The sequence below is a fragment of the Thalassospiraceae bacterium LMO-SO8 genome, from assembly GCA_031655335.1.
Classification (GTDB): Bacteria; Pseudomonadota; Alphaproteobacteria; order Rhodospirillales; family Casp-alpha2; genus UBA1479.
Window position 1 is genome coordinate 1082116 of record CP134226.1, and the last position, 461373, is coordinate 1543488.

Consider the following 461373-nt stretch of genomic DNA (forward strand, 5'->3'; position numbering starts at 1 on the left):
CCGTCGTAGCGGCTGATGCGGACGTCGGCGGCGGGTTCGGGCTGGTAGACCTGACCGATCTGGACTTCCCCGGTCAGGAACGGCGTCAGCTTGATGCGGTTGTAGGGATGCCAGCGTTCGGCGTTGAACAGCACCACCGGCTCCCCGGCGCGGGACAGTTCCTCGGCGACGCGGAGCCCCGCCGGGCCGGCGCCGATCACCAGGGTAGGGGGAATGTCTGCGGGAGAGACGGCGCCGGATGCGGCATCGGGCAACGCCGCCGCGCCGGCCGGGGATGTGTCGTCCACCGCCGTCGCCGGGGTCCTTGCCCTTGTGAATGCCCGCATCGTGTCGAACATGCCGTGCCCTCGCTCAGAAACAGAAAATCCGCTGCGGGATGCATCCACATCCCGTCTGAGCGGCGACGCTCTGCGTCCATCGACGGACGCGATCTGTTTTGGTTAAGAGAGCTCTTCGGCGAGCCTGACAACGGATGGGGCGGCGGTCATCGGCGCCCCATCACCGAAATGCTGCAATGCACAACACATGCCAAATGCTGGCGGCTTGAATATCAAGGACTTAAGGCAACAGGCCGCGCATCAATCCTTGTGCGTTGATTATATTTTGATCAGTAAATTTTCTTAGATTATTTTTTAGGCAATCCAGGCAGAGGCCGTCACCCGCATTCCGGATCGTAGACCGCATCGCCGAAAAACCGCCCCCGGGACGGCCCGGTGCCTTCCGGTTTCCAATCGCCATCGGGCACGGCGAGGCCGAGTGGGCGGACCGCGTCGCGGTAGATGTCCGGGCGGTAAACCTGTTCGGCGAGGGCGCAGATGTCCGTGTCCTGGTCGATCTGGCGCCAGCGGATCATCTGTTCCGTGAACCAGGCGGCGTGGGAGCGCCAGGGGAAGGTCGCGTCGTCGCGGAAGAAGGTGATGAAGTCGGGATCGTTGACCGCCCCGCCGGGTGCGCGACCCGGCAGGTCACCGGCCATGGCCTGGGCCAGGATCGGGGCGGCGATACCCAGGTAATGAGGGGCGGCCAGGGTTTCCGCCACGGCGCGGCGGTTTTCCGGGCGCTCGACCCATTGCGCGGCCTCGACCAGGGCCCGGATCAGGGCGTTCAGGGTGCGCGGATGGGCCGCCGCCCAGGTCGCCCGCACGCCCAGCACCTTTTCCGGCCCGTTGTGCCAGATGCGGGATTTGGTCGTGACGATCTCGCCGACCCCGGCCTCGACCGCGACGGCGTTCCAGGGAGCGCCGACGCAGAATCCGTCGATCAAGCCCTGGTCCAGATTGGCGACCATGAGGGGCGGCGGAATGACGACCAAGCGCAGGTCGAAATCCGGATTGATGCCGGCGGCGGCCAGCCAGCCGCGCAGCTCGTAATTATGGGCGGAAAACGGAAACACCACGCCGAAGGTCAGCGGCGGCCGCCCGGCGGCCCGGTCGGCGTCGATCACGGCCTTCAGGGCCCTGGCACCCGACAGCACGTCGCCGCCCAGTCCCGCCGCAATCAGGCGGTCATGCAGGTCGTTGGACACGGTGATGGCGTTGCCGTTGAGGCCGAGCGCCATGGGCGCGATCAGCGGCGTGCGCACATGGCCGATGCCGAGCGTCGAGGCGATGACCATGGGGCCCAGCATATGGGCGCAATCCAGATGGCCGATGGTCACCTTGTCGCGGATCGAGGCCCAGGACTGTTCGCGGGAAATTTCCAGGCGCAGGTTGTACTTCTCGGCGAAACCGAATTCGGCCGCGACGACCAGGGGGGCGCAATCGAGCAGCGGGATGATCCCGGCATGGACGGTCGAGACCTCCGGCGCGCCGCCCGCGTCCGTCCCTCCCCAAACCTTATCCTCCAGGCTATCCGGCACCTTGGTCTCCATCCCCGGCATTACGACGCGATCCGATCCGCCGTCACCAGGCTGTTGGCGATATCGACGATGCGTTTCTTCTCGTTCATGGCGGTCTTGCGAAGGGCCGCGTAGGCTTCTTCTTCGCTCATCCCGCGGGTCTGCATCAGGATTCCCTTGGCCCGCTCGATGGTCTTGCGTTCGCTGAGCGCCGTCTTGGCTTCCGACAACTCGACCTGCAGGCGCGAAAAGGCGTTGAAGCGCGAAATGGTCAGATCGACGATCTGGTTGACCCGCTCTTTCTTCAACCCATCGACGATATAGGCGCTGACGCCGGCGTCGATGGCCGCGTCGGTCATGGCGCGGTCGGTCTCGTCGACGAACACGGCGGTCGGGCGGCGCACCTCGCGGGAGACCTGGAACATCTGTTCCAGCGTGTCGCGCGACGGGTTTTCCAGGTCGATCAGGATCACGTCCGGATCGATGGCGAAGATCTTTTTCAGAAGGTTGTCGACGTTGTCGATATGGACGATGTCCGCATGACCGGATTCGGCAAGCCCGTCCATGAGGATCGCGGCACGAACCGGGTTCTCGTCAATAACGACAATGCTGAGCTTATTATCCGACATCGGGCCGTGACGTGCTCCCCCGCCAGGGAAGGTTGATCCATGACACAGCCCCGTCGTTGCGGATGTGTTGTTGCAGTGCAGCATAACTGCCGCCGAACCGACAATCAAGCGAGTCAATTCCAGACTTGGGCAGAAATCGGGCAAAATTTCTAGTTGCTTAAAATTTCATCGTTTATCCATTCGGAATCAACAGCAAGAATCGACAACTCATTGATTATTAGCGACTTTTCCACAATCCGGAATTGGCACGATCCTCGCAATGTCCGACAGGCGCCGGCACCCCCGGCGCCTTCAAGGACGAAAAGGACGCCGACATGGCCGCTCTCGCCCATGACACCCGGACCTCCCGGCAGAACGTTTCCGTATTCCTCGACCCCGCCCGCCGTGACCTGGCGATCCAAACGGGGACCATGATTCTGCTGGTCGCCGCCGTCGCCTTTACCCTGATGAGCGGCTTGGCGCGGCGCGATCTGGGCCCACCCGTGCCGGCCTCCCTCGACGGTGTCATTCTGCCGGAACCGCAAGCGGCGGCGGGCCTGGGCCTGCCCGGCGACGCACCCCTGGCGGGCCGCTGGACCCTGGTATGCCGAAGCGACGGCGGGTGCGCGCGGGCGCGGGCCGCCCTTGGCCCGCTTGGCGGGCCGTTCCAGGTTCTCCGCGCGGCGGCCCCGGGCGATGCCGCGGTGATGCCGTTGATCGACCCCCGGGGCCGGATCTATGCCCGCCTCGACGCAACCCTGCCCATCCTTGACCTGGGCGGGCTGGCGGCGGAAACCGCCCGGTTCTTCGACCGCGCGGTGATGGCCAAACTTTTCTAAGCCGCGTCCGTTTCTCCGACCGTCCAGGTCTTGCCCGCCGACAAAAGGCCGGTCAGGGCCACCCGGTCGATCACCCGCCTGGGCGCGTCGCCACGCTGGGCCGTGAAGTCGTCGGCCGGAACGTGGTAGAGCACCCCGAGCGCCAAAGGCAGGTCCGGGGCGTCCATGCGGGCCAGAATGGTCGCCAATGCCAGGTTGGTCTGGTCGTGGACGGTGACGTCATACACCGGCCCGCCATCCCCGACCGGCACCACGCGGGCCGTGCCCGACGGCCAGTCGACAGCGATGCCCTTGTCCCGGTCCTTGCCGAAGATCATGGGCTTGCCGTGTTCGAGCCGTAGGGTGCGGTCGGCGGTCAGGCCCTTGTCGCGCACGGCCTCGAAGGCGCCGTCGTTGAACACCACGCAGTTCTGCAAAATTTCGACGAAGGATGCCCCCCGGTGCGCCTGCGCCGCCTTCAGCACGCCCGGCAGATGGTCCTGTAAGGTGTCGGCCGAGCGCGCGATGAACCGCGCCCCGGCCCCCAAAGCCAAAAGCGCCGCGTTCACGGGGGCCTCGACCGAGCCCGAGGGCGATGACGGCGAGCGCATGCCCGTGGCCGAGGCCGGGGAGTACTGCCCCTTGGTCAGGCCGTAGACGGCGTTGTTCGGCATGATCAGGTTGAGGTCGACGTTGCGCCTGAGCGCATGCATCAGATGGTTGCCGCCGATCGACAGAAAATCCCCGTCGCCGCCGACGACCCAGACGTCGAGGTCCGGGTTGGCCATTTTCACGCCCGTGGCGACCGCCGGGGCGCGGCCGTGGATGGTGTGGAACCCGTAGCTGGCCAGGTAGTAGGGAAAGCGCGCGGCGCAGCCGATGCCGGAAATGAACACCACGTCGTCGGGGCGGCGGCCCGCTTCGGCCAGCACGCCGCGCACGGCCTTGAGAATCGCGTAGTCGCCGCAGCCCGGACACCAGCGCACTTCCTGGTCCGTGGTGAAGTCGCGGGCGGTCAGCTCAGGGGTCGCGCCCGTGTCAGGGGCGGCCAGGTCGGGGTTCATCACGTTCATGACAGGTCCTCTCTGAGGGCGGCGTCGATCTCGGCCACCGTGAAGGGCTGGCCGGTGACCTTGTTCAGGCCGCGGAAGGAAACATGGGGGAACAGGCCTTGCAGATGGCCGCGCAACTGCCCGGAGTTGAGTTCCGCCACCACGACTTGATCGTAGAGGGCGAAGATCTCGCCAAGCCCCCGGGGCAGTGGCGACAGATGGCGCAGGTGCAGGTGGCCGACCGCATGGCCCTCGGCGGCCAGATCCTCGACCGCGGTCTTGAGCGCGCCCTGGGTCGAGCCCCAGCCGACGGCGAGCACCCGGCCCGCGTCCGTGCCGGCGGTGACCGCTGCCGGAGGCAGGGCGCCGCGGATATGGTCCAGCTTGGCGGCGCGCAAATCGGTCATTTCCTGATGGTTGTCGGGATCGTAGGAAATATGGCCCGAGCCCGCCGAGCGCTCGATTCCGCCGAGGCGATGCGCCAGCCCGGTCATGCCCGGCACGGCCCAGGGCCGGGCCAGCGTTTCGGCATCGCGGCGGAAGGGATGAAAGCCGTCCGGGTCGATGTCGCGGTCGACGGCGATATCGGCCAGGGCGTCGACGTCGGGCAGGCGCCAGGGCTCCGCCGCGTTGGCCGTATAGGCGTCGGACAGCACGATCACCGGCGTCATGAAGGTGACGGCGGTGCGCGCCGCCTCGATCACCGTCTCGAACGAATCGCCGGGGCCGGCGGCGGCGAACACGGGCAGGGGCGCTTCGCCGTGACGGCCGTGCAGGGCCAGGTTCAAATCCGCCTGCTCGACCTTGGTCGGCATGCCGGTGGAGGGACCCGCGCGCTGCACGTCGATGACGATCAGCGGCAGTTCCGCCGCCGTGGCGAGGCCCAGGGCCTCCGCCTTCAGCGCCATGCCGGGACCCGAGGTTCCGGTGACGCCGAGGCCGCCCGCGAAGGAGGCGCCGATGGCGGCGGTGGCGGCGGCGATCTCGTCTTCCGCCTGAAAGGTCGCGACGCCTTCCCCGCCCAGCTTGGCGAGCCCGTGCAGGATCGCCGAGGCCGGGGTGATGGGGTAGGAGCAATAATGCAGGCGCAGCCCGGACAGGGCCGAGGCGGCGGCCAGGCCCAGCACCATGCCGTCGATGCCGGTCAGCGTGCGATAGGTGCCGGGGCGGGGGCTGGCGGGGGCGACGGCGCGCAGGCGGGGCGGCGGCGCCATGTCGGTGACGTCGCCGTAGGTATGGCCCGCGTCCATGGCCGCCGTGTTGGCGGCGGCGATTTCCGGCCGCTTGGCGAATTTCGATTTCAGCCAGGCCGCCGTGGGGGTGCGGTCCTGGGCGAACATCCAATAGACCAGGCCAAGGGCCCAGAAGTTGCGCGCCGTCTCGGCCTCTTTCTTGGTGACGCCTTCCGGCAGGGCGGCTTCGCGGGTCAGGCGGGAAATCTCGATGGCTTCCAGACGATAGCCGTCCAGGCTGCCGTCCTCCAGCGGGTTGGCGGCGTAGCCGGCCTTTTCCAGGCCGCGTTTGGCGAAGGCGTCGGCATCGGCGATCAACAGCCCGCCCGGGCGCAGCGCCGAAAGATTGGTCTTCAACGCCGCCGGATTGAGCGCGACCAGCACGTCGACCGTATCGCCGTGGGTCTTTACCCGGTCGCCGCCGATCTGAATCTGAAACGCCGACACCCCGAAGGTCGTGCCGGCGGGGGCACGTATTTCCGCCGGGAAGTCGGGAAAGGTCATGAAGCCGTGGCCGGTCAGGGCCGAGGACTTGGTGAATTCCGCGCCCAGCGTCTGGATGCCGTCGCCGGAATCCCCGGCAAAGCGGATCACGGCCGGGCCCTGGGCCGCGGCGTTGTCTGACAGGTCGGGCGGGGTGGGTTGGTCGAGCATGGCCGGAAATCCTTGTTCAACGCCGGGTCGTGTTCGGGTGTCGGCGACGGTGGCCGGACTATGCCCGCCGACATGGATTCCGGTCGGTCAATTAATTGCCGGGGATAAATAAAAGAGGTTCTGTCAACGAATTGCTTTTATGTCGGGGCGGCGCGGGCTTGGATCAGGCACCCCCCGGGCGGACCGATCCGCCCCTTGTTCAGGAGGCCGATCATGCAACCAACAGAAATTTCCGTCGCCGCCGACCGCGCCTCGCTGACGATCATCTGGCCCGACGGCGTTCGCCAGAACCTGAGTGCTTCGACCCTGCGCCAGATGAGCCGCTCCGCCCGTTCGGAAAGTGCCCGCCTGAAAGGGTGGGACGTGCCGGCCGACGGCGGCCTGACCATCGCGGCGGTCGAAGCGGTCGGCGTCTATGCCATCAACATCACGTTTTCCGACGGCTACGCCAAGGGCATCTATCCCTGGGAAATGTTGCGCGGGGCCATCGGCGCGCTGGCGTTTCAGGGCCTGAACACGGCCCAGGCCGAGGCGATTTCCGGCCTTGGCAATTAGTTGACAGACAGACGGCCCTGCTGCGGCGCAGCATGGTTGTTACAGACAAGTTTCCCGCCGACCGGCGTGCCTGAAGGCCCCGTCGGCACCAAGAACAAACGAAACCGAAAGGACGATCCCATGGACGAAATCACCGAAGGCACGTCGCAGGTCGATTGCGATATTCTGGTCATCGGCGGCGGCACGGCCGGCCCCATGGCCGCCTACCGCGCGAAGAAAAAGAACCCCAACGCCAAGGTCATCCTGCTGGAAAAGGCCAACGTGAAGCGGTCGGGCGCCATCTCCATGGGCATGGACGGCCTGAACAACGCCGTCATCCCCGGTCATTCCACCCCGGAACAGTACGTCAAGGAAATCACCGTCGCCAACGACGGCATCGTCGACCAGGCCGCCGTCTACAAGTACGCGCAGAACTGCTACGAGATCATTCAGGAACTGGATGGCTTCGGCATCCGTTTCCAGAAGGACGAGAACGGCGACTTCGACGTCAAGAAGGTCCACCACATCGGCACCTACGTGCTGCCCATGCCCAACGGCGACACGGTGAAGAAGGCGCTGTACCGCCAGTTGAAGCGCGCCCGCCTGCTGATTTCCAACCGCTACATGGCGACCCGCCTGCTGACCGGCAAGGACGGCCGCATCGCCGGCGCCATCGCCGTCAACACGCGCACCGCCGAGTTTCTGGTGGTCCGCGCCAAGGCCGTGATCCTGTGCATGGGGGCGGCCGGGCGCCTCGGCCTGCCGACCTCGGGCTATCTGTTCGGGACCTACGAGAACGCCGCCAACTCGGGCGACGGCTATGCCATGGCCTATCACGCGGGCGCTGGCCTCGCGAACCTGGAATGCTTCCAGATCAATCCGCTGATCAAGGATTACAACGGCCCCGCCTGCGCCTATGTGGCCGGACCGTTCGGCGGCTACACGGCCAACAACGAAGGCATGCGCTTCATCGAATGCGATTACTGGTCGGGCCAGATGATGCAGGAGTTCTACAACGAACTGCAATCGGGCAAGGGGCCTGTGTTCCTCAAGCTCAACCACCTGGCGGATGAGACCATCGGCGAGATCGAAACCATCCTGCACGAGGTCGAACGCCCGACCCGCGGCCGCTTCCAGGTCAACCGCAACAACGACTACCGCAACGGCATGATCGAGATGCACATCTCGGAAATCGGTTTCTGTTCCGGCCATTCGGCGTCGGGCGTCTATGTCGACGACAACGCCTGCACCACGGTGCCGGGCCTCTATGCCGCCGGCGACATGGCCAGCGTGCCGCACAACTACATGCTGGGTGCGTTCACCAACGGCGCCGTCGCGGGCGAGCACGCCATCGACTTCGTCAACGAGGTGGATTTCGCCGACATCGACGAAGACTTCATCGCCGCCGAAAAGAAACGCGTCCTGGCCCCGACCACGCGCGAAGACGGCATTCCGCCGAACCAGGTCGAATACAAGACCCGACGTCTGGTCAACGACTACCTGCAACCGCCCAAGGTCACGCGCAAGATGCAACTGGCGCAGGACCGCTTCGCCGAAACCCGCGAGGTCATGGAGAACGAGATGGTCGCGCGCAATGCCCATGAACTGATGCGCTCGCTCGAGGTCTCGTCGATCATGGACTGCGCCGACATGGCCGCCTTCGCATCGCTGTTCCGCACGGAAAGCCGCTGGGGCCTGTATCACAACCGCGCCGACTATCCGGAACGGGACAACGAGAACTGGTTCTGCCACTCGATCCTGTCCAAGGACGCGAACGGCCAGATGACGATCAAGAAAAAGGACGTCGATCCCTACATCATCCCCATCGATGACGAAGAGAAAGACGCCTACGACAAACAGCGGATCAAGGCGCAGGCCTGACCAACAGCCCGCCGCCCCCGATCCACAAGGAGACAAACCCATGCCCCTCGCTGAACAACCCTCATCCGTCCCCGTCGTCGTCGACGAAGGCAAATGCATCGCCGACAAGGGCTGCACCGTCTGCGTCGATGTCTGCCCGCTGGATGTGCTGCGCATCTCGGACGCCACCGGCAAGGCCTTCATGAAGTACGACGAGTGCTGGTACTGCATGCCTTGCGAGGCCGATTGCCCGACGGGCGCGGTCACCGTCAACATTCCCTTCCTGCTGCGCTGACCCAAGGAGCCCGACCCCATGTCCGCATTCGAGCCCTTTGAGCAATTCGACGAGGTCGAAGACATCATCGACCGCCTGGAAGACCCCGATCCGGGCACGCGCCGCGTCGCCGTCATGGATCTGGCCGACAGCGCCGACCCCGCCGCCGTCACCCATCTGAAAAAGGCCCTGGCCGACGATTCCCGCGAGGTGCGGTTGCAGATCGCCCTGGCGCTCGGCGAATTCGACGGCCCGGAAACGGCGGAAGCCCTGCTGATCGCGCTGACCGATTCCGACAGCGGCGTGGCCCAGGCCGCCGCCGACAGCATGGCGGAATTGAAGGATCCGGCCTCGGCCGACCCGATCCTGCCGTTCGTCGCCCATGACTCGGCCTTCGTGCGCGCCGGCGCCCTGCGGGCGTTGCGCGAACTGAAGCGCCCGGAAAGCCTGAAGCCGGCCCTGGATGCCCTGTCCGATCCGGAAGCCAGCGTGCGTTCCGAAGCGGTCAGCGTCGTCGGCTACCTGAAGACCGAAGATGCCCTGCCCGCCCTGATGGCGATGCTGAAGGACGCCGACGCCGGCGTGCGCCGCACGGCTGCGGGGGCCTTGGGCTTCTCCGTCACGGGCGCCGCCGCCGATACCCTGGCCCAGGCGCTGAGCGATACGGACTGGCAGGTCCGCGAGGTCGCCGCCGAAACGCTGTGCAAGGTGCAGTCGCCGGGCGCCATTCCGGCCCTGCGCAAGGCGCTCGCCGACGATTACTGGCAGGTCCGGCAGAAGGCCATCCGCTCCCTCGGCAAGCTGGGTGCGGCGGAGGCCATCGAGGACATCGCGCCGTCCCTCGACCACGACATCTCCAACCTGCGTAAGGAAGCCGCCGCGGCAATGGGCGAGATCGCCTCGCCCAAGGCGGTGCCCGCCCTCGAAGCGCATCTCGACGACCCCGACCCCGACGTCCGCAAGAACATCCGCTGGGCGCTCAGCCGCATCCGCGCCGAATAGGACACCGCCCACCCCCCTTCAACCGCAACCGGCCCGTTCCCGTTATGAACCACGTGACCCAGAACATCGTGACCCAGGAAACAGAGAGCCTTCCGAAATACGTGGTGGTTCGCGATTGGTTGGCGCGGCGGATCAACACCGGCGACTTTCAGCCGGGGGGACGGCTGCCGTCGGAACATTCCCTGGTCGCCAGGTTCGGCGTGTCGCGGGTCACCGTGCGCCACGCCCTCGACGCGCTGAAGAAATCCGGCATGGTCGAAAGCCATCAGGGCCAGGGCCATTTCGTGCGCGGCATCAAGGCCGAACTGGACATGCGCCGGTTGCGCGGACTGGGCGAGGCGCTCGGCCCGAACGGTTTGCAGGCGACGGCGCAATTGCTGGAGCGGGCCGAGATCAAGGCCAACAGCCAGGTCCGCCAGGCGCTGGCTCTGCCGCCGTCGAGCCTGGTCACCGTGGTCCGCCGCCTGCGCCTGGCCAACGCGGCCCCCATCTGTTTCGAGGAACGCTACCTTCTGCCCGAGGTCGGCCGCCTGCTTTCAGACCGTGACCTGGAATCGAGCGACGTCTGCACCCTTCTGGAAGAGTCGCGCGGCGTGGCGATGGCCTTCGGCGACGTCGTCATGGACATGGTCAAGGCCGCGCCTAAGCTGGCCCAGCATCTGGAGATCGAGCCGGGGGCGACGGTCGTGCGCACGGAACAGGTCAACGTCGACGTCAACGGCGTCGCCATCGATTTCTGCATTCGCCACGCCGTCGCCGAGGCCTTCCGATACCGCACCCGCATCGGCCGCTGGTAACCCGCGGCATCATGCGCCCCCCCATCCTTCCGCACCACCACATCCACCGACTTGCCGCCGCGATCTTCGCGGCGGCCTTTCTTTTCGGGCATCCGGCAACCGCCGACGGTGCCGGCCCCATGGCGCCGGCGCCGGCGCCCATCGCCGCCCCGGCGATCGACCTGCCGCGGCTGGACGGAACCCCGTTTTCCCTGGCCGGCCGCAAGGGCGGATTCACGCTCATCAACTTCTGGGCGTTGTGGTGCGCGCCCTGTCGCATCGAGATGCCGGCGTTGGCCCGGTTGAAAACACAAATGGCGGGACGGGGACTTGAAGTCGTCGCCGTGAACCTGGGCGACAAGCCGGACGCGGTCGCGCGGTTCCTGACGCAAGTGAATGTGGGCGGACTGACCATCGTGATGGACCGTCAATCCGCCGTCGGCCGCGCATGGCATGTCCAGGCGCTGCCCGCGACGTTCCTGGTCGGCCCCGACGGCGTCATCACCCATGCGGCGGTCGGCGCCCGTGATTGGGCCGCCGCCCCGGTCCTTCAATGGTTCGAAAAGCAGCTGACGGCGGCCCCCCGCTGAGAGCCTGAGAACGGCCGCATCTCGGCAACTTGTATCGTCCTGGCGGATATCTAAGTGATTAAAAAATAAACATGATTATGGCGGAGATTAAAAAATCATCATTTTCCATTCAAGGCGGCTCAAAATCGGCAAAAATATGATAATTTATCCTTATATATCAAATGGTTATTTTTATTTTGCAGGTGCGAAAACTGGCAAGGTAATTGCACTTATAGAGGCCGTAACGAGACAACTTTGATGCAGAGCAAAGGAGAATTCAACAATGCTCAGGCACGTAACGCAGGGATTGGCATTGGGGGCCTTGTTGGCGGTGACAGCGGCGGCACCGGCCCAGGCCAAAACCATCAAGGTGGCCATCGGTCACCAAAGCATGTGTACCGACACCTATACGGCGGGCATCGTCGTCAAGGAACTGAAGCTTCTTGAAAAGCACCTGCCGAAAACCGGCAAGTACAAGGATGTGGACTACGACATCAGCTGGGCCGACTATTCGTCCGGCGGCCCCATCACCAACCAGATGATGGCCAACAAGCTGAACATCGGCGTGATGGGCGACTACCCCCTGATCGTCAACGGCGCCAAATTTCAGGCCACGGACAGCCTGCGCACCTACTATGTCGCGGGCACCGGCTACAACCTGAAGGGATCGGGCAACGCCATCGTGGTGCCCGTGAAGTCGGACCTCTACAAGATCGGCGATCTTGAGGGCAAGGAAGTGTCCACGCCCGTGGGCTCCGCCGCCTGGGGCATGCTGTTGAAGGCCGCCCAGGACAACAAGATCAAGTTCCAGTTGAAGAACCAGAGCCCGGCCGTGGGTGCGGCGAACATCGCCGCGGGCAAGATCGACGCCCATTCGGACTTCTGCCCCTGGTCGGAAATCATGGAATTCCGCGGCACCGGCCGCAAGATCTATGACGGTTCGGAAGCCGGCGTGCCCTATCTGCACGGCGTCGTTGTGCGCAAGGATCTGGCCGACGACTATCCGGAAGTGGTGCAGGCCTTCATCAAGGCCGTCTACGACGCCGGCAAGTGGATCAAGGAAGACCCCATCCGCGCCACCGATCTGATGGAGAAATGGACGGGCGTCGAGAAGGAAGTGCTCTACATCTACTTCTCGAAGGGGGGGCACCTCTCCCTCGACCCGACCATCAAGCCCAAGTGGACGGAAGCCCTCAAGTTCGACCACACGGTCCTGGTCCGTGAGAAAGCGATCCCGCCGCTCGATTTCGGCGACTGGATCACCGAGAAGTATATCCGCGCCGCCTACAAGGACATGGGCGTGGATTACGACAAGGACAAGGCGATGATTGTCGACCCCGCGGTCGCCAATGCAGGCCTGCCCAACGAAATCTGGCACGCCCGCGACGGGATCAAGGAATACGCGACCCTGCCCGAATTCCTGGGCGCGATCGCCTCGTTCCGCGCCACGGGTGCGAAGATCAACTCCACCTACGTCTACGACAAGGAAACGGGGCTCAAGCTGTTCGGCAAGACCGCCTTCTGGGTCGTCACGCCGAAGGGCGAGTTCGCGACGTTCCTGCGCCGCGGCGAAGCTGAAAAGTACGCCAGCACCATCGACGGCAAGGTCATTACCTTCGAAGACGCCATCGGCATGAAATCCAGCTGATCACACGCCTGACCGGCGGGACGGAGGGCCCAAGCCTCCGTCCCGCCGCCTTTTCCCGGCCCTGGCCGGCCCCTTGGCAGAAGCCCGAAGACGGCCATGAGCATCCAAGACGACGACCGAAACCACGGAGATACCGGCGCGATGAACGCTCCCATTCCAGAACCGCAAGCTGACGCCCCGGCCGCAGACGCCGTTTCCGCCCGCGACGCCGAAACCCGTCAGCCCGTCACGCCCAAGGAAGCCGTCGGCGTCCTGGTCGCCGCCGTGCTGAAGCCCAAAGCCTTGGTGCCCTTCGCAAAGTCCTGGTCGATCCGCCTGATCGCGCTGGCCGTCGGCGTTCTGGTCTGGCACATCGCGACGGAGACGAAGTTCAATTACTTCATCAATTTCGAGAACGTGCCCTCGCCGATCAAGGTCTGGACCGCCTTCGTCGCGCATGTCCATTCCACCGAATTTTACATCCACATCGCGGTGTCGATGCAGCGCATCGTCATCGGCTACATGAGCGCCGTCGGGCTCGGCATTCTGCTGGGTCTCATGATCGGCCGCTCGCGCCTGGCCCGCGACGTGATCTCGCCCTATATCGAAATTCTGCGCCCGATCCCGGCGGTGGCTTGGATTCCGCTGGCCATCCTGATGTGGCCGACCGAGGAAAGCTCGATCATCTACATCACCTTTCTGGGTGCCCTGTTCCCGATCATCCTGAACACGGCCCACGGCGCGGAACTGACGCCGGACGTGCTGATCCGCGCGGCCAAATCGCTCGGCGCCAACCGCCGGGAAATCTTCTGGCACGTGGTCATTCCGGCGGCCCTGCCGTCGATCACCGCCGGCCTTGCCATCGGCATGGGCGTGTCCTGGTTCTCGCTGCTGGCCGGGGAAATCATCTCGGGCCAATACGGCATCGGCTACTTCACCTGGAACGCCTATTCGCTGATCAACTATCCGGACATCGTCGTCGGCATGCTGATGATCGGCGGTCTCGGCACGCTGTCGACCTACGCGGTGCGGCTGGCGACCCGGCCGCTGCTGAGCTGGCAGCGGCGGTCGCGATGACGGCCGCCGCCAGGGCATCGCGGATCAAGGACGCCGTCACGGCGCGCCCGCGCCTGTGGCTCGGCATCGCCTTGGGTTTTCCCGTCGCCTATTACGCCCTGATGTTCGCCGCCCTGGTGATCCGTTTCCAGGCCTGGCCCAACTACGCGGTGACCTACGACTGGTTCGGGAACGTCGCCGAGATCGTCCGCTCGACCCCCTCTGTGTCCGACATGAGCGCCATCATCGCCCAGGAATGGCTGTTCGAGGTCGGGCGCATGAACTACGACTTCGGCAACGGCATTTCCGAATGGAGCCTCAACATCAATCCGGCCAAGGTTCTGGTGGTCATGGTCCTGGCGGCCTTGATCGCCACCATCACGACGCTTCTGCTCGCGCGCCGCACGCAATGCTCGGGCGCCCGCTTGAACGGCGCCGGCGCCGTCGGCGGACTGGGCGCCGTCCTGGTCGGCATGACCAACGTGACGCTCGCCTGGGTCGTCTGCTGCGCCACGCCCAGCTGGGTCGTCGGCCTGGCGATCCTCGGCCTCGGCGTGTCGAGTTCGCTGTGGCTTGAACAATTCGGCTGGTGGATCGAATACGCGGGCTTCGCCTCGCTCGTCCTTTCCCTGCTCTGGCTTTCGGGTCCGCCGAAGCCGGCGCAGGCCGCCAAACCGTCCTCATACCCGCAATCAGCCATGGGAGCCCCCCAATGATCGCCAACATCATCAATCTCACCCGCGACAAGGACACGGAGGCCGATGCCCGCCGTGCCAGCGAGGGCAAGGGGCACGTCACCATCGAGGACGTGGCCGTGGTGTTCGGCTCCGGCTCCGACAGCCATACCGCCGTGGAAAGCACGACCCTGGACGTTCAGCCGGGCGAGTTCCTCTGCATCCTCGGCCCATCGGGCTGCGGCAAGTCGACGCTGTTGAATTCCGTCGCGGGCTTCGTGCAGCCGACGGCCGGCGCGGTCAAGGTCGACGGCAAGGCCGTGACCCAGCCCGGCCCCGACCGCGGCATGGTGTTCCAGCAGTATTCCCTGATGCCGTGGAAGACCGTGCGCGACAACGTCGCCTTCGGCCCGCTTCTGGCGGGCCACAGCCGGTCCGAGGCGCAATCCATCGCCTACACCTTCCTCAACATGGTCGGGCTGTCGCGCTTCGCGAAACATTACCCGTCGGAACTGTCCGGCGGCATGCAGCAGCGCGTGGGCATCGCCCGAGCGCTGGCCAACTATCCTTCGGTCCTGTTGATGGACGAACCGTTCGGCGCGCTCGACGCGCAGACGCGGCTGATGATGCAGGAAAACCTTCTGCGCATCTGGGAAGACTTCGGCACCACGGTCATGTTCGTCACCCACGACGTCGACGAGGCCGTGTTCCTGGCCGACCGGGTGGTCATCATGAGCGCCGCCCCCGGGCGCATCATCGACGACTTCAAGGTCGACATCGCCCGCCCGCGCACGCCCGAGGTCTACACCGACGAAACCTTCGTCGCGCTGAAGCGCCGCTGCATGGAACGCATCCGTAGCGAAAGCCTGCGCGCCTTCGATCAGCAGAACCATTAGGACCCTGGCCATGCGCCGTCGCTTCGCCCTTTCCGCTTTCCTGCTCCTGCTGGCCGCCGGCCTGGGCGGGGGGGCCGCCCGCGCCGAGATTCGCGTGGTCGAACCGGACAAGCCCGAAGCCCTGCCGGCCTTTGCACTGTCCGATCACAAGGGCCAGCCGTTCACGGCCGAGCGCTACAAGGGCCACTGGTCGCTGACCACCATCGGTTTCACGTCCTGCCCGGACGTTTGCCCCTTCGTGCTGTCGAACATCGCCGAGGTCGTCAATCAGATGACGCTCCGCGTGCGCCCGGACAAGCTGCCCCAGGTCGTGTTCGTCGGCGTCGATCCCCAGCGCGACGCGCCGGTGATGGCCGACTACGTGGCCCATTTCGATCCACGCTTCGTGGGCGTCACCGGCACGCACGAGGAACTGGCGAAGCTGGTCAAGGGCATCGACGGGTTCTACCGCATCGGCAAGCCCAAGAAGGATGGCGATTACGAGGTGCAGCACAGCGCGAGCGTCATCGTCACCGGGCCCGACGGGCGGGTTCATGCCAAGTTGTCGCCGCCGCTCGACCCCGCCGGGGTCGCCGAGTACCTGGCCCGCAAGCAGATCGCCTATGTTCGCGAGCAAAGGAATAATTGAATGAAATCAAATATCTACAAAACATGTCTTGGCTGCCTGACCGGGGCTGCCCTGACCCTTGCGGCCCAGACGGCACAGGCCTGCGAAGCCCATGCCTTTCTCAAGACCCAGACGGCGGAAGCCAAGACCACGTCCCCTCAGGGCCCGGTCATGGCCATGGACGCCTGGGTGCCCGTCGCCCCGCCGGGGGTCAAGGCCCATGCCGCCTATCTGGTGCTGATGAACCATGGCGCGGATCTCCGCGCGGTGACGGCGGTGCACAGTCCGCAGTATGCCTCGGCGGCCATGCACGCCAGCCAGGTAAAGGACGGCGTCAACGTCATGCAGCATCTGGCCCAGGTCGATCTGCCGGCGGGATCGTCCGTGGCGTTCAAGCCGCACGGCCTGCACATCATGCTGATGGGGGCCAAAAAGCCCCTCGCGCCGGGCGACACGGTCGACCTTGTCCTGACCCTGGACGACGGCACCACCGTCGCGGTCACGGCGGAGGTCCGCAAGCGGGGGACCGCCGTCCCCATGAATCACGACCATATGGGCCATGATCACAGAGGATCGTGACCGGAAGATCGGAACGTTCCCCATGATCCGCGTATCCTCCCTTGCCGGCGTCGCGGCCTTTGCCGTGATGCTCGCCGCCCATTCCGCACGCGCCGGGATGATCGACGAAAGCGGCCTGAAGCCGTGGGAGAACTGCGCCCTCTGCCATTCCCTCGACGGCGTGTCGCGCATGGCCAAGTTCCCCAAGCTGGCGGGGCAGGTTCCGGTCTATATCGAAAAGCAGATTCGGGATTTCCGCGCCGCCAAGCGGACCAACGACGGCGAACAGATGCAGGGCATGGCCGGCCTGATCGCGGAAAAGGACATCCCCGTGGTCGCCGGGTACTTCGCCGGCCTGCCACCGCCCCCGCCCGCGGACCCGCCGCCGGACGGTGAGCGTCTGGCCGGCCAGACGCTCTATCACAAGGGCGATGCCGCGCGCGGCCTGCCCGCCTGCGTGTCCTGCCACGGCAAGGACAAGGTCGCGGCGTCGGGCGCGCCCAGGCTTGAGGCGCAACATGCCGACTATGTGGTAAAACAGTTGACGGATTTCCGATCGGGCGACCGCGCGAACGATCCCGGCGGCGTCATGGCCGGGGTCGCGGCGAAACTGAGCGACGCGGATATCCGGGCCGTCGGCGGCTATCTCGCCGCCGAACCCAGAAACTAGGACACGGGCGTGATGACCAAAATCCCGCCCCGGCTGCGCGTGATCGAGACCAGGGATATGACCACGGACGAACCCCTTTCCGCCCTGTTCCTGTCGGAAAGCATGTCGGACCTGAACGAGGGATCGACCTTTCTCGACCGCCTGAGCATGGAGGAAGTCACCTTCATCCGTTCGCGCGGATCCACCATCAAGGCCGCGCGCGGCGAAGGCATCTTCCATCAGGGCGATCGGCACGAAGGCATCTATCTGATCGAAAGCGGGCGCGTGCGCACCTTCTGCACCGGCCCGTCGGGGCGCGAATTGACGCTGGCCTATTGGACCCCCGGCCACTTCATCGGCGGGCCCGAAGTGTTCGGCGGCGGCGTTCACCTGTGGTCCGGCGAGGCCATGGAGGATTCCCGCGTCATGGCGTTGTCCGGGGCCGTGGTGCGCGACCTGATCGAGCGCATGCCGATCTTCGCGCTGTGCCTGATCGACGCCCTGGTCGCCAAGGGGAAATGTTATTCCCAGCTGGTGCAGATGCTGGGCACGCGTTCCGTCGCGCAGCGCCTGGCGCAGTTGTTGAAGATCATGGGCCAGGTCCATGGCCGCGACGACGCCGAGGGGGTGTTGATCGACCGCCGGGTCACCCACGACCAATTGGCGGATATCGTCGGCTCGACCCGGCAATGGGTGACGACGACCCTCGACCGCTGGCAAAAGGATCAGGTGATCCTGATCCGCGGCCGCATGATCGTGATCCGCAGACCGGACACCTTGGAAGACCTCGCCGAGTCCTGAGCCGCGTTTTTAGGAAAGCGGGTCGGGCGGCGCGATGCCGAGGTCGCGGCCGGCGCCGGATATGGCGGCCCAGGCGTCAGGGGCGAGCGGAATGCCGTCCTTGCGCCGCGCGTCGCGCATGCGGGCCTCGGGCTCGCCGGGGACCAGCACCTCGCCGCCGCCCTGCACGGGCCGGGCACTTTTCACGTAATCGATATAGCGGCGCAGTTCGCGGGCGTAATCGTCTTCGGCCCCGAAGCGGTCGCGGCACATGTAAATCGACAGCATGCCGTTATAGATCTTGTCGTAACCCGGCCCGGTGGCGCCGGAGCCCGTGAGCGCCCCCGCCAGCAGTTCGCACATCAAGGCCAGACCCGACCCCTTGTGCCCGCCCATGGCGACCAAGGCACCCGCCCCGTTGCGGGAATTGGGCTGCACCGCCGGATCGATGGGGCCGTACAGCATGGCCGGATCGGCGCTGGGTTGGCCGTCGGGCCCGATCAAACTGCCTTCGGGCAACGCCTTTCCGCCCTTGGAGGCGACCAGAACCTTGCCCTCGGCGACCAGGGAGGTCGCGAAATCCAGGATCACCGGCGCACCCCCGGCCCCCGGCACACCGATCGCGACCGGCGCCGTGGACATGCGCCGTTCCGCCCCGCCGAAGGGGGCGACCAGAACGCTGCCCGCCACGTTGACGAAATGCACCGATACCTGGTTTGCCGCCGCCGCCGTCTCGGCGAAGGCGCCGATGCGCCCCAAATGCCCGGCATGGCGCAGGGCGACCACGGCGACGCCATGGTCCTTGGCCCGGTCGATGCCCCGGGCCACGGTCTGCGGCCCCACGGTCTGGCCGAACCCGAAGCCGCCGTCGAGGATCATCAGGGCGCCCGCGTCGCTGACCACGGTGACGTCGCGGTCGGCGACCAGGTTGCCGGTCTTGAGCCAGCCAAGATAGCGCGGCGTGCGGATCACGCCGTGGCTGTCATGGCCGGACAGGTTGGCCTCGACCAGATTTTCGGCGACGCGCCGGCCTTCGGCCCGGGAGCAGCCGGCGGCATGGAACACCTCGGCCAGGAAAGCCGTCAGGGCATCGGCATCGATGCGCAGCGCATCCGTTCCCATGCTCACAACACGTCCTTGTTGACGACGAAGGCCGGGTCCAGGTCGCCGTCCAGGGCGGCCAGGGCGTTGCGCACGGCGGTTTCCGCGACACGGCGGCCCGTCTCGACCGTCAGGGCCGAGTTGTGGGGCGTGAACAGCACGTTGTCGAGGGCCAGCAGGGGGCAATCGTTCTTGGGCGGCTCGTCCCTGGTCACGTCCAACCCGGCACCGCCGAGGTGGCCGGTGGTCAGGGCCGCGTGCAAAGCGTCCTCGTCGATCAGCGATCCCCGCGCCGTGTTGATGACATAGGCGCCCGGCTTCATGGCCGCGAATTCGGCCGCGCCCAGCAACGCTGAGCCGTCGTCGTTGGCCGGCAGGTGCAGGCTGACGAAATCGGCCTCGCCCAGGGCGTCGCGGAAATCGGCGACGTAATCGTAGCCCAGGCGTTCGGCCTCTTTCCGCGTCGCCTCGCGGCCGCAGGCAATCACCCGCATGCCGAAGGCGGCACAACGCTTGGCCGCCTCGCCGCCGATGCCGCCGAGACCGATGATCAGCACCGTCTTGTCGAGCATTTCGTGGCTCAGGCTCTTGAACCGCTCCGCATATTTTCCCGTGCGGGTGTTGCGGTCCATGACCGCAATGTTGCGGCTGAGCCCCAGCATCAGCAATACCGTATGCTCGGCCACGGAGGCCGCCAGGGCGTCGCCGACGATGGCGAGCGGAATGCCCCGCCCGCTGAGCGCCGCCACGTCGATATGGTCGTATCCGACCCCCAGGCGCGACACGACCTTGAGCTTCGCGGCCCCCGCGATGGCCGGGGCGGTCAGCGGCGTCAGCCGCATGATAACCGCGTCGGCGTCGCGGATGCCGGCGGCCAGGCTGTCCGGGGTCAGGCCGAGTTCAAGGCGCACGTCCAGGCCGTCGCGCAGGGACAGCAGTTCCATCCCCCGCGCATGCATGGGGCCTTCGACAAATATGGTCGCCATGATGTCCCGCCCTTAGGACGCGTCGTCGAAATCAAGCGGATCGCGGGTTACCCGTTCGCCAGGACGGTAGAAAACCATGACCGCCCCGACCGCGACCAGAGCAACCGCAAGGACCGCGAATTGGAACGGCACGAAATCCTTGACGTGTTCCTGGCGCAGCCCGAGGAAGGTCAGAACGGCGATGATGGCGGCCGCAAGCCCCCAATAGACGGGCCGGCCGATGAACAGATCGGACATCTTCATTGCGCGGTCTCCGGGTTGAAGCGGTAGCGCGTGACCGCGAACATGACGACGCCCAGGGCGCCGACCAAGGGCAGGATGAAGCTGGGCAGGCCGTCGATCAGCGGCTCCATCGGCGGCAGCAACGCCATCACCGACAGTACCCCGATCACCGCCCGCATGGCCGCGTTGAGCGGGCCCTTGAACCAGCCTTCGAGCATGACCGACAGCCCCCACAGGCTGATGAAGGCGGACACCGCCGACAGGCAGGTCAGCCAAAGAGGCCCGACGAACAGGAGAGACGGGTTATAGACAAAGGCGAAGGGCACCAGATACTTGGCGATGCCGATGCGCGCCGATTCCACCGCCGTCCCCATGGGGCTGGACCCGGCGATGGCCGCCGCCGCGAAGGACGCCAGCGCCACCGGCGGCGTGATGGTCGACACCACGCCGTAATAGAAGGCGAACATATGCGCCGCCATGGGCACGACTTTCAGATGGATCAGCGACGGCACGATCAGCGCCGCCACGGTGATGTAGACGGCGGTGGTCGTCATCCCCATGCCGAGGATGATGGCCGCGACGCCGGTGAGCGCCAGCAGAAGCAGCAGGTTGCCGTCGGCGATGTTGATGACCTCGTTGGTGAACTTGAGGCCCAGGCCCGACACGAAGATCGAACCGATGATGATCCCGGCGCAGGCGCAGGCCACGGTCACCGGCATCGCCGCGCGCACCCCGGATTCCAGCGCCGCCAGCAGGTCGACGGGGCTCATGCGGGTAAGCGGGTCGCGGAAGCTGAGAACCACCAGGGTCACGATGGCCCAGAACGCCGACAACATGGGCGAATAGCCCCAGGCCAGCAGGCCGACCAGCACGCCGAGGGTCAGCAGCTGATGCCAACCGTGCTTCAGCACGTTCATGGCTCGCGGCAGGGTGCGCTTGTCCAGGCGCTTGATGCCGTCCTTTTCGGCTTCGATATCGACCATGAAATAGATGGTCGCGAAATACAGCAGCGTCGGAATGATCGCGGCGATGATCACCGTCAGATAGCTGACGTGCATGAATTCGGCGATGATGAAGGCGGCGGCCCCCATGATCGGCGGCGTGATCTGCCCGCCCGACGAGGCACAGGCCTCGACCGCGGCGGCGAACTTGGGCCGGTAGCCCAGCTTGCGCATCAGGGGGATGGTGAACGATCCGGTCGTCACCACGTTGGCGACGGCGGATCCGGACACGGTGCCGAGAAAGGCGCTCGCCACCACCGATGCCTTGGCCGGACCGCCGCGGCGGTGGCCGGTCAGCGCGATGGCGAGGTCGATCAGCATGCGCCCCGCACCCGTGCGGATCAGGATCGCGCCGAAGATGATGAACAGCACGATATAGGTGGCGGCCACGGAAATCGGGATGCCGAACATGCCTTCGGAGCGGATGAACAGGATGTCGATGTATTTGGTGATCGACGTCGGCGGGCCGTAGAGGAAGCCGCCGAACTTATCCGCATAGAGCGAATGAACGACGAAGAACGACGTCACCAGAACCATGGGCAGGCCGACGGAACGGCGCGTCGTTTCCATGACCAGGAAGATCAGCAAAAAGCCCATCCACAGGTCGGAATCGATCAGCTCCCCTTCGCGCTGGGAAAACGCGTCCAGATCCCACAGCGTGTAGACCTGCACCGCGAGAACCGCGAACACCAGAAGCGCGTCGATCCCGAAAGCGCCCCATTGCACGGGCGTCGCCGGCATGTCGCGCCAGGATTTTCGGCCGAGCGGGAACAGCAGCACCGCCAGCACCATCATTCCGGTCAGATGCGTGGAGCGGAAGGCCCGCGATTGCGGCGTGCCGAACACGGCGACGTATAGATGGAACAAGGCCAGCGCGATGGCGACGGTCGCGACGGTCAGGGCGATCCAGGTCACCAGATCGTAGCCGCGGCGCATCAGCGCGTGCTCAAGAACGGAGAACTCCCGCACTTCGTCGTAGTGCAGGGGTTCGGGCGTAACGGTTTGATTATCTGTCATGGGGTGCCGGTGTCAGAACGGGCCTTTGGGGGCGGGATCACGCGGCGGGCCATAAGGATGGGCAAGCCCGCTGCGTTGATGGATGCCGGCGCGGCGGACAGTCGCCCGCCGCGCCGATGACATCCGCTACCCCCTAAGGGCCGCTACTTGACGCCTTTTTCGTCGTAGTACTTCTTGGCGCCGGGATGAACCGGAAGCGCCGCGCCGAGAAGCGCGTTTTCGAGCTTCACGGAATCCCACACCTTCTTGACCTGAACCAGGTCGCCATGATGTTCCCACAGCGCCTTGGTGATCTTGTAGATGGTCTCTTCCGGGACATCCTTGTTGGCCACCATGATCGTCACCGCACCCAGGATCGGGGTCGGCTTTTCGATGCTCTTGTAGTGGTCCTTGGTCATCGTGATTTTGATGTAGCCCGGGTTTTCCGCGAGGATACCGGCCAGAATCTTGTCGTCGACGCCAAGGAAGCGGATGCCCGGCGAGAATTCCAGATCCAGGAACGACGCCTGCGGCACGCTGGTCACCGCCGTGAAGGCGTCGATGTGGCCGTCCTTCATCAGCGAGACCGAATCGGAATAGCCGACGTGATGGACCGTGCCGCCGTTCTTCTTCACGTCGTCGACGGTGAAGCCGTATTTGCCGAAGATCAGCTGCGCCGCGGCATAGCCGGACCATTTCAGCTTGCCGGGGCTGAGGTTCTTATCCTTCAGGTCGGCATAGGACATGATCTTGGAATTGGCCGGAACTGCGGTCTGCACACCGGCGGGATAGAGGGTCGCGATGTGGCGGATGTTCGGGTTCGCCGACTTGAACACCGGGGCGTTGCCCTTGAAACCGTCGAACGCGGTGTGGCCGTAGGTCCAGCCCAGTTCCGCTTCCTTCTTGTTGACGTCGAGCACGTTGCTGACGCCGCCGCCAGGGCCGTTGGACACGGACAGGCCGCCGATCTTGCCGAAGATTTCCGCCATCTTGGCGCCCAGCGGATACCAGCTGCCGCCGGACGGGCCGGAAACGATGCGGACGAATTCATCGGCCTTGGCCGCGACCTGGCCCGCCAGCACCAGCGGCGCCGCGAGCAACATAACCTTCACAAACTTCTTCATTGGAGACCTCCCAAAAGGATAAAGATGTCTTCGGCCGATGTTTCCTGAGATACCGAGTTCTTTTTTATTCGGCGCACCGGCCAAAGAATGCACCGATCGGAATTGTTAGTGCCCCAGCACCCATTCGTCAAATCAAAGGACACCCTTTGATTTTCGCAGTGCAAAACAGGCCTGAAATACGCAGCAATTACACCCGCGCCACCATATCGGAGTGACAGATGATGACGACAGATATCCCGCCCCTGCCCACCATCGCCCTGATCGGCGCCGGCACCATCGGCACCGCCTGGGCCGTGGTGTTCGCGGCCGCCGGGATGCCGGTGCGTTTGTATGACGCCGAGGCTTCGCGCCTGCCCGCCGCCCAGGCCATGGCGCGGGCGCGGCTGAGCGATCTGGCCGCCCATGACCTGATCGACGGCGGCGTGGACGACATCATGACCCGCATCACCCCGTCGGCGGACCTGGAAACGGCCCTGGCGGGGGCGGATCACGTGCAGGAAAACGCGCCCGAGGATCTCGACCTGAAACGCGATCTTCTGGCCCGCGTGGCGGCAATCGCCCCCGCCGGTTGCACCATCGCCAGTTCGACCTCGTTCATCGAACCCTCGCGCCTGTTCGACCACGTCAAGGGTCGCGAACGCTGCCTGGTGCTGCATCCGGGCAATCCGCCGTTCCTGATCCGCGTGGTCGAGGTCGTGCCCGCCCCCTTCACGGCGCCGGAGACAGTCGCCCACTGCAACGCCCTGCTGACCCGCGCCGCCATGGCGCCGATCGCCGTGAACAAGGAGGTCGAGGGATTCGTCTTCAACCGCCTGCAGGGGGCCCTCTTGCGCGAGGCCTATTGCCTGGTTCGTGACGGGGTGACCACGGCCACGGACATCGACCGCATCGTGCGCGACGGCATGGGCATCCGGCTGGCGGTGACGGGGCCGTTCGAGAACGCCGACCTCAACGCCCAGGGCGGGATCGAAGGCCATGCCAAACGCATGGGCCCGTCCTATGCGCGCCTGGGCGCGGAGCGGGGCCAGAACGACCCCTGGACCGACGACATGGTCGCCACGGTCGCGGCGGAACGGCGCGCCGCCCTGCCGCTGGACCAGAAAGACGCCCGTGCCGCTTGGCGCGACCGGGCGGTCATGACCATCCTGCGGGCCCGCAAGGATTTCCTGGGTTAGGCGTCCCGGGGCGGCAGGTCCGGCCCGGCGACGGCGCCGGCGCGGGCCAAATCGTCAATTTCCCTGTCCGTCAGACCCAGGCCGGCCAGCACCCGGCGGGTGCTTTCGCCTTCGCCTTCGGGCTGTGTCAGGGGACGGCGCGTCCAGGCGTCCGAGGTAAACCCCAGGCCCGGCACCTTCACCGGCGCATCAAGCCCCGGCAAGGGCAGGTCGTCGAGGCAGCCCGACGCCGCCGTCTGCGGATGGCCCAGAATTTCGCCAAGCCCCCGCACCTTGCCCGCGGGCACGGCGGCCTCGGCCAGGACCGTTTCCCATTCCTGCGCCGGGCGCATGCGGAACACTCGGTCCAAAGCCTCCGCCACCCGTGCCCGGTCCGCCTCGTTCAGAGCGTCCGGCGCCGTGCTGCCGGCAAGTGGCGCCAGATCGTCCAGGCCAAGGGCGGCCACCATGCGCACGGCCTGGGCCGAGGTATTGGCGGTGACGACCAGATATCCCTCGGCCGTGTCGAAACGCCCGGCGAAGGGACTGCCGCTGAACGGCGTGTTGCCCATCAGCCCCCGTTCGCGGCCGTCGGTCTGCACGTCGATGGCGAACGACCCCATCATGGCAAGGACCGAGGACAGCATGGGCACGTAAAGATGCTGACCCTGCCCGGTCTGGCGCAGCTGGTGCAGGGCGCCGGACACGGCCAAGGCAGCCGTCAGTCCCGCGATGTAATCGGTGATCGGCAGGCCGACCCGCTGCGGCCCCGACTGTTCCGTGCCGGTCATGCTCATCAGGCCCGACATCCCCTGCACGATGTGGTCGTAGGCGGGCACGCCCGCGAGCGGCCCTTCGGGTCCGTAGCCGGTGAGCGAGCAATAGACGATGTCCGGCTTGACCGCCCGGACGTCGTCATAGCCCACGCCCAGGCGGTCCATGACACCGGGGCGGTAGTTTTCCATGACCACGTCGCAGGTCGCCGCCAGCCTGAGGAACAGGTCGCGCCCGCCGGGCGCCTTGAGGTCCATGAGGATGCAGGCCTTGCCCGCGTTCTGCGCCGTGAAGGAGCCGCCCATGCCCCGGGCGCGCAGATCGGCCGAACCGCCGTGGCGGCGCACGAAGTCGTCGCCGCCGATGCGCTCCACCCGGATCGCGTCCGCCCCCATGAGGCAGAGCTGATAGGTCGCGAAGGGCCCGGCCAGGACGTGGCTGGCGTCCAGCACGCGCACGCCGGACAGCGGCAGGGCGCCCTTGGTCACTGGCCCGCGATCCAGGCCGCCATCCCGGACGCCTTGGCCAGGGCGTCGGCCCCGCCCGGCTGCAACTGGCCGGTCACCAGATCGACGAGCGTGCCCGACCCGGCGGCTGGGCCGCCGGTGACCGTTGCCGCCCCGGCCTTGACCGCCCAGGCGCCGGTGCCCGCCGCCGCCAGGGCACCGGTCAGATGGCGCAGGACATGGAAGGCCGGGCGCGGATTGTACAGCCGGTCGACCACGCCTTGCCGCGCGAAATAGCCCCGGTCGACGTCGGAAAAGGTGTCGCAATAGACATGGGCGTCGGCGTTGGCATGGGCCGCCGCCAGGGCCTCGGCCGCGCGCGCCGCGACCCAGGGCTCGTCAGCCTGTGCCGCGCCCGGACTGCCGATCGACATGCGGATGTGCAGGGAGACCTTGAGCCCATGGGGCGACGCGGCCGCAACCGCCGCCGCCGCGGCCTCCGCCGGCGGGGTTTCCCCGGCGACGCGGAACACGATGCCCTTGACCCCCGGGATCGCCGCCGCGCGGGCGATCTGGTCGCCCTCGTCCGGGGTGAAGCCATGGTTGATCATGTGGAAGTACTTCTCGCCGCCCCGTTCCATCTCGTCCTTGGAACGCAGCTTGGACAGATACAGGTCAATGCCCGCGGCCTGTGCCACCGGCAGGGCGGCGGCGGCGACGTCGGGCAGGTCGGCGAGGTTCTGCGCGACCTCCCAGATGTCGATCAGGCCCTTGGCGCCCTTCACGGCGGCCGCCAGTTCCGCATTGGGGGCATCGAAGGAAAACAGCGTGAACAGGAAGCCCAGGTCCGCAAGCACGTCGAGCCGCGCGCGATGGCCGGGGTCCAACAGGTCGCGGGCCGGAATGCGCAGGCGGCGCACGCCCATTTCCATGAGCGCCATCAGGGCATAGTCGTTGCGCGTACGCTTGCGGTCGAATTCGTCGAGCCCGCCCGAGGGGGGAATTTCGATGACCTCCAGCCAGTTCTGGCGCATGTCGAAGCCGAACCGGGTGACCGGGCTTTGCAGCGGATGCACGGGCGTCACCGTATCGGGAACCGCCGCCACGGGCGCACCCGGTTCGACCGTGCGGCCGTAGGTGCGCACGATGTCGCACAGGTGGCCGTTCTCGTGCACGTGAACGATGAAATAGCCCAGCTTGTTCCAGTCGTTGCGCCCGGCCTCGAACTCGGGCGGGGGGGCGGCGCGATACATTTCCGAATAGTCCTGGCGCACGAAGGCCGTCGACGGCAGCAGCCAGCATTGCGTCGCGCCATGCCGGTGATACCAGAAGTTATGGACGTGGCCCGCGAACAGGGCCTCGACCCGATACTTTTCCATGAGGCCGAGCAGCCACGAGCGGCCCGGCTCGCCGATGTTGTCGTAATGCTCATCCTCGTCCGGATAGGTTAGATAGGGCGGGTAGTGGATGTTGAGGAACACGCGCTGTCCCGCCGCCTCGGCCGCCGCCAGTTCGCCCTCGACCCAGGCCTTCTGTTCGGCTTCTGCCGTCAGGCCCGAATTGATGATCTGCGCGTCCAGCAGGATGAAGCGGACCCCGCCGTGGTCAAAGGCCTGATGGTTGGGGCCGAAATGTTCTTCCCACAACGCCAGAAATTCGTCGCGCACCATGCCCGCCGGGCACCAGTCCACGGGTTTGTCGCCGACGTCGTGGTTGCCGGGCACGACGTAGAGCTTGTGGCGCAGGTCCTTGACCTGCTCCTTGAAGCATTGCGCCGCCTGCTCATAAAGGTGCGGAATATGCGGGACGGGGTGCAGCAGATCGCCCAGGTGGAGCACGAAATCGACCTCGCGCGCGTTCAGGTCGCGCACCACATGGCGCATGCGGGCATTGGCCAGCTTGTTGACCTCGAACGGCGAATTGCACTCCGTCTCGCCCTGGTTCAGGTGCGTGTCGGTAATGACCGCATAGGTAAAAAGCCGTCGGCCCAGCGTATCCGTGGTCATGCTCGTCTGATCTCCTGTCGTTCCCCCATATTCGGGTCTTCTTAACGATCATGGCAACGGGAATGCTTCCGTCCCAGGGCCAATTGCCGAGGACGAATTGTCCTCCGCCCCCGGAATCAGCGCCGCTTGGCGGCCTGGACCATGACCTCCAGGCGGTCGAGAAAGCGCGAGCGGTCGGCCTTGGCGAAGGGACGGGGGCCGCCGGTGACCTGCCCCGTTTCGCGCAGGGTCTGCATCAGTTCGCGGTTGGCCAACGCCATGCCGATGCCGTCGGGGGTGAATTCACCGCCCGTGGGCTTGATCGCCTGAGCCCCCTTTTCCAGGCAGCGCGCGGCCAAGGGGATGTCGTTGGTGACACAGATGTCGTGGGCGGCGATATGTTCGGCAATCCAATCGTCAGCGGCGTCGGCGCCCTGGGTGACGATGACGACCTCGACCATCGGGTCGCGCAGCGGGCGGATGCCGCCGTCGGACACCATGCGGGTCTTCAGGCCGTGGCGGGCCGCCACGCGCAGGACCTCGTCCTTCACCGGACAGGCGTCCGCGTCCACATAGATTTCCACCATGGCCCCGATCCTTGACGTTTCTTCGGCCATCCTAGGCCCTGAAACCGGAACTGCAATCCTGCCTTCGGTTTGCCATATCTAATCTGCTAATCTGGCGCCCATGATGGACGGGATACTATTTCGAATTGGGTTTTCGGCGGCGCTGGCGGCGGGGTTGACGCTCGCCGTGCCCCATGCCGTCCGCGCGGCGGACGACGACGAGCGCCCCGGCACCTTCGTGCTACAGGTGGAAAACGACCTGTTCGGCGGCGGCACGGACCAGTACTACACCCAGGGCGTGCAGGTGACCTTCGTGCCCAAGGACAAGTGGGAACCGGAATGGTTCAAGCACCTTATGGACATAATCCCGGGGGTCAACCTGGACGGCGATTCGACCTATGTGGTCGCCCTGGGCCAGCAGATGTTCACGCCCGCGGACACCACCCGCCCGGACCCGGACCCCACGGACCGGCCCTATGCGGGCTGGCTGTTCGGCTCTGTCGGCGCGATTGTGCAAAGGCCCGAATCCGATTTGTTGCAGAACGTGTCGCTCGACATTGGCATCGTCGGCCCGGCGTCCTTGGGCGGCTATGCCCAGCGGCGCTGGCACTCGCTGATCGGTGTCGGCCTGCCGCGCGGCTGGGGCAAGCAGCTGCATAACGAGCCGGGCATCCTGCTCAGCTATCAGGCGCGCCTGCGTCAGGAAATCCTGAGCCCGCGGCATTTCCTGGAACTGGACGTCACACCCACGGCCGGGGTGGCGCTCGGCAACGTGCTGACCCAGGGGTCGGTGGGCGCCGCGGTCCGCCTGGGCAAGAACCTGCATCTGACCTACGGCCCGCCGTTCATCCGCCCGTCCCTGCCCGCCGCCGCCATTGTGCGCGCCAAGGGGCAGTTCGGCTGGAACCTGTTCGCCGGCGTCGAAGGCCGCGCCGTGGCGCGCAACATCTTCCTCGACGGCAACACCTACGGCAACAGCCGCAGCGTGGACAAGAACAACCTGGTGCTGGATTTCCAGGGTGGCATCGAATTCACCCTGGGTTATGCCCGCCTATCGTTCACGCAGATTTATCGGACCCGCGAGTTCGAGGGCCAACGGGTGCCCAGCCAGTTCGGCTCCATCTCCCTGTCGGCGATTTTCTGACCGCCTGCGCGAAAATGAAAAACCTCGCCCGGCGCGTTCCCAAGTCCGGCGGTTTCTGACAGGATCGCTCCTTAACCGGGGGATCCCATGTTCCTGAGCGTCTTCGATATCTTCAAGGTCGGCATCGGCCCATCGTCGAGCCATACGGTCGGCCCCATGCTGGCCGCCGCGCGGTTCGTGCGCCGCATGGAACGGCAAGAGACCCTGATGACCGTCACGGCCGTGCGGGCGACGCTCTACGGCTCCCTCGCCTTCACCGGCAAGGGCCATGCCACGGACCGGGCGGTAATCCTGGGCCTGATGGGTGAGACACCCGATGCCGTCGACCCCGATGCCGTCGCGGACCTGATCGCCCGGGTCACGGAAACCAAGCGCCTGAAGCTGGGGGGCGGCCCGGAAATCGATTTCGATCCGGCGCGCGACATCGTGTTCGATTACGGCCCCGCCCTGCCGGGCCATGCCAACGGCATGATCATGGCCGCCTGGATGGGCGGCGGCGACAGCACGCAAGAGGGCGACCGCCCGCCCGACAAGGAGCGCGCCTATTATTCCATCGGCGGCGGCTTCATCGCCACGGACGACGAATTCGCCGCCGCGACCGAGACCGCCGACGTCGCCGGATCGGAGCCCGACAGCGTGCCCTATCCCTTCGCCACCGCCGCCGAGATGCTGGACATGGGCAAGGCGGCGGGCCTCAGCGTCGCCGCCATGAAACGCGCCAACGAACTGACCCGCATGAGCGCTTCGGACCTGGATGCGGGACTGGACCGTATCTGGGCCGCCATGAACGCCTGCATCGAACGCGGCGTCACCCAGGAAGGCGTGCTGCCGGGCGGGCTCAAGGTCAAGCGCCGGGCCAAGGCCATCTGGGACGGCCTGCAGGCGGACAAGAAACGCAATTTCCGCCTGGAACACACGGTCATGGACTGGATCAGCGTCTATGCCCTGGCCGTCAACGAGGAAAACGCCGGCGGCGGACGCGTCGTCACCGCGCCGACCAACGGGGCCGCCGGGATCGTGCCCGCGGTCGGGCGCTACTACCTGGATTTCTGCCCCGACGCCTCCATGGCGGGCATCCGCGATTATCTGCTGACCGCCGCCGGGATCGGCGGCATCATCAAGGCCAACGCCTCGATCTCGGGCGCCGAGGTCGGCTGTCAGGGCGAGGTCGGATCGGCCAGCGCCATGGCGGCGGCGGGTCTGGCCGCGATCCTGGGCGGCACCAACGCGCAGATCGAGAACGCCGCCGAGATCGCCATGGAACACCACCTGGGCATGACCTGCGACCCGGTGGGCGGGCTGGTCCAGGTGCCCTGCATCGAGCGCAACGCCATGGGGGCCGTGAAGGCGATCAACGCGGCCTCGCTAGCGCTCAAGGGCGACGGCACGCATTTCGTGCCGCTCGACGCCGCCATCGAGACCATGCGCCAGACCGGCGCCGACATGCATTCCAAGTACAAGGAAACGTCCGAGGGCGGCCTGGCGGTCAACCTGACGGCCTGCTGAGTTCGGGCGTTACGCCCCGCTCCAGCGCCGGGCACTGCGCCGCACCTGATCGACGAAACCGGCCGCGACGACAGAGAGACCCGTGCTCGGGCAGGTCAGGTTCAAGGGTGCCGTCAGGCCCGACCCAGGCGTCAGGGGCCGGAACCGGACCCCCTCCAGATGCAGCTTGTCAAGCGAGGCCGGCACCACGGAAATGCCGACCCCCGCCGCGACCAGGTTCAGGGTGGACACGATGCGGGGTGCTTCCTGCTCGACCCGGGGGCTGAACCCGGCGGCGTGGCAGGCGGCGATGATGGTGTCGTAGAGCCCGGGGCCGGACCGGCGGCGGTAGAGGATCATCGGCGCATCCTCCAGCGCGGTCAGGGGCAGCGCGTCGGCGTCCCGGGCCAGGGGATGGTCGGCGGGTATGGCGACGACCATGTCCTCGTCCAGCAGGCGGTGGACGGTCAGCCCGCGCACGAGGCTGACGGGCGAGCGGATGAAGGCGACGTCCATCTGCTCCGCATGGATGGCGGCGACCAGTTCGCCGGTGTTGGATTCCTCCAGTTCCAGAGAGACGCGGCCATGGTCCTCGCCGAACGCGCGGATGACGTCCAGCACGAAGGGATGGAACGAGGCGGAACTGGTGAAGCCGATGGCAAGCGATCCCTCCTCGCCGCGCCCGCGGCGCTTGACCCGCTGCACGGTCCGCTCGACCCGCTCCAGGATTTCCCGCGCGTCGGCGAGGAGGGCCCGCCCGGCCTCGGTCATTTCCACGCCGCGCGGCTTGCGGCGCAGAAGCTGAGTGTCCAGTTCCCGTTCCAGGGCCTGAATCTGCTGGCTGAGCGGCGGCTGTTGAATGCCGAGCCGTTCGGCGGCGCGGGTGACGTTGCCTTCCTCGGCGACGGCGACGAAATAGCGGAGGTGGCGGAGATCCATCTTATATTTAAATCATATGAATAATGCCTATTCCATATATTAGACATACATAACGGCCTTGGCTACCGTCCTTCCGACGCCGCCCCGCCCTCGCCGGCCCGGCGTATCCCTGATCCCCGACCCCGCCCCGCCGCGGGCCTGCGCCAAGGAGACCGCCGCCATGACCGCTGCCGATACCGCCCCCGCCATCGACCTGACCCCGGAGGCCGCCGAGCGCGTCTACCGGACCACCGAGCTTAATCTGGCCGCTGTCCGCCGCCGCCTGGACCGTCCCCTGACCCTGGCCGAGAAGATCGTGCTGGGCCATCTCGACGATCCCGAAACCCAGGCGTTGGAGCCGGGCACGTCGTTCCTCAACCTGCGCCCCGACCGGGTGGTGTTTCAGGACGTGCTGGGCCAAAGCGCCATGCTGCAGTTCATGCAGACCGGACGCGAGCGGGTGGCCGTCGCGGCGACGATCCATTGCGACCATCTGATCGAGGCCCGCAACGAGGCCGGCCGCGATCTGTCGGAATCTCTCAACGAGAACGAAGAGGTCTACGGCTTTCTCAAATCCGCCGCCGCGCGCTTCGGCCTGGGTTTCTGGGCGCCGGGTGCCGGGATCATCCACCAGGTCGTGCTGGAGAACTATGCCTTCCCCGGCGCCATGATCATCGGCACGGATTCCCACACACCCAACGGCGGCGGGCTGGGGGCCTGCGCGTCGGGCGTGGGCGGGGCCGACGCGACCGAGGTACTGGCCGGCCTGCCCTGGGAGCTTTTGTACCCGAAGCGCATCGCGGTCTATCTGACCGGAAGCCTCGGCGGCTGGACCGCACCCAAGGATGTGATCCTCGCCGTGGCCCGCGAACTGACCGTGTCCGGCGGCACCAACGCCATCATCGAATACATCGGCCCGGGGGCGCGCACGATCAGCGCCACCGGCAAGGCGACCATCACCAACATGGGGGCCGAGGTCGGAGCGACGACCTCCATCTTCCCGTTCGACGACCGCATGGCCCGATACCTGGAAGCGACCGGCCGTGGCGAGATCGCCCGCGTCGCCGAACGTTACCGCCACCTGCTGGAACCCGACCCAGCGGTCGAGGCCAATCCCCGGGCCCATTACGACCGGGTCATCGAAATCGACCTGTCGGCCCTGGAACCCCATGTCGCGGGCCCCCATTCCCCGGACCGCGCGCGGCCGCTCAGCGACCTGATCCGCGAACTGGACGCCGCCGACAACGCCATCGTCGAAGACGTCAGCGCGGTGCTGATCGGCAGTTGCACCAATTCGTCCTACGAAGACATGAGCCGCGCCGCCCGCGTCGCCGACCAGGCCAGCGCCCGTGGCATGACGGCTGCCATGCCGTTCTTCGTATCACCCGGGTCGGCCAAGGTACTGGCGACCATCACCCGGGAGGGACAGCTGAAATCCCTGGAGAAGATCGGCGCCGTGGTGCTGGCCAACGCCTGCGGTCCCTGCATCGGTCAATGGCGGCGCGCCCGCGAGGGAGCCGACGCGCCGAATTCCATCGTCACCTCGTTCAACCGCAACTTCCCCGCCCGCACCGACGGCCGGCCGACGACGATGAACTTCATCACCAGCCCGGAAATCGCGACCGCCTTCGCCCTCGCCGGCACGCTGCGCTTCAACCCGGCGACGGACAGCCTGACCGCACCCGACGGCACGTCCTTCAAGCTGGCGGCCCCCGGCGCCGTCGATGACGTGCCCGCCGGCGGCATGGCCCAGGGCAACGCCGCCTATCACGCGCCGCCCGCCGACGGCGGCGCTGTCGGCATCCGCATCGCGGCGAACAGCGAGCGCCTGCAGGCGCTGGAGCCCTGGTCCCCCTGGGACGGGCGCGACATCACCGATGCCCTGGTCCTGGCCAAGACAAAAGGCAAGACGACGACCGACGACATTTCCCCTGCCGGGCCCTGGCTGCGTCTGCGCGGCCATCTCGACAAGTTCTCCGACAACCTGTTGATGGGGGCCGTCAACGCCTATACGGGCGAACGCGGCCGGGGGCTGGAGCAGCTGTCGGTCGAGGCCGGCGTGCCGTTCTCCGCCGCCGCCCGCGCCTACCGGGCCGCAGACGTACCCTGGGTCATCGTCGGCGACGCCAACTACGGCGAGGGGTCGAGCCGCGAGCACGCGGCCCTGTCGCCACGGCTTCTCGGCGGCGTCGCGGTAATCGCCCGCAGCTTCGCCCGCATCCATGAAACCAACCTGAAGAAGCAGGGCCTGCTGGCGCTGACCTTCGCCGACCCGGGCGATTACGACCGCATCGCCGAGCGCGACCGCCTGAGCCTGCTCAACCTCGCGGCGCTGGCGCCGGGCAAGCCGGTGGAATGCCGCCTTCGCCACGCCGACGGGACGGCCGAGACCCTGTGGCTCAACCACACCTATACGGCCTCGCAGATCGAATGGTTCCGCGCGGGGTCGGCCCTAAACCTGATGCGCCCGAATGCGGACGGCGGCATACTGCGCGCCACGGCGGGCGCGGCCTAAGCCGCGCCCTCAAAAAAAGACCAGCAGGAGGACATCAGCATGCGTCTGGCGATCATCGACGACTATCAGTCGGTCTGGGACCGGTTCGTGGATTGGAACACATTGAAGGGTGTGACCGTCGTGCCCTTCCGCGACCACGTGTTCGCGGAGGACGAGCTGATCGCCCGCCTCAGCGATTTCGACGCGGTGCTGAGAATCAGGGAGCGCACGGAATTCCCCCGCCACGTGCTGGAATCTCTGCCGCGCCTCAAACTGCTGCTGGCCACCGGCATGCGCAACGCGCGGTCCATCGACCTGAAGGCGGCGGAGGAGCGCGGCGTCACGGTCTGCGCGACGACGATCCAGCACCACGATTCCACGGTCGAGGTCGTGTGGCTGCTGCTGCTGTCCCTGTTCCGGGGCTTCACCGGCGAGGTCGCGTCGCTCCGCGCCGGCGGCTGGCAGCACGGCCTGGGACTGGGGCTGGAGGGCAAGACGCTCGGCATCGTCGGGCTCGGCCACATGGGCCAGCCCGTGGCCCGGGTGGCGCAAGCCTTCGCCATGAACGTCATCGCCTGGAGCCCCAACCTGACGGCGGAGCGCGCCGCGCCCTTCGGCGTCGAGGCCGTCTCCAAGGAGGACCTGTTCCGCCGCGCCGACGCCGTGACCGTCCACATGCCGCTGTCGGACCGCACCATCGGCGTGGTCGGCGCCGAGGACATCGGCCGCATGAAGCCGACCGCCTTTCTGGTCAACACGTCGCGCCCGCAACTGATCGACGAGGACGCCCTGGTCGCGGCCCTTCAGGCGAACCGCATCGCCGGCGCCGGGATGGACGTGTTCACGGCCGAACCCCTGCCGGCCGGCCATATCTACCGCACCCTGCCCAACGTGCTGGCGACGCCGCATATCGGTTTCGTGACGCGGGAAAATTACGAGGTGTTCTTCCGCCAGAGCTTCGAAAACCTGGCCGCCTATCTGGACGGCGCGCCGATCCGCACGATCACGCCGGAAGTCCCCTACCTGCCCGACGCACCGCTGGTCGACACCGCGCCCGGCGACGTCACCTGACGTCCCGGGGCGTCAGAACCGGGCCAGGAAGCCGCCGTCGACGGCGATCACCTGGCCGGTCACATAGGCTGCTTCGTCAGACACCAGGAAGCGCACGGCACCGGCGATCTCGTGCGGCTGGCCCCAGCGGCCCAAAGACGTGCGCTGAGCCAGCCAGCCGGTGACCTCGGGGTCGTCGACCATGGCCTGATTGGCCACCGTGGCGAAATAGCCGGGGGCGACCGCGTTGACCGTGATGCCATGCCCCCCCAGTTCGGCCGCCGACGCCCGCACCAGGCCGGTCAGCCCGGCCTTGGACGCCGTATAGGCGGCATCGCCCGCGCGGGCGACATGGCCGGCGATGGAGGTGACATGGACGATCCGCCCGCGCCCCTTGGCCCGCATCTGGGGCGCCGCGGCGCGGGTCAGGGTGAAGCCCGCGACCAGGTTGACCTCCAGCAAATCACGCACGGCCTGGGCGTCCAGGTCGTCCAGGGGCCGCCGGTCGCGGCCCCCGGCGCAGTTGACCAGAATATCCAGGCCGCGTCCGCCGCCGTCGTCCAGATCGTCGATGGCGGCCAGCACGGCCCCTTCGTCGGTCACGTCGAAGGGCAGCGGCCGGGCCCGTCCGCCCAGCGCGGCAACCGCGTCGCAGGCGGCATCCAGGGCCGGCAGGTCGCGCCCCCCGAGATAGACCAGCGCCCCGCCCCCGCCCAATGACTTGGCGATTTCCAGGCCCAGGCCCCGGCTGGCGCCGGCGACCAAGGCGGTGCGGCCGGTAAGATCGAAGGGTTGGGCAGGGTCGGACATGGCGGAGCCTCAGCGTGAAATGGCGTCGGATTTCCGGGGAGCCTACCCCATGGATGACCAAATTGTGAGCCTGCTTACCCTTGCAAAGGTCGGATTTTACACTCAATCTATATGGCATAAGTTCGTTGGGCGGGGACGATCACCCTTTTCACAGGAGACGCCCCAACAAATGACCGGATTTTTTGAAACCCTAATCCGACCGGACAAGGAAGAGCTGGACAACATGGACCGGCGGGAAGTCGGCCGCGCGGCCAACATTCTGCAGGTCGGGGAATTCCAGCTGCTGCAGCTCGCCTACCGCGACTGGCACAACGAAGACCTACCTGAATACATGGTCGACCGCCTGTTCCACGACTACATGATCCACAACGACGTGCCCGCCTGGGCCCGCCATTATGCCCGCAAGATTCTCCGCCTGGACGAATCCGGCGAGATTTCGGACGATCACCGTTACCACCGCTACGACAACGACTACGGCCCCCAGGCACCCCCACATGGGATCAAGCGGTTCTTCGTGGCGGCCGGCATCGTGACGCTGATTTTCGGCAGCGGCATGGCGGGCGCGATCATGTCGACGGGGCCGGGGGCGACCCAGTTTCCGCCCTATGTCTCGGACAAGGACATCCGCGCGGCGACGCCCGACGAGTTGACCCAGCAGACCTCCATCCGCACCCCGATCCCCTGACCCGGTCGGCACACAGGCCTCTCCCCTTGCCCGCCGCCCATGTGGCGGCGGGGAGGCTTGTTCTGTGTGCTTGCCTAATCGGGCAGGCGCCTTTACCTTCCCGCCATGTTTTTGGATTTGGGATTGCCTGCGGAGCTGGAGCCGCTCGTCAACATCGTCTTCCTGTTCGTGACAGGGGCGATCACGCTGCACAGCATCCGCTACCGCGATGAAGAGGGAAAGCAGGACTTCGTGCGTCTGCTGTTCGGCTCCATCGCCGCCGTGTTCTTTTTCCTGGTTCTGTTCCAGGACGTCCTCGGCGTCGTCAAGTTCGGCTGATCCTGCCGCCAAGACTTTTCAGGAAATCGCTGAATAGGATACGCGCGGCAGCGCGCCTTACGGCTTGTGCATGCGCTGTAGCTCATCCTTCTGCGGCAGACGCAGCAGGCGCTTTTCCTCGGGCAACTGAAGTTGCTTGTAGAGATATTCCGCGCGGTCGCGGATCGAGGACGGCGTGTCGTCGTGGTACAGCAGCCGGTCGATGAAACCGGGGCCTTCGACGGCTTCGGCGTCGATCTTCAGGGAATCGATATAGTCCGACAGGGCCTGCTCGTACCGCCCCTGGGTATCATGCACGATGCCCCGGTTGCCGTAGGCCGCCGCCAGGGCGCCGCGCCCCGTGGGGTCGTCGGGATCCAAGTTGTCCTTGAGGAAATCGATGGCCTGGGTCAGAACCTTTTCCGCCGCGTCGTAGCGTTGCAGTTGAATCAGCGCCGCCGCCTTGCCCAACAGGGCGCCGCGGTGATTGGGCTGCACCGCCAGGGCCCGGTCGAAGTCAGCGACCGCGGCCTCGAACTCGCCGCTGGACAGCTTGATATCGCCCTCCCGCACCTCGAAATCGCCGGCCGGCGTTTCGACGAAGGTGCCCCAGAACGACCACACCCCAAACATGACGAAGGTCAGCATGGCCAGGTAGATGATGAAGCGTTTGAGGACGCGGGGATTGGACAAAGCTGACATGGGCGGGGTCACTTAAACCAGGTGTGGACGTAAAAATAGGAGAACACGAAACACATCAGAGCAGCGGATATGCCGGCCCGGCGCAACAGGCGGCCGCGTTCGGCATCGTCAACCGCGTCCTCGCCCGCCTTTTCGACGGCCCGGCGCACGGTCAAAACCCAAATGAACCGGCGCACGGGCAGGAACAGGGCGGCCATCAGGGCGATTGTCCACAGCCATCGGTATTCCGGGGTGAAGAGGCTTTGCATGTTGATTAGACGCTTGGAATGTTGCCGTTTTTTCACTTTCTGCGTGTTCGGATCATAACAAGGAACGACCGCGATCATCCAAGGTTTTTACGGCGACAAATTGGCGGCGGCGCAAAAGGGCGGGATTTTTTCGCGGCGGGCGGTGAACACGCGGAAAATGCGGGAGGCGGATGCCGGAAAGAAATCGGGGGAAGAGCCGAAGCCCTTCCCCCGATTGGGTTCCGATAGTGATATCGGCTTAGTCGTCGCCGCCCTGTGCGGGTGCGGCGTCGCCGATGTCATCCACCAAGGCTTCGATCTCGCGATCGGGCACCGTGGACATCTCCATCTTGTAGGCCAAGAACCACATCATGAAGACACCCAAGAGCCACCAGATGATCTGCCAGGCCCAGATGGACGGGATACCGAAGGTCCAGGCTTCGTAACCGGCATTCGGAGCACCGAAGATATCGTTACCGATAACGGCGCCCGGGCCGATGCCGAAGAACAGCCAGATCAGCGTGATACCCCAAGCAACGGGGACCAGGCTTTTCTTGGATTCCGGCAGGGAGGCATGCTCACGCAGGAAGTTGTGATACTTCATGCGGTGCTGCATGGCCCCTTCGTCCTGGGTCATGGCGGAGACGATCACGCAGATGGTCGCGTTGAAGAGAATCCCCCAACCGGCCGAGTGGATCGTCCAGGGCCAACGGCCCCAGCCCAGTTCGATACCGAACACGCCGGCGATGGAGGCGCCGAAGTTTTCGGTAAAGATGACCGCCAGACAGCCAGCCGCCAGACCCAGCGTCGCACCCTGACGGGTGATCCACGGGAACCAGCAGATGGCGGCCAAGGACGGCCACATCTGGAAGCCGAAGGCGACGGCCAGACCACCCAACAGCACCAGCGCGTCCGCCGAGAACGTGGCAACGACCAGAGCCGAGAGAACGATGATCAGAACGCCGATACGGCCGAACAGCTTCTGCGTGGCATGGTCCGCGCCCGGATTCAGGTAGCGCTTGTACAAGTCACGCGTCAGCATGCCGCCGGCGGTGGACATATACGCCGCGCCGGTGGACTGCATGGCGGCCAGGGCGCAGACGGCGAGAAGGCCGACCAGCCATGGGGCCGTATCGCCCACCAGGTTGATGTAATGCCCGACGATCCCGCCCTGCTTGTTGGCGGTCAGATCCGGAAGCACCTTGGAGATACCAATACCCGCATCGTTGAAGGCGGGCGTGGCGCCAAGGAAGTGGGCACCCATGCCCTGGGCCGCGGTGAAGAAGAACAGGATCGCACCGATGCCGAAGGCCGACGCCCACACCTGCTGCGGCGCGAACGGCCGCGGGTTGGTGTTGGAGAACGACCACATGGTGAACGCCGGGGCGGAGTGAATGCCCATGAGCGCGAACATGTAGGTCAGCACCATGATGCCTGTCCAAAGACCCCCCACCGGGGTTTCCTTGCCGAGACCGGCGGTGAACTGGATGACGCCCGGAATGGCGAGGTAGGCGTTATAATCGCCCCCGCCCCAGCCCTGGGTGGTCTTCCATTTGCCGATGTCCGTCTGGCCCATTTTGGCCAGTTCCTGGCCAAAGGCGGTCCAGCCGCCCAGTTCGCTATAGGCGATGATGCCGATGACGATGATGCCGAAGGCCAGCAGGATGCACTGCACGGTGTCCACGTAGGCCACGGCGCGAAGACCGCCCGACGCCACGTAGATGAACACGACCGCAGACAGCAGCCACATGCCGAATTCAACACCGACCAAGCCGTCGGTCAACGCGTTGAACAGAAGGCCCGACGCGCGGAGCTGCAGTCCGAGATACGGAATCGAGAACAGCAGAGCCACGATCACCACGAGGATACGGATCGCATCCCCCTGGAAATAGGTGGCCAGCATCTCGCCCGGCGTCACGAAACCGAAGCGTTTGCCAATCATCCACTGGCGTTTCAGGAACATCACGCCGGTAAACGGAATGGTGATCGCGTAGAACGACGCATATGCGTACTGGAAACCGTCACGGTAGATCAGGCCCGGGTGCCCCATAAAGGTCCAGCCCGAGAACGATGTTGCCGTGGCGGCCAGCACGAAGACCCACATCGCGAGCTGACGGCCCGAGATGAAGTAATCGCTGGCCGTTTTCGACATCCGCGCGCCCTTGATGCCCCAATAAATGCAATAGGCCCAATAAAGCGCAACGAATATGAACAGCCACACTACTTTAGCTGACAAGATTCATTTCTCCCCTTCTGTTCGGATCCTTGGCGCCGTGCGGTCGTTAACCCGTTGTCCAACGCCTAAGCGGAAACCGAAACAGACGACACCCGGGGACCACCCCCAAATGTCGAATGTGGTGAAACGACTGAAAATCAGGACATGCCGGAACCCGGTGGCCGCCCGAAATTCACAACAACAAAATGCCGCCGTTAGGCCTCGGTCAAGGCGAGGGAAGCTCGGATCGAGCCCACCCTCTCGACGCCAGACACACAAACTCTGGAGATTTGGTGTAGGATATTACGCCTCCCACGCCTTTCCGGCGCATGTGCATCCCTGCGGAATTTTATTGTTATCGTTTCCGTTTCCTCCGCCGGCCGACTGACTCTCCTCGTCCGGCCCGCGAAGTTAGAATCCTAATAACATTTTCTGCTAATTCGCACAACTGGTAGAGACAAAGCCCCGCCCGCAAAATAAAGGATGCCCTAGAAGGGGCGCTTTTGTTGCAGCGCACACTGTCAACCGGCAAGTAAAAGGTGCCCGACTAATTCTTTCACAATATTTTCTATTTCAAATTTATCTCTTGTGAAACATACACATATTTGTGCTTGCTGATCGCGCCGTTGTCACGGACACGGCGCGCAAGCCGTTTGTTTCCGCCGCCAGGCTCGGCTAGGGTTTTCTCCGTCATCCCGGCGCACGCCCCTGTCCGCGCGCCGAATCGGCGCCGCGTCACCCTTGACCGGGACACGGCCGGAACAAATGGGGAGAACGGCAGCCACACCATGGAGCCCCGAACCGCCATATTCCGCATGCTGGTGCGCGAGGCCATGGCCGCGATGCCGCCCAGCCTGCCCGCGGACGCCCCGTTGAACGACGTGGTGCGGCGGATGACCGATTCGCGGGCTTCGGGCGTCGTTCTCACGGGGCCGGACGGGCGGCCCGACGGCATCATCACCGAACACGACATCGCCCGGCGCGCCCTGTTCCAGGCCGGTGCCGACACGCCGGCGTCCCAGGTCATGACACGGCCGCTCCGCGTGATCGGGGAAACCGAATACCTATACCAGGCGATCGCCGTCATGCGCCGCACGGGCCTGCGCCACATGCCCGTGATCGACCCCGCCGGCCGCCTGACCGGCATGCTGAACCTGGACGACACCCTCGCCGTGGCGTCGCGCACCCTGATGGAGCAGATCGACAGCCTGACCCAGGCCGGCGACGTCGCCGGTCTGGCCCGGGTCAAGCGGGCGCAGGTCGCGCTCGCCGACCAGCTGTTCCGGGACAACCTGCCGGCGCCCGAGATCCAGGCCCTGCTCAGCAACATCAATCTCGATATCTACCGCCGCGTGGTCGACGGCGCGCTGGCCGCCATGGCCGCCGAAGGCCTGGGCCCGCCGCCGGTCGATTTCTCGGTCATCGTCATGGGCTCGGGCGGGCGCGGCGAGAGCTTCCTGTTCCCGGACCAGGACAACGGCTTCATCCTGGAGGACTACCCGGACGACCGGCATACGGAAATCGACGCCTGGTTCATCGATCTGGGCGAGCGCATGACACAGAACCTGGACGCCATCGGCCTGCCGCTGTGCAAGGGCTTCGTCATGGCGACCAATCCGCTGTGGCGCAAGACCCTCAGCCAGTGGAAGGCGCAGATCAGCCTGTGGAGCCGCAAGCGCGGCACGACCATGCTGCGGCTGTGCGACATCTTCTTCGACTTCAGGTCCGCCTGGGGCCGGGCGGATCTGGCCGACGACCTGCGCCGCCACGTCGTCGAAACGGCCCGGGGCAACCATATGTTCCTGCGCGAGATGTTCGAGGACGACCAGGATCACGGCCCGGCGATCGGCTGGTTCGGCCGCTTCATCACCATGAAGGAAAGCGACGCCGCGGGCTACAAGGGCTATCTGAACCTGAAGCATTCCGGAACCCTGCCGCTGGTCGAGGCCATGCGGCTTTTGTGCCTGCGCGAGGGCCTGGCGATCAACCCGACGCTGGAACGCATGCAGGCCCTGGAGGAACGCGGCGTCCTGGCCAGGGACGAGGCCGATTACCTTCAGGGCGCCTACCGGCATATCTCGCACTTGCTGCTGCGCCAGCAGATCGCCGATTTCCAGGCCGGCCGCCCGGTCACCAACTATGTCCATCCGCGCGGCCTGACCCGCCGCGAGGCGGACATGCTGAAGGATTCCTTCGAGGCCATCCGCCGCCTGCGCGACCGCATGCGGGGCGAATTCACCGGCGACGTGCTACAATAGGCGCCATGCTGACGCGCCGCCGCTTCCTGGAACGCACCGCCCTGGCGGGCCTCGCCGCCGTCCTGCCCGGGGGCGCCGCCGCGGCCGCCCCGATCATCAGGACCATCCCCCGGACCGGCGCGGCCGTTCCCGTCATCGGCATGGGCAGCTGGCTGACCTTCGACGTCGGTGACGACGCGTCCGCCCGCGCCGCCCGGACCCGGGTGCTGAAGACCTTCTTCGCCCTGGGCGGCGGCATGATCGATTCCTCGCCCATGTACGGCTCGTCCGAGGCCGTCATCGGCCATGGGCTGGCCGCCCTGGGCAAGCCCGAGGGCCTGTTCGCCGCGACCAAGGTGTGGACGCCGGGCCAGGACCACGGCATCCGCCAGATGGCGGCATCGGAACGGCTGTGGGGCATCGAACGCTTCGACCTGTTGCAGGTCCACAACCTGCTCGGCTGGGAAGGTCATCTGGAAACGCTCCTGGACTGGAAAGCGCAAGGCCGCGTCCGCCATATCGGGATCACCACGTCCCACGGACGGCGCCACGACGAACTGGCGCGCATCATGACGTCGCAGCCCATCGACTTCGTGCAGTTGACCTACAACATCGACGACCGCGAGGCCGAACAGCGCCTGCTGCCGCTCGCCGCCGAGAAAGGCATCGCCGTGATCGCCAACCGGCCGTTCCAACGGGGGGCCCTGATGGACCGCCTGCAGGGCCGCCCCCTGCCGCCCGTCGCCGCCGAGATCGGGGCCGCCAACTGGGCCCAGGTGCTGTTGAAATGGATCGTCGCCCACCCGGCCGTGACCTGCGCCATCCCGGCGACCACGCGCGTCGATCACATGCAGGAGAACATGGGCGCCGCCCGGGGGCCGCTGCCGGATGCGAAAATGCGGCGGGAAATCCTGACCTTCACCGGGCGCCTCTAATCCCGTCTGCGGCAGGGCAAGCTCAGATCAGGAATTGCAGTTTTTCCGCTTCCCTAAATCGACCAAGACTTGATTCCTCGCCTGAAGCGCCTGAATTTCCTGCCCTTCCGTATCGTTCAGGTTAATAAACAGCGGCGCGACGAGGATTAACCCTGCGTTGTTTCCGGCCTGCATTCCCTTCTCCGCCGACAAATCCATTGTCCGCGAGTTGTTCACTTTTATTTCGGCCGATATGTGGGCGCAGGTCAGCTTCTCATCCAATGACGTATGCGCTTCGACCGGTCGCGCGACGCGACCGCCACACCCTGCCAGCAACGACGCGGCCATAACCACGGCAAGCGCGCCGGCAAGACCTTCCGTGAGGCATGAGATTTTCATCGTGCGAACTGCCCGCCAATCGCGGCCAGATATATCCCGTTGTTCAGCACCGCCTTGGTAAGTGATTTGGAGTGGCTGACCAACGCCTTAAGAAATGTGCCGATGTTCACGCGCATCGCACCCTCGTTCGCCAATCTAAGGCGTTCGACGGCCAAGAAAGCGTCGCTGAAATTTGCCGTGTATGGCTCGGTAATCGTCTGATCGAACACGGTCGCTCCCGAGCTCACCTCAATCAAATGATAGCGAACCGACGCAGTCACCGTGAAACTGGCCCCGAAGATCGGTTGATCGACGCTCGTCATGGTCGCCGTCAGTTTGTAGCGGCCGGCGCCTTCGGAAAGCATTGCATGATTGGCCAGGGCGTTCTTGAGGGCTTCCTTGAACTCCGGATTGCCGACCTCCGATGTCCACATCGGATTGGTTTCCTCGCCACCGGAGACGGCGCCGATTTCCAACGCTTTAGCCAATGGGGAACTTTCGGAAATCAGTGTCGCTTCCGTACGTTCCGGAATCATTGCGTTCATGCGCGCAGGCGATGCGCAAGCGGCGAGCAGGCCAATCAGCGCCGCGCAGACGGCGACCTTTTTAATATACGTCACGGATTTTCCTCCCCTTTAACACCCCTGATTATCGGTCGATCTTATCGATAATATTTCTATCAGATAGTGTAAAAAATTCGCCGGTACACACAAGCAAGAAAATCCCTGCATGCGCTGGCGAATTCAGGGCGGGCGACACCTAATCCTGCCGGGCCGATTAGAACTGCTTCTGCATCTCCCGCACGTGTTCCATGCGGATCGAAGCGTCGACCGCCTGACGCAGGGTGGTGATGCCGCGGGCTTCCAGCATGTCCAACATTCTTAGGAACACCTTGGCGGTGACGATGCTGTCGCCCAATGCGGTGTGGCGCCCCTCGACCGCGACGCCCAGGCGTTCGGCGATGGCGTCCAGCGAATGGTTGCGGCTTTCCGCGTCGAGGAACACGGAGAGCAGCAGGGAATCCAGCACCATGTTGTCGAAGATCACGCCCGTGGCCGCTTCCTTCAGCTTGAGAAAGCGGACGTCGAAGGCGGCGTTATGGGCGACCAGCACCGCCTCGCCGACGAAGGCCTTGAAGGCGGGCAGCACGTCGCCGATCGGCGGCTCGCCCTTGACCATGTCGTCGGTGATGCCGTGAAAGCGGATGGACGCCTTGGGGATGTTCTTCCCCGGATGGACCAGGCGGGAAAAGGGCGTATCCTCGTCGATGCGCCCGCCCGTCACGCGCACGCCCGCGATGGAGATGATCTCGTCCCCTTCGGACGGCTTGAGGCCCGTGGTCTCCGTGTCGAACACCACGAAGGTCAGGTCCTTCAGCTTCTTGCCGCCCAGTTCCTCAAGATGCATGGGCGGGTTGAGCTGGTCGAAGTCGTAGAGTTCCGGCCGCGCGGGCAGGGCGCTCTTGTCGAATTCGCGGACGTGCAGCAGGTGATCCAGCTGTGCCCAGATGGCGGCGAACACCAGGGCAAGGACCGCCGCGCCCGACCCCCAGGTCCACAGGAAATCGGCGGTTCCGCCGCCGTCCCTGAGCCGCCAGGCAACGGCCGCCAGAACCGCCAGGGCGGCGACGGTCAACAGGCCCAGGGCCCAGCCCGCCAACCGCCGCATGCTCATGGCGCGGATGATCTCGAAACGGTCCACGGAACGAGGCCTCCCAACCTTGTTGCGGGAAAACTTTACCACGCCGGGGCCGGATAGGGATTGCGTTACGTCAAGCCGCCCCCCAAGTCTTGTTGTCAGGTCCCGCGCGATCCGCTAAACAGCGCGCCGGAACCATCCCCCTCGTTTCGTTGAAAGCCCCCGAAAATGGCCAGCTATCAGTATTCCTATGTCATGAAAGACGTCCGTAAGGTCTATCCCGGCGGGCGCGAGATTCTCAAGGGCCTGACCCTGTCGTTCCTCCCGACCGCCAAGATCGGCGTGCTCGGCGCCAACGGCGCCGGGAAATCGACCCTGCTGAAGATCATGGCCGGCAAGGACAAGGATTATTCGGGCGAGGCCTGGGCCGCCGAGGGGGCGCGCGTGGGCTATCTGGAGCAGGAACCGGAACTCGACCCCAAGCTGACGGTCGAGGAGAACGTCACCGCCGGCCTGGGCGAGGTCAAGGATCTGGTCGACCGCTTCAACGAACTGTCCGCCAAGTTCGCCGAGCCCATGGACGACGACGAGATGAACGCCCTGCTCGCCGAACAGGGCGAATTGCAGGAAAAGATCGACGCCGTGAACGGCTGGGAGCTTGACCGCACCATCGAGATCGCCATGGACGCGCTGCGCTGCCCGCCGGGTGACGCCGACGTGACCAAGCTGTCGGGCGGCGAGCGGCGCCGCGTGGCGCTGTGCCGTCTGCTGTTGCAGAAGCCGGAAATCCTGCTGCTGGATGAGCCCACCAACCACCTGGACGCCGAAAGCGTGGCCTGGCTGGAACGCTTCCTTGCCGATTACGACGGCACGGTGATGATCGTCACCCACGACCGCTACTTCCTCGACAACGTGACAGGCTGGATTCTCGAGATCGACCGCGGCCAGGGCATTCCCTACGAAGGCAACTATTCCAGCTGGCTGGAACAGAAGCAGAAGCGCCTGGCCCAGGAAGAGCGCGAGGAATCGGCCCGCCAGCGCACGCTCAAGCAGGAACTGGAGTGGATCCGCCAGTCGCCGCGCGCCCGCCAGGACAAGTCCAAGGCGCGTATCGCGCGCTATGACGACCTGGTCGCCAAGTCCGAGGAAAAGGTCATGGGCACGGCGTCGATCATCATTCCGCCGGCCCCGCGCCTGGGCGACCTGGTGATCCAGGCCGAACACCTGCGCAAGGGCTACGGCAACCGGCTGTTGATCGAGGACCTGACGTTCAAGATTCCGCCGGGCGCCATCGTCGGCATCATCGGCCCCAACGGGGCGGGCAAGACCACCCTGTTCCGCATGATCACCGATCAGGAAAAGCCCGACGGCGGCGACCTTCGCGTCGGCGACACGGTGATCCTCGGCTACGTCGACCAAAGCCGCGACGCGCTCGCCGCCGACAAGACCGTGTGGCAGGAAATTTCCGGCGGCAACGACGAAATCGTGCTCGGCAAGCGGGCCATGCAGTCCCGCGCCTATGTCGCGCAGTTCAACTTCAAGGGCGGCGACCAACAGAAGAAGGTCGGCCAGCTGTCGGGCGGGGAACGCAACCGCGTGCACCTGGCCAAGATGCTGCTGTCCGGGGCCAACGTGCTGCTGCTCGATGAGCCGACCAACGATCTGGACGTCGACACCCTGATGGCGCTCGAAGAAAGCCTCGGCGATTTCGCCGGCTGCGTGCTCATCACCTCGCACGACCGCTGGTTCCTCGACCGCCTGGCGACCCACATCATCGCCTTCGAAGGCAACAGCCAGGTGGTGTGGTTCGAAGGCAACTATCAGTCTTACGAGGACGACAAGAAACGCCGCCTCGGCGACGCCGCCCTGGAGCCCCACCGCATCAAGTACAAGCCGTTGACGCGCTGACCCAAGGTCACTCCGCCGGCGGGGCTGCCCGCGCCTTCTGCATGAGCACGACGGCCACGCCGCCCAGCATGGCGGCCGAGGCGACGATCAGGCGCAGCGTCAGGTCCTCGCCCAGCAGCACCACGCCGCCGAGGGCCGCGATGGCCGGCGCCGAAAGCTGCGTCGCCGAGGCCCGGGCCGCCGGTACATGGCGCAGCACCCAGTACCAGATGACGTAGCCGCAGCCCGACGCCAGCCCGCCGGACAACACGGCGAGGGCCAGGCCCGGGGCACCGGCGTCCAGGTCGGCCCAGAACAGGGCGCTGACGAGAAGCGTCAGCGGCACGCAGATGAGGAAATTGGCGGCGTTGGATTCCACGGGATGCCTGGCCCCCCGGATCAGCAGCGAGAACACGCCCCAGGCCGCCCCCGACAGGGTGTGGAACAGGGCGCCCAGGGGATCGGGCGCCTCCAGCCCCGGCAGCACCAGCCACACCAGCCCGCCCGCGGCCAGCGCCAGTCCGGCCCAGGCGAACGCGGTGAACCGTTCGCCTTCGTAGAACGCCCAGGCGAACATGGTGAGCTGAACCGAGCCGAACAGGATCAGTGCGCCCGTGCCCGTGGTCAGCAGCACATAGCCGAAGGAAAAGAACACGGCGTAGGCGAACAGCGCCCCCGCCGCGCGCCAGTCACCGAAGGCCAGTTGCGGCAGGCGGCCGCGCCGGACGAACACGATCGCGGCCAGGACCGCCGCCGCCGAGACCAGACGCACGGTGGTGAAGGTCGCCGGGTCGATCAGCCCCGGGCCCAGGGCGGCGCGGCAGATCAGCGAGTTCGACGCGAAGGCGGTGATCGCCAGCGCGGTCATCAACACGACACGGACCGGCGACGGCGAGGTTTCTAACTCAGGAATGGCGCACCCCCGGGGCATGGCCGCGGCAGGGATGCGCCGCGGCCTCCCGGGTATCAATCGCGCCAAACCGCGCCCGGCACAAGAGCGAAACCGATCAGGCCAGGCCGTCGACGTACATGCGGAACGCGTCCGTCTGGTCCTCGTCCAGCTCAAGACGCGCATGGGTTCGGTCGTCGGTCTTGGCGACGATCGCCGCCTTGACCGCCCCCACGCCCGGAAGCTCGATGGTGAACATCTCGCCCTCGGCGACCTGGAGCCCGCGGTCGATCACGATTCCACCGCCCTTCGACAGGCTGTGCAGCGTCGTTTCCCGGTCCACGCCGCCGGCGGTCGCCTTGACCTTGGTGCCCACCGAATGACGGCCCGCCCATTCCGGGTCCTGGCTGTCGCGGATGATCTCGAGCAGGCGGCCATTCATGTGGTCGATGCCCGACTTGACCTGGGCCGCCGCCTCCAGCTGCTGCGACGCCGCGTCGCCGGACTGGCCCGCGACCTCCGTCACCTGGATGATGTTGGACGACACCTCCTGGGTGCCGGCCGCGGCCTGTTCCACGTTGCGCGCGATCTCCTGCGTCGCCACGCCCTGCTGTTCGACCGCCGCCGCCACCGACGACGAAATCTCGTTGATGTCCGAGATCGTCTTGGTGATGCCGGCGATGGCGTCGACGCTGCTTTGCGTCGCCGACTGGATGTCGCCGATCTGCTTGCCGATTTCCTCGGTCGCCTTGGCGGTCTGGTTGGCCAGGTTCTTGACCTCGGACGCCACCACGGCGAAGCCCTTGCCGGCGTCGCCGGCGCGGGCCGCCTCGATGGTCGCGTTGAGCGCCAGCAGGTTGGTCTGCTCGGCGATGTCGGTGATCAGCGAGACGACCTCGCCGATCTTTTCCGCCGCCTGGGCCAGGCCCTGGATCTGGGTGTTGGTGCGGTCGGCTTCCTCGGTCGCCTGCCGCGCGATCTGCGACGACTGGCCGACCTGCGAGGAAATCTCGTTGATCGAGGCCGAGAGCTGCTCCGCCGCGCTGGCGACGGTCTGCACGTTGATCGTCGCCTCCTCGGCGGCACTGGCCACGGTCGAGGCCTGGGTATGGGCCGCCTGCGACAGGTCCGCCGCCGCCCGGGCCGAATTCTCGACCGTGCTGACCCGGTCCTTGACCAGTTCGACGGCCTTGGCGACCTCTTCCTCCAACGCCGAGTTGAGCGCCAGAACCTCGCCCCGCAGCCGCCGCCGGTTGCGCCGGTCCTCGGTCTCGCGTTCCGCCGTCATCCGCTTCACTTCCTGGGCGTTCTCCTTGAACACCTGGACGGCATCGGCCATTTCCCCGACCTCGGTCTTTTCGCCGAGGCCGGGAATTTCGGCGTCCAGGTTGCCGCCGGCCAGATCGTTCATGGCGCCGGTGATCGCCATGATGGGTGCGCGCACGCGGAAGTTCAGAAGCCAATAACTGCCGACGACCAGCAGGGTCAGCATCACCACCGTGATCCACACGCTGATCTGAACCAGACTGCGCACCGCCTCCAGGGTGTCCTCGACCGCCTGCGACTTGGCGTCGAGTTGATCCTTGATCTCGGCCTTCAGGCCTTCGAGGGCGCCGGTCAGGGCGCTGTCGTCGATGCTCAGATCCTGATCGATGTCTTTCGCCGAGGCTCCCTGTCCGGCCTGGGCCAACACCGCCTCGGCCGCCTTGCCGTAGCCGGCGATGACGCCGAGCAGGTCGTCCAACAGCTTGCCTTCGTTTTCCGACACGCCGAGAGCCTTGTAAGCCCCGGCATCGGCGGTGATCGCGGCGACGTCGGCCTTGACCTTGTCGGCGATGGCCGCATCGCGGCGGATCACCAGATTCTTGAAATTATGAATCAGGCCGCCGAACCCCAGATGGGCGCGGATAGAATTCAGAAGCTGCGACTTGGTCTTCTTCGCGCTCTTCTTCTTTTTGCCCTCGGCCGCCTGGACGAGAACCCTCAACGCCTCCAGCGCCGGGGCCGGGTCGATCTGAATCTTGGCGTCGATCTCCTCGGGTGCGACGGCGTCGAAGGTCAAGGTCTCGATCTCGCCCGCCTGGGCGCCGTAGACCGTGACGGTTTCCTCGAGCGTGCCGAGCGCCGCCGTCTCCGTGTCGTTCAGTCCCAGACCTTCGTAGGTCTTGATGATGCTCATCGACTTGTCGGAGAACTTCTTGATGTTCTCCAGGTACTCGTCGGTCTGGCGCAGCATGTAGTCCTTGAAGTTCTCGATCAGGCCGCCATATCCCATGGCCGCGCGGAGATCGCCGAGAAGGCGGACTTTTTCGTTTTGCGCTTCCTGGAATTCGCCCCAGGCATCGTCGATGGTTTCGACGTTATTGGTGATTCGGAGCACGTTGACGACCTGGATGATGCCCGTCACCACGATGGCGATGAGCAGCAGCCGGCTCGCCGTGCTGATCCGCAGATTGTTCATGTTTCCCCCTGTGCTGGGTATTCGACACGTTTGTTTTTGTTCGGTGATTTATGGTTGTTGGCCGGCCTGGCGTGGGTGGGATGCCCCATGAACCGACACCCGCGCGCCCCGTCCCTTGGGCCGCGCACGCATGCAACGGACCGCCGTCAGCAGGCGTCTGTCGATCGTCTGATGGTGATGGCTGTCCTCCCAGAACAGAACCCTCCCAAGACCGGATCGCGGCTTCGTTAGGCGATGCCCAAGGTTTGTCCCCCAGATCATCAACCGCGTCGAAACTATACCAAACTAAAGAGTCCGCCGCCTACCATGGAGTGTTCCGCAACGTGGAATCGGCATACTCAGGCACGCAGGCGCCATCTCTCCGATTCCGGCCGGTCAAAAAAGTGGTTCGGAGCTTATGTTTTTCAGTAGACATAAAGATATGTTTATATGTATATGGATGCCTATGAGAACGCTCGACGACACCATGGCCGGCATGCGCGCGGCGGCGGAGCCGACCCGCCTTCGCATCCTTGCGCTCTGCGCCGACGGCGACCTGACGGTTTCCGAGCTGGTCCGCATCCTGGGCCAGAGCCAGCCGCGCATCTCGCGCCACCTGAAGGTGCTGACCGCCGCCGGGCTGCTGGCCCGCGTGCCGGAAGGCAGTTGGGTGTTCCACCGCCTCGCCCAGGACGGTCCGCAAACGGACCTGGCCGCGCGCCTGGTCGATCTGGCGCCGCTCGACGACGAGGTGTTGGCCCGCGACCGCCAGCGCCTGGTGCAGATCAAGCGCGAGCGGGCCGAAGACGCCGCCCGCTACTTCCGCGAAAATGCCGGGCAATGGGACCGGCTGCGTTCGCTCCACGTCGACGACGCCGTGGTCGAAAAGGCGATCCTCGACCTTGCCCCCGAGACCATCGAACGTCACCTGGACCTGGGCACCGGCACCGGCCGCATTCTCGAACTTCTGGCCGGGCGCACGGAACATGCCCAAGGCGTGGACCTGTCGCGCGAAATGTTGGCCGTGGCCCGCGCCAATCTGGACAGTGCCGGACTGAGCCATTGTCAGGTCCGCCAGGCCGACATCACCCAACTGCCGTTCCCGGCCGAAACCTTCGATCTGGTGACCCTGCATCAGGTGCTGCACTATCTGGACGACCCTGTGCGCGCCATCGAAGCGGCAACCGCCATGCTGCGCCCCGGCGGGATGCTGTTGATCGTCGATTTCGCCCCCCACGACGAGGAAACCCTGCGCCGCGACCACCAGCACCGGCGCCTGGGCTTTTCCGACACCCAGACCGAATCCTGGCTGAAAAGCGCCGGCCTGACGCCGCGCGCCATCCGCCATCTTTCCGGCGATCCCCTGACCGTGACCCTGTGGTCCGCGGTCAAGGGCCCCGCCGCCGCCAACACCGATACCGCGCCGGTTCTGACAAAACCCGCCGTCGGCCACACCCTGGAGAATACCGTCTGATGCCCAAACCGCCCACCGATACCCTGCGCCAGGTCGCCGCCTTCGGCCGCGCCGCCGTCGCCGGCGGCTCCGTCGCGGCACCCCTGCCCGATGACGTCGAGGTGTCGTTCGAATTCTTTCCGCCGTCCAGCGAAGGCGCCGAGGCCAATCTGTGGAACAGCATCCAGCGACTGGCGCCGCTGAACCCCAAGTACGTTTCGGTGACCTACGGCGCCGGCGGGTCGACCCGCGAGCGCACCCACGCCACGGTCAAGCGCCTGCTCGGCGAAACCAACCTTCTGCCGGCAGCGCATCTGACCTGCGTCGACGCCACGACCCAGGAAATCGACACCGTCGCCCAGGACTACTGGGACATGGGCGTGCGCCATATCGTGGCGCTCCGCGGCGACCCGCAGGATTCATCCGGCCATTACACGCCCCACGCCGGCGGCTATTCCTTCGCCTGCGACCTGGTCGCGGGACTGCGCCAGATCGGCGATTTCAACATTTCCGTCGGCGCCTATCCGGAAGTCCACCCCGAGGCGCGCAGCGCCAAGGCCGACATGGACAACCTGAAGCGCAAGATCGACGCCGGCGCCGACCAGGCGATCACCCAGTATTTCTTCGACACCGACGTCTACCTGCGCTTCGTCGATCAGGCGCGGGCCGCCGGCATCTGGGTGCCGATCATCCCCGGCATCATGCCGATCCACAATTTCACCAAGGTCGCGAACTTCTCCAAGCGCTGCGGGGCGACCATCCCGCGCTGGCTGGGCGACCTGTTCGACGGGCTGGAGAACGACCCCGACACCCACAAGCTGGTCGCCGCCTCCCTGGTCGCCGAGCAGTGCCGCACCCTGCATGCCTTCGGCGACAAGCAGTTTCATTTCTACACCCTGAACCAGGCGGATCTGACCTACGCCATCTGCCACATGCTGGGCGTGCGCCCCAAGCATCCGGTGGGGAGCGACGCCGGTGACCGAACGAACAAGAAACAAGCAGGCTGATTCCATGAACGACATGTCCGACCGCTTCCCCAGGCATCTGGCCGGGGACCGCAGCGACGAGCTGCGCGATATCCTGAACGAACGCATCCTGGTGCTGGACGGCGCCTGGGGCACCATGATCCAGCGCCACAAGCTGGAGGAAGAAGACTTCCGCGGCGACCGCTTCAAGGACCACGGCCATGATCTGAAGGGCAACAACGACCTGCTGATCCTGTCGCGCCCCGACGTGGTGACGGAGATCCACGACCAGTTCCTCGCCGCCGGCGCCGACGTGACGGAAACCAACACCTTCAACGCGACCCGCATCGCCCAGGCCGATTACGGCACCGAGGCCCTGGTGTATGAGCTGAATTACGAAGGGGCGCGCCTGGCCCGCGCCGCCGCCGACGCCTGGACCGCCAAGACACCGTCGAAGCCCCGCTTCGTCGCCGGCGCGCTCGGGCCGACCAACCGCACGGCCTCGATCTCGCCCGACGTCAACGACCCGGGTTACCGCAACGTGACCTTCGACGCCCTGGTCGACACCTATACGGAGGCCGTGCGCGGCCTGACCGACGGCGGCGCCGACATCCTGCTGCTGGAAACCATTTTCGACACCCTGAACGCCAAGGCCGCGATCTACGCCATCCTGAAATTCTTCGACGACGCCGGGCGGCGCTGGCCGCTGATGATCTCGGGCACCATCACCGATGCCTCCGGCCGCACCCTGTCGGGCCAGACGGCCGAGGCGTTCTATACCTCCATCGCCCACGCCGACCCCATTTCCATCGGCTTCAACTGCGCGCTGGGCGTCGAGGAACTGCGCCCCCATGTGCAGGCCGTCGCGACCGCCGCCTCGACCTACGTCAGCGTCTATCCCAATGCGGGCCTGCCCAACGAATTCGGCGAATACGACGACACGCCCGAACACATGGCAGAACACCTGGCCGACTTCGCGCGCTCCGGCCTGATCAACGTGGTCGGCGGCTGCTGCGGCACCACGCCGGACCATATCGCTGCCATCGCCGAGGCCGTCCAGGGCATCACGCCCCGCAAGCCGCAGGCGCCCGACAACCAGCTGCGCCTGTCGGGCCTGGAACCCTTGGTGTTCGACAAGGTCACCGGCTTCGTCAACGTGGGCGAGCGCACCAACGTCGCCGGCTCGCCCAAGTTCGCCGGCCTGATCCGCGACGGCAACTATGCCGACGCGCTCGAGGTCGCCCGCCAGCAGGTCCTGAACGGGGCCCAAATCATCGACGTCAACATGGACGACGCCATGCTGGAAGGTGAGCAGGCGATGACCAAGTACCTCAACCTGATCGCGGCCGAGCCGGACATCGCGCGCGTGCCGATCATGGTCGATTCCTCCAAGTGGACGATTTTGCAGGCGGGTCTGCGCTGCATGCAGGGCAAGGGGGTGGTGAACTCCATCAGCCTGAAGGAAGGGCCCGAGCCGTTCATCGAACAGGCCAGGGAAATCATGCGCTTCGGCGCCGCCGTGGTGGTCATGGCCTTCGACGAGACGGGCCAGGCCGAGAATTACGACCGCATGGTCGAGATCTGCACCCGCAGCTACAAGATCCTCACGGAAGAGGTCGGCTTCCCGGCGTCGGACATCATCTTCGACGCCAATATCTTCCCCATCGCCACGGGGATCGAGGCCCACGACAACTTCTCCAAGGACTACATCGCCGCGGTGAAGACCATCAAGGAAACCCTGCCCTACGCGCATACGTCCGGCGGGCTGTCCAACATGTCGTTCTCGTTCCGCGGCAACAACGCCGTGCGCGAGGCCATGCATTCCGTGTTCCTGTATCACGCGATCAAGGCCGGCCTGGACATGGCCATCGTCAACGCGGGCCAGCTGACGGTCTATGCGGACATCCCCAAGGACCTGCGCGACCTGGTCGAGGACGTGGTGCTGAACCGGCGCAAGGAAGCGCAGGACGAGCTGGTCGAGATCGCCGATCAGGTGAAGGGCCAGGCCAAGACCAAGAAGGAAGACCTGTCGTGGCGCGAGAAGCCGGTGGCCGAGCGCATGACCCATGCGCTGGTCAACGGCATCGCCGACTATATCGACGAGGACACCGAGGAAGCCCGCCAGCTGTTCGACAAGCCGCTCGAGGTCATCGAGGGTCCCCTGATGGACGGCATGAACGTGGTCGGCGACCTGTTCGGATCGGGCCAGATGTTCCTGCCCCAGGTGGTGAAGTCGGCGCGCGTCATGAAAAAGGCCGTGGCCTATCTGACGCCCTATCTTGAAAAGGAAAAGGCCGCCGCCGGCGACACCCGGGCCAAGGGCAAGATCGTCATGGCCACGGTCAAGGGCGACGTCCACGACATCGGCAAGAACATCGTCGGCGTGGTGCTTCAGTGCAACAGCTACGACGTCGTCGATCTGGGCGTCATGGTGCCCTACCAGAAGATTCTGGACACGGCCAAGGAAGAGAACGCGGACATCATCGGCCTTTCCGGCCTGATCACGCCGTCGCTTGAGGAAATGACCACCGTCGCCCGCGAGATGAAGCGCCAGGGGCTGACCCTGCCGCTGCTGATCGGCGGCGCCACGACGTCCAAGGTCCATACCGCCGTGAAGGTCGCGCCCAACTACGACGGGCCGGTCATTCATGTGCTGGACGCGTCGCGCGCCGTGGGCGTTGCCTCGAACCTGCTGTCGGACAGCCTGAAGGACGGCTACGTCACCAAGATATCGGATGAATACGAGGTTCTGCGCGACAAGCACGCCAACCGCAAGAAGGCCGACAATCAGGCCGCGATCAAGGACGCCCGCGCCAACGGCTTCAAGGCCGATTGGGCGGCCCATGACCCGGCGAAACCGACCTTCACCGGCCTCAAGGTGTTCGAGGACTACGACCTCGCCGAACTGGTCACGCGCATCGACTGGACGCCGTTCTTCCGCACCTGGGAGCTGGTCGGAACCTATCCGTCGATCCTGGAAGACGACAAGGTCGGCGAGGCGGCGCGCAACCTGAAGAAGGACGCCGACGCCATGTTGCAGCAGATCGTCGGCGAAAAATGGCTGTCCGCCCGCGCGGTGATCGGCTTCTTCCCGGCGAATTCCGTCGGCGACGATGTGGAGGTCTATGACGACGGCGGAAAGACCGTGACGACCCTCAACTTCCTGCGCCAGCAGATGAAGAAGGACGCCAAGCGGCCGAATTTCTGCCTCGCCGATTTCGTGGCGCCCAAGGACAGCGGCAAGGCCGACTACGTGGGCGGCTTCGCCGTCACCGCCGGCATCGGCATCGAAAAGAAACTGGCCGAATTCAAGGCCAACCACGACGACTATTCAGACATCCTGCTGAAGGCCCTTGCCGACCGCCTGGCCGAAGCCTTTGCCGAGCGCATGCACGAGCGCGTGCGCAAGGAATTCTGGGCCTATGCGCCGGGCGAGGATTTGTCCAACGACGACCTGATCCATGAGAAATACCAGGGCATCCGCCCGGCCCCGGGCTATCCCGCCTGCCCCGACCATACGGAAAAGCGCAAGCTGTTCGACCTGTTGCAGGCGGAAAAGAACACCGGGATCGAGCTGACGGAAAGTTTCGCCATGACGCCGACGGCCGCCGTCTCGGGCTTCTACTTCGCCCATCCGGACAGCCAGTATTTCGGCATCGGGCGGATTTCCAAGGACCAGGTCGAGGACTACGCCAAGCGCAAGGGCATGGACCTGGAAACCATGGAACGCTGGCTGGCGCCGAACCTGGTCTACGACCGCTAATTCGGCGTCGCCGCCGCTTGGATTTCCGCTGCCCCTGGCGCATCATGGCGCCATGATTCGCATCTCCGTGAGCCCCCCGCCCCGCCCCCAAGGCGCGCCCCGGCCGTGACCGCGTCCGGCGGTCCCTTTCCGCAGCTTCGCGACGTGCCCGCCCTGGTGGTGGGCGTGCGCCATGCGGCCTGGCTGACGCCCGAGGGCGAGATCGAGACCCTGACACCGGCCGAGGCCGCGCGCCGGGTGCGCAAGGCGGGCCGCGTCATGGTCTGCCACGCCAAGACCACGGCGCGGCGGCTCAACCTTCAAGGCATTCCCGCCCTCGACCTGCTGGAACTATTCGCCTTCTGCCGCCCGGCCAGGTTCTGCCTGCCGACGCCGCGCGGCCTGGCCGAGGCCCTGAACCTGGCGCTTCCCGCCAGCCACGAGGCGGAGGCCGAAATTCTGGCCCTGGCCGCCCACCGCCTGCTGACCGAGCTTGGCCAGGAAGGGCGCGGCGACACCGCCGCCATCGCCTGGTCCATGGGCCGGGGCGGCTGGCCCTGGGCCGGGGCTGTGCTGGCGGCGCTCGGCGCCGGGGAAGAACCCCATTCGGCGTCGTCCCGCCGGGGACTGATGATCTGGCAGCGCCTGCCCGAATGGGAGGACGAGGCCCCGCCGCCGCCGCCCGGCAACCAGCCCGTGGCGGCGGCCGAAGCCCGCGCGCAACTGGCGCTTCTGCTGGGTCGGGGATCGGAGCAGCGCCCGCAGCAGGCCGATTACGCCGCCGGCGCCGTCGCCGCCTTCCTGCCCCGCGACCGCGCCGGAGAGCCGCGCTTCGTCCTCGCCGAGGCGGGCACGGGCGTGGGCAAGACACTCGGCTATATCGCGCCGGCCAGCGTGTGGGCGCGGAAGAACCAGGGCACGGTGTGGATATCGACCTTCACCCGCAACCTGCAACGCCAGCTCGACGCCGAACTGGACCGGCTCTACCCCGACGCGGTGGAAAAGGAACAGAAGGTCGTCGTGCGCAAGGGGCGGGAGAACTATTTCTGCATCCTGAATTACGAAGAGGCGCTGGGCCGATCCCTGCAAACGCCGGGCCCGGCCTCGGTCGCCCTTGGCCTGCTGGCGCGCTGGGCCCTCGCGACCCGCGACGGTGACATGGTGGGCGGCGATTTCCCGGCCTGGCTGGCCGATCTCATGGGTACCGGCCTGACCACGGATTTGACGGACACCCGGGGCGAATGCGTCTACGCCGCCTGCGCCCATTACGGCAAATGCTTCATCGAACGATCGCAGCGCCGGGCCAAGCACGCGGAAATCGTGGTCGCCAACCACGCGCTGGTGATGATTCAGGCGGCACTCGGCGGCATCGGGTCCGACGATGGCGGCGGCCTGCCGCTGCGCTATGTGTTCGACGAGGGCCATCACCTGTTCAACGCCGCCGACGGGGCTTTTTCGGCCCATCTGTCGGGCTTCGAGACGGCGGACCTGCGGCGCTGGCTGGTCGGCGCCGAGGAAGGCCAGCGGTCGCGGTCGCGCGGCCTCAAGGCCCGCATCGAGGACCTGATCTCCGACGACGACAAGGCCCAGGACGCGCTGGAGGCCCTGTTGGCCGCCGCCCGCTGCCTGCCCGGCCCCGGCTGGCGGCAGCGCATCGAGGCCGGGCCGCGCGGCCCGTCGGAGGATTTCCTGGCCCGTCTGCGCGCCCAGGTCCTGGCCCGGGCGGAGGACGCCGACGCCGGCTATTCCCTGGAGTGCGAGCCGCATCCGGCGGCCGACGGCCTGCTGGCCGCCGCCGGCGAACTGGAAGGGGCGCTGGCCAAGATGGGCAAGCCCATGGGCGAGCTGATCGAGCGCCTGGCCGGCAAGCTCGACGACGAGGCCGACAACCTGGACACTCAGACCCGTAACCGCGTCGAGGCCGTCGCCCGCTCGCTGGAGCGCCGGGGCCTGGCCCAGATCGCCGCCTGGCGCGACATGCTGAAGGCCCTGAAAAGCGAGACGCCGGAAACCTTCGTCGACTGGTTCGCGGTCGAACGCCAGTTCGGGCGTGAGGTCGACGTCGCCTTCCACCGCCATTACGTGGACCCGACCCTGCCGTTCGCCCGCGACGTGGCGTCGGAAGCCCACGGCGTGCTGGTGACCTCGGCCACCTTGCGCGACATCACCAACGACGACCGCGACCCGGACGGCGACGGCTGGCCCCAGGCATCGGCCCGCACGGGCGCCGTGCACATGACACGCCCGGCCCAGCATGTTTCCGTGCCCTCGCCCTTCGATTACGGCAAACAGACCCGCGTGCTGGTGGTCGGCGACGTGAACCGCAATTCGGCTGACCAGGTGTCGGCGGCGTATCGGGAGCTGTTCATCGCGTCGGGCGGCGGCGCGCTCGGCCTGTTCACGGCGATCAACCGGCTCAAGGCCGTGCACCAGCGCATCGCCGGGCCGCTCGAGGATCTGGACATCCCGCTCTACGCCCAGCATGTGGAGCCGCTGGATACCGGCACGCTGATCGACATCTTCCGCGCCGAACAGGACGCCTGCCTGCTGGGCACCGATGCGGTCAGGGATGGGGTCGACGTGCCGGGGCGGTCGCTGCGCCTGATCGTGTTCGACCGCGTGCCCTGGCCGCGCCCGGACATCCTGCACAAGGCCCGGCGCAACGCCTTCGGCGGGCGCGATTTCGACGAGGCCCTGACGCGGCTCAAGCTGAAGCAGGCGTTCGGGCGTCTGATCCGCCGGGCCGGCGACCGGGGCGTGTTCGTGATGCTGGACCGTGCCCTGCCGACACGCCTGGCCGCCGCCTTCCCTGCCGACGTGGAAATCCAACGGATCGGCCTGAGCGAGGCCGTGCAGCAGGTTAAGGCCTTCCTGTCGGAAGAACCGGCGCAGGATTAGGGCAGCAGTGCGTCCGCGACCTGCGGCAGGGCGAAGAACCCGCCGATGGTGATGACCGCGATGAGGGTCGAGAACAGGGTCGCCGTCGAGGTGCGGCGGATGTATATGTCCTGCTGCTGGGCCAGGACGAAGCAACTGGCCCCCGTCGGCAGGGCCGCCAGCATGACCAGCACGACCAGCCAGTCGGCGCGCACGTCGAGCACATAGGCGCCGAGCACCCAGACCGCCACCGGGTGAACCAGCAGCTTGATCACGACCATGGCCGAAACCTCGCCGATCCCTTCGGAAATGGGCTTGCCGACCAGAAACAGGCCGAGCGCGAACAGCGCCCCCGGCCCGGCCGCCGCCCCCAGCACCGTGGCGTAGGTATCGACCGGCACCGGCAGCTTGAGCCCGCCCAAGGACCAGGCCATGCCGACGGCGCAGCCGATGAACAGCGGGCTTTTGATCAGACCCCAAATGGAATCGACAAACACTTTCGCAAGGGCCTGGCCCGTGCCCTTGCTTTTGCCGGCGACGATCAGAACCTCGGTCACGGCGATGAACACCAGGGTCTGGAACACGGTGGCGATGGCCGCCGGCAGGGCCGCGTCGGGCCCGAAGGCGACGATGGCCAGCGGAATGCCCATGTAGCCCGTGTTGGCGAACACGGAGACCATGGCGAACAGGGAGGACTGCGACATGTCGTTCTTGAAGGCATGCCGCGACAGGAAATAGGCCCCCGCGAAGGTCACGCCGTTGCCGCCCAGATAAGCCAGGATGAAGGGCCAATCAAAAATGGTCGCGGCATCGACCCGGGCCATGGAATGGCCGAGCAGCACCGGCAGCGCCACGTAATAGACGAAACGGTTGAGCGCATCGGTCGAGGACGGCCCCATGACGCCCGCGCGGCCGGCCAGGTATCCCGACAGGATGATGGCGAACACGGGCAGGACGACGTTGAGGACAGGTTCCATGAAGGCTCCGAAAAGGATGCGGGGGCTTGACCGGCGAACGGCGGCCCTCCCATAACGGGTGCGGCTATACTTATAAAGGGGAGAGTTACGGATGACCAATCTTGCGGGAATGACGGTCGGCTTCATCGGCCTGGGCCTGATGGGCAAGCCCATGGCGCGGAACCTGATGCAGGCCGGGGCCAAACTGGTCGTCAACAACCGCTCACAAGGCGTCATCGAAGAGCTGGCCAAGGAAGGCATGACCCCCGCCGGGACGCCCCGCGACGCGGCGGAGGCATCGGATGCCGTCATCTGCATGCTGTCGGACACCCCGGCGCTGGAAAAGGTGCTGATGGGCGAAGACGGCGTGTTCGCCGCCGCCAACCTTCAGGGCAAGCTGGTCATCGACATGGGCACGTCGAAGCTTTTGGTCACCCGCATGCTGGCGGCCAAGGCCCAGGAGCTGGGCGCGGACTATGTCGACGCGCCCGTATCCGGCGGCACGCTGGGGGCCGAGGCCGGGAATTTGACCATCATGGCCGGAGGCACGGACACTGCCTTTGCCCGTGCCCTGCCGATCCTGCAAGTTCTGGGCGCCAAGATCACCCATGTCGGCCCGACGGGGGCCGGGCAGGTCGCCAAGGCCGCCAACCAGGTGATCGTCGGCCTGAACATCGGCGCCGTGGCGGAGGCCCTGTCCCTGGCCCAGGCGGCCGGGGTCGATCCCGGCAAGGTGCGGGAAGCGCTGGGCGGCGGCTTCGCCGACTCGCGCATTCTCGAGGTCCATGGCCTGCGCATGGTCGAGGGCAGGTTCACGCCCGGGGCGCGTTGTCCGATCCAGCGCAAGGACATGGACCAGGCGATGGAACTGGCCGACCATCTGGGCATCGAATTGCCGGCGACGGCGCTCAGCCGCGATCTGTACGACCGGGTGATCGCCGCCGGCGACGGCGACCTGGACCATGCGGGCCTGATCCGCGCCATCCGCCCCGACTGGCCGGTGAACGAAAAGTAAGGTGCGGCCTAAACCGCGGCGGCGGCGGCCGCCTCGGACCGGACCGCCACCGGCAGGGTGAAGGTCACCGTGGTGCCTTCGCCCACGACGCTGTCGATGCGGATTTCCCCACCCTGCATTTCGACCAGGGACTTCGATATGGACAGGCCGAGCCCCCAGCCTTTCTCCGTGGTGAAGGGATTCTGATTGCGTTTCGCGAAGGGCTCCAGCAGCCGATCGATCAATCGGGCGTCGATCCCAGGACCATTGTCGGCGACGGAAACCGCCACGAAACCATCCGTGACCGTGGCGAAAATCCGCACCTTTCCCGACGGCGGCGTGAACTTGACCGCGTTGACGAGCAGGTTGAGGAAAATCTGCTTCACCGCGCGGGCATCGGCCAACACGGGCGGCAGCCCCTCCGGCACGGCGAGATCGATGCCGATGTTCTTTTGATAGGCCCGGTCCCGCGCCGCATCGGCGCATTCGGCGGCGATATCGTGGATGGCGATCGCTTCCGGGTCGTTCAGGGCGGCCCCGGCCTCGATGGCCGAAATATCGAGAAGATCCTCGACCAGAGACAGAAGATAAGCCGCGCTGGTGTGGATGTCCTTGGCGTACTCCTTGTACTTTCCGGCGCCGGGCGGACCGAAGTACTGTTTGTAGAGAATTTCCGAGAAGCCGATGATCGCGTTCAAGGGCGTGCGCAGTTCATGGCTCATGGTCGCGAGGAACCGAGTTTTGGCCTGGTTCGCGTCCTCGGCCAGGTGCAGGGCGCTTCGCAGGTCCTCCTGAACGGTCTTTTCCTGGGTAATATCGACCATGATGGTGATCAGGGCACGGTCACTCCCCGCGCCCAGCAGGACAGGAATTTTATGGTTCCTGAGATGCTTCAACCCGGCGCTGGGGAAGGTCCGCGTGGCTTCATAAATGCTGATTTCCCCGCTCGCCATGACACTATTGTCTTTGTCGATAATGGCGCGGGCATCGCTTTCCGGGAAGACGTCCCACATCGTCTTGCTGATCAAGGCATCGGGACTTGACCCGACCCAAGCGGCATAGGCCGGATTGACCAGCAGAATCCGGCCGTCCTTGTCCTTGAGGGTCATGGCGTTGGGCGCGTTGTCGATGACGGCCTGCAGGCGCGCCTCGCTCGCGGCCAGCGCCTTGCGGGTGTCGATCCGGTCGTCGATATAGGCGAGGATCATGCCAAGGACCATCGTCGCCGGAGTAAAGGTGACGAGGAAGGGCAGGGCGACCGTCTTCATGACCTTCTCGGCGACGGGGGGCGGCAGTTGGGTGAAAATTGCGACGACGACCAAATGAACCAGCAATCCGAAGGCCAGCAGCGTGAGCCAGTTGAGCGGAACGCGGCCGGACTTGAACGCGGCGCGGAAGCCGATGCCCAGGCAGACGCAGGCGACGACGACGGCAACCCCAACGGGGGCGCCGCCACCGCCCAGGTAAATGCGGTACCCGCCGGCGATGAACGCCGCGATGACGCCGCCGACCGGCCCGCCGAACACACCGGACAGGCTGATGATGACCGATCGCGGATCGAAGATGACGCCCGGCGCGATGGCCACGGGGACTTCCATCCCGATCACGCAGATTGCACCGAACAGCACGCCGGAGAGAATCTTTCCGGTCAGTTCTCCGTTTGGCCATCGTTGCGCGATGAAGGCATAGAGCAGGCAAAGCGACAGCAGCAACGAGGCCGCTTTGGCGAATTCAGCGACCATGATCCGATCAACCTACCCTAAAGAAGCGGAATTATTAACTAGACCAAAGGTTCAGGCTCAATCGCGCCGCTTTTATCTACCGCACGTCGGCGCGACCCAGCAGACGGTTTCGGACGCGGGTAAAGGCTTCTTGTCTTGCCTACCCAAACATATGCCGAACGGGACAAAGCCTCCAGCGGGCGGGAAGGCCACTTTCCCGGCAATTGAACGATAGATCTTTTAATATTTAGCATATTTTTTAATCATTAATAAAAATGTGATTTATTTTTATGCATTCACGACAACAACGAGGCCCCCTCCGCGCATGGCTGAATGTCCCTAAGTGGTTGCTTCAAGATGATAATTCGTCGCAACGCCGGATTGGCACAGGACTTGCTGATTGCATCTGCGAAGGGTGGGCCAAAAGACCCGCCGACGCCTGACACAAACAACAACAACAGTGGCAATCAAGAAAACGACAATGCGTGTGATGCTGGTAACGGATATCCCCGACGCGCTGGAGGCCATCATGGCCCACGCCCAGGGATCAGGTGGCGCGGTGCACGAGATCGTCGCCCTGGCCGCCCCCAATGAAACCCTTGCCGACAAGGCCCGTGACGCGTCTCCCGACGTGATCGTGGTGCATGTCGCCAGGCCCGAGGAATACTCCTTCACCGACCTGCAAAGTCTGAACGAATCAGCGCCCCTGCCGGTCATGTTCCTGGCCGATGACGCGCGGCCGGAAATCATGGCCCAGGCATCCCATGCCGGGGTCAACGCCTACCTGCCTGTGGACGCGGGGCTGAAGGCCTTTCCGACCCTGGCGGAATGGACCCGGGCCCAGTTCCTGACCGTTCGCGAGCTGAAGAAGCGGTTGAAGGAAAAGGAAGACAAGCTTGCCGACCGCATCACCATCGAGCGGGCCAAGGGCATCGTCATGAAGCTCAAGGGGCTGGAAGAAGACACCGCCTATCACGAGATCCGGAAACTGGCCATGAAACGGTCCCAGCCCATGCGCGTCGTCGCGGAACAGATCATCGACACCGAAAGTCTGGTGCTGTGCAAGGGGTGACCGCACGGAATTTTCGTTTTTCTAAGTCCATCTCCTCCCAAGGACGGACTTAGGGAAGGCGGCGGGTCGGTATCGACAGCCACTCTCCTCGGGACCCGCCGCCTTCCTCCCCTCTCATCCGATAAAAATCGAACGCAGGCCGCAGCCTAGGTGATAAGGCCGGCTAGGCGGTGAGGCCGGCGACGTCCCCGGCATCGACCTGGGCCATGGGCTTGGCGATTTTCCACGTCAGGTTGGCCCGGCCGTCCGCCATGACGGCGATCACCGTCTCCACGTCGGGGCAGCCGTCTTCATGGCAGCGCAGTTCGGACACCATCAGGGTCGCCCCGTCGTCCAGGGCGAAGTGCGCCCGGACCAGGTCCTTGATGCGCTGGGCACTGCCGTCGGGCTTGGCCCGCGACAGGCCGAGAATATCATCCATGATCGTGCCTCCCTGTTTCCTGGCGGAAGGCGCCTGACCAACGCGGGGTCAGGACACCACGGGCTCTAAAATACGCATGACGGCGACCGCCCCGGACTCGTCCGTGGCGACCAGGGTCGCCCCGTCGGCGGTCCAGGCCAGGCCCGTGACCGCATGGCCGCTGGCGGGCCGGGCGATCATCGCCGTTTCCTGTTCGATGGCGCCGATCAGCACCGTGCCGTCGGAATAGCCGCCGGCGACCACGTGGTCCGCCGGATGGGCCGCGACCTGACGCACCACGCCGTCGTAGACATAGCCGAATTCCAGGGGCGGCTTGCCCGACGGCCCCTTGCCCGAACAATCCCAGGACGTCACCGTATCGGCCCCCGAGGCCGCCACGTACTGGCCGTCGGCGGTCCAGGTGACGGCGCGGATCTTGGACGGATAGCCCGACATGCGCATGCCCGTCCTGTCCTTCCAGCGCCAGCAGTGCATCTCCTTGTCCTGCATGGCCGTGACGATGAACTGACCGTTCGGCGACCAGGCGACGGCGGTGTGCGACCCATGCCAGTCGAGCCGCACGGGCTTTTGTTTCGCATCGGTCAGCGACCACACACTAACCCCGTCGTAATGGGCAGCCGCGATCCGCGTGCCGTCGGGCGAGAACGTAAGGCCCGCGACGGTCGAGGGATGGTCCGACGCCGAAAACACCACCGCCCCCTCCGCGTCCAGAACGGTCAGCGTCTTGGCCGCCGCGAAGGCGCGCAGTCCCTTGCCCGAATGCACGGCGATCTCACCGACCCAGGGTCCGCCCGTTTCCGCGAGCCTGGTGACCGCCGATCCGCCGAGACGCAGCAATTCGCCCCCGTCCGTGCCGATCAGCACCCCCGCCCCGCCGATATCGGCGGCGGCGGCGATCGGCGTTGCCGATACCTGCGCCACGACCGACGGCTGCGCCCCGTCGAGCACCAGGCCGAGGGCGCGGATCGTGCCGTCGCCATAGCCGATGACGGCGCGGGCTTCGGCCGGCTCGATGACCGTGAAGGTCGGATGGACGCCCACTGCCGGGCTTTCGCTGAGCTTGACCGAGGGCGAGATGATCCGCGCCCCCACGTCCGGATTGCCGGTGCCGGCAAGCCCCAAGGCGGCGGGATCGAACCCGGCGGCGGCCATCATGCCGCCACCGTGCAGCCGTCGAACGCGCTGCGCAGTTCGGCCTCGTCCAGATTGCGGCCGATGAACACCAGACGCGACGACCGCGCGTCGCCGCCCCAGGGCGCGCCCCAGGCACTGTCCATGACCATGTGAACGCCTTGGAAGACGTAACGATTTTCCTGGCCCGACAGGTTGAGGATGCCCTTGGTCCGCAGGACGTCGACGCCGCGTTCCGTGATGAAGCCGCGGATCCAGTTGGAGAACTTCTCGGGCTCGATGGGATTGTCGGTCTTCAGGCTGATGGAAATGATGTTCTCGTCGTGCTCGTGGTCGTCCTCTTCGTCCAGCAGACCCGGCTCGAATTCCAGCACACGGGAAAGGTCGAAGGCCCCGCGGTCGAGCACGTCGGCGATCGGCACCTGGCTTTTCACCGTTTCGATGACCTTGGCCATCCGGTTGAGGCTGCTGATCTTGGCCTTCACGGCGTTCAGCTTGTCGCCGTCGACCAGATCGGTCTTGTTCAGCAGAATGATGTCGGCGAAGGCGACCTGTTCGGCCAGTTCGTGTTCCTCGTCCACGGCATCCAGGAAATGGCAGGCGTCGACCACCGTGACGACGGCGTCGAGCGCGACCTTGGCCTGCACGTCCTCGTCCACGAAGAAGGTCTGCACCACCGGGGCCGGATCGGCCAGGCCCGTGGTTTCGATGATCATGCCGTCGAAATCGTCGGCGCGTTTCATCAGCGTCGAAATGATGCGGATCAGATCGCCGCGCACGGTGCAGCAGATGCAACCGTTGTTCATTTCGAAGATTTCCTCGTCGGCGTCGACGACCAGGTCGTTGTCGATGCCTTCCTCGCCGAATTCGTTGACGATGACGGCGTACTTCTTGCCGTGCTGTTCCGTGAGAATCCGGTTCAGCAGGGTGGTTTTCCCCGCCCCCAGATATCCGGTGATCAGCGTAACGGGCACCTTTGCCTGTTGCATGTGGTCAGCGCTCCCTTGTGCTTGGGCGATCCGCCCGCCCTTGGGCGAATCCCCATTTACGTTTCAGTCTTGGCCGGGGGCGGCGCGTTGTCCCGTCACGCCGCGCCCCGGTCTTGCAGGCTTGGACTTAGAGAAGGGCCTCGACGAGGAAGCCTTCGATATGCTCCAGCGTCAGGAACATGCCGATGCCGGCGACCACGGCACCCGCCAGGCGGGCTTCCATGGCCGTCGATTCCGTGGCCTTCCACACCTTCAGGGCGACCGTGCCGGCCGCGACGGCGATGCCGTACTGCAGAACGCCGAGGCCGATCAGATAGCCGACCAGGACCTGGGCGCCCACGCCCGCTTCCTGGGATGCCATCGCATCGCCGAAGGCGGAGCCGTGAAACAGGCCGAAGGCGGCGAACACGGCAATCGCCGCGACGATGCCGAGCGAGCGGCCCGACAACACCACCGCACCCAGCGCCAGCAGCGACAGGCCGATGACGATTTCCTTGGCCGGCAGGCCGACGCCCAGGCTCATCATCAGACAGCCCGCGAGCATGGCGGCGATGTAGGCGGCGGGGGCCGTGAAGCGGTGGCCGGTATAAAGCGCCGCGACCCCGACCAGCAGCACGAAGAACAGATGGTCGAAACCGAGCAGAGGATGGCCGATGCCGGACAGCACGCCGTGGGCGAACGTGGTCATCGGAGCACCACCGAGCGGATGGTGGGCGAGCGCCGGGTCGGCCGCGAGAACTGCCGCCGTGCCGAGCGCGAGTGCTGGAACCAGGTTCGTGAGTTTGGTGCGGATCATGGGTAGGTACCTCTCTGTACTGATGAATTTTCGTTGCGTGACGGACGGGCTCCGCCGTTGGAGGCCTATTCAGGTTTCCTAGTAGACTTTGTAGGGCAGGAACTTGCCGTTCAGGGTGATGACCACCCGGTCGCCTTTGGGATCGGCCTTGCGGTCGATGTCCATTTCGAAGTCGATGGCCGACATGATGCCGTCGCCGAATTCCTCCTCGATCAGGGCCTTGAACGTGGTGCCGTAGACCTGGATCAGCTCATACAGCCGGTAGATCAGGGGATCGGTCGGGACCGGATTGTCCAGCGAGCCGCGCGACGGCACCATCATCAGTACCGCGATCTCTTCTTCCGACAGGTTCAGGCCCATGGCGTTGGCGGCGGCTTCCGCCTGTTCCTTGGTCATGGACATCTGGCCCAGCAGGGCCGCCGTGGTCCATTCCTTCGACTGGCCGACCTTCGCGGCCACGTCAGCCCACTTGATGCCCTTGATGATCTTGTGGGTGACGATCTTCTCGGTCAGTTCGGCGCGATTCATTGGGAAAGTCTCCTTCGTTGATGACAATTTGTGTCGATGGTGGTTAAGCCTGCGCGCGCAGCACGCCCGTGCCGGTTTCACCGGCTTCGTCGGTGATGACGGTGGGGCGCACGACGGGCGGATGCCGGGGATCGTAATCGGGGGAGGCCAGTTCGTCCTTGAAGCCCACCGAGCGGTTGACCAGGAATTCGATCAGGTGGTTGCGGACGGGATAGTAGTTGGCCTGGGTGTGCATGTTGGCGCGGGTGCGGTCGCGCGGCAGCGAATTTTCGACGATCTCGCAGATCCGCGCGTCGGGCCCGTTGGTCATCAGGATGATCTTGTCGGCGAGCAGGATCGCCTCGTCGATGTCGTGGGTGATCATGAACACGGTCTGCTCGGTCTCGGCGCAGATGCTGAGAAGCTCGTCCTGCAGCGATCCCCGGGTCAGGGCGTCGAGCGCCGAGAACGGTTCGTCCAGCAACATGATCTGCGGCTCGATCGCCATGGCGCGGGCGATGCCGACGCGCTGCTTCATGCCGCCGGACAGTTGTGACGGCTTCTTGTTTTCCGACCCCGTGAGGTGCACCAGGTCGATGAACTTCTGGCAGTGCTTGTAAAGATCCTTCTTGGCCATGCGCGGCCATTTGGACGTCACCGCGAAGGCGATATTGCCCATCACGGTCATCCAGGGCATCAGGGCGTGGCTCTGGAACACCACGGCGCGGTCGAGCGAGGTGCCGGTCACTTCCTGGCCCGACACGATGACGCTGCCGGAACTGGCCGTGGCGAGGCCCGCCAGGATGTTCAGCAACGTCGTCTTGCCGCAGCCGGAATGCCCGATCAGGCAGACGAACTCGCCGGGTTCGACCGAGAACCAGATGTCTTCGAAGACGGTGGTCTCGCCCGATCCGTCCGGGGCCGGGAAGCGCTGCGCCAGGCCTTCGACGCGGATGCGGGGCTGGGAGGAATTGTTCATGCTGTCGGTCATCATCTTGGCTCCGTTATTTCTTTTATTCGGCGTAGGTGACGAGACGCGCCAGGTAGGACAGCATCAGGTCCAGCACCATGCCGATCAGGCCGATGAAGAAGATCGCGGCGATCACGTTGGTGATCGACAGGTTGTTCCATTCGTTCCACACGAAGTAGCCGATGCCCGTGCCGCCCACGAGCATCTCGGCCGCGACGATGACCAGCCAGGCGATGCCGACGGAAATCCGCATGCCGGTCATGATCGTCGGTGCCGCCGCCGGCAGGATCACGCGGAAGGCCGTGCGCAGGTGGCCGACCTCAAGCGTCTTGGCCACGTTCAGCCATTCCTTGCGTACGCTGGCGACGCCGAAGGCGGTGTTGGTCAGCATCGGCCAGACCGAACAGATGAAGATCACGAACACGGAGGAAATGATGGAATCCTTGATCGTGTAGAGGGCGAGCGGCATCCAGGCCAGCGGCGAGACCGGCTTCATGATCTGGATGAACGGATCGAGCGCCCGGTAGAACAGCGGCGACATGCCGATCACGAAGCCGAGCGGAATGGCCACCAGCACGGCGAAGCCGAAGCCGACCAGCACGCGCAGGATGGAATAGCCCAGCTGAATGCCGATGCCCTTGTCGTTGGGACCGACGTCGTAGAAGGGGTTCAGGACGTGCTCCCAAATCTGCTTGCCGACCTCGAGGGGCCCCGGCATCGCCGAGGCCCCCTTGGCCGTAGCCCCCATCAAGGCGGCGTAAGCGGGGTCCATGTCCGCCGCCGATCCCGTGCCGGCGGGCAGTAACAGTTGCCACAGCCCCGCGAAGGCGAAGAACAGCGCGATCGACAGGACAATGGCACGGGATTGCAGTGACATGGACATGGTGGATCCTCTTACGTTCTCTTGATGGCGAAGGACTGGACGTAGTCTTCCGCTTTCGCGGCGTCGAACGTCTTGCCCATGATGTTGTAGGTTTCGTAGGTCGTTTTCGGCGGCGTGCCGTACGGCCCGGTCAGTTTCATCTCGGCCATCAGCTTCTGGGCGTCGGTGGCGAGATAGACCTCTTCGGCGACCTGCTTGTAGTCGACGTCACCCTTGATGTAGCCCCAACGCTTCATCTGCGTCAGGATCCACACCCCCATGGAGTGCCAGGGGAACGGATCGAAATCGATCCGGTCCGGGACCTTCTTCACGTTGCCGAGGCCGTCCGCGTAGGTTCCGACGAGCACCTGTTCCAGAACCGTGACCGGCTGGTTCAGGTAGTTCTTCGGCGAAATCGCCTTGGAGATTTCCTTGCGGTTGGACTTGACCGACGCGAAGTCGGTGGCCTCCATGATGGACTTCCACAACGCCAGGAAGGTGTTGGGGTTGCCCTCGATGAAGGACTTGGAGGCGGCGAAGGCGCAGCAGGGGTGCTTGTCCCAGATGTCCTTCGTCAACTTGTGGATGAAGCCGACGCCGTCATAGACCGCGCGCTGGTTGAACGGATCCGGCGACAGGTAGCCGTCGACGTTTTCCGCCCGCAGGTTGGCGACCATTTCCGGCGGCGGCAGGACGCGTATCTGGATGTCCTTGTCGGGATCCAGCCCGTGTTCGGCCACGTAGTAGCGCAGCAGGAAGTTGTGCATGGAATACTCGAACGGCACGGCGAACTTGAAGCCCTTCCACATCTTCGGGTCGTTCTTGTCCTTGTGCTTGGTCGACAGCACGATGGCCTGGCCGTTGATGTTTTCCACCGCCGGCATGGTCCAGGGCACCTTGGTCGAACCGGCGCCCATGTTGATCGCGAGCGGCATGGGCGTGAGCATGTGCGCCGCGTCGTATTCGCCGGAAAGCGATTTGTCGCGAGACACGGCCCAGCCGGCCGTCTTGATCACGGAAACGTCGAGGCCGTACTTTTTGTAGAAGCCCATGGGATGCGCCATGATGATCGGCGTGGCGCAGGTGATGGGCACGAAACCGACGTTCAGCTTGGTCTTTTCAAGCTTGCCGCCGGCCTGGGCCATTTCCACCGCCATGGCCTTGGCTTCCTCGAGCGGGAACATGGACGCGATGGCGGCATAGGCCGTCCCCGCACCGACCGCCTTGAGGAACGCCCGGCGGTGCATGTCGCCGCCGAACAGTCCCTGCATGACGGCCGATTCCACGGCCCGGGACATGGAGGATTCCAGGTCCGAGGCGTCCGGTTCGGCGTCCAGGTTGGCCATCTCTTGCCGATGGTTCTGCACGGCCCGCATCATGTCGCCCTGGCCGTTCGCTTCGGCGGCCTGACGCATGGACACGCAGGCCGCTTCCTGGCAGGACGGATCGAAGCAGTTGGCCGCGTTGTGGCCAGCGGCCCCGGCGGCCGAGGTGGCCTCCGCCGCGTCTACGTCTTCCGAACATTGGAACCGGGACGCATCCTTACCCTGCGCCGCGGCCATGGCCATGTTGTGCTCGATGATGGATCGGTGTTGCCCGCAGGGACAGCCGTTCCACAAGAGCTTGTCGGGATCAAACGGGTTTGCAAAGGCTCCCATTGATTTACTCCATAAAAAAAACGCCCAAAGCCGGGACCACGCCTGTGATCCGGTCATTGGACGTCCTGGTCCTGTCGGGGGCCGTCATCGTCCCCCTGTATGAGCCCGACGACCTCATCGTCGCCCGTCTCGGTTCTCCAGCGGTCGGGCGTCATCGTCCAACCGCCAAACTGTTGTGCCGCCGTCGCGCCTAGATCGCGCCGGGCGGCGAATTCCTACAGCTGCATGACCTCGGCAGCCTCGACGACCATTTCCGCGACCGCCACCAGGCGCACGCCGCGCTGCATGGCGCGGGTGCGCAGCAGGGTATAGGCCGCGTCCTCGTCCAGGGCGCGCTCGCGCATGATGATGCCCTTGGCGCGTTCGATGACCTTGCGGTCGCGCAGCGCGTTGCGCGCCTCGTCAAGTTCCTCGCGCAGCCCCCGGGTGTTGGAGAAATTGGCCTTGGCCAGGTCGATGGCGGAACGGATGCGGTTGCCGTTGACGCCGACCACGACGCAGGCGTTGACTCCGGCGGCGACGGCCTGGTGGATGGCGTCGGTGGAGCCGTCCTCGGTGATCAGGACGGTCGGGCGGCGCTGTTCCGTCGGCAGGGCGCGCAGCGCGTCGAGCAAATCCTTATCCGGCTCGGTCGCATAGATCATGATGGCGTCGGCGGTGGTTTGGGCGGCGGCTTCGGCGAAGCGGCTCATGTCGGTCAGCACGCCGGTGACGCTGTAGCCCTGCTCGACCAGCAGGCGCTTGGTTGCTTCGGCGCGCGGGCGGTCCCGCTCGACCACGAGAACGCTGGTGCCGACTGGCGTCATCAGACGAATTTGCATGACCGTGGTCGCCCCGTGTTCCAATCCAGGCCGCCGAAGGGTCCGGCGGCGAAAGCTTTAAATCCCGGCATCCGGCCGGCATTTCAGCCCGTCATGGGGCAAATGGCCTCCGTAAGGTCGCCCGTCCTTGGGCGCAGAGGACGCCGGGCGGCATCGCGTTCCGGCATGATTCCTATTTCAAGGCCCGTGCCAACTCGCAAAAACCAGACAATCCATTGATTTAAAAGGGAATATCAGGCCTGGATTCGGTTAGGCCGCCGCAGTTTGTGCTTAATTTTTAAGCGCAATGAAAACGGCAGCGTAAATTTTAGCCATTTTTAGGGACCGGCGGCGGCGACATGCCAGGGACGGCGTCAGATACCCAATTCCTGGGCCGTCAGCAGGCTTTCCGCGACCTCGACCATGCGCTTGCCCTTGGCCCGGGCCATGGCGCGGATGGCGTCATAGGCGGCGGGTTCGGTCATGGCGCGCTTTTCCATGAGCACGGCCTTGGCGCGGTCGATGATCTTGCGTTCGGCCAGCTGGCTTTCCGCGTCGGTCGCCCGCTGTTCCAGCTCGCGGTAGGCCTCGAACCGCGAGATCGCGACGTCGACCACGGGTTGGATGCGGTCGCGGCGCAGGCCGTCGATGATATAGGCGCTGACCCCGGCCCGGATCGCCTGCTTGGTCATTTCCGGGTCGCTTTCATCGACGAACATGGCGATCGGGCGTTTGACCTCGCGCGACACGCGGAACATCTGCTCGACCGTGTCGCGGTTGGGGTTTTCCAGGTCGATCAGGATCACGTCCGGGTCGATGGCGGCGATGCGCGGCACCAGATCCGTCATCTCGCGCAGATGGTGGACCTGGTTGTAGCCCGCGTCCTCCAGCCCCGCCAACAGGACCTCGGCGCGCTCCGCGCTCTCATCAATGACCAGGATCTTCAGGACGGCGCCCGACATCTCTCATCTCCAAACACGCGACGTGTTGGCTGCGGCTTATAATCTGCTCGGATGCGCCCCCAGATGCGGACAGTCTTGTTTCCGTCCTTCATTACCCAAGACGGTAGAATTTGTTCACCCAGCTTTCAAGATGCATTCGCGGTGCCCCTGTGCATATTCTTCGCCGCCGGGCGGACGGCTGCCGACGATGCCCGCCCTAGCTTTCTCCCGCCATAAGCACGTCAGCCAGCAAATCCGGGCAGACCACGAAAGGCGAATGGCCGCAGTCCAGGTCCCAGGTGCGCCGCGCCGGCAGGGCGTCGAGCATGGAATCCTGAAGATCGGCGGTAATAGCGAAATCCTGGCGGCAGGAAATGTAATCGCGCGGCACCCGCCCGAAATTCTCCGGCGTCAGGGCAAGGGCTTGGCGGAAGATCGCCACGGGTTCGGGCCTCAGGCGGGAGAAGACCCAGTCGAGGTCGTCCTCCGGCGCGTCCTGATAGAAGGCGTCCCAGGTCGTCTGACGGTCGACGGCAAGACAGGGCGTGTTTTCGAACAGGACCTTGTCCGCCCGCGCCCGCGTGTCGCCGTCACGGCGCGCCCAGTCGACGATGCTTTCCCCCGGGCCCGGCATGTAGGCCGTGAGATAAACCAGACGAGCGATCAGGTCTGGCACACGCTCGGCAACCTCGGCGATCACCGCCCCGGCCATGGAATGGCCGACCAGGGTGACGGGATCGCCCTGTTGCCGCACGACCCCAGCGACATGGTCGGCATAGAGGGCCAGGGTGAGGTCCGCTGACGGCGTCCGGTCGCTCCCGTGGCCCGGCAGGTCGGGCGCGATGACATCCGCCCCCGGGGCCCGCAGAAGCGGCGTCAGCCGATCCCAGCACCAGGCGCCGTGATAGGCGCCGTGGACCAGGACGAAACGGACGGCCACGGCGGCCCGGCGCCCTAGAGGGCGACCAGGTCGAAGGCGACGCTGATGCGCGTACCTTCGCCGGCGAACGGAATGGTGCGGTGGAAATAGGCCGAGGGGAACAGATACATGACCCCTTCCTCGGGCGGGAACAGTTGCAGGCGCGGCGGATGACGCAGGGTGAACTGCTGCGGGGCCTGGAAGAATTCGATGAAGCCGTTGGTGTCGCCCGGGTCCGTGACCTGGGCCGGCAGCTGCGGATAATAGACGCCGGACAGGAAGCCTGACGGATGGATATGCGGCATCTGGTGGCCGCCGGCGTTCATTTCCACCGCCCAGACGGTCAGCGAATATTCGTCGGACCAACGGGTGAACAGGGGATGGGAACTGCGCCGGTGGCGACGGCGGTAGGCGCGCGCGGCCTCGGCGATCATGTCCTTGAAATGGGTCATCGGGCCCCAGGGATCGCACACCAGGCTGCCCGTGTGGCGGCCCGCGACGGTGGCATGGCTGGGCGGCGACGGGACCAGGGACGGATGGCTCAGGATATGGCGGACCATCGCCTTGTTGAAATCGGCCAGTGACGCGAAGCCGTCCGGCGCCAGGGGCCGGTGGCCCATGATCAAATTGGGCGGGAGGAACGCCTCGGCCTCCGCCGGCTGGCCCATGTCGGTCATTACGATGGCCCGGTAGGCGAGCATTTCCGGATCGCCCGGCACGGCCGCCAGACGGTCGTCACAGACCTTGAGCGCGCGCGCATGGTCGCCGGCCTGGACCAGGGCGTCGATCAGGTTGACCCGCGCGAGGCGGTGGCCAGGCTCGGCGGTCAGTACGGCCTCGTACCCGGCGCGGGCACCGGCGATGTCGCCGGCGTCGAGCTTCAGGGTAGCCACCATTTCATCCAGGTCCGCGGACCTTGCCCCCTTGGCCGCCGCCTGCGCGATGATGTCGGCGGCTTCGTCCTTGCGGCCGTCCTGGATCACCGCCGCCGCCAGCCCGGCCCACACCCCGGCGTCGTCCGGCACGCGCTGCGTCAGAGCGCGGAACGCGGCCTCGGCGCCCGCGTGGTCGCCGCTCTGCATCAACGCCTGGGCATGCTGAAGGGCGAACAGGGGGTTGTCCGGAAACCGCCGCATGCAGTCCGCCAGGAAGGGGATGACCGTTTCGTAATGTTCCGTGCCGAGCCTCGCCTGCGCCAGATTTTCCCAGGCCGGCTGCCAGTCGGGCATGGCCTCACAGGCCGCCGTCAGGTGCCGGATCGCCTCGGACCACTGGTGGCGGCGCAGCTGGAGAGAGCCCAGGTTGTAGTGCACGGGCGGCGAATCGGGCGCCAGATCGAGGGACCGGCGATAGGCCGGGATCGCCACCCGCGACACGCCGAGCCGGTCCGCCGCGTGACCCATCATCGCCCATTGCCCGGCATCGAGCGCCCTTTGCGCGTCGAGGCGGGAGAACAGTTCCAGGGCCAGATCGTCGGCCCCCGCCTGATAGGCCGCCGCCGCGCCCAGGCCCAGGGCGTCGCCATCGGCGCGACCGGTCACGGCGGCCTGATAGGCCGCCTGCGCCGCATCGGCGAGGCGTCCGGCACTGATCAGTTTCTTGATGTCGCCGGCGGCGGCGTCGATGGTCATCCGTTGATACCCGGCTTGCATGTTTCCCGTCTCCCGAAACCTAGCAAACTTCTGCATCCCGCCCTATAGCCGAGGTGGCTCCGCCCGCCCTTGATCCAGGTCACGCACAGGAAACCGCGCATAAGAAAAGGGCCGCCCCCGAAGGCGCGGCCCTTTCCCAAGCAAACGGTAGGCGACGGGATTAGAAGCCCATGCCGCCCATGTCGGGCATGCCGCCACCCGGAGGCATGCCGCCGGCGTCTTTCTTTTCCGGCTTCTCGGCGACCATGGCTTCCGTGGTGATCAGCAGACCGGCGATGGACGCCGCATCCTGCAGAGCCGTACGGACGACCTTGGTCGGGTCGATGATGCCGGCCTTCAGCATATCGACGTACTTGCCGGTCTGGGCGTTGAAGCCCTGGGTCTTGACCTTGCCTTCAAGCAGCTTGCCGGCGACCACGGCGCCGTCGAAACCGGCGTTTTCCGCGATCTGACGGATCGGGGCCTGCAGGGCACGCAGCACGATGTTGATGCCGACCTGCTGGTCGTTGTTTTCCGGGGTCAGCTTCTTCAGGGCGTTGGTCGCGTAAAGCAGGGCGGAACCGCCGCCCGGAACAACACCTTCCTCGACCGCGGCGCGGGTGGCGTGCAGGGCGTCGTCGACGCGGTCACGCTTTTCCTTAACCTCGACCTCGGTGGCGCCGCCCACGTTGATGACGGCCACGCCGCCGGCCAGCTTGGCCAGACGTTCCTGCAGCTTCTCGCGGTCGTAGTCCGAGGTGGTTTCCTCGATCTGCGCCCGGATCTGGTTGCAGCGCGCTTCGATGTCTTTCTTCTTGCCGGCGCCATCGACGACAGTGGTGTCGTCCTTGGTGATGATGACGCGCTTGGCCGTGCCCAGCATTTCCAGGCCGACGTTTTCAAGCTTGATGCCGATGTCTTCGGAAATCACCTGGCCGTTGGTCAGGATGGCGATGTCTTCCAGCATGGCCTTGCGGCGGTCGCCGAAGCCCGGCGCCTTCACGGCGGCGACCTTCAGACCACCGCGCAGCTTGTTGACGACCAGGGTCGCCAGCGCTTCGCCTTCGATGTCTTCGGCGATGATGATCAGCGGACGGGAGGCCTGAACGACGGCTTCCAGAACCGGCAGCAGCGGCTGCAGCGAGGACAGCTTCTTCTCGTGGATGAGAATGAAGGGATTGTCCATGTCGCAGGTCATCTTGTCGGCGTTGGTGATGAAGTACGGCGAGGTGTAACCCCGGTCGAACTGCATGCCTTCGACGACGGTCACGTCCGTGTCCAGGCCCTTGGCTTCCTCGACTTCGATGACGCCTTCGTTGCCGACCTTCTGCATCGCTTCGGCGATCATCTTGCCGATCGCTTCGTCGCCGTTGGCGGAAATGGTGCCGACCTGGGCGATCTCGTCGGAGGTCTTGACCTTCTTGGAGACGGACTTGACGTCGGCCACGACGGCTTCGACGGCCATGTCGACGCCGCGCTTCAGGTCCATCGGGTTCATGCCGGCGGCCACGGCCTTGACGCCTTCGCGGACGATGGCCTGGGCCAGCACGGTGGCGGTGGTGGTGCCGTCGCCGGCTTCGTCATTGGTCCGGGAAGCGACTTCCTTGACCATCTGCGCGCCCATGTTTTCGAACTTGTCGGTCAGCTCGATTTCCTTGGCGACGGTGACGCCGTCCTTGGTGATGCGCGGCGCGCCGAACGCCTTGTCGATAACGACGTTGCGGCCCTTGGGACCGAGGGTCACCTTGACCGCGTTGGCCAGGGTGTCGACACCCTTCAGCATGCGGTCGCGGGCGTCGCTTGAAAACTTAACTTCCTTAGCAGCCATCTTCTCTAATCCTCTTGGTTCGATCTTTTTCGGGTGCCTTGCGGGCGGTCGATCAGCCTTAGCCGATGATGCCCAGCAGGTCTGATTCCTTCATGATGATCAGCTCGTCGCCTTCGATCGTCACTTCGGTGCCCGACCACTTGCCGAACAGGACCTTGTCGCCCTTTTTCACGTCGAGCGGCGTGATCGAGCCGTCTTCGTTGCGGGTGCCGGACCCGACGGCGATGATCTTGCCTTCCATGGGCTTTTCCTTGGCCGTGTCGGGGATGATGATCCCGCCCTTGGTCTTCTCGTCCTGCTCGATGCGCTTGACCAGAACACGGTCATGCAGAGGCCTGAACTTCATTGTCGCTCTCCGTCAAATAATGGAAACATAAGGGTTTTTTTGTGGTTGTTAGCACTCAACCCCAGTGAGTGCCAGCGATGTAGTCCGCTGGGACGCATCTGTCAAGGGAGATCGGGCCGAATCCGTGGAAACCCTGGGCTATTTACCGCTTGCGGGGGGTAACGGGGGCTTCAGCCGGTGCGCGTGAAGATCACGTTGACGTCGGTATCCGCGCGCTGAACGCCGCGGCGCGCCTCGGCGAACCCGGCATCGGCCAAAAGGGCTGGAATTTCCGCGTCGTCCGGGGCGATCTCGATCAGCAGCGACTTGACCCGGCCGCTTTTCAGCAAGCCCATGGCGCCCTTGAGGATCTGCGGCTCGATGCTGTCGACGTCGATCTTGATGTGCTGCGGCGGGGCAAAGCCGTAGCGGTCGATCAGGCTGTCGGCGGACAGCGCGAAGGCGTCCACGGCGATCTCCGCCTTGGCGAAGCCCAGGCGCGACAGGCCGCTGTCGTAAAGCGACGAACCCGAGGTTCCGGCCTCGAACGACGGCATGTAGAACCGCCCGCGCCCGTCCTTGTCGCTGAGCCCCAGGCAATGGGCCTGGACGGCCTCGCCGACGCCGTTCTCGACCACGTTACGGGCCAGGCAGTGAAAGGAAAACGGATTGGGCTCGAACGCCACGGTCGAAATGCCCCGCTTGCCCGCATAGACCGCATAGGGCCCGACGCTGGCGCCGATGTCCCAGAACACCTCGCCGGCCTGAAAGCCGTCGATCCATTCGACCGTTTCCGGTTCGCGGGAGAAGGCGTGGCGGGCGAAATAAAGGGCATCCTTGCCGGGCGTATAAAGGGTGATCGGGCCCTGCGGCGTCGCGACCGGCACCCGGGGCGTCAACGCGTCGGCCAGGCGCGCCTGCGTCGCATAGCGCGGCCAGCGCGACATCGGCGCCGTCAGCCCCCGGACCAGGCCGGCCAGAAATGCGGAATAGGTTTTACTCATGCCGTGCCGTCGCCGGCGCCGTCCTTGCCGAGCACGCGAGCGTAAATGCTTTCCAACTGCCGGACCACGGCTTTCTGGCCATAGGTTTCCAGGCAGTCGCGGCGCAGCTTGGCGCGGTCGAAGGACGCCGCCCGCCCGTGCATGTCGCCGAGCGCCCGGGCCATCGCCCCGTCGTCGCCGGGCGGCACCAGGATACCGCTGTCCGGGGTCAGGATGCCCTCGGGCCCGCCGCAGATGGTGGCGACCACGGGGGCGCCCTGGGACAGGGCCTCGATGACCACGACGCCGAAGGTTTCCACGAAACTGGGCAGCACGACCGCATCGGCGGCGGCCATGGCGCGGCGCACCTCCCCGGCTGGCAGCAGGCCGATGACCTTGACCCGGTCCCCCAGCCCCAGGTCCGCGGCGAGCCGCATGAGCGGCGCGCCGTCGCCCGAACCGACGAAATGCAGTTCCACGTCCGGCCCGCCCGGCGGAAAAGCCCGGGCGAAGGCCCGGATCAGGCCTTCCTGGTTCTTTTCCGCGGAAATGCGCGCGGCGCACAGGAACACGAAAGGCCCGCCCGGCGCCTTCGCCTCGGGCGCCGTCGTCTCGAAGGCCGGCGTCAGGATGTTGGGGACGACGGTTGTCGGGTCGGCCTGGGCCGCGTACTGGTCGAGCAGAATGTCGCGCAGTTGCGGGCTGACCGCGACGCGCGCATCGGCGGCCCCCAACACCCCCGCGATCAGGCGCCTCTGCCACCAGCGGTGCTTGGCTTGTGCGAAGTCGGTGGAATGTTCCGTCAGCACGAAGGGGATGCCGCGGCGCGCGGCCAGGCGTTTGGCCAACACCCCGCCGTACAGCGCCGCATGGGCGTGCAGGATGTCGGGCCGTCCTTCCGCCGCCGCGTAGGCGTCGAACAGACGGGTTCCGGCGGCGGCGAACTTGCAGGCGTCGCGGAACGGCACGCGCGGCAGGCGGTGCAGGGTATCGACCCGCCATACGCGCACCGGCCCATCGTCCTCGGCGCGGATGCGGTCGATCGCCGGCAAGGGGCCGGCCCGATAGTCGCGCAGGCCCCACAGCTTGGGATAGATCAGCCCGACCTTGTGCCCGGCGGCGGCCAACGCCTGGGCCTGATCGCGAAAGAACGAGCCGCCGCCCGCGGACCGCAGGTGCGAATACCAGGAGGGAATCAGAAGGACATGCATGACAGTTCCCCGGCCACCGCTCTGACCGCCTTCAGGGGACGCCGGCCGCGGCTCATTCCGCCGTCGAGGACCCTGCGCCGCCCAGGTCCTCTTCCAGGTCCTCGTCCAGGACCTTGCCGTGGCGGTGGCGGCGGTACAGATAAACGCCGAGCACGCCGGACAGCGCGAACAATCCGGCGGCAAGGGCGATGTTGGCCGTCGGGTCGACCTTGATGCCCGTGCCGATGAGCGCGAAGATCAACGTTTGCGGCACGTAGCCGATGGCCGATCCGGCGAAATAGGGCAGGCCCGGCACGCTGGTCACGCCCGCCGCCAGGTTGGTCAACAGGTTCGAGCCGAACGGCAGAAAGCGGATCAGCAATGTCATGGAAAACGGGTTTTCCGCGAGAAAACCGTCGATGCGCTGGACCTTGCCCGGAAAGCGCCCGGCGATCAGGTCGCGGCCCAGGAAACGGGCGTAATAGAAGCTGACGATGCAGCCGGCCAAAGTCGCCAGCACCGTCAGCGCCGTGCCTTCGGCGATGCCGAACGCATAGCCGCCCAGAAAGGCGATCAACTGGCGCGGCAGGCCGACCGCCGTGCACAGGCCGCCGGCGGCGACGAACACCAGCACACCGGCCATGCCCTTGCCGCGCACGTAGGTGTCGATCCAGGTTTCATCGAGATGAGCGTCCAGGCCGGTCACCCGGATCAAAATCACGACCGCGATCAGCGACAACAGCAGGGTGCCGCCGCGCAAGGCGAGCTTCATGCTCATCGCGCCGCGCCGTCCGCTCCGCCCCGGGCCGGGGTTTCCTCGACGACCTGGGGTTTGGAGCCCCGGCGCTGCAACCACATGACGCCGAACAAATCGACGATGCCGACCCACAGGCGGTTCCACACCCCGTATTTGGAGGTCCCCCGTTCGCGCGGGCGGTGATTGACCGGCACGGACATCACGCGCCCGCCCAGACGGAGCATCAGGGCCGGCATGAAACGATGCATGTGGTCGAACCGGGGAAAATCGAGGAACGCCTGGCGGGGAAAGACCTTGAGGCCGCAGCCCGTATCGGGCGTGTCGTCCTGCAACAGGCCGGAACGGATGCCGTTGGCGATGCGCGACGACAAACGCCGGATATAGGTGTCGCGCCGTTTGGCGCGGAGCCCGGCGATCATCAGCCTCTCGCCGCCGCCTTCTTCATTGTACTTGGCGACCAGGGCCGGGATATCCGCGGGATCGTTCTGGCCGTCGCCGTCGAGGGTCGCGATCAGGGGCGCCCTGGCGTTGCGCACGCCGGTCCAGATGGCCGCGCTCTGGCCGCAGCAGGCGACATGGCGAAGCACGCGAAGCTCCGGCACCTTGCCCGCGAGGTCCTTGAGCATGTCCAGGGTCGCGTCGGTGCTGCCGTCGTCCACGTAGATGATTTCATAAGCGATGCCATCACCCAGGGCCGCCCGGATCTCGCCGATCAGCGGGGCCAGATTCTCGGTCTCGTTGTGCACGGGCACGACCACGGCCAGGGCCAGTGCAGCGGTGTCTGAAGAGATGCCGGTCATGAGGGAACTTCGCGCTTTTCCATCGTCGCGGCGCCACCCGCCCAAAGGGCGGCGCGGCACGCGCGACCGCTTATTGCACCCGTGCCGTCAAAGGTCAAATATCTTGCATTCCGCGGCAAGCCCCGCCATGGCTGACTTGCGGGGGCCGGACGGCGCCCGTGGCGACCACTTCAATCCCGAGGAGCCCCCCGATGACCCTTGGCCCGACCGGCGACGCGCCGGAAACCCTTCCCATCCTGCACCGCGAAACGGTCCAGCCCGATTGGGTCGACTATAACGGTCACATGAACCTGGCCTATTACGTGCTGGTGTTCGACCATGCGACCGACGCCCTGCAGGATGTCGTCGGGCTGGGCGCGACCTACCGCAAGGCGACCGGCGGGTCGGTCTTCGTGGTCGAGGCGCATTTGATCTACGACAACGAGGTCCACCTGGGCGAGGAAATGCGGGTGCGCCCGCGCGTGCTGGACGTCGACGAAAAACGTCTGCATCTGTTTCATGAGATGTTCGCCGGGGACGATGACCGGCTGGCCGCGACCAACGAGTTGATGATCCTGCACGTCGATCTGAAAAGCCGCCGCGCGGCGCCGTTTCCGCCCCCCGTCCTGGCGCATCTGGAACGCCTGAAGGCGGCCCATGGAATCCTGCCCAAACCCGCCCAGGCCGGCCGCCATATCGTTATGAAGAAAAAGGTATGAATCCTCTGCGCGGGTTATGTTAGAAAATAGCCTTAATAATTCCCCGGCGCCCAATGACCGGCACTTAAGTGATTCTTGGAAGGTGAGAACGGCGACCCAAAAACCTTAAAAGGAAGGCAGGCCCGTTTGTCCGACAAAACTGAACTTCGGAGCAGCCCCAGCGCCTATGCCAAATCGGCGCTCCAGATGATGGAGAAAAAGGGGATTCCGCCGAAACCAAACAACTTCGCTGTTTGGTATCGGTATTTCTCGGGCGCATACCCGGAATTGGCGCGGACCCTGGACGTGATCCTGGAAGCCGGACTGCCCTTCACCGAAGAGCGCAACGCGGAAATCTACGACCGCTTCCTGGGCGTGACCCTGGACGAGGATTTCCTGAACGACGCGACTCTGCGCGTCGAAACCGAACTCAAGAAACTGATGTCCTACCTGGAAGAGGCCGGCACCGACGCCCAGGCCTACGGCGACACCCTGTCCGTGGTGTCGGGCGAGCTGGCGCGGGACGACGGCCGCAAGGACATCCGAGGCATTCTCGAGCAGGTGATTGCCGCGACCCGCACCATGGAGGAACGCAACCAGGTCCTCGAAACACGGCTGAAGGAATCCGCGGGCGAAATCCGCAGCCTCAAGGAAGACGTCGAATCCCTGCGCCACGAGGCCATGACCGACGCGTTGACCGGCGTCGCCAACCGCAAGCTGTTCGACGAGGAAATCCGTATCGGCGCCGCCGAAGCCATGGACCGTGGGGAGCCCCTGACCCTGCTGATGATCGACATCGATCACTTCAAGAATTTCAACGACACCCACGGCCACCAGGTCGGCGATCAGGTGCTGCGGTTCGTTGCCCGCATCTTGAAAAGCTGCGTGCGCGGCGAGGATCTGACCGCGCGCTACGGCGGCGAGGAATTTTCCATCGTCCTGCCCAATACGACGCTGAAGAACGGCGCCAAGGTCGGCGAGCATGTCTGCACCCAGGTCTCGAAAAAAGCCGTCATCAACCGCGCCACGGGCAAGAGCCTGGGCACCATCACGGTATCCGTGGGGGCGGCGGAATTCCAGCCGGGGGAAAGCGTGGAAAGCCTGATCGAGCGCGCCGACGAAGCGTTGTATCTGGCCAAGCACAACGGCCGCAACCGGGTTGAAATGGGGCTCACCACATCCCCGGGCGGACGCGGCACGCGCCAGGCCCACCCCTGACCCACCCCGGGAATCCTCCGATGCCCCGGCCGAAAGACCGGGCGCGGCGTCGAAATATGCCTGCGGCTGTCGTAAAACCGTTTCTTGACAAATCCCCCCGGAGAGGGCCATCAGGCCCAGGTAGAGCCCGCGGCCCCGGTGTGGACAGCCTCCGCACGGGCCCAAGATGCGGGAACGAACAGCCAGGCGGGGCACCAGGCAGATGGTCCCTTTGACCGACCGCATTCTCGACCATTTTCCCGACCCGACGGTTTTGTTGGACGGTCGGCGGTCGGTTATCTACGCCAACGGCGCCGCGCGCGAACTTTTGGACATCACCCGCGTCGGCCAGGACTTGGCGATGTCGCTGCGCCACCCCCGGGTGCTGGGCGCCGTCGATCAGGTGCTCGGCCGGGACGAGACCCGCACGGTCGAAGTGATCCTGCCGGGGAATACCACCCGCAATTTCGAGATGTTCGTCTCCGGGGTGCCGCCGGCCCCGGACACGAAAGGGGTCGGCGCGGTACTGGTCCTGCGCGACCTGACGACCGCGCGGCGCGCCGAACAGATGCGCGCCGATTTCGTCGCCAATGCGTCGCACGAACTGCGCTCGCCGCTGGCGGCCCTGCTCGGCTTCATCGAGACCCTGGAAGGCCCCGCCGGCAGCGACGAGGACACCCGCGTGCGGTTTCTCGGCATCATGCTGCGCGAGGCCAAACGCATGGCCCTTTTGATCGACGACCTGCTGTCCCTGTCCAGGGTCGAAATCAACGAACATGTCCGGCCCACCGCCCCCGTCGACATCGCCGGCGTGCTGTTGAACGTGACCGAGGCGTTGAGCGTCCAGGCCAAGGCCGCCAACGTGCCGATCCGCGTCAATTACGGCAGCAACCTGCCGACGGTCCATGGCGAGGCCGACCAATTGTTCCAGGTGTTCCGCAACCTGATCGAGAACGCCATCCGCTACGGCGCCAAGGGCGAGGCCATCGACGTCCGGGTCGAAGCGGCCCAGCGGATTCCCGGATCGGGGCGTTCAGGTATCGCCATCAAGGTCACGGACCACGGCGAGGGCATTCCCGAGGACGCGATCCCGCGCCTGACGGAACGTTTCTACCGGGTCGACAAGGCGCGTTCCAAAAGCGTCGGCGGCACGGGCCTGGGGCTTGCCATCGTCAAACACATCGTCAACCGCCACCGCGGCCACTTGGCCGTGGAAAGCACCCTGGGCAAGGGATCGACCTTCACGGTCTATCTGCCGGCGGAAACGCCCCGCCAGGGCCTGCTGCCCGGCGACGGCGGGGCTGTAGCCATGCCGTCCTCGGATGTGTCATAAATCCGCAACATTCTGATTGCCACCGGCTGCGGTTTCCGCCTATGCCCCTAGCGGCCATGACGCCTGGCCTTTGCGTCCCCGCGCCGACCCATCCCGCCATCCGGCTCAAACGCCGAAAGTGACGATCCCCCGACATGTATAAAGAGACCCTAAGCAAAGACCTGAGCAAGCTGGCCGCCGTCGAATATGCGACCCAGGCGCTGTCGCGCCGGTTCTCGCGCATCGGCTGGGCACTGCTGTTCCTTGCCATCACATCGAACGTCGCCATGATCGCCACGGTCGGCATGGACCACCAGTTGTTCATCGTCGCCGCCGGGGTGATCGGCGGCTACATGGCGCTGAACATCGGCGCCAACGACGTCGCCAACAACGTCGGCCCCGCCGTCGGCTCGCGCGCCCTGCCCATGTTCGGGGCGCTGATCATCGCGGCCGTGTTCGAATCACTCGGCGCCATCCTGGCCGGGGGTGACGTGGTCAAAACCATTTCCAAGGGCATCGTCGACCCCAACCAGATCAGCGATCCCAACACCTTCATCTGGGCCATGATGTCGGCGATGCTCGCCGCGGCGCTGTGGGTCAACCTCGCGACCTGGCTGAGTGCTCCCGTATCGACCACCCATGCCGTCGTCGGCGGCGTCATGGGGGCGGGCATTTCCGCCGCCGGGTTCGGGGTCGTCGATTGGAGCGTGATGGGGGCGATCGCCGCAAGCTGGGTGATCTCGCCGCTGTTGGGGGGTGTCATCGCCGCCGCGTTCCTGGCCTTCATCAAGTTCAACGTGATCTACCGCAAGGACAAGATCGCCGGCGCCAAGCGCTGGGTGCCGGTGCTCGTCGCCCTGATGGCCGGGGTGTTTTCCGCCTATCTGTTGATGAAGGGTCTGAAGAACCTGTGGCGGCCGGGCCCCGAAACCATCGCCGCCGTCGGAATCGCCATCGGCGTTCTGACCTATGCCGTGGTCCGCCCCCTGGTGCACCGCAAGGCCGCGGGCATGGAAAACCGCAACAGGTCCGTGCGGTCGTTGTTCACGCTGCCGCTGATCTGCGCCGCCGCCTTGCTGTCCTTCGCGCACGGCGCCAACGACGTGGCCAACGCGGTGGGGCCGCTGGCCGCCATCGTCGACACGGCGGCCACGGGCGGCACCCACGGCAAGGTCGGCATCCCAAGCTGGGTGCTGTTCGTGGGTGCTGCCGGCATCACCATGGGGCTGCTGCTGTTCGGGCCCAAGCTGATCCGCACCGTGGGCGCCGAAATCACCAAGATGAACCCCATGCGCGCCTATTGCGTGGCCCTGGCCGCCGCGATCACGGTGATCGTCGCCTCGGCGCTCGGCCTGCCCGTGTCGTCGACCCATATCGCCGTCGGCGCCGTGTTCGGCGTCGGCTTCTTCCGCGAATGGGTGACCGGCCGCAAAAGCCACATCACCCACGGGCGCGTCGACAAGGATCCGGACCCAGGGGCCGCCGACGGCGGCGACACGGAGCGGACCCGCCGGCGCAAGCTGGTTCGGCGCCAGCATTTCATGACGATCGTGGCGGCCTGGATCATCACGGTACCGTCGGCGGCGCTTATGGGCGCGGCCCTGTTCCAGGTGTTCGCCTGGGCCTTTTCCTGATCGCCCAGGGCCGCCGCGAGAATCCCTCACCGCGCCCTTCCCATAGACGTATCTGACATGACATCCGCACGGTTGTCATTTTTCGGAAACGCGAAAATCGTTGATTTTCCGCCGTTTTTTATCGTCGGTTGTCATAAAACTGCAACATCTATGTCATAAATACGACGTGTGGCGGTCTTAGTTTGGGCGGCGATGAAATTCGGGGGCGAGCGCTTTCCGAAAAAACGAATAACCCAGTATCCCTTCAAGACACGTAGGAGCTACCCATGTTTCGCAAGTCACTTGCAGTCGTCGCCGTTGCCGGCATGGCCGTTGCGATGGCCAACGCCGCCGAAGCGCGCGATCAGATCCGGATCGTCGGCTCGTCGACGGTGTTCCCGTTCTCGACCGCCGTCGCCGAACAGTTCGGCAAAACCACCAAGTTCAAGACCCCGGTCGTCGAAAGCACCGGTTCCGGCGGCGGCCTGAAGCTGTTCTGCGCCGGCATCGGCGCCCAGCACCCGGACATGACCAACGCGTCGCGCCGGATCAAGAAATCCGAAGTCGAGCGTTGCGCCAAGAACGGCGTCACCGACGTCGTCGAAATCAAGGTCGGTTATGACGGCATCGTGATGGCCAACTCCAAGGCCGCCAAGCAGATGACGATCACCCGCGAGCAGATCTTCCTGGCCCTCGCCAAGGATGTGCCCGCCGGAGAAGGCAAGCTGATCCCGAACCCGCACAAGACCTGGAAGGACGTCGACGCGTCCCTGCCGGACATCAAGATCGAAGTCCTGGGCCCGCCCCCGACGTCCGGCACCCGCGACGCCTTCGCCGAACTGGCCATGGAAGGCGGCTGCAAGAAGATCGGCTGGATCAAGGACATGAAGAAGACCGACAAGAAGAAGTACAAGGCGGTCTGCCACTCGATCCGCGAAGACGGCGCCTATGTGGAAGCCGGCGAAAACGACGTGCTGATCGTGCGCAAGCTTGAAGCCAACCCGAACGCCTTCGGCGTGTTCGGCTACAGCTTCCTCGACCAGAACGCCGACAAGATCCAGGGCTCCCTGATCGACGGCAAGTCCCCGACCTTCGAAGCCATCTCCGACGGCTCCTATCCGGTGTCGCGCCCGCTGTACTTCTACGTCAAGAAGGCGCACGTCGGCTCGATCCCCGGCATGAAGGAATTCGTCGCCGAATTCACCGCGGACAAGGCCTTCGGCCCCGACGGCTATCTGGCCGACAAGGGTCTGATCCCGATGGGCGACAAGGAACGCAAGAAGTTCCGTGAAGACGGCGCTGCGCTCCGCAACAACATCGATCTCTAAGTCTCCCGGCTTAACCGCCCCCGGAAGGTTTCGGCCTTCCGGGGGTCGCCCGGCCCCGGGCAACCCCGCCGCCCCTTCATTCGTTTGTTCATAATATTCCCAGGCCCGTATTTCGGGTGCCGCAACCAAGGACCAGAAGCGTCATGAGCTTCCCCGTTTTGTTTGGCGTCCTCGCCCTTCTGACCATCTTCGGATACTACCTAGGCCGGTCCCGCGCCCTGTCGACCGCCGGTGGTCACGTCCGCAACCTGCATTCGCTGCCCAACTACTACGGCTATTACATCGGCCTGTGGTGCGCGGTACCCGGGTTCCTGCTGCTGGTCGGCTGGATGGCGCTTGAAAACACCATCATGGACAGCATGCTGATCGCCAATCTGCCGGACAGATTGCAATCCCTGCCCACGGCCGAACTGTCCCTGCTGCTGAACGACGTCAAGAACCTGGCCAACGGCGACATCGTCAGCCGTGAGGTCATCGACCTTGACCTGAAGGAAGCCGCCGCCTTCTACGCCCAGCTCCTGACCACGTCGAAGATGCTGCTGACGGCGATCCTCGTCGCCGTGACCTGTGGCGGCATTCTGGTGGCCCGTGGCCGCATCGCGCCCGACCTGCGCGCCCGCAACAGCGTCGAGCGCGCGGCCATGGTGATCATGATCATCTGCTCGACCATCGCCGTTCTGACCACGCTGGGCATCATCCTGTCGCTATTGTTCGAATCCCTGCGCTTCTTCCAGAAGGTTCATCCGCTGGACTTCGTGTTCGGCCTGGAATGGAGCCCGCAGACGGCGCTGCGCAAGGATCAGGTGGGGGCGACCGGCCTGTTCGGCGCGGTCCCGCTGCTGGCCGGCACGATGCTGATCTCTCTCATCGCCATGTGCGTCGCCGCCCCGGTCGGCCTGATGGCCGCCATCTACATGTCCGAATACGCGCCCACCAAGGTGCGCGGCACGGTCAAGCCGCTGCTGGAAATCCTGGCCGGCATCCCGACCGTCGTCTACGGCTTCTTCGCGGCCCTGACGGTGGCGCCTTTCTTCCGCGAATGGGGGCTCGATTTCGGCCTGACCATTTCCTCGGAAAGCGCCCTGGCGGCCGGCATCGTGATGGGGATCATGATCATTCCCTTCGTGTCGTCCCTGTCCGACGACGTGATGTCGGCGGTGCCGCAGTCGCTGCGCGAAGGCTCCTACGGCCTGGGCGCGACCAAGTCGGAAACCATCAAGCAGGTGATCCTGCCGGCAGCATTGCCGGGCATCGTCGGCTCCATTCTGCTCGGCGTGTCGCGCGCCATCGGCGAAACCATGATCGTCGTCATGGCCGCCGGCCTGGCCGCCAACCTGACGGCCAATCCCTTCGAAGCGGTGACCACGGTCACGGTGCAGATCGTCACCCTGCTGGTCGGCGATCAGGAGTTCGACAGCGCCAAGACCCTCGCCGCCTTCGCCCTCGGCCTGATCCTGTTCTGCGTCACCCTGGTGCTGAACATCATCGCCCTTACCATCGTCAACAAGTATCGAGAGCAATATGACTGACGCGGCACCGACCATGAACGGCCCGACAAACGGGGGCCTTGCGACCCGCAGTTCCAACGAGGCCGTCAGCAAGGGCCTGAAGCGCCGATACGCGGCGGAACGCCGGTTCAAGGCCTACGGCATCCTCGCGATCGCCTTCGCCATGGGCATGCTGGGCCTGCTGTTCACGACCATCGTGTCCAAGGCGATCCCCGCCTTCACGCAGACCATGATCAACCTGGAGATCACCCTGTATCCCCAGGACATCGATCCCCAGGGCACGCGGGATCGGCAGACGCTGTCGACGGCCAACTACCGCAACGTGATCCGCCAGGCCTTCTACGACCTGTTCCCCGACGTCACCAACCGCCGCGACCGGCGCGACCTGTTCGACATGATCAGCCCCGGCGCCGTGTACGAAATCCGCGACATGGTGATGGCCAACCCCAACCTGATCGGCGAGCGGGTGGTCGTGCAGATGCCCATGTCCGACGACATCGACCAGTTGAACAAGGGCCAGATCCGCAAGGACAGCCCCGAGGCCGAACGCCGCGTCAAGGACAAGCAGATCGCCTGGTTCGAACGCCTGGAAAACCGTGGCCTGATCGAGACCGTGTTCAACACGACCTTCTTCACCGCCGGCGACAGCCGCGAACCGGAACTGGCCGGCATCTTCGGCGCCGCCATGGGCTCGCTGTTCACCATGTTCGTGACCTTGCTGGTGTCCTTCCCGCTGGCCGTGGCCTCTGCCATCTACCTGGAGGAATTCGCCCCGGTCAACAAATGGACCCAGACCATCGAGGTCAACATCAACAACCTGGCCGCCGTGCCGTCCATCGTGTTCGGGCTGCTGGGACTGGCCGTGTTCATCAACTTCTTCGGCATGCCGCGCTCGGCCCCCGTGGTCGGCGGCCTGGTGCTGGCGCTGATGACCCTGCCGACCATCATCATCGCCGCCCGCTCTGCCCTGAAATCGGTGCCGCCGTCGATCCGCGAAGCCGCCTACGGCCTGGGCGCCTCGCCGCTGCAGGTCATCACCCATCACGTGCTGCCGCTGGCCATGCCCGGCATCCTGACCGGGACCATCATCGGCATGGCCCAGGCCCTGGGCGAGACGGCGCCGCTTCTGATGATCGGCATGGTCGCCTTCATCGTCGACGTGCCGCACGGCGCCCTCGACCCGGCCACCGTGCTGCCGGTGCAGATCTATCTGTGGGCGGATTCGCCGGAACGCGCCTTCGTGGAACGCACCTCGGCCGCGATCTGCGTGCTGCTGGCTTTCTTGGTAATCATGAACGTGGGCGCGGTTTTCCTGCGCAAGCGCTTCGAGAGGAAATGGTAAGGATGACCCCCGACATGAATCAGAGCATTCCCCAGAACACGGCCGGAGACAGCCCCGTGACGCAATCGCAAGCCGCCGCCGAGATCAAGATCAAGGCCCGCAACGTCAAGGTGTTCTATGGCGAGAAACAGGCCCTGTTCGACGTCAACCTGGACATCAAGGCGAACGAGGTGACGTCGCTGATCGGCCCCTCGGGCTGCGGCAAGTCGACCTTCCTGCGTTCCTTGAACCGCATGAACGACACCATCGACATCTGCCGGGTCGACGGCGAAATCGCCCTCGACGGGCAGGACATCTACGACAAGAACATCGACGTCGTGCACCTGCGCGCCCGGGTCGGCATGGTGTTCCAAAAACCCAACCCCTTTCCCAAGACGATCTTCGACAACGTCGCCTACGGCCCGCGCATTCACGGCCTGACCGATTCCAAGTCCGAACTGGACGGCATCGTCCAGACGGCGCTGGAAAAGGCCGGCCTGTGGAACGAGGTCAAGGACCGCCTCGACCAGCCCGGCACCGGCCTGTCCGGCGGCCAACAGCAGCGCCTGTGCATCGCCCGCGCCGTCGCCGTGTCGCCCGAGGTCATCCTGATGGACGAGCCGTGCTCGGCGCTCGACCCCATCGCCACGGCCAAGATCGAGGAACTGATCGACGAGTTGCGGGAAAACTTCACGATCGTGATCGTCACCCATTCCATGCAGCAGGCGGCCCGCGTGTCGCAGCGCACCGCCTTCTTTCACCTTGGTTATCTGGTCGAGGTCGACGACACGGAAAAGATGTTCACCAATCCGTCCGACGAGCGCACCCAGGGTTACATTACGGGCCGCTTCGGTTGAGGCATTGGGGCGATACACCGGGAGATCACGAGACATGACCACAGACCACATCGTCAAGTCCTTCGACGAGGACCTGAAAAAACTGGACAACATCATCGCCGAAATGGGCGGTCTGGCCGAAGTTCAGTTGGCCGACGCCGTCGAGGCACTGATCAAGCGCGACACCGAACTGGCCGACCGGGTAATCGCCGGCGACAAGCAGATCGACGCGCTTGAAGCCGAACTGGACGGACAGGCGACCACCACCCTGGCCCTGCGCCAGCCCATGGCCGACGACCTGCGCGTCACCATCACGGCGCTGCGCACGGCGAGCCTGATTGAGCGCATCGGCGATTACGCCAAGAACATCGCCAAGCGGTCCGTGGTGCTGGCCCAGTCGCCGCCCCTCGGCCCGACCAAAAGCATCGCCCGCATGGCGACCCTGGTTCAGGGCATGACCAAGGACGTGCTGGACGCCTATGTGGCGCGTGACGTGGACAAGGCGGAGGCCGTGCGCGCGCGCGACGCCGATGCCGACCTGCTGCACACCAGCCTGTTCCGCGAAATTCTGACCTACATGATGGAGGACCCGCGCACGATCACGTCCTGCACCCACCTTCTGTTCGTCTCGAAGAACCTGGAACGTATCGGCGACCATGCGACCAACATCGCCGAACTTGTGTATTATCTTGTGAAAGGCGTGCCGCCCACGGACGAGCGCGAAAAAAGCGATGCATCAAGCTTCACTGTCGTCGATCCCGACCGCGACTAAGCCTAAGGACACGGGCTTCATGAGCAAAAGCATTCTCATCGTCGAGGACGATCCTTCGTTGGCCGAACTCGTCCGCTACAACCTCACCAAGGAGGGGTTCAACGCGGTCGTCGTCGGCGATGGCGAGACGGCCGTCGTCGCGGTCGAGGAAGAGGACCCCTCGCTGGTGATCCTCGACTGGATGCTGCCCAATCTGTCCGGTATCGAGGTCTGCCGCCAATTGCGCCGCAAGCCCGAGAACAAGAACCTGCCGATCATCATGCTGACCGCCCGCGGCGAAGAAGCGGACCGCATCCGCGGCCTCGATTCCGGCGCCGACGATTACGTGGTGAAACCGTTTTCGCCAAGCGAGCTGATTGCCCGCGTGCGGGCGGTGCTGCGCCGGGCCAACCCGGAACGGGCGACCGAGGTTCTGACCTATGCCGACCTGAGCATGGACCTGGAGGAACACCGGGTTTACCGGGGGGACGAACTGGTGCGCCTGGGGCCGACGGAATTCCGTCTGCTCCGCGTATTCCTGGAAAAACCGGGCCGCGTCTATTCCCGGGAACAGCTTCTCGACCGGGTCTGGGGCCGTGACATCTACGTCGAATCCAGGACCGTCGACGTGCATATCCGAAGGCTGCGCAAGGCGCTCAATTCCGAAGGTCGCCCGGACCTCATCCGCACCGTGCGCTCGGCCGGCTACGCGCTCGATTCCTCGCCTGATTGAGGCCTTTAAGACCCGCACGTAACGTATTGTTGTAGAGACCTGATTAACCTTCTCGCCCTAACATGAGGGCGGGAAGGTTAATGGTTATTTCACGCTTCAAATACGCCCGGCTGCTGTTGGCGGCCCGACGGGTCATCCGCAACGACCATCTGATCCTGATGGTCCTGGCGCTTGTCGTCGGCTGCGCGTCGGGGGCCGCGGTCGTCGCGTTCCGTGAAACCATCGAGATATTCCAATCCCTGTTCTACGGCAGCGGCGACGAACGCCTGTCGCAGCACGTCACCGGGCTGGTGTGGTGGCATGTGCTGCTGGCTCCCGCGGTCGGCGGCCTGATCGTCGGCCTGTTCATCTACTTTTTTCTGCCCAACCGGAAGCCCCAGGGGGTCGCCGACGTGATCGAGGCGGAACAGTTGCACGGCGGCTGGATGTCGTCCCGGATCGGCCTGTATTCGGCCATCGCCAGCGCGCTGTCGATCGGCGCCGGGGCGTCGGTCGGGCGCGAGGGCCCGGCCGTGCACCTGGGGGCGTCGCTGGGCGCCTGGCTGGCGCGCCGCCTGCAATTGACCCGGTCGCTCAACCGCACGCTGCTGGGCTGCGGCGTCGCCGCCGCCGTCGCCGCGTCGTTCAACGCGCCCCTGGCGGGGGCGCTGTTCGCCAACGAGGTGGTGATCGGCCATTACGCGCTGAAGGCCTTCGCCCCGGTGGTCGTCGCCTCGGTCGCGGGCACCGCCATATCGCGGCACTGGTTCGGCAATTTCCCGGCCTTCGCCCTGGTCGATAATCCCTTGGCCTCGTTCTGGGAATTTCCCGCCTTCGTCGGCCTGGGCGTCGCCAGCGCCGCCTGCGCCATTCTGATGATGCATTCCATCGTCGTCGCCTCCGACCTGTCAAAGCGCACGCCCCTGCCGTCCTGGCTGAAGCCGGCGGTGGCGGGCCTTGCGGTCGGCGCCATGGCGTTGATGGTGCCGCAGGTTCTGGGCGTCGGCTACGGCGTGACCGAGGACGCCATGCTGAACGTCTACGGCTTCGGCACGTTGCTGATCATTCTGGCGGCCAAGATCATCGCCACGGCGATCAGTCACGGATACGGCTTTTCCGGCGGCGTGTTTTCCCCGGCCCTGGTCGTCGGCGCTGTTGCCGGCGGCGCCTACGGCATCGTCGCCACCGCGATCTTCCCCGACCTGTCGTCGGGCGTGCCCGCCTATACGGTGGTCGGCATGGGCGCCGTCGCCGCCGCCGTCCTGGGCGCGCCCATTTCGACCACCCTGATCATCTTCGAGATGACCTCCGACTATACCCTGACGCTGGCCGTCATGATCGCCGTCGTGGTGTCGTCGGAAATATCGCACCATTTCTACGACCGATCCTACTTCGTGCGCCAATTGCGCGAGCGCGGCATCGACCTGAAGGAAGGCATCGAATCCGAGGTCATGCAGACCATCACCGTCAATGCGGTGATGCGCCGGAACCTCAGCACCGTGTCCATGAGCACGGACCTGGAGACCCTGCGCCACCTGTTGCAGGATTCGACCGTAGGCGAGGTCTTCGTGGTGGACGGCGACGGCGTGCTGCACGGCACCATCACCTTGCCGGACCTCAGCGAGTTCGCCTTCGACCACGACCTGGACGGTCTGGTCAACGCCGGCGACGTGGCCCGCACCCATCCCCCCATGCTGACCCGACACGACGACATCGAAACGGCGGTCACCCTCATGGACAGCTGCGGCGAAACCGTGATCCCGGTGACGGAAAGCGACCGCGACCGCACCCTGATCGGCGCCGTCACCCATGACGACGTGATGACCGAATTCAACCGCGTGTTGATGGAACGCCGCCGCGAGGAACTGGGGCACGAATAACCCCGTTTACCGGCCAGCACCCCCCACCCCCGCGATAGCATCCCCCGTCCGGGGCGGTTATAAGACGGGTATGTCCGATTCCACCCAAACACCCCCGGCGCCGCCCGCCGCCCCCGCCCCCTATCTCGCCGGCCTGAACGAAACCCAGGCCCAGGCCGTGGCCGCCGTGGACGGCCCGGTGCTGGTCCTGGCCGGGGCGGGCACCGGCAAGACGCGGGTGCTGACCACGCGGCTGGCCCATATCCTGATGCAGCGCAAGGCCCGGCCCTGGGAAGTTCTGGCCGTGACCTTCACCAACAAGGCCGCCCGCGAGATGAAGGAGCGGGTCGGCAAGCTGGTCGGCGCCCCCGTCGAGGGCTGGTGGGTCGGCACCTTCCATGCCGTGGGGGCCCGTATCCTGCGCGCCAACGCGGAACTGGTGGGCCGTCAGCCCAATTTCACCATCCTCGACGCCGACGATCAGGTGCGCCTGGTCAAACAGCTCCTGGACGCCCTGGAAATCGACCAGAAACGCTGGCCGCCCCGCGTCGTCTCGGGCACCCTCCAGCGCTTCAAGGACCGCGGCCTGATGCCGGCGACCCTGCCCGAGGAAGAGGCGCAAAGCCTGTGCGACGGCAAGGGATTGGAAATCTATCAGGCCTATCAGGACCGGCTGGAGGCGCTGAACGCCTGCGATTTCGGCGATCTGCTGCTGCTGTGTCTGGAACTGTTCCGCAACGCGCCGGAGGTCCTGGCCAAATACCAGCGCCAGTTCCGCTACATCATGGTCGACGAATACCAGGACACCAACGTGGCGCAATACCTGTGGCTGCGCCTGCTGGCCCAGGCGCACAAGAACATCTGCTGCGTCGGCGACGACGATCAATCCATCTATTCCTGGCGCGGGGCCGAGGTCGGCAACATCCTGCGGTTTGAGAAGGATTTCCCCGGCGCGACCGTGGTGCGGCTGGAGCGCAACTACCGCTCGACCTCGCACATCCTGGCCGCCGCCTCGGGCCTGATCGCGCACAACGACGGACGCCTCGGCAAGACCCTGTGGACCGAGCAGAACGACGGCGACCCGGTGGTCGTGCGCGGCGTGTGGGACGGCGACGAGGAAGCCCGCGTGATCGGCGACGAGATCGAACGCCTGCACGGCAGCGGCCACAAGCTGAACGAGATCGCCGTGCTGGTGCGCGCCGGATTCCAGACCCGCGAGTTCGAGGAACGCCTGATCACCCTGGGCGTGCCCTACCGCGTGGTCGGCGGGCAAAGGTTCTACGAGCGTCAGGAAATCCGCGACGCCATCGCCTATCTGCGCGTCATCGCGCAGCCCGCCGACGACCTGGCGTTCGAACGCATCGTCAACCTGCCCAAGCGCGGCCTCGGCGACGCCACCATGCAGGCCGTGCACCTGCACGCCCGCGCGCGCGGGCTGTCCCTGGTCGCGGCGGCGCGGGAGATCTGCACGACCGACGAACTGAAACCCAAGGCCCGCCAGACCTTGAATGCGTTGATCGACGATTTCGACCGCTGGCGGGCGCTGGTTTCCGTGACCGATCACGTCGACGTGGTGAAAACCGTGCTGGACGAAAGCGGCTATACGGACATGTGGCGGGAATCGAAGGCGCCGGAAGCCCAGGGGCGGCTCGAAAACCTCAAGGAACTGGTCGTCGCCCTGGAGGATTTCGACAACCTGGCCGGATTCCTGGAACACGTCAGCCTGGTCATGGAGAACGAGGAAAACGCCAGCGACGACAAGGTCTCGCTGATGACCCTGCACGGCGCCAAGGGTCTGGAGTTCGAGACCGTGTTCCTGCCCGGCTGGGAGGAAGGCCTGTTCCCCCACCAGCGGGCCCTGGACGAAGGCGGCCTGCCGGCGCTGGAGGAAGAACGCCGGCTCGCCTATGTCGGGCTGACGCGGGCGCGCAAGCGCGCCGCCATATCCTTCGCCGCCAACCGGCGGGTCTATGGCCAGTGGCAGACGGCCCTGCCGTCGCGCTTCGTCGACGAACTGCCGAACGACAACATCAGCCGCCAGCAGGAACAGGGCCTGTATTCCGGGTCCGGCTACGGCGGCCTGGGGGGCGGCGGATATGACGGCGGCACGTCCTTTCCGGGCGCGCTACGGCGCAGCGGCCCCCGGGCGTCGCGTTTCGCCGGCGGCGGCAACGTGGGCGGCAATGGCGACTGGCGCGCGGCCGACCGTGGCGGCGCCGACGACAGCCTGACCGTGGGCACCCGCGTGTTCCATCAGAAATTCGGCTACGGCCGCATCAAGGCCAAGGACGGCGACAAATTGGAAATCGAGTTCGAAAAGGCCGGGCGCAAGAAGGTCATGGGCAGTTTCGTGGAAAGCGTGTCGTGACCATGTCGGCGCAACGCTTCCTATGGTCCATTTCATTCCACACGACGGCGGCCGAGGTGCCGTTCCTCGAGGCCTGCCTGGAGCCGCTGTGCGAAAGCGTCTCGTCCTTCGGGGACGAGGACGGCGGCCCCTGGCGGGTCGAGGGCATCGCCGTGGACGAGCCGGACCGCGTCCGCCTCAAGGCGGCCTTGAACGCCGCCTTTCCGGGCGGCGATGCCCCCGTGCCGGTCATCGACCTGATCCCGCCCCGGGACTGGCTGACGGAAAACATCTTCGAATTCCCGCCGCTCACCGTCGGCCGTTTCTTCATCCACGGATCTCACTACGACGGGCCGGTGCCGGGCGGGCAGATTCCCCTGCTGCTGGATGCCGGCACGGCCTTCGGCTCGGGCGAACACGGCTCGACCGCCGGCTGCCTCGCCTGTATCGGCGACCTGGCGCGCAAACACCGCCCGGGCCGCGTGCTCGACATGGGCTGCGGGTCCGGCATCCTGGGCATCGCCGCGGCCAAGCTGTGGAACGTGCCCGTGGTCGCCACGGACATCGACGCCGAGGCCGCGCGGGTCACCACCCTGAACGCGGACCGCAACGGCGTCGGCCATCTGGTCACCGCCGTCACCGCCCCCGGATACAACGCCCCCATCGTGCGCCAGGCGGCCCCTTACGGCCTGATCGTGGAAAACATCCTGGCCCGGCCGATCCGCCGGCTATCCCGCGACCTCGCCCGCCACCTTGCCCCCGGCGGGGTCTGCGTGCTGTCGGGCCTGGTGGTGCGCGACGCGCAACTGGTCATCACCGCCCACCACCGCCAGGGCCTGCGCCTCATCCGCCACATGACCATCAACGGCTGGCGGACCCTGGTGATGCGGAAACCCCTCTAGCCGCGCTTCAGCGACTTGAACGCCGCCAGCGCCCGGTCCCGCGCCCCCTTGTGGTCGACGACGGGCGCGGGATAGTCGCGGCCCAACGCCACCCCGGCATCGGCCAGGACATCCATGGGCGCCGTCCAGGGGGCATGGATGTATTTCTTGGGCAGGGCCGCGATTTCCGGGACCCAGCGGCGCACGTAATCGCCGGCGCCGTCGAACTTCTCCCCCTGCAGGATCGGATTGAAGATGCGGAAATAGGGGGCGGCGTCGGCGCCACAGCCCGCGACCCATTGCCAGTTGAACGGGTTGGACGCGGGATCGGCATCCAGCAGCGTGTCCCAGAACCAAGCCTCCCCCGCCTGCCAGGGCTGCAACAGGTGCTTGACCAGGAACGAGGCCGCGACCATGCGCACGCGGTTGTGCATGGTGCCCGTGGCCCAAAGCTCGCGCATGCCCGCGTCGACGATGGGATAGCCGGTTTGTCCGCGCCGCCAGGCGGCGAGCAAGGTATCGTCGGGCATCCAGGGGAAGGTCTCGAACTTGCCGTCCATGGGCCGTTCGGCCAAATCCGGGAAATGGTACAGGACATGATGGGCGAATTCCCGCCACACCAGTTCCTTCAGGAACGTCTCCCGGCCCTGGCCGAGCGGGGCCGCCTTTACGGCGGCGGCCCAAACCTGGCGCGGGCCGATGTCGCCCCAGGCCAGATGCGCGGACAGACCCGAGGTCGCCGCCACACCGGGAAAATCACGCTTTGCCGCATAGCCCGCGACGGTGCCATTGAGAAACCGGCCCAGGCGGTCCTCGGCCCCTTGGGCCCCCGGCGCCCAATGATCGAAGAAACCGGCCGCCCAATCGGGGGAGCGGGGCGTCAGGCCCCAGGCCGCCAGACCGTCGCTCGCCGGCCAGACTTGCGGTGCCGCTAAGGAGTCCGGTGCCGCCATCGGCGGCGGCGGGTCGCCGGCGGCGCGGCAGGCCTGCCAGAACCGAGTGTAGACCTTGTAGCCGCCGCCGGCCTTGGTCGTGATTTCCCAGGGTTCGGCCAAAAGCGCGCCGTTGAAGCTTTCGGCCCCGATGCCCCGGGCCCGCAGGGCCGCCTTGATCTCCGTGTCGCGGGCGGTCGATCCCTTGTCGTAACAGCGGTTCCACAGGACCCCATCGGCCCCCGTCTCCGTGATCAGGGTGTCCAGCACGGCACCCGCCGCCCCCCGGCGCAGGATCAGGCGCGATCCCAACGCCGCCAGATCATCGGTCAGGGCCGCCAGGGAATGATGCAGCCACCAGCGCGACGCCCCGCCCGGCGGGCGCAGGCCGGGCGTGTCTTCGTCCAGGATGAAGACCGGCACCACCGGCCGCCCCGTCGCCGCCGCGCGGGCCAGGGCCGGATTGTCGGCCAGGCGCAGGTCGCGGCGGAACCAAACGATGACGGGAGAGGGCGTGGACATGGCGGGCAAGCTCCGAATACGGGTCGGGATGCAAACTATACCCCAAGCGGGTGGCGGCGACCCGCCCCTATGGTATACCGTTTGCCAAACACAGGCCGCCTTGGGCGGCCGCATCGCATACACAGGAGACGACCATGACGACCGCCTTGCAGAACACCATCAACCCCCAGGACTTCTATGCGCCGAAAGGCATGCTGATCGGGGGGCGCTGGGTCGAGGCCGTCTCGGGTGCTGCCATCGCCGTGGAAAACCCGGCCAACCGGACCCAGGTCGCCGAGGTGCCGCGGGGCGGGGCCGAAGACGTGGACAAGGCCGTCGCCGCCGCCGCCCAGGCGTTCCCCGCCTGGGCCCGCACCAACCCGCGCGAACGCGGCCGGGCATTGCTGCGCATCGCCGACGCCATGGACGCCCGGGCCGAGGAAATGGCCCGCACCATCGCCCTGGAGACCGGCAACGCCCTGCGCACCCAGGCCCGGCCCGAGGCCAAGGTGTCGGCCGACATCTTCCGCTATTACGGCGGCCTGGGCAGCGAGTTGAAGGGCGAGACCATTCCCTTGGGCGAAAACGTGCTGAGCTACACCCGGCGCGAGCCGCTCGGCGTGGTCGGCGCGGTCATTCCGTGGAACGCGCCGGTCCTGCTGGGCGCCCTGAAGATCGCGGCCGGGCTGGTGTCCGGCAACACGGTGGTTCTGAAAGCCGCCGAGGACGCGCCCTTGGGCGTGCTGATGATGGCCGACATCTGTCAGGAATTCCTGCCCGAAGGCGTGCTCAACGTGCTGACCGGCTACGGCGCCGAATGCGGCGGGCCGCTCGCCAATCATCCGGCCATCGCCAAGCTGTCGTTCACCGGATCGACCGAGGTCGGCAAGATCATGATGCGCGCGGCGGCGGAGAGGATCGTGCCCGTGTCGCTGGAACTGGGCGGCAAGAGCCCGTCCATCGTGTTCCCCGACGCGGACGAGGACTGGGTGGTCGACGGCATCATCGCCGCCATGCGCTTCACCCGGCAGAGCCAATCCTGCACGGCGGGATCGCGCCTGTTTCTGCATGCGGACATCTTCGATTCGTTCCTCGACAAGCTGGCCAAGAAAACGTCGACCCTGAAGCTCGGCGATCCGCTGGACGAAGCCACCGACGTCGGCACGATCATCAACGAAAAGCAGTTCCGCCGGGTCTGCGGCTATGTCGAGGAAGGCCTCAAGCGCGATGACGCGCGCCTGGTCATGGGCGGCCTGCCGCCGGAAACGGGTCCGCTCAGCGAGGGCTACTTCGCCGTGCCGACCCTGTTCGCCGATGCCTCCAACGACTGGCGCCTGGCGCGCGAGGAAATCTTCGGCCCGGTCCTGGTGGCGATCCGCTGGACCGACACGGACGAAGTCATCCGCATGGCCAACGACAGCCACTACGGCCTCGCCGCCTATGTCTGGACCCACGACATCGGCCAGGGCCTGCGCACGGCCCATGCCATCGAAAGCGGCTGGGTCCAGGTCAACCAGGGCGGCGGCCAGGTGCCGGGTCATTCCTACGGCGGCTATAAGCAAAGCGGCCTGGGCCGGGAGTTTTCCCTGGAAGGCATGCTGGAAAGCTTCACCCAGCGCAAGAACGTGACCGTGAACCTGGACACCCCTTCGGGCCGCTGACCGGGCGGCGCCGGGTGGCCAAGGCCCGGGATCGTGTCTGATCCCGGGTCAGGTGTTCCGGGCTTTCTTCTTCGCCACGTCGCCCACCAGCAGGATCAACGGGATCGCCGCGGCCGAGGCGACGGCGAACATGCCGAAGCCGTTGAGATAGCTGATCAGGGCCGCCTGATGACCCATTTCGCGCGACAGGCGCGCCAGGCCCTCGACCGTCTCCATCTCCCACCCGCCCATCACCCAGGGCAGTTTCAGCACCGGGTTGAAGTCGGTGATGTGTTCGGTCAGGTATTCGTAATTGCGTTGGCTGGAGCGCACGATCTCGGTCACCGTCATCGAGATGAAGAAGCTGGAGCCGATGTTGCGCAGCAGGTGATAGACCGAGGTCGTTTCGTCCAGGTCCTTGGGGTCCACGGTCGAAAACGTCAGCACCGTCAACGGCACCCAGATGACCCCGCCGGCGAACCCCTGCAACACGCCGTTGAGCGCGAATTCGAAGGGCGTGGTGTTCAGGTTGGCCGTCATCAGCCACAGCCCGACCGCGACCTGGGCGAGGAAGCCCGCGATGATGGTGCGTCTGGGAAACCGCTGGCCGACGATGCCGGCCACGAAAAACCCCACCATGGCGCCGATCCCGCGCGAGCCGACGACGTAGCCGATCAGGGAGTCCGGCAGGTCCATGTGTTGGCGCATCAATCCGGGCAGAACGACCATCGGCGTGAAGTTCAGCATGCCGTAGATCGTCACCAACACGAGACCGATGGCGTAATTGCGGTTGAGCAACAGGCGCAGGTCGAGGAACGGCTTGGCGTGGGTCAGGCTGTGGGCGACGAACATGTAGAAGGCGACGACGGCGACGAAGACCTCGATGACGATTTCCGGGGACTGGAACCAGTCGAGCCGCTGGCCACGGGACAGCGCCAGCTGAAGACAGGCGATGGCGAGGGAGATCAGGATGAAGCCGGTCCATTCCAGCTTGATCTGCACCTGACGGCGCATGCGCGGCAGAGCGAAGAACACCGCGAACGACGCGCCGATCGCCACCGGCACCAGGATGTAGAAGGCATAGCGCCAGGTATAGGTCTCCGCCATCACGCCGCCGATCATCGGCCCGACGAAGGCCCCCATGACGACGCCGACACCGTACAGGCCGATGACCATGCCGTGCTGGTGTTTGGGAAAGATGTCGAGAACCACCGTCTGGCCCATGGGCGACAGAGGGGCACCACCGGCGCCCTGGACGATACGCCAGAAAATCAGCGCCTCAAGGGAATTGGCCGCGCCGCAGAAATAGGTGGCGACGCCGAACACGGCCAGGCTGACGACCAGCAGGTTGCGCCGCCCGAAACGCCCGGCCAGCCAGCCCGTCAGCGGCGTCGCCACCGCCGTGGCCAGGATATTGAAGGTCATGGCCCAGGAGATTTCGTCGGGCGTCGCCGACATGGTGCCCTGAAGCTGCGGCAGCACCGCCGCCACGATGAGGATCGAGGTCGAGTAGAGGGTGACGCTTAAAACGATGACCGCGAGAATCACCCAACGCCGCGCCGGAGTGAGTTCCGGCCGGGATTGCAGGGCGCCGACCGCGTTGTCGATGGGCACGGAATTGGTAATCCTGTTGACAGTAAGGGCTGCAATAGTAAGAATACTTACTAATTTCGCAAGGGAAATTCCTTACATGGCCAAAATCGACACGCAGGGCGCCCTGTCCGAAGGCCGCTACCTTGCCTTCCTGATCGTGGAGGCCGCGCGCCTGCAACGCACGGTGTTCGACCGCCGTGTGCGCAAGATGGGCTTCACCCGCACGCAATGGCTGGCGCTGCGCCGGGTCGGCGACCAGCCGGGCGTCAGCCAGTCGGAACTGGCCGAACTGCTGGAGGTCGAAAAGGCGTCGGCCGGACGCCTGATCGACAAGCTGGAGGAGTTCGGCTGGCTGGAGCGCCGCCCCGACGACACCGACCGGCGCATCAAGCGCATCTACATGACCGACCTGGGACGGCGCATCCACGGCGAGGTCAGCCCCATCGCCGAGGCCATGGTCGAGGAGGAACTGTCCGGCCTCAGCCGCCGGGAACGCGAAACCCTGACCGACCTTTTGTTGAACGTGAAGCAGCGGCTGCAGGAAATGGCCAGCGACAACGACACCATCCAATCGACGGAACTCGAGAAAATAAATGCCGAATGAGCAGACCCCCATCACCCTGAACGGGCATGAAGACCTGAAACGGGCGGCGAAGAAGGCGAAGCGCATGCGCCTGCTGCTGCTGGGCGTGGTGCCGCTGCTGGCCGTGATCCTCGCCGTCGGCTACTGGCTGCTGGGCGCGCGTTACGTGGCGACGGAAAACGCCTATGTGAAGACCGACATCGCCAAGCTGGCGGCCGAAATATCCGGCCGCGCCATCGAAGTCCGCGCCAAGGCCCATATGCAGGTCACGCAAGGCGACGTGCTGGTGCGCATCGACCCCGAACCCTTCAAGCTGGCCCAGGCCCGCGCCCAGGCCGAACTGGACGCCGCCCGCCGCGAGGTCGAAACCCTGGCCGCGACCCTGAAGGAGGCCCGGGTCGAGCTGCGCGACGCCACGGACCGCGCGGTCTATTTCCGCAAGCGGCTGGAACGCGAACGGCAACTGGTCAAACGCGGCGTCACGTCGCACGCCCGGTTCGACGAAATGGAAAACGACGCCAACGCCGCCGACGACCGCGTCGTCCTGGCGCGCCAGAAGATTCAGCGCATCCAGGCATCGCTGGGCAGCGACCCGGAGCAGCCGGTCGACGCCCATCCCCTGGTGCGGACCAAGCAGGCCGCCCTCGACCAGGCCAATCTCGACCTCGCGCGCACCACCGTCACGGCCCCCGCCAGCGGCGTCGTGGTGACCGTGCCCCTGGTCGCGGGCGAACAGATCACCGCGTCCGAACCCCTGTTCGCCATCGTCACGGACACGCCGCCCTGGGTCGACGCCAACTTCAAGGAGACCGAGTTGACCCATGTGCGCCCGGGGCAGAAGGCGACGGTGGTCCTGGATATCTACCCCGACGTGACCTGGCAGGCCGAGGTCGAAAGCATTTCCCCCGCGACGGGTGCCGAATTCGCGATCCTGCCGCCGCAGAACGCGTCGGGCAACTGGGTCAAGGTGGTGCAACGCCTGCCGGTGCGGCTCCGCCTGCTGCCCCATGCCGACGCGCCGCCGCTGCGCGCCGGGATGACCGCCACGGCCAAGATCGACACGGGCCGCGAACGCTCCGTCGCCGACCTTTTGGGCATCTTCCCGGCCTGGGCACGCGGCAAGAACTAGGCTTCCAGGCCGCCGTCCCACTGCGGGACGACCGCCTCGGCGGCGGCCGCGTCCGTGGCCCGGAACCCGTCGATATAGCGGCGCAGGCACTCCAGGAAGGTCCGCGCCTCGGCGCTCAACACCTGGCCCTTGTGGTGGATATAGCCGTAGGACAGCCAGTGCGGCGGGTCGAGCGGCCGCACGGCCATGCCCGACGGGTCCATCGCCTGCACCGAAAGCCGGTCCAGAAGGGCGATGCCGGCACCGTCGCGCGCCATCTGACAGGCCATCAGCGACGACGTGGTTTCCACCGCATAGGACGGCACGATGCCGTCGGCGCGGAAAAACTCGTCCGCCTGCTGGCGCCCGAACAGGCCCGGCAGCATGCCGATGATCGGCTGGCCCACGAGGTCGCCCGCGGTGATCGCCGCCTTGCCGGCGAGCGGATGATCCGCCGCCATCACCGCCTCCATGCGGGCCCGGCAGATCGGCCGGTTTTCGATGTGCAGCAGGGCGTGGGTGACGGGCAGCGACGCGATGCCCAGGTCATAGCGCGCGATGCCGGAACGGTTTTCCAGCTCGAACCGCGACAGCACGTCGACCACGCATTTCACGCCGGGGTTTTCCCGCCGCATCATGGCCAGCGCCGGCGCGACCAGGGCCGTGCCGACGCGCGGCCCGGTGACCAGGCGGAACGGCCGGTTGGCCCCGGCGCGCACGTTGGCGGCGATATGCGGCAGCTCGTCGATGCCGTCGAGGATGTGGCGGGTTTCCCGGTGGAAGGCCTCGCCCGCCTCCGACAGGGTCAGCCGCCGCCGCGAGCGGTCGAACAGGGTCAGCCGCGTTTCGTCCTCCAGCAAAGCGATCAGGCGGCTGACGGCGGGCTGGCTCAGGTTCATGGCTTCGGCGGCGGCGGCCAGGGAGCCCTGGGACACCACCAGGCGAAAGGCGCGGAGGGATTTGAAGTTCATGGCCGGGCGTCCGATCCGTTGACGTCGTGCAAACGCCCGGAACTATGGGCTGATCGACCAACTCATGCAATTTCCTGATGAATCGTTGCTTGATTTCGAATTTTCTTTACCGATGCAAGGGATCACAGTGGCGGCATAAGGGCCCAAGGCCCATGGGAACACACATCCAAGAAACACACATCCAAGACTGAGGAGACACCGATGCTTTCCTTCACCCGCGCCCTGCGCGTCCCCCTGCTCGCCGCCTTCGTTCTGGCCCTGGCCCTGCCGGCCACGGGCGGCCCCGCCCGGGCCGAGGCCCCGCAGCCGGCGGTCAAGGCGCTGAAGACCGCGAAACCCGAACGGGTGCTGTTCGTCGGCAACAGCTACCTCTATTACAACGACAGCCTGCACAACCACGTGCGGCGCATGGTCGCGGCCTCGGGCCTGTCGGACATGAAGACGCTGAAGTACAAATCCGCCACCATCAGCGGCGCCATGCTGTTCGACCACAACATCGACGGCTATCTGGAGCCGGGCAAGCTGCGGGTGAAGGATCCGTTCCAGCTCGTCGTCCTGCAGGGCTTCAGCGCCGCCGCGACGAAAAAGGGCCATGCGCCGAAATTCGCCGCGACCGTCGCCGACTTCGCCAAGAAGATTCAGGCGGCGGGCGGCGAGACGGCGCTCTACATGACCCATGCCTATACCAAGGCGCACAAGAAGTACGACCCCGAGATGATCCGGGCGATCGAGAAGCTGTATGTGGAGACGGGCAACACGGTCGGCGCGCTGGTCATCCCCGTCGGCCTGGCGTTCGAGGAAGCCTACAAGCGGCGCCCTGACCTCAAGCTGCACCAAAGCTACGACGGCTCCCACCCCAGCCTGGAGGGCACCTACCTCGCCGCCTGCGTGGTGTTCGCCAGCGTCTACGGCCAGTCGCCCGTGGGCAACGGCTACGATTACTTCGGCAAGGTCGACAAGGACACGGCGGCGTTCCTGCAACAGGTCGCCCAAGACACGGTGAAGAGGTTTTACGGGCGGCCCTGACCGGCCCGGCCCGGCCCACCCACCGCTCACCCCGCCAAAACCGAAAGCGCCCCTCAAGAGGGGCGCTTTTTTCGGGCCGCCGATTCGGCGACAGTGGAAATGGTGGGCGCGACTGGGATTGAACCAGCGACCCCTGCCGTGTGAAGGCAGTGCTCTCCCGCTGAGCTACGCGCCCTTGCTGCATCGCCGGTCATTCCCCGGTGGCAAGGCGCGATCATATAAGGGGCGGCCCCCAAGCCTGTCAAGCTGGGCCTGTCAAGCTGGGCCTGCCTCCGCCCGGATTGCGCCAGATCAAGGTCCTGGGCGCCCCGGCCGGCCAACATGGACGCGGATGGGTGGCTGTGGCAGTCTTTGCCGCGCCGCCGGCACCCCGATTTCCGTCCGCCGACCCAGGAGAGGCCGCTTGAAACCGAAGACCGCAGACGACATCGCTCGCCTGATGACGCGCGCCGGCCAGGCGTTCCGCGCCGGCAACCTGACGCGCGCGGGCAAGGATGCGGAAGACGTGCTGAAGGCCGTGCCCGACCACGGGGAAGCGCTCTATTGCCTGGGGTTGGTGCGCCACAACCAGGGCAAGACGATGCAGGCAATTACCCTGCTGCGCCGGGCTCTGGCCGCTCATCCGGGCTTTGCCCCCTGCGCCGTGACGTTGTCGAAGATGCTGCTGGAGACCGGCGACGGCGATGGCGCCCTGCGGGTGTTGAGCGACGCGCTGGCCCAAAACCCCGGCGATGCCAACCTGGCCTTCGAGCTGGGCCGCACGCGGATCATGCTGGGCGATCCCGCCGGCGGGGCGGAGGACCTGGGCCGGGCCGCCGAACTGGCGCCGGAGGCGCCGCCGGTCTACGGCTCGCTCGGCATTGCGTATCAGTTGATGGGCGACGGCGAGAGCGCCAGGGCGGCCTACGAGACGGCGATCGAGCTGGGCAGCCGCGACCCTGAGGATTATTTCAACCTGGGCACCGTCCATATGAACGCCCGCAAATACGGCGACGCCATCGCCCTGTTCACCCGCGCCGCCGAGATGAACCCGAATCACCAGCGCGCCTTCGCCAACATCGGCCTGCTGCACGGGCGCTCGGCAGATTACGCCAAGGCCATCGCCCCCCTGGAACGCGCGGTGGCGCTGAACCCGGACGACGGCCAATCGGTGGGTGAGCTGATCTATGCCTACGGCGCCGAGGGGCGGGCGACGGAGGCATCGGCTCTTGCCGAGCGGTTCCTCAAGGCCCATCCCGAGGCGATCGACCTGCACGGCCAGATGGCCTTCGTGTGGATGCGCGCGGGTGAGGCGGAGCGCGCCCTAGCCGCCGCCGACCGGGCGCTTGCCGCGGGCTCCTTCCCAACGCCGTCCCTGGCCATGAAGTCGGCGGCGCTGAACGACCTGGGCCGCGCGGACGAGGCCGCCAAGCTGCTCGACTTCAGCCTGATCACGACCCGGGTCCATACGGCGCCCGCCGGCTATCATTCCATGGCGTCCTTCAACAAGGACCTAGTGGCCTACCTTCTGAACCATCCCAGCCTGACCTATTCCCGGGTCAACCGCTCCGTCGAGCACGGCCGCGGCACGCTGGAACTGTTCGACGGCACGGAACACGGCCCGGCCCTGGAGTTGAAGAAGATGATCCTGGCCATGGCCGGAGATTTCATGGCCGCCCATCCGAAGGACCCGGACCATCCCTTCCTGGCCGCCACGCCCCGGGCCTTCGATGTCAACTGCTGGGGCACGGTGTATGACCGCGAAGGCCGCCAGCTGGTGCATTTCCACCCGCCGGCCTGGCTGTCGGGCGTGTACTATCCGGCCCTGCCGGCGTCCATGAAGGACGCGGCCAAGGGGCGCACCAACAACATCGAGGGCTGGATCGAATTCGGCCGCGCCTTTCACCTGATCGGTGACCGGCGCGAACCGGCGGTGCATCTGGTGCGGCCCGAGGAGGGGATGATGGTCCTGTTCCCGTCCTACTTCGGGCACCAGACCATCCCGGTCACGTCGAGCGACGAAAAGCGCATATCCATCGCCTTCGACCTCTGCCCCGCCGGAGGCTGAGGGCCGAGCTAACCGGCCAGCCGTTCCAACGCCGGCACCAGTTCATCGAAATGATCGATCAGCACGTCGGCGCCCAATTCCTCGACGGGACCATGGGCGTAGCCGAAGGTGACCGCCACCGTGGCCACGCCGGCGGCCTTGGCCACGTTCACGTCGTTATGGCTGTCGCCGACCATGACCGCGTCGCCGGGGGCCGCGCCCAACTGGTCCAGCACATGCATCAGATGCCGGGGGTCGGGCTTACGCACGCCGGGCACCGTGTCGCCGCCGGCGACCGCCGCGAAGAACGGCGCCAGATCGAGGGCGTTGAGGATCTCCGCCGTCGCCCCCGCCGGCTTGTTGGTGCAGACGGCAAGCGCGCAACCCGCGTCGCGCAGCGCCGTCAGCGCCGCGACGGCGCCTGGAAAGGGCTGTGTCAGGGTCGCCGCGTTGGCTTCGTAATGGGTGGTGAACTCGGCCGTCGGGCCGTCGAGCCCGCCATCCGGCAGGCCGCCCGTGGCCAACAGCCCACGTTCGACCAGCTTGGGCACGCCGTCGCCGACCATGCCGGCGACCTCGTCCCGGGTCACCTGGCGGCGGCCCATGCGGGCGAGCAGCCAGTTCAAGGCGGCCTGAATGTCGGGCACGCTGTCGACCAGGGTGCCGTCAAGATCGAAGACGACCGCCTTGGGCAGGGATTGGGCGGGTAAGTGCTCCTTAACCCCCGGCATTGCATAGTTCCATTGCAAAATTCCGTAACAAACTGTGACTTGGATGACACAAGATACTGTGGCACCTTGCGGCCCGACCCTCCAGATGTTTCACCGGATCCCTTCATCAGGCCCCATGGCCGCCGCCCGAACCGTTTAAAGGCCCCCGCGTTTTCATGCAAGCAGACGAAAAATTCACGACAACCGCCGTGGTCCTGGCCGCCGGGCTGGGTACGCGCATGAAATCGGATTTGGCGAAGGTGCTGCACCCTGTCGCGGGCCGGCCGATGATCGGCCATGTCCTGGCCACCCTGAACGCGGCGACGGTCGAGCAGGCCGTGGTCGTCGTCGGCGACGGCATGGACGGTCTCGCCGCGGCCGTGGCACCCCATCCGACGGCGGTGCAGGTGGATCGCCTCGGCACCGCCCATGCGGTGCTGGCGGCGCGCGACTTCATCAAAGCTCATCCCGCCGATGACCTTTTGGTCGTGTTCGGCGACACGCCGCTGATCACGCCCGAAACGCTCGGCGCCATGCTGGCGGCCCGCCGGTCCCCGGCGCGCCCCGGCGTGGTCGTGCTCGGCTTCGAGCCCACCGACCCCACCCCCTACGGCCGCCTGATCCGGGACGGCGACGGCGCCCTGGCATCCATCGTCGAAGCCAAGGACGCGACGCCGGACCAGCTTGCCGTCACGCTCTGCAATTCCGGGGTCATGGTCATCGACGGCGCCCGCGCGCTCGGCTGGCTCGAGCGGATCGGCAACGCCAACGCCAAGGGCGAATACTATCTGACCGACATCGTCGCCATCGCCCGCGCCGACGGGGCCGCGGCCGCCGTTGTCATCGGCGACGCGGACGAGGTCATGGGCGTCAATTCCCGCGCCGACCTGGCCGAAGCCGAGGCCGTCGCGCAACGTCGCCTGCGCGCCCGCGCCATGGCGGGCGGCGCCACCCTGATCGATCCGCAAACCGTCTATCTGTCGTGGGACACCGCGCTCGGCCGGGACGTCGTGATCGGGCCCAACGTATTTTTCGGACCGAATGTGTCCATCGCCGACAATGTGGAGATTCGGGCATTTTGCTATATCGAGGGAGCCAAGGTCGGAACGGGTGCGGTGATCGGGCCGTTCGCCCGCCTGCGCCCCGGGGCCGATCTGGGCACCGGCGTTCATATCGGAAATTTCGTCGAGATCAAGGCCGCGACCCTGGGTGCCGGCAGCAAGGCAAACCACCTATCCTATGTGGGGGACAGCACGGTCGGCGCGGGTGTGAACATCGGCGCCGGCACCATCACCTGCAATTACGACGGCCATGTGAAGTCCCAGACGGTGATCGGTGACGGCGCCTTCATCGGCTCCAACACGGCTCTGGTCGCCCCCGTGACCGTGGGTGCCGGGGCCATCGTCGGTGCCGGCAGCGCGATTTCCAAGAACGTCGCGGCGGGGGCGCTCGCCGTGACCCGGGCCGAGCAGAAGGAAGTGAAGGGCTGGGCCGACCGCTTCAACGCGAAGGGACGCAAGGCCAAACAAGACGCGAAGAAAGAGGGCTAGCGGGCGATGTGCGGCATCATCGGAATCCTCGGCCGGAACGAGGCCGCACCCATCCTGCTGGAAGGGCTGAAGCGCCTTGAATACAGGGGGTATGATTCCGCCGGGATCGCGACCCTGGTCAACGGCGCCATCGACCGCCGGCGGGCCGAAGGCAAGCTGAGCAACTTGGCCGCCCGCCTGGACGCGGAGCCCATCGCCGGCACGGTCGGCATCGGCCACACCCGCTGGGCGACCCATGGCGTGCCCAACGAAGCCAACGCTCATCCGCACGCGACGGACCGGGTCGCCATCGTCCATAACGGCATCATCGAGAATTACAAGGACCTCAGGGCCGAGCTGATCGCCAAGGGCTGTGACCTTGCATCCGACACGGATACGGAAGTCATCGTCCACCTGATCACCCAGGAGATCGTGGACGGCAAGTCCCCTGCCGACGCGACCGCCGCTGTCTTGCGGCGGCTCGACGGCGCCTTTGCCTTGGCCATCATTTTTTCCGGCCACCATGACCTGATGATCGGGGCGCGGCGGGGCAGCCCGCTGGCCGTCGGCTTCGGCGAGGGCGAGATGTTCCTGGGCTCCGACGCCCTGGCCCTCGCCCCCCTCACCGACCGCATCATGTATCTGGAAGACGGCGATTGGGTGGTGTTGAGCCTGTCAGGCGCCCAGGTGTTCGACGGCGACGACGCCCCGGTCGAGCGCCCCGTGCGCCTGACCGAACTGTCCGGCGCCGCCATCGGCAAGGGCGGTTACCGGCACTTCATGCTCAAGGAAATCTACGAGCAGCCCCAGGTCATCGGCGACACCCTGCAAAGCTTCATCAACCCGGCGTCACGCACGGTGACCATGCCCGGCCTGCCGTTCGATCCGGCGGCGCTTGAGCGCCTGACCCTGGTCGCCTGCGGCACCTCCTATTTCGCTTGCCTCACGGCCAAGTACTGGTTCGAACAGCTGGCCCGCATTCCGGTCGAGGTCGATATCGCGTCCGAATTCCGCTACCGTGAGCCGCCCATGGCGGACAACGGGGCCGCGATCTTCATTTCCCAGTCGGGCGAGACGGTCGATACCCTGGCCGCGCTGCGCTATGCACGCCAGGCGGGGCAATCGATCCTGTCCATCGTCAACCAGCCGGAAAGCGCCATCGCCCGGGAATCGGACATGGTCCTGCACACCAATGCCGGGCCCGAAATCGGCGTCGCCTCGACCAAGGCGTTCACCACGCAGCTGACCGTTTTGGCTTGCCTCGCCATCGCCGTCGCGCGCGGGCGCGGCGCCATCGATGCCGGGACCGAGGCACGCCTGACCACGGCCCTGACCGAGGTGCCCGGGCGGGCGGCGGAAATCCTCAACCACGACGAACAGCTACGGGATATCGCCCAAGGCATGGCCGAGGCGCGGGACGTGCTCTACCTGGGGCGCGGCACCAGCTACCCGATCGCCCTCGAAGGGGCGCTGAAGCTGAAGGAAATCTCCTATATCCATGCCGAGGGCTACGCCGCCGGCGAAATGAAGCACGGCCCCATCGCGCTGATCGACGATCAGGTGCCGGTCATCGTCATCGCGCCAACGGATGCCCTGTTCGAAAAGACGGCGTCCAACGTCCAGGAAGTCATGGCGCGGGGCGGGCGGGTGATCGTCATCTCCGACGAGGCGGGGGCAGCCGCCCTGGCCGACGGGGCGGAGGCCACGGTCGCCCTGCGCACCGTCGATCCCTTCGTGGCACCCATTCTCTATGCCATCCCGGTGCAGCTGCTGGCCTATCACGTCGCGGTCATCAAGGGCACGGATGTGGATCAGCCGCGCAACCTGGCGAAAAGCGTGACCGTGGAATAGCGCCGCCGCGACGGATCCGATCCCGCCGCCGCCGACATCCGCACACAGAAAAACGGCCGTCCCGAAGGACGGCCGTTTCCTTACTGAAAGCTCAACCGAGCGGCGGAGCGCCGAAACGCCCCGCCTTAAGCCCGATTAGAACTTAACCTGAGCACCGACCAGGAAGGTCACGATGCTGTCGAGGGCCGTCGTCGTACCGTCGACGTCCCACCACATCACGTTGCCGTAGATGTTCGTGCCGGCAGCTTTGATCTGCTGGTTGACGCCGAAGCCGAAGGCCTGACCGTCGATGCCGTCACCGGCGAGATCAGAGGTGCCTTCGAAGTGGACACCAACACCGGTGGCACCCAGCGAGTTCATGTTCGCCGTGTAGCCGACGGTGGCGGCATAGACCTTGTGGTCCTTGCCGGTGTCCTGATCGGCCGAGCCGTACAGACCGGTCAGGGAGATACCGCTGTCATGCTTCACGGAAGCGCCCAACTGCCATTGGCCACCCGCGCCGCCTTCACCCGAGAGGTTTTGATAGAAGGCACGACCGCGAACCTGGAGACCGCCCATCTTGCCGTCATACAGACCACCAACGCCCCAAGCACCTTCGGGCTGCAGTTCGACCTGACCACGGAAACCGCTCATGGAGGGGGTTTCGTACTGGATGGAGTCGAGACGGCCACCGTCAAGGGTGGTGAACACGCTGCGAATCTTGGTGGTGGACAGAGCAGCCGCCGTGTTGTCGTTGCGGAACAGCATGCCGCCGACGAGCAGGGAGGTGTCCATACCGGCGAAGGCGCCGGCAGCGTAGCCGAGGTCCAGGCCGTCGGACATGCCGTCGGAGATTTCCGACTGCTGACCCAGGGTCAGCTTACCGAACTGCTTGTGGGAGAAATAGACATTGGCCAGACGCTCGGAGAAGGAGCCGCCGCCAGCGGTTTCAGCCGTCTGGCTGATGGAACCCGGGTCGTTCGACTGCAATTCCACTTCCAGGCGGGCGCCGACGGAAACGGATTCGTTGACCTTGCCGGAAGCCTTCAGGCCGAAACGGGTGGAGCCGTTATCACCGTCCTGATGGCGGTAACCGGTTTCTTCACCGTCGTTGTAGAACATCATGTTGCGGTTGACCTGGCCGTAAACGGTAAGGTCGGTCGCATTGCCGTTCTTGATCGAACCGGCTTCGGCGGTGGTGGCAACCGGGGCGGCGAACGCGAAAAGCGCAGCGCCGGCGGCACCAACCATAAGGGTCTTTTTGAGGTTCATTCGTTTGCTCCTAAGATGAGATTCACTCTTACAAATCCACTTTGCCCTGGAACACTGTAGGACCACGCGTTGGCGATCCTGTTCAGGACGAGGGCAGTTTAGCGGCTCGTCCCTGTTTCAAAAGCAAAATCCGTCTCGACTGTAGATTTTTTGGAACAGTGTTGCGCGAATGCCACACATCGTTGAGGTTTGATGAAAATCAGGCGGTTGGGTGGAGGCGTTCCCGCATTCAGCCGCCACCGAATGGCTGCCGTTGCGTAAATGTCACGCCCCCTCACAAGCCCCCGAATCACCTCCCGAGACCACCGCATACAGTGTCTCGGCATCCTGCTGTACGGTTGAACACGGCGGCGAACATGGATTAGATGGGGGACGTCGGGCCGATACCGGATCCCGCATCCACCCACAAGCCGAAGGACGCCCCATGCCGCAATACGACTATGACCTGATCACCATCGGCGGGGGCTCCGGCGGGGTCCGCGCCTCGCGCTTCGCCGCCGCGACCTACGGCGTGAAGACCGCCGTGGTCGAAAACCTGCGCATCGGCGGCACCTGCGTCATGCGCGGCTGCGTGCCAAAGAAGCTTCTCGTCTACGCCGGCCATTTCGCCGAGGATTTCGAGGATGCGGCCGGTTACGGCTGGGATGTAGGCCCCCCCGCGTTCGACTGGCCACGGCTGATCGCCAACAAGAACAAGGAGTTGGACCGCCTGGAAGGCGTCTATCACCGCCTGTTGCGCGACGCCGGGGTGGATGAGTTGACCGGCACGGGCCGCGTCATCGACCCCCATACGGTCGAGATCGCCGGCCCCGACGGCACCCGGACCTGCACGGCCAAGTACATCCTGATCGCCACTGGCGGCTGGCCGTCCCTGCCGAATGTTCCCGGCATCGAACACGCCATCACCTCGAACGAGGCGCTCGACCTGGACCGCCTGCCCGGCAGCATCGCGATCGTCGGCGGCGGCTATATCGCCGTGGAATTCGCGGGCATCTTCAACGGCTTGGGCGCCGAGACCCATGTCATTATCCGGGCCGAGAACATCCTGCGCGGGTTCGATCCGGCGGTGCGCGACACCCTGCACGAGGAAATGGTCAAGAAAGGCGTCGCCATCCATCAGGAGACCATCGTCCAATCCATCGAGAAGACGGCATCGGGTTATTCCCTGCGTCTCAACGACGACGAGATCCTAGAGGTCGACGCCGTCATGTACGCCACCGGCCGCGCCCCCAACACCAAGGGCCTGGGTCTGGCCGAAGCCGGCGTCGCCCTGACCGCCAAGGGCGCGATCAAGGTCGACGACCATTTCAAGACCAGCGTCGACAGCATCTATGCGCTCGGCGACGTCATCGACCGGGTGCAGCTGACGCCGGTGGCCCTGGCCGAAGGCATGGCCGTGGCCCATACCCTGTTCGGCGGCAGGCCGACCACGGTCGACTACGCCAATATCCCGACCGCCGTGTTCTCGACCCCGCCCGTGGGCACCGTGGGCCTGACCGAGGACGAGGCCCGCAGGAACCACGACGTGGTCATCTTCCAGTCCCATTTCCGGCCCATGAAATACACCCTATCGGGCCGCGATGAGCGGACCATGATGAAGATGATCGTGGACAGGAAGACGGACCGTGTTCTGGGCTGTCACATGGTCGGCCTGGATGCGGCCGAGATGACCCAGGCGCTCGGCATCGCGCTCAAGGCCGGCGCGACCAAGGCGCATTTCGACGCCACCATCGGCATCCATCCGACGGCGGCCGAGGAATGGGTGACCATGCGCACGCCCCTGCGCGAGGCGGAAGCCGCCGAGTAGCCGGCCCCCCGCAACGAAAAACCGCCGCCGAAATGCCCGGCGGCGGTTTTCGTTATGTATGTCTTTCCGGCAAGCCCGCGTCAGATGATTTCGCGCGCCCTGAGGTCGGCGATCTCGTCGGCGCTGAGCCCCAGATCGCCCAGGATGGCGTCCGTGTGCTCGCCCTTTTCCGGCGGGCGGACGACCAGCTTGGAATCGGTGCGGCTCATGCGGATCGGCTGCGACATCATCTTGGTGCGGCCGAAGCAGACCGTGTCGCATTCCTCCGCGATGCCCAGGTGCTTGACCTGTTCGTCGGCGAACATGCCCGCCATGTCGTAGATCGGGCCCGTGGGCACGCCCGCCTCGTTCAAGGCGTCGACCCAATCGGCGCTGGTCCGATCCTTGGTCTTTTCGGCGATCAGGGCATTCAGGGCATGGCGGTTCTTGGACCGCTTCTCGGGCCCGTTGAAGCGCTCGTCCTCGCACCATTCCGGCGTGCCCAACACGTCGCACAGCCGCGCCCAAATGCGTTCCCCTGCGGCGGCGATGTTGATATGGCCGTCCTTGGTCGGGAACACGCCCGTGGGAATCGAGGTCGGATGGTCATTGCCGGCCTGGCCGGGCACCTCGCCCTCCATGAGATAGCGGGCACCCTGGAAATCGAGCATGAAGGCCATGGCCTGCAACAGCGACGAGGTCACCCACTGGCCCTTGCCGGATTTCTCGCGCTCGATGATCGCGATCAGCACGCCCATGGCGCAGAACAGCCCGCCGGTCAGGTCGGCGATGGGAATGCCGACGCGCATGGGGCCGCGGCCCGGCTCGCCGGTGATCGACATCAGCCCGCCCATGCCCTGGGCGATCTGATCGAAGCCGGGACGCTTGTCATAGGGGCCGTCCTGGCCGAAGCCGGAGATCGAGCCCAGGATGATGCGCGGATTGACGGCCTTGAGGGCCTCGTAGCCGATGCCGAGCTTGTCCTTCACGTCGGGGCGGAAGTTCTCGATCACCACGTCGGCGCCCTCGACCAGGCGGAGGAACAGCTTGCGCCCTTCCTCTTCCTTGAGGTTGAGGGTCAGGGACCGCTTGTTGCGCTGCAGGTTCTGGAAATCGGCCGTGTGGCGCTTGGCGCCCAGGGTACCGTCGGGTTCGATGCTTTCGGGCAATTCGACCTTGATGACGTCGGCGCCCCAGTCCGCGAGCTGACGGACGCAGGTGGGCCCCGATCGGACGCGGGTCAGGTCGAGAACCTTGATGTGGTCGAGCGCGGTCGACGCGGCGGTATGTACCATGTGTTTCCTCTCCAAAGGCGGCGTGGCCCGGTTCTTTATCGCCCAGGCCTTGTATACAATTTCGATCTGTCGTTATCGGAATTTCCGGGGCCCAGGTCAATCGCCGCGCGGCCCTGCCGCCGCGTCAGCCGCCCTTGTTGGCTTCCCCCTCGCCCTCGTCACCCGGGTCCGCGTCCAGCCCGCGGGGATCGATGGTGATGACTTCGGGCGAGGCGCGGGGCACATGCACGAAATCCTCCTTGTTCTCGGGCAAGACGCCGGCGCGGCGCTGCATCCGATAGAAGGCGAAGCCGGCGGTCAGGAAATGGATCGCCGCCGAATAGGCGAAGAAGGAATTGGGACCCGCTACCTCGACCACCGCCGATGCCAGCATCGGCCCGACGACGGCGCCGACGGAAAACACCAGGATCAGGGTCGAGGCGATTTCGACAAAGTCCTCGGGTTCGGCCTGGTCGTTGGCATGGGCAATGGCGATGGCATAAAGAGCGAAGGTAAAACCGCCGTAAACGAAGGCGAACGCGTACATGGCCGCGCGCGACAGATCGCCGAACGCCATCAAGGCGAGGGCGCTGATACCGCCGCCGACGCAGATCACGATGATCACCCAGCGCCGGTCGATCAGATCCGACCACCGCCCGAGCGGCCATTGGAAGACCGCGCCGCCGATGATCAGCAGGCTCATGAACAGGGACAGTTCCGCGACCGACGTCAGGGCGCTTTGCGCGAACAGGGGTACAATGGTCCATACCGCGCCGTTGACCAGCCCGACGGTCAGGCAGGCGATCACGCCGACGGGGGAAATAGCATAGACGCGAGGGATGCGGATGCGCACCTGCTGCAACGGCTGCGGCGCCGTGGTGCGCGTCAGCGCCACCGGCACCAGGGCGATGGAGACCAGCACGGAGGCGACCACGAACAGCTCGAACCCGGCGGGGTCGTACAGGTTCAGCAGAACCTGGCCGACGGTCACGGCCCCCAGGTTGACGATCTGATAGAAGGACAGGATGCGCCCGCGGTGTTCCTTGCCGGCACGCTCGTTGATCCAGCTTTCCATGACCATGTAGAGCCCGCACAGACAGGCCCCGGTGATGAAGCGCAACCCCCACCAGGAGACCGGATCGACCCAAACGACGTGCATGAGCTGCGCCGCCGAGGCGACCGTGCCGAACACGGTGAAGGAGCGAATGTGCCCGACCCGCGCGACGACGCGGGGAGCGAAGAAGCAGGACAGGATGTAGCCCATGTAGAAGGCAGCCCCCATGACGCCGATGGCGAAGGGGGAAAAGCCCTCGATGCCCGCGCGCACGGGCAGCAGGGTGCCCTGAAGCCCGTTGCCGGCCAGCAGGATGCCGAAACTGAGGAACAGGGCGGCGACGGGGATCAGAATGGCGACCATGTCGTTTCTTCCGTTTCCTTGTGCCTGAGGGAACCCGCGGGAGCCTCCAGCGACGATCAGGCCGCACCCGCATACGATCTTTCGAGGCGGCGATCAGCCGTTGAAGGGGCTGCCGACACCACCGGCCAATATAATGCCCAGGACGATCATCCCCGTGCCGACCCATTGCGTCGCGGAAAGATGTTCACCGAACAAGAACACACCGGCAAGCGGCACCAGGATGAAGCCCAGCGCAATGAACGGATAGGCCGTGGACAGGGGCATTGTGCGCAGCAACGTCACCCAGATGAACGTGGCGACGCCGTAGATTGCAAAAGCGCCGAGCAGCCATTTATTCGTGAACGACTGGAAAATGCTGTCCAGGCCGGCGCCCGAAAGAGCCGCCTTTTTGAAGCAGATCTGCCCGGCAACGATCATCAGCAGGAAACCGGCGAGCTTGAGATAGGCCATCATCATTGTTTCCTCATTCGGCGCAGGCGGTCCACGCCATGCGTGACCAAGTGAACGATGACTGTGGCGCCGCTGAGCGCGAACACGGCGATTAGAGGCTCGTTGTAGCGAACCACGTTGACGGACACAAACGCGTAAAGCCCCAACATGAAATAGGGCGGCAGGCAAAACACCAGGAACGGGCCCGCACGGCCGCGGCGGGCAAGGATCCAGACACAGGCCGGCAAAAGGATGAACCCGACCAGGCTGGCGTAGTTGCCGACCCATTGGCCGCGCAAGGCAAGCGATATCGTGACCGCCAGATGCTTGCCCAGATCGCGCCACACGTATTCCCTCAGCAGATAACCGAGCGGATTGTCCTGTGCCCCGGAAGCGGCCCGCACATCGAGAAAGAACTGGCCGCGCCCCATCATGTAGAAGGAGTCCGGATGGTACCAGGACAGCCGCCGGACCTGTTCTTCGGAAAACAGCGCCGTCGCCAGATTGTCCCCGAAATCAGGCAACCAGTAGATCAAGCTGATCGCCCATTCCCGCCATGTCATAAGATTATAGGGCAACCGTTCAATCAGCACTTTTGGGCCGTATCCGCCGCTGATGCCGGCAAGATCGAAGCCGACATAGTTCCTGATCCACCAGGGCGCCAGGATCGCGGCCGCCCCGGCGGCGAAGCACGCGGCGGCGGCGGCGGCGTCAGTCCACGCCCGGCCGCGCCCAAAGCGCCACCACAGAACGATCACCGGCACCATGAAGTAAAGAAGGTACACATAGGAGGCCCGCGTGAGCGCCGCGCCGGCGAGCGCCGCGCCGGCCAAGACGGCATCGCGCCGCGCGGGGGCCGGGTCGGACAGGAGCCGGGCCAGCATCCAGGCGAACAGCGCGACAAAGAAGAAGGTCGGGATTTCCGTCAGGATCAGCCCGGCGTAATGGGTAAAACACTTGGTCGCCAGCACGATCGCCAGCGTCAGCCAGGCGATGCTTGCATCCCCGGCAAGCCGGCGCGCGGCCAGGAAGACAAAAAACACCGTGAACGCGGCGAGGACGGCTTGAACAACGAACAACGCCGTCAATCCGCTGAGGTCGCAGACGGCGCCGTCCCGGGAGACGCATGTCAGAGCCCGCGCGAGGTCCGCGTCGAAAAATGCCAGCACGCCGGCAAACATTGGGTAGACCGGGCCGAAAAACGTTCCCAGGATTTCATTCACCCGCCCCCAGTCCGTCGCCATGGCCTCGGCCAGCGACGCCGCCATGCCGGCGTACTGCATGGCGTCGGCGACCGGGCGGGTATAGGGGGGAGCCAAGGTCTGAAACAGGGCGGCGGTCAGGCAGACGGCGAGTGCCAGGGCCGCCTGGGCGCGGTCCTGATGCAACAAGCGGGCATATGCCGAAACGGTTTGCACGTCGATCACCTTGGGTTGTCCGGGACGGCCGATCCGGCCCGCGCGACTTGTATTCACCCGGCAAGAACGATGCAACCGGCCGGCACGCAAGCGAATGTTGTCGAACACCGTTTCTTCGCTATCATTGCCGCCGCACGCCGCACAAGGGAGGATATCCACATCAAAGCAGCACCCACCCTGTTCGACCCCCCTGCCCGCCCGCGATATGCGCCGGGGGATCACACACCCCTGTTCGCCTGCCGCGATTCCGACGGCCGGACCTTCGAATTCTATTCCGCCGTCACCGGCGCGCCGACGATCCTGCTGTTCGCCGGCGGCCAGGGCCTTGCGGACATGACGGCGGGCGGGCTCGACCCGGCCGCCCTTGCCGCCGGCGGCGCCCAGGTCGTGACCCTGGTGCCCGGCGACACCACCGTGGCGGCGGCGCAAAAGGAAGCCTCCGGCTGGCCGCACCGGGTGATGGCCGACCCCGGGTCCGAGATCACCAATGGGTTCGCGGGGCTGTCCGGCGTCGCGGCGCCGGCGGTTTATGTGCTCGACCCCAATCAGCGCCTGATCGGCGTGCGCGGGCTCGGCGGCGGGGCCGGGGGCCTGGAGGGCTGGCTCGCCGAGATGCTGGCCCAGGCGCGGCACGGCCGCGACCAGGCCGTGGTCCAGCGCGCGGCCCCGGCGCTGCTTGTGCCCCGTGCGCTGGAACCCGAGGACTGCGCCTGGCTGATCGGCCTGTGGCACAACGGGGAGCGCGACGATGGCACGGTCGCCGTGGGATCGTCGGCCGGCGGCGGCGTGCAGGTGGTGCCGACGACCAAGCGGCGCGAGGACTATTACATGCATGACAAGGCGCTGGAGCAGAAACTGCTGAACCGGCTGATGCCGCGCCTGGTGCCTGAGATATCCAAGGCCTTCCATTTCGAGGGCTATACGGTCGAGACCTTCAAGATCGGCTGTTACAAGGCCGAGAAGGCGGGCTTCTTCACGGTCCACCGCGACGACACCAGCCCGGCGACCAAACACCGCAAGTTCGCCGTGACGCTCAACCTGAACACGGGCGACTACGAAGGCGGCGATTTGCGCTTTCCCGAATACGGGCCGGAACTGTACCGCCCGGAAAAAGGGGCTGCGGTCGTGTTCTCCTGCTCCCTGCTGCACGAGGTCCTGCCCGTGACCAAGGGCCACCGCTTCGTGCTGCTGACCTTCCTGAACGTGCCGGTGCAATAACCACGGCCCGATCACGCATCGGCGAGGCCCGCCCGGAAGCGGACCTTTTTCTGGGAAGTTGTCGATAGTTTTCGGGGGAAAACGGGGAAATGGCGCGCCCGGGAAGATTCGAACTCCCAACCTCCTGATCCGTAGTCAGACGCTCTATCCAGTTGAGCTACGGGCGCTTGTGACTGGGCCCCGAGGGGCCCCCGCCAGGAAGGAGCCGGACACTACTCCAGCACTTCTCCGTTTGCAAGCGCTAGGAGCCGTCCCCGATTAACGGTCGTCAAACGCCGAATCTTCGTATTAAAATAGGAACTTGTGGTGCTCCGGGCCATTGAGTACACTCGCCCGGAAACTGAGGGGTGGGGTATGTTTTCGTACATACCCGCTGGGGATTTAAAAACAACTCCGGTTTGTTATCGGAGAAGAACCAAGGGCTCGCGGACGAGATGGGTTTTCCGAAACTGAGAGTTCTTTTGGCGGGGGCCGTGATTTTCACGGGGGCATGTTCATTCGACGAGGACCTGTGGCCCTCGTTGAGCGCATCCGAGCCTTCCGCCAAAACAACGACAGAGACCGCGCAACCGGAAGCGGCGTCGCCGCAAACGGCCGGCGCGCAAGACGCCGGATCGCAGCAGACGGCCGTTTTGGCCGCCAATCAGCCTGCCCTGGGTTCGACCAAATTCGTGCCGACCGGCGTGACGCCGGGCGACGCGACCGGAACCTTCGTCGGCAAGAAGGTCCAGGAACTGCGCGACGAGTTGCAGAAGCTGCAAAGCTCGATCCTGCAACATAATGAACAGCTTCAGTCCGTGCGCTCGCGCATCGTCGAAAGCTCGCAGCAGTACCACGGCACCATCGCCGCCGTTAAATCCCGCCTGCAGGTCGGCACGACCCGCGGCAACCCGGTTCTGGTACAACAGTTCAACACGGCGCAGCAGGACCTGAATCGCCTCAGCCAGGACATCGGCGAAATGAACAAGCTGTCCACCGGCGTGGCCAGCGATTCCACCCTGGCCTCGTTCCTGACGGAAAGCGTGCGCGCCGCCTTCAAGGTGTCCGGCGCCGTCGACGAGGACCACCGCCAGCTTGCCATTCTCGAGGACGAGGTCGACCAGACCGTCGTCCTGATCGACCGCCTGCACCGCGAAGTGACCGAGGACGTGCGCCGCCAGTCGACCTGGATCGGCGCCGAACAGCGCAATCTGGTGCAGATCTCGGCCGGCATCCGCCAGGGCGAATCGCTCGGCTCGTCCCTGCTTGACGCCGCCGTCACCGGCCGCGGCCCGAGCGCCAATCAGGTTGCCGCCCCCGCCGATACATCGGGCCGCCGCCCCCTGGTGGTGATCCGCTTCGACCGGCCGAACGTGCCTTATCAGCAGGCCCTGTACACGGCCGTCAGCCGCGCCCTTGAAACCCACCCGGCCGCGGTGTTCGACCTGGTTGCGGTGGCGCCCTCGGCCGGTGGCGCCGCGCGCGTCGCGATCAACACGAACAAGGCCAAGCGCCACGCCGAAGACGTCAAGCGCTCGCTGGTGGAAATGGGCCTGCCGCCGACGCGGGTGGCGGTGTCCGCCAAGACCCTGGCGGCCGCCAAGACAAACGAAGTTCACTTGTACGTTCGCTAAACCACGACATTCACTGCAAATCCGGATAACCGGCGTCAGCGTGGGCGCCGGTTTTTCCGTTTCTGGGCCCCGTTTTTCGGGAACCTCCGCCCTTGGGAAATGCCGGCGGCCCCGTTAGTATTCCCGCCATGACAGCCCCCTCGCCGCCGGAACGCCCCCCTGAACGCATCGTCACCTGGGCCGAAGTCCATGCGGACTCGCGCGCCCTTGCTGGCCGTCTGCTGAGCACGCCGCCTCCCGGCCGCTGGGCGAGCCCGTGGAAAGGCATCGTCGCGATCACCCGGGGCGGCATGGTGCCGGCCGCCGTCCTGGCCCGTGAAATGGGCATCCGCCTGATCGATACCCTGGCCATCGCCAGTTATGACGTCAAAACCCAAGGCCGGGTGCGGCTGCTCAAGACGCCGGAGGCCGCCGCCGCCGACAAAGGGACGGGATGGCTGCTGGTCGACGATCTGGTGGATACGGGGGCGACGGCGCGGGCGGCGCGGGACCTGTTGCCGGACGCCCTGTTCGTTACGCTATACGCCAAGCCCGCCGCCCGCGACTTGCCGGACATTTTCATTCACGAGGTGGCGCAGGACACCTGGGTGCATTTTCCTTGGGACACGGAAGCCCACGACGGAGCGCTTGCCTATGCCCCGCCGCTGGCCGGGCGGGAAACGCCCTGACAGAACGCCCGCGCGGGGATCACGCCGCCGTCACGCCTTGGGCGCCATGCCCTCGACGTCTTCGGCCAGTCGCCGTTCCAGATCGACAAGGTCCGACGGCAACTCCGCGCCCGTGGCGCGCAATTGGTCGAGAAGCTCCAGAAGCCGCAGGTGAACCTCGTGCAGGTCCTCCGGCTGTTCTTCCATTTCGGTCATCGCCATGTTGATGGCGGCGAGAAGTTCGTTGCTATCCATGCCAGGACTTTAGCACCGTCCGGGACGAACCGCTATTGACCTGCATCAAGAGAATGCGGCGCCAGCGGTGAGGGCTTGCGAGGCTCAGGGACCCAGCCTAGGCTTCTCATCAAGAGGAGACATCAAAAAATGACCAACCCCGCCGAAACCTACAAGCTGTACGCCATCAAGTACGGCACCCACGATCCCCGCCCCCAGTCCCAGAACTTCATGCAGCCGCCGGACCCGCATGACGCGCCCTACCCCATCGACTATTTCGTCTGGGCCTGCGTTTCCGAAAACCGCACCGTGGTCGTCGACACGGGCTTCAACGAGAAATCCGGCTGCGGGCGCGGCCGCACCATGTTCCGCTGCCCGGTGGACAGCCTGAAACTGGTCGGCGTCGACCCGGCCGAGGTCACGGACGTGGTGGTCACCCACATGCATTACGACCACGGCGGCAACTTCGACAAGTTCCCCAAGGCGACCTTCCACATCCAGGACCGGGAGATGTCCTACATCACCGGACGCTACATGCGCTATCCGGTGCTGCGCAATTCCTTCGACCCGGACGACGTCTGCCAATTGGTGCGCGAGCTTTATCAGGACCGGGTCGAATTCCACGACGGCGACGAGGAACTGTTTCCCGGCCTGACCCTGCACCATGTCGGCGGCCATACCCAGGGCATGCAGTTCGTGCGGGCCTGGACCGAGCGCGGCTGGGTCGTGCTCGCGTCCGACGCCATGCACCTGTTCGCCAACTGGCGGCACAAAAACCCGTTCCCCACGGTTCTGCACATCGGCGACATGCTGGAAGGCCACAAGAAGGTCGCCCGTCTGGCGGACAGCCCGGACCACGTGGTTCCCGGTCACGACCCCCTGGTGATGGAGATGTATCCGGCGCCCTCCGCCGATCTTGAAGGCGTCGTGGTGCGGGTCGACGTCGCACCCTTGAAACCGACGCCGGCGTGAGGGCCCCGCCCATGACCGAGATCTACAAGCTGTACGCCATCAAGTACGGCACCCATGCGCGGACGGCGGCGCGCAACTTCATGAACCCGCCCGACCCCCATGACGCGCCCTATCCCATCGACTATTACGTCTGGGCCTGCGTGTCGGAAAACCGGGCCGTCGTCGTCGACACGGGCTTCACGAAGGACGCCGCCGAAAGCCGGGGCCGCACCTGGCACCGCTGCCCGGTGGACAGCCTGAAACTGATCGGCGTCGATGCGGCCGAGGTCACGGATGTGGTCATCACCCACATGCACTACGACCACGGCGGCAACCTGGACCGCTTTCCCAAGGCGACCTTCCATATCCAGGACCGGGAAATGGCTTTCGCCACCGGGCGCTACATGCGCTACCCGACGTTGCGCCATTCCTACGACATCGACGACGTCTGCGGCCTGGTCCGCGAACTGTACAAAGACCGGGTCGAGTTCCACGACGGCGACACGGACCTGTTTCCCGGCCTGACCCTGCATCACGTCGGCGGTCATACCCAGGGCATGATGTTCGTGCGGGCCTGGACGGGCCGCGGCTGGGTCGTGTTGGCGTCGGACGCCATGCATCTTTACGCCAACTGGCTGGACCGAAACCCCTATCCCACGGTGGTCCATATCGGCGACATGCTGGAAGGCCACCGCAAGGTCGCGCGCCTTGCGGAAAGCCCCGACCATGTCGTGCCCGGCCACGATCCGCGCGTCATGGACCGCTATCCGGCGCCGTCGGACGGCCTGAAGGGCATCGTCGCGCGCCTGGACCTGCCGCCCCATGGAACATAAGGATGAGGAAAAGACCCGCCGCCGCGCGACCCTGGCATCCTGCTGCGCGGCGCACAGCCTGCAGGACGGCCTGACCGACCTGCTGTATGTCCTGCTGCCCGTGCTGGCGCAGTCGTTCGGCCTGACCTATGCCCAGGTCGGCATCATCCGCGCCGCCAACCGCGCCGCCATGACGGCCTTCGAATTGCCGTCGGGCATGCTGTCGGAACGCATTGGCGAACGCATTCCCATCGCCTTCGGCCTGCTGGCCGCGGGGGCGGGCTACATCGCCCTGGCCTGGGCCGACGGTTTCACGGCCGTGGTCGTCGTTCTTCTGTTCGCCGGGATCGGCGGCGGTTTTCAGCACACATTGTGCTCGACCCTGGTCAGCACCGTGTTCGGCAACCGGGGCCGACGCGCGGCGCTGGGCACCTACAACTCCTTCGGCGACGTGGGCAAGCTGACCTTCGCCGGGCTGTTCACCCTGTCGATCGGCGCGGGCGTCGCCTGGCAGGACATGACGCTGGCCTTTGGCGCGGCCACCATGGCGGCCGGGCTGGTGATCTTCGCCGTGCTGGGCCGCGCCGGCGCGGGCATGGGCCCGAAACCCGCCGAAGGAAACGGCGGCCAGGGCCTGCTGGGCGGCTGGGGCATCCGCGACAAGGGAGCCTTCGCGGCGCTGTGCGCCATCGTGCTGCTCGATACGGTGGTGCAGGGCGGGTTCCTTACCTTCGTCGCCTTCCTGATGATCGAGAAGGAGGTGCCGACGGCGCTCGGCGCCTTCGCCGTGGTGCTGACCCTTGCCGGCGGCGCCTTCGGCAAGTTCGGCTGCGGGTTCCTGGCGGAAAAGCTGGGCGCCGTCCGCTCCCTGGTGCTGGTCGAGATTCTGACCGCCCTGGGCATCGTCGCCGTCCTGCTGCTGCCGACCCTGCCGGCCTATTTCCTGCTGCCGGTGCTGGGCATGGTGCTGCAAGGCAGTTCGTCCGTCACCTACGGCGCCGTGGGCGACCTGATCGAGCCCGAGCGCCAGGCGCGCGGGTTCGCGGTGATCTATTCCATCGCCACGGCCTCGATGATTTTGGGCCCCATGGCCTTCGGCGTCGTCGGCGATACCTACGGCCTGACCACGGCCATGCTGGCGATGGCGGCGACCATCCTGCTGCCCCTGCCGCTCTGCCTGATCATGCGCCGCGCCATCGCCGCCCATTACGCCTGATTCCCTGACCCGCCGGTGGACCTGGCGCCGGAGAAATAATAGCGTTGGCCGTATGATGTCCGGGCGACAACGACTAATCATCGTGTTTGAACGGTAGAGGCAGGGGTCATCACCATGAGGGTCATCGTCCTGGGTGCCGGCGTCATCGGCGTTACCACGGCCTATTACCTGGCCAAGCAAGGCGCCGAGGTTCTGGTCCTCGACCGCCAGCCCGGTCCCGGCATGGAAACCAGCTTCGCCAACGCGGGCGAACTGTCCTACGGCATGACCTCGCCCTGGGCGGCGCCGGGGGTGCCGCTGAAGGCCATCAAGTGGATCTTGATGAAATACCGGCCCCTGATCCTGCATCCGCTGATCAGCCCGACCATGTGGGGCTGGTGCACGCGCCTGGTAATGAACTGCAACGCGCGCGACTACCGGATCAACAAAAGCCGCATGGTGCGCGTCTCCAACTACAGCCGCGACGCACTGACCGATCTGATGGCCGACCTGCCGGACCTGCGGTTCGATCAGCGCGAAATGGGCACCTTGCAATTGTTCCGCACGGACAAGCAGGTCAAGGCCTCCGCCGCCGATCAGGAGGTCCTGGCCGAGTTCGGCTCGCCCTTCGAAGTTCTCGACCGCGACGGCTGCGTCGCCGCCGAACCGGGCCTGGCCCATGTCGCGGACAAATTCGTCGGCGGCCTGCGCATGACCGCCGACCGCACCGGCGATTGCCGCATGTTCACCATGGCGCTTGCCGAGGAAGCCGCCAAACTGGGCGTGACCTTCCGCTACGGGGTGACCATCCGGGGCCTTGCCCCGGACCGCATGCGGATCGCCGGCGTCGACACCACGGATGGCCGCGAGACCGCCGACCGCTACGTCTGCGCCCTCGGCCCCTACGCACCGATTGTCCTGAAATCCGTCGGCATCAAGGTGCCGATCTATCCGATCAAGGGCTATTCCATCACCCTGCCCGTCACCGATGCGGACGCCGCGCCCCGATCGACCATCATGGACGAAACCCACAAGGTCGCGATCACCCGCCTGGGCGACCGCATCCGGGTCGCCGGACAGGCGGAGATCATCGGTTACGACAAGCATCTGGGGTCGCATGCGACCGATACCGTGCGCCACGTCGTCACGGACCTGTTCCCCAAAGGCGGCGACGTGTCGCGGGCCGAGGGCTGGACAGGTCTGCGCCCCATGACGCCGGACGGCACGCCGGTCATCGGCCCGACGGTCTATGACAACCTGTTCATCAACTCGGGCCATGGCACCCTGGGCTGGACCATGTCCGCCGGTTCGGGGCGTCTGGCCGCCGACCTGGTGCTGGGCCGGCCGCCGGAAATTTCCATCGACGGCCTGACGGCGGCCCGGTACGGGCAATAACCGGCGGTTTCCGGAGACGACCTGTCCATTGGTCTATCTTTCGACCAGAGGGCAAAAACACTATAGTAATTGAATGATCGAGAGCTCCCTGGGCCGGCTTCCTGAAGAGGCCGCATTTCCCGTTGTCCGGCACGAAGGCGACATCGCCCTGTGCCGCTCTCCCGTTTGTCTGGAGCTGATCCGTTATTGGCAGGGCCTTGCCGCGCAAAAGGGCGGACGCCCCGAATGGGGTCAGGTCCGGCTGATCGATCTGTACAAGATCGCCACCTTCCTGGCCGTCAAGGACGTGATCGACGACGGCGCCGATTTCCGCAACCGCTTCTGGGGCACCGGCCTGACCGACGCCCTCGGCTTCGAAGGAACCGACAAGCGGGTCAGCGCCTATGAACCCGCCAGCATGCGCGACGCGGTCCATCGGCGTTATTCCCGCATCATCCGCACGGGCGAGCCGGAAATGGTCCGCGGCTACATCACCAGCATGCCGGAACACGACCATCTGCCCTTCGAGCTTGTCCACCTGCCCCTGTGGGGCGAGCGGCCGGGCGTGCGGCACATCATCTCGGCCTATCAGTTCGATTTCATCGCGGCGGGTGACGACGACTGACGCGGCCGCCAGCCTGCGTCACACCGCCACGTTGTCGATCAGCCGCGCCTTGCCCAGCCAGGCGGCGGCCAGCACGCGGGCGGGCCTTGAGGCGTCGGGCACTTCGTCCAGGGTCGCGGCATCGCGCACGGTGACGTAATCGACCTGCCAGAAACCGGCGCGTTCCAACTGCTCCTTGGCCCAGGCCTCTTGAACCCGCGGGTCCTCCCCGCGGCCGACCTGTTCGGCGACCTGGGCGAGGGTGCCGTGCAGCACCGGCGCGGTGGCGCGTTCGGCCGGGGTCAGATAGGCGTTGCGCGACGACAGCGCCAGGCCGTCGGCCTCGCGTACGGTCTGCACCCCCGTGGCGGTGACGGGAATGTCGAGATCGCGGATCAGCTTCTTGATGACCTGAAGCTGCTGATAGTCCTTCTCCCCGAAAAACGCCTCGTCGGGCAGGGCCTGCAACAGAAGCTTGGTCACCACCGTGGCGACGCCGGTGAAGAAGCCGGGGCGGTGTTCGCCTTCCAGCACGTCGCCCAGCCCGCCGACATGAACCTTGGTCGAATGGCCGCCGGGATAGACTTCCTCGACCCCGGGGGCGAACAGAAGGTCGGCGCCCTCGGCAGCGACCAGGGCCGCGTCGCGGGCTTCGTCGCGGGGATAGACGGAGAAATCCTCCTTGGGCCCGAACTGGGTCGGATTGACGAACAGGGTCACCACCGTCTTGTCGCATGACGCGACGGAATTCTTGACCAGCGACACATGGCCCGCGTGCAGCGCCCCCATGGTCGGCACCAGGCCGATACGCAGGCCGTCGGCGCGCCACGCCGTGACGCGGGCGCGCAGATCGTCGATTGTGCGGACGGTGTCGAGCGGTGATGCCGCGCCCATGGCCTACTTCTTTTCGACCCCGAAGCAGTGTTCCAGGCCCGGGAAGGCGCCCGTGCGGACGTCCTGGGCGTATTCCTTGACCGCCTGTTCGATGGCGTCGCCCAGCTTGGCGTATTTCCGCACGAACTTGGGCGTGAAGTCGGCGAACAGGCCCAGCATGTCCTCGGTCACCAAAATCTGCCCGTCGCAGGCGGGCGACGCGCCGATGCCGATGGTCGGGATCGACACTTTTTCCGTCAGCTCCCGCGCCACGGGCTCGACCGTGCCTTCGACGACCATGGCGAAGGCACCGGCGGCGTCGATCGCCAGGGCGTCGGCGATGACCTTCTTGGCGCCCTCGTCGTCGCGGCCCTGAATCTTGAACGCCCCCCGGTGTTCGGCCTTTTGCGGCAGCAGGCCGACATGGCCCAGTACCGGCACGCCAGAGGCGACGATGGCGGCCACGGTCTCGGCCATTTCCACGCCGCCTTCGAGCTTCACCGCCTGGGCCTCGGTCTCGTCGATCACGCGCTTGGCCGAGGCGACGGCCTGCGCCGTGGAATCCTCGTAGGTGCCCTGGGGCAGGTCGACGACGACCAGGGCCTGTTTCGCCCCCCGCGTCACGGCGCGGCCGTGGGCGCACATGATTTCGATGGTCACGCCGCGCGTGGTTTCCAGGCCGTAAACGACCATGGCGAGGGAATCCCCCACCAGCAGAAAATCGCAATGCGGGTCCAGAAACTTGGCCATGGGTTGGGTATAGGCGGTCAGCGACACGATGGGGGTCGCGCCCTTGGCCACTTTGCGGGACTTGATATCTTCGACGGTGATGCGCGCCATGCCTGCCTCGGCAAGGTTGTTTTGGAAGGAGCGCGGGACTTTACCAGACCGGGGCAGCCGGTCAAATAGCGGCGATGGACCGCCCGGCGCCCTTGGGTTACATGTAGGACGCCATGTCCCGTTTTCCCCGCTTTTCCGCGTTTTCCCTGATGTTCCTGTTGGCCGGCTGCGTTGCCGCGCCGCCGACGGCGCCCGACCCGGCCCGGCCGTGGATCGGCCAGGTCTACCGCAATCATGCCGTTTCGGTCAGCCATCCGCTGGCCGCCCGGGCGGCGCTGGACATGCTTAACGAGGGCGGCGGGGCCGTCGATGCGGCGATCGCCGCGCAGATGGTCATGACCCTGGTCGAACCGCAGTCGTCGGGCATCGGCGGCGGCGGATTCCTGGTCCGCTTCGACGGCAAGACGAACAGCATCGAAACCTACGACGGGCGGGAAACCGCCCCGGCCTCGGCCCGGGAAGACATGTTCCTCGACGCCCGCGGCGCCCCCATCCCCTACCGCGACGCGATCCTGGGCGGCCGCGCCGTGGGCGTGCCCGGCGTCGTCCGCATGCTGGAAATGGCCCACAAGGAGCACGGCCGTCTGCCCTGGGCGCGGCTGTTCCAGCCGGCGGTCCGCCTGGCGCGGGACGGTTTTCCCATCTCCGAGCGTCTGGCCCGCCAGATCGCGGGCGACCGGCATCTGCGCAAGGTGCCGGCGGCCAAGGCCTATTTCTTCGACGGCGACACGCCTAAGCCCGCCGGCGCGATCCTGAAAAACCCGGACCTGGCCGACACCCTGGAACGGATCGCGGCAAAGGGCGCCGACGCCTTCTATTCCGGCGATCTTGCCCGCGCCATCGCCGACGCCGTGACCAACGCCCCCGTTCATCCCGCCGCGATGACGGTGGCCGACATATCGGCCTACCAGGCCAAGAAACGTCCCGCCGTCTGCGCCCGATACCACGATTACAACGTCTGCGGCATGGGGCCGCCGTCGTCCGGCGGGCTGGCCGTGGCGCAAACCCTGGGTCTGCTCGGCCATTTCCCCCTCGCCGCCACGGGGCCGGACAGCGCCCGGGCCCTGCACCTGATCGCCGAGGCCGAACGCCTGGCCTTCGCCGACCGCGCCGGCTATGTCGGTGACAGCGATGTCGTGCCGGTACCGATCAAGGGCATGGTCGATCGGGACTATCTCGCCGAACGGGCCAAGCTGATCGACCCCGGGAAGGCCATGGACGGGCTGGTCGATCCGGGTCATCCGCCGGGGGCCCAGGCGGCCTATCGGGGCCCGGACGATCCGCTCAAAGGCCTGTCGACGGCGCATATGAGCATCGTCGACCGCTTCGGGAACGCGGTGTCCTTCACCACCACCGTGGAAAGCGCCTTCGGCGCGCGCCTGATGGTCCGGGGCTTCCTTCTCAATAACCAACTGACGGATTTTTCCTTCCGCCCGGAATGGCGGGGCAGGCCCGCGCCCAACCGGGTCGCCCCCGGCAAACGGCCGCGGTCCTCGATGTCGCCGACCATCGTGCTGAACCGGGACGGCCGCTTCGAAATGGCCGTGGGCTCGCCCGGCGGGTCGCGCATCATCGGCTATACGGCGCGGGCCGTGTTGGGCGTGCTGGCCTGGAATCTGGACATGCAGGGGGCCGTGGACCTGCCCCATGTCATGAACCGGGGCGGCGCGACGGAGGTCGAAGAAGAACTGATTCCGGCCGTCGCCGACCTGAAGGCCATGGGCCATCAGGTCGAGGTCGGGCGCATGATCAGCGGCTTGCAGGGCATTCTGCGCACCCGGGACGGCCTGACCGGCGGGGCCGACCGGCGGCGCGAGGGCGTGGTCCTGGGCGACGCGGGGGATCAGGGACAGGTGCCCTTCCCCGCCCCCCGGACCTATGCCTGCGCCGACGGATCGCGCCCCGGGCTTGCCTGGGCGGGCGATTTCCTGCGCTGGACGGAATCCGGCCAGGATCCGCGCATCCTGGCCCGCGTGATGTCTGGATCGGGGGCGCGCTATTCGGACGGCGGGGCGGAGGCCTGGGAACACCGGGGCGAAGTTCGCCTGACCCTGCCCGGCGGCGCGGCCCGCAGCTGCCGCAAGGCCGCCCCCTGATCTTTATTTCGTCGCGACGATGAACAGCCGGCGGAAATGGAACAGGGTCTTGCCGTCGGCGCGCTTGGGATAGGCGGCCCGCATGGCCTTCGAGTAGACGTCGAAGAATGCCGCGTTCTCGTCCGGGTCGGGGAGCGCGTCGAGCAGCGGTTTGAGGGCCGATCCCTTGGTCCATTCGGCGACGGGGTTGTCGCCCTCCATGACCTGGGCATAGACCGTTTCCCAGATGTCCAGGCTGCCCGCGTGGGGGGCGAGATAGTCGTAATAGACGTCCGGATCATGCACGGGAAACTCGCGCAGCACCGGCTCCAGCCTGTCCCGCCAGGGGCCGTCCTCGACGATCTGGCGCATGCCCATGTGCGAGGGGGCGGCGTGGTTGTGGGGCATCTGCACGGCCAGCACCCCGCCCGGCGCCAGCAGGCCCATCAGGCGCGGGAACAGGGCCGCGTGATTGTCGATCCATTGCAGGGCGGCGTTGGAAAAGATCAGGTCCGCCGGGGCGTCCGGCGTCCAGGTCGCGGCGTCGGCATGCTGCCAGTCGCCGTCCGGATGTTCGGCGCGCGCCTTGGCCAGCATTTCCTCGGATGAATCGACGCCGACATGACGCGCGTTCGGCCAGCGGCCCTTGAGGAACGGCGTGACGTTGCCGGGCCCGCAGCCCAGGTCGTGGACCACGGCGGGGGCGTCCAGCGCGATGCGGTTGAGAAGGTCCAGGGCCGGGCGCATGCGGTGGCCCGCGAATTTCAGGTACTGGCCGGGATTCCAGGTGGGTTGCTTGTTGGGTGCGGACATGTCGGCAAATCCTTGAATGCGAATAACCAGATTGCGATGTCAGCCCCCGGCGGCGACATTAGAGGGGCGCCGCGCACGGCGCAACGGCGATCACGCCGGTTTCAGGCGCAGGCGGAACACCGTACCCTCGGCACCCGTGCGGGCCAGTTGGATCTCGCCCCCGTGGGCATGGACGACCTCGCGGGCGATGACCAGGCCCAAGCCCGTGCCGCCCTCCCGCGCCGATCCGGCGAAGGGCTGGAACAGATGGGCGGTCGCCTGTGCCGGCATGCCGGGGCCGTCGTCGGTGACCTCGACGATCAGGTCGTCCCCTTCCTCGAAGGCGGCGATGTGCAGGCGCGACGCGCCGGCCTCGCGGGCGTTGCGCCCCAGGTTTTCGAACACACGGAGCATCTGCGCCGCGTCGGCCATGAGGCATATATAGTCCGGCACCTCGTTCCGCCATTGGAAGGGCGGCCCGCCGCCGTCGGGCTGTTCCTGGGTCAGGGTTTCGCCCGCCATGTGCACGATCTCGGTCAGGCGGTTTCGCTTGGCGTTCAGGGTCGGCATGGTCGCCGAGGCGTAATCCAGGGTCTGGCCGCACAGGTTCACGGCCCGGTCCATGGCGCGGAACATGCGCGGCACCAGGCGCTGCACGTCGGGGTCGTCGCTGACCGCCAGGCGGTCGCCGATCAGCATGGCCGTGGCCAGCGAATTGCGCAGGTCGTGGTTCACCTTGGTCACCGCCGCCCCCAGCATGGCCAGGCGGTCCTTCTGGCGCAGCGCCATGCGCAGCTCCTGCTGCATGACCGCCAGCTCGCGCTGAGCGATGCCGATTTCATCCGGGCGGTCCGACGGCTTGAAGACCCGGGTTTCGTCCTCGGGTGCGCGGCGGAAGCTTTCCATGCCCGCCGTGATGCGCCGCATGGGACGCACGAACATCAGCATCAGGCTGACGTAAAGCAGCCCCGCCGTGAACAGCGAGATCGCCAGCGACAGTTGAAAGATGCGCTGCGAGAAGGCCAGCATTTCGTCGCGCATGGGCGCTTCGTCGATATAAATTTCGACCTGCACGCCGGGCCGTTTGGGCGTTTCGCCGATGATGCGGAGAATGCGGTTCTCGGTCTGCGCCAGGGTCACGAAGGCGTCTTCGATCCAGCCGGGGAAACCGCTCATGCGCAGGTCGTAGACCGCGTCGACGCGGGGCGGCATCTCGCCGCCGGCGATCAGGATGCGCTGATCATGTTGGCGCAGGGCGATGGCGTAGGTGTCCGTGGTCTTCAAAAGCGTGCGGCCCAGTTTATCGTCGGCGGCCTGTTCCGGCATGTTTTCGATGGCGAGCGTCGCCAAATGCGCGCGCACGATGCGTTCCTCAAGGTAGTTTTTGCGGAAGCGCGCGACGGACGGCGTGTAGATGAACAGCTCGGCCAGCATGACGAACGCCACCGTCAGCACGAGAAGACGCGCGGACAGACTCTGGTGGGCACGGGGCAGATGCGGGGTCAGATCGGACATAAGTGAGGTTAAGCGGCCAATCAGCCCAGCTTCAAGAGGAACCGGACAATGGCCCGGGTGCGGTCGGTGAACAGCTTGGGCGTGAAGTAGCTGCCGGCGGCGCGTTTCGAGACCTCGCCCAGGGTCGGATAGGGGGCGATGACGGTCGCCAGGTCGCCCACCTTCATGCCCTTGGCGAGGGCCAGCCCCCAAAGCTGAATGTGTTCCCCCGCTTGGCGTCCGGCGATGCCGCAGCCGAGAATCTTACCCTTGGGCGTGACGATGGCCTTGACCAGGCCTTCGGTCTCGCGCTCCGCCTGGGCGCGGTCGTTGTCGTGAAAGGGCCAGCGCAGAACGTTGAATTCAACCCCCGCCTCCCGCGCCTTCTTTTCCGTGAGGCCGACCTGGGCCAATTCCGGCGCGGTATAGGTCACCCAGGGCACGGCCGAATGGTCGGCCTTGGCGGGGATGCGGAACAGGGCGTTCTTGATCACCACGCCCGCGTGGTAGCCCGCGACATGGGTGAACTGCAGCCCACCCGCGACGTCGCCGATGGCGAACACCTTCTTGTTGCTGCTGCGCAGGCGGCGGTCGACGGTGATGCCCTTGGGCGTGTAGTCGATCCCGGCCTTTTCCAGGTCCAGGCCCGCGACGTTGGCCCGCCGCCCGGCGGCGACCAGAAGGTGGCTGCCCGCGATGCGCCGGGTTTCTCCACCCTCTTCGATGCTCACGGCGATGCCCGCGGCGGTCTTTTCCACGCCCGCGATCTTAATGCCTTCGCGGATATCGATGCCCCCGGAAATAAGCGACCGGCGCACCACGTCGACCAGTTCCCCGTCATCGTTGGCCATGATGGAAAACATTTCCAGCAGCGTGACCGTGCAGCCCAATTGGGCGTGGGCCTGGGCCATTTCGACGCCGATGGGCCCGCCGCCGATGACGATCAGGTGGTCGGGCAGGGTGTCCCGGTCGAACACGCTTTCGTTGGTCAGGAACGGCACCCCGTCCAGGCCCGGAATGGGCGGCACGGCGGCCGACGACCCCGTGGCGACGACGAAGCGCTTGGCGCGGATTTCCGTTGCCCCCGCCTGCACGCGGTCCGGTCCGGTGAAGCGCCCGTGTTCGCGGATCACGGTCACGCCCAGGCCTTCGAAGCGTTCCTGGGAATCCATGGGCCGGATGGCGTCGATCACGCCTTCGACATGGCCGTAGACGGCCTTGCCGTCGATCCCGTCGAGGGTCGCCCGGACGCCGAAGCGTCCGGCGCCGCGCACGGCCTGGGCCGCATGGCCGGCGGCCAGCAGGGCCTTGGACGGCACGCAGCCGTAATTCAGGCAGTCGCCGCCCATTTCGCCCTTTTCGATCAGCACGACCCGCGCCCCCATCTGCGACGCCCCGGCGGCGACGGACAGGCCGCCCGACCCGCCGCCGATGACGCAGATGTCGGTGTCGATGCGGGCCGGCGGCGTGCCGTTCATGACCTGTCCTCGCGGCGTTCCTTGATCCGGCGCAGGAACACGGGGATCAGGGCCAGCACGGCGAGGCCCAAAAGCGGGCCCATGATGTGCGGTTCGAACACGATGGTCAGATCCGGCGTGCCGCCCCGGTCGAGCACGGCGCCGAGGCCGCTGCCGACGCTGGAAAACACCACCGTCGCCGGCGCGATGCCCAGGACCGTCGCGACCACGAAGGCCGTCGCGCCCACGTTGAGAAAGGCCGGCACCAGATTGACCAGCCAGAACGGGAACACCGGCACCAGGCGCAGGAACATCAGGTAGGAAAAGGCGTTCTTGCGGAAGCCGTCCTCCATGCGCCGCACGAAGGGCCCGGCCTTCTTATAAAGAAGGTCGCCGATGGCGTAGCGCGCGGCAAGGAACACGATCAACGAGCCCAGGGTCGCCGCGACGACGACGATCGCCGCCCCGGCCGCCGTGCCGAACACGAAACCGGCCAGCAGGGTCATCCAGATGGCGCCCGGGATCGACAGCGCGACCACCACCGTATAGGCGGCGCCGAACAACAGCGCCGTCAACGCCTGATGGGCCGCGTAATAGTCGAGCACGGCCGTGCGGTGGGTCTTGAGGGCGTCGAGCGACACATATGTGTGCAGATCGAACGCGAAGAACAACACGGTCGCCAGGACCAGGACCAGGACGGGGACCAGCCGTTTCACGGAAAAGCGCCCGGATTTAGGGCCGTCGGCCGAGGCGGCGGCGGGCTGTCCGTCGTGATCGAGCGCCTTGCGCATGTCCGTAACCTTGTTCTTGAATGGAGGCCGCGAACGGCGGCGGCATCCCGGTTTCTATCCCCTGGGCGCCAAAAGGCACAAGCGAATGCGCCTCACGCCAGGGTCAATTGACCGTGAACGCCAAGTGATGGCCCCGGATATCCGGGCTTTTTTCGGCAATACGGGCAATCTGCCCAGGCCCGTTGACTTCATGGAACCAAGGCCTTAAAAAGCGCACTCATTTTTCTAAGGAGACGTCGCGTGAAACGCACCTATCAGCCGAGCAGGCTTATTCGCAAGCGCCGCCACGGTTTCCGTAGCCGCATGGCGACCCCGGGCGGCCGGCGTGTGCTGGCGGCGCGGCGTGCCAAGGGCCGCAAGCGCCTGTCCGCTTAACAGCGCCTGTTCCCGCAAGCCGGTCGGAAGCGAGCCGCCATGTCACCCACGGTGCCGAGGCTGAAACGCCGCGCCGACTTTCTCAAGGTGGCGCGGAAAGGACATAAGTGGGCGGCACCCGGGTTGGTGCTGCAGGCCTTCGACCGCACCGCCTTCGGCAACGGAAACGCGGACGCCGCCGGCACGGAATTCCGGGCCGGGTTCACGGTGACCCGCAAGGTCGGCAACGCCGTCGTGCGCAATCGCGCGCGCCGGCGCCTGAAGGCCGCCGCCGAACAGGTCTTGCCCGATTGCGCCAAAGCGGGGCATGACTACGTCCTGATCGGGCGTCAGGGCACCCTGGACCGGGCCTTTCCGGCGCTGATCGGCGACCTGCGCACGGCCCTGGAACGGGTCGGCACGCGCAAGAACGGGGGCGGAAACGGCCGCAACGGCCGGGATCGCCGGGGGAAAGCGGAGATTTGAGATGATGGCGCCGACGATTGCCGCCCTTCCGGCCCGCCTCGCCCGCGCCCTGATCCGGGGCTATCAGCTTTTCCTGTCGCCCCTGGCGCCGGCTTCCTGCCGCTTCTATCCGACCTGTTCCGAATACGCGCGGGACGCCTTCGCGGCCCACGGCTTCGTCCGCGGGCTTGGCCTTTCCGTCCGGCGCATCCTGCGCTGCAATCCCTGGAACCGGGGCGGCGTCGATCCGGTGCCGCCCGCCTGTCCGGGCCACGGCGATGGGCCTCATGCCCACGCCGATCACCCCAATTCTCTTCCCCAACCGCACGGGTCCTGAAACAAATGATCGAAAACAAAAACCTGATCCTGGCCGTGGTCCTTTCGGTGGCCGTCCTGTTGGGCTTTGAGCTGTATTTCAAGAACACCGCCCCGCCGCCGCAGGTCGCCGAGACCGCCGCGACCGCGCAGCCGGGCCAAACCCCCGCGCCGGCCGCGGGCCAGGCCCCCGGCACGCCGGGCGACGGCCTTGCCGTGCCGCCCCAGGCCCCAGGCGCCCCCGCCAAGGCGCCCGGGATGGCGCCGCAGGCGAGCCGCGCCCAGGTTCTGGCCGCCACGCCCCGCGTCGCCATCGAGACGCCGCGCCTGAAAGGCTCGATCACGCTGAAGGGCGGGCGCATCGACGACCTGACCCTGGCCGACTTTTTCGAGACCCTGGACAAGAACAGCAAGCCGATCACGCTGTTGAACCCGCGCGGCGTCAGCAACGCCTATTTCGCGGAGTTCGGCTGGATCGCGGCCGCCGCCAAGGACGGCGGGAAGGCCGCCAAGGTGCCCGACGCGGACACGGTATGGACGGCGTCCTCCCGCACCCTGACCCCGGATGCGCCGGTTACCCTGACCTGGGACAACGGCCAGGGCCTGGTATTCTCGCGCACCTACGAAATCGACAAGAACTTCATGTTCAAGATCACCCAGGCCGTCGCCAACAAGGGCACGGGTGCTGTGGAACTGTTTCCCTACGGCCTGGTGTCGCGCCAGGGCACGCCGGAAACCTCGGGCTTCTATATCCTGCACGAGGGCCTGCTCGGCGTGAACGGCGGCGAGTTGACGGAAGTCGACTACGACGACCTTCAGGAAAAGAAGCTGGAAAGCAGCACCGGCACGGGCGGCTGGATCGGCATCACCGACAAATACTGGCTGACGGCCCTGGTCCCCAACAAGGACGCCGAGGTCACCAAGCGCTACGTCTACCGCAAGGCCGGCGTCGTCGATACCTATCAGGTCGACTTCCTGGGAACCGGCGTGACGATCGCGCCGGGCGCCACCAACAGCGCGGAAAACCGGCTGTTCGCCGGCGCCAAGCAGGTCAAGATCCTCGACGGCTACGAGGAAAGCCTGGGCATCGAACGCTTCGATCTGGCGATCGACTGGGGCTGGTTCTACTTCCTGACGCGGCCGATCTTCTACGGCCTGCTGTGGCTGGAAGTGCATGTCGGCAACCTCGGCCTCGCCATCCTGCTGCTGACCGTGGGTCTCAAGCTCGCCTTCTTCCCGCTTGCCAACAAGTCCTACGAGAGCATGAGCAAGATGAAGAAGCTGCAGCCGGAGATGGTCAAGCTGCGCGAACGTTACGGCGACGACAAGGTCAAGCTGAACGAGGAAATGATGGCGCTGTACAAGCGCGAGGGCACCAACCCCGCGTCGGGCTGCCTGCCGATCCTGTTGCAGATTCCCGTGTTCTTCGCGCTGTACAAGGTACTGTTCGTGACCATCGAAATGCGCCACGCGCCGTTCTACGGCTGGATTCAGGACCTTTCGGCGCCCGACCCCACGAACCTCTTCACCCTGTTCGGCGCCATCGCCTGGACCCCGCCCGACGTTCTGCACCTTGGCGTGTGGCCGCTGCTGATGGGCATTTCCATGTTCCTGCAACAGAAGCTGAACCCGCAGCCGACGGACCCGACCCAGGCCAAGATCATGATGTTCCTGCCCGTCGTGTTCACCTTCCTGCTGGCCAAGTTCCCGGCCGGTCTGGTGATCTACTGGACCTGGAACAACCTGCTGTCCATCGCCCAGCAATGGGTCATCATGCGCAAGATGGGCGTCAAGGCCTGATCGCCGTCACCAGCACAAGGAGCACCGATCCATGACAGAGCCGGGAGACATCACGCCCGGCATGGATTCCGGGGCCGAGGCCGACGCGACCCTGTTGGAGAACGGGCGGCTTCTGTTCGCCAAGGAAGCGACGTTTCTTCTGGGCGCCGCCAGCCTGGCCCAGGTGCCGGACAGCCCGCTGCCGGAAATCGCCTTCGCCGGGCGCTCCAACGTCGGCAAATCGTCGCTGATCAACGCCCTGACCGGACGCAAGGACTTGGCCCGCACGTCGAACACGCCGGGCCGCACGCAACAGATCAACTTCTTCGATCTCGGCAAGCGCCTGATGCTGGCCGACCTGCCCGGCTACGGCTATGCCAAGGCGCCCAAGGGCGAGGTCAAGAACTGGACCAAGCTGGTCAATTCCTATCTCAAGGGCCGCCAGGAACTGCGCCGCACCTGCGTGCTGATCGACGCGCGGCACGGGCTGAAGGCGACCGACCGCGAGGTCATGGCCATGCTCGACGCCGCCGCCCAGGTCTATCAGATCGTCCTGACCAAGTGCGACAAGGTGAAGGCCGACGATCTCGACCAACTGGTCGAGCGCATCGGCAAGGAAACCGCCAAGCACACGGCCGCCCATCCGGTGATCATGCGGACCAGTTCCTTCAAAAGCCGGGGCATCGAAGAACTGCGCGCCGAGCTGGCGGCGCTGGCATTGCCGGCCGAAGCGGTCTAAACCGTTACGGACGCTTCAAATACTTCGGATAATGCATTAGGTTCCAGCCCCATGACCGACAAGAAACGCTCCATCGCCGAAAAGTGGCTGACCCAGGCCAACGTGCTGTCCGAGGCGCTGCCCTACATGCGCCGCTATTCGGGACAGACCGTGGTCATCAAGTACGGCGGCCACGCCATGGGCGACGAGGAGATGGCCGACCTGTTCGCGCGCGACGTGGTGCTGCTGCGCCAGTGCGGCAGCAACCCGGTCGTGGTCCACGGCGGCGGGCCGCAGATCGGCGCCATGCTGCAGCGCCTGGCCATCGAGAGCAAATTCGTGGACGGCCTGCGGGTGACCGACGAGGACACGGTGAAGGTCGTCGAAATGGTCCTGGCCGGGTCCATCAACAAGGAAATCGTCCAGCGCATCAACGCCGCCGGCGGCATGGCCGTGGGCCTGTGCGGCAAGGACGGCAACCTGATTCAGGCCGACAAGCTGCGCCGCACCAAGAAGGACCCGGAATCCAACATCGAGCGGATCTTGGATCTGGGTCTGGTCGGCGAGCCCCGGGAAATCAACCCCCACGTGCTGGAAGCCTTCGAGGAATCGGACATCACCCCGGTGATCGCGCCGATCGGCGTGGGCCCCAAGGGCGAGACCCTGAACATCAACGCCGACACGGCGGCGGGCGCCATCGCGGGCGCCACCCACGCCAAACGCCTGATCATGCTGACCGACGTGTCGGGCGTGCTCGACGGCAACGGCAACCTGATCCCCGAACTGAAGGTGTCCGACGCGCGCAAGGCAATCGCCGACGGCACCATTTCCGGCGGCATGATCCCCAAGGTCGAAACCTGCATCGAGGCCGTGGAAAGCGGCGTCGGCGGCGCCGTCATCTCCGACGGCCGGGTCGCGCACGCGGTGCTGGTCGAACTGTTCACGGAACACGGCGCCGGCACGATCATCCTGCCGGACTAGGTGCTCCGCCGCGCGTCACGCCATGTCGCGCAGGAATTCCAGCTGCCAGGACATTTCCGCTTCCGACAGGCCGTAGGCGGCCTTTGACGACGGGCGGATGATCTCGACCGGGGCGACGTTGCCGAGGCCCTGTTGCAGATCGACCGCCAGCTTGGGCGAACAGCCCGCCTCCCACACCAGGGCGACGATGCCCTTGGCCGAATTGGTGGCGAAGGCCTTGACCACCGCCGCCATCTTGGTGTCGGACAGCACGGCCAGCGCCGCCATGGCCATGTTGCGGTCCTTGCGCCCGATGGCGTCGTAGATCACGCCTTCGGTCAGCTGGCCCTTCTTGTTCATGTCGCGCGCCAGTTCCAGCGCCTCGTCGCGGGTCAGGCGGTCCGGTTCCGGCTCCAGCGCGCCGTTGCCGCTTGCGCCGCCCCCGGCACCGCCGTCACCGGCCAATGCCTCCGGCGGCGGCCCGTCCCCGGCGGCCAGCCGCGCCATGACCACGGCGCGCACCTGTTCGGCCAGTTCCGGCGACAGGTCCTTGCGCGCCATCAGGGTATCCAGCAGGCTGTCGGCGACGTATTCGGCCAGCCGCTTGGCCGCCTTGTCGGACAGGCCGGGCCGCGCGACGAGCGGTTCGTGCAGTTCGGGATGGCCTTCCGCGCGGTCGGCGATCTTGTCCAGGGTGCCTTCGGAAATATGCGCGCCCGGATTCTTCAAAAGCTCCGCCGTCGCTTCGATATCGCCGGTCTCGACGATGGCGTCGGACACCGCCTCGGAAACCTCCCGGCGCCGGGCCACGGCCTTGAGCCGGGCCGTGTTGGCGCCCTCGGCGATGATCGTGGCCAGGTCCTTGTCGGTCAGCACGGGCGAGAATTCGATCACCGGGTTGGCGACCATGGCGTCGGTGTCGCGGGCCAACTGGCGGATCACCGCCGGCGGGGCCGAGGTCATTTCCTTCAGCGTCTCGGCCAGCAGGTGGCGCACGCGCAGCGCCTGATCGCGCGACATGTCCTCCAGCGTGTCCGTCGCCCATTTACGGACCTTGGTCTTCTGCTTGTCGGTCAGCTCCGGCATCATCTGGGAAATCTTCTGGCCCAGGGTGGCGCGGACCTCGGGGTCGGCGTCCTTGGCCAACAGGCTGTCGGCCTGCATGGGCGTGGCCGTGTTGGCGGCCAGCGCCTTGCGCACGTCCGGATCGCCGTCCTTGGCCATGTAATAAAGAATTTCGGGCTTGGTGGTCATGGAGGCGGCCAGACGCCGGCGCTCTTCCAGCTTGCCGTTCTTGGCCAGGTCCGCTTCCTTGCCGTATTGGGTGGTCACTTAGGCTGTCTCCTCCTCGGGCCCGCGTCGGGCGGCCGGGGGAATATTACCCGACCAACGCCGATAGCCAAGCGGCCAACGTCACACCCCCTGCCGTGAAAAGACCATTGCGCGCCGGGGCCGCCGATATCCTATAAAGGGCCATGACCGAAGACCAAACCCCGACCGTCCCGCCGGCGGCGTCAAAACCACGCCTCGACAGCATGGCTGATGCCGACTGCTGGGTGTTCGACCTGGACAACACGCTCTATCCCGCGTCCTGCCGCCTGTTCGATCAGGTCGACTGGAACATCACGCGCTATGTCGCCGGGTTGTTCGACCTGCCGCTGGAACAGGCGCGGGCCTTGCAGAAATCCTATTTCCGCGAACACGGCACCACCATGCGCGGCCTGATGACCCTGCACGGCGTCGACCCCGTGGCCTTCATGGACGCCGTGCACGACATCGACCTCGATCCGGTCGCCCCGTCGCCGCGCCTGGACGCGGCGCTGGAGAAGCTTCCGGGGCGCAAGATCATCTTCACCAACGGCGACGTGCCCCATGCGGAGCGGGTCATGGACAAACTGGGCGTGCGCCATCATTTCGAGGCCGTGTTCGACATCGTCGCCTCCGACTTCGATCCCAAGCCCGCCCCTCATGTCTACGTCAAGATGACGGAAGTCCACGGCATCGACCCGGCCCGCGCGGTGATGGTCGAGGACATGGCCCGCAACCTGGCCCCCGCCTTCGCCCTGGGCATGACCACCGTCTGGGTGCGGCCAGTTGGCACCTCCGGCGTGACCTGGGCCAACGACGGCGCCGACGGCGGCCATATCCACCATGTGGTGGACGATCTGGTCGACTGGCTGGAAGGCGTCGCCGCGGAGGCATAACGCCCCGCCCGCCTTGACTTGATCTGTCCCCTGTTTCATCTTCCGGGGCCCTTTCCACCAAGATCACTCAGCAAACCGGGATTTCGCCATGACCACAGACCTGCAAGCCGCCATCGAGGCCGCCTGGGACGGCCGCGACGCCGTCACCCCCCAGACCCAGGGCGCCACCCGCGACGCCATCGAGGCGGCGCTGGACCTTCTGGACAAGGGTCAGGCCCGCGTCGCCGAGAAAACCGGCGGCGAATGGACCGTGCATCAGTGGCTGAAGAAAGCCGTGCTGCTGTCGTTCCGCCTCAACGACATGGCGCCGATTTCCGGCGGCCCCGGCGGGTCGACCTGGTGGGACAAGGTGCCGTCCAAGTTCGAGGGCATGTCGGCCGACGATTTCAAGGCCGCCGGCTTCCGCGCCGTGCCGAACTGCATCGTGCGGCGCTCCGCCTATATCGCGCCGGGCGTGGTGCTGATGCCGAGCTTCGTCAACCTGGGCGCCTATGTCGACGAAGGCACCATGGTCGATACCTGGGCCACGGTCGGCTCCTGCGCCCAGATCGGCAAGCATTGCCATATCTCCGGCGGTGCCGGGATCGGCGGCGTGCTGGAGCCCCTGCAGGCCGGCCCCGTGATCATCGAGGACAACTGCTTCGTCGGCGCCCGTTCGGAAGTGGTCGAGGGCGTTGTCGTCGGCGAAGGCTCGGTCATTTCCATGGGCGTGTTCATCGGCCAGTCGACCAAGATCGTCGAGCGCGAGACGGGCAAGGTGCACTACGGCCGCGTGCCGCCCTATTCCGTGGTCGTGCCGGGGTCGCTGCCGGGCAAGGAAGGCCAGCCGTCGCTGTACTGCGCGGTGATCCTGAAGACCGTGGACGAGAAGACCCGCTCCAAGACCTCCATCAACGAGCTGCTGCGCGACTGACACCGCCATGTCCTCGACCGACGTCATCGAACTGTCCGAAGCCCTGATCCGCTGCCCCTCCGTCACGCCGGCGGAGGGCGGGGCGCTCGACCTGCTGCAAACGCGGCTGGAAGCCCTGGGCTTCACCTGCCATCGCCTGCCCTTCACCCAGGACGGCACGCCGGACGTGGACAACCTGTATGCGCGCATCGGCACGGACGCGCCCAACTTCTGCTTCGCCGGGCACACGGACGTGGTGCCGCCGGGCGACGCGGCCGGCTGGGCGTCCGATCCGTTCAAACCGGAAATCCGCGATGGGCGGCTCTACGGGCGGGGGGCGTCGGACATGAAGTGTGCGATCGCCGCCATGGTCGCGGGCACGGACGCGTTCCTGAAATCGAACGGATATCCCCAGGGATCGATCTCGTTCCTCATCACCGGCGACGAGGAAGGCCCTTCCGTCAACGGCACCAAAAAGGTTTTGGGCTGGCTGGCCGAGCGCGGCGAGAAGATCGACGCCTGCCTGGTCGGCGAGCCGACCAACGTGAAAACCCTGGGCGACATGGTGAAGATCGGCCGGCGCGGCTCCCTCAACTGCACGATCACGGTGACCGGGACGCAGGGCCATGTCGCCTATCCGCACCTGGCCGACAATCCCGTGCCCAAGCTGTTGAAGATGCTGTCGGCGCTGAACGACGAGCCGCTCGATCACGGCAATGATCATTTCCCGGCGACCAACCTGGAGATCACCACCGTCGACGTCGGCAACGCGACGACCAACCTGATCCCGGCCCAGGCGTCGGCGCGCATCAACATCCGCTTCAACGACATGCATTCGGGCGCCAGCCTGACGAAACTGATCGAGGACCGCTGCGCCGCCGTCATGGCGGGGGAAACCAAGGGGTCCTACGACCTCGACATCTCCGTGTCCGGGGAATCGTTCCTGACCCCGCCGGGACAGCTGAGCGGCGTGGTCGCGGGGGCGGTCCAGGCCGTGACCGGCCAGGACCCGGAGCTGAGCACCACGGGCGGCACGTCCGACGCCCGGTTCATCAAGGACCACTGCCCGGTCGTCGAGTTCGGCCTGATCAACGAGACGGCGCACAAGATGAACGAGAACGCCCTGGTCACGGAAGTCCGCGATCTGGCCCGCATCTATCAAGAGGTTCTGAAGCGGTTTTTCGCCCAATAGGGCGGACTGGCCGTCAGCCGAGCCCGAAGAACGCCGCGACCGCCCCCAGGCCCAGCAGCGCCAGCAGCGTCGGCGAGGTCATCAGCCCGATCACCGACAGCACCAGCCCGGCGAAACCCCAGGCCCCCTGCCCGGCGATTATCGCCGCCACGGAAAAGGCCAGCCCCATGGGCACGAACACGATGCCCCAGGCGAAAATGGCGAACACCCCGCAGATCACGGCGAGATAGCCGATCACCGGCTGATCCTTCAGAGCGGGCTCCTGGGCTGCCGGACCGGCGTTTTGCGCGCCCTCAGCGCCGTCTTCCGACGCCTTCAGGGACAGGGGAATTTGCTTTTCCATGCCGTTAATATAGCCCGATCCGCCGCCCCGCACCATGGGGCCGGCACATAGGCGCCCCGTCAATAGCCCACATCCGTCAGGTACAGGCCGTCCGGCGGCGCCGTCGGCCCGCCGGCGGCGCGGTCGCGGGCGTCGAGCGCCGATTGCAGGTCCTTGGCCGTCCACCGTCCCTCGCCCACCCATTTCAGGCTGCCGACCATGTTGCGCACCTGATGGTGCAGGAACGAGCGGGCATGGGCGCGGAAATGGATTTCCTCGCCGGCCAGGGTCACGTCGAGGGCATCCAGGGTCTTGACCGGCGAATTGGCCTGGCAATGGGTGGCGCGGAAACTGGTGAAATCGTGATGGCCGATCAGCACCCGGGCCGCCGCCGCCATGGCGCCGGCGTCGAGCGGCACCGGCACCCACCACACCATCCCCCGGTCCAGGGCCGGCGGCGAACGGCGGTTGAGGACACGGTAGAGATAACTTCTGGAAACGGCGGAAAATCGGGCGTGGAAATCCTCGTCGACGGGCGCGGCCGCGACAACGCTGACCGCGTGGGCCTTGAGATGAAAGTTGAGCGCGTTGCGCACCGTATCGGCGGGCCAGTCCTTTTCCAGGTCGACATGGCCGACCTGGCCCAGGGCATGGACGCCCGCGTCCGTGCGCCCGGCGGCGAAGACCTGGGCCCGTTCCCCGGTGAAGGCGTAAACGGCGTCCTCCACGGCTTCCTGCACGCCGAGGCCATTGTCCTGGCGTTGCCAGCCGACGAAACCGCGTCCGTCGTATTCAAGTTTCAGCCGATACCGCGCCATGATTCCCGCCCCGCCCCGCCGAACCGGCAGGGGCTATTGGCTCCACCGGATGAAATGATGCTATAAAAGTTGTTTAAAATAGGTATTTTAACGGACAATAGAAGTCAAAGGCCGAACCGGCTGAACCTGGGCGAACATCCATGACCGACGCCGCGACAGATCAAGACGTTCCCGATCCCGCCCAGCCGACGGGCGTGCCGTCGGTGCAGCGTGACGAGGACCGCGACGCGCTGCACATTCTGCCGCTGTCGATCCTGCCGTTCCAGACGCCGTCGCTGCACCGCGCGCGGCTGATCAAGAACGCGCGCCTCAACAGCGTGGTCGAACTGTTCAAGGGCCAGGGCATCGGGTCCGGCCAGATGGACGTCGAGGAACTGGCCAAGGATTACGGCTGGTCGGGCAAGGGCCGCAAGCGCCACCCGGATCTGGTGATGCTGCGCAAGCTCGCCCCCCTGCCCAGCTACGACGTCTATTCGCTGCGCATGCTGTTCCGTCAGGAAGGGATCGAGGTCAACGCGATCGAGGACCTGAAGCTGTCGGACAGCAAGGTCAGCGAACTGACATCCTACATGACCCAGTTCACGCGCCCGCTGATCCAGGAAATCTACGGCAAGGACGACCTGAACATTCAGACCTTCGACGACATGGTCAAACTGTTCGAAAGCCCCGACGTGGAAATGGTGCGCAAGAAACTGGACCAAATGGCACAGAAATTGCGTATCAAGGTTCGTGACGTGCCCAAGTTTCTGGAGGATTACGGCGACGTGTTTCTGTCGCTGTCTTATTTCCGCCAGTGCCTGGACGCGTTGGAACCGATTATCGACGAGTTTATGAATTCCATGGACGAGATCCGCGACAATTTCCAGCTCAAGACCAACGTCAACATGATGAACACCTGCGACCAGATCGAGGGTGCGATCAACGAGTTGATGGCCGCGATCTCGGGCCGTTTCGAAACGTTCGACCGTTACACCAACGGCATGTGGGAAGACCTGACCGCCGACCGCTTCAAGACGGTCAAGAAATTCGTCGAGGAATACCACACCACCATCGGCGGCTGCCTGTGCGCATTGACCGTCAAAATGAACGCCTTCGCCGTGCGTTTTCCGTCGCCGACCGTGGGCGGACCCATCAAGCGCGGCGAATTCATCATGTCCGAGATGAAACAAGGGATCGAGAAGGTGCGCGAAATTCAAGCCAACGCGCCCAAGGTCGAAACCGTCGAGTGGGCCAAGTAGGCGTCCGGTGAGGATCAGGCATTGAGCCAGGATAAAAAATTTACCTTCGGCGATCTCAATCTCGAACAGGATATCGACGACGAAGACCGGGATTCGCTGCATACCCTGCCCTTGGTGATGATGCCGATCAAGACGGCCCCCCTGCGCCGCGCGCGCCTGATCAAGAACGCGCGCTTCGAAAGCATGGTGGAAATCTTCGCGGACAAGGACACCGGCTCGGGCCAGGTGGATATCGACGGCCTGCCGGCGGAATTCGGGTGGAGTGACGGCTTTCGCAATCCGGACATGATCCTGATGAAGAAGCTGGGCGACCTGCCCAGCTACGACGTCTATTCCCTGCGCATCTCGCTGCGCGACCTGGGCATCGAGGTCAACAATGTCGAATACCTCAAGCTGTCGGAAAGCAAGACGGCCGAACTGAACGAATACATGCGTGAGTTCACGGGCCCCCTGATCTCGCAGATCTACGGCGGCGACGACCTCGACGTGAAAAATTTCCAGGACGTGGTCAAGCTGTTCCGCTCGCCGGACAAGAAAAAGGCGCTCGAGAAGCTGCGGTTGATGGCGCAGAAACTGAACATCAAGATCGAGGACCTGCCCAAGTTTCTTGAGGATTATGCCGACATCTTCATGTCGCTCAGCTACTACAAGCAGATCCTCGACGACATCGAGCCGACGCTGACCGAATTCCTCGATACCATGGACCTGCTGCGGGATAACTTCGCCATGAAGAACAACCCGTCGCTGATGCAGACCATGGACATGATGACGACCACCATCAACGAACTGATGGCCGCCATCACCGGGCGGTTCGAAAACTTCGACCGCGGCACCAAGCACATGTGGGACAACATCTCGGCCGAACGCTTCCGCCGGGTCGAAGCCGTGATCCGCGGCTATCACACCACCATCGGCGGCGTGCTCTGCGCCCTTTCGGTCAAGATGGACGCCTGGTCCAATCTGTTTCCCAACATGGAAGTCGGCGGCCCCGGCCGGCGCGCCGATTTCATCATGACGGAAATGAAGCAGGGCATGGACCGCATCCAGACGATCGAGGATTCGGCCCCCATGCTGGCTGCGCTGGAGTAAGGACCAGCCGGCGCGACGACGAAAGGATGCGGGGATGCCTGATCTTACCGACCCTCTGATCCTCGCCCGCATTCAGTTCGCCTTTACCGTCTCCGCGCATATCGTCTTTCCCGCCTTCTCCATCGGGTTGGCCAGTTTCCTCGCCGTGCTGGAGGGACTGTGGCTGTGGACCCGCGATGACAGCTACCTCAAGGTCTTCAAGTACTGGAAGGTGATCTTCGCCGTAACCTTCGGCATGGGCGTCGTGTCGGGTATCGTCATGAGCTACCAGTTCGGCACCAACTGGAGCGTGTTTTCCGACAAGACCGGCCCGGTTCTGGGCCCGCTGATGGGCTACGAAGTCTTGTCCGCATTCTTTCTTGAGGCCGGCTTCCTCGGCATCATGCTGTTCGGTTTCGACAAGGTCGGCCCCCGGCTGCATTTCTTCGCGACCCTGATGGTCGCCGTGGGCACCTTGTTTTCGGCGTTCTGGATTCTGTCCGCGAATTCATGGATGCACACGCCCGCCGGCTATGGCGTCAATGACGTCGGACAGTTCATCCCCGCCGACTGGTGGGCAGTGGTGTTCAACCCGTCCTTCCCCTACCGCCTGGTGCATATGGTGTTGGCCGCCTATCTGACGACCGCCTTCGCGGTCGGCGGGGTGGGTGCGTGGCACCTGTTGCGCGACGCCAACGACCGGGGTGCCAAGATCATGTTTTCCATGGCCATGTGGATGGCCCTGGCGGTTGCCCCCCTGCAAATCGTCGCAGGCGACTTCCACGGCCTGAACACCCTGGAACACCAGCCGGCCAAGGTCGCCGCCATGGAAGGCCATTACGAAACCCGCCGGGGTGCTCCCCTGATCTTGTTCGGCCTGCCCGACGACGACGCCGAGGAAACGCGGTTCGCCGTCGAGATTCCCAAGCTGGGGTCTCTGATCCTGACCCACGACTGGGACGGCGAGATCAAGGGCCTGAAGGCTTGGCCGAAGGACGAGCGCCCCCGCGCCGAAATCATTTTCTGGACCTTCCGGGTCATGGTCGGTATCGGCCTCGCGATGGCCGCCATCGGATTGTGGAGCGGCTGGTGCCGCCTGCGGGGATCCCTGTTCACGGCCCGCCTGCTGCATTGGGCGGCGCTGGCCATGGCGCCGTCCGGCTTCCTCGCCGTGATCGCCGGATGGGTGACCACGGAGGCCGGCCGCCAGCCCTGGACCGTCTACGGCCTGCTGCGCACGGCCGATTCCGTCTCTCCCATCGGCGCGGCCGCCGTGGGGGCGTCGCTCATCGCCTTCATCGCCGTCTATTTCGCCGTGTTCGGGGCCGGGGCGTTCTACATCCTGCGGCTCATGTCCAAGGCGCCGGATGCCGGGATCGACGACGACATCGGGCCGACCCGCGCCGCCGGGATCACGCCCGCCGCCGCCGTGCGCGCGGCCCGCGATCTGATCCGCCAAACCAAGGAAGGAGAGGACTAGGGCCATGGCATTCGACCTCGCCTTCATCTGGGCCGGATTGATCGCTTTTTCGATCCTGGCCTATGTCGTGCTGGACGGCTTCGATCTGGGCGTCGGCATCCTGTTCCCCTTCCTGCGCACGGAACAGGACCGCGATACGGCGATGAATTCCGTTGCCCCCGTGTGGGACGGCAACGAAACCTGGCTGGTGCTGGGCGGGGGCGGATTGTTCGCCGTGTTCCCGCTGGCCTATGCGACGATCCTGCCGGCCCTGTATGCGCCCCTGATCGCCATGCTGATCGGCTTGATCTTCCGCGGCGTATCCTTTGAATTCCGGTGGCGTACGACGCGCGGCAAGTTCCTGTGGGATTGGGGCTTCACCGGCGGGTCGCTGCTTGCCACCTTCGCCCAGGGCATCACGCTGGGCGCCCTGGTTCAGGGCATCCATGTCGTCGACCGGGCCTATGCCGGCGGCTGGTGGGATTGGCTGACGCCGTTCAGCATCGTCACCGGGCTGGCCCTGGTGGCGGGCTACATGCTACTCGGCGCGACCTGGTTGGTCATGAAGACCGAGGGCCACCTGCGCACCAACGCCCGCGACATCGCCGAACGGGCCGCCATTGTGACCCTGCTGCTGATTGGCGGCGTCAGCCTGGCGACGCCCTATCTCAACCCTGTCTATCTCGAACGCTGGTTCACCGGCCCCACGGCAGCGTTCAGCCTGATCGTGCCGTCGCTTGTCGTGGTCTGCGTCTGGCAGATTTTCCGCGGCCTTTCCGACGGCAAGGACGCCCTGCCGTTCCTGGCCGCCCTCGGCCTGTTCGTGCTGTGCTATATCGGCATCGGCATCAGCTTCTATCCCTACATGGTGCCGCCCGGTATCACCATATGGGACGCGGCGGCGCCCGATGAAAGTCTTGGCTTCCTTCTGGTGGGGGCGGCCGTGCTGCTGCCCGTGATCCTCGGCTATACGGCCTATGCCTATTGGGTGTTCCGCGGCAAGGTCGACCCCGGGGGGTATCACTGAAACCGGCCTTCAAGCGGCTGCTGTGGTTCGCGGCCCTGTGGGCCGCCGGTGTTGCAACCGTGGGCGCGATCGCCTACGTGATTAGACTGGTCCTGTTGCCCTGACGGGCCGCCCTGCCTTTCCATCCTTGAGGCGCCTAAATGCTCAAGCTCTCCGTCCTCGACCAATCCACCGCCGCCCGGGACCAATCGCCGGCCCAGGCGATCCGCGACACCATCGCCCTTGCCAAGCATTGCGAGGACCTGGGCTATGCCCGGTTCTGGGTATCGGAACATCACGACCATCCGTCGATCGTCGGCACGGCGCCGGAAATCGTCATGGCCGCCGTGGCGCAATCGACGGACCGCATCCGCATCGGCTCGGCCGGGGTCATGCTGCCCCATTACGCGCCCTTGAAGGTCGCCGAGCAGTTCCGCGTGCTGGAGGCCATCGCCCCAGGGCGCATCGATCTGGGCCTGGGCCGGGCCCCCGGGTCCGACGGCAAGACCGCGTTGGCCCTCAACCCCAACGCGGCCGAGGACGCCGACCATTTTCCGGCCAACGTGCGCGACCTGATGGCCTGGGTGTCGGGCGCGGAATTGATCGACGGCCATCCCTTCCGGGGCGTCGAGGCCCATCCGATGTTTCCCGGGTCGCCGGAGATCTGGATGCTCGGCACCTCGGATTTCGGCGCCCAGGTGGCGGCGCACTTCGGCATTCCCTATTGCTTCGCGCACTTCATCACCGACGGCCACGGGGTCGAACGCGCGTTCGACATCTATCGCGAACGCTATCAGCCGTCGGAACGCCATCCCGAGCCTCAGGCCAGCGTCTGCATCTGGGCGCTCGCGGCGGACACGGAGGCCGAGGCCGAGCGCCTGTTCACGTCGCGCGCCCATGCCCGGCTGATGCGCGAGACGGGGCGGCGCGGGCCCATGGAATCGCCCGAGACGCTCGCCGGATACGACTATTCCGGGCCGGAGAAGGCCTGGCTCGCACAATACCGGGAACGGTCGATCGTCGGCACCGGCGAGCAGGTCCTGGCCGAACTGACCGGGCGGGCCCAGGCCTACGGCATCGACGAGGTCGTGGTGCTGACCTGGACCTATCATCAGGCCGACCGGCGGCGGTCCTACGCGTTGCTGGCCGAGGCGGCGTGGGGAAATTCCGGCAAAAAATAACTGAAAATCGGCCGGATTATATTTTCATTCATCAGTTATTTTTCATGTCTTTATTTATTGTTTCAGAACCATCGGCCTGAAATGTTTAAATAATTTATGGAAATAGGCGGGCGAAATATTTTAATTGTTTGACTTCGCCCGCTCATGCCCTTATGGTTCCGACCCAGCGAGTTGCATTTTGTTTTCGTGATTTGAAAGATCGGTCCGCCGGTCATCTTCGTGATCCCCTGACAATGCGAGCGTTATCCCGGCTGTTCGGCGCATGAGGCGCCGCACGGCACCCATACTCCTGTTAGAGGACATTAAAAATGACCACAGGTACCGTTAAGTTTTTCAACGCTGACAAAGGCTATGGCTTCATCGAACCGGAAGACGGTTCCAAGGACGCCTTCGTGCATATTTCCGCCGTCGAGCGCGCCGGTCTGAGCACCCTCAAGGAAGGCCAGAAGGTCACCTATGACCTGACCGCCGGCCAGAACGGCAAGACCGCCGCCGAGAATCTGTCGATCGCCGACTAATCAGAACGACGCCGGGTCACGGGAAAGGATCCGCTTCGGCGGGCCCTTTCCCGGCCTTGGCTACGGCGTCTGTCCGCAGGGACATTCTGATCCGTTCCCATCCGGAGAGACGACGATGGCTCAAAAGCCCAATTACGATTTCGAACGCAAAGAACGCGAGCGCCAGAAAGCCGCAAAGAAGGCCCAACGCGCCGCCGCGAAGGAAGCCGCAAAGGCAGGTACGTCCACCGACGCCAACCAGCCCGAAGCCGAGCCGACGGCGCCGATCCGGCCCGCCACGCCCGAATAATTTCGGCGGGGTGCGGCCGCCGGACGGCGCCGCCCCAACGTGATCACGTCATCACAAGAACACCCATCACCGCCGGCGACCGCGCCGGGGCAATCGCCCTGCGCCGCGCGCCCGGCCAAGACACCCACTAGGAATTTTCATGACCACCGAACAACACTTTCTCATCACCTATGGCCTGCACAACTTCGTCAGCCATGCGCCGGAATCGGCCCCGGGCCGCAACGCCTTCGTCATTCGCCGCCATGAAGGGGCCGACATGGTGCGCCATGCCACCTCCCTGATCGAAGGCAGCTACGGCGACCGCGCCGACATCCGTCTGATCTAACCTGGCGCCGCGATCCCGCCTATCCCGGGATCGCGCCGTCCAGCAGGGCGCGGCGGAACCTGCGGTCGCGCTTCAAGTGCCATTCCCGGGACATCGCCTCGCCCCGCGTGTGGTAACGCTCCACATACAAAACCCGCCACGCACGGCCCCGCGTCGACTTCGCCCCCTTGCCCGAATTATGGGCCGCGAGCCGCGCCGCCACGTCCGTCGTCCAACCGACATAGGTGCGGGCGTCGGCGCCGTCGGCGCTGCCCAGCACGTAGACGTAACAGCCATTTGATCCGTTCATGGTTTGAAATCCGGCATGGGGGCCCTAGATTGAGGTCACATCCGCAGGACAAGGAATACCCCCGATGGCCGATCCGATCACCCTGGAAGTCTTCTCCGATTACGTCTGTCCCTGGTGCTACCTGGGCGACAACCGGGTGAAACAGCTGAAGGAAAATTACGACGTCACCATCAAGCGGGTGCATTTCCCCCTGCATCCGGAAACCCCGGCCGAAGGCCGCACGCTGGCCGACATGTTCGGCACGGGGCCCGAGGAGATCGCGCAGAAAAACGCCCGCATGCAGGGCCTGATGCAGGCCGAGGGCCTGCCCTTCAAGGACCGCAGCCATACCTACAATTCGCGCCTGGCGCAGGAAGTCGGCAAGTGGGCTGATTCCCTGGGGGCCGAAACCCAGCCGGGCGGCGAGGCCATCCACGACAAATTCTTCGAAGCCTATTTCGTGGACCGCCGCAACATCGGCGACGTCGAGGTAATCCTGGACGTGGTCAAGGCCGCCGGCCTGGACGTGGACGAAGCCCGCAAGGTGATCGAGGAGAGGACCTTCAAGGACGCCGTCGACGCCGACTGGGCCAAGTCCCACCAATACGGCGTCACCGGCGTGCCGACCTTCGTCGCCGCCGGGCCCGACGGCCAGTTGCACGGACTGGTCGGCGCCCAGCCCTACGAAGGCCTGGCGCAACTGGCGCAGGCCGTGGGGGCGAAAAAGCGGGGTTAGCTAGACCTGCGTTCCCTTGGGAAGGTCGAAACCGCGCAGAAAATCGCCAGCCTCCATCGCCCCCTTGCCGGGCCGTTGCAGACGCGTCGGGCGCAGCGCCCCCACGCCGCATTTGATGGTCGCCCGGTCGTCGAGCACCGTGCCGGGCGCGGCATCGCCATCGTCGTCGACCGCTTCCGCCGCCAGGACCTTGATGCGCTCCTTGCCGGCCTCGAACCAGGTGCCCGGCCAGGGGTCGAAGGCGCGCACGGTGCGGGCGAGCTCGGCCGCCGGTTTCGTCCAGTCGAGCCGCCCTTCGGCCTTGTCCAGCTTGGCCGCGTAGGTCACGCCCGTCTCGGGCTGTGGCGCGGCGTCGAGCGTTCCGGCCTGCAATCCCTCCAGCGCCTTGACGATCAGCTTGGCCCCCAGGGCCGAGAGATCATCGTGCAGCGCCCCCGCCGTGGTCGCCTCGGTGATCGGCAGTTTGCCGTCCAGCAGCATGGGCCCCGTGTCGAGACCCACGTCCATCTGCATGATGGTCACGCCCGTTTCCCTATCCCCCGCCTGGATCGCGCGCTGAATGGGCGCGGCGCCCCGCCAGCGCGGCAGCAGCGAGGCATGGATGTTGAGGCAACCCAGGCGGGGAGCGTCGAGCACCGCCTGGGGCAGGATCAGGCCGTAGGCGACGACCACGGCCGCGTCCGCCTTGAGGTCCGCGAAGGCAGCCTGTTCGGCCGGATCCTTCAGGCTTTTCGGCGTGCGCACGGGAAGGCCCTTTTCCAGCGCGAAGGCATGGACCGGACAAGGCGTTTCCTTGTGGCCCCGGTTGGCCGGGCGCGGCGGCTGGGCATAGACGCATTTCACGCGGTGCCCCGCGTCCAACAGCGCCTGAAGCGCCGGAATCGAGAAATCGGGCGAACCCATGAAGATGAGGTCGAGGGCGGTCATGGAAGGGTTTTAGAGGGCGCGGCGGGCGCGGTAAAGCGCCGGAGCGGCATCGGTCAGGCCGTGGCTTCTTCCGCCTGCTGCTTTTTCAGCTTTTGCAGCTTCTTGATGATCATGTTGCGCTTGAGGGACGAGATGTGGTCGACGAACAGCACGCCGTCCAGATGGTCGATCTCATGCTGGATGCAGGTCGCCAGGATGTCGTCGGCGTCGATCGTGCGAATCTCGTTTTCGCGGTCGAGATAGCGGACCTTGACCGCCTCGGGCCGCACCACCTCGGCGAAATGCTCGGGCAGGGACAGGCAGCCTTCCTCGTAGCTGCGCGCGTCGTCGCTTTCCCAGATGACTTCCGGATTGGCCATCTGCATCGGCTGACGCCCGTCGCCGTCGCGCGCCACATCGACCACGATGATGCGTTTCAGAACCCCGACCTGCGGCCCAGCCAGGCCGATGCCGTTGGCGGCGTACATGGTGTCCAGCATGTCGTCCATGATCTTGCGCACCTCGTCGTCGACTTTCGCGACGGGTTCGGCCCGGCGCTTCAGGCGCGGGTCGGGGGCGACGATGATTTCAAGCACGGACATGACGGCAGTTTAACCCAGGTCTCTGGAACGGGGAATTCCCCCCAGATATGGCCTCGGACGGCAATGGTCAAGGCCTTGCGCCATTCCCGCTTGCCCTGCCCGGCAATGCGGCTACTCTCATCCCCGCAATGATTTGGCAGAGCATCATCGGCCTGGCCGCCTTCGTCGGCCTGGCATGGGGGATCGGGGGACTGTGGCAGGGGGGCTTCAAGCGCGCCTTCCCGCTGCGCGTCGTCCTGGCCGGGCTTGCGTTGCAGGCGGCGATCGCCCTGGTGCTGCTTAATTTCCCACCGGCCAAGGCCCTGTTCCTGGCCGCCAACCGGGCCGTTCTGGCGCTCCATGACGCGACCCTCGACGGCACCAAGGTGGTGTTCGGCTACATCGGCGGCGGCGCCCTGCCGTTCACCGAAAGCTACCCGGGGGCAAGCTTCATCCTGGCCTTCCAGGCTTTGCCCCTGGTGCTGGTCATCAGCGCGCTGTCGGCCCTGTTGTTCTATTGGCGCATCCTGCCCGCCGTGGTCCGCGCCTTCGCCTGGGCGCTCAACCGCACCCTGGGCCTCAGCGGTGCCGCCGGGGTGGCGACGGCGGCCAACGTGTTCGTCGGCATGGTCGAGGCCCCGGTGCTGATCCGCCCCTACCTGAAACGGATGTCGCCGGCCGACCTGTTCCTGGTCATGACCGCCGGCATGGCGACCATCGCCGGCACCATGCTGGTGCTCTACGCCACCATCCTGAAGGACGTGCTGTCCGATTCCGCGGGTCATCTGCTGATCGCGTCGATGATGAACGCCTGCGGCGCCGTGATCATGGCGCGGCTGATGATGCCGGCCCCGGAGGGTGCCGCCGATACCGCCGCCCCCCTCGACCCGTCGCCCGACCGCGGCGTGATGGAGGCGATCACCCGCGGCACCGGCGACGGGGTGCCGCTGCTGATCAACATCATCGCCATGATCATCGTCCTGGTGGCCCTGGTCAGTCTGGTCAACATGACGCTCGGCATGATCCCCGACGTGGGTGCTGGCCCCCTCACCCTGCAACGCATCCTCGGCTGGGTCATGGCGCCGGTGGTGTGGCTGATGGGCGTGCCCTGGGCCGAGGCGCCGCAGGCGGGGGCCCTCATGGGCATCAAGACCGTGCTGAATGAGTTTTTGGCCTATCTGGAGATGGCCAAGCTGGGGCCGGCGGTGCTGTCCGACCGCAGCCGCCTGATCCTGACCTACGCCATGTCGGGCTTCGCCAATTTCGGATCGCTGGGCATCATGATCGGCGGGCTGGCCGCCATGGCGCCGGAGCGCCGGGCCGAGATCGTGAAACTCGCCCCCATGACCCTGGTGTCGGGCACGCTGTCGACCTGCCTAAGCGGGGCGATGGTCGGCATTCTCGGCTAGCGCAATACCCGCACCTTGTAGGTCAGGGTCAGATCGCCCTTGCCCGGCACCTCGACCAGCCAGCGCGCCCGGTCGCCGGACCGCTCGTGCGCCAGAGAACTTTCAACGATGGTCCAGTCGCCGGGCAGAATCTCGGCGAGACGCACCCGCGCCGGTTTGGCGCGGCCGTTGGTAACGGTGATCTTAAAGGTTCCCTCCACATTGCGGCCCTGGGCGTCCAGGCGCTTGAAGGCGGTCTGTTCGCGCTTGACCGTGACGTCGAAGGCGCGGCCCAGGGTGACGATCACCCGCCCGCCGTCCGGCGTGTCGGCGATGCGGTCCGATCCGGCGAACAGGGTCTGGCCGTCGGCGCCCGTGCGGTAGGCGCGGACGATCCCGCCCGGCAGCGGCAGGCCGCCCGCGACCAGGGCCTTGTTGTCGAAACCGAGGCGCACCTGGGGATGGTCCGGGGCGGGGTCGCCCGGCGCCGGGCCGAACAGCTGCGGATTGCCGAGGCTGAGCAGGGTTTCCGACACGGGCACCTCGACCGGACCCAGGAGCGCCACCTGTTTGCGCTCTCCGGCGGCCAGGGTCTGGGCGCCCGGCAGGGTATAGACATGCACCGCCCCTTGGGCTTCCCGCACGGGCAGGGCCGCGTCGGCGGCGGCCCCTCGTGCCTCGGCCATCATCACGCGCGGCGCCCCCTTGGCCATGGGTTGGGGGGCGCCCATCGCGCGGTTGACCTCGCCCGCGACCAGGCGCAGGCGGGCCGCATCCAGGGCCACGCCCGTGTCGTTCTGCACCGACGCCCAGCCGGACAGGCTGATCCGCCCGCCGTCGGGGGCGACGACGGCCGTGTAGTCGGTTGACCAGGACAGGCCCTCGGTAATGTAGGTCAGGGTCAGGCCCTTCACGTCCGCGCCGGCGGAAATGCGCGCCGTCAGGCTGGGCTTGGCCGCCAGGTCGCCGACATCGTCCGGAAACACCAGCCGGCCCGGCATGCCCGTCTCGATCCGCCCACCCAGGCGCAGCACGACGCCGTTCTGAATGGACAGCACCGTCGCCTTTTCGATCCGCTCCTCGCCCGTGGTCGGATGGACCTTGACCACGCCGACCTCCTTGCCGAGGAAGCGTTCCAGCAGGCTGCGGGGGGTCAGCAGGTTGCGGGCAAGCGACAGCGACTGCACCGCGATGCCGCCGCCGTCACCGGCAAGGCGCAGGCTTTCGGCCAGGGTCCGCTGGCTGATGCCGTCGAGCATGATGTCCCGCGTGCCCGCCTGCGGCGTCAGGGCGCGGCGCTCCCAGATCTGGCCGAAGCCGCCCGTGAACACGGTGACCACCCGTTCGGCGGCTTGGCCGGGGGCCGGCGCCTGCGCCTCGCCGCGAATCGGCAGGACCAGGACGGGCAGGGCCAACACGGCGGCGGCCAAGATTGCGGAACGATGGATCGGGCGGGACATGGCGGTCTCCTTGGGATTGGGCGGGGGCTCAGGTTCCCTGTTTGTTTTCCTGGGCCGGTTGCGTCAAGCTTGGCCTCTAATTCCGCCGGAAACAAGGCAGCGACACGTCATGGATGTGACCATTCTGGACAACACGGGCGCGGTACTCGGCATCGGGCTCGGCCTGCTGGCGGTGCTGGTTGCGCTGGTTTTCGCCGTGACCCAGCGTGCGCGGCGGGAAAACCTGGACCAGATGGCGCGGATCGCGGAAATGGCCGATGCCCTGTCGCGCCAGCAGGCGGAACTGTCCGGCGCATTGCAGCAGTCGCAGATGACCGTGAACGACCGCCTGGACGGCCTCGGCAAGCGGCTCGGCGACAGCCTGCATCAGCAGTCGGAACGCACGGGCCAGTCGTTGAAGACGCTGTACGAACGCCTCGCCGTCATCGACCACGCGCAGAAGAACCTGACCGACCTGTCGCAACAGATGGTCGGCTTGCAGGACATCCTGTCCAACAAGCAGGCGCGCGGCGCCTTCGGGGAAATCCAGTTGAACGACCTGGTGACCGCGACCCTGCCGCCCTCGGCCTATGAATTCCAGGTCACCCTGAACAACGGCAAGCGCGCGGACTGCTTGCTCAAGCTGCCCAATCCGCCGGGTTCCATCGTGATCGACGCCAAGTTCCCGCTGGAAAGCTATCAGGCCCTGCGCGACGCGGGCTCGGACGAAGCGGCGCGCATCGCCGCCGGGCGGCGCTTCGCCCAGGACGTGAAGACCCATGTGGTCGCGATCTCGGAAAAATACATCGTGCCCGGAGAGACGGCGGAATCGGCGCTCATGTTCCTGCCGTCGGAAGCGGTCTATGCGGAACTGCACGCCAATTTCGTCAACGTGGTCGAGGAAAGCTACCGCCGCCGCGTGTGGATCGTCTCGCCGACCACGCTGATGGCGACGCTCAACACCGTGCGGGCGATCCTGAAGGATTCCCGGATGAGGGAGCAGGCCCACGTGATCCAGGCCGAGGTCCAGAAGATGATGGAGGACGTGGGACGGCTCGACGACCGGGTCGGCAAGCTGCAAACCCATTTCGATCAGGCGACCAAGGACATCCGCGACATCCGCGTCTCGACCGACAAGATCACCAAGCGGGGCGAGAAGATCGAGGACCTGCAATTGGCCGACGAAACCCCGGCGGAAGACCTGCCGCCGGCGGCCGCGCCCAACCTGCGCGTGCTCGGCCGCGACGACTGATCGACTGCGGTAAAGTTCAGGCCAGCGGCCGCCGCGCCTTCATGGCCGCCGTCAGGGTGCCGTCGTCCAGGTAATCGAGTTCGCCCCCCACGGGCACGCCATGGGCCAGGCCCGATACCACGACCTCCTTGCCCAGGCCCGCGACGCGGTCGGCGATGTAATGGGCCGTGGTCTGGCCGTCGACGGTGGCGTTGGTCGCCAGGATCACTTCCGTCACCCCGCCCGCCTGGATGCGCGAGCAGAGGCCCGGAATGCGCAGGTCCTCGGGCGTGACGCCATCGAGGGCCGACAAGGTGCCGCCCAGCACGTGGTAGTGGCCCTTGAATCCGGCCGTGCGTTCCAGCGCCCACAGGTCGGCGACGTCCTCGACCACGCAGATCTGCGTGGGGTCGCGGCGGCCGTCCGTGCAGATGTCGCAGGGATCGCGGGTGTCCAGATTGCCGCAGACCGAACAGGTCTTGATGTTCTCGGCCGCCGCGTCGAGGGCGCGGGCGAGCGGGCCCATGAGGCTGTCCGTCCGTTTCATCAGGTGCAGCACGGCGCGCCGGGCCGAGCGCGGGCCCAGCCCCGGCAGCTTGGCCAGCAACGAGATCAGGCGATCGATGTCGGAGGTGACCATGCCGGGAATTCAGAAAATCAGAACGGCAGCTTGAAGCCGGGCGGCAGGCCGAGGCCGCCGGTCAAATCCTGCATGCGGGCCTGCATTTCGCGCTCCGCCTTGCCCTTGGCGTCGTTGATGGCGGCGGTGATGAGGTCTTCCAGGACCTCGACGTCCGTATCGGCGCCCGACAACAGGGAGGGGTCGATCTTCACGCCCCGCGCCTCGCCCTTGCCGTTCAGCGTGACCTCGACCATGCCGGCACCGGACGCGCCCGTGACCTCAAGTTCCGCCAGTTCGTCCTGCATGCGGGCCATCTTGGCCTGGATTTCCTGGGCCTGCTGCATCATCTTGCCGAGGTTCTTCATGGGGCGCTCGCTTCTTCAAAGGGTGTCCGGGGACCTGTCGGGGAGTGTATAACAACCCTCATGCAGCATAGAAACCTCTTCGTCTTCGACATCGAAACCATCGCCGACACGGACGCCGTGCCGGCGCTGACCGGCTTCGACGATCCCGACGTCCAGGCCCGGCGCGACGAGTTGTCCCGCTATCACCTGGAAATCACCGACGGGCGCAACGATTTCCACCGCCAGCCCTTTCACCGGGTCGTCGCCATCAGCTTCCTCGAGGCCGAGATCGAGCACACGCCGAGCGGCGGCGAGGTGTATCACCTGAAGGAACTGCGCTCGGGCGGCGAGGCCAGCTTCGGCGAGAAGAAGCTGCTGCAAGGCTTCTTCGGCTATTTCGAGCGCCTGCGCCCCCGGCTGGTCAGCTTCAACGGCCGGGGCTTCGACCTGCCGGTCCTGAAATACCGCGCCATGGCCCATGGCGTGCAGGCGCCGCTGCTGCACGACACGTCCAACAAATGGGAAAACTACACCGCGCGCTACGCCCTCGATTGGCATTGCGATCTGATCGAAGCCTTGTCGGATTTCGGCGCCTCGGCGCGCATCAAGCTGAACGAGGTCTGCGCGATCCTGGGCCTGCCCGGCAAGTTCGGCGTCGACGGATCGCAGGTCGCCCCCATGTTCGACGAGGGGCGCGTCGCGGAAATCCGCGACTACTGCGAAACGGACGTGCTGAACACCTATCTGGTCTACCTGCGCTGGCAGCACCATCGCGGCGTGCTGACGACGGAGGCGCTCAACAAGGCGCTCGCCGACGTGATCTCATTGGTCGACGCCGAGGGCGAGGCCCGCCCGCGCCTGCGCAAGTTCATCGAGGCCTGGGGCGAGGCGTCGGGCAATAAGTTCCTGATGGACTAGGCCGATGAGCAGACCTCCAAGCCCACCCCCAGACTGGACGCCTGTGGAGAACTCCCGGCGGCGCTCACTGTTGCCCATGGCGGAATCCCTGCAAAATCTGGTGCGCGGTCGATTGTGGCTGCAGGTCCTGATCGGCATGGTGCTCGGCATCGCCACGGGCATGGCACTGGGTCCCAGCGCCGGCCTGGTGACGCATTCCACGGCCTCCGTCATCGGCAATTGGCTCGCTTTTCCCGGACAATTGTTCCTGGCGTCGATCCAGATGATCGTCATTCCTCTTGTGTTCGCCTCCATCATTCGGGGGCTGTCCGCGAATAATGATCTGGGGCAGTTGCGGCGGCTCGGACTTCGGACCGTGATTTATTTCGTCATCACCACTGCCATTGCCGTCGCCATCGGAATCTGGCTGGCGCTGGTCATCGAACCCGGCCATTACCTGGACGCAGCAAGCATTCGTTCGGGACTAGACCCATTACCCCAGGCGGCCGCAGACGGCCTGCTGGCGACGCCATCCATCGGCAATCTGCCGCAGCAGTTTCTCACCCTTGTTCCGTCCAATCCGCTGTCGTCCATGGTCGAAAGCAACATGCTGCAGGTCGTCATCTTCGCCAGCGTGGTCGGCGTCGCCCTTGTCATAATGGACCGCGACAAGGCCAAGCCCATGTTGGATCTGCTGGCATCCCTCCAGGAAGTCTGCATGACCGTGGTGCGCTGGGCCATGTGGCTGGCACCCTGGGCGGTGTTCGGGCTGTTGGCGCAATTGACGTCCAAGATCGGCCTGCAATCCCTGATCGGCATGGCGATCTACGTCGGCACGGTGTTGCTCGGTCTACTCTGCCTTCTGGTGTTGCTTTTGGCCATCGCCCGCATCGGGGCCGGAATGCCCCCGGGACGTTTTCTGCACGCGGCCAGGGACGTGATGCTGCTCGCCTTCTCAACCTCGAGTTCCGCCGCTGTCATGCCGCTTTCCATCAAGACCGCTGAAGAACGGCTGGACGTCCGTCCCGTCGTCAGTCAGTTCGTCATCCCCATGGGCGCCACCATCAACATGAACGGTACGGCGCTTTACCAGGGCGTGGCGGCCATCTTCCTGGCCCAGGTCTTTGGCGTGGAAATCGGAGCGGGCGGGTTGACGCTGATCGTTCTAACGGCGGTGGGGGCTTCTATCGGATCGCCGGCCACGCCCGGGGTCGGCATCGTTGTTCTGTCCTCGATCCTGGCCACCGTCGGCGTGCCGCCGGCGGGCATCGCCTTGATCATGGGCGTCGACCGTATCCTGGACATGTGCCGCACATCCCTCAACGTGGTCGGGGATCTGGTCGCCTGCGTCCTGATGGACCGCTGGATGCGGCGCGAGGAGAGGACTGCGAGCCAGGCAAAGACCAGCGGGGTCGCCTAGTCGTCGTCCCGCCGGTCCCGGTGACGAACATCGGAAATCTCGGCCCCCGGGAACGCCTCCATCACCGCCTTGACCAGGGGGTGTTGGGACACTTCGTCCTTTTCCGCGGCCTGGGCCTTGGCGCGCTGTTCAGCCAGGGTCGGCTGGCCCGCTTCGTTGGACACGGTGACCATCCAGCGCTCGCCGGTGACGGACTTCAGAAACTTGCCCAAATCGCCCGCAAGGTTGTCGGGGGCGCCGGGGCCGGGGCGGAATTCCATGCGGCCCGGCTCGAACGTCACCAGATGGACCTGGGCCGTCATGTGGGATTGCAGGATGCCTTCTTTCAGTTGCCCGGCCAGGGCGACCAGATCGGTGAAGCTTTCGATCCGCGCCTGCATCGGGCCGCTGTCCGCCGCCGTCGTGGGGGCCGGATCGTAATCCGGTTCCGCATCGTAATCGGGGGCGTCGTCGTAATCGGGTTCGGGCTGGGCCAGGGCGCGGGCGGCACCGCCGCCGGAAGACGGCGCCGGGGACGCGGGCGGGGTCGGCGCGGCGGACTGGGCCGCCGGCGGCTGTGGTGCGGGCGCTTGCGGGGCAGGTGCCGTAGGTGCGGGCGCGGCGGCGGCGTCCTCGGTCAGCCGGCGGATCGCCTCTTCCGGGGTCGGCATGTTGGCCGCATGGGCCAGGCGCACGATGACCATTTCCGTCGCCTGGATGGCGTTGGGCGCGTGCTGAACCTCGCCCACGCCCTTCAGCAGCATCTGCCAGGCCCGGGCGAGGGCGCCCATGCCGAGGCGTTCCGAAAGGTCCTTGCCGCGCACGCGCTCGATCTCGGGCACGGCGGGGTCGGTCAGGGTTTCCGGCACCAGTTTGGCGCGGGTCAGGAAGTGGACGATTTCCAGAAGGTCGTTCAGCACCGCCGCCGGATCGGCGCCGTCCTGATACATGGCGGCCAGCTGGTTGAGGGCGCCGGGCGTGTCGCCCTGGAGCGTCTTTTCCAACAGGTCGAAGCCCTGCGAGCGGTCGGCCAGGCCCAGCATGTCGCGCACCAGGTCCTCGCCGATCGCCCCTTCGGTCATGGCGATGGCCTGGTCCAGGATCGACAGGCCGTCGCGCACGGAGCCGTCGGCGGCCCGCGCGATGACGTGCAGCGCGGCCTCGGATATCTCGGCCCCTTCCTTGGCGCAGATGCCCTTGAAGTGGTCGGCCAAGCGCTGCACCTCGATGCGGCGCAGATCGAAGCGCTGGCAGCGCGACAGCACCGTCACCGGCACCTTGCGGATTTCCGTGGTGGCGAAGATGAACTTCACATGCTCGGGCGGCTCTTCCAACGTCTTCAACAGGGCGTTGAAGGCGTTCTTCGACAGCATGTGGACTTCATCGATGATGTAGATCTTGAACCGGGCCGAGGTCGGCCGGTAGCGCACGCCGTCGATGATTTCCCGGATGTCGTCGACCCCGGTGCGCGACGCCGCGTCCATTTCCATGACATCGACATGGCGGTCCTGGGCGATGGCCTTGCAATTGGCGCAGACGCCGCAGGGATCGACCGTGGGGCCGCCGGTGCCGTCGGGGCCGACGCAGTTGAGCGCGCGGGCGATGATGCGGGCGGTCGTCGTCTTGCCGACGCCCCGCACGCCCGTCAGCACGAAGGCATGGGCAAGCCGGCCGGCGGCGATGGCATTGGTCAGGGTGCGGACCATCGCTTCCTGGCCGATCAGGCTGGTGAAGTCGGTGGGCCGGTATTTGCGCGCGAGAACCTGATAGGCCGCCTGGTCGGGGGCGGCGTCACTCCCGCCGGAAGCGGCGGGTGCGGGATGGTCCCGGGTTGCGTCCATATCGTCCATGGGCCGTCCGTGGCGGGAGGGGCTGGTTGGCCCGGCTTTGGGCGGCGGCGGCGCCCCTTGGGGCCGCGCACCTGGGAAAATTAAGCGGAGACTGGCACCGACCCGGGCCGAAACTCGTTACGGCTGCTTCCTTCCGGACCTGACCGGGTTCGCGAGGAAGCCCGTCCGGGCCAGTCTCCTGACCCTAATATAGCAACTCTTGGCCGGGTTTCCACAAGCGTGGCGCATCTCCCTGCTGGGGATAAATCGCGGACCCCGTCAGGGCCGTTGCCAAGGGCCCGTGCCTGTGCCAATTTTCCCGGATGCCGAAAAGATTGATGTATACGGGCGGTCCCCTGGACCGGGCCGGCGACCGGCGGCGCGATGCCGCCGGGGTCGCGGAACTCCTCAACCATCCCAAGGCCCGGGTTGCACCCGTGTGGCGCGACCGCAACCTGGTGGAACCTGGAGACAGCCCGCGGGCGGGCTGGCTGACCGGCGAGGCGGCGGTCATCGTGACGACCCAGGCCAGCGTGCAGGTGTTTCTGGGCATGTGGGAAGATGCACCCTATTTCGCCGTCGACCTGTCCCATCACGACGAGGACGCCCTGCCCAACCTGGTCAACGGTGCCACCTTCGAGGACCTGCGCCAGATCGGACGCCTGCTCGCCGCCGAAGAGGCGACGATCCTGGCCTATGCCAGGGGCATGACCCATTGGCACCGGCGACAGAAATACTGCAGCGACTGCGGCAGCCCCACGGAGGCCCGCGACAGCGGCCATGTCCAGGTCTGCACCAATCCGGATTGCGGGCGCTCGCACTTCCCACGCACGGACCCGGCGGTGATCATGCTGGTGACCCACGTCGGGGCCGACGGCGTCGACCGCTGTTTGCTGGGCTGGTCGACGCGCTGGGACTTTCCCATGTATTCGACCCTGGCCGGGTTCGTGGAACCCGGCGAAAGCCTGGAGGAAGCCGTGGCCCGCGAGGTGCTGGAGGAATCGGGTATCCGCGTCGCCGACGTGACCTACCGAGGGTCGCAGCCCTGGCCGTTTCCGGCCTCGCTGATGCTGGGCTTCCGGGCGCGGGGGCTGAACGACGACATCACCGTCGATCCCACGGAAATCCGCGAGGCCAAGTGGTTTTCCCGCGCCGATCTGGCCCAGTTCGGCGAATTCTACGGCGAGACGGACCCCAATCGCCCGCGCCTGCCGCGCACGGACAGTATCTCGCGGCGGCTGATCAACGATTGGATCGACGAGGGCGACTGAGGCCGCGCCCGTGAACCAATTGACCGTCGCTTCCGTAAACAAATAAAGCCCCTCTGTTACGGAAGTTCACCGTCATGCCTCAAATATCCAAGGTCCGGAATGCGCCCCCTGCGACTGTGGCCGCCGTGTTTGGCGCGAACGGCGCGATCGGCAATGCGATCGCAAATCGGCTGGAAGACAGCGGCCGCTTTAAATCGGTGTTCCGTTTCTCTCGCCGCACAGACCCCGCCGTCGACATCACCAGAGAAGAGAGCGTGGCGGCGGCGGCAGATCTGGTCGTCGGCACAGGCACCGCGCTGCGTCTCGTCGTGGACGCGACAGGCTTTCTCCATGGGCCGGACGCAATGCCGGAGAAAAGCTGGCGCGACCTCGATCCGGACCGCATGGCCCGCGCATTTGCCGTCAATGCGATTGGCCCGGCATTGATCCTGAAACATTTTCTGCCGCTTCTGCCGTACGCCGGGCGGTCCGTTTTCGCCACACTGTCAGCCAAGGTCGGGAGTATCGCCGACAATCGGCTGGGCGGGTGGTACAGCTACCGCGCCTCCAAAGCCGCGTTGAACCAAATCGTGCGGACCGCAGCGGTGGAACTCGGGCGCCGGCGACCGGGCGCAATCTGCGTCGCCCTGCATCCGGGAACCGTCGACAGCCCGCTGAGCGCCCCTTTCGCCAAGAACGGCTTGACCGTGCGCTCCCCGGCGGGCGCGGCGGAACGTCTTCTCGACGTCATCGACGGCTTGACCCCGACGGATAGCGGGGGGTTTTACGATCATTCGGGGGAGCCATTGCCATGGTGATCGGCCTTGACCACGGCCCACCCGTTCTCACCGTTTTTTTCGACGGCGGCTGTCCGCTTTGCCGGAAAGAGATCGCCTTCTACCGTCGCCGTTCCGGCGCGGAGCGTATTCGCTGGGTGAATGTTCAAGCCTGCGCAGACCGCGAGTTACCCGACGGTCTGAGTCGCTGCGATGCCTTGCGGCGTTTTCACACCCGGGATGCCCAGGGCCGATTGTACTCGGGCGCACGCGGATTTGCCGAGTTGTGGGCGGCACTGCCTGCGTTTCGCCTCGCCGGACTTCTGTTCCGCATCCGGCCAATGGGAGCACTGCTGGAAATCACCTACCGCACCTTTCTCCGTATCCGGCCGCTCATTCCCCGTCGTCCCGGGTCCCCCACCAAAATGTGAACGGATGTGCGTGGCGGTCGGCGGCGGATCGGTGGATATAGGCGGCAAATCCGATTGCCTGCTTGTTAAGGAGTTCCACCCATGACCGACGTTTCCCTGACCCCCGCCGCCAAGACCGTCACCGCCACCGTGAACGGCGAGGTGATCGCCGAAAGCGCCAAGGCGCAGATCCTCAAGGAAGGCGCCTATGCGCCCATGTACTATTTCCCGAAGGCCGACGTGCGCATGGACGCCCTGGCGGCGACGGAAAAATCCACCCTGTGCCCGCACAAGGGCACGGCCAGCTACTGGTCGATCAACGCCGGCGGCCGGACGGCGGAAAACGCCGCCTGGGCCTACGAAACCCCGCCGGCGGGGCTGGAGGCCATGGCCGGGCACATCGCATTCTATCCGTTCGTGGTCAAGTTCGCGGAAAAGTAGGCGCCTGGGTCAGCAAGGCCCGGGTCAGTAAGGCCCGGGTCAGTAAGGACTGCCGTCCTTGTGGGTGAACAGCCACTGGCCGTCCGGGCCCAGGTTGGCCTGAATGTCGTCGCGGGGATAGCTGGCCGCGTCGCCCGGCGTGCGGTCGCCGATTTCCAGGTACAGCACGTCGGCCGTGGTCCGGTTGACCAGGTGATGGGCCGAACCGCCGGCGGGAAAGCCCGCGCACATGCCGGGCGACAGTTCGGTTTCGCCGTCTTCCGTGACCAGGGTGGGCGATCCTTCGAGAATGTAGACGAATTCGTCCTGGCGGGTATGGCGGTGGAGCAGCGCCGATTCGCCGCCCGGCGCGAGCCGCGTCAGGTTGACGCCGAAGTTGGCGAGCCCGAAGACGTCGCCCAACTGGCGCTTTTTGCGCCCCGCCATGCGGCTGAAGAACGGTTCCGGATAGGTCGAGGGCTTGGCCCGGGGGGCGATGTCCAGCGCCCGGACGGCGGGGGGTCTTTCGTCGGTCATCGCGGGATGCTCCTTATCCCGAAATCGGCGTTACTGCGTTTCGTCGCCGCGCAGGCCCAGATGCCACATCAGGCCCAGAATCCCGCCCTTGACCCGCGGCAAAAGCGCCAGCGTGAGGCCCAGGGTCACCGGCACGGCCACGCCCAGCAGCATCCAGGTCGGCGGCGACATCAGCTGTTCGCTCATCAGCAGCATCGGCACCACCATATGGCCGACGATGGCGATGGTCAGATAGGGCGGGAAGTCGTCGGCACGGATATGGCCCAACTCCTCCCCGCAATGGGGGCAGTCGGTGACCTTCAGGTAGCCCTTGAAGCTGTGGCCGATACCGCAGCTGGGACAACGGCGCGCGAGACCACGCAGGATGGCGAGGCCCAGGTGGGGCCGGATGTCTTCGAAGGTCACGGGGGTCATGCTCCTTGATTGGCGGCGGTTTTGCGGAACGGATGGGCCGGATAGGTGCCCAGCACCTTGATCCATTCGGAATAATGGGACAGATCCTCGAAGGCCAGCTGGACCGAGGGCGCGTCCATGTGGCCCTCGACCTCGGCGAAGAACTGGGCCGCGATGAAATCGGGGCCGACGTAACTTTCCAGTTTGGTCATGTTGACCCCGTTGGTGGCGAACCCGCCCATGGCCTTGTAGAGGGCGGCGGGAACGTTGCGCACACGGAACGTGAAGCTGGTGATGTACGCCTCGGCCTCATTATAGGCCGGCGGTTCCGCCGTCAGTGACAAGATCACAAAGCGCGTGGTGTTGTGCTCCGCGTCCTCGATGTTCTGTTTGAGCGAACAGAGGCCGTAGATTTCCCCGGCCAGGCTGGAGGCGATGGCCGCCTGAGACTTGTCGCCCTGGGCCGCGATGTCCTTGGCCGCCCCCGCTGTATCGACATGAACCACGGGCGTCACGCCCAGGTCGCGGATCAGGTTGCGGCACTGGTTGAGCGCATGGACATGGCTGTGGACATGGGTCAGGTCGCCGATTTCGGCGCCCGGCACGGCCAGAAGATGATGATGCACCCGGTGGAAATGCTCGCCGATGATGTGCAGGCCGGAATCGGGCAGCAGATGGTGGATGTCGGCGACCCGCCCGGCGACGGAATTTTCGATGGGAATCATGGCCAGCCGCGCCTTGCCGTCATGCACGGCGGCGAAGGCGTCTTCGAAGGTGCGGCAGGGCAAGGGCTCCATCTCGCCCCGCGCCTCGCGGCAGGCAAGATGGGAATAGGCACCGGGCATGCCCTGGAAGGCGATGGAAGTAGCGGAAGAAGCCATGGCTGAGCGGTCTTGGGGGTCCGGATGGGGAAAGGCCCGGAGATCACGGGCATTTTCAGAAACTGGCGGGAGTATCGTTGGCGAGGCTGCCGGTGTCAACGCGGGCCGGACCCGCGCCATGAAGAAGCGGACGGGCGGCGGCTTATGCCGCTTGAACATGGCGGCATGGGCGGTTAAATTCCCCGCAACAATCGGCAAAGGAAAACACCATGCAGTTCTCCCGGATGGAAAAACTCGGTTTCGGCGTACTCGTGACGGCCTGGGTCGTGTGGGGCACCAACAAGATCGGCGATACGCTGGTTCACGCGAACGAGCCTGAAAAGATGGGCTTCGAAGTCGCCGTCGCCGACCAGGGCGATGCCCAGGACGCGGCCCCCAAGGAAGCCGAAAAGCCGGTGATGGAACTGATCGCCACCGCCTCCGCCGACGCCGGCGCCAAGGTGTTCAAGAAATGCACCGCCTGCCATTCGGCGGAAGCGGGCGCCAAGCACAAGATCGGCCCGAACCTGTGGGGCATCGTCGGCCATCCCCAGGGCAAGGCCGACGGCTATACCTATTCCGGCGTTCTGGCCGGTCTGAGCGGCAAGTGGACCATGGAAGAGTTGGACAAGTTCCTCGCCGACCCCAAGGGCTATGCCCCCGGCACCAAGATGACCTTCCGCGGCATTCCCAAGAATTCCGACCGCGCGGCCCTGCTGGTCTTCCTGGACTCCCTCAAGTAAGCCTTTCACGGCTTTCATTCGACCGGAGGACGGCGCCGTGACGCAACCGACCACGGACGCCCAGACCGCCCAATGCCTGGCCCTGGCCATGGACATGGCGGCCCGCGCGCGTGACATCGTGCTGGGCCATTACGGCACCGCCCCCGACGTCGAGGACAAGGCCGACCTGAGCCCCGTCACCATCGCCGACCGGGAATGCGAGGCCGCCATGCGCGACATGATCGCCGCCGCCTTCCCCGGGCACGGCATCTTCGGCGAGGAGTTCGGGGCCGAGAACGCGGACGCCGAATTCGTCTGGGTGCTCGACCCCATCGACGGCACCAAGGCCTTCATCACCGGCAAGCCCCTGTTCGGCACCCTGATCGGCCTGCTGAAGGACGGTGCTCCCTATCTGGGCGTCATGGACAACCCGGCCTTGGACGAGGTCTGGGCGGGTGCGCCCGGTCTGGGGGCGACGCGCAACGGCGCCCCCGTACGCTGCCGGCCCTGTCCCGATCTGGCCTCCGCCTGGCTGTACACCACCTCGCCGCAGATGCACCAGGGCCTCAACTTCGGCCATTTCGAAAACCTGCGCCATGGCTGCCGCCACGCGCTTTACGGCGGCGATTGCTACAGCTACGGCACGCTGGCCCGCGGCCGCGCCGACCTTGTCTGCGATTCCAGCATGCAGCCCTATGACTATGTCGCCCTGGTGCCCATCGTCGAAGGGGCCGGCGGGCGCATGACCGACTGGGCCGGCGGCACCCTGGGCCTGACGGGCGACGGCACGGTCATCGCCTCGGGCGATGCGGCGCTGCATGAGCAGGCCGTGGCGGCGCTGCGGGGATAACGATCAGACCCAGCTGCGGAAATACGCCTCTCGCCGAGCCGCCTCCAACTGTTCATACCTTTCCCTGTCCGACAGGCGGCATGTTTGGATGACGACCAGCGGCGGCATCATGAAAAGCATGAAAAACGCGATCAAGGTAAGGTGCCGATCGCCATCGTTAACACCGACGTTGATGAAATAGAGCGCTAATAGCATCGATATCGATGCGAAATTTTTTATGACTTTCGTATCAAACCGCATCCGCTCCAACGTCACTGACCTGACCCGCCAATCGAATATCGAATATCCGGGCTGAACGCCCCCGAACTTTTTACTTATGCGCCGCTCAATCCGGTCACCGGCCCGATACGCCCACTTGAGTACCCCGGCGACAAAATTGATGACTGCAAGCACACTCCACATTGTTGCATCCTTTCCCGAATGTGATCAGACGACTGGATCGGCGATAATTTTCTACAAATCACAAGCTTGCCACAATCCGGCGTCACTTCTTGACCGGAACCGGCTAATCTCCATATTCCGACGCAGCGAACACCGCATACCGGGGGAACCAAAGATGCGATTTCTAAGCGCCCTTCTCGTCCTCACCTGCCTGTCCCTGCCCGCCGGCGCGGCCGACGCGCCCAAGCCGGTGCACGGGCTCGCCATGCACGGCGACCTGAAGTACGGCCCGGACTTCAAGCATTTCGACTACGTCAACCCGGACGCCCCCAAGGGCGGCACCGTGCGCCTGGGCGCCACCGGCACCTTCGACAGCTTCAACCCCTTCATCATCAAGGGCACGGCGGCGGGGGCATCGGGCTTCGTCTACGACACCCTGATGGACGACGCGGCGGACGAACCGTTCAGCCAGTACGGCCGCCTCGCCGAAACGGTGACCATGCCCGACGACCGTTCCTGGGTCGAATTCCGGCTGCGCAAGGAAGCGCGCTGGCACGACGGCATGCCGGTGACGGTCGATGACGTGATCTTTTCCTTCAATACCCTGGTCAAGGAGGGGGCGCCCTTCTATCGCTTCTATTACGGCAACGTGGCCGAGGTGACCCAGACCGGCGAGCGGTCCGTGAAATTCACCTTCAAGCCGGGCGAAAACCGGGAACTGCCGCTGATCATCGGCCAATTGACGGTCCTGCCCAAGCATTACTGGAAGGACAAGGAGTTCAACAAGACGACCCTTGAACCGCCCTTGGGCAGCGGCCCTTATAAGATTACCGAGTTCGAGCCTGGACGTTTCGTGAAGCTTTCCCGCGTCAAGGATTACTGGGGCAAGGACATCCCGGTGATGACGGGCTACAACAATTTCGACGAGATCATTTTCGACTACTACCGCGATTCCAACGTGGCGCTGGAGGCCTTCCTGGCCGGGCGTTACGACTACAAGTCGGAAAACTCGTCCAAGGCCTGGGCCACGGCCTATGCGACCCCCGCCGTGAAGAAGGGCGTGCTGGTCAAGGAACAGATCCACCACGACCGCCCGGCGGGCATGCAGGGCTTCGCCTTCAACACCCGCCGCGACCTGTTCAGCGACCCCCAGGTGCGCCACGCGCTGGCCTATGCCTTCAACTTCGAATGGTCGAACAAGGCCCTGTTCTACGGCCAGTATGAGCGCACCCGCAGCTATTTCCAGAATTCGGAAATGGCGGCGACGGGCCTGCCGGGGCCGGACGAGCTGAAACTTTTGGAACCGTTCCGCGCCGACCTGCCGCCCGAAGTCTTCACCAAGGAATACAACCCGCCCAAGGGCGACGAGGGCGGCAACATCCGGGGCAACCTGCGCACGGCGTCCAAGCTGCTGACCGACGCCGGCTGGGTGATCAAGGACGGCAAGCGCATCAATGCCAAGACGGGCAAGCCCTTCGCCTTCGAAATGCTGCTGGTCAGCCCCCTGTTCGAACGCATCGCCCTGCCGTTCGCCAAGAACCTGGAAAAACTGGGCATCGCCATGACCGTGCGCACCATCGACACGGCCCAGTACCGGCGCCGGCTCGACACCTTCGATTTCGACATGGTGGTCAGCGGATTCGGCCAGTCCATGTCGCCGGGCAACGAACAGCGCGAATTCTGGTCGACGGCGGCAGCCGAGCAGGAAGGCTCGCGCAACATCATCGGCATCAAGTCCAAGGCCGTGGACGCCATCGTCGAAAAGCTGATCGCGGCGCCCTCGCGCAAGGACCTGGTGACCGCCTGCAAAGCGCTCGACCGCGTGCTGCAATGGGGGCATTACATGATCCCCAACTGGCACGCGCCCTACGACCGCATCGCCTATTGGGACAAGTTCGCCCGGCCCAAGGTGACGCCGACCCGGGGCAACCAGTTCTTCGCCTGGTGGATCGACCCGGCCAAGGCCAAATCCCTCGCCGACCGCAGGAAGGGGTTGTAGGCCCGCCCCCACGGCAACGGTAGCCGCACGGGTCGCCAGGCCTTATCATCGCCGCCATGCTCGCATATATCCTCCGCCGACTGCTGCTGATCCCGCCGACGCTGCTCGGCATCATGATCATCAACTTCGCCGTGGTGCAGATCCTGCCCGGCGGGCCGGTCGAACAGTTGATCGCCCAGATCGCCGGCGACGACGTGTCGTCCACCGCCCGCGTGTCGGGCGACGGCGGATCCGAGGTCATGGCCGCCAAACGCCCGGCCCAGGGGGCCGGCGGCGATTCGACCGTGACCAGCAAGTACCGGGGGGCCCAGGGCCTGCCGCCCGAATTCATCAAGGACCTGGAACGCCAGTTCGGTCTGGACAAACCGGCGCACGAGCGCTTTTGGCTGATGATGAAGCGCTACGCGACCTTCGATTTCGGCAACAGCTATTTCCGCGATCAGTCGGTGACGCAGCTGGTGCTCGACAAGATGCCGGTGTCGATCTCGCTCGGCCTGTGGACGACGCTGCTGGTCTATCTGATCTCGATCCCGCTGGGCGTCGCCAAGGCCGTGCGCGACGGATCGAAATTCGACGTCTGGACCTCGGGTCTGGTGATCTTCGGCAATGCCGTGCCGGGCTTCCTGTTCGCGATTCTGCTGATCGTGCTGTTCGCCGGCGGACGTTTCTGGGACGTCTTTCCGCTGCGCGGGCTGGTATCCGAGAACTTTTCCGAACTATCGACCTGGGGTCAGGTGAAGGATTATTTCTGGCATCTGGCCCTGCCCATTTCGTCCATGGTGATCGGCGGCTTCGCCGGGTTGACCATGCTGACCAAGAATTCGTTCCTGGAACAGATCAACCAGCAATACGTGGTGACCGCCCGGTCCAAGGGCCTGACGGAACGCCAGGTGCTCTACGGCCACGTGTTCCGCAACGCCATGCTGATCGTCATCGCGGGCTTTCCCTCGGCCTTCATCGGCATCTTGTTCACGGGGGCCTTGCTGACCGAGGTGATTTTCTCCCTCGACGGGCTGGGGCTTCTCGGCTTCGACGCGGCGCTGACGCGCGATTATCCGGTGATGTTCGCGACGCTGTATTTCTTCACCCTGCTGGGGCTGGTCATGGGCATCATCGGCGATCTGATGTACCACATCGTCGATCCGCGCATCGATTTCGACGCGCGCGAGGTGTGACGCCATGCGCCCGGACATGACGACCGCCGCCGATCCCGCCACGACGGCACCGCCGCTGCCCGGCCGGCGCGTGTTCGGCCTGCGCATCACGCCGTTGACCGAACGGCGGCTCGCCAATTTCCGGCGCAACCGCCGAGGCTACTGGTCGCTGTGGATTTTCGTGCTGCTGTTCGTGCTGTCGCTGGGGGCGGAGCTGATCGCCAACGACAAGCCGTTCCTGGTCTACTTCAACGGCGGGTTCTATGTCCCCGTGGCCGAGGCATACGCGGAAACCACCTTCGGCGGCGAATTCGCGACCGAGGCCGATTACCGCGACCCCTACGTCAAGGACCTGATCAACGCCAAGGGCTGGATGATCTGGCCGCCGATTCCCTATTCCTACGACACGGTCATCAAGGATCTGCCGGGCCCCGCACCCTCGCCGCCGTCGCTCGACAATTGGCTCGGCACCGACGACCAGGGCCGCGACGTGATGGCGCGCATGATCTACGGCTTCCGCATTTCCGTGCTGTTCGGCCTGGCGCTGACGGCGATCAGCGCCGTGATCGGCATCGCCGCCGGCGCCGCGCAGGGTTATTTCGGCGGCTGGATCGACCTTCTGGCGCAGCGCTTCATGGAGGTCTGGTCGGGCCTGCCGACGCTCTACCTTCTGATCATCCTGGCCAGCGTGGTGACGCCCAGTTTCTGGTGGATCCTCGGCCTGATGCTGATGTTTTCCTGGATGGCCTTCGTCGGCGTGGTGCGCGCCGAATTCCTGCGCGCGCGCAATTTCGATTACGTGCGGGCGGCCCGGGCCTTGGGCGTGTCCGACGGGGTCATCATGTTCAAGCACGTCCTGCCCAACGCCATGGTCGCGACCCTGACCTTCCTGCCGTTCATCCTGTCGGGCTCCATCACCACGCTGACGTCCCTCGACTTCCTGGGCTTCGGCCTGCCCGCCGGGTCGCCGTCGCTGGGTGAATTGCTGAACCAGGGCAAGAACAACATCCAGGCCCCCTGGCTGGGCTTCACGGCGTTCTTCTCGCTCGCCATCATGCTGTCGCTGCTGGTCTTCGTCGGCGAGGCCGTGCGCGACGCCTTCGACCCCCGGAAGGTGTTCAAGTAATGTCCAAGCTGCTGGAAATCGACGATCTGCACGTCACCTTCGGCGCCGGGGATGGCGCCGTCACCGCCGTGCAGGGGGCGAGCCTGACCATCGACAAGGGCGAGACCCATGCGCTGGTCGGGGAATCTGGATCCGGCAAATCGGTCACGGCGCTGTCGGTCATGCAATTGCTGCCCTATCCCCTGGCCCGCCACCCCCGGGGATCGGTCAGGTTCAACGGCCAGGAGCTGGTGGGGGCGCCCGGCGGGGTCATGCGCACCATCCGCGGCAACCAGATCGCGATGATCTTTCAGGAACCGCTGACCAGCCTCAACCCACTGCATTCCATCGAAAAGCAGATCGCCGAGGTCCTGTTCCTGCATCAGCACATGACGGCCAAACAGGCCCACGCGCGGGTGCTTGAACTGCTCGACCTGGTCGGTCTGGGCGAAGCCGCCTCGCGCCTGCAATCCCTGCCCCACGAATTTTCCGGCGGTCAGCAACAACGCATCATGATCGCCATGGCATTGGCCAACAACCCGGACCTATTGATCGCCGACGAGCCGACGACGGCCCTGGACGTCACCATCCAGGCCCAGGTCCTGAAGCTGATGAAGGAGATTCAGCAGAAACTGGGCATGGCCATGCTGCTGATCACCCATGACCTGGGCATCGTGCGCCGCATGGCCGACACGGTCTCGGTCATGAACGACGGCCGCATCGTCGAACAGAACGCCACCGAAGCCGTGTTCACCGACCCGCAACACGATTACACCCGCCACCTGCTGGCGGCCGAGCCCAAGGGCCGGCCCGAACCCGCCGACGCGGCCGCACCCGAGCTGGTGCAGGGCCGCGACGTCAAGGTCTGGTTCCCCATCAAACGCGGGTTCCTGCGCCGCACGGTGGGCCATATCAAGGCCGTCGACGGCATTTCTCTGACGCTCAAACGCGGTCATACGCTGGGCATCGTCGGCGAATCCGGATCGGGCAAAAGCACGCTGGGCCGGGCCCTCCTGCGCCTGGAACGCTCGACCGGCGACATCCTGTTCGAGGGCGCCAACATCCAGGGCTGGCAGTTCAAGCAGATGCGCCCGCTGCGCCGGGAAATGCAGATCGTGTTCCAGGACCCCTTCGGTTCCTTAAGCCCGCGCCTGTCCGTCGGCCAGATCATCGAGGAAGGCCTGATCGTCCACGGCCTCGGCGGCGACGCCCTCGCGCGCCGGCAACTGGTGGCCGAGGCCTTGCACGAGGTCGGCCTGACGCCCGAGATGCAGGACCGCTATCCCCACGAATTTTCCGGCGGCCAGCGCCAGCGCATCTCCATCGCCCGGGCCCTGGTGCTGAAGCCTAAGTTCATGGTGCTGGACGAGCCGACCTCGGCGCTGGACATGTCCGTGCAGGCGCAGATCGTCGAACTGCTGCGCGACTTGCAAAAGAAGCACGATCTGGCCTACCTGTTCATATCCCACGATCTGAAGGTCGTGCGCGCCGTCAGCCATGAGATCGCCGTCATGCGCCGGGGCCGCGTCGTCGAATACGGGTCCGCCCAGCAGATCATCGACGAACCTAAGGATCCCTACACCAAGGCCCTGATGGCCGCCGCCTTCGAACTGAAGGCCGACGAAACCGGAGTCGTCTCAACATAATGATTTCCATCCTCTACATGGCCCCCGGGGATAAACCCGATCCCTGGCGGGACGCCTTTCTTGCACAAATGCCCGACGCCGATTTCCGCGTGTGGTCCGACGACCCGGCCAAGGACGAAACCGGCGACAAGGCCGACATCCAATACGCCATCGTGTGGAAGCCGCAGCCCGGAATCCTGAAAAGCCTGCCCAACCTGAAGGCGATCTTTTCCATGGGCGCCGGGGTCGACCATTTGTGGAACGACCCGGACCTGCCGGACGGCGTGCCCCTGGTGCGCCTGGTCGACCGCTGCCTGACCCAGGGGATGAGCGAATACGTGATCTATTGGACGATCCATCACCACCGCAAGATGGGCGTCTATGCCGGCTGGGCCGCCGAGCATCGCTGGAAGCGCCTGCGCCAGGCCGACGCCGAGCAGCGCCGGGTCGGCATTCTGGGCCTGGGCGAGTTGGGCAGCGACGCGGCGAAAAAGCTGGTGCCCCTGCATTATCAGGTCGCCGGCTGGGCACGCTCGAAAAAGGACATTCCCGGCGTCGACTGCTTCCATGGCCCGGATCAGCTGATCCCGTTCCTGAACCGCACGGAAATTCTCATCTGCCTGCTGCCGCTGACGCCGGACACCCAAGGCATCATCAACAAGGACACCCTGGCGGCCCTGCCCGAAGGGGCCTGCCTGATCAATTGCGCCCGGGGCGGACATGTCGTGGACGCCGATCTGATCGCGGCGCTCGATTCGGGCCATATCGCGGGGGCGACGCTCGACGTGTTCCACACGGAGCCCCTGCCCGAAGATCATCCCTACTGGTCCCACCCCAAGGTCAACGTGACGCCGCACATGGCGAGCCTGACCGTGCCGCATTCATCGACGGAATGGTATGTCGCCAACATCCGGCGCATGGAGGCGGGGGAGCCGCCGCTCAACACCGTCGATCGCGGCACGCGGTACTAGATCGTCAGTTGAACGGCCCGACGTAGCCGTAGGCCACGGCGAGCAGGAAAATCCCGAGCACGATGCGGTAGATCACGAAGGGCGTGAAAGTCGCGCGCCGCAGCCAGGCCATCATCAGGGCGATGGCGACCAAGGCCGTGATGAAGGCAAGGCCCGCCGCCGTGAAGGCATCGGAGGTCAGCGCCGCGTCGCCCGATTTCCAGAGCTCAAAGCCCTTGAGCGCCCCCGCCCCCAGGATCGCCGGGATCGACAGCAGCATGGAGAAGCGCGCGGCGTCCGTGCGCTCCATGCCCAGCAGGCGCGCCGCCGTCATGGTGATGCCGGCGCGCGAGGTTCCCGGGATCAGGGCCAGGCATTGGGCGATGCCGATCACCAGGGCGTCCGAGATTTCCAGGTGTTCGATGCGCCTGAGCGTCATGCCGATGCGATCGACGGCATAAAGCAGGATGCCGAAGCCCAGGGTCGCCCAGGCGATCATCTCAAGAGAGCGCAGACCGTTCGGGTAATATTCATTGAGGGCGTATCCGGCGCCGATCACCGGCAGGGTCGCCAGAATGACCAGCCCGGCCAGCTTGGCCCCCCGGTCGCGGCGCCCCTTGAGCACGCGGCCCAGGCCCGACAGCATGTCCCAGAGGTCGCGATGGACATAGAGCACCACGGCGCCCAAGGTCCCGACATGAACGGCGACGTCGATCAACAACCCCTGGTCGGTCCAGCCCAAAAGCCGGGGCGTGACCGCGAGATGGGCCGAGGAGGAGATCGGAAGAAACTCCGTGATCCCCTGAATCAGCGCCAAAATCGCAAGATGTAGTGTAGGCAAGGCGTGCTCCTACGACTTTTGGGTCTTCTAGCCGATCCCCGGGGCCCTGCCAAGGGGCCGTCGCGGCCGAATCCGCATTTGTGCACCTGCTCATAAGGACCGAAACGGGCCAATTTCCCGTGATTTTTATGACAGTTGAGGCCGGTTTTTGTTTGGCGTCCGGGGTCTGGATTGCTATCTAAATGGGCTCTCAAGAACCCGCGAATAGGAAGTTAACGCATGAGCCAGACCTCACGGCGCAACGGTTATGGACTGCCCGTTGAAGAGGGGATGTACGACCCCTTGAACGAGCACGACGCTTGTGGATTCGGCTTCATCGCCGACATTCACAACGAGCCGCGCCATGAGATCGTGCATCAGGCGCTGGACATCGTCCATCACATGGATCACCGGGGCGCCATCGGCGCCGATCCCATGGCCGGCGACGGTGCCGGGATTCTGATTCAGCTGCCCGACGCGTTCATCCGCAAGGTGTTCGCCAAGCAGGGCATCGAGGTGCCGGCCAAGGGCGACTATGCGCTGGGCATGGTGTTCCTGCCGCGCGACCACAAGCTGCGCGACCTTGCGATCAAGGCCATCGAAACGACCACCGCCGCCGAGGGCCAGGTGCTGCTGGGCTGGCGCGACGTGCCGACGGACAACAGCGTGCTGGGCGAAAGCGTCAAGCCGAACGAGCCGGTCATCAAGCAGGTGCTGATCCAGCGCGGGCCGACCACGCCCGACAACGCGGCGTTCGAGCGCAAGCTTTACGTCATCCGCAAGCAGGCCCATCACGCGCTGTGGGACAAGGACGAGGGGTCCTGGCAGGACTTCTATTTCCCGTCCATGTCGTCGGCGACCATCGTCTACAAGGGCATGGTCCTGGCGCCCAACCTGTCCAAGTACTACGTGGACTTCCAGGACAAGGATTTCGCCACGGCGATCGCCCTGTTCCACCAACGGTTCTCGACCAACACCTTCCCGAGCTGGCGCCTGGCGCAACCGTTCCGCTTCCTGTGCCACAACGGCGAGATCAACACCCTGCGCGGCAACGTCAACTGGATGAACGCGCGCCGCCACAACATGTCGTCGAAGATTCTGGGCGACGACCTGGACAAGCTGTGGCCGCTGATCGGCGACGGATCGTCCGATTCGTCGACCTTCGACAACGCGCTCGAGCTTCTGGTCATGGGGGGATATTCGCTGTCCCACGCCATGATGCTGATGATCCCGGAAGCCTGGAACAACAACCCGCAGATGGCCCCCGAACGGCGCGCCTTCTATGAATACTTCTCGGCCCTGATGGAACCCTGGGACGGCCCCGCCGCCATGGCCTTCACCAACGGCCGCCAGATCGCCGCGACCCTGGACCGCAACGGCCTGCGCCCGGCGCGCTATATCGTCACCGACGACGGCCTGGTGGTGATGGCGTCGGAAGTCGGCGTGCTGCCCATTCCGGAGGAAAAGATCGTCCAGAAATGGCGCCTGCAGCCGGGCAAGATGCTGCTGGTCGACCTGGAGCAGCACCGCATCATCTCGGACGAGGAACTGAAGTCGGAACTGGCCGCCGAATATCCCTATCAGGAATGGCTCGACGCGACGCAGATTCACCTCGCCGACCTGCCGCCGGAAATCGGCCCGATGACGCCGGATTCCAAGACCCTTTTGGATCAACAGCAGGCCTTCGGCTACAACCGCGAAGACCTCAAGTTCTTCCTCGACCCCATGGCCGAGAAGGGCGAGGATCCGGTCGGTTCCATGGGCCGCGACATTCCGCTGGCCATGCTGTCCGACAAGCCGCGCATGCTTTACGACTATTTCTTCCAGAACTTCGCGCAGGTCACCAACCCGCCGATCGACCCGATCCGCGAGGAACTGGTGATGTCGCTGGTCAGCTTCATCGGCCCGCGCCCGGACCTGCTCGATCTGGGGTCGGGCGGCACGCACAAGCGGCTTGAGGTCGATCAGCCGATCCTGTCCAACACGGACCTGGAACGCATCCGCCGCATCGAAAACCACGTCGACGGCTCGTTCAAGACCTACACGCTGGACATCTGCTATCAGAACACGGGGCCGAACCGCCAGACCATGGCGCAGGCCGTGGACCGCATCTGCCAAAAGGCGGAAAAGGTCGTGCGCGAACAGGGCTACAACATCATCATCCTGTCCGACCGCGGTCTGGACGCCGACAACATCGCCATTCCGGCGCTGCTGGCGACGGGCGCCGTGCATCACCACCTGATCCGCCAGGGCCTGCGCACCGAGGTCGGCCTGGTCGTGGAAACGGGCGAGGCGCGCCGCGTGCACGATTTCTGCCTGCTCGCCGGTTACGGCGCCGAGGCCATGAACCCCTATCTCGCCTTCGACACGATCTCCAACATCGTGCAGGAAAAGGCCAGCGGCCTGTCGGAAGCCAAGGCCCATGCCTATTACATCAAGGCGGTCGGCAAGGGCATCATGAAGGTCATGTCCAAGATGGGCATCTCGACCTACCAGTCCTATTGCGGCGCGCAGATCTTCGACGCCGTCGGCCTGTCGAGCGAATTCATCGATGCGTACTTCACGGGCACGGCGACCAAGGTCGAAGGGGCCGGCGTCATCGAGATCGCGGAAGAAACCGAACGCCGCCACGCGCTGGCCTTCGGCGACGCGCCGATCTACCGCTCGGAACTGGATGTCGGCGGCGACCTGGCCTTCCGCATCCGCGGCGAGGAACACGTGTGGACGCCGGAAACCATCGGCACCCTGCAACATGCCGTGCGCTCGGCCAACTACAAGCAGTTCAAGGCCTATACGGCCAAGGTCGATAACCAGGTCGCCAAGCTGAAGAACCTGCGTGGCCTGTTCGACCTGAAGCCCGTGGGCAAGCCGGTACCGCTGGACGAGGTCGAACCCGCGTCGGAAATCGTCAAGCGCTTCGCCACCGGGGCCATGTCCTTCGGCTCCATTTCCTGGGAGGCCCACACGACCCTGGCGATCGCCATGAACCGCATCGGCGGACGCTCCAACACGGGCGAGGGCGGCGAGGACGAAATCCGCTACAAGCCCCTGCCGAACGGCGACAGCATGAAGTCGCGCATCAAGCAGGTGGCGTCGGGCCGGTTCGGCGTGACCACGGAATATCTGGTCAACGCCGACGATTTGCAGATCAAGATGGCCCAGGGTGCGAAGCCCGGCGAGGGCGGCCAGCTGCCCGGCCACAAGGTCGACGAATGGATTGCCCGGGTGCGCCATTCGACGCCGGGCGTCGGCCTGATTTCGCCGCCGCCGCATCACGACATCTATTCCATCGAGGATCTGGCGCAGCTGATCCACGACTTGAAGAACGTCAACCCCAAGGCGCGGATTTCCGTCAAGCTGGTGTCCGAAGTGGGCGTCGGCACGGTTGCCGCCGGGGTGTCCAAGGCCTATGCCGACCACGTCACCATTTCCGGCCACGACGGCGGCACGGGGGCAAGCCCGCTGACCTCGATCCTCAACGCCGGCGGCCCGTGGGAACTGGGCCTGGCGGAAACCCATCAGACGCTGGTCATGAACGCGCTGCGCGGGCGCATCGCCGTGCAGGTCGACGGCGGCGTGCGCACTGGGCGCGACGTGGTGATCGGCGCGTTGCTGGGCGCCGACGAATTCGGCTTCGCGACCTCGGCCCTGATCGCCGAAGGCTGCATCATGATGCGCAAGTGCCATCTGAACACCTGCCCGGTCGGCGTCGCGACCCAGGACCCGGAACTGCGCAAGCGTTTCACCGGGGAACCGGAACACGTCGTCAACTTCTTCACCTTCATGGCCGAGGAAGTGCGCGAGATCATGGCGTCGCTCGGCTTCCGCACGATCAACGAGATGATCGGCCGCCGCGAGGCGCTCGACGTGCGGCCCGCCGTCGACCACTGGAAGGCCCACGGCGTCGACGTGACGCGCCTGCTCGCCCCGGTCAAGCCGGCCGAGGGCGTGGCCATCTACAACTGCGAGACCCAGGACCACGGGCTCGACAAGGCGCTCGACCACCAGCTTATCAAGGGGGCCAAGGACGCCATCGAGAACGGCACCCCGGTCAGCCTCGAGTTCCCGATCAAGAACATCAACCGCACGGTCGGCGCCATGATGTCGGGCGAAATCGCCCTCAAGCACGGCCACGCGGGTCTGCCCGACGACACCATCCACATGAAGTTCACCGGCAACGCCGGGCAGAGCTTCGGCGCCTGGCTTTCCAAGGGCGTGTCGTTCGAATTAATCGGGGACGCCAACGACTATGTCGGCAAGGGGCTTTCGGGTGGACGCATCGCCGTCTATCCGTCGCCCAAGAGCCCCATCGTGCCGGAAGAAAACATCATCGTCGGGAATACCGTTCTCTATGGCGCCATCGCCGGGGAATGCTATTTCCGCGGTATCGCGGGCGAACGCTTCGCCGTGCGCAACTCGGGCGCGGCCGCCGTGGTCGAGGGTTGCGGCGATCACGGCTGCGAATACATGACCGGGGGCACCGTCGTCGTGCTCGGCGAGACCGGGCGCAACTTCGCCGCCGGCATGTCGGGCGGCATCGCCTATGTCCTGGACGAAGCGGGTGATTTCGACACGCTCTGCAACCAGGGCATGGTCGAACTGGAGCCCATCGACCCCAACGAACCCGACGACGGCACCGCCGACATCGCGTCGGACCCGATGCGCTTCGACGCGCGTCGTCTCAAGGGCCTGATCGAGAATCACCTGCGCTATACGGGCAGCTCGCGGGCCAAACACATCCTGGACAACTGGGACGCCTACCTGCCCAAGTTCGTCAAGATCATGCCGGTGGATTACCGCCGTGCGCTCCGCGAGATGCAGGAGCGCGCCGCCGGCGCAGAAACGGCCGCACTGGCCGGGGAATAAATAATGGGAAAACCCACTGGATTTTTGGAGATCGAGCGTCACGATCGGTCTTACCGCCCGGTTGAAGAACGCCTGAAGCATTGGCAGGAGTTCGTCGAACCGCTGACCGACGCGGAAGTATCGGAACAAGGGGCCCGCTGCATGGACTGCGGCATCCCCTACTGTCACCAGGGCTGCCCGGTGAACAACATCATTCCGGACTGGAACGATCTGGTCTATCGCGACAAATGGCGCGAGGGGCTGGAGCTTCTGCACTCCACCAACAACTTCCCCGAGTTCACGGGCCGTGTCTGCCCCGCCCCCTGCGAGGCGTCGTGCACCCTGAACCTGCAAGACGAGCCGGTGACCATCAAGACCATCGAATGTTCGCTGGTCGACCGCGGCTGGGCCAAGGGCTGGATCAAGCCGCAGATTCCGGCCCACCACACGGACAAGCGCGTCGCCGTCGTCGGATCGGGCCCGGCGGGCCTGGCCTGCGCCCAGCAGCTGGCCCGCGCCGGGCACAAGGTCGTGGTGTTCGAAAAGAACGAACGCATCGGCGGCCTGCTGCGTTTCGGCATTCCCGACTTCAAGATGGAAAAGCACCTGATCGACCGGCGCATCGCGCAGATGCAGACCGAAGGAGTCGAATTCCGCCCCAACAGCCACGTCGGCGAGAACGTGGACGCCGCCGACCTGATGAAGGATTTCGACGCGGTCGCGCTGTGCGGCGGATCGGAAAGCCCCCGCGACCTGCCGGTGCCGGGCCGCGACCTGCCCGGCGTGCATTTCGCCATGGAGTTCCTGACCCAGCAGAACCGCCGGGTCTCCGGGATCAACACGCCCCAGGGTGCCGAGATCATGGCCACGGACAAGCACGTCATCGTCATCGGCGGCGGCGACACGGGATCGGACTGCGTCGGCACGTCGAACCGCCATGGCGCGGCCTCGGTCACGCAGCTGGAGCTCATGCCCCAGCCGCCGGAAAAGGAAAACAAGGCCCTGACCTGGCCGGACTGGCCGCTCAAGCTGCGCACCTCGTCGTCGCATCAGGAAGGCGTGGAGCGGGATTTCGCGGTGATGACCAAGTCGTTCACCGCCGGCCCCGACGGCCGTGTCAGCGCGCTGAACGGCGTGCGCCTGGAATGGCGGCCCAGTGAAAGCGGCAGCATGGAAATGGTCGAGGTTCCGGGAAGCGAATTCACCCTGAAGGCCGATCTGGTGCTGCTCGCCATGGGCTTCGTCCATCCCATCCACGACGGCATGATCGAAGCCATGGGCGTCGATCTCGACCCCCGCGGCAACGTCAAGGCCGACACGGACAAGTACGCGACGTCCCTGCCCAAGGTCTATGCCGCTGGCGACATGCGCCGGGGCCAGTCCCTGGTCGTCTGGGCGATCCGCGAAGGCCGTCAGTGCGCCAGGGCGATCGACGAATTCCTGATGGGAACGAGCGACCTGCCGCGCTGATCGTGACTGGCTCTAGCGTCCCTGCGCCGGGACGGCGCCGGGTGCCGCGACGAATCCCACGAAGGCGTCCGGATTATCGACAATGATCGCCGTCGTCATGATCTTGTCCACGCGCGCGCCGTCCGGCGACGCGATCGGCAGACGCAGGGTGATGCATACCGCCGCTTCCGCCGGTTTGAACGGATAGACGTTGCGGAACAGGGTCGGTGCCCGCGATTCCAGAACCAGGCCGCATTGTTCGGCGATGATCGGCCCTGACTTGTCGGGCAGAATGTCCCGCACCTCGCGGCCCGTGCCGTCGCGGCCGTACAATTCCGCCCGGTTCGTTCCCCAGAACCGATAGACGAACCGCGGCTGGTCCGGGTCTTCGTCCAGAACATCGACCACCACGCACATGGGAATGATCAAGGGCGGCAATTCGTACAACTTGAACTCGGCCCACGGCGGCGCCCAGCGGTCGCCGCGCTGTGTTTCCCAGTAGGCCAGAACCTCGGCCATGCCGTCCGGCATCAACGCCGTGTCCACCGGGAGCTGCATATACTCCAGATAGCCCATGGTCGATGTCACCATGCCGGCGTCGTGCGGGATTTCAATCATGTCACGCTCCGCCCGAAGTGTATTCAATCCAGACTGTCTTGGCCATGTCGCCGAATGCCATGACTGGCATGCACGCAGGCGTATGCAAAAAGCTACGGGCGGTCTTCGAGCAGACGCTGAATCTTGTCGGCATGGCGCAGGAACTTGGTCGCCGCGACGATCTTGCCGACCCCCGGCCCGTCATCGGCGGCAAGCGGCAACCGCAGGGTATGGCATTCGGCGACCAGTCCGCTTTCAAGCGTCCAAGAGTTCTGCATCAGCATGGGACGGCGCGTGTCGTAGACCGCCTGATATTGCGCCAGCACATCCGGCGCGTTCAATTCGCTGAGTCCTTCGATGACCGGCTTGCCCGTGGGGTCCGGGCGATTGCCGAGAAACAGAAACCGCCCCGTGCCCCAGAATCGGTAAACAAAATCGGTCGGGGCCGGGCCAGCATCGACGACGGTCAGAATCGCGAGAATGTCCGGATCCAGGTCGATCAGCCGGAACCCCTCCCCGATGGCGCCGCCCCAAGGCGGCAGGTCGGGTGGGGTCGCCAATCCTGCCCAGTAGTTGAACAGCACCGCCAGCCTAGGTTCCATCACCTGGGGGGAGATGGAAAGTGCTTCCATCCGAGGCTTCTGTTCGACCATCCGTTCCCCTTCGGGTATAAATCCCTGTAAAGGTTAGGCCTCTATCGGACCGGAGATCAACCATTGCCCGAAAATCGCCCCGCTGACAGTCTTGGCGTCCCATGACGACGCGCCCCGTCATCGGCATTCTGCTCGACTATCAGGAAAAGGGCAGCTTTTCCAAACGCCCGCATCATGCCCTGCGCTGCGCCTATTTCGATGCCGTCTGGGCGGCCGGCGGCCTGCCCGTGGGCCTGCCCTATATCGCGCAGGCATGGGACGATTATCTGGACGCGATCGGCGGCGTCATCGTGCCCGGCGGCTTCTACCCCTTTCCCGAGGTTTACTACGGCGGCGAAATCGTCGTCGCCGAAGCGCCGCATCCCCGCCACACCGCCGAGGTGCCCCTGGTGCGGGCCGCCATCGACCGGGACGTTCCCCTGTTGGGCATCTGCGCCGGACTGCAGGTTCTCGCCGCGGTCGAGGGGGCCAGCCTGATCCGCGACCTGAAATCGGAAATCGCGGGGCCCATCGACCATCTCAACGAAAAACCGGCGGAGGAAACCGCCCATGCGGTGGCCGTCACGCCGGGCACCCTGCTGCACAAGATCGTCGGGCGCGACGAGATGATGGTCAACACCGCCCATAACGAAGCCCCGCGCGCGCTGCCGCCGACGCTGATCGTCAACGCCGTGGCGCCGGACGGGGTGATCGAGGGCGCGGAGCGGCCTGACAGCAAATTCTGCCTGGGCGTGCAGTGGCATCCGGAATTCTTTCTGGGCGACCGCGACCCCAATCAGGCCCTGTTCCGGGCCCTGGTCGAGGCGGCGCGGTGAGCATTCCATCTTCCGGCACGGCAACCGTCGGCATCGCCGGCTGCGGCGCGATGGGACTGCCCATGGCGGAATGCCTGTTGGCGGCGGGTTACGACGTCTGGGGCCATGACGTCAGGAATATTGACGACTTCGGCGTCTTCGCGCCGCGCATGATCGCGGATGCGGGCGATTTCGCCGCGCGCTGCGACATCGTGCTGTCCGTGGTCCGCGATCTGCGGCAAACGGAAGACCTGTGTTTCGGCGACCAGGGCATCCTGTTGCGCCCCAACCGGCCGGACCTGTTCGTGACCTGCTCCACCCTGTCGCCCCGCGCCGTGGCGGATCTGGCGGCGCGCATGCCGGACGGCGTGGATTTCGCCGACGCCCCCATGTCGGGGGCGCCCTTTCGCGCGGCCCGTGGCACGCTGACCTTCATGGTCGGCGGCGCCCCGGCGACGGTGGGGCGCCTGATGCCCCTGTTACAGGCCATGGGCGACGGCATCCACCACCTGGGCCCCGTGGGGGCGGGCATGACCTGCAAGGTGTTGAACAATTTCGTCGGCGTGGTCGGCGTCGTCGCCGTGCGCAAGGCGTTGGCCTCGGCCCAGGCCCTGGGGCTCGACCGACGGCGGCTGCTCGACGTCATGGCCGTGTCGTCCGGGTCGACCTGGTACGGCGACAACATCGACGCCATCGACTGGTCGCGCCAGGGATACGATCCCGGCAACACCATCGGCATCATCGAAAAGGACGTGAAGGCCTATCTGGATGCCCTGGACGATGGCGCCGGGGCGTTCGAAACGGCCTTGCTGGACGAACTGCGGGCACTTGAGCCGCTTGACCTTGAACCGGGACCACTGTCGTGACCGGGCGCTGGTGGATCGTCCTGGCCGGGGTGTCGGGCGCCCTCGCCGTGGCGTTGGCCGCCTATGGCAGCCACGGGTTGGAGGGCGACGCGGTCCTCAAGGACCAGTTCGCCACCGCCAACCGCTTTCACATGTGGCACAGCCTGGCCCTGATCGGCGCGGCCCTGGTCCGGGATCGGGCGGGGACCAGGGCCGCGCCGTGGGCCGCTGGGGCGGCGGCCCTGTTCGCAATCGGCATTCTGTTGTTTTCCGGCGCGCTTTACGCCGCGACGGCGCTCGGTCTGTGGAGACTGACCTTTCTCGCCCCCTGGGGCGGCTTTGCCCTCATGGCCGGCTGGCTGGCGCTTGCCGTGACGGCGTTCCGCGCACGCCCCTGACGGTCGCGGCGGCGCGGACACCCGCGCCCCGGGGCGGCAGATGAACGAAACGGTGGCCCCGGGCGGTGAAGGCCTCGGTCAGCGCCGCCATGTCGTCGAGCAGCGGTTGCTGCCAATCAAGCCCCACCAGACGCAGCGCCATGGCCCGGGCGCGGCCCCCGTCCCCCGCCTGCACGGCGGCGGCAAGGGCGACCAGGGCGCGTTCGTCCCCGGTGGTCGTGCGCTTCCAGGCCTTGTGGAAATGCATCATGCGGCGCCCGCCGGCGTTGAGGGTCTCGATCACCCCACGCAGCGCGACCATGGCCCGGGTCGTGCGCAGATCGCCGAAATGGGCGCGGTACTGCATGCCGACCAGGGTCCAGTTTTCCGGCCCGTGCAGCCACAGGCGGATCGGCTTGATCAGCAGGCATTCGGGCAGGTCGAGATCTGAAAAATCGAGCCGCCGGGGCCGTTCCGCCGACTGATCGGCGGCGCCGCAGGCCGTCGTCGCCTGACGCAGACCCGTGGCCGCGTCGGGACAGGGCCCTTGATCCGCCGCGGGGCCCGCGGCACCCCACCGGCCGCCGTCCGATTGACCGCCGGATCGACCGCCGGATCGACCGCCGGATCGACCGCCGGATCGACCGCCGGATCGACCGCCCCGATGTCCGCCACCGCCGTATCCCATATGTCCCATCAATGCCGTCCCGTATGCTGCCTGTTCATGATCGATGCATCGCAATTGCAATTCATTCGCATTTGCAAGTCAAGCGAAAAGGCGGCACCCGTCCTTTTTGCGGCAAACGGCGGGGACGAATTTCCGGGAAAGACCGTCAGGGGCGGGACAGCACGTCCTTCAGCACGTCGAGGATCAGGCCCGTGCCTTTTTCCAGCAACACGACGGAGGTATCCACGATGACGCGTTCCGTGCCGTTCGCCGGCGGCGGCAGGTTGACCACCGCTTCGTAAGGCAACGGATTGGCGGCAAGTCCCGGCGGCAGACGGCCGTTGCGTTCCAGCTGTTTTTGCAACCCCGGCGGAAGCTTGCCTTTCTTGGCCAGGCCGGGGGGCAGGCCCTTGCCGCGGCCCGGCTCGCCCTTGTCTTTTTTCTTGCCGTAGAACTTGCCGTCGCGGCCCTGTTCCAGGTCGTCGTATTTGCCGTCGTGCCCGGTCTTGCGGTAGGTGCCGTCGCCGTTGGCCTCATAGCGCCCATCCCCCAGGACTTCCTTCAGAATCCGTTTCTCGATTTCCGAAAACACGATGTCCGTGACCGACGGCTGCGCCGTCGACTGCGCCCGCGCGGCAGGGGAGGCCACGGCCATGGCCGTGGCCGCCATCAATAGAAATGCCAGCACCCTCATGATTCGCTCCCTTGACTGTTTGGTCTGTTTTCGCGACCAGTCTGCCCGAACGGATCGCCCGGCCAAAGAAAAACCGGCGCCTCTTGCCAGGGGCGCCGGTTTTCCGGTCGGGCTGCGGGACGGGATCAGGCGGCGGCGCGGATGGCGGCCGCCTTCACACTGTCGCCGACATGGCTTTCGAACTGGCCGAAGTTGGCTTCGAACCGCTGGGTCAGGTCGCGCGCCTGGGCGTCGTAAGCCCCGGCGTTGGCCCAGGTGTTCTTGGGGTTGAGCACGTCCGTCGGCACGTTCGGGCAGGCGTTGGGCACCAGCACCCCGAAATTGGGATCGGGGGTGAAGCCGGCGGCGTCGAGCTTGCCGTCGAGCGCCGCGTGCAGCATGGCCCGGGTATAGGCGATCTTCATGCGTTCGCCCTCGCCGTAGCCGCCGCCGGACCAGCCGGTGTTGACCAGCCAGCATTTGGCGTTGTGCTTGGCCATCTTTTCGCCCAGCAGCTTGGCGTAGACCGTGGGATGGCGCGGCATGAACGGTGCGCCGAAGCAGGTCGAGAACGTCGCCTGCGGCTCCTTCAGGCCCCGTTCGGTCCCGGCGACCTTGGCCGTATAGCCGCTGAGGAAGTGGTACATGGCCTGATCCGGGGTCAGCTGACTGATCGGCGGCAGCACGCCGAAGGCGTCGCAGGTCAGCATCACGATGTCCTTGGGCTGGCCGCCGCAGCCGCTGGCCGAGGCGTTGTGGACCTTGGAGATGTCGTAGCTGACGCGGCCGTTCTCGGTCAGGGACGGATCGAAGAAATCGAGCCCGCCCGTGGCCGGGTCCATCACCACGTTCTCGATGATCGAACCGAAGGTGTGGCAGAGATCGAAGATTTCCGGCTCGGCCTCGTGGGTCAGGTTGATGGTCTTGGCGTAGCAGCCGCCTTCGAAGTTGAAGACCCCGACATCGCCCCAGCCGTGTTCGTCGTCGCCGATCAGCGTGCGCGAGGAATCCGCCGACAGGGTCGTCTTGCCGGTGCCCGACAGGCCGAAGAAGATGGCCGTGGCGCCGTCGGCGCCCTGGTTGGCCGAGCAATGCATGGGCAGCACGTCGCGGGCCGGCATCAGGAAGTTCATGATCGAGAAGATCGACTTCTTGATCTCGCCGGCATAGGCCGATCCGCCGATGATGATCATGCGCCGTGACAGGTGCACGACGATGAAGGTGCCCGAGGTGGTGCCGTCATGTGCCGGGTCGGCGGTCAGCGACGGCGCCTGGATGACGGTGAATTCCGGTTCGAAGGAGGCCAGGTCATCGCGCGGCGGCTGAATGAACATGTTGCGCGCGAACAGGTTGTGCCAGGCTTCCTCGGTCACCACCCGCACCTTCAGGCGGTAATCGGGATGGGCCCCGGCGTAGCAGTCCTGCACGAAGGCGTCCTTGCCCTGGTAATGCTTCTGCATCTTGTCCAGCAGGCCGTTGAAATGAGCCTCGGACATGGGGCGGTTGACCTTGCCCCACCAGATCTCACCCTTGGTCGCGTCTTCCTCGACGATGAAGCGGTCGTTGGGCGAACGGCCCGTGTGCTGGCCTGTTTCGGTGACGATGGCGCCGCCGGCCGAAATCCGGCCTTCGCCGCGGCGGACCGCCTCTTCGAACAGATGATGAGCGTCGAGGTTCCAAAAGGCCCGCTTGACCCCCGCCAATCCGTGGTTGTCCAATCCGAAGCTGGAAATGAAGTGTCCTGCGTTCTCCACAATAAACTCCTTGAGGATAAAGTCCGCGCCCACCGACCGCGGCGATGCGGCCCGTTGCCCGTTTCGTTGAATATGAAGGATGACCGCCGACAGCCCGCCCCCCGGCGGTCCATCACGCTCTGTGTCCCTGGTGTTTCCCTGCGCCCTGTTAATCAAGGTTTCCCGCAAAACGTAACCTTCCCGGCAGGACGGGGCAACATTCCTTTCACATTATCGCAGCCAAAATGTCGCCGAACCACCGGGCGGGGTCAGGCCCCGGCCCGCGCCTTCGCCGCGAGATCGACCAGGGCCCGGCGCAGGCCGCCCGCGTCGGCCGCCATGGCGTCGAATTCAAGGCGCGCTGGAACGTCGTTCCGCATCAGGTCCAGGCCCCAGGGATCGCAGGCGACGGCGCGCCAGCCCTGGCCCTTTCGCCGCAACAGCTTGTTGGCGTAAAGGTCGAGCGCCGCCCCGTGATCGCCGTTCATGTGATCGATGACGCCCGCTTCCGCCTGGGCGACGGCGCGCACGGCGGCCGCGGGCGGCGCGATCTCGTCGCCCTTCAGCCATTGCGCGCGGGCGAAGCCGCCGACCAGATGCACCCGGTCGATGTCCATGCGGTAGAATCCGAAGTCGCCGAAATCGGCATAGCGCGCCGCCCCCGGATGGCGGGCCAAAAACCGCGCGCGGTGGCGCTTCGACGTGGTCGGGGCGACCGTGCCGAGGACCGAGATGCGCGGCCCCTGCTGCGGGTTCTTCTTGCGCAGGGCGCGTTCGACCAGAAGCGACGCCTTTGGGTCTTTCGCGAGATTGCCCGTGTGATCGGACAGGCCCGAAAACAGAAATATGGGGGCGCCGTCCGTATCCGGCGCGTAGGTCACGAGCGAGCCGTAGGGCCAATGCGCCTTCCCCCGGAAGGTCGTGGACAAGACGCCCGCGCGCCCGCCCATCAGCAGACTGCGGATCTCGGCGATCAGGACATCGCGGGGAACGGAAGGGGGGCGGACCATCGCGGCGGAACCTCCTTGAACGGCGGGCGGCGGAACCATCCCGCCGCCCGTGTTCAAGATTGCCCGAAGGCCGTGCGGTCAATCAATGACCGCGATCAATGCCGCCTCAGGTCAGGCGGAAACGCTGCGCCAGGGTTCCCGTGGCCCAGCCGAGAAAGGCCCAGAAGGCCGCCGCCGTGACCAGGGAGGCCGCGACGAAATGGCCCGCCAGTTCCGGCGGCACGGCGCCGCCGATGGCGTCCGGTTGGGGGGCCCCGACCAGATGGGGCAGAATCAAAAGCGCGACGCCGCCGAAGGGCATCCAGCGGTCACGGCCCAGGAACATGAGGGCCAGACCCGCCACCGACGCGCCGGCCGCGAAGATCCACCATCCCTGGCGGGCGACCAGCTCGGCGGCCATGGAGCCCGGCACCTCGGGCGGCAAACCCAAGGACGGGGCCAGCGACACCGCCGCGAACCCGGCGACACCCCACATCACGCCCTGCCGCCCATCGACGGGCCGGCCGCGCATGAACATCGCCGCCGTCAGCACCAGGGCGAAGCCGATTCCCGTCAACACGTTGGCGAGGGTGGTGTACAGCGTGCGTTCCAACCCGTCTTCGGGCCCCCAGCCTTCCGCTTCGGCGCCCGGCGCGTGCTCTCCCGTGGCATGGGCCAGATAGAGCCGCCCGCCGGTCAGCCCGCGCGCCGTCAAATCCAACCGCGCATGACCGCCCAGGGAGGCCGCGGGTTTGTTTTCGAATTCCTCCGCATGGAGAATGATGGGGGTGGTCGTGAAGTGCTGCACCACGGAAATGACGAGCCCAGCCGCCAGCCCGGCCAGCAGCGCGACCGTAAAGATACGTCCGATCATGGCGCCCTCCTTAGTGGCAGGGGAAGGCGAAGGCGTGCCGGGTATCGTGGGCAGCGTTGTGAATGGCCTCCGGATGGGCGAAGCCCGTGCCGAACAGCAGGAAAACCCCGAACAGAAGAGCGAGGGCCGCGGGCATCGCCCGTTCGGCGGCGGTCGTCGTGACGATCCGGTTGGTCTGAGTGGTCATTGCGTGAAACCTCCGATTTCAAAAACGTCGCGTTAAGGTTTCACCGCTGGCGGCTTTCCGCCCCTACAGGACCCCCGTCCCTTGGGTATCGCGGTGACAGGCGGCAGGTCTCCTGGCTTGTGGGTCGTCGTACCGTCCGGCCTTCCCGGGCACCCCATCCTTCCTTGCGGAAGAATCCGGCGTCCAGTGGCGCGACGGTGAACGGTACTCGCCACTCACAGTTGCGGGGGCAGCCACGGCGCGGGAGCCCCCGAATTGGGTCTGCTCCGTTCCGTGTTCCCTCTTAGCCCCGGGGCCTCATGCCCTTGATCGGGGAACCACCTGGCGCGGACTATAAGGAACAAGGGCGGCGGCGGTCAACGGATTGCGACCATCCCGCCGCCGGTTTTGCCTTATTTCCCCCTTGGGATTGGTCAAAGACGCCCCATTCGCGTTAAAATTCTGCCATAAAGGCGGACGAGAGTGGCCTTCCGCCGGAGGGGCCTTATGGCAAATCCGGCGTATCGTCATTCGCCGCCCGGCGGGCCCACCGATGCCCCCGCCGGCGACCCGCAAGGAGATTTCCATGCCGAGTTCCATCGCCCTGGTCGACGACGATCAAAACATTCTGACCTCCGTGTCCATGGCGCTGGAGGCCGAGGGCTACAACGTCACCACCTATTCCGACGGGGCCGAGGCCCTGGAAGGCCTGGGCCGCGCCCCCGTGGACCTGGCCGTGCTCGATATCAAGATGCCGCGCATGGACGGGATGGAGCTGTTGTCCCGCATCCGCGAGCGCGACAATCTGCCGGTGATCTTCCTGACCTCGAAGGACGACGAGGTCGACGAGGTCGTGGGGCTCCGCATGGGGGCCGACGACTACATCAAGAAGCCGTTTTCCCAGCGCCTGTTGATCGAGCGCATCCGCGCCGTGCTGCGCCGCCGCGAATTGGAGGGCAAGGAGCCCGATTCCAAGGATGTCGTGCGCCGGGGCGAGTTGGTGCTCGACCCAGGCCGGCATCTCTGCACCTGGCAAGGCAAGGAGGTGAACCTGACGGTCACCGAATTCCTGATCGTCGAGGCCCTGGCCCGCCGCCCCGGCCACGTGAAAAACCGCGACCAGTTGATTGACGCCGCCTACGGCGAGAATATCTATGTCGATGACCGGACGATCGACAGCCACATCAAGCGGCTGCGCCGCAAGTTCCGGGCCGTGGACAATGACTTTTCGGAGATCGAAACGCTGTACGGCATCGGCTACCGCTACAAGGCGGAATAGCTTGCACATCGCGCCGGTCGCCGCGTTTGCCGCCCTGTTCCGGGGCTTAAGGGGGCCCATGGCCAAGGACGGAACCTATCCCGAGGACGGCCCGGCCGCGCCGAAAACCCCGGCGGGCGGCAAGACGTCCGCCGCGCCGGTGGGAGAGACCCCGCGCGGCGGCGAGCGTCAGCGCAAGCGGCGCCTGATTTCGCCCATTTCCGTTCATATCCTGGCCATCAACATGCTGGCCCTGTCGATCCTGGTCGCCGGTGTGCTGTACCTGGGCGACTATCGGCAAAGCCTGATCCGCGCCGAACTGTCGGCCTTGCGCACCCAGGCGCAACTGTTCGCCGTGGCCCTGGCCGAAGGGGCCATGCACCTGGACCAGTCGTCGGAACAGCAGGTCGCCACCAACATCCGCAACCAGATGCTGCGCCGGCTGGTCGAGGCCACGGGCACGCGCGCGCGCCTGTTCAACCGGGCCGGCGAACTGGCCGCCGACTCGCGCTATTTCGGCAAGACCCGCCAGGCGGTGGAGGTCGAACAGCTGCCGCCGCCGGGCACCGACGAGGGCGGCACGGCCGACGCCGTGTTCGACATCTACGACCGCCTCACCCGTTGGCTGCCGGGAACCCTGCCGCTCAGCCATTACCGGGAAATCCCGGAGCCCTCGGCCGCCGATTATCCCGAGGTCATGTCCGCTCTCATGGGCGACGACAGCAGGATCGTGCGCGCCTATTCCCAGGACAGCATGATGCTGTCCGTCGCCGTGCCCGTGCAGCGCTACAAGCGCATCCTGGGTGCCTTGATGCTGACCAAGCCGTCGGCCAGCATCGACAACGCGCTTCTGGACGTGCGCCTGGATATCCTGAAGATCTTCGGCGTCGCCATCGCCATCACCACGTTCCTGTCGATCTATCTGGCGCGCACCATCGCGCGGCCCGTGAAGCGTCTGGCCGCCGCCGCCGACCGCGTGCGCCGCGACCACAGCCGCGAAGAGGAAATCCCCGATTTCACCACCCGCAACGACGAAATCGGCGACCTGTCCCATGCGCTGCGCGGCATGACGGCAGCGCTCTGGACCCGCATGGACGCGATCGAGCGGTTCGCCGCCGACGTCGCACACGAGATCAAGAACCCCCTGACCAGCCTGCGCAGCGCGGTCGAGACCGCGGCCCGGATCAAGGACGTGGACCAGCAACGCAAGCTGATGTCGATCATCCAGGACGACGTCGGCCGCCTGGACCGCCTGATTTCCGACATTTCCGACGCGTCCCGCCTGGATGCGGAACTGTCGCGCTCGCACCGCGAGCCGGTCGATCTGGCCGGCATGCTGTCGACCCTGGCCGATGTCCATGCGACGACGGCGGCGGACGGCGGGCCGAAACTGGTGTTGGAGATCATGGACGGCGAGAAACTGTCGGTGCAGGGCATGGAAGGCCGCCTGGTCCAGGTGTTCCGCAACCTGATCGCCAATGCCGTGACCTTCAGCCCGCCGGGCGGCGCCATCCGCATCACCGCGTCGCGCGACCGCAAGGCGGCGGTCGTCACCATCGACGACGAAGGTCCCGGCATCCCTCCCGGCAAGGAAGAGGCGATCTTTCAGCGCTTCTATACGGAACGCCCGCAGGGCGAGAAATTCGGCACCCATTCCGGTCTGGGGCTGTCGATCTCGCAGCAGATCGTCGACGCCCACGACGGCACCATCCGCGCCTCCAACCGCCTGGGCGCCGACGGTAAAATCCTCGGCGCCCGGTTCACGGTCACCCTGCCGGCGGCCTAGGACTTCTTCAAACTCACCAGGATCGTATCCGCCGCCATCTGCCCGCCGACCCGTTCGCGGCCCCGGTGGTCGGCCAGCACGCGGCGGAATTCCTCCCAGTTGGCGAGCACCACCGGCAGGCGGGCGAGGCCACGGACCCGGCCCTCGCCCCGGACCTTGTCGCAGGTATGCTTGAGCGCCCGTTTCCAAGGCGCCTTGGCCTTGGGCATCCAGGTTTCCAAGTCCAGCCCCAGCACCCGGGCCAAGCCTTCGAGGGCGGCGATGTTCCACCGCGTCATGTGATGGGGCGGCAGGTTCATGACGTCATCATGCAGGTATTCGCGGCTCATCGGCGAATAGGGCACGGAAAACAGGATACGTCCCTTGGGCGCCAGCAGATTGCGCACGGCGCCCATGAGGGCCCCCGGCGTCGCGACATGTTCGAGCACATGGCTGAGGACCACGGCGTCATAGGCGCCCGCGGCCTCGACGATCACCTGTTCCAGCGATTCGCGGCGCACGTCGAGCCCCCGCGCCTGCGCCTTTTTCACCGAACTTTCCGACAGGTCGATGCCCTCGGCCGTGACCTGGGGCAGGTCCTTAAGCGTTTCCAGGAAATCGCCCTGCCCCGCACCCAGCTCCAGCAGGCGAAGCGGCCGCGCCTCCGCCGCCAGGACGTCCTTGATGCGGGCCCATTCCCAGCGCCCCTGGGCGTGGTACTTGGGGAACGAGGTCAGCCAATCGTAGAGCACGGCACCCCCCGCCCGCATGGGGTCCGCATAGACCAGGGCGCAATCGGCGCAGCGCACGATGTCGTAATCGCCGGGCACCGCGTCCGCAGGCGGGCTTTGCCCAAACACGGCCGCGAGCCCGCGCGCGATTTCGTCCGCGCCAAGGCGGCGGATCACGGCGCCGGGGCCGGAACAGACGGGGCATTTGGCGGTCATGGCCGCCCTTATACCTTCTTGGCTGCCGTCAGTAATTAACCGATTCGCCCGATCCGCCGTCGACGGCGATGCATTGGCCCGTGACCATCCCCGCCAGGGGCGAGCAGAAGAACAGGACCGCGTTCGCCATGTCCTCGGGCGCCACCAGCCGGCCCATGGGAATTTCCGTCTCGCGCTTGGCCATGGCGTCCTTCAGGCTGATGCCCGCGTCGTCGGCCTCGCGCTGGAAGATCTGCATGACCCGCTCCGTCGCCGTGAACCCGGGATGCACGCAGTTGATGGTGACCCCGCCCTTGGCGGCGCGGGTCGCCAGCTGCTTGGTGAAGTTGGCGACGCCCGCGTTGACCACGCCGTTGGTCACGCGAAGGGGGGCGACGATGCGCGCCGTCATGCCGCCGATGTTGACGATGCGGCCCCAACCCTTTGCCTCCATGCGCGGCAGCAGGATGCGCGCCAGGCGGATATAGGCCATCAGCTTGACGTCGATGTGGTAGCGGAACAGCTCGTCCGTCTGCTCGTCGAAGGGGGCCGCGGTCGAGGTCACGGCGTTGTTGACCAGGATGTCGACGCCGCCGGCCGCCGCCAGGGCCTGTTCGGCGAACCGCTCCACGTCCTCCAGCTTCGACACGTCGGCCTGGAACGGCCAGGCCTCGACCCCGAGTGCGCGGATGTCCGCCGCCGTCGCCTCCAGGCTGTCCGGCGTGCGCCCGCACAGCGCGATGTTGGCGCCCTGTTTCGCCAGGGTCAGCGCGATGGCGCGGCCGATGCCGCGCGAGCCGCCGGTGACGAAGGCGGTCTTGCCCTTCAGTTCGAAATCCATGTTGTTTGTCCTCCCATGAGGTTCTGCGGTGCCCCCGCTTGCGCGCAGCATGGCGCAGCGGAATGGACCCGTCCACAAGGGCACGGCGAATTTTTCCCGCCCACGGGCGGTTTGCAAAAAACCGGGACAAAAATACGCCGCCGTCGCCGGAAGTCACGGGTCGGCCTCAAGAATTGGCTGGACAGGACCGGCCCGCCATTCCAACCTCCCCGCTTATGCGGATGGTTCACGAACAAGTCCATGCCACCTGCGTCGCCATCGGCGGCGCGGGCGTGCTGCTGCGCGGCCCGTCGGGGGCCGGCAAGTCGGATTTGGCGCTGCGCCTGATCGACGGCGGCGGCGCCGACGGCCCCCGTCTGGTCGCCGACGACCGGGTCGACCTGACCCTGCGCGCCGGCCGCGTCTGGGCGCAGGCCCCTGGGCCGCTGAAGGGCCTGTTGGAAGTCCGCGGCGTCGGCATCATGCCCATGAAGGCCCTGGACGAAATTGCCATCGCCCTGGTCTGCGATCTGGTCGCGCCGCCTTTGGTCGAGCGCCTGCCCGAGGTCGTGACGACCCCGGTCCTGGACCTGGACATCCCCTTCATCCGCCTGGCCCCGTTCGAGGCCTCGGCCCCCGCCAAGATCCGCCTGGCACTGCGCCGCCTGCCCTGGGAAGCCGTGGACGGCGAGGCCGATATCATCGCCGGACGGATCGGAGAACAATCATGACGTCCGGCGGCGAACAAGCGGCGCCAGCCGGGAAACTGCCCCTGGTTCTGGTCACCGGGGTGTCGGGGGCGGGCAAGTCATCGGCCCTGAAGGCGCTCGAGGACATGGGGTTCGAGGCCGTCGACAACCTGCCGCTGTCGCTGATGGGCCGGCTGGTCGCCCCCGGCGACTTTCCCCATCCCATCGCCGCCGGCGTCGATATCCGCACCCGCGAATTCGGGGCCGAGGCGTTCCTGGAACAGGTCGCGGAACTGCGCGCGCGCGCCGATGTCGACGTCAAGGTTCTGTTCATGGACTGCGACGATCAGGTGCTGACCCGCCGTTACGCAGAAACCCGGCGGCGCCATCCGCTCGCCATCGACCGGCCCGTGGCCGACGGCATCCGCCAGGAACGCACCCTTCTGGCCCCCGTGCGCGAACAGGCCGACGTGGTGATGGACACCTCCGACATGTCCCTGGGCGCGCAAAAGGCGGCCATGGAAGATCATTTCGCCGTTCAGGGCGATCCGGGCCTGCCCGTGTTCGTGGTTTCCTTTTCCTACAAAAACGGCCTGCCACGCGACGCCGACCTGGTGTTCGACGTGCGGTTCCTGAAGAACCCCCATTACGACCTCGATCTCAGGCCCTTGACCGGCCTGGACGAAAAGGTCGGCCGGCATGTCGCGGGCGATCCCGGGTTCGACGAGTTCTTCGGCCATCTGACGGCGCTGCTGGGGCCGCTGCTGCCGCGTTATGCGGCCGAGGGGAAAAGCTATCTGACCATCGCCGTCGGCTGCACCGGCGGGCGCCATCGCTCCGTTTATGTCGCCGAACGCCTGGGGGCTTGGCTGGGCAGCCAAGGAGAAAAGGCGCGGGTGCGCCATCGCGACTTGGACAAACGATGAGATTCGTACCAATATCCCTTTCCGGAAAGATACCGAAGCGGACCAAATAAACCGCCGGCCGGGGAGCCGCCACTTCTTGAGGGACACACACGAATGATGGAATGCCTGTCATGATCGGATTGGTCGTCGTAACCCACGGCAATCTGGCGACGGAAATGATTTCCGCCCTGGAACACGTGGTCGGGCCGCAACCCGACGTGGCCGCCGTGTGCATCGGGCCCGAGGACGACATGGAGGAACGCCGCGCCGAGATCATGGAGCGGGTCGAGCAGGTCGAATCGGGCGAGGGCGTCGTGGTGTTGACCGACATGTTCGGCGGCACGCCGTCGAATTTGGCGATTTCCATTCTGGATCGCGCCAATGTCGAGGTCATCGCCGGGATCAACCTGCCCATGCTGGTCAAGCTGGCCAGCGTGCGCAAGACCGAACCTCTGGCCAAGGCCGTCGAGGCGGCCCAGGAAGCGGGCCGCAAGTACATCAACATCGCGTCGCGCCTGCTGACCCAGGAAGCGCGCTAGCGCGCCCGGCCGGGAAGACTTATGCCGTCGCGTACCGTCACCATCGTCAACATGCGCGGCCTGCACGCCCGTGCGGCCGCCAAGTTCGCCAAACTGGCGGGCGAGTTCGAAGCCGAGGTTCTGGTCTCCAAGGACGGCCAGACCGTGGGCGGGCGGTCGATCATGGGGCTGATGATGCTGGCCGCCGCCCCCGGCACGGAGATCGAGATCGCCTGCAACGGCGATGGCAACGCGGCCGCGTTGGACGCCCTGGCCGCCCTGGTCGAGGACGGCTTCGACGAGGAACTGTCGGACATCCCGGCGCCGGACAAATGAGCCCCGTGACATGAGGGGGGACATGGAAAAACGTTTCGAAGGAATGGGGGTTTCGCCCGGGATCGCCGTGGGCCCGGCCCACGTGCGCGAGGCCGGCACCCTGGAAGTCCCCGAACGGCACGTCGCCAAGAAGGGCCGGCCGGCCGAGGCAAAGCGCCTGACCGCCGCCGTGATCCTGGCCCGCCGCCAGATCAAGCGCCTCAAGGCCCAGGCCCAGAAGGACACCGTCACCCAGGAAATGCATTTCCTGTTCGACGCCTACCTTCAGATGCTGGAGGATTCGCGCCTGGTGCGCGGCGCCCAGGACCTGATCCAGGGCAAGGGCCTGAACGCCGAGGCGGCGGTACAAAAGACCCTGACCGGCATCGTCCATGCCTTTCAGGCCATGGACAACGCCTATATCGCGGCCCGGGTCGACGACGTGCGCGACGTCGGCAACCGCATCATCCGCAACCTCATGCGCGAACCCCTGAAGCCGTTCAGCCAGGCCGCACCGGGATCGGTCATTATCGCCGATCAGTTGTCGCCCGCCGACACGGCGCAGTTGGACCCCGCGCGCATCGCGGGTGCCGCGACGGCGCTGGGCGGGGCCGAGGGGCACGCGGCGATCATGGCCCGGGCGCTGGGCATCCCGCTGGTGCTCGGCGTGCCCGATTTGGCCGACGCGGTGACGACCGGCGCCCAGGTCATCATCGACGGCACCCGCGGCACGGTCATCGTCAACCCGACGGCGCGCACGCTGGGCGTTTACGAGCAGCTCAAGATCGACGCCCGCAAGGTCGCCGAACGCCTGGGCCATATGCGCACCGTGCCCGCCGTCACCCGCGACAACGTGACCGTGGCCCTGGCCGCCAACCTGGAACTGCCCATCGAACTTGAGATGGTCAAGCGCAACGGGGCCGCCGGCATCGGCCTGCTGCGCACGGAATTCCTGTACATGAGCCGCGACGACACGCCGACGGAGGACGAACAGTACGCGGCGCTCAGGGAAATCGTCGACGCCATGGACGGCAAGCCGGTGACCATCCGCACCCTCGACGTGGGCGGCGAGAAACCGGCCCGGGGGCTGTTGGGCGACCTCGGCGAGGCGGCCGCTTCGGCGCTCGGCCTGCGCGGCATTCGTTTGTCGCTAAAACACACGAAGACCATGGACGCGCAGCTGACGGCGATCCTGCGCGCCGCCTGCCACGGGCCCGTGCGCATCCTGCTGCCCATGGTCTCCACCGTCTCGGAGGTCCGCCAGACGCGCGACGCCCTCAACAGGGCCGTGCAACGGCTCAAGCGCCGCAAACAGAAGGTGCCCAACCCCCTGCCGCCCTTGGGCGTGATGATCGAGGTGCCGGCGGCGGCGCTGGCCGCCGACGCGCTTGCCCAGGTTTCGGACTTCTTCGCCATCGGCTCCAACGACCTGACCATGTACACGCTGGCCACCGACCGCACCAACGAACACGTCGCGCATCTGTTCGACTCGCTCCACCCGGCGGTGCTGCGTCTGATCCAGTTCGCGACCCAGGCCGCCCTGCGTTCGCGCATCCCGATCTCACTCTGCGGCGAGATCGCGGGCGATCCGCGCTATGCACCCCTGCTTTTGGGCCTGGGACTGCGCGAGCTGTCCATGGTGCCGGCCAACATCCCGCTGGTGAAACAGCGCATCCGCGCGCTGGACATCGCCGCCGCCACCCGCCGCGCCGACGCCATCATGGGCCAGGTCGACCCGGGCCGCATCGCGGCCCTGCTCGACGATTTCAACGGGCTGTCCTAAACCCCGGCGTCGGCGAGCCAACCTGCGATCACGCCAAGGACCGCCTCCGGCGCCTCCATCGGCGTCATATGGCCGCAGTCCTCGATGATCTCGAACCGCGCGCCCGGAATGGCGTCCGCCATCTCTTTTGATTCGTTCATCGAACGCAGTTCATCCTGATGCGCCCAGATGACCAGGGCCGGGCAGGCGATGTTGGCGAGGTCCGGCCGCCCGTCGCGGCGCTGGATGGAAAGCTGCTTGATGAAGGCGTCGCCGCCCATCCGCAGTGCCATGTCCTTGACCTCCTGGATCAGGGCTTCGTCGTCGCGCCGGTCCGGGTGGAAGGCCTTCTTCACGGCGTCCGAGGACAGGCCCCTGAAGCCGCGTTCCCGGGTATGGGCGATCAGGAAGGCGTTGCGTTTGGTGATTTCAGGGCGCGGCGGGTGGGCCGAGGAGTTCATCAGCACCACCCCCGCGACGCGGTCCGGCGCGAGACGCAGGATCTCCCGGGCGACGAAGCCGCCGAGCGAGAAGCCGATGAGGATGAAGCGCTCCGGGGCGCCCTCTAAAATCTCCCTGGCCGTCGCCTCAAGATCGTCGGTGCGGCTGAGGTCCGCGAAGGTGCAGGTGCCGAGAGCCGCCAGCCCGGGCTCCATGCGCGACCACAGGGCGCGGTCGGTCATGAAGCCGGGGCAAAGAATGAAATGGCGGGAAGGGGTCGATGGCTCGGTGGTCATCCACAGAGTGTATCGGCCATCTCCTTGAAGTTTTCAACGATCAGGTCGGGCTGTTCCGGCCAGGCGCCGAAGGGCCGCTTGCGCCGGTCGATGAAGGCCGTGCGCATGCCGAAGCTTTTCGCGCCCACCACGTCGAATTCGTGGTTGGCGACGAACAGGCAGGACGTGCGGTCGAAGCCGGTGATGTCGCAGGCCGTGGCGTAGGTCGCCCAATGGGGCTTGAAGTAGCCCGCTTCGGCGACCGAGATGACGTGGTCGAACTTGAAGCCGATGTGCGGTCCGGCGTTGGCCAGCATGTCCGGGTCGCCGTTGGACAGGATCGCCAGTTTGTAGCCCGCCTTGCGCAACTTGCCCAAGGCCTTGATGACGTCGGGGAAGGGCTTCAGCTTTTCGATCTCGGAGACCAGCCATTCGACCTCGGCCTGACTGTACTCGATGCCGGCCCGGTCCATGACCACGGAGACGGCCCGGTGGCCGATCTGCCGATAGGGGGTATGGCCGCGATCGCACAAGGCATCGATCATGGAGTTTTCGAAGTGCGTGCGCCGCCACCAGGTGACGAAGCTGTGGGGGTTGCCGTCCCAGCCCTTCTTTTTCAGGAACGGCGTGGCGATTTCCGTCAGGCCCTTCTGCATGTCGACGATGGTGCCGTACTGGTCGAACACCAGAATCTTGATTTCGCGCTTGAGAATGTCCGGGTCGGTCATGTGGGAAGGTCCCTTTCAGGTGGCCAGTTGTTGAGCAGCGCGCAGTATGCCTTGGGCCAAGGCCCTGGAAAATCGCGAAATTCTAGGCCCAAGGTCGAGATTTTCTCCGCATTGTACTTGGTCCCGATCCCGGGCCGCCCCAGGCCCGCCCCTTGAAGATTGGCCCCGAGGCTGCTACATCCCGGTCACCACGCCGGACCGGGCGGGACCCCGCCCGGCGAAATTATTTCACAGTGCAGCACCTTCGGACATCAACGTCCGAGGTTTGCGCCGAACGGATTCAACGAACAGGAGTTCTATATGCCCTTCGACGATTACAAGGTTGCCGACATGTCGCTTGCGGATTGGGGCCGCAAGGAAATCAGCCTGGCCGAAACGGAGATGCCGGGCCTGATGTCGACGCGCGACGAATACCGTGCCCAGCAGCCGTTGAAGGGCGCGCGCATCGCGGGTTCGTTGCACATGACGATCCAGACCGCCGTGCTGATCGAAACCCTGAAGGACCTGGGCGCCGACGTGCGCTGGGCCTCCTGCAACATCTTTTCGACCCAGGATCACGCCGCCGCCGCCATCGCCGCCGGCGGCACGCCGGTGTTCGCCCACAAGGGCGAGAACCTGGAGGAATACTGGGACTACTGCCACCGCATCTTCGACTTCCCCGAAGGCACCGCCAACATGATCCTGGATGACGGCGGCGACGCGACGCTGCTGATCCATCTGGGCATCCAGGCGGCGAAGGACCCGTCGGTGCTCGACAATCCGGGCTCGGAAGAAGCCGAATACATGTTCGCCTCGATCAAGAAGAAGCTGGCCGAGGATTCCGGCTGGTACGCCCGCCAGGGCGAGGCCATCAAGGGCGTGACCGAAGAAACCACGACCGGCGTGCATCGCCTGTACGAGATGCAGAAGAAGGGAACCCTGATGTTCCCGGCGATCAACGTGAACGATTCGGTCACCAAGTCCAAGTTCGACAACAAGTACGGCTGCCGCGAAAGCCTGGTCGACAGCATCCGCCGCGCCACCGACGTGATGATGGCCGGCAAGGTCGCCGTGGTCGCCGGGTATGGCGACGTCGGCAAGGGCTCCGCCGAAAGCTTGAGCAGCGCCGGTTGCCGCGTGCTGGTCACCGAGGTCGATCCGATCTGCGCCCTGCAGGCCTGCATGGAAGGCTACGAAGTCGTGACCATGGAGAACGCGGCACCCCGCGGCGACATCTTCGTCACCACCACGGGCAACATCGACGTCATCACCCTTGACCACATGCGCGCCATGAAGGACCGGGCCATCGTCTGCAACATCGGCCACTTCGACAACGAGATCGAAGTCGCCAAGTTGAAGAACTTCAAGTGGAACAACATCAAGCCGCAGGTCGACGAGATCACCTTCCCCGACGAGAAGCGCATCATCCTTCTCGCCGAAGGCCGCCTGGTCAACCTGGGCTGCGCCACCGGCCACCCCAGCTTCGTGATGTCCGCCAGCTTCACCAACCAGACGCTGGCCCAGATCGAGCTGTGGACCCGCGGCGACAAATACAAGAACGAGGTCTACGTGCTGCCCAAGCACCTGGACGAAAAGGTCGCCATGCTGCACCTGGAAAAGCTGGGGGCGCAGTTGTCGACCCTGCGCAAGGACCAGGCCGATTACATCGGCGTCGAGGTCAAAGGCCCGTTCAAGACGGACGCCTATCGCTACTAATCCGGCCGTTCCGCCGGAAAAGGTTAAGAGGCGGCGCGCAAGCGCCGCCTTTTGCTTTGTTATCAGGCAGTTCAATGATTAACATCCCTGCGTGCTAAGCAATATCACCCCCATCAGCGCGTTCAGCGCCGGCCTGCTCCTCGGCGCCGGCCTGCTATTGATCGTCGCCTGGATGTTCCGGCGCCGCGCGGGCGAGGCCGAACACGAACGCCGGCGGATCGAGGCCGTGGCCGTCAAAGCCCGGGAAATCCTGGCCGGATCGCCCGACGGCCTGTTCCTGTGGGACCGCGGATCGGGCGGCGTCACCTGTTCGCGCAAGCTGGCGTCGCTGCTGTCGCTGGCCGACGGCACCAACGCCAAGTTCGAGGATGTCATCGCCCGCTTCGACGGCGATTCGGCAAAACGGCTGAAGGCGTCGGTCACTTTCCTGCACGAAGAGGGCCGGCGTTTCGAGATCGTGCTGACCACCGCCGATTCGGGCGGCCGGCGCATGATCCAGGCCGTGGGGGCGCGGGCCAGCGCCAAGGACGGCAAGGCGCTCGCCGACATGGTGTGGATGCGCGACATTTCCGCCGCCGCCAAGCTGCTGATCGACCTGACCGGCGAGGGCGACCTGCCGGAAGCCCGCGACCTGCACCTGCGCGGCCTGCTCGACGCCCTGCCGTTCCCGATCTGGCTGCGCGACGGCGACCTGCGCGTCGTGTTCACCAATCAGGCGGCGCTCAACCAGCGCGTCGCCGGCCCCGACGACGGCCAGGCGGAAACGGCGCGCGACGAGGCCCGCGCGGTGACCCGCGTCCAGGACCTGGAAAATGCCGGCGAGACCAGGTCCTTCGACGTCACCGAATGCCCGCTCGCCACCGACGGGGGCGGCGACGGCGAGGCCGCGCCGGACAGCGCCGTCAGCGGCCTGATCGGATATGCCTTCCCCCATGGATCCGGCGAGAACCCGGCGCCGCCCCCGGCGGCCGAGCCGGCCGCCCTGCCGCCCTGGGCGCAGATGGCGGCGGCCGTGCTCAAGGGCCTCGGCACCGGGATCGCCATCTTCGACCGTTCGGCCAAGCTGGCGTTCTTCAACGAGGCCTACCGCGACATGTGGCGGCTTGACGGCGCCTGGCTGGACGAAGGCCGCGATTTTCCGGAAATCCTCGAACACCTGCGCGCCGAGCGCCGCCTGCCCGAGGTTCCCGACTTCCGCGCCTACAAGATGGAACAGTTGGCCCTGTTCGAAGAGGCCGGCGACCCCATGGGCGATCTCATGCATCTGCCCGACGGGCGCACCCTGCGCGCCGTGGCATATCCCATGCCGTCGGGCGGGCTTGCCTTCGGCTACGACGACGTGACCGACCAGCTCGACCTGGAAAGCGCCAACAACGCGCGCGACGCCGTCTACCGCGCCAGCCTGGAAAACCTCAGCGAGGCCATCGCCGTGTTCGGATCGGACGGCCGGCTGAAGTTCTGGAACCCGGCCTTCGCCCGGCTATGGGATGTCGGCGGCGACGGGTTGACCGCCGGCACCCACGTCAGCGACTTCGTCGAGGCGACCCGCCCGCTGGCCGCGCCCGGCGGCGACTGGGACACCAAGAAGGCGCAGATCCTGTCGGCCATGACCCGGCGCGAGGTCACCCGCGACGCCATCGAATGCGCCGACGGCCGGCGGCTGGAATTCGTCAACACGCCCCTGCCCGACGGCGGGGTGCTGATCGCCTATGCGGAAACACGGGCGAACGGGACCCCCGACGCCTGACCCGTGACCCCTGACTTTCGGCTGACTTTGACTCCGCCCGCCGACGCACTATATTGAGGATGCGCCTGCGAACGGCCGTCCTCGGAAGAAGGCAATAAAAGGACCACAAGGTCATGAGTAGATCATTCGCGAAATTCCCGCTCGGCGAGTTCGTCCGCCACCGCGTCTATGGATTCCGCGGCGTGGTGTTCGACATCGACCCCGAATTCAACAACTCGGAGGAATGGTACGACAGCATTCCCGCCGAGGTGCGCCCGCGCAAGGACCAGCCGTTCTATCACCTGCTTGCGGAAAACCACGACAAGTCGCCCTATGTGGCCTACGTGTCGGAGCAGAACCTGGAGCTTGAGGATTCGGACGAGCTGATCGACCACCCGGACCTGCCGGACTATTTCACGGTCGACGACGACGGACGTCTGATCTACCGCCACCCCATGAACTGAGGCCGCCCCCGGGCAGAAGCCGATCTAAGCTCCTGCATTGGTATATGGCCTTAGTCTAAATTGTGGGCCCGCAGCCCGGGGTCTAAAATCCCGTATGGATTGAATGTCGCTGCGCCGGGGGCGCGCTAGGCCTCCTTGTCAACACAATGAGGCGTGTAAATGCTTTTTTTGGAACTGCTGCAAAACGCCGCGCTTCTGCTGGCGTTATGCTTTGCTCAGCGGTTCATCAGCGCCTACGGAAACAGGCATCCATTTCAGGCCCGGATCGCTTCCGGCGTTCTGTTCGGCGGGGCGGCGGTTCTCGCCATGGCGATGGCGGTGCGGTTCGCGCCCGGCATCATCTTCGATTCACGGACGGTCGTGCTGTCCATGGGCGCCCTGTTCGGCGGCCCGGTGGTCGCCGCCGTTTCCGGTGCGATGGCCGCCGCCTACCGCGTGCACCTGGGTGGGGCCGGCATGCTTGTCGGTCTCGGCGTCATCGCCGTCTCGCTTGCGCTTGGCCTCGCCTGCCGGCGCTTCAGCGCGTCCGAACCGGACCGGATCGGGATGCCTCAGTTGTTCTTCCTCGGTTTGGCTGTCCACCTGACTTCGGTCGGGTTGTTCCATCTGCTGCCCATGGCTGCCATCCATGACAGGCTGACGCCGATCTTTCTGCCCTATGTGGTGGTATTGACCCTGGCGTCCGTCGCCATGGGGCTGCTGTTGCGGGAGATAGAGAGTGCGCGGGGATTCGACGCAATCCTCGGGGATAGCCGGGAACGCTACCGCACCCTGTTCAACTCCGCGACGGTCGCCATCTTCGAAGTGAATTTGGCAACGGTCTTCTGCCAAGTGCGGCAACTGCGCGAGGCCGGGGTGAGTGACCTGCGGGCCTTTCTGGCGGACAACCCCGATCTGGTCAGCGACCTGATCAACGGCATCCGGGTGGTCCGCGTCAACCCCGCGGCGCTGCGCCTGTTCGGCGTCTCATCCGAACGCGCGTTCCGGCGCGAGATCGATCAGTTTTTCGGCCCCGAAACCCGCAAGGCGTTCATCGACAGCCTGTGCGCCATGTGGAACGGTGCCGAAACCTTCACCGTCAAGACCGCCTATCTGGCCCGGGACGGACGGCCGATCGCCTGCATCCACGCCATGCCCGTTCCGCACACGGAAGCCGCGGCGCGCCGGGTTCCCGTCACCATCGTCGACATCTCGGCGCAGCAGGAATCGGAACGCCAGCTTGCCGAGGAACGCCGCCGCCTGGGGGAAATCCTGTGGGGCACCAACGTCGGCACCTGGGAATGGAACGTGCAGACGGGCGAACTGACGATCAACGAACGCTGGGCCGGAATCGCCGGCTATACCCTGAACGAACTGGCGCCCGTATCGATTCAGACCTGGATCGACCTTGCCCACCCGGACGACCTTGCGGAGTCGAACCGACTGCTGCAACAGGCGTTCGAGGGGGCCATCGACTACTATGACTGCGAGGTTCGCCTGCGTCACAAGGCCGGGCATTGGGTCTGGATCCAGGACCGCGGCAAGGTCGTGGAATGGGCCGCCGACGGCAAGCCCTTGCGTATGTCCGGAACGCATACGGACGTGACGGAACGCAAGGGCGCCGAAGAGCATGCGCAGCGCCTGTCCATCGTGCGCGACGCGCTGCTGCGCTGCCACGCGGCGATCCTGCGCGAACAGGATGAAACCCGTCTGTTCCAGAAAGTCGCCGATGTCCTGGTCGAAGTCCGTGGATACACCCTGGTGTGGTTGGGTCTGCCGCTGCCGGACGACGGGAAGCGGGTCGCGCTGGCCGCCCGGGCGGGCGATGCCGCCGGTTATGTCGATCTTCTCGATATCCGCTGGGAGGGCGGCGAGGACCTCGCCTTTCGGCCGACCGCCACCGCCGTGCGCACGGGCAAGGTGCAGGTCGCGCACGACCTCAGGAAAATCATGGCCGGCAAACCCTGGGCGGAAGAGGCCCAGCGGCGCGGGTTCAAGTCGTACCTGGTCGCGCCCATTCACTGCGGCGAAGAGACGGCGGCGATCCTCTATGTCTACAGTTCCATCGAAAGGGCATTCGACGACGTGGAGATCGACCTGATTACCGAGTTCTCCAACAACATCGGCCTCGCCCTGCGGTCGATCCGCCTAAGCCGGGAAACGACGTCCCTGCATTCCGCCCTGGAAGACGCGGCCTTCGGCGCCGTGCGGGCGATCGCCGCCACCATCGAAAAACGCGACCCCTATACCAGCGGCCACCAGGAAAACGTCGCCACCATATCCGTCGCCATTGCGCGCAAGCTGGGCTGGCCCCGCAGCCGGATCGATGGCTTGCGTCTGGGCGCCACGATCCACGACATCGGCAAGATTTATATCCCGTCGGAAATCCTCAACCGGCCCGGCCGCCTGACGGACAGCGAGTTCGGCATGGTCAAATCCCACCCCCAGGTCGGCTACGATATACTGGAGAACACATCCTTTCCCTGGCCCATCAAGGAAATGGTCGTGCAGCACCACGAACGGATCGACGGCACCGGCTATCCCCAAGGCCTCAAAGGCGACGAGATCATCGAAGAGGCCAAGATCATCGCCGTCGCCGACGTGGTGGACGCCATCACCTCCCACCGCCCCTACCGGCCCGGCCTGGGGATCGACATGGCGCTGGCCGAGATCGAACGGGGCCGCGGCACCGCCTACGATCCGGCGGTGGCCGATACATGCCTGCGGATGATCCGCGACGAGGGGTTCCGCTGGGGCGACTTCAGGAATTGAGCCCGCCCCCTCCGGCCTATTTCCCCGGCACTTGTAGGATGAAGTTCACGCGCCGGTTCCGCGCGCGGCCCTCGGCCGTGTCGTTGGCGGCGATGGGCTGCGTTTCGCCATGGCCGACCACGGTCAGGCGCGCCGGGTCGATGTCCTTGCCGATCAGAAAGCGGACGACACTGCTGGCCCGCGCCGAGGACAACTCCCAATTGGACGGGAAACGGTCGCTGGCGATGGGCACGGTGTCCGTATGACCCTCGACCGAAAGAGCATAATCGCCCGTGGCGAACACGGGTGCCAGCGCGGCGAGCAGGGTCTCGCCATCGGCGACCAGATCGGCCACGCCCGAGGGGAACAGAACGCTTTCCCGGATCGAGATTTCGACGCCGCCCTCGCGCTGGCGGATGTCCACGTCTTCCGACATGCCGGCCCCGGCGACGCTGTCGCGCAACGACGAGATGAGCGCGTCGCGGCCGTCGCTCTCCGGTTCGGCCCGGAACGGCGGTGGAAACGGCGTCGCCTTCTGCGGGCGGGAGACCGTGGGCGCGCTGCGCGCAGCACCCTGGAGGGAATCGATCATCGACCGATAGGCCGGTTTGTCGAATTGGGACAAGGACAGCAGCACGACGAACAAAGCGACCAGAAGGCTGATGATATCCACGTAGCTGAGCAACCAGGGGCCGACGGCGCCCTGGTCGCCGCCCGGCGGCGGAACATCGGCGGCGACCCACCGCGACCGGCGCCCCTTGCCCGCGGGACCGGCCACCGGACGCTTGTGCGGACGGTACGTCATCTCGCGAATCCGACGCCGTACTTGGTCTTGTCATTGCCGGCAACCTCGTCACCGGGATTTTCCATGAACGAGCGCAGGGTTTCGCGGATGTAGCTGGGGGACCGTTCCTCCTTCACCAGGCGGATGCCTTCCATCACCATGTTAAGCAGCGCGATCCGCTGCTCGGTCCGCCCCTCGAGCTTGACCGCGACCGGGACGAACACGAGATTGGCCAGAAGGATGCCGTAGAACGTCGTGACCAGCGCAAGCGCCAGGTTCGCGCCGATCACGTCAATGGATCCGGCCCCCAGGTTCTGTAGCATGTTGACCAGACCGAGAAGCGTGCCGACAAGGCCGAATGCCGGCGCATAGGCCCCCATGGAACGGAAGATCGCCGCCTCCGCCCGTTCCTTGATACGCAGGCGGTTGATCCGCCATTCCAAAAGGTCCTGAATATCGGCAAGCGGCACGCCGTCCGCGACAAGCTGAATGCCCGTGCGCAGGAACGGACTTTTGACGCGCAGAAGTTGGTCTTCGATCTTGGGCGCCTGGCCGGTGGAGATCAGCTTGGCGACCTCGACCAGTTCCTCGACGTCTTCCTTTTCGTACATCCGCTCATTCTTGAGCACGACAAGAAAGACCTTCAGCACCCGCAGCACCTCGCGCATGGGATAACTGATGAGGGTCGCCGCGACCGTTCCGCCCAGAACCAGAATGAGACCCGGCAGGTTGACGAACACGCCCCAACTATCCGTGCTGAAGGCGACGGCGGCGATGACGATGCAAAAGCCGATGACGATCCCGGCAATGGTCGATGGATTCACCCGATATCCCCTTCCTCGTCCCCTTTAGCGAGGGGCGCCGCGCGACATGGCATAAGTCTAACATTAAGACATGTCTCGCACGACCCGGACGAAAGACATGGATGTCGACACACGGGAAGCGGCGGTTAGCGGCAGTTCTGGCTGGAAAAATAGGCGGCCATATCCTCGATCTGCGCGTCGTTCAGATAACTGCCCTGGCGGGTCATCATGCTGTGCACGCGCGACGGGCCTGGCCGGGTCAGGTCGATCCAACGGGTATCGCGGAACGATTTCAATTGGGCGCTCAGATAGGCCCGCCGCTGTCCGGCCAGGGTCGGGATGAACGCGTGACGGCTGCGGCCCGCCTCACCGTGGCAGAGAAAACAGCGCTTCGCGAGCGGGGTCGGGGGCAAAGGGTCCGCCGGGCCGCCGTCCAGGTCGTGGGCGTTGACGCAGGCCTGGCGGGAGAAATAGTCCGCGACCGCCTCGATATCCTCATGCACGACCTTGGGCGCTTCGGCGCTCATCACCGGGTGTTTGCGTTCCAGCCGCGTGAACCCACTGCAGGACGGACAGAAATCCCGCAGGAAGGCGGTGATCTGATGAATCAGATACCTGACGTCCTGGCCCAGGATCGACGGTACCTGGGGTTTCTCGTGAAGGTGCGCACGCCCGTGGCACGGCAGGCAGGTCACGGCCGCGGAAAGCGGCGGTTCATCCGACGCGGCGGGGCCGTTCAGAAATGCGGCCGCCAACAGGCCCCCGGCGGTCAGGCCGCTTTTCAACAATCTCCCCAAGCGCAACCGTCTTTTCCCCTGAGTTCCGCCGATATGGCCTAGTCGTCCCCCACGCCGGGCACGCCCTTGGTCGTGGAATATTCGAAATGCAGGATCTCGCCCGGCCGCGCCACCGCATGGGCGCCGTGGGCGGCGGCGGCGGCCTCGGCGAAACCGGTCAGGATCAGTTTCAGCTTGCCGGGATATGTCGCGATGTCGCCGGCCGCGAACAGCCCCGGGCGATCCGTCGACATGGTCGCCGGATCGACGGCGATATGGTTGTCGCGCAGATCCAGTTGCCAGTCGGCGATCGGCCCCAGTTGTTGCAACATGCCGAAGAACGGCAGCAGGACGTCGGCGGGAAGCCGCCGTTCGTTGCCGTCGAGATCGCGGGCGATGACGGCGTCGAGCCGCCCGCCCTTACCTTCGAGCCCGCCCAGCTGATAGGGAATGACCAGATCCACCTTGCCCGCCGCCGCCAGGTCTTCCAACCGGCGCACGTTGTCGGGCGCGGCGCGGAATTTCGCGCGGCGGTGGACGACGGCCAGGCTTTCGGCGACATCGGCCAGGGACAAGGCCCAGTCGACGGCGCTGTCGCCGCCGCCGGCGATGACCACGCGGCGGCCCCGGAAATCCTCGATCCGCCCGACCATGTATTTGACGCCCAGGCCGGGGGCCTGGTCCTCATAGGCTTCGATGCCGTCCAAGGGCGGGCGGTTGGGCCCGAAGGCGCCGACCCCGGCGCAAATGATGACCGTGGGGGCGGCGACCGCCGTGCCCCGGGCGGTTTCGACCTGCCAAAGACCGGAATGCTGCGTCAGGCCGGTGACCGGGCTGCCCAGGTGATAGACGGGGTCGAAGGGGGCGGCCTGTTCGGTCAGGCGGTCGACCAGGTCCTGGGCGCCGATCCGGGGATATCCCGGGATATCGTAAATGGGTTTTTCCGGGTAGAGTGCGCTCAACTGCCCGCCGGGCATTTCCAGGGCGTCGACCACGTGACACTTCAGGCCCAGCATGCCGCATTCGAACACCGCGAACAGGCCCACGGGGCCCGCGCCGATGATCACCACATCCGTCCGTTCCGGCGTCTGGGACACCTGCGCCTGCTCCTTCGGTCTTTTTCGGGCTGTTATTCGGGATTCCTTACATGGCGGGCCACGCGGGTCAGGTCAAGCCTTGTCCCCGCAAGGGTATTTTCGTTAAAAGGGCGGCGATGGTTGCGATGGCGCATGCAAGCGAGGAACCGGCCGGCTTCGTCCTGACCCTGGCGGGAGAGGACGCGGCCCTGTCCCTTGGCGCGCGCCTGGCGGCGCTCTGCCGGCCCGGCGATGTGATCGCCCTATGGGGCGGGCTGGGCATGGGCAAGACCGTGGTCGCCCGTGGCTTCGTGCAGGCCCTTCTGGGCCCCGACGAAGAGGTGCCGAGCCCGACCTTCACCCTGGTCCAGCCCTACGACGGGCCGGACGCCACCCTGTACCACTTCGACCTTTACCGCCTGAACGACCCCGAGGAAGCCTTCGAACTGGATATCGAGGACGCCTTCGCCGAAGGCATTTCCCTGATCGAATGGCCGGAACGCCTGGGACCTTACCTGCCGGCCGGGCGGCTCGACATCAAGCTGTCGCCGGGCGAAAGCGAAACCCAACGGCGGGTGCGCCTGTCCGGCGGCGGCGACTGGACTGAACGATTGAAACGAGCGGAGCTCCATGACTGAACGTGACGACCTGATTGCCGGTTTCCTGAACCAACACGGCTGGGGCGGGGCCGCGCGCAGCGTGCTTGCCGCCGATGCCTCGTTCCGGGGCTATTACCGCCTTGCCGACGGCGACCGCCGCGCCGTGCTGATGGACGCGCCGCCGCCCAAGGAAGACGTGCGCCCCTTCGTTTCCGTCGCCCGGCACCTGCTGAAGCTGGGTCTGAGCGCGCCCGAGGTCTATGCCGAGGACGCGGCCGCCGGCCTGTTGCTGCTGGAAGACCTGGGCGACGACACCTATACCCGCATGCTGGCCGACGGCGCCGACGCCGAAGCGCTGTACGCCTGCGCCGTCGACGTGCTGATCCATATCCACGACCGCGCGCCCGAGGCCGCCATCCCCCGTGCCTTGCCGCCCTATGACGAACGCAAGCTGATGGAGGAGGCCAGCCTGCTGACCGACTGGTACCTGCCGGCGGTCACCGGGGCCGAGATCGACGACGAGGCCCGCGAGGCCTATCAGGAGGCCTGGCGCCCCGCCTTTCGCCAGGTTCTGGCCCAGCCCAAGACCCTGGTGCTGCGCGACTTCCACGTCGATAACCTGATCTGGCTGAAGGACCGCGCCGGCATCCAGCGTTGCGGGCTGCTGGATTTCCAGGACGCCGTCGCCGGCTCGCCGGTCTATGACTTGATGTCGCTGCTGGAGGACGCCCGGCGCGAGGTCGATCCCGTGCTGACCGCGCACATGCTGGCGCGCTATCTCGCCGCCTTCCCGGACATGGACCACGAGGCGCTCGGCGCCAGCTACGCCATCCTGGGCGCCCAGCGCCACGCCAAGGTCATCGGCATCTTCACGCGGCTCAGCCACCGCGACGGCAAATCGCGCTACTTGGAACACATCCCCCATGTCTGGCGCATGCTGGAACGCTCCCTGGCCCATCCGGCCCTGGCCGAGGTCAAGGCCTGGATCGATACCGCCATCCCCCAGGAAACCCGCACCGTTCCGTCGCCGTCCCAGCCCGAGGCCGCGGCGTGAGCAAGACCCCGGACGCCACGGCGCCGGGGCCGGCCAAGGCCATGGTCCTGGCCGCGGGGCTGGGCACGCGCATGCGTCCGCTGACGGACAACAGGCCGAAACCATTGATCGAGGTCGACGGCAGGGCCCTGATCGACCACATGCTCGACCGCCTGGAAGAAGCGGGCGTGACGGAGGCCGTGGTCAACGTGTTCCATCTGGCCGAACAGCTGGAAAGCCATCTCGCCGGGCGCCCAAGCCCCAAGATCACCATCATCCGCGAGGCCGAACGGCTGGAGACGGGCGGCGGGGTGAAGAACGCGCTGCATCTGTTCGGCGGCGACCCCTTCTACGTCGCCAATTCGGACGCGCTTCTGCTCAACGGCCCGCACGCCATCCTGCCGCGTCTGGCGTCCTGTTGGGATGACGACAAGATGGACGGGCTGCTGTTGCTGCATTCCACGGTCGAGGCCTTCGGCTACGAAGGGCGCGGCGACTTCTGCGCCGACCCGGACGGCCAATTGACCCGCCGGCCCGAGGCCGAGATCGCGCCCTGGCTGTTCACCGGCGTGCAGATCCTGCACCCGCGCCTGTTCGACGGCGCGCCCGAGGGGGCGTTCTCCCTCAACGTCCTCTACGACAGGGCGATCGAGGACGGGCGTCTTTACGGCGTCATGCATGACGGCGAATGGTTCCACGTCGGCACCCCCGACGGCCTGGCCGAGGCCGAGGATTACATGTCCGAACGCTTCGCCGGGCGGACCTATCGATGACCCCCCCGGGGGGCTCCGGCAACCCCAAGGTCTTCACGATCCATCCGGGTCGGCCCTTCGTCGACGTGCTGGCGGAAAGTCTGCTGGCGGAAACAGGCGGGAACCCGGAACGGCTTGCCGATTATCAGGTTCTGCTGCCGACCCGGCGCGCCATCCGCGCCCTGACCGAGGCCTTTTTGCGCGCCGCCGGCGGGCGCACCGTGCTGCTGCCCAAGTTGACGCCGCTGGGCGATGTCGACATCGACGAACTGGATGACGGCGAAAGCGCCGAAACGGGGGGCCTCGACCTGGCGCCGGCGCTCCCCGGCATGCGCCGCCAAACCCTTTTAGCCTCGCTCATCCGCGCCGTTCCCGGCCGCGCCGAAACGCCGGACCAGGCCCTGCGCCTGGCCCAGGAGCTGGCCCGCCTGATGGACCAGGTGGCGACGGAACGGCTCGACTTCCGGGAGATCAAGAACCTGATTCCGCCGGATCACGAGTTGGCCGAACATTGGCAGAAGACGGTCAGGTTCCTCGACATCGTCGCCGACGCCTGGCCCGTCTACCTGGCCGAGGCCGGATGCCTGGACGGCGCTGAGCGCCGCAACCGGGTTTTGCAGCAACGCACCGAGGCCTGGCGCCGGCAGCCGCCGGCCACGCCGGTGATCGCCGCCGGCTCCACGGGCTCGATCCCGGCGACGGCGGACCTCTTGGCCGTGATCGCCGAATTGCCCAGGGGGGCGGTGATCCTGCCGGGCCTGGACCGCGACATGCCCGACGATGCCTGGGAAGCGCTGGAGCCGCACCATCCGCAATACGGCCTGAAGCATCTGCTGTCGCGGTTCGCTTGCGACCGGACCAACGTCGCCGATTGGGCGCCGGAAATCGGCGGAACGGCACCCGCCCGCAAGGCGCGGGGCGATCTGTTCAGCCTGGCACTGCGTCCGGCCGCCGTCACGGGGGCCGCCGGGGCGCCGGGTGACGACACGGACGCGGCGGCGGTCGCGGGCCTGGCCCGCATCGATTGCGCGACCTTGGCCGAGGAAGCCTCGGTCATCGCCCTGGCGCTCCGCGAAGCGTTGGAAACCCCCGGCAAGACCGCGGCCCTGGTGACACCGGACCGGGCCCTGGCCCGCCGCGTCAAGGCGGAACTGGCGCGCTGGGGCGTGGCGCTGGACGATTCCGCCGGCACGCCTTTGGCGGAAACGCCCGCCGGGGCGTTCCTGCGCCTGACCGCCACCCTGGCGGCGGAGGATTTCGCGCCAGTGCCCCTGCTCGCCGTCCTCAAGCATCCCAAGGCGGCGCTCGCCGGCGACCCGGCGCATCTCCGCGTCCTTGCCCGGCGGCTGGAAACAGCGAAGATTTTGCGCGGCATCCGCCCGGCGCCGGGCATCGCGGGCCTGCGCGCCGCCGTCCGGCTGCTGAAGGAACCGGGGCCGTTGCCCGGCCTGGTCGATCGCCTGGAACGGGCGGCGGCCCCCTTCGCCGATCTGATCAGGTCCCCGGAGACCGACCCCAAGAGCCTCGCCTCGGCCCATCTCGCCTTTGCCGAAGCCCTGGCGGCGAGCGGCGAGGAGACAGGCGCCGAACGCCTGTGGGCCGGCGAGGACGGCGAGGCCGCCGCCCGCTTCATGAACGAGGTGCTGGACGCCCTGCCGGGTCTGGGCCCCGTGCGGGGCCGCGATTATCCGGCCCTGCTCGACAGTCTGATGGCGGGTCACGCCGTGCGCCCGGCCTGGGGGGCGCATCCGCGCCTCAACATCTGGGGCCTGCTCGAAGCCCGGTTGCAGCAGGCGGACCTGATGATTCTGGGCGGCCTCAACGAAGGCAGCTGGCCGCCGGAAGCCAAGCCGAGCCCCTGGATGAGCCGCCCCATGCTGGCCGATTTCGGCCTGCCCCTGCCGGAACGGCGGATCGGTCAGACCGCCCATGACTTCGTCCAGGCGGCCATGGCGCCCGAGGTCCTGTTGACCCGGGCCGAGCGGGTCGAGGGCGCGCCCAGCGTGCCGGCGCGCTGGCTGCTGCGGCTCGGCAACCTGGTTGCGGGGACGGCCATGGAGGACGCGCTCAAGACGCGCGGCCATCTGAAATCCTGGGCCGCCGCGCTGGACGATCCGGGCGGCGCCGTCATCCCGGCCCGGCCCCTGCCGCGCCCGCCGGTGGCGATGCGGCCCAAGGGCCTGTCCGTGACCCAGGTCGAGAAATGGGTGCGCGACCCCTATGCCGTCTATGCCCGGAACATCCTTCGGCTGCGTCCGCTTGATCCCATCGACGCCGACCCCGGGGCCGGCGACCGGGGCGAGATCATCCACCGGGCGCTGGAACTGTTTATCGCAGCCCACCCCCGCGATCTGCCGGCGGACGCGGAAACACGGCTTCGGGCATTCGGCGAGGAGGTTTTCGCCCAGCACGCCGACCGGCCCGCCGTGCGCGCCTTCTGGTGGCCGCGGTTCCTGCGCGTCGCCCGCTGGTTTCTGGAGGTCGAGCGCGAACGCCGGGCGCGCGGCTGCCGTCCCGTGGCCTGGGAGGCCAAGGGATCCTTGACCCTGGAGACCGGGGCGGGGCCCTTCACCCTGACCTGCATCGCCGACCGCATCGACCGCGACCCGGCCGAAGGGTTCGAGATCATCGACTACAAGACCGGGCGCACGCCGACCAGACCGCAGGTCGAAAGCGGCTTTTCCCCGCAACTGCCGCTGGAGGCCGCGGTGCTGCGCGCCGGCGGATTCGACAAGCTGGCGGCGGGCGAGGTTTCGGCCCTGGCCTATTGGAAGATGTCGGGCGGGCGCGAGGCCGGCAAGGTCACATCCCTGGACGGCGTCCAACAACTGACCGAGGACGCGGCGGCGGGCCTGGCCCGGCGGGTGGTGTTTTTCTCGGACCCGCAGACGCCCTACGCGCCCCGCGTGAAGCCGATGTTTGAGAGCGACCTCGGCGATTACGACCACCTGGCCCGCGTGCGCGCCTGGAGCGCCGCCGGCGGGGAGGACGGCGAATGAAGGAAACCCGCAAGAGCGCCAACGAGGTCCAGGTCGCCGCCGCGCGGCCCGAGGAGTCGGCCTGGGTTTCCGCCAACGCGGGGACCGGCAAGACCCATGTCCTGACCAACCGCATCGTGCGGCTGCTGCTGAAGGGCGTGCGCCCGCGCCATATCCTCTGCCTGACCTATACCAAGGCCTCGGCCGCAGAGATGGCCAACCGTCTGGCGCGGCTGCTGGGCAAATGGGCGGTCATGGACGACGACGTCCTGGCCGCGGACTACCGCGAGCAGACCGGCGTGCCGCTGGACCGCGACGACCTCGCCCGCGTGCGCAGGCTGTTCGCCGAGGTCGCGGACACCACCGACGGCCCCAACATCCGCACCATCCATTCGTTCTGCGAATCGCTGCTCGGCAGATTCCCGCTGGAGGCCGGGGTCGCCCCCCATTTCCAGGTGATGGACGAACGCACGGCGGCGGAACTGCGCCGCGAGGCCCGCGACCGCGTGCTGAACGACGCCGCCGAACACCCGGACAATCCCGCCGCCCGCGCCATGGACCATCTGGCCGGGTTGCTCGACGAAAGCGGCTTCGACGACCTGATGACGGCGCTGGACTTCGCGCGCGGGCGTCTCACCCGCCTGTTCCGCGACCATCAGGGCACGGCGGGCCTGGCCATGGCGACGCGCCGCAAGCTGGGCCTGGCGCCCAAGGACGACCGGGCCTCGGTGATTCTGGGCGCGCCCGCGCCTGACGCCGCCGCCCTGCGCCAGGCGGTCCAGGCGCTTTCCGGCGGCAAGAAGACGGACAAGGAACGGGCCGACCTGATGGCCCCCTGGCTTGCGGCGGCGGACGATAACGAACGGGCGGCCTTGTTCGCCGACTACTGCCGCGCCTTCCTGACCCAGAAGCGCACGCCGCTCGCCAAGGTTCTGACCAACGACGTGGAAAAGCAGGCCCCCGGCACCCAGGCGGTATTGGAAACCGAACAGGCGCGCGTCGCCGCCATCGACGAAAAGCTGCGCGCCCTGGCCATCGCCGAGAACACGGCCGCCTTGATGGATCTGGCGGCGGCGCTGGCCGATGCCTTTGCCGAGCTCAAGGACAGCCGCGCCCTGATGGATTACGACGATCTGATCCTGAAGACGGCGACCCTGCTGCGCCATTCGCCGGGGGCGGTCGCCTGGGTTCATTACAAGCTGGACGGCGGCATCGCCCATATCCTGGTCGACGAAGCCCAGGACACCGCCCCGCCGCAATGGGAGATCCTGAAGTCCCTGGCCGATGAGTTCTTTTCCGGCGAAGGGGCCTGGGATATGGACCGCCACGGCCCCCGCACGGTGTTCGCCGTGGGCGACGAAAAGCAATCGATCTACAGCTTCCAGGGGGCGGAGCCGGCGCGGTTCGAGGAAACACGCGCCCATTTCGCCGAGAAAGCACGGGCGGCGGGGCTCGGCGGGTCGCTCGAGGCATCGCAGGAAATGGCCGTTTCCTTCCGCTCGGTCACGCCTGTGCTGGAAGCCGTCGACACCACCTTCCAGCCGGAGGACCTGCGCGCCTCGCTGAGCAGCCTGTCGCGGGTCGTGCGTCATCTTGTCGACCGCTCGGAAGACGGCGGACGGGTCGAGCTTTGGCCCCCCGTCAAACCCGAGGACGAAGACCAGCCCGACGCCTGGGACGCGCCCGTCGACCGGCCGGGGCCGAGGGCCCCCGTGGTCCAGGTCGCCGAGTCCATCGCCGCGACGATCGACGGCTGGACCAAGAACCGCGAGATGCTGGTCTCCCAGGGGCGGCCCATCGAAGCGGGCGATATCCTGATCCTGGTCCGCAAGCGCGGACGCTTCATGGAGGAAATGGTCCGCCAGTTGAAGCAGCGCGGCATCCCCGTCGCCGGCACGGACCGCATGGTGCTAACCGAACAGATGGCGGTCATGGACCTGATGGCGCTGGGCCGGTTCGTGCTGCTGCCCGAGGACGATCTGACGCTGGCGACGGTGCTGAAGGGGCCGCTGTTCGGTTTCACGGACGACGACGACCTGACGCCGCTGTGCCACGGGCGGGCGGGATCCCTGTGGTCGGAACTGCGCGACCGCGCGGGCGAGCAGGCGCATTGGCGGGAAGCGGCGGAGACCCTCGCGGGTCTGCTGGCCGGTGCCGACGCCGCGCCGCCCTATGAGTTCTTCGCCCGGGTCCTGGGGCCGCTCGGCGGGCGGCGAAAGTTCCTCCGCCATCTGGGGCCGGACGCGGCGGACCCGATCGAGGAGTTCATGGCGCTCGCCCTGCAGTTCGAGCGCGAACACGCACCGTCCCTCGAACGGTTCCTGCATTGGACCGGGGGCAGCGAGACCGTCATCAAGCGCGACCTGGACCAGGCCGCCGGCCATGTCCGGGTGATGACCGTGCACGGCGCCAAGGGTCTGGAAGCGCCCGTGGTGTTCCTGCCCGATACCTGCCAGGGCGGCGGCCGGGGCAAGCCGATCGGCCTGTTATGGGACGACGGCGACGGAGGAACGGACAGCGGCGCGGTCTATTGGCCGGTCCGCAAGGACGATGATTGCGAGGTGACGGCGGCATTGCGCGCCGGGGTCGAGGCCGCGCGCGAGGCCGAGGAACGCCGCCTGCTTTACGTCGCCATGACCCGCGCCAAGGACCGGCTTTACGTGACCGGATGGGACGGCAGGCAGAAACGGCCCGAAGGCTGCTGGTACAATCTGATCCGGGACGGAATGACGCGGGCCGGGGCGGTGGCGCTGAATGCCGCGGCGCCAGACGGCGGTGGCGAGGAGGAGACGGGCCTGCTGCTCGACTGGCCGCAGACGGCCCCCGTCGATGCCAAAGACCAGGCCCCCGCGCAGAAGGCCGAAGGCCCGCCCGCCTGGCTGTCGACGCCGCCGGCGGACGAGCCGGACCCGCCCAAACCCCTCGCCCCCTCGAGGCCCGAGGACAGCCCGGCCGCCGCCTCGCCGCTGGGGCCGGACGACGGGGCGCGGTTCAAGCGCGGTCTGATCGTGCACAAATTGCTGGAAAGCCTGCCGGACCTGGCCGCCGAGGACCGGGAACCCGCGGCCCGGCGCTTCCTGGCCCGCCCGGGCCATGACCTGGAGGCGGCCGAACAGACCGCGATTCTCACGGAAACCCTGGCCCTTCTCAACGACCCCGCCCTGGCCCCCCTGTTCGGGCCCGGCAGCCGGGCCGAGGTGCCCCTGGTGGCGCAAATCGGCGGGCGGGTGATTTCCGCCCGCATCGACCGCCTTCTGGTCACGGAAACCGAGGTCCTGATCGCCGATTTCAAGACCAACCGGCCGCCGCCGGAGCGCCTGGAGGACGTCCACCCCGGCTATCTCGCGCAGATGGCCGGATACCGCCGCGCCCTCATCGATCTGTACCCGGGGCGGCCCGTGCGCTGCGCCCTGATCTGGACCTTGGGCGCCCGCCTGATGACCCTGCCGGACGCCCTTTTGGACGACGCGGGTCCCTAAGCCTCGGAGAAAGCAAGGGGAAATTTTGCGCGGGTCCGGGCCGCTTGACGGGGCCGGGGCGCGACCCTAGATTCAAGAACAGGGTGAGGGGCCGAAGGTTCCCGCCCCGGGCCGCAAGAGAACCCAGGCGGCATGTCCCAGAAACTGAAATTCCATAAAAAAACTGTACCCCGACACAGATCCCAAGGTGAGCGATATGCCGAAAAAGATAACCGACGACTCCTTCGAAACCGACGTTCTTGGATCGAGCGAGCCCGTCCTGGTCGATTTCTGGGCCGAATGGTGCGGCCCGTGCAAGCAGATCGCCCCGGCGCTTGAGGAACTGGCCAGCGAGCTGGCCGGCAAGGTCACGGTGGCCAAGCTGAACATCGACGACAACCCCTCGACCCCCGGCAAGTACGGCGTGCGCGGCATTCCGACCCTCATGCTGTTCAAGAACGGCGAGGTCGCGGCGACCAAGATCGGCGCCCTGCCGAAAAGCAAGCTGCAGGAATGGCTTGAGCAGAACATCTAACGTCGCGAATTCCGAGCGGGCGCCGGTAACGGCGCCCGCAGCGGCTTATTTGCGAAAACGTCAGCATAAACAATGAGGTGCGTATCATGAGCCGGCTGGACGTCCACCAGATCCCGGTCCTGAACGACAACTACGTCTATCTTGCCCATTGCCCGGAAACGGGGGCGACCGCCGTGGTCGACCCCGCCGTGGCCGGGCCCGTGCTGGACGCGGCCCGGGCCAAGGGCTGGACCATCAGCCATATCCTGAACACCCACCACCACGGCGACCACACGGGCGGCAACCAGGAAATCAAGGCCGCCACGGGCTGCACCATCGTCGGCCCGCGCGCCGACCGTGACCGCATTCCCGGCATCGACATCGAGGTCGGCGACGGCGACACCTACAAACTCGGCAACGCCGAGGCCGTGGTCTACGACGTGCCCGGCCATACCCGGGGCCATATCGCCTATTGGTTCGAGGGATCGGACGCCCTGTTCTGCGGCGACACCCTGTTCGCCATGGGCTGCGGGCGCCTGTTCGAGGGCACGCCCGCGCAAATGGTCAATTCTCTTGACAAGTTCAAGACCCTGCCGCCGGAAACCCGGGTGTTCTGCGCCCATGAATACACGCAGTCCAACGGCCGCTTCGCCCTGTCGGTGGAGCCCGACAACGCCACCCTGGTCCAGCGCATGCGGGACGTGGACGCGGCCCGGGCCAAGAACATCCCGACCGTGCCGTCGACCATCGGCATCGAGCTGAAGACCAACCCCTTCCTGCGCGCCGACAGCCCGGACCTGCAAAAGACCATCGGCCTTGCCGGCCGGGATTACGTCGAGGTCTTCGCCGAAACCCGGCGGCTCAAGGACAACTTCTAAATTTCAGGACTATTCAGTCGGCGGCGCCGGACAGCGGTTCGTTCGCCTGCTTCAGTTCGCCCAGAGCGCGGCGAATAACCTCGACCGAGGCAAACAGCGCCAAGCCCGCGATGATCCCGCCCACGGCCACGTCGGGCCAGAAGGTTCCCGACAACCAGACCCCGCCCCCCGCCGCGATGACGGCGACGTTGGCGATGGCGTCGTTGCGCGAGCACAGCCAGACGGAGCGCATGTTGGCGTCGCCCTCGCGGAACTTGAACAAAGCCACCGTGACCGCCACGTTGGCGGCCAGCGCCAAAACCCCGACGCCGGTGATGATGTGCGCCTCCGGCACGCCGCCCTCGGCAAAGCGCCAGGCCATGGTGCCGATCACCCAAAGCCCGAACAGGCCCATGGACAGGCCCTTGACCATGGCCGCCCGCGCCCGCCAGACGAGATGCATCCCGACCACGGCGAGGGAAATGCCGTAATTGGCGGCATCGCCCAGAAAGTCCAGGGCGTCGGCCTGCAAGGCCACGGATTTCGACAGATAGGCCCCGGCCATTTCGCCGAAGAACATGCCGCCGTTGACGATCAACGCGAACCACAGGACCCGGCGGTAGGCGCGGGACGTGGCGGCGTCGGTGAAGGGCCCGTGGCCGTGCCCGTGGTCGCAGCAGGCGGACATGATCAGGCCTCCTCGTCGTGACTGTGTTCCGGTTCCGCCACGTGCTCCATCATGTCCAGCAGGACCGAGGTCACATGGTGGTCGTGCACCGCGTAATGCACGAATTTGCCCTGGCGCCGGGCCCGCACCAGCCGCGCGGCCTTCAGCAGGCGCAGATGGTGGCTGGTCAGGGACGGCGACATGCCGGTCAGCGCCGCCAGATCGTTGACCGATCGCGGCCCCGCCATGCAGGCGGCCAGGATCCCCAGCCGGTTGGGCTCGCCCAACAAATGGAAGATGGAGGCGATTTCCTCCGCCCGGTCGCGGTCGAGCGCGCCGTCCGGCAACAAGGCCGGGGCGACGGATGGGTTTGCAGCTTTGGTGTCCGTGGTCATGGGCAAAACATATGAACAATTGTTCAGATGTTCAAGTGTTGTCGCGCAACACCGTCCCCGCGAGATAGAGGGAGCCGCAGATCAGCACCCGGGCGGGTCCCTGCGCGCGTTCCAAAAGACCCCAGAGCGCCGCCTGGACCGAGGGCGCGGCGCGCGCGGGAATGCCCGCGGCGGCGCCCGCACCCACGATGTCGTCCGCCGTCAGGCTATTCGCCTCGCCCGGGATGGCGACGCCGGTGAGCGACGCCGCGGCGGGGGCGAGGGCGGCCAGGAACGTACGCGGGTCCTTGGAATTGATCATGCCGCAGATCAGGTGCAGGGGCTTTTCGCCCCAGGCCTCCGCCGCATGGGCCGCGATGGCGGCGCCGGCGGCGGCGTTATGGCCGCCGTCGAGCCACAGCGACCAGCCGGGCGCCAGATTGCCGACCAGAGGCCCCTTGCTCAGGCGTTGCAGGCGGGCGGGCCATTCGGCGGCGCCGAGACCCCGGACGATCTGGTCCGCCGTGACCGCGAACCCGGCCATGGCCTTGAGGCAGACGATCGCCTGGGCCGCGTTGAGCAACTGATGCCGTCCCGCCAGGGACGGCGCCGGATAGGTTTCCGTCACCCCGCCCAGGGTCAGGTCGAACGACCGGCCGTCGGCGGCCTCGGCCACGGTCCAGTCGCGGCCATGGGCCAGCACCGGTGCCCCCAGCGCCTGGGCCCGGTCGTCCAGCACCGCCATCACGCCGGGCAGCTGCGGGCCGATCACGCAAGGCACCCCCGGCTTGAGGATGCCGGCCTTTTCCGCGGCAATCTCCTCCAGCGTATCGCCGAGGAACTGTTGATGGTCGAGGGAGATCGGCGTGATCGCCGTGACCAGGGGCGCATCGATCACGTTGGTCGCGTCCAGCCGCCCGCCCAGGCCCGTTTCCAGGATCAGCACGTCGGCCGGCGTGCGCGCGAAGGCAAGCAGCGCCGCCCCCGTGGTGATCTCGAAAAAGGTGATGGGCGCGCCGCCGTTGGCGTCCTCGCATTCCTCCAGCAGCGCCTGAAGGTCCGCGTCGGGGATCAGGTCGCCCGCCAATCGGATGCGTTCGTTGAAATGCACCAGATGGGGCGAGATATGAACATGAACGCGTTTTCCCGCCGCTTCCAGCATCGCGCGCAGGATGGCGATGACCGATCCCTTCGCGTTGGTGCCCGCGACATGGACCACGGGCGGCAGGCTGCGTTCCGGGTGGTCCAGCCGGTCGAGCAGCCGGTGAACCCGGTCCAGCGACAAGTCGATGACCTTGGGATGCAGGGTCAGCAGGCGGGCGAGGATTTCGTCGCAGGGATGGGGCGCGGGGATATCCGCGCCGAGGGGATCAGTCATGGACGGGTCGGTCCGCCAAGGTCGGGAAAAGGTCAGTCGTCGCCGGGAACGGGCGCGGCGCCCGGGCGGTGGCTGCGGGCCGGCGGCAGGATTTCGCCTTCGAGAAGGTCGATATCCTGGTCCGTTCCCTCGACCCGGCGGCCCGGCTCCGGATTCAGCAACATGTCGATGACCCGGGCCAGGGTATCGCGCAGCTCGCCGCGCGGCACCACCATGTCGACCATGCCGTGTTCCAACAGGTATTCGGCGCGCTGGAAGCCCTCGGGCAGGGTTTCGCGGATGGTCTGCTCGATCACCCGCTGCCCGGCGAAGCCGATGACGGCGCCGGGTTCGGCGATGTGAATGTCGCCCAGCATGGCGTAGGAGGCGGAGACCCCGCCCGTGGTCGGATCGGTCAGCACCACGATATAAGGCAGGCCGGCTTCCTTGACCTCGTCCACGGCGATGGTCGTGCGCGCCATCTGCATGAGGGAGAGAATGCCTTCCTGCATGCGCGCCCCGCCCGATGACGGAATGACGACGAACGCGGCGCGTTCATCGACGGCCTTGCGCGCGGCGGCAAGCAGCCCGGCCCCCATGGCCTGCCCCATGGAGCCGCCCATGAAGGCGAAGTTGAGGGCGGCGACGACCACCGGCAGACCGCCCAGGCGCCCGACGCCCGCGATCAGGGCGTCCTGGTCGCCGGTCTTGGACCGCGCGGATTTAAGGCGCGCGGCATAGGTTTCCGTGTCCTTGAATTTCAGGGGGTCCGGCTTGGGCACGTCCCAGACGATCTTTTCGAAAGCGCCGTCGTCGAACAGCATGGCCAGACGCTGATGGGCCCCGATGCGCAGATGATGGCCGCAGTGCTGACAGACATGGAGGTGTTTTTCCAGATCGCGGTGGAAGATCATCTGGCTGCAGCCCGGGCACTTGTGCCACAGGTTGTCGGGCATTTCCTTGCCGGCACCGACCAGACGCTTCAGCTTGGGCCGGACGAATTCCCTCAGCCAGTTCATGTGATTGCTTCTCCCGCCTTCACTGCCCGTCAATCCCGCGCCGCGCGCACACCGGCCGCCAGCGCCTTCACCAAGTCTAGCACCTTGTCCTTGGTGCCGGGTAGGGGCGCGCCGGACGAATCGCGGTTTTCCGCGATGATCCCGACCAGGGCCGATCCCACGACGGCGGCGTCGGACACCCGCGCGATGGCGGCGGCTTGGTCCGGCGTCTTGATGCCGAATCCGACCGCGACGGGCAGGTCCGTATGCCTCTTGATGCGCGCGACGCTGGCCGCCACGTCGCCCGCGTCGGCGGACTTGGTGCCCGTGATGCCGGTGATCGAGACGTAATAGACGAAGCCCGAGGCATGACGCACGACCTTGGGCAGGCGCGCGTCGTCGGTCGTGGGGGCCGTCAGATAGATGAAATTAATACCAGCCTTGATCGCGGGCAGGCAAAGCTCGCCCTCTTCCTCCGGCGGCAGGTCGACGACGATGAGCCCGTCGATCCCGGCCTCTTTCGCGTCCTTCAGAAAGCGGTCGACGCCGTAGATATAGATCGGGTTGTAGTACCCCATGAGGACGATCGGCGTGTGGTCGTCGCGCTTGCGGAACGAGCGCACGATATCCAGGGTTTTCGGCAGGGTCATGCCCGCCTTCAGCGCGCGCAGCGAGGACGCCTGGATCGCCGGGCCGTCGGCCATGGGGTCGGAAAACGGCATGCCGATCTCGATCAGGTCGGCGCCCGCCTCGGCGATCTCCAGGATGATCTCCTCCGACAGCCCGGGCGTCGGGTCGCCGGCAGTGAGAAACGTCACCAGGCCGGCGCGGCCTTCGGCCTTCAGGGCGGCGAACTTGCGGGTGATGCGGGTCTCGGGCCCGGTCTGCGTGGTCATCGGCTCAGTCCATCCCCAGATAGCCCGCGACGGCGTCGACGTCCTTGTCGCCGCGCCCGCACATGTTCATGACGATCAGGTGATCCTTGGGCAGGCCGCCCGCGATCTTGGCCACATAGGCCAGCGCGTGGCTCGGCTCCAGCGCCGGGATGATGCCTTCCTTGCGCGTGCAGAGCTGGAACGCGGCGAGGGCTTCCTTGTCCGTGGCCGAAACGTATTCGACCCGGCCCGTATCGCGCAGCCAGGAATGTTCCGGCCCGATGCCGGGATAATCCAGGCCGGCGGAAATGGAATGGCCGTCGAGGATCTGACCGTCCTCGGTCTGCAACAAATAGGTGCGGTTGCCGTGCAGCACGCCCGGGCGACCGCCGTTGAGGGACGCGCAATGCTCGCCCGTCTCGATCCCGTGGCCGGCGGCCTCGACCCCGATCAGGTGCACGCTTTCATCGTCCAGGAAGGGATGGAACAGGCCGATGGCGTTGGACCCGCCGCCGATGGCCGCGATGCAGGTATCGGGCAGGCGGCCCTCCATCTCCATCATCTGTTCCTTGGTCTCGTTGCCGATGACGCATTGGAAATCACGCACCATGGCCGGATAGGGATGCGGGCCGGCGGCGGTGCCGATGATGTAGAAGGTGTCCTCGACATTGGACACCCAGTCGCGCAGCGCCTCGTTCATGGCGTCCTTGAGCGTGCCCGTGCCGGCGGTGACGGGGACGATTTCCGCCCCCAGCATCTTCATGCGCACCACGTTGGGGCGCTGGCGCTTGACGTCCGTTTCGCCCATGTAGACGACACAGGGCAGGCCGAACAGGGCGCAGACCGTGGCCGTCGCGACACCGTGCTGCCCGGCGCCGGTCTCGGCGATGATGCGCTTCTTGCCCATGCGCCGCGCCAGCAGAATCTGGCCGATGGTGTTGTTGATCTTGTGCGCACCCGTGTGGTTCAGCTCGTCGCGCTTGAAGTAGACCTTGGCGCCGCCGAATTCCTCGGTCAGGCGCTCGGCCAGGTACAGCGGGCTGGGCCGGCCCACGTAATGCTTCATGTAACGGTTGAACTCGTCCCAGAAAGCCGCGTCGTTCTTGGCCTTTTCCCAGGCGGCCTCGACCTGCAGAATCAGCGGCATCAGGGTTTCCGCCACATAGCGGCCACCGTAGATGTCGAAATGTCCGTTTTCGTCCGGGCCTTCGCGGTAGGTATTCAACTTCGACATGAACCAATCCTCATATTGCCTTGGGTTTATGCCGTTTTATGGTTAACGGCGTGAGCCTCCAAGGGCGGCGCAAATAAAGCACAAGGTCCCGGGGAACCCAAGCAGAAACCCCACCGGAAGCGCCCCCTCACCCCGGCCCTCTCCCCCCATGCGGGGGAGAGGGTGGTTCGTCGGCGAGAGTCCCCTCGCCCCCTTGGGGGGGAGGGACAGGGTGAGGGAAAATGAGATCAGCCCGCCTTGGCCGCCCGGATGAAGGCCTCGATGAGGCCCGCGTCCTTCAACCCGGGCGCCGTTTCCACGCCGGACGACACGTCGACGCCGGGGGCGCCCGACAGGCGGATCGCCGCCTGCACGTTGTCCGCCGTCAGCCCGCCGGCCAGCAGCCAGGGCACGTTCCAGCGGGTGCCCGCCAGTAGGCCCCAGTCGAAGGCCAGGGCGTTGCCGCCGGGGCGGTCGGCCCCCGATGGCGGCTTGGCGTCGAACAGCAGCCGGTCGGCCACGCCTTCATAGGCGCGGGCGGCCTCAACGTCGCGCGGGTCCGCGATGGGCAGGGCCTTCATCACCGGCAGGCCGAACCTGCGCCCGACCTCGGCGACCCGCTCCGGCGTTTCCGATCCATGCAGTTGCAGGATATCGACCGCGCCGTTGCCGGTGATGGCGGCAAACTCGTCGTCGGTGGCATCCACGGTCAGACCGACCTTGAGCACACCCACGGGCACGCGCGCCGCCAGCCCGCCGGCAATGGCCGGCGTGACATGGCGCGGTGATTTCTTGAAGAACACGAAACCGACCAGATCGGCCCCGGCAGCCACAGCCGCGTCCACGGCGTCGGCCGTCTTCAGCCCGCAGATCTTGACCTGAACCAACTCAACCTCCACCCACGCTGCGGCTTCATCCACAAACCATCCACATATTCACAGCCATACCAAAAGGAGTGAATTTTATCCCCGGTAATCGTTGCCGTCCGCCGCCCTTCTGATTGGTTCAGCAGCGCGAGAACGACATGTTCACAGGGTGTTCCGGCCATAATTCCCTAGAACGGGAAGGCGGCCTTCAAGATTCTAACAGCCTACGACATGCGCCAATTTGGAAGTTGCAAAGAATGATGATCGACGATTTTCAATTCGTGGGAACAGTGAGCGCGTTAATTGTGTCTCTTCTGTACTTAGTTTTTGCCCCGACCTTTTCTGCAATCGGGAAGCACCTCAAGCGGCTCTTCTTCAAGAGTGACGATTAGCCTAACTCGTCCGCGATGCGTTTGGCCGCCGCGATGGGGTCGTTCGCCTGGGTGATGGGCCGGCCGATGACCAGATAGTCAGCGCCGAGAGAGACCGCGTCGCGCGGCGTGACCACGCGTTTCTGGTCGCCCTTGACGGACCATTCGGGGCGGATGCCCGGCACGACCAGGGTGAAGTCGGGGCCACAGACGGAGCGGATGACCTTGATCTCATGGGCCGAGCAGACGACGCCGTCCATGCCGGAGTCCTGGGCCAATTTGGCAAGCTTGGCGACCTGGGCCTTGGTCTCGTTGTTGATGCCGACCTCGATCAGGTCTTCGTCCGACAGGCTGGTCAGCACGGTGACGGCGAGCACCAGCGGACGGTGCCCCCCCTGGGCGGCGTCGGTGGCGGCCTGGGCGGCGGCCTCCATCATGGCGCGGCCGCCGGAGGCATGGACGTTCAGCATGAAGGGCTGAAGCGGCGCCGCCGCGCGCACGGCACCCGCGACCGTGTTGGGAATGTCGTGGAATTTCAGGTCCAAAAACACGGGCAGGCCGGCGGCGGCGACCTTGCGCACGCCCTCGGGTCCCTGGGCCGTGAAGAATTCCTTGCCCAGCTTGACCCCGCCCACGGCGCCCTTGACCCCCTGGGCCAGCGCCAGGGCGCCCGCCGCGTCGGTGGTGTCGAGCGCGACCAGGATGCGGTCGGCGGGGCGTTTGATGCCCGGCGCGGGGGTCGAAGACGTCATCAGGTTGGTCCCAGAGTTGGCCGTTCCGTCATTTATACTGATCCCGGCCCCGGGCGGCCATCCTCAAAAACGCCGGACGGCGCGTGCGGCCCCGGACTAGAGAATATGGCGCGAACCGGACGTCTGTGCGTCCGATGCCGGAACCGGCAGCGACGCCGCCTTGGCCTTGGCGTCGGCGGCACGGAGCTTTTCTTCCAGCATGTCGACATCGGTCTTGAGGCGCAGGATTTCCTTTTCCGCCCCGTCGGCGCGGTGGGCTTCGCGCCGGGCGCGGCCGCGGGCGGCACCGCCGGAAATCCACACCATGACCGCCCCCCAGAGAAAGCCGAGGAACAGGCCGCCGACGCCGACCAGCGCCACCGGGGTCGTCAGTTCGTAATCGAAGGGCCACAGACGCAGCACGACATCCGCGCGATTGGAGGCAGCGAACAGGATCAGCCCCAGCACGAGGGGGGTCAAAAGTATCCAGGAAAGAAGTTTGCCCACGCGCGACACCTGACGGTTGGAGATTCCGGAAGCCGCGATCCGGCCCCGGCCGGGATCAGCTGCCGTTCAGTTTTTCGCGCAGCTGCTTGCCGGTCTTGAAATAGGGAATGTGCTTGGAATCGACCTCGACCGTGGCCCCCGTGCGCGGATTGCGGCCCGTGCGCGAGCCCCGCTGCTTCACGGAGAAGGCCCCGAAACCGCGCAGTTCGACCCGGTCGCCCTGGGCCAATGCGCCGGTGATCTCGTCAAAAATGGTGGAAACGATACGTTCCACGTCACGCTGGTAGAGATGCGGATTGTCCGCCGCCAAACGGGCGATCAGTTCGGATTTGGTCATGCTGCCAACCCCAGGCGGCGGCGCGATAACGCGGTCGGCCGGGGACCTTTCCCTCACAGGTGAAAATCTACAAGGAAGGGTGCCAAAGGGAGAACACGCCGTCAAGTCTAAGTCGTTCTGAAAACAATGCTTTTTGCAGCTGCGAAGTCAGGGCGTCGCGCCACGGCAGAGGTTCGTCCGTCAGCTTGAGGTCGCGCAGGGGCAGGTCACGGGCCACACCATGAGCCGAGGCGAGCCAGTCGCGGGCCGCATCCTCGTCGCCGATGGCGTCGACCAGGCCGTTGTCCTTGGCCGCGAGGCCCGAGTAGACGCGCCCGTCGGCCAGCGCCACGACCTTGTCGCGCGGCAGCTTGCGACGGTCCGCGACCATGTCGACGAACTGCCCGTAAAGCTCCATCAGCATGTCCTGGGTCGCCTTGCGGGCGGGATCGCTAAGGCGCTCGAACGGATTGGGCTGGGCCTTCATCGGCCCGCTTTTGAACACTTCCGGCTTGATGCCCAGCTTGTCCAACAGCTGCGTCACGTCGGCGGTTTGCAGGATCACGCCGATCGACCCGGTCAGGGTGCCGCGCCGGGCGACCACATGATCCGCCGCGATGGCCACCATGTAACCGGCCGAGGTCGCGGTACCGCCCATGACGGCGACGGTGGGTTTTTTCTCGGCGACCCGGCGCAGCGCCGTGAACAGGGCCTCGCCGCCGACGAAGGTGCCGCCCGGGGAATCGACCCGGACCACCACCGCCTTGACGTCGTCGCGGTCGGCCAGATCCTTGATCGCGCGGCTGCGTTCGTCGTCGTCGAAGATAATGCCGTCGATGGCGATGCGCGCGACGTGGTCGCGGGTGAGCAGATCCCCGCCGCCGAACCGGCCGGCGCCAACCACGGCAAGCGCCGCGAAGGCGACAAGCGCCACCACGCGCCAGAACGTCAGGGCACGCTTCAGGCGGCGGCGGTCGAAGATGATGTCGGCGTCGAGGCTCATGGCGGGGCGAGTGTCCGTCGAAAATTCAAGGGCTGGCTAAGATTTCAAAGTCCCGGGCAAAAGAAAACCGGGAGCCCCCTTGCGAGGGCTCCCGGCCAATGTATCACGCCCGCCCCAAGGCAGGGCAACGGGAAAGGCGGGTTATTCCGCGCCTTCTTCCGCTTCTTCGGTTTCGTCCTTCTTGGCGGCCTTTTTCTTGGCGGCGGCCTTCTTCGGCTTTTCGTCGTCGCCTTCGGCAGCGGCCTGCGCCTGCTTTTCCTTCAGGGCAGCACCCAGGATGTCGCCGAGAGAAGCACCGGAATCGGACGAGCCGTATTCCTGCATGGCCTTCTTCTCTTCCTCGACCTCAAGGGCCTTGATGGACAGCGACAGCTTGCGGCCGGACTTGTCGATCTGGGTGATCTTGGCGTCGACCTTTTCGCCGGCGGCGAAGCGGTCGGGGCGCTGTTCGGAACGATCACGCGACAGGTCGGACTTGCGGATGAAGCCGAGCACGGCGTCATTGACCATGACTTCGACGCCGCCGTCGTTGGTCTGGGTCACCGTGCAGGTCACGACGGAGCCCTTCTTCAGGCCTTCCATCGCCCCTTCGGTCGGGTCGCCGGACAGCTGCTTGATGCCGAGCGAGACGCGTTCCTTGTCGACATCGACGTCCAGCACCTTGGCCTTCACCATGTCGCCCTTGGTGTAGTCGGCGAGGGCTTCCTCGCCCGACTTGTCCCAGGACAGATCGGAAAGGTGGGCCATGCCGTCGATTTCGCCGTCGAGGCCGATGAACAGACCGAATTCGGTGATGTTCTTGACCTCGCCTTCGACCTCGGCGCCGACCGGGAACTTGACCACGAAGTCTTCCCACGGATTGGCGTTGCACTGCTTGAGACCCAAGGAGATGCGGCGCTTGTCGGGATCGACGTCGAGCACCATGACATCCACTTCCTGAGAGGTGGAGACGATCTTGCCCGGGTGGACGTTCTTCTTGGTCCAGGACATTTCCGACACGTGCACCAGGCCTTCGACGCCCGGCTCCAGCTCCACGAAGGCGCCGTAGTCGGTGATGTTGGTGACGCGGCCGGTGAACTTGGTGCCGACCGGGTACTTGGCGGCGACGCCGTCCCAGGGATCGGCCTCAAGCTGCTTCATGCCCAGCGAGATGCGCTGCGTTTCGGCGTTGAAGCGGATGATCTGCACCTTCACGGTCTCGCCGATGGACAGGGCCTCGGACGGGTGGTTGATGCGCTTCCAGGCGATGTCGGTGACGTGCAGCAGGCCGTCCACACCACCCAGATCGACGAAGGCGCCGTAATCGGTGATGTTCTTGACGACGCCGTCCAGAACCTGGCCTTCCTGCAGGGAGGAGATCAGCTCGGAACGGGCTTCGGTGCGGGTTTCCTCCAGCACGGCGCGGCGCGAGACCACGATGTTGTTGCGCTGGGGGTCCATTTTCAGGATCTGGAACGGCTGCGGCATGCCCATCAGGGGGGACACGTCGCGCACGGGACGGATGTCGACCTGGCTGCCGGGCAGGAAGGCCACGGCGCCGTCGAGATCGACGATGAAGCCGCCCTTGACGCGGCCGAAGATCACGCCGTTGACGCGCTCGCCCTTTTCGAAGGCCTTTTCCAGGCCGACCCAGGCTTCCTCGCGGCGGGCTTTCTCGCGCGAGAGACGGACCAGGCCGTCACGGTCTTCGTAGCGTTCGACATAGACGTCGACTTCGTCACCAGCCTTGAGAACCTCGTCGGAGCCGGGGCTCATGAATTCCTTGAGCGGCACGCGGCCTTCGGACTTGAGTCCGACGTCGATGACGGCGAAATCGCCGTCGACGTTGACGATGATGCCGCGCAGCACGCGGCCTTCAAAGCCTTCGTCGTCGCCGAAGGACTCGTTCAACAGGGCTTCAAAATCTTCGTTGGAGGTAGGGGCCGCCGTGGCGGCATCGTTAGTGGCCATTGGGTTCAAACCTTTCGATTTTATCTGGCCGGCCGGTTGGTTCCGGCGGTCTGCGGTTGCACAAATGCCCACGGCACCCCGCCTTTTTCCTGGCGGTGATGTATGGGCGGTTCGTTTCGAACAGATTTGGAACGGGGCCGGCCGGGCCCAGGAATCCTGTTATTTCCGAATGATATCAAGGGCCTTGGCGAACACCTCATCGGCATTCAGGTCGCTTGTATCAAGCAGGATCGCGTCTTCGGCCGGCTCCAGCGGCGCGACGGCCCGAGATCTATCCCGGGCGTCCCGCTCGCGCATCTCTTCGAGAACGCGCGCATATATAACGTCGGGGTCGCTTTCCTGCAACTCTTTGAATCGGCGCCGGGCGCGGACCTCGTCGGACGCCGTGACGAACAGTTTCACGTCGGCGTCGGGGCAAACCACCGTGCCGATGTCGCGGCCGTCGAGAACGGCGCCCTTGGCCGCCCCCGGCGGCTGGGCCGCGAAGCCGCGCTGAAAGTCCAGAAGCGCCGCCCGCACCCCCGGCACGGCCGAGACCTTGGACGCCGCCTGGGCGACCGCGTCCGTGCGCAGATCGGGGCGTTCCAGGTCCCGGGGCTCCAGCGCCCGGGCCTCCGCCTCGGCCGCCTGGGCGTCTTCCGGGTCGGCCCCGGCCTCCAGCACCCGCTTGCCCGTGGCCCGGTACAGCAGACCCGTGTCGAGATAGGCGAAACCCAGATCGCGGGCGATGCGCCGGGCCAGGGTTCCCTTGCCCGCCGCGGCGGGCCCGTCGATGGCGATGATCATGCCCCCTACTCCCTACTGAATGTCCGCGCCGAGGCCGCGCATCATCGCGGCGAAACCCGGAAAGCTGGTCGCCATGGCGTCGCCGTCGTCGATGGTGACCGGCTGTTCCGCGACCATGCCCAGAACCAGGAAGGCCATGGCGATGCGGTGATCGAGATCGACCGTCACCGTGCAGCCGCCCCGGGGCGGCCTGCCGCCCGATCCCGTGACCACCAGATAGTCGGGCCCTTCCTCGACCTTGACCCCGGCGGCTTTCAGCCCGCGCGCCACGGCGGCCAGGCGGTCGCTTTCCTTGACGCGCAGTTCCTCCAGCCCCTCCATGCGGGTCTCGCCCTCGGCCAGGGCCGCGGCGACGGCGAGGATGGGGTATTCGTCGATCATCGAGGGGGCGCGGTCCGCCGGCACGGTGACGCCGGTGAGCGGCCCCGCCGTGACGTGAAGGTCGGCGACGGGCTCCCCCGCCTCCTCGCGCGCGTTCAAGACCTCGATCGCGGCGCCCATCTCGCGCAGCGTCGTCAGAATCCCGGCGCGCAGCGGATTGAGGCCGACATCCTTCAGCGTGACGTCCGAACCCGGGACCAGCAGGGCCGCCACCAGCGGGAAGGCGGCGGACGAAATATCGGCCGGCACGGCGACGTCGCGGGCGACGAGTTCGGGACGCCCGACCAGCGAGATGCGCCGGCCGCGCGCCGTGTCCTGCACGGTGACCTCGGCGCCGAACCAGCGCAGCATGTTTTCCGTATGGTCGCGGGTCGGCTGCGGTTCGACCACCGTGGTCACGCCGGGCGCGTTGAGGCCCGCCAGCAGCACCGCCGACTTGACCTGAGCCGAGGCCACGGGCAGGGCGTATTCGATGGGCAGCGGCTCCGCCGCGCCCTTGACGGTCATCGGCAGCAGGCCGCCGTCGCGGCCGGTGAACTTGGCGCCCATGCGCGCCAGCGGTTCCGTGACCCGGCCCATGGGCCGGCGGCACAACGACGCGTCGCCCGTGAAGGTCGCCGTCATGTCGTGGCCGGCGACGACGCCCATCATCAGCCGCACGCCGGTGCCGGCGTTGCCCATGTCGATCACGTTCTCGGGCTCGGACAGGCCGCCGACGCCGCAGCCGATGACGCGCCAGGTATTGCCCCCGGGCGCGCTCGCGTATCGTTCCGCCCGGGCCCCCATGGCGTTGACCGCGGCGGCCGTGGCCAGGACGTCTTCGCCCTCGAGCAGACCGGTGACCCGGGTCTCGCCGACACAGAGCGCCCCCAGCATCAAGGCGCGGTGGGAAATCGATTTGTCGCCGGGGACCCGCACGGCGCCCGCCAGGGCTCCCGAGGGGCCCGCCCGAAGCGGCGTCTTGGTGGTGTTTTCATCACTCACGGAAACGGGGTCTCCCCTTGAAAAAGAAGGGCTGTGGGCGGCGCTTTGCCGCCGCAGGTCTCTAGCATATCGGGCGGCCCGCCGCCAATCATCCACGGAATGTGAAATCGGCGGCATTTTGCTTTTGACAGGGCGCGGCGTTCATGGCATTGGGCACGGCAAGAAACGGATAAGAAACGGCATTCCCTTGGGGGGAATCAGGCACAACTCCAGACAGCGGGAGGCAGCCCGTGGCGAAACCCGAATGGGGCCGCAAGGTCACCTGCGCCAGTTGCAGCAATAAGTTTTACGACATGAGACGCGAACCCGCGACGTGCCCGTCGTGCGGTGCCACCAACGACCCGCTTCAGGCGTTCCGCCCGAAACGCGGCGCCGTGGCGAAACCGACACCTCAGAAGGAAGTCAAGCCCAAGGCGGCGAAGGTTCTTCCCGACGAGGATGACGACGATTTGGACGCGGTCCTGCCCGATGTCGATGACGACGACGATCTCGCCGATGACGACGTGGAAGACGTGCTCGATGACGATGAGGACGACGACCTCATCGAGGACACGGCCGACCTGGGTGAGGACGACGACGACCTGGACGAGGTCCGCGAACATATCGAGACGGAGGGTCCGGTCAAGGAATAGGGCCGGGGCACGGCCGGGGCACGAATTCGGAAACGATGCGGCGTCCTCAGCGCCCTAATGCGGGCGCCGCGTCATTTTCCCCTTGCCATCCGATCCCAACCGTCTTTATGTTCCGCGTCCCGGTTGACCGGGGGACCCGGCAGACGTATTTTCCGGGTCCCGGTTCGCCGGCGTTCCCAAATTTTCCCGCCAGGGCATCTGCCGGCGGGACCCCGTGGGGCCGTAGCTCAGTTGGGAGAGCGCTACAATGGCATTGTAGAGGTCGTCGGTTCGATTCCGTCCGGCTCCACCATCTCCCCCGTAAGGGGCGGAAACTCCTAAAAGTCTCCATATATCAGTAGGTTGGTTTGGCTAGGTGCTACACTTTTGTGTTACACTTGGGCATGACCGATATGGCGAAGTTCCCCGGCTTAAGGCAGCGAGGCAAGAGCGGCGTCTGGTACCTCCGACGGGTGGTACCGACCGACCTCCGCGATCACCTGCAGAAGCGTGAAGTCCTCATCAGCCTCGGCACCGCCGACCGCGACGAGGCGCGGCGTCTCTACCTGTCGAAGTGGGCGGAGTTCGATGACTACTTCGCCGCCCGCCGGAAGGAGTTAAGCGAGAACGGTCCTGCTGCCCTCCGGCCCCTCTCCCAACCGCAGATGCTCCAACTCGTGCGCCGTTACGTCGCCCGCAAGGACGCGGACAACATCGACGTAGGCCCGCTGTCGGACACGGACGCCATCGAGAACCAGGTGGATGACGAGCGAATGGCCCTGATGGAGTTGGAGAACCCGAAACACCCTCACCACTTACAAACCATCGACGCGGCGGTACGTGAAGCCCTCGCCATGACTGCACAGGCCACCGAGCAGGCGAGCACCGAGTACGACACCTTGCTTGAGTACGTGCGTCTGGCCCTAGTCGAACTTCATAACCGTCGGCTCCGACGCTTGAACGGCGACAAGTCCTTCACCCATATCGATGCCCTGTTCGACCCTCGTGCGAAAGCCGACGCCGTCACGCTAAAGCAGGCGGCGGACGACTGGTTGGCCGAGTACCAGACCACCCACAAGGTGAAGGCCAAGAGGATGGCGAAGGTGGACGGCACGATCAGTCTCATCCTGGAGTTCTTCGGCGCGGACACACTCGTCATTGACCTGACCTCGAAGCGGTGCAGGGACTACCGCGACATGCTCAACAAGCTGCCGCCCCATAGACACAAGCGTTACCCGAAGAAGTCCCTCAAGCAGGTGCTCCAGATCGCCGAGAGCAAGAACCTCGCACCCATCTCCTACGAGTCCCAGAGCCAGCATCTCGGCCCGCTTAAGAACATCCTGGCGCAGGCGGTCGCCGACGGCGTCATTACGAACAACCCGGCTCAGGGCCTGGAGGTGATCGCCAAGAAGACGCCCGCCGAGGACCGGCGCATGCCGTTCACGACCGAGGAGCTAACGCGCATCTTCACCGCCCCTCTGTATACCGGCTGTGTCGATGACGGATGGAACTATAAGAAGCCTGGCCCGCATCGGCCCAAGCGTGGCCGCTACTGGGTGCCGCTGATCGCCCTCTACACCGGCATGCGCCTAAACGAACTGTGCCAGCTTCGGGTCCTGGACATCCAGCAGACGGAAGGCGGAACGCCTTACCTCGCCGTCACCGAGGGAGAGGACGGCATGAGCTTGAAGAACCTGGGCAGCCGGCGCAGCATGCCGATCCACCCCGACCTAGTCCGCATGGGCTTGCTTGCCTACCACCGCCAGATGGCCAAGGCGGGACATAAGCAACTCTTCCCGGAATTGACCGTCGCATCGACGGGGTATCGGAGTGACAACTTCTCCAAGTGGTTCTGCGCGGGCTTCCTGCCGTCGGTCAACGCCAAGAAACCGGGCGACGGCTCGCACGTCTTCCGCCATAACTTCCGCGACGCCCTGCGCCGCATCGAGGCCCCGAAGGAGATCACCGACCGCTTGGGCGGCTGGCGGGACAGATCAGTGCAGGCTAGCTACGGCGCTGGTTTCGATGTGGATCACCTTGCCCGCTACCTGAACCAGATCACCTACCCTGGCCTGGACCTCTCGCACCTCTACTCGAGCTAGGTGCCGTTCCGCGTCGCCAGGCGCTCCTTATAAGCACCTTAAAGTGTACGGGCACACACCCCACTACTATAGTCACAGTCTACATCCAAGGAGGGAGAGGTAGGCGTGACCATCGCTTACAAGCCAAAGCTCGACAAGATATCCATCACGGTCCCTATCGTTGGGAAACACCTTCAAGACGACATCGTTCAAGCCATCAATGACATGAACGCGGCAGGCCCGCCGAACGGATACCTCTGGGGTAGTGGAGGGGGGTATAGGCGTGGTGTTCGCATGTACTTAGGGCCCGATGCTGGCTTCAAGCGGGGCACCTTCCTACACCTACAGGCGATGCCGTGGGGGACTGGCAAGCGCTTCATGCGACTTGAGTGGAACCCTGCCGAAGTCGGGGCGGCGGGGCTGGCTTCCCTCCAGCAGGACTTCAACCAATTCCTCCCGGACTGGCGGGAGCGGATACAGAAGGACGGTAAGGTGACCCGCGTCGACATCGCCTGCGACTTCATCGGGGTCAAGGTCGATGACGTTGTCGTCTGGTCTAAGTGGGCCAAGAAGCTCGCGATGTACACCAACGCCCAGGGGGAGACGGAGACCCTCTACCTAGGGGCCCAGGAGAGCAACCAGACGGTCGTCTATGACAGGGTCGCCAAGATAAAGCAGGATAACAAGGTGGCGAAGTACGACCTCGAAGTACAGCCCGTGCCCAAGAAGCCGATCACGCGGCTTGAACGGAGGTTACGGACAGACATCGCTGTCTCCGACCTTCTGGACATGAAGAACCCGCTCGACGGTATCTCCGTGTACGCACCCAACCCGAAGGACTTCCCCAACGCACTCTACCGCTACCCCGCCTTCCGCAACATGGCCCAGATGCGGGGCTACAAGCGGGCGGTGGCGTCTCTGCCCCCGGCCTATAGGACCAAGTACGAGAAGAAGCTTCTTGCCTCCAAGGCGGGCTGGTGGGACGCGGACAGCGTCTGGAAGCACTGGCCGCTAGCCCTCAAGAAAGCAGGTCTATTGGCCCCGTAACTGCCAGTGAAATTAACTTCACTGACTTAAACTGAGAGTCCGTTTTCTCTAAGCGCCGGGTGTGTCTGTTTAGGGAGTCTGTCCAGGGGCTTGCCTCGATTAGGTGGTCGTAGAGCCTCGAGAAAACGGACTCTAAACGCGGGTCTAGTTATTGTGGTTTCGCGTCTGTTTACGCAAGGGCTGCAACAGCACACGATTAGCTCCAGCCTATCCAGCGATTAGCCGGGACCGATCTTATCGTCCCCACGGGGTTTTGTGAGTGAACCCCATAAGAGGCTCTTGCGTCCTTGGTGGTGAGGGCACTAGTGTTCTCTTTATGTTCACATTCCGTCAAACCCATCGCCCTCTAGTTCCCGTGGTGACCCGGCACATATCCTTGCCGTTGGCTGCGTCCTGTGTCCCTGCTGGATTCCCTAGTCCGGCGGAGGACTTCGCAGATGGTGTTCTTGACCTCAACGACCTGATTGAACATCCGGCGGCGACCTTCGTTGTCCGCGTATCTGGCTGGTCTATGGCGGCAGCGGGCATCCTCGACGGCGACCTGTTGCTGGTGGACCGCAGTATAAAGCCCCGGTCCGGGCATATCGCCGTCGCGGCCCTGGGTGGGGAAATGGTGGTGAAACGCCTGCGCCGGAAGGCCGGGCGCTGGTGGCTGGTCCCCGAGGCGCAGGAGCCGGACCGCTATCAGGCGGTGGAGATGGACGAGGAGGCGGAAGTCTGGGGCGTGGTCAAGAACGTGATCCGGTGCTTGACGTGAACCGCGTCTTCGCCCTGGCTGACGTCAACAACTTCTATGCATCCTGTGAGCGGGTATTCCAGCCTGAACTGCGGGGCAGGCCCCTGGTGGTGCTGTCCAACAACGATGGCTGCGTGATTGCCCGCTCGCCGGAGGCCAAAGCCCTGGGCATAGCCATGGGGGCGCCGTTCTTTAAGCTGCGGGAGCAGCCCGGATGCCGGGACGTGCGTGTGCGCTCCGCTAACTTCACGCTCTACGGCGACATGAGCCGCCGCGTCATGGACATAATCGCTGCCAACGTCCCGGACATGGAGGTGTACAGCATCGACGAATGCTTCATCGACTACACGTGGGCCGACGAGGCGGCGGGTCGGGCACGGGCGCTGCGGGCGATGATCCTGCAGTGGACGGGTTTGCCTGTCAGCTTCGGGCTGGGTGCCACCAAGACCCTCGCCAAGGTCGCTAACCGTCAGGCCAAGACGGCGCCAGATGGGGTGTTCGCCATGCTCGACCGTGAAACGGTGGAACGCGTTCTCAAGCGGACGGACGTGGGCGATGTCTGGGGCATCGGGCGGCGTTGGTCCGCCCGGTTACGTCTTCACGGTATCGACAGCGCCTATGACCTGGCACAGGCGGACCGATGCTGGGTACGCGGCGTCATGGGGGTGGTCGGCCTACGCACGGTCGATGAACTGAACGGCCGCCCCACGGTCGTCCTAGAACACGTCACGCCGGACAAGCAGACCCTTTGTGTCTCCCGCAGCTTCGGGACCACGGTCCGCACACGTGAGGGCCTCGCCGCACGGCTTCACCACTTCACGGCGCGGGCGGCGGAAAAGTTACGCCAGGGGGATTTATTGGCGGGGGCCGTCAACGTCTATGTCCGAGGTAACCCATTCCGCCCTGACCTGCCGCAGTATACTAACAGCGTTACGGTCGGGCTTGACCTGCCGACCTCGGACACGGGGCTCATCCTGCGCGCGGTCCTGCGGGGGCTAGACCAGGTTTACCGCCCCAGCATCCCCTACAAGAAGGCTGGCGTCCTGTTGCTTGACCTGCGTAACCGGCATCACAATCCCCCCGACCTGTTCGGGCGTCCTGATCCGCGTCGTGCGCGGCTGATGCAGGCTATGGACACGCTGAACGGCAAGCACGGTGCGGGCACCATTTGTTACGGAGAAATCCCGAAGCATCGCACTTGGTACATGACGCAGGAGCATTGCTCGCGACGGTTCACGACGCATTGGCGGGAGTTGCCGGTGGTGATGGCAGGGATGGTCATTAGCGGACAGATAAACAACTCCTGAAACAGGTTTGCTATGTGTTGATTCCCCCCACATGCTCAACGTTGACATGGCCCACCAGGGGGTTACGTTTACTTGAACGGTGGTTTAACAACCTGTCACTTATATATGAAGTCAGCGGTCTCCTACGTCGCCTACTACCGCGTGAGCACCAACCGGCAGGGCCGATCCGGCCTCGGGCTTGAAGCGCAACGGCAGGCGGTGGCTGACTTCCTTGCCGGGACCGGCGGCACCCTCGCCGAGACCTTCACCGAAGTTGAGAGCGGTAAGAACGACGCCCGCCCCGAACTGGAGCGGGCCCTGGCCGCCTGTCGGGTGCGCCGGGCCGTCCTCGTCGTCGCCAAGCTCGACCGCCTCGCCCGCAACGCCCACTTCCTGCTGGGGCTCAAGGAGGCCGGCGTCGAGTTCGTGTGCTGCGACATGCCGAGCGCCAACCGCCTGACCGTCGGCATCATGGCGATGGTCGCCGAGGAGGAGGGGCGCCTGATCTCCGAGCGGACCAAGGCCGCCCTTGCCGCCGCCAAGGCCCGTGGGGTCCGCCTGGGCTCTCCCGGTAACCTGACCCCCGCCGGACGCCGCCGGGGCGCCGAGAAGGGCGCACGGGCCCGCAGGGAGTCCGCCGACGGCTACGCCACCCTGATGGGGCCCACGATCCGCGATCTACAGGCCGAGGGCGTCGCCGGGCACGGGGCCCTTGCCCGCGCCCTAAACGATAGGGGCATTCCGACACGTCGAGGTGGGACCTGGACAGCAACTCAAGTGCGCCGCCTTCTGGAACGGGCCTCCGTTCCGCTCACGGCCTGACGGTCTCCATCAAGCGTCTAACATCACGTTCCGACAATGGCTCTCCCCTCAACCCTTTAATATTCCATAGACTCGATTGGCAAACCCTTTGGTCTGGGTGATGAACGCCCAACCAAGACGGCGAAGCTCGGCAGTCCTGGCAACCGGCTATGGTTGACAGGAGGGCCTTCTCAATGACCAGCCGCTGACTCTCATCTGGGACGTGTAGAGTTATGAAGGTGATCTGCCCGGCCAAGTAGGTGCTGACCTCATCCTCCGTCGCTGAGAGCTTCGCCTCATCTATCCGGCTCGTAGCCTTGCTGTTCCACTGTTCAAGGAACGGGTCGACGGATCGGGCTAACAGTGCCCGACCAACATGCTTGCGGAAGATGCTGCGGCGTCTGCGCGGCACCCTGAAGTGTTCGTTCAGACGACCGGCAAGACCACCATCCCCGTGATGGGTGCCGATGCGAACGATGCGGTCTGTCTCGTGCGCTTCCTCCTCAGCTTCAAACATGACGTAGATACCGTCCGACGGTAGTTGATCCGCGCTGAAGTCCGCCCCGTGGCGCGGTAGGCCCGATAACCACTCGTGGAGGAGGGCGCAGGCTCTACTCATCGGTCGGCACCCATACGGCCGCATCGGCATCACCGTAGGCTGCCGCCCTACCTTCCAGGTACTCGATGCCCGCCCAGGCACATACGAGGGCGTCTATCCCGTCCTCGTAGGTCTTGAGCCCGGTCAGGGTGACGTTGTCAGGCTCCGGGAGGGGAACGTGGATGCCTTCGATCCGCTTGGACAAGGCCCTCAGGATCAGGCGGTACTGCTCAAGCAGGCGAGCCTTCTTCTCTGTCACAGACGCGCCCCGCCAGTACCTGCCCGACCTCGCCACCTTGTAAGGGAGGCGGTAGTCCGATCCCGTGAGGGCCAGGAGCGCGGGGTGTGGGTAGACCTCGACGAGGGCGGGCCTCGTACCCGCGCTGGTTCCCGCAGTGGCAAGCCGGTACTCGCTTAAGCCGTCGCGGATGGTCTCGGCGATCTTCCCCGGCCTAGAAGTAGACGGAGTATGGGCAGAGCACCCCTTCCCGCCGAAGGCACGGGAGATGGCATCGTCCGCAGACCTACGTCCGATAATGGGGGCGAGAGACAGGGGCATATCGACGGTCACTACCTCGATGGCCACGTTCCCCACCATCCGCTGGGCCACGGAGATGAGCCTGTCCGGCTCGGGGCCTCTGTCCACGTGCTTGGCGGACCAGTCCGGAGCTTCACCGTCGGGCAGGCGGTAGAATGCCTCGTAGCTGGGACTGATACCCCGGCAGCGCCACGAGCCTCCGTGGTGCGACACCACGGCGACCCCGCTCGGGTTCGTCGTCGTCCACGCTGCGTCGATGGCTAGGATTGCGGTCATGCAGGGAGCCTAACAACCCGCCCCTGTGCCAGTGAAATTAATTTCACTCGGCCTACTTCTGTGAGTCGGCCAGGGCCTTGAGCTGCTTTAGGGCGACTTCCAGATTCATGTCCGACAAGCGCTTGATGACCTGGCGGGCATCCGTCTCCAGGCCGACCCGTCTGGGAGACTGCCCCTCCATGGCCTTCGCCTGTTCGAAGAACTCGGCGATGGGTACGTCCAGATGGATGCTCAGCTTCTCCAGCGTGTCGAGGGACGGGACAGAATGGCCCCGCTCGATGTTGCTGAGCGCCTCCGGGGTCCGCTCAACCAGCCCGGCCAACTGCTCCTGGGTCAGCCGCTTGGCCTCCCGGGCGGCCTTCACCTGCCTGCCCAACGTCTGCTTTAGGTCCGTTGTCATGAACCAAAGTGTCACTTCGGAGCATACGCTTGACCATGAAGTGTAATTTAATAAGGTACCAGCAAGTAGAACTAGACTTTGTTATCCGGGGAGGGAGGCGAACTATGCGTTATGGTGCGATGCAAGTAACGACAATGGCCATTGGGCTGGCTGGGCTGTGCACCATGCTTATCATGGCACCGTGTAACGCGATGGCCGACCCTGGGTACGTCGCGCATGTCGCCTCGTACAAGAGCGCCGAACAAGCCCGACGGGGCTGGGAGGTTCTGCGGTCCCACTTCCCAGACCAACTCCAAGGTAAAACGCCTGAGATCAGGAAGGCGGACCTTGGAGCGAAGGGTACGTTCTTCCGCCTCCTCGTCGCCCCGCCGAAGCCCAAACTGGAGATCGAGTTCCTCTGCCAAGCCCTGTCCGAACATGGGCAACATTGCCGACCGATGAAGTCCGGTCCCGGCGGGGAGCCGAAGGCCGTTGCCACTCGACAAAGCCCGCCAACGACGGCCCCAATGGGGCCTCGGACTGTCGGGCGCTGGTGCGACACGATGGTTCCTGGGAACACCAAGATTAGAAGCGAGATCACCATCACCTCCACGAGCGGAGGGTCTAAGGCCGCGACGGTACGGTTCCCGGACGGATCACAGAAGGCGCGGCAACTGTCCGAGCTATCAGGGGGTAGGCTGTTGGTCGTCGACAGCAACACCGGAGACCAGTACCGCATCTCCGAAGGTAGCGGCGACTTGGAGCTATCTGACAGGGATGGCTACATTAGGTCGGCCCGACGCCTGGAGAATTCCCCTCGGCCTGGAGACTGCCTGCAGTAGCACGGCGCCTTCACCCCCGTCAGGCTGCTGAAGCTTACGGCCAAAGTTCCCATTTTGTTCTAGAACGTAGATGCGATCTTGCGTATCTTGTGTCCAAAGGAGACACAGGGACACAACATCTACATGGACTCGCTAACCCAAGAACAACGTAGTGACCGCATGAGCCGTGTCCGAGGGCGTGACACCAAGCCCGAGATGACGGTTCGACGCATGGTTCACGGCATGGGATACAGGTACCGCCTGCACGGCAAGGGGCTGCCGGGCAAGCCCGACCTGGTATTCCGGCCCAAGCGCAAGGTTATGTTCGTTCACGGGTGCTTTTGGCACCGACACCCCGATCCCGAATGCCCCCTGGCGCGGATGCCAAAGAGCCGCCTGGATTTCTGGAAGCCCAAGCTAGACGGCAACCGAGAACGGGATATAAGGACTCAACGGAAGTTAGAGGACCAGGGATGGAACGTGATGGTCGTGTGGGAGTGTCAACTCCGAGATCGTGAAGCCCTCGGGGCACGGATTAGGGAGTTCCTCGGATGAAGTCGGTGGAGTTGTTTGCGGGTGCGGGTGGCCTTGGCATGGCGGTGGCCCACTCAGGCTTCAAGGCGGCGGCCGTGATCGAGCGAGACCGGTGGGCTTGCGATACCATCCGCGAGAACAAAGCTCGGGGCCATAAGTCCGTGACCCAATGGCCCTTGTTCGCTGGTGATGTCCGTGAGTTCGATTATAGCTCCCTTGAGGGCACCATCGACCTTGTAACCGGCGGACCTCCCTGTCAGCCCTTCTCCCTGGGCGGCAGGCACCGCAATCGCCTTGATGATCGCGACATGTTTCCCGAGGCGATCCGCGCGGTGCGGGAACTTCGACCCAAGGCGTTCGTGATCGAGAACGTGAAGGGCCTGACTCGGGCGACGTTCGCCAATTACACCCAGTATATCCAACTTCAACTCAAGCACCCGGAACTGGTTATAGGGCGAGGCGAGTCCTGGATTGATCATTTGCATCGGTTGGAGCGCGAGGAGACCGGAGGCGTTGCCGGCGGGCTTCACTACAACGTCGTGATGGAGGTGAAGAACGCCGCAGACTTCGGTGTTCCGCAGAAGCGCGAGCGTGTGTTCATCGTCGGGTTTAGGAACGATACGGGTGTGCGATGGTCGTTCCCCAACGAGACCCACTCCCACGACGCTCTCCTCTGGTCTCAGTGGCGGGATGGCGTTTACTGGGACCTCCACCGGGTGGCCAAGAAGGACCGGCCCGAGGGTGGACGTGGCCAGCAACGAGCCCTCAAGTTATCCGGCAAGCCCAACTTGGACGCATGGCGGACGGTGAGGGACGCCCTGTCGGACTTGCCCGATCCAGAGTTCGACCCTGACGGCGCCGCCAAGTATTTGGATCACCGGTTCCAGCCTGGAGCGCGTTCCTATCCTGGCCATACGGGGAGCCCGCTCGACGAGCCCGCGAAGACCCTTAAGGCCGGGGTTCATGGGGTCCCTGGGGGGGAGAACATGCTGCGTCGTCCGGATGGAAGTATCCGTTACTTCTCGGTTCGGGAGTCCGCTCGATTGCAAACCTTCCCCGATGACTACGTGTTCCACGGCTCCTGGACGGAGACCATGCGCCAGCTTGGTAACGCTGTACCGGTGGAACTCGCCGAGGTCATCGTGGGGAGTGTGCGGAAAAGCCTTAAACGAACCGCATGATCTTGTCGTAGATGCGACGAGAGACAGGGTCGAGTGGCGGATCAATCAATTGAGCCGCAGTCTCCCGTATCTTGTCGAAGGCCTCGCGAGCTCGATCCTCAAGTCCGGCTGGACGTCCACCGCGCCCTGGATGAAGCGAGTCCCATAACGACGCTAGCCCCGCCATGCGCGGGCCACCGACGGCGTTGCTACCAATGCCCATTCCATTCCAAGGTGGCCTAAAGGCCATAATCAGGATCGACTCTGCCAAAGCAATGTAGGCGTCTTGAAGCACCAGATAGCGACACTTAAAGTCGGTGACCTCAAGGTTTGCAGCTTGCTCAATGGACCGCGCGTGTGTGCCGATGCGGGAACGGAGTTCCGATGCTGTTGAGGGGGTGGGCGAGAAGCCCTGTCTTGCGTTACGTCTCAATGCCCTTCCGACGTAAACCGGGAAGATGAACCGACCGGCGTCAAGCGCCTGGAGCGATTGATACGCTTCATGGTTGCCCGTGTAATAGAGTGTGTAGATACCAGGGCCCCTGAAAACTTCCTCTGGCGGTACTGCAGCCACCGGCTGTTCTAGAAGCTCAACGGCTAGCGTCACGCCGATGTTCTCTACAGCGAGTGGGTCGAATGGTTCGTGTGAATTATCACTCAAGGCCATGGCCCCATTTGCTTCAATGACTACACCCGGGGTGGGCGCGGTGCTACAACTCATAGGTTGCAGTCTAACTTGGAGGGCGGTCAATGAGTAGGTGGAAAGACCTTTTGGACAGCCATGCGGTTCACCAGACCCTGGGTGAGCTTGAGAAGGCGATTGAAGGCGACCTCAAGGGAGACACGGAAGTGGAACTCACCGAGAGGCGTCGTCTTGTTAAGGTCATACAAGCGTGGCGCAATATACTGACGAAGGTAGACCCTGAGTTGGTTCATATGCAGCGGCTGGACAATCTTAACAACCACCTCGCTCAACACGCCTTGACCCAAGCAAAGGAATACGCCAACTCGGGCAACCTCTCGAGCCTAACGGCGGCCAACGACAACCTCACGACGCAATTGACTGAACTGGCCATTCTCTTAGCTATCGGAGCATCACAAGGACCAGTAAGTGATGTCACCACGAAGTTAGACGAGCAAGTTGATGCATTTGCGAAACGCGTTGCACAGAAGCGGGAGGATCTTGAAGCACAGCTAGCTGCCACTAGTAAGGCGGTCGCTGAGAAGGATCAGGAGTTGGTCAAAGGACTTGCTGCCAAGGTGCAGGAACTTAAAGACCTCGAGGCCAACATCGAGACCAGAAGGCAAGAGACCGACCAGCGCCTATCAGAGTGGCAACAGCAGTTCTCGGAGGCGCAGGACCGGCGCCAAACTGAGTATGGGGAGTGGTCCAAAAAGCTAGCGGAGGAATCCAGCGCCGCCGTGAAGTCTGTCGTCGACGGGGTCGATAACCAGTTGAAAGAGAAGCATCACAACTACGTTCAGCAAGTCGACGGGTATTTGGCGAAAGCCAAGGAGAACCATGATGCCATCCGTAAGCTGCATGAACTGTCGGCTCAAGACAGTGTCGCTGGCGGATACGTGAGCAATGCCAAGAAAGAGGGGGAAGCGGCTGGTAGATGGCGCCTGGCGACAGTCGGGTTCATCCTCGGGGCCGTGGGCTGGCTCTTCCACAGCTATCCTGGGGCAGGGGTAGCTATCCATTGGGAGGCCGCACTCGGCGTGCTTCCCATGACAGGCGTCTTGTTGTTCGGGGCGGCGTATTCAGCACAACAATCCACTCGTCACCGGGCCGTAGAGGTTCAGAACCGACGCTTCGCCTTGGAGATGGCGGCGATCGACCCCTATGTTCAATCACTCGATCCCGAAATCCAGAAGGAACTGAAGAAGGAGTTAAGCAAGCGCTTCTTCGGTCATGGTGAGGCCCAGGATGGTACGTCGATCTATGATGAACATGCGATGAACCACCTTGTTCAGACCGTATCGAAGCAGTTGAAGCCCATTGCTGACCTCATAAGCGTCATCCGGAAGTGACGTCTAGTATCGACCTAAACAGCTTGGCAACTGCCGCTATTGCACTTCTAAGTGCAGTAGTGGGTGGCTTCATATCTCTCTGGGGGACCGCCTACCTAGAGAGGCAACGGGAGGCACGTGAACGGCAGAACCTTGCCGCCGCCCTGATCGCAGAGCTCGAAGGACTGATCCACATTGAACAGGAAGTTGGGTACCGCGCCGAGTACCAGAGATGTTTGGACCAGATCAAGGCGGGGCAACCTGAGCCGATGCCCAACTATGGGTACGAATGGGACGGGGGCCGAAGTGTCTACTACACCAACTTGCCCCGCATCGGCATCTTGCCCGAGAACGTCACTAGTAAGCTGATCCGGGGAGCGGGGGCCTTTCAAGTAGTCGTCGTGGATCGGCAGCGTATGGACCGGGGTGACTGGAACACCCAGACGCCAGAGCGCCGCGCAGACATGCTTGCGCGTCACCTGCAGATGTACGATCAAGTCATGGCGTTGTGTACGGAGATCGTCGCTGACCTTCGGAAGGTGGGCTAAGTCTCACCGGGTGCAGCCCAGGCGCGATGACTCCCCTGGGCACGTACCAGCACTCCCCGCTACCCCACGCCACCCGGACCACCTTCCACCCCCCTCAGCGGCCCGCAGAAGGCCTCTCAGCGCCCTTTCCGGGACTGTCGACGGTGGGCCAAGACGAACTTAGGGCTTCCATCTGCTACACTTTCGGGGTACGATTAGGGTGTAGCGCAGTCAGTTAACCTACTGCAATAACAATGGCTTTAGGATTATCGGACTTAATCCGTCCGGCTCCACCATTTCAACCCCTTGGGCAACCAAGGGGTTTTCGTTTGCCGGTCTGCCGGCCGCCCTCCAGCTTTCTCCATCTTTCGCCGCCTGTGCCGAAAACATGCCCGCAGGCCGCCGGTCGCGGTCAGGGGGCGTGCCGGGGGCTTGTGATCCATCCCGGCGCAGGGCGCGTACAACCCAGGAGTCGAGTAACCAATCAAACGATTAGGTCCTGGTGACGCGTGCGTGTGATTTTTTCCGCTGTTCTTGCCGCCTTATTCATCGTCGCGATCCCGAAGCCCGGGGCTTCGGACGCGGCCACGCGTCATGCCGGCACGGCGGGTCAGGCGGCCGATGGCCGCGACGAGATCCGCTTCGACGTCTATCGTAACGGAACCCGCGTCGGTTTTCACCGCGTGGGGTTTCAGGCGGGAGACGGCGGGCTCACCGTCGACGCGCAGTTCGAGATCCAGGTCACGTTTCTGGGCATCACCGTCTATCGTTATCGATACGATTCCAAGGCGTTGTGGACGGATGGCAGCCTGTCCGCGATCCGGACAACCGTCGATGACGATGGCGCCGTCTTGGAGGTGCAGGCCCGGCGGATCGGCGGGCGCTTCTATGTTGCGGCCGGTGACGCCGCCTATGAGACCGCCGCACCCCTGTTCCCGACAAACCACTGGAACGCGAGGGTTCTTGGACAGGACCGGGTCCTCAACACACTGACGGGACAGGTCAACAAAGTGCGGATCGAGGCGCGCGGGCCCGCGCGCGTGGAAACGGAACGCGGGCCCGTCGCCGCGACCCATTATGCTTATACCGGCGATCTCAACACCGACGTCTGGTACGACGCGGCGGGGCGTTGGGTGAAAATGCGGTTCCAGGGCCGGGACGGCTCGTTGATCGACTATGTCTGCCGCCAATGCCAGGCCGGCGCCGGCAAGAGGACAGCGGGATGATCGAGACCGACCGTCCCAAGGTGGCCTGGGTCACCGGCGCCGGAAAGGGTATCGGGCGCGCCCTGGCCCTGCGCCTGGCGCGCCAAGGCCATGCCGTCGCCGCCAGCGCGCGGTCGGAGCAGGACCTGATCTCCCTGGAGCAGGTTGCGGATGGCGGCCGCATCACCGGGTTCCCTCTGGACATCACCGATGCCGGACGCGCGGACGTCATGGTCGAGGTTATTGAAAACCGGCTGGGTCCGCTGGACCTCGTGGTCCTCAATGCGGGGACCCACCGGCCAACCCCGGCGATGGAATTTTCGGCGGCCGAGGCGCGGGGCGTCATCGACACCAACCTGTCGGGAACATTGAACTGCCTGGCGCCGGTCATGGCGCGGTTCATGGCGCGCGGTGCGGGCCAGATCGCCGTGGTCGCCTCCCTCGCCGGGTATCGGGGGCTGCCCGGGGCGGCCGCCTACGGCGCGTCGAAAGCCGGGCTCATCAATCTGTGCGAGGCGCTGCGCCCGGAGCTGGCGGCGGCGGGCGTGGACCTGCGCCTCATCAATCCGGGGTTCGTGAAGACGCCGCTGACGGATAAGAACGATTTTCCCATGCCCTTCCTGATCGACGTCGAGGAGGCGGTGGACCGCATCATCGACGGACTGCACGGCGACAGCTTCGACATCGCCTTTCCCCGGCGGTTCGCCCTGCTGATGAAGCTGCTGCGGCTGCTGCCCGATCGCTTGTTCTTCGCCGTCACGCGACGCATGCTGCGCCCATGATCCCGCACCCGACCGACGCCGCCGACCGTTACCGGCGCTACCTGGAAACGCTGACCCCGCAGACGCTCGACGCCCTGGGGGATCATGTCACCGCCGATGTCCGTTTCAAGGACCCCTTCAACGATGTCCGCGGGCGGGACGCCATGCGCCGGGTGTTCGAACATATGTTCGAGAACGTATCCGACATCCGCTTCACCGTGCATGACATGGCGCTGGACGGCACAACCTGTTTCATGAACTGGCGGTTCGCGGGCCGGCTGGGCAATCGGGAATGGGCGTTCGACGGGGCCAGCGTCATCACCCTGGGAGCGGACGGAAAAGTCACCTGCCACGTCGATCATTGGGATGCGGCGGCGGCGTTTTACGAGCGGCTGCCGGTTATTGGATGGCTCCTCGCGCGGATTCGTGGGCGGTTAGCCATTCGCTGAGAACCGCCCCGGACATGTGCAGGGCCTTCTCGGGCTTGATGAAGGCCAGGGTGACCGACCCCACCTCGATCCCGAACTTGCTGACCTTGGCGCGATTGATCAGAACGTTCGACGGCTGCAGAAACATCCAGTCGTCGAATTGGACGCGAACGGTGCCGTCGCCGACCTTCAGGTCCATGTCGTACCGCCAGTTCAATGCGTTGCCGTAGGCTTCGCCCTTGGCCTTGCCGATCACGTCGTCGGCTTCGCCTTCGTAGCTGTGATCGCCGGTCTTGCGGATGCGCCACACGCGGCGGTCGGTCTCGCCGTCGGAATACTGAAAGCGTTCGTCCAATTGCAGGACCGTTCCGTCCCAGGTGCCCGTGATCTCCACCACGAACTGCCGCCGCAGGGTGCCGAACCGATCTTCGAAAATGCCCCAGGCTTTCGTCGACCCTTGGAAGTAATCCTCGATCAACAGGACGGGGGACTGGTCCTTGAACTCAACGGGTTTCATCTTTGTACATCCGTTCAACATCAGAAAAGCGGCAACGGCGGTGACGATGCGTCCAACCATGGTTTGGTATCCCGGGTCTGTGGTTCAAGCGAGCCGGCGGCGGATCGCCCGTTGCCTGTCGGCGGTCAGAGGAAACCGCCACATGGTTCCGATCGCCACACCCTTTATTACGATGGGAACAACGGCATAGATCACGGTCAGCGCCAGGATTCCGCCGCGGCTGGGCGCATCCGGATCAAACCCCAGCGCGGCGACGCCCGGCAGGGCGAGCCCCACCGCCGCCGCCAGCGCCAGTTTCGTGCTCATCCCCCAGAAGGCGAATTGCAGGCCGGCACGGTCCACGCCCCCACGCAGGCGTCCGTAATCGATGACGTCCGCCTGGATCGACGGCGGCAGGGAAAGGTCGGCGCCCAAGGCGGCCCCGGTCACCACGCAGACCACGGCGAAGGCCGCGAAAGCACCGGCCGGCAATATCGGCACGGCGGCAAAGGCAAGACAGGCGGCGATCATCGCCAGGCACCACAGCCGATGCTTGTCCATGCGATGGACGAGCATCAACCAAGCAGGGATCGAGATCACGGCGGCGAGGAAATAGACGAGGATGAATAACGCCCGCTGGTCCGGGCCGGCCCCCAAGCCATATTGCAGATACACCAGGAACAGAACCGCCGGGATACCGTTGGCCAGACCGTTGGCGAACCAGGCAAAAAGAAGCCGGACAAACGGCTTGTTGCGGACCAGCCCAACCAGCGCGGCCGCGATGCGGGCCGGACTCGCGGGAACGGGTAGCCTGCTGGGGGCGGCCTTTTCCGGGACGGCCCACAGCAAAAGCGGGATCACGGCGACCCCGCCGAGCACGGCGACCCAGACGATGGCGGCCATGGCGTCCCGTTCGCTGCGCCCGGCCTCCGTCAGGGACGAGGACAGGGCCGCCGCGCCGACGATGCCGATCAGGCCCATGGCCTCCCGCCAGGACGTGACGCGCGATCGTTCGTGATAGTCGCCGGACAGTTCGGCGCCCCAGGTCAGATAGGGCACGGCGACCATGGTCCAGCCGCCATAAAGGACCATCGACCAGATCAGCAGATACGCGGCGCCGGCGCCGTCGGGCGGCATCAGGACCTGCCACAGGCCGCCGCCGGCGATGACGGCGCCCACGGCGATCCAGGGCTTGCGGCGGCAGCCGGCGATCCGCGTCCGGTCGCTCAGGGCGCCGATCAGCGGATCGGTGACCGTATCGAACAGCCGCGCGGCCAGAAGAATCCATCCCACTGCCGTCAGCCCCAGGCCGAGCTCGATCCCGTACAGCGTCGGCAGGTGAATGTAGACCGGGATGACCGGCAGCGAGACCACGACCGCCGGCAAGGCATAGGCCAGCAGGATGCGCCGGGGCAGCGGCGTGGCGGCGTCCCGCGTCACCCGGCGTCGATCACGAACTGGCCGACGTCGATGCGCCCGGCATCGAATCCCGCCTCGCAGTACTTCAGGTAATAATGCCACATGCGGCGAAAGCGTTCGTCGAAGCCCAGCTTCTTGATCTCGGGCCAGGCGGCGAGGAAGTCCGCGTCCCAGCGGCGCAGCGTTTCCGCGTAGGACGGGCCGAAGAAGAACACGTCGGTCAGCCGCAGGCCGGCCCGGGCGACCGCGTCGGCGAAGGCTTGCGGGCCCGGCAGCATGCCGCCCGGAAAGATGTAGCGCTGAATGAAATCCGGAGAGCGGCGATAGCTTTCAAAATACGCGTCGTCGATCGTGATGATCTGCAGCCCCGCGCGGCCGCCGGGCGCAAGGCGCGCTTTCAGGGTGTTGAGATAAGTCGGCCAGTAGGCCTCGCCCACGGCCTCGAACATCTCGATCGAGGCGATCTTGTCATAGATGCCCTGTGTGGCGCGGTAATCCTCGATCCGGATGTCGACCCGGTCGGCCAGGCCCAGATCCGCCATGCGCGCCCGCGCGAAGGCCGCCTGCTCGACGGACAGGGTCAGGCCCGTGACGCGGCAGCCGAAATCGCGCGCCGCGATCTCGGCGAAGCCACCCCAGCCGCATCCGATCTCAAGCACGTGGTCACCGGGCCGCAGGTCCAGGGCCCGCGCCAGGCGTTCATACTTTCGCCGTTGCCCGTCCGCCATGGGTTCGTCCGGCGCCTCGAACAGAGCCGACGAATAGGACATCGTCTCGTCCAGCCAGTGGCCATAGAACGCGTTGCCCAGGTCGTAATGGGCAGCGATGTTGCGGCGGCTGCCGCGCAGCGTGTTGGCGTGCAGGGCATGGTGCAGGCGGCTCAACAAACGAACCGGCCAGGGTTGGCGGAGGACTTCGGTCAAGGCGCGTTCATTGCGCAGGCTGAGATCCAGAACCGCCGCCAGATCCGGGCTGTCCCAGTCCCCGGCCATGTAGCCTTCGGCCACCCCCATGTCGCCGCCCAGCAGCATGCGATTGACCAGGCGCCAATTTCGGATGCGCACCGTCGCTTCCGGTCCGGGTGCGGCGCCGTCGACGGTCACCCGCCGGCCCGACGGCAGGACGACATCCATCCGGCCGACCTGCAACCGCGCCAAGGCACGGCGCAACAGCCGCTCGCGGACACCGGGAGACAGGGTCTCTTCGGCGGAGCGGGCACCCGAGACGGAGTCAGAAACCGATTTCGCAATGGCGTCACTCATGTCTCGTTACGTTCCATTCTCTTCAATGCTGAATTGGACACGGCGCACGGCCGGCGAATGCTTGAATACGGGCAGGCCCTTGAGCCACAGCTTCAAGGCCTCCCAATGGATGCCCGCCATCACCTTCAGCGTCAGCAGCGGAAACCGGATCAGGGCACGCGTTAGGCCGCGCGGAGAGAACGGACGGCGGTCCCCCGCGAAGGACGCCGCCAGCAACAGCCCGTCGCTGTCCTCCTGGCGGATGACGATGCGGACGGTCTCGCCCGGGGGCACGATGCGGAACTGATAGGAGGCGTCCATACCGATGAAGGGCGAAACATAGAGTGCCTTGGCGCAGGACTGCTTGATGACCGGGCGGCTTTGATCGGCGACTGGAATCACATAGGTATGGCGTTCCTTGAAGGTGTTGCAGACCTCGTAAAGGATGGCGGTCAGCGCGCCCGATCGCCGGTAGCAAAAAAACACGCTGAGCGGATTAAAGGCATATCCGAAGATACGCGGATAACAGAGTAGGCGGATCGGCCCGCCGTCCGGATCGATGCCGGCCTGACGCAGGTGCCGTTCGGCCCAGGGGCGCAGGGCGCTGCCGTCCGCCGGCCCGTGATCCCGGTCGTGGAAAGCCAACGGCGCAAATCGGTTGTGGCCGAACAGGCGGGTCACCTTGCTGAGCGCAGACAGTTCGTCCAGATCAAGCAGCATGGAAAACACCGAATAGCGGAGCCGATGGGGCTTCGGCCGTTTTCGTTGATGCACCACGTCGCCTTCGTAGATTGCCGATGCCAACGTCATTTCGCCGCAACCTCCGCCGGTCGGGTCACCGTTATCCGACCGTTCTCGTCGTCGACCGTCCAGGGCCGGCGCATGCCGCCCAATTGTTCCGCCACGGCGAGACCCGATTGCAAGGCGTCCTCGTGAAAGCCGTATCCGAAGTAGCTGCCGCAATACCAGGTGCGCCGGTGCCCCTGCAGCGACCACAACGTTTCCTGCGAGCGGAGGGCCGCTTGATCGAAGAACGGATGGGCGTATTGAAATTCCCGCAGCACGGAGCCCGGCGCCGGCTCACGCACCGGGTTCAGGGTCACGAACAAGGGCGTGTTCGGGTCCAGGCCCTGCAACGGGTTCATCCAATAGGTGACGCAAAGGGGATCGCTCTCTGCTGCTGTTTGTTCGCCGCCGATGAAGTTCCAGCTCGACCACACGCGCCGCCGTTTCGGCATCAGGGAAGGATCGGTATGAAGAACCGCGCGGTTGTCCGTATAGGACCATGCCCCAAGCAGGTTTTCTTCCCGTGCGTCGCGGTCGCTCAGCATCGCATGGGTCTGGTCGGCGTGGGCGGCCATGACGACATGGTCGAAGGCCCGGCATTCGCCGTCGTTCGCCACGACCAGGACCTTTCCGGGGTGCCGCGTGACCTCGCGGACACCGCCGTAATGAATGCGCTCGCGGTAGGGTTCGGTCAGCCGTTTGACGTATTCCCGCGATCCGCCGTCGACGGTGCGCCATTGCGGGCGGTCCGTCAGGGTCAGCAGGCCGTGGCTGACGAAAAAGCGAATGAAGGCCACCGCCGGATAGGCGCGCATCTCCCGGGCGGTGGTCGACCAGATGGCCGCACCCATCGGCAGTAGATGGTCTTCGATAAATGCGTCGGAATATCTGTTTGCGGCCAGGTAGTCGCCGAGGCTGAGGCCCGCCGACGGCGCATCATCGAGATGCCCCGGCGCGTCCCGGTAAAACCGCAGAAGGTCGCGGACCATCCGCCAGAACCGGGGACGCAGGAGGTTGCGCCGCTGACCCAACAGTCCGTTGAGATCGGTGCCGGCGTATTCCAGTCGGCCGCCGTCCAAGGAGGCGGCGAAGGACATGTCGCTGTCCTTGGTCCGCACGCCGAGATGGCGGAACAAGGCCGTCAGGTTCGGATAATTCCGTTCGTTGTAAACGATGAAACCCGTGTCCACGGGAACCGGCCCCGCCGCCGTCGCGGCGTCGACCGTGTTCGAATGGCCGCCCGGGTGGGGCTCTTTTTCATAGACGGTGACATTGTGCCCCTGGCTCAACAGCCAGGCGGCCGACATGCCGGCGATGCCGGTGCCGATCACAGCGATATTCAGGCGTTGACCATTTACCAACGGACTATCGAACACCGGCGCTGCCTTTCTGGATTCACGCGCCATTCTGATGATAGGGGCGCGGCTGCAAGAACTGTTATCTGGAGTTACGGTCCCCGGTCGTTCATGGATCACCCCGATGAGCAGAAAATTACACCGAGTGATCCGCCCCGCCGCATGCCGCGTACAAGTCGTCATGGATGGTAATTTCGCCGCGTGTGGTGCAGGTTTGTCCGAAGATATGGGTCGGCCCGCGCACACTTGTCCCGTTCACATCCGGCAAGGGCGCCGCGGTCCGCGGCAGAACCTAGGGGGCGCTTTGCAGTCGATGGATGATTTGATCGTCGCGGTCGCGCAGCACAGGGACCGTGCTGCGTTCCGCGAACTGTTCGATCACTTCGCCCCCCGGCTGAAAGCCTTCGTCATGCGCCAGGGCCTCGACAGCCAGATGGCCGAAGAGGTGACTCAGGAAGCCATGGTCCGCGTGTGGCAAAAGGCGCAGCAGTTCGATCCGTCGAAGGCGCGGGCCTCGACCTGGATTTTCACGATCGCCCGAAATCTGCGCATCGACTTTCTGCGTAAGAGCTACAGACCTGAACCGGACCCCGATGACCCGGCGATGGTGCCCGACGCCGAACCCGGCGGGTTCGCCCACGTGGCGCAGGCGCAGGAAGCGGAACGGTTGCGGGCCGCCATCGCGGTGCTGCCGGATGATCAGCGGGTTGTCCTGCACCTGGCGTTCTTTGAGGAAAAGACCCATCCCGAAATCGCCGAGCAGTTGGGCATTCCACTGGGCACCGTCAAATCGCGTATCCGGCTGGCATTCAAACGTGTTCGGTCGGAGCTTGGAGAAGACCAATGACCATCGCGCATCACCCGAGCGAAGAACTCCTTCTTGATTATGCCAGCGGCGCCCTGACGGAATCCTGGAGCCTGGCGGTCGCGACCCACCTGGCGCTGTGTCCGGAATGCCGCCACGAGGTCGCCCGCATGGAAGCCGTGGGCGGCGGCCTGTTGGACGCCTTGACGCCGACCGCCTGTTCGGACGCCGCGTTCGACGCGGTCCTGGCGCGGCTGACGGATGGCGCCGACGCGGCGCCGATCACCGTCCCGCGCGAGACCCTGCATGAAACAGCGGGGCCCGCCCCCGTCCTGCCGGACCCCTTGCGCGGATATATCGGCGCCGATCTCGACGGCGTCCCTTGGCAGCGTCTGGGATTGGGCGCCTACCAATGCCTTGTCCGAACGGAAGACGGCGTGACGGCCCGGCTGTTGCGGATCCCGGCGGGCCGGCCGGTGCCCGAACATACCCACCGCGGCCAGGAATTGACTCTGGTGCTTCGGGGGGCGTTCTCCGATCAGACCGGACACTATGGAGCCGGGGATTTTCAGGAAGCGGACGAGCATATCAAGCATCAGCCCCATGCGGCGCCTGGGGAAGATTGTATCTGCCTGGCAATAACGGATGCGCCCCTTCGGTTCCGGTCCCTGGCGGCGCGCCTCGTCCAGCCTCTTTTGGGCATCTAGACGGCCGGGTCTCCCTGCCCGCGCCGACGCTAGGGCCGGTGCCCGTGGGCTTCCGGCGCCCCCTTGTAGTGATGATGCAGATCGTCGCGGCCGAAATCGTTCGCCGGGTCGCGCCACAGACTGTGGATGTGATTGGCGGCGTTCTGCGAATTGTCGAATTCGATCAGCAGACGCGGGCCGTGGATGCGGTAATAGAAAGCCGCCCCCTCGGCCATGGGCCCGGCCCAGGCGACGCGGGTGTCGGCCCAGCCGGCCCGCACCAGGTCCATGTAGGGGCGGCCGACCTCGTCGCGGGCAAGGCCCACGTAGGTGCGGATCAAATCGGTCAGCAAGGCCTGCTGCGGCGGGCTGAGGGCCTCGGTGGGCAGGCCTTCGGGCACCGCCAGGGCATCGCCCCGGCCGGGGCCGGCGACCACGTTGCCGAGGGAGCGTCCTCTCAGGAGGGCCCGCTCGCGCTGGCCCGCATCAAGGCTGGCCGCGAAGCGCAGCGCCAGGACATATTCATCGCGCTGCACGCGCTCGCCCTTGCGGGGGCCGCCGGGAATTTCCGCCGGGTTGGTGCCGAGGAAGACCGGCGTCAGCGACACCGCGCCGGGCGCGGCGACGGTGACGTTGACCGACAGGTGGTGGCCTTCCAGGCGCCAGCCCCAGGGATGCCGGCCCGGCACGCCGAATACCGATATGAAATATTTTTCCGGGTCGCGGTAGTCGAGGGACGAGCCTTCGACCTCGGCCAGAACGGCCTCGAGCGCCATGATCGCCTCGGCCTTGGCCACGCCCGGCGCCGACAGGGTGCTGCGCATCAAGGCCGCGGCCGCCGCGCGCTGGGGTGGCGTCATGTCACGGATCGGGACGCCCTTGCGGTATCCCGGCGTATAGGCCCAATCGAACCGCTCATCCTCCGTGAACGCGAACGTCCCCGCGGCCGCCTTGTCGCCCATGGCTTGTTGCCAGGCCCGGGCGGCGTCGGCGATGGCGGCATCGACAGGCGCCGCGCGGACGGGCGGCGCGCCGAGCACGGCCGCGGCGATTCCGGCGAAAAGCAGTCGTCTCCACATGTACAAGACATAATGCGTCCTGGCCGATGCCGCAATCGGCGCCGCGTTCCGGTATCGGCAGGAAATGTACGTCGGCGAGCCCCGATGTCTGAACGCCCGGCGGGCGGGCCCCATCATCACAATCCCGCTAGCCTCGCCGTCCATAGACCCCTTCGCCTTGATTGGTCGGCGCTTGCCCCCTATCGTCGATTCCCAAGGGGGGCGGCAGCAAGAGCCGCCAGCCCGGCCGGGACCAATCCCCGCCGGGACCGTAACGGCGGGGACTGGGAGGACTTCAATGACCGACAAGGTAAAATTCGGCGTGCGCCTGACCGTGCAGGGCGAAATGGGCGCGACGTCGTCCGGTTTCGACTATGCCCTGGAGATGGCCCGCGTGGCCGAGGATCTGGGCTTCGATTCCGTGTGGATCCCCGACCATGTGGAGAACGCGCATCTCGACCGTTCCAAGCCGATCCTGGAATACTGGACGGCCATGACCGCCATCGGCGCCCTGACCAAGCGCGTGCGCCTGGGCGGCCATTCCATCAACAACACCTTCCGTCATCCGGGCCTGACGACCAAGATCGCCTGCACCCTGGATCACATCACCGGCGGCCGCGTGATCCTGGCCCCCGGGTCGGGCTGGTTCGCCGCCGAGGCCAAGTCCTACGGCTTCACCGAATGGTCCGACGACGGGCTGGAGCGCATCGCGCGTCTGGACGAAGGGCTTTCCATCTACCGCGGCCTGATCGAATGCGAGGATGCGAACGGGTTTTCCTTCGACGGCCGGTTCTATCAGCTGAAGGACGCCTTCTGTCATCCCAAGCCGCCGCAGAAACCCTATCCGCCGATCTGGATCGCCGGCGATTCGCCGCCGACCCAGGAATTGATGAAAAAGCACGGCGACGTCTGGTTCATGTATTCAAAGGCCCCCCCTGTGGTGAAGGAACTCGTCGACGGCATGAAGGCGGAGCTGACGGAGCGGCCGTTCGAGGTCGCGATCTCCGCCGTCGGCCTGGCCGACAAGGGGCCCGAGGAAACCCGCAAATGGGCCGAGATGTACGCCGAGGAGCGCAAGCACCGTTTTCCCATCCCGCCCACGGTCGACGACGTCATGGAATCGAACCTGATCGGCGACGTCGCCCAGGTCCGCGACCGCATCGATCAATGGATCGACGCCGGCGTCAACCACATCGTGTTCCAGCCCATGCCGCCCATGGAAGGCACGCGGTTCTTCGGCGAGAAGATCATCCACCACTACATGTAAGCGGCGGCGCGGCGGCGCGGACGGGGGACGCGGCGTTACTGCCCGGCGTCGGCGTCGCCGACCGTGCGGCTTTTGGGAAAGCGCACGGTGACCGTCGTGCCCTTACCGGGGGCGCTGTCGATCTCCAGGCTGCCGCCGTGTTCCTCGGTCAGGGAGTGGACCAGCGACAGGCCCAGCCCGAAGCCCTCGTGGGCGCGGGTGAAGGCGCGGTGGGCCTGGCCGAACGGCATCAGAACCTTGGGGATGTCCTTGGGATCGATGCCGATGCCCGTGTCGCTCACGACGAGGGCATGGCCCGCGTCCGCCGACCAGGTCGCCTCGACCCGCACGTCGCCGCCCTGTTCCGTGAACTTCACGGCGTTGGTCACCAGGTTGAGCAAAATCTGCTTGATGCGCGTGACATCCGCCATCATCGCCGGCAGGCCCGGCTGCACATACTTGACCAAGGAGATCTCCTTGGCTTCGGCCCGCTGTTCGACCATGGCCGTGCATTCCTCGACGGCGCGGGCCAGATCGACCGGCTCCTCGTGCAGAGACATGGCCCCCGCCTCGATGCGCGACACGTCGAGCACGTCGTTGATCAGCGCCAGCAGGTGGCGGCCCGAACGGATGATGTCCTCGGCGTATTCCCGGTAGCGGGACGCGCCGAGCGGGCCGAACACCTCGCTCGCCATGATCTCCGAAAACCCGATGATGCCGTTGAGCGGCGTGCGGAATTCGTGGCTGACGTTGGCCAGAAAGTCGGTCTTGGCGCGGCTGGCCTGGTCCGCCAGTTCCTGGGCCCGGCGCCGGACGGTGATTTCCTGGCGCAGTTCCTTGGTGCGCTCGTCGACCCGGCGTTCCAGATCCTCCTTGGCGCGCACCAGGGCGCGTTCGGCCGCGCGGGTCGCCGTGACGTCCGTGCCCGCGCCGCGGTAACCGATGAAGGCCCCGGTCACGTCGAACACGGGGCGGCCGCTGAGACGCACGGAAATCTCCGCCCCCAACTTGCTGTACAGGGTGTATTCGAAATTGCGGAACGAACGGTGGGCTTCCATGTCGGCGCGGTGGTCGGCGAAGCGCGCACGGTCCCCGGCGTCCATGTTGCCGGCGAATTCCCAGCGCGTCTTGCCGAGGACGTCGCTGCGGTCCAGGCCGGTGATCTGGAAGAAGCGGTCGGAGATATAGGTGAAGCGCAGGTCCTGGTCCATTTCCCAGAACCAGTCCGAGGCCGATTCCGCGATATCGCGCAGGCGCTCCTCGCTTTCCCGCCACGAGGTTTCGGCGATTTCGCGCACGCGGATCTCGCTGCGCAGTTCGCGGGTCCGGTCGGCGATCAGCTTTTCCAACTCCTCGTGGGAGCGGCGCAAGATGTCCTCCGCCTCTTTCTGCTTCGAGATGTCGGTAACCGCCGTGCCGAGCGCGACCACCTCGCCGGCGCCGTCGGTGATGGGGAATTTGGCGACCAGCACATGACGCATGACGCCGTCGCGGAACGGGCCGTAACGTTCCCGATAGACCGGCGCCCCCTGGTCGATCGCCGCGGCGTCCTGGTCGCGGACGAAATCCGACGTGCCGTCACGGTCGCCATGAACTTCGTTCTCTGTCTTGCCGATAACCTCGGACATCGGTCTTTGGGCCCATTCGCAGAACGTCCGGTTGACCCGCAGATAGCGCCCGGACAGATCCTTGATGTTGAGGGACGACGGCACGTTTTCGATCAGCGCCGCCGCCATGGCCTCGCTGGCACGCAGCGCTTCGTGACGCGACAGGAACATGCCCGCCAGCAGCGATATGAGAAGGACCGCCGGCAGGCCGACCGCCAGCACCGCGACATGAGCATTGCCGATCTGCATCGCAAGCACCGTCACCGACGGCCGCAGGGTCACCGCCCATTCACGGCCCAGCACACGGACATCCGTGGCGGCGGAAACCGTGGCCGACGCAGTGTCGGCGGCGACGCCCGCGGCGTGGATCAGGCGATCGCCGTACCGGACCTCGACCCTGAAGCGCTTCGTGATGCCATCGCCCAGGGCACGGTCGATGATCGGCGCCGTATGGAACGCCACGTTGACGTAGCCGAACCGGCGGTCGGCCGTGTCGAGCGGCGACAGATTCACGAACCCGTTGGCGCCGTCCGGAAAGTCATACGGCGGGCTGGACGCCGCCGCACCGCCGCCGGAGACGTAATCATAGGTTTCGCGCGCCCCCGGATCGTCACGCAAGGAACCGCCGAGGCGGTCCGCGCCGATGGTTTCCGGCTCGATCCAGGTGAACCGCCCATCGGCGTCAAGCCGCGAGATGTAGCGGATTCCCGAATAGGTGCCGAGCAGGGCCCGGGCATGCCGCCGGAATTGCTGTTCGGTCGATATGCCGCCGTCACGCCACAGTTGTTGCAGGTACTGGCCGACGCCGAACCGCGCACTGACCAAAAGTTCGATCTGGTACGCCGCCTGTTGCGACTTTCGGACCGTGGTTTCACGGGCCTGCTCGACGTTGCGCTGATAGACGATGTGCGATGCGAAAACCAACACCGCCCCCAGGGAAAGCCCGAGGAAGGTGGCCGCCAGAAATTGACGTGTTGGGGCCTTCATGCCGCGATATCAACGGCCATGGAGTGGTTCGCGATGGTCGGTGTCATGGGCGCTCCCAGGTCGTCCGCGCCGATTTTACAGGCCTGCCGGTATTTTTCATCGCTTACTTAGGTCCAGGGGGGTGAGCCATGGCAAACCGCCCCAATTCATCGATCAAGTCGGTGATTACGGTTTTCATGTCGGCATAGCCGGCGGATTTCTCGATCTTCTGTTCGTCCATGTAAAGGCGCCGGTTGATTTCGATCTGCAGGCTGTGACGCCCCCGGGCCGGGTCGCCGGCCAGGCGGACGATCTCCACCCCCTTGTACCAATGATCGACCCGCACGTCGTAGCCACGGGCGGACAGATAGTTGCCGACGCAATCGACCAGGGCGGGCCCGGTGGTCGTGCCGTCGCGCGTGCCGAGCACGAAATCGGGGCGCACCGTACCCTCCGGTTCCGCCGACATGGCCGTCGCCACGGCCGGCATGGAATGGCAGTTGATATGGTAATAGCCGCCGAACCGCCCCGCCGCCCAATCCAGCATGCGCCCGAGCGCCGCATGGTAGGGCCGGTGGTAATCGTCGATCCGCGCCCGCAGATCGGCGGCGGCGATCTTGCCGTCATAGACGGGCAGGCCCGGCGGGCGGCGCATCCAGACCAGCCCCTGGCCAAGTTCGGCCTTCGGTCCGGGCTGCAACGGCGGGCCGCCCCAGGGCCCGTCGACATGGGCCGGGTCCATATCCGTCTCGTTGCGGTTGGGATCGACGTAGAGCCTGGGGAACAGGGCCTCGAGCAGGGCCGCGCCCTTTTCGGGGGCGGCCGCGTAAAGATCGTCGACGAAGGCGTCTTCGGCCGGGCGCAGGGCGGCGATGGCCACGGCGGGGCGGAAACCCTCGGGATAGATCGACCCGCTATGGGGGGAATCGAACACCAGGGGAATCGCCGGTTCCGCCGCCGCGTGGAACCGCAGAACGCCGGGAACCTCCAGGCCTGGAAGCGCCGTCATGGGTCGTCGTTCAAATGACAGGCGGCGATGCGGCCGGGTGCGATTTCACGCAGCTTGGGCCGCTCCTCGCGGCAGCGCGCCGTCGCGTGCGGACAGCGCGGGTGGAAATGACAGCCCGGCGGCGGATCGAGCGGCGACGGGATTTCCCCCGAAATCGGTTGATAATCGAGCCCACGGATGTCGAGGCGCGGGACTTCGTTCAACAACGCCTGGGTATAGGGATGGTTGGGGCTGGCGAAGATGTCTTCGGTCGACGCCGTCTCGACCACCCGGCCCAGGTACATGATGACGACCCGGTCGGAAATATGTTCGACCACCGAAAGGTCGTGGCTGATGAACAGATAGGTCAGATCCAGGTCCTCGCGCAGGTCCATGAACAGGTTGATGACCTGGGCCTGGATGGATACGTCCAAGGCCGCGATGGCCTCGTCGCAGACCAGGAATTCGGGGTTCACGGCAAGGGCGCGGGCAATGCCGATGCGCTGACGTTGACCGCCGGAAAACTGATGCGGGTAGCGTCGGCGGTAGTCCGGGTCGAGCCCGACCCGCCGCATGACCTCGGCCACGTAATCGGCGGCCCCGGCCTTGGGAACGATGCCGTGACGCACGGGGGCCTCGCCGATGATGTCCTGCACCCGCATGCGCGGGTTGAGGCTGGCGAAGGGGTCCTGGAAGATCATCTGGATGGCGAGTGCCGTCTGATGCCCCGCGTCCTTGTCCATGGCGGAGACCAGATCGCCCTTGTAGTGGATCGCCCCCGCCGTCGGCTCCATGATGCCGGCGACCATGCGCCCGAGCGTCGATTTGCCGCAGCCCGACTCGCCGACCAGGCCCACGACCTCGCCCTTGGCGATCTTCAGGGACACGCCGTCAACGGCGTGCACGACCTCTTCCTTGACGTTGGCGCCCAGATAGCGGGCCAGCTTGGCCGCCGCGTCCAGCGGCTTGACGAAGTTCTTGGTGACGTCCGTCAGTTCCAAAATCGCGGTCATGATGCGCGCGCCCCCGCGTCCAGTTGCGGATGGGCGCAGCGCACCGCCCGGCCCGGCAGCGGGGTGGTGATCTCCGGCGCCACGTCGCAGGCCATGTCGCCATGGGGGCAGCGGTCCTTGAAGGCGCAGCCCCGGGGCAGATTCAGCAGCGACGGCGTCATGCCGGGAATCTGGTACAGCCGCTTGCCCCGGGTGTTGTGCCCGGGGACGGAGCCCAGAAGCCCCCGCGTGTAGGGATGGACGGGCCGGTCGAGGACATCGCCCAAGTCCCCCTGTTCGACGATGCGCCCGGCGTACATGACGCTGATCCGGTCGGCCAGACCGGCGATGACGGCAAGGTCGTGGGTGATCCAGATCAGCGCCGTGCCGGTTTCCCGGCACAGCTTCTGCGCCTCGTACAAAATCTGGCCCTGGATGGTGACGTCGAGGGCCGTGGTCGGCTCGTCGGCGATGATCAGGTCCGGCTTGTTCAGAAGCGCGATGGCGATCGCCACGCGCTGGCGCATGCCGCCGGAAAACTGATGCGGATAGGCCTTGAGCCGCTCGTCCGGGCTGGGGATGCCGACCTGGCCGAGCGCGTCGCGGGCGCGGGCACGGGCCTCGTCGTTGGAGACGGAGGCGTCATGGGCGCGCACGGTCTCGATCATTTGCGTGTCGACGCGCAGGACCGGATTGAGCGTCATCATCGGGTCCTGGAAGATCATGGCGATGCGGTTGCCGCGAAGCTGGCGCAGGCCTTCCGGGTCCAGGGTCAGCAGGTCCCGGCCCTGGAACAGGACCCGGCCGCCGACCACCCGGCCCGGCGGATCGACCAGACCCAGGATCGAGAACCCGGTCACCGATTTGCCCGATCCGGACTCGCCGACCAGGCCCATGATCTCGCCCCGGCCGACGGAAAAGCTGACGCCGTCGACGGCCTTGGCCACGCCGTCCTTGGTGAAGAAATGGGTTTCCAGGTTGTCGACCTGCAGGGTGGGCGCGCCGTCGGTCATGATCTGCTATCGCGTCCTTATTTCTGCAAACGCGGGTTGAGCACGTCGCGCAGCTGGTCGCCCACCAGATTGATGGAGACGATGGTGACGAGCAGGGCCACGCCGGGGAAGAAGCTGATCCAGTACAGGCCCGACAGCATGAAGTCGAAGCCGTTGGAAATCAAAAGGCCGAGCGACGGCTCCGAGATCGGCAATCCCACGCCGAGGAAGCTCAGCGTCGCCTCCAGCGAAATGGCGTGCGCCGTCTGGATCGTACCGACCACGATCAAGGGCGGCAGGCAGTTGGGGAACAGATGGCGGAACACGATGCGGTTATGACCGAGGGCCAGGCATTGCGCCGCCTCGATGTATTCCTTGTTGCGCTCGACCAGGGCCGAGCCGCGCACGGTGCGCGCGTAGTACGCCCATTGCGCGATGACCAGCGCGATGGTGATCTTGTCCACGCCCTTGCCCAGAATGGCGAGCAGGATCAGCGCGATGAGGATCGCCGGGAACGACAGCTGAATGTCGACCACGCGCATGATGAAGGCGTCGACGCGGCCGCCGAAATAGGCCGCCGCCAATCCCACCGCCGTGCCGATGCACAGCGCGAACACCCCCGACATGACGCCGACGCCAAGCGAGATGCGCAGACCGTAGATGATCGCCGAAACCAGGTCGCGCCCGGCCCCGTCCGTGCCCAGCCAATAGGTCATGCCGTCCATGGACTGGCTGCCCGGCTTCAGCTTGCCGTCGAGGATGCTGACGCTGGCCAGGTCGTAGGGATCCGTCGGCGCGACCCAGGGCGCGAACAGCGCCAGCAGGATGATCGCCGCCAGCACGGCCAGCGCCGCCGTGGCGACGCGGCTGTCGGCGTAATCGCGGCAGAACCGGCGGAACGGCGTTTCCACCTTGACCGTCCCGGCCGGGGTTGCCCCGGCCGGCGGGGTGGCGGCGTCGCTCATGACTTGATCTCCGACAGGCGGACGCGCGGGTCCAGAATGGAATAGAGCACATCGACCACCAGGTTGATGATGACGAAGATAAGCACGATGATCATCAGGTAGGCGACGATCACCGGGCGGTCGAGGGACTGGATACTGTCGATGATCAGCTTGCCCATGCCGGGCCAGGCGAAGACCGTTTCCGTGACCACGGAAAACGCGATCAGGCCGCCGAATTCAAGCCCCAGCACCGTGACCACGGGAATCATGATGTTCTTCATCAGATGCACCAGGACGATACGGCTGTTGCGCAGCCCCTTGGCGCGGGCGAACTTGATGTAGTCCTGGTGGACGACTTCGCGCGTGCCGGCGCGGGCCAGACGGATGACCAGGGATATCTTGAACAGCGCCAGATTGAGCGCCGGCAGGAACAGATGCGCCAGCCCGTCCAGGGTCAGGAAACTGACGTCGATGCCCATCAGCGGCACCGTGTCGCCGCGCCCCGTCGAGGGCAGCCAGCCGAGGATCACCGCGAACACCATGATGAACATCAGCCCGACCCAGAAGGTCGGCAGGGAAAACCCCAGGATCGATCCCGCCATGATCGACTTGGACGCCACGGTGTCCGGTTTCAGCCCCGCGTAGACGCCCAAGGGAATGCCGATGACGACGGCCAGCAGCAAGGCCGCCAGCGCCAGCTCGAACGTCGCGGGAATGCGGTGGATGATGATTTCCAGGGCCGGCTCGCCATAGACGAAGGACTTGCCCAGGTTGCCCTCAAGCGCGCCGGCGACGAACCGCCCGTACTGCACGTACCACGGCTGATCGAGGCCCATGGAGCGGATCACCTTTTCCCGCTCCTCCTGCGTCGCCTCGTCGGACACCATCATCTCGACCGGGTCGCCGACGATGTTGACCCCGCCGAACACGATGAACGACATCACCATGACGACGGCAAGGCTCTGCAGAATCCGGCGGATGATGAAAACGGTCATGGATTGCCCCCCGGCCGGACGTGGGGGCGGCGCGCCGCTGGCCGCCCCCTTGTTCCGGCGGCGCCCCTACTCGGGCTGGATGTCGTAGGCGACCGTGCGCTCGTCCGTGCGCGCCAGGTACTTGAGGCCCTTCTTCGCTGCCCAGGTGTTGACCTGATAGTGCAGCGGGATCAGGCCCATGTCCTCGCCGATGGCGATTTCCGTGGCCTGGGCCAGCAGGGCCGCCCGCTTGGTGTCGTCGACCGTGGCCAGGGCCTGGTTCAGGACGGCTTCCATCTTGGCGCTGGAATACAGGCCACGGTTGGAAGACCCGTTGCCTTTTTCCTTGTCATAGGTGGTGAGCAGCGAGCGCAGCGGCGACGAGGCCTCGCCCGTGCCCGAGCCCCAGCCGACCAGCAGGAACGAAAATTCGGGCGGCTTGGCCGGCCCGCCGTTCTTGCCGCGCTTGAAGAACACGCTTTTCGGCATGGTGTCCGGGGTCGTCATGATGCCGATGCGCGACAGCATCTGGGCCACCGCCTCGACGATCTTGGCGTCGTTGATGTAGCGGTCGTTGGGCCCGTGCAGCGTCGTCTGGAAGCCGTTGGGATAGCCCGCGTCGGCCAGCAGCTTCTTGGCGCCCTTGGGGTCGTATTCGTCGGGCTTCAGCTTGTCGGATACGCCAAAGAAGCCGTCGGGCAGAAGCTGGCCCGCCTTCACGGCGATGCCTTCCATGACCCGTTCGATGATCAGGTCGCGGTTGATGGCCTTGGAAATCGCCTTGCGCACGCGCACGTCCTTGAACGGGTTCTTGATCTCCTCGCCCTTGGGGCCCTTGGCGAAGGGCGTGACGTCGCGGTACTGATCCAGGTGCAGATAGATCACGCGGTTGGAGATGCCCTGGCTGAGGGAAATCTTGTCGTTCTTCTTGAGCCCCGCCACGTCGATCGTCGGCACCTGGTCGATGAAGTCCACGTCGCCGGCCAGAAGGGCCGCCAGACGCGACGGCGCCGACTTGATCGGCTTGATCACGACGGATTTCCAGTGCGGCTTCTTGCCCCAATAATCCTCGTTGCGCTCGAACTCCAGAACCTCGCCCTTGATCCATTTGACGAACTTGTAGGGGCCCGTGCCGGCGGCCTGGCTGCCGTTGTTGAAGTCGCCTTCCCAATGGCCCTTGGCCTTGTCCGAAACGATGTGCACGTTGGACAGATCGACCGCCATCAGGGGATAGGGTTCCGGCGTCTTGACCCGCAGCGTGTAGTCGTCGACGCGCTCATAGGTCTTGCCGCCGCTGTGGCTGAAGACCTTGAAGCTGGACTTGGCGTTCGGGTGGGCGGCCGCGCGCTCCATGGAAAAGATCACGTCGTCGACGTTGAATTCCGATCCGTCATGGAACTTCACGCCACGGCGCAGCTTGAATTCCCAGGTCGTGTCGTCGATCGGTTTCCATTCCGTGGCCAGGCCCGGCATCAGGCGCTGCTTGTGGTCCTGCTCCATCAGGCGGGAAAAGATGTGCTGGGCGATCTGATTGTTGGGGCCCAGGTTGTGATAGTGCGGGTCGATCGAGGTCGGCTCCGTGCCGAGCCCGATGGTGATGGTCTGGGCCTGGGCGGCCGTGCCGGCGGCGAAGGTCAGGCACAGGCCCGCCGCCGCCGCGATCATTGATTTACGGAAATACATATCGATTAGGCTCCCTGCTTGATCCGGGTCATCATGCCCGGTGTTGGGAATCATGTTGCATCAAACCCGCGCCGCCGACAAGCGCCGCCGCCGGGCGGCGTTCGGGGCTTGACCTGAGAGGGCTTTGATCGTTCGATGTGAGCCCTTTTTCCACCGATAAGGACCGCCATGACGCCCGCCGACGCCGAATATCCCGTCCAGCTTCAGGCCCCCGACATCAGCCCCTACAAGGCGGGCAATACGGGCATCGATTACATCACCAGCTTCGAGGCGGCCGAACCGGGACCCCACGTGATGATCACCGCCGTCGTGCACGGCAACGAACTGTGCGGCGCCATCGCCCTCGACTGGCTGATGAAGCTGGGCGTGCGGCCCAAGCGGGGGCGCCTGTCGCTCGGCTTCATGAACGTCGCCGCCTATGGGCGGTTCGATCCGGCGGCGCCGCTGGCGTCGCGTTTCGTCGACGAGGATTTCAACCGCCTGTGGGATGCCGAGACCCTGGACGGCCCGCGCCAGTCGATCGAACTGACCCGCGCCCGGGAAGTCCGCCCGTTCATCGACACGGTCGACCGCCTGCTCGACATCCATTCCATGCAGCACGCCACGGGGGCCTTGATGCTGGCCGGGCCGCTCGACAAGGGGCGCAAGCTGGCCGAGGGCGTCGGCGTGCCGGAACTGGTGGTCATGGACGAAGGCCACGCCGCCGGCCGGCGCATGCGCGATTACGCGGATTTCCGCAACGAGGCCTCGGCCAAGGACGCATTGCTGGTCGAATGCGGCCAGCATTGGGAAAAGTCGTCGGAGATCATGGCCAAGGAAACGGCGCTGCGCTTTCTGCTGTACACGGGCGCCGTCGACATGGATTTCGCGGCCCCCCATCTGGGGCCGCAGCCGCCCCGGCAGAAGATCGTCGAGGTCACCCATCCGGTCACCATCAAGTCCGACCGCTTCCGCTTCGCGGAGGATTACCGGGGGCTTGAAACCATCGCCAAGGCGGGCACGGTGCTGGGTTACGACGGCGACGATCCCGTGGTCACGCCGCACGACGACTGCGTGCTGATCATGCCGTCGCGGCGCCTCAACCGGGGGGCGACGGCGGTCCGTCTGGCCCGCGTCGTCGGCTGATCGCGCCCGGCTCCGGCCATTGACAGGGGCGCTTTTCCTGCCAAATTAAGGACTACGAAGGGTGCTGCCGTTGGGCGGGTCCTTCGGCCGTTTTCGCTCATGACATCAGAGGAGAACGCCCATGTCTCGGCTCGGCGCCTTCAACAGCCCCCTGCTCTTGGGTTTCGAACATTTCGAACGCATGCTCGACCAGGCCGCCAAGGTCTCCGGCGAGGGCTACCCCCCCTATAACATCGAACAGGTGGGCGACAACCTGCTGCGCATCACCCTGGCCGTCGCCGGGTTCACCGACGACGACCTGTCCGTGACCGTGGAGGAGAACCAACTGGTCATCCGTGGCCGCCAGCAGGACGACGGGGCCGAGCGCATCTACCTGCACCGGGGCATCGCGGCGCGCCAGTTCCAGCGCAGCTTCGTGCTGGCCGAGGGCATCGAGATCGTGCGCGCGCACCTGGACAACGGGCTTCTGCACATCGACCTTGAACGCCACGTCCCGGAACCCGAGATCAAGACCATCGCCATTGAAAAGGGCGGGGCGAAGAAGAAACCGGGCCGCACCATCGACGTGGCCCCCGAGGAATAGCCCCTACGATACGTCCCGGCATCCGCCTCCGCCGCCCGGATGCCGCCGCACTGCCCAGGCGGCGCATGAAGAAATCCTAAAACCGCGTGCCCGGAAAACGGGGCGCGGCAACAGAAGGAGTTTCAGACCATGAACACCAATGCCCCCGACAACCACGTCCCGCCGGCCCCCGGCAACCTGTCGGCCGAGGATTTCCTGGCCCTGGGCGCCGAGACCGCGGCCTTCGTCAAGGCCATCGAGGTCGACGGCAAGCCCGTCTACGGCATCTTTTCCGCCTTCGGGCAGCCGCTCGGCTATGCCGAATCCCTCGCCGTCGCCCAGGCGACCGTGCGCCAGAACGACCTGGAGCCGTTTTCCGTTCACTAAGCCGGACGTCCGTTATTCCCGCCGACAGGCCCGTTTTGTCCGCCCGTTAAAGGATCGGTTAACCGTTTTTGCCGAGAATAGGGAATGGATGCGGTTTCCCTCGGGCCCAAGAATGGGCTTCAGTCAGGCCCATCACGGGCCCCGGAGAATACGGGGGAAACGGGAACCGCCAGTCGGGAGAACGACTGATGTCGGACAACACTCACGCGAACGGCAAACCCGCCGGCAATTTCAAGGCCATGGCGCTGCGGCGCATGTCGGGGACGGATTTTCTCGCCCTGGGATCGGACAAGATCGTGTTCGTGAAGCCGGTCGCGGCCGAAGGCAGCCAAGCCTATGGCGTCTATTCGGCGTCGGGCGAGGAACTGGGTTGGGCGGAAAGCTTCGAGTTGGCCGAAGCGACGGCGTTCAAGAACGACTTCGCGGTCGCCACGCTTCACTAGCGACGATCGACGGCGGACACGCGGACGGGGGCCCAAAGGCCCCGCGCCTGCCGTCACAATTCATGAAAAATCAGGCCGCCTGGCCGCCGCAAATCCCGAGCGGCATTGCCGCGACGGTTGATTTGCGCCTGAATTTAACTTGGTGTTCAGGCGGCTCAGGCCGCCTGAACGTCGGCGGAGTTGCTGAGGATGGCGTAGAGCGCTTCCGCGTTGTCCGTGCCGCGCAGCTTGTCGCAGGTCGCGCGGTCGCGCAAAAGCCGGGACACCCGGGCCAGGGCCTTTAGGTGGTCCGCCCCCGCCGATTCCGGCGCCAGCAGCAGAAAAATCAGGTCGACCGGCTGTTCGTCGATGGCCTGGAAGTCGATCGGCTTTTCCATGCGCGCGAACATGCCGTAGAGCTTGTCCAGGCCGGGCAGCTTGCCGTGGGGAATGGCGATGCCGTTGCCGACGCCCGTGGTGCCCAGCTTTTCCCGTTCCATCAGCACGTCGAACACGGCGCGCTCGTCCAGATCGGTGATGCGCGAGACGGCGCCCGCCAGTTCCTGAAGCGCCTGCTTCTTGCTGGTCACGCGCAGGTTGGCGATCACGCTGTCGGAGGTGAGGAGGTCGCGGATTTCCATAACCAGTCCTTTGCCTTTCGCGGACGCCTTCCGGAGGCGCCCAAAGCGCCCTTACGCGTCGGCGGAGCGGCCGTCGACCGGATCGATCCAGCCGATGTTGCCGTCTTCGCGCCGATAGACGACGTTCAGGCGTCCCGATTTGCTGTCACGGAACATCTGCACCCGGACGTCCGCCAGATCCATGCGCATGACCGCGGCACTGACCGACAGGGTCGGAATTTCCGTGGGCAATTCGGCGATGATTGTCGGCTGCCCCTCTTCGGGCAGTTCCTCGTGTTCGGGCTCCGCCTGCACCACGAAATGCTGCGCCCGGAAGCTTTCCTGGGCGGCCTTGTTCTCGTGATGGCTGGTCAGACGCCGATGGTAACGGCGAAGCTGCTTGGCGATGCGTTCCGCCGCCTGATCGAAGGCCGCGTAGGGGTCGTCGTTGGCCCCGCGTCCGTGAACGACGACGCCGCCCATGGGATGCACCGAAATTTCGGCATGGAACGTGTGCCCCGATTTGGACAACACGACACTCGCCTCAATCGCGCGGTCGAAATACTTGGTGACCGCATCCGTAATCTGGCCTTCGGCGTGGGTCCGCAACGCGTCGCCCACGTCCAGGTTCTTGCCCTTAATGGTGATATTCATGTCCCGGTCTAAGCCGTTTCTTCTTTCCAGTGGTTAAGCCGTGCGATCAGTGCCTTTCCGGCCGGCGAAACATGCACATTTAGGCGCCTTGCCGGACGGGCCCATCCCCGGGCTCGCGTACGGCCACCCAAAGTGGCCGAAAGGACATTGACGGGACCGTTCAGTCATGGACATCGGTCCGCCTCGACGAAGGCCCGGAAATTAGTTCCGACACCCGCCGCTGTCAACCATCCCATTCGGCCAGTGAGGGGAATCTCCTTGGTTCCGTTAATGATTATTAAGATCTTAAATTTCTTAAGATCGACCGGCACCGGCGGCTCGGCTGAACGGGTCCGGCTTTAATTGCTCAGGCTTTTCTGACGGCGGCGCTGCACGGATGACGGAATGCCCAGGGCCTCGCGGTATTTGGCCACCGTGCGCCGGGCGATGTCGACGCCGTCGGCGCGCAGAATCTCGACCAGCTTGTCGTCGGACAGGACCTGGGCCGGGGGCTCGCCGTCGATCATGGCGCGGATGCGGGCCTTGATGGCCTCGGCGGAAAACGCCTCGCCGCCGTCGGACCGCGAAATCGACGAGGTGAAGAAGTATTTCAGTTCGAAAATGCCGCGCGGCGACGCGATGTACTTGTTGGCCGTGACCCGGCTGACCGTGCTTTCGTGCATGTCGATGATGTCGGCGATGTCGCGCAGCACCAGCGGCCGCAGATGCTGCACGCCCTTGAGGAAGAAGGCGTCCTGCTGACGCACGATTTCCTTGGCCACCTTGAGGATCGTCGTCGCCCGCTGATGCAGCGATTTCACCAGCCAGTTCGCCGACTGGTATTGTTCGGTGATGTACTGGCGGTCGGTCTTGGACGCCTTCTTGGTGCTGATCTCGGCGTAGTACTGGTTGTTGACCAGGACCCGGGGCAAGGTGTCGGGATTGAGTTCGATATGCCAGCCGCCGGACGGCCGGGCGCGCATCAGCACGTCGGGGATCACCGGCTGGGCGACCTCGCCGCCGAACGCCAGCGCCGGCTTGGGGTCGAGCGACTTGAGCTCGGCCAGCATGTCGGCGATGTCTTCCGCATCGACGCCGCAGACCTTGGCCAGCGCCTTGAATTCGCGGCGGGCGACCAGGTCCAGATTGTCGATGAAGGCCGCCATGGCCGGGTCCAGACGGTCGCGGTCCGCCAGTTGCAGGGCGAGGCACTCCTTCAGATCGCGCGCGAAGATGCCCGGCGGGTCGAACTGCTGCAGGCGCTTGAGCACGGCCTCGACCTGCTCCGGCGCGCAGTCCAGCGCCTCGGCCACGGCCGCGAGGTCGATGGTCAGATATCCGGTCTCGTCCAGGCTGTCGATCAGGTAGGCGCCGATCAGGCGCTCGACCACATCGCCGACATCCATGCCCAACTGTTCCATCAGATGATCGCGCAGGGTGACGTCCGACGACAGGGTCTGATCCAGGCCCGGCAGATCGTCGTCATAGCCGCCGGCGGCGGAGGTCGGCAGGGTCGGCTCGTACCCGGCGTCGGGGGCGGCCTGCACGGCATCCGGCTGGCCGTCCTGGGTGTACAGATCGTCGAGCGCCACATCCATGTCGCCGTCGGCCGGGCCGCCGTCGCCGTCGGCGCCGAAATCCATGGACATGCCGTCGTCGGGGCCGTCGTCGGGCCCGTCACCGCCGGGGCCCGCGTCGTCCGGCGCGCCGTCGCCGCCATCCGCCGCCTCGGCCGCATTGCTTTCGGGGCCGCGGTCCTCGGCGTCGTCCCGCTCCAGCATGGGATTCTGTTCGAGCTCCTGCTCGACGAATTCGGCCAGTTCGATGTTGGACAGCTGCAGAAGCTTGATCGCCTGCTGCAATTGCGGCGTCATCACCAGAGACTGGCTCTGGCGTTGATCGAGGCGCGGCGTCAACGCCATGACGCGGCCTCCCCGACCGTCGCGCGCATCCGCCGGCTCGCCAGCGGGGTCAAGTTAAAGGCTGAATCGGTCGCCCAGATAGACACGGCGCACGTCCTCGTTGCCGACGATGTCCGACGGCCGGCCCTCCATGAGCATCATGCCGTCATGAATGATATAGGCGCGGTCGATGACGTCGAGCGTCTCGCGCACGTTGTGGTCGGTGATCAGCACCCCGATGCCGCGGTCCTTCAGATGCGCGACCAGATCGCGGATGTCGCCGACGGCGATCGGATCGATCCCGGCGAAGGGTTCGTCCAACAGCACGAAATGCGGGTTCGACGCCAGCGCGCGGGCGATTTCGACACGCCGCCGTTCGCCGCCGGAAAGCGCGATGGCCGGCGTCCGCCGCAGATGGGTGATGGAAAATTCGGCCAGCAGGGCGTCCAGGATCGCCTCGCGGCGGTCGCGGTTGGCTTCGACCACCTCAAGGGCGGCGCGGATGTTCTGCTCCACCGTGAGGCCGCGGAAGATCGACGCCTCCTGCGGCAGATAGCCGATGCCCAGGCGCGCGCGCCGGTACATGGGCAGGGCCGAGATGTTCTGTCCGTCCAGCACGATGGTGCCGTAATCGGGCTGCACCAGGCCGGTGATCATGTAGAAGCAGGTCGTCTTGCCGGCGCCGTTGGGGCCGAGCAGGCCGACCACCTCGCCGCGCTGGATGCTGATGCTGACGCCGCGCACCACGGGCCGCTTCTTGAAACTTTTGCCCAGGTTGTTGGCGACCAGGCCCTGGTTGTCCGCGATCAGGCGCGGCGTGGCGGCGGGACGTTCGGGGCCGTTGTCGAATTCGCTCATGTTATTCTTATTTTCCCGTTTTATCCCTGGCACCCGGCAACAAGGTGCCCTTGGTCCGGCCGCCGGGACAGCTGAACAGCCGGCTGATGCCGGTGTTCAGGTTGACCTCGGCCTTGCAGCCGTTCAGTTCGTTCTTGCCGCGCTCGATCCTAACCGATCCCGTCAAGGTCACGATACCCGTTTCCACGTTGTAGACCCCGCGGTCGCCGTAGGCGCGGTCGCGTTCGGTCAGCACCGACACGTTGTCATAGGCGTCGACCCGGTAGACCTTGCTTTCGCCGTCCTTGGTCTTGCGGAAAAAGGCGGCGAGCACGTCGGCGCGCACCCGGCGCTTGTCCTTGACCGCCTCGGCCTTGCCGCGGGCGACCGCCATCTGGCGCTGTTCCCAGTATTCAAGCTGCTGGTGCGCCGTGATCACCGCGTCGGACGTCTCCATCTTGGGCGTGCCGCCGGACAGCACCAGGATCTCGCGGCCGACGTCGTAGACGGCTTTTTCGCCGCTCGCCGTCTGGCTCGGCGACTTGATCTTGACCGAGCCGTCGGCGTCCAGGCGGTAGATCTCCGTGTTGCCGCCGGGGCGTTCCGTATAGAACGCCGTCAACTGGTCGGCCAGCACGGTGATGTCGCCGCGCACGGCCTTGGCGTTGCCCTTGGCCAGGAACACCAGATTGTCCTGCTGCCATTCGATGCCGTTGTCGGCGAAGATTTCGATCGGCGTCTCGTCGCCGGCCCCCAGGTTGAGGGATTGGGCAAAGGCACCGCCGGACAGGCCGGCCAGCATCCAGGCGGCCAGGGCGGCGGTCAACATGCGCCGCCCCGTCATTTCGCCCCCTTGGCGCCGGGCTTCAACACCATCTTGGACTTGCCCGTGAACAGGATCGTGCGGCCCTTGTTCAACAATCGGAAACCTTCCGCCTGCAAGGTGCCGAACGGGCCCTGGCCCTTGACCGGCTCATCGCCCCGGGCCAGCCCCTCGGCCAGGTCGAGGGTCGCCTTTTCCGTGCGGAATTCGTATCCGGAATCATGGAACAGATTGACCGATCCGGCGAGATCGAGGGTCTTGGCGCGCCGCGCATAGATGCCGTTTTCCGCCGTCAGCACCAGCCAGGTGCCGTCCTTCAGCGTGATGTCCGCCTTCGGCAGTTCCAGGCCGATGCGCATGTCCATGCCTTCGCCGTCGAGCTTCTTGGCGATGTCGGCGGTCACCGCATAGGGCTGGTTGTCGTTGTCGGTGCCGACGTAGCGCGGATTGAGAAGATTGGGGTCGCCGTCGACGTTGGAGGTGATGGCGGCGAAGCCGATGCGGAACCGCAGATCCTCGGTGCGCAGGTGCGGCCACAGAATGACCAGGGCGATCAACCCGACCGCCGCGACAGGCAACATGACCTTGGCGACTTGGACGAACCCGGAATAGGAGTCCATGGCCATCGTGGTCACGCGATCCCCGCTCGAAGACAGTCGTGGATATGCAGGATGCCGACCGGGCGGTCGTTTTCGACCACGAACAGGTTGGTGATCGCGCGCGCGTTCATGATGCCGAGCGCCTCGGACGCCAGGCGGTCCGGCTCGATGCTGGCCCCACCCGCCGTCATGGTGTCGCCGGCGCTGCGCGCCAGCACGTTGTCGGCCATGTGGCGGCGCAGATCCCCGTCGGTGATGACGCCCATCAGGCGCCCGGCCGCGTCGACCACGCCCAGGCAGCCGAACCGCTTGGCCGTCATCACCAAAAGGGCCTCCGTCATCGGCATCTCGGGGGCGACCAGGGGCAGCTCGTCGCCCTTGTGCATGATGTCGGCAACCTTCATCAGGCGGCGGCCCAGCTTGCCGCCCGGATGGAGCGCGTGGAAGTCGTCGGACGAGAACCCCTTGCGTTCCAGCAGCGCCACGGCGACCGCGTCGCCCAGGCCCATCATCACGGTGGTCGAGGTCGTCGGCGCCAGGCCCATGGGGCAGGCTTCGGGGGAATCGGGATAGATCAGCGCCGCGTCGGCGTTGTCGGCGAGCGAGCTTTGCGCCTTGCCGGTGACCGCGACGAGCGGAATGGCGAAGCGCTTGGCATAGGCGATCAGGTCGGCGAGTTCCGCCGTTTCGCCCGAATTGGACAGCGCGAAGATGACGTCGGCCGATGTGATCATGCCGAGGTCGCCGTGCGACGCCTCCGCCGGATGGACGAACATCGCCGGCGTTCCGGTGGACGCCAGGGTCGCCGCGATCTTGCGCCCGACATGGCCGCTTTTGCCCATGCCGGTGACGACGATGCGGCCCTGGGCGGCGGCCATGATCGCGACGGCGCGCACGAAGACCTCGCCCAGGCTCGCCGACAGGGCCTTCAGTCCGTCGCTTTCGGCGGCCAGGACGCGGCGCGCCACGGCCAGGTCATCGGCGCCTGCCGGGTCTTCGCCGAAGGTGGCGGTCGCATGGGTGTTGGCTTGGTCCGCGCTCATGATCCCGTTCTTGTTCGTTGCCGATCGGTTTCAGCCGAGGCCACGCCAGAGGCGGGACCTCGGGCGCCAGCAATCTTCATGCCAATATGTCTAATATACTGGCGAATCGCAAAAAATACGTCGCCTAAATATGCGCCGCCGATTCCCGAGCGTCAACCGGAGGCCGCCGCACGGCAAGGGCCGGTCCGTGATGGAACCCGCCGGCGGCAACGCCGGCTTAATGATGAAAGACGTCGACCGCCCCCCAGCCGGCGAGGTCGAGGTCGACCCGCGTGGGCAGGAAATCAAGGCAGGCCTGGAGCAGGTGCTGCCGCCCTTCGCGGGCGATCATGGCGTCGAGTTCCGCCTTGACCCGATGCAGATAGAGCACATCGTTGGCCGCATAGCCCTGCTGGGCCGGGCTGAGGGTCGCGCGCGCCCAGTCGGAGGACTGCTGCTGCTTGTCCAGATCGACGCCGACCAGCTCGCGCACCACGTCCTTGAGGCCGTGGCCGTCGGTATAGGTGCGCACCAGCTTGGAAGCGATCTTGGTGCAGTAGACGGGCGTGCAGTCGATGGCGAGCCAGCGTTTCAGCGCCGCGATGTCGAACCGGGCATAGTGGAAGATCTTGACCACCGAAACGTCTTCCATCAGCGCCTTCAGGTTCGGCGCGGACGTCTGTCCGGCCGCGATCTGCACCAGATGGCAGACCCCGTCGCCGCCCGAAAGCTGCACCACGCACAGCCGGTCGCGGCCGAGGTCCAGACCCTGGGTCTCGGAATCGACGGCGACCGATCCGGTGAAGGTCACGCCGTCGGGCAGATCGCCTTGGTGAAGATGAATGACGGGAGTTCCGGATTGACTTGGCGCGTCCATGACACTGCCGCCCTTATGTTCAATCAATCTTTAAGCCGCCCCCCCGAAACGGGGGAAAGATGGTGCCCAGGAGAAGACTCGAACTTCCACTGCCTTGCGGCAACTGGCACCTGAAGCCAGCGCGTCTACCAATTCCGCCACCTGGGCACGGGCCCCGCGCAACGCCCCGCGAAAACGCCCGGGGAGGCACGGGAAAGCCGAAAAAACGGCTTGGAACTTGACCCGCCGGAGCAATTCCCCGGCGTGAGCGGCCTTCGTTAAAGGTAGGGCTGTGACTTGTCAAGCATCGCCTCGCGGGGGCGCGCCCCGGACCGGACGCCGGCCCGCCGCCGACGCCGGAATTCAGGCCCCTTTGGCCGCTTAGACAATCGACACATCCGTTTGGCGTTGCTATGTTTTCCCTGAAAAACAACCCGCCGGAACCGGCCGGGGCCTCCCGCGGGGGGCTCCCCCTTAGGAGGAACAATCCATGGATCGACGCATCGCCACCGTTTTCGGCGCTTCCGGGTTCATCGGCCGCCATGTGGTGCGCCGCCTGGCCGCCGCCGGCTACGGTGTCCGCGCCGCCGGCCGGGATCCCGAATCCGCCCTGTTCCTGAAACCCATGGGCGATGTCGGCCAGGTCGTGCCCTGGCCCGCCGACGTCGCGCGGGCCGACACGGTCGCCGGCGCCGTCCAGGGGGCCGACGTGGTCGTCAATCTGGTCGGCATCCTGTACGAGCGCGGCCGCGCGACCTTCCGGAAGATCCATGAGGAAGGGGCCGGCAACGTGGCAAAGGCAGCCGCCGACGCCGGAGTGAAACGTCTGGTTCATGTCTCCGCCCTGGGCGCCGACGCCGCGTCGCCCGCCAAATACGCGCGCAGCAAGGCCGCCGGCGAAGCCGCCGTGAAAGCCGCCTTCGCCAAGGCGACGATCCTGCGCCCCAGCATCGTGTTCGGACCCGAGGACGATTTCTTCAACCGCTTCGCCTCCATGGCGCGGCTGTCGCCGGTGCTGCCGGTGATCGGCGCCGCCTCGGCCAAGGACGGCGGGCCGAAGTTTCAGCCCGTTTACGTGGGCGACGTGGCCGACGCGGTGATGGCGGCGCTGAGCGACGCCAAGGCCCCCGGCCAGGTGTTCGAACTGGGCGGACCCACGGTCTATTCCTTCCGCGAGCTGATGCAGCTGGTGATGACCCAGACCGGGCGCAAGCGCTGCCTGCTGCCGCTGCCCTATTGGGCGGCCGAGATCCAGGCCGCCGTGCTGGGTCTACTGCCCGTGCCGCCGCTGACGTCCGATCAGGTACAGTTGCTGCGCCGGGACAATGTGGTCGGCGACAAGGCCAAGACCCTGAAAAATCTGGGCATCGCCCCCCGGGCGGCCGAGGCGATCCTGCCGACCTATCTCATGCGGTTCCGCAACAATGCCTGGCAGGGCGTGCAAAACGCCTGATTCCCCATCCTCGCGCCGCAATGTCTTCGCGGGGCCGGAACGGCGCAAGACGGCGGATTCGATCCCGGTCCGGTTCGATTTCCGGTCCGTTCGATCTTGTGGCGGTTCGATGGGCTTTCGGTTTGATCCCGATGCGGGCCGAATCCCCGGCCCTCCGGGGGCCGGCTCAGTACCCTGGCGGCAGCCCCGTGTCGTCCGTCGCCAGACCCAGCTTGGCGGCGGCGGTGATCAGTTCGCCGAATTCGCGCAGGAACACGGAACCCGGCACCGTGCGCTGGATCAGCACGCTGCGGCGGTCGTTTTCATCGACCTTGCGGCGCACGAAATTCAGTTCGGACAGGCGGTCGACGGCGCGGGTGACCGCCGGCTTGGACACCTTGAGGATATCCGCCATGCCGCGCACCGTATGGGGCGGCGGCGTCAGATAGACGGTCAGCAGCAGCGCCATCTGGCGCGCCGACAGGTCCGGGGCGTCCAGACGGACGCTCGAGACGATCGCCCGGCGCCAGATGTCCAATGCCTGAAGTTCGTTTAATTCCATGAACTTAATTCCCCTGTCCGGGCCATCCCGTTGCCGTTCGTCCTGGCCCGCCGACTTTCATTACGTTGTCGCAACTTCTAATTCATTTGGCCGCCCCTGACAAGCCGCCTAGGCGAACCGTTTCAGGATCATCGCCGCCATGGCGCGCAGCCCCATGGCCTCGCCGCCCATGGGGCGGCCGGGCCGCGACTTCAGGTTCCAGGCCATCAGGTCGACATGGGCCCAGGGCACGGGCTTGCCCTTTTCCGGGGTCGCGAAATGTTCCAGGAACAGGGCCGCGGTGATGGCCCCGGCATAGCCGCCTTCGGGCGAATTGGTGAGGTCCGCCTGCGATCCCTCGACCATGGACCGGTAGCCGTCCCACAACGGCAGACGCCACAGGGGATCCTCGACCGCCTGCCCGGCCGCGGTGATGTCGGCGGCCAATGCGTCGTCGTTGCAGAACAGGGCCGGCAAGTCGGTGCCGAGCGCCACCCGCGCCGCGCCGGTCAGGGTCGCGAAGTCGATCAAAAGGTCCGGCGCCTCGGCCGCCGCGTCCCACAGGGCGTCGGCCAGGATGACCCGGCCCTCGGCGTCCGTGTTGCCGATTTCGACCGTGGTGCCGCGCCGGGTCGCGACGATGTCGAGCGGCCGCATGGCGTTGCCCGAGATCGAATTTTCTACCGCCGGGATCAGCACGCGCAGCCTGATCCTGGCCCCCGCCGCCATCAGCACGTTGGCGATGCCCAGCACGTGGGCGGCGCCGCCCATGTCCTTTTTCATGAACTTCATGCCGGCCGCGGTCTTGATGTCGAGCCCGCCCGTGTCGAAACACACGCCCTTGCCGACCAGGGTCACCTTGGGCGCGTTGGCCGGGCCCCAGGTCAGGTCGATCAGCCGGGGGGCGCGGTCCGACGCACGGCCGACCGCATGGATGGCCGGAAAGTTCTTCTTGAGCAGCTGGTCGCCCTCGATCACCCGCACCCGGGCCTTGAAGAGGCGGCCCAGGGCCCGCGCCGCGTCGGCCAGGTCACCCGGCCCCATGTCGTTGGTCGGCGTGTTGATGAGGTCGCGGCACAGGATCGTGCCCTTGGCTTCGCGTTCGACCCTGGCGCGGTCGCAGGCTGCCGGCCAGACCAGCTTGGCCGCGATCTTGCCGCCCGCCTTGTAGCGCCCGAAATGATAACTGCCGAGCGCCCAGGCCAGCGCCGCCGCCGTGGCGGCGTCCGCGTCCTTCTTGGCGTTCAGGCCATCGAGCACATAGCGCCCGGCCGGCAGTTTCTTGGGCAGATCGCCGAAATCCCACATGCTGGCGGCAGCACCCCGGCCCAGCACGACGCGGCCCAGGCCGCCCTTGGCGTTGGGGATCACGAGATGCCCCCCGGCCACGGCCGTGAAGCCGTTGCCCGTGACCCAGGCGCGGGTCGGCGCGTCCTGCTTGGCGAGCCAAGCCTTGAAGTCCTTGGCGGCGACGGGGGTGATGGGGACGGCGGCCGCCCCCGGCTTGGCGAAACAGTCCATCATGGTCTTTCCCTAAGGGGTCATCGTTCTGGTTCTGGTTGCGGTTGCGGGCCCGCGGCGGCGAGAGCCTCGTCGATGGCGGCCTCGTAAGCGAACAGGGCCGGCAGGCCGCCGGTGTGAAGATAGAGCACAGCACCACCCGCCATGGCGTCAGGGTCATCGGCCATGGCCAGGGCGCCGGCGAAGGATTTCGAGGTATAGACAGGGTCGAGCAGCAGGCCCTCCCGGCGCGCGGCGGCCAGGAAGGCGTCCCAGGTTTCCGGCGAATTCTTGCCGTAGCCGGGGCCGAGGAAACGGTCGGTGACGATCACGTCGTCGGGCCCGACCAGGTCCGGGCGGCCGATCAGGCGGCCCAGGTTGCCGCAGATCTGGGTGATGCGGGCGTGCTGCTGGACCGCGTCGCGGCGCACGCAGACGCCGGTCACCGGCAGGGTCGAGCCCGCCAGGCGCAGGCCGGTCAGAAGCCCCGAATGGGTCTGCCCGCTGCCGGACGCCGTGACGACCTGGGTCACCCTGACCCCGGCCTGGGCGATCTGGTCGAGGATTTCCCGGGCCGCCAGGATGTAGCCGAGGGCGCCGCGCGGTTCGAACGCCGCCCCCAGATGAATGACGTAGGGCCGCCGCCCCTTGGCCCGCAAGTCGTCCGCGATGGCGTCGAGCCCCGCGTCGGCGTCGGCCTCGGATGCCTCGGCCGGCAGGTGGTGCAGGGTGGCGCCGTACAGGCGGTCGAGCAGCACGTTGCCGCCCGTGCGGTAGCCCGCGTCCATGCCGGCGACCCGGTCTTCCAATTGGATGTGACAGTCCAGGCCGGCGGCGCAGGCCGCCGCCGCCGTGACGCGCACGTAATTGGACTGCACGGCGCCGGTGATGATCAGGGTGTCGCAGCCCTGGGCGAGCGCCTGGCCGGTATAGAATTCCAGCTTGCGCACCTTGTTGCCGCCGAGCCCCAGGCCCGTCAGGTCGTCGCGCTTGACCAGAATCGGCGCACGGCCGTCCCGGCCGGACAGGTTGGCCAGCCGTTCCAGCGGCGGGGTGCCGGAAATCAGCCGGCGGCGCGGAAAATCGGCATTGCCGATCCGCACGGTTTCAACGGAGGACGAAGCGGCGGCGGTCATGTTAGCGGGCGTCCTTGCGGATTTAGGGAAGCAGTTCCGGTTCCGGCAGGCCCATCATCTGGGCCGTGGTTTCGCCGGCCTTGATGCGGGCGATGGTCGCCTCCTCGTCGGCGATCTTCTTGATCGAGGCCGCCAGCAGTTCGGTGGCGCGGGCCAGCGGCACCACGGCCACGCCGTCGTCGTCGCCGATCACGATGTCGCCCGGCGACACCGCCGCCCCGCCGCAGGAAATGGTGCCGTCGATGACCCCGCCGAAGCCCTTGTGCGGGCCCTGGGGGACATGGGCGGCGCAGAACGCGGGCAGGCCCATCTCGGCGATTTCGGCGACGTCGCGCATGGCCCCGTCGATGACCACGCCGCCCGCCTGCTTGGCGACGGCGCCGTGGGTCATGATGCCGCCCCAGATCGCGACGTCGGCATAGCCGCCGGCGTCGATGACCAGGATCTCGCCCGGGTTGAGCAGGCCGATGGCGTAATGCGCCGCCGAATTGTCGCCGACCATGCAGGTCACCGTGCGCGCCTGACCGCAGACCGTCATGCCCTTCTTCACCGGCTTGATGCGCCCGGCCATGCATTGGGTCCGGTTCATCATGTCGGACACGATGGCGGGCGGAATGGCGCGCCATTGGGCGAGCACGTCGTCGGACAGGCGGTCAAAGGTCACGTTGTGGCGTTGGATGGCCATGGAGGGCTCCCGTTCGGTCGTTTCTTGGAGGCCGCCCGTTGCGGGCGGCGTGTCCCGCCACTTAAACCCAGCGGGCGGGGCCTGCCAACCCCCTTCTGCCGAACTATTGCGGCGGGGCCGGGGTCACCGGGACGACAGGCACCGCCGGCGGGGGCGGCGGCAGGTCGGCCGGGTCGGGGGCCGTCGCGGGAGCACGGTCCGGCGCCGGCGTCCCGGCCGGGACATCCGTGCCCTGCGGCCGCAGCACGAAATCCTGGCCGCCGATCACCGTGCCGTCGCCTTCGATCGTCGCCCGGCGCACACCCCCGGTGACGAGGCCCAGCTTGGTCAGTTGCTCTGGATTGATGCGCAGGCTGTAGGCGCCGGGAGGCACGAATTCCATCAGGTAGAAGCCGTCGAAGGCGGAGCGCAGTTCGCGCACCACGTTGCCCTCGGCGTCGAGCATCTGGATTTCGGCGCCGGACACGGGAAACACCTTGGTGCCCTCGACCTTGAACACGGTGCCGTCGATTTCGCCCGTCGTGACCACGGGGAAATCGACCCGCGCCGTGCCGCCCGGATGGGTCACGATCGACACGCCCTTTTTCGACGGCACCAGGAACGGGTCGCCCAGGCTGTCGGGGTCGAGCTTGACCACCAGGTTGCGGTTGGGCGAGACCGAGGGGATGTAGACGAAGCCCTCGGCATCGGTCTTGTCGCGCTGAATGCCGCGGTCGATTTCCAACCGCACCCCTTCCATGGGCTTGTCGCCGTCGTCGAACACGCCGTTGCCGTTGTGGTCGAGGAACACCCGGCTCATCAACGCCCCCTGGGTGGCGATGCGGTCGGCGGTGACGGTCGGCCGCATCGTCACCGGGTTGACGCCGAAGGACATGGCCATGTTGACCCGGGCCTGGAACACGGCGTCGTCGGAATATTCCAGATCCAGGCCCCAGGCCGACCATTCGGTCAGCCGGTTGAGCCCGAAGGAAATGGAATTGACCACGTCCGGCGGGGCAGAACGCTCAAGCCCGACGCTGATTTCCAGGTCCTTGGAAATGCGCTTGTCCGCCGTCACGGTCATGGTGCCGTAATCCGTTTCCGGCAGCACCTTGTAGCCGACCGTGCCGCGCAGCCGCACGTCGCCGACCCGCCCGCCCAAAAGAAAGGTGCCCGACGCCGACTTGTCCACGCCCGTCGATGTCTTGGTCCGCGAATAATCGAGGGTATGGGTCACCGACAGGCGGCCGATCGGCACGGTCACGCGGTTGGACAGGGTGGTCGTCTTGTCGCCGTTGACGAAACGGTCGTGGTCCAGGGTCAGGCTGACCGGCATCTGCGGCAGGTCGAACACGGAGATCGCGCCGTCGATGCGCATCGTGGTCGAGGAATTGAGCTTCGAGGTCCCCGTGCCCGTGAACTGTTCGCTGACGAAGTTCTTGGTGATGTTGTGCTCCAGGATCGTCGAAAATCCGAGGATCGAGGTCTGCGCGATCATCCGCGTCGCCCAGCCGCCGTCCTGCTGATTGACCAGATCGACCTTGCCGAACAGATTGCCGAACGAGGTCGCCAGCGTCGTGCCCACGTAGGTGTCGCGGCCGCCGTCGTCGCGCGGAATGGCGACGATGCTGCCGCCCAGCGACAGGTTCTTGCTGAGCCCCGTCTGCACCCGCGCCATCACGCGCGCCTGGTCGCGCCGGGTATCGGTGCCCGACACGCGCTGATTGGCGATCAGACGGTCGTCGTGCAGGCCGGCGGAGATCTCGTACTTGACCTCGCCGGGCTTGATCTGGTCGAGACCGACGCGGATCTGGCGGGTTTCCTCGCGGACCTGACCCTGCGGCCCGTAGAACACCAGGCGCACCACGTTGACCCCGAACAAGAGCGGCACGTCGGTGAATTCATAGCGCCCGTCGGACCGCGCCTCGGCGAAGTCGATCAGGGTTTCGTTGCGGTAGACCTCCATCTCCCAGCCCAGCGGCAGGTCGCCGGTCAGGGTGATGCGGTCGAATTCGTCGGGCGTGCCGCCGACGTCAAAATTGGTGACCGTCGCACCGTTGGCGACCTGGCTGCGCGTGGTCAGGGCGAACTGCGGCGTATAGATGTCGCCGCCCCTGATCTGCGTGGCGCCCAGGTCGCCCAACAGGCTTTCGCCCAGGCGGCCGTCCAGGTCCGTGCGCTCGAAGGTCGTGCGGATGTCGGATACGGCCTGGCCGTTCTGGCCGCTCACGAACACGCTGGCGTTGGTGCCCGCGACATCGGCGGCGCCGGTCATGTTGTAGGAATAGGTGTAGCGTTTGGCCTGCGATCCGTGGGTCGCCCGCGTGCCCTGAACATAAATATCGGCGCGGGGGACCGAGATCAGGCCCGGCGGCTGTTCTTCCTTGGGATAGTCGCGGTCCGGGCCGCGTTGACGCAAGGCGCGTTCGCGCGCGTCTTCCCGGGCCAGCCGGGATTCGATGGGCAGCGGTTCGCGCGAGGTCAGGGTCGTGGTCAGGTTCGGCAGGTCGAAGGCGATGTCGATGGGGAACCATTGCGACAACAGGCGCACGTCGACGTAGATATCCCCGTCGGCGGCATGCACCAGGGCCGGATCGAAGGTCCGCGACTTGCCCTCGATGGTCACTTCCCGGCGGCTCAGGGACAGGGAGAACAGGCGATTTTCCGCGAGGAACCAGCCGCCGGCGATGCCCGCCTGGGCATCGGCGGTGATGGGGAAGTCAAGCGCCCGGGCAAGATCGCCCAGGGGCAGTTCCAGGGACGAGCCGGACAAAAGAGCCGGGAACCCGTCACTGAGCCGCAGGCCGCCGAGACGCAGTTCCAGGATCAGGGGTTCGCGCAGGTTGAGACGATGGCGATTGTCGCCGCTTTGCGCCCAGGCCGCCCCGGCCGACAGGCAGATCGCCGCCCAGACAAGAAGAAACGCCACCCAGGCCCCCTTGCGGCGGGCCGGCAGACGGCGCATCACACCGGCCACACCAAACGGCGCATTTTCGCTGGTGTTTCCGTCATGCCGTTCCGCCCCGCTTCCGGGACCTGGCGCCGCCCCCGCCGGGGGCCCGTCGTCTTGGTTATGGCAGCGTAACTTCACCCGAGGCCAGTGTCGTATCTCCGTCCACCTGACGATAGAGGACCTTCAACATCCCCTTGCCCAGGGTGCTTCCCGGAGGCACGACAAGCGGCACCTCCACCATTCTGTCCGTGTTGGGCGTGAACACCGCAAGACGCGTGACCTCGCCCACGACGACCGGCGCGCCGCCGCCGGCGGGCAGGTATTCGACCTTCACGTCGCCATAGGCGGACTTGGCGCCCTGGCGCGTGAGTTTGAACGTCAGCTTCTTCTTGTCCTTGTCCGGCACCACGGCGAGGTCCGACATCGCGACCTTGAGGTCAAGGTCCCCATGGCGGACGATGACCGGAATGGTGATCCCGAAGATCGGCGTCAACTTGATGGAAACGCCGCCCTGGCCGGCTTTTTCGTCAACGGCGCGGCCGGCATCCTCGGGCGGAACGGCGCGGAAGAACATGTGCGAGCGGTATTCCCCCGCCGCCAGGTCCGTCGGCTTGCGCAGGATCAGGCGCACCGTCTGCGTGCCGCCCGGCGGGATATCGACCTGGCGCGGCGCATAGCGAACCAGTTCCTCGGCCGTCTTCATCCCGGCCGGCGGCTGGTCGACGGCCTTCAGGCTGCCTTTTTCATCCATTTCCATGGCGATCAGGGAAATCCGGAACAGGGCCGTTTCCGATCCCCGGTTGGTCAGCGTGACGGTGGCGGACCGATTTCGGCCTTCAAGTTCGACACGGGTCGGCGACACGACCAGGTCGCCGAAACCCTGCGCCGCCGCGGGGCGGGCATGGCCCGCCAATCCGGCGATCATAAGCGCCAGGGCGATCCCCGGGATCAATCTGGTTGGACGCATGCCGACACTCCCCTAAACCATTGTTTTGTATAACGCGCCGCGTGTGCTCAAGGTTTATCCGAACATTCAGTTATAGGAAACCATAACGGTGAAAAACTTTTCCCCGAAAATGGTCGGCCCGAAGTTGTCCGGACGTTGAATTTGAATGACCTGCGGGCCTTCGGCCGTCTGCACGGTCACGGCGACGATATTCGGATCGATGCCGCCGTCCGCGCCGGGGGCCGGGCCGCCCGCGTTGGTCGTCAACTGCTGCAGGCTCGCCGGCGATCCGCTTTGCGACTTGGCGCCGATGGCGATCTGCGCGGCGCCGTCGCCGCCGATGGTCGGGCTGCTTCCCGCGTTGTGATCGAAATTGGTGACCACCAGTTCGCCCGTATCGGTCACCACCACCAGGGAGTCCGTCAGGGTCAGCGAAAAGCTTTGATTGGGGGCGCCCGAAATGGCGATTGCCGCGGCCAGCGCGCCGCCCGATGGCGGCGGGGCCACGGGTCCGCGCCGCGCGGGACTGGCGGCCTGCGTCAAGGGATCGGTGCCGCCCGCATCCGGCGCCGCCAGAAAGCCTTGCGCATTCGACAATTCCTGCAACCCGATCACGCCCGCGGGGCGCACGATCTGGACGGTGACGCGGGAGGAAACCGCGGAATCGGCAACGGCGGAACCGGCCGTACCCGGCACGCCGGTCAGGGCCAGCCCGGCCAGCAGGGCGGCCGCGGCGTATCGCAAGCCGGCAGATTTCAGGTTACGTCGCGCCGTCATTATTCTTTCGAACCTTCGGCCGGGAATGGCGTCGGCGCAGCATAGCATAATCGGCGCGGCAGGGCCGCCTGCTTCATCACGGTTCGCACGCCCGGCCATCACTGCGGATCCACGTAGACGGTGAACGAGCCGGTGTACTCCGCACCCGGCAGGTTGGTGCCCAGGTTCAAGGTCGCGCCGACGGAAATGTCGACGCGTCCGCGCCGCCCCAGATCGATGGGATTGGTCAGATTCATCGTGAAGTTGCTGAGGGTCCCGCTGCCGCCGCCGCCGGTGACCGTCGCCGTGGTCGGCAGGGTCACGATGACCAGCGCATTGTCCGGTCCGGTAATGCGGAATTCGGCCTCGCGGTGGTTCTTGCCCAGGTCGATGACGCCGCCGGTCACGGACTTGTTGCCCGACGGCGAGATCACGACCGTGCCGGGGGTGTTCGACGTCGCGACCTTGCCGAACAGCAAGGTACGGCGTTCCGTGATGTTGAGGGATTGGGCCTGGGCCTGTCCCCAGCCGGGAACGACCCCTGCCGCCAATCCATCGATCAGCGGGGCGGACAGAATGAACATGGCCGCCAGAAGAGCGGCCGCGCGCAATCGTCTTATAATGGTGCGTGGCTTGGTCATGACGACCTTCAACCTAGCACGGGATCAACGGGCATCGGCAATCGCGCACACATGGCCGGCCCCGGATTGGCGCCGGGGCCGGGCCATGCGCTGCGGAATTACTGATAGTTGACGGAGACCGTGTAGGTGCCCGAATAGCTGCCGGCGGTCTGGTTGGCGCCGACCGCGAGCGTGCCGCCCACGTTGAAGGTGTCGGTGCCGCCCGTGAGGGTGCCGGAGCCGGGATCGGTCAAGGTCACGGTCATCGCCGTGCCCGGGCCGCTCAAGCTGACGGTGCCCGGAATGGTCACGCTGTAGGTCGCGCCGCTGGCGCCGGTCACCGTGAAGGCACCCGCGGCCGGCGAGCCGCCCAGGTCGCTGACGCCGCCCGTGACGCTTTTGGCGCCGGCAACCGAAACGGTAACCGTACCGGAAGCGGCGCTGGGGCCGACGTTGCCGAAGGCCAGGGCCGTGTCCTGCACGATGGACACCGGGGCCGCGATTTCGACGCTGGCGCCGGCGGTAACGGAATTGGCGGCCTGCGCCTGGCCCGCATACAACGCGGCGGCCATGACGGCGCCGAGCACAGTTACTTTTTTCATATTGGTGGTCATTCTAATTCACTCCGCAAAGTCGTCTTCGTTTCGAGGAAATCCGCGACACTCAATCACCGGCGTGTTTGGCCCGCCGTGCGACCGATGCGTTATGCGGATGTTGGCCCAAGACCTTCCCATCAAGAAAACCGTCCCGGAGGCAAGAGCACCAAGCCCCCCGAACGGCGCAACCGAAGTTGCACGTCTTATGCCAGACCCTCCTGACACCAGCCTGACGCCTAGCTGACATGAAGCTTACAAAGCCGTTGAATTTCTTAGCTTATTCGTGGCGGCGGAAAGGTCGACAAACGGCTCTGTTCCGCGCGATTCTCTCTCCCGGCGGCCTTTCCGCAGGCCTTCCGGCGGCATCCACGGCACATGGCCAAGATGACAAAATTATTCGGCATTACCGATCTGCGACGCAGAACGCGAGACCGCCGCCCCGCCGGAATCACCGAAGCGGCACGGCGGGCCGGCGGTACTTGGGCGGCAAAACCAGTTGCGGCGGCGGCGGCAGGTCCGCCTCGGGCGCCTGATGATCCTGCAATTCGCGCAGGATACGGCTGGCCCGCGCCCAGGAAACCTCGACCTGCGCCGGGCCGGAGGCATGCGTTGCTTCTGGGGATGTTTCGGGGATCACGGCTGTCGGGGCCTCGGCCAACGGCGCCGGGCGCGGCACCGGGCCGGGCGCGCCGGTTGCATCGGGGACAATGCCGTGAAGCGGCGGCAGCGCCGCCAGCACCTTGCCGCCGTCCTCGGCCGGGGTTCGCTGTCCCGGCCGCGGCACGATGTCGAGGACCAGACGCCAGGGGCCGGCGCCCGCATCCCCGCCGCCCTTGGGCGGGTCGAGAAGGAAGGCGCGGCGGATGAAGGCGTCGAAGCGGCTGGCCACCCGAAAGCGGAGCGGCCCGTCGCCCTCGGCCGGGCGGACGATCAGATCGGGCGCGAGCGGATCGCCCGCCAAGGCCGCGTGGCCTTCGGGCGGCAGGGCCACGTTCGGCAGGCTGATCTCGAAGGTGCGCCGGCCCGTGGCCCGGGCGTCATAATCAGGGGGCGCCGTCAGATCGAACACCAGGCGCAGGAAGCCGGCATGACGGCCCAGACGCAGGCCGGTGACGTCCGCCGCCTCGGCCGCGCGAACCGGCGCGGACACGACCGTGCCCGCCGCCAGAACGACCGGCAGCAACAGAAGAAAGGCCGCGCTTCGCACAGCCCATCGGCGGAATACATGCCCAGAATGCCGCATCTTGGCATCCCTTTTAGGCGCCGGGGGGCGGGCGCCGCAAGGTCCGCGCACGCCCGGCAACATCGATATGCGAAGCCCTTGGAAACAATCACATTTCCCTAATGTGTCAGTTGTCTGTCAGCATTTCGCGGTATAAGCTTCTCCGCTCGCGTGACGATTTTCCGGGAATCGTGCCCCCGGGCGTGGCGCACCGCCGGAAAGCAAGGCGGCGTCGGGGCAAACCTGCGGGGACCACGCAAAGGAGGTCACGGTGGAACTGATCAAACAACTGGGCTGGCTGCCCATCGGCATCGTGCTGATTGTCGCGACGGTCGTCGCGGGCGTGCTGCTGAAGATGACCTCGCCCAAGAAGCCGGACATCGACAAGCTGAGCGACCGCGAAAAGTGGGAAATGTACGGGATCGGCTCGGGCCCCAAACCCGGCGACGATGTCGAGGAATACTGGCGCGACTACGAGCTTATCAAGCAGGGCGGCGGCCGCGACGACGAGTATTTCCGCGACGATCAGATCTGACCGTTCCGCCACCTTGCCGCGCCCAACACCGGCCACGCGGCCGTAACGCAACTGTGAAAAAATAATCCACACAGGATCGGACCCGTCCGTTAAGGTTTGGGCGAACCCTGCCGCGTGGCCCAAGCCGCGCGCCCCGAACAAGCGGAAACATTCACGAACAGCGTATTCATGGCATCCCAGAACCGACGCGCCGAATTGAAAAGCACCTCGGCGGCCGAGGCATCGGAAGCCCTCCTGCGGCGGCTTCAGACGATGCGCGCCGAAACCCTGGCCCTGACCGAAGGCCTGTCCGACGCCGACGCCACGGCCCAGTCCATGGCCGACGCCAGCCCCGCCAAATGGCACCTGGGACACACCAGCTGGTTCTTCGAGGCCCTCGTCCTGGAACCCGGGCTTCCCGGCTACACCCTGTTCGACGACCGCTTCGCCTATCTGTTCAATTCCTATTACGACAGCGTCGGCCCGCGCCAGCCGCGGCCGCAGCGCGGCCTTTTGACCCGCCCGCCGCTGGCCGACGTGATCGCCTATCGGCGCCATGTCGATGCCGGCCTGGCCGACCTGATGACCGGCGGCAACTGTGATGAAGCCCTTCTGAAAACCATCGAACTGGGCCTGCATCATGAACAGCAGCATCAGGAACTGCTGCTGACGGACATCCTGCACCTGTTCGCGCAAAACCCGCTCAGGCCCGCCTACCGCGCCGCCGAGCCGCTGGCCGCGGGCGGGGGTGCGCCGGACCTGACGTGGATCGCCTTCGACGGCGGCATCCTGCCCATCGGCGCCGACACGGGCGCCGGCGGTTTCGCCTTCGACTGCGAAACACCGCGCCACGATGCGCTCATCCGGCCGTTCCGTCTGGCGTCCCGCCCGACGACCAACGGCGAGTGGATGGCCTTCATCGCCGACGGCGGCTACGCCGACCCCTTGTTATGGCTGTCCGACGGCTGGGCCACGGTTCAGGCCGAGGACTGGGTCGCCCCCTTGTACTGGGAGAACCGCGACGGCGGCTGGTGGACCATGACCCTCAAGGGTCCGCAGCCCGTCGACCCGGACGCCCCCGTGACCCACGTCAGCCTGTTCGAGGCCGACGCCTTCGCCCGCTGGTCGGGCAAGCGCCTGCCGACGGAATTCGAATGGGAGGCCGCCGCCCGCGACATCCCGGTCGCCGGCAACTTCGCCGACACGGGCCGCCTGCGCCCGGCCCCGGCGCCAAACCCGGACCACGACCAGGACCGTGACGGATTGCAGCAGATGTTCGGCGACGTCTGGGAATGGACGGCCAGCGCCTATGCCCCCTATCCCGGCTTCCAGCCCACGGACGGGGCCGGCGGCGAATACAACGGCAAGTTCATGTCGGGGCAGAACGTGCTGCGCGGCGGATCCTGCGCCACGCCGCAAGGCCATGCGCGCGCGACCTACCGCAACTTCTTTTATCCGCATCAGCGTTGGCAGTTCACCGGCCTGCGCCTGGCCGAGGATGGGTGAGACGACGATGGACGCCTTTGCCGATGTTGAGGACACAGGATTGGACGACGACGGCAGGGAAGCCTTCCTGCGCGACGTGATCGAGGGGCTGTCCGCCGCCACCAAGACCCTGCCCTGCAAGTGGCTCTACGACGTGCGCGGCTCGGCCCTGTTCGAGGAAATCACCCATCTCGACGAATACTATCCGACGCGCACGGAGCTTGCCCTGCTGGCCGACATCGCGGACGACCTGGGATCGGCCCTGCCGGCCCGGGCCTGGGTGGTGGAATTCGGATCGGGGTCCAGCCGCAAGTCGGACCTGTTCCTCAACGCGCTGGACGCCCCCCACGGCTACGTGCCCATCGACGTCGCCGGCGATTATCTGGAGGCCGCCGCCAGCGCCTTGGCCGACCGCCTGCCGCATCTCAAGGTCGTTCCCGTGGTCGGCGATTTCACGGCCGAGCTTCCCCTGCCGTCCGCCCTCGACGATGCGCCCACGGTCGGCTTCTTTCCCGGCTCCACCATCGGCAATTTCGAACCGCCGCAGGCGGCCCGCTTCCTGGCCCGCGCCCGGCGCATGCTCGGCGACGGCGCCTTCATGGTGGTCGGCGTCGACCTGAAAAAGGACCTGGGCGTGCTGCTGCCCGCCTACGACGACGCCCGGGGCGTGACCGCCGATTTCAACCTGAACCTTCTCGACCGCATCAACCGCGAGTTGGGCGGCGGCTTCGACCGCGACCGCTTCGCCCATCGTGTGCGCTACGACGACGACGAAGGCCGTGTCGAGATGCATCTCGAAAGCACGGTCGATCAGACAGTGCACATCGACGGCCATGCCTTCGACTTCCGCGCCGGCGAGACCATCCACACGGAAAATTCCTACAAATACGCGGTCGGCGATTTCCACCGCGTGGCCGGCGGCGCCGGCTGGCGCGCGCAGCGGCACTGGACCGACGCCGACGGCCTGTTCTCCATCCATCTGCTTGCCGCCGCCTGAGACTTGCGCCATCCTGAGACCAGCAGGGAGGCAACGCCATGCGGCGTGCGTTCATCGGCACATTGGCTTTGGTCTTGGGCCTGGTTCTGGGCCCCACGGCGCGCGCCTGCGGGCCCGAGGTCGTCATTCAGTTCATCGATTCCAGCCCCGACCTGTTCATCATCGAAAACAAGAGCCTGGAAGCCTGGACCCTGCTGAGCCTGGAATTCCGCGCACAGAAGTCCGCCGGACGCGTGGTGTTCGACACCGACCTGGGCGGCGCCGGCGCGTCGGAGCCCTATCAGTTCGAGGTGGTCGAAGGCGAGGTCGGCCTGATGAAGGCGCCCGTCGTCGCCGACGGGGCGGAAGAACTGAGCCTGCATTTCGCCAACTTCGCGCCGGGCCGGAAATTCGTCTTCACGATCGACCTTGACGACCGCCTCGAGAATTCGCCCATGGGCCAGGCCTACGTGACCGGCGAGGAAATCGCGGGGGCCGAGGTCCTGGGCCTGTTCACCCATCCCAAGATCGGCAAAGGCAACGCCCGGGGCACCTTCGGCAGCGACGGCAAGGCGCACCTGCGCGGCGCGACCTGCGCGTAAGCCGATGGCGAAACGTCAGGTCAGCTTGACAAGCTGTTTGCCGACGTTCTTGCCCTGCAACATGCCGATGAAGGCCTCGGGCGCCGTTTCGATGCCCTGGGCGATGGTTTCGCGGTACCTCATGCGGCCATCCGCGACCATGGCTTCCAGTTCCGCCCGCGCCTGGGGCCAGATGGCCTTGTGAGCGTTGAGCACGAAGCCTTCCATCTTCAGCGACTTGTCGAAGAACAGGTGCATGTTGCGGTTGCCGTGGGCCGCGCCCGTTTCGTTGTAGCGGGCCAGCACGCCGCACACCGGAATGCGGGCCAGGCGGTTGCACTGCCCCATCACCGTTTCCAAAATCTCGCCGCCCACGTTGTCGAAATAAACGTCGACGCCGTCGGGGGCCGCGGCCTTCAACTGGCCCGCAAGGTCGGGCGCCTTGTAGTCGACGCAGGCGTCGAAGCCGAATTCGTCCACCACCAGTTTGCATTTATCCGGCCCGCCGGCGATGCCGACGGCGCGGCAGCCCATGTCCTTGGCCAACTGGCCGACGCAACTGCCGACCGACCCGGCGGCGGCGGACACCACCACCGTCTCGCCGGCCTTGGGCTGGCCCGTGATCTTGAGCCCGACCCAGGCCGTCACGCCCGTGGACCCGCAGACGCCGAGATAGGCCGAGAGCGGCACGCGGTCTTTCGGTTCGACGACGAAATCCAGGTCCGCGCCGTCCGACACCACATGGGTCTGCCAGCCGAGCCGCCCGACCACGTGGGTCCCGACGGGAAAATCGGGATGGTTCGTCTTCACCACCTCGCCCAAAACGCGCCCGACCATCAGGTCGCCCGGCTTCAGCACGTTGGGGCTGTAGGTCCAGCCGCCGCCCATCAGCATGCGCTGATAGGGATCGAGCGAGAGATACAGATTGCGCAACAGGAACTGCCCGGCGCCCGGTTCCGGCACGGGGGCCTCCTCCAGGCGGAAGTTGTCGGGCGTGGGTAGGCCCTCGGGCGTCGAGTTGAACAGCACCCGGGTGTTGGTCTCGGTCATGGGCAGGCTTTCTTCGTTTATTTGGTCAGTTCCGCGCGCACGATGGCGGCCCCGTCGGCCATGGCCTTCATCTTGCCGAAGGCGACGTCGCGGGGCAGGTACTTGAGGCCGCAATCGGGGGCCACGATGATCTTTTCCGCCGGATGGTGGGCCAGGCCCTTGCGGATGCGGTCGGCCACCGTTTCCGGGCTTTCGATGTCGTGGGTCGACAGATCCAGCACGCCCAGGATGATGTTCTTTTCCGGCAGGGTTTCCAGCACGGCGCAGTCCAGATGCGACTGCGCCGTCTCGATGGAAATATCGCACACGGAACAGGCGGCCAACTGCGGCAGGAAGGAATAGCCCTCGGGCCGTTCGTGGATGATGGCGGCATAGCCGAAGCAGATATGCACGGCGGTCTCGCCCTCAATCCCGTCGAGCGCGCGGTTGAGCGCGTCCAGCCCGAACTCGCCGGCCTTTTCCGGCCGCGCCTGCATGTAGGGCTCGTCAAGCTGCACCACGTCGGCGCCGGCGGCGAACAGGTCGCGGACTTCCTCGTTCACGGCGGCGGCGTAGTCCATGGCCAGGTCGGCCTCGGAGGCATAGAAATCGTTCTGCGCCTGCTGCGACATGGTGAAGGGGCCGGGCACGGTGATCTTGATCTTGCGGTCCGTATTGGCGCGCAGGAACTTCACGTCCTCGACCTCGACCGCGTGCATGCGGGTGATCTTGCCGGTGATGCGCGGCACCGGGTTCGGGTGGCCGGAACGGTCCAGCGCCGTGCCCGGATTGTCGATGTCGACGCCCGACAGCGCCGTGGCGAAACGGTTGGAATAGCTTTCGCGGCGCATTTCGCCGTCGGTGATGATGTCCAGCCCGGCCCGTTCCTGATCGCGGATCGCCAGGATGGTGGCATCGTTCTGGGCCTCTTCCAGATATTCCGGATCGACGCGCCACAGCTCCTTCGCCCGCGTGCGCGGCGGGAAACGCCCGGCCAGCTTGGCGCGATCGAGCAGCCAGTTGGGCTGGGCGTAGGAGCCGACCAGCGAGGTCGGCAGCAGGGTGTTGATGGTGGTCATGTCGGTATCCTCCCAAAAATGTTTTGCCGACCCTAGCACGCGGGCCGGTGCGCCGGTACAGCCCCGGCGCGGTTAACCGGCGACGCGCATCCGCCCGGCCGCGTCGAGAATCAGGGTTTCGAAATGCCGCGGCACGAAGACCTCCGTATCCGGCGCGGCGGCCTTGACCTCGGCGATGAAGGCGTCGGTCTGCGCCAGGGCCTTGTCCTGGGGCGCACCGAAGGGCAGGCCCTGATCGTCCCAATGGGTCGCGACGACCAGCGGCGGGCGGCCCAGACAGCGCATCAGCCGCGCCGTGTAGTCATGGATGTCGAGGCGCGGGGGGGCGGCGGCGATGAACGCGATGTCGGGGCGCAAACCCTCGATCTCGCGCTCGATGAAGTTCATGGAACCGAACAACAGAACCTCGCGCCCGGCGATGCGGATCAGGTAGGCGAGGGTGCCGCCCTCGACATAGTCGTCGAGGCAGAGCGGCGTGTCCTGCACCGGGATGGTGCCGAAATCCTTGTACAGCTTGCACGACAGGGCGGAATGCAGGCTCGGGATCACGCGGATCGAGAATTTTTCGTAAGCGTAATCCTCGCCGCCCCGCACGGCATGGATCTGTTCATCCGGCACGCCGCCGTTGATCGCGATGTTGCAGGTACTTTCCGTGCCGATCACCACCGCGCCGGTCTTGTTGGCGATGTAGGGCACGTCCATGGCGTGGTTGAAATGGGAGTGGGACAGGATGATGTAGTCGGCCTTGGGCACGTGGCGGTCGATGGTCGCCGTGTCGTGGCCGGCCGGCTCGCTCATCTTCACCACCGGGCGCGGATCGTCGGGAATTTCCGTCGCGTCGTGGGGGCCGTAGCGCCGCCCCTGAAAACGCACCCGCGACAGATAGGGGTCGAGCAGGATCACCGTCTCGCCGTCCGTGATTTTCCAGCCCGCCGCCCCGAAATGGGTGAACTGCAACGGGCGCATGTTGCCGCCGTCGGTCATCGGTCTCTCCTTGGGGTGTCGGGTCAGCCGAGGGCCGCGAGAATCTGTTCCGCCGAGGAGACGTTGAGCCCGGGCTCCGTCTCCAGCGCGAAATGGGTGATCACGCCGTCCTCGACGATCATGGCATATCGCTTGGACCGCTTGCCGTAGCCCTTGGCCGACATGTCGGAGGCGATCCCCATGGCCTCGGTCAGCGCGCAGTTGCCGTCGGACAGCATGGTGACCTTGCCGGGCGCCTCATGGGCCACGCCCCAGGCGGTCATGACCATGGCGTCGTTGACCGACAGGCAGGCGATTTCGTCCACGCCCTTGGCCAGGATGGCATCCGCCTGGGCGACGAAGCCCGGCAGGTGCTTGGCCGAACAGGTGCGGGTGAAGGCCCCCGGCAGGCCGAACACCACGACCTTGCGGCCCTTGAAAAAATCATCGGTGGAAACCGCTTCGGGTCCGCCGTCGTCGCCCATCTTGAAGATGGTGGCGGAAGGCACGCGGTCGCCGGTCTTGATGGTCATGGATGGATGCTCCTTAGGTCGTATTGCTTTTGGTGTTACTTCGCGCGGTCGCGGATCAGGTTGATGATGCCGGAGAAATCCTTTCCGGCCTGCCCCGCGTCGGCGTAATCCTGGTACAGCGACGCTGCCTTTTCGGCGACCGACACCTCGGCGCCGGTGCTGTGCGCGGCGGCGATGGCGAGGCCCATGTCCTTCAACATCAGGGCCGCCGCGAAGCCGGGGGCATAGTCCCGGTTGGCGGGCGAGGTCGGCACCGGGCCCGGCACCGGGCAATATGTCGTGAGCGACCAGCACTGGCCCGACGCCGTGGACGACACGTCGAACAGGCGCTGCGCGTCGAGGCCCAGTTTTTCCGCCAGCACGAAGGCCTCGGCGACCGAGGCCATCTGAATGCCCAGCATCATGTTGTTGCAGATCTTGGCCGCCTGGCCGTTTCCCGGGCCGCCGCAATGGACGATGGTCTTGCCCATTTTCTCCAGGATCGGCTTGGCCCGGGCAAAGGCGTCATCCGCGCCGCCGACCATGAAGGTCAGGGTCGCACCCTCGGCCCCGCCGACACCGCCGGACACGGGCGCGTCGACCATGGCGAAGCCCTTGGCCGCCGCCGCCGCATGCACCGCGCGCGAGGTATCGACGTCGATGGTCGAACAGTCGATCACCAGGGTGCCCGGCGAAAGCGTGTCGAACAGACCGCCCAGGCAGACCTCCTTCACATGCTTGCCGGCGGGCAGCATGGTGATGACGACCTCGGCCCCCTGGGCCGCATCGGCCGCACTCTCGGCCGCCCGCGCGCCCGCTTGTGCCGCCTTGGCCAGCAGGTCCGCCGACAGGTCGAAGGCCGCGACCGCGTGCCCGGCCTTGATCAGATTGGCCGCCATGGGATTGCCCATGTTGCCGACGCCGATGAATGCGATGTTGGTCATATGCGGTGTCCTTCAGGCAGATGCCCGCCCGGCGCGGCTGAACCCGCGACCAGGGGCGGAGGAAATGGAAGGCCGGAACATTAGCAACCCCCGTCCGGGGCCGGAAGGGGGACCGCAACAATTCCGCCGTCCAAATGAAATTTTTCTTTTACCTAATATTCGAGAGACCGTCATGTCGGTCGAATAGATGAGAAGCTCCCGCCATCGTGCAGGCGGCCCCTCCGAAGCCGAAGGGGCGGGAGTGACGACACCAAAACGCCCACGGCCGGGCACGACCGGCCCGCATAGGCCCCCGCCGACGCGGGGGCTCACGCCAACATAAAATATAAGGAGTGCCGATACATGCTACGGAAAGCGCTTTATCTTGCCGTATTCCTGGCCTTTGGGGCCATGGGGACACAGGTTTCCGCCGCCGAAATTTCAAAGTCGCGGGTCGATCGGATTCTCGCCATGACGCCCACGGACATGGCCAAGACCGGCGCCTGGACGCGGGCCGCCTATGACCGCCTCATGGGCTACATCAATTCCATCCAGGACAAGGAACTGCGGGATGTCGTGCTGGACATGTACACCAACCCGGAAACCACCGTGTTCAAGGCCAAGGCGAACGCCGATGCCCTGCGCACGGCCCCGGCCACCGGCGGCCCCGGCCACCATCATTATCCAGGCGGCCTCGCTGTTCATCTGGTCGAGGTGATCGAGATCGCGCTCGGCTGGCTCAACACCTTCGAGCAGGTCCACGGCATCGGCAATTCCGACCGCGACCTGGTGATCGCCCAGCTCGCCCTGCATGACTGGAGCAAGCTCTGGTACAACTGGGACGAAAGCATCGGCAAAGTGAAGAAGCCGGAATGGTTTCCCGGCTCCTGGGGCGGTAAGGACGGCCTCGCGAAATGGGGCTGGATGGGCGAACACGGCGCCGTCGTCTACTCGGAACTGCTGAAACGCAAGGCCCCGCAACGCCTGCTGTTCGGCGCCGCCTCGACCCATTTCGACCCGCAGTGGGATGTCGACCTGACCGCCAAGGACGGCAAGAAGGAAGGCTTCAACGCGGCCATGATCGAGGCCGCGGCCTATGCCGGCACCGCAGCCCCGCAGATGGACATGGACAAGCGCCGGGCCGAGTGGTTCCTCTCGGCCTATTCGGACGGCAGCTGGTCGTTCTCCCACTATGTCGCCGGCAAATCGGCCCATAAGTGGATCCGCCTGGTCGCCAAGGATATCGGCGTCGACCCGGACTCGCCCAAGGCCGCCAAGCTGGCCTGGTTCGTGCTGTCGCGGGTGTCGGATTTCAAGCTGTACAAGATCTACCAGGACGCCGATTTCTCCGTCGATGCGGTGAAACAGGCGATCCACGGGATCCTGGCCGATTCATCGGCCTACGAAGTGATGTAACCCGCCCAGCCGCCGCCCGTATACGCCGGGCGGCGGCACCGGGTGCAGGAGGGTGCGGGGCAGAGACCAGCACCCCCCGGCGCGGGCCGAAAGTGAGGATGCGGTCCGGGCGGGCATGAACGGCGCCACGCCCGGACGGCATTGGGCGGGCCTATTTGGCCGGCAGGGTCTGGGAGTAGGCCAGAATATCGACCTGGTCCTGGACCGACAGGGCGCTCAGGGCGACCATCGGAATGCCGGGCTGGCCGTTGCGGATCTTGTGCAGGGTCTCCCACGGATTGGCCTGGGCCACGGTGCCGATGTATTCGATCTTGGGCGCTTCCTTGAAGTTGATCGCGCGGCCGTCGACGCCGTGGCAGATCGAACAGATCGTCTGGTAGAAGCCGGCCCCACGGCGGATGTCGCCCTTGGCCTTCTTGGTCGCCCGGTCGATGTAGGTGTCCATTTCGATCTGCCCCTTGGTCACGAACAGGGCGAGCTTGCGCGCCGCCGAGTCCGAGATCATCGCCGGCGTATACCCGTGCAGCTTGCCGCGCAGAGTAGCGACCACCTTGTCCGGATCGCCGCCGTCCCAGCTGCGCAGGCCCTTGATGCCGGTGGCGTGGGAGCCCTTGGCGTAGGCGCCGTCCTTGCCCTTGTAATCCCAGCCGTGGCATTCCTTGCAGCGCCAGGTGCTGGCGCCCTTCTGCTTGCCCGCGGGGGGATAGGCGGGATGGGTGCCGGACGGCTTGTCGGCTTCGAGCGCCGACATCCAGTTGTCGTAAATCTGGCCGCCCCTGGAGATGGTGAACAGTTCCGTCTCGGAAATGTCATCGGCGTTGGCAGCCCGCAGAGGCGCTCCTTGGACGATCGCCCAGGTGGCGGCGGCTGCCACGACGGCAGTTACTGCTTTCATCGGAATGTTTCCTTTTACCCGATGCCGCCACCTCTCCGCCCGGTGTTCCATCGCCGGTGCGCGGTCACGGCTGGTTGCGATTGTAGGACGCGGGCCGGGCCGAAACATTGACCTGGGTCATGTCCGCCCTTTCGGCACGGCGACATCGGCTGCGCCAACATCGCCGGGCACTCGGTGTCCATGGGCTCCAAGGCCTGGGCGCCGGCATTGTTCACCCTGGCGTTCTAGCGCCGGGCCGGGCCGCAGGGCCGGATTTAGGGAAATTTGGCGGAGGGAGAGGGATTCGAACCCTCGATAGAGTTTCCCCTATACACGCTTTCCAAGCGTGCGCCTTCAGCCACTCGGCCACCCCTCCGCGCGTTCCGCCACCGGGGCCTTGGCGGCCCCCGGGGAACAGGGGGCGGAAAATAGCGGGCGGCGGGGTGGCATGCAACGGTTAAAGCGGCATCGGCGTCCGTAAACCGCGCACGGCATCGTGTCCCGATAATCATTGCCCGGATTGTGTGCCGGCCCCATAACAAAACCATGATGACCGGCTGGACCATAAAGCGCGTGGCGTTCTACCTGGGCTGGGCCCTGCTGCTGACGGCCTTTGCCGCCGGCGCGGCCGAAGCCCTGGTCAAGGCCGAGCCCGGGCGCGGCCTGCATTTGGTCTCCGCCCACGACATTTGGTACACGGCCTGGCCCGGCAACCTGGTGATCACGCAGATCAGGATCGAACGCCTGTCGCCCGAACTGTGGTCCGCCGTGATCCGCCCCCTGCTCGACCTGCCGGCCTGGCTGTTGACCGGCGCGCCCGGCGGGCTGCTGACCTGGTTCTGCCGGCCGCGGCGGCCCTTGACGGCGGACGAGGCGCGGGATTTGCAAGAGCGCGAGGATTCCCTGTTTCTGTATGACGAGCTGGCCGAGCAGGCCATGCGCGACGGCTACGGCGAGGGCGACGACATGGCGCCGAGCCACGAAACCCAGCATTTCCTGGACGAAGCGGGGCTGACGTATGCGGAATCGGAAGCGGATTTCGACATCGACGTCGACAGCCTGCCGCCGCCGCCGGGGGCCGGCCGCTAGGGCTGACCGGGCGTTCCCGGGCCGCCACGCCGCCTGGCCGCCCAGCGCATCGCCACCACGGACACGATGGGCAGGGCCAGGGCGCCGAAAATCAGGGCGTACCAGACCAGGCCGTTGAGAAGGAATTCCGCCGTCGGGCGGCACAGGCCGAACACTTCGCCGCCGCCCTCAAGGCAGTATTGCGCCTCGTCAGCCTGACGCAGGGTCCAGACCATGAGCGCCGCCGTGACCAGGGCCGCCAGGAACAGACAGCCGGTGAGGAACGAGCGGATCGGGGCCTTGGGATTGGGCAGCATGTCGGATCGCCCCGGCCCGGTTATTCGCCGGTCTTGAGCGCGGCCAGGAAGGCCGACTGCGGGATTTCCACGTTGCCGAACTGGCGCATGCGCTTCTTGCCCTTCTTCTGCTTTTCCAGAAGCTTTTTCTTGCGCGTGATGTCGCCGCCGTAACATTTCGAGGTGACGTCCTTGCGCATGGCGCCGAGCGTCTCGCGGGCGATGACCTTGCCGCCGATGGCCGCCTGGATGGCGATCTTGAACAGCTGGCGCGGGATCAGGTCCTTGAGCTTTTCGCAGATCTGGCGGCCGCGCGCCTCGGCATGGGATTTGTGGACGATGAAGGCCAGCGCGTCCACGGGCTCCAGGTTGACCAGGATCGAGACCTTGGCCAGATCGCCCTCGCGGTAGCCTTCCAGTTCGTAATCGAAGCTGGCGTAGCCGCGGCTGACCGATTTCAGCCGGTCGTAGAAGTCGAACACGATTTCGTTGAGCGGCAGGTGGTAGACGACCAGCGCCCGGTTGCCGACATAGGTCAGGGTTTCCTGTTCGCCGCGGCGGTCCGTGCACAGTTGCAGCACGGCGCCGAGATATTCGTCGGGCACCATGATGCTGGCCTTGATCCAGGGCTCCTCGATGAAATCGATGGCCGACGGGTCCGGCATGTCCACGGGGTTGTGCAGTTCGCGCATCACGCCGTCGGTGCGGTGGACCTTGTAGACCACGCTGGGCGCGGTGGTGATGAGGTCGAGGTCGAACTCGCGCTCCAGCCGTTCCTGGACGATTTCCAGATGCAGCAGGCCGAGAAAGCCGCAGCGGAATCCCAGGCCCAGGGCGGCGGAGGATTCGGCCTCGAAATGGAAGCTGGCGTCGTTCAGGTGCAGCTTTTCCAGGGAATCGCGCAGATCCTCGTAATCGCCGGCATCGGTCGGAAACAGGCCGCAGAACACCACGGGGACCGAGGGCTTGAACCCGGCCAGCGGCTTGGCCGCCGGCTTGCGGTCGTCGGTGATGGTGTCGCCCACGTTGGTGTCGGCGACCCGCTTGATCGCGGCCGTGAAATAGCCGACCTCGCCCGGGCCCAGTTCGTCGACCTTGGTCGGCTTGGGCCGGAGATAGCCGACCTGATCGACCTGATAGGCGGCGTTGTTCGCCATCATGCGGATGCGCTGACCGCGTTTCAGGGTGCCGTCGACGACCCGGACCAGGATCATCACGCCGAGATAGGGGTCGTACCAGCTGTCGACCAGCAGAGCCGTGAGCGGCGCCGCCGGATCGCCCTTGGGCGCCGGCAGGCGGGTGACCACGGCTTCGAGCACGCTGTCGATGCCGATGCCGGTCTTGGCGGAAATTTCCAGGGCGTCCGAGGTGTCGAGGCCGATCACGTCCTCGATCTGCGCCTTGACCCGTTCCGTCTCGGCCGCCGGCAGGTCGATCTTGTTGAGCACGGGAATGATTTCGTGATCGACGTCGAGCGCGAGATAGACGTTGGCGAGCGTCTGCGCCTCGACCCCCTGGGTCGCGTCGACGACCAGGAGCGAGCCCTCGCAGGCGGCCAGCGAGCGCGAGACCTCGTAGGTGAAGTCGACATGGCCCGGCGTGTCGATCAGGTTGAGGACGTATTTTTCCCCGTCCTTGGCCGTGTAGTCCAGGCGCACGGTCTGCGCCTTGATGGTGATGCCGCGCTCGCGCTCGATATCCATGCTGTCGAGCACCTGTTCCGACATCTCGCGGTCGGTCAGCCCGCCCGTCATCTGAATCAGACGGTCGGCCAACGTCGACTTTCCGTGGTCAATGTGGGCGATGATCGCGAAGTTGCGGATATGGCTGAGATCGGTGGTCATGGCGGGCGTCATGTAGCATCGGCGGCGGGCCGTAGCAAAGGGGAATCGCATTTACGGCGCCCCCCGCCTTTGCTAAGCAAATCGGAGACGACTGGACAAGGACCGGCCCACCATGAACTGGACGCTGTTTTCCGCCTTCATCGCCGCCACGGCGGTACTGATCATCATCCCCGGACCCAACGTGATGCTGGTGATTTCCCGGTCCATGCGGTTCGGCGTCAAGGCCGGGCTGATCACCGTCGCCGGCACGGCCTTCGCCCTGGCGCAGCAGTTGGCGATCACGGCGCTGGGCCTGGCCTCGGCCATGGCGGTCCTGTCCGACGGGTTCGAGGTGCTGCGCTGGCTGGGCGTGGCCTATCTGGTCTATCTGGGCGTGCAGGCCTTCCGTGAAAAGCCGGTCCCGCCGGAAGCCGCCGCCGTCACCGCCCCAGGCACCGGGCGCATGTTCTTTCAGGCCGCATTCGTGGCCTGGACCAATCCGAAGCTGCTTGCGTTCTACGCCGCGTTCTTTCCCCAGTTCCTCGACCCCGCCCTGCCCGCGGGCCCGCAGTTGTGGGCGATGTGCGGCGCGTTTCTCGCGATCGCCGTCCTGTTCGACAGCGGCTATGCGGTGATCGGCGGGCGGCTGCTGGGGGCGGTCAAGAGCGAACGCGCCCAGCGCATCCGCAACCGGATCACCGGCGGCATGCTGATCGCCGCCGGCGCCGGTCTGGCCATGGTGCGGCGAACCTAGGGCGCGTCCGCGCGGCGCTTGCGCTCGGCCTGGGTCAGCCCGCCGTAGCCCCAGTCCGTGGCCGGAATTTCATCGATCACCACATAGGCGACCTCGCTTAGACCGGGCAGGACGCGCAGCAGCAAGTCCCGCATGGCGGCGATCATGGCCGCCTTTTCCGCCGCCGTGTTGGTGCCTTGGGTGATCTTGATGTCGGCGTGGGCCGTGACCCCGCCCGAGCCGGCGAGGGCCCGGCCCCCGACCGACCAGCGGGACGCCGGGGCGTCTTCCACCAGCACGGCCGTGACCTCGGCCTTCTTGCCCATGATCTTGGCCATGAGGGCCGTGGTCTCCTGGTGCAGGGTTTGAATGTCGGCGGGGCCGAGGGTTTTTCCCGAGGTCTTGATGGCGATGAAGGGCATGACGGGTCTCCTGTCTGTCGAGGAAGGGGGTGACCCGGGATGTAGCAGGCGATAACATACAATAAAATTTTATTGTTTTAACCATATTGATAAGTATTAATTATGTATGAGTGATCTTGATCCCGATCTGCTGCGCACCTTCGTCGCCATCGCCGACACGGGCCGCTTCGGCGCGGCGGCCGACCGCGTCCACCGCACCCAGGCGGCGGTCAGTCTGCAGGTGCGGCGGCTCGAGGACCGCGCCGGCGCGGCCCTGTTCCGCCGCCGCGGGCGGCTCATGGAACTGACCGAGGCCGGGGAGACCCTGCTGGGCTATGCCCGGCGGATACTGGAGCTGAACGCCGCCGCGTTGGCCGCCGTGCGCCGGGGGCCGATGGCCGGCGAGGTTCGTTTCGGAACCGTACAGGACTTGGCGGAAACCCTTCTGCCGGGCGCGCTGCGGCGGTTTTCCCAGGCCCATCCCGCGGTCAAGGTGACCGTTTCCGTGGCCGGCAGCGCCCAATTACGGGCCGAGGTCACGCGCGGCGCGCAGGACATGGCCTTCGTCACCAGCGGCCCGGGCGACCGGCGGGACGGTCCCCGCATCGAGGCGCCGCTGATATGGATCGCCGGCGACGGCTGGCGCATGCCCGCCGGCCGGCCCCTGCCGCTGGCCGTGATCGACGCACCCTGCCCGTTCCGCAACGCCGCCCTGCAAGCCCTGGACGACGCCGGCCTGCCGTGGGAAATCGCCATGACCAGCCCGTCCCTGCCGGGGGTTCTGGCAGCGGTGCGGGCGGGGCTGGGCATCACCCTGCGCACGGCCCTGTCCCTGGCGCCGGGGCTGTCGCCGCCGGCGGCCCCCTTGCCCGGCCTGGACCCGGACCGGGTCGCCTTCCGCCTGATGGCGGGTGAACCCCTTACGCCGGCGGCGCAGGCGCTGCGCGCCGCCGTCGCCGAAGAGGCGCGGGCCGGCATCCGGTCTCTGCCGATGGGATGATGGAACGGTTTTGGGATCGGGCCGTCAGTTGCGCCGCAGCGGCACCACGTTGGACCCCGGCTTGCGCCGGGCCGTGGCCTGGGCCAGGCCGCTCAGGTAGTCATCGCGCGTGAAGTTGTTGCCGCAGACCATGCAGGTCACGGGCCCGAACGGCGCGCGGTCCGGGTCGAAGCCGCCCGGCATGACGTTTTGCGCCTCGCCGCACTGCGGACAGGACACGGGATAGAGTTCCCTGGCCATGGGCCAAACGCTCCCAGATAATATTAACAATCGGCACGAAAAGCGCAGGGACGGACGCCGCGCGAACGCGGCGCCCGCTTCTGCGATATATCTCCCGCCCGTCGCCGGACAGAGCCCGGAAACGGCCGCCGCCCGGCCGACCAAGAAATTATCGGGGCGGTGTCAGGAGATTTTTATCCGATGGCTTTCAGGTTTGCGGCCGCTTCACGGCCATCACGCCCAGGCACCAGTTCATATTCCAGCTTCTGTCCTTCGGCGAGTGTTTCCATCCCCGAATCACGAACAGCGGAAATATGCACGAAAGCGTCCTTACCGCCCTCATCGGGCGTAACGAAGCCAAATCCCTTGGTTACATTGAACCACTTCACGGTTCCAGTAGGCATCTTTGATCAACTTCCTTTGTCGAGTGGAGTAACAGACCCCCAGGATCTTCGCCTTTTTGGGGCCGTGCCATGTTCCATGGCCGGCGCGCCCAGGTCCGGTTCGGCCCAACGAAAGATACCCCCCTTCGCCGCCCGAAATCCGGGACTCCCCAAGCGATGCCGTGATTATCATCATACGGTAATGAATGAAACGCAACCGAAACCCGCAGATGCCGTAGGGGCAACCTGTGCCGGGATTTCATATCGTGGAAACGGCGTGGGGCGCCGGGACCGGGCCTAAAGCGCCGGCGCGTCCAGCCCCGCCTGGCGGCAGGCGGCGACCACGGTGTTGCGCAGCAGGCAGCAGATGGTCATCGGCCCGACGCCGCCCGGCACCGGCGTGATGGCACCGGCCACCTTGACCGCCGCGTCGAAGTCGACGTCGCCGACGATGCGCGTCTTGCCGGGGCCTTTTTCCGGTGCGTCGATGCGGTTGATGCCGACATCGATCACCGTTGCCCCCGGCTTGACCCAGTCGCCCGGCACCATGCGCGGACGGCCAACGGCGGCGACCAGAATGTCGGCTTCCCGGCAGCGCGCGGCCAGGTCCTGGGTCCGCGAATGGGCGACCGTCACCGTGCAGCTTTCGCCGATCAGAAGCGCCGCCATGGGCTTGCCGACGATGTTGGAACGGCCGAGCACCACGGCCCGCTTGCCCGTCATGTCACCCAAGGTTTCCTTGAGCATCAACAGGCAGCCGTAGGGCGTGCAGGGCACCAGGGCGCGCGGATCGCCGGACCACAGGCGGCCGACGTTGACGGGGTGGAACCCGTCGACGTCCTTGGCCGGGTCGATGGCGGCGATCACCGCGCCCGCGTCGATATGATCCGGCAGGGGCAGCTGCACCAGGATGCCGTGGACGGCGGGATCGGTGTTGAGCGCATGGATGAGAGCGAGCAGCTCGGCCTCCGGCGTCGCCGCCGGCAGGCGGTGTTCGATGGACCCCATCCCGGCCGCGACGGTCTGCTTGCCCTTGGCGCCGACATAGACCTGGCTGGCCGGGTCGTCGCCGACCAGCACCACGGCGAGCGCCGGCACGATCCCCGGACCGTCCTTCAGGCGCCGGACTTCGGCCGTGACCTTTTCGCGCAAACGGTCCGCATGGGCTTTGCCGTCGATGATCGCAGCAATGGTCATTGTGTCTTCAGTCCTTTGCTTTCGCACCAGTCGGTAAGCCGGCGCATTAAGGTTGTCCCCTCGCCCCGGATCAAGAGCGTCTTGGTCCGGGACGCCGCGCCCTGGAGAACTTCCAGGTCGGATTTCGCGAGCCCCCATTCCTTGGCCAAAAGCTTGATCACGGCGGCGTTGGCCTTGCCCTTGTCGGCCGGGGCCGTGACCGAAACCTTGAGAACCTGTCCGCCCTCCGCATCGGCGGCAAGGCCGGTGAGCCGGTTGGCCGCCGCCTTGGGCGTGACCTTGAGCCCCACGCGCACGCCCTCCGCCGCCGCCCGGAACGGCAGGGCCGCCGCGGGCCGGGAAGCGTCAGACGATCTTGTGGGCAAGACGGATCAGGAATTCCTTGAGGAACACGAGCCCCAGGATCAGCACCACCGGCGAAATGTCCAGGCCGCCCAGATTGGGCAGAAAGCCGCGAATCCGCCCGAGCAGGGGTTCCGTCGCCCGGTAGCAGAAATCACCGACCATGTAGACGAACTTGTTCGATGTGTTGACCACGTTGAAGGCGACCAGCCAGCTCAGGATCACGCCGATGATGACGACCCAGGTGTAGAGGTTGAGGGCGATCAGAAGGATCGAAATGACGGGGCCGGTGATGACGTCCATGTTGGTCTCCGAATGTGCGGGCCGAGGCCGCACAAACGTAGGGGCAAGGGCTCGCCGCCGCAAGGTTTTAGGCTGAAACCGCGGCTTGACAGTGCGGATCGGCGGAAGCATTATCCGGCCTCCCAAAACGACCGCCGGTCCGGTTTCGACCGCGCACGGGCGGTTGACCCGGGATCCCCGTCAGGCCGGGAATCTTCAAGGGGCTGTAGCTCAGTTGGGAGAGCGCGTCGTTCGCAATGACGAGGTCAGGGGTTCGATTCCCCTCAGCTCCACCACCCTTCGCCCCGCGGGCTTCGGGTGGCAAGCCACCCGGAACCGCCCCTTGGCCGAAGGCGCGCCGGCGCCACGCGCGGCATCCCAGACTTTCGGCCTAATTGAGGCTGTTTCGCAAATGCAATACCATCCCGCCCCATAAATGGCTTGGCTGCCGCGTGCGGGGGAATGGAGCGCGCGGCGGAATTGGAGAAAAAAATGCCGAGTGTGCTGGTTGTCGATGACAATGAGCTGGCGCGCAACTTGATCGCCATGCCGTTGACGGAAGTCGGTTTCCACGTGGAAACCGCGTCGGGCGGCTTTGAAGCCCTTGAGAAATTCAAGGCCGGGCACCATCAGATGGTGATCACCGACATCCTGATGGCCGACGGCGAAGGCATCGGCCTGATCCGCTCGCTGCTGGAAGACAGCCCCGACCTGCCGATCGTCGCCGTATCGGCCGACCCGCGCACCAGCGAAGGCTCGTCCCTCGCCATGGCCACCAAGATGGGCGCCAGAAAGACCCTGTCCAAGCCGTTTTCCGCGCTCGATCTTCTCGCCGTGGTCGGCACCCTGCTGGCGGGCGAGGACGAACCGGCCCCGCGGCCGCAGCCGGTCTGACGCCTTTCTCTATCTGCTTGGCCCTATCCGCCTGGCCCTAGCTTCCTGGCGGGCGTCAGGCGTCTTCCCGTCGGCCTTCGGGCATGCCGTCGCCCGACAGGCTGTCGCCCAAGACCGCCGGCTGCACGCCCGACAGCAGCGCCACCCCGGCCCCGCGCAGGGCCTCCAGAATCGCCCGGTTGACCGCATAGCGCAGTTCGTAATAGCGGCTGGACGGCACCCAGAACCGCACGCCCAGAACCAGCCCGCCGAAGGTGAAATCGTGCAACCCGACCTGGGGCTGCGCGCCGCCGGCATCTTCCTCGGCCGGGGGCAGGGCATCGATGACGGCCTTCCGCACAGCCTGGGCCGCGCGCTCCAGATCGGCGTCGGCGGCCAGCGCGATCTTGGTCTGGACCACGCGCCGCGTTTCCGAATTGACGATGACCCGGCCGACGATGTCCTTGTTCGGGATGGTGATGCGCTCCCCGTCCTCGCCGAGCAGGCGGGTATGGGCCATCTTGACCTCATCGACCACGCCCGAGGTGTCGCCGACCGTGATGGTGTTCCCGACCACGAAGGGCCGGGCCAGGATGATCGACAGCCCGGCGCCGTAGTTCGACAAGGGCCCCTGCAACGCCATGGTGGCGCCGAAGGCCGACGCCCCGGCGAGCGCAATCAGGGGCGCGATGGAAATGCCGAAATTGCCCAGCGTGATGATGGCGAGGATGGTCAGGATCAAAATCTTGACCGCGTTGCCGATGAAGCGGGACAGGGTGACGTCGATGCCCTTGGCCTCGCAGACCGCCTGGATTCGCCGTGACATCCAGCCGCCGGCCTTGAGCCCGACGATCAGGAACAGCAGCGCCCCCAGAATCTGGAAACCGTAGGTCACGCCGAATTGGATCAACACGTCGACCCATTTGGCGACCTGCTCGACGTTCTGTTCCAAGGTCTTTTCGACGTCGTTCATGGATGCCCCCTTAACAATGTTGCCCCGGCCCCGGTCGAGGCCCCGATTAAGGCAGGAAAAAAGCATACCCGAATTCGTCCGGGCGGGAAGCCGAAACGGCGGCGGCACTCAGCCCTCGCCGGCGGCGTCGGCCTGGGCCTCCAGGGCCTCCATGTCGGCGTCGGAAAAGCCGAAGTGGTGGCCGATCTCGTGGATCAGGACATGGCGGATCAGGTGTGTCAGGTCCTCGCCCGTCTCGCACCAGTAATCCAGAATCGGCCGACGGTAGAGGAACACCATGTCAGGCGTCCCCCCGGGGTCGCTCACGCTCTTGTCCGTCAGGGCGATGCCGCGGTAGAGGCCCAAGAGGTCGAAGGGGCTGTCCAGATTCATCTCGCGCTCGGTCTCTTCGTCGGGGAAGTCCTCGATGCGGATGATGACGTCGGCGGCGAGGCGGCGCAGATGGTCGGGGATCAGGGCCAGGGCGTCCTCGGCCATGTCCTCGAAATCGGCAAGATTGGGTGCGGTCAGGGTCATGCGCTAAGCTAGCGCCAATCGCCGACGAGTGAAACGCCAACAGGGAGAGCCGAGATGACCGAAAAACTGACCGGAGACACGCGTGCAAAGGCGATCGCCCAGCTGGACGGCTGGGTCGAGGTGCCGGGCCGCGACGCCATCGTCAAGACCTTCACCTTCAAGGATTTCAACGCCGCCTTCGGCTTCATGAGCCGCGCCGCCCTGAAGGCCGAGAAGATGGATCACCATCCCGAATGGTACAACATCTACAACCGGGTCGAGGTCACCCTGGCGACCCACGACGCCGGCGGCGTGACGCAGAAGGACATCGACCTCGCCGCCTTCATGGACAAGGTGGCCGGCTGACAACGCTGATCGGCTTTTTTTTAATTTCGCGCAAATCGTCGTCGCGGACCTGACCGGCCCGCTCGGGATTTGCGTCAAATCGGCTGCATGCGGAGCGCGCCGTCGAGGCGGATGACCTCGCCGTTGAGCATGGCGTTGGCGCAGATCGCCAGCACCAGGTCGGCGTATTCCGCCGGGTCGCCCAGGCGCGGCGGGAACGGCACGTTGGCGGCGAGGCTCGCCTGCACCTCGTCCGACAGGCCCGCCACCATGGGCGTCTTGAACACGCCGGGGGCGATGGTCATGACGCGGATGCCCGATTTGGCGAACTCGCGCGCCGCCGGCAGGGTCAGGGCCGCGACGCCGCCCTTGGACGCCGCATAGGCGGCCTGGCCGATCTGGCCCTCGAAGGCGGCGACGGAGGCCGTGTTGACGATGACGCCCCGTTCGCCCGTCGCCAGGGGGTCGAGCCCCTGCATGCCGTGGGCGGCCAGACGCATCAGGTTGAAGGTGCCGATCAGGTTGATCTGGATGGTGCGGGCGAACACGTCCAAGGCCTGCGGCCCGTCGCGCCCGACGATGCGCTTGGGCGGCGCGATGCCGGCGCAGCTGACGGCGATGCGGGCCGGGCCGTGGACATCGGCGGCGGCGGCGACGACGGCTTCCAGCGAGGCCGCGTCCGCGACGTCGGCCTGGAACGCCTTTCCGCCGATGGCGCTTGCAACTTCCTCGGCGCCGGCCAAATTAAGATCAAGGCAGGCGACCTTCGCCCCCTTGGCCGCCAAGGCGCGGGCCGTGGCCGCACCCAGGCCCGAGGCCGCGCCCGTGACCAGGGCCGCGTGACCGGAAATGTCCATGGAAGTCCTCCGTCGTTGGAAGCCGGATGGCAGGGATCGACTTCTAGCAAAGCAGGAAGAGGCCGACAACGTGCGACGCAAACCGGAAGACCGAGACGACGGCGACGCGGACCTGGTGGAACGGGACCTGGGCGGCAAGGTGCGCCGGACCATCGGCAAGGTGCCGTTCACCCGCGACGCCGTGGCGGCGTTCTACGCGGCCCGCGACCCGGCGACGCCGACGGGCGTGAAGGTCGCCGTGATGAGCGCGCTCGCCTATTTCATCGTGCCCGTCGACGTGGTGCCCGATTTCATCGCCGCCCTGGGATATACGGACGACGCCACCGTGTTCTACGGCGCCTGGCGGCTGCTTGCCCCCTATCTGAAGCCGCATCACGAAACCAAGGCGCGGCAGTTTCTGTTGCAGGAAACGGACGGCGACGCCCCGCCCGAGGATTAGGCGCCCAAGGGTTTAAGTAAAGGCTGCCGCCAGGGCCTCCATGTCGAGATGGGTTTCCAGGTGAGCCGCCAACGCATCCAGGGTTTCCTCGACCCGGGCCGCGTGAGATGCCGCCGCGTAATCGCCCGCCCGCAGGGCCGAAAGAAACGCACGGCGAAAGCCGTCCGCCGCGAACAGCCCGTGGACGTAAGCCCCCATCACCCGACCGTCGGCGGAAACCGCCCCGTCCGTGCCGTCCGCCAGCGTCAACCAAGGCCGGGCCAGACCGGGCCCCGTCGTGTCGCCCATGTGCATCTCGTAGCCGGTGATGGCCTGATCGAAAACCGTATCGCGGCCCGTCGCCGGACACAGGGTCTTGGCCCGGCCGATCACCGTCTCCACGTCCAGCAGCCCCAGCCCCGGCACGGCCGCCGCCGCGCCCTCGATGCCGTCCGGGTCGGCGACGGTTCGCCCCAGCATCTGATAACCGCCGCATAATCCCACGACGACACCACCCCGGCGATGGTGGGCCAGGATGTCGATGTCCCAGCCTTCGGCGCGCAAGGCGGCAAGATCCGACAGCGTCGCCTTGGAGCCCGGAATCAGGATCACGTCGGCGTCGGCGGGGATGACCGCCCCCGCCTCGACGATCACGACCGCGACCCCGTCCTCGGCATTCAAGGGGTCCAGGTCGTCGAAATTGGCGATGCGCGGCAGGCGCGGCACGGCGATGCGGACGCGGTCCGCTGCGGGTCCTTTTTGGGTGGCGCCCGCGTCCAGCGCGACCGCGTCCTCCGCCGGCAGCAGCCGGGCCGCCGCGAAATGAGGCACGACGCCGAAGCAGGTCATGCCGGTGCGGTCCTTGATGATCTGGATCGCATCGTCGAACAACGTCACGTCGCCGCGGAACTTGTTGATGACGTAGCCGCGCACGCAGGCGCGCTCCTCCTCGGTCATCAATTCCCAGGTGCCGACCAGGCTGGCGATCACGCCGCCCCGGTCGATGTCGGCGACCAGCACCACGGGCACCCGGGCGGCCAGCGCGAAGCCCATGTTGGCGATGTCGCCGGCCCGCAGGTTGACCTCGGCCGGGCTGCCCGCCCCCTCGACGATGACCAGGTCAGCGCCGTCCCGCACGACGGCGAAGCTTTCCAGCACGGCGGCCAGCAGTTCGGGCTTGAGCGCGTGATAGTCCCGCGCCTTGGCGTTGCCCTTGACCTTTCCTTGCACGACGACCTGGGCGCCGATGTCCGTCTGCGGCTTCAGCAGCACCGGGTTCATATGGACCGACAGCGGCTGGCGCGCGGCCATCGCCTGCAACGCCTGGGCGCGGCCGATCTCGCCGCCGTCGCCGCCGTTCAACGAAGGAACCACGGCGGCGTTGTTGGACATGTTCTGCGGCTTGAAGGGATGCACGCGCAGGCCCCGGTTGGCGAACAGCCGGCACAAACCCGCGACGATCAGCGACTTGCCCACGTCCGAGCCCGTGCCCTGAACCATCAGGGCCCTGGCCGGCCCGATTGGACCGGCGGCGGGGTTATTTATGAGCGGCAAGAGCCTGGATCAGAGGATCGGCGGCGGGGTTGGACTGCCGTCCCGCGAGGATGCTGTCCGGCGTGGCGCCGGCACCATAGAAGGCTTCGTTCAGGTCGCGTCGGCGGATGAACACGGCCCCTTCCAGGGAGAACCCGGCGTACAGCCCCGACTTGGAATTGGCGAAGGCGATGATGTCGGCCCCCGCGTTGGTCGTCATCGCCCCCTCGATCCCGGCCCCGTAGACGGCCATGGTGATGCCGCTGTCGGCGCCGATCGAGCCCTGGTTTTCCAGCACGGCCTTCAGCGCCCCGTCGGAACGGATGGCCAGCACGACCTCGGTCTGCTGAATGCCCGCCTGCAAGCCGAAGCTGGCGACGCCGAGGGACAGGAACACCGGGGCGGACCAGGACCCGTCGGGGGCGCGCGCCAAAAGCACGCCGTTGCCGCCCTCGCCGCCGGCGATGAACCCGGCCTTGACCAGATCGGGGAACACCACCACGGCGCGCGCCGTCGGGATATGTTTGGCCGCCTCGGCCAACTGCGGAACCGTGGTGAAGCGTTCGACCGTCGCCGTCGCCGCCGCGACGATGTGGCGCGCCGCCACCGGCGGCTCCGATTCCAGGCGGGTGCAGCCGGCCAGCACCATGAGGGCCAGGGCCAGGGCCGTCAGTCCGCGAATACCTGTGGTCATCGTCTTGTCCCCCGCCCGTTCAAAATTCGATCCCCGCCTGGGCCTTCACGCCCGCGCGGAACGGATGCTTGATCATCTCCATCTCCGTGACCAGATCGGCGGCCTCGATCAGCGCCTCCTTGGCGTTGCGCCCGGTGACCACGACATGCAGGTCGCGGGGTTTGTTCTTCAGCGTCTCGACCACCTCGTCCAGCGGCAGGTTGTCGTAGCGCAGCACGATGTTCAGTTCGTCCAGGATGACCATCTTGTAGCTGGGATCGGCCATCAGTTCCTTGGCCGCGTCCCAGGCCTGGCGCGCGGCGGCCAGGTCGCGCTGACGGTCCTGGGTTTCCCAGGAAAAGCCCTCGCCCATGGCCTTGATGGTGACCTGATCGGGGAACTTGGCCAGCACGTCGCGCTCGCCCGTTTCCCACACGCCCTTGACGAACTGAACGATGGCGACGCGCATGCCGTGACCGACGCAGCGCATGGCCATGCCCATGGCGGCGGTCGACTTGCCCTTGCCCTTGCCCGTATGGACGATGAGCAGGCCGCGTTCCTCGGTCTTGGTCGCCAGAATCTTGTCCCGCGCCGCCTTCTTCTTGCGCATCTTCTCGGCGTGGCGGGCGTCGAGCTCCGCCTCGGTCATCGAATCCTTGGGTTTTCCGTCCATCGGGGAATGCCTCATCTGTCGGCTGATCGTAACTTATCCCGGCTTCCGGCACCCGCCGTCAACCGTCACGGGCCAGACGCTCCAGAAGCGGGCGCGTCGAGTTGAGCCGCGGGCTCCACAACCCCCGGTCCTGGGCCTCCAGGAACCGGGCCGCCATGTCCTTCAGCGCCGCCGGATTGTGCTCGGCCAGAAAGTCCAGAACCTCGGCATCTTCCAGATAAGCCTGGAATACGGCATCGAAATGGTGGTCGGCGACGCAGCGCGCCGTGGCGGCGAAGGCGAACAGATAATCGACCGTGGCCGCCATCTCGAACGCGCCCTTGTAGCCGTGGCGCATGACGCCCCTGATCCATTTCGGATTGGCGGCCCGGGCGCGCACCACGCGGGAAATTTCTTCGTCCAGCGTGCGCACACGGGGGCTTTCCGGGCGCGCATGGTCGCCGAAATAGATGGCGGGCTGCGCCCCTTTCAGGCTGCGCACGGCGGCGGTCAACCCGCCCTGGAACTGGTAATAGTCGTCGGAATCCAAAAGGTCGTGCTCGCGGTTGTCCTGGTTCTGCACCACCGCGTCGGTCGCGCGCAGCCGCGCCTCGAACAGACCGTGGGCGGCCTTGCCTTCCGCGCCCGCGCCGTAGGCATAGCCGCCCCAGGCGACATAGGCCTTGGCGAGATCATCCTCCGTCTCCCAGCCCTTTTCGTCGATCAGGGCCTGCAGCCCGGCCCCGTAGGCCCCCGGCATGGAGCCGAACACCCGATGGGTCGCCAGGCGCAGCGCGTCGTCGCCGCCCAATGCCGCTGTGTCCGCTTTCACCCGGGCGGCTAGCGGGTTGTCGGCTTCGCCTTCGTCCAGGGCCGCCACGGCGCGCACGGCGGAATCGAACAGGTCGATCAGGCCCGGAAAGGCGTCGCGGAAAAAGCCCGAGATGCGCAGGGTGACGTCGACGCGCGGGCGGCCCAGGACGGTGACGGGCAGAACCTCGAACCCCGTGACGCGGCGGGACGGGCCGTCCCATTGCGGCTTCACGCCCAAGAGCGCCAATGCCTGGGCGATGTCGTCGCCGCCCGTGCGCATGTTGGACGTCCCCCAGGCGGAGATCGCGATGGATTTCGGCCAGTCGCCGTGGTCCTGGGCGTGACGTTCGACCAAAAGGGACGCGGCCTTCCAGCCCAGTTGCCAGGCGGCGGGGGTCGGCACCGTGCGGGTGTCGACGGAATAGAAGTTGCGCCCCGTGGGCAGCACGTCGGGACGCCCGCGCGTCGGCGCGCCGGAGGGCCCCGGCGGCACGAAGCGGCCGTCCAGGCCCGCCAGCACGCCCCGGATTTCGGCGTCGCCCGAAGCCTGAACGGCCGGGCGCAGGTGATCGCGGATGAAATCGAGCACGGGCGGGGCGGCGGTCCAGGCCGGATCGGCCACGGCGTCGCCCGCGACCAGGGACGCCGCCAAAATCTCCAGCCGTTCCACCGCATCCCCCGCCGTGCGCCAGGGGCCCTCGGCATTGTCCAGAACGGCGGGACGCGCCCCCGTCCAGGGCGCCGCCATGTCGCAGTCCAGGGGATCGAACGCCCGGCCCAGGTCCAGGTCCGCCGCCAGCGCCCGCAGCAGGGACGCGTCCTCGGGCGCGGCGCCCCGCGGCACGCGGGCGAGCGCCACCAGCAGGTCCGTGAGCAGGCGGCCCGTCGGCGAAACGCCCAGGATGTGCAGGCCGTCGCGGATCTGCATCTCCTTCAGCTCGCACAAATAATTGTCGAGCTTGGCCAACTGGTCGCCGGACGCGTCGTCCGCCGTCATGCCGCAGTCGGCGCCGATGCCGGTGGCGGCGCACAAGGAGAGAATGTCCTTTTCCAGCACCTTGAGGCGCCGGCGGTCGACCCCGGCGGCCTCGTAATATTCATCGACCAGCGCCTCCAGATCCTTGAGCGGCCCGTAGCTTTCGGCGCGGGTCAAGGGCGGGGTCAGGTGGTCGACGACGACGGCCGCCGCCCGGCGCTTGGCCTGGGTGCCCTCGCCGGGATCGTTGACGATGAAGGGATAGATGTTGGGCAGGGGGCCCAGGGCGGCTTCCGGGAAGCAGTCCTGCGACAGGGCGAGCGACTTGCCCGGCAGCCATTCCAGATTGCCGTGCTTGCCCATGTGCACCACGGCGTCGGCGCGGAAGGCTTCCCGCATCCAGGCGTGGAAGGCGAAGTAGCTGTGCGGCGGCACTAGGTCCGGGTCGTGGTAGCTTGATTTGGGATCAATGTTGTAGCCGCGCGCCGGCTGCAAGCAGACCGCCACGTTGCCGCAGCGAAAGGCCGCGACGGCGAAATGGCCGCAGTCGAGAGCCCCCGGGCGGAAGAAGGGATCGGTTTCCGCCGGACCCCAGCGGTCCGTGACCGCGTCCTGCACGGCGCGGGGCAGGCCGCCGAAGAACATCTGGTATTCGTTGAAGGGCAGGGTTTCGTCCCAGGCGCGGGACGCCAGCGCCCGTAGGTCGTTGGTCGGCCCGGCCAAAAGCCGTTGCACCAGGGCGTCGCCATCGGCGGGCAGATCGCGCAGCGCGTAGCCCGCCGCCGCCATCTCGCCCAGCACCTTGACCGTCGCCGCCGGGGTGTCCAGCCCGACGCCGTTGCCGATGCGCCCGTCCCGGTTGGGATAATTGGCGAGCACCAGGGCGACGCGGCGGTCTTCCCGCGCTTTCCCTGCAAGCCGCGCCCAACCAGCCGCCAGGTCGGCCACGAAATCGACCCGGTCGGGCACGGGCTCGTAGCGCACGATGTCCGTCTCGGTCGCGGCGTCGCGCCGGGCCCGGCCCTTGAACGACACGGCGCGGGTGAAGAGGCGCCCGTCCACTTCCGGCAGGGCCACGTTCATGGCAATGTCGCGGGGGCCGAGGCCGAAGGTGCCCGATTGCCAGCTTTCCAGGTTGCCGCCGGAGAACACCGCCTGCAACACGGGCGCCCCCGGTTTGTCCAGCGGACCCGGCGCGCGCCCGCCGCCGAGCTTGTCCGTGCCCGGCGCGGTCACCGCGAAACCCGTGGTGTTCAGGACCACGGCGGGCGGCGCATCGGCGAAAAAGCCTTCCAACGTCGCCGCCGAAACCGGGTCCTTCAGGCTTTTCACGTAGACCGGCAGCGCGTTGAGCCCGGCCCGGCCGAGGGAGGCGATCACCGCATCGACGGCGTCCAGATTCCCCGCCTGCATCAACGCGCGATAGAACACCAGCGCCGCCACGGGCGCATCGTCCCGCCAAAAGGCGCGCAGCGCGTCCAGATCGGGCGCGGCGGCACCCGGCCAGTAGAGCCCGCAGGCGAGCAAAGGTTCCGGCTCCAGCCAATCATCGCCGCCGCCGATCAGCGACGCGGCGTAATCCAGAAACCGGCCCGCGTTGGCCGGCCCGCCCTGGACCAGATATTGCCACAGGCGATGCTGAGCCTCGCGCGGCAGGGTCGACCAGTCGGCCAGTTCCGCGTCGGGCGCGTCGTCGCCGGGCAGAATCGCCAGCGGAATGCCCTGTGCCATAGCCGCCTGGGCGATCTGTTCCACCCCGTAGGGCCAATAGGCCCGCCCGCCCAGAAGCCGCACCAAGATCAGCCGCGCGTGGCGGACCACAGCGTCGACGTAAAGATCGACGCTCATGTTATGGGACAGGTGCATGACGTTGGCGAGGCGCAGGGACGGCGCCGCCGCGTCGTCCGCCAGCCGCCGTGTCTGGGCGTCGGCCAAGGCCGCCAGTTCCGTGTCGGCGGCGGACAGCACGACGATGTCGCCCGGCGTCTGACCCAGGTCGAGGGCTTCCGTTCCGTCGTCGACGAGGCCAGGTTGGGCGGCGAGAAGATGCAAGGCGGGCTCCGCTGGTCAGAAAGGGGCGGACATTTATATAGGAGGAGGCGGGCGGGAACCTAACCCCCGAGCGTCTAACCTTGCAGGGCGCGGGTCACGGCGGCGCGGTCCAGGCCGTGCAGACCGATCACGACCAGACGGGTTTCCGGCACCTCGCCGGCCGTCCACGGGCGGTCGTAATAGCCGTCGACGCGCGATCCCACGCCCTGGATGACGTGGCGGCGCGGCTTGCCCGCGACATGGACGAAGCCCTTCACGCGCAGGATGCCGTGGTCGCGGGCGGCGGCCTCGATGCGGGATTTCAGGGCGTCCGGGTCGGCCGATCCGGCGATCCGCACCTCGAAGCTGTCGAAATCGTCGTGGTCGTGGTCGTCCTCGCCTTCGTGATGGGACGGGCGGGCGTCGAGATCGTCCTCGGCCCCGGCCTTGAGGCCCAACAGGACATTGATGTCGACTTGGCCGTGGCGGGTTTCGACGATCTTCACCTGGCGCGGCAGTTCGGCCTCGACCACGGCGCGCGCGGCGGCCAGACCCGCCGCGTCGGTCAGGTCGGCCTTGTTCAGCAGCACCATATCGGCGGACAGCAACTGGTCCTCGAACACCTCTTCCAGGGGCGAATGGTGGTCCAGGTTGTCGTCGGCTTCGCGCTGTTCGGCGACGGCGGCCGGATCATGGGCGAAGCGGCCCGCCGCGACGGCCGGCGCGTCGACCACGGCGATCACGCCGTCGACGGTGACCCGGGCGCGGATTTCCGGCCAGGTGAAGGCCTTGACCAGGGGTTTGGGCAGGGCCAGCCCGGACGTTTCGATTACGATATGATCCGGCGGCGTGTCGCGGTCGAGCAGCATTTCCATGGTCGGCAGGAAATCATCGGCGACGGTGCAGCAGATGCAGCCGTTGGCCAGTTCGACCACATCGTCCGCGTTACAGCCCTCGATGGCGCAGCCGTTGATGACCTCGCGGTCGACGCCCAAATCCCCGAATTCATTGATCACCAGGGCAATACGCCGCCCGCCCGCGTTCTGCAGCAAATGGCGGATGAGGGTCGTCTTGCCGGCGCCGAGGAAGCCGGTGATCACGGTGGCGGGAATTTTCATGAATGCAGGGAACCTTGTCTGACGTGAATTAAAGAGGACGGCCCTTGAGCACGAGGGGCAGGCCGGCCGCCGTGAATACCACACGGTCGGCGCGGGCGGCCAGCCGCTGATTGGCCAGCCCCGCCGCGTCGGCGAAGGATCGGGCCAGGGCGTTGGCGGGAATGACGCCCAAGCCCACCTCGTTGGAGACGAAAACCACGGGTCCGCCGAGGCCGTCGAGCCCCCGGGCGAGCGTTTCGACCTCGGATTCGGGATCGCGCCCGGCGGCCATCAGGTTCGACAGCCACAACGTCACGCAATCGACCAGCACCGGGCGGCCGGGGGCGGCGTGCTCGCGAATCTGTTCGAGAATATCCAAGGGTTCCTCGATGGTTTCCCAATCGGCGCCCCGGCGCGCCCGATGGGCGGCGATGCGGTCGGTCATCTCGCCGTCCCGGGCCTCGGCCGTGGCCAGGTAGAGCCCGCCGCCGGCCGCGTCCTCGATCAGGGTTTCGGCGAGCCGGCTTTTGCCCGAACGCTGGCCGCCCAGGATCAGGGTGACGGGGGGTAAAATTTCGTTCATCGAATTTCCATGTGTTTATTTCGCGCAAATCGTCGTCGCGTGCCTGGAGTCGGCACGCTCGGGATTTGCGTCAATGCCCCCCCTTGACCAGCGGCGTCACCGCATGGGGCGGGGCGTTGACCCGCACGATCCGCCAAGCCCCGCCGCGCCCGCGCAAAAGCCCGCCCGCGACGTGTTCCAGGCAGGTCACGGACAGGGTCGAGACGGAAAACGACATGGCCCCTTCCGGCGTCAGGCCCAGCGAATGGGCCATGGCCGCGCGGATGGTCCCACCATGGGTGACGGCGACGATGTCGCGGCCCGCATGGTCGGCGGTGTAGCGGTCGATCACCCCGGACACGCGGGCGATCTGGTCGGCGAAGCTTTCGCCGCCGGGCGGACGGGACCGCGCCGGCGTTTCCCAGAACAGGCGGAAGGCGTCGGGGTCGCGGGCCTCCATCTCGTCCCAGGTCGATCCCTGCCAGTCACCGAAGGACTGTTCGCCCAGGTGTTCCTCGGCGATGGGGTCGGGGAATGCCAGGCCTTCCTCGCGAATCGCCTGGGCGGTCTTGTGGGTGCGCGTGAGGTGGCTGGTCAGCCACACCGCGTCGGCGGGCAATGCCGTCGCCAGGGCGCGGAAGCTGTCCCGGTCGGACACGTCGCAGGGCACATCGTTGCCGCCGTAGATGGTGCCGACCACGGAGGGCACGGGCGCGTGGCGCACCCACCACCAGCGGGTCACGGAGTTTTCGGGGGTCTTGGTCACAGGTTGATCTCCGCCGTTGCGGCCGCCAGATAGACGGCGATTTCCACGATCTGTTGCTGCGCGCCCAGGGTGTCGCCCGTGTGGCCGCCGACCGCCGCCTGCATCGCCCAGCAGGCGAACAACCCCGCCGCCAGACCCGCCGCCGCCAGGGTGCCGACCCCGGCTCCCAGGACCGGCAGGAGCGGAGCCAGGGCCGCGACGCCCAATGCCAGGGCCAGCCCCGCCGCCCAGACGGGCGGCCGTCCGGCGTCCTTGGCCAGGCCGTCGGCCCGCGCGGGGGCCAGGACGGTCATCGTCGGCACCACGGCCGCCCGGGACAAGGCCCCTGCGGCGACCAGCACCAGGGCCGCCGTGCCCGGCCCGGCGAGGGACGCCAGCGCCGCCGCCTTCAGCCCCGTCGCGAACACCAGGGCGAGCACACCGAAGGTGCCGATATGGGAATCGCGCATGACCTCCAGCCGCCGGTCGCGGCCCGCGACGCCGAGCCCGTCGGCGAAATCGGCCAGGCCGTCTTCGTGCAGCGCGCCGGTCACGATGGCCATGACGGCGAAGGCGAGCAGAGCGGCGGCGAGGGGATGCAGGCCCGAACCCGCCGTCACCATGAGCACGCCCGCCCCGGCGCCGCCGACCACGCATCCCGCCAGGGGAAAGGCCCAGCCGGCGCGGGCCAGGGCGCCCGCCCCGCCGTCGTGACGCGCGGGCACCGGCAGCCGCGTGAGGAAGGCCAGCGCGAGAAACGCATCGTCCCAGGGGCGCCAGGGCCGGGCGGCAGGATCGGGATCGTCCGTCGCCAAAGGGCAACTCCTTGAAGGATCAGGCGGGACCGCGACGCCGGTCACGGGAAATTCCCGTCACCAGCACGGCCGATTGGGTTATATGTGACCGACCCCGGAAAAGGAAACAAGACCTCGTGCCGCAAATCGACCCCCCGCGTGATCCCGCTGACCTGCTGACCGACCTGCCGGGACCGGATGTGGACGCACAGACCGCCGTGCGCGCCCGCGAGGCGGTGCTGACCAAGCCCGCCGGATCGCTGGGCCGGCTGGAGGAGATCACCGAATGGCTGGCCGGCTGGCAGGGCCGCGCGACCCCGCGCGCCGACACGATCCAGGCCCTGGTGTTCGCCGGCAATCACGGCGTCGCCGCCCAGGGGATATCGGCCTATCCGCCCGAGGTGACGGCCCAGATGGTCGCCAACTTTCAGGCCGGGGGGGCGGCCGTGAACCAGCTGTGCCGCACCTTCGGTGTCGATCTCGCCGTGATTCCCCTGGATCTGGACAACCCCACCGCCGACATCGCGCAGGGTCCGGCCATGACGGCGGATGAATTCGCCGCCGCCTTCCAGGCCGGGGCCGACGCCGTCAATGCGGGGGCGGACCTTCTCTGTGTCGGCGAAATGGGCATCGCCAACACCACCGCCGCCGCCGCCATCTGCCTGGGCTTGTTCGGCGGCACGGGGGCGGATTGGGCCGGGCCGGGCACGGGCCTGCCCGCGGCGGGCGTATCGGCCAAGGCGGACGTGATCGCCCGCGCCGTCGCGGTCAACGGCATCGCGCCCCAAGATGGACTGGGCGTTCTGCGCGCCCTGGGCGGCCGGGAACTGGCGGCCATGGCCGGCGCCGTGGCCAGGGCCCGCCGTCTGGGCATCCCCGTGCTGCTTGACGGCTTCGTCTGCGGCGCGGCGGCGGCCTGTCTCGACGCGGCCCGGCCGGGGGCCCTCGACCATTGCCGGGCGGCACACCTGTCGGCGGAGCCGGGACACGGGCGGCTGCTCGCGAAACTCGGCATGGCGCCGCTGCTGCAACTGAACATGCGGCTGGGCGAGGCGTCGGGGGCGGTGTTGGCGGTCGCCCTGGTGCGGGCGGCCCTGGCCTGTCACCGGGGCATGGCGACCTTTGAAAGTGCCGGCGTCAGCGGCAAGGACTAGGTCCAGCGGCATGTCCGCCTAGTCGACCATTTCCTCTTCGTCGTCGCCGGCGGTGCCGCGCTGAATACGGTGTTTCAGCTTAAGCAAATCGCGGCGCCGGCCGTCCTCGGCGATCAGGCCTTCGATGAACCGGCCCTGGAACCGGTCGATGCCGACGGAGCGGCCGAATTCGACGGATTCGCGGGTGTCGCAGCGACACATGATCATCCTGCCGCCGCCGCCCGAGGCGGCGATCTGGCGCAGCCGTTCCTTGACGTCGTCGCTGGAATCGGCGAGGGCCGGGGTCCAGATCAGCTTGGCGTGATCGCAGCCCAGTTTTTCCCGGTCGACCAGGAACATGGTCTGCATGGTCAGGCCGTCGAGCAGCACCCGATAGCCCCGTTCCTGCACGAACTCGCGGGCGATCAGGAAGGCCGGCAGGTCGGCGAAGATGTCTTCCTTCTGCAACTCGATCACCATCGCCCCCCGGCGCGAGGCCGAGACGTTGTCGTCGAAAACCTGGAATTCATCCGACAACAGAGTCTTTACGTTGGCGTTGATGGAAATCTCGCCGGTGATGGTGATGGCGTCGGTCTTCGACAGCATGGACAGCATGCGCTTATCCAGGGTTTCCGTCAGGTGATAGAACAGCCAGCGGTTGGAGGTCAGGTTGACCCCCGGCATCAGCGTTTCGCGCAGGTCGTTGATGGAAATGAACAGTTCGGAAAATTCCTGTTCGGGAATCAGCTTGCTGTCGACCTTGCAGACGAACTGGCGGCGCACGTAGTTCGACAGGTCGGCGCGGCCGAGCGCATCCTCGACCCGGGCCAGAATATCGGGCGTCAGGGGCTCGCCCTGTTCCTGCTTGGCGCGCAGGGACGAGCGCGCGTCCATGCGCGAGCGCACCTTGGTCAGGCGCACTTCCTCTTCCTCGGCCAATTCGCGGGCCAGGCGCAAAATCTCGTCGTAGTCGTTGACCGCGTCGTACCAGGTCGCGAAGGGCTTTTCGTGGGTCGAGGCCTCGGCGATCAGGGGGTCGTCGGAAAACAGAAAGCGCACCTTCTGAACCACGGTTTCCACCTGGGGCCGGGCTTCGGCCTTGAAGGCGAAGATCAGGTCGGCGCTGCGCAGGGCGAACAACTGGCCCATGGTGGTCGAGATCAGGGGATCGAAGCTGGAGGTCGCGGCGCGGATATGCTGTTCGCGCCGATTGAACGGGCGCAGCTGCGACAGATGGACATGCACGACCTGGCGCCCGCCCCGGTGCTTTTCCAGGCGACGCACATAGTCCAGCAGCAGGTTTTCCTGGCTGGGGATTGCTTTCTGTGCATCGGGCGCCGTCGCCATGTTTCCGCCGTTTCCTGTTTCGCTACCGGGTGCCGGTGTCCGCGCCTCAGCGCGCCGCCGCCGCCCGTTCCTTCTTGATGCGCGCGCGCCGCCCTTGCGAGCGCACGGTGTCGATCAGCCGGTCCATGAGGAAGCCCTGGAACCGGGTGATGCCCAGGTTCAGGCCCCATTGGATCGCCTGTTCGGAATCGACCCGGGACAGGATGATCGATTCCTTGCCCGCATCGCGGATGATGCGGCGCAGGTCCTCGACCTTGCTGTCGTCCTCTTCCTCGTTCTCGAATTCCGAGCCCCAGCCGACCTTGATGAAGTCCGCGCCCAGAATCGCCGGGTCGAAGAACTGCATGGATACGGGCGAAATGCCGTCAACCAGCACGCGGTACCCGTTCTGTTGCAGCATGTTGCGGGCGATGGTGAAGGCGTCGACGTCGGAGAAGATGTCGATCACCTGCATTTCGATGATGACGTTGTCCTCGTGCCCGGCGACGGCGCGGTGGAAGTTCTGGAAATCGCGCGACAGCACGGTGCCGATGTTCAGGTTGAGCGAGATCGGCTCGTTCATCTTTTCGAAGTTGCGCCCGGCCATGTTGGCCAGGATGACCCGGTCCAGGCCCTCGGTCAGGTACTGGAACAGCCAGATCGACGAGAACAGGTTGACCCCCGGCGCCACCCGCTTCTTCAGATCGCCGATGGAAATGAAGTGTTCGCGGAAGATCACGCCCTCGGGCCCGTGGGCGCCGATGTGCAGGCAAAGCTGTTCGCGGATCAGGTCGTCGATGGGCACGCGCGGCAGAACCTGGGAAAGCGCCGTCAGATGTTGCGCCGTCAACGGCTGGCCCACGGATTTCTGCTGCGCCGCCGCCTCGGCGGCCTCGCGCTTGGCGGTTTCCTCGGCCTCCAGCACCAGCGAGCCGACGACCCGCACGAAGGCGCGGAAATCCTCATTCTCCGACAGATCGTACCAGGTCGACAGGCGGTCCTCGCCCAGGCCCGTCTCGTCGATGTGGGTCAGCGGGTCTTCGGAGAACAGCGCGCGGACCTTCTCGACGGGGTTTTCCACCTCGTGCACGGGCACGGTGCGGCACAGAAGGATCTGGTCCGCGTTCTTCATCTGGAACAAGGTCGCTTCGTGCTGATTGGTCAGATTGTCGAAGTTGCGCGCCGCCAGACGGATGAAATGGGGCTTGCGGTTGGAACTTTTCAGTTCCGACAAATGCAGATGCACGGCGTAATAGCCGGGCGCGCCCGCCTCCATTCGGTTGAGGCGGTCCAGCAGAAGTTTTTCCTCGAGCGTATCCGGTGAAGGAATCTCGGCCATGGTGCTCCCGTTCGCCCCCGGACCCCGCGTGTGCGGAACCCCGATGTCGACAGTCATTCCAGGGGCCCTTCCCGCAGCCCCGGAGGTTTCGCCGTAATCGGCAAGGTGCGCCAATGCTAAAGTGAAATCGTTAAAAAAGTCATTTCATTTCCGGCGCTTGGTTCGGCGGTTCGGATTCCGCGCCGCGGCCGCCCGAGCCCCGGCGGCGCGCCGGGTCAGGCACCTTGACCTCGACCCCGCTTGAGGGTCATAAGCGACGGTTTCTTAATACTTGGCGGGCATTATGGATCGCGGATTTGGCGGTTTTTTGCCCATAATGCGGCAAAATCGGAACGGGTAACTCATTCATGGCCCTACGCAAGACCATCCTCGTCACCGGCGGGGCGGGCTTTATCGGCTCGCATCTCTGCACACGCCTGTTGGAGTCGGGGGCCGGCGTGATCTGCGCCGACAATTTCTATACCGGCTCCAAGGACAACATTCTGGGCCTGTTGGACAATCCCCATTTCGAGGTCATGCGCCACGACGTGACCTTCCCGCTCTATGTCGAGGTCGACGAGATCTACAACCTGGCCTGCCCGGCCTCGCCCGTGCATTACCAGTACGATCCCGTGCAGACGACCAAGACCTCCGTGCACGGCGCCATCAACATGCTGGGCCTGGCCAAGCGCACCGGCGCCAAGATTTTGCAGGCCTCGACGTCCGAGGTCTACGGCGATCCGGAAGTCCATCCGCAGACCGAGGATTACCGCGGCCGGGTCAACCCCATCGGGCCGCGCGGCTGCTACGACGAGGGCAAGCGCTGCGCCGAAACCCTGTTTTTCGACTATTACCGTCAGCACAGCCTGAACATCCGGGTCGCGCGCATCTTCAACACCTACGGCCCCAACATGCACCCCAATGACGGGCGCGTGGTGTCCAACTTCATCGTCCAGGCGCTGAAAGGCGAGGACCTGACCGTCTACGGCGACGGCGGGCAGACGCGGTCGTTCTGTTATGTCGACGACCTGGCCGACGGGCTGATCCGGCTGATGAACGCCCCCGACGCGGTGACCGGGCCGATCAACCTGGGCAATCCCAACGAATTCACCATCCTGGAACTGGCCGAACTGGTGATCGAGATGACCGCCGCCAAATCCAAGATCGTCAAGATGCCGCTACCCCAGGACGACCCCACGCAACGCTGCCCGGACATCTCGCTCGCCAAGGACAAACTGGGCTGGCAGCCGACCATCCAATTGAAGGACGGTCTGGCCAAGACCATCGCCTATTTCAAAGGGGTCCTGTGACCGGCCAAATCACGCGCACAGGGAAAAACAGGCTTTTCTCATGGACTTAGCCGCATTTTTTAACAGCGAAATGGAACAGCACGCGGCCGTCGCCAAGGCGACCCAAGGGGCCCTGGCCGCGCCTTTCCAGGCGCTTGTAACCGCCGCCGCCAAGTCGTTGAGAGACGGCGGAAAATTGCTTTTCTTCGGAAACGGCGGCAGCGCCGCCGACTGCCAGCACCTGGCGACGGAACTGACCGTCCGCTACAAGACCGACCGCGCGCCGATTGCCGCCATCGCCCTGACCACGGACTCGTCGGCCCTGACCGCCGGCGCCAACGACCTGGGGTTCGAGCAGGTATTCGCCCGCCAGATCCAGGCGCTCGGCAAGCCCGGCGACATGGCCGTCGGGATTTCCACCTCGGGCCAAAGCCCCAATGTGCTGGAGGCCCTGCGCGCGGCGCGGGCGGGCGGGCTGATCGCGGCCGGCCTGAGCGGCCGCGGCGGCGGCAAGATGGCCGGCCTCGCCGACCCCCTGCTGATCGTGCCCTCGGACGTCACCGCGCGCATCCAGGAAATGCATATTACCTTGGGTCAAATGCTCTGCGGCGCGCTTGAAATCGAATTGGGTCTGATATGATGATCCTTGGTGACGGGCGCCTTGGGGGCCAGATGCTCTGCGGCGCGCTTGAGGTTGAATCGGGCCTGGTGACGTTGGACATGGGACAATGACGGAACGCACGGACCTGATCGCCCTGGTCGAGGCGCTGGCGGACACCAAGGTGGTCTGTCTGGGCGACGTCATGTTGGACACTTTCGTTCATGGCGAGGTCGAGCGGATCTCCCCGGAAGCCCCGATCCCCGTGCTGCGCGTGACCGGCGAGACCCGCATGCTGGGCGGGGCCGGCAACGTGGTGCGCAACCTGGCCGCGCTGGGGGCCAAGACCCGGTTCCTGTCCGTCGTCGGCGACGACGCCGCGGGCGCGGAAGTGCGGACCCTTCTGGCCCGCGAGGCGGGCGTGACGGGCGACCTGAAAACCGACGCCGGGCGCCAGACCACGATCAAGACCCGCTTCGTCGCCGGCACACAGCAGATGCTGCGCGCCGACCGGGAAACCAGCCGGGCCACGAGCGACGCGCTTCAAGCTCAACTGGCCGCCGAGGCCGAGGCCGCCGTGCGCGACCACAAGGTCGTCGTGCTGTCCGATTACGGCAAGGGGGTCCTGGCCGACGCCACCCTGGCCCATGTGATCGCCGCCGCCGGCAAGGCCGGAGCGACCGTGATCGTCGATCCCAAGGGCAGCGATTACGGGCGCTATCGGGGGGCCGGAATCCTGACCCCCAATCTGAAGGAACTGGCCGCCGCCACGGGTAAGCCCGTGCACACGGACGACGCCGTGATCGCCGCCGCCCGCGGGCTGGTCGACGATCTGGGCCTGACCGCCGTGCTGGTCACCCGGTCCCGCGACGGCATGACCCTGGTGCCGGCCGAGGGCGCGGTCGTCCACCTGGCCGCCGAGGCGCAGGAAGTTTTCGACGTGTCCGGCGCCGGCGACACGGTGGTCGCGACCCTGGCCGCCTGCCTGGCCGCGGGCGCCGATCTGGGCCGGGCGGCGGCGCTCGCCAATCTCGCCGCCGGGATCGTCGTCGCCAAGGTCGGCACCGCCGTCGCCTACGCGGGTGATCTCATCGCCCAATTGCACCATCAGGACCTGAGCGACGCCGAGGCCAAGGTGCTGACTTTCGAACAGCTGCTCGACCGGGCCGCCGCCTGGCGCCGCCGGGGTCTCACGGTCGGCTTCACCAACGGCTGCTTCGATCTGTTGCATCCGGGCCATGTGTCGCTGCTGCGCCAGGCCAAGGGCCAGTGCGACCGGCTGGTCGTGGGGCTCAATTCCGATGCCTCGGTCAAACGCCTGAAGGGCGAGGACCGCCCGGTCCAGGGCGAGGCCGCGCGGGCCGCCGTGCTGGCGTCGCTGGCCGGGGTCGATGCCGTCGTCCTGTTCGCCGAAGACACGCCGCTGGCCCTGATCGAGGGCTTGTTGCCCGAGGTTCTGGTCAAGGGCGCCGATTACCGCGTCGATCAGGTGGTCGGCCGCGCGGCCGTCGAGGCCGCCGGCGGGCGCGTGCATCTCGCCGATCTGGCGCCGGGCCACAGCACCACGGCGACCATCGCCAAGCTGGCCGGCCAGGGCTAATCCCCGGCCCGGTTCTCGCCCACGGGATCAACTGTTTCGGACCCGGAACCGACAAGGTTTTTCAACCGCCCCCAGAATGATCCTGATCCGGGTTTGCCGTCGTCCCCGATGTCGTCGAAGGCCAGCACCGGCAGGCCCTGATGCGCCGCGCCCATGAACCCGGCCCAGGTGCGCGCCGGCAGGCCGCCGCCGGTCACCCGTTTCATGGGCGACCCGTCGTCGTTGCCGAACCACACGCCGGTCACCAGTTGCGGCGTGAAACCGACAAACCAGGCGTCGCGGTAGTTCTGGCTGGTCCCCGTCTTTCCCGCCGCCGGCCGGCCGATGGCGGCGTGCTTGCCCGTGCCGCCGTCGATCACCTTGGTCATCATGGCGGTCAGGGTGCGGGCCGCCGCCGCCGGCACGGCGCGGCCGGGGCCGGAGCCCTGGCGCTGATACAGCGGCGTGCCGCCGGGGCCGATGATTTCCGTGATCGCATAGGGCCAGACCCCCATCCCCGCCCGCGCCAGCACGGCATAGGCGGTCGTCAATTCCAGCAGCGACACCTCGCCCGTGCCGAGCGCCAACCCCGCGTCCTTGGGCAGGTCCGTGGTGATGCCCAGCGCCCGGGCGGTGTCGATGATCCTGGCCGGGCCGACCTGCTGCGCCAACTGCACCGCGATGGTGTTCACGGAATGGGCCAACGCGTATTCCAGGGTCATGCGCCCTTCGTACTTGCCGGAGAAATTGGACGGCTGCCAACCGCTCAAAGAGACCGGCCTGTCGACCACCGGGGTCGCGGGCGTCATTCCCGTCTCCAGCGCCGCGAGATAGACCACGGGCTTGAACGCGGATCCCGGCTGGCGCAGCGCCTGAACGGCGCGGTTGAACTGGCTTTTGCCGTAATCCCGGCCGCCGACCATGGCGCGCACCGCGCCCTGCGGGGTCAGCGCGATAAGCGCCCCGTCGCCCGCCCGCATGCCCGCCCGGTCCGCCGCCAGGAAGGCGCGGCCGATGGCCGTTTCCGCCTGGCGCTGCAAGGCGGGGTCGAGCGTCGTCCTGACCACCAGATCGCGGCCGCCGGCGGTCACGTAGTCGGAGACCGCTTCGAGCACCCAGTCGACGAAATGCCGCGCGTTGCCCGTGGGCGCCGAGACGGCGGCGACCTGGATGCCCCGGGCCGCTTCCGCCGCCTTGGTTTCCGTCAGATATCCGGCGGCGACCATGTTGGCGAGCACCGTGCGGGCCCGGGCATGGGCGCGTTCCGGCGAGGCCACGGGGTTGTAGCGCGACGGCGCCTTGAGCAGGCCGGCCAGCACCGCCGCCTCGTAGGTATTGACCCGGGCGGCGGGTTTTTGGAAGAAACGATGGGCCGCCGCGTCGACCCCGTAGGTCCCCGCCCCCAGATAGACCCGGTTGAGGTAAAGGGTGAGGATCTGGTCCTTCGAAAACTCCCATTCCAGCCATAGCGCCACGACCATTTCCTGGAGCTTGCGCGTGATCGTGCGGGCCGGGGTGAGGAACAGGTTCTTGGCCAGTTGCTGGGTGATGGTCGATCCGCCCTCGACCACCCGTCCGGCCCGGATATTGCGCACCATGGCCCGGCCCAAGCCGATAGGATCGATACCGAAATGATTATAGAACCGCCGATCCTCGGTCGCCAGGACGGCCTGTATCAGATGCGGCGGCAGGTCCTTGAGGTCCACCGTTTCGCCGACCAGATCGCCGGCGCGGTAGATTTCCGTGCCGTCCTGGCTAAGAATCGTCACGGTCGGCCGGCGTTCGGTCTTCAGCGCCTCATCCAGGTCCGGCAGGCCGATGGACACCCAGACCCCGGCGCCAAGGGCCGCGATCACCCCCCAGACGGCCGCCGCCCCGGCCCATTTCAGGATCGTGGCGAGACGGCCGCGGCGGCGCGCGGCGGGGGCACGCTCGGGAGTCTTTTTCGCCCGTGGGCGGGAACGGGGACGCGGTGATTTGGCCATTTGCGTCTTATGGGCGGATGGGCGTCAGTATTTGGTTAACGCAAAGTAGGCGGAGGTTTCATCGGGTTCGCGGCAGTCGAGCAGGGTATGCAGCGTGATCGGATCGATCACGGCACCCTTCAGGTTGGCGCGCCACATGTCGACGCCGTTGAGCGAGGCCCCCGTGAAGTTGGCGCCGCGCAGGTCCGTGTCGGTCATGTCCGTGAAATCGAGCAGCGCGCTGGTGAAATTGACCCCGACCATGACCGACGAGATCAGGGACGAGCCCCTGAGATCGGCCCCCGACAGATCCGAGCCCGTGAGATCGCATTCCCGGATGTTGGCGTTGGCGAGGGACGCCCCCCGCAGGTCGAGGTCCCGCATGTTGAGGCGCAGCATGTCGCCGCGCTTGCCGGTATCGCCGCCGCCGCGCAGCCAGGCCTCGTGCGCCTCGATCAAGGCCGCGACCGACGTGTTCGTATCCGCCATCGGGAAATCCCCCCATGAACCCAGTTCAATGCCCGACCGCCCTTCCCCCCGGGTTGGCCCGGTGTTGGGCGATCATAGGCGGAAGGCCGGGGCGGAGTAAACCGCCCCGCCGGTTGCCGGCCGGGGCCGTCAGATGTCCAGGTTGGCGACCTTCAGCGCGTTTTCCTGAATGAACTCGCGGCGCGGCTCGACGATGTCGCCCATGAGGGTGGAGAACACCTCTTCGGCGTCATCGATATGGTTGATGCGGACCTGCAACAGGGACCGCGCGTTGGGGTCCAGGGTGGTTTCCCAAAGCTGGTCCGGGTTCATTTCGCCGAGACCCTTGTAGCGCTGGACGCCGATGCCCTTCTTGCCGGCGTCCATCACCGCGTCGACCAGGGACACGGGCCCGGTGATGACATGTTCCTTTTCCTTCAGGATCAGCACCCCGTGGCGGGCGTAACGCGCCTGCAAGGCCGGCGCCATGCCGTCGAGCCGGCGGGCTTCCGAAGAGCGGATCACCTGGCCGTCGATGACGTGGCTTTCCGAAACGCCGCGCAGGGTGCGGTCGATGGAGAACCCGCCGCCGGGCAGGGCCGAGCCGGTCCAGCCGCGTTCGGCCTCGGGCACCAGGGCGTCCATGCGCTTGGCGATGTATTCGGCGGTGCCCCGCGCCAGTTCCTGGTCGGACAGGATGTCCGGGTTGAAGGCCCCCAGGATCGCCGCCTGCTCGACCAGGGCCATGGGCACGTGCTGGGACAGGCGCCCGACCATGGCCTTCACGTCGCGGGCCTCGCGCACCACGGCGTGCAGTTCCGGGCCGGCGATCTGGCTGCCGTCGTAGGGCCGCATCACCGCGCCCTCGTCGATGGCGCTGGCGAACAGATACTTTTCCATCGCCGCGTCGTCCTTGAGATAGACCTCGGAATTGCCGCGCTTTGCCCGGTACAGCGGCGGCTGCGCGATATAGAGGTAACCGCGCGTCACCAGTTCCGGCATCTGGCGGAAGAAGAAGGTCAGCAACAGGGTGCGGATGTGGCTGCCGTCCACGTCGGCGTCCGTCATGATGATGATCTTGTGGTAGCGGCATTTCTCGACGTTGAAATCCTCGCGCCCGATGCCGGTGCCGAGCGCGGCGATGAGCGTGCCGATTTCCGCCGACGACAGCATCTTGTCGAAGCGCGCGCGTTCCACGTTGAGGATCTTGCCGCGCAGCGGCAGGATCGCCTGGTTCTGGCGGTGGCGCGCCTGCTTGGCGGAGCCACCGGCCGAGTCCCCTTCGACGATGAACAGTTCCGACAGCGCCGGGTCCCGTTCCGAACAGTCGGCGAGCTTGCCGGGCAGGGTTGAGATGTCCAAGGCCCCCTTGCGCCGCGTCAGTTCGCGGGCCTTGCGCGCCGCCTCGCGGGCGGCGGCGGCCTCGATGATCTTGCCGATCACGCTGCGCGCTTCCGCGGGATGTTCCTCGAACCAGCGGTCCAGGCCCTCGCCGACCAGGTTTTCCACCGCCGGGCGGACTTCGGACGACACCAGCTTTTCCTTGGTCTGAGACGAGAACTTGGGATCGGGCACCTTGACCGACAGCACGCAGGTCAGGCCTTCGCGGGCGTCGTCGCCGGTGATCGCGACCTTGGCCTTCTTGGCGATGCCCGACGCGTTGGCGTAGTTGTTGATCATGCGCGTCAGGGCGCCGCGGAAGCCGGCCAGGTGCGTGCCGCCGTCCTTCTGCGGGATGTTGTTGGTGAAGCACAGCATGGTCTCGTGATAGCTGTCGTTCCACTGCATCGCCATTTCCACGGTGATGCCGTCCTTTTCGCCGGAAACGGCGATCGAGTCGGCCAGCACCGGGTTCTTGGAACGGTCGAGGTATTTGACGAATTCCTGAAGCCCGCCCTCGTAGCGCAGTTCCTTGGTCTGCGGTTCGACCCCGCGCGCGTCCGTCAGGGTCAGGCCCACGCCCGAATTGAGGAACGCCAGTTCGCGCAGGCGATGTTCCAGCGTCGCATAGTCGTAATCGGTTTGGGTGAAGGTTTCCTTGGACGCCAGGAACGTGACCTCGGTGCCGGAGATCGGCTTGCCGTCGTCGTCCAGGGGGGCGTCGCCGATGACCTTCAGCGGCGCCTCGACCTCGCCGTCGCAAAAGCGCACGAAATGCTGCTTGCCATCGCGGCAGATGCGCAGTTCCAGCCATTCCGAAAGCGCGTTGACCACGGATACGCCGACGCCGTGCAGGCCGCCCGAGACCTTGTAGGAATTCTGGTCGAACTTACCGCCGGCATGCAGCTGGGTCATGATGACCTCGGCCGCCGAAACGCCTTCTTCCGTATGGATGTCGACGGGAATGCCACGGCCGTTGTCGGACACGGTCACCGAGTTGTCGCCGTTGAGCGTCACCCGCACCGTGTCGCAGTAGCCCGCCAAGGCTTCGTCGATGGCGTTATCGACGACTTCGTAGACCATGTGGTGCAGGCCCGACCCGTCGTCCGTGTCGCCGATGTACATGCCCGGGCGCTTGCGCACGGCGTCGAGGCCGCGCAGGACCTTGATGGAATCCGCCAGGTATTCGCCGTTGTTGTCCGCGCGCCGCTGGGCGGCGGCGTCGATTTCGGGGGCTTCGGGTGTTTCGGGTTCGTCGGTCATGGTCGTTCACGCTCTTCAGATTGGGGCCGGCAAAAGCGCCGCCCGGGAAAATTCAATGTTGGCCGGTCATGGGTCCTGACGGCGGACCTTGGCCTCGGCGACGTGGAAGAAGGCCGCCCGTCCGGCAAGCGGGCCGAACAGATCCAGGTCCGTGCCGGTCATCCAGGCCTGCAAACCCAGGGCTTCGATCTCGGCGAACAGGGCGGCGCGGCGGTCGGCATCCAGGTGGGCGGCGACCTCGTCCAGCAGCAGGATGGGCGCGCGCCCCTGTTCCGCCGCCTGTAGGCGCGCCTGCGCCAGCACCAGGGAAATCAACAATGCCTTCTGTTCGCCCGTGGAACAGTCGGCCGCCGGACGGCCCCGGCTTTTGTATTCGACATAAAGGTCGGAGCGATGCGGCCCGTGGGCCGTGCGCCCGCTGTCGCCGTCGCGTCCGCGCGCGGATTTCAACGCGGCCTTCAGGCGGTCCTCGGCGTCGAGGGCCGAGCCGCCGTTCAGCCAGGCCTCGACCTCGCCCTCGACGGCCAGGTCGGCGGCCGGAAACGGGCCGTCGCCGGCGGCCTCCAACTGGCCGGCCAGGCGTCCGGCCATGTCGAGCCGGGCCGCCGCGATGGCGACGCCGCGTTCCGCCATGGTGGCTTCCAGGGCCGAGACCCAGGCGTCGTCGCACCCGCCCCGCGCCGTCAGCAGGCGCAACCGTTCGCGCATCGCCTGCTCATACCCGCCGACGCGCCCCGCATGGGCCGGATCGCGGCCATAGACCAGACGGTCGAGAAACCGCCGCCGGGCCGAGGCGCCGTCGAGAAACAGGCGGTCCATCTGCGGCGTCAGCCATTGCAGGGAAACATGTTCGGACAGGACGGCCTGGGCCCGCTGGGCCGCGCCGTCGACATGGACCAGGCGTTTTTCCGCGTCGCCCGCCTCACCGGCGGCAAGGCCCGTGCCGACATCCGTTTCGCCGTCCGGGCCGGCCACCGTCGCCGCCACGGCCCAGGGCCGGGGGCGGGGGGGCGCATCCTCGCCGGGGTCGCGGCGAGCGGCTTCCGACAGGCGCGCGCGGCGCAGCCCGCGGCCCGGGATCAGGAACGACAAGGCTTCGAGGATGTTCGTCTTGCCCGCCCCGTTGGGCCCGGCCAGCACGACCGGCCCTTCGGGCACGTCAAGCCGCAGCGCGGCATAGCAGCGGAAGTCGCTCAGCGTCAGCCGGCGGACCGCAAGAGAGCCCGCAACGGCGGCGGCGGTTTCCGGGTATGCCCCATCGGCGGCAAATGTGGGTTGGACGTACAGGATCGTTCCTTAAAAAACCCGTTCAAACACGCATGGGCATGAGCACGAACAACGCACTTTCGTCGCCCGCTTCGCGCAACACCGTGGGCGAGGCCGCGTCGGCCATGGCCAGCGACGCCGTGTCGCCCTCGATCTGGCGGGTGATGTCGAGCAGATAGGCCGCGTTGAACCCGATCTCCAGGCCATCACCGTTGTAATCGACCTCGATCTCTTCCTCGGCCAGCCCGTGTTCGGGGCTGGAGGCCGACAGCTTGAGCACGCCCGCCCCCAGGGTCAGCTTCACGGCGCGGGATTTCTCGGAGGAAATCGCCGACACGCGGTCGACGGCCGCGGCCAGAAGCTTGCGGTCGACGTCGAGCATCTTGTCGTTGTCGCGCGGGATGACCCGTTCGTAATCGGGGAAGGTGCCGTCGATCAGCTTGGACGTGATGACGATCTCGTCGATGGCGAAGCGCGCCTTGGTTTCCGACAGGCCGACGAAGACATCGCCGACGCTTTCGTCGATCAGCTTGCCCAGTTCCGTCACCACCTTGCGCGGCAGGATCACGCCGGGGATGCCGTCGGCGCCGTCCGGCAGGGGCACTTCGGCCGAGGCCAGCCGATGGCCGTCCGTGGCGACCGCGCGCAGCACCTTGGTGCCGTCCCGTTCGGCGACATGCAGATAGATGCCGTTCAGGTAATACCGCGTTTCCTCGGTCGAGATGGCGAACCGGGTGCGGTCGAGCAGCGTGTTCAGGTCGTGCACCGGCAGCTTGAACTGATGCGGCAGTTCGCCCGAGCCAAGAACGGGAAAATCCTCGGTCGGCAGGCAGGAAAGCGCGAATCGGGAGCGCCCGGCCTTGAGCACCAGTTGCCCGCCGCTTTCCTTTTCCATCACCACCTGCGCCCCTTCGGGCAGCTTGCGCACGATGTCGTAAAGGGTATGGGCGGGGGCCGTCGTCGCACCCGCTTCGGCGACATCGGCGGCCACGGCCTCGACGATGTCGAGATCCATGTCCGTGGCGTTGAGCGCCAGCTTGCCGTCGCCGGCTTCGATCTTCACGTTGGAAAGGATGGGGATGGTATTGCGGCGCTCTACAACGCTTTGCACGTGCCCAAGGCACTTCAGCAAGGCGGCCCGCTCGATTGTCAGTTTCATATGTGCCGTCTATCGCCGTTCAAAATTACATGCCGTTATGACGCTTTCGGCGGGATGTTCCGGCGTCCGGCCGGCCCTTTTCCGGGCCGGTCCGGCGGCAACGAAACCGGGGCAGGAACCCTCCGCCCCGGGCGCTGAAATGCCGATCCAAAGCCCCCACCGAGAGCAGCGTGAAGGCACCCGGACGGGCACCCTCTGACCAAGGCGGCATTATAGCAGAGGCCCTTGGATTCCGAAGCCTTTTCCCCGAAATTCGGGTCACGGTCGCGACTTTTGAAGCGGACCCGGCAGGGCCCCCGAAGGGATCAGCCCTCGAGCATCCGGCGCAGCAGTTCGACGTCCTCGTTGAAGCTGGAATCCAACTCGCGCAGTTCTTCCACCTTCTTCACCGCATGCATCACCGTGGTGTGATCGCGGCCGCCGAATTTACGCCCGATTTCCGGGAGCGAGCGGGACGTCAGCTGCTTCGAGAGATACATCGCGACCTGGCGCGGGCGGGCGACGGAGCGCGCCCGGCGGGCCGAATGCATGTCCGACACGCGGATGTTGAAATGGGTCGATACCCGTTTCTGGATTTCCTCGATGGTGACCCGCCGTTCCGACGCCTTGAGAAGGTCGTGCAACACGTCCTGGCTGGTTTCCAGGGTGATGTCCCGGCCGACCAGCTGATGATGGGCGACGACGCGGTTAAGCGCCCCTTCAAGCTCGCGCACGTTCGACGTGATCTTGTGGGCGAGGAATTCCATCACCTTCAGCGGCACCTCGACGCCCATCTGCTCGCCCTTGGCCTGTAGAATGCCGAGCCGCAGTTCGTAGGTGGTCGCATGAATGTCGGCGACCAGCCCGCAGTTAAGGCGCGAGATCAGGCGCTCTTCCATGCCTTCCAGGTCGTTGGGCGACTTGTCGGCGGAGATCACGATCTGGCGGCCCTGATCGACCAGGGCGTTGAAGGTGTGGAAGAACTCTTCCTGGGTCGACTCCTTGCCCGAGATGAACTGGACGTCATCGACCATCAGCACGTCGACGGAGCGGAACTGCTCCTTGAAATCGACCGTGTTGTGTTCGCGGAGTGCGCGCACGAAACGGTACATGAACTTTTCCGCCGACAGGTAGATGACCGAGCGGTCGGGGCGGGTCTTGCGCAGGTGCCAGGCGATGGCGTGCATCAGGTGGGTCTTGCCGAGCCCGACCCCGCCGTAGAGGAACAGGGGGTTGAAGGGCACGACCTCGGCCTCGGCCACGCGGCGCGCGGCGGCATAGGCGAATTCGTTCGGCTTGCCGACGACGAAACGGTCAAAGGTGTAGCGCTGGTCGAGGGGGGCGCCGATGTCGTCGGCGTGGGGGCCGTTGCCGATGCCCGTGCCGTTCACCGGACCGGCGGGGACCGCGTCTTCCTTGCGCGCCTCGGCGGGCTTGGTCTCGGCCCGGCCCGACGCCGCGTGTTCCTGATGAATGACCACGTCGAGCCCGCCCGACAGCCCCCGGCCGTCCAGCAGCTCCGACAATCGGTCCTGGTAATGGGCCTGAATCCATTCGCGCATGAAACGGGTCGGGACGCCGGTGCGCACGGCGCTGCCGTCCTTCCCGATGAGCCGCATGGGCTTGATCCAGCTTTGGTAGGAGGCTTCGCCGATCTCGGCGCGCAGGGATTCACAAATTTCCAACCAGGTTTCCTGCAGGTCCTGGCAGGGCTCTACGTTTCGGCTCTGCTGTTCCGTCATTTTGCCACCAACATTCGGTCCCGCCCATTCAGGCGGTGCTTGTTTTCATTATCAGGGGGGACCGGCGGCCACACGGCCAAGGTTCCCCCTCCCTGGGTGTTGGGAGGCGATAAGGCCCGGTGGGGACAACCACCGGCCGGCGCTGTCGCGGCTTGTCTTTCTTCACGCCCGCCGCCATGTCGGGAACCTGAATGCGGTTCCGTCACGCCGCCGCCTCTCTAGAGCCGCGAGAGCCGACGCCGCATGAGCGGCGAACACGTTAGACCTTGTCCGCGACACACCCCCCTTAGATTTGGCTTTTTAGCCTATTATTAAATAACGAATTTTTTAGGCACATCAGTAATAGCAAGTAATTTTATTATAAATTATTGAAGTCACGCGGGATCGCAAAGAAAAAGGATTTATCTTTCTCTCAAAGCTCCTTTCTTTTTATTGGCTTGTATCGGCCGGACGTCGTCTTAATGAGTCCGCTGGCGGGCGCGAAGCCCCCAACGACGACGGGGATATTACGGACGCGCGCCGCCGATGGCAATGAGACGAATCGCGAACGCCCCCCAAATTTGCAAAATAATTCCCTTGACAAAAATGGCCCCGAGAGTCCCCCGAGGGCCCTTCGCGGCGGGCCGCGGCGGGCGTGTTTTTCCGAGTCTCAGCAATGGGTTGAGAGCCCCTTCGGGCAAAGAAAAAGGCCGTGCTTTCAGCACGGCCCTTTCGGTGTTTGGTCGCGGTCGGGGACAGCCGTCAGGCGGACAGGCCCTTGATCTGCTTGACCAGGCGCGACAGCTTCCGCGACGCCATGTTGGCGTGCAGGATGCCCTTCTGCGCGCCACGCATGACGAGCGGCTGCGCGTTCTTGAAGGCTTCCTGGGCGGCGGCGGCGTCGCCGCCGGCGATGGCCGCCTCGACCTTGCGGATCGAGGTGCGCACGGCGCTCAGGCGCGTGCGGTTGACCTGCGTGCGGCGGGCCGTTTGACGAATGCGTTTCTTGGCCGAGGCATGATGTGCCATCTGGACACCCTTTTCTAACTCTGGGTCTGAATTCGGAAGGCCGGGTTATATCGGCGGGCCGGGGCCAGGTCAAGCCCGGAAAACAAGGTCCCGCGCAAGCGTTTTCCGGGCCCCGCGCCGTCCGCTCAGCGGTTCTTGAATTCCGGCTTCCGTTTATCGGCGAAGGCGGCCATGCCTTCCTTCTGGTCCTCGGTCCCGAAGGTCGCGTGGAACATGCGCCGCTCGAACCGCACGCCTTCGGAAAGCGTCGTCTCGAAGGCCCGGTTGACGGCCTCCTTGGCCAGCATGGCAAGCGGCCGCGACATGCCGGCGATGGCCTGCGCCGTCTTGACCGCGTCCTCGACCAGATCGGCCGCGGGCACGATGCGCGCGACCAGGCCCGACCGTTCGGCCTCTTCCGCGTCCATCATGCGCCCGGTCAGGCACATCTCCATGGCCTTGGCCTTGCCCACGGCGCGGGTCAGGCGCTGCGTGCCGCCGGCCCCCGGGATGGTGCCGATGGTGATTTCCGGCTGCCCGAACTTGGCGTTGTCCCCGGCGATGATCAGGTCGCACATCATGGCGACCTCGCAGCCGCCGCCCAAGGCATAGCCCGCCACGGCGGCGATGGTCGGCTTGCGGCAGCTTGCCAGACGCTCCCAATCGACGGTGATGAAGTCGCTTTTATAAGCGTCCATCCAGCTTTGGCCCTGCATCTCCTTGATATCGGCGCCGGCGGCGAAGGCCTTTTCCGATCCGGTGACGACGATGGCGCCGATCGCGTCATCGGCCTCGAAGGCGTCGACCGCGGCGCGCAGTTCGCCGACCAGGGCCTTGTTCAGCGCGTTCAGCGCCTTCGGCCGGTTGAGGGTGATGAGCCCGACGGCGCCGCGGGTTTCGACGATGATGTTTTCGTAAGCCATGGGTGTCGCTTCCGTTCCTTGTAAAGAAGTGGTCTCGATGTGGCGGCGGCGCGGGCCGGTCAGGGACCCGGCGCCAGACGGAACCGCACGGTCGGCACGGGGCCGTCCGGGAATTCCAGATGCAGGGTTTCCCCCTCGCGGCGGTACTGGCCGCTTTTGATCTTTTCCCAGCCGAGCTGCGGCAGGCTGGCGTCATAGAAGTCGAGGACCTGGGCGCGGGCTTGGGCGCCGGTCAGGGCCTGGGCCTCGACGATGCGCCCGGCCGGCGTCTCGAACACCACGCCGGCGTCGGGGATGTCGGTCAGGCCCGGCATCAGCGGCAGGTCGTCGATGCCGCCGACGAACTGCGCGGCCGCGGGCAGCGCCGCCGCCAGCCACAAAAGGGCCGCGACGAAACCGGGACGCAGGCGGGCTATCAAGGTCATGGCCCGGTGATACCCTACCTCTGGCAGCGGGAACAGTAGAAAGTCGACCGCCCGGCCTGGGGGATCTGGCGGATGGGCGCGCCGCAGGCCGCGTTGGCGCAGGCCTCGCCCGTGCGTCCGTAGACGTCGAAGGAATGCTGGAAGTAGCCCAATTCCCCGTCGGGGCGGATATGGTCGCGCAAGCTGGAGCCGCCGGAGGCGATGGCGTCCTTGAGCACCGCCTTGACCGCCTGGGCCAGCCGGTCGGCCCTGGCCCCCTGCACCGTATGGGCCAGACGCTTGGGCGAAATGCCGGCCCGGTACAGCGCCTCGCAGGCATAGATGTTGCCGACCCCGGCGACCACGCCCTGGTCGAGCAGCGCCGCCTTGATCGGCGTCTTCTTGTCCTTCAGCCGGGCCGCCAGGACGGGGCCGGAAAAGGCGTCGTCGTCCAAAGGCTCCGGCCCCAGCCTGGCCAGCATGGGATGGGCCGCCAGATCCGCCGCCGGCCACAGGTCCATGAACCCGAAGCGGCGCGGGTCGTTGTAATGGACCTCGCCGCCGCCCGACATTTTGAAGATCACATGGTCGTGCTTTTCTTCCGGGAAGGCCGCCGCACCCAGGCGAAAGCTGCCCGACATGCCGAGATGCGCGATCAGCACGTCCGGGCTGTCCAGATCGAACATCAGGAACTTGGCGCGGCGGCGGATCGCGGCCACCGTGCGCCCCGTGAGCCGCTGGCCGAAGCCGTCGGGCAGGGGAAAGCGCAGGTCCGGCCGGCGCGGGATCACGGCATCCAGGCGCTTGCCCTGCATGGCGGGCATCAACCCCCGGCGGACGGTTTCGACTTCAGGCAATTCGGGCATGGCGTGCGGCTTTGGCAGGAAACGACGGGGAAGGCCCAAGGAACGTAGCCTGTCCCGGCCGGTTACGCTATGTTCCATCGCCATGATCAAAGAGACGCCCGAAACCCCTGATAACGCGGACACATCCGCGCGCCCCGGCGCCGGACCCGGCACGACCCACTTCGGCTTCCGCGAGGTCGCCGAGGACGAGAAGGCCGGCATGGTGCGCGGCGTGTTCGACAGCGTCGCCTCCAAATACGACCTGATGAACGACCTGATGTCGCTGGGCGTCCACCGTTTGTGGAAATCGGCCATGCTGGATTGGCTGCGGCCGCGCCCGGGCATGACGCTGCTCGACGTCGGCGGCGGCACGGGCGACATCGCGTTCCGGTTCCTTGAACGCGGCGGCGGGCCGGTTGCGGTCTGCGACATCAACACGGAGATGCTGAAGGTCGGCAAGGCGCGGGCCATCGATAAAGGCATGCTGAAGGGCCGGGACGAGGGCGGCATCGACTGGGTCACCGGCGACGCGGAGCGCCTGCCCTTTCCCGACAATTCCTTCGACGCCTATACCACCGCCTTCTGCATCCGCAACGTGACCCATCCCGAGAACGCCCTGGCCGAGGCGCGGCGCGTGCTGAAGCCGGGCGGGCGGTTCCTCTGCCTGGAATTTTCCAAGGTCGTGCTGCCGCTGCTGGACGAAATCTACGACCGCTGGTCGTTCAAGGTTCTGCCCGTGCTGGGCGAAAAGGTCGCGGGCGACCGGGCCTCATACCAGTATCTGGCGGAAAGCATCCGCCGCTTCCCGCCGCAGGACGACTTCAAGGCCATGATCGGCGCCGCCGGTCTGGCGCGGGCCGAGTACCGCAACCTGACGGGCGGGATCGCGGCCATCCATTCCGCCTGGCGCACCTGACGCCCAACCGGAACACGCATTCATGAGCGGTCATCTTTCCAACCTCTGGCGCCTGTTCGCCATCGCCCGCCTTCTGGCGCGCCACGACGCCCTGTTCCCGCTGGAGGACCTGGGCGTCGCGCCCGCCGTGGCCAAGGCGGCCAAGCTGTTGTCCAAACGCTCGGTCCCGGGCCGGCCGGGTGAGCGCCTGGCCAACGCCCTTTCCGAAGCCGGGCCCAGTTTCATCAAGCTGGGGCAGGCGCTGTCGACCCGCCCGGACCTGCTGGGCGAGGAGATCACGGAAGACCTGGCCCAGTTGCAGGACGACCTGCCGCCGTTTTCCAGCGACCTGGCGCGCCAGACCATCGAGCAGGAATTCCAGGTGCCGGTGGACACCCTGTTCGCGTCCTTCGACGACGAACCCGTGGCCGCCGCCTCCATCGCCCAGGTTCATTTCGCCGAAACGACCGAGGGGGCCATGGTCGCGGTCAAGATCCTGCGCCCGGGGATCGAGGCCCGCTTCCGCCGCGACCTCGACCTGTTCCGCTGGGCCGCCCGCGTGATGGAACGCGCCCGCCCGGATTTGAAGCGCCTGAAGCCCCGCGAGGTGGTGGAAACCATCGCCCAGTCGGTCGAACTGGAAATGGACCTGCGGTTCGAGGCCGCCGCCGCCGCCGAAATGGCCGACAACTTCGAAGGCGACGACACTTTCATCGTGCCCGCCGTCGACTGGGCGCGCACGGGATCGCGGGTGCTGACGACGGAGCGCATCGACGGCTTTCCCATCAACGACGTGGAGGCCATTGTTAAAGCGGGAATCGAGCCCAAGACGGTGGTCGAAAACGCGGCCCGCGCCTTCTTCAACCAGGTGTTCCGCGACGGCTTCTTCCATGCCGACCTGCACCCGGGCAATCTGTTCGTGCTGGAGGGCGGGGCCATCGGCGCCGTCGACTTCGGCATCATGGGCCGGGTGGATAAAAAGACCCGGCGCAACCTGGGCGAAATGCTGCTGGGCTTCCTCACCCGCGACTACCGCCGCGCGGCGGAAGTCCATTTCGAGGCCGGATGGGTGCCCCGCGACAAATCCGTCGACGCCTTCACCCAGGCCTGCCGCTCCATCGCCGAGCCGATTTTGGACAAGCCCCAGCACGAGATTTCCATCGGCCGCCTGCTCGGCCAGCTGTTCCAGGTCACGGAAACCTTCGCCATGGAAACCCAGCCGCAGCTTCTGTTGCTGCAAAAAACCATGCTGACCGCCGAGGGCGTGAGCCGCAAACTCTACCCCGACACCAACATGTGGGTGCTCGCCCGCCCGCTGATCGAGGACTGGATGCGCGCCAACCTGGGGCCGGAAGCCAAGGTCATGGACACCCTGCAAGGCCTGGCCCAGGCGGCGGAACGCCTGCCGCGCGTCATGGAAGACCTGGAAATCGGCGCCCGCCGCCTCGCCGAGGGCCGCCTGACCCTCGACCCGGAAACCGTGCGCCTCTTGCGCGACGGCGAGGACAAACCCCGCACGCCGGTCCTGCTGTGGATCGTCGTCGCCGTGCTGGCGGTGATTTTTACCTACAACCTGATGGACTGACCGGTCGCCCCCTTAATCTTGCCGGGGGGTATTATTTACTTTAAGTACACTGTTCTTTGCGTATTTATAGGGGCCGGGATTGATCGGCCAGCAAGGGACAGCCCAGGAACATGCTTTCCGGAAAACGCATCCTGTTGATCGTCACGGGCGGGATCGCCGCCTATAAGACGCCCGATCTGGTGCGCCGCCTGCGCGAGCGGGGGGCCGCCGTGCGTTGCGTGCTGACCCAGGGCGGGGCGCAATTCGTGACCCCCTTGGCCCTCGGCGCGGTTTCCGGCGACAAGGTTTATCAGGACCTGTTCGACCTGACGGACGAGCAGGAAATGGGCCATATCCAGTTGAGCCGCGACGCCGACGTGATCCTGGTCGCCCCGGCCTCGGCCGACGTCTTGGCCAAGATGGCCCATGGGCTGGCCACGGATTTGGCGACCACGGCGCTGCTGGCGACGGACAAGCCGGTGATCGTCGCCCCCGCCATGAACGTGCGCATGTGGCAGCACGCGGCGACCCAGGCCAACATCGACACGCTTACATCGCGGGGCGTCACCGTGATCGGCCCGGAGGAGGGCGACATGGCCTGCGGCGAATTCGGCCCCGGGCGCATGTCCGAACCGCTCGACATCGCCCAGGCGCTGATCGAATTTTTCAAGGGCGGCCAGCCGCTGGCGGGCCTGCACGCCCTGGTCACCAGCGGCCCGACCCATGAGCCCATCGACCCCGTGCGCTACATCGCCAACCGGTCGTCCGGCAAGCAGGGCCACGCCATCGCGTCGGCGCTGGCGGCCTTGGGGGCGCGCGTCACGCTCGTCACCGGGCCGGTCGCCCTGAAGTATCCCGCCGGCGTCGCCACCGTGCATGTGGAGACGGCCCGCGACATGCTGGCCGCCTGCACGGAAGCCCTGCCCGCCGATATCGCCGTCTGCGCCGCCGCCGTGGCCGATTGGCGCACCGCCGACGCGGCGCCGGAGAAGATGAAGAAGGACGGCAAAAGCCTGCCGGCCCTGGCGCTCGCCGAAAACCCGGACATCCTGGCCGCCCTCGCGGCGCCCGGGAAAACCCGCCCGGCCCTGGTCGTCGGCTTCGCCGCCGAGACGGAAAACGTGGTCGGCCATGCCGTCGCCAAGCTGAAAAAGAAGGGCTGCGACTGGATCTGCGCCAACGACGTGTCGCCGGAAACGGGCACCTTCGGCGGCGACATGAACCGGGTGCATCTGGTCACCGGATCGGGGGTCGAAGATTGGCCGCCGCAGACCAAGGCCCAGGTCGGCGAACGGCTGGCCCAACGCATCGCCGATCATGTCACGGCATCCGCCGCGACGACGGACACGACCGCCGAATGAGCGCGCTTGCCGTTCCCGTCCAGCGCCTGCCCCATGGCGCGGCCCTGCCCCTGCCGGCCTATGCCACGGCGGATGCGGCGGGATTGGACCTTTTGGCCGCCTTGGATCAATCCATGATGCTTAATCCCATGGCCCGCGCCCTGGTGCCCACGGGCATCGCCATCGCCCTGCCGCGGGGGTTCGAGGCGCAGGTGCGGCCGCGCTCCGGCCTGGCCGCCAAGCACGGCATTACGGTGCTGAACAGCCCGGGCACGATCGACGCCGACTACCGCGGCGAGATCAAGGTCATCCTGGTGAACCTAAGCGCCGAAACCTTTGAAATCGAACCAGGCATGCGCATCGCCCAGATGGTGATCGCCCCGGTGACGCGGATCGCCTGGGACGAACGGGCGGACCTGGACGGCACGGCGCGCGGCGCCGGCGGGTTCGGGTCGACCGGAACGGGGGGAAGCTGACCACATGCTGCGACTGTCGAAAAAGACCCTTTACGCCATCGAGGCGGTGTTGGACGTGGCCTATCACATGGGCGCCCAGCCCGTGCAGAGCCGCGACATCACGCGCCGCCAGGGCATTCCCCGGCGCTATCTGGAACAGGCCCTGCAACAGTTGGTGAAGGCGGAGATTCTGGTCGGCGTCAGGGGGCCCAAGGGCGGCTACCGCCTGGCCCGCGAACGGCGGCGCATCTCCGTCGGCGACATCGTGCGCGTCATCGCGGGCGCCGACGGCGCCGACGACATTCTGGAAGACGCCGACGGTTCGGACCTGGGGCTCAAGGTGGTGCGGCCCCTGTGGGCGGAGTTGCGCGAGGCCGCCATGGTCCGCCTGGACGCCACGTCGATCGACGAGCTGTGCCTGAAGGCCCATCAGGCCGGGGTCGACAGCGAAGGCCGCCCCAACCTGGATTTCACCATCTAGCGCCCTCATCTTAAGAGGCAACCCAACCGGAGGAGACGAAACCCATGGACACGGCAAAGAACGCCGCCCAACAGGGCGAATTCAGGGGGCGCATCTACGACAGCATCGTCGACACGGTGGGCGCCACCCCCCTGGTCCGCCTGAAGCGCATGGCCGAGGACGCGGGCGTCGCCGCCGACATCGTCGGCAAGTGCGAGTTCTTCAATCCCCTGTCGTCGGTCAAGGACCGCATCGGCATGAACATGATCGCCGCCGCCGAACGCGACGGCCGCATCCAGCCGGGCGCCACCCTGGTCGAGCCGACCTCGGGCAACACGGGCATCGCGCTGGCCTTCGTCGCGGCGGCCAAGGGCTACCGGCTGATCCTGACCATGCCCGAAAGCATGTCGCTGGAGCGGCGCAAGATGCTCTATCTTCTGGGCGCGGAGCTGGAGCTGACCCCGGCCCCCCTCGGCATGCGGGGCGCCATCGAGCGCGCCAAGGAGATCGTCGATGCCACGCCGGGGGCGATCATGCTGCAACAGTTCGAAAACCCGGCCAATCCGGAAGTCCACCGCACCACCACGGCCGAGGAAATCTGGACGGATGCCGGCGGCAAGGTCGACGTGCTGGTGTCCGGCGTCGGCACGGGCGGCACGCTGACCGGCTGCGCCCAGGTTCTGCGCAAGTACAATCCCAAGCTCAAGGTCGTCGCCGTCGAGCCCGAGGATTCGGCCATCCTGTCCGGCGGCCTGCCGGGGCCGCACAAGATTCAGGGCATCGGCGCCGGTTTCGTGCCGGCGAACCTGGACACCAAGGAAATCGACGAGGTTCTGCAAATCGGCAACGACCGCGCCATCGAGACGGCGCGCAAGATCGCACGGCTGGAAGGCCTGCCCTGCGGCATCTCGTCCGGGGCCGCCGTGGCGGCGGCGCTGGAGCTGGCCGCGCGGGACAAGCTGGTGGACACGCGCATCGTCGTCATCCTGCCGAGCTTCGCCGAACGCTACCTGTCCACCGACCTGTTCGCGGGCCTGGGCGAATAGGGGTCCGCATGGAATTCACGGATTTCACCGAGGATCAGGTCAACCGCTACGCCCGGCACATCCTGCTGAAGGAAGTCGGCGGCATCGGGCAGGCCAAGCTGCTGTCGAGCCGCGTTCTCGTCGTCGGCGCCGGCGGGCTCGGCTCACCCGTGCTCATGTACCTGGCCGCCGCCGGGGTCGGCACCATCGGCGTGATCGACGGCGACACGGTGGACCTGTCCAACCTGCAACGCCAGATCGTCCATCAGACGGCGTCCGTCGGCATGCCCAAGGTGGAAAGTGCCAAGGCGACGCTCGCCGCCATCAACCCGGACGTCACCCTGGTCCCTCATTTCGAGCGCATCACGCCGGAAAACGCCCTCGACCTGATGGCTGATTACGACCTGATCGCCGACGGCTCCGACAATTTCGAGACCCGGTTCCTCATCAACGACGCCGCCTATTTCGCGAAAAAGCCCCTGGTCACCGCCGCCATCCTGCGCTTCGACGGCCAATTGGCGACCTTCAAGGCCCATGAAACCGACGGCGCGGGACATCACGGGCCCTGCTACCGCTGCATCTTCCGCGAGGCGCCGCCGCCGGGCCAGATTCCGTCCTGCGCCGAGGCCGGCGTGCTGGGGGCGCTGTGCGGCACCATGGGATCGTTGCAGGCGACGGAAATCCTGAAAGAGCTTCTCGGCACCGGCGACAGCCTGTCGGGCCACCTCATGGTCTATGAAGGGCTTGCCGCCAATTTCCGCAAGATCAAGGTCAAGGCCGATCCGGGCTGCCCGCTGTGCGGCGACAATCCGACGATCGTCGACCTCACCAGCCACGAGGGGGCCGCAGATGGCCGAACCTGCGCCGCCGGCTGACACGACACCGCCGGACAAGCTCTCCGTCATCGTCTATGCGGGCGAGTACGACAAGATCCACTACGCCCTGGCGACGGCGGCGGCGGCGGCGGCCATCGGCCGGGCCGTGACCCTGTTTTTCACCATGGACGCCTGCAAGGCATTGGGCGCCGACGACGCCTGGCGCGACCTGCCCGTGGGCCAGGGCCTGGGCGGCCAGGACCATGTGCAGCCCGGCGGCACGTTGGACGACCGCTACGAGGCCCAGGGGGTCGCCACGTTCGAGACCCTGCTTGCCGCCTGCGTGGAAATGGATGTCGCCTTCATGATCTGCGAGATGGGCCTGCGCGCCCGCGGGCTGGAGGCCATGCCCCTGCGCGACGACGTGCCGGTGCAGCCGGGCGGGCTCGTGACCTTCCTCAATGATGCCTCCAAGGACGGCGCCATCATTTTTATCTGATTGATGCGCAAAACAACCGTCGCGCCCCCGATGGGCCCGCGTGGGTTTTGCGACAAGACGCCTCCAAGGACGGCGCGGTCCTGTTCATCTAGCCGAAATGGGCTAGCCGACCAGGGCCTGCGCCTTCTGGGTCATCGGGCCGGGCAGGGGGGCCAGCATCCGCCCGTCGAGCACGGCCACGGGGCGCACCCCGAAACTGTTGGTCAGGAAGATTTCGGTGGCGCGGGCGAGGTCCTCGGGCATCAGGCTTTCTTCCGCCCCGCCCAGCGCCGCCAGCACGCGGCCCCGCGTCACCCCCGGCAGCGGCCCGTCGGCGAGCGGCGGGGTCACCAGCGTTCCGTCGATCACCGCGAACAGATTGGCGTAGCAGGCTGACGCCACGCGGCCCGCCGTGTTCAACAACACCGCGTCCTGGGCGTCCTGGGCACGGGCTTCCTCCAGCGCGATAATGCTGTCCAGGTAGGGCGTCGCCTTGACGCGGGAAAAGGGCGAATGCTCGTTGCGCCGGGTCACGGTTGCCGTGATCATCCCCACCACGGCGCCCCGCGTCGGCGGCAGGGGGTGGAGCGAGATCACCACCGTGGGCCGGCAGTCCTGGGCCTTGGGTGCGGCGACGCCGCGGGCGGCGGCGCCCCGGCTGACGGTCAGGCGCAGCGCCGCGTCGGTCATCTTGTTGGCCGCGATCAGCCGCGCCATGCGCACCATCGCGTCCGCTTCCGAGAACGGCAGGGGAATGCCGGTGACGGCGGAGGCCCGGGTCAGCCGCGCCAGATGTTCCGGGGCGAATTCAGGCCCCCCGTCCCGCACCCGCAGGCTTTCGAAAATGGCGTCGCCCAGGGTGAAGCCCCGGTCGAAGGGATCGAGGCGCGCGTCCGCTGGCGTGACCAGATCGCCGTTGAGATCAATGATCATGGCAGGGCCACCCGGCCGTCGAGGGCCGCCAGCAGCGGTTTGATCTTGGTCATGGTTTCCTCGTATTCGTCCGCCGGGTCACTGTCGGCGACGATCCCGCCGCCGGCCTGGGCCGCGACCACGCCGTCCACATGGGTCATGGTGCGGATGGCGATGGCGGAATCCATGGCCCCGTCGAACCCGAGCCAGGCCACGGCCCCGCAATAGGGCCCGCGCGACACGGGCTCCAGCTCGTGAATGATTTCCATGGCGCGGATCTTGGGCGCGCCGGTGATCGAGCCGCCGGGGAAGGTCGCCCGCAGGAGGTCGACCGCGTCCAGGCCCTCGGCGATGTCGGCCTGGACCTCGGACACCAGATGATGGACGCGGGCGAAGGTTTCCAGTTCGAACAGCTTGGACACACGGACGGAGCCGATGCGCGCGACCCGCGACAGGTCGTTGCGCAACAGATCGACGATCATCAGGTTTTCCGCCCGGTCCTTTTCCGAGGCGATCAGGGCGGCGGCGAGCGCCCGGTCCTCGTCCGTGGTCACGCCGCGCGGGCGCGTCCCCTTGATCGGCCGGGTTTCGATGACGCCGCCGGGGCCCAACGACAAAAACCGTTCCGGCGAGGCGGAGATCACCGCCCGGCCCTTGCCGCAGTTGAGGAAAGCCGCGAAGGGGGCCGAGGAAATGCGCCGGAGCCGCCGGTACACGTCATAGGGCCGCATGCCCGCCGGCAGGTCGGCGAGGAAACGCTGCGCGATGTTGGCCTGGAAGATGTCGCCCAGGTGAATGTAGTCGATGGCGCGGGCGATGCGGGCTTCCATCTCGGCCCGGGTCTGATCGGCGCGCCAGGTCAGATCCGGATGCGGCGGCTCGGCCACCGGGCGGGCGTCCTTGATGCGCGCCGCCATGGCGCGGGCCCGGGCCTCGCGCCCCGGCCGGCGGCGGCCGCCCGTGCCCGTGACGTCGCTGGCCAGGACCCAGGCCATGCGCAGCTTCATGTCGAACACGGCGACCGTGTCGTAGAACCCCATGACCATGTCGGGGAAATTCAGGCCCCCCGGCTTGCGCGCGGGCAGGCGTTCGAGGGCAGAGCCCAGCTCGTACCCCAGCACGCCGACGGCGCCGGTCTGGAACGGCGGCAGGCCGGGCACGGTTTCCGTGCGCACGCGGGCCAGTTCCCGGGCCAACTGGCCGAAGGGGTCGTCCGCGGCCCCGGCCTCCAGCACATGATAGGGGTCGCCCGCCAGAAAGGCGTAGCGCCCACGCCCGCCGACCGCGTCGGCGCTGTCGAGCAGGGCCGCGACGGGGTCGTCCGCGAAGGCTTCGAAGGCGTCCACGGGATCCACGAAGGGGATCGGCTGCACGTGGAGGGGTTGGGCGATATGCATGGCGGTATCGGCGCCGCGGCGCGGCCCGTTCCCTGTTGCGATCCGGCCCAGGGCGGGCCGGGCGGGATCAGAAGGCGTCGCCCAGCACGCGGTCCGGCGGCTTGTGCCCGTCGACGAAGGTCTTGATGTTGATCAGCACCTTTTCGCCCATGTCGATGCGGCCTTCGACGGTGGCGCTGCCCAGGTGGGGCAGCAGAACCGTGTTGTCGAGGGCCAGCAGCTTGGGGTTCACGGCTGGCTCATGCTCGAACACGTCGAGGCCGGCGCCGGCGATGTCGCCCGCCTCGAGCATGCGGGTCAGGGCGTTTTCGTCGATCACCTCGCCGCGCGCCGTGTTGACGATGATGCAATGAGGCTGCAGCAGCTGCAGGCGCCGCGCCGACAGCAGATGGTACGTGGCCGGGGTATGCGGGCAGTTGACGGAGACCAGATCGACCCGGGCCAGCATCTGGTCCAGGCTTTCCCAATAGGTCGCCTCCAGCTCGTTTTCCACGGATTCGTGCACGCGTTTGCGGTTGTGGTAGTGGACCGCCATGCCGAAACCCCGGGCCCGGCGCGCCACGGCGCGGCCGATGCGGCCCATGCCGATGATGCCGAGACGCTTTCCGTTGATGCGGTGGCCGAGCATCCAGGTCGGCGACCAGCCCGGCCAGCCGCCCGTGCGCATGACGCGCTCGCCCTCGGCGATGCGCCGCGACACGGCGAGAAACAGCGCCATGGTCATGTCGGCCGTGTCCTCGGTCAGGACGTCGGGGGTGTTGGTGACGGTGATGCCGCGCTGGCGCGCGGTGGCCAGATCGATATGGTCGACGCCGGTGCCGTAATTGGCGATCAGGCGCAAGCGGTCGCCGGCCTGGGCCAGGATGGCGGCGTCGATGCGGTCGGTGACCGTGGGCACCAGGACGTCCGCATTGGCGACGGCGGCAATCAGCTGCGCCTTGGTCATCGCCTTGTCGTCCAGGTTCAACTGCACGTCGAACAGTTCCATCATGCGGGTTTCGATGGCGTCGGGCAGTTTGCGCGTGACGACGACGCGGGGTTTCTTGTTGGGCATGGCGGGTTTTCTCCGTTCCGCTGGGCCATAGCAAGTTATCACATCCCTTGTCTATAGCATCATGAAACGGCGGTCGGCGACCGGGGCTGCATATCCGGGAAGGGCCTTGACGGCCTGCGCCGTGATGGCGATAAGTCCTGCAAGACCGACGCCAAGGACCGGCTTGGGCGCATTCGCTGATTCCCCCCAGCGCCCCAGGACCCGAGGACCCGAATGAACCGGCTTTTCGCCCGCCGCAGCCAAACCGCACGCCCCATCGCCATCTGGCGCCGAGCCGTGGCGCTGGCGGCCATCATGCTGGCCGCCGCCCTGCTTCCCCAGGCCGTGTGGGCACAGGCGCCGGGACAGGCCTCCGGCACGACCTCCAACACCCCCTCGGGCCAGCCGCTGCCGCGCTTCGTCAGTTTGCGCGCCGGCGAGGTCAACATGCGGTCCGGCCCCGGCGTGCAGTATCCCGTCGACTGGGTCTACCGGCGCCGCCACCTGCCCATCGAGGTGATCGCCGAGTTCCAGACCTGGCGCAAGGTGCGCGACCACCAGGGCACCCAGGGCTGGGTCCATCAGACCATGCTGGACGGCGAGCGCACGGCCATCGTGCTGGGCCGCACGCGCACGCTGCGCGCCGATCCCGACGCCAACGCCCGCGCCCTGGCGCGCCTCGAGCCCGACGTCATCGTGCGCATCGCCGCCTGCCCCAAGGACAGCGGCTGGTGCCGGGTCCGCGCCGCCGGATTCGAAGGCTGGATACGGCGGGTCGAGCTGTGGGGCGTGCGCAAGGACGAAGCCGTCGAATAACGAAACGGCGGGCCCAAGGCCCGCCGCGCCGTTTCCGAATTCCGGAAAATATCAGTCGAAATCGCTGGCCAGCGCGTCCTTCACCGGGGCGGGCAGGATCGCGATGTGGCCGTATTTTTCATGGGCGATCTGCAACTGGACCTGGGTGCCCGGGTCCCTGAACTTCGCGACCTGGGCGTCGGTGAAGGGAAAATGCAGGAACTGCACGCTCGATGCCTTGCCGTCGGCCGTGGTGCGGTCGATGTCCGCTTCGGGAACGCCCTTCACGGTTTCACCCGCGAATTCGAAGGTCACCGTTTCCTCGATTCCGCCCAGGCCGTTCAGGAATTGCGCCCGGCGCACGGGGTCGTCGATTTCGAACATCAGGGTCGCGACCAGTTCCCGGCCCTTGGGGATCAGGGGGTTGTAGGCCGACAGTTCGTCGGGAATCTGATCCGCCCCGCCCTTTTCGATGAACAGCATTTCATGCACCTGATGGAACATGGTGTCGAAGCTTTCGAAATAGAACGTGGCGTCGGGGCCGACGGCGACGCGGCGGTTGCGCTTGATCCCGGTCATGGCCTTGCGGCGCGCGGCGCGTTCGCGGCCGTAGACGTCCATGGGCAGGATGTCGGCGGGGGTGATTTCGTGCTTTTTGGGCATGCGATCAGTCTTTCAGACCATAGGCGATGGCCATCAGTTCGATGGGGTGTTGGGCATGGTTGATGCCGCTGACGTCCGTATCCAGGCGCTCCATGCCCTGGATGATATGGTCGCGGGCGAGCGGGCATTCGGAGACCACGAAGGGCGTTTCGTTCTTGGCCGCCTGGCGGGCGGCGGGCTTGCCGACCTTGAGGCCGACCTCGAAGAATTCCTTGGTCACGCCCCAGGACCCGCCGTGGCCGGAACAGCGCTCGATCACCTTGACCTCGGTATCGGGCACCAGCTTCAGCATGTCGGCGCCCTTCTGGCCCATGTTCTGGGCCCGGGCGTGGCAGGCGATATGCGCCGTGACACCGCCGGAGAGCGGCTTCAGGCCGGGGGCCAGACCCTCTTTCTTGGCGATGTCGACGACATATTCGGTGATGTCGGAGGTATGGGCCGCGAGCTTTTTCACGTTGTCGTCCTCGGGCAGGATCAGCGGCCATTCGAACTTCATCATCAGGGCGCAGGACGGCACCAGGCCGATGATCTCGTAGCCCTTGTCGATCCATTGGCACAGCTCGGCCGATACCTCGCGGGCGGCCTCGGCGACGGCGGCGATGTCGCCCTGTTCCAACTGCGGCATGCCGCAGCAGCGGGGATAGACCACTTCCGTCTCGACCCCGTTCTTGGCCAGCACGGCCTGGGCCGAGGTGCCGATGCCGGGATTGTTGAAGTTGGCGAAACAGGTGGCGTACAGCACCGCCTTGCGCCCGTGGGCCGGGGCGGCGGTATCGACGGCGGGCGGGGTCTTGGCCAGGTCCTGGAAGGTCTTTGAATGGAATTCCGGCAGCTTGGCGTCGCGGTGAATGCCGGCCAGGCTTTCCATGGCCGGGCGGGTCAGGCCGTTGTCGCACTTGCAGGCCCAGTTGACGACGGGGGCCACGGCGGCGGCCAGCTTGCCGTTGCGGTCGGTCTTGGTCATCTCGCGGGCGGCGAAGGGCACCTTGCCCTTCTTCTGATCGATGGCGCGGGCGCGCAGCATCAGATGCGGGAAATCCAGGTTGAATTCATGGGGCGGCACATAAGGACATTTGGTCAGGAAACACATGTCGCAGAGCGTGCAGGCGTCGATCACGGGCTTGAAGGCGGCGCTGTCGACCGTGTCGAGCTCGCCGGATTCCGACTCGTCGATCAGGTCGAACAAGCGGGGGAAGCTGTCGCACAGATTGAAGCAACGCCGGCAACCGTGACAGATGTCGAACACCCGGCGCAACTCGGCGTCGAGCTTTTCCTCGTCGTAGAAATCGGGGTCCTGCCAGGGGATCGCGTGGCGGATCGGGGCTTCCAGGCTGCCTTCGCTCATGTCATGTCCTTTTCATGCGGCCCGGCGAAAATCCGGGCGGCGGATCGACAGAGACGCGCTTCCTCCCCCGAAAGCGGTCTGACCGGGTATTCAAGCTGTCGGAACACCGCAACCACCCCGCGCGGTCTCGCCGCGCGGCGCGTTGCGGCCGAACCCGGCCCGGCGCGGACGGCAACCGTCCGCGCCGCAACCGGATCGTGCGGATTCAATCCAGGCGGATTAGTCCAGGCTGTCGAGCGCTTTCTGGAAGCGGCCGGCGTGGGACTTTTCGGCCTTGGCGAGGGTTTCGAACCAATCGGCGATTTCGTCGAAGCCTTCGTCGCGGGCCGTCTTGGCCATGCCGGGATACATGTCGGTGTATTCGTGGGTTTCCCCGGCGATGGCGGCCTTCAGGTTGGCGCCGGTCGGGCCGATCGGCTCGCCCGTGGCCGGGTCGCCGGTTTCTTCGAGGAATTCCAGATGGCCGTGGGCATGGCCGGTTTCGCCTTCGGCGGTCGACCGGAACACGGCGGCGACGTCGTTGTAGCCCTCGACGTCGGCCTTCTGGGCGAAATAGAGATAGCGGCGGTTGGCCTGGGATTCCCCGGCGAACGCGGCTTTCAGGTTTTCTTCGGTCTGGCTGCCTTTGAGGCTCATGTGTGCAACTCCCTTGGTATGTTTGGTGGACAAGGATTTTTAAGCATAAAGGTTATGCAATGACAGCCATTTGCTGTCAAGTTTAGAATTATTTTAATCTGATGAAGGCAGGCGTCCCCGGCCCCTGGAAAGGGGCGGGACACAGGGAATCAGGCTGTATCGCAAAGGCCGCGTGCGTTGCGCGGCCGTCAGGCGCCCTCGTCAGGCGCCTTGGGGGCGCACCCGCACGACCACGTCGACGCGCGACACTTCCATGCCGTCCGGCGCCGCCGGCAGGGCCGCGACCTCGACCTGGTCGCCGGGAATGTCGGCCAGTTCCCCCGACTGATCGAAATAGAAGTGGTGGTGGTCCGACATGTTGGTGTCGAAGTAGGTGCGCTGGGAATCGACGACGATCTCGCGCAGCAGGCCGGCGCGGTGGAACTGATGCAGGGTGTTGTACACGGTGGCGAGGGACACCCGCACGTTGGCCGTTTGCGCGTCCGCATGCAGCATTTCCGCCGTCAGGTGGCGGTCGCCGCCCTCGAACAGCAGCTTGGCCAGGGCCATGCGCTGGCGCGTCGGGCGCAGGCCGGCGCCGCGCAGCCGGTCCAGGATATGGCTGAAGGGCCGGGCGCCCTGGCGCGTGTCCTGGGATCGCGTGTCGTGAGGGATGTGCATCTTCATCATTCGGTCGCGCACCTTTGCTGTGCGGCGCCTCCCGGGCGCCGTCCTCAGAATTAGAATGATTATATAAAGATGTCTAACGTTTATTCCAGGCTTAATTGTTACGCCTGGACGGGTGGAAATTCCGCGCGGGCGCGCTCAATCGTCGATCATGTCCTCGGGATTGGGCAGGCCGATGATGTTGTACCCGGAATCGACGTGATGGACCTCGCCGGTGACGCCGGCGGACAGCTCGGACAGCAGGTAGAGCGCCGCCCCCCCGACATCCTCGAGCCGCACCGTGCGCTTCAGCGGCGCGTGGCGCTGGTTCCATTTATAGACGTGCCGCGCGCCGCCGATGGCGCTGCCGGCGAGCGTGCGCATGGGCCCGGCCGAGATCGCGTTGACCCGAATGCCCTGCGGCCCCAGGTTGGCGGCCAGATACCGAACGCTGGCTTCCAGTGCCGCCTTGGCCACGCCCATGACATTGTAGTTGGGCATCACACGGGTCGAGCCCGTGTAGGTCAGGGTGATCAGGGAGCCGCCCTCGCCCATCATGTCCGCCGCCGCGCGGGCCAGGGCCGTGAAGGAATAGCAGCTGACGTCCATGGTGCGCAGGAAGTTGTCGCGCGACGTGTTCAGGTATTTGCCCTTGAGCTCGTCCTTGTCCGAATAGGCGACGGCATGGACCACGAAGTCGAGCCCGCCCCATTCCGCCTTGAGGCGCTGAAACACGCTGTCGATCGAGGCCTGATCCTCGACCTCGCAGGGCATGACCAGGGTCGAGCCGAGCTCGGCCGCGAGCGGCGTCACCCGCTTGGCGATGGCTTCGTTCTGGTAGGTGAAGGCAAGTTCCGCGCCGTGCTGACGCAGGGTGCGGGCGATGCCCCAGGCGATGGAGTGGTCATTGGCCACGCCCAGAACCAGGCCCCGGCGGCCGGCCATGATATTTGAATGCAACTGAGGTGCATCGGGGGTGTCCTGCGGGGGCACGCCAGATCCGTCAACGGGGCCGTTCATGGGACTTCTCCTGCGCGGGCCGGCGGGGGCCCGCCGATTATGCCTCGAGCCGCTTGAACGCCAACGTGGCGTTGGTGCCGCCGAAACCGAAGGAATTGGACAGCACGCAGTTCAGTCCCGCGTCGTCGATGCGTTTTGTAACGATGTCCGCGCCGCCCGCTTCCGGGTCGAGGTTTTCCACGTTGGCGGAGGCGGCGATGAAATCGTTGTTCAGCATGATCAGGGAATAAATCGCCTCGTGCGCGCCCGTGGCCCCCTGGGAATGGCCGGTCAGCGACTTGGTCGAGGAAATCTTCGGCTTGTGGGCGCCGAACACCTCTTGAATCGCCTTGAGCTCGGTCATGTCGCCGGCCGGGGTCGAGGTCCCGTGCGCGTTGATGTAATCGACCTTGGTGTTGCCGAGGGCCGCCGTGGCCAGACGCATGCAGCGCATGGCCCCTTCGCCCGAGGGCGCGACCATGTCGACGCCGTCCGACGTGGCGCCGTAGCCGACCACTTCGCCGTAAATCTTGGCACCCCGGGCCTGGGCGCGTTCCAGCTCCTCAAGCACAACCACGCCGGCGCCGCCGGCGATGACGAAGCCGTCGCGGCCGGCGTCGAAGGGACGCGACGCGCGCTCGGGCGTGTCGTTGTATTTGGAGGACAGGGCCCCCATGGCGTCGAACAGCACGGTCAGCGACCAATGCAGTTCCTCCCCGCCGCCGGCGAACACCACGTCCTGCTTGCCCCATTGGATCAGCTCCGCCCCGTTGCCGATGCAATGGGCCGAGGTCGAACAGGCCGACGAGATGGAATAGCTGAGGCCGCGCATGTGGTAGGCGGTCGCCATGTTGGCCGACACGGTGGAGCACATGGCCTTGGGCACCGCGTAGGGGCCGATGCGCTTGGCGCCCTTTTCCCGGGCCGTGTCGGCGGCGTCGATCAGGGCCGAGGTCGACGGCCCGCCCGAGCCCATGACCAGGCCCGTGCGCTCGTCGGACACGTCGGCGTCGGACAGTCCGGCGTCGGCGATGGCTTCCTTCATGGCGATATAGGCGTAGGCCGCCCCGTCGCCCATGAAGCGGCGCAGCTTGCGGTCGATCTTGTCGTCCATGTCGATCGTCGGAGCACCATGCAGATGCGAGCGGAACCCGCGCTCCGCATACTCAGGGCAGAACACGATGCCCGAGCGCCCCGCGCGCAGGCTGTCCGTCACCTCGGCAACGTTGCTGCCGATCGGTGACACGATTCCCATTCCGGTAACGACCACACGTCTCATGGGCTTCTCTTACTACCCTTCGGGGTCGGTAAACAAGGTTACGCGTAAGTCCTCGGTCTCGTAGGCGGTCTTGCCGTCCACGAGCATCACGCCGTTGGCGATGCCGAGGGTGATCTGACGCGCCATGACGCGCCGGATATCGATGCGGTACTGGACCAATTTCGCATCCGGCTGAACCTGGCCCGTGAACTTGACCGAGCCGACGCCCAGCGCCCGGCCGCGGCCGGGTGCCCCCGTCCAGCCCAGGTAGAAGCCCAACAGCTGCCACAAGGCGTCGAGGCCCAGGCAGCCGGGCATCACCGGGTCGCCCTGAAAGTGGCACTTGAAGAACCACAGGTCCGGATTGATGTCGAATTCCGCCTCGGCGAAGCCCTTGCCGTTGGCGCCGCCCTCGTCGGAAATCGCCGTGATGCGGTCGAACATCAGCATCGGCGGCAGTGGCAGCTGCGCATTGCCGGGACCGAACAATTCGCCCTTCCCGCAGGCGATCAAATCTTCATAGGAATAGGCGTTTTTCTTGGTCACACGCTTGCGGCCATTCCTGCCCGCCTCCCTTGGGCAAGCCGTCTTGAATGCGGGCATCCCCCCGGCAACACGGCTTTTAAGTTTCTGTTTTGTCCGGGCCGTTTAGAACCGGATTCTTGTGCTTGATCTCAGCCGCACAATAGCCAGAGAATCCGCCCCAAGGCAACCGTGGCGAACAGCCCGATGACAAAGGGCGGCGCCGCTTCCGGCACCGCCCCCTGAGGCACTTCGTATGCAGACCGGATGCCGCTTAGGCGTCCTGCGTCTCGCGCGGCTTGCCGCCCCGGCCACCGCCGCCGGACCGTTCACCGACCTGGTCGGTGATGTCCGCGCCGGTTTCCTGGTCGACGACCCGCATGGACAGCTTGACCTTGCCGCGGTCGTCGATGCCGATCAACTTGACCTTCACCTGGTCGCCTTCGTTGACGACGTCGGTGACCTGGCCGACCCGTTCGTTGGCCAGTTCCGAGATGTGGACCAGGCCGTCCTTGGCGCCCATGAAGTTCACGAAAGCGCCGAAATCGACGACCTTCACGACCTTGCCGTTGTAGATGGCGCCGATTTCCGGTTCCTGGGTGATCGACTTGATCCAGTCGATGGCGGCTTCGCCGGCGGCCGCATCGACGGCGGCGACACGCACGGTGCCGTCGTCTTCGATGTCGATCTTCGCACCCGTCACCTCGCAGATTTCGCGGATCATCTTGCCACCCGGGCCGATGACTTCGCGGATCTTGTCCTTGTTGATGGTGAACTGGGTGATCCGCGGTGCCGTGTCCGCGACCCCTTCACGGGCCGAGGTCAGCCCCTTGGACATTTCGCCCAGGATGTGCAGGCGGCCGTCCTTGGCCTGGCCCAGGGCGATCTTCATGATTTCCTCGGTGATCGAGGTGATCTTGATGTCCATCTGCAAGGAGGTGATGCCCTCGGACGAGCCGGCGACCTTGAAGTCCATGTCGCCCAGGTGATCTTCGTCACCCAGGATGTCCGACAGGACCGCGAATTCGTCGCCTTCCTTGATCAGGCCCATGGCGATGCCCGCCACCGGACGCGGCAGCGGAACGCCCGCGTCCATCAGCGACAGCGAGGTGCCGCAGACCGTGGCCATCGAGGACGAGCCGTTGGATTCGGTGATTTCCGAAACAACGCGGATGGTATAGGGGAATTCGTCCTTCGACGGCATCAGCGGGTTGAGCGCCCGCCAAGCCAGCTTGCCGTGGCCGATTTCACGCCGCCCGGTAAAGCCGAAACGGCCCGCTTCGCCGACCGAGAACGGCGGGAAGTTGTAGTGCAGCATGAAGGTGCGGCGATGGTCGTTGGCGAGATCGTCGATGATCTGTTCGTCCTGGCCGGTGCCCAGCGTGGCGACCACCAGGGCCTGGGTTTCACCGCGGGTGAACAGGGCCGAACCGTGGGTCCGGGGCAGAACGCCGACTTCCGCGGCGATCGGGCGCACGGTCTTGGTGTCGCGGCCGTCGATGCGCTTGCCGGTCGCCAGAATGTCCCGGCGCACGATGTCGCTTTCCAGATTTTTCAGGATGCCGCCGAGGGCCGCGCCGACCAGGTCCTGGTCGATGCTGTCGTCGGCCGCCAGGTCTTCGGCGACCTTGGCCTTCACGGCCGAGATCTTTTCCTGACGCAGCTGCTTGACGGTTTCCTTGTAGGCGTCGCGCAGGCCGGTTTCGGCGAGCGCCTTGACCTTGTCGGCCAGGGCCTTCTTGCCTTCCGGCTCGGCCGGCAGGTCGACGGGGTCCTTGGCGCAGGCCGAGGCCAGCTCGATGATGCCCTTGATGACGTCCTGGTTGGCCTTATGGCCGAACATCACCGCACCCAGCATGTCGTCTTCCGACAGCTCGTGGGCTTCCGATTCGACCATCAGCACGCCTTCCTGGGTGCCGGCGACGAACAGGTCGAGCTTGGTTTCCGTCATCTGGTCACAGGTCGGGTTGAGCACGAAGGCGCCGTCGATCATGCCGACGCGGCAGCCCGAGATCGGGCCCATGAAGGGCGCGCCCGAGATGCACAGCGCCGCCGAGGTGCCGATCATGGCCGGCACGTCCGGGTCGTTTTCCAGATCGTGGGTCAGGACCGTGCAGATGACCTGCACTTCGTTCTTGTAGCCCGGCGCGAACAACGGCCGGATGGGCCGGTCGATCAGGCGCGAGGTGAGAATTTCCTTTTCGCCGGGACGGCCTTCACGCTTGAAAAAACCACCCGGAATCTTACCGGCGGCATAGGCCTTTTCAACGTAATGGACGGCCAGCGGGAAAAAATCGATGCCCGGACGGGGCGTCTTTTCCGCGACCACGGTGCACAGCACCTTGGTGTCGCCATAGGTGGCAAGCACGGCGCCGTCGGCCTGACGCGCGATCTTGCCGGTTTCCAGGATCAGCTTGCGCCCACCCCAGTCGATTTCCTTACGAAACTCTTGAAACATCATTTTCTACTCTTCCTACAAACGTACGTGGGACCGGAAGCCCGCGCCAATCGCGGACCCCTGCCCGTTGGACCCCCGGCACCCTGCCGGGCGGCCCGGCCCCGAAGCGTTGTTTCCACGGCCATGACGGCGGCGGAAAACGGCGGGGCGAAAGGCGGCATCCGTACCCTGGCCGCCCACGGAGAACATTCCGTCACATGACGGATGCACGCCCATTCCTGTAAATTAGCGCCGAATACCCAGGCGCTTGACCAGCTCTTCGTAGCGGCCGTCGTTCTTCTTTTTCAGATAGTCCAACAGACGCCGGCGCTGGCCGACCATCATGAGAAGGCCCCGGCGGGAATGGAAATCCCGCTTGTGGGTTTTCATGTGTTCGGTGAGATTGGCGATCCGTTCGGTCAGAATGGCGACCTGAACTTCGGGCGACCCGGTGTCGCCGTTGCCCGATTGGAACTCGCCAATAAGTTCCTGCTTCCGCTCAGCGGTAATCGACATCGTCATACTCCTGTTCTTGATTGTTGAAGATCAGGTTTCCGAACCATCCAGGTTCAGAACCCGTACAGGACGGATTTCGCCGCCCTTGATCTCCGCCAGAGCCACCAGCCGGTCGCCGAGCATGGCCGAAACCATGTCGCCTTGGCGGATGTTCTTGAACGGCGAACGGCTGGCGACGGGAAGGGCCGCGATGGCCTGTCCTTGGGCCAGCCGCCGGGCCTCGGCTTCCGTCAGGGCCAGCGCCGGGATGTCGTCCAGCGCGGTCTCGACGGGCAAAAGGTGCCCGGAATCGCGCGCACTATGCCCCAGAGCCTCCAGATTATCTAGCGAAATCGACCCCTTTTCCGTGAACGGCCCGACCGCCGTCCGGCGCAGCACGGAAACATGCCCGACGGTGCCCAGCGCGCGCGCCAGATCGCGGGCCAGGGAGCGCACGTAGACCCCCTTGCCCGAACGGCAGCGGATCACCGCATGGTCGGCGTCGGGGCGGCTTTCCAGGGTCAGGTCGAGGACCGTGACGCGGCGGGACTTCATCTCGAAATCCTCGCCGCCGCGGGCCAGGTCGTAGGCCCGCTCGCCATCCACCTTGATCGCCGAATAGCGCGGCGGCACCTGGTCGATCTCGCCGGTGAAGGCCGGCAGGGCGGCCGTGATCTCGGCGTCCGTGGGCCGCGCGTCGCTTTCCGCCGACACGGCGCCTTCGCCGTCTCCGGTTTCCGTCTCGATTCCGAAACGAATGGTGAAGACGTATTCCTTTTCCCCGTCCATGGCATAGGCCACGGTCTTGGTCGCCTCGCCCAGCGCGATCGGCAGGATGCCCGTGGCAAGCGGGTCGAGGGTGCCGCCATGGCCGACCTTGGCCGCGTTGAACAGGCGCTTGACCCGGCCCACGGCCTGGGTCGAGGTCACGCCCAACGGTTTGTCGAGATTGATCCAGCCGTGAATGGCGAGACCCTTGCGGCGACGGCCCATCCTCTGCCTAGCCTACTCGTCGTCCGCCGGATCGCCCGGGGTTTCCAGGTCGCGGCGCACGCGGGGGTCATGCAGGATGGCGCCGATGCGCCCCGCATGTTCGAAGCTGTGATCCAGACGGAAGGAGAACTGGGGCAGGAACTTGAGGCTGACCTCCCCCGCGACCTGGCGGCGGATATAGGGCGTGGCGTGGTTGAGCGCCTTGAGAACCGCGTCGGTGTCGATGTCGCTCATCACGCTGCCGCCGAGCGGCACCACGAACACCGTGGCGCGGCGCAGGTCCGGGCTGGCGTCGACGCCGGTCACGGTCAGATTGGCCTCGGCCAAAAGCGGGTCGCGGAAATCGCGGCGCTCCAGAATCCGCACCAGGACATGGCGCAGTTCCTCGCCGACGCGAAGCTGGCGCTGCGAGGGCGGCTTGGCCCCGGCCTGCCGTTTACGGGATTTTTCTGACATGGCGATGCGCTACCATTGGCCGGCCGGCGGGACCCTGTGGCCCCGCCCGGGTCCGGGCGGATCGGCGGTCGTGCGCCCGGAACCCTAGAGTTCCCGGGCCACTTCCTCGGTTTCGAAGCATTCGATGACGTCGCCGACCTGGATGTCCTGGTAATTGGCGAGCGCCATGCCGCATTCCGTGCCCGACTGGACTTCCTTGGCGTCGTCCTTGAACCGCTTCAGCTGGCTCAGGTCGCCCTCGTGAATCACCGTGTCGTCGCGCAGCAGGCGGACCTTGGCGCCGCGCTTGACGGTGCCTTCGGTGATCATGCAGCCGGCGACCTTGCCGACCTTGGACACGTTGAAGACTTCGCGCACTTCGGCGTAGCCCAGGAAGTTTTCGCGGATGGTCGGCGCCAGCAGGCCCGACAGCAGGGCCTTGATGTCGTCGGTCAGGTTGTAGATCACCGAATAGTACCGGATATCCAGACCGTCGCGTTTGGCCAGGTCGCGCGCCTGCGGGTTGGCGCGCACGTTGAAGCCGACGATCACCGCGTTGGAGGCGCGGGCCAGCGTCACGTCGCTTTCGTTGATGCCGCCGACGCCGGAATGCAGAACCTGCACCCGGACCTCGTCGGTCGACAGCTTCTCCAGGGCGCCCACGATGGCCTCGGCCGAACCGTGCACGTCCGCCTTGATGACCAGCGGCACGGTCTGGGCTTCGCCTTCCTGGATCCGTTCGAACATCTGTTCGAGGGTGCCGCGGCCGCCGGCGGCGGCCTGCTTGTTGCGTTCCTGGCGCTGGCGGAATTCCGTGACCTCGCGGGCGCGGGATTCGGAATCGACGACGACGAAGTCATCGCCCGCCTGCGGCGTGCCGTTGAGACCCAGAATCTCGACCGGCACGGAAGGCCCGGCTTCGTCGAGCTGTTCGCCGTGGGCGTCGGACATGGCGCGCACCCGGCCCCATTCGGAGCCGGCGATGAAGATTTCACCGACGCGCAGCGTGCCGCGCTGGATCAGCACCGTGGCGACCGAGCCCTTGCCCTGTTCCATGCGGGCCTCGACGATGACGCCTTCGGCGGCATGGTTCGGGTTGGCCTTGAGGTCGAGCAGTTCGGCCTGCAGGACGATCGCCTCCTCCAGCTTGTCCAGGTTGGTCTTCTTCAGGGCCGAGACCTCGATGGACAGCACGTCGCCGCCCATTTCCTCGACCTGAACGTTGTGCTGCAGCAGTTCCGTGCGCACCCGGCTGGGGTCGGCGCCCGGCACGTCGATCTTGTTGATGGCGACGATGATCGGCACGCCCGCGGCCTTCGCGTGGTGGATGGCCTCGATGGTCTGCGGCATGACGCCGTCGTCGGCGGCGACGCACAGCACCACGATGTCCGTGACCTGGGCGCCGCGCGCGCGCATTTCGGTGAACGCGGCGTGGCCCGGGGTGTCGATGAACGAGATCTTCGCCCCCGACGGCGTCGTCACCTGATAGGCGCCGATGTGCTGCGTGATGCCGCCGGCTTCGCCGCCGGCCACGTCGGTCGCGCGCAGCGCGTCGAGCAGCGACGTCTTGCCGTGATCGACATGGCCCATCACGGTGACCACGGGTGCGCGGGACGTCAGATCCTTGGGATCGTCCTGGTCGCGGCGCAGGCCCTGTTCCACGTCGGACTCGGACACGCGGCGGATGCGGTGACCGAATTCCTCGACCACCAGTTCCGCCGTGTCGGCGTCGATCGTCTGGGTGATGGTGGCCATGACGCCCATCTTCATGAGCGACTTGACCACGTCGGCACCCCGTTCGGCCATGCGGTTGGCCAGTTCCTGAACGGTAATGGCTTCGGGAACAACGACTTCTCGCACGACCTTGGCACCTTCCTGCAGCAGCTCACGCTGCTTTTGTTTTTCACGTTCGCGCGCGCGCCGGACCGAGGCGATGGAGCGCTGGCGCTCTTCCTCGCCCTCAAGCGCGTCGGAGATCGTCAGTTTGCCGCGGCGGCGTTCGTTGTAGCCCCGCGTGGGCGCGGCGCGGCGGACTTCGGCCGGGCCCTTCTTGCCGCGGCTCTTGCCGCGGGGGCCGTCGTCGTCGTCCTCTTGGCGGGCCGCCGCCGGGCGCGGCCGGGCGGGACGCCCATCCTCGCCGGGGATCGGTGCCGGCGCCACATCGGCCGGCGCGGGGGCCGGCGCCGGGGCGTCGGGCTCGTCGGCCACGGCCGCGGCGTCTTCGGCCGGTTCCGGTTCCGGTTCGGCGCGCACGACCGGCGTCGGGCCGAGCGGCCGGGACGGCGCGGCTTCGGGGGCCTCGTCCTTGGTCTGCTGCGCGGTCTCCAGCGCCTTCTGGCGGGCCTGGAGTTCCTGATCGGTGAGATCGCGGGTCGACGTGTCGCCGTCGTCATCGCGCGGGGCGTCGCCGGCGCCCGCCGGGCGCGCGTCGTCCTTGGCCGGCGTGATGGTGCGGCTCTTCTTGACCTCGACGGTGACCATCTTGGACCGCCCGTGGGAGAAGTTCTGGCGCGTCTGGCGCTTTTCCACGGTCTTGTTCAGCGTCAGCTTTCCGCCGCCGCCGCCCAGGCCCAGCTTGCCGCTGCCGCCCTTGTCCGCCTTGTCTTTTTCAGTCGTCTCAGCCATCAATACCTTCCGATCGGCACGGTCCGGAGCTCCGGATTTTCGGGCTCCAGTGAACCCGGCCTATTCCTGCGAGGGAGAAGTCTTTCCGGCCGGGGCGCCCTCGCGAAACCCCAAAAGCCGGTTTTGTTCGAAGACCAGGCGATCCGCCAAGCCACCGGGCGCGACCGCCGCGTGGACCACATGGTCCCGGCCCAGCGCGCGGCCCAGTTCGGCTGCGTCCAGGACCGTGAATTGCGTCAGTCCCGGCGCCAGGGCCCGCAGCTTGGACTTGCCGTCCTCGCTGCCGTCCCGGGCCGCAACCAACAGACCGCGTTTGGCTGTCCTCAGCCAGGCGTCGGTCTTTTCAAACCCGGCGACAACCCGGCCCGCCCGGCGCGCCAGACCCAGCGCATCCATGCAGCGGCGGACCATCTGCGCCTCGATATCGTCCGCCAACCGGGGCGGAACGGTGACCTTGCGCTTGGCCGCCTTGGCGAAATGGTTTTTTTCGCTGGCTGTATTTACCACATCGCGGCGGGCACTCAACCATATTCCCCGCCCGGGCAGGTTGCCGGCCAGGTCGGGAACGACGCAGTCGTCGGGGCCGACGACGAAACGGATGAGTTCCGCGACAGGCTTTTTTTCCCCGGTGACGGCACAGCGGCGGACGGGCCCGCCGTCCTCATCGGACGCCGGGACCATGTCGTCTTCCGCGTGGGTCTGTAGTCCGCGGGTCATGCCTGTCTCCGGTTCTAGCTCATCGTGCCGTCTCGCCGTGCGCCACAACGGGCCCCTAGGACGCCTGCGGCGCGTCGCCGCCGTCTTCGCCGGCCGCCGCATCCGCCTCGCCGTCACCGGCCGCTGCCTCTTCGTCGGCGAACCAATGGGCGCGGGCGGCCATGATGATCTGATTGGCGGCGTCGAGCGTCATCGTGCCCTGGGGGGCGATTTCCAGAAGCTCGTCACCGGCCAGATCGCCCAGATCGTCGCGGCTTTTCACGCCGGCCTCGCCGAGCGCCACCATCAATTCGTTGGTGATGCCCTCGATTTCGATCAGGTCGTCCTCGACGCCCAGTTCGCGGCGCCGGGCGTCGAACTCGGCGTCGCGGGTTTCCAGGTAGGTCTGGGCGCGGGCCTGCAACTCGCGGGCCACGTCCTCGTCGAAGCCTTCGATGTCGGTCAGGTCCTCGATCTGCACGAAGGCCACTTCCTCGACCTTGGAAAAGCCTTCGGTGACCAGCAGGTGGGCGATCACGTCGTCGACGTCGAGGGCTTCCACGAACAGGGCGGAACGGGCGCGGAATTCCTCGTTGCGGCGCTCCGATTCCTCGGCTTCGGTGAAGATGTCGATGTCCCAGCCGGACAGCTGCGAGGCCAGGCGCACGTTCTGGCCGCGCCGGCCGATGGCCAGCGACAGCTGATCGTCGGGCACCACGACCTCGATGCGGTGGGCGTCCTGGTCCATGACGACCTTGGACACTTCCGCCGGGGCCAGGGCGTTGACGATGAACGCCGCCTCGTCCGGGGACCACTGGATGATGTCGATCTTTTCACCCTGCAATTCGCCGACCACGGCCTGCACGCGCGAGCCGCGCATGCCGATGCAGGGGCCGACGGGATCGATGGACGAGTCGTGCGACTGCACGGCGATCTTGGCGCGCGAACCCGGATCGCGGGCCACGGACTTGATTTCGATGATGCCGTCGTAGATTTCCGGCACTTCCTGCTTGAACAGGGCCGCCATGAACTGCGGATGCGTGCGCGACAGGAAGATCTGCGGACCGCGGGTTTCCTCGCGCACGTCCATGATGTAGGCGCGCACCCGGTCGCCGTTGGAGAAATGCTCGCGCGGGATCGATTCATCCCGGCGCAACAATGCCTCGGCGCGGCCCAGGTCGACGATCACGTTGCCGTATTCGATGCGCTTGACCAGGCCGTTCACGACCTCGCCGATGCGGTCCTGGTATTCCTCATACTGGCGCTTGCGCTCGGCCTCGCGCACTTTCTGGACGATGACCTGCTTGGCGGTCTGGGCCGCGATGCGCCCGAAGTCGATGGGCGGCAGGGGATCGACCAGGAATTCCCCGACCACCGCGTCGGCCTTGCGCTGCTTGGCCTGTTCCAGGGTCAGCTGGGTGATTTCGTTCTCGACGGCGGCGGCATCTTCGACGACTTCGAGATAGCGGGCCAGCGTGATCGCGCCCGAGGTGCGGTCGATGACCGCGCGGATGTCGTGTTCATGCCCGTATTTGGAGCGCCCGGCCTTCTGGATCGCCTGTTCCATGGCTTCCAGGACCTCGTCCCGCTCGATGCCCTTGTCGCGGGCGGCCTGATCGGCGGCGGCCAGCAGTTCCGGGCGGGCGTGGACGGCTTCGTTTTGCATGACGTCGCTCATTTCCGATGTTCCTTCAAACTCACAAAAAAGTCGGTTTCCGTAGGGGCGGCCTATTCGTCCGCCTGCTGATGCGCCGCGATCAATTCGTCGGTCATCAGCAGCTTTGATTTCTGAATGTCGGCGAAGGGCAGGCGGACCTCGCCTTCCGTCACGTCCATCACCACGTCCGTGCCGTCGACGCCGAGCAGGCGGCCGGAAAACCGGCGCCGCCCCGCGACGGGGACGTCCATTTCGACGCGCGCGTCGAACCCGGCATAGCGCGCGAAATCGGCCAGCTTGACCAGCGGCCGGTCGATCCCGGGCGACGAGACCTCAAGCACATAGGCGTCGTCGATCGGGTCTTCCACGTCCAACAACGCCGACACGGTGCGCGAGATGACCGCGCAATGATCGACGTTCATGGCCGATCCGTCCTTGGGCTCGGCCATGACTTGCAGCTTCTTGTTGCGCTGGCCGGACACCAGGACGCGGACAAGCTCGAAGCCCAAATCCTCGATGGCCGGGCGGATGATCTCGGCGATGCGCTGTTCCAAGGTCACGTGGTCGGGGTTCCTGTCTTCCGCGGCCCGGTCGGCGGCCGCGAAGCATCTGGTACAAAAAACACAAAAGGCGGGCCACCGGCCCGCCCCATCAATTCCGTTATCGGACTTAACGAAGCGCATTTCCTTAAACGCGAAATGCGGGGCCTATATAGTCCCAAATCGTCCGCAAGACAAGCCTCGCCGTGATTTTCCGCGCCCTACCCGCCCCGGCGGCGGAACTCCAGATAGACCCGGTGCGGGCCGGCCAGGCCCTTTTCCTCGTAGCGGGTGGGGTATCCGTCGGCCCAGCGCGTGCGCCAATCGGCCGCCGTCCTGGCCGTCCACTCGAATTCCGGATGGTTGGCCGCGAGGCCCAAGGCCCAACGGGCATGGCCCATGTGGTCGGTCGCGAAGCGGAACAGACCGCCGGGGGCCAGGATGCGGGCCAGTTGATCCAGGGTGTCGCGCTGCACGAAACGGCGGTTCCAGTGGCGTTTCTTGGGCCAGGGGTCGGAGTACAGCAGATAGACGCGGCCGATCGACCCCGGCGCCAGGCGCGGCAGCAGCCGGCGCGCGTCGTCGTCGTGCAGGCGGATATTGTCCAGCGACCGTTCCGTGATCTGGGCAAGAAGGGTCGCCACGCCGTTGACGAACGGCTCGCAGCCGATGAAGCCGATATCGGGATGGGCCTGGGCCTGATCGGCCAGGTGTTCGCCGGCGCCGAAGCCGATTTCCATCCAGTAGGCGGACATCCGCCCGTCGAACAGATCGGCGGGGTCGAGCGGCCCGTCGCCCGCCGGCACGCGCAGGGCCGGCAGCAGGTCTTCGACCAAGGCGCGGCGGCCGGGGCGGAGCTTCTTGCCCCGCCGCCGGCCGTAGAACCGCGGTGGTTCGTCAGGATCCATTCCCGTCGCCCCGAAAGGCCGCGCCGGACTTAGGCCCCGAAAGCAGCCTTCAGGCCGTCGACCAGATCGGTCTTTTCCCAGGAAAAGCCGCCGTCGGCATCGGGCTTGCGGCCGAAATGGCCGTAGGCCGAGGTGCGGGCGTAGATCGGCTTGTTCAGTTCCAAGTGCTCGCGGATGCCGCGCGGGCTGAGGTTGACCATTTCCTGCAACTTGGCGGAAATCTGTTCCTCGGCGACGCGGCCGGTGCCCTGGGTATCGACATAGACCGACAGCGGCTTGGACACGCCGATGGCGTAGGCCAGCTGAATCACGCATTTGTCGGCAAGGCCGGCGGCCACCACGTTCTTCGCGAGGTAGCGGGCACCGTAGGCGGCCGAGCGGTCGACCTTCGTCGGATCCTTGCCGGAAAAGGCGCCGCCGCCGTGCGGTGCCGCCCCGCCGTAGGTGTCGACGATGATCTTGCGCCCCGTGAGGCCGACGTCGCCGTCGGGCCCGCCGATGACGAAACGGCCCGTCGGGTTGACGTACAGTTCCTCGTCGTCACACATCCAGCCCTCGGGCAGGACGCTTTCCACGAAGGGGCGGACCATTTCGCGGACCTCGTCCGTGGACAGGTTGTCCGTGTGCTGGGTCGAGACGACGACCGAGGTCGCGCGCACGGGCTTGCCGTTCTCGTACTGCAAGGTGACCTGGCTTTTGGAATCGGGCAGCAGCCCCGGCGTCTTGCCGGCATGGCGCGCGTCGGCCATTTTCTTCAGGATCTGGTGCGAGAAGTGGATGGGCGCCGGCATCAGTTCCTCGGTTTCCGTGCAGGCGAAGCCGAACATGATGCCCTGGTCGCCCGCACCCTCGTCCTTGTTGCCGGCGGAATCGACGCCCTGGGCGATGTCGGCGGACTGGCCGTGCAGATAGACCTGAACCTTCGCGGTCTCCCAATGGAAGCCTTCCTGTTCGTAGCCGATGTCCTTCACGCAATCGCGCGCGATCTTTTCGATCAGCGCCGCGTCGGCGTCGCCGTTGTCGTCGAACAGCGGGCCGCGCCCGTCGTCGCCGCAGCGGCCTTCGCCGCCGACGATGATGCGGTTGGTGGTGGTGAAGGTTTCGCAGCCGAGGCGGCAGTTCAGGGGATCGCGGCGAATGAATTCGTCGAGCACCGCATCGGAAATGCGGTCGGACACCTTGTCCGGGTGGCCTTCGGAAACGGATTCGGACGTGAACAGATAGTTGGATAGAGTCACGGGTGTAGCCTCCGGTAACGTCGTTTACAGATGTAGGACTATGAGGACGAAACGTGCGGGGGCGACGCTCGTCCGCTTAGCGCGTTGTTTTTCGTGGCGGCAAACGGTCCAAATACGCCACGCCCGGACCGCGTGTGCCCGGGCCGCCGTTTGTGCCAGCCTTACGGGTCCGCGTCAAGGTGATATTGGCGGAAACCCTAGGCTGCGGAGGGGAATTAACCCGTTTCGGCCCGGCGTCGGGCCAGATATCCCAGGGCCGCGAACAGGCCGGCCAGGACCAGCGCCAAAGCGTTTCCGACCCGGGAAAACAGGGTTCTGGCCTCGATCGGCTCGGGCAGGCCGGCGTCGATCGCGCCGGTCTGGCCCAAGCCCAGGGCGGCGACCGTGCGGCCCCAGGGATCGATGACCGCCGAGATGCCCGTGTTGGCCACGCGGACCAGCGGCAGGCCTTCCTCGACGCTGCGCAGGCGGGCGGCGGCGAGATGCTGATAAGGGCCGGGCGAGACCCCGAACCAGGCGTCGTTGGTGATGTTCAGCAGCCAGCGCGCGCGGGGTCCCTCGGCGTTTTCGCCGGCGGGCGGCAGCACCGCATGGGGGAAGATCACCTCGTAGCAGATCAGCGGCGAGAACGGCGGCAGGCCCTTGACCTCGAGCACCCGGGGGCCGGGGCCGGGTGTAAAGTTGCCGCGTCCCTGGGTGATCTTGAGGAAGCCCAGCCAGTCCTGAAACGGCACGTACTCGCCGAACGGTACCAGGTGGTGCTTGTCATAGGTCAGGGCGACGCGGCCCGACGCCTCGACCACATAAAGGCTGTTGTAGACCCGGGGCGGGCCGCCGGGCGCGTCCTCGACGCGCAGGGACCCCGTCATCAGGGCCCCGGCGACGGGGGCGGCATGCGACAACGCGCGCAGCAGCACAGGTTCACGGCCCAGCACATAGGGCACCGCCGTCTCGGCCCAGATGACATGCGTCGGCTCGGGGGCCGGTTCCCGGCCCTGCGTCACCGCCGGGTCGCCGTTCAGGCCCTTGGGGTTGAGGCTCAGTTCGATCTGGCGGGTGACGTGGCCCGCGCGCAGGCCCGGCCGCCATTTGTCCGCTTGGGCGATGTTGGGCTGCACCAGGCGCAAATGGACGCCCGGGGCAAACGCCGTTTCCGCCCCGGCCAGGCGCCACTGACCGCCGCCCCACACGCCCAAAAGGAAGGCCGCCGCGAAAGCGGACGCCAGCCAGGGCCGCCGCCCGGCGCCCGCCAGGGTCGCCGGGGCGGCCGCGGCCCAGACCGTGACGAGGCTGAGGCCGAACACGCCGAACATCGACGCCGGCTGGATCATGGCGTCGGCGAAAGTCCAGACCGTGCCCATGAGGTTCCAGGGAAAGCCCGTGAACAGCCAGCCGCGCAGCCATTCGCCAATGGTCCAGACCCCGGCCAGGATCAGCGCGTCGCCGCCGCCGGGGGCTGCCCCCGCGCGGCGCAGGCGGTGCAGAAGGGCCGCGGCCAGGGCCGGAAACAGGCCCAGCACGGCCGCGAAGCCAAGCACGGCGACGGGAATCAGCCAGCCGTGGCGGGCGAGATCGATGGTCAGGGAATGGGAGATCCAGAACGTGCCCGCCGCCGCGTGCCCGGCGCCGAACCACCAGCCGTCGGCCAGCGCGCCGCGCAGGCGCCGGCGCGACGCGACCAGCCAGATCAGGCCGGCGAAGGCCGGCACCAGGAGAAAGACGAGATGAAGCGGCGGCAACGCCCCCGCCGCCAACAGGCCGAGCGCCGCCGCGAGGCCCCGCCGCCGCCAGCCCGTCAGGCCCGCGGCAAGATCATGCAGGCGCCGGACCCCCGTCAGGGCCGCGGTCATCCGGCTTTCGCGTTTTTGTCGGCGGCGCTGCGGCGGCGCACCCGCAGGCGGTGCACCCGCCGGGGGTCGGCCTGGAGAATTTCGAATTCAAAGCCCGAGGGATGGGCGACCAGCTCGCTGCGGATCGGCACGCGGCCGGCCAGCGCGAACACCAGCCCGCCCAGGGTGTCGATGTATTCCCGTTCCTCGTCCGTGGCGAAGGCGCCGACCTTTTCCTCCAGGGCCTCGATCTCGACCCGGGCGTCGGCGGTGTAGGAACCGTCAGGGTTTTCCTTGAGCACAGGTTCCGACGTGCGGTCGTGTTCGTCCTCGATCTCGCCGATGATTTCCTCGACCAGGTCCTCGATGGTCACCAGACCGTCGACGCCGCCGTATTCATCGACCACCAGCGCCATGTGCGAACGCCGGGCGCGCATCTCCAGCAACAGTTCGAGAACCTCCATGGAGGGGGCCACGAACAGGATGCGGCGCAGGTGTTCGGACAGCTTGAAGTCCTTGTCGTGGCCGTCCCACAGGAACAGGTCCTTGATATGGGCCATGCCGATGACGTCGTCCAAGGTGCCCCGGTAGACCGGCAGGCGCGAATGGCCCTGTTCGCCGATGATGCGCACGATCTCGCTGAGCGGCGTATCGACCTCGACCCCGACGATGTCGGCGCGCGGCACCATGACGTCCTCGACGGTAAGGCCGCGCAGGTTGAGAATATTGGACAGGAGTGCCCGTTCGTCGTCGCCGATGGGGGCGGCGGGCTCGGCCCGTTCCTCGATGATTTCCTCAAGCGCCTCGCGGACGGAGCCGTTCTGTCCACCGCGGAACCGGCGCATCAGGCGCTGCCACAGGGAAGGGCCGCGCGCCTCGGTCGGCGGGGTCTGGGATTCCTGCGAAGAGGAATGGGGGGCGGCCCCGGTTTCCCGGGGCGGGGGACTCGATGATTGATCGTTCATGTCAGCAGGATAGATGCCCTTGCGAACGGGCGCTCACCGCTCCTTTCCATATGGATCGGGGACGCCGAGGCCCCCGAGGATATCCGTTTCCAGCCGTTCCATCCTCTCGGCCTCGTCCGCGTCGATATGGTCGAAACCCAGAAGGTGCAGCATACCATGGACACACAGATGCGATAAATGGTCAGCCAGGGGGATGCCCTGGTCGCGCGCCTCGGCCGCCGTGACGCCGAAGGCGATCACCACGTCGCCCAGCATGTCGGGCATGCCGGGCAGCACGCCCGCAGGCGGCGCGTCGCCGTCCTGTTGCGGGAACGACAGCACGTTGGTCGGCCCGTCCTTGCCCCGGTAATCGCGGTTGAGCGCCGCCACCATGGCGTCGTCGGCAAGCACCAGGGAGACCTCGGCCGGGCGGGCGTCCACGCCATGATCGAGGAACCCGTAGGCCGCGGCCAGGGCGCGTTCGGCAATCGCCTCGGCATCGCCGAGCGCCGCCCATTCGGGGGACGTGATGTCGACCGCGATTTCCAATGCCGGTTCGGGCATCACGCCCGCGCCGTCATTCGTCGCTTTGTTCGCGTTCGCTTTCATAATGCTCATATCGCGCGCCGGCGCGGCGCGAGGTTTCCACGTTCTGATAAGCATGGACGATGCGCGACACCAGGGGATGGCGGACAACGTCCTGTTCCGTGAATTCGACGAAGCGGATGCCCTTGGTCCCGGTCAGCACTTCCTGGGCGTCGCGCAGACCCGACCGGGTGCCGCGCGGCAGATCGACCTGGCTGAGGTCGCCGGTCACCACCATGCAGGAATTCTCGCCCAGACGGGTCAGGAACATCTTCATCTGCACGGGCGTGGTGTTCTGCGCCTCGTCCAGGATGACGAACGCGTTGGACAGCGTGCGGCCGCGCATGAAGGCGAGAGGCGCCACCTCGATTTCCCCGCTTTCCAGGCGTTTTTCCACCTGCTGCTGCGGCAGCATGTCATACAGCGCGTCGTACAGCGGGCGCAGGTAGGGGTCGACCTTTTCGCGCATGTCGCCGGGCAGGAAGCCGAGCTGCTCGCCGGCCTCGACCGCCGGGCGCGACAGGATGATGCGGTCGACCCGGCCCTGGACCAGACGTTCGACCGCCTTGGCCACGGCGAGGTAGGTCTTGCCCGTGCCCGCCGGGCCCTGGCCGAACACCAGCGGGCATTCGTCGATGGCGCCCAGATAGTCGGCCTGGGTCGAGGTCCGGGCGGTGATCACCTTGTTGCGGGTATGCACGGCCACGCCGGCGTCCTTCAGCCCTTCCTTGGGATCGCCGCCGCCGCCGCGGGCGCCATTGGACATCCGCAGCATGGCGTCGACTTCGGGCGTATCGACGCCGTGGCCGTGTTTCAGACGGTCGTAAAGGGCGGCCAGGATCGCCGCCGTGCGGTCCACGGACGCCCCGTCGCCGGTGATCGCGACCTCGTTGCCGCGGGCATGAATGGTCACGCCCAGGCCCTGTTCGATCTGCGCCAGATGGGCATGGTGGGAGCCGAACAACGCCGCCGCGAGGCCGTTGTTGGCGAAGGTCATCTGTTCCGTGACCATGGCGGCGGCGGGGCCGCCGCCGGTGGACGGGGCCATGGGGATCACGGCCTCGACGCCGCCGCGCGTCTGCCGGCGGGAGCGCCCGCGGCTCATGCCGATCTCCTGGCGGCGGGCCGTGCCGGCGTGTCCGCGAGGACCGCCCCCAGGCTGTTGCCGCCGGCCGAGACGATCTTCAGGTCGGCGACGCGGCCCAGCCAGTCGGCCGGGGCCTCGACATGGACCGCCTGCATGTAGGGGCTGCGGCCCAGCAATTGGCCCGCATGACGGCCGGGCCGGTCGAGCAGCACCGGCAAAGTGCGCCCGACACAGCTTTCGTTGAAGGCAAGCTGCTGCGTGTTGAGAAGATCCTGAAGCTCTTTCAAGCGTGCGTCCTTCACGTCTTCGGGCACCTGCAGTTCCATGGCGGCCGCCGGGGTGCCGGGTCTCGGCGAATACTTGAACGAATAGGCCTGGACGTAGCCGACCTCGCGCACGAGGGACATCGTGTCCTGGAAATCGGCGTCGGTTTCACCGGGGAAGCCGACGATGAAATCCGACGACAGGCCCAGGTCGGGGCGCGCGGCGCGCAGGCGCGCGACCAGGTCGATATAGAAATCGCGGCCGTGGCGGCGGTTCATGGCCTTCAGCACCCGGTCCGCGCCGGACTGCACGGGCAGATGCAGATAAGGCATCAGTTCGGGCACGTCGCGGTGGGCGGCGATCAGCGCGTCGTCGACCTCGGCCGGATAGGAGGTGGTGTAGCGCAGGCGTTCGATCCCGTCGATGTCGGCCAGCCGGCGGATCAGCTCGCCCAAGCCGATCTCGGCCCCGTCGTCGGCGGCGCCGTGATAGGCGTTGACGTTCTGGCCGAGCAAGGTGATCTCGACGGCGCCCTGGGCGACGATCTGGCGGGCCTCGGTCAGCACCTGATCGACCGGGCGCGAGAATTCGGCGCCCCGGGTATAGGGCACGACGCAGAAGGTGCAGAACTTGTCGCAGCCTTCCTGCACCGTCAGGAACGCGGCGCGGCCCTCGACCCGGGACAGCCCCGTCAGGTGGTCGAACTTGGATTCCTCGGGAAAATCGGTGTCGAGCTGCGCGCCCTTTTCGCGGTGCAGGCGGGCGACCATTTCCGGCAGGCGATGATAGGTTTGCGGTCCGAACACCATGTCGACGTAGGGTGCCCGCTTCAACACTTCCTCGCCCTCAGCCTGGGCGACGCAACCGGCGACGCCGAGAATCATGGCCCCGCCGCCGGCCTGGCGCGCCTGTTTCACCTTGTTGATCCGGCCGAGTTCGGAATAGACCTTTTCCGCCGCCTTCTCGCGGATATGACAGGTGTTCAGCAGCACCATGTCCGCGTCGTCCACGGCATCCGTCAAGGCATAGCCCAAGGGCGCGAGAAGCCCCGCCATACGATCGGAGTCGTAGACGTTCATCTGGCAGCCATAGGTTTTGATATGCAGTTTTTTGGGCGTCGCGTCCGTCACCGCCTACCTCACGCCCCGCTTGTCGCCGGCCCCGAACACGGAGTTCTGGGAAATGTCGGGTCGGATCATTCCTATTTGCCCGCGCCTTTCTTAAGTGGCACGCCGTACAATTCCAGCTTGTGCCCAACCAGACGCATGCCGTGATCGCGGGCGATGATTTCCTGCAGGCGTTCGATTTCCGTGTTCTGGAACTCGATGACCGCGCCCGACTGCACGTTGATCAGATGATCGTGGTGCTCCTCGGTCACTTCTTCGTAACGCGCGCGGCCGTCGCCGAAATCATGGCGCTCGATGATGCCCGCTTCCTCGAACAGGCGCACGGTCCGGTAGACCGTGGCGATGGAAATGCGATTGTCGATTTCGGATGACCGACGATGGACTTCCTCGACATCGGGATGATCTTCCGATTCGGACAGCACGCGCGCGATGATGCGGCGCTGGTCCGTCATTTTCATGCCTTTGTCGATACAAAGCTGCTCGATACGTGATTCCGACATCATCTCCCCACGGATTGCCAGCAGGCGCCTGGATTCGCCCATTTACTATACCCCGAACAGGGCAGGTGCCAAAGCCTGAGGATCAACCCGTGGGAAAGCTTTAGCGTTTGCGCCGGGGTTTGGTCCCAAGGCCGATCTTCTTCGCCAGATTCGAGCGGTGCTTGGCGTAGCTCGGCGCGACCATCGGATAGTCGACGGGCAGGCCCCAACGCTCGCGGTACTCTTCCGGCGTCAGGTTATAGGCCGTCTTCAGGTGCCGCTTCAGCATCTTCAGCTTCTTGCCGTCTTCCAGGCAAACGATGTAATCGGGAAACACGGACTTTTTCGGCGGCACGGCGGGCTTAGGTCGCTGCGCCTGCGCCGGAACCGCGCCGACGTTGGAAAGGGCGGTATAGACCTCGTTGATGAGGGCCGGAATGTCGCTGGGCGCGATTGTATTGTTGCCGACATGGGCCGCGACGATCTCGGTCGTCAGCTCGATCAGGTCGGAGGCATTCGGTTTTTCAGTCATTAGTTCGCCTTGTCCTTTAAAAGCGTGTCTGCTGGGCGCCATCGGCAGAATAAAATCCCGATCCGGGGGGATCGCCGAGATGCTGGGAAGTGTCCGCGTCGTCACGGCCAGAAAACATCGGTCAAAACATTTTATTTGACCCGGCGGCGTCTATATAAAGTAGGCGTGTATTGTACACAAGAGTATACGATGGGAAAACCGGAAGAAATGGCTGACACGCCTGAAATTGCGCATTTTTTGGATATTTCGAACGACATTTGTCCGATGACGTTCGTTAAAACCAAGCTTTTTCTGGAACGCCTGGATGCCGGCGCGGTACTTGACGTGCGCCTGAAAGGGCCGGAGCCGCTGAACAACGTGCCCCGGTCCGTGCGCGACCATGGCCACGAAATTCTGTCCCTGGCGCCGGAGGACCCGGCCCGCCCGGAGGCCGACGCCCCCCATCGGCTGGTGATCCGCAAGACCGCCTGACGGCCTCGAAGCAACCTCATGTCGACGGCTTAGGGACGCAGCCGGCCGCCGTCCTTGGGCCGGATCGCGTCTGGCGGGCGCAGATAGATCGGCGCCGGCGCCGCGCCCACGGGCGGCAGGCCGCGGGCCAGGGCGATTTCGCCGACCACGGCCGCGTCGGGAACGCCGGGCGCGTCGGCGCCGACGGCCGCGATGCCCGCGCCGGCCAGGGCCTCAAGGGCCCGGGGGGCGGCGTCGCCGACCACGGCCAGCGGCCCGCCGACGGCGATCTCCGCCACGGCCGCCGCCATCATCGCCGCCGGATCCGTGAGCGGCGTCAGGTTTTCATCGAACATCTGGACATAGAGATCCGCGCGCTTGGAATCGAGGGCGACCAGCACCCGCCCGCCGGCTCGCGCCGCTTCGGGAACCGCCCGGGCGACGGCCTCCAGCGTCGTCACCCCGGCGCAGGGAACGCTCAGCGCCAGGGCCAGGCCGCGCGCCGCCGCGAGCCCGATGCGCAGCCCCGTGAAGGCGCCGGGGCCGACCGTCACGGCCAGGGCGTCCAAATCACCATAAGAACAGCCGCCCTCGGCCAGGACCTCGGCAATCATCGGCATCAGGGCCTCGGACTGGCCGCGCGCCATGGCGGCGGCGCGATGGGCCGCCATGCGGCCGTCCAAAAACAGGGCCGCCGAACAGCCGGTCGTCGCCGTGTCGAAGGCGAGTAGCTTCATGACATACGGGCCCCTCAGTGCGGGTCGATCAGCTTCCAATAGGTCATGGCGACCACCGCCACGACCAGAGCGCCCGACAGGGTATACAAGGGGGCGCGCCGCCAGGCGAGGCGGAAGCTGCTTTCCCCGGTCAGGCGCCCGATCACCAAGGTCGTGCCGGACACCGGCGACGAGGTCGTCGACAGGCCCCAGGTCCCCAGCATGACCAGCGCCATGACCATGGGCGGCATGCCGAACACTTCCGGCGGCAGAACCGAGCCGACCAGGATGACCAGGACCACCGGATGCAGGCCGATGCCGCCGGCCAGAATGATGAAGGCGGCCAGCGCCAACGGCTTGGCGACGTCCGGCCAGGCACCGATGTTGAGCAGGCCCGCCACCGCCGCCGGGTCGAGCACCCTGGCCACCCCGGTGCCGAACAGATTGGCGCCGATGAAGATCAGGGCTTCGCCGCGCAGCCCCGGCAGGGAGGCCACGACGCGGCGCGGCAGGCCCGCCGCCTCGTGCCGGCGGCCCTTGGAAATAAACAGCCAGATCACCGCGAAGGGCGGGGCGAGCATCGCCAGAACCACCGGAATCGACAGATGGAGCTGCGATTCCAGGGTCACGACCGAAATCATCAACGCGCCCAGCAGCAACGACAGCTTGCGCCAGTTGGCGTCTTCGACCTTGGGCCCCGGGGCCGGGCGCGGGCGCGCGCCGCGCACGAACACGCGGTCGATCAACGCCGTCACGGCGACAACCAACATGCCCATGATCAGACCGGGCACGGCGATGTCGACCCATTTAAGCCCGGGCAGCGCCGCCAGCACCACGGTGACGCTGATATAGAACGGCGACCAGCAGGACGCGGAGGTGAACCCGACCATCAACGCCACGGCCAGGCGGTCCTTCAACTGGCGGTCCTTGGGCCGGGCGACCATGTCCGACAGCAGGGTGAGGGCCGCCAGGTTGAGGAACGCGCCCAGGAAATGCGCCGCGTAGGACAGAATCAGAAAGCGCCGGCCGGCCGGCTGGTCGAGCACGAACTGCCGCGCCGCCATCAGGGTCGGGCTGGTCTTGGCCGGAATCTGCATCCAGGCGACGGCGAAGAACACGAGCTGGAACTTGAGCGCCGCCGCCATGCCGTCGAGCAGGACCGCCGTCCCCTGCCCGGCCCGCAGGCCGAGCGCCAAACCGCCGAAGGCGAGGCCGTAGCCGACCAGCCGCTGCACGGTCGAGGTGCGGGTGAATTCCAGGATCAGGTACCCCGTCCCCAGGACCACGGCGACGACCTGCCAGCCGTCGGGGCGCCAGAACACCTGCAGGATCGCGACGGCGCAAAGGCCGAGATAAATCCAGGCCGAGAGCGACGGGCGCGGCGGCGGGTTGTCCGAGGCTTGGCCGGGCGGCGGCGTGGCGAGATCGATATCGGGCATGACGGGCCGCGGGCCGCGTCAGACGACGCGGCAGGCGTCGTCGAAGGCGAGGCGGGGCGAACGCGGGAACAGATCTTCCGTCGTGCCGTGGCCGATGTTGCACAGGAAATTGGCCGTCACCTTGGTGCCCGCGAAGAAGGCGGCATCGACCTTGGCCGTGTCGAACCCGGACATCGGCCCGCAGTCGAGCCCGAGCGCCCGCGCCGCCATGATCAGGTAGCCGCCCTGCAGGGTCGAATTGCGGAACGCGGTGGCGGCGATCAGATCGTCGTTGCCGACGAACCAGGATTTGGCGTCCGTATGAGGAAACAGGTCCGGCAGCTTTTCATAAAATTCCATGTCCTGACCGATGATCACGGTCACCGGGGCCGCCATGGTCTTGGCCACGTTGCCCTCCATCAGGCAGGGCTTGAGTTTTTCCTTGGCCGCATCGGAGGTCACGAACACCAGGCGCGCGGGCGAGCAGTTGGCGCTGGTCGGCGCCATTTTGACCAGATCCCAGAGCTGGCGCAGCAGGTCTTCGCCCACCGGCTCGCCGGTCCAGCCGTTGTGGGTTCGGGCATCGCGGAACAATTGGTCGAGGGCCGATTCGGTGATTTTGTCCGACATGGGGGCGGGACCTTTCGTGCGATTGCGGAATGATTGGGGCGGCTCTGACCCTAGGACACTTGTGCTGCAACGCGGAAGAGGGAAAAATCATGTCATAACATGGGACAACCATTCAAATCGGGGGTGAGGAGAATGAAAGGCGACCCTTCATGACCGGCGGCCATCGGCCCGCCGGGGCCCGCGACCGCCGCCATGGCCCATGGCCGTGGACGGTGGCGCTTGCCGTGCTTGGACTGTTCGTGCTCTGGCCGGACCTGGCGCGCGCCGCCGACCAGGCGGTGATCATCATGTATCATCGGTTCGACGAGCAGGATTATCCGACCACCAACATCCGCCTCGACCAGTTCGACGAACATCTGGCGGAACTGACGTCCGGCAAATACACGGTGATGTCCCTGCCTGACATTATCGCCGCCATGAAGGCGGGCAGGCCGCTGCCCGACCGCACGGTCGGCATTACCGTCGACGACGCCTATGCCTCGGTCTACGAACATGCCTGGCCGCGCCTGAAGAAGGCCGGGCTGCCGTTCACCCTGTTCGTCGCGACGGACCCGGTCGACCGCAAGCTGGGCGGCATCATGACCTGGGATCAGATCCGCGAGATCAGGGACCAGGGGGCGACCATCGGCCACCATACGGTGACCCACGCCCATATGGCCGGCGCGCCCGAAGGCAAGAACCTGGCCGAGTTCACGGAGGCCAGCAAGCGGTTTAAAGCCGAACTGGGCAGCGTGCCCAATATCTTCGCCTATCCCTACGGCGAGGCGTCGCAGGAACTGGAGGCCATGGCCCGCGAGCAGGGGTTCGAGGCCGCCTTCGGCCAGCATTCCGGCGTCGCCCATCCCAGTCTCGGCTACTTCTACCTGCCGCGCTTCGCCATGAACGAGAGCTTCGGCGGCATCGGCCGGTTCCGGCTGGCGGTCAACGCGCTCGCCCTGCCGGTCACGGACCTGACGCCGGCGGACCAATTGATCACCACCGACAACCCGCCGGCCATGGGCTTCACCCTGGTGCCGCCGGCCCCCAAGAGGCTCGACCGGCTGGCCTGTTTCGCATCCCACGAAGGGCGCGCGCGGCTGGAACGTCTGGGCGAATTGCGGGTCGAAGTGCGGGTCAATCAGCCGTTCCCGGCGGGCCGCGGGCGCATCAACTGCACCGTGCCGGGGCCCGACGGGCGCTGGTACTGGCTGGGCCGCCAGTTCTTCATCACGAAGTAGGCGGCATCCGGGGAGTGGGGAGAGCCGGCGGCTCAGGCTTCCGGGCGCTGGACCTTGAGCAGGCGGGCGTCGTCCAGACGGTCGAGGCCGTTGGCCTCGATCATCGCGCGGATGGCGCCCACGTAGTCGTCGCCGCGCTCCGAATAGCGGTGCAGGAAGCGCGCCAGCGTATGGCCGTTGAGCGGCTCGCCCGAACGGCGCAGCGCGGCGCGCGCGCGGCGCAATTCGCGGTAGGCCCGGTGGGTGTTCAGGTTGAGCATGTAGGCGCGCACGGAATCGATCAGCTTGTTGAACGCCCGCACCTTGTGATCCTTGTCGCCGTCCCGGTCACGCGGCACCAGACCGGGGCCATCGGCGGTCGTCCATTGACCGAAGATGGCGTTGCCCTGACGGGCGAAGCGCGAGGTGCCCCAGCCGCTTTCCTCGGCCGCCTGGGCCAGGGCCATGGACGGCGGGATCACGTCGATGCGGCGGATCAGAAGCGCCAGATTGTCCGCCGGCACCTTGTAGCGTTCGGCCATGGCCGTCAGCCACAGGCGGTCGGCCGGGGCGATGCGGCGGCCCAGGCGCTGATCGGCGTGCAGCTGCCACAGGCGCTTGCGGTCGGTCAGGATTTCCTGGTTGGCGCGCAGGATCAGCGGCAGCACGGCCTGAAAAAACAGGCGCTTGCGCATGGCCGTTTCCGGCACGTTGCCGAGATCCGGCGGCAGCGACGCCAGGAACGCCGGCGGGACATGGGCATTGCCGTCCTGAATATGATCGAGGTCGTAGTTCAGTTCGGCGAACCAGTCGTGCAGCGCCGTCACCGAATCCTTGGGCTGGCGCTTGAACTCGGGCCGACGGGGCGGAATCACGAGATTGCCGCCCGCCCCCGTCGCCATCCTCTGAAGATCGGCGCCGGTATCCTGCTCCGATCCGTCGGCACGCGCGTGGGCGCTCGCCTGACCGGCGGCGACGGCAGCCGCCGTCGTCGGCGGGACGGACGCCTGGGGGGCCCGTTCAATGGCAAGGTATCCGGCGGTGACCGCGGTCGTAAGCACAACCGTCATCACCGTGCGTTCAAAAAAAGTGTTCATGTGATCTTCGAATCGGCCAAGGCCGTCTTCCGCACCTATTCACAACAATGCCCAGGGTGCTTGGATGGAAGAACGTTTCTGAAGGTAGAGAAGGAGACCTGATTGCGAAGGCCGCCCCTGGTCCGATTGTCAAATTCTCCCTCAAGGATTCGACAAAGCCCGGTCCGGTCGTCAGTGCGCCGGTTTGCTCCGGGATGGGCTGTACACCGCTTCCTCGTATTATAGTTAACGGCGCGCCTTATATCACTAAAGTCATAAGTCGCGGCAAGGAATTTTTATCCGCCGATCGGGGAGCGGCATAATGCCCCCCCGAAAGGCCCGCCTACATGACGGCCTGGACTTCCTTCACCTCGGGCACGTAGTAGCGCAGCATGTTTTCGATGCCGTGCTTCAGCGTCGCCGTCGACGACGGGCAGCCCGAACAGGCGCCCTGCATCTGCAGGTAGACGATGCCGTCCTCGAACCCGTGGTAGATGATGTCGCCGCCGTCCTGGGCCACCGCCGGGCGCACCCGGGTTTCCAGCAACTCCTTGATCTGGGTCACGATTTCCGTGTCGTCGGCGGTCGAGGCCGCCACGTCTTCCGCGCCCTCGGCGATCACCGGCAGGCCTTTGGTGAAATGCTCCATGATGCCGCCCAGGATGCGCGGCTTCAGGGTATCCCACTCCTTGTCCTCGGCCTTGGTCACGGTGATGAAGTCGTGCCCGAAGAACACGCCGGTCACGCCCTCGACCGCGAACAACGCCTGCGCCAGGGGCGACCGGCCGACCGAGGCCGCCTCGGCGAAGTTGGCGGTGCCTTCGGCCATCACCGTGCAGCCGGGCAGGAACTTCAGGGTCGCCGGATTCGGGGTGGTTTCGGTTTGAATGAACATGGGTCTGGATCTCCGCGCTTTCGGCCCTTGGGCCGTTATTCGGTGCCGGACAGGTTCCGGCGGTGCTTGGGCCTAACATGGGGCCGGGGACGCCCGCAATCAAGTCCGACAAACGGGGTCAAGTATATCAGATATATCCGCTCAGGGACGCAGGAAGCCGACGATGTCATGGACCTCGGCCATGATCGGCTCGGACAGGGCCCGCGCCTTCTCGGCGCCCCGCCGCAGCACCCCGTCGATATAGCCGGGATCGGCGGCGAGCCGGCGCATCTCCGCCGTGATCGGCTGCAACTTCTCGACCATCAGGTCGGCCAGGTCCTGCTTGAACTGGGAAAATTGGTGGCCGCCGTGATCGGCGATGACCTGGGTCAGGTCCTGCCCGGCCAGGGCGGCGTAGATGCCCATCAGGTTGGCGGCCTCGGGCCGGCCCTCGAACCCGTCCTTCGAGGTCGGCAGGGCGTCCGGGTCGGTCTTGGCCTTGCGCACCTTCTTGGCGATGGCGTCGGCGTCGTCGGTCAGGGTGATGCGCGACTGATCCGACGGGTCGGACTTGCTCATCTTCTTGACCCCGTCGCGCAGCGACATGACCCGCGTCGCCTCGCCGAAGATCAGGGGTTCGACCACGGGGAAGAAATCCACGCCGAAGTCGTTGTTGAACTTCTGGGCGATGTCGCGGGCCAGTTCCAGATGCTGTTTCTGGTCGTCGCCCACGGGCACGTGGGTGCCCTTGTAGGCCAGGATGTCGGCGGCCATCAGGTTGGGATAGGCGAACAGCCCGACCGAGGCGTTTTCCTTGTTCTTGCCGGCCTTTTCCTTGAACTGGGTCATGCGGTTGAGCCAGCCCATGCGCGCCACGCAGTTGAAGATCCAGGCCAGTTCCGCATGGGCGGGCACCTGGCTTTGGTTGAAGATGACGGACTTTTCCGCATCGATGCCGGCGGCGATCATCGCGGCCGCGACCTCGCGGGTCGAGGCGCGAAGCTGCGCCGGGTCCTGCCACACGGTGATGGCGTGCAGGTCGACGACGCAGAACAGGCAGTCCTCGTAATCCTGTTGCAGGTGCACCCAGTTGCGGATGGCGCCCAGGTAATTGCCCAGGTGAAGGTTGCCTGTCGGTTGAACGCCGGAAAAGATGCGCCGCATGTGGCTGGCCCCTGAAATGAGTGGTCGAAAACGCGCGCCGGTTATCGCCGCTCGCCCCCCGTTGGTCAAGCCTGGGCCGCTAGAGGTCCCGGGCCTTCAGCATGGATTTGGCGTCCCGGATCCCCGCCGCGCGCAGCACGAGGGCGAAGGCCGTGAAGGCCGCCAGGCCCAGGGCGACCAGCAGGACCAGGCCCAACACCTGCTGCGCCGTGGCGCCGGTCATCAGAAAGCCCAGGTTCTGGCGCGCGATCTCGAGCACCCCGACCATGCCCGCCGTGGCCAGCAGGATGCGGGGCAATCGCGCCCGCAGGCGGGCGTCGAGGGCGAAGTGCCCGCGCTTCACCAGCACGACGGCGAGCAGCAGGGTGTTGAGCCAGGCCGAGGCCGAGGCCGCGAGCGCGATGCCGACATGACCCATCGGCTTCATCAGCACCAGCATGAGAACGATGTTGACCACCATGGCGGCGATGGCGACGCGCACGGGCGTCGACGTATCCTCCCGCGCATAAAATCCGGGGGCCAACACGCGGATCAACACATAGGCCGGCAGCCCCGTGGCATAGGCGAACAGCGCCGATGCCGTGGCCGCCGTCGCCTCGGGGCCGAACGCACCCCGTTCGAACAGCACGCGGATGATTTCGTCGGGAATGACCAGACAGGCCGCCGCCGCCGGCAGGGTCAGCAGCAGCGCGAATTCCAGGCCCCGGTTCTGGCTGTTCTGCGCCGCCACATTGTCCCCGGCCTTCAATTGCCGCGCCAGCAACGGCAGCAGCGCCGTGCCGACGGCGACGCCGACCACGCCGAGCGGCAACTGCGTCACCCGGTCCGCGTAATAAAGGTAGGACACGGCGCCGTCGGACACATAGGTCGCGAGCACGGTGCCGATCAGCAGATTGACCTGATAGAGCGAGGCCCCGAACACCACGGGCAGGATGCGCTTGATCAGCAACGCCACCTTTTCCGTCCAGCGGGGCCGCACGAGACGGAGCGGAAACCCCTGGCGGCGGCAGAACCAGGCGAGCCAGGCGAACTGCGCCACCCCGGCGGCGAACACGCCCCAGGCCAGCGCATGGCCCGGCGTTTCCACATGGCCCGTGAGGCCCAGCAGCGCCGCGATGAGGGTCAGGTTCAGCAGCACGGGTGCCGCCGCGGCGGCGGCGAACTGGCCCAAGGAATTGAGAACCCCCGATTGCAGCGACACCAACGAGATGAACAGCAGGTAGGGAAAGGCGATGCGCGACAGCTCCGTCGCCAGGTCCATCTTGCCCGGCACGGCGTCGAAGCCGCCGGCCAGCACGACCATGGCCCAGGGCATGATCAGTTCCATGACCGCGACGAAGGCGACCAGCACCAGGGCCAAGAGCGTCATGGCCTGATCGGCGAATTCGCGGGCCCGGGCCTGGGCCGCCGCCCGGGCCTCGGCCCCTGTGCCGTCGCCGGGCTCCAGTTCGCGGGCGAACAGGGGCACGAAGGCGGCGGCGAAGGCCCCTTCGGCGAACAGGCGGCGGAACAGATTGGGCAGGCGGAAGGCGACGACGAAGGCGTCGGCGACCATGCCCGCACCCAGGAAATTGGCGATCAGCATGTCGCGCACGAAGCCGAACACGCGGCTCAACAGCGTGAAGCCGCCGACGGTCGTGATGGCCTTCAACAGGTTCATGGCACGCTGGTACGCCGGGATTGGGGCGATGACAAGGCTTTAGGCGGGCCGGGCGGGCCGCCCCTTATTCCGCCGCTTCCACGGAATTGCCGGACGCCTTGCCGCCGGGCTTCGCCTTGGCGGCGGGCTTGTCCTTGGCGGAGGCTTTGGCGGCAAGCTTTGCCCCCGTCTTTGCCGCTGTCTTTGCCGGCGCCTTGGCGGGCGCCTTCGCGGCCGCCTTGTCCTTGGCGGCGGGTTTGGCGGAGGTCTTGGCGGGGGCTTTTGCCGCACCCTTGGCGGAGGCGTCCGGCTTGTTCGCCTTGTCGGCCTTGGCCGCCGCCTTCACCGCCTTCTTGCCGCCGATGCGGTCCAGCAGCCGGTTCTCGATGGATTTCAGCTTGTCCCCGTGACGAATCTTGAGGCCGAAGATGTCCTTCACATAGAACACGTCGACCACCCGCTCGCCATAGGTGGTGATCTGGGCCGAGGCGATCTGCAACCCTTCCTGGGTCAACGCCGTGGTCACGTCATAGAGAAGGCCCGGCCGGTCCTGGCCGTTGATTTCGATGACCGTATGGGTGTTGGACGCCTGGTTGTCCATGATGACGCGGGGCGATATGGCGAAGGCGCGGGACTTGTCGGGGAACACCGCGTCCGGTTCCTTCTTCAATTCCCGGGCCGGGTCGCGCTTGCCGCGCAGCGCGTCTTCGATGCGCTGGGTCATGCGGCCCATCTGGCCCTTTTCCTCGATCGCCTTGCCGGCCGCGTCATGGACCCAGAAGGTATCCAGCGCCATGCCGTTGGTCAGGGTCGCGATCTTGGCGTCGAGCACCGACACCCCGGCCAGCGACAGCGCCCCCGCGATATTGGCGAACAGGCCTGGATGGTCGGCGGTGTAGACGGTGATCTCGTTGGCGGCGCGGGCCGTGTCCACGGCCATGGCGATGGTCAGGTCGGCCTTGTCCTTTTCCGCCTTGCGCACCAGTTCGGCGTGGCGCACCTGGGTCGCCGTGTCGGCGGCCAGCCAGTAGGTGTCGGTGCCGCGGGCGAGGTGGTCCTCGCGGTCCTTCGCGGGCCATTTGGCGAGCGCCTGTTCCAGCGCCGCCTTGGCGCGGGCGACCCGGGTCTTGCGCCGTTCGCCCGGCGCGTCGCCGGTGAGCACGGCCTTGGCCTGCCAGTACAGTTCACGCAGCAGGCCCGCCTTCCAGTTGTTCCACACGTTGGGGCCGACGGCGCGGATATCGACCACGGTGAGGCAGAGCAACAGGCGCAGCCGTTCCGGCGACTGCACCAGGTCGCAGAAATCCTGGATCGTCTTGGGGTCATCCAGATCGCGCTTGAAGGCGGTCGCCGACATCAGCAGATGATGGCGCACCAGCCAGGACACGGTCTCCGTCTCCCAGGCGTTGAGGCCGAGCCGGGGGCAGAGCTTGAGCGCGACCTCGGCCCCCAGTTCCGAATGGTCGCCGCCCCGGCCCTTGGCGATGTCGTGCAGCAGGACCGAGACGTAAAGCGCCTCGCGCGACTGGATTTCCGAGATCACCTCGCAGGCAACGGGGTGGTCTTCCTTCAGCCGCCCCGTCTCGATCCCTTCCAGAAGGCCGATGGCGCGGATGGTGTGCTCGTCGACCGTATAGACGTGATACATGTCGTACTGCATCTGCGCCACGACGCGCCCGAAGTCGGGGATGAACCGGCCGAACACGCCGGCCTCGTTGAACCGCATCAGGGTGGTGACGGGATCCTTCCCCGTCAGCATTTCCAGGAACAGACGGTTGGCGTCCTTGTTGCGGCGCAGCTTGGCGTCGACCAGCTTCAGGTTCTGGGTGACCAGACGCAGCGCTTCCGGGTGCACGTCCAGGCCGTGCTTCTGCGCCGCGTGGAACAGGCTGACCAGCTTCACCGGATCGTCGGCGAAGGCCTTCTTGTTTTCCACGGTCAGGCGGCCGGAATCGATCTTGAAGCCCGGCACGTCCGGTTCGGAAAAGCGGAAGAACGGCAGACGGAACCGCTTGGCCGCCTTCTTGTGCTGATGTTCCAGGACCGCGCAGAGAATGCGGGTGATGTCGCCCACGTCCTTGGCGATCAGGAAATAGTGCTTCATGAAGCGTTCGACGCCGTTGGTCCCGGCGTGGTCGCGGTACCCTAAGCGCTGGGCGATTTCCTTCTGCACGGAGAAGCTCAACCGTTCTTCCGGGCGGCCGGCCAGGAAGTGCAGATGGCAACGCACGGTCCACAGGAAGTTCTCGGCCTTCTCGAACAGCTTGAGATCGTCCTTGGTGAACACGCCCTCGCCGACCAGGTCGTTCATGTTGTTGACGCGGTAAAGATATTTGGCGATCCAGATCAGGGTTTGCAGGTCGCGCAACCCGCCCTTGCCTTCCTTGATGTTGGGCTCCAGCACGTAGCGGGTGTCGCCCATCTTGTCGTGGCGGTTGTCGCGTTCGGCCAGCTTCTGTTCCACATAGGCCATGCCCGAGCCGTCGGCGACGTCGTCCCAGAAGGCCTGTTTGAACTTGTCGAACAACTCCTGATCGCCCCACAGCCAACGCGCCTCCAGCAACGAGGTGCGGATGGTCAGGTCTTCCTTGGCGAGTTTCACGGCCTCGTCGACCGAGCGCGTCGCATGGCCGACCTTGAGCCCCAGGTCCCACAGCATGTACAGCGTGAATTCGACGATCTGTTCCGTGCGCGGCGTCATCTTGTAGGGCAGCAGAAACATCAGATCGATGTCGGAGAACGGCGCCAGTTCGCCCCGCCCGTAGCCGCCCGTGGCGATGATGGTCAGCGTCTCGCCCGTGGTCGGGTTGGCCGAGGGATAGACCCATTTGTCGGCGAAGTCGTGGACCGTGCGGATCAGCTGGTCCATCAGATGGGCATGGGCGCGGGTCGCCTCCGGCCCGGTCAGCTTGCCCGCCTCGAAGCGGCGCTTGACCTCGTCCCAGCCCGCCTGATGGGCGTCCTTGAAGATGGCCAGAACCTCGCCCTGGCTTTTCGGCGTATAGCCGGACCAGCCGGCGAGGTCGTCCAGCTTCTTGGTCAGCGCCTTGCGGTCGATGATGGCGCGGGGGTCTTTGACGGTGGTGCGGTCCATGGGGCCCTTATATAGCACGCGGACAAGCGAAACACCCGCGCCGTTGGGGTGTTCGCGGCGGAAACGGGCGCCCGTCAGTCCCTGACGGGCGCCAGATTTTTCAAAGTATATAAGAAGTCGAGCGCCTGTTTAGGCGTCATTTCGTCGGGGTTCAACGCGGCGACCGCGTCGTCCACGGGCGACGGGCCGCGCGCGGCGACCGTGCCGCCGGGGGCGCGTGCCGGCGTCGCGGCGAACAGCGGCAGATCGTCGGCGAGATCCGCCGCGCGGGGGGAGCCGTCGCCGGCCTCGAGCTTTTCCAGGACCTGTCCGGCCCGCGCCGTGACGGCGGCGGGCAGGCCCGCCAATTGCCCGACATGGATGCCGTAGGAGCGGTCGGCCGTGCCGGGCGCGACTTCGTGCAGGAACACCACGTCGCCCTGCCATTCCTTCACGCGCATGGAATGGGGGGCCAGTTCGGCGAGGCGGCCGGAAAGCTGCGTCAGTTCGTGGTAGTGGGTCGCGAACAGGCCGCGGCATTTGTTGACGTCGTGCAGATGTTCGACCACGGCCCAGGCGATGGACAGGCCGTCGTAGGTCGCGGTGCCGCGCCCGATCTCGTCCAGGATGACCAGAGCCTTGGGCCCGGCCTGGTTGAGGATGGCCGCCGTTTCCACCATCTCGACCATGAAGGTGGAGCGCCCGCGCGCCAGGTCGTCGGCCGCACCGACGCGGGAAAACAATTGATCGACCGCGCCGATATGCGCCGAGGCGGCGGGCACGAAGGCCCCCATCTGGGCCATCACGGCGATCAATGCGTTCTGCCGCAGGAAGGTCGATTTACCGGCCATGTTGGGGCCGGTCAAAACCCAGAGCCGCCCGCCGGGGCCATCCCCGCCACCGGCCTCGTCCGCCGGGGTCAGGTCGCAATCGTTGGCGACGAAGGCGCCGTCGCCCTGACGGCTCAGCGCCGCCTCGACCACCGGATGGCGCCCACCTTCGATGCGGAAAATCTTGGAGGCATCGACCAGGGGCCGCGCGTAGCGCCGCTCCGCCGCCAGGGCACCCAGCGCCGCCGCGACGTCGAGCCGCGCCAGGGCGTCGGCGGCAAGGGCGATCTCCCGGGCCCGGCCCGTGACCTCGTTGACCAGATCGGTGAACAATTCCAGTTCCAACGCCAACGCCCGGTCGGCCGCCTTGGCGATGCGGCTTTCCAGGTCGGCGAGTTCGACCGTGGAAAAGCGCATGGCGTTGGCCATGGATTGACGGTGGATGAAGGGGCTGTCCCCGTCTTCCGTTTTGCCGGTCTTGATGCGGTCGGCCTGCTTGGCCGCGACCTCGATGAAATAGCCGAGCACGTTGTTGTGCTTGATCTTCAAGGCGGCGATGCCCGTTTCCTCGGCATAGCGGGCCTGCAACCCGGCGATCAGTTTCCGCGAATCGTCGCGCAGCTGGCGGTGCTCGTCCAACGCCGGCGCATAGCCCTGGCGGATGAAGCCGCCGTCGCGCGCCAACAGCGGCAGATCGTCGGCCAGGGCCCGGCCCAGACGGTCCGTCAATTGCCCGTGTTCGCCGAGATCCGTCATGGCCTCGGCCACGGCCTTGGGCACCAGACCGCGCGCGCCCTGCAACAGGCCCCGAAGGGCCGAGGCCTGGATCAGCCCGTCCCGCACGGCGGCCAGGTCGCGGGGCCCGCCCCGGCCCAGGGAAATGCGCGACAGGGCGCGGGCGACGTCGGGCACCTGGGCCAAGGCGGCGCGCAGATCGTCGGTCAGGCGCGCGTCGTCATGGAAGAATTCGACGGCGTCCAGGCGCTGGGCGATGGCATCGGGGTCGGTCAGGGGGGCCGACAGGCGGGCCGCCAAAAGCCTGGCACCCGCCCCCGTCAGCGTGCGGTCGATGACATCCAGCAGCGACCCCCGGCGTTCGCCGGTCATGGTGCGGGTCAGCTCGAGATTACGCCGCGTCGCCGCGTCGATGCCCATGACAGCGCCCGCGGACAGTTGGCGCGGCGGCGCCAGACGCGGCACCTTGCCCTTCTGGGTCAGCTCGACATAGTCGACCAGGGCACCGGCGGCCGCCAGCTCGGCCCGGGAGAAATTGCCGAACCCCGCCAGCGTGCCAACATGGAACAGGTCCTTCAGGCGCTTGTCGCCGTTGGCGCTGTCGAAGCGGGCCGAGGGCAGGGGCGTCAGGCGGTCCTTCCAGTCGGCGAAGGTCTCAAACAGATCGGGATTTTCCAACAGCCGGTCGGGACACAACAGTTCCCCCGCGTCAATGCGCGCCAGCGCCGCGCCCAAGGACGCCGTGGACACGGGCTGGGTCAGGAAATCGCCCGTCGACATGTCGATCCAAGCCAGGCCCAGGTCCGATTGCGCGGCGGCCACGGCGCAGAGATAGTTGTGCGACCGCGCATCCAGCAGCGTGTCCTCGGTGATCGTGCCGGGGGTGACGATGCGCTGCACCGCCCGCTTGACCACGGATTTCGATCCCCGCTTCTTGGCTTCGGCCGGATCCTCCACCTGCTCGCAGATGGCGACCTTGTGGCCGGCCCGGATCAGGCGCGTCAGATAGCTTTCGTGGGAATGCACGGGCACGCCGCACATGGGAATGTCGTCGCCCAGATGCTTGCCCCGCTTGGTCAGGGCGATGTCGAGGGTCTGCGACGCCTTCACGGCGTCGTCGAAGAACATCTCGTAGAAATCGCCCATGCGGTAGAACAGCAACGCCCCCGGATGGGCCGCCTTGATCTCCAGGAACTGGGCCATCATCGGCGTCACGGAAACATCCCCGGACGCGGGCGCGCCGTCGCCGCCGCTGTCGCGTTCGGCGGAGGTCAGATCGTCGTCGTCGGATAGAGGCGCGATGTCGTCGGGAGGCATAACTCGCCTGATTTAATATGTTCACTACGGCGCCCAGGATGGCCGAGCCTACCACATCTGGCCCCGGCGGGGGCAAGGGAAGGCAGGGGGCTGCTTGTGGAAATCTGGCGAAAACCGAACGGGAATTCTAGGCTTTGCAGGATCAATTAAATACGATACTTTCAAATTTCGTCTTGCAAATGTAATTAAGTTTCGCATAAACCGAAACGAAGATCACACGATCAGGGAGCACTCTGGGTAGACGCGGCGGACCTTGGGCCGCCGCCACCGTCCAAACGAAACCGAACCGGCCCTCGGCCGCCGTCCCCGCGGGGTCGGCGTCAGGGCCCGGCGCACGCCGGATGAACGCGGCGGCACGACCAATTGGGAAGAGACACGATCACCATGAAGAAACAAGCCGACGACATGATGTACCAGGATGCCCTGCGCATGCACGCCAGGGGCCGTCCGGGCAAGATGGAGGTGTCGGCGACCAAGCCGCTGACCACCCAGCGCGACCTGACGCTCGCCTATTCGCCGGGCGTCGCCGCCCCCTGCCTGGAAATTCAGAAGGACGAGGCCAAGGGCTACGAGTACACGGCGCGCGGCAACAAGGTCGCGGTCATTTCCAACGGCACGGCGGTGCTGGGGCTCGGCAACATCGGCGCGGCGGCGGCGACGCCGGTGATGGAGGGCAAGTCGGTCCTGTTCAAGCGCTTCGCCGACATCGACGGCATCGATCTTGAGCTCAACACCGAGGACGTCGACGAATTCGTCAACTGCGTGCGCTATCTGGGCAAGGCCTTCGGCGGCATCAACCTGGAAGACATCAAGGCGCCCGAATGCTTCATCATCGAAGAGCGCCTGAAGGAACTGTTGGACATCCCCGTGTTCCACGACGACCAGCACGGCACGGCGATCATCACGGCGGCGGGGCTGATCAACGGCCTGCACCTGACCGGGCGCGACATCAAGGACGTGCACATGGTGATCAACGGAGCGGGGGCGGCCTCCATCGCCTGTGTCGAGCTGTTCCAATCCATGGGCCTGCCGGCGAGCCAGGTGATCCTGTGTGATTCCAAGGGCGTGATCTACGAGGGCCGCACCGAGGGCATGAACCAGTGGAAGTCCAAGCACGCGGTGAAGACCGACGCCCGCACCCTGGCCGACGCGCTCAAGGGCGCCGACGTGTTCCTAGGCCTGTCGGGCCCCGACACGGTGAAGAAGGAAATGATCGCCGAGATGGCGGCCAATCCCCTGATCTTCGCCATGGCCAATCCGGTGCCGGAAATCTGGCCCGAGGAAGTCCGCGAGGTGCGCGACGACGCCATCATCGCCACGGGCCGGTCCGACTATCCGAACCAGATCAACAACGTGCTGGGCTTCCCCTATATCTTCCGGGGGGCCCTGGATGTGCGCGCCAGCACCATCAACGAGGAGATGAAGATCGCCGCCGCCAAGGCGCTGGCCGACCTCGCGCGCCAGGACGTGCCGGACGAGGTCGATGCCGCCTATTCGGGATCGCGCCTTAGTTATGGCCGTGACTACCTGATCCCGACGCCGTTCGATCCGCGCCTGATCTGGGCCGTGCCCAAGGCCGTGGCCCAGGCGGCCATGGATTCCGGCGTCGCGCAAAAGCCGATCGCCGACATGGACGCCTATGCCAGCGAACTGGCGGCCAGGCTCGACCCCACCGCCGGGTCGTTGCAGGCCATCTTCGACCAGGTCAAGGCCAGCCCGAAGCGCATCGTGTTCGCCGAGGGCGAGGAGGAGAAAGTCATCCGCGCCGCCTATTCGTTCTTCAACCAGGGCTACGGCACGCCGATCCTGGTCGGCCGCGAGGACACCATCAAGGCCAAGATCGCCGACCTGGGCCTGCCCGCGCCCGACGGCATCGAGATCGCCAACGCACGGCTGTCGGCCAAGAACGAGGCCTATACGGATACCTTGTACCGCAAGGAACAACGCAAAGGCGCCCTGCGCCGCGACGCCCAGCGCCGGGTCAACAACAACCGCAACGTGTTCGCCGCCTGCATGGTCGAAGCCGGCGACGCCGACGGCATGGTCACCGGCCTGACGCGCCACTACATGGTGTCGCTGAAGGACATTTCGCGGGTGCTGGAGGTCGGCGGCGGCAAGCCCGTGTTCGGGGTCTCCATCGTGCTGACCAAGGACGGGCGGGCGCTGTTCATCACCGACACGGCGGTCAACGTGGCCCCCTCGCCGGACCTGCTGGCCGACTTCGCCGAAGGGGGTGCGATGGTCGCCCGGGCCATGGGGCACGAACCCCGGGTCGCCATGATCTCCTTCGCCAATTTCGGCAACCCGGACCTGCCCCATGCCGAGACCATGCGCGACGCCGTCGGCGTGCTCGACCGCCGCGACGTGGCCTTCGAATACGACGGGGAAATGAGTGCCGGCGTGGCGCTGAACCCGGACCTGATGGCCAACTATCCGTTCTGCCGCCTGTCCGGCCCGGCCAACGTGCTGGTCATGCCGGGCCTGCATTCGTCGCGCATTTCGGCGCGCCTGCTGTCGGCGGTCGGCGGAGCGACGGTGCTGGGGCCGATCCTGCTGGGCTTCGCCAAGCCGGCCCAGGTGGTGCAGATGGATGCCTCGGCGTCCGACATCTCGACCATGGCGGTGCTGACGGCGCATCAGGCCAACGTGGGCTGATCCCTTTCCATAAAGGAGTCACGGAGGCGTCACGGGCCGGTCACCGGCCTGTCGCGGCGATGTCCTAGCATCCCGGCATGGGATACGGTTTGGGGCCGGTCGCGGCCGGGCATACCGGGGGTGGCGGATGGACGGGTACGATTTCTTGAATACCGAAGACGACGACCGGCCCATTGCGCGGGCCTGGGCGATGCCGCTGGGCGCGCTGGTCGCGCGCCGCGCCGTGCTCAAGGGACTGGGGGCCGGGCTCGGCCTGGGGCTCGGCATCGGTCTGGGCGGGCCGGCCCTCGGCCCCATCGGGCGGGCGGCTTACGCCGACGCGCCCCTGACGCGCAACCCCTCCACCCTCACCTTCGCGCAGCCGCCCCACATCATTTCCGACGGCCACGCGGTCGCCCCGGGGCACGACGCGCGGGTGCTGATCCGCTGGGGCGACGCGGTGCTGCCGGGGGCCCCCGCCTTCGACCCCCGCAACCTGACGGCGGACGCCCAGGAAACACAGTTCGGCGCCAACAACGATTTCATCGCCTTCCTGCCCCTGCCGGCGGGGTCCGGCGCAAGCGACCACGGGCTGCTCTGCATCAATCACGAATACACCAATACGGAACTCATGTGGCCGGGCCTGGGGCCCAAGGACCGGGCCAAGGCGTCGGCCGATCAGGCGGCGGTCGAGATGGCCGCCCACGGCCTGTCGGTGATCGAGGTCAAGAAGGTCGACGGCCAGTGGTGGGTCAAACCGGACAGCCCCCATGCCCGGCGCATCAGCCTGCGCTCGACGGTCATGGCTGTGTCCGGGCCGGCCGCGCGCCATCCCCGCCTGCGCACGGGGGCCGACGCCACGGGCGCCCGGGTCGTCGGCACGCTCAACAACTGCGCCGGCGGCAAGACGCCCTGGGGCACCGTGCTGACGGCCGAGGAAAACATCCATCAGTACTTTTCCGGCAAACCCGAGGGGCCGGAGGCCGCCAACCACGCGCGCATGGGCATCGCGGGCAAGCCGCGCTATTCCTGGGGCCGCCATGCCGCGCGCTTCGACGTGACGCGGGAGCCCAACGAGCCCAATCGGTTCGGCTGGATGGTCGAGATCGACCCCTACGATCCCAAGGCGGTCCCCACAAAACGCACGGCGCTTGGCCGCTTCAAGCACGAGGGGGCGGGCATGTCCCTGACCCGGGACGGCCGCTGCGCCGTCTATTGCGGCGACGATCAGGCCTTCGAATATCTCTACCGCTTCGTCACCGACGCCAAGGTCGATACCGCCGACCGCGCCGCCAATCGGGACATCCTGGACCACGGCACGCTTTACGTCGCCCGCTTCAAGGACGACGGGCGGGGCGAGTGGCGGGCGCTGACCTTCGGACAGGGGCCGCTGACCCCGGCCAACGGTTTCCATTCCCAGGCCGACGTGTTGATCGAAACCCGGCGCGCCGCCGACCTCGTGGGCGCCACGCCCCTGGACCGGCCCGAGGATGTGGAGCCCAACCCGGTGACCGGGCGGGTCTACGTCATGCTGACCAACAACACCAAGCGCAAACCGGATCAGGCCGACGCCGCCAACCCGCGCGGCCCCAACCCGTTCGGCCATGTCCTTGAGATCACCCCCGCGCCGGATGACGACGGCCGGCCCGACCACGGCGCCCCGTCCTTCACCTGGGACGTCCTGTTGCAGGCGGGCGATCCGGCCCAGCCCGATCATGGGGCGCGTTATCATCCGGCGACGGGCCGCTTCGGCGCCTGGCTGGCGGCGCCCGACAACTGCGCCTTCGATCCCCGTGGCCGCTTGTGGATTTCCACGGACCAGGGATCGAAGCAGAAGAAGAATGCCATTCCCGACGGCATGTACGCCTGCGATCTGGACGGTTCCGGGCGGGCGCTGACGCGCCTGTTCTTCGCCTGCCCGCGCGACGCGGAAATGTGCGGCCCCGAATTCACGCCCGACGGCACAACCCTGTTCGTCGCCGTGCAGCATCCGGCGGAAGGCTCGACCTTCGATGCGCCCTCGACCCGCTGGCCCGATTTCCAGGACGGCATGCCGCCGCGCGCCGCGATCGTCGCGATCACGCGAAAGGACGGCGGCCCCATCGGCGGCTGATTCCCCGCGTCACCACACCCCCCGCCGCTGGGTTTCATCAGCGGCTTCTTCCTTGAAGGCGGCGCCCTTGGGCCCGCCTTCTTTTTTCGCGGAAACACGACGTCTTTCCCCCTCTCCCCCATCTTGGGGGAGAGGGCCGGGGTGAGGGGGCTTTCGCGGTATTAGGATTCCCCCCTCACCCTAACCCTCTCCCCCCCCCAAACGGGGGGAGAGGGAATTTAAATCTTTGATCAGGCCGTGTCTGCCAGGGCCTGTCTGTGCAGGGCCGCGCTGTCGGACCCGAAGCAGCAGAACACCACCCGTTCGGGCAGGGCGTTGGCGTCCAGGAACCCGGCGCAGGCCGCGACGGCAACGGCGGCGGCGCGGCCGGCCGGAAAGCCGAAGATGCCGGTCGAGATGGCGGGAAAGGCGATGGTGCGCAGCCCGTTGTCGCGGGCGAGCATCAGGGAATTGCGATAGGCGGCGGCCAGCAGGGCGTCCTCCCCCGCATCCCCGCCGCGCCACACGGGGCCGACGGCATGGATAACGAAGCGGGCCTTGAGATCGTGGCCCGGGGTGATCCGGGCCTCGCCCGTGGGACAGCCGCCCAGGGCAGCGCAATCCCCCGCCAAGGCCGGGCCGGCGGCGCGGTGGATGGCGCCGCACACGCCGCCCCCGGGCGCCAAATGTTCGTTGGCGGCGTTGACGACGGCGTCGACGTCGAGGGCCGTGATGTCGGCCTCGACCACGGACAGGCGGTCGCGTGAGGTCATGGCTTCAGTCTATCCCGGACCGGCCGGGCCGGAAAAGCGGTCAGGACTTGGTTTTTTCCCGGGCCCGGTCCATGGCTTCGCGGATCAGGTCCATGGCCTGTTCGGCCTCGCCCCAGCCCTTGATCTTGGCCCATTTGCCGCGTTCCAGATCCTTGTAGTGCTCGAAGAAATGGGCGATCTGGTCGAGCATCACCGGGCGCAGGTCGCGGTAGCTGCCGACGTTGCCGTAATAGGGATGCAGGTCGTCGACGGGGACGCAGAGGATCTTTTCGTCGAGCCCGCCTTCGTCCTCCATCATCAGCACGCCGATCGGCCGCGAACGGATGATGACCCCCGGCTGCACCGGCACCTGGCCCAGCACCATGGCATCCGTCGGGTCGCCGTCGTCGGACAGGGTATGGGGGATGAAGCCGTAGTTGGACGGATAATACATCGCCGTGTGCAGGAAGCGGTCGACGTACATCGCCCCCGATTCCTTGTCGAGCTCGTACTTCACCGGATTGCCCCCCATGGGGATTTCGATGATGACGTTGACGTCGTAGGGCGGGTTTTCCCCGACCGGGATTTTGTCCATGTTCATCGCGTTGCCCCTCCTTGGCCAGGTCGCGCCGTTCAAGAGGGGGCGGAGTATATGCTGCACTGCACAATTATTTAAGCGGAAAATGCCCAGGCCCAGAACGCCGTTGACCCGCCGGGTATTTTACTGCAAAAAACTGTGCTTTCCCGCCTTTGCACAGAAGATTGCCGTATCTCCATGCCCCTGAAATCCGCCGGTCCCGCGGCGCCCGCCTCCGCCGCGGACCTGTTCACGCCCAAGCTGGTCACGGTATTGCGCGAGGGCTACAGCCTCGCCAACCTGCGCGCCGACGCGGTCGCGGGGCTGACGGTCGCCATCGTCGCCCTGCCCTTGTCCATGGCCATCGCCATCGCCTCGGGGGCGTCCCCGGCGCAGGGCCTGTACACCGCCATCATCGGCGGTTTTTTCGTTTCCCTGCTGGGCGGCAGCCGGTTCCAGATCGGCGGGCCCGCGGGGGCCTTCATCGTGCTGGTCGCGGGTACCGTGCTCGCGCACGGCATGGACGGCCTGATCCTGGCGACCGTGCTGGCGGGCGTGATCCTGGCCGGCGTGGGGGCGCTCCGGCTCGGCACCTATATCAAGTTCATCCCCTATCCGGTGACCGTCGGCTTCACGGCGGGGATCGCCGTCATCATCTTCGCCAGCCAGGTCCGCGACCTTCTCGGCCTGACCCTGGTAACGCCCGAGCCGGGGCCGCTGCTGGACAAGCTGCCGGTGCTGTGGCGGGGGCTGCCGTCCGTCAACGGCGCGGCGCTGGCGCTGTCCGCGGGTTCGGTTCTGGTCATCGTCGGGGTGTCGCGCTTTCTGCCGCGCTGGCCCGGCATGTTGATCGCGGTGGCGGGTGCTGCGCTCGTGACCGCCGCGTTCAATCTGCCGGTCGAGACCATCGGCAGCCGCTTCGGCGGCATTCCCCAGAGCCTGCCGCTGCCGGCAATCCCCGATGTCTCCTGGGCCAAGGTTCGGGCCGTGCTGCCCAACGCTGTCGCCTTCGCGCTTCTGGGTGCCATCGAATCCCTGCTGTCCGCCGTGGTCGCCGACGGCATGACCGGGCGGCGTCACCGCTCCAACTGCGAACTGGTCGCCCAGGGGATCGCCAACGTGGCGTCCGGCCTGTTCGGCGGCATCTGCGTGACCGGCACCATCGCGCGCACGGCGACCAACGTGCGCGCGGGGGCCCACGGCCCCGTCGCCGGGATGATGCATTCTCTGTTCCTGCTGGGCTTCATCCTGATCGCGGCCCCGCTCGCCGCCTATATCCCGCTCGCCAGCCTGGCCGGGGTGCTGGCCGTGGTCGCCTGGAAGATGATCGAAAAGCACGCCTTCGCGACCCTGCTTCGCGCCTCGCCGGGCGACGCCCTGGTGCTGCTCGCGACGCTCGGCCTGACCATCTTCCGCGACCTGACGGAGGCCATCGTGGTCGGCTTCGCGCTCGGCTCGGTGCTGTTCATCCACCGCATGTCGAAGACCACGGCGGTGGAAAGCCACCGGCCCTTCGTCGCCGAGGACAAGGCCGACGACGCCAACGGCGGGCGCAAGCCCTATGACGAGGACGACGCGTCCGACCCGGACGTCGTCGTCTACCGCATCGTCGGCGCCTTCTTCTTCGGGGCCGCGGCCTCCATCGGCGCCGTGCTGGAACGCATTTCCGACACCCACAAGGCCCTGATCATCGACCTCGCCGCCGTGCCGTTCCTGGATTCAACCGCCGCCAACACCATCGACGGCCTGGCCCGCAAGGCCCAGCGCCAGGGCGTCGCGGTGATCCTGACCGGCGTATCCGACAGCGTGCGCCGCGACCTGACCAATCACCAGATCACGGCCCCCCTGGTCGCCTTCGAGCCGACCATCGACGCGGCCCTGGCCAAGGTGCGCGGCGCGCGCCCCGCCAACGCCGCGGCCGATTAGTCGTCGCCGCCCGGCTGGAAGCCCACGGAGTCCTGATATTTCTCCAGTTCCGCCTCACCCATGTAGGCTTCTTCCCATTTGATGATCTGATCGAAGCCGGCGAAGGTGTGGAAATCACCGACCGGATGGCCCTTCAGGGAATCGAATAGTTCGGCCTCGGCCATGGGACCCCGTTCCTTCATGTCGGCGGCGAAGGAATAAAGCGCCTTCAGGGTCGCGCGGTGCGCCGCCCCCGGCAGAATGGTGAGCGCGATGCCGAGCGCCGTCATCTCCTCGGACGTGAAGCGCGGCGACACCCCGGTCTGGTTGTAGAGGATCGGGCCGTCGACTTCCTTGCAGATGCGCTCGACCTCTTCCCGCGTGGTCGGGCCTTCGACGAAGGCGATGTCGGCGCCGGCTTCCAGGTAGGCGTTGGCGCGTTCGATGGCGATGTCCAGGTTGCCGCCGTGGGCCCCCCGGGCGTCCGTGCGCGCGATCAGCACGAAATCGGGATCGAGTTCGTCGCGCACATCGGCCGCCGCCCGGTACTTGCCGACCGCTTCCGCCATGGGGATCACCCGGCGTCCGGCGACATGGCCGCAGCGCTTGGGGATGGCCTGGTCCTCGATATGGATCGCGGCGGCCCCCGTCTGAATGTATTCCCGCACGCAGCGGATCACGTTGATGGCGTTGCCGTAGCCGTTGTCGGCGTCGGCGATCAGCGGCACCTTCACCGCGTTCGCCATGTAGCGCGCGTTGAGATGCATTTCCGTCATCGTCGCGAGACCCGCGTCGGGCATGCCGAGCAAGGCGAGCGAGGTGCCGTAGCCGGTCATGTAGACGGCGGGAAAGCCGACCAGTTCCATGACCTTGGCGGACATGGCGTCGTAGCAGCCGGGCACGACGAGGGTTTCGTTGGATTTAAGCAGTTCGCGAAGCTGGGTGGTGGCGCGCACGGGATGGGTCCTCCGGTTGGCATGGTGTTTGTGATTGCCCCGGATTTTGGCGGCTTTCGCGAAAAGAGTCCCGCACTTTGTATACAAAATGCCCCGTGCGGGACGGGCGATCAGCGGAAATGCCGATCCTTGTTCATCAGCCAGAGCAGGACCAGGAGGGCCGGGATCGCCGCCGCCGTGGTGCCGACGAAATAGAGCTTCCAGCCCAGGGCCTGGGCCGCCTCGCCGCCGCCGGCGACGAAGATCTTGCGGCCGAGCGCCGCGAAGGCCGACAGCAGGGCGTACTGCGTGGCCGAGTAGGCGCGGTCGCAGAACCCGGACAGATAGGCGACGAAGGCCGCCGTCGCCATGGCCGAGGTCAGGTTTTCCAGCGCGATGGTCACGGTCAGGGCCGGGATCGACGGCCCCTGCCCCGCCAGCCAGGCGAAGGCCAGGTTGGCCGCCGCCTGCATCACGCCGCAGGCGAACAGAGCCCGCAACAGCCCGAAGCGGGCGACCAGGACGCCGCCCAGGATGGCGCCCGCGATGCTCATGGCGAAGCCCCAGGCCTTGGTCACCAGGGCGATCTCGGTCTTGGTGAAGCCGATATCCAGATAGAACGGATTGGCCATCACGCCGAGCAAGCCCTCGCCGTATTGGAACAGGGTGATGAAGACCAGCACCATGGCCCAGTTGCGCCGGGTCATGAAATCCAGGAACGGTTCGATCAGGGCGGCGCGGAACGGCTGGTCCGTGCGCGCGGGCGGGCGCTTGGGCTCGGGCGAGGTCAGGGTCGCGGCGAGGCCCACGGCCATGAGCGCCGCCATCACGCAGTACGCCGCCTGCCAGCCCCACTGGTCGGCGATCAACAGCGCCCCGGCCCCGGACGCCAGCACGCCGACCCGGTAGCCGTTGACGAAGTTGGCCGTGCCGGGCCCTTCCAGGTCGCGCTCGAGCGAGTCGATGCGGTAGGCGTCGGCGACGATGTCCTGGGTCGCCGAGGCCGCCGCCAGAACCACGGCCCAGAACGCGGTCAGGGCCAGGTTCGCCGCCGGGTCCGAGGTGCCGAGAAACAGGATCGCCAGCGCCACGGCACCTTGCGACAGCAGCAGCCAGGACCGGCGCTGCCCAAAGCGGCGGGTGAGATAGGGGATCGGCGTCTGGTTGACCACGGGCGCCCAGACGGGTTTGAACACATAGGCCGAGCCGGCCAGGGCGAACCAGCCGATGGCGGCGACGGAAAGCCCCGATTCCCGCAGCCAGGCCGACAGGGTGGAGAACACCAGGAGATAAGGCAGGCCGCTGGAAAATCCCAGGAACAGCTGAATCAGCGCCGGGCGGCGGACATGCCCCGCAAGGGCGTCGGCCCAGTCGGGGCGCCGGGCCCGGTTCACGATCTTACGTCCTTGCCCCGCACGCGGCGGCGCTCAGCCGACGGGCTTGAACTTGCCCTGGGCCCCGTCGTAGACGGACAACTTGGCCTCGGCGATGTCGATGTACCAGCCGTGAAGCTGTAGCTCCCCGGCCTCGACCCGCTCGCGGACCCAGGGAAAGGTGGTCAGGTTCTCGAGCGAGACCAGCACCGCGTTCTGTTCGCACACCCGGGTGCGGGTGGCGTCGTCGGCGCCGGCCATGGTCGCCAGCACGCGGCGGTGGGCGGCGGCCAGCATGGACACCCATTGCGTGACGAAGGTGAATTGCCCGCCTTCCGTGTCGGCGTTCATCATCGCCTTGACCCCGCCGCAGTGGGCATGGCCCAGAACGATGACGTGCTTCACGTTAAGGCCCAGAACCGCGAATTCGAGGGCCGCCGAGGTGCCGTGAAACTTGCCGTCCTCTTCCAACGGCGGCACCAGGTTGGCGACGTTGCGGATCATGAACAGGTCGCCCGGATCGGTCTGGAACAAGGTCGCGGGTTCGACCCGGGAGTCCGAACAGGCGATGACCGCGACCTGGGGGCGTTGGCCCTGGGCCACCAGTTCCTGGATCAGGGGCTTGGAATCCTGGAAAGCCCCGGCGCGAAACCGGCGGTATCCATCGAGAAGCTTGTCCACGCCGGTCGTCATCTGCGGAAGGATCCTTCTGCCTTAGGCGGATTCGGCCTCGCGGCGTCGTTCCGCCTTCTTGCGTTCGTTGGGGTCCAGGATCGCCTTGCGCAGGCGGATCGACTTGGGCGTCACCTCGACCCGTTCGTCATCGTCGATGTAGCTGATGGCCTGCTCCAAGGTCAACCTCCGGGGCGGCGTCAGACGGATGGCGTCGTCCTTGCCCGAGGCCCGCATGTTGGTCAGCTGCTTGGACTTCATGGGGTTGACCTCAAGGTCGTTGGGCCGCGCGTTCTCGCCGATGATCATGCCTTCGTAGACGGCCTCGCCGGCGCCGATGAACATGAAGCCGCGTTCCTCCAGGTTGGCGAGGGCGAAGGCCACGCTCTGGCCGCCCGCGTTGGAGATCAGCACGCCGCTGCGCCGGCCCGGCACGTTGCCGCGGAACGGGCCGTAGGCATGGAACAGGCGGCTCATCACGCCGGTGCCGCGGGTTTCCGTCATGAAGTCGCCGTGATAGCCGATCAGGCCACGGGTCGGGACATGGAATTCAAGGCGCACCTTGCCGCCGCCCGAGGGCCGCATGGCCAAAAGGTCGCCCTTGCGCAGGCTCAAGGATTCCACGACGGTGCCGGAATATTCCTCGTCCACGTCGATGACGACTTCCTCGATCGGCTCTTCGCGCTGACCCGTTTCCGGGTTGTTGCGGTACAGCACGCGGGGCCGCGAGATCGACAGCTCGAAGCCCTCGCGGCGCATCTGTTCGATCAGCACGCCCAGTTGCAGTTCGCCGCGCCCGGCCACGTCGAAGGCGTTGTCGTCGGGCGTTTCGGTGATGCGGATGGCGACGTTGCCCTCGGCCTCGCGGTCGAGGCGGTTGCGGATCACCCGCGACTGCACCTTGTCGCCGTCCTTGCCGGCGAGCGGCGAATCGTTGATCGAGAAGGTCACCGACAGGGTCGGCGGATCGACCGGCTGCGCGGCCAGCGGTTCCGTCACCTGCGGATCGCAGAGCGTGTCGGCGACGGTCGCCTTGGCCAGGCCGGCGATGGCGACGATGTCGCCCGCTTCGGCGCGGTCCACGGGCTGACGTTTGAGGTCGCGGAACACCAGGATCTTGGACACCCGGCCCTGTTCGACCAGCTTGCCGTGACGGTTGAGCGCCTTGATCGGCATGTTGGCTTCGATCACGCCGGACTGGATGCGCCCGGTCAGGATGCGGCCCAGGTAGGGGTCGGCCTCCAGGGTCGTCGCCAGGATGGTGAAGGGGGCGTCGACCGGGCCCACGTCGGGGGAGGGCACATGGTCGGTGATCATCTTGAACAGGGGCGTCAGGCCGTCGTCGCGGGCATCGGGGCTGAGCCCGGCCCAGCCGTTGCGGCCCGAGGCATAGAGCATCGGGAAATCGAGCTGCGCGTCGTTGGCGTCGAGCGCGGCGAACAGATCGAAGACCTCTTCGTGCACTTCGTCGATGCGGGCGTCGGGACGGTCGACCTTGTTGATGACGACGATCGGGCGCAGGCCCAGCTTCAGCGCCTTGCCGAGCACGAACTTGGTCTGCGGCATGGGGCCCTCGGCCGCGTCGACCAGCAGCACCACGCCGTCGACCATGCCGAGAATGCGTTCCACCTCGCCGCCGAAATCGGCGTGACCGGGCGTGTCGACGATGTTGATGCGGTAATCTTCCCATTCCACCGACGTGCATTTCGCCAGGATGGTGATGCCGCGCTCGCGTTCCAGATCGCCGGAATCGAGGGCGCGTTCGGCCACCGCCTGATTGGCGCGGAAGGCGCCGGACTGGCGCAAAAGCCCGTCGACGAGGGTGGTTTTGCCATGGTCGACGTGGGCGATGATGGCGATGTTTCGGAGCAGGGTCCGGGTCATGAGATCGGGTCGCTTCTAAATAAGGTGAGGGATGCGCAGCGTTGCGCTGGGCGCTATATAAGGCCAGCCGCCGCAAGATGCCAGAAAATGCTGCGCTGCAACCCTGGACGGTTGCTAGTCGGCGGCGTCCCAGCCGCGCAGCTTGAGCGCCATGGCGGCCTTGAGATCGGTTTCCGGGCGGGCGCCGATCTGGGCGATGACCTCGGCGGCGGCGATGCCGCCCATGCGGGCACAGGTCTCAAGAGCCTCGTTCCGGGTATAACCGTAAAGGAAACCGGCGGCATAGGCGTCGCCGGCGCCGGTGGTGTCGATGACCTGGGTGACCGGGGCGGCCTTGACCGCCTCGACGCCGGCCGCGCTGACCACGACGGAGCCCTTTTCCGACCGCGTCAGGGCCGCGACCTTGCAGTGGCCCTTGACCTTGTCCAGGGCGGCGTCGAAGTCGTCGACTTGGTAAAGCGCCGTGATTTCGGCCTCGTTGGCGAACAGGATGTCGACATGGCCTTCGATGAGATCGAGGAAATCGGCGCGGTGGCGGTCGACGCAGAAGGGATCGGACAGCGACAGCGCGACCTCGCGCCCGGCGGCGCGGGCGGCCTCGGCAGCGGTGCGGAAGGCCTCTTTGGCGTCTTCCGGGTCCCACAGATAGCCTTCCAGATAGGTCACGCGGGCGGCCTTGATGACCTCCAGATCCACGTCGGCGGGCTTCAGATGAATACTGGCGCCGAGATAGGTCAGCATGGTGCGCTGGGCGTCCGGGGTGACCAGGACCAGGCAATTGGCCGTGGCCGGGCCGTCTTCCGCGGGGGCGGTGTCGAAATGCACGCCGAGCGAGCGGATGTCATGGGTGAAGATGCGCCCGAAGGCGTCGTTCTTGACCTTGCCGGCGAAGGCGCATTTGGCGCCCAGCCCGGCCAGCACCGCGATGGTGTTGGCGGCGGACCCGCCGGAACATTCCATGGCCGGGCCGGCCTTGTCGTAGACCGCCGCGGCCTGCGCCTCGTCGCACAGGGTCATGGCGCCCTTGGCCAGGCCTTCGCGGTCCAGGAAGGCGTCATCGGTCTGGGTCAGAACATCGACGATGGCATTGCCGATACCGACAACGTCGAAACGGGGATTGGACATGAAAACCTCTTTCAACTCATTCCGCCCCGAAGCGGCCTTGCCGGGCCGCGTCGTTCCGGGCGCTGGTTGGGCGCGGAGTATACCGATGACGAACGTGGCGTCTACCCCACCCTCATGGATGGGGCCGGGGGGGCCTTGCGGGCGGCGGGCGGACCGGCGTAAAACCGGGGACCGCCAGACCCGGCCGTGACCCGGCCCCTTGACGCCACCCAGGAACAGGACACCTCTTTTCCATGATCGATGCCCTCGTCAAAGGCGTCCAGCAACTGGGCGACAAGAACACCCAGAAACCGCTGTGGATTTCCATCGCCGTGGCGCTCGGCGTGTTCGCCCTGCTGTGGACGACCTCGGGCGCGCTCATCAAATACACGGCGGTGTTCGAGCTCGGCTGGCTTGAGACCATCGCCGACGGGCTCGGCTGGGCCCTGGTCCTGGTGCTGACCTGGGTCCTGTTTCCCGGCGTGGTGTCGGCCGTGGTCGCCCTGTTCCTGGACCGGATCGCCGAATCGGTCGAGGCCCGCCATTATCCGGACCTGGGCCCGGCCAAGGGCCAGGCCGTGGGCGAGCAGGTCATCGCGGCGCTGCGGTTTCTCGGCGTCATGGTGTCGCTCAACCTGGTGATCCTGCCGACCATGCTGATGGGCCCGGTCTATCCGGTGCTGTTCTATTGCGTGAACGGATACCTGCTGGGCCGCGAGTATTTCGAGATGGTCGCCGCCCGGCGCATCGACCTGGCCGGCACCCAGCGCCTGCGCCAGGCCCACGGCGGGCGGCTGTTCCTGACCGGGGTCGCCATTGCCTTTCTTTTGACAATTCCCGTGGTCAATCTCCTGACTCCGGTGATCGCCACGGCGGCCATGGTCCATCAGTTCGAAAAATGGCGGCGGCGGGGAACCTCGGGACAATCGGGAGGGACGCGGGGCGGCCCCCCGCAGGGCGCGCATCCGGCCCGTCCGGGCGCCAATTCCGTGCTGGACGGATCAGGGCCCAAGGCGTAAGTAATTGACTATGTTTGGGAAGAAAAAGGACGGCCCGACCGCACCGGCACCGGCCGCCCAGAAGGAAGCTGACGTGAGCGACGAAACAAAAGACGACGGCGGGGACCTCTCCGCGCCGCCCCTGAAACCATTTTCCCGCAAGGGCTCCCACGCGCCCAAGCCGCCCACATCGTCCGGCATGGCGTCCGAGATGCACCGCCGCCCGCCGGAGGTCTCGACCACGGCCCGGCGCATCGACCGCGCGCGCTCGCTCGACACCGCGTCGGACCAGAAGCGCCTGATCGTCGGCCGCGACATTTCCCTGACCGGCGAGATCACCTCCTGCGACCGTCTGGTCGTCGAAGGCCAGGTCGAGGTCACCCTGCCCGCCGCGCGCCTGATCGAGGTCGCGCCGACCGGCGTGTTCAAGGGCAACGCCGACGTCGAGGAAGCCGATATCTCCGGCCGTTTCGAAGGCGAACTGATCGCCCGCGGGCGCCTGGTCGTCCGCGCCGGCGGCCGCGTCCAGGGCAAGATCCGCTATGGCCGGATCGTCATCGAACAGGGTGGCGAGATTTCCGGCGACATGCAGACCCTCGACGAGGGCGAATAAGCCCGGTGCCTGCCCCGCGCCGCCGCCGCCTTCTTGTTCCCCTGATCCTCGGCCTTGCGCTGGCCGGCTGCGCCGGTGACGGCATGGCCCCGCCGGCATCCTCCGGGCCGCCCGCGGCGGCCGGGTCGTCGGGCGCGGCCCCGGCCGAGCCCGAGGTCGCCGCCCTGCCGCCCCTGCCCCGCATCGCCGTCCAGGCGGTTCTGGGATATTCCCGCCCCGATCTGGTCGCCGCGTTCGGCGCCCCCGCCTTCAGCCGCATCGACAAGGGGGCGGAAATCCTGCGTTTCCAGGGCGAGGGCTGCGTGCTCGACGTGTTCCTGTACAAGGACGCCAAGGACGCCGCCGCCCGGGTCGCCCATGTCGAGGCCCGCGACGAGGCCGGCAAGGCGACCGACCGCCAGTCCTGCGTCGACGCGACGCCGCGCCTGCGCGGATAAGCGCTTAAACGGTTTTTCCTTTAAATCGACAAAGATCGGCGACGACGCAGACCGCGCAGTCGGGCTTGCGCGCCTTGCATACGTAGCGCCCGTGCAGGATCAGCCAATGGTGGGCGTGGCGCATGTAAGCGGCGGGCGTGACCTTCATCAGTTTCTTTTCGACCGCCAAGGGCGTCTTGCCCGGCGCAATGCCCGTGCGGTTGCCGATGCGGAAGATATGGGTATCGACGGCGATGGTCGGCTCGCCGAAGGCGATGTTGCGCACCACGTTGGCGGTCTTGCGCCCGACGCCGGGCAGGGCTTCCAGGGCCTCCTGGTCGTTGGGCACGACGGAGCCGTGCCGTTCGATCAGGATGTTGCACAGCCTGAACACGTTGGCCGCCTTGGTGCGGTAGAGGCCGATGGTCTTCACGTAATCCCTGATCTTGGCCTCGCCCAGCGCCGCCATCTTTTCCGGCGTGTCGGCGATCTTGAACAACGGGCCCGTCGCCTTGTTGACGCCGACGTCCGTGGCCTGGGCCGACAGCACCACCGCGACCAGCAGGGTGAACGGGTTGACCCAGTCCAACTCACCCTTGGGCTCCGGGTTCTGGGCTTGCAGGCGGCGGTAGAATTCCTCGATATCGGCTTTCTTCATGGCGCTTTCTTCATGGCCGGACCTTCGGTTCTTGATGCATGTCATGCCGCCCCCGCCGGGGCGCCGCTAGATTGCCACCGACACCCGGCCCGGAACAACCAATGAACGACATCGGCTATCCCCTGAAGCGGCATTTCTGGCGGCGCATCGCGCCGGGCCTGGCCGTGCTGCTGGCCGTGATGGTGGCGGCGACCGTGTTTGCGGTGATCCGCACCACGGAAAGCATCTATCTGGAACTGGCGCGTCAGCGCGCCGAGGCCGTCTCCGCCGCCGTGTCCCATTCCGCGCCGGACGCCTGGGCCCACCTTCTGGCGCACGGCGACACCAAGGCCGACCACGACAAGCTGCGCGCCGCCATCGAACAGGAGGTGCGCGAACTGCGCATTCAGGCCATGAAGGTCTACAGTCTGGCGGGCCAGGTGCTGTTTTCCACGGACGCCGCCGACTTCGCCAAGCGCGAGACCAACGCCGCCCTCAAGACCGTCGTGTTCGACGGCAAGCCGGTCCTGGTCAGGATCACCGAGAACGGCCAACCGCTTTACGAAATCTACGTCCCCGTGACCGACGCGGCGGGCGACATCGCCGCCGTGTTCGAACTGTACGAGCCGGTCGCCTATCTGGATGCGCTGCTGCTGCGTTCGGGCGCCATCGCCGCCGCCGCGCCGGCGGCCGGGCTGGTGCTTTTGCTGGCCGGGCTGGGCATGCTGGTGGCGCGCGGCCAGCGCGAGATCGACAGCCGATCGGCCGCCCTCGACGAGACGCGGCGCAAGCTCGAGAGTTTCGTGTCGATGAGCGCCGTCGACGCGGCCAGGGGCGGCGGCGACATCCCGTCCCGGCGCGTGCGGCTGACCCTGTTCTATTCCGACGCCCGCGACTTCACCGGCTATTCGGAAAGCAACCCGCCGGAACGGGTGGTGTGGTACCTCAACGAATTGATGGGCATCCAGGTCGCGGCGGTCGAAGCCCACGGCGGCGACGTCGACAAGATGATCGGCGACGCGCTGCTGGCCCGTTTCGACGGCCCCGGCGCCGAGACCCGCGCACTTGCCGCCGCGCGCGACGTGCAGGATGAGCTGGCGCGCGCCAACCTGCCGCGCCCGGTCGGCATCGGCGTCTATACGGGCGAGGTCATCTCCGGCGCCATCGGGGCCGCCCATCGGCGCGACTTCACGGTGATCGGCGACGGCGTCAACGTGTCGGCCCGGCTGTGCGCCGCGGCGGCGGCGGGCGAGATCGTCGCCGACGCGGACACCCTTGCCGCCGCCGGCAGCGACGCCGACGGCGGATTCGGCCGGGAAGAGGCGATTTCCGTCAAGGGCCGGCGCGAGCCCGTGCGCATCCGCCGCCATCCCGGCGCGGCCGCAAACCCCGGGGCTTGAACGAAGGCTCTTTTCTCCGGCCGCCGCTTGCGTATCATGGTCGCATGAGCACGCCCGATGTCAGCCATGATCCCGACGCCTGCCTGTTCCGCACGGAACTGAGGCCCCACCGTTCGAGCACGCTGAAGGGCGTGCACGTGTTCATGTGGGTGCTGGCCGTGTTCTGGGTGCCGCTGTCGGTGCTGTTCATCATGATCGGCGCCTGGCCGGTGTTTCCCTTCATGGGGGTGGAGATGATCTTACTCTACGGCCTGCTGCGCCTGAACCTCAGGCGCGGGACCGAGGTCGAGACCATCGCCGTGACGGCGCGGGAGTTGAGCGTCGACCGCGTCACCCATTGGGGCCGCCATCACCGCTGGACCTTCCAGCCGCAATGGCTGCAGGTGCTGGTCGACGAAACCCGAGGCCGGGGGGCGCGGCTGCTGCTGCGCTCGCACGGGCGCTCGCTCGCCATCGGCCGGTTTCTCACGCTGGAGGAAAAGACCGGCGTCGCCAACCGCCTGAAGCAGGTGCTGGCCGAGCTGCGCAATCCGGTGCTGGCGCCCGCCTGGATGGTCGCCGTCTCGGCGGCGTTGATGGCTTAGCCCGGGCTTAGGCCAGGCCCAGCACGTCGCGCATGGAATACAGGCCCGGCGCCTTGCCTTCGCACCACATGGCGGCGCGCACGGCGCCGCGCGCGAAAATCTCGCGGCTGGCCGCGCGGTGGGTCAGCTCGACCCGCTCCGACGGACCGGCGAAGATCACCGTATGGTCGCCGACCACGTCGCCGCCGCGCAGGGTGGCGTAGCCGATGGCCCGGTCGGGGCGCGCACCCGTATGGCCTTCGCGCGACATCACCGCGTTGGCGTCATGGTCGATGCCGCGCCCTTCGGCGGCGGCGCGGCCGAGCATCAACGCCGTGCCCGAGGGCGCGTCGATCTTGTGCTTGTGATGCATTTCCACGACTTCGATGTCGTAATCGGGGCCCAGCAGTTCGGCCGCCTGACGGGCCAGACCGACCAGCAGGTTGACGCCGAGCGACATGTTGCCCGCCTGCACGATGGCGGCCTTTTCGGCCGCTCCCTGAACGGTGGACTGCTGCTCCGCCGTCAGCCCCGTGGTGCCGATGACCATGGCCGTCGCGGTGTCGAAGGCGAGCGCCGCATGGGCCGCCGTCGCCGCCGGCACGGTGAAGTCGATGACCACGTCCGACGCCGTGAACAACGCCCGCGCGTCGTCCATGACCACGGCGCCCACGGTCTTTGTTCCGACCAACAACCCTAAGTCCTGGCCGATGAAGGGGCTGCCCGCCTGTTCCGTGCCGCCGGCAAGCGCCGCACCGTCCGTCGCCATCACGGCCTGGATCAGCATGCGCCCCATGCGCCCGCCGCAGCCGACAATTCCGATGTTCATGAACTCAATCCTCGCAATCTTCGTTGGCGAGGAATCTATGGGCCGGGTCCTTGAAGTGAAAGCAAAAAACTTTCTTCTCCGTGTCCTCTGTGCCGTCTCTGTGATCTCTGTGTCCCATTAATCAGCCGCTCCCGGGCCTCGGTCGGGGGCCCGGGCGCGACAATGAAAGAATGGCTGGGGAGGACACGGAGGACCTCAGAGGACACAGAGCGGGCGGAGACTGCCTGAACCGCCGAAGACCGACCGGCTTAATCTTTCAGGTCTTCCCAGATTTCCTTGACCTTGTCGAAGAAGCCCGTGGATTGCGGGCTTTGGGTCTTCTTATCGCCGGCGGCGTCGAATTCCTTGAGAAGCTCTTTCTGCCTGTCCGTCAGATTCTGCGGCGTTTCCACCGTGACCTGGACGAACATGTCGCCGCGCGACTTGGAGCGCATGACCGACATGCCCTTGCCCGCGAGGCGCAGCTGGTGGCCCGTCGGCGTGCCCGCGGGGATGGTCACCCGCGCGCGCTTGCCTTCGATGGTCGGGACCTCGACCTGGCCGCCCAGGGCCGCCGTGGTCATGGGGATGGGCACCCGGCAATGGATGTCGGCGCCGTCGCGGTGGAAGAAACGGTGCGGGCGGATGCCCAGAAACAGATACAGATCGCCCGGGGGAGCGCCCCGCAGGCCGGCCTCGCCCTCGCCCGCCAGGCGGATGCGGGTGCCGTCCTCGACCCCGGCGGGAATGGTGACGCTGAGCGTCTTTTCCTTGTGCACGCGCCCGGCCCCGCCGCAGGTCCGGCAGGGGTCCTTGATCACCGTGCCCCGGCCCTGACAGGCCGGGCAGGTGCGTTCCACCGTGAAGAAACCCGATTGCGAGCGCACGCGCCCCGCCCCCCCGCAGGTCGTGCAGGTGATGGGGGCCGCCGCGTCCTCGGCGCCGGTGCCCTTGCAGGGCTCGCAGGCGACGGAGGTCGGCACGCGGATTTCCGCTTTCTTGCCGTTGAAGGCGTCTTCCAGCGACAGTTCCATGTTGTAGCGCAGGTCGGCGCCGTGGCCGCCGGCATGGCCGCCGCGCCCGCCGCGCTGGCCGCCCATGAATTCGCCGAACATTTCCTCGAAGATGTCGCCGAAGCCGGAAAAGCCCTGGCCGCCGGCATCGAAGCCGCCGCCACCGCCGCCGCCCGCCTCGAAGGCGGCATGACCGAAGCGGTCGTAGGCGGCGCGTTTTTCCGGGTCCTTCAGAACCTCGTAGGCCTCGTTCAGTTCCTTGAACTTCTTTTCCGCTTCCTTGTCGTCGGGGTTGCGGTCGGGATGAAACTGCATGGCGAGCTTGCGGTAGGCCGATTTCAGCTCACCGTCGTCGGCGCCCTTCTTGACGCCGAGAATGTCATAGTAATCGCGCTTGTCAGCCATGATCGAGAGCCCTCCCGGACATCAGGACGTTACAGACGGCGATCCGAAATGGCGCCGGGGGCCGAAGCCCCCGGCGCGCCGGATCAGTCGTCCTTGCCGCCCTTCTTGCCCTTGGGGGCGTCGTCGGCGTCCGGATTGACTTCCTCGAAGTCGGCGTCGACCACGGTGGCGTCCTCGGACTTGGCGTCGTCGGCGCCGGACGCGGGGGCGTCATCCGGGCTTTCTTCCTGGGCCGCCTTGTACATGGCTTCACCCAGTTTCATGGAGGCCTGGCTGAGCGCTTCGCACTTGGCGTTGATGGCCTCGGCGTCGTCGCCTTCCTTGGCTTCCTTCAGGTCCTCGACGGCGGCTTCGATCGCCGACTTGTCGTCCGCGCCGATCTTGTCGCCGTATTCCTTGAGGTTCTTTTCCGCCGAATGGATCAGGGTGTCGGCCGTGTTCTTGGCTTCGACCAGGGCCCGGCGCTGCTTGTCGTCGTCGGCGTGGGCCTCGGCTTCCTGAACCATGCGTTCGATGTCGTCGTCGGACAGACCGCCACTGGCCTGGATGCGGATCTGCTGTTCCTTGTTGGTCGCCTTGTCCTTGGCCGACACGTTGACGATGCCGTTGGCGTCGATGTCGAAGGTGACCTCGATCTGCGGCAGGCCGCGCGGGGCCGGCGGGATGCCCATCAGGTCGAACTGGCCGAGCAGCTTGTTGTCGGCGGCCATTTCGCGTTCGCCCTGGAACACCCGGATGGTCACCGCCCCCTGGTTGTCCTCGGCGGTCGAGAAGGTCTGGCTCTTGCGGGTCGGGATCGTCGTGTTGCGGTCGATCAGGCGCGTGAACACCCCACCCAGCGTTTCGATGCCGAGCGACAGCGGCGTCACGTCGAGCAGCAGCACGTCCTTCACGTCGCCCTTCAGCACGCCGCCCTGGATGGCGGCGCCGATGGCCACGACTTCGTCCGGGTTGACGCCCTTGTGGGGCTCGCGGCCGAAGAATTCCTTGACGATCTTGTTGACCAGCGGCATGCGCGTCATGCCGCCGACCAGGATGACCTCGTCGATTTCAGACGCCTTGAGGCCCGCATCCTTGAGCGCCTTCTTGCAGGGCTCGACGGTGCGTTCCACCAGGTCCTCGACCAGGGTTTCCAGCTTGGCGCGGGACAGCTTGATGTTGAGGTGCTTGGGCCCCGACGCGTCGGCGGTGATGAACGGCAGGTTGATTTCCGTCTGGGTCGTCGACGACAGTTCGATCTTGGCCTTTTCGCCGGCTTCCTTCAGGCGCTGCAAGGCGAGACGGTCCTCGCGCAGGTCGATGCCGTTTTCCTTTTTGAACTCGTCGGCAAGGTAATCGACGATGCGGTGGTCGAAATCCTCGCCGCCCAGGAAGGTATCGCCGTTGGTCGACTTGACCTCGAACACGCCGTCGCCGATTTCCAGGACCGAGACGTCGAAGGTGCCGCCGCCGAGGTCATAGACCGCGATGACGCCGTTTTCCTTTTTCTCGAGCCCGTAGGCGAGGGCGGCCGCCGTCGGTTCGTTGATGATGCGCAGCACCTCGAGCCCGGCGATCTTGCCGGCGTCCTTGGTGGCCTGACGCTGGGAATCGTTGAAGTAGGCGGGCACGGTGATGACGGCCTGGGAAACCGGCTCACCCAGGTAACTTTCCGCCGTTTCCTTCATCTTTTGCAGGATGAAGGCGGAAATCTGGCTGGGGCTGTATTTCGAGTCGTCAATTTCGACCCAAGCGTCGCCGTTGTCGCCCTTGACGATCTTGTAGGGGACCAGCTTCTTGTCCTTGGCCACCATCTTGTCGTCGTAACGGCGCCCGATCAGGCGCTTGATGGCGAACAGGGTGTGTTCCGGATTGGTCACCGCCTGGCGCTTGGCCGGCAGGCCCGTCAGGCGTTCGCCCGCGTCCGTGAAGGCAACCATGGAAGGCGTGGTGCGGACGCCTTCCGAGTTCTCGATCACCTTGACATCCTTGCCGTCCATCACGGCGACGCAGGAGTTCGTGGTGCCCAAGTCGATACCGATAACCTTACTCATGTGTTCAGTCCTTTCCTTAAGGCCAACCGTCCCAGGGCCCGATTGCGGCGCCCGTCTGCGGCTTCCATCGTTGTTTCAGGTGCTGCTTAACCCATGCCCCTTGGGATGAAAAGATGTCATCGCCCAGTTTACACGGCCCAGGGTTAACAGGCTCCTGCCAAAACCGCATCAAAGACCGTTGCGGTTCGAGGGTTATATAGGCGGGTGCGGACGGCCCCGCAACCCGGCTTTCCGGGGTTTTCTACAGCTTTTCGTCGACCCTGCCGCCGGCGCCGCCGGCATCCTTTTCGTAAGCCTTGCTGCCGTCCTTGCCCTCATTGCCGGCCGGGGCCGCGTCCTCGGCGGCCGGGGCCGCGGGTTCGGGTTTCGGTCCGCCCTTGGTCACGCCGACCTTGGCCGGGCGCAGCAAACGGTCGTTCAGCGTGTAACCGGCCTCGATCACCTGGGCCACCGTGCCCTGGGGCTGGGTCGGGTCGGGAATTTCGAACAGCGCCTCGTGGGCGTTGGAATCGAAGCGCTGCCCCAACGGGTCGAGGCGCTTGATGCCGCTGCGTTCCAGCACGGACAGCAACGCCCGCTCCGTCATCTCGACCCCGGTCATCAGGGTTTCGACGACTTCCGACGACTTGCGCGCCTCGGCGTCGATGCTGTCCAGCGCGCGGCGCAGGTTGTCGCCCACGGTCAGAATTTCGCGGGCGAAGGTCGCGATGGCGTATCTGGACGCGTCCTGCTTGTCGCGCTCGGCGCGGCGGCGCACGTTTTCGGCCTCGGCCAGGGCACGCAGGGTGCGGTCGTTGGCTTCGGAGAGCTGGGCTTCCAGCGCGGCGATGCGCTGGGCCGGGTCGGCCTCGCCCGCGTCCGCCGTCATCGACGGGATCGGCGGCTCGCCTTCCGGCGCCGCTTCCGGCTGGCCGGAATCGGCGGCGGCATCGGCGGCCGTATCCTCGGGCGCGCTGTCTGGGGTTTGCTCGGGTGTGGTCTCGGACATCTTTGTTCCTTCAGGGTGTTCCTTGCGGTTGGGGTCTGGCCGGCCGGGGATCAGCCGCGGCGGCCGGCGCCGATATAGCCGCCGATCAGATCGGCGGTGTAATCGACCATGGGAATGATGCGGGAATAGTTCATGCGCGTCGGGCCGATGACGCCGACGGCGCCGATGATCTGCTGCTGTTCGTTGCGGTAGCTGCGCACGACCATGGCGCAGCCCGACACGTTGAACAGGGTGTTGTCGGCGCCGATGAAGATCTGCACCCCGTCGGCGCGGTCGGCCATGGAGAGAATCTTCAACATCTGCTCCTTGGTCTCGAGCGCCGAGAACAGGCCGCGGATGCGTTCCAGGTCGGTGACCAGATTGACGTCTTCCAGCAGATGCGCCTGGCCGCGCACGATGAGCGAGCCGCCGGGCCCGGTGTCGCCGCCGGCCCAGGTCGCGAGCCCGCCCTCGACCAGCTTGGCGGTCAGCTCGTCAAGCTGGGCGCGCTGGTTTTCCAGTTCGGACATGATGCCGTCGTAGGCGTCGGAAATGCTGCGCCCGACCAGCTTGGCCGAGAGATAATTGGTCGCCTGGACCAGGGCCGAGGCCGGCAGGTCCAGGGGGATTTCCATGATCCGGTTTTCGACCACGCCCGATTCCGTGACCAGGATGACGAGGGCGCGGCCCGGGCTGAGATGCACGAATTCGATGTGCTTCAAGGGGCTTTCCGTCTTCGGCGCCAGCACCAGGGACGCGCAATGGGCCAAACCCGAAAGCGTCTGCGTCGCCTGCGCCAGCAGACCCTCGACGGAATTGGCCGTGCCGGCGCATTGGCTTTTGATGGAGGCGCGCTCGGTCTCGGTCAGATTGCCGACCTCGAGCAGGCCGTCGACGTAAAGCCGCAACCCCGTTTCCGTCGGCAGGCGCCCGGCCGAGGTATGGGGCGAGAACAGCAGGCCCATGTCCTCCAGGTCCGCCATGACGTTGCGCACCGTCGCCGGCGACAGGCTGACCGGCAGGCGCCGGGCCAGGGTGCGCGAGCCCACGGGCTCGCCGGTCTCGACGAAGCTTTCGACGATTTCCCGGAAAATCTGACGTGAACGGTCGTTCAGTTCTTCGATCATGGCCAAGTTTCGGTCTGCGGTCGGATCAGGGTCGCGGACATGAGGTTTCGATGAAATTCGGGCTTGCGCGGAATTTAGTCGCCGGACCGCCGGAGCGCAATGGCTGCCGGGCCGCGCCTGTTTCCGGCCCCGGCCGGGGACCCTCGACCAATTGCCGGGTTTACCGGGCCGCCCGCCGGGGCTAGGGTCTGGCCGAGGAGACCATCTACGGGGGGAATTTATATATGAGACCATCGGGCCGCGCCGCCGATCAGTTGCGCGATATCGTGCTGGAGCCGGGATACGCCAAGTATGCCGAAGGATCGTGCATGGCGCGGTTCGGCGAAACCCATGTGCTCTGCGCCGCCACGGTGGAGGAACGGGTGCCCGGCTGGATGCGCGATTCCGGCAAGGGCTGGGTCACGGCGGAGTACGGCATGCTGCCGCGTTCGACCCACAGCCGCACCAACCGCGAGGCCGCGCGCGGCCAGCAATCGGGCCGCACCCAGGAAATTCAGCGCCTGATCGGCCGCTCCCTGCGTGCGGTCACCGATCTCAAGGCCATGGGCGAAATTCAGGTGCGTCTGGACTGCGACGTGATCCAGGCCGACGGCGGCACCCGCACGGCGGCCATCACCGGGTCCTACGTGGCGCTGCACCTGGCGTTTCAGCGCTGCGTCGATCTCGGCCTCATGAAGGCCATTCCGCTGACCGATCAGATCGCCGCCGTGTCCTGCGGCATCTTCAAGGACACTCAGGTTCTCGATCTCGATTACGCCGAGGATTCCTCGGCCCAGGCCGACGCCAACTTCGTGTTCACCGGGCGCGGCGGGATCGTGGAAATCCAGGGCACGGCCGAGGACGCGCCGTTTTCCCCGGCCCAGTTCGACGACCTGATGGCCCTGGCCCGCAAGGGCGTCGATGAGCTGTGCCAGGCGCAACGCCGGGCCATCGGATTGGAATAGCGGCATGGCCCGGGCGTTCACGGAAGACCGGCTGGTCATCGCCACGCACAACCCGGGCAAGCTGCGCGAAATCGGTGCCCTGCTGGCGCCCTTCGGGGTCGCCGTGACCTCGGCCGGGGAATTGGGCCTGGCCGAGCCCGTCGAGGACGGCGACAGTTTCAAGGCCAACGCCCTGATCAAGGCGCGGGCCGCCGCCGATGCTTCCGGCCTGCCGGCCCTGGCCGATGATTCGGGCCTTGCCGTGGACGCGCTGGGCGGGGCCCCCGGCATCCATTCGGCGCGCTGGGCCGGACCCGAAAAGGATTTCGGCGAGGCCATGGCGCGGGTTTGGGAACTGGTCCTGGAATCCGAAGACCGGCGGGCGCACTTCGTCTGCGCCCTGGCCCTGGCCTGGCCCGACGGGACGTCGGAAGTATTCGAAGGCCGGGTCGACGGCGACATCGTCTGGCCGCCCACGGGCGACAAGGGCTTTGGCTACGATCCGATCTTCCAGCCCGAGGGCTATTTCATCACCTTCGCCGAGATGGAACCCGCCGCCAAGCACCACATCAGCCACCGCGCCCATGCCTTCGAACAGCTGGTCGCGGCCTGTTTCAAGGGCCGGGGCTGACCCCGCCGCGATGACCCCCTTCGGCGTTTACGTGCATTGGCCGTTCTGCGAATCCAAATGCCCCTATTGCGACTTCAACAGCCACGTTCAGGATGCGGTTGACCAGGCGCGCTGGGCCAAGGCCCTGATCGCCGACCTGGCCCATTACGCGGCGGATACCCAGGGGCGCACCGTGACCACCGTGTTTTTCGGCGGCGGCACGCCGTCTCTGATGAAAGCGGAGACTGTGGCCGCCGTGATCCAGGGCATCCGCGATTTGTGGCCCTGCGCCGACGACCTGGAAGTCAGCCTGGAAGCCAATCCGTCGAGCGCGGAAATCGCCGCCTTTCCCGACCTCAAGGCCGCCGGGGTGACACGGCTCTCGGTCGGGGTGCAGTCGTTCGACGACGCGGCGCTTTCCGCGCTCGGCCGCCGTCACGACGCCCAGGCGGCGCGCCGGGCCCTGGCCGGGGCGCGCAATCATTTTGAAGAGTTTTCGTTTGATCTTATTTACGCAAGGCCTGGGCAAACAAAGGACAACTGGCGCCAGGAGCTGAAGGAAGCCTTGACCTTCGCCGGGCCGCACCTGTCGTTCTATCAATTGACGATCGAACCCGGCACGCCTTTTCATAAGGACGGCGTGAAGGCCGCCGAGGGCGAATTGGGCGCGGCCCTGTTCGACGTCACGCAAGAGGTTCTGGGCGAGGCGGGCCTGCCCGCCTATGAGATTTCCAACCATGCCCGGCCGGGCCATGAATGCCGCCACAACCTGAACATCTGGCGCGGCTGGGATTATGTCGGCGTCGGGCCGGGGGCGCATGGCCGCCTCGCCCTGGCCGGAAAGGACGGGATGCAGGATTGGGGCACCCATCAGATCCACAATCCCGAACGCTGGCTGAACCTTGTCGAATCCAAGGGCCACGGCACCGCCAAAAGGCGCCTGCTCGACGACGGCGACCGCGCCGAGGAAAGGGTGATCATGGGCCTGCGCCTGACCGAGGGCATCGACCGCGCCCGTTTCCAGGCCCAGGCCGGGCGCGACGTGCTGACCCTGATCAACCCGTCGAAGCTCGCCTATGCGGTAGGTGCCGGTTACGTGGAACTGGACAAAACCCGCATCGCCGCCACCGCCGAGGGGCGATTGCGGCTCAACAGCCTGCTCGCGTCGTTGCTGGCGGCGTAACCGAACCTGTTAATTCGCTAGTTCGTGACCGCCTGGAAGGTCGCCGGCGCCTTGTCGATGACCACCGCGCCGCGCTGGCGGACCTGAAGGATGGCAAGGCCGCGTTCCGACGTGCCGTCGGGCAGGAAGCGGAAGATACCGTCGCGTCCGGCGAAGCCGTTGGGATTGGCGATCAGTTTGGCCGTGAAGCGGTCGGGCCCGGGCAATTGGGCCAGCACGGCGGCGAGCGCCGCCGCGTCATAGGCGATGGTCGCGAGGCGGGGCGGCGCCTCGCCGTAGACGTCCTGATATTCCTTTTCGAACCCGGCGCGCGGGCCCGGCGGCGGGGCCGCGTACCAGCCGCCGACCAGGGCCGGCTCGGCGCCGATACCCGGCTCGTCCCATTGCCCGGTGCCCAGCATGCGCACCTTGTTGGGGTCGATGTCGTAGAACGGCAGCAAGGCGGCGATCGCCTGCAGGCGCTTGCCGCCGTCGGCGACCAGAAGCGCATCATAGGGCAGGTCGCCCATGGTCTGCAGATTCTCCAGGCGCGCCAGGGCGGCCTTGGACACCTCGTCCTCCTTGCCCTCCAGCTCCTTCTGCTGGTTCAGCAGGGTCTGGCGGCGGAATTCGTAATCGGCCATGTCGCGGACCACGGCGGAGAAATCGTCGGCGTCGGGGTTATAGACCTCAAGCCGCGCGATCTCGCCGCCGGCGCGGCCGACGGCGGCCTTGAAGGCATCCAGCACCGTGCGGCCATAGGCGTTGTCCGGCGCCATGGCGGCGAACCGCACGACCCCCCGTTCACGGGCGAAGGAGATCACCCGTTCGACCTGGGCGCGGGGCAGAAAGCCCAGGGTATACACCCCGTCGCCGGCGACCGAACGGTCCGAGGAAAAGGCCACCACCGGCACCCCGGCCTGACGCGCGACGGAGGCGGCCCCCCGCACGTTGGCCGACAGCAGCGGGCCCAGGATCAACCGCGCCCCGTCGCCGATCGCGAGCTGGGCCGCCTCGGCCGCCCCTTCGGGCGTGCCCCGGGTGTCGTGGGTCAAAAGCTTGAACTTGTCGTCGGCGAAGGAAAACAGGGCCATCTGCGCCGCGTTCAGCAGCGCCTGGCCGACGCCCGCGTTCTGCCCCGACAGCGGCAGCAGCAGGGCGACCCGGACCGCGCCGTCGTCGGGCGCCGTGATGGTCGTGGTCTGGGCCTGGGCCGGTTCCGCCGGAGCGGCTTGCGTCAGGGGCGGCGGGGCCGGGCGCGGCACCGGCGTCACCGCATAGGTCGGCGGCGGTGGCGTGCGCGGACCCGAGACGATCGGCCGGGACGGCGCTTCCGATTGGGACTTGCCGCCTTGAATTAACCCGCCGAATGACGATGATTGGCACGCGGCCAACAAGGGCAGCAGCAGCACCGCCGCGACGACCGCGGCCAGGGCCGGGCGCGAAAGGGCGTTTTGCGAATATGACCTGTTCATCCGATGATCCGCCGGAAATTGCTGCCAAGGACGTGCGGGCGCCGGATGACGCCCCGTTGGAGGCCGCACTGTATCTGGTCTCCACACCCATCGGCAACGCCGGAGACGTCAGCGCCCGGGCGCGCGACGTTCTCGCCCGCGCCGATCTGATCGCCTGCGAGGACACCCGGGTGACCGGCAAGCTGCTGATGATCCTGGGCATCAAGCGCGGCGGCGACGGCGGCCGCCTGCTTGCCTATCACGACCACAACGCGGCCCACCGCCGGCCGCAGATCATGGAACGCATCAAAAACGGCGGCAGCGTGGCGTTGGTGTCGGACGCGGGCACGCCGCTGGTCTCCGACCCGGGCTACAAGCTGGTCGCCGCCTGCGTCGAGGATGGGTTGAGCGTGACCGCCGTGCCGGGGCCGTCGGCGCCGCTGATGGCGCTGACCCTGTCGGGCCTGCCGACGGACCGTTTTTTCTTTCAGGGCTTCCTGCCCGCCAAGGGCGCGGCGCGGCGCACGGCGCTGGCCGAAATATCCACCGTGCCGGCGACCCTCATCTTCATGGAATCGGGGCCGCGCCTGGCCGCCTCCCTGGCCGACATGGCCCAGGTGCTGGGCCCCCGCCCGGCCGCCGTGGCCCGTGAGCTGACCAAGAAATTCGAAGAGGTCCGGCGCGGCGCCCTGGACGAGCTGGCCGCCCATTACGCCGAGGCCGGCCCGCCGCGAGGTGAAATCTGCGTTGTCGCCGGCCCCCCCGGCGGGGAAGCCCAGGCGACGGAAGCCGACATCGACGCCCTGCTGACCGAGGCCTTGGCCAAGGGATCGGTGAAGGACGCGGCGGCCGAGGTCGCGGCGCGCACGGGCCAGCCGCGCAAGGCCCTTTATGCCCGGGCCCTGGACCTGAAGCGAGGATGACCCGGCCGGCGACCGGCACGCACGGCCGACGCCGCGCCGAACGCCGAGGCCGCGGGGCCGAGGCCCTGGCCGCCCTGCTGCTGATTCTCAAAGGCCACCGCATTCTGGCCCGCCGGGCGCGCACGCCCGCGGGCGAGGTCGACCTGATCGCCCGCAGGGGCCGCATCCTGGTGTTCGCCGAGGTCAAGGCGCGAAGCAGCCTGAATGCCGGCACGGAAGCCCTGGCCCCCCGCCAGCAGGACCGCATCGCCCGCGCCGCCGAGGCCTTCGTGCGCACGCGCCCCGATCTGGCCGGGCTGGACTGGCGATTCGATCTGATCGTGGCCGTCGGCGGCTGGCGGCTGAAACACCTGAAGGACGCCTGGCGGCCCGGCCTGGGCTGACCCCAGTGCCATGAAAACCGCATATTCCATCCCTTATCCTGTGTCCCCGTCCCCGGAAGACGGCGTCAGAGAATTTGTCGCCGGTCCGGTCCGGCGCTAGAATGCCCGCCGACCGGGGACCGTCCAATGCAGGAGATTTCACGCACCATGGCCGCACCAATTCGACCGTCCCGAGCGACACCCCGAACCGCCCCCGCCCTGCCCCGCGCGTTCGCCGCGCTGCTGTTGCTCGGCGCCGCGGCCGGCCTGACCGGCTGCGTCGGCGCCGCCGTGGGCGCGGGGGCGACCGTGGGCGTCGCCGCCATGGACGACCGGGGCGTGCAGGGCGTCGCCCGCGACGCCGGTCTGGCCACGCAGGTGCGCGGCAAATGGCTGAATCACGATCTGGAAACCGGCGACACCCTCGCCGTCGACGGCAGCATCAAGGTCTATAACCGCCGCGCCATGCTGACCGGCACGGTGAAGACCGAGGACATCCGCGCCAAGGCTGTGCGCCTGACCTGGGAGGTCGAGGGCATCGAGGAAGTGATCAACGAACTGGCCGTCGGCGACACCACGATCTCCGACTCGGCGGTCGACAGCTGGATATCCACCCAGCTCACGACCAAGCTGACCTTCGACAAGGACGTCCAGGCCATCAACTACATCATCGAAACGGAAAACGCCGTGGTCTATCTGCTGGGCGCGGCGCAAAGCCAGGCCGAGCTTGACCGCGTGCTGGGCCACGCCCGGGGCATTTCCCGGGTCCGCGACGTGGTCAGCCATGTCCGCATCAAGGCCCCCGAAGCCCCCGCCGCCGATCAGCCGAAAAAGGCATCCTGAGCCATGACGGTTGGTGCCGGCATCCTGGCCGACGACCTTCGGCGCGCCCTCGGCGAGATCGGCCGCCGGGACGACGCCGACTTTCCCGTCGCCGACGCCGCGCTGCATCTGGCGGCGGCGCGCCTGCCGGGCCTCAACCTGGGGCCTTACGAGCGCCACCTTGCGCGCCTGACGGCGGAGGTCGCCGATTACGCCGGTCCCGGCACGCCGAACCTGGCCGGCCAGTACGACGCCCTGATCCAGGTCATCGACCGGCGCTACGGATACGGCGGCAACGAAAGCGTGTTCGAGGATCTGGACGCCGCCAACCTGGCGCGGGTCATCGACACCCGGCGCGGCCTGCCGGTGGCCCTCGGCATCGTCTACATGGAAGTCTGCAACCGCCTGGGCTGGTCCCTGGTCGGCCTGGATTTCCCCGGCCGCTTCCTGGTCCGCCTGGAGCATGGGGGCGGGCGCATGATCCTCGACCTGTTCGAAGGCGGGCGGGAACTGACGCCGCCGGACCTGCGCGGCATGCTGAAGACCATGGCCGGGGCCGATGCCGAACTGCATCCGCGCTATCTTTCGGAAATGACGGCGCGGCAGGTCGTGCTGCGCCTGGAGGACAACATCCGCGTGCGCCAGATGCAGCGCGGCGAGCTGGCCGACGCCGCCGACACGATTGCCCTGATGCTGCTGGTCGCCCCCGATACCGGGCACCTGTGGCGCGAGGCCGGGATCGTCAACGCGCGGCTCGACCGCGTCGCCCGCGCCGTCGAGGCCCTGGAGGAATACCTCAAGCGCGCCCCCGGCGAGGAAAACGGCTACGAGGCGTCCTTGCTGTTGCAGGAATTGCGGGCCAAGTTAAATTAACCGGCCGGCCCCTGCCCCACGCTTCCCTCATCGGCCGAAGGATAAGGATTTCCCCCATGGCGCTTACCGTGGCCATTCAGATGGACCATGTGTCGTCCATCGACATCAACGGCGACAGCACCTTCGTTCTGGCGCTGGAAGCCCAGCGCCGCGGCCACAAGCTGCTGCACTATCTGCCGGGGGACCTCGCCTATCACCATGGGCGCGTGACCGCCTGGGCCGAGCCCATGGAGGTGCGGCGCGCGGCGGGCAACCACTTCACCCTGGGCGAGACATCCCGCGTCGATCTGGCCGACGTGGACGTGGTGCTGATGCGCCAGGACCCGCCCTTCGACATGGCCTATATCACCGCGACGCATCTTCTGGAGATGGTCCACCCCAAGACCCTGGTGGTGAACAACCCGGCCGAGGTGCGCAACGCGCCCGAGAAACTGTTCGTCACCCGCTTCGCCCAGTTCATGCCGCCGACCCTGATCGCGACCAACCGCCGCGACATCCTGGCGTTCCGCGAAGAGCACAAGGACATCATCGTCAAGCCGCTCTACGGCAACGGCGGGGCCGGCGTGTTCCACATCGCGCCCGGCGACGAGAACCTGAATTCGCTGTTGGAAATGTTCACCGAGATGTTCCGCGAGCCGGTCATCGTGCAGGCCTATCTGAAGGACGTGCGCCAGGGCGACAAGCGCATCATCCTGATCGACGGCGAGGTCGCGGGCGCGGTCAACCGCGTGCCGGCGGCGGGGGAAAGCCGGTCCAACATGCATGTCGGCGGCAAGCCGGTGAAGTCGGAACTGACGGCGCGCGAACGCGAGATCTGCGCGGCGCTGGGGCCCGAGCTGAAGGCCCGCGGCCTGATCTTCGTCGGCATCGACGTGATCGGCGGCTACCTCACGGAAATCAACGTGACCTCGCCGACGGGATTGCAGGAAATCAACCGCTTCGACGGGGTCAGCCTGGAAAGCGACATCTGGGACGCCATCGAGGCGCGGCTTTAGACCGCGACAAGAAACGCAAAGGGAGAATCGACATGGCGCTGATTGAAGGAATGGTCGAGGTGCCGACCAAGTACGGGCGCATGCCGTCCTTCGTCGCCCGGCCCGACGCGGGCGGGCCGTTTCCGGCGATCATCTTCTACATGGACGCGCCGGGCTTTCGCGAGGAACTCTGCAACATGGCGCGCCGCATCGCGAAAGCGGGCTATTACTGCATCCTGCCGGACATGTACTACCGGCTCGGCACGCTGCGCCTCGACAACACCCGGCGCACGGAGGCCATGACGAACGTCTGGCGGGAGGCCATGAATTCCCTGACCAACGCCGACGTGACCGACGACACCGCGGGCATCCTGGCCTTCCTCGACGCCCAGGCCGACGTCGCCGCCGGGCCGGTCGGCTGCGTCGGGTATTGCATGAGCGGGCGTTATGTGGTGACCGTCGCCGGGCGCTTCCCGACGCGCATCAAGGCGGCGGCCAGCATGTACGGGGTCGGCATCGTCACCGCCGCCGAGGATTCGCCCCATCTGCTGCTGGATCGGGTCCAGGGCGAATTGCTGTTCATCTTCGCCGAGACCGACGCCCACGTGCCGCAGGCCACGGTCGAGGCGGTGAAGAAGGCGATCAAGAAGACCGGCGCGAAGGCGGCGGTGGTGCAGCCCAAGGGCACCCAGCACGGCTTTCAGTTCGCCGAACGCCTGGTCTATGCGCCGGTGCCGGCGGAGGCCGCCTGGGACAAGCTGTTCGCCCTGTGGGACCGCAACCTGAAGAAAGCCGCCCCGGCGAAGCGCAAATAGCATCGTGAAAACACTTCTTCTGCTGCGCCACACCAAATCCGACTGGGCCGAGCCGGGACGTGACGACATCGACCGGCCGCTGGCCCCCCGCGGACGCGATGCCGCGCCCCGCATGGGCCGTTACCTCAAGGATGAGGATCTGATCCCCGATCTGGTGCTGTGCTCCACCGCACGGCGCGCCCAGGAAACCTGGGATCTGGTCGCGGCGGAACTGGGCCGCGAGGTTCCCGTGCGCTTCAGCAAGGGACTTTACGCCGTCTCGTCGGCGGCGCTGTTGGCGGCCGTCCGCCGCGTGCCCGACGACTGTGCCCGCCTGCTGCTGATCGGCCATAACCCGGAGATCGAGGACCTGGCCCATCGTCTGGCCGGGACCGGCAAGGCCAAGGCGCTGGCGCGTCTGGCGGAAAAGTATCCGACAGGTGCTCTCGCCGAAATCCGCTTCGCGCGGGACAGCTGGACCCAGGTCGGCGAAGGGACCGGCACGCTGGACCGCTTCGTGCGGCCCCGGGACCTGGACAAACCGTCCGGCCCCGGGAACGCCGCGGTCAGGGGCCGACGCCCCGGTCAGAAGGTGTAGCCGAAGCCGATGCCCACGACCCAGGGGTCGAGGTCCGTGCCCTTGGCGTTGACCCCGCCGCTGTTGGCGACGATGTCGGTCGATACGAAGACCTTCTTGAGATCGAAGTTCAGCGACCATTTGTCGTTCAGTTTGTAATCGATACCGGCCTGAAAGGCGTAGCCGAATTCGTCGCTGTACGAGACCTTGTTGACGCTGGGCCCCTTCTTGTCCGCGAAGGTGATCGTGTAGTTGATGCCCGCGCCGACATAGGGATTCCACCGGCCGTCCGGATTGAAGTGATATTGCAGCGTGAGCACCGGCGGCAGGGCGCGGACCGTTCCCAGGTTAAGGTCGCCCGCGGTCGAATCCTTGACCTTCACCCGGTGCTTCGTGGTCGCCAGGATCAATTCGGCCGAAATGTGCTTGGTGAAGAAATAGGAGAAATCCAGTTCCGGCACGTAGTCGTTGGAGGTGCTGGCCTGACCGCCGAAAGCGTCGGTGGTGCCGCTGGTGTCGGTCATGAAGCCGATGCCGCGCAGGCGCATGAGGATGTCGCCGGGTTCCGCGGCAAGAGCCGGCGCGGCGCTCGCCGCCGCAAGGGCGAGCGTCAGAACGCCCGTGGTGAGGGATCGCATGATATGGGAAATCCTCGTCTATCGTTTGGTGCGGTTGCAATGTCCCCAAGAACTGTGGGGATAAACTAGGCGACGTCCCGGACAAATGAATTGATCCAGATCATCCGCCGATCGACCGCGGACGGAGGCCGAACGCAATCCCGGTCGGCGGTGGCCCACGCCACGCCGGAATACTAGGCAAAGGATATTATCGGCCCTACAATTGCGCGTATTAGGATCAGCCGCCGGAAAGGAGAATACGGTGGTCGCACGCATCGCCACCGCCGCCTTTCAAGGCATCGACGTGCTGGACGTAGACGTCCAGGTTCAGATGACCGGCGGCTTGCCCGCGTTTTCCGTGGTCGGCCTGGCGGACAAGGCCGTGGCGGAAAGCCGGGAACGGGTGCGCGCCGCCCTCCACGCCATGGGCCTAGCCCTGCCGCCCAAGCGCATCACCGTCAATCTGGCCCCCGCCGATCTGGCCAAGGAAGGCAGCCACTTCGACCTGCCTATCGCGCTTGCCCTCTTGACCGCCATGGACGTGCTGCCGGCGGACGACATGGCGCGCTATCTGGCGCTGGGGGAATTGGCGCTCGACGGCGCGCTGGCCCCGGTCGCCGGCGTGCTGCCCGCCGCCGTGCATGCCAACGCCCGGGACCTGGGCTTGATCTGCCCGGCCCGGCAGGGCGGCGAGGCGGCCTGGGCTGGGGGCTCTGACATTCTCGCGGCCCCCAGCCTTTTGGCCCTCGTCAACCACTTCAAGGGCACGCAGGTGTTGTCCCCGCCCGCCCGGCCCGAGGCCGGCGGCGATGCCCGCTATCCTGATCTGGCCGACATCAAGGGCCAGGAAACGGCCAAGCGGGGGTTGGAGATCGCCGCCAGCGGCGGCCATAACCTGTTGATGGTCGGCCCGCCGGGGGCCGGGAAATCCATGTTGGCGCAGCGCCTGCCCGGCCTGTTGCCGCCGCTTGAGCCGGAAGAGATCCTCGAAGTTTCCATGGTCCAGAGCCTGGCCGGGGCGTTGACCGGCGGCGGGCTCTCCAGACAAAGACCGTTCCGTGACCCGCATCATTCGGCGTCGCTGCCGGCCCTGGTCGGCGGCGGCCTGCGGGCGCGGCCGGGCGAGGTCTCCCTCGCCCATCAGGGTGTGCTGTTTTTGGACGAACTGCCGGAATTCCAGCGCGCCGCCCTGGAAAGCCTGCGCCAGCCGCTCGAAACCGGGCGCGCCGCCGTGGCCAGGGCCAACGCGCATGTGACCTATCCGGCGCGGTTCCAGATGGTCGCCGCCATGAACCCCTGCCGTTGCGGTTATCTGGGCGACCCGGCGCAGGCCTGTTCCAAGGCGCCGCGCTGCGCCGAGGATTACCAGGGCCGCATATCCGGCCCCCTGTTCGACCGTATCGACATTCATCTGGACGTGCCCGCCGTCAGCCCCCTGGACCTCGACCTGCCGCCGCCGGCCGAGGGCACCGCCGAGGTCGCCGCCCGGGTCGCCGCCGCGCGGCAAATCCAGGCCGACCGCTACAGGGACGTCCGCGACCAGGGCGTGCGCACCAACGCCCAGGCCGATGGGGAGTTGCTGGACAAGGTCGCCAAACCGGACGACGCGGGACGCAAACTGCTGGTGGACGCGGCGGCGCGCCTGGGTCTCAGCGCCCGGGGCTATCACCGGGTGCTGCGCGTGGCACGCACCCTGGCCGACATGGACCAGGCCGGCGGCGTGACCCGGCTGCACGTGGCCGAGGCGTTGTCGTTCCGCCGCCTGATACCGGGGCGGGGCGGCGGCCGCTGACCCGGGATGCGGCCAGGGCCGGGGCCGTCAATGGATCATGGTGGGGACGGGGCCGGTCAGGCAGGCGGCGGCCCAGGCGTAGCCTTCGTCGAAATCCCAGAAGTTGCGGGTTTCGCCCTTGCGGCGAAACACGATGTTCCTGGACATGATGTAGAAGCGGCAGGCGATTTCCACGCCGGGATTGCCGCCGGTGATCAAGGCGCAGCGCTGCCGCGTTTCGCCCAGGGTTTCCATTCGGCTGAACACAAGCTTGGCGATCTTGTTCCATTCACCCTGCGGCGGAATGAAACGACGCAGATCCGCGACGGCCGGCACCATGGGATCGCGGCCATGCGGAAAGAGGCGCGCCGTGGCGGCGCGGTGCCGCTCGGCCCATTTGTCGACATCAAAGACGCCGCTGAACCGGAAAATCAGCACGCCGTTGTCGTCCAGCCGCATATCGAAGTCGAAATCCGTGTCCATGCATAATCCCCCGGTTATTCATGGTCGCTGAATTCATACAGAAGTATGTCATTGGGATTTCGCGAAGAGAACAGGAAAACGGTATGTGGTTCATACCATTATGCGATCCGGCCGGGGCGCGGTCAGGGGCGCTTGAGCATCGGGCCGACGGGTTCGCCGCCGACGATGTGGAGATGCAGGTGGGGCACATCCTGATGGCCGTTCGCGCCGGTGTTGGCGATCAGCCGGTAGCCGTCTTCGGTCACGCCCAGCTTGTCGGCGACCTTCTTGATGGCCCGGGCATAGGCGAGGATTTCCGCGTCGCTGGCGTTCTCGGAAAAATCCGTCATGTCCACGTAATGGCCCTTGGGAATGATCAGGACATGGACCCGGCGCTGCGGCTGGATGTCCTTGAAGGCCAGGACATGGTCGTCCTCGTAGACGGTCGAACAGGGGATTTCACCCCGGATGATGCGCGCGAAGATGTTGTTCTCGTCGTAAGCCATCTGAATTCTCCTGCCCTTACTTCGGGCGGCTTGCTTTTTCCGCGATCCCCGACTGCCCCGTTCGGCGTTCCAACTCGGCCCAGACGTCGGCGGGGTCGAGACCCAGCTGCGCCCAAAGGGCGAGCAGATGATAGAGCACGTCGGCACTTTCCTTGGCCACCGATGCCTTGTCCTCGGTCAGGGCGGCGACGGCGGTCTCGACCGCTTCCTCGCCGATCTTACGCGCGATCAGCGGCGTGCCGCCGGCGAACAGCTTGGCCGTATAGCTCGACGCCGGGTCGCCGCCCTTCCGGCTTTCGATGGTCGCGAACAGGGCGTCCAGGATATGGGTCATGGCCAGGGTCCTAACTCAAAAAATATCAGGCGGCGGTTTCGTCCATGCGCACCGGGGCACCGGCCGCCAGCATATGCGCCTTGGCCTGTTGAATGGAATAGGTGCCGAAGTGAAAGATCGAGGCGGCGAGCACGGCCGAGGCATGGCCCTGGGTGATGCCGTCGACCAGATGGTCGAGGGTGCCGACCCCGCCCGACGCGATCACCGGCACGGGCACCGCGTCGGCGACGGCCCGGGTGAGGGCCAGGTCGAAGCCGTTCTTGGTGCCGTCCCGGTCCATGGAGGTCAGCAGGATTTCGCCCGCGCCGAAGTCCGCCATCTTTTCCGCCCAGGAAATGCATTCGATGCCCGTGGCCTTGCGCCCGCCGTGGGTGAAGATCTCGAACCGGGTGCCGTCGGGTGCGGGCTCCCGCGTCACGGCGTCGACCCGCTTGGCGTCGACGGCGACGACGATGCATTGCGCGCCGAACTTTTCCGAGGCCTCGCGCACGAAGTCCGGGTTGTGCACGGCGGCGGTGTTGATCGAGACCTTGTCGGCCCCGGCCAGCAAAAGCTTGCGGATATCCTCCGTGGTGCGCACGCCGCCGCCCACGGTCAGCGGCATGAAGCATTGTTCCGCGGTGCGCGCCACCACGTCGAAGATGGTGTCGCGGTTTTCGTGGCTGGCGGTGATGTCGAGAAAGCAGAGTTCGTCGGCCCCGGCGGCGTCGTAGATGCGGGCCTGTTCCACGGGGTCGCCGGCGTCGACCAGGTCGACGAAGTTGACGCCCTTGACGACGCGGCCTTCGTTGACGTCGAGACAGGGAATGACCCGGGCTTTGAGCATCAGGCCGCGTCCTTCAGAAGTTTCACGGCGGCGGGCAGGTCGATCTTGCCGTCGTAGACGGCGCGGCCCGAGATCACGCCCTCCAGCAGGCCGCCGCCCTGGGCCTTCAGGTCTTCCAGATCGGCCATGGACGACACGCCGCCCGACGCGATGACCGGGATCGAGACGGCGCGGGCAAGGTCGAGCGTCGCCCGCAGGTTGGGGCCCTGCATGACGCCGTCGCGGCCGATGTCGGTGAAGATGATGGCGGCCACGCCCGCGTCCTCGAACCGCTTGGCGAGGTCCAGCGCCGTCAGTTCGGAGACTTCCGCCCAGCCTTCGACGGCGACCAGACCGTCCCGCGCGTCGATGCCGACGGCGACGCGGCCCGGATGGGCCTTGCAGGCGGCCTTGACCAAATCCGGGTCGGTCAGCGCCACGGTGCCGAGGATCACGCGTTTCACGCCGCGGGCCAGCCAATCGTCGATCGTCGCCATGGTGCGGATGCCGCCGCCCAGCTGCACGGGGATGTCCAGGGCGTCAAGAATGCCGTTCACCGCGCCACCGTTCACCGGCCTGCCTTCGAATGCGCCATTAAGATCAACCAAATGAACCCATTCACATCCGGCGTCCTGGAACGCGCGGGCCTGGGCCGCCGGATCGTCGGAAAACACCGTCGCCCGGTCCATGTCGCCCTGATACAGGCGCACGCAGTTGCCGTCCTTGAGGTCAATGGCGGGGAAGAAGATCATGGCGCCCACTTTAAGAAGTTTTCGATAAGCTTGAGTCCCACAGCCTGGCTTTTCTCAGGGTGAAACTGGGTGCCGACCAGATTGTCGCGGCCCACGGCGGCGGTCACCGGACCGCCGTAATCGGTCACGGCGAGCAGATGTTCCGAGATTTCCGGCAGCATTTGATAGGAATGGACGAAATAGGCGTGCTGACCGTTGGCCAGGTCCTTGAGCACGGGGTGCTCCCGGTAGCCGACCCAGAACAGCTCGTTCCAGCCCATGTGCGGAATTTTCAGGGTCTTGTCGGCGGGATCGAGCGCCCGCACGGCCCCGGGAATCCAGCCGAACCCGGGGGTTTCGCCGAATTCATATCCCGTGGTCGCCATCAGCTGCATGCCGACGCAGATGCCGAGAAAGGGCTGGGCGCGGGTGATCACCGCCTCGTTCAGGGCGTCCATCATGCCGTCGATGGCGGCGATGCCGGCGCGGCAGTCGGCGAAGGCGCCGACGCCGGGCAGCACCACGCGGTCGGCCCGGGCGACCGCGTCCGGATCGGCGGTCACGACGACGGCGTCCGACCGGCCGAGTTCGCGCACCACCCGCTCGACCGCCTTGGCGGCGGAACGCAGGTTGCCGGAACCGTAATCGATGAGGGCGATGGTCATGACCGGCCGCTCCCGCCCTTAAGCCCGCGCCGCCGCGAGATCGCGGGCCAGCGCCGGATCGGCGTCGAGGAAACGGTAGAGGGCGTCGTCCCGGTCCCGGCCGCAGACGGGGCCGCTTTCGGCGAAGCCCTGGGCCGCCAGATGGCGGCGGCGCAGGTCGTTGGCGACGAAGCCGACGGCGGCATATAGCGCCAGCATCACCGCCGTGCCGGCCATGGGATCAGGCAGCAGAACCTCGACCGTCAGGCCGGCGCCCGTGATGATCACGAACAGGCCGAGCGCCGTCCACCACATGCGGTGCCACAACGCCCAGAGGAACGAGAACAGGAAGGCCGGCCAGTTGAAGCCCTCCTTGACCAGACGGACGTCCCGGTCCGGGTCCAGGCCGTGGCGGCGAAGGTGAACGGTGAAGACGCGCATGGGTACAGGTGCTCGTTAGAAGTCGGTCGCCCGGGGCGGGCGGAGACGCGGCGGCCTAGAGCGAGCCGCCCAGGGTTCCCTTGGTCGAGGGCACGGCGTCGGCCTTGCGCGGGTCGATGGTGGCGGCGTCGCGCAGGCTCCGCGCCAGGCCCTTGTAGCAGGACTCGACGATATGGTGGTTGTTCTCGCCGTACAGGTTTTCCACGTGCAGGGTCGCCCCCGCCGCCTGCGCGAAGGCCTGGAACCATTCCTTGAACAGCTCCGTGTCCATGTCGCCCAGCTTGGGCTTGGAAAAGTCCACCCGCCAGATCAGGTAGGGCCGGTTCGAAAGATCGATCGCGATGCGCGACAGGGTTTCGTCCATGGGCACCAGCGCCGAGCCGTAGCGCGTGATGCCGCGGCGGTCGCCCAGCGCCTTGTTCACGGCTTCGCCGATGGCGATGCCCGTGTCCTCGGTGGTGTGGTGGAAATCGATATGGGTGTCGCCCTGGGCCTCGACCGTCAGGTCCATGAGCGAATGGCGCGACAGCTGTTCCAGCATGTGGTCGAGGAAGCCGATCCCGGTCGCCACGGAATATTCCCCCGTGCCGTCCAGGTTGACGCTGACCTTGATCCGCGTTTCCTTGGTGTTGCGTTCGACGCTGGCCGTGCGCATGGCCTTGACCCTTTTATGAATTCGGATGCGGTCTTTTATCAGGCGGACCCTTTTTTACCAAAAAAATAGTACGCCCGGGCCCGGCGGCGATGGGCGGCGCGGGGAACACCCCCGGCCCTCGCCTTGATATGCACCGTTGACCGGACCACATGGTTCCCTATCATCCGGGCTTTCCCGTCCCCGGCACAACGGCATCCCAAGGAACGACCCCATGGCAAGCGACACCCCTCTTTGGCACGGCACCACCATCCTTTGCGTGCGCAAGGGGGACGACGTGGTTCTGGCCGGCGACGGCCAGGTGTCGCTCGGCGACACGGTCATCAAGGCCAACGCGCGCAAGGTCCGCCGGTTGGGCGACGGCAACGTGATCGGCGGCTTCGCCGGCGCCACGGCCGATGCCTTCACCCTGTTCGAGCGCCTGGAAGCCAAGCTCGAGCAATACCCCACGCAGCTGACCCGGGCCTGCGTCGAGCTCGCCAAGGACTGGCGCACGGACCGCTACCTCAGGCGGCTGGAGGCCATGATGGCCGTGGCCGACAAGGAGGTCTCGCTGGTCCTGACCGGCACCGGCGACGTGCTCGAGCCCGAGGACGGCCTGATCGGCATCGGCTCGGGCGGCAATTACGCGCTCGCCGCCGCCCGGGCGCTGATCGACCAGGACGGCCTGGACGCCCGCGCCATCGCCGAAAAGGCCATGGGCGTCGCCGCCGGCATCTGCGTCTACACCAATTCCAACCTGACCATCGAGGCCCTATGACCGAGCCCGCCGAACAGAAAACCGCCCCCCGCAGCCTGGACGACACCCTGGGCGCCGGCACCTCGAGCTTCACCCCGCGCGAAATCGTCTCCGAACTGGACCGCCACATCATCGGCCAGAAGGACGCCAAGCGCGCGGTCGCCATCGCGCTGCGCAACCGCTGGCGGCGGCAGCAGTTGGACGACGACCTGCGCGAAGAGGTCCTGCCCAAGAACATCCTGATGATCGGGCCGACCGGCGTCGGCAAGACCGAGATCGCGCGCAGGCTGGCCAAGCTGGCCCAGGCGCCCTTCATCAAGGTCGAGGCGACCAAGTTCACGGAAGTCGGCTATGTCGGCCGCGATGTGGAGCAGATCATCCGCGACCTGGTCGAGACCGCCATCCACATGACCCGCGAGCGCCTGCGCAAGCAGGTTCAATCAAAGGCCGAGGCGCGGGCGGAGGAACGGGTGCTCGACGCCCTGGTCGGCGACAACGCCTCCAAGGAAACCCGCGAAACCTTCCGCCGCAAACTGCGCAACAACGAACTCAACGACCGCGAGATCGAGATCACCGTATCCGATGGTGCCGGCATGGGCATGCCGACCTTCGACATCCCCGGCATGCCGGGGGCGCAGATGGGCATGCTCAACCTGAACGACATGCTGGGCAAGGCCTTCGGCCAGCAGCAGAAGCCCCGGCGCATGACGGTCGAAGACAGCTACGTCGTGCTGTTGGCCGAGGAAGGCGACAAGCTGCTCGACAGCGACCGGGTGGTGAAGGACGCCATTCATGCGGTGGAAAACAACGGCATCGTGTTCCTGGATGAAATCGACAAGATCTCCCAACGATCCGACGTGAAGGGCGGCGACGTCAGCCGCGAGGGCGTGCAGCGCGACCTCTTGCCGCTGATCGAGGGCACCACCGTCGCGACCAAGCACGGCCCCGTCAACACGGACCACATCCTGTTCATCGCCTCGGGCGCGTTCCACGTGTCCAAGCCGTCGGACATGCTGCCGGAACTGCAAGGCCGCCTGCCCATCCGCGTCAACCTGCGCGCCCTCACCAAGGACGACTTCAAACGCATCCTGACGGAGACGGAGGCGTCCTTGCTGAAACAGTACGTCGCCCTGATGAAGACGGAAGACCTGGACCTGGTGTTCACCGACGACGCCGTCGACGCCGTCGCCGGCCTCGCCGTGGACATCAACGAGGGCGTCGAGAACATCGGCGCCCGGCGCCTGCACACGGTCCTGGAAAAGCTGGTCGAGGAGATCAGCTACACGGCCTCCGACCGCTCCGGCGAAACGGTGACCATCGACGCCGCCTATGTGAACGAGCAGGTCGCCCCGCTGGCGAAGAACGCGGATCTGTCGAAGTTCATCCTGTAATCAATTTTCTTCAACTGGGCCGTTGAGGCCCCGCGGAGCGTAAGCGCAGCGAGCCAAGGGCGCGGACGCGCCCGCCCGGCGCTTGAGGGGCTAAATCAATGCGTCGGCCCGCCCCGCGTGCGCGCGGCGCGGCGGCCGCGGATTTCGGCGATGATCCAGTCGATGGTGTCTTCGTCCAGTTCGTGGATCAGTTCGGCCAGCAGGTTGGCCAGTTCCGTCGCCTTGGGGTTGAGGCCCGCCGTGTCGACGGTGATGCGGGGATGGGAGAGCGCCGCCATGCGCTTGAGCTCGTCCGTTTCCTCCATGCCCAGATTGAAGTAACCCGCGATCTGCTGCACCAGGCCCGGGCCGGGGCGGCCGCGGTAGCCGTGTTCAAGCGCCGAGAAATAGGCCGAGGACACGCCCATTTCCTGGGCGAACTGCTTCAGCGTGATCTTGTGCACCTTGCGCAGGCGGCGCACCTTCTGGCCGAAGGGTGTCATTGGGCCCCCTTGTTGCGTTTGAGCAGAATGTAAAGCGCGCCCTGGCCCCCGTGCGGGCGGGCGGCGTGATCAAAGGCGTGGATCAGCCCTTTCAGCGGCGGCGCGTTGAGCCAGCCGGGCACGGCCTGGCGCAGGACGCCGATTTCGCCCGTGTCGCGCGTCCCCTTGCCGGTGATGACCAGCACGCAGCGCTTGCCCTGACCATAGGCGCGGGTGATGAAACCGATCAGCTCAACATGGGCGACCGATTGCGTCATGCCGTGCAGGTCGAGGCGCGCCTCGACCGCCATCTTGCCGCGCCGCATGTTGGTCTGGGTGCGGCGGTCGAGCCCGGGGGCGGCGCCATGGCGGAGTTCGCGGGCGGCGGCGGGGGTGAGCGGCGGCGGTTCGGGAAGGGCGGTCGTGCGGTAGCTGCGCGGCGCGGGCCGGGCCTTCGGCGGCGGGGCCTCGCCCGGGGCGGGGACCGGATGATCGATGCGGGCTTCGCGGACGGGAAGGGGTTTGACGTCGCGGGTGACCCGCGCCCACAGGGCGTCGTCTTCCGAGGCGGCGTCCGTGCCCTTAGCCCGTTTGTCCGCCATCGTCCCCATCGTCCACAATCACGATGTGCAGATGCTTGGGCCCATGGATACCGAGGAACAGGGTGAGCTCGATATCCGCCGTGCGCGACGGGCCGGTGATCCAGTTGACCGTGCGCGGCATGAATCGGCCCGCCCCCTCGGCGTTCTGGCGGTCGGCGCGAAGGCGCGACCAGATGTCCTCGAAACAGCCGGAAATGTCGGACGCGCGCAGCACGGCGATATGCACCGGCGGCAGGAAGTTGACCGTGGTCGGGCTTTCGGGGCCTGAGAGAAACACCAGCGATCCCGTTTCCGCGACGGCGCCGAAGGCGTGGCTGACGCCGGCCGTGTCCTCGCCCTGGGCCGGACCTTCGGCGATGGTGATCGCGGTCTTGTCCCAGGGGGCGGCCCGGAGGCGCGGGTCCGGCGTCATGCGCACGGAAGCGGGCAGGTTCTGCGCCGCCAGGTAATCGGCGACGGCGGCGGGCAGGTCGTCGAGGGACGTCACGCGGGCGACCGTGGCCTGAACCCGTTCGGCCTCGGCCTGGAAGCGGTCGGTGGCGGCGGGGCCGGAATCCTGGCCCCGGGCCGGGATGACATGGCGGGCCTTGGCCATCAGGCGCTGGGCGACGGCGGCGCGGCGCGCCCCGTCGTTGGATTGGGTGAGGGCCGCCCGCAGGTCGCCCAGGATCTGTTCGCGCCCGCTCATGGCTTGCTCCGCGCCGCGGCGGCGCCGACCACGGCCCCGACCGGGCCCTTGTGATATTGCGCGATGAAGCTGTCGCCCTGGGGGGCGGGCAGGTCGCGGGGCCCGGTCCAGCCGCCGGCCAGCGGCAGCCATGTGAAGCGCCCGCGCTTGCGGCCCAGGATCGCCAGCGCCGTCATCACCGGCCCGGTCACGGCGCGGTAGAGCGTCGGCCGCTTGGCGAGCGCCGCCCAGAGCCCGAGCGACCAGCGCGCCGCCGCCGAATTGCCCTTGCGCTTGAACTGCCGTTCGCGCCAGGCGCGCAGCATCCGGGGCAGGGGGATGCGCATGGGACAGACGGTCTCGCACTTGCCGCACAGGGTCGAGGCATTGGGCAGGTCGCCCGCTTCGTGGATGCCGATCAGGCCCGGAATCAGCACCGCGCCCATGGGCCCGGAATAGACCCAGCCGTAGGCATGGCCGCCGATGGCGTGATAGACGGGGCAGTGGTTGAGGCAGGATCCGCAGCGGATGCAGCGGAGCATTTCCTGGAACTCCGTGCCGACCAGCTCGGTCCGCCCGTTGTCCAAAAGGATGACGTGGTATTCGTCGGGCCCGTCGAGATCGGCCGGCCGCTTCGGCCCCGTGCAGAAGGTGGTGTAGACGGTGATGTCCTGGCCCGTGCCGGAGCGCGCCAGCACGCGCAGCACCGTCGCCGTGTCCTCCAACGTCGGGATGACCTTTTCCAGGCTGGCGATGACGATGTGCACGCGGGGCAGGGAATAGGTCAGGTCCGCGTTGCCTTCGTTGGTGACCAGCACGTTGGTCCCCGTTTCGGCGATCAGGAAGTTGGCCCCGGTCAGGCCGACGTCGGCGCCCAGGAATTTTTCGCGCAGCTCGTTGCGCGCTTCTTCCAGAAGGGATTTCGGGTCGTCCAGGTTGCGCGCCGGGTCCAGGTTGGTGTGCGCCTTGCGGAAGGTATCCTCGACCTGGTTTTTGTTCAGGTGCACGGCGGGCGCGATGATGTGCGACGGCGGCTCCTTGCGCAGCTGGATGATGTATTCGCCGAGGTCTGTTTCGATCGGCGCCACGCCGTTTTCTTCCAGGAAATCGTTGATGGCGATTTCCTCGCCGATCATGGATTTCGATTTGGTCACCGTCTTGGCGCCGACGCTGCGGCAGATCTCGAGAATCTTTTCCCGCGCGTCCTGGCCCGTGCGGCACCAATGAACATGGCCGCCCGCTTCCTTGACCCGGGATTCGTACTGTTCCAGGTAAAGATCGAGATGCGCCAGGGTATGGTCCTTGATCGCCTTGGCGGCGTCGCGCAATTGATCGAATTCGGGCAGGCGGTCGACGGCCTCGGCCCGGCGCAGCGGAAACCCTTCGCCCAGACGGGTCAGGGCCTGGGCCAGCTGGCCGTCGGCCATGGCCTCGCGGGCGTTTTCCTTGAAGCGGCGGGTCTGGCTTTCCATCAGGCCGTGTCCTCGTCCGCTTCGCCGATGGCGGGCCGGTCCGTCATCCCGGCCAGGACCTCGGCGATGTGGCGGGCCTGAACGGACGCCCCCCGGCGCTTCAGCCGCCCGGCCATGTTCATCAGGCAGCCCAGGTCGCCGGCCAGCAGCAGGTCCGCCCCCGTGGCCAGGATGTCATCGGCCTTGGCGTCGACCATCTTTTCGGAAATGTCCGGATACTTGACGCAGAACAGCCCGCCGAAACCGCAGCAGGTTTCCGGGATGTCGCCCTCGACCAGGGTCAGGCCGCCGACCTTGCCCAGCAGGGCGCGCGGCTGCGTCTTGATGCCGAGTTCGCGCAGGCCCGAGCAGCTGTCGTGATAGGTCGCCGTCGCGGTCAGGTCCGGCGGGCGGACGTCGGCCCGCATGACGTCGGCGAGGAAGGCGACCAGCTCGAACGTCTTGGCGGCGAGCGCCTCGGCCCGCGCCTTCCATCCCGCGTCGTCCTTGAACAGATTGGGATAGTGGTGGGAAATCATCCCGGCGCAGGAGCCGGAGGGGGCGACCACGTAATCGAAGCCCTCGAACACGGCGATCACGTTCTTCGCGATGTCGCGGGCGTCCGGGCTGTCGCCGGAATTATAGGCCGGCTGGCCGCAGCAGGTCTGAGCCTCGGGCACGGACACGCGGCAGCCCGCGTCCTCCAGCAGCTTCACCGTGGCGAAGCCGACGCTGGGCCGCATCAGGTCAACCAGGCAGGTCGCGAACAGGCCGACATGCGGGGAAGCGGGCGGATTTGCCGGAATGGGGGAATGTTCGGTCATGATGGCCGCAGAATGCGGGCTTGGCCGCCGATTGACAAGGCCGAACGGCGGTTACTTGCGCGGCAGCAGCAGGTAGTACACGCCGCCTTCGTTCATCAGCCCGGCCCGGGCCTCGGCCTCGGCCCCGAAGCCCCAGAACAGATCGCCCCGTACGATACCCTTGATCGCCGAGCCCGTATCCTGGGCGACGACCATGCGGGTCAGGGGTTTTTCGTTCTTGGGATCGAGCGGGTCCGTGGTCACCAGCCAGAGCGGCAGGCCCAGCGGCACGTATTTGGGATCGACGGCGAGCGAGCGGCCGGCGGTCAACGGCACGCCCATCGCGCCCTTCACGACCTCGTCCTTTTCCACGCGGAAAAAGATGAAGGAGCGGTTTTTCAACATCAATTGTTCGGCGGCCAGCGGATTGGCGGTCATCCAGGCCCGCAGACTGGGCATGGTCACGTCTTCCACCTTCATCACGCCCTGGGCCACCAGTTCGCGGCCGATGGAGGAATAGCGGTGGCCGTTGCGGCCCGAGAAGGCGAGCCGGACATGGCTGCCGTCAGGCAGAAGGATGCGGCCCGAGCCCTGGACGTGCAGGAAGAACAGATCGACCGCGCTGTCGACCCAGAGCAGTTCCAGCTGCCGGCCGCGCAAAGCACCCTCGAGAATTTCGCGGCGGTCGAAATAGGGCAGCAGGCGATCGTCGGCCAAACGCCCGGCCAGCTGTTCGCCCTTGCGGTCCGGGTCGAACATGCCGAGCTCGACCACCACGATGTCGCGCGGGCGGGCATAGACCGGATAGCGATAGCGGGCCGTGGGCTGGAAACTGCCGCGCAGCAGGGGCTCATAGTAGCCCGTGAACTTGCCGTCCCGTTTCTGGCCGTCGCGCACATGGAAGGGACGGAAGCTGCGTTCGATGAAGAATTGCAGTTGCGCCGTGCTTTTGGTGTTGAGGCCGCGGGCCTCGGCGCAGATTTTCGCGAGATCGCCCATCGTGCCGTGTTCGGGAAGATATCCGAGCGGCTGATCGGCGGGCTTGGCGGCGACCGCCGGGCAGGACGCCAGGAACGCCGCCAGCGCGTCGGACAACACGTCCGCGCGCCAGCCGGGCAGGGTCTTGAACTCGGCGGGCTCCAAAATCAGTTGCGGCGGGACTTCGGCCGGGGCCTGATAATCGCTGGCGGGCACGATCTTCTGAATGGCGCCGCAGCCCGCGACGAGGCCGGAAGCGAAGACAGCCAGGGCGAGCGCCCAGACGGACGAGCGGCGATGGACGCGTGAGCCCCCCATCGCCTGCCTAGTCGGCGCTATGGGTCGCGACCAGAGCCCAGTTGGGGTCGCGGGCCTTGGTGTCGCGGGCAAAGGTCCAGAAATCGGTGACCGTGATGACCTCGTTCGGGTTGCCTTCGGCGACCTGGCCTTCGGCGTCGCGGGTCACGTTGACCTGTTCGGTCACGAACTTGATGGTGATGTTGGCGATGCGGCCTTCCATATAGGCCTCGACGATGTCCGCCGACTTGAAGCCGACCAGGGTGTCCTCGACCGTATGGCCGTGTTCCTCGCGGTCGCGGATCGCCGCCTCGAAATCGGCGAATACGCCGGGGTCCAGCAGGGTCTTCAGAGTCTTCACGTCCCCGGCGGCGAAGGCGTCCAGGATCATCTCGAAGGCGACGCGCGCACCGGCGAGGAATTCGTCCGGCGCGAAATCGGGATCGGCGACCCGGATCTGCACCAGGCCGTTGTCGACCGTGCCTTCGGCGGCGAAGGCGCCGGGATCGGATTTGGATTGCGGCGAATCGTCGACCTTGCGTTCGGGCAGGGTGATGACCTTACCATCGGCGGCCTCCTCGGGCGGAACCGGCTTGAACGGATCGCGGTGGCCGCTGCCGTCGTTGCCGTCACGACGGCCCAGCACGCTGCGCAGGCGCAGCACGAAGAAGGCCGCGACCATGGCGATGAGAATGATGTCGATGAACTGGAATCCGCCGCCCATTTGTGAATTCGGACCTTTTTGTTTTCGCCCCCGACGATGGGAGCTTTGGCGCCGAGGCGGCTGGCTGCGCCGCCGGCACCGTGGTTTAAGTTCGAACGCGCCCTTTGCGCGCCAAGGTTAGCGGACGCCCGTGCCCAGGTCCAGCAAAGCTGCGGGCGGGCGGGCGCCGCATGTGGGGGGCGACCCCGCCGGCCCCGGCTGCTAAACTCAAGCCGCCGATGGGTCTTATGTGCCAAGTCTTTGCCCCAGGACCTTGAGATAGTCGTAATACAGGATAACTACAACCCGTGGCCCCATTCATCCTGATCCTGTTCATCGCTGTCCCGATCGTCGAGATCGGCCTGTTCGTGCAGGTCGGCGGCGCGATCGGCCTGTGGCCGACCCTGGCCATCGTCATTCTGACGGCGGTTCTGGGCACGGCGTTGCTGCGCCATCAGGGGCTCGACACCCTGCGCCGGGTGCAGGACAGCCTGGCCCAGGACCGGCTGCCCGTGGCCGAGATGTTCGACGGGCTTTGCCTGTTGATGGCCGGGGCGCTGCTGCTGACGCCCGGCTTCATGACCGATCTTTTCGGATTTCTGCTGTTCGTGCCGCCGTTTCGCGCCGCCGCCGCCCAGGCCATCGGGCGCTATGTCCTGAGCCACGGCCGCGTCCATGTCCAGACCATGAGCATGGGGCCCGGGGCCGCGCCGGGGCCAGGGCCGCGCCAAGGCCGGGGGCCGGGCAGCGGGCCGGTCATCGACGGCGACTTCGAAGAAGTCGCGCCGGAGACATCGGCCCTTGACGACCACAGCCCCCCAAAGGCCTCCGGCAAACCACCCGAAAACCGCTAACCGGAACCTCCGCCCGGGCTGCCTTGGTAGTTGTTCCCGGCCCTGATCCATGGTAGCCAGCTATCCGCCTTAAATACGGAGACGATCATGAGCGACGACACGACGCCCGAGACAGATGCGGCCGCAATCAACAACCTCAAAGAAGGCGACCAGGTCCCCCTGGTAATCCATGGCCAGTACATTAAGGACCTGTCTTTCGAAATTCCCGGCGCGCCGCAGATTTTTCTCGAGGCACCCAAGGGCCAGCCCGAGGTTAATCTGAACCTGGACGTGCAGGTCGAGGGCATCTCCGAGGACGTGTTCGAGGTCATTCTCGACATCAAGGCCGAAAGCAAGATCGCCGGTCAGGTCACTTATATCCTGGAATTAAAATACGCGGGCCTGTTCACCCTGCGCGTGCCGGAACAACACCGGGCGGCGGCGTTGTTCGTCGAATGCCCGCGTCTGATGTTCCCCTTCGCCCGCGCGATCATGGCCGACATCAGCCGTGACGGCGGATTCCAGCCGCTGGTCCTCGGCCTGATCGATTTCGCCGCCCTTTATCAGCAGAACATCGACAATCTGCAGAGCCAGGTCAAAGGCAGCGCCTAAGCGCTGATTCGCCGCGGGCCCAACGCATTCAGGCAACCCAGACGGGGTCTTTCAGCTTTTCCAGAAAGGCCCGATGCGCCGCTTCTTCTTCCGGAAGCGGCGCGTGGGCGCGCGGCGGCCGGGCGACCCGTTCCACGGTAACGCCCTGGGTCCCCGCCTCGGCGGCAAGTTCCAGATCCGGCTGCCGCCCGCCGATCAATTCCAGATAGACCTCGGCCAGCAGGCGGGCGTCCAACAAGGCGCCGTGCAGGTCGCGGTGCGTGTTGTCGATCTGGAACCGCCGGCACAACGCATCCAGGCTGGCACCCGCACCGGGAAATTTCTTGCGCGCCATGGCGACCGTGTCGACGGCCTGATTCAAGGGAATCGACGGCCGCTTGAGGCGCGCCAGTTCCGCGTTGATGAACCCCATGTCGAAGGACGCGTTGTGAATCACCAGGGGCGCCGTGCCGACAAAGTCGATAAAGGCGTCGGCGATATCGGCGAACACGGGATGTTCGGCAAGGAATTCCACCGACAGGCCATGCACGTTGAAGGCCTCGATCGGCATGTCCCGTTCGGGATTGACGTATTGATGGTAAGTCCGCCCGCTGGCGACGTGGTTGATCAGCTCGACGCAGCCGATTTCAACGATGCGGTGACCGTTCAGCGGGTCCAGCCCCGTCGTTTCCGTATCCAGCACCACTTCCCGCATGGGTCGCCTCCTTGAACTCAGGTCACCAATAAGAGGAGGGAGCCCAGACCCGTCCCTTGCATGTGCGCAGCAGTTTGACGATCCGTTTGAGATCCATCAAGGCCGCATGTCGGCCGATCCCCGTGTTGACGGCGAAATCGGCGAGCCAGACCTTTTCCCGGGCCGGGACCTGGCGGGCCAGGATCGCCTCGAATTTTTTTTTCGTCATGCCGGGGCGGGCCAGCACGCGGCGGCGCTGCAGGGCGTCGCGGCAATGCACGACCAGCACGGCGTCGCAGCGCGCGTCGCCGCCGGTTTCGAACAGCAGGGGAATGTCGAGCACGACGAGCGGAACCCGACGCCGGGCACGGGCCGCAAGAAATTGTTTTTCCGAGCGCCGGACCAGGGGGTGGAGAATGCCTTCCAGGCGTTTGAGCGCCACGTCGTCGCCGAGCACCCTGGCCCCCAGGGCCTGACGATCCACGGCGCCGTTTTTCACCACCCCCGGAAAAGCCGCGCCGACCGCCGCGACCGCAGCCCCCCCGGGGCCCATCAGGGCATGCACCGCGGCGTCCGCGTCGTGGACCGGCAGGCCCAGACGCCGCAACTGCGCCGCCGCCGTGGACTTGCCCATGCCGATGGAGCCGGTGAGGCCGAGAATGAACATCGGCCCCCGCCCGCTCAGCCCTGGCCCAGGTGGACGAGGATGCGGGCGCGCAGGTCCGCCGTCACCCGGGGGGCCTGACCGAACCAGGCCTCGAACCCCGGCCGCGCCTGATGCAACAGCATGCCGAGCCCGTCGACCACCGGATTGCCGCGTGCCCGGGCGGCGGCCAGCAGACCCGTTTCCAGGGGGGCATAGACGATGTCGTTGACCAGCGCCGCCACCGGCAGGGCGTCCAGGGAAATCTCCAGCGGATCCTTGCCCGTCATGCCCAGGGTCGTCGTGTTGACCAGAAGGTTCGCCGCCGCGAGCACCGCCGCGCGGTCGTTCCAGTCATGAACCGTGACCGGGCCGCCCAGGTCTTGGGCCATGCGGTCGGCGCGCGCGCGGGTGCGGTTGATCAGTTTGATCTCGGGCACGCCGGCGTCGGTCAAGGCGACCACCACGGCGCGGGCCGCGCCGCCGGCGCCCAGCACCACGGCGGGACCCGCGGCCGGATTCCAGCCGGGCGCGCCTTCTTTCAGATTTTCCAGGAATCCGAAGCCGTCCGTGTTGGTGCCGGTCAATTTGCCGTCGGCGCCGACGATCACCGTGTTCACGGCACCGATGCGCCGCGCCAGGGCGTCGGCGTCATCGACGGCGGCGAGGGCGGCTTCCTTATGAGGCACCGTCACGTTGACGCCGCGAAAACCCATCTTGGCCAGGGCTCTCAGAACCTCGGCGAAATTCTCGGGCGCCACCGCCAGCGGCACATAGGCGCCGTCGATCCCCAGGCCGTCCAACCAATGGCCGTGCAGCACCGGCGACAGGGAATGGCTTACGGGCCATCCCATCACGCCTGCCAGTTTCGCCCGCCCGGTCATGGTCATCGTCTTGGGTCCGTTCCGTCGTCAGCCGAGAAGCCCCGCCGCTGTTTCGCCCCGCCGGCGCAGTTCGCCGAGCAGGGCCAACAGCGGCAGGCCCAGGATGGTAAAATAGTCGCCTTCGATGCCCTCGAACAACTGCGCACCCAGGCCCTCCAGCTGATAAGCCCCGACCGAGGTCAGAACCGCCGCGCCGGCGCGGTCCAGATAATCCGCGATGGCGTCCCCATCGAGGGGCCGCATGGTGAGGCGGGCGGAAGCATGATGACGCCAGATCACCTGACCGTCCCGCGCCAGGACGACGGCCGACACCAGGGTATGATCGCGGCCCGCGAGGCGTTCCAGGGTTCGCGCGGCGGCGGCCAGATCATCGGGCTTGCGCAGGCTGTCACCGTCCAGATCCAACATCTGGTCGGCGCCGATCACCAGGGCGCCCGGATGGCGCCCGGCGACCCGGGACGCCTTGGCGGCGGCCAAGGCCAGGGCGACATCGGGCGTGCTCATGCCGTTTTGGCGGCAATCCGCCTCGATTTCGGGTTCATCTACATCCGCCGGATCGACGGTAATGCCGAGGCCGGCCGCGCGCAGCATGTCGGCGCGCACGCGGCTGCCCGAGGCCAGGACCAGCCGGGTCCCGGGTTCTGCCGTCACGTCAGGGGGCCGGGGGCTTCCCCGCGGCGGCGGCTCAACAGCTGGATCACGTTGGCGGCCGTTTCCTCGATGGATTTGCGGGTCACGTTGATGACCGGCCAGTCGTATTTGGAGAACACGCGGCGGGCCTCGGTGATTTCCTTCGACACCATGTCGAGATCGACGTAGTCGGTGTTTTCATCCTGATCCAAGAGGCGCAGACGCTGGCGGCGGATTTCCACCAGCCGGCGCGGATCCTTGGTCAGGCCGACGACAAGGGGATGGGTCAGCTTGTACAGGTCGTCGGGCAGGGGCACGCCGGGCACGAACGGCACGTTGGCCGTCTTGATGCCCCGGTTGGCGAGATACACGCTGGTCGGCGTCTTGGACGTGCGCGACACGCCGACCAGGACCACGTCGGCATCGTCCAGGTCCCAGGTCGACTGGCCGTCGTCATGGCTGAGGGCGAAGTGCATGGCTTCGATGCGGTCGAAATATTCCGCATCCATGACATGCTGGCGGCCGGCCCGGCCGCGCACCTTGGCGTTGAAATAACCGCCCATGGCGTTGAGCACGGGATCGAGGACATGGATGTGCGGCACCATCAGGCGGCGGCAGCCGTCTTCCAGATGTTTGCGCAGGTCTTCATGCACCAGGGTATAAAGCACCATGCCCGGCTGATCGTGGACGACGCCGAGAAGCTGGTCGATCTGTTCCGGGGAGCGCACCATGCTCCACATATGCTCCTGCGCCTGGACGCTGTCGAACTGCGCCAGGCAGGCGCGCGCGACCATGGACACGGTTTCCCCCGTGCTGTCCGAAACGAGATGCAGATGGAATTCCTTCACGGGCGGGAAAACTCCGGCACAAGGACGGTATGAAATCGGGACGGGTTGTGGACAACTAAGGCGTTTTTCACAAAGCCCCGTTTCCCACGCGCTGACCGTTTATGGATACACAGGCAAAATGCGGCTGTAAAACACAATTCAGCCTTCGGGGGAGCGGTGACAACCCGGTCGCCATCCCGGTTTCATCCCGGCTTTTCCCGTTTTTCGCGGATCTGGAAAATCTCCGTGATTCAACCGGATACCCGGACCTTACCGATGACTGTACACAGCCTGACGCGGCAGGAACGATCCCCGCGTTATGGAATCGGGATAACCTGTTGACGCATTTGATCCCCGTCATTCCACCCTCCTACTACAACATCAATAATCTTTATAAATACTTGTTTATTTGAATAGGTGGGGCACCCGTCTATGGTGCCGGACGGGTCTTGAGGCCCTTGAACGAACCTTTGGAGACCCGATCCCTTGCGTCCTTTCCTTGAACCCTTTGACGGCAATATCCCGGCCCGGCCGCCGGTCTGGTTCATGCGCCAGGCCGGGCGCTATCTTTCCGAATACCGGGCGCTGCGCAAGACGGCGCCGGATTTTCTCGGCTTCTGCTACACCCCCGATCTGACGGTGGAGGCGACGCTGCAGCCGATCCGGCGCTACGGCTTCGACGCGGCGATCCTGTTTTCCGACATTCTGGTGATCCCCGACGCGCTGGGCCAGAACGTGCGGTTCGAGGAAGGGGTCGGCCCGCTGCTCGATCCCATTACCGACCGGGCGGGAATTTCGGCCTTGAAGACGGATGGCGTGCTCGATCATCTGGCGCCGGTGTTCGAAACCCTGACGCGCCTGCGCCGCGAGCTGCCGGATGAAACCGCGTTGATCGGGTTCGCCGGCGCGCCCTGGACCCTGGCGTTCTACATGATCGAGGGCCGGGGCGGGGTCGACGGCGGCAAGCTGAAGCGCATGGCCTACGGCCAGCCGGAGGATTTCCAGGCCCTGATGACGGTGTTGGAGGAGGCTCTGGTCGCCTATCTGTGCCGTCAGGTCGCGGCCGGGGCCGAGGTGTTGCAGTTGTTCGACAGCTGGTCCGGAATCGCCGACGAGACCCTGTTCAAGCGTTGGATCATCGGCCCCACGGCGCGGATCGTGGCACGGGTGAAGGAAGCCCATCCGACGGTGCCGATCATCGGCTTCCCCAGGGGGGCGGGGCCCATGGTCGCGGCCTATGCGGCGGAAACGGGCGTCGACGGGATGTCCGTGGACAGTCAGGTGCCGCTGACCTGGGCGCGCAAGAACGTTGCGGCCAATCTGGTCTTGCAGGGCAATCTGGATAATCAGCTGCTGGTTACCGGCGGCGAGGAGATGGACCGGGCGGTCGACCGCATCGTCCGCGACATGCAGGGCCATCCCTTCGTGTTCAACCTGGGCCATGGTATTTTACCGCAGACGCCGCCGGAACATGTCGGGCGGGTGTTGGACGTGCTGCGCGGCAAGGTGGGGAAATAGTCGTCATGGCGGGCAAGCGCGCGGTCGTGCTGTTCAACCTGGGCGGCCCGGACGGGCCCGACGCGGTCGAACCGTTCCTGTTCAACCTGTTCAACGACCCGGCGATCATTTCCCTGCCCAATCCGTTTCGTTGGTTCATCGCCAGGATGATCAGCCGCCGGCGCGCGCCCATCGCGCGCGACATCTACGGCAACATCGGCGGCAAGTCGCCGCTGCTGGAAGAAACCCAGGCCCAGGCGCGGGCGCTGGAGGCGGCGTTGAACGGACCGGGAAAACCGGAAACCAGGGTGTTCGTCTGCATGCGCTATTGGCATCCCATGAGCGGGGAGACGGCCCGGGCGGTGGCGGCCTTCGCGCCGGACCGGGTGGTCGAACTGCCGCTTTATCCGCAGTATTCGACGACGACCTCGGGCTCGTCCCTCAAGGATTGGCGGCGGGCGGCGGCGGCGGCCGGGGTGACGGGCGAGGCGCGGGCAGCCTGCTGCTATCCGACGGCGGCGGGGCTCATCGCGGCGCAGGCGGATCTGGTCGCCGAAGGGATCGCCAAAGCCAGGGAAACGGGGACGCCGCGCGTGCTGTTTTCTGCCCATGGCCTGCCGAAGAAGGTGATCGCCAAGGGCGATCCCTACCAGTGGCAGGTGGAGCAGACGGCGGCGGCGGTGATCGGCGAATTGCGCCGGCGCGGCATCGAGGGCTTCGATCCGGTGGTGTGCTACCAAAGCCGGGTCGGGCCGCTGGAATGGATCGGCCCCGCGACGGAGGACGAGATCAAGCGCGCGGGCGCCGACAAGGTGCCGCTCGTGGTGGTGCCCATCGCCTTCGTGTCCGAGCATTCGGAAACCCTGGTCGAGCTCGACATCGAATACCGCGAGGTCGCGGACCATGCCGGCGCGCCGGCCTATCACCGTATCCCCACCGTGGGCACGGCGGCGGGCTTCATCGCGGCCTTGGCCGAGATCGTCGAGGGGGCGTCGGGGGCCGGTGCCAGGACCTGCCATCCGTCGGCGGCGCGGCTGTGCCCGGGCGCCTGGTCGGCCTGTCCCTGCGCGGCCTGAGGGGATTGCCATGGAACTGAGCGCCACGGCCTATGCCTGGATCAAGGCCCTGCACGTGATCAGCGTGATCGCCTGGATGGCCGGGTTGCTGTATCTGCCGCGCCTGTTCGTCTATCACGTCGACGCCGAGGCAGGGTCCGACAAATCCGAGACCTTCAAGATCATGGAACGGCGCCTGATGCGGGGCATCATGAATCCGGCGATGATGGCCTCCGTGCTGTTCGGCCTGATCCTCATGGCGGCGTCGGGAACGGCGATCTGGCAGACGATCTGGTTTCCGGTAAAGGCCGGGTGCGTTTTGGCGATGATGGTGATGCATGTGTACTGCGGCAAATGGCGGCGCGCCTTCGCCGAGGACCGCAACCGGCATTCCGGGCGATTCTACCGCTTCATGAACGAGGTGCCGGCGGTGCTGATGGTCGTTATCGTCATCATGGTCATCGTGCGGCCGGGCTAGATCCGGGATGCCTTGGCAGCGAATGTGAAGGCCTTGGCACAAAAAGTTCAATTGACTTGATTTTCCGCATTCGTTAATCATCCCATGTGCCGACGCGGACGGCATCCCGCCTCCTTCGGGCCCGGTTTACCAAAGGTCCCGCCCAATCCTTTCTCCATCGACCAACCCGGCCCGGGCGCGTCCGATGTCTCGCAACGGTTTCAGCCGGCCCAGGATGGGACGGCGGGGCCGTCCCGCAGGCCCGCGCATCGCCGCGACCAACCCGGCCCGTCCGGCCGACGCCTCTTCCGGCCTCTAGCCCTTCCCGTTTTCCCCCCACCGATCAGGCCTCACATGAATCTCAAGGAACTGAAGCAGAAATCCCCCGCCGACCTTCTGGCCTATGCCGAAGAGTTGGAGATCGAAAACGCCAGCTCTCTGCGCAAGCAGGACATGATGTTCGCGATCCTCAAGCAGCTTGCGGACAACGACGTTGCGATTTACGGGGACGGCGTCCTTGAGGTGTTGCAGGACGGCTTCGGCTTCCTGCGCTCCCCGGAAGCGAACTATCTGCCGGGCCCGGACGACATCTACGTGTCGCCCAGCCAGGTGCGCCGCTTCGGCCTGCGCACCGGCGACACGGTGGAAGGCGAGATCAGGGCGCCCAAGGACGGCGAGCGTTATTTCGCCCTGCTGAAGGTCAACCAGATCAACTTCACCGACCCCCAGGCGGTGCGCCATCGGATCAACTTCGACAACCTGACGCCGCTGTATCCGGACGAACGGCTGATGATGGAAATCGAAAATCCCGAGCACAAGGACCCGACGTCCCGCGTGCTCGACCTGATCTGCCCGATCGGCAAGGGGCAGCGCGCCCTGATCGTCGCCCCGCCGCGCACGGGTAAGACGGTGATGTTGCAGAACATCGCCCATTCCATCGCCGAAAACCATCCCGAGTGCTATCTGATCGTGCTGCTGATCGACGAACGGCCCGAGGAAGTCACGGACATGGACCGTTCGGTCAAGGGCGAGGTCATCTCCTCTACCTTCGACGAGCCGGCGACCCGCCACGTCCAGGTCACGGAAATGGTGCTGGAAAAGGCCAAGCGTCTGGTCGAGCACAAGAAGGACGTGGTCATCCTGCTCGATTCCATCACCCGTCTGGCCCGCGCCTACAACACCGTGGTGCCGTCTTCCGGCAAGGTGCTGACCGGCGGCGTCGACGCCAACGCCCTGCAGCGGCCCAAGCGGTTCTTCGGCGCCGCGCGCAATATCGAGGAAGGCGGGTCCCTGACCATCATTTCGACGGCGCTGATCGATACCGGATCGCGCATGGACGAGGTCATCTTCGAGGAATTCAAGGGCACCGGTAACTCGGAAATCATTCTCGACCGCAAGCTGTCCGACAAGCGCGTGTGGCCGACCATCGACATCACCAAGTCGGGGACGCGCAAGGAAGAACTGCTGGTCGAAAAGGGCACCCTGGCCAAGATGTGGGTGCTGCGCCGGATTCTCATGCCCATGGGCGTCACGGACGCCATGGAGTTCCTGTTGGGTAAGCTGAAGGAAACCAAGGTCAACAGCGAGTTCTTCGATTCCATGAACAGCTGATCTCGGCGAACAGATCGAATCAAAAACGCCGGCGGGGTTTTCCTCGCCGGCGTTTCTGTTTTCAGGCGGTGGTCCCGATCAGGGGATCAGCACGCTCGAGCCCGTGGTCTTGCGGGCTTCCAGGTCCGTATGGGCCTGGGCCACGTCGGCCAGCGGATAGGTCTGGTTGATGTTGATCTTGACCTTGCCGGAGGTCACGGCGTCGAACAGGGCGTTCGCCCCCTCGGCCAGGATTTCCGGGTTGCGGGTATGGGTCGCCAGGGTCGGGCGGGTCAGGTAGAGCGATCCCTTGGGCCCGAGGATGGCCGGGCTGATGGGATCGACCGGGCCGGAGGCGTTGCCGTAGGTCGCGAGCACGCCGAACGGGCGCAGGGAATCCAGCGACGCCATGAAGGTCGCCTTGCCGATGCTGTCGTAGGCCGCGGCGACGCCTTCGCCGCCGGTGTATTCCTTGGCTTTCTCGGCGATGTTTTCCGTCGAATAGTTGATGGTATGGGCGGCGCCCGCGGCCTTGGCGATCTCGGCCTTTTCCTCGGACCCGACGCAGCCGATGACGAGGGCGCCCAGCGCCTTGCCCCATTGGCACAGGATCTGGCCGACCCCGCCGGCGGCGGCGTAAACCAGCACGGGATCGCCCGGCTTCACCGGATAGGTGCGGTGCAGCAGGTAATGGGCGGTCATGCCCTTCAGCATCATGGCGGCGGCGGTCTGGTCGTCGATCGCGTCGGGCAGGTGCACGGCCTTCCAGGCCGGGATGCATCGCGCCTGGGTGTAGCCGCCCTTCAGCATCGGGTAGGCGACGCGGTCGCCGACCTTTTTGTCGGTCACGCCCTCGCCCACGGCTTCGACCACGCCGGCGGCTTCCATGCCGATGATTTCCGGGAAGTCGGTCAACGGGTACAGGCCCGTGCGAAGGTAGATGTCGATGAAGTTGAGGCCGCAGGCGGTCTGGCGGATGCGGATCTCGCCCTTGCCGGGATCGCCGACGTCCACGTCCTCGTACTTGAGGACTTCGGGTCCGCCGGTCTCGTGGATGCGGATGGCCTTGGTCATGGGAAAATTCCTCCTTGGTGGTGGTCCCGGGCGATTGGTCGCCCTGGGCGCTTTTTCGGGATGTGGCGGTATCTTGGTCACGCGCGGCGGCGGGGGCAAGCCCGTTGACGGGGTGCGGGGGCGTTAAATCAGGGTCGCACCCTCAAGCCGCAGCAACGCCTGCTTGGTCTCGACGCCCTCGCCGGCGGAATAGCCGGTCATGCGCCCGCCGGCGCCGGTGACCCGGTGGCAGGGAATCAGGATGGGCAGGGGATTGGCGCCGCAGGCCCCGCCGACGGCGCGCGCCACGCCGCCGATGCGGGCCGCCAGTTCACCGTAGGTTTCCGTTTGGCCGTAAGGGATGTCGCACATGGCCTGCCACACGCGGCGTTGAAATTCCGTGCCGCCCACGGGGGCGAGGGGCAGGTCGAAATCCCGGAGCCCGCCGTCGAAATAGGCGGTGAGCTGGCGCGTCGCCTCGTTCAGCAGGGGGGTCGACCGCGAGGCGGGGGCGCGGCCCCATTCCAGGGCCGTGAGCGCCCCCTGGTCCTCGAACAGGGTCAGGGGCCCGACGGGGGAGTTCATGGAGGTGTAGAAATCGCTCATGCCTGGGCGGCGAGGGCCTGGGCGAGGGCGGCCGCCCCGGTCATCGGCAGGGAGCAGGCCGGCCCGGCGCAGAGATAGGCGGCGGGCGCGCCATCGACCGGGCCCTTGCCGGCGGCGGGGTGGGACGGGGGCAGGTCCCGGCCGTCGGCCGTGCGTTGCAGGATCAGGCGCGGATGGCCCGACGCCAGGGCGGTGGCGGCGAGGGCCTCGGCGGCGGCCCCCGATCCGGCGACGGTGACCTGCACGGCGTTTTCCAGAATCTCGAACCCGGTCTGGAAGGTGGTCTGATGGGCGAGGTTGATGGTCTCCTCCGGCGCCAGGGCCGCGATCAGGGCGTCGGCGCGGTCGCGGTAGGCGGCGTCGCCGGTCAGATGGTAAAGGCGGGCCAGGACCTCGACCATGGTGCCGTTGCCACAGGGCACGGCGTTGTCGTGCACGGGCTTGGAGCGGGTCAGAAGATCGGCCGTGTCATCGGCGGCCATGAAGTAGCCGCCGTTGCCGGCGTCCCAGAAATGGCGGTCGAGCACGGCGGCCAGGGATTGCGCCTGGGCCAGATAGGCGGCGTCGCCGGTGCCCTGGTGCAGGGCCAGGGCGGCGCGGGCCAGGTTGGCGTAGTCTTCCAGCACGCCGGGATGGGCGGCCTTGCCGGCGCACCAGGAATGCAACAGGCGGTCGCCGTTCTTCAGATTCTCCATGACGAAGGCGAACACCCCTTCGGCGGTGGCCAGCCAATCAGGCCGGCCGAACACGGCGGCGGCCTTGGCCAGGGCGGCGACGGCCAGACCGTTCCAGTCGGCCAAGACCTTGTCGTCGCGCATCGGCGGCACCCGCTTGGCGCGCTCCGGCAGCAGCACGGCGCGGCAGCGGGCAAGCACGGCTTCCCGGTCGGGGTTGCCGAAATCCGCATCGGCGGTGCGGTTGAGGATGGTGTGCCCTTCCCAGTTGCCATGGGGCGTCACGTCATAGGCAGCCTTGAACACGGGCGCGTCGGCGCCCAGAAGCGCGTCGATCTCGGCCTCGCTCCAGACGTAGTATTTGCCTTCGACCCCTTCCGAATCCGCGTCATAGGCGGAGACGAAGGCGAAGGGGGCGGCGGGATCATCGGCGGCGCGCATGTCGGCCAGCATCCAGTCGATGGTTTCCGCCGTGCGCAGGCGGAACAGATCGGCCTTGGGGCCGGCCTCCAGCCGGGGCCAGACCTCTGCCATCAGCTCGACCAAAAGGGCGTTGTCGTAGAGCATTTTCTCGAAATGCGGGACCAGCCATTCCGCGTCCACGGAATAGCGGGCGAAGCCGCCGCCCAGGTGATCGTAGATCCCGCCCTGGCAGATGTTGGCCAGGGTCGCGGTCACGGCCTCGCGGTACATGGGGCCGTTGGTGCGGATATATGCCCGCCACAGGGCCTGGAAGAAATTGGGTTGGGGAAACTTCGGCGCGCCGTGGGTGCCGCCGTTGACGGGGTCGACGAAGCGCAGCATCTGCCGGGCGACCTCGTCGAGCGCGTCCAGAGAGACGGTGCCGCCGCCCTTGGGCGTGGCGAGGGAGGACAGGGCGTCGCGCATGCGCTTGGCGTTGTCGGCGATCTTGGCGGGCTCGTCCCGATAGGTCGCGGCGAGGCTTTCCAGTACCTGGGGAAATCCGGGCCGGCCGTAGCGGGGGGCCGGCGGGAAATAGGTGCCGCCCCAGAACGGTTCCAGGTCCGGGGTCAGGAACATGGTCAGCGGCCAGCCGCCGTGCTCGCCCATCATGGCCAGGGCGCTTTGATAGATGTTGTCCAGGTCGGGGCGTTCCTCGCGGTCGACCTTGATGTTCACGAAGTGGGTGTTCATCAGGCCGGCGATGTCGGGGTTTTCGAAGCTTTCATGGGCCATGACGTGGCACCAGTGGCAGGCGGCGTAACCGACCGACAGCAGGATCGGCTTGTTGCCGTCGCGGGCCTCGGCCAGGGCCTCGGGCCCCCAGGGCCGCCAATGCACCGGGTTGTTCTTGTGTTGCAGGAGGTAGGGGCTGGTCTCTTGGCCGAGTTGGTTGTCGCTCATGAATGCTCCGCTTCGCCCGCGTGGTGATGGCCGATTGCCACGGGCGCGTCTCCTGGCTAGGTTGGGGTGCCGTGTCCTGCATACAAGCTGTTATTCGCCATTGCAAAGGATCGCCCCCGGGCGGCCCGCGGGCGAGGAAGGGGCGAGACCCATGAAGATCACCGTGAACATCGACTGCACCCCGGAAGAGGCCCGCAAGTTCCTCGGCCTGCCCGACGTGAAACCCATGCAGGATGCCTTGATGAAGGACCTGGAGGAGCGGATGAGGGCGAACCTGTCCGCGCTCGATCCGGAAACCATGTTCAACACCTGGTTCCCCGCCGGGGTTCAGGGGTTCGAACAGCTTCAGAAGATGTTCTGGAACCAGATGTCGGCCATGTCCGGCGACGAGGGCCAGGCCAAGACCA

441 protein-coding genes, 6 tRNA genes, 1 other RNA gene and 1 riboswitch (2 of these 449 cut by a window edge) are annotated in these 461373 nt (G+C 66.3%); of the genes, 194 read left to right on the forward strand and 254 right to left on the reverse strand.

All coding sequences use genetic code 11. The annotated features are described in order from the left end of the window. The 3 genes from RJ527_05245 to RJ527_05255 form a co-directional block, all read right to left on the reverse strand. Nucleotides 1-287, reverse strand: the start of a protein-coding gene (locus RJ527_05245) for an FAD-dependent oxidoreductase (GenBank protein ID WND77151.1). The gene continues 1735 nt to the left of window position 1, outside the view; the window shows 287 of its 2022 coding nt (coding positions 1-287); it begins with the start codon at nt 285-287; its stop codon lies beyond the left edge, outside the window. A 368-nt stretch (nt 288-655) separates the two neighbouring features. After that, complete coding sequence (locus RJ527_05250; protein ID WND77152.1) at nt 656-1858, reverse strand: ABC transporter substrate-binding protein; 1203 nt, start codon at nt 1856-1858, stop codon at nt 656-658. Nucleotides 1859-1878: 20 nt separating this feature from the next. Further along, the gene (locus tag RJ527_05255) at nt 1879-2466 is read right to left on the reverse strand and encodes an ANTAR domain-containing protein (GenBank protein ID WND77153.1); all 588 of its coding nucleotides are present in this window, start codon (nt 2464-2466) and stop codon (nt 1879-1881) included. Between the two features lie 314 nt (nt 2467-2780). On the opposite strand from RJ527_05255, the gene RJ527_05260 reads away from it, so the two are divergent. Further along, a complete protein-coding gene (locus RJ527_05260) occupies nt 2781-3284 on the forward strand; it encodes a hypothetical protein (protein ID WND77154.1) in 504 nt (167 codons plus the stop codon). Here RJ527_05260 and RJ527_05265 read toward each other — a convergent pair. Both RJ527_05265 and RJ527_05270 read right to left on the reverse strand, forming a co-directional pair. Beyond that, entirely contained in the window at nt 3281-4336 is a 1056-nt protein-coding gene (locus RJ527_05265) for a 2-oxoacid:ferredoxin oxidoreductase subunit beta (GenBank protein WND77155.1), read from the reverse strand. The two genes, RJ527_05260 and RJ527_05265, sit on opposite strands and share 4 nt — an antisense overlap. Then, nucleotides 4333-6201, reverse strand: coding sequence for a 2-oxoacid:acceptor oxidoreductase subunit alpha (locus tag RJ527_05270; GenBank protein WND77156.1), 1869 nt, complete (start codon nt 6199-6201; stop codon nt 4333-4335). Before RJ527_05270 ends, RJ527_05265 begins: the two co-directional genes overlap by 4 nt. A gap of 213 nt (nt 6202-6414) precedes the next feature. Here RJ527_05270 and RJ527_05275 point away from each other — a divergent pair, with 213 nt between their 5' ends. The 14 genes from RJ527_05275 to RJ527_05340 all read left to right on the forward strand — a co-directional run bounded on the left by RJ527_05275 (nt 6415) and on the right by RJ527_05340 (nt 18084). Beyond that, entirely contained in the window at nt 6415-6756 is a 342-nt protein-coding gene (locus tag RJ527_05275; protein ID WND77157.1) for a DUF971 domain-containing protein, read from the forward strand. A 120-nt stretch (nt 6757-6876) separates the two neighbouring features. Further along, nucleotides 6877-8616: a fumarate reductase/succinate dehydrogenase flavoprotein subunit gene (locus RJ527_05280; GenBank protein ID WND77158.1), complete on the forward strand. Its 1740-nt coding sequence runs from the start codon at nt 6877-6879 to the stop codon at nt 8614-8616. 40 nt (nt 8617-8656) lie between these two features. After that, nucleotides 8657-8890, forward strand: coding sequence for a ferredoxin family protein (locus RJ527_05285; GenBank protein WND77159.1), 234 nt, complete (start codon nt 8657-8659; stop codon nt 8888-8890). 18 nt (nt 8891-8908) lie between these two features. Beyond that, a complete protein-coding gene (locus tag RJ527_05290; protein ID WND77160.1) occupies nt 8909-9871 on the forward strand; it encodes a HEAT repeat domain-containing protein in 963 nt (320 codons plus the stop codon). A gap of 53 nt (nt 9872-9924) precedes the next feature. After that, entirely contained in the window at nt 9925-10668 is a 744-nt protein-coding gene (locus RJ527_05295; GenBank protein WND77161.1) for a GntR family transcriptional regulator, read from the forward strand. A gap of 11 nt (nt 10669-10679) precedes the next feature. Further along, on the forward strand, nt 10680-11237 hold the full coding sequence (locus tag RJ527_05300; protein ID WND77162.1) for a TlpA disulfide reductase family protein: 558 nt from the start codon (nt 10680-10682) through the stop codon (nt 11235-11237). Between the two features lie 262 nt (nt 11238-11499). Further along, a complete protein-coding gene (locus RJ527_05305; GenBank protein WND77163.1) occupies nt 11500-12864 on the forward strand; it encodes an ABC transporter substrate-binding protein in 1365 nt (454 codons plus the stop codon). A 96-nt stretch (nt 12865-12960) separates the two neighbouring features. Then, nucleotides 12961-13920: an ABC transporter permease gene (locus RJ527_05310; protein ID WND77164.1), complete on the forward strand. Its 960-nt coding sequence runs from the start codon at nt 12961-12963 to the stop codon at nt 13918-13920. Next, nucleotides 13917-14615 (forward strand): hypothetical protein, encoded by a 699-nt coding sequence (locus RJ527_05315; protein ID WND77165.1) that lies wholly within the window; start codon nt 13917-13919, stop codon nt 14613-14615. The genes RJ527_05310 and RJ527_05315 overlap by 4 nt, the downstream gene beginning before the upstream one ends. After that, the gene (locus RJ527_05320) at nt 14612-15469 is read left to right on the forward strand and encodes an ABC transporter ATP-binding protein (GenBank protein WND77166.1); all 858 of its coding nucleotides are present in this window, start codon (nt 14612-14614) and stop codon (nt 15467-15469) included. Before RJ527_05315 ends, RJ527_05320 begins: the two co-directional genes overlap by 4 nt. A 10-nt stretch (nt 15470-15479) precedes the next feature. After that, nucleotides 15480-16097, forward strand: coding sequence for an SCO family protein (locus RJ527_05325; GenBank protein ID WND77167.1), 618 nt, complete (start codon nt 15480-15482; stop codon nt 16095-16097). Continuing rightward, nucleotides 16098-16655 (forward strand): copper chaperone PCu(A)C, encoded by a 558-nt coding sequence (locus RJ527_05330; GenBank protein WND77168.1) that lies wholly within the window; start codon nt 16098-16100, stop codon nt 16653-16655. It begins immediately after the preceding gene. Between the two features lie 22 nt (nt 16656-16677). After that, nucleotides 16678-17304 carry a c-type cytochrome gene (locus tag RJ527_05335; GenBank protein ID WND77169.1) on the forward strand — a complete coding sequence of 209 codons (627 nt, stop codon included), beginning with the start codon at nt 16678-16680 and terminating at the stop codon, nt 17302-17304. 12 nt (nt 17305-17316) lie between these two features. Next, a complete protein-coding gene (locus RJ527_05340; protein WND78019.1) occupies nt 17317-18084 on the forward strand; it encodes a Crp/Fnr family transcriptional regulator in 768 nt (255 codons plus the stop codon). A 9-nt stretch (nt 18085-18093) separates the two neighbouring features. Here RJ527_05340 and RJ527_05345 read toward each other — a convergent pair whose 3' ends face one another. The 5 genes from RJ527_05345 to RJ527_05365 form a co-directional block, all read right to left on the reverse strand. Continuing rightward, nucleotides 18094-19185: a malate/lactate/ureidoglycolate dehydrogenase gene (locus RJ527_05345; protein ID WND78020.1), complete on the reverse strand. Its 1092-nt coding sequence runs from the start codon at nt 19183-19185 to the stop codon at nt 18094-18096. A gap of 2 nt (nt 19186-19187) precedes the next feature. Then, entirely contained in the window at nt 19188-20150 is a 963-nt protein-coding gene (locus RJ527_05350) for an NAD(P)-dependent oxidoreductase (GenBank protein ID WND77170.1), read from the reverse strand. Nucleotides 20151-20162: 12 nt separating this feature from the next. Continuing rightward, a complete protein-coding gene (locus RJ527_05355; protein ID WND77171.1) occupies nt 20163-20393 on the reverse strand; it encodes a hypothetical protein in 231 nt (76 codons plus the stop codon). Beyond that, on the reverse strand, nt 20390-22390 hold the full coding sequence (locus tag RJ527_05360; protein ID WND77172.1) for a TRAP transporter fused permease subunit: 2001 nt from the start codon (nt 22388-22390) through the stop codon (nt 20390-20392). The genes RJ527_05355 and RJ527_05360 overlap by 4 nt, the downstream gene beginning before the upstream one ends. A 143-nt stretch (nt 22391-22533) precedes the next feature. Further along, entirely contained in the window at nt 22534-23493 is a 960-nt protein-coding gene (locus RJ527_05365; GenBank protein WND77173.1) for a TAXI family TRAP transporter solute-binding subunit, read from the reverse strand. 218 nt (nt 23494-23711) lie between these two features. Between RJ527_05365 and RJ527_05370 the strand changes: the two genes are divergently transcribed. Continuing rightward, nucleotides 23712-24668 carry a 3-hydroxyacyl-CoA dehydrogenase gene (locus tag RJ527_05370; GenBank protein WND77174.1) on the forward strand — a complete coding sequence of 319 codons (957 nt, stop codon included), beginning with the start codon at nt 23712-23714 and terminating at the stop codon, nt 24666-24668. On the opposite strand, the gene RJ527_05375 is transcribed toward RJ527_05370, so the two are convergent. The 3 genes from RJ527_05375 to RJ527_05385 form a co-directional block, all read right to left on the reverse strand. After that, nucleotides 24665-25909 carry a CaiB/BaiF CoA-transferase family protein gene (locus RJ527_05375; protein ID WND77175.1) on the reverse strand — a complete coding sequence of 415 codons (1245 nt, stop codon included), beginning with the start codon at nt 25907-25909 and terminating at the stop codon, nt 24665-24667. The genes RJ527_05370 and RJ527_05375 overlap by 4 nt on opposite strands. Continuing rightward, nucleotides 25906-27873: a metallophosphoesterase gene (locus tag RJ527_05380; protein WND77176.1), complete on the reverse strand. Its 1968-nt coding sequence runs from the start codon at nt 27871-27873 to the stop codon at nt 25906-25908. The genes RJ527_05375 and RJ527_05380 overlap by 4 nt, the downstream gene beginning before the upstream one ends. Before the next feature lie 116 nt (nt 27874-27989). Then, complete coding sequence (locus tag RJ527_05385) at nt 27990-28439, reverse strand: YaiI/YqxD family protein (GenBank protein WND77177.1); 450 nt, start codon at nt 28437-28439, stop codon at nt 27990-27992. A gap of 100 nt (nt 28440-28539) precedes the next feature. On the opposite strand from RJ527_05385, the gene RJ527_05390 reads away from it, so the two are divergent. Continuing rightward, entirely contained in the window at nt 28540-29562 is a 1023-nt protein-coding gene (locus tag RJ527_05390; protein WND77178.1) for a lipid A deacylase LpxR family protein, read from the forward strand. A gap of 87 nt (nt 29563-29649) precedes the next feature. Further along, nucleotides 29650-31068, forward strand: coding sequence for an L-serine ammonia-lyase (locus tag RJ527_05395; protein ID WND77179.1), 1419 nt, complete (start codon nt 29650-29652; stop codon nt 31066-31068). 9 nt (nt 31069-31077) lie between these two features. Here the strand turns inward: RJ527_05395 and RJ527_05400 are convergent, their stop codons facing one another. After that, a complete protein-coding gene (locus tag RJ527_05400; GenBank protein WND77180.1) occupies nt 31078-31986 on the reverse strand; it encodes a LysR family transcriptional regulator in 909 nt (302 codons plus the stop codon). 160 nt (nt 31987-32146) lie between these two features. Between RJ527_05400 and RJ527_05405 the strand changes: the two genes are divergently transcribed. Next, complete coding sequence (locus RJ527_05405) at nt 32147-34480, forward strand: aconitate hydratase (protein ID WND77181.1); 2334 nt, start codon at nt 32147-32149, stop codon at nt 34478-34480. A gap of 39 nt (nt 34481-34519) precedes the next feature. Then, the gene (locus tag RJ527_05410; protein ID WND77182.1) at nt 34520-35530 is read left to right on the forward strand and encodes a D-2-hydroxyacid dehydrogenase family protein; all 1011 of its coding nucleotides are present in this window, start codon (nt 34520-34522) and stop codon (nt 35528-35530) included. Nucleotides 35531-35542: 12 nt separating this feature from the next. Here the strand turns inward: RJ527_05410 and RJ527_05415 are convergent, their stop codons facing one another. After that, complete coding sequence (locus RJ527_05415; GenBank protein WND77183.1) at nt 35543-36319, reverse strand: SDR family oxidoreductase; 777 nt, start codon at nt 36317-36319, stop codon at nt 35543-35545. 169 nt (nt 36320-36488) lie between these two features. Here RJ527_05415 and RJ527_05420 point away from each other — a divergent pair, with 169 nt between their 5' ends. Next, complete coding sequence (locus RJ527_05420; protein WND77184.1) at nt 36489-37004, forward strand: hypothetical protein; 516 nt, start codon at nt 36489-36491, stop codon at nt 37002-37004. Between the two features lie 123 nt (nt 37005-37127). Further along, nucleotides 37128-37322 carry a hypothetical protein gene (locus RJ527_05425; protein ID WND77185.1) on the forward strand — a complete coding sequence of 65 codons (195 nt, stop codon included), beginning with the start codon at nt 37128-37130 and terminating at the stop codon, nt 37320-37322. A 57-nt stretch (nt 37323-37379) separates the two neighbouring features. Here the strand turns inward: RJ527_05425 and RJ527_05430 are convergent, their stop codons facing one another. The 3 genes from RJ527_05430 to RJ527_05440 form a co-directional block, all read right to left on the reverse strand. After that, on the reverse strand, nt 37380-38003 hold the full coding sequence (locus RJ527_05430; GenBank protein WND77186.1) for a tetratricopeptide repeat protein: 624 nt from the start codon (nt 38001-38003) through the stop codon (nt 37380-37382). Between the two features lie 8 nt (nt 38004-38011). Further along, nucleotides 38012-38251: a hypothetical protein gene (locus tag RJ527_05435; protein WND77187.1), complete on the reverse strand. Its 240-nt coding sequence runs from the start codon at nt 38249-38251 to the stop codon at nt 38012-38014. A 238-nt stretch (nt 38252-38489) separates the two neighbouring features. Continuing rightward, nucleotides 38490-40466, reverse strand: coding sequence for a sodium:solute symporter (locus RJ527_05440; GenBank protein ID WND77188.1), 1977 nt, complete (start codon nt 40464-40466; stop codon nt 38490-38492). 767 nt (nt 40467-41233) lie between these two features. Between RJ527_05440 and RJ527_05445 the strand changes: the two genes are divergently transcribed. Continuing rightward, nucleotides 41234-42703: a putative nucleotidyltransferase substrate binding domain-containing protein gene (locus RJ527_05445; GenBank protein ID WND77189.1), complete on the forward strand. Its 1470-nt coding sequence runs from the start codon at nt 41234-41236 to the stop codon at nt 42701-42703. Nucleotides 42704-42708: 5 nt separating this feature from the next. Next, nucleotides 42709-43617: an aldo/keto reductase gene (locus RJ527_05450; protein ID WND77190.1), complete on the forward strand. Its 909-nt coding sequence runs from the start codon at nt 42709-42711 to the stop codon at nt 43615-43617. A gap of 27 nt (nt 43618-43644) precedes the next feature. On the opposite strand, the gene RJ527_05455 is transcribed toward RJ527_05450, so the two are convergent. The 3 genes from RJ527_05455 to RJ527_05465 all read right to left on the reverse strand — a co-directional run bounded on the left by RJ527_05455 (nt 43645) and on the right by RJ527_05465 (nt 45675). Continuing rightward, the gene (locus tag RJ527_05455) at nt 43645-43995 is read right to left on the reverse strand and encodes a hypothetical protein (GenBank protein ID WND77191.1); all 351 of its coding nucleotides are present in this window, start codon (nt 43993-43995) and stop codon (nt 43645-43647) included. Beyond that, a complete protein-coding gene (locus RJ527_05460; GenBank protein ID WND77192.1) occupies nt 43992-44594 on the reverse strand; it encodes a hypothetical protein in 603 nt (200 codons plus the stop codon). Before RJ527_05460 ends, RJ527_05455 begins: the two co-directional genes overlap by 4 nt. A 157-nt stretch (nt 44595-44751) precedes the next feature. Next, nucleotides 44752-45675: an exonuclease domain-containing protein gene (locus RJ527_05465; GenBank protein ID WND77193.1), complete on the reverse strand. Its 924-nt coding sequence runs from the start codon at nt 45673-45675 to the stop codon at nt 44752-44754. Between the two features lie 165 nt (nt 45676-45840). Here RJ527_05465 and ettA point away from each other — a divergent pair, with 165 nt between their 5' ends. Then, complete coding sequence (gene ettA, locus RJ527_05470) at nt 45841-47520, forward strand: energy-dependent translational throttle protein EttA (GenBank protein ID WND77194.1); 1680 nt, start codon at nt 45841-45843, stop codon at nt 47518-47520. Between the two features lie 7 nt (nt 47521-47527). On the opposite strand, the gene RJ527_05475 is transcribed toward ettA, so the two are convergent. Then, a complete protein-coding gene (locus tag RJ527_05475; protein ID WND78021.1) occupies nt 47528-48367 on the reverse strand; it encodes a DMT family transporter in 840 nt (279 codons plus the stop codon). Between the two features lie 139 nt (nt 48368-48506). After that, the gene (locus RJ527_05480; protein ID WND77195.1) at nt 48507-50849 is read right to left on the reverse strand and encodes a methyl-accepting chemotaxis protein; all 2343 of its coding nucleotides are present in this window, start codon (nt 50847-50849) and stop codon (nt 48507-48509) included. Between the two features lie 439 nt (nt 50850-51288). Here RJ527_05480 and RJ527_05485 point away from each other — a divergent pair, with 439 nt between their 5' ends. The 4 genes from RJ527_05485 to RJ527_05500 all read left to right on the forward strand — a co-directional run bounded on the left by RJ527_05485 (nt 51289) and on the right by RJ527_05500 (nt 59886). Beyond that, nucleotides 51289-52302, forward strand: a complete 1014-nt coding sequence (locus RJ527_05485) for a metalloregulator ArsR/SmtB family transcription factor (protein ID WND77196.1) — start codon at nt 51289-51291, stop codon at nt 52300-52302. Continuing rightward, nucleotides 52302-53288, forward strand: coding sequence for a methylenetetrahydrofolate reductase [NAD(P)H] (gene metF, locus RJ527_05490; protein WND77197.1), 987 nt, complete (start codon nt 52302-52304; stop codon nt 53286-53288). The genes RJ527_05485 and metF overlap by 1 nt, the downstream gene beginning before the upstream one ends. After that, on the forward strand, nt 53257-57009 hold the full coding sequence (metH, locus tag RJ527_05495) for a methionine synthase (protein WND77198.1): 3753 nt from the start codon (nt 53257-53259) through the stop codon (nt 57007-57009). Before metF ends, metH begins: the two co-directional genes overlap by 32 nt. Nucleotides 57010-57114: 105 nt before the next feature. After that, on the forward strand, nt 57115-59886 hold the full coding sequence (locus RJ527_05500) for an ATP-dependent DNA helicase (protein ID WND77199.1): 2772 nt from the start codon (nt 57115-57117) through the stop codon (nt 59884-59886). On the opposite strand, the gene RJ527_05505 is transcribed toward RJ527_05500, so the two are convergent. After that, entirely contained in the window at nt 59883-60842 is a 960-nt protein-coding gene (locus RJ527_05505; protein ID WND77200.1) for an AEC family transporter, read from the reverse strand. The genes RJ527_05500 and RJ527_05505 overlap by 4 nt on opposite strands. Before the next feature lie 91 nt (nt 60843-60933). On the opposite strand from RJ527_05505, the gene RJ527_05510 reads away from it, so the two are divergent. Then, nucleotides 60934-61836, forward strand: a complete 903-nt coding sequence (locus RJ527_05510; protein WND77201.1) for an NAD(P)-dependent oxidoreductase — start codon at nt 60934-60936, stop codon at nt 61834-61836. An 8-nt stretch (nt 61837-61844) separates the two neighbouring features. Here the strand turns inward: RJ527_05510 and RJ527_05515 are convergent, their stop codons facing one another. Continuing rightward, the gene (locus RJ527_05515; GenBank protein ID WND77202.1) at nt 61845-63557 is read right to left on the reverse strand and encodes an ATP-binding protein; all 1713 of its coding nucleotides are present in this window, start codon (nt 63555-63557) and stop codon (nt 61845-61847) included. A gap of 460 nt (nt 63558-64017) precedes the next feature. On the opposite strand from RJ527_05515, the gene RJ527_05520 reads away from it, so the two are divergent. Next, nucleotides 64018-64608 (forward strand): ANTAR domain-containing protein, encoded by a 591-nt coding sequence (locus tag RJ527_05520; protein ID WND77203.1) that lies wholly within the window; start codon nt 64018-64020, stop codon nt 64606-64608. 163 nt (nt 64609-64771) lie between these two features. Here RJ527_05520 and RJ527_05525 read toward each other — a convergent pair whose 3' ends face one another. From RJ527_05525 to RJ527_05610, 18 genes are all read right to left on the reverse strand, one after another. Further along, nucleotides 64772-65029, reverse strand: coding sequence for a hypothetical protein (locus RJ527_05525; protein WND77204.1), 258 nt, complete (start codon nt 65027-65029; stop codon nt 64772-64774). Nucleotides 65030-65077: 48 nt separating this feature from the next. Continuing rightward, nucleotides 65078-66184 (reverse strand): WD40 repeat domain-containing protein, encoded by a 1107-nt coding sequence (locus tag RJ527_05530; protein ID WND77205.1) that lies wholly within the window; start codon nt 66182-66184, stop codon nt 65078-65080. Beyond that, entirely contained in the window at nt 66181-67149 is a 969-nt protein-coding gene (locus tag RJ527_05535) for a GTP-binding protein (protein ID WND77206.1), read from the reverse strand. Before RJ527_05535 ends, RJ527_05530 begins: the two co-directional genes overlap by 4 nt. A gap of 127 nt (nt 67150-67276) precedes the next feature. Further along, on the reverse strand, nt 67277-67945 hold the full coding sequence (locus tag RJ527_05540; GenBank protein WND77207.1) for a HupE/UreJ family protein: 669 nt from the start codon (nt 67943-67945) through the stop codon (nt 67277-67279). Nucleotides 67946-68023: 78 nt separating this feature from the next. Next, the gene (gene cynS / locus RJ527_05545; protein WND77208.1) at nt 68024-68473 is read right to left on the reverse strand and encodes a cyanase; all 450 of its coding nucleotides are present in this window, start codon (nt 68471-68473) and stop codon (nt 68024-68026) included. 43 nt (nt 68474-68516) lie between these two features. Next, on the reverse strand, nt 68517-69446 hold the full coding sequence (locus RJ527_05550; GenBank protein WND77209.1) for an ABC transporter ATP-binding protein: 930 nt from the start codon (nt 69444-69446) through the stop codon (nt 68517-68519). 19 nt (nt 69447-69465) lie between these two features. Further along, a complete protein-coding gene (gene ntrB, locus RJ527_05555) occupies nt 69466-70305 on the reverse strand; it encodes a nitrate ABC transporter permease (GenBank protein WND77210.1) in 840 nt (279 codons plus the stop codon). An 11-nt stretch (nt 70306-70316) separates the two neighbouring features. Then, complete coding sequence (locus tag RJ527_05560) at nt 70317-71942, reverse strand: CmpA/NrtA family ABC transporter substrate-binding protein (protein WND77211.1); 1626 nt, start codon at nt 71940-71942, stop codon at nt 70317-70319. A gap of 215 nt (nt 71943-72157) precedes the next feature. After that, on the reverse strand, nt 72158-72763 hold the full coding sequence (locus tag RJ527_05565; GenBank protein ID WND77212.1) for an ANTAR domain-containing protein: 606 nt from the start codon (nt 72761-72763) through the stop codon (nt 72158-72160). Between the two features lie 353 nt (nt 72764-73116). Further along, nucleotides 73117-73704 (reverse strand): ANTAR domain-containing protein, encoded by a 588-nt coding sequence (locus tag RJ527_05570; protein ID WND77213.1) that lies wholly within the window; start codon nt 73702-73704, stop codon nt 73117-73119. 196 nt (nt 73705-73900) lie between these two features. Next, a complete protein-coding gene (locus RJ527_05575; GenBank protein ID WND77214.1) occupies nt 73901-74623 on the reverse strand; it encodes an alpha/beta fold hydrolase in 723 nt (240 codons plus the stop codon). Between the two features lie 14 nt (nt 74624-74637). After that, entirely contained in the window at nt 74638-76233 is a 1596-nt protein-coding gene (locus RJ527_05580; protein WND77215.1) for a tetratricopeptide repeat protein, read from the reverse strand. A 181-nt stretch (nt 76234-76414) separates the two neighbouring features. Continuing rightward, complete coding sequence (groL, locus tag RJ527_05585; GenBank protein WND77216.1) at nt 76415-78061, reverse strand: chaperonin GroEL; 1647 nt, start codon at nt 78059-78061, stop codon at nt 76415-76417. 58 nt (nt 78062-78119) lie between these two features. Beyond that, complete coding sequence (groES, locus tag RJ527_05590) at nt 78120-78407, reverse strand: co-chaperone GroES (protein ID WND77217.1); 288 nt, start codon at nt 78405-78407, stop codon at nt 78120-78122. Between the two features lie 170 nt (nt 78408-78577). Further along, on the reverse strand, nt 78578-79390 hold the full coding sequence (locus RJ527_05595; protein ID WND77218.1) for an FkbM family methyltransferase: 813 nt from the start codon (nt 79388-79390) through the stop codon (nt 78578-78580). Further along, the gene (locus RJ527_05600; GenBank protein WND77219.1) at nt 79387-80580 is read right to left on the reverse strand and encodes a glycosyltransferase; all 1194 of its coding nucleotides are present in this window, start codon (nt 80578-80580) and stop codon (nt 79387-79389) included. Before RJ527_05600 ends, RJ527_05595 begins: the two co-directional genes overlap by 4 nt. Before the next feature lie 52 nt (nt 80581-80632). Continuing rightward, nucleotides 80633-81337, reverse strand: a complete 705-nt coding sequence (locus RJ527_05605) for a VTT domain-containing protein (protein ID WND77220.1) — start codon at nt 81335-81337, stop codon at nt 80633-80635. Continuing rightward, the gene (locus RJ527_05610) at nt 81334-82116 is read right to left on the reverse strand and encodes a glycosyltransferase family 2 protein (protein ID WND77221.1); all 783 of its coding nucleotides are present in this window, start codon (nt 82114-82116) and stop codon (nt 81334-81336) included. Before RJ527_05610 ends, RJ527_05605 begins: the two co-directional genes overlap by 4 nt. Nucleotides 82117-82307: 191 nt before the next feature. Here RJ527_05610 and RJ527_05615 point away from each other — a divergent pair, with 191 nt between their 5' ends. From RJ527_05615 to RJ527_05675, 13 genes are all read left to right on the forward strand, one after another. Beyond that, entirely contained in the window at nt 82308-82814 is a 507-nt protein-coding gene (locus RJ527_05615) for a thioesterase family protein (protein ID WND77222.1), read from the forward strand. Between the two features lie 126 nt (nt 82815-82940). Beyond that, a complete protein-coding gene (locus tag RJ527_05620; protein WND77223.1) occupies nt 82941-84011 on the forward strand; it encodes a GGDEF domain-containing protein in 1071 nt (356 codons plus the stop codon). A gap of 202 nt (nt 84012-84213) precedes the next feature. Then, entirely contained in the window at nt 84214-85323 is a 1110-nt protein-coding gene (locus RJ527_05625; GenBank protein ID WND77224.1) for an ATP-binding protein, read from the forward strand. Between the two features lie 134 nt (nt 85324-85457). After that, nucleotides 85458-86936 carry an anion permease gene (locus RJ527_05630; protein WND77225.1) on the forward strand — a complete coding sequence of 493 codons (1479 nt, stop codon included), beginning with the start codon at nt 85458-85460 and terminating at the stop codon, nt 86934-86936. Nucleotides 86937-87202: 266 nt separating this feature from the next. Further along, nucleotides 87203-88243: a PstS family phosphate ABC transporter substrate-binding protein gene (locus tag RJ527_05635; GenBank protein ID WND77226.1), complete on the forward strand. Its 1041-nt coding sequence runs from the start codon at nt 87203-87205 to the stop codon at nt 88241-88243. A gap of 143 nt (nt 88244-88386) precedes the next feature. Then, nucleotides 88387-89772: a phosphate ABC transporter permease subunit PstC gene (gene pstC / locus RJ527_05640; GenBank protein WND77227.1), complete on the forward strand. Its 1386-nt coding sequence runs from the start codon at nt 88387-88389 to the stop codon at nt 89770-89772. Further along, complete coding sequence (gene pstA / locus RJ527_05645) at nt 89765-91093, forward strand: phosphate ABC transporter permease PstA (protein ID WND77228.1); 1329 nt, start codon at nt 89765-89767, stop codon at nt 91091-91093. The genes pstC and pstA overlap by 8 nt, the downstream gene beginning before the upstream one ends. A gap of 14 nt (nt 91094-91107) precedes the next feature. After that, nucleotides 91108-91929, forward strand: coding sequence for a phosphate ABC transporter ATP-binding protein PstB (pstB, locus tag RJ527_05650; GenBank protein WND78022.1), 822 nt, complete (start codon nt 91108-91110; stop codon nt 91927-91929). 34 nt (nt 91930-91963) lie between these two features. Further along, the gene (gene phoU, locus RJ527_05655) at nt 91964-92680 is read left to right on the forward strand and encodes a phosphate signaling complex protein PhoU (GenBank protein ID WND77229.1); all 717 of its coding nucleotides are present in this window, start codon (nt 91964-91966) and stop codon (nt 92678-92680) included. 19 nt (nt 92681-92699) lie between these two features. Then, nucleotides 92700-93392 carry a phosphate regulon transcriptional regulator PhoB gene (gene phoB, locus RJ527_05660; protein WND77230.1) on the forward strand — a complete coding sequence of 231 codons (693 nt, stop codon included), beginning with the start codon at nt 92700-92702 and terminating at the stop codon, nt 93390-93392. Nucleotides 93393-93472: 80 nt separating this feature from the next. Then, nucleotides 93473-95251 carry a chloride channel protein gene (locus RJ527_05665; protein WND77231.1) on the forward strand — a complete coding sequence of 593 codons (1779 nt, stop codon included), beginning with the start codon at nt 93473-93475 and terminating at the stop codon, nt 95249-95251. Nucleotides 95252-95321: 70 nt separating this feature from the next. Further along, a complete protein-coding gene (locus tag RJ527_05670) occupies nt 95322-97598 on the forward strand; it encodes a UvrD-helicase domain-containing protein (GenBank protein ID WND77232.1) in 2277 nt (758 codons plus the stop codon). 2 nt (nt 97599-97600) lie between these two features. After that, a complete protein-coding gene (locus tag RJ527_05675) occupies nt 97601-98479 on the forward strand; it encodes a 50S ribosomal protein L11 methyltransferase (GenBank protein WND78023.1) in 879 nt (292 codons plus the stop codon). On the opposite strand, the gene RJ527_05680 is transcribed toward RJ527_05675, so the two are convergent. Beyond that, the gene (locus RJ527_05680) at nt 98476-99912 is read right to left on the reverse strand and encodes a deoxyribodipyrimidine photo-lyase (GenBank protein WND77233.1); all 1437 of its coding nucleotides are present in this window, start codon (nt 99910-99912) and stop codon (nt 98476-98478) included. The genes RJ527_05675 and RJ527_05680 overlap by 4 nt on opposite strands. 134 nt (nt 99913-100046) lie before the next feature. On the opposite strand from RJ527_05680, the gene RJ527_05685 reads away from it, so the two are divergent. Then, nucleotides 100047-101552 (forward strand): aldehyde dehydrogenase family protein, encoded by a 1506-nt coding sequence (locus tag RJ527_05685; GenBank protein WND77234.1) that lies wholly within the window; start codon nt 100047-100049, stop codon nt 101550-101552. A gap of 48 nt (nt 101553-101600) precedes the next feature. Here the strand turns inward: RJ527_05685 and RJ527_05690 are convergent, their stop codons facing one another. Further along, entirely contained in the window at nt 101601-103145 is a 1545-nt protein-coding gene (locus RJ527_05690) for a DHA2 family efflux MFS transporter permease subunit (protein ID WND77235.1), read from the reverse strand. 76 nt (nt 103146-103221) lie between these two features. Here RJ527_05690 and RJ527_05695 point away from each other — a divergent pair, with 76 nt between their 5' ends. Both RJ527_05695 and RJ527_05700 read left to right on the forward strand, forming a co-directional pair. Further along, nucleotides 103222-103728: a MarR family transcriptional regulator gene (locus tag RJ527_05695; GenBank protein WND77236.1), complete on the forward strand. Its 507-nt coding sequence runs from the start codon at nt 103222-103224 to the stop codon at nt 103726-103728. Then, a complete protein-coding gene (locus RJ527_05700; GenBank protein WND77237.1) occupies nt 103718-104836 on the forward strand; it encodes an HlyD family secretion protein in 1119 nt (372 codons plus the stop codon). The genes RJ527_05695 and RJ527_05700 overlap by 11 nt, the downstream gene beginning before the upstream one ends. Here RJ527_05700 and RJ527_05705 read toward each other — a convergent pair. Then, nucleotides 104833-105786 (reverse strand): LysR family transcriptional regulator, encoded by a 954-nt coding sequence (locus tag RJ527_05705; GenBank protein WND77238.1) that lies wholly within the window; start codon nt 105784-105786, stop codon nt 104833-104835. The genes RJ527_05700 and RJ527_05705 overlap by 4 nt on opposite strands. Before the next feature lie 201 nt (nt 105787-105987). Between RJ527_05705 and RJ527_05710 the strand changes: the two genes are divergently transcribed. Continuing rightward, nucleotides 105988-106812 carry a hypothetical protein gene (locus RJ527_05710; GenBank protein WND77239.1) on the forward strand — a complete coding sequence of 275 codons (825 nt, stop codon included), beginning with the start codon at nt 105988-105990 and terminating at the stop codon, nt 106810-106812. 100 nt (nt 106813-106912) lie between these two features. On the opposite strand, the gene RJ527_05715 is transcribed toward RJ527_05710, so the two are convergent. Then, a tRNA-Val gene (locus RJ527_05715) sits at nt 106913-106987 on the reverse strand. 228 nt (nt 106988-107215) lie between these two features. Between RJ527_05715 and RJ527_05720 the strand changes: the two genes are divergently transcribed. Beyond that, nucleotides 107216-108859: a tetratricopeptide repeat protein gene (locus tag RJ527_05720; protein ID WND77240.1), complete on the forward strand. Its 1644-nt coding sequence runs from the start codon at nt 107216-107218 to the stop codon at nt 108857-108859. A gap of 8 nt (nt 108860-108867) precedes the next feature. On the opposite strand, the gene gph is transcribed toward RJ527_05720, so the two are convergent. Further along, nucleotides 108868-109569, reverse strand: a complete 702-nt coding sequence (gene gph, locus RJ527_05725; GenBank protein ID WND77241.1) for a phosphoglycolate phosphatase — start codon at nt 109567-109569, stop codon at nt 108868-108870. Nucleotides 109570-109724: 155 nt separating this feature from the next. Between gph and glmU the strand changes: the two genes are divergently transcribed. Continuing rightward, entirely contained in the window at nt 109725-111098 is a 1374-nt protein-coding gene (glmU, locus tag RJ527_05730) for a bifunctional UDP-N-acetylglucosamine diphosphorylase/glucosamine-1-phosphate N-acetyltransferase GlmU (protein WND77242.1), read from the forward strand. A gap of 6 nt (nt 111099-111104) precedes the next feature. Next, complete coding sequence (gene glmS / locus RJ527_05735; protein WND77243.1) at nt 111105-112928, forward strand: glutamine--fructose-6-phosphate transaminase (isomerizing); 1824 nt, start codon at nt 111105-111107, stop codon at nt 112926-112928. Nucleotides 112929-113063: 135 nt separating this feature from the next. Here glmS and RJ527_05740 read toward each other — a convergent pair whose 3' ends face one another. Further along, nucleotides 113064-114179, reverse strand: a complete 1116-nt coding sequence (locus RJ527_05740) for a porin (protein WND77244.1) — start codon at nt 114177-114179, stop codon at nt 113064-113066. A 424-nt stretch (nt 114180-114603) separates the two neighbouring features. On the opposite strand from RJ527_05740, the gene gor reads away from it, so the two are divergent. Next, nucleotides 114604-115986: a glutathione-disulfide reductase gene (gene gor, locus RJ527_05745; protein WND77245.1), complete on the forward strand. Its 1383-nt coding sequence runs from the start codon at nt 114604-114606 to the stop codon at nt 115984-115986. An 80-nt stretch (nt 115987-116066) separates the two neighbouring features. Here gor and RJ527_05750 read toward each other — a convergent pair whose 3' ends face one another. From RJ527_05750 to RJ527_05765, 4 genes are all read right to left on the reverse strand, one after another. After that, on the reverse strand, nt 116067-117260 hold the full coding sequence (locus RJ527_05750) for a CaiB/BaiF CoA-transferase family protein (protein ID WND77246.1): 1194 nt from the start codon (nt 117258-117260) through the stop codon (nt 116067-116069). Nucleotides 117261-117384: 124 nt separating this feature from the next. Continuing rightward, complete coding sequence (locus RJ527_05755; GenBank protein ID WND77247.1) at nt 117385-118656, reverse strand: MFS transporter; 1272 nt, start codon at nt 118654-118656, stop codon at nt 117385-117387. 93 nt (nt 118657-118749) lie between these two features. Next, the gene (locus RJ527_05760; protein ID WND77248.1) at nt 118750-119112 is read right to left on the reverse strand and encodes an SMR family transporter; all 363 of its coding nucleotides are present in this window, start codon (nt 119110-119112) and stop codon (nt 118750-118752) included. Continuing rightward, a complete protein-coding gene (locus RJ527_05765; protein ID WND77249.1) occupies nt 119109-120662 on the reverse strand; it encodes a hypothetical protein in 1554 nt (517 codons plus the stop codon). The genes RJ527_05760 and RJ527_05765 overlap by 4 nt, the downstream gene beginning before the upstream one ends. Here RJ527_05765 and RJ527_05770 point away from each other — a divergent pair. Further along, complete coding sequence (locus RJ527_05770; GenBank protein WND77250.1) at nt 120573-121721, forward strand: 2OG-Fe(II) oxygenase; 1149 nt, start codon at nt 120573-120575, stop codon at nt 121719-121721. The genes RJ527_05765 and RJ527_05770 overlap by 90 nt on opposite strands. 90 nt (nt 121722-121811) lie before the next feature. Here RJ527_05770 and RJ527_05775 read toward each other — a convergent pair. After that, nucleotides 121812-121888, reverse strand: a tRNA-Arg gene (locus tag RJ527_05775). 354 nt (nt 121889-122242) lie between these two features. Between RJ527_05775 and RJ527_05780 the strand changes: the two genes are divergently transcribed. Together RJ527_05780 and gpt are read left to right on the forward strand one after the other, a co-directional pair. Continuing rightward, nucleotides 122243-123334 carry a hypothetical protein gene (locus tag RJ527_05780; protein WND77251.1) on the forward strand — a complete coding sequence of 364 codons (1092 nt, stop codon included), beginning with the start codon at nt 122243-122245 and terminating at the stop codon, nt 123332-123334. A gap of 128 nt (nt 123335-123462) precedes the next feature. After that, nucleotides 123463-124002 carry a xanthine phosphoribosyltransferase gene (gene gpt, locus RJ527_05785; GenBank protein ID WND77252.1) on the forward strand — a complete coding sequence of 180 codons (540 nt, stop codon included), beginning with the start codon at nt 123463-123465 and terminating at the stop codon, nt 124000-124002. Between the two features lie 30 nt (nt 124003-124032). Here gpt and RJ527_05790 read toward each other — a convergent pair whose 3' ends face one another. After that, the gene (locus tag RJ527_05790) at nt 124033-124236 is read right to left on the reverse strand and encodes a hypothetical protein (protein ID WND77253.1); all 204 of its coding nucleotides are present in this window, start codon (nt 124234-124236) and stop codon (nt 124033-124035) included. A 129-nt stretch (nt 124237-124365) separates the two neighbouring features. On the opposite strand from RJ527_05790, the gene RJ527_05795 reads away from it, so the two are divergent. The 5 genes from RJ527_05795 (at nt 124366) to RJ527_05815 (ending at nt 129172) form a co-directional block, all read left to right on the forward strand. Continuing rightward, nucleotides 124366-125187, forward strand: a complete 822-nt coding sequence (locus tag RJ527_05795; GenBank protein WND77254.1) for an N-acyl homoserine lactonase family protein — start codon at nt 124366-124368, stop codon at nt 125185-125187. Between the two features lie 11 nt (nt 125188-125198). Beyond that, nucleotides 125199-125999 (forward strand): N-acyl homoserine lactonase family protein, encoded by an 801-nt coding sequence (locus tag RJ527_05800; GenBank protein ID WND77255.1) that lies wholly within the window; start codon nt 125199-125201, stop codon nt 125997-125999. Beyond that, nucleotides 125989-127194: an MFS transporter gene (locus RJ527_05805; GenBank protein ID WND77256.1), complete on the forward strand. Its 1206-nt coding sequence runs from the start codon at nt 125989-125991 to the stop codon at nt 127192-127194. The genes RJ527_05800 and RJ527_05805 overlap by 11 nt, the downstream gene beginning before the upstream one ends. A 114-nt stretch (nt 127195-127308) precedes the next feature. Further along, nucleotides 127309-128568, forward strand: a complete 1260-nt coding sequence (locus RJ527_05810; GenBank protein ID WND77257.1) for a D-amino acid dehydrogenase — start codon at nt 127309-127311, stop codon at nt 128566-128568. Nucleotides 128569-128641: 73 nt separating this feature from the next. Beyond that, nucleotides 128642-129172, forward strand: coding sequence for a hypothetical protein (locus RJ527_05815; GenBank protein WND77258.1), 531 nt, complete (start codon nt 128642-128644; stop codon nt 129170-129172). 18 nt (nt 129173-129190) lie between these two features. Here the strand turns inward: RJ527_05815 and panC are convergent, their stop codons facing one another. After that, complete coding sequence (panC, locus tag RJ527_05820) at nt 129191-130045, reverse strand: pantoate--beta-alanine ligase (GenBank protein ID WND77259.1); 855 nt, start codon at nt 130043-130045, stop codon at nt 129191-129193. 3 nt (nt 130046-130048) lie between these two features. Then, nucleotides 130049-130864: a 3-methyl-2-oxobutanoate hydroxymethyltransferase gene (gene panB / locus RJ527_05825; GenBank protein ID WND77260.1), complete on the reverse strand. Its 816-nt coding sequence runs from the start codon at nt 130862-130864 to the stop codon at nt 130049-130051. A gap of 113 nt (nt 130865-130977) precedes the next feature. Between panB and ggt the strand changes: the two genes are divergently transcribed. Then, nucleotides 130978-132960: a gamma-glutamyltransferase gene (gene ggt, locus RJ527_05830; GenBank protein ID WND77261.1), complete on the forward strand. Its 1983-nt coding sequence runs from the start codon at nt 130978-130980 to the stop codon at nt 132958-132960. 3 nt (nt 132961-132963) lie between these two features. Here the strand turns inward: ggt and RJ527_05835 are convergent, their stop codons facing one another. From RJ527_05835 to RJ527_05850, 4 genes are all read right to left on the reverse strand, one after another. Continuing rightward, complete coding sequence (locus tag RJ527_05835; GenBank protein WND77262.1) at nt 132964-133752, reverse strand: methyltransferase domain-containing protein; 789 nt, start codon at nt 133750-133752, stop codon at nt 132964-132966. Between the two features lie 90 nt (nt 133753-133842). Next, entirely contained in the window at nt 133843-135246 is a 1404-nt protein-coding gene (locus tag RJ527_05840; protein WND77263.1) for a HAMP domain-containing sensor histidine kinase, read from the reverse strand. Between the two features lie 20 nt (nt 135247-135266). Continuing rightward, nucleotides 135267-136703 (reverse strand): FAD-dependent oxidoreductase, encoded by a 1437-nt coding sequence (locus tag RJ527_05845; protein WND77264.1) that lies wholly within the window; start codon nt 136701-136703, stop codon nt 135267-135269. Continuing rightward, nucleotides 136700-137473: a VTT domain-containing protein gene (locus RJ527_05850; GenBank protein WND77265.1), complete on the reverse strand. Its 774-nt coding sequence runs from the start codon at nt 137471-137473 to the stop codon at nt 136700-136702. Before RJ527_05850 ends, RJ527_05845 begins: the two co-directional genes overlap by 4 nt. A 240-nt stretch (nt 137474-137713) precedes the next feature. On the opposite strand from RJ527_05850, the gene rpmH reads away from it, so the two are divergent. The 6 genes from rpmH to argB all read left to right on the forward strand — a co-directional run bounded on the left by rpmH (nt 137714) and on the right by argB (nt 142085). Next, entirely contained in the window at nt 137714-137848 is a 135-nt protein-coding gene (rpmH, locus tag RJ527_05855; GenBank protein ID WND77266.1) for a 50S ribosomal protein L34, read from the forward strand. Between the two features lie 39 nt (nt 137849-137887). Next, a complete protein-coding gene (rnpA, locus tag RJ527_05860; protein ID WND77267.1) occupies nt 137888-138313 on the forward strand; it encodes a ribonuclease P protein component in 426 nt (141 codons plus the stop codon). Between the two features lie 4 nt (nt 138314-138317). Next, nucleotides 138318-138629 carry a membrane protein insertion efficiency factor YidD gene (gene yidD, locus RJ527_05865; GenBank protein WND78024.1) on the forward strand — a complete coding sequence of 104 codons (312 nt, stop codon included), beginning with the start codon at nt 138318-138320 and terminating at the stop codon, nt 138627-138629. 5 nt (nt 138630-138634) lie between these two features. Further along, entirely contained in the window at nt 138635-140407 is a 1773-nt protein-coding gene (gene yidC / locus RJ527_05870; GenBank protein ID WND77268.1) for a membrane protein insertase YidC, read from the forward strand. Between the two features lie 61 nt (nt 140408-140468). Next, nucleotides 140469-141125, forward strand: coding sequence for a ribosome biogenesis GTP-binding protein YihA/YsxC (gene yihA / locus RJ527_05875; protein WND78025.1), 657 nt, complete (start codon nt 140469-140471; stop codon nt 141123-141125). Between the two features lie 51 nt (nt 141126-141176). Then, entirely contained in the window at nt 141177-142085 is a 909-nt protein-coding gene (gene argB / locus RJ527_05880) for an acetylglutamate kinase (protein ID WND77269.1), read from the forward strand. A gap of 15 nt (nt 142086-142100) precedes the next feature. Here argB and RJ527_05885 read toward each other — a convergent pair whose 3' ends face one another. Continuing rightward, nucleotides 142101-143396, reverse strand: coding sequence for a DUF2336 domain-containing protein (locus RJ527_05885; protein ID WND77270.1), 1296 nt, complete (start codon nt 143394-143396; stop codon nt 142101-142103). 143 nt (nt 143397-143539) lie between these two features. Between RJ527_05885 and RJ527_05890 the strand changes: the two genes are divergently transcribed. From RJ527_05890 to dapE, 3 genes are all read left to right on the forward strand, one after another. Beyond that, entirely contained in the window at nt 143540-144268 is a 729-nt protein-coding gene (locus RJ527_05890) for a pyrimidine 5'-nucleotidase (protein ID WND77271.1), read from the forward strand. An 88-nt stretch (nt 144269-144356) separates the two neighbouring features. Then, nucleotides 144357-145181, forward strand: coding sequence for a 2,3,4,5-tetrahydropyridine-2,6-dicarboxylate N-succinyltransferase (gene dapD, locus RJ527_05895; GenBank protein WND77272.1), 825 nt, complete (start codon nt 144357-144359; stop codon nt 145179-145181). Between the two features lie 7 nt (nt 145182-145188). Then, entirely contained in the window at nt 145189-146352 is a 1164-nt protein-coding gene (gene dapE, locus RJ527_05900) for a succinyl-diaminopimelate desuccinylase (GenBank protein ID WND77273.1), read from the forward strand. Between the two features lie 13 nt (nt 146353-146365). Here the strand turns inward: dapE and RJ527_05905 are convergent, their stop codons facing one another. Together RJ527_05905 and truA are read right to left on the reverse strand one after the other, a co-directional pair. Continuing rightward, a complete protein-coding gene (locus tag RJ527_05905) occupies nt 146366-146695 on the reverse strand; it encodes a hypothetical protein (protein ID WND77274.1) in 330 nt (109 codons plus the stop codon). A 59-nt stretch (nt 146696-146754) separates the two neighbouring features. Continuing rightward, entirely contained in the window at nt 146755-147492 is a 738-nt protein-coding gene (gene truA, locus RJ527_05910) for a tRNA pseudouridine(38-40) synthase TruA (GenBank protein ID WND77275.1), read from the reverse strand. A 140-nt stretch (nt 147493-147632) separates the two neighbouring features. Here truA and RJ527_05915 point away from each other — a divergent pair, with 140 nt between their 5' ends. From RJ527_05915 to RJ527_05955, 9 genes are all read left to right on the forward strand, one after another. Next, on the forward strand, nt 147633-148730 hold the full coding sequence (locus RJ527_05915; GenBank protein WND77276.1) for a hypothetical protein: 1098 nt from the start codon (nt 147633-147635) through the stop codon (nt 148728-148730). A gap of 21 nt (nt 148731-148751) precedes the next feature. Beyond that, entirely contained in the window at nt 148752-149819 is a 1068-nt protein-coding gene (locus RJ527_05920) for a hypothetical protein (GenBank protein ID WND77277.1), read from the forward strand. 34 nt (nt 149820-149853) lie between these two features. After that, nucleotides 149854-151278: a cytochrome ubiquinol oxidase subunit I gene (locus tag RJ527_05925; GenBank protein WND77278.1), complete on the forward strand. Its 1425-nt coding sequence runs from the start codon at nt 149854-149856 to the stop codon at nt 151276-151278. Between the two features lie 4 nt (nt 151279-151282). Then, the gene (cydB, locus tag RJ527_05930) at nt 151283-152284 is read left to right on the forward strand and encodes a cytochrome d ubiquinol oxidase subunit II (protein WND77279.1); all 1002 of its coding nucleotides are present in this window, start codon (nt 151283-151285) and stop codon (nt 152282-152284) included. Beyond that, the gene (locus RJ527_05935; GenBank protein ID WND77280.1) at nt 152242-152388 is read left to right on the forward strand and encodes a DUF2474 family protein; all 147 of its coding nucleotides are present in this window, start codon (nt 152242-152244) and stop codon (nt 152386-152388) included. Before cydB ends, RJ527_05935 begins: the two co-directional genes overlap by 43 nt. Nucleotides 152389-152424: 36 nt before the next feature. Beyond that, a complete protein-coding gene (locus RJ527_05940) occupies nt 152425-153444 on the forward strand; it encodes an LLM class flavin-dependent oxidoreductase (GenBank protein WND77281.1) in 1020 nt (339 codons plus the stop codon). A gap of 308 nt (nt 153445-153752) precedes the next feature. After that, complete coding sequence (locus RJ527_05945; GenBank protein WND77282.1) at nt 153753-153962, forward strand: cold-shock protein; 210 nt, start codon at nt 153753-153755, stop codon at nt 153960-153962. A gap of 115 nt (nt 153963-154077) precedes the next feature. Next, a complete protein-coding gene (locus RJ527_05950; protein ID WND77283.1) occupies nt 154078-154251 on the forward strand; it encodes a hypothetical protein in 174 nt (57 codons plus the stop codon). A gap of 139 nt (nt 154252-154390) precedes the next feature. Continuing rightward, the gene (locus tag RJ527_05955; protein ID WND77284.1) at nt 154391-154576 is read left to right on the forward strand and encodes a hypothetical protein; all 186 of its coding nucleotides are present in this window, start codon (nt 154391-154393) and stop codon (nt 154574-154576) included. A gap of 19 nt (nt 154577-154595) precedes the next feature. Here the strand turns inward: RJ527_05955 and RJ527_05960 are convergent, their stop codons facing one another. Further along, a complete protein-coding gene (locus RJ527_05960; protein ID WND77285.1) occupies nt 154596-154865 on the reverse strand; it encodes a GIY-YIG nuclease family protein in 270 nt (89 codons plus the stop codon). A gap of 64 nt (nt 154866-154929) precedes the next feature. Between RJ527_05960 and RJ527_05965 the strand changes: the two genes are divergently transcribed. Next, on the forward strand, nt 154930-155580 hold the full coding sequence (locus RJ527_05965; protein ID WND77286.1) for a DsbA family oxidoreductase: 651 nt from the start codon (nt 154930-154932) through the stop codon (nt 155578-155580). Here the strand turns inward: RJ527_05965 and fmt are convergent, their stop codons facing one another. Together fmt and def are read right to left on the reverse strand one after the other, a co-directional pair. Then, complete coding sequence (fmt, locus tag RJ527_05970) at nt 155581-156507, reverse strand: methionyl-tRNA formyltransferase (protein ID WND77287.1); 927 nt, start codon at nt 156505-156507, stop codon at nt 155581-155583. A 53-nt stretch (nt 156508-156560) separates the two neighbouring features. Then, complete coding sequence (gene def / locus RJ527_05975; GenBank protein ID WND77288.1) at nt 156561-157088, reverse strand: peptide deformylase; 528 nt, start codon at nt 157086-157088, stop codon at nt 156561-156563. Nucleotides 157089-157216: 128 nt separating this feature from the next. Here def and RJ527_05980 point away from each other — a divergent pair, with 128 nt between their 5' ends. Continuing rightward, complete coding sequence (locus tag RJ527_05980) at nt 157217-158476, forward strand: nucleoside transporter C-terminal domain-containing protein (protein WND77289.1); 1260 nt, start codon at nt 157217-157219, stop codon at nt 158474-158476. On the opposite strand, the gene RJ527_05985 is transcribed toward RJ527_05980, so the two are convergent. After that, nucleotides 158473-159915, reverse strand: a complete 1443-nt coding sequence (locus RJ527_05985) for a DUF4139 domain-containing protein (GenBank protein WND77290.1) — start codon at nt 159913-159915, stop codon at nt 158473-158475. The two genes, RJ527_05980 and RJ527_05985, sit on opposite strands and share 4 nt — an antisense overlap. A 109-nt stretch (nt 159916-160024) precedes the next feature. Between RJ527_05985 and rmuC the strand changes: the two genes are divergently transcribed. Then, nucleotides 160025-161146, forward strand: coding sequence for a DNA recombination protein RmuC (gene rmuC / locus RJ527_05990; GenBank protein ID WND77291.1), 1122 nt, complete (start codon nt 160025-160027; stop codon nt 161144-161146). 16 nt (nt 161147-161162) lie between these two features. On the opposite strand, the gene recR is transcribed toward rmuC, so the two are convergent. Further along, a complete protein-coding gene (gene recR / locus RJ527_05995; GenBank protein WND77292.1) occupies nt 161163-161765 on the reverse strand; it encodes a recombination mediator RecR in 603 nt (200 codons plus the stop codon). 17 nt (nt 161766-161782) lie between these two features. Further along, complete coding sequence (locus RJ527_06000) at nt 161783-162112, reverse strand: YbaB/EbfC family nucleoid-associated protein (GenBank protein ID WND77293.1); 330 nt, start codon at nt 162110-162112, stop codon at nt 161783-161785. A 60-nt stretch (nt 162113-162172) separates the two neighbouring features. On the opposite strand from RJ527_06000, the gene RJ527_06005 reads away from it, so the two are divergent. Both RJ527_06005 and RJ527_06010 read left to right on the forward strand, forming a co-directional pair. Then, nucleotides 162173-163009, forward strand: a complete 837-nt coding sequence (locus RJ527_06005) for a 3'-5' exonuclease (GenBank protein WND77294.1) — start codon at nt 162173-162175, stop codon at nt 163007-163009. Between the two features lie 76 nt (nt 163010-163085). After that, a complete protein-coding gene (locus tag RJ527_06010; protein ID WND77295.1) occupies nt 163086-164408 on the forward strand; it encodes a dicarboxylate/amino acid:cation symporter in 1323 nt (440 codons plus the stop codon). Here RJ527_06010 and RJ527_06015 read toward each other — a convergent pair. Beyond that, nucleotides 164405-166237: a DNA polymerase III subunit gamma/tau gene (locus RJ527_06015; GenBank protein ID WND77296.1), complete on the reverse strand. Its 1833-nt coding sequence runs from the start codon at nt 166235-166237 to the stop codon at nt 164405-164407. The two genes, RJ527_06010 and RJ527_06015, sit on opposite strands and share 4 nt — an antisense overlap. A gap of 85 nt (nt 166238-166322) precedes the next feature. Further along, nucleotides 166323-166414: signal recognition particle sRNA small type (ffs, locus tag RJ527_06020), an RNA gene on the reverse strand. A 140-nt stretch (nt 166415-166554) separates the two neighbouring features. On the opposite strand from ffs, the gene nudC reads away from it, so the two are divergent. The 4 genes from nudC to RJ527_06040 all read left to right on the forward strand — a co-directional run bounded on the left by nudC (nt 166555) and on the right by RJ527_06040 (nt 169093). Continuing rightward, the gene (gene nudC, locus RJ527_06025) at nt 166555-167487 is read left to right on the forward strand and encodes an NAD(+) diphosphatase (GenBank protein ID WND77297.1); all 933 of its coding nucleotides are present in this window, start codon (nt 166555-166557) and stop codon (nt 167485-167487) included. A 74-nt stretch (nt 167488-167561) separates the two neighbouring features. Then, nucleotides 167562-168284 (forward strand): SDR family oxidoreductase, encoded by a 723-nt coding sequence (locus RJ527_06030; GenBank protein ID WND77298.1) that lies wholly within the window; start codon nt 167562-167564, stop codon nt 168282-168284. Further along, complete coding sequence (locus tag RJ527_06035) at nt 168278-168673, forward strand: DUF393 domain-containing protein (GenBank protein WND77299.1); 396 nt, start codon at nt 168278-168280, stop codon at nt 168671-168673. Before RJ527_06030 ends, RJ527_06035 begins: the two co-directional genes overlap by 7 nt. A gap of 81 nt (nt 168674-168754) precedes the next feature. Further along, nucleotides 168755-169093: a DUF427 domain-containing protein gene (locus RJ527_06040; GenBank protein WND77300.1), complete on the forward strand. Its 339-nt coding sequence runs from the start codon at nt 168755-168757 to the stop codon at nt 169091-169093. A gap of 39 nt (nt 169094-169132) precedes the next feature. Here the strand turns inward: RJ527_06040 and RJ527_06045 are convergent, their stop codons facing one another. The 3 genes from RJ527_06045 to RJ527_06055 are packed head-to-tail and all read right to left on the reverse strand — an operon-like array spanning nt 169133 to nt 170883. After that, nucleotides 169133-169609 (reverse strand): cupin domain-containing protein, encoded by a 477-nt coding sequence (locus RJ527_06045; protein ID WND77301.1) that lies wholly within the window; start codon nt 169607-169609, stop codon nt 169133-169135. 30 nt (nt 169610-169639) lie between these two features. After that, complete coding sequence (locus tag RJ527_06050) at nt 169640-170014, reverse strand: DUF983 domain-containing protein (GenBank protein WND77302.1); 375 nt, start codon at nt 170012-170014, stop codon at nt 169640-169642. 5 nt (nt 170015-170019) lie between these two features. Continuing rightward, the gene (locus RJ527_06055) at nt 170020-170883 is read right to left on the reverse strand and encodes a prephenate dehydratase (GenBank protein ID WND77303.1); all 864 of its coding nucleotides are present in this window, start codon (nt 170881-170883) and stop codon (nt 170020-170022) included. A gap of 209 nt (nt 170884-171092) precedes the next feature. Between RJ527_06055 and RJ527_06060 the strand changes: the two genes are divergently transcribed. Continuing rightward, nucleotides 171093-171605: a cytochrome c family protein gene (locus RJ527_06060; GenBank protein WND77304.1), complete on the forward strand. Its 513-nt coding sequence runs from the start codon at nt 171093-171095 to the stop codon at nt 171603-171605. Between the two features lie 37 nt (nt 171606-171642). Further along, nucleotides 171643-172434, forward strand: coding sequence for a histidinol-phosphatase (gene hisN / locus RJ527_06065; protein ID WND77305.1), 792 nt, complete (start codon nt 171643-171645; stop codon nt 172432-172434). A 3-nt stretch (nt 172435-172437) separates the two neighbouring features. Here hisN and RJ527_06070 read toward each other — a convergent pair whose 3' ends face one another. After that, on the reverse strand, nt 172438-172836 hold the full coding sequence (locus RJ527_06070; protein WND77306.1) for a hypothetical protein: 399 nt from the start codon (nt 172834-172836) through the stop codon (nt 172438-172440). A 154-nt stretch (nt 172837-172990) separates the two neighbouring features. Here RJ527_06070 and RJ527_06075 point away from each other — a divergent pair, with 154 nt between their 5' ends. The 5 genes from RJ527_06075 (at nt 172991) to RJ527_06095 (ending at nt 179669) form a co-directional block, all read left to right on the forward strand. Further along, on the forward strand, nt 172991-174814 hold the full coding sequence (locus tag RJ527_06075) for an extracellular solute-binding protein (GenBank protein ID WND77307.1): 1824 nt from the start codon (nt 172991-172993) through the stop codon (nt 174812-174814). A gap of 56 nt (nt 174815-174870) precedes the next feature. Beyond that, nucleotides 174871-175989 (forward strand): microcin C ABC transporter permease YejB, encoded by a 1119-nt coding sequence (locus tag RJ527_06080; protein WND77308.1) that lies wholly within the window; start codon nt 174871-174873, stop codon nt 175987-175989. Nucleotides 175990-176074: 85 nt separating this feature from the next. Next, nucleotides 176075-177094, forward strand: a complete 1020-nt coding sequence (locus tag RJ527_06085) for an ABC transporter permease (GenBank protein ID WND78026.1) — start codon at nt 176075-176077, stop codon at nt 177092-177094. Further along, the gene (locus tag RJ527_06090) at nt 177094-178719 is read left to right on the forward strand and encodes an ABC transporter ATP-binding protein (GenBank protein WND77309.1); all 1626 of its coding nucleotides are present in this window, start codon (nt 177094-177096) and stop codon (nt 178717-178719) included. Before RJ527_06085 ends, RJ527_06090 begins: the two co-directional genes overlap by 1 nt. A gap of 68 nt (nt 178720-178787) precedes the next feature. Beyond that, nucleotides 178788-179669: a glyoxylate/hydroxypyruvate reductase A gene (locus RJ527_06095; GenBank protein ID WND77310.1), complete on the forward strand. Its 882-nt coding sequence runs from the start codon at nt 178788-178790 to the stop codon at nt 179667-179669. Nucleotides 179670-179673: 4 nt separating this feature from the next. On the opposite strand, the gene RJ527_06100 is transcribed toward RJ527_06095, so the two are convergent. Next, a complete protein-coding gene (locus tag RJ527_06100; GenBank protein ID WND77311.1) occupies nt 179674-180489 on the reverse strand; it encodes an undecaprenyl-diphosphate phosphatase in 816 nt (271 codons plus the stop codon). 219 nt (nt 180490-180708) lie between these two features. Here RJ527_06100 and gltB point away from each other — a divergent pair, with 219 nt between their 5' ends. Next, nucleotides 180709-185334, forward strand: coding sequence for a glutamate synthase large subunit (gltB, locus tag RJ527_06105; GenBank protein ID WND77312.1), 4626 nt, complete (start codon nt 180709-180711; stop codon nt 185332-185334). Nucleotides 185335-185337: 3 nt separating this feature from the next. Then, nucleotides 185338-186783, forward strand: a complete 1446-nt coding sequence (locus RJ527_06110) for a glutamate synthase subunit beta (GenBank protein WND77313.1) — start codon at nt 185338-185340, stop codon at nt 186781-186783. A 12-nt stretch (nt 186784-186795) separates the two neighbouring features. Here RJ527_06110 and RJ527_06115 read toward each other — a convergent pair whose 3' ends face one another. After that, nucleotides 186796-187380 carry a hypothetical protein gene (locus RJ527_06115; GenBank protein ID WND77314.1) on the reverse strand — a complete coding sequence of 195 codons (585 nt, stop codon included), beginning with the start codon at nt 187378-187380 and terminating at the stop codon, nt 186796-186798. A 92-nt stretch (nt 187381-187472) separates the two neighbouring features. Next, nucleotides 187473-188012: a hypothetical protein gene (locus RJ527_06120; GenBank protein WND77315.1), complete on the reverse strand. Its 540-nt coding sequence runs from the start codon at nt 188010-188012 to the stop codon at nt 187473-187475. Nucleotides 188013-188113: 101 nt separating this feature from the next. Here RJ527_06120 and RJ527_06125 point away from each other — a divergent pair, with 101 nt between their 5' ends. The 3 genes from RJ527_06125 to RJ527_06135 are packed head-to-tail and all read left to right on the forward strand — an operon-like array spanning nt 188114 to nt 190049. Then, nucleotides 188114-188827, forward strand: a complete 714-nt coding sequence (locus RJ527_06125) for a gamma-glutamyl-gamma-aminobutyrate hydrolase family protein (protein WND77316.1) — start codon at nt 188114-188116, stop codon at nt 188825-188827. Next, on the forward strand, nt 188824-189672 hold the full coding sequence (locus RJ527_06130) for an NAD(P)-dependent oxidoreductase (protein ID WND77317.1): 849 nt from the start codon (nt 188824-188826) through the stop codon (nt 189670-189672). Before RJ527_06125 ends, RJ527_06130 begins: the two co-directional genes overlap by 4 nt. Next, entirely contained in the window at nt 189669-190049 is a 381-nt protein-coding gene (locus tag RJ527_06135; protein WND77318.1) for a DUF423 domain-containing protein, read from the forward strand. Before RJ527_06130 ends, RJ527_06135 begins: the two co-directional genes overlap by 4 nt. Here RJ527_06135 and RJ527_06140 read toward each other — a convergent pair. The 6 genes from RJ527_06140 to RJ527_06165 all read right to left on the reverse strand — a co-directional run bounded on the left by RJ527_06140 (nt 189997) and on the right by RJ527_06165 (nt 195151). Beyond that, nucleotides 189997-190725: a hypothetical protein gene (locus RJ527_06140; protein ID WND77319.1), complete on the reverse strand. Its 729-nt coding sequence runs from the start codon at nt 190723-190725 to the stop codon at nt 189997-189999. The genes RJ527_06135 and RJ527_06140 overlap by 53 nt on opposite strands. A gap of 136 nt (nt 190726-190861) precedes the next feature. Beyond that, entirely contained in the window at nt 190862-191389 is a 528-nt protein-coding gene (locus tag RJ527_06145) for a hypothetical protein (GenBank protein ID WND77320.1), read from the reverse strand. 125 nt (nt 191390-191514) lie between these two features. Beyond that, nucleotides 191515-193122, reverse strand: a complete 1608-nt coding sequence (locus RJ527_06150; GenBank protein WND77321.1) for a phosphoenolpyruvate carboxykinase — start codon at nt 193120-193122, stop codon at nt 191515-191517. A gap of 248 nt (nt 193123-193370) precedes the next feature. Then, entirely contained in the window at nt 193371-194111 is a 741-nt protein-coding gene (locus RJ527_06155; protein ID WND77322.1) for a pyridoxamine 5'-phosphate oxidase family protein, read from the reverse strand. A 106-nt stretch (nt 194112-194217) separates the two neighbouring features. Next, on the reverse strand, nt 194218-194964 hold the full coding sequence (locus RJ527_06160) for a CbtA family protein (protein WND77323.1): 747 nt from the start codon (nt 194962-194964) through the stop codon (nt 194218-194220). Between the two features lie 10 nt (nt 194965-194974). Next, the gene (locus RJ527_06165) at nt 194975-195151 is read right to left on the reverse strand and encodes a CbtB domain-containing protein (protein ID WND77324.1); all 177 of its coding nucleotides are present in this window, start codon (nt 195149-195151) and stop codon (nt 194975-194977) included. An 84-nt stretch (nt 195152-195235) separates the two neighbouring features. Further along, a riboswitch (cobalamin riboswitch) is annotated at nt 195236-195488 on the reverse strand. Between the two features lie 228 nt (nt 195489-195716). On the opposite strand from RJ527_06165, the gene RJ527_06170 reads away from it, so the two are divergent. Beyond that, nucleotides 195717-196409 carry a response regulator transcription factor gene (locus RJ527_06170; protein ID WND77325.1) on the forward strand — a complete coding sequence of 231 codons (693 nt, stop codon included), beginning with the start codon at nt 195717-195719 and terminating at the stop codon, nt 196407-196409. Nucleotides 196410-196467: 58 nt separating this feature from the next. Further along, complete coding sequence (locus RJ527_06175; protein ID WND77326.1) at nt 196468-198174, forward strand: stimulus-sensing domain-containing protein; 1707 nt, start codon at nt 196468-196470, stop codon at nt 198172-198174. On the opposite strand, the gene RJ527_06180 is transcribed toward RJ527_06175, so the two are convergent. Both RJ527_06180 and RJ527_06185 read right to left on the reverse strand, forming a co-directional pair. Next, nucleotides 198171-199100 carry a class I SAM-dependent methyltransferase gene (locus RJ527_06180; protein ID WND77327.1) on the reverse strand — a complete coding sequence of 310 codons (930 nt, stop codon included), beginning with the start codon at nt 199098-199100 and terminating at the stop codon, nt 198171-198173. The two genes, RJ527_06175 and RJ527_06180, sit on opposite strands and share 4 nt — an antisense overlap. A 28-nt stretch (nt 199101-199128) precedes the next feature. Then, nucleotides 199129-199920: an SDR family oxidoreductase gene (locus tag RJ527_06185; protein WND77328.1), complete on the reverse strand. Its 792-nt coding sequence runs from the start codon at nt 199918-199920 to the stop codon at nt 199129-199131. Nucleotides 199921-200141: 221 nt separating this feature from the next. Between RJ527_06185 and RJ527_06190 the strand changes: the two genes are divergently transcribed. The 5 genes from RJ527_06190 to ptsP all read left to right on the forward strand — a co-directional run bounded on the left by RJ527_06190 (nt 200142) and on the right by ptsP (nt 204109). Then, nucleotides 200142-200630 (forward strand): HPr kinase/phosphatase C-terminal domain-containing protein, encoded by a 489-nt coding sequence (locus RJ527_06190; GenBank protein ID WND77329.1) that lies wholly within the window; start codon nt 200142-200144, stop codon nt 200628-200630. Further along, nucleotides 200627-201514 (forward strand): RNase adapter RapZ, encoded by an 888-nt coding sequence (rapZ, locus tag RJ527_06195; GenBank protein ID WND77330.1) that lies wholly within the window; start codon nt 200627-200629, stop codon nt 201512-201514. Before RJ527_06190 ends, rapZ begins: the two co-directional genes overlap by 4 nt. Before the next feature lie 110 nt (nt 201515-201624). Further along, nucleotides 201625-202032 (forward strand): PTS sugar transporter subunit IIA, encoded by a 408-nt coding sequence (locus tag RJ527_06200; protein ID WND78027.1) that lies wholly within the window; start codon nt 201625-201627, stop codon nt 202030-202032. 21 nt (nt 202033-202053) lie between these two features. Next, complete coding sequence (locus RJ527_06205; GenBank protein WND77331.1) at nt 202054-202347, forward strand: HPr family phosphocarrier protein; 294 nt, start codon at nt 202054-202056, stop codon at nt 202345-202347. Between the two features lie 22 nt (nt 202348-202369). Further along, a complete protein-coding gene (gene ptsP / locus RJ527_06210; GenBank protein WND77332.1) occupies nt 202370-204109 on the forward strand; it encodes a phosphoenolpyruvate--protein phosphotransferase in 1740 nt (579 codons plus the stop codon). On the opposite strand, the gene RJ527_06215 is transcribed toward ptsP, so the two are convergent. Both RJ527_06215 and RJ527_06220 read right to left on the reverse strand, forming a co-directional pair. After that, entirely contained in the window at nt 204106-204825 is a 720-nt protein-coding gene (locus RJ527_06215; GenBank protein ID WND77333.1) for an alpha/beta hydrolase, read from the reverse strand. The two genes, ptsP and RJ527_06215, sit on opposite strands and share 4 nt — an antisense overlap. Beyond that, complete coding sequence (locus RJ527_06220) at nt 204822-205532, reverse strand: haloacid dehalogenase type II (protein WND77334.1); 711 nt, start codon at nt 205530-205532, stop codon at nt 204822-204824. Before RJ527_06220 ends, RJ527_06215 begins: the two co-directional genes overlap by 4 nt. Nucleotides 205533-205832: 300 nt before the next feature. Here RJ527_06220 and ahcY point away from each other — a divergent pair, with 300 nt between their 5' ends. The 4 genes from ahcY (at nt 205833) to RJ527_06240 (ending at nt 212168) form a co-directional block, all read left to right on the forward strand. Then, nucleotides 205833-207227 (forward strand): adenosylhomocysteinase, encoded by a 1395-nt coding sequence (gene ahcY, locus RJ527_06225; protein WND77335.1) that lies wholly within the window; start codon nt 205833-205835, stop codon nt 207225-207227. 91 nt (nt 207228-207318) lie between these two features. Further along, nucleotides 207319-208974, forward strand: a complete 1656-nt coding sequence (locus tag RJ527_06230; protein ID WND77336.1) for a PAS-domain containing protein — start codon at nt 207319-207321, stop codon at nt 208972-208974. A gap of 113 nt (nt 208975-209087) precedes the next feature. Beyond that, nucleotides 209088-209417 (forward strand): heat shock protein HspQ, encoded by a 330-nt coding sequence (gene hspQ, locus RJ527_06235; GenBank protein WND77337.1) that lies wholly within the window; start codon nt 209088-209090, stop codon nt 209415-209417. A 159-nt stretch (nt 209418-209576) separates the two neighbouring features. After that, nucleotides 209577-212168 carry a PAS domain-containing protein gene (locus RJ527_06240; protein WND77338.1) on the forward strand — a complete coding sequence of 864 codons (2592 nt, stop codon included), beginning with the start codon at nt 209577-209579 and terminating at the stop codon, nt 212166-212168. Between the two features lie 16 nt (nt 212169-212184). Here RJ527_06240 and RJ527_06245 read toward each other — a convergent pair whose 3' ends face one another. The 4 genes from RJ527_06245 to RJ527_06260 all read right to left on the reverse strand — a co-directional run bounded on the left by RJ527_06245 (nt 212185) and on the right by RJ527_06260 (nt 215607). Next, nucleotides 212185-212952 carry an OmpA family protein gene (locus RJ527_06245; GenBank protein ID WND77339.1) on the reverse strand — a complete coding sequence of 256 codons (768 nt, stop codon included), beginning with the start codon at nt 212950-212952 and terminating at the stop codon, nt 212185-212187. Next, a complete protein-coding gene (locus RJ527_06250) occupies nt 212949-213755 on the reverse strand; it encodes a MotA/TolQ/ExbB proton channel family protein (protein WND77340.1) in 807 nt (268 codons plus the stop codon). The genes RJ527_06245 and RJ527_06250 overlap by 4 nt, the downstream gene beginning before the upstream one ends. A 125-nt stretch (nt 213756-213880) precedes the next feature. Beyond that, nucleotides 213881-214519 (reverse strand): c-type cytochrome, encoded by a 639-nt coding sequence (locus tag RJ527_06255; protein WND77341.1) that lies wholly within the window; start codon nt 214517-214519, stop codon nt 213881-213883. Nucleotides 214520-214569: 50 nt separating this feature from the next. Beyond that, nucleotides 214570-215607 (reverse strand): NAD(P)/FAD-dependent oxidoreductase, encoded by a 1038-nt coding sequence (locus RJ527_06260; GenBank protein WND77342.1) that lies wholly within the window; start codon nt 215605-215607, stop codon nt 214570-214572. A gap of 125 nt (nt 215608-215732) precedes the next feature. Between RJ527_06260 and tsaE the strand changes: the two genes are divergently transcribed. From tsaE to gloB, 7 genes are all read left to right on the forward strand, one after another. Further along, nucleotides 215733-216224, forward strand: coding sequence for a tRNA (adenosine(37)-N6)-threonylcarbamoyltransferase complex ATPase subunit type 1 TsaE (gene tsaE, locus RJ527_06265; protein ID WND77343.1), 492 nt, complete (start codon nt 215733-215735; stop codon nt 216222-216224). Then, nucleotides 216217-217239: a phosphotransferase gene (locus RJ527_06270; GenBank protein ID WND77344.1), complete on the forward strand. Its 1023-nt coding sequence runs from the start codon at nt 216217-216219 to the stop codon at nt 217237-217239. The genes tsaE and RJ527_06270 overlap by 8 nt, the downstream gene beginning before the upstream one ends. Beyond that, nucleotides 217236-217991 (forward strand): nucleotidyltransferase family protein, encoded by a 756-nt coding sequence (locus RJ527_06275; GenBank protein ID WND77345.1) that lies wholly within the window; start codon nt 217236-217238, stop codon nt 217989-217991. The genes RJ527_06270 and RJ527_06275 overlap by 4 nt, the downstream gene beginning before the upstream one ends. Beyond that, on the forward strand, nt 217988-220969 hold the full coding sequence (addB, locus tag RJ527_06280; GenBank protein WND77346.1) for a double-strand break repair protein AddB: 2982 nt from the start codon (nt 217988-217990) through the stop codon (nt 220967-220969). Before RJ527_06275 ends, addB begins: the two co-directional genes overlap by 4 nt. Further along, nucleotides 220966-224427, forward strand: a complete 3462-nt coding sequence (gene addA / locus RJ527_06285) for a double-strand break repair helicase AddA (protein WND77347.1) — start codon at nt 220966-220968, stop codon at nt 224425-224427. The genes addB and addA overlap by 4 nt, the downstream gene beginning before the upstream one ends. 196 nt (nt 224428-224623) lie before the next feature. Further along, a complete protein-coding gene (gene trxA, locus RJ527_06290) occupies nt 224624-224941 on the forward strand; it encodes a thioredoxin TrxA (GenBank protein ID WND77348.1) in 318 nt (105 codons plus the stop codon). Nucleotides 224942-225027: 86 nt separating this feature from the next. Further along, entirely contained in the window at nt 225028-225798 is a 771-nt protein-coding gene (gloB, locus tag RJ527_06295; GenBank protein WND77349.1) for a hydroxyacylglutathione hydrolase, read from the forward strand. 13 nt (nt 225799-225811) lie between these two features. On the opposite strand, the gene RJ527_06300 is transcribed toward gloB, so the two are convergent. From RJ527_06300 to aroA, 14 genes are all read right to left on the reverse strand, one after another. Then, nucleotides 225812-226465: a cation transporter gene (locus RJ527_06300; protein ID WND77350.1), complete on the reverse strand. Its 654-nt coding sequence runs from the start codon at nt 226463-226465 to the stop codon at nt 225812-225814. A gap of 2 nt (nt 226466-226467) precedes the next feature. Continuing rightward, complete coding sequence (locus RJ527_06305; GenBank protein WND77351.1) at nt 226468-226839, reverse strand: metalloregulator ArsR/SmtB family transcription factor; 372 nt, start codon at nt 226837-226839, stop codon at nt 226468-226470. A 31-nt stretch (nt 226840-226870) separates the two neighbouring features. Continuing rightward, the gene (locus tag RJ527_06310) at nt 226871-228196 is read right to left on the reverse strand and encodes a folylpolyglutamate synthase/dihydrofolate synthase family protein (GenBank protein ID WND77352.1); all 1326 of its coding nucleotides are present in this window, start codon (nt 228194-228196) and stop codon (nt 226871-226873) included. A gap of 32 nt (nt 228197-228228) precedes the next feature. After that, nucleotides 228229-229194 (reverse strand): acetyl-CoA carboxylase, carboxyltransferase subunit beta, encoded by a 966-nt coding sequence (gene accD, locus RJ527_06315; GenBank protein WND77353.1) that lies wholly within the window; start codon nt 229192-229194, stop codon nt 228229-228231. A gap of 29 nt (nt 229195-229223) precedes the next feature. Beyond that, the gene (gene trpA / locus RJ527_06320) at nt 229224-230069 is read right to left on the reverse strand and encodes a tryptophan synthase subunit alpha (GenBank protein WND77354.1); all 846 of its coding nucleotides are present in this window, start codon (nt 230067-230069) and stop codon (nt 229224-229226) included. Nucleotides 230070-230073: 4 nt separating this feature from the next. Next, nucleotides 230074-231282, reverse strand: coding sequence for a tryptophan synthase subunit beta (gene trpB, locus RJ527_06325; GenBank protein WND77355.1), 1209 nt, complete (start codon nt 231280-231282; stop codon nt 230074-230076). 227 nt (nt 231283-231509) lie between these two features. Continuing rightward, a complete protein-coding gene (locus RJ527_06330; GenBank protein ID WND77356.1) occupies nt 231510-232148 on the reverse strand; it encodes a phosphoribosylanthranilate isomerase in 639 nt (212 codons plus the stop codon). Between the two features lie 367 nt (nt 232149-232515). Continuing rightward, nucleotides 232516-233250 (reverse strand): orotidine-5'-phosphate decarboxylase, encoded by a 735-nt coding sequence (pyrF, locus tag RJ527_06335; GenBank protein WND77357.1) that lies wholly within the window; start codon nt 233248-233250, stop codon nt 232516-232518. A gap of 96 nt (nt 233251-233346) precedes the next feature. Next, nucleotides 233347-233736 carry a hypothetical protein gene (locus tag RJ527_06340; protein WND77358.1) on the reverse strand — a complete coding sequence of 130 codons (390 nt, stop codon included), beginning with the start codon at nt 233734-233736 and terminating at the stop codon, nt 233347-233349. A gap of 55 nt (nt 233737-233791) precedes the next feature. Beyond that, nucleotides 233792-234073, reverse strand: coding sequence for an integration host factor subunit beta (gene ihfB, locus RJ527_06345; protein WND77359.1), 282 nt, complete (start codon nt 234071-234073; stop codon nt 233792-233794). A gap of 67 nt (nt 234074-234140) precedes the next feature. Continuing rightward, entirely contained in the window at nt 234141-235055 is a 915-nt protein-coding gene (gene sppA, locus RJ527_06350) for a signal peptide peptidase SppA (protein ID WND77360.1), read from the reverse strand. A gap of 141 nt (nt 235056-235196) precedes the next feature. Beyond that, nucleotides 235197-237005 carry a 30S ribosomal protein S1 gene (gene rpsA, locus RJ527_06355; GenBank protein ID WND77361.1) on the reverse strand — a complete coding sequence of 603 codons (1809 nt, stop codon included), beginning with the start codon at nt 237003-237005 and terminating at the stop codon, nt 235197-235199. Nucleotides 237006-237164: 159 nt separating this feature from the next. After that, nucleotides 237165-237791, reverse strand: a complete 627-nt coding sequence (gene cmk, locus RJ527_06360; protein ID WND77362.1) for a (d)CMP kinase — start codon at nt 237789-237791, stop codon at nt 237165-237167. A gap of 12 nt (nt 237792-237803) precedes the next feature. Then, nucleotides 237804-239156, reverse strand: coding sequence for a 3-phosphoshikimate 1-carboxyvinyltransferase (gene aroA, locus RJ527_06365; GenBank protein WND77363.1), 1353 nt, complete (start codon nt 239154-239156; stop codon nt 237804-237806). 230 nt (nt 239157-239386) lie between these two features. On the opposite strand from aroA, the gene RJ527_06370 reads away from it, so the two are divergent. The 7 genes from RJ527_06370 (at nt 239387) to RJ527_06400 (ending at nt 245739) form a co-directional block, all read left to right on the forward strand. Continuing rightward, complete coding sequence (locus RJ527_06370) at nt 239387-239788, forward strand: TIGR02300 family protein (GenBank protein ID WND77364.1); 402 nt, start codon at nt 239387-239389, stop codon at nt 239786-239788. Between the two features lie 216 nt (nt 239789-240004). After that, nucleotides 240005-240080: transfer RNA gene (locus tag RJ527_06375), tRNA-Ala, on the forward strand. 91 nt (nt 240081-240171) lie between these two features. Then, entirely contained in the window at nt 240172-241869 is a 1698-nt protein-coding gene (locus tag RJ527_06380; GenBank protein ID WND77365.1) for a site-specific integrase, read from the forward strand. Nucleotides 241870-241974: 105 nt separating this feature from the next. After that, a complete protein-coding gene (locus RJ527_06385) occupies nt 241975-242895 on the forward strand; it encodes a hypothetical protein (GenBank protein ID WND77366.1) in 921 nt (306 codons plus the stop codon). Nucleotides 242896-243211: 316 nt separating this feature from the next. Further along, nucleotides 243212-243652, forward strand: a complete 441-nt coding sequence (gene umuD / locus RJ527_06390; protein ID WND77367.1) for a translesion error-prone DNA polymerase V autoproteolytic subunit — start codon at nt 243212-243214, stop codon at nt 243650-243652. Then, nucleotides 243640-244938 carry a Y-family DNA polymerase gene (locus RJ527_06395; GenBank protein WND77368.1) on the forward strand — a complete coding sequence of 433 codons (1299 nt, stop codon included), beginning with the start codon at nt 243640-243642 and terminating at the stop codon, nt 244936-244938. Before umuD ends, RJ527_06395 begins: the two co-directional genes overlap by 13 nt. 105 nt (nt 244939-245043) lie before the next feature. Then, nucleotides 245044-245739 carry a recombinase family protein gene (locus tag RJ527_06400; protein ID WND77369.1) on the forward strand — a complete coding sequence of 232 codons (696 nt, stop codon included), beginning with the start codon at nt 245044-245046 and terminating at the stop codon, nt 245737-245739. A 590-nt stretch (nt 245740-246329) separates the two neighbouring features. On the opposite strand, the gene RJ527_06405 is transcribed toward RJ527_06400, so the two are convergent. Further along, the gene (locus RJ527_06405) at nt 246330-247130 is read right to left on the reverse strand and encodes a DUF429 domain-containing protein (protein WND77370.1); all 801 of its coding nucleotides are present in this window, start codon (nt 247128-247130) and stop codon (nt 246330-246332) included. A gap of 52 nt (nt 247131-247182) precedes the next feature. Beyond that, nucleotides 247183-247530, reverse strand: coding sequence for a helix-turn-helix transcriptional regulator (locus RJ527_06410; protein WND77371.1), 348 nt, complete (start codon nt 247528-247530; stop codon nt 247183-247185). A 980-nt stretch (nt 247531-248510) separates the two neighbouring features. On the opposite strand from RJ527_06410, the gene RJ527_06415 reads away from it, so the two are divergent. Together RJ527_06415 and RJ527_06420 are read left to right on the forward strand one after the other, a co-directional pair. Beyond that, a complete protein-coding gene (locus tag RJ527_06415; GenBank protein ID WND78028.1) occupies nt 248511-248885 on the forward strand; it encodes a very short patch repair endonuclease in 375 nt (124 codons plus the stop codon). Then, a complete protein-coding gene (locus tag RJ527_06420; protein ID WND77372.1) occupies nt 248882-250045 on the forward strand; it encodes a DNA cytosine methyltransferase in 1164 nt (387 codons plus the stop codon). The genes RJ527_06415 and RJ527_06420 overlap by 4 nt, the downstream gene beginning before the upstream one ends. Here the strand turns inward: RJ527_06420 and RJ527_06425 are convergent. Next, the gene (locus RJ527_06425) at nt 250029-250691 is read right to left on the reverse strand and encodes an Eco29kI family restriction endonuclease (protein ID WND77373.1); all 663 of its coding nucleotides are present in this window, start codon (nt 250689-250691) and stop codon (nt 250029-250031) included. The two genes, RJ527_06420 and RJ527_06425, sit on opposite strands and share 17 nt — an antisense overlap. Before the next feature lie 83 nt (nt 250692-250774). Here RJ527_06425 and RJ527_06430 point away from each other — a divergent pair, with 83 nt between their 5' ends. The 4 genes from RJ527_06430 (at nt 250775) to RJ527_06445 (ending at nt 254979) form a co-directional block, all read left to right on the forward strand. Then, nucleotides 250775-252058 carry a hypothetical protein gene (locus tag RJ527_06430; GenBank protein ID WND77374.1) on the forward strand — a complete coding sequence of 428 codons (1284 nt, stop codon included), beginning with the start codon at nt 250775-250777 and terminating at the stop codon, nt 252056-252058. A gap of 1021 nt (nt 252059-253079) precedes the next feature. Continuing rightward, entirely contained in the window at nt 253080-253790 is a 711-nt protein-coding gene (locus RJ527_06435; protein ID WND77375.1) for a DUF6134 family protein, read from the forward strand. Continuing rightward, entirely contained in the window at nt 253787-254551 is a 765-nt protein-coding gene (locus RJ527_06440) for an SDR family NAD(P)-dependent oxidoreductase (GenBank protein ID WND77376.1), read from the forward strand. Before RJ527_06435 ends, RJ527_06440 begins: the two co-directional genes overlap by 4 nt. Continuing rightward, nucleotides 254548-254979 (forward strand): nuclear transport factor 2 family protein, encoded by a 432-nt coding sequence (locus RJ527_06445; GenBank protein ID WND77377.1) that lies wholly within the window; start codon nt 254548-254550, stop codon nt 254977-254979. The genes RJ527_06440 and RJ527_06445 overlap by 4 nt, the downstream gene beginning before the upstream one ends. Here the strand turns inward: RJ527_06445 and RJ527_06450 are convergent. From RJ527_06450 to RJ527_06470, 5 genes are all read right to left on the reverse strand, one after another. Further along, nucleotides 254930-255475: a DUF3833 domain-containing protein gene (locus RJ527_06450; GenBank protein ID WND77378.1), complete on the reverse strand. Its 546-nt coding sequence runs from the start codon at nt 255473-255475 to the stop codon at nt 254930-254932. The two genes, RJ527_06445 and RJ527_06450, sit on opposite strands and share 50 nt — an antisense overlap. A gap of 84 nt (nt 255476-255559) precedes the next feature. Further along, the gene (locus RJ527_06455; GenBank protein WND77379.1) at nt 255560-256894 is read right to left on the reverse strand and encodes an MFS transporter; all 1335 of its coding nucleotides are present in this window, start codon (nt 256892-256894) and stop codon (nt 255560-255562) included. Continuing rightward, nucleotides 256891-258135 (reverse strand): cyclopropane-fatty-acyl-phospholipid synthase family protein, encoded by a 1245-nt coding sequence (locus tag RJ527_06460; protein ID WND77380.1) that lies wholly within the window; start codon nt 258133-258135, stop codon nt 256891-256893. The genes RJ527_06455 and RJ527_06460 overlap by 4 nt, the downstream gene beginning before the upstream one ends. A 6-nt stretch (nt 258136-258141) precedes the next feature. After that, nucleotides 258142-258924, reverse strand: coding sequence for a DUF1365 domain-containing protein (locus tag RJ527_06465; protein ID WND77381.1), 783 nt, complete (start codon nt 258922-258924; stop codon nt 258142-258144). Next, nucleotides 258921-260231, reverse strand: a complete 1311-nt coding sequence (locus RJ527_06470) for an FAD-dependent oxidoreductase (GenBank protein ID WND77382.1) — start codon at nt 260229-260231, stop codon at nt 258921-258923. The genes RJ527_06465 and RJ527_06470 overlap by 4 nt, the downstream gene beginning before the upstream one ends. 337 nt (nt 260232-260568) lie before the next feature. On the opposite strand from RJ527_06470, the gene RJ527_06475 reads away from it, so the two are divergent. Next, nucleotides 260569-261102, forward strand: coding sequence for a sigma-70 family RNA polymerase sigma factor (locus tag RJ527_06475; protein ID WND77383.1), 534 nt, complete (start codon nt 260569-260571; stop codon nt 261100-261102). Then, a complete protein-coding gene (locus RJ527_06480; protein ID WND77384.1) occupies nt 261099-261767 on the forward strand; it encodes a ChrR family anti-sigma-E factor in 669 nt (222 codons plus the stop codon). The genes RJ527_06475 and RJ527_06480 overlap by 4 nt, the downstream gene beginning before the upstream one ends. Nucleotides 261768-261796: 29 nt before the next feature. On the opposite strand, the gene RJ527_06485 is transcribed toward RJ527_06480, so the two are convergent. Beyond that, a complete protein-coding gene (locus tag RJ527_06485; protein WND77385.1) occupies nt 261797-262825 on the reverse strand; it encodes a DUF3500 domain-containing protein in 1029 nt (342 codons plus the stop codon). A 277-nt stretch (nt 262826-263102) separates the two neighbouring features. Here RJ527_06485 and RJ527_06490 point away from each other — a divergent pair, with 277 nt between their 5' ends. Beyond that, complete coding sequence (locus tag RJ527_06490) at nt 263103-264071, forward strand: LLM class flavin-dependent oxidoreductase (GenBank protein ID WND77386.1); 969 nt, start codon at nt 263103-263105, stop codon at nt 264069-264071. A gap of 35 nt (nt 264072-264106) precedes the next feature. Here RJ527_06490 and RJ527_06495 read toward each other — a convergent pair whose 3' ends face one another. The 7 genes from RJ527_06495 to RJ527_06525 form a co-directional block, all read right to left on the reverse strand. Next, nucleotides 264107-266644, reverse strand: a complete 2538-nt coding sequence (locus RJ527_06495) for a PAS domain S-box protein (protein WND77387.1) — start codon at nt 266642-266644, stop codon at nt 264107-264109. Nucleotides 266645-266747: 103 nt separating this feature from the next. Further along, on the reverse strand, nt 266748-267632 hold the full coding sequence (locus tag RJ527_06500; protein WND77388.1) for an N-formylglutamate amidohydrolase: 885 nt from the start codon (nt 267630-267632) through the stop codon (nt 266748-266750). Then, nucleotides 267629-268624 (reverse strand): ATP-binding cassette domain-containing protein, encoded by a 996-nt coding sequence (locus RJ527_06505; GenBank protein ID WND77389.1) that lies wholly within the window; start codon nt 268622-268624, stop codon nt 267629-267631. The genes RJ527_06500 and RJ527_06505 overlap by 4 nt, the downstream gene beginning before the upstream one ends. Beyond that, the gene (locus RJ527_06510; GenBank protein WND77390.1) at nt 268621-269616 is read right to left on the reverse strand and encodes an ABC transporter ATP-binding protein; all 996 of its coding nucleotides are present in this window, start codon (nt 269614-269616) and stop codon (nt 268621-268623) included. The genes RJ527_06505 and RJ527_06510 overlap by 4 nt, the downstream gene beginning before the upstream one ends. Before the next feature lie 17 nt (nt 269617-269633). Beyond that, nucleotides 269634-270560: an ABC transporter permease gene (locus RJ527_06515; protein ID WND77391.1), complete on the reverse strand. Its 927-nt coding sequence runs from the start codon at nt 270558-270560 to the stop codon at nt 269634-269636. Beyond that, nucleotides 270557-271534, reverse strand: coding sequence for an ABC transporter permease (locus RJ527_06520; protein ID WND77392.1), 978 nt, complete (start codon nt 271532-271534; stop codon nt 270557-270559). The genes RJ527_06515 and RJ527_06520 overlap by 4 nt, the downstream gene beginning before the upstream one ends. 66 nt (nt 271535-271600) lie before the next feature. After that, on the reverse strand, nt 271601-273196 hold the full coding sequence (locus RJ527_06525) for an ABC transporter substrate-binding protein (GenBank protein ID WND77393.1): 1596 nt from the start codon (nt 273194-273196) through the stop codon (nt 271601-271603). Nucleotides 273197-273364: 168 nt separating this feature from the next. On the opposite strand from RJ527_06525, the gene RJ527_06530 reads away from it, so the two are divergent. From RJ527_06530 to RJ527_06545, 4 genes are all read left to right on the forward strand, one after another. Next, nucleotides 273365-274321 (forward strand): M14 family metallopeptidase, encoded by a 957-nt coding sequence (locus tag RJ527_06530; protein WND77394.1) that lies wholly within the window; start codon nt 273365-273367, stop codon nt 274319-274321. Nucleotides 274322-274442: 121 nt separating this feature from the next. Continuing rightward, a complete protein-coding gene (locus RJ527_06535; GenBank protein WND77395.1) occupies nt 274443-274904 on the forward strand; it encodes an Hsp20 family protein in 462 nt (153 codons plus the stop codon). A gap of 129 nt (nt 274905-275033) precedes the next feature. Beyond that, nucleotides 275034-275270: a hypothetical protein gene (locus RJ527_06540; protein ID WND77396.1), complete on the forward strand. Its 237-nt coding sequence runs from the start codon at nt 275034-275036 to the stop codon at nt 275268-275270. Nucleotides 275271-275458: 188 nt separating this feature from the next. Next, nucleotides 275459-275713 (forward strand): hypothetical protein, encoded by a 255-nt coding sequence (locus RJ527_06545; protein WND77397.1) that lies wholly within the window; start codon nt 275459-275461, stop codon nt 275711-275713. 155 nt (nt 275714-275868) lie between these two features. Here the strand turns inward: RJ527_06545 and ptsN are convergent, their stop codons facing one another. From ptsN to RJ527_06590, 9 genes are all read right to left on the reverse strand, one after another. Next, entirely contained in the window at nt 275869-276333 is a 465-nt protein-coding gene (gene ptsN / locus RJ527_06550; protein ID WND77398.1) for a PTS IIA-like nitrogen regulatory protein PtsN, read from the reverse strand. Nucleotides 276334-276384: 51 nt separating this feature from the next. Beyond that, on the reverse strand, nt 276385-276966 hold the full coding sequence (gene raiA, locus RJ527_06555) for a ribosome-associated translation inhibitor RaiA (protein ID WND77399.1): 582 nt from the start codon (nt 276964-276966) through the stop codon (nt 276385-276387). Between the two features lie 338 nt (nt 276967-277304). Continuing rightward, nucleotides 277305-278867, reverse strand: a complete 1563-nt coding sequence (rpoN, locus tag RJ527_06560; GenBank protein WND77400.1) for an RNA polymerase factor sigma-54 — start codon at nt 278865-278867, stop codon at nt 277305-277307. Between the two features lie 54 nt (nt 278868-278921). Beyond that, a complete protein-coding gene (gene lptB, locus RJ527_06565; protein ID WND77401.1) occupies nt 278922-279704 on the reverse strand; it encodes an LPS export ABC transporter ATP-binding protein in 783 nt (260 codons plus the stop codon). 7 nt (nt 279705-279711) lie between these two features. After that, the gene (locus RJ527_06570; protein WND77402.1) at nt 279712-280512 is read right to left on the reverse strand and encodes an LptA/OstA family protein; all 801 of its coding nucleotides are present in this window, start codon (nt 280510-280512) and stop codon (nt 279712-279714) included. Between the two features lie 11 nt (nt 280513-280523). Continuing rightward, nucleotides 280524-281132: an LPS export ABC transporter periplasmic protein LptC gene (gene lptC / locus RJ527_06575; GenBank protein WND78029.1), complete on the reverse strand. Its 609-nt coding sequence runs from the start codon at nt 281130-281132 to the stop codon at nt 280524-280526. A gap of 5 nt (nt 281133-281137) precedes the next feature. Next, the gene (locus tag RJ527_06580; GenBank protein ID WND77403.1) at nt 281138-282148 is read right to left on the reverse strand and encodes a KpsF/GutQ family sugar-phosphate isomerase; all 1011 of its coding nucleotides are present in this window, start codon (nt 282146-282148) and stop codon (nt 281138-281140) included. Nucleotides 282149-282365: 217 nt separating this feature from the next. Beyond that, complete coding sequence (locus tag RJ527_06585; protein ID WND77404.1) at nt 282366-283004, reverse strand: ribonuclease D; 639 nt, start codon at nt 283002-283004, stop codon at nt 282366-282368. Nucleotides 283005-283064: 60 nt separating this feature from the next. Continuing rightward, nucleotides 283065-283151, reverse strand: a tRNA-Leu gene (locus tag RJ527_06590). Between the two features lie 322 nt (nt 283152-283473). On the opposite strand from RJ527_06590, the gene RJ527_06595 reads away from it, so the two are divergent. Further along, nucleotides 283474-284436: a complex I NDUFA9 subunit family protein gene (locus tag RJ527_06595; GenBank protein WND77405.1), complete on the forward strand. Its 963-nt coding sequence runs from the start codon at nt 283474-283476 to the stop codon at nt 284434-284436. A 166-nt stretch (nt 284437-284602) separates the two neighbouring features. Here the strand turns inward: RJ527_06595 and RJ527_06600 are convergent, their stop codons facing one another. The 10 genes from RJ527_06600 to RJ527_06645 form a co-directional block, all read right to left on the reverse strand. Beyond that, nucleotides 284603-284977 carry a MarR family transcriptional regulator gene (locus tag RJ527_06600; GenBank protein ID WND77406.1) on the reverse strand — a complete coding sequence of 125 codons (375 nt, stop codon included), beginning with the start codon at nt 284975-284977 and terminating at the stop codon, nt 284603-284605. Between the two features lie 108 nt (nt 284978-285085). Then, a complete protein-coding gene (locus RJ527_06605; protein ID WND77407.1) occupies nt 285086-286480 on the reverse strand; it encodes a leucyl aminopeptidase family protein in 1395 nt (464 codons plus the stop codon). Nucleotides 286481-286497: 17 nt separating this feature from the next. Further along, on the reverse strand, nt 286498-287592 hold the full coding sequence (locus RJ527_06610) for a D-cysteine desulfhydrase family protein (GenBank protein ID WND77408.1): 1095 nt from the start codon (nt 287590-287592) through the stop codon (nt 286498-286500). 22 nt (nt 287593-287614) lie between these two features. Next, entirely contained in the window at nt 287615-288277 is a 663-nt protein-coding gene (locus RJ527_06615; protein ID WND77409.1) for an RraA family protein, read from the reverse strand. A 103-nt stretch (nt 288278-288380) separates the two neighbouring features. Beyond that, nucleotides 288381-291185, reverse strand: a complete 2805-nt coding sequence (locus RJ527_06620; protein ID WND77410.1) for a carboxypeptidase-like regulatory domain-containing protein — start codon at nt 291183-291185, stop codon at nt 288381-288383. Between the two features lie 142 nt (nt 291186-291327). After that, on the reverse strand, nt 291328-292176 hold the full coding sequence (locus RJ527_06625; GenBank protein ID WND77411.1) for a fimbria/pilus periplasmic chaperone: 849 nt from the start codon (nt 292174-292176) through the stop codon (nt 291328-291330). A gap of 66 nt (nt 292177-292242) precedes the next feature. Next, entirely contained in the window at nt 292243-292899 is a 657-nt protein-coding gene (locus RJ527_06630; protein WND77412.1) for a DUF4402 domain-containing protein, read from the reverse strand. Nucleotides 292900-293030: 131 nt separating this feature from the next. Further along, nucleotides 293031-293552, reverse strand: coding sequence for a DUF4402 domain-containing protein (locus RJ527_06635; protein WND77413.1), 522 nt, complete (start codon nt 293550-293552; stop codon nt 293031-293033). Nucleotides 293553-293650: 98 nt separating this feature from the next. Continuing rightward, nucleotides 293651-294133, reverse strand: coding sequence for a DUF4402 domain-containing protein (locus tag RJ527_06640; protein ID WND77414.1), 483 nt, complete (start codon nt 294131-294133; stop codon nt 293651-293653). A gap of 442 nt (nt 294134-294575) precedes the next feature. Further along, nucleotides 294576-295334 carry a hypothetical protein gene (locus RJ527_06645; GenBank protein WND77415.1) on the reverse strand — a complete coding sequence of 253 codons (759 nt, stop codon included), beginning with the start codon at nt 295332-295334 and terminating at the stop codon, nt 294576-294578. A 286-nt stretch (nt 295335-295620) separates the two neighbouring features. Here RJ527_06645 and RJ527_06650 point away from each other — a divergent pair, with 286 nt between their 5' ends. The 4 genes from RJ527_06650 to RJ527_06665 all read left to right on the forward strand — a co-directional run bounded on the left by RJ527_06650 (nt 295621) and on the right by RJ527_06665 (nt 298926). After that, a complete protein-coding gene (locus tag RJ527_06650) occupies nt 295621-295884 on the forward strand; it encodes a hypothetical protein (GenBank protein ID WND77416.1) in 264 nt (87 codons plus the stop codon). A gap of 168 nt (nt 295885-296052) precedes the next feature. After that, complete coding sequence (gene egtB, locus RJ527_06655) at nt 296053-297369, forward strand: ergothioneine biosynthesis protein EgtB (GenBank protein WND77417.1); 1317 nt, start codon at nt 296053-296055, stop codon at nt 297367-297369. Nucleotides 297370-297376: 7 nt separating this feature from the next. Continuing rightward, nucleotides 297377-298345, forward strand: a complete 969-nt coding sequence (gene egtD, locus RJ527_06660) for an L-histidine N(alpha)-methyltransferase (GenBank protein ID WND77418.1) — start codon at nt 297377-297379, stop codon at nt 298343-298345. Nucleotides 298346-298383: 38 nt separating this feature from the next. After that, on the forward strand, nt 298384-298926 hold the full coding sequence (locus RJ527_06665; GenBank protein ID WND77419.1) for a hypothetical protein: 543 nt from the start codon (nt 298384-298386) through the stop codon (nt 298924-298926). Nucleotides 298927-298941: 15 nt separating this feature from the next. On the opposite strand, the gene RJ527_06670 is transcribed toward RJ527_06665, so the two are convergent. The 5 genes from RJ527_06670 to mmsB form a co-directional block, all read right to left on the reverse strand. Continuing rightward, nucleotides 298942-299955: an NADP-dependent oxidoreductase gene (locus RJ527_06670; protein ID WND77420.1), complete on the reverse strand. Its 1014-nt coding sequence runs from the start codon at nt 299953-299955 to the stop codon at nt 298942-298944. 17 nt (nt 299956-299972) lie between these two features. Then, nucleotides 299973-301013 (reverse strand): 5-methyltetrahydropteroyltriglutamate--homocysteine methyltransferase, encoded by a 1041-nt coding sequence (locus tag RJ527_06675; GenBank protein ID WND77421.1) that lies wholly within the window; start codon nt 301011-301013, stop codon nt 299973-299975. Nucleotides 301014-301085: 72 nt separating this feature from the next. After that, entirely contained in the window at nt 301086-301997 is a 912-nt protein-coding gene (locus RJ527_06680; GenBank protein WND77422.1) for an MBL fold metallo-hydrolase, read from the reverse strand. Between the two features lie 23 nt (nt 301998-302020). Continuing rightward, complete coding sequence (locus RJ527_06685) at nt 302021-302509, reverse strand: peroxiredoxin (protein WND77423.1); 489 nt, start codon at nt 302507-302509, stop codon at nt 302021-302023. Nucleotides 302510-302544: 35 nt separating this feature from the next. After that, nucleotides 302545-303432, reverse strand: a complete 888-nt coding sequence (gene mmsB / locus RJ527_06690) for a 3-hydroxyisobutyrate dehydrogenase (protein ID WND77424.1) — start codon at nt 303430-303432, stop codon at nt 302545-302547. 342 nt (nt 303433-303774) lie between these two features. Here mmsB and RJ527_06695 point away from each other — a divergent pair, with 342 nt between their 5' ends. Continuing rightward, on the forward strand, nt 303775-304827 hold the full coding sequence (locus tag RJ527_06695; protein ID WND77425.1) for a hypothetical protein: 1053 nt from the start codon (nt 303775-303777) through the stop codon (nt 304825-304827). A 151-nt stretch (nt 304828-304978) separates the two neighbouring features. Here the strand turns inward: RJ527_06695 and RJ527_06700 are convergent, their stop codons facing one another. Together RJ527_06700 and RJ527_06705 are read right to left on the reverse strand one after the other, a co-directional pair. Then, complete coding sequence (locus tag RJ527_06700) at nt 304979-305722, reverse strand: c-type cytochrome (protein WND77426.1); 744 nt, start codon at nt 305720-305722, stop codon at nt 304979-304981. 265 nt (nt 305723-305987) lie between these two features. Then, a tRNA-Ser gene (locus RJ527_06705) sits at nt 305988-306077 on the reverse strand. 170 nt (nt 306078-306247) lie between these two features. Here RJ527_06705 and RJ527_06710 point away from each other — a divergent pair. Further along, nucleotides 306248-306790 (forward strand): hypothetical protein, encoded by a 543-nt coding sequence (locus RJ527_06710; GenBank protein ID WND77427.1) that lies wholly within the window; start codon nt 306248-306250, stop codon nt 306788-306790. On the opposite strand, the gene RJ527_06715 is transcribed toward RJ527_06710, so the two are convergent. After that, nucleotides 306787-307086, reverse strand: a complete 300-nt coding sequence (locus RJ527_06715; protein WND77428.1) for a hypothetical protein — start codon at nt 307084-307086, stop codon at nt 306787-306789. The genes RJ527_06710 and RJ527_06715 overlap by 4 nt on opposite strands. Nucleotides 307087-307106: 20 nt before the next feature. Then, on the reverse strand, nt 307107-308909 hold the full coding sequence (gene lepA, locus RJ527_06720; protein ID WND77429.1) for a translation elongation factor 4: 1803 nt from the start codon (nt 308907-308909) through the stop codon (nt 307107-307109). Nucleotides 308910-309021: 112 nt separating this feature from the next. On the opposite strand from lepA, the gene RJ527_06725 reads away from it, so the two are divergent. Next, a complete protein-coding gene (locus tag RJ527_06725; protein ID WND77430.1) occupies nt 309022-309642 on the forward strand; it encodes a LysE family translocator in 621 nt (206 codons plus the stop codon). Here the strand turns inward: RJ527_06725 and RJ527_06730 are convergent. Then, a complete protein-coding gene (locus tag RJ527_06730) occupies nt 309639-310043 on the reverse strand; it encodes a tautomerase family protein (GenBank protein ID WND77431.1) in 405 nt (134 codons plus the stop codon). The two genes, RJ527_06725 and RJ527_06730, sit on opposite strands and share 4 nt — an antisense overlap. A gap of 106 nt (nt 310044-310149) precedes the next feature. Here RJ527_06730 and RJ527_06735 point away from each other — a divergent pair, with 106 nt between their 5' ends. Beyond that, a complete protein-coding gene (locus RJ527_06735) occupies nt 310150-311022 on the forward strand; it encodes a LysR substrate-binding domain-containing protein (protein ID WND77432.1) in 873 nt (290 codons plus the stop codon). Nucleotides 311023-311046: 24 nt separating this feature from the next. Here RJ527_06735 and RJ527_06740 read toward each other — a convergent pair whose 3' ends face one another. From RJ527_06740 to RJ527_06760, 5 genes are all read right to left on the reverse strand, one after another. After that, a complete protein-coding gene (locus tag RJ527_06740; protein ID WND77433.1) occupies nt 311047-311262 on the reverse strand; it encodes a hypothetical protein in 216 nt (71 codons plus the stop codon). Between the two features lie 173 nt (nt 311263-311435). After that, nucleotides 311436-311645 carry a cold-shock protein gene (locus RJ527_06745; GenBank protein ID WND77434.1) on the reverse strand — a complete coding sequence of 70 codons (210 nt, stop codon included), beginning with the start codon at nt 311643-311645 and terminating at the stop codon, nt 311436-311438. Nucleotides 311646-311921: 276 nt separating this feature from the next. Continuing rightward, on the reverse strand, nt 311922-312821 hold the full coding sequence (gene folD / locus RJ527_06750) for a bifunctional methylenetetrahydrofolate dehydrogenase/methenyltetrahydrofolate cyclohydrolase FolD (GenBank protein ID WND77435.1): 900 nt from the start codon (nt 312819-312821) through the stop codon (nt 311922-311924). Beyond that, entirely contained in the window at nt 312818-313186 is a 369-nt protein-coding gene (locus tag RJ527_06755) for a DUF167 domain-containing protein (GenBank protein ID WND77436.1), read from the reverse strand. Before RJ527_06755 ends, folD begins: the two co-directional genes overlap by 4 nt. Further along, nucleotides 313167-313466 (reverse strand): YggT family protein, encoded by a 300-nt coding sequence (locus RJ527_06760; protein WND77437.1) that lies wholly within the window; start codon nt 313464-313466, stop codon nt 313167-313169. The genes RJ527_06755 and RJ527_06760 overlap by 20 nt, the downstream gene beginning before the upstream one ends. Before the next feature lie 199 nt (nt 313467-313665). Between RJ527_06760 and RJ527_06765 the strand changes: the two genes are divergently transcribed. Both RJ527_06765 and RJ527_06770 read left to right on the forward strand, forming a co-directional pair. Further along, nucleotides 313666-313741, forward strand: a tRNA-Ala gene (locus RJ527_06765). 196 nt (nt 313742-313937) lie between these two features. Further along, nucleotides 313938-314339 (forward strand): response regulator, encoded by a 402-nt coding sequence (locus RJ527_06770; GenBank protein ID WND77438.1) that lies wholly within the window; start codon nt 313938-313940, stop codon nt 314337-314339. A 55-nt stretch (nt 314340-314394) separates the two neighbouring features. On the opposite strand, the gene RJ527_06775 is transcribed toward RJ527_06770, so the two are convergent. Further along, a complete protein-coding gene (locus RJ527_06775; protein ID WND77439.1) occupies nt 314395-315291 on the reverse strand; it encodes a mechanosensitive ion channel family protein in 897 nt (298 codons plus the stop codon). Nucleotides 315292-315399: 108 nt separating this feature from the next. Next, nucleotides 315400-315807, reverse strand: a complete 408-nt coding sequence (locus RJ527_06780) for a metallopeptidase family protein (protein WND77440.1) — start codon at nt 315805-315807, stop codon at nt 315400-315402. Nucleotides 315808-315861: 54 nt separating this feature from the next. Between RJ527_06780 and RJ527_06785 the strand changes: the two genes are divergently transcribed. Then, nucleotides 315862-316152 carry a 4a-hydroxytetrahydrobiopterin dehydratase gene (locus tag RJ527_06785; GenBank protein ID WND77441.1) on the forward strand — a complete coding sequence of 97 codons (291 nt, stop codon included), beginning with the start codon at nt 315862-315864 and terminating at the stop codon, nt 316150-316152. 74 nt (nt 316153-316226) lie between these two features. Here RJ527_06785 and RJ527_06790 read toward each other — a convergent pair whose 3' ends face one another. Further along, nucleotides 316227-316988, reverse strand: coding sequence for an SDR family NAD(P)-dependent oxidoreductase (locus RJ527_06790; GenBank protein ID WND77442.1), 762 nt, complete (start codon nt 316986-316988; stop codon nt 316227-316229). 70 nt (nt 316989-317058) lie between these two features. Here RJ527_06790 and RJ527_06795 point away from each other — a divergent pair, with 70 nt between their 5' ends. Continuing rightward, a complete protein-coding gene (locus RJ527_06795) occupies nt 317059-317427 on the forward strand; it encodes a YkvA family protein (GenBank protein ID WND77443.1) in 369 nt (122 codons plus the stop codon). Between the two features lie 12 nt (nt 317428-317439). Here RJ527_06795 and RJ527_06800 read toward each other — a convergent pair whose 3' ends face one another. The 8 genes from RJ527_06800 to RJ527_06835 all read right to left on the reverse strand — a co-directional run bounded on the left by RJ527_06800 (nt 317440) and on the right by RJ527_06835 (nt 327303). After that, complete coding sequence (locus tag RJ527_06800; GenBank protein WND77444.1) at nt 317440-318906, reverse strand: cobyric acid synthase; 1467 nt, start codon at nt 318904-318906, stop codon at nt 317440-317442. Between the two features lie 37 nt (nt 318907-318943). After that, the gene (locus RJ527_06805; GenBank protein ID WND77445.1) at nt 318944-319633 is read right to left on the reverse strand and encodes a lipid-binding SYLF domain-containing protein; all 690 of its coding nucleotides are present in this window, start codon (nt 319631-319633) and stop codon (nt 318944-318946) included. Nucleotides 319634-319652: 19 nt separating this feature from the next. Beyond that, nucleotides 319653-320285 (reverse strand): cob(I)yrinic acid a,c-diamide adenosyltransferase, encoded by a 633-nt coding sequence (gene cobO / locus RJ527_06810; GenBank protein ID WND77446.1) that lies wholly within the window; start codon nt 320283-320285, stop codon nt 319653-319655. A 58-nt stretch (nt 320286-320343) separates the two neighbouring features. Next, a complete protein-coding gene (cobN, locus tag RJ527_06815) occupies nt 320344-324105 on the reverse strand; it encodes a cobaltochelatase subunit CobN (GenBank protein WND77447.1) in 3762 nt (1253 codons plus the stop codon). 74 nt (nt 324106-324179) lie between these two features. After that, nucleotides 324180-325202, reverse strand: coding sequence for a cobalamin biosynthesis protein CobW (cobW, locus tag RJ527_06820; GenBank protein ID WND77448.1), 1023 nt, complete (start codon nt 325200-325202; stop codon nt 324180-324182). Between the two features lie 28 nt (nt 325203-325230). Continuing rightward, complete coding sequence (cobU, locus tag RJ527_06825) at nt 325231-325764, reverse strand: bifunctional adenosylcobinamide kinase/adenosylcobinamide-phosphate guanylyltransferase (protein ID WND77449.1); 534 nt, start codon at nt 325762-325764, stop codon at nt 325231-325233. Between the two features lie 70 nt (nt 325765-325834). After that, a complete protein-coding gene (locus RJ527_06830) occupies nt 325835-326509 on the reverse strand; it encodes a histidine phosphatase family protein (protein WND77450.1) in 675 nt (224 codons plus the stop codon). Then, a complete protein-coding gene (locus tag RJ527_06835; GenBank protein ID WND77451.1) occupies nt 326506-327303 on the reverse strand; it encodes an adenosylcobinamide-GDP ribazoletransferase in 798 nt (265 codons plus the stop codon). The genes RJ527_06830 and RJ527_06835 overlap by 4 nt, the downstream gene beginning before the upstream one ends. 116 nt (nt 327304-327419) lie before the next feature. On the opposite strand from RJ527_06835, the gene cobT reads away from it, so the two are divergent. Continuing rightward, on the forward strand, nt 327420-328436 hold the full coding sequence (gene cobT, locus RJ527_06840; protein ID WND77452.1) for a nicotinate-nucleotide--dimethylbenzimidazole phosphoribosyltransferase: 1017 nt from the start codon (nt 327420-327422) through the stop codon (nt 328434-328436). A gap of 18 nt (nt 328437-328454) precedes the next feature. Here the strand turns inward: cobT and RJ527_06845 are convergent, their stop codons facing one another. Together RJ527_06845 and RJ527_06850 are read right to left on the reverse strand one after the other, a co-directional pair. Next, nucleotides 328455-329762, reverse strand: a complete 1308-nt coding sequence (locus tag RJ527_06845) for a hypothetical protein (protein WND77453.1) — start codon at nt 329760-329762, stop codon at nt 328455-328457. Between the two features lie 46 nt (nt 329763-329808). After that, nucleotides 329809-331080: a hypothetical protein gene (locus tag RJ527_06850; GenBank protein ID WND77454.1), complete on the reverse strand. Its 1272-nt coding sequence runs from the start codon at nt 331078-331080 to the stop codon at nt 329809-329811. Between the two features lie 347 nt (nt 331081-331427). Here RJ527_06850 and RJ527_06855 point away from each other — a divergent pair, with 347 nt between their 5' ends. From RJ527_06855 to rfaE1, 3 genes are all read left to right on the forward strand, one after another. Continuing rightward, nucleotides 331428-332369 carry an SDR family oxidoreductase gene (locus tag RJ527_06855; GenBank protein WND77455.1) on the forward strand — a complete coding sequence of 314 codons (942 nt, stop codon included), beginning with the start codon at nt 331428-331430 and terminating at the stop codon, nt 332367-332369. A 40-nt stretch (nt 332370-332409) separates the two neighbouring features. Next, nucleotides 332410-332988, forward strand: coding sequence for a D-sedoheptulose 7-phosphate isomerase (locus RJ527_06860; GenBank protein WND77456.1), 579 nt, complete (start codon nt 332410-332412; stop codon nt 332986-332988). A gap of 88 nt (nt 332989-333076) precedes the next feature. Then, nucleotides 333077-334546, forward strand: a complete 1470-nt coding sequence (gene rfaE1 / locus RJ527_06865; protein WND77457.1) for a D-glycero-beta-D-manno-heptose-7-phosphate kinase — start codon at nt 333077-333079, stop codon at nt 334544-334546. Here the strand turns inward: rfaE1 and RJ527_06870 are convergent. The 10 genes from RJ527_06870 to mutM form a co-directional block, all read right to left on the reverse strand. After that, nucleotides 334543-336510 (reverse strand): PBP1A family penicillin-binding protein, encoded by a 1968-nt coding sequence (locus tag RJ527_06870; protein WND77458.1) that lies wholly within the window; start codon nt 336508-336510, stop codon nt 334543-334545. The two genes, rfaE1 and RJ527_06870, sit on opposite strands and share 4 nt — an antisense overlap. Nucleotides 336511-336534: 24 nt before the next feature. Beyond that, a complete protein-coding gene (locus RJ527_06875) occupies nt 336535-336978 on the reverse strand; it encodes a pentapeptide repeat-containing protein (GenBank protein ID WND77459.1) in 444 nt (147 codons plus the stop codon). Nucleotides 336979-337107: 129 nt separating this feature from the next. After that, on the reverse strand, nt 337108-339600 hold the full coding sequence (gene gyrB / locus RJ527_06880; GenBank protein WND77460.1) for a DNA topoisomerase (ATP-hydrolyzing) subunit B: 2493 nt from the start codon (nt 339598-339600) through the stop codon (nt 337108-337110). Between the two features lie 66 nt (nt 339601-339666). After that, nucleotides 339667-340758, reverse strand: a complete 1092-nt coding sequence (gene recF, locus RJ527_06885) for a DNA replication/repair protein RecF (GenBank protein ID WND77461.1) — start codon at nt 340756-340758, stop codon at nt 339667-339669. Nucleotides 340759-340909: 151 nt separating this feature from the next. Beyond that, nucleotides 340910-342025 carry a DNA polymerase III subunit beta gene (gene dnaN / locus RJ527_06890; protein ID WND77462.1) on the reverse strand — a complete coding sequence of 372 codons (1116 nt, stop codon included), beginning with the start codon at nt 342023-342025 and terminating at the stop codon, nt 340910-340912. A 305-nt stretch (nt 342026-342330) separates the two neighbouring features. Beyond that, a complete protein-coding gene (gene dnaA, locus RJ527_06895; protein WND77463.1) occupies nt 342331-343746 on the reverse strand; it encodes a chromosomal replication initiator protein DnaA in 1416 nt (471 codons plus the stop codon). Between the two features lie 741 nt (nt 343747-344487). Continuing rightward, a complete protein-coding gene (rpsT, locus tag RJ527_06900) occupies nt 344488-344754 on the reverse strand; it encodes a 30S ribosomal protein S20 (GenBank protein ID WND77464.1) in 267 nt (88 codons plus the stop codon). A 125-nt stretch (nt 344755-344879) separates the two neighbouring features. After that, a complete protein-coding gene (locus RJ527_06905; GenBank protein ID WND77465.1) occupies nt 344880-345656 on the reverse strand; it encodes an enoyl-CoA hydratase in 777 nt (258 codons plus the stop codon). Nucleotides 345657-345715: 59 nt separating this feature from the next. Further along, nucleotides 345716-346081, reverse strand: a complete 366-nt coding sequence (locus RJ527_06910) for a hypothetical protein (GenBank protein ID WND77466.1) — start codon at nt 346079-346081, stop codon at nt 345716-345718. A 14-nt stretch (nt 346082-346095) separates the two neighbouring features. Continuing rightward, nucleotides 346096-346926, reverse strand: a complete 831-nt coding sequence (gene mutM / locus RJ527_06915; GenBank protein ID WND77467.1) for a bifunctional DNA-formamidopyrimidine glycosylase/DNA-(apurinic or apyrimidinic site) lyase — start codon at nt 346924-346926, stop codon at nt 346096-346098. A gap of 82 nt (nt 346927-347008) precedes the next feature. Between mutM and ubiE the strand changes: the two genes are divergently transcribed. The 8 genes from ubiE to RJ527_06955 all read left to right on the forward strand — a co-directional run bounded on the left by ubiE (nt 347009) and on the right by RJ527_06955 (nt 353958). After that, nucleotides 347009-347821 (forward strand): bifunctional demethylmenaquinone methyltransferase/2-methoxy-6-polyprenyl-1,4-benzoquinol methylase UbiE, encoded by an 813-nt coding sequence (gene ubiE / locus RJ527_06920; GenBank protein WND77468.1) that lies wholly within the window; start codon nt 347009-347011, stop codon nt 347819-347821. 22 nt (nt 347822-347843) lie between these two features. Next, complete coding sequence (ubiB, locus tag RJ527_06925; GenBank protein WND77469.1) at nt 347844-349385, forward strand: 2-polyprenylphenol 6-hydroxylase; 1542 nt, start codon at nt 347844-347846, stop codon at nt 349383-349385. Nucleotides 349386-349495: 110 nt separating this feature from the next. Further along, nucleotides 349496-350725: a bifunctional phosphopantothenoylcysteine decarboxylase/phosphopantothenate--cysteine ligase CoaBC gene (gene coaBC / locus RJ527_06930; GenBank protein WND77470.1), complete on the forward strand. Its 1230-nt coding sequence runs from the start codon at nt 349496-349498 to the stop codon at nt 350723-350725. Further along, nucleotides 350722-351180 carry a dUTP diphosphatase gene (dut, locus tag RJ527_06935; GenBank protein WND77471.1) on the forward strand — a complete coding sequence of 153 codons (459 nt, stop codon included), beginning with the start codon at nt 350722-350724 and terminating at the stop codon, nt 351178-351180. The genes coaBC and dut overlap by 4 nt, the downstream gene beginning before the upstream one ends. A gap of 4 nt (nt 351181-351184) precedes the next feature. Further along, nucleotides 351185-351640, forward strand: coding sequence for an Rrf2 family transcriptional regulator (locus RJ527_06940; GenBank protein ID WND77472.1), 456 nt, complete (start codon nt 351185-351187; stop codon nt 351638-351640). A 44-nt stretch (nt 351641-351684) separates the two neighbouring features. After that, on the forward strand, nt 351685-352665 hold the full coding sequence (cysK, locus tag RJ527_06945) for a cysteine synthase A (GenBank protein ID WND77473.1): 981 nt from the start codon (nt 351685-351687) through the stop codon (nt 352663-352665). A gap of 8 nt (nt 352666-352673) precedes the next feature. After that, nucleotides 352674-353519, forward strand: coding sequence for a molybdopterin-synthase adenylyltransferase MoeB (moeB, locus tag RJ527_06950; GenBank protein ID WND77474.1), 846 nt, complete (start codon nt 352674-352676; stop codon nt 353517-353519). Next, a complete protein-coding gene (locus RJ527_06955) occupies nt 353494-353958 on the forward strand; it encodes a DsrE family protein (protein WND77475.1) in 465 nt (154 codons plus the stop codon). The genes moeB and RJ527_06955 overlap by 26 nt, the downstream gene beginning before the upstream one ends. Nucleotides 353959-354060: 102 nt before the next feature. On the opposite strand, the gene RJ527_06960 is transcribed toward RJ527_06955, so the two are convergent. From RJ527_06960 to RJ527_06970, 3 genes are all read right to left on the reverse strand, one after another. Continuing rightward, nucleotides 354061-354870, reverse strand: coding sequence for an aminotransferase class IV (locus RJ527_06960; protein ID WND77476.1), 810 nt, complete (start codon nt 354868-354870; stop codon nt 354061-354063). Next, nucleotides 354867-356246, reverse strand: coding sequence for an aminodeoxychorismate synthase component I (gene pabB, locus RJ527_06965; protein ID WND77477.1), 1380 nt, complete (start codon nt 356244-356246; stop codon nt 354867-354869). Before pabB ends, RJ527_06960 begins: the two co-directional genes overlap by 4 nt. A gap of 67 nt (nt 356247-356313) precedes the next feature. After that, nucleotides 356314-357300, reverse strand: a complete 987-nt coding sequence (locus tag RJ527_06970; protein ID WND77478.1) for a D-glycerate dehydrogenase — start codon at nt 357298-357300, stop codon at nt 356314-356316. Between the two features lie 213 nt (nt 357301-357513). Here RJ527_06970 and RJ527_06975 point away from each other — a divergent pair, with 213 nt between their 5' ends. Then, complete coding sequence (locus tag RJ527_06975) at nt 357514-358095, forward strand: SH3 domain-containing protein (protein WND77479.1); 582 nt, start codon at nt 357514-357516, stop codon at nt 358093-358095. Between the two features lie 51 nt (nt 358096-358146). On the opposite strand, the gene RJ527_06980 is transcribed toward RJ527_06975, so the two are convergent. From RJ527_06980 to RJ527_07095, 24 genes are all read right to left on the reverse strand, one after another. Next, nucleotides 358147-358737 carry a DUF3501 family protein gene (locus RJ527_06980; protein ID WND77480.1) on the reverse strand — a complete coding sequence of 197 codons (591 nt, stop codon included), beginning with the start codon at nt 358735-358737 and terminating at the stop codon, nt 358147-358149. Nucleotides 358738-358741: 4 nt separating this feature from the next. Beyond that, a complete protein-coding gene (locus RJ527_06985; GenBank protein ID WND77481.1) occupies nt 358742-360082 on the reverse strand; it encodes a heterodisulfide reductase-related iron-sulfur binding cluster in 1341 nt (446 codons plus the stop codon). Between the two features lie 219 nt (nt 360083-360301). Next, nucleotides 360302-360718, reverse strand: a complete 417-nt coding sequence (locus RJ527_06990) for a rubrerythrin family protein (GenBank protein ID WND77482.1) — start codon at nt 360716-360718, stop codon at nt 360302-360304. 201 nt (nt 360719-360919) lie between these two features. Continuing rightward, on the reverse strand, nt 360920-361378 hold the full coding sequence (locus RJ527_06995) for a Fur family transcriptional regulator (protein ID WND78030.1): 459 nt from the start codon (nt 361376-361378) through the stop codon (nt 360920-360922). A gap of 144 nt (nt 361379-361522) precedes the next feature. Then, the gene (fabI, locus tag RJ527_07000; protein ID WND78031.1) at nt 361523-362308 is read right to left on the reverse strand and encodes an enoyl-ACP reductase FabI; all 786 of its coding nucleotides are present in this window, start codon (nt 362306-362308) and stop codon (nt 361523-361525) included. Nucleotides 362309-362420: 112 nt separating this feature from the next. Then, nucleotides 362421-363641 carry a beta-ketoacyl-ACP synthase I gene (gene fabB / locus RJ527_07005; GenBank protein WND77483.1) on the reverse strand — a complete coding sequence of 407 codons (1221 nt, stop codon included), beginning with the start codon at nt 363639-363641 and terminating at the stop codon, nt 362421-362423. Between the two features lie 12 nt (nt 363642-363653). Beyond that, nucleotides 363654-364166: a 3-hydroxyacyl-[acyl-carrier-protein] dehydratase FabA gene (fabA, locus tag RJ527_07010; protein WND77484.1), complete on the reverse strand. Its 513-nt coding sequence runs from the start codon at nt 364164-364166 to the stop codon at nt 363654-363656. A 250-nt stretch (nt 364167-364416) separates the two neighbouring features. Beyond that, nucleotides 364417-366603 carry a polyribonucleotide nucleotidyltransferase gene (gene pnp, locus RJ527_07015; protein ID WND77485.1) on the reverse strand — a complete coding sequence of 729 codons (2187 nt, stop codon included), beginning with the start codon at nt 366601-366603 and terminating at the stop codon, nt 364417-364419. Nucleotides 366604-366825: 222 nt separating this feature from the next. Continuing rightward, entirely contained in the window at nt 366826-367095 is a 270-nt protein-coding gene (gene rpsO / locus RJ527_07020) for a 30S ribosomal protein S15 (GenBank protein ID WND77486.1), read from the reverse strand. 30 nt (nt 367096-367125) lie between these two features. Continuing rightward, nucleotides 367126-368067 (reverse strand): tRNA pseudouridine(55) synthase TruB, encoded by a 942-nt coding sequence (gene truB, locus RJ527_07025; protein ID WND77487.1) that lies wholly within the window; start codon nt 368065-368067, stop codon nt 367126-367128. Nucleotides 368068-368079: 12 nt separating this feature from the next. After that, nucleotides 368080-368523, reverse strand: coding sequence for a 30S ribosome-binding factor RbfA (gene rbfA, locus RJ527_07030; GenBank protein WND77488.1), 444 nt, complete (start codon nt 368521-368523; stop codon nt 368080-368082). Between the two features lie 84 nt (nt 368524-368607). Continuing rightward, nucleotides 368608-371127, reverse strand: a complete 2520-nt coding sequence (gene infB, locus RJ527_07035) for a translation initiation factor IF-2 (protein WND77489.1) — start codon at nt 371125-371127, stop codon at nt 368608-368610. A gap of 60 nt (nt 371128-371187) precedes the next feature. Continuing rightward, the gene (locus tag RJ527_07040; protein WND77490.1) at nt 371188-371844 is read right to left on the reverse strand and encodes an RNA-binding protein; all 657 of its coding nucleotides are present in this window, start codon (nt 371842-371844) and stop codon (nt 371188-371190) included. 55 nt (nt 371845-371899) lie between these two features. After that, complete coding sequence (gene nusA, locus RJ527_07045; protein WND77491.1) at nt 371900-373501, reverse strand: transcription termination factor NusA; 1602 nt, start codon at nt 373499-373501, stop codon at nt 371900-371902. A 50-nt stretch (nt 373502-373551) separates the two neighbouring features. Continuing rightward, on the reverse strand, nt 373552-374040 hold the full coding sequence (rimP, locus tag RJ527_07050) for a ribosome maturation factor RimP (GenBank protein WND77492.1): 489 nt from the start codon (nt 374038-374040) through the stop codon (nt 373552-373554). A gap of 200 nt (nt 374041-374240) precedes the next feature. Next, a complete protein-coding gene (trmB, locus tag RJ527_07055) occupies nt 374241-374927 on the reverse strand; it encodes a tRNA (guanosine(46)-N7)-methyltransferase TrmB (protein ID WND77493.1) in 687 nt (228 codons plus the stop codon). A gap of 29 nt (nt 374928-374956) precedes the next feature. Further along, entirely contained in the window at nt 374957-376165 is a 1209-nt protein-coding gene (metK, locus tag RJ527_07060) for a methionine adenosyltransferase (GenBank protein WND77494.1), read from the reverse strand. Nucleotides 376166-376380: 215 nt separating this feature from the next. Then, on the reverse strand, nt 376381-378015 hold the full coding sequence (lnt, locus tag RJ527_07065) for an apolipoprotein N-acyltransferase (GenBank protein WND77495.1): 1635 nt from the start codon (nt 378013-378015) through the stop codon (nt 376381-376383). After that, complete coding sequence (locus RJ527_07070; GenBank protein WND77496.1) at nt 378012-378959, reverse strand: hemolysin family protein; 948 nt, start codon at nt 378957-378959, stop codon at nt 378012-378014. Before RJ527_07070 ends, lnt begins: the two co-directional genes overlap by 4 nt. A 33-nt stretch (nt 378960-378992) precedes the next feature. Continuing rightward, nucleotides 378993-379502 carry an rRNA maturation RNase YbeY gene (ybeY, locus tag RJ527_07075; GenBank protein WND78032.1) on the reverse strand — a complete coding sequence of 170 codons (510 nt, stop codon included), beginning with the start codon at nt 379500-379502 and terminating at the stop codon, nt 378993-378995. Between the two features lie 13 nt (nt 379503-379515). Further along, a complete protein-coding gene (locus RJ527_07080; GenBank protein ID WND77497.1) occupies nt 379516-380628 on the reverse strand; it encodes a PhoH family protein in 1113 nt (370 codons plus the stop codon). Next, nucleotides 380625-381953, reverse strand: a complete 1329-nt coding sequence (miaB, locus tag RJ527_07085) for a tRNA (N6-isopentenyl adenosine(37)-C2)-methylthiotransferase MiaB (protein WND78033.1) — start codon at nt 381951-381953, stop codon at nt 380625-380627. Before miaB ends, RJ527_07080 begins: the two co-directional genes overlap by 4 nt. A gap of 122 nt (nt 381954-382075) precedes the next feature. Beyond that, complete coding sequence (locus tag RJ527_07090; protein WND77498.1) at nt 382076-382543, reverse strand: Fur family transcriptional regulator; 468 nt, start codon at nt 382541-382543, stop codon at nt 382076-382078. Between the two features lie 58 nt (nt 382544-382601). Then, a complete protein-coding gene (locus tag RJ527_07095) occupies nt 382602-383012 on the reverse strand; it encodes a MucR family transcriptional regulator (GenBank protein ID WND77499.1) in 411 nt (136 codons plus the stop codon). Nucleotides 383013-383276: 264 nt separating this feature from the next. On the opposite strand from RJ527_07095, the gene RJ527_07100 reads away from it, so the two are divergent. Continuing rightward, complete coding sequence (locus RJ527_07100) at nt 383277-383483, forward strand: sulfurtransferase TusA family protein (protein WND77500.1); 207 nt, start codon at nt 383277-383279, stop codon at nt 383481-383483. Between the two features lie 29 nt (nt 383484-383512). Here RJ527_07100 and tsaB read toward each other — a convergent pair whose 3' ends face one another. The 3 genes from tsaB to RJ527_07115 are packed head-to-tail and all read right to left on the reverse strand — an operon-like array spanning nt 383513 to nt 386226. Beyond that, nucleotides 383513-384199: a tRNA (adenosine(37)-N6)-threonylcarbamoyltransferase complex dimerization subunit type 1 TsaB gene (gene tsaB, locus RJ527_07105; protein ID WND77501.1), complete on the reverse strand. Its 687-nt coding sequence runs from the start codon at nt 384197-384199 to the stop codon at nt 383513-383515. Between the two features lie 14 nt (nt 384200-384213). After that, on the reverse strand, nt 384214-385617 hold the full coding sequence (locus tag RJ527_07110) for a hypothetical protein (GenBank protein WND77502.1): 1404 nt from the start codon (nt 385615-385617) through the stop codon (nt 384214-384216). Nucleotides 385618-385635: 18 nt separating this feature from the next. After that, the gene (locus tag RJ527_07115; protein WND77503.1) at nt 385636-386226 is read right to left on the reverse strand and encodes a malonic semialdehyde reductase; all 591 of its coding nucleotides are present in this window, start codon (nt 386224-386226) and stop codon (nt 385636-385638) included. A 149-nt stretch (nt 386227-386375) separates the two neighbouring features. On the opposite strand from RJ527_07115, the gene RJ527_07120 reads away from it, so the two are divergent. Next, nucleotides 386376-387443, forward strand: coding sequence for a polysaccharide deacetylase family protein (locus tag RJ527_07120; GenBank protein WND77504.1), 1068 nt, complete (start codon nt 386376-386378; stop codon nt 387441-387443). Between the two features lie 32 nt (nt 387444-387475). On the opposite strand, the gene RJ527_07125 is transcribed toward RJ527_07120, so the two are convergent. The 6 genes from RJ527_07125 to mutS form a co-directional block, all read right to left on the reverse strand. Continuing rightward, entirely contained in the window at nt 387476-388519 is a 1044-nt protein-coding gene (locus RJ527_07125) for a glucosaminidase domain-containing protein (protein ID WND77505.1), read from the reverse strand. A 322-nt stretch (nt 388520-388841) separates the two neighbouring features. Next, on the reverse strand, nt 388842-389393 hold the full coding sequence (locus RJ527_07130; GenBank protein WND77506.1) for a NifU family protein: 552 nt from the start codon (nt 389391-389393) through the stop codon (nt 388842-388844). A gap of 141 nt (nt 389394-389534) precedes the next feature. Further along, nucleotides 389535-390536, reverse strand: coding sequence for a tryptophan--tRNA ligase (gene trpS / locus RJ527_07135; GenBank protein ID WND77507.1), 1002 nt, complete (start codon nt 390534-390536; stop codon nt 389535-389537). A 79-nt stretch (nt 390537-390615) separates the two neighbouring features. Further along, a complete protein-coding gene (murJ, locus tag RJ527_07140) occupies nt 390616-392196 on the reverse strand; it encodes a murein biosynthesis integral membrane protein MurJ (GenBank protein ID WND77508.1) in 1581 nt (526 codons plus the stop codon). Between the two features lie 64 nt (nt 392197-392260). Then, entirely contained in the window at nt 392261-395269 is a 3009-nt protein-coding gene (locus RJ527_07145) for a [protein-PII] uridylyltransferase (protein WND77509.1), read from the reverse strand. A gap of 74 nt (nt 395270-395343) precedes the next feature. Next, entirely contained in the window at nt 395344-398019 is a 2676-nt protein-coding gene (gene mutS, locus RJ527_07150) for a DNA mismatch repair protein MutS (protein WND78034.1), read from the reverse strand. Nucleotides 398020-398514: 495 nt separating this feature from the next. On the opposite strand from mutS, the gene RJ527_07155 reads away from it, so the two are divergent. Together RJ527_07155 and RJ527_07160 are read left to right on the forward strand one after the other, a co-directional pair. Further along, on the forward strand, nt 398515-400785 hold the full coding sequence (locus RJ527_07155) for an NADP-dependent malic enzyme (GenBank protein WND77510.1): 2271 nt from the start codon (nt 398515-398517) through the stop codon (nt 400783-400785). A gap of 145 nt (nt 400786-400930) precedes the next feature. Next, entirely contained in the window at nt 400931-402877 is a 1947-nt protein-coding gene (locus tag RJ527_07160) for a PhoX family phosphatase (GenBank protein WND77511.1), read from the forward strand. A 230-nt stretch (nt 402878-403107) separates the two neighbouring features. Here the strand turns inward: RJ527_07160 and RJ527_07165 are convergent, their stop codons facing one another. Together RJ527_07165 and ppa are read right to left on the reverse strand one after the other, a co-directional pair. After that, on the reverse strand, nt 403108-403629 hold the full coding sequence (locus RJ527_07165) for a macro domain-containing protein (GenBank protein ID WND77512.1): 522 nt from the start codon (nt 403627-403629) through the stop codon (nt 403108-403110). A 40-nt stretch (nt 403630-403669) separates the two neighbouring features. Continuing rightward, nucleotides 403670-404209, reverse strand: coding sequence for an inorganic diphosphatase (ppa, locus tag RJ527_07170; GenBank protein WND77513.1), 540 nt, complete (start codon nt 404207-404209; stop codon nt 403670-403672). A gap of 174 nt (nt 404210-404383) precedes the next feature. On the opposite strand from ppa, the gene RJ527_07175 reads away from it, so the two are divergent. After that, nucleotides 404384-406111 (forward strand): SulP family inorganic anion transporter, encoded by a 1728-nt coding sequence (locus tag RJ527_07175; protein WND77514.1) that lies wholly within the window; start codon nt 404384-404386, stop codon nt 406109-406111. Here the strand turns inward: RJ527_07175 and RJ527_07180 are convergent. The 5 genes from RJ527_07180 to RJ527_07200 form a co-directional block, all read right to left on the reverse strand. Beyond that, nucleotides 406108-407046 (reverse strand): isocitrate lyase/PEP mutase family protein, encoded by a 939-nt coding sequence (locus tag RJ527_07180; GenBank protein ID WND77515.1) that lies wholly within the window; start codon nt 407044-407046, stop codon nt 406108-406110. The genes RJ527_07175 and RJ527_07180 overlap by 4 nt on opposite strands. Before the next feature lie 110 nt (nt 407047-407156). Further along, complete coding sequence (locus tag RJ527_07185) at nt 407157-408419, reverse strand: AmpG family muropeptide MFS transporter (protein ID WND77516.1); 1263 nt, start codon at nt 408417-408419, stop codon at nt 407157-407159. Between the two features lie 33 nt (nt 408420-408452). Beyond that, complete coding sequence (locus tag RJ527_07190) at nt 408453-409091, reverse strand: carbonic anhydrase (GenBank protein ID WND77517.1); 639 nt, start codon at nt 409089-409091, stop codon at nt 408453-408455. 21 nt (nt 409092-409112) lie between these two features. Continuing rightward, nucleotides 409113-410954, reverse strand: a complete 1842-nt coding sequence (typA, locus tag RJ527_07195) for a translational GTPase TypA (protein ID WND77518.1) — start codon at nt 410952-410954, stop codon at nt 409113-409115. Between the two features lie 114 nt (nt 410955-411068). Then, nucleotides 411069-412079, reverse strand: a complete 1011-nt coding sequence (locus tag RJ527_07200) for an adenosine kinase (protein WND77519.1) — start codon at nt 412077-412079, stop codon at nt 411069-411071. Nucleotides 412080-412312: 233 nt separating this feature from the next. On the opposite strand from RJ527_07200, the gene RJ527_07205 reads away from it, so the two are divergent. The 3 genes from RJ527_07205 (at nt 412313) to RJ527_07215 (ending at nt 414106) form a co-directional block, all read left to right on the forward strand. After that, nucleotides 412313-413077 carry an EI24 domain-containing protein gene (locus RJ527_07205; protein ID WND77520.1) on the forward strand — a complete coding sequence of 255 codons (765 nt, stop codon included), beginning with the start codon at nt 412313-412315 and terminating at the stop codon, nt 413075-413077. A gap of 73 nt (nt 413078-413150) precedes the next feature. Beyond that, nucleotides 413151-413669, forward strand: coding sequence for a polymer-forming cytoskeletal protein (locus RJ527_07210; protein ID WND77521.1), 519 nt, complete (start codon nt 413151-413153; stop codon nt 413667-413669). Nucleotides 413670-413674: 5 nt separating this feature from the next. Continuing rightward, entirely contained in the window at nt 413675-414106 is a 432-nt protein-coding gene (locus RJ527_07215) for a hypothetical protein (protein WND77522.1), read from the forward strand. A 4-nt stretch (nt 414107-414110) separates the two neighbouring features. Here the strand turns inward: RJ527_07215 and nth are convergent, their stop codons facing one another. Further along, the gene (gene nth / locus RJ527_07220; protein WND77523.1) at nt 414111-414743 is read right to left on the reverse strand and encodes an endonuclease III; all 633 of its coding nucleotides are present in this window, start codon (nt 414741-414743) and stop codon (nt 414111-414113) included. Between the two features lie 101 nt (nt 414744-414844). On the opposite strand from nth, the gene RJ527_07225 reads away from it, so the two are divergent. Then, nucleotides 414845-416122 carry an adenylate/guanylate cyclase domain-containing protein gene (locus RJ527_07225; GenBank protein WND77524.1) on the forward strand — a complete coding sequence of 426 codons (1278 nt, stop codon included), beginning with the start codon at nt 414845-414847 and terminating at the stop codon, nt 416120-416122. 44 nt (nt 416123-416166) lie between these two features. Next, nucleotides 416167-416706: a DUF2244 domain-containing protein gene (locus RJ527_07230; protein WND77525.1), complete on the forward strand. Its 540-nt coding sequence runs from the start codon at nt 416167-416169 to the stop codon at nt 416704-416706. A gap of 7 nt (nt 416707-416713) precedes the next feature. Here RJ527_07230 and dapB read toward each other — a convergent pair whose 3' ends face one another. The 5 genes from dapB to hrcA form a co-directional block, all read right to left on the reverse strand. Further along, nucleotides 416714-417514, reverse strand: a complete 801-nt coding sequence (gene dapB, locus RJ527_07235; GenBank protein ID WND77526.1) for a 4-hydroxy-tetrahydrodipicolinate reductase — start codon at nt 417512-417514, stop codon at nt 416714-416716. A 248-nt stretch (nt 417515-417762) separates the two neighbouring features. Continuing rightward, on the reverse strand, nt 417763-418911 hold the full coding sequence (dnaJ, locus tag RJ527_07240; GenBank protein WND77527.1) for a molecular chaperone DnaJ: 1149 nt from the start codon (nt 418909-418911) through the stop codon (nt 417763-417765). 83 nt (nt 418912-418994) lie between these two features. Then, nucleotides 418995-420944 (reverse strand): molecular chaperone DnaK, encoded by a 1950-nt coding sequence (dnaK, locus tag RJ527_07245; protein WND77528.1) that lies wholly within the window; start codon nt 420942-420944, stop codon nt 418995-418997. A 241-nt stretch (nt 420945-421185) separates the two neighbouring features. Next, nucleotides 421186-421932 carry a nucleotide exchange factor GrpE gene (gene grpE / locus RJ527_07250; protein ID WND77529.1) on the reverse strand — a complete coding sequence of 249 codons (747 nt, stop codon included), beginning with the start codon at nt 421930-421932 and terminating at the stop codon, nt 421186-421188. Nucleotides 421933-421982: 50 nt separating this feature from the next. After that, nucleotides 421983-423038 carry a heat-inducible transcriptional repressor HrcA gene (gene hrcA / locus RJ527_07255; protein WND77530.1) on the reverse strand — a complete coding sequence of 352 codons (1056 nt, stop codon included), beginning with the start codon at nt 423036-423038 and terminating at the stop codon, nt 421983-421985. Nucleotides 423039-423262: 224 nt separating this feature from the next. Between hrcA and rph the strand changes: the two genes are divergently transcribed. Genes rph through hemW form a run of 3 tightly spaced genes read left to right on the forward strand, consistent with a single transcriptional unit; the run spans nt 423263 to nt 425754 of the window. Continuing rightward, the gene (gene rph / locus RJ527_07260) at nt 423263-423982 is read left to right on the forward strand and encodes a ribonuclease PH (GenBank protein WND77531.1); all 720 of its coding nucleotides are present in this window, start codon (nt 423263-423265) and stop codon (nt 423980-423982) included. 4 nt (nt 423983-423986) lie between these two features. Then, entirely contained in the window at nt 423987-424592 is a 606-nt protein-coding gene (gene rdgB / locus RJ527_07265; GenBank protein WND77532.1) for an RdgB/HAM1 family non-canonical purine NTP pyrophosphatase, read from the forward strand. Nucleotides 424593-424602: 10 nt separating this feature from the next. Continuing rightward, the gene (gene hemW, locus RJ527_07270) at nt 424603-425754 is read left to right on the forward strand and encodes a radical SAM family heme chaperone HemW (protein WND77533.1); all 1152 of its coding nucleotides are present in this window, start codon (nt 424603-424605) and stop codon (nt 425752-425754) included. A 17-nt stretch (nt 425755-425771) separates the two neighbouring features. Here the strand turns inward: hemW and RJ527_07275 are convergent, their stop codons facing one another. Next, entirely contained in the window at nt 425772-427208 is a 1437-nt protein-coding gene (locus RJ527_07275) for a penicillin-binding protein activator (GenBank protein ID WND77534.1), read from the reverse strand. Here RJ527_07275 and rsmI point away from each other — a divergent pair. From rsmI to RJ527_07310, 7 genes are all read left to right on the forward strand, one after another. Continuing rightward, complete coding sequence (gene rsmI, locus RJ527_07280; protein ID WND77535.1) at nt 427196-428110, forward strand: 16S rRNA (cytidine(1402)-2'-O)-methyltransferase; 915 nt, start codon at nt 427196-427198, stop codon at nt 428108-428110. The genes RJ527_07275 and rsmI overlap by 13 nt on opposite strands. After that, a complete protein-coding gene (locus RJ527_07285; GenBank protein ID WND77536.1) occupies nt 428107-428493 on the forward strand; it encodes a YraN family protein in 387 nt (128 codons plus the stop codon). Before rsmI ends, RJ527_07285 begins: the two co-directional genes overlap by 4 nt. A gap of 147 nt (nt 428494-428640) precedes the next feature. Then, entirely contained in the window at nt 428641-429315 is a 675-nt protein-coding gene (locus RJ527_07290) for a BON domain-containing protein (GenBank protein ID WND77537.1), read from the forward strand. Nucleotides 429316-429318: 3 nt separating this feature from the next. Then, the gene (locus tag RJ527_07295; protein WND77538.1) at nt 429319-430167 is read left to right on the forward strand and encodes a transglutaminase-like domain-containing protein; all 849 of its coding nucleotides are present in this window, start codon (nt 429319-429321) and stop codon (nt 430165-430167) included. 56 nt (nt 430168-430223) lie between these two features. After that, the gene (gene gshB, locus RJ527_07300) at nt 430224-431162 is read left to right on the forward strand and encodes a glutathione synthase (protein ID WND77539.1); all 939 of its coding nucleotides are present in this window, start codon (nt 430224-430226) and stop codon (nt 431160-431162) included. A 32-nt stretch (nt 431163-431194) separates the two neighbouring features. Further along, entirely contained in the window at nt 431195-431956 is a 762-nt protein-coding gene (locus RJ527_07305; GenBank protein WND77540.1) for a dienelactone hydrolase family protein, read from the forward strand. 4 nt (nt 431957-431960) lie between these two features. Continuing rightward, complete coding sequence (locus RJ527_07310) at nt 431961-432533, forward strand: histidine phosphatase family protein (protein ID WND77541.1); 573 nt, start codon at nt 431961-431963, stop codon at nt 432531-432533. Here the strand turns inward: RJ527_07310 and RJ527_07315 are convergent. After that, nucleotides 432521-433150, reverse strand: a complete 630-nt coding sequence (locus RJ527_07315; protein ID WND77542.1) for an OmpW family outer membrane protein — start codon at nt 433148-433150, stop codon at nt 432521-432523. The genes RJ527_07310 and RJ527_07315 overlap by 13 nt on opposite strands. Nucleotides 433151-433391: 241 nt before the next feature. Between RJ527_07315 and RJ527_07320 the strand changes: the two genes are divergently transcribed. Further along, complete coding sequence (locus tag RJ527_07320; protein WND77543.1) at nt 433392-434921, forward strand: YifB family Mg chelatase-like AAA ATPase; 1530 nt, start codon at nt 433392-433394, stop codon at nt 434919-434921. 27 nt (nt 434922-434948) lie between these two features. On the opposite strand, the gene RJ527_07325 is transcribed toward RJ527_07320, so the two are convergent. The 8 genes from RJ527_07325 to hisB all read right to left on the reverse strand — a co-directional run bounded on the left by RJ527_07325 (nt 434949) and on the right by hisB (nt 439478). Continuing rightward, complete coding sequence (locus tag RJ527_07325) at nt 434949-435383, reverse strand: hypothetical protein (GenBank protein WND77544.1); 435 nt, start codon at nt 435381-435383, stop codon at nt 434949-434951. A gap of 122 nt (nt 435384-435505) precedes the next feature. Continuing rightward, a complete protein-coding gene (locus RJ527_07330) occupies nt 435506-435868 on the reverse strand; it encodes a histidine triad nucleotide-binding protein (protein WND77545.1) in 363 nt (120 codons plus the stop codon). A 16-nt stretch (nt 435869-435884) separates the two neighbouring features. Continuing rightward, nucleotides 435885-436208 (reverse strand): phosphoribosyl-ATP diphosphatase, encoded by a 324-nt coding sequence (locus RJ527_07335; protein WND78035.1) that lies wholly within the window; start codon nt 436206-436208, stop codon nt 435885-435887. Between the two features lie 19 nt (nt 436209-436227). Next, a complete protein-coding gene (gene hisF / locus RJ527_07340; GenBank protein ID WND77546.1) occupies nt 436228-437028 on the reverse strand; it encodes an imidazole glycerol phosphate synthase subunit HisF in 801 nt (266 codons plus the stop codon). Next, the gene (gene hisA, locus RJ527_07345; GenBank protein ID WND77547.1) at nt 437028-437759 is read right to left on the reverse strand and encodes a 1-(5-phosphoribosyl)-5-[(5-phosphoribosylamino)methylideneamino]imidazole-4-carboxamide isomerase; all 732 of its coding nucleotides are present in this window, start codon (nt 437757-437759) and stop codon (nt 437028-437030) included. Before hisA ends, hisF begins: the two co-directional genes overlap by 1 nt. Further along, a complete protein-coding gene (gene hisH, locus RJ527_07350) occupies nt 437756-438403 on the reverse strand; it encodes an imidazole glycerol phosphate synthase subunit HisH (GenBank protein ID WND77548.1) in 648 nt (215 codons plus the stop codon). Before hisH ends, hisA begins: the two co-directional genes overlap by 4 nt. Before the next feature lie 18 nt (nt 438404-438421). Beyond that, nucleotides 438422-438823 carry a DUF2628 domain-containing protein gene (locus RJ527_07355; GenBank protein WND77549.1) on the reverse strand — a complete coding sequence of 134 codons (402 nt, stop codon included), beginning with the start codon at nt 438821-438823 and terminating at the stop codon, nt 438422-438424. Between the two features lie 55 nt (nt 438824-438878). Further along, nucleotides 438879-439478, reverse strand: a complete 600-nt coding sequence (gene hisB, locus RJ527_07360; protein ID WND77550.1) for an imidazoleglycerol-phosphate dehydratase HisB — start codon at nt 439476-439478, stop codon at nt 438879-438881. A gap of 211 nt (nt 439479-439689) precedes the next feature. Between hisB and hslV the strand changes: the two genes are divergently transcribed. Next, nucleotides 439690-440235, forward strand: coding sequence for an ATP-dependent protease subunit HslV (hslV, locus tag RJ527_07365; protein ID WND77551.1), 546 nt, complete (start codon nt 439690-439692; stop codon nt 440233-440235). Further along, a complete protein-coding gene (gene hslU / locus RJ527_07370; protein ID WND77552.1) occupies nt 440232-441605 on the forward strand; it encodes an ATP-dependent protease ATPase subunit HslU in 1374 nt (457 codons plus the stop codon). The genes hslV and hslU overlap by 4 nt, the downstream gene beginning before the upstream one ends. A 95-nt stretch (nt 441606-441700) precedes the next feature. Here the strand turns inward: hslU and RJ527_07375 are convergent, their stop codons facing one another. The 7 genes from RJ527_07375 to RJ527_07405 are packed head-to-tail and all read right to left on the reverse strand — an operon-like array spanning nt 441701 to nt 447588. Further along, nucleotides 441701-442087, reverse strand: coding sequence for a helix-turn-helix transcriptional regulator (locus RJ527_07375; protein WND77553.1), 387 nt, complete (start codon nt 442085-442087; stop codon nt 441701-441703). Beyond that, nucleotides 442084-442668, reverse strand: coding sequence for a Smr/MutS family protein (locus RJ527_07380; protein WND77554.1), 585 nt, complete (start codon nt 442666-442668; stop codon nt 442084-442086). Before RJ527_07380 ends, RJ527_07375 begins: the two co-directional genes overlap by 4 nt. Beyond that, nucleotides 442649-443356 (reverse strand): lactate utilization protein, encoded by a 708-nt coding sequence (locus RJ527_07385; protein ID WND77555.1) that lies wholly within the window; start codon nt 443354-443356, stop codon nt 442649-442651. The genes RJ527_07380 and RJ527_07385 overlap by 20 nt, the downstream gene beginning before the upstream one ends. Continuing rightward, the gene (locus tag RJ527_07390; protein WND77556.1) at nt 443353-444807 is read right to left on the reverse strand and encodes a LutB/LldF family L-lactate oxidation iron-sulfur protein; all 1455 of its coding nucleotides are present in this window, start codon (nt 444805-444807) and stop codon (nt 443353-443355) included. Before RJ527_07390 ends, RJ527_07385 begins: the two co-directional genes overlap by 4 nt. Then, nucleotides 444807-445610 (reverse strand): (Fe-S)-binding protein, encoded by an 804-nt coding sequence (locus RJ527_07395; protein ID WND77557.1) that lies wholly within the window; start codon nt 445608-445610, stop codon nt 444807-444809. The genes RJ527_07390 and RJ527_07395 overlap by 1 nt, the downstream gene beginning before the upstream one ends. 51 nt (nt 445611-445661) lie before the next feature. Beyond that, nucleotides 445662-446885 carry an MltA domain-containing protein gene (locus tag RJ527_07400; protein WND77558.1) on the reverse strand — a complete coding sequence of 408 codons (1224 nt, stop codon included), beginning with the start codon at nt 446883-446885 and terminating at the stop codon, nt 445662-445664. 7 nt (nt 446886-446892) lie between these two features. Next, a complete protein-coding gene (locus RJ527_07405) occupies nt 446893-447588 on the reverse strand; it encodes a Tim44/TimA family putative adaptor protein (GenBank protein WND77559.1) in 696 nt (231 codons plus the stop codon). 287 nt (nt 447589-447875) lie between these two features. Here RJ527_07405 and RJ527_07410 point away from each other — a divergent pair, with 287 nt between their 5' ends. Both RJ527_07410 and secB read left to right on the forward strand, forming a co-directional pair. Then, nucleotides 447876-448421, forward strand: a complete 546-nt coding sequence (locus tag RJ527_07410; protein ID WND77560.1) for an FxsA family protein — start codon at nt 447876-447878, stop codon at nt 448419-448421. 87 nt (nt 448422-448508) lie between these two features. Further along, entirely contained in the window at nt 448509-449012 is a 504-nt protein-coding gene (gene secB / locus RJ527_07415; protein WND77561.1) for a protein-export chaperone SecB, read from the forward strand. Nucleotides 449013-449040: 28 nt separating this feature from the next. Here the strand turns inward: secB and dnaQ are convergent, their stop codons facing one another. The 5 genes from dnaQ to RJ527_07440 are packed head-to-tail and all read right to left on the reverse strand — an operon-like array spanning nt 449041 to nt 452690. Further along, nucleotides 449041-449706 (reverse strand): DNA polymerase III subunit epsilon, encoded by a 666-nt coding sequence (gene dnaQ / locus RJ527_07420; protein WND77562.1) that lies wholly within the window; start codon nt 449704-449706, stop codon nt 449041-449043. Between the two features lie 22 nt (nt 449707-449728). After that, nucleotides 449729-450352, reverse strand: coding sequence for a dephospho-CoA kinase (gene coaE, locus RJ527_07425; GenBank protein ID WND77563.1), 624 nt, complete (start codon nt 450350-450352; stop codon nt 449729-449731). 14 nt (nt 450353-450366) lie between these two features. Further along, nucleotides 450367-451218 (reverse strand): shikimate dehydrogenase, encoded by an 852-nt coding sequence (locus RJ527_07430; GenBank protein WND77564.1) that lies wholly within the window; start codon nt 451216-451218, stop codon nt 450367-450369. A gap of 21 nt (nt 451219-451239) precedes the next feature. Then, a complete protein-coding gene (locus RJ527_07435) occupies nt 451240-451863 on the reverse strand; it encodes a Maf family protein (GenBank protein ID WND77565.1) in 624 nt (207 codons plus the stop codon). Beyond that, nucleotides 451860-452690 (reverse strand): pyruvate, water dikinase regulatory protein, encoded by an 831-nt coding sequence (locus RJ527_07440; GenBank protein ID WND77566.1) that lies wholly within the window; start codon nt 452688-452690, stop codon nt 451860-451862. Before RJ527_07440 ends, RJ527_07435 begins: the two co-directional genes overlap by 4 nt. A gap of 525 nt (nt 452691-453215) precedes the next feature. On the opposite strand from RJ527_07440, the gene hemE reads away from it, so the two are divergent. From hemE to rho, 4 genes are all read left to right on the forward strand, one after another. Next, nucleotides 453216-454187, forward strand: a complete 972-nt coding sequence (hemE, locus tag RJ527_07445) for a uroporphyrinogen decarboxylase (GenBank protein WND78036.1) — start codon at nt 453216-453218, stop codon at nt 454185-454187. A 5-nt stretch (nt 454188-454192) separates the two neighbouring features. Further along, nucleotides 454193-455242 carry a ferrochelatase gene (gene hemH, locus RJ527_07450; protein WND77567.1) on the forward strand — a complete coding sequence of 350 codons (1050 nt, stop codon included), beginning with the start codon at nt 454193-454195 and terminating at the stop codon, nt 455240-455242. A 10-nt stretch (nt 455243-455252) separates the two neighbouring features. Then, complete coding sequence (hemJ, locus tag RJ527_07455) at nt 455253-455699, forward strand: protoporphyrinogen oxidase HemJ (protein ID WND77568.1); 447 nt, start codon at nt 455253-455255, stop codon at nt 455697-455699. A 333-nt stretch (nt 455700-456032) separates the two neighbouring features. After that, the gene (rho, locus tag RJ527_07460; GenBank protein WND77569.1) at nt 456033-457289 is read left to right on the forward strand and encodes a transcription termination factor Rho; all 1257 of its coding nucleotides are present in this window, start codon (nt 456033-456035) and stop codon (nt 457287-457289) included. A gap of 78 nt (nt 457290-457367) precedes the next feature. Here rho and RJ527_07465 read toward each other — a convergent pair whose 3' ends face one another. The 3 genes from RJ527_07465 to RJ527_07475 all read right to left on the reverse strand — a co-directional run bounded on the left by RJ527_07465 (nt 457368) and on the right by RJ527_07475 (nt 460966). After that, entirely contained in the window at nt 457368-458342 is a 975-nt protein-coding gene (locus tag RJ527_07465) for a quinone oxidoreductase (protein ID WND77570.1), read from the reverse strand. A gap of 123 nt (nt 458343-458465) precedes the next feature. After that, on the reverse strand, nt 458466-458927 hold the full coding sequence (locus RJ527_07470) for a methylated-DNA--[protein]-cysteine S-methyltransferase (GenBank protein ID WND77571.1): 462 nt from the start codon (nt 458925-458927) through the stop codon (nt 458466-458468). After that, nucleotides 458924-460966 (reverse strand): thioredoxin domain-containing protein, encoded by a 2043-nt coding sequence (locus RJ527_07475; GenBank protein ID WND77572.1) that lies wholly within the window; start codon nt 460964-460966, stop codon nt 458924-458926. The genes RJ527_07470 and RJ527_07475 overlap by 4 nt, the downstream gene beginning before the upstream one ends. Nucleotides 460967-461117: 151 nt before the next feature. On the opposite strand from RJ527_07475, the gene RJ527_07480 reads away from it, so the two are divergent. Next, nucleotides 461118-461373, forward strand: partial view of a DUF6489 family protein gene (locus tag RJ527_07480; protein WND77573.1) — the 5' portion only. It continues 23 nt past the right edge of the window; the window shows 256 of its 279 coding nt (coding positions 1-256); the start codon lies at nt 461118-461120; the stop codon falls past the right edge of the window.

Coding starts and splice junctions, on each gene's coding strand:
- RJ527_05255 (WND77153.1), bottom strand. CDS start 2,466: ATGTCGGATAATAAGCTCAGCATTGTCGTTATTGACGAGAACCCGGTT.
- RJ527_05260 (WND77154.1), top strand. CDS start 2,781: ATGGCCGCTCTCGCCCATGACACCCGGACCTCCCGGCAGAACGTTTCC.
- RJ527_05265 (WND77155.1), bottom strand. CDS start 4,336: ATGAACGTGATGAACCCCGACCTGGCCGCCCCTGACACGGGCGCGACC.
- RJ527_05270 (WND77156.1), bottom strand. CDS start 6,201: ATGCTCGACCAACCCACCCCGCCCGACCTGTCAGACAACGCCGCGGCC.
- RJ527_05275 (WND77157.1), top strand. CDS start 6,415: ATGCAACCAACAGAAATTTCCGTCGCCGCCGACCGCGCCTCGCTGACG.
- RJ527_05280 (WND77158.1), top strand. CDS start 6,877: ATGGACGAAATCACCGAAGGCACGTCGCAGGTCGATTGCGATATTCTG.
- RJ527_05285 (WND77159.1), top strand. CDS start 8,657: ATGCCCCTCGCTGAACAACCCTCATCCGTCCCCGTCGTCGTCGACGAA.
- RJ527_05290 (WND77160.1), top strand. CDS start 8,909: ATGTCCGCATTCGAGCCCTTTGAGCAATTCGACGAGGTCGAAGACATC.
- RJ527_05300 (WND77162.1), top strand. CDS start 10,680: ATGCGCCCCCCCATCCTTCCGCACCACCACATCCACCGACTTGCCGCC.
- RJ527_05305 (WND77163.1), top strand. CDS start 11,500: ATGCTCAGGCACGTAACGCAGGGATTGGCATTGGGGGCCTTGTTGGCG.
- RJ527_05310 (WND77164.1), top strand. CDS start 12,961: ATGAGCATCCAAGACGACGACCGAAACCACGGAGATACCGGCGCGATG.
- RJ527_05315 (WND77165.1), top strand. CDS start 13,917: ATGACGGCCGCCGCCAGGGCATCGCGGATCAAGGACGCCGTCACGGCG.
- RJ527_05320 (WND77166.1), top strand. CDS start 14,612: ATGATCGCCAACATCATCAATCTCACCCGCGACAAGGACACGGAGGCC.
- RJ527_05325 (WND77167.1), top strand. CDS start 15,480: ATGCGCCGTCGCTTCGCCCTTTCCGCTTTCCTGCTCCTGCTGGCCGCC.
- RJ527_05330 (WND77168.1), top strand. CDS start 16,098: ATGAAATCAAATATCTACAAAACATGTCTTGGCTGCCTGACCGGGGCT.
- RJ527_05335 (WND77169.1), top strand. CDS start 16,678: ATGATCCGCGTATCCTCCCTTGCCGGCGTCGCGGCCTTTGCCGTGATG.
- RJ527_05340 (WND78019.1), top strand. CDS start 17,317: ATGACCAAAATCCCGCCCCGGCTGCGCGTGATCGAGACCAGGGATATG.
- RJ527_05345 (WND78020.1), bottom strand. CDS start 19,185: ATGGGAACGGATGCGCTGCGCATCGATGCCGATGCCCTGACGGCTTTC.
- RJ527_05350 (WND77170.1), bottom strand. CDS start 20,150: ATGGCGACCATATTTGTCGAAGGCCCCATGCATGCGCGGGGGATGGAA.
- RJ527_05355 (WND77171.1), bottom strand. CDS start 20,393: ATGAAGATGTCCGATCTGTTCATCGGCCGGCCCGTCTATTGGGGGCTT.
- RJ527_05360 (WND77172.1), bottom strand. CDS start 22,390: ATGACAGATAATCAAACCGTTACGCCCGAACCCCTGCACTACGACGAA.
- RJ527_05365 (WND77173.1), bottom strand. CDS start 23,493: ATGAAGAAGTTTGTGAAGGTTATGTTGCTCGCGGCGCCGCTGGTGCTG.
- RJ527_05370 (WND77174.1), top strand. CDS start 23,712: ATGATGACGACAGATATCCCGCCCCTGCCCACCATCGCCCTGATCGGC.
- RJ527_05380 (WND77176.1), bottom strand. CDS start 27,873: ATGACCACGGATACGCTGGGCCGACGGCTTTTTACCTATGCGGTCATT.
- RJ527_05385 (WND77177.1), bottom strand. CDS start 28,439: ATGGTGGAAATCTATGTGGACGCGGACGCCTGTCCGGTGAAGGACGAG.
- RJ527_05390 (WND77178.1), top strand. CDS start 28,540: ATGATGGACGGGATACTATTTCGAATTGGGTTTTCGGCGGCGCTGGCG.
- RJ527_05395 (WND77179.1), top strand. CDS start 29,650: ATGTTCCTGAGCGTCTTCGATATCTTCAAGGTCGGCATCGGCCCATCG.
- RJ527_05400 (WND77180.1), bottom strand. CDS start 31,986: ATGGATCTCCGCCACCTCCGCTATTTCGTCGCCGTCGCCGAGGAAGGC.
- RJ527_05405 (WND77181.1), top strand. CDS start 32,147: ATGACCGCTGCCGATACCGCCCCCGCCATCGACCTGACCCCGGAGGCC.
- RJ527_05410 (WND77182.1), top strand. CDS start 34,520: ATGCGTCTGGCGATCATCGACGACTATCAGTCGGTCTGGGACCGGTTC.
- RJ527_05415 (WND77183.1), bottom strand. CDS start 36,319: ATGTCCGACCCTGCCCAACCCTTCGATCTTACCGGCCGCACCGCCTTG.
- RJ527_05420 (WND77184.1), top strand. CDS start 36,489: ATGACCGGATTTTTTGAAACCCTAATCCGACCGGACAAGGAAGAGCTG.
- RJ527_05430 (WND77186.1), bottom strand. CDS start 38,003: ATGTCAGCTTTGTCCAATCCCCGCGTCCTCAAACGCTTCATCATCTAC.
- RJ527_05435 (WND77187.1), bottom strand. CDS start 38,251: ATGCAAAGCCTCTTCACCCCGGAATACCGATGGCTGTGGACAATCGCC.
- RJ527_05445 (WND77189.1), top strand. CDS start 41,234: ATGGAGCCCCGAACCGCCATATTCCGCATGCTGGTGCGCGAGGCCATG.
- RJ527_05450 (WND77190.1), top strand. CDS start 42,709: ATGCTGACGCGCCGCCGCTTCCTGGAACGCACCGCCCTGGCGGGCCTC.
- RJ527_05455 (WND77191.1), bottom strand. CDS start 43,995: ATGAAAATCTCATGCCTCACGGAAGGTCTTGCCGGCGCGCTTGCCGTG.
- ettA (WND77194.1), top strand. CDS start 45,841: ATGGCCAGCTATCAGTATTCCTATGTCATGAAAGACGTCCGTAAGGTC.
- RJ527_05475 (WND78021.1), bottom strand. CDS start 48,367: ATGACCGCGCTGGCGATCACCGCCTTCGCGTCGAACTCGCTGATCTGC.
- RJ527_05480 (WND77195.1), bottom strand. CDS start 50,849: ATGAACAATCTGCGGATCAGCACGGCGAGCCGGCTGCTGCTCATCGCC.
- RJ527_05485 (WND77196.1), top strand. CDS start 51,289: ATGCCTATGAGAACGCTCGACGACACCATGGCCGGCATGCGCGCGGCG.
- metF (WND77197.1), top strand. CDS start 52,302: ATGCCCAAACCGCCCACCGATACCCTGCGCCAGGTCGCCGCCTTCGGC.
- RJ527_05505 (WND77200.1), bottom strand. CDS start 60,842: ATGGAACCTGTCCTCAACGTCGTCCTGCCCGTGTTCGCCATCATCCTG.
- RJ527_05510 (WND77201.1), top strand. CDS start 60,934: ATGACCAATCTTGCGGGAATGACGGTCGGCTTCATCGGCCTGGGCCTG.
- RJ527_05515 (WND77202.1), bottom strand. CDS start 63,557: ATGGTCGCTGAATTCGCCAAAGCGGCCTCGTTGCTGCTGTCGCTTTGC.
- RJ527_05520 (WND77203.1), top strand. CDS start 64,018: ATGCGTGTGATGCTGGTAACGGATATCCCCGACGCGCTGGAGGCCATC.
- RJ527_05525 (WND77204.1), bottom strand. CDS start 65,029: ATGGATGATATTCTCGGCCTGTCGCGGGCCAAGCCCGACGGCAGTGCC.
- RJ527_05530 (WND77205.1), bottom strand. CDS start 66,184: ATGATGGCCGCCGCCGGGTTCGATCCCGCCGCCTTGGGGCTTGCCGGC.
- RJ527_05535 (WND77206.1), bottom strand. CDS start 67,149: ATGCAACAGGCAAAGGTGCCCGTTACGCTGATCACCGGATATCTGGGG.
- RJ527_05540 (WND77207.1), bottom strand. CDS start 67,945: ATGATCCGCACCAAACTCACGAACCTGGTTCCAGCACTCGCGCTCGGC.
- cynS (WND77208.1), bottom strand. CDS start 68,473: ATGAATCGCGCCGAACTGACCGAGAAGATCGTCACCCACAAGATCATC.
- RJ527_05550 (WND77209.1), bottom strand. CDS start 69,446: ATGATGACCGACAGCATGAACAATTCCTCCCAGCCCCGCATCCGCGTC.
- ntrB (WND77210.1), bottom strand. CDS start 70,305: ATGTCCATGTCACTGCAATCCCGTGCCATTGTCCTGTCGATCGCGCTG.
- RJ527_05560 (WND77211.1), bottom strand. CDS start 71,942: ATGGGAGCCTTTGCAAACCCGTTTGATCCCGACAAGCTCTTGTGGAAC.
- RJ527_05565 (WND77212.1), bottom strand. CDS start 72,763: ATGCAAATTCGTCTGATGACGCCAGTCGGCACCAGCGTTCTCGTGGTC.
- RJ527_05570 (WND77213.1), bottom strand. CDS start 73,704: ATGTCGGGCGCCGTCCTGAAGATCCTGGTCATTGATGAGAGCGCGGAG.
- RJ527_05580 (WND77215.1), bottom strand. CDS start 76,233: ATGACCATCGACGCCGCCGCCGGCGACATCAAGAAACTGATCAGTGCC.
- groL (WND77216.1), bottom strand. CDS start 78,061: ATGGCTGCTAAGGAAGTTAAGTTTTCAAGCGACGCCCGCGACCGCATG.
- groES (WND77217.1), bottom strand. CDS start 78,407: ATGAAGTTCAGGCCTCTGCATGACCGTGTTCTGGTCAAGCGCATCGAG.
- RJ527_05595 (WND77218.1), bottom strand. CDS start 79,390: ATGAGTAAAACCTATTCCGCATTTCTGGCCGGCCTGGTCCGGGGGCTG.
- RJ527_05600 (WND77219.1), bottom strand. CDS start 80,580: ATGCATGTCCTTCTGATTCCCTCCTGGTATTCGCACCTGCGGTCCGCG.
- RJ527_05605 (WND77220.1), bottom strand. CDS start 81,337: ATGAGCATGAAGCTCGCCTTGCGCGGCGGCACCCTGCTGTTGTCGCTG.
- RJ527_05610 (WND77221.1), bottom strand. CDS start 82,116: ATGACCGGCATCTCTTCAGACACCGCTGCACTGGCCCTGGCCGTGGTC.
- RJ527_05615 (WND77222.1), top strand. CDS start 82,308: ATGACCCTTGGCCCGACCGGCGACGCGCCGGAAACCCTTCCCATCCTG.
- RJ527_05625 (WND77224.1), top strand. CDS start 84,214: ATGGTCCCTTTGACCGACCGCATTCTCGACCATTTTCCCGACCCGACG.
- RJ527_05630 (WND77225.1), top strand. CDS start 85,458: ATGTATAAAGAGACCCTAAGCAAAGACCTGAGCAAGCTGGCCGCCGTC.
- RJ527_05635 (WND77226.1), top strand. CDS start 87,203: ATGTTTCGCAAGTCACTTGCAGTCGTCGCCGTTGCCGGCATGGCCGTT.
- pstC (WND77227.1), top strand. CDS start 88,387: ATGAGCTTCCCCGTTTTGTTTGGCGTCCTCGCCCTTCTGACCATCTTC.
- pstA (WND77228.1), top strand. CDS start 89,765: ATGACTGACGCGGCACCGACCATGAACGGCCCGACAAACGGGGGCCTT.
- pstB (WND78022.1), top strand. CDS start 91,108: ATGAATCAGAGCATTCCCCAGAACACGGCCGGAGACAGCCCCGTGACG.
- phoU (WND77229.1), top strand. CDS start 91,964: ATGACCACAGACCACATCGTCAAGTCCTTCGACGAGGACCTGAAAAAA.
- phoB (WND77230.1), top strand. CDS start 92,700: ATGAGCAAAAGCATTCTCATCGTCGAGGACGATCCTTCGTTGGCCGAA.
- RJ527_05665 (WND77231.1), top strand. CDS start 93,473: ATGGTTATTTCACGCTTCAAATACGCCCGGCTGCTGTTGGCGGCCCGA.
- RJ527_05670 (WND77232.1), top strand. CDS start 95,322: ATGTCCGATTCCACCCAAACACCCCCGGCGCCGCCCGCCGCCCCCGCC.
- RJ527_05675 (WND78023.1), top strand. CDS start 97,601: ATGTCGGCGCAACGCTTCCTATGGTCCATTTCATTCCACACGACGGCG.
- RJ527_05680 (WND77233.1), bottom strand. CDS start 99,912: ATGTCCACGCCCTCTCCCGTCATCGTTTGGTTCCGCCGCGACCTGCGC.
- RJ527_05685 (WND77234.1), top strand. CDS start 100,047: ATGACGACCGCCTTGCAGAACACCATCAACCCCCAGGACTTCTATGCG.
- RJ527_05695 (WND77236.1), top strand. CDS start 103,222: ATGGCCAAAATCGACACGCAGGGCGCCCTGTCCGAAGGCCGCTACCTT.
- RJ527_05700 (WND77237.1), top strand. CDS start 103,718: ATGCCGAATGAGCAGACCCCCATCACCCTGAACGGGCATGAAGACCTG.
- RJ527_05705 (WND77238.1), bottom strand. CDS start 105,786: ATGAACTTCAAATCCCTCCGCGCCTTTCGCCTGGTGGTGTCCCAGGGC.
- RJ527_05710 (WND77239.1), top strand. CDS start 105,988: ATGCTTTCCTTCACCCGCGCCCTGCGCGTCCCCCTGCTCGCCGCCTTC.
- gph (WND77241.1), bottom strand. CDS start 109,569: ATGCCGGGGGTTAAGGAGCACTTACCCGCCCAATCCCTGCCCAAGGCG.
- glmU (WND77242.1), top strand. CDS start 109,725: ATGCAAGCAGACGAAAAATTCACGACAACCGCCGTGGTCCTGGCCGCC.
- glmS (WND77243.1), top strand. CDS start 111,105: ATGTGCGGCATCATCGGAATCCTCGGCCGGAACGAGGCCGCACCCATC.
- RJ527_05740 (WND77244.1), bottom strand. CDS start 114,179: ATGAACCTCAAAAAGACCCTTATGGTTGGTGCCGCCGGCGCTGCGCTT.
- gor (WND77245.1), top strand. CDS start 114,604: ATGCCGCAATACGACTATGACCTGATCACCATCGGCGGGGGCTCCGGC.
- RJ527_05750 (WND77246.1), bottom strand. CDS start 117,260: ATGGTACATACCGCCGCGTCGACCGCGCTCGACCACATCAAGGTTCTC.
- RJ527_05755 (WND77247.1), bottom strand. CDS start 118,656: ATGGTCGCCATTCTGATCCCCGTCGCCGCCCTGTTCCTCAGTTTCGGC.
- RJ527_05760 (WND77248.1), bottom strand. CDS start 119,112: ATGATGATGGCCTATCTCAAGCTCGCCGGTTTCCTGCTGATGATCGTT.
- RJ527_05770 (WND77250.1), top strand. CDS start 120,573: ATGCAACCGGCCGGCACGCAAGCGAATGTTGTCGAACACCGTTTCTTC.
- gpt (WND77252.1), top strand. CDS start 123,463: ATGACAGCCCCCTCGCCGCCGGAACGCCCCCCTGAACGCATCGTCACC.
- RJ527_05790 (WND77253.1), bottom strand. CDS start 124,236: ATGGATAGCAACGAACTTCTCGCCGCCATCAACATGGCGATGACCGAA.
- RJ527_05795 (WND77254.1), top strand. CDS start 124,366: ATGACCAACCCCGCCGAAACCTACAAGCTGTACGCCATCAAGTACGGC.
- RJ527_05800 (WND77255.1), top strand. CDS start 125,199: ATGACCGAGATCTACAAGCTGTACGCCATCAAGTACGGCACCCATGCG.
- RJ527_05805 (WND77256.1), top strand. CDS start 125,989: ATGGAACATAAGGATGAGGAAAAGACCCGCCGCCGCGCGACCCTGGCA.
- RJ527_05810 (WND77257.1), top strand. CDS start 127,309: ATGAGGGTCATCGTCCTGGGTGCCGGCGTCATCGGCGTTACCACGGCC.
- RJ527_05815 (WND77258.1), top strand. CDS start 128,642: ATGATCGAGAGCTCCCTGGGCCGGCTTCCTGAAGAGGCCGCATTTCCC.
- panC (WND77259.1), bottom strand. CDS start 130,045: ATGGGCGCGGCATCACCGCTCGACACCGTCCGCACAATCGACGATCTG.
- panB (WND77260.1), bottom strand. CDS start 130,864: ATGGCGCGCATCACCGTCGAAGATATCAAGTCCCGCAAAGTGGCCAAG.
- ggt (WND77261.1), top strand. CDS start 130,978: ATGTCCCGTTTTCCCCGCTTTTCCGCGTTTTCCCTGATGTTCCTGTTG.
- RJ527_05835 (WND77262.1), bottom strand. CDS start 133,752: ATGTCCGCACCCAACAAGCAACCCACCTGGAATCCCGGCCAGTACCTG.
- RJ527_05840 (WND77263.1), bottom strand. CDS start 135,246: ATGTCCGATCTGACCCCGCATCTGCCCCGTGCCCACCAGAGTCTGTCC.
- RJ527_05845 (WND77264.1), bottom strand. CDS start 136,703: ATGAACGGCACGCCGCCGGCCCGCATCGACACCGACATCTGCGTCATC.
- RJ527_05850 (WND77265.1), bottom strand. CDS start 137,473: ATGCGCAAGGCGCTCGATCACGACGGACAGCCCGCCGCCGCCTCGGCC.
- rnpA (WND77267.1), top strand. CDS start 137,888: ATGTCACCCACGGTGCCGAGGCTGAAACGCCGCGCCGACTTTCTCAAG.
- yidD (WND78024.1), top strand. CDS start 138,318: ATGGCGCCGACGATTGCCGCCCTTCCGGCCCGCCTCGCCCGCGCCCTG.
- yidC (WND77268.1), top strand. CDS start 138,635: ATGATCGAAAACAAAAACCTGATCCTGGCCGTGGTCCTTTCGGTGGCC.
- yihA (WND78025.1), top strand. CDS start 140,469: ATGGATTCCGGGGCCGAGGCCGACGCGACCCTGTTGGAGAACGGGCGG.
- argB (WND77269.1), top strand. CDS start 141,177: ATGACCGACAAGAAACGCTCCATCGCCGAAAAGTGGCTGACCCAGGCC.
- RJ527_05890 (WND77271.1), top strand. CDS start 143,540: ATGACCGAAGACCAAACCCCGACCGTCCCGCCGGCGGCGTCAAAACCA.
- dapD (WND77272.1), top strand. CDS start 144,357: ATGACCACAGACCTGCAAGCCGCCATCGAGGCCGCCTGGGACGGCCGC.
- dapE (WND77273.1), top strand. CDS start 145,189: ATGTCCTCGACCGACGTCATCGAACTGTCCGAAGCCCTGATCCGCTGC.
- RJ527_05905 (WND77274.1), bottom strand. CDS start 146,695: ATGGAAAAGCAAATTCCCCTGTCCCTGAAGGCGTCGGAAGACGGCGCT.
- truA (WND77275.1), bottom strand. CDS start 147,492: ATGGCGCGGTATCGGCTGAAACTTGAATACGACGGACGCGGTTTCGTC.
- RJ527_05915 (WND77276.1), top strand. CDS start 147,633: ATGACCGACGCCGCGACAGATCAAGACGTTCCCGATCCCGCCCAGCCG.
- RJ527_05925 (WND77278.1), top strand. CDS start 149,854: ATGCCTGATCTTACCGACCCTCTGATCCTCGCCCGCATTCAGTTCGCC.
- cydB (WND77279.1), top strand. CDS start 151,283: ATGGCATTCGACCTCGCCTTCATCTGGGCCGGATTGATCGCTTTTTCG.
- RJ527_05940 (WND77281.1), top strand. CDS start 152,425: ATGCTCAAGCTCTCCGTCCTCGACCAATCCACCGCCGCCCGGGACCAA.
- RJ527_05945 (WND77282.1), top strand. CDS start 153,753: ATGACCACAGGTACCGTTAAGTTTTTCAACGCTGACAAAGGCTATGGC.
- RJ527_05950 (WND77283.1), top strand. CDS start 154,078: ATGGCTCAAAAGCCCAATTACGATTTCGAACGCAAAGAACGCGAGCGC.
- RJ527_05955 (WND77284.1), top strand. CDS start 154,391: ATGACCACCGAACAACACTTTCTCATCACCTATGGCCTGCACAACTTC.
- RJ527_05960 (WND77285.1), bottom strand. CDS start 154,865: ATGAACGGATCAAATGGCTGTTACGTCTACGTGCTGGGCAGCGCCGAC.
- RJ527_05965 (WND77286.1), top strand. CDS start 154,930: ATGGCCGATCCGATCACCCTGGAAGTCTTCTCCGATTACGTCTGTCCC.
- fmt (WND77287.1), bottom strand. CDS start 156,507: ATGACCGCCCTCGACCTCATCTTCATGGGTTCGCCCGATTTCTCGATT.
- def (WND77288.1), bottom strand. CDS start 157,088: ATGTCCGTGCTTGAAATCATCGTCGCCCCCGACCCGCGCCTGAAGCGC.
- RJ527_05980 (WND77289.1), top strand. CDS start 157,217: ATGATTTGGCAGAGCATCATCGGCCTGGCCGCCTTCGTCGGCCTGGCA.
- RJ527_05985 (WND77290.1), bottom strand. CDS start 159,915: ATGTCCCGCCCGATCCATCGTTCCGCAATCTTGGCCGCCGCCGTGTTG.
- rmuC (WND77291.1), top strand. CDS start 160,025: ATGGATGTGACCATTCTGGACAACACGGGCGCGGTACTCGGCATCGGG.
- recR (WND77292.1), bottom strand. CDS start 161,765: ATGGTCACCTCCGACATCGATCGCCTGATCTCGTTGCTGGCCAAGCTG.
- RJ527_06000 (WND77293.1), bottom strand. CDS start 162,112: ATGAAGAACCTCGGCAAGATGATGCAGCAGGCCCAGGAAATCCAGGCC.
- RJ527_06005 (WND77294.1), top strand. CDS start 162,173: ATGCAGCATAGAAACCTCTTCGTCTTCGACATCGAAACCATCGCCGAC.
- RJ527_06010 (WND77295.1), top strand. CDS start 163,086: ATGGCGGAATCCCTGCAAAATCTGGTGCGCGGTCGATTGTGGCTGCAG.
- RJ527_06015 (WND77296.1), bottom strand. CDS start 166,237: ATGGACGATATGGACGCAACCCGGGACCATCCCGCACCCGCCGCTTCC.
- nudC (WND77297.1), top strand. CDS start 166,555: ATGTATACGGGCGGTCCCCTGGACCGGGCCGGCGACCGGCGGCGCGAT.
- RJ527_06030 (WND77298.1), top strand. CDS start 167,562: ATGCCTCAAATATCCAAGGTCCGGAATGCGCCCCCTGCGACTGTGGCC.
- RJ527_06035 (WND77299.1), top strand. CDS start 168,278: ATGGTGATCGGCCTTGACCACGGCCCACCCGTTCTCACCGTTTTTTTC.
- RJ527_06040 (WND77300.1), top strand. CDS start 168,755: ATGACCGACGTTTCCCTGACCCCCGCCGCCAAGACCGTCACCGCCACC.
- RJ527_06045 (WND77301.1), bottom strand. CDS start 169,609: ATGACCGACGAAAGACCCCCCGCCGTCCGGGCGCTGGACATCGCCCCC.
- RJ527_06055 (WND77303.1), bottom strand. CDS start 170,883: ATGGCTTCTTCCGCTACTTCCATCGCCTTCCAGGGCATGCCCGGTGCC.
- RJ527_06060 (WND77304.1), top strand. CDS start 171,093: ATGCAGTTCTCCCGGATGGAAAAACTCGGTTTCGGCGTACTCGTGACG.
- RJ527_06070 (WND77306.1), bottom strand. CDS start 172,836: ATGTGGAGTGTGCTTGCAGTCATCAATTTTGTCGCCGGGGTACTCAAG.
- RJ527_06075 (WND77307.1), top strand. CDS start 172,991: ATGCGATTTCTAAGCGCCCTTCTCGTCCTCACCTGCCTGTCCCTGCCC.
- RJ527_06080 (WND77308.1), top strand. CDS start 174,871: ATGCTCGCATATATCCTCCGCCGACTGCTGCTGATCCCGCCGACGCTG.
- RJ527_06090 (WND77309.1), top strand. CDS start 177,094: ATGTCCAAGCTGCTGGAAATCGACGATCTGCACGTCACCTTCGGCGCC.
- RJ527_06095 (WND77310.1), top strand. CDS start 178,788: ATGCCCGACGCCGATTTCCGCGTGTGGTCCGACGACCCGGCCAAGGAC.
- gltB (WND77312.1), top strand. CDS start 180,709: ATGAGCCAGACCTCACGGCGCAACGGTTATGGACTGCCCGTTGAAGAG.
- RJ527_06110 (WND77313.1), top strand. CDS start 185,338: ATGGGAAAACCCACTGGATTTTTGGAGATCGAGCGTCACGATCGGTCT.
- RJ527_06115 (WND77314.1), bottom strand. CDS start 187,380: ATGATTGAAATCCCGCACGACGCCGGCATGGTGACATCGACCATGGGC.
- RJ527_06120 (WND77315.1), bottom strand. CDS start 188,012: ATGGTCGAACAGAAGCCTCGGATGGAAGCACTTTCCATCTCCCCCCAG.
- RJ527_06125 (WND77316.1), top strand. CDS start 188,114: ATGACGACGCGCCCCGTCATCGGCATTCTGCTCGACTATCAGGAAAAG.
- RJ527_06140 (WND77319.1), bottom strand. CDS start 190,725: ATGGGACATATGGGATACGGCGGTGGCGGACATCGGGGCGGTCGATCC.
- RJ527_06145 (WND77320.1), bottom strand. CDS start 191,389: ATGAGGGTGCTGGCATTTCTATTGATGGCGGCCACGGCCATGGCCGTG.
- RJ527_06155 (WND77322.1), bottom strand. CDS start 194,111: ATGGTCCGCCCCCCTTCCGTTCCCCGCGATGTCCTGATCGCCGAGATC.
- RJ527_06160 (WND77323.1), bottom strand. CDS start 194,964: ATGATCGGACGTATCTTTACGGTCGCGCTGCTGGCCGGGCTGGCGGCT.
- RJ527_06165 (WND77324.1), bottom strand. CDS start 195,151: ATGACCACTCAGACCAACCGGATCGTCACGACGACCGCCGCCGAACGG.
- RJ527_06170 (WND77325.1), top strand. CDS start 195,717: ATGCCGAGTTCCATCGCCCTGGTCGACGACGATCAAAACATTCTGACC.
- RJ527_06175 (WND77326.1), top strand. CDS start 196,468: ATGGCCAAGGACGGAACCTATCCCGAGGACGGCCCGGCCGCGCCGAAA.
- RJ527_06180 (WND77327.1), bottom strand. CDS start 199,100: ATGACCGCCAAATGCCCCGTCTGTTCCGGCCCCGGCGCCGTGATCCGC.
- RJ527_06185 (WND77328.1), bottom strand. CDS start 199,920: ATGGATTTCGAACTGAAGGGCAAGACCGCCTTCGTCACCGGCGGCTCG.
- RJ527_06190 (WND77329.1), top strand. CDS start 200,142: ATGGTTCACGAACAAGTCCATGCCACCTGCGTCGCCATCGGCGGCGCG.
- rapZ (WND77330.1), top strand. CDS start 200,627: ATGACGTCCGGCGGCGAACAAGCGGCGCCAGCCGGGAAACTGCCCCTG.
- RJ527_06200 (WND78027.1), top strand. CDS start 201,625: ATGATCGGATTGGTCGTCGTAACCCACGGCAATCTGGCGACGGAAATG.
- RJ527_06205 (WND77331.1), top strand. CDS start 202,054: ATGCCGTCGCGTACCGTCACCATCGTCAACATGCGCGGCCTGCACGCC.
- ptsP (WND77332.1), top strand. CDS start 202,370: ATGGAAAAACGTTTCGAAGGAATGGGGGTTTCGCCCGGGATCGCCGTG.
- RJ527_06215 (WND77333.1), bottom strand. CDS start 204,825: ATGACCACCGAGCCATCGACCCCTTCCCGCCATTTCATTCTTTGCCCC.
- RJ527_06220 (WND77334.1), bottom strand. CDS start 205,532: ATGACCGACCCGGACATTCTCAAGCGCGAAATCAAGATTCTGGTGTTC.
- ahcY (WND77335.1), top strand. CDS start 205,833: ATGCCCTTCGACGATTACAAGGTTGCCGACATGTCGCTTGCGGATTGG.
- hspQ (WND77337.1), top strand. CDS start 209,088: ATGAGTAGATCATTCGCGAAATTCCCGCTCGGCGAGTTCGTCCGCCAC.
- RJ527_06240 (WND77338.1), top strand. CDS start 209,577: ATGCTTTTTTTGGAACTGCTGCAAAACGCCGCGCTTCTGCTGGCGTTA.
- RJ527_06245 (WND77339.1), bottom strand. CDS start 212,952: ATGACGTACCGTCCGCACAAGCGTCCGGTGGCCGGTCCCGCGGGCAAG.
- tsaE (WND77343.1), top strand. CDS start 215,733: ATGGCGCATGCAAGCGAGGAACCGGCCGGCTTCGTCCTGACCCTGGCG.
- RJ527_06270 (WND77344.1), top strand. CDS start 216,217: ATGACTGAACGTGACGACCTGATTGCCGGTTTCCTGAACCAACACGGC.
- addB (WND77346.1), top strand. CDS start 217,988: ATGACCCCCCCGGGGGGCTCCGGCAACCCCAAGGTCTTCACGATCCAT.
- addA (WND77347.1), top strand. CDS start 220,966: ATGAAGGAAACCCGCAAGAGCGCCAACGAGGTCCAGGTCGCCGCCGCG.
- trxA (WND77348.1), top strand. CDS start 224,624: ATGCCGAAAAAGATAACCGACGACTCCTTCGAAACCGACGTTCTTGGA.
- gloB (WND77349.1), top strand. CDS start 225,028: ATGAGCCGGCTGGACGTCCACCAGATCCCGGTCCTGAACGACAACTAC.
- RJ527_06300 (WND77350.1), bottom strand. CDS start 226,465: ATGTCCGCCTGCTGCGACCACGGGCACGGCCACGGGCCCTTCACCGAC.
- RJ527_06305 (WND77351.1), bottom strand. CDS start 226,839: ATGACCACGGACACCAAAGCTGCAAACCCATCCGTCGCCCCGGCCTTG.
- RJ527_06310 (WND77352.1), bottom strand. CDS start 228,196: ATGACTGATCCCCTCGGCGCGGATATCCCCGCGCCCCATCCCTGCGAC.
- accD (WND77353.1), bottom strand. CDS start 229,194: ATGAACTGGCTGAGGGAATTCGTCCGGCCCAAGCTGAAGCGTCTGGTC.
- trpA (WND77354.1), bottom strand. CDS start 230,069: ATGACCACGCAGACCGGGCCCGAGACCCGCATCACCCGCAAGTTCGCC.
- trpB (WND77355.1), bottom strand. CDS start 231,282: ATGTCGAAGTTGAATACCTACCGCGAAGGCCCGGACGAAAACGGACAT.
- pyrF (WND77357.1), bottom strand. CDS start 233,250: ATGACGTCTTCGACCCCCGCGCCGGGCATCAAACGCCCCGCCGACCGC.
- ihfB (WND77359.1), bottom strand. CDS start 234,073: ATGACCAAATCCGAACTGATCGCCCGTTTGGCGGCGGACAATCCGCAT.
- sppA (WND77360.1), bottom strand. CDS start 235,055: ATGAGCCTCGACGCCGACATCATCTTCGACCGCCGCCGCCTGAAGCGT.
- rpsA (WND77361.1), bottom strand. CDS start 237,005: ATGGCCACTAACGATGCCGCCACGGCGGCCCCTACCTCCAACGAAGAT.
- cmk (WND77362.1), bottom strand. CDS start 237,791: ATGATCATCGCCATCGACGGGCCCGCCGCGGCGGGCAAGGGAACCCTG.
- RJ527_06380 (WND77365.1), top strand. CDS start 240,172: ATGACCGATATGGCGAAGTTCCCCGGCTTAAGGCAGCGAGGCAAGAGC.
- umuD (WND77367.1), top strand. CDS start 243,212: ATGTTCACATTCCGTCAAACCCATCGCCCTCTAGTTCCCGTGGTGACC.
- RJ527_06400 (WND77369.1), top strand. CDS start 245,044: ATGAAGTCAGCGGTCTCCTACGTCGCCTACTACCGCGTGAGCACCAAC.
- RJ527_06405 (WND77370.1), bottom strand. CDS start 247,130: ATGACCGCAATCCTAGCCATCGACGCAGCGTGGACGACGACGAACCCG.
- RJ527_06410 (WND77371.1), bottom strand. CDS start 247,530: ATGACAACGGACCTAAAGCAGACGTTGGGCAGGCAGGTGAAGGCCGCC.
- RJ527_06415 (WND78028.1), top strand. CDS start 248,511: ATGAGCCGTGTCCGAGGGCGTGACACCAAGCCCGAGATGACGGTTCGA.
- RJ527_06420 (WND77372.1), top strand. CDS start 248,882: ATGAAGTCGGTGGAGTTGTTTGCGGGTGCGGGTGGCCTTGGCATGGCG.
- RJ527_06425 (WND77373.1), bottom strand. CDS start 250,691: ATGGCCTTGAGTGATAATTCACACGAACCATTCGACCCACTCGCTGTA.
- RJ527_06430 (WND77374.1), top strand. CDS start 250,775: ATGAGTAGGTGGAAAGACCTTTTGGACAGCCATGCGGTTCACCAGACC.
- RJ527_06440 (WND77376.1), top strand. CDS start 253,787: ATGATCGAGACCGACCGTCCCAAGGTGGCCTGGGTCACCGGCGCCGGA.
- RJ527_06445 (WND77377.1), top strand. CDS start 254,548: ATGATCCCGCACCCGACCGACGCCGCCGACCGTTACCGGCGCTACCTG.
- RJ527_06450 (WND77378.1), bottom strand. CDS start 255,475: ATGAAACCCGTTGAGTTCAAGGACCAGTCCCCCGTCCTGTTGATCGAG.
- RJ527_06460 (WND77380.1), bottom strand. CDS start 258,135: ATGAGTGACGCCATTGCGAAATCGGTTTCTGACTCCGTCTCGGGTGCC.
- RJ527_06465 (WND77381.1), bottom strand. CDS start 258,924: ATGACGTTGGCATCGGCAATCTACGAAGGCGACGTGGTGCATCAACGA.
- RJ527_06475 (WND77383.1), top strand. CDS start 260,569: ATGGATGATTTGATCGTCGCGGTCGCGCAGCACAGGGACCGTGCTGCG.
- RJ527_06480 (WND77384.1), top strand. CDS start 261,099: ATGACCATCGCGCATCACCCGAGCGAAGAACTCCTTCTTGATTATGCC.
- RJ527_06485 (WND77385.1), bottom strand. CDS start 262,825: ATGTGGAGACGACTGCTTTTCGCCGGAATCGCCGCGGCCGTGCTCGGC.
- RJ527_06490 (WND77386.1), top strand. CDS start 263,103: ATGACCGACAAGGTAAAATTCGGCGTGCGCCTGACCGTGCAGGGCGAA.
- RJ527_06495 (WND77387.1), bottom strand. CDS start 266,644: ATGAAGGCCCCAACACGTCAATTTCTGGCGGCCACCTTCCTCGGGCTT.
- RJ527_06500 (WND77388.1), bottom strand. CDS start 267,632: ATGACGGCGCTTCCAGGCCTGGAGGTTCCCGGCGTTCTGCGGTTCCAC.
- RJ527_06505 (WND77389.1), bottom strand. CDS start 268,624: ATGACCGCGATTTTGGAACTGACGGACGTCACCAAGAACTTCGTCAAG.
- RJ527_06510 (WND77390.1), bottom strand. CDS start 269,616: ATGACCGACGGCGCGCCCACCCTGCAGGTCGACAACCTGGAAACCCAT.
- RJ527_06515 (WND77391.1), bottom strand. CDS start 270,560: ATGAGCGACGCCGCCACCCCGCCGGCCGGGGCAACCCCGGCCGGGACG.
- RJ527_06520 (WND77392.1), bottom strand. CDS start 271,534: ATGACCGTTTTCATCATCCGCCGGATTCTGCAGAGCCTTGCCGTCGTC.
- RJ527_06525 (WND77393.1), bottom strand. CDS start 273,196: ATGTATTTCCGTAAATCAATGATCGCGGCGGCGGCGGGCCTGTGCCTG.
- RJ527_06530 (WND77394.1), top strand. CDS start 273,365: ATGACGCCCGCCGACGCCGAATATCCCGTCCAGCTTCAGGCCCCCGAC.
- RJ527_06535 (WND77395.1), top strand. CDS start 274,443: ATGTCTCGGCTCGGCGCCTTCAACAGCCCCCTGCTCTTGGGTTTCGAA.
- RJ527_06540 (WND77396.1), top strand. CDS start 275,034: ATGAACACCAATGCCCCCGACAACCACGTCCCGCCGGCCCCCGGCAAC.
- RJ527_06545 (WND77397.1), top strand. CDS start 275,459: ATGTCGGACAACACTCACGCGAACGGCAAACCCGCCGGCAATTTCAAG.
- ptsN (WND77398.1), bottom strand. CDS start 276,333: ATGGAAATCCGCGACCTCCTCACCTCCGACAGCGTGATCGCCAACCTG.
- raiA (WND77399.1), bottom strand. CDS start 276,966: ATGAATATCACCATTAAGGGCAAGAACCTGGACGTGGGCGACGCGTTG.
- rpoN (WND77400.1), bottom strand. CDS start 278,867: ATGGCGTTGACGCCGCGCCTCGATCAACGCCAGAGCCAGTCTCTGGTG.
- lptB (WND77401.1), bottom strand. CDS start 279,704: ATGAGCGAATTCGACAACGGCCCCGAACGTCCCGCCGCCACGCCGCGC.
- RJ527_06570 (WND77402.1), bottom strand. CDS start 280,512: ATGTTGACCGCCGCCCTGGCCGCCTGGATGCTGGCCGGCCTGTCCGGC.
- lptC (WND78029.1), bottom strand. CDS start 281,132: ATGGCCATGGACTCCTATTCCGGGTTCGTCCAAGTCGCCAAGGTCATG.
- RJ527_06580 (WND77403.1), bottom strand. CDS start 282,148: ATGAGCGCGGACCAAGCCAACACCCATGCGACCGCCACCTTCGGCGAA.
- RJ527_06585 (WND77404.1), bottom strand. CDS start 283,004: ATGGACGCGCCAAGTCAATCCGGAACTCCCGTCATTCATCTTCACCAA.
- RJ527_06595 (WND77405.1), top strand. CDS start 283,474: ATGGATCGACGCATCGCCACCGTTTTCGGCGCTTCCGGGTTCATCGGC.
- RJ527_06600 (WND77406.1), bottom strand. CDS start 284,977: ATGGAATTAAACGAACTTCAGGCATTGGACATCTGGCGCCGGGCGATC.
- RJ527_06605 (WND77407.1), bottom strand. CDS start 286,480: ATGATGGACTGTTTCGCCAAGCCGGGGGCGGCCGCCGTCCCCATCACC.
- RJ527_06610 (WND77408.1), bottom strand. CDS start 287,592: ATGACCGCCGCCGCTTCGTCCTCCGTTGAAACCGTGCGGATCGGCAAT.
- RJ527_06615 (WND77409.1), bottom strand. CDS start 288,277: ATGGCCATCCAACGCCACAACGTGACCTTTGACCGCCTGTCCGACGAC.
- RJ527_06625 (WND77411.1), bottom strand. CDS start 292,176: ATGCGTCCAACCAGATTGATCCCGGGGATCGCCCTGGCGCTTATGATC.
- RJ527_06635 (WND77413.1), bottom strand. CDS start 293,552: ATGACCAAGCCACGCACCATTATAAGACGATTGCGCGCGGCCGCTCTT.
- RJ527_06640 (WND77414.1), bottom strand. CDS start 294,133: ATGAAAAAAGTAACTGTGCTCGGCGCCGTCATGGCCGCCGCGTTGTAT.
- egtB (WND77417.1), top strand. CDS start 296,053: ATGGCATCCCAGAACCGACGCGCCGAATTGAAAAGCACCTCGGCGGCC.
- egtD (WND77418.1), top strand. CDS start 297,377: ATGGACGCCTTTGCCGATGTTGAGGACACAGGATTGGACGACGACGGC.
- RJ527_06665 (WND77419.1), top strand. CDS start 298,384: ATGCGGCGTGCGTTCATCGGCACATTGGCTTTGGTCTTGGGCCTGGTT.
- RJ527_06670 (WND77420.1), bottom strand. CDS start 299,955: ATGACCGAGACCAACACCCGGGTGCTGTTCAACTCGACGCCCGAGGGC.
- RJ527_06675 (WND77421.1), bottom strand. CDS start 301,013: ATGACCACCATCAACACCCTGCTGCCGACCTCGCTGGTCGGCTCCTAC.
- RJ527_06680 (WND77422.1), bottom strand. CDS start 301,997: ATGACCGACGGCGGCAACATGCGCCCGTTGCAGTTCACCCATTTCGGG.
- RJ527_06685 (WND77423.1), bottom strand. CDS start 302,509: ATGACCATCAAGACCGGCGACCGCGTGCCTTCCGCCACCATCTTCAAG.
- mmsB (WND77424.1), bottom strand. CDS start 303,432: ATGACCAACATCGCATTCATCGGCGTCGGCAACATGGGCAATCCCATG.
- RJ527_06695 (WND77425.1), top strand. CDS start 303,775: ATGCTACGGAAAGCGCTTTATCTTGCCGTATTCCTGGCCTTTGGGGCC.
- RJ527_06700 (WND77426.1), bottom strand. CDS start 305,722: ATGAAAGCAGTAACTGCCGTCGTGGCAGCCGCCGCCACCTGGGCGATC.
- RJ527_06710 (WND77427.1), top strand. CDS start 306,248: ATGATGACCGGCTGGACCATAAAGCGCGTGGCGTTCTACCTGGGCTGG.
- RJ527_06715 (WND77428.1), bottom strand. CDS start 307,086: ATGCTGCCCAATCCCAAGGCCCCGATCCGCTCGTTCCTCACCGGCTGT.
- lepA (WND77429.1), bottom strand. CDS start 308,909: ATGACCACCGATCTCAGCCATATCCGCAACTTCGCGATCATCGCCCAC.
- RJ527_06725 (WND77430.1), top strand. CDS start 309,022: ATGAACTGGACGCTGTTTTCCGCCTTCATCGCCGCCACGGCGGTACTG.
- RJ527_06730 (WND77431.1), bottom strand. CDS start 310,043: ATGCCCTTCATCGCCATCAAGACCTCGGGAAAAACCCTCGGCCCCGCC.
- RJ527_06735 (WND77432.1), top strand. CDS start 310,150: ATGAGTGATCTTGATCCCGATCTGCTGCGCACCTTCGTCGCCATCGCC.
- RJ527_06740 (WND77433.1), bottom strand. CDS start 311,262: ATGGCCAGGGAACTCTATCCCGTGTCCTGTCCGCAGTGCGGCGAGGCG.
- RJ527_06745 (WND77434.1), bottom strand. CDS start 311,645: ATGCCTACTGGAACCGTGAAGTGGTTCAATGTAACCAAGGGATTTGGC.
- folD (WND77435.1), bottom strand. CDS start 312,821: ATGACCATTGCTGCGATCATCGACGGCAAAGCCCATGCGGACCGTTTG.
- RJ527_06760 (WND77437.1), bottom strand. CDS start 313,466: ATGGACGTCATCACCGGCCCCGTCATTTCGATCCTTCTGATCGCCCTC.
- RJ527_06770 (WND77438.1), top strand. CDS start 313,938: ATGCCGAGTGTGCTGGTTGTCGATGACAATGAGCTGGCGCGCAACTTG.
- RJ527_06775 (WND77439.1), bottom strand. CDS start 315,291: ATGAACGACGTCGAAAAGACCTTGGAACAGAACGTCGAGCAGGTCGCC.
- RJ527_06780 (WND77440.1), bottom strand. CDS start 315,807: ATGACCCTGACCGCACCCAATCTTGCCGATTTCGAGGACATGGCCGAG.
- RJ527_06785 (WND77441.1), top strand. CDS start 315,862: ATGACCGAAAAACTGACCGGAGACACGCGTGCAAAGGCGATCGCCCAG.
- RJ527_06790 (WND77442.1), bottom strand. CDS start 316,988: ATGGACATTTCCGGTCACGCGGCCCTGGTCACGGGCGCGGCCTCGGGC.
- RJ527_06800 (WND77444.1), bottom strand. CDS start 318,906: ATGGTTCAGGGCACGGGCTCGGACGTGGGCAAGTCGCTGATCGTCGCG.
- RJ527_06805 (WND77445.1), bottom strand. CDS start 319,633: ATGACCACAGGTATTCGCGGACTGACGGCCCTGGCCCTGGCCCTCATG.
- cobO (WND77446.1), bottom strand. CDS start 320,285: ATGGACGGAAAACCCAAGGATTCGATGACCGAGGCGGAGCTCGACGCC.
- cobW (WND77448.1), bottom strand. CDS start 325,202: ATGAAAATTCCCGCCACCGTGATCACCGGCTTCCTCGGCGCCGGCAAG.
- cobU (WND77449.1), bottom strand. CDS start 325,764: ATGAACGAAATTTTACCCCCCGTCACCCTGATCCTGGGCGGCCAGCGT.
- RJ527_06845 (WND77453.1), bottom strand. CDS start 329,762: ATGGCGACGGCGCCCGATGCACAGAAAGCAATCCCCAGCCAGGAAAAC.
- RJ527_06850 (WND77454.1), bottom strand. CDS start 331,080: ATGGCCGAGATTCCTTCACCGGATACGCTCGAGGAAAAACTTCTGCTG.
- RJ527_06855 (WND77455.1), top strand. CDS start 331,428: ATGGCCCTACGCAAGACCATCCTCGTCACCGGCGGGGCGGGCTTTATC.
- RJ527_06860 (WND77456.1), top strand. CDS start 332,410: ATGGACTTAGCCGCATTTTTTAACAGCGAAATGGAACAGCACGCGGCC.
- rfaE1 (WND77457.1), top strand. CDS start 333,077: ATGACGGAACGCACGGACCTGATCGCCCTGGTCGAGGCGCTGGCGGAC.
- RJ527_06870 (WND77458.1), bottom strand. CDS start 336,510: ATGGCCAAATCACCGCGTCCCCGTTCCCGCCCACGGGCGAAAAAGACT.
- RJ527_06875 (WND77459.1), bottom strand. CDS start 336,978: ATGGCGGATACGAACACGTCGGTCGCGGCCTTGATCGAGGCGCACGAG.
- gyrB (WND77460.1), bottom strand. CDS start 339,600: ATGACCGACGAACCCGAAACACCCGAAGCCCCCGAAATCGACGCCGCC.
- dnaN (WND77462.1), bottom strand. CDS start 342,025: ATGAAACTGACAATCGAGCGGGCCGCCTTGCTGAAGTGCCTTGGGCAC.
- dnaA (WND77463.1), bottom strand. CDS start 343,746: ATGACGGAACAGCAGAGCCGAAACGTAGAGCCCTGCCAGGACCTGCAG.
- rpsT (WND77464.1), bottom strand. CDS start 344,754: ATGGCACATCATGCCTCGGCCAAGAAACGCATTCGTCAAACGGCCCGC.
- RJ527_06905 (WND77465.1), bottom strand. CDS start 345,656: ATGGCTTACGAAAACATCATCGTCGAAACCCGCGGCGCCGTCGGGCTC.
- RJ527_06910 (WND77466.1), bottom strand. CDS start 346,081: ATGACCTTGATAGCCCGCCTGCGTCCCGGTTTCGTCGCGGCCCTTTTG.
- mutM (WND77467.1), bottom strand. CDS start 346,926: ATGCCCGAATTGCCTGAAGTCGAAACCGTCCGCCGGGGGTTGATGCCC.
- ubiE (WND77468.1), top strand. CDS start 347,009: ATGATCAAAGAGACGCCCGAAACCCCTGATAACGCGGACACATCCGCG.
- ubiB (WND77469.1), top strand. CDS start 347,844: ATGAGCGGTCATCTTTCCAACCTCTGGCGCCTGTTCGCCATCGCCCGC.
- coaBC (WND77470.1), top strand. CDS start 349,496: ATGCTTTCCGGAAAACGCATCCTGTTGATCGTCACGGGCGGGATCGCC.
- dut (WND77471.1), top strand. CDS start 350,722: ATGAGCGCGCTTGCCGTTCCCGTCCAGCGCCTGCCCCATGGCGCGGCC.
- RJ527_06940 (WND77472.1), top strand. CDS start 351,185: ATGCTGCGACTGTCGAAAAAGACCCTTTACGCCATCGAGGCGGTGTTG.
- cysK (WND77473.1), top strand. CDS start 351,685: ATGGACACGGCAAAGAACGCCGCCCAACAGGGCGAATTCAGGGGGCGC.
- moeB (WND77474.1), top strand. CDS start 352,674: ATGGAATTCACGGATTTCACCGAGGATCAGGTCAACCGCTACGCCCGG.
- RJ527_06955 (WND77475.1), top strand. CDS start 353,494: ATGGCCGAACCTGCGCCGCCGGCTGACACGACACCGCCGGACAAGCTC.
- RJ527_06960 (WND77476.1), bottom strand. CDS start 354,870: ATGATCATTGATCTCAACGGCGATCTGGTCACGCCAGCGGACGCGCGC.
- pabB (WND77477.1), bottom strand. CDS start 356,246: ATGCATATCGCCCAACCCCTCCACGTGCAGCCGATCCCCTTCGTGGAT.
- RJ527_06970 (WND77478.1), bottom strand. CDS start 357,300: ATGCCCAACAAGAAACCCCGCGTCGTCGTCACGCGCAAACTGCCCGAC.
- RJ527_06975 (WND77479.1), top strand. CDS start 357,514: ATGAACCGGCTTTTCGCCCGCCGCAGCCAAACCGCACGCCCCATCGCC.
- RJ527_06980 (WND77480.1), bottom strand. CDS start 358,737: ATGCCCAAAAAGCACGAAATCACCCCCGCCGACATCCTGCCCATGGAC.
- RJ527_06985 (WND77481.1), bottom strand. CDS start 360,082: ATGAGCGAAGGCAGCCTGGAAGCCCCGATCCGCCACGCGATCCCCTGG.
- RJ527_06990 (WND77482.1), bottom strand. CDS start 360,718: ATGAGCCTCAAAGGCAGCCAGACCGAAGAAAACCTGAAAGCCGCGTTC.
- RJ527_06995 (WND78030.1), bottom strand. CDS start 361,378: ATGCACATCCCTCACGACACGCGATCCCAGGACACGCGCCAGGGCGCC.
- fabI (WND78031.1), bottom strand. CDS start 362,308: ATGGCCGGCCGCCGGGGCCTGGTTCTGGGCGTGGCCAATGACCACTCC.
- fabB (WND77483.1), bottom strand. CDS start 363,641: ATGAGACGTGTGGTCGTTACCGGAATGGGAATCGTGTCACCGATCGGC.
- pnp (WND77485.1), bottom strand. CDS start 366,603: ATGATGTTTCAAGAGTTTCGTAAGGAAATCGACTGGGGTGGGCGCAAG.
- rpsO (WND77486.1), bottom strand. CDS start 367,095: ATGTCGATTACCGCTGAGCGGAAGCAGGAACTTATTGGCGAGTTCCAA.
- truB (WND77487.1), bottom strand. CDS start 368,067: ATGGGCCGTCGCCGCAAGGGTCTCGCCATTCACGGCTGGATCAATCTC.
- rbfA (WND77488.1), bottom strand. CDS start 368,523: ATGTCAGAAAAATCCCGTAAACGGCAGGCCGGGGCCAAGCCGCCCTCG.
- infB (WND77489.1), bottom strand. CDS start 371,127: ATGGCTGAGACGACTGAAAAAGACAAGGCGGACAAGGGCGGCAGCGGC.
- RJ527_07040 (WND77490.1), bottom strand. CDS start 371,844: ATGACCCGCGGACTACAGACCCACGCGGAAGACGACATGGTCCCGGCG.
- nusA (WND77491.1), bottom strand. CDS start 373,501: ATGAGCGACGTCATGCAAAACGAAGCCGTCCACGCCCGCCCGGAACTG.
- trmB (WND77493.1), bottom strand. CDS start 374,927: ATGGATCCTGACGAACCACCGCGGTTCTACGGCCGGCGGCGGGGCAAG.
- lnt (WND77495.1), bottom strand. CDS start 378,015: ATGACCGCGGCCCTGACGGGGGTCCGGCGCCTGCATGATCTTGCCGCG.
- RJ527_07070 (WND77496.1), bottom strand. CDS start 378,959: ATGAACGATCAATCATCGAGTCCCCCGCCCCGGGAAACCGGGGCCGCC.
- ybeY (WND78032.1), bottom strand. CDS start 379,502: ATGCCCGAACCGGCATTGGAAATCGCGGTCGACATCACGTCCCCCGAA.
- RJ527_07080 (WND77497.1), bottom strand. CDS start 380,628: ATGAGCCGCGGGCGCTCCCGCCGGCAGACGCGCGGCGGCGTCGAGGCC.
- miaB (WND78033.1), bottom strand. CDS start 381,953: ATGAACGTCTACGACTCCGATCGTATGGCGGGGCTTCTCGCGCCCTTG.
- RJ527_07090 (WND77498.1), bottom strand. CDS start 382,543: ATGGGCGAATCCAGGCGCCTGCTGGCAATCCGTGGGGAGATGATGTCG.
- RJ527_07095 (WND77499.1), bottom strand. CDS start 383,012: ATGACTGAAAAACCGAATGCCTCCGACCTGATCGAGCTGACGACCGAG.
- RJ527_07100 (WND77500.1), top strand. CDS start 383,277: ATGACGTTCGTTAAAACCAAGCTTTTTCTGGAACGCCTGGATGCCGGC.
- tsaB (WND77501.1), bottom strand. CDS start 384,199: ATGAAGCTACTCGCCTTCGACACGGCGACGACCGGCTGTTCGGCGGCC.
- RJ527_07110 (WND77502.1), bottom strand. CDS start 385,617: ATGCCCGATATCGATCTCGCCACGCCGCCGCCCGGCCAAGCCTCGGAC.
- RJ527_07115 (WND77503.1), bottom strand. CDS start 386,226: ATGTCGGACAAAATCACCGAATCGGCCCTCGACCAATTGTTCCGCGAT.
- RJ527_07120 (WND77504.1), top strand. CDS start 386,376: ATGACCGGCGGCCATCGGCCCGCCGGGGCCCGCGACCGCCGCCATGGC.
- RJ527_07125 (WND77505.1), bottom strand. CDS start 388,519: ATGAACACTTTTTTTGAACGCACGGTGATGACGGTTGTGCTTACGACC.
- RJ527_07130 (WND77506.1), bottom strand. CDS start 389,393: ATGTTCATTCAAACCGAAACCACCCCGAATCCGGCGACCCTGAAGTTC.
- trpS (WND77507.1), bottom strand. CDS start 390,536: ATGCGGCGCATCTTTTCCGGCGTTCAACCGACAGGCAACCTTCACCTG.
- murJ (WND77508.1), bottom strand. CDS start 392,196: ATGAACCTGTTGAAGGCCATCACGACCGTCGGCGGCTTCACGCTGTTG.
- RJ527_07145 (WND77509.1), bottom strand. CDS start 395,269: ATGGACCGCACCACCGTCAAAGACCCCCGCGCCATCATCGACCGCAAG.
- mutS (WND78034.1), bottom strand. CDS start 398,019: ATGATGGCCCAGTTCCTGGAGATCAAGGCGGCCCATCCGGGGGCGTTG.
- RJ527_07155 (WND77510.1), top strand. CDS start 398,515: ATGAAGAAACAAGCCGACGACATGATGTACCAGGATGCCCTGCGCATG.
- RJ527_07165 (WND77512.1), bottom strand. CDS start 403,629: ATGACCTCACGCGACCGCCTGTCCGTGGTCGAGGCCGACATCACGGCC.
- ppa (WND77513.1), bottom strand. CDS start 404,209: ATGAACATGGACAAAATCCCGGTCGGGGAAAACCCGCCCTACGACGTC.
- RJ527_07175 (WND77514.1), top strand. CDS start 404,384: ATGCCCCTGAAATCCGCCGGTCCCGCGGCGCCCGCCTCCGCCGCGGAC.
- RJ527_07190 (WND77517.1), bottom strand. CDS start 409,091: ATGACGACCGGCGTGGACAAGCTTCTCGATGGATACCGCCGGTTTCGC.
- typA (WND77518.1), bottom strand. CDS start 410,954: ATGACCCGGACCCTGCTCCGAAACATCGCCATCATCGCCCACGTCGAC.
- RJ527_07200 (WND77519.1), bottom strand. CDS start 412,079: ATGTCCAATCCCCGTTTCGACGTTGTCGGTATCGGCAATGCCATCGTC.
- RJ527_07205 (WND77520.1), top strand. CDS start 412,313: ATGATCGATGCCCTCGTCAAAGGCGTCCAGCAACTGGGCGACAAGAAC.
- nth (WND77523.1), bottom strand. CDS start 414,743: ATGAAGAAAGCCGATATCGAGGAATTCTACCGCCGCCTGCAAGCCCAG.
- RJ527_07225 (WND77524.1), top strand. CDS start 414,845: ATGAACGACATCGGCTATCCCCTGAAGCGGCATTTCTGGCGGCGCATC.
- RJ527_07230 (WND77525.1), top strand. CDS start 416,167: ATGAGCACGCCCGATGTCAGCCATGATCCCGACGCCTGCCTGTTCCGC.
- dapB (WND77526.1), bottom strand. CDS start 417,514: ATGAACATCGGAATTGTCGGCTGCGGCGGGCGCATGGGGCGCATGCTG.
- dnaJ (WND77527.1), bottom strand. CDS start 418,911: ATGGCTGACAAGCGCGATTACTATGACATTCTCGGCGTCAAGAAGGGC.
- dnaK (WND77528.1), bottom strand. CDS start 420,944: ATGAGTAAGGTTATCGGTATCGACTTGGGCACCACGAACTCCTGCGTC.
- grpE (WND77529.1), bottom strand. CDS start 421,932: ATGTCCGAGACCACACCCGAGCAAACCCCAGACAGCGCGCCCGAGGAT.
- hrcA (WND77530.1), bottom strand. CDS start 423,038: ATGATCGAAGAACTGAACGACCGTTCACGTCAGATTTTCCGGGAAATC.
- rph (WND77531.1), top strand. CDS start 423,263: ATGAGACCATCGGGCCGCGCCGCCGATCAGTTGCGCGATATCGTGCTG.
- rdgB (WND77532.1), top strand. CDS start 423,987: ATGGCCCGGGCGTTCACGGAAGACCGGCTGGTCATCGCCACGCACAAC.
- hemW (WND77533.1), top strand. CDS start 424,603: ATGACCCCCTTCGGCGTTTACGTGCATTGGCCGTTCTGCGAATCCAAA.
- rsmI (WND77535.1), top strand. CDS start 427,196: ATGACCTGTTCATCCGATGATCCGCCGGAAATTGCTGCCAAGGACGTG.
- RJ527_07275 (WND77534.1), bottom strand. CDS start 427,208: ATGAACAGGTCATATTCGCAAAACGCCCTTTCGCGCCCGGCCCTGGCC.
- RJ527_07285 (WND77536.1), top strand. CDS start 428,107: ATGACCCGGCCGGCGACCGGCACGCACGGCCGACGCCGCGCCGAACGC.
- RJ527_07290 (WND77537.1), top strand. CDS start 428,641: ATGGCCGCACCAATTCGACCGTCCCGAGCGACACCCCGAACCGCCCCC.
- RJ527_07295 (WND77538.1), top strand. CDS start 429,319: ATGACGGTTGGTGCCGGCATCCTGGCCGACGACCTTCGGCGCGCCCTC.
- gshB (WND77539.1), top strand. CDS start 430,224: ATGGCGCTTACCGTGGCCATTCAGATGGACCATGTGTCGTCCATCGAC.
- RJ527_07305 (WND77540.1), top strand. CDS start 431,195: ATGGCGCTGATTGAAGGAATGGTCGAGGTGCCGACCAAGTACGGGCGC.
- RJ527_07315 (WND77542.1), bottom strand. CDS start 433,150: ATGCGATCCCTCACCACGGGCGTTCTGACGCTCGCCCTTGCGGCGGCG.
- RJ527_07325 (WND77544.1), bottom strand. CDS start 435,383: ATGGACACGGATTTCGACTTCGATATGCGGCTGGACGACAACGGCGTG.
- RJ527_07330 (WND77545.1), bottom strand. CDS start 435,868: ATGGCTTACGACGAGAACAACATCTTCGCGCGCATCATCCGGGGTGAA.
- hisF (WND77546.1), bottom strand. CDS start 437,028: ATGCTCAAAGCCCGGGTCATTCCCTGTCTCGACGTCAACGAAGGCCGC.
- hisA (WND77547.1), bottom strand. CDS start 437,759: ATGATCTTCTTCCCCGCCATTGACCTCAAGGACGGCAACTGCGTGCGC.
- hisH (WND77548.1), bottom strand. CDS start 438,403: ATGACCATCGCCCTCATCGATTACGGTTCCGGCAACCTGCGTTCCGCC.
- RJ527_07355 (WND77549.1), bottom strand. CDS start 438,823: ATGCGCGTCTTCACCGTTCACCTTCGCCGCCACGGCCTGGACCCGGAC.
- hisB (WND77550.1), bottom strand. CDS start 439,478: ATGCGCACGGCCAGCGTCGAACGCAACACCAAGGAAACGCGGATCAAG.
- hslV (WND77551.1), top strand. CDS start 439,690: ATGGCAAGCGACACCCCTCTTTGGCACGGCACCACCATCCTTTGCGTG.
- hslU (WND77552.1), top strand. CDS start 440,232: ATGACCGAGCCCGCCGAACAGAAAACCGCCCCCCGCAGCCTGGACGAC.
- RJ527_07375 (WND77553.1), bottom strand. CDS start 442,087: ATGACACCCTTCGGCCAGAAGGTGCGCCGCCTGCGCAAGGTGCACAAG.
- RJ527_07380 (WND77554.1), bottom strand. CDS start 442,668: ATGGCGGACAAACGGGCTAAGGGCACGGACGCCGCCTCGGAAGACGAC.
- RJ527_07385 (WND77555.1), bottom strand. CDS start 443,356: ATGAGCGGGCGCGAACAGATCCTGGGCGACCTGCGGGCGGCCCTCACC.
- RJ527_07390 (WND77556.1), bottom strand. CDS start 444,807: ATGGAAAGCCAGACCCGCCGCTTCAAGGAAAACGCCCGCGAGGCCATG.
- RJ527_07395 (WND77557.1), bottom strand. CDS start 445,610: ATGACCGAACATTCCCCCATTCCGGCAAATCCGCCCGCTTCCCCGCAT.
- RJ527_07400 (WND77558.1), bottom strand. CDS start 446,885: ATGGGGGGCTCACGCGTCCATCGCCGCTCGTCCGTCTGGGCGCTCGCC.
- RJ527_07405 (WND77559.1), bottom strand. CDS start 447,588: ATGGGCGGCGGATTCCAGTTCATCGACATCATTCTCATCGCCATGGTC.
- secB (WND77561.1), top strand. CDS start 448,509: ATGAGCGACGACACGACGCCCGAGACAGATGCGGCCGCAATCAACAAC.
- dnaQ (WND77562.1), bottom strand. CDS start 449,706: ATGCGGGAAGTGGTGCTGGATACGGAAACGACGGGGCTGGACCCGCTG.
- coaE (WND77563.1), bottom strand. CDS start 450,352: ATGTTCATTCTCGGCCTCACCGGCTCCATCGGCATGGGCAAGTCCACG.
- RJ527_07430 (WND77564.1), bottom strand. CDS start 451,218: ATGACCATGACCGGGCGGGCGAAACTGGCAGGCGTGATGGGATGGCCC.
- hemE (WND78036.1), top strand. CDS start 453,216: ATGCGCCAGGCCGGGCGCTATCTTTCCGAATACCGGGCGCTGCGCAAG.
- hemH (WND77567.1), top strand. CDS start 454,193: ATGGCGGGCAAGCGCGCGGTCGTGCTGTTCAACCTGGGCGGCCCGGAC.
- hemJ (WND77568.1), top strand. CDS start 455,253: ATGGAACTGAGCGCCACGGCCTATGCCTGGATCAAGGCCCTGCACGTG.
- rho (WND77569.1), top strand. CDS start 456,033: ATGAATCTCAAGGAACTGAAGCAGAAATCCCCCGCCGACCTTCTGGCC.
- RJ527_07465 (WND77570.1), bottom strand. CDS start 458,342: ATGACCAAGGCCATCCGCATCCACGAGACCGGCGGACCCGAAGTCCTC.
- RJ527_07470 (WND77571.1), bottom strand. CDS start 458,927: ATGAGCGATTTCTACACCTCCATGAACTCCCCCGTCGGGCCCCTGACC.
- RJ527_07475 (WND77572.1), bottom strand. CDS start 460,966: ATGAGCGACAACCAACTCGGCCAAGAGACCAGCCCCTACCTCCTGCAA.